402 protein-coding genes, 17 tRNA genes, 1 other RNA gene, 4 pseudogenes and 1 riboswitch (2 of these 425 running past the window's edge) are annotated in these 461,373 nt (G+C 48.9%); of the genes and pseudogenes, 243 read left to right on the plus strand and 181 right to left on the minus strand.

The features are described from left to right. The 5 genes from BRW83_RS02525 to rpe form a co-directional block, all read right to left on the minus strand. Window positions 1–524, minus strand: the 5' portion of a protein-coding gene (locus BRW83_RS02525; protein ID WP_005881840.1) for a DUF4390 domain-containing protein. 40 nt of this gene lie to the left of the window's left edge; only the first 524 of its 564 coding nucleotides appear in the window; it begins with the start codon at window positions 522–524; its stop codon lies off the left edge, out of view. Between the two features lie 42 nt (window positions 525–566). Beyond that, the gene (gene rsmB / locus BRW83_RS02530) at window positions 567–1,898 is read right to left on the minus strand and encodes a 16S rRNA (cytosine(967)-C(5))-methyltransferase RsmB (RefSeq protein ID WP_005881838.1); all 1,332 of its coding nucleotides are present in this window, start codon (window positions 1,896–1,898) and stop codon (window positions 567–569) included. Window positions 1,899–1,930: 32 nt separating this feature from the next. Continuing rightward, window positions 1,931–3,430, minus strand: coding sequence for an anthranilate synthase component I (gene trpE / locus BRW83_RS02535; RefSeq protein ID WP_005881836.1), 1,500 nt, complete (start codon window positions 3,428–3,430; stop codon window positions 1,931–1,933). A 174-nt stretch (window positions 3,431–3,604) separates the two neighbouring features. Beyond that, a complete protein-coding gene (locus BRW83_RS02540) occupies window positions 3,605–4,297 on the minus strand; it encodes a phosphoglycolate phosphatase (protein ID WP_005881834.1) in 693 nt (230 codons plus the stop codon). A gap of 4 nt (window positions 4,298–4,301) precedes the next feature. Continuing rightward, window positions 4,302–4,982 carry a ribulose-phosphate 3-epimerase gene (gene rpe / locus BRW83_RS02545; protein WP_005881832.1) on the minus strand — a complete coding sequence of 227 codons (681 nt, stop codon included), beginning with the start codon at window positions 4,980–4,982 and terminating at the stop codon, window positions 4,302–4,304. Between the two features lie 132 nt (window positions 4,983–5,114). Between rpe and apaG the strand changes: the two genes are divergently transcribed. Further along, window positions 5,115–5,489, plus strand: a complete 375-nt coding sequence (apaG, locus tag BRW83_RS02550; RefSeq protein ID WP_005881830.1) for a Co2+/Mg2+ efflux protein ApaG — start codon at window positions 5,115–5,117, stop codon at window positions 5,487–5,489. Between the two features lie 131 nt (window positions 5,490–5,620). Beyond that, window positions 5,621–6,793 carry a murein transglycosylase A gene (gene mltA / locus BRW83_RS02555; RefSeq protein WP_005881827.1) on the plus strand — a complete coding sequence of 391 codons (1,173 nt, stop codon included), beginning with the start codon at window positions 5,621–5,623 and terminating at the stop codon, window positions 6,791–6,793. Window positions 6,794–6,800: 7 nt separating this feature from the next. On the opposite strand, the gene BRW83_RS02560 is transcribed toward mltA, so the two are convergent. Next, the gene (locus BRW83_RS02560; RefSeq protein WP_005881825.1) at window positions 6,801–7,238 is read right to left on the minus strand and encodes a universal stress protein; all 438 of its coding nucleotides are present in this window, start codon (window positions 7,236–7,238) and stop codon (window positions 6,801–6,803) included. 151 nt (window positions 7,239–7,389) lie between these two features. Between BRW83_RS02560 and BRW83_RS02565 the strand changes: the two genes are divergently transcribed. Further along, window positions 7,390–7,656, plus strand: coding sequence for a DUF4404 family protein (locus BRW83_RS02565; RefSeq protein WP_231284514.1), 267 nt, complete (start codon window positions 7,390–7,392; stop codon window positions 7,654–7,656). 387 nt (window positions 7,657–8,043) lie between these two features. Continuing rightward, a complete protein-coding gene (locus BRW83_RS02570; protein WP_036604006.1) occupies window positions 8,044–10,074 on the plus strand; it encodes a primosomal protein N' in 2,031 nt (676 codons plus the stop codon). A 15-nt stretch (window positions 10,075–10,089) separates the two neighbouring features. Here the strand turns inward: BRW83_RS02570 and BRW83_RS02575 are convergent, their stop codons facing one another. After that, window positions 10,090–10,938 carry a lytic transglycosylase domain-containing protein gene (locus BRW83_RS02575; protein ID WP_231284513.1) on the minus strand — a complete coding sequence of 283 codons (849 nt, stop codon included), beginning with the start codon at window positions 10,936–10,938 and terminating at the stop codon, window positions 10,090–10,092. Between the two features lie 516 nt (window positions 10,939–11,454). Here BRW83_RS02575 and BRW83_RS02580 point away from each other — a divergent pair. The 7 genes from BRW83_RS02580 (at window position 11,455) to rpsT (ending at window position 17,315) form a co-directional block, all read left to right on the plus strand. Continuing rightward, window positions 11,455–12,939: a UbiD family decarboxylase gene (locus BRW83_RS02580; RefSeq protein WP_005881818.1), complete on the plus strand. Its 1,485-nt coding sequence runs from the start codon at window positions 11,455–11,457 to the stop codon at window positions 12,937–12,939. A 50-nt stretch (window positions 12,940–12,989) separates the two neighbouring features. Next, window positions 12,990–13,088, plus strand: an RNA gene (ffs, locus tag BRW83_RS02585) — signal recognition particle sRNA small type. 154 nt (window positions 13,089–13,242) lie between these two features. Next, window positions 13,243–15,057 carry a DNA polymerase III subunit gamma/tau gene (gene dnaX, locus BRW83_RS02590; RefSeq protein ID WP_005881816.1) on the plus strand — a complete coding sequence of 605 codons (1,815 nt, stop codon included), beginning with the start codon at window positions 13,243–13,245 and terminating at the stop codon, window positions 15,055–15,057. A gap of 17 nt (window positions 15,058–15,074) precedes the next feature. Then, window positions 15,075–15,398: a YbaB/EbfC family nucleoid-associated protein gene (locus BRW83_RS02595; RefSeq protein WP_036604004.1), complete on the plus strand. Its 324-nt coding sequence runs from the start codon at window positions 15,075–15,077 to the stop codon at window positions 15,396–15,398. Window positions 15,399–15,415: 17 nt separating this feature from the next. Then, complete coding sequence (gene recR, locus BRW83_RS02600; RefSeq protein ID WP_005881812.1) at window positions 15,416–16,012, plus strand: recombination mediator RecR; 597 nt, start codon at window positions 15,416–15,418, stop codon at window positions 16,010–16,012. A gap of 2 nt (window positions 16,013–16,014) precedes the next feature. Beyond that, a complete protein-coding gene (locus BRW83_RS02605) occupies window positions 16,015–16,917 on the plus strand; it encodes a pyridoxal-phosphate dependent enzyme (protein ID WP_005881809.1) in 903 nt (300 codons plus the stop codon). Between the two features lie 125 nt (window positions 16,918–17,042). Further along, window positions 17,043–17,315, plus strand: a complete 273-nt coding sequence (gene rpsT / locus BRW83_RS02610; RefSeq protein WP_005881807.1) for a 30S ribosomal protein S20 — start codon at window positions 17,043–17,045, stop codon at window positions 17,313–17,315. A 79-nt stretch (window positions 17,316–17,394) separates the two neighbouring features. Here the strand turns inward: rpsT and BRW83_RS02615 are convergent, their stop codons facing one another. The 7 genes from BRW83_RS02615 to BRW83_RS02645 form a co-directional block, all read right to left on the minus strand. Then, complete coding sequence (locus tag BRW83_RS02615; protein ID WP_005881805.1) at window positions 17,395–18,333, minus strand: carbohydrate kinase family protein; 939 nt, start codon at window positions 18,331–18,333, stop codon at window positions 17,395–17,397. Between the two features lie 19 nt (window positions 18,334–18,352). Then, window positions 18,353–19,501, minus strand: coding sequence for a zinc-ribbon and DUF3426 domain-containing protein (locus BRW83_RS02620; RefSeq protein WP_005881803.1), 1,149 nt, complete (start codon window positions 19,499–19,501; stop codon window positions 18,353–18,355). Window positions 19,502–19,509: 8 nt separating this feature from the next. Continuing rightward, complete coding sequence (gene prmA, locus BRW83_RS02625) at window positions 19,510–20,421, minus strand: 50S ribosomal protein L11 methyltransferase (protein WP_005881801.1); 912 nt, start codon at window positions 20,419–20,421, stop codon at window positions 19,510–19,512. A 30-nt stretch (window positions 20,422–20,451) separates the two neighbouring features. Beyond that, complete coding sequence (gene accC / locus BRW83_RS02630) at window positions 20,452–21,813, minus strand: acetyl-CoA carboxylase biotin carboxylase subunit (protein ID WP_005881799.1); 1,362 nt, start codon at window positions 21,811–21,813, stop codon at window positions 20,452–20,454. Between the two features lie 72 nt (window positions 21,814–21,885). After that, a complete protein-coding gene (accB, locus tag BRW83_RS02635; RefSeq protein ID WP_005881797.1) occupies window positions 21,886–22,365 on the minus strand; it encodes an acetyl-CoA carboxylase biotin carboxyl carrier protein in 480 nt (159 codons plus the stop codon). A gap of 35 nt (window positions 22,366–22,400) precedes the next feature. Next, on the minus strand, window positions 22,401–22,835 hold the full coding sequence (gene aroQ, locus BRW83_RS02640; protein ID WP_005881795.1) for a type II 3-dehydroquinate dehydratase: 435 nt from the start codon (window positions 22,833–22,835) through the stop codon (window positions 22,401–22,403). Window positions 22,836–22,927: 92 nt separating this feature from the next. Then, the gene (locus BRW83_RS02645) at window positions 22,928–23,551 is read right to left on the minus strand and encodes a hypothetical protein (RefSeq protein WP_005881793.1); all 624 of its coding nucleotides are present in this window, start codon (window positions 23,549–23,551) and stop codon (window positions 22,928–22,930) included. A 74-nt stretch (window positions 23,552–23,625) separates the two neighbouring features. Here BRW83_RS02645 and mpl point away from each other — a divergent pair, with 74 nt between their 5' ends. From mpl to corA, 7 genes are all read left to right on the plus strand, one after another. Then, entirely contained in the window at window positions 23,626–25,011 is a 1,386-nt protein-coding gene (gene mpl / locus BRW83_RS02650) for a UDP-N-acetylmuramate:L-alanyl-gamma-D-glutamyl-meso-diaminopimelate ligase (RefSeq protein WP_005881791.1), read from the plus strand. A 9-nt stretch (window positions 25,012–25,020) separates the two neighbouring features. Further along, window positions 25,021–25,608: a YqiA/YcfP family alpha/beta fold hydrolase gene (locus BRW83_RS02655; RefSeq protein WP_005881789.1), complete on the plus strand. Its 588-nt coding sequence runs from the start codon at window positions 25,021–25,023 to the stop codon at window positions 25,606–25,608. A gap of 43 nt (window positions 25,609–25,651) precedes the next feature. Further along, complete coding sequence (locus BRW83_RS02660; RefSeq protein WP_005881787.1) at window positions 25,652–27,604, plus strand: ribonuclease catalytic domain-containing protein; 1,953 nt, start codon at window positions 25,652–25,654, stop codon at window positions 27,602–27,604. A gap of 131 nt (window positions 27,605–27,735) precedes the next feature. After that, the gene (locus tag BRW83_RS02665) at window positions 27,736–28,542 is read left to right on the plus strand and encodes a cell envelope integrity TolA family protein (protein ID WP_036603204.1); all 807 of its coding nucleotides are present in this window, start codon (window positions 27,736–27,738) and stop codon (window positions 28,540–28,542) included. Between the two features lie 64 nt (window positions 28,543–28,606). Continuing rightward, the gene (aroE, locus tag BRW83_RS02670; protein WP_005881784.1) at window positions 28,607–29,416 is read left to right on the plus strand and encodes a shikimate dehydrogenase; all 810 of its coding nucleotides are present in this window, start codon (window positions 28,607–28,609) and stop codon (window positions 29,414–29,416) included. Continuing rightward, the gene (mtgA, locus tag BRW83_RS02675) at window positions 29,416–30,135 is read left to right on the plus strand and encodes a monofunctional biosynthetic peptidoglycan transglycosylase (RefSeq protein WP_005881781.1); all 720 of its coding nucleotides are present in this window, start codon (window positions 29,416–29,418) and stop codon (window positions 30,133–30,135) included. The genes aroE and mtgA overlap by 1 nt, the downstream gene beginning before the upstream one ends. A gap of 204 nt (window positions 30,136–30,339) precedes the next feature. Further along, window positions 30,340–31,308 carry a magnesium/cobalt transporter CorA gene (corA, locus tag BRW83_RS02680; protein WP_005881779.1) on the plus strand — a complete coding sequence of 323 codons (969 nt, stop codon included), beginning with the start codon at window positions 30,340–30,342 and terminating at the stop codon, window positions 31,306–31,308. A 15-nt stretch (window positions 31,309–31,323) separates the two neighbouring features. Here corA and BRW83_RS02685 read toward each other — a convergent pair whose 3' ends face one another. Continuing rightward, entirely contained in the window at window positions 31,324–32,823 is a 1,500-nt protein-coding gene (locus tag BRW83_RS02685; RefSeq protein ID WP_036603203.1) for a B12-binding domain-containing radical SAM protein, read from the minus strand. A 310-nt stretch (window positions 32,824–33,133) separates the two neighbouring features. On the opposite strand from BRW83_RS02685, the gene BRW83_RS02690 reads away from it, so the two are divergent. The 4 genes from BRW83_RS02690 to sucD all read left to right on the plus strand — a co-directional run bounded on the left by BRW83_RS02690 (window position 33,134) and on the right by sucD (window position 38,380). Further along, window positions 33,134–34,861: a thiamine pyrophosphate-binding protein gene (locus tag BRW83_RS02690; protein ID WP_005881775.1), complete on the plus strand. Its 1,728-nt coding sequence runs from the start codon at window positions 33,134–33,136 to the stop codon at window positions 34,859–34,861. A gap of 105 nt (window positions 34,862–34,966) precedes the next feature. Further along, window positions 34,967–36,241 (plus strand): formyl-CoA transferase, encoded by a 1,275-nt coding sequence (gene frc / locus BRW83_RS02695; protein WP_086131736.1) that lies wholly within the window; start codon window positions 34,967–34,969, stop codon window positions 36,239–36,241. Between the two features lie 91 nt (window positions 36,242–36,332). Further along, the gene (gene sucC, locus BRW83_RS02700; protein ID WP_005881773.1) at window positions 36,333–37,499 is read left to right on the plus strand and encodes an ADP-forming succinate--CoA ligase subunit beta; all 1,167 of its coding nucleotides are present in this window, start codon (window positions 36,333–36,335) and stop codon (window positions 37,497–37,499) included. Between the two features lie 2 nt (window positions 37,500–37,501). Further along, window positions 37,502–38,380, plus strand: a complete 879-nt coding sequence (gene sucD / locus BRW83_RS02705; protein WP_005881771.1) for a succinate--CoA ligase subunit alpha — start codon at window positions 37,502–37,504, stop codon at window positions 38,378–38,380. A gap of 47 nt (window positions 38,381–38,427) precedes the next feature. Here the strand turns inward: sucD and BRW83_RS02710 are convergent, their stop codons facing one another. Genes BRW83_RS02710 through thiL form a run of 3 tightly spaced genes read right to left on the minus strand, consistent with a single transcriptional unit; the run spans window position 38,428 to window position 40,416 of the window. Beyond that, on the minus strand, window positions 38,428–38,919 hold the full coding sequence (locus tag BRW83_RS02710) for a CinA family protein (protein ID WP_005881769.1): 492 nt from the start codon (window positions 38,917–38,919) through the stop codon (window positions 38,428–38,430). A gap of 16 nt (window positions 38,920–38,935) precedes the next feature. Continuing rightward, window positions 38,936–39,454: a phosphatidylglycerophosphatase A family protein gene (locus tag BRW83_RS02715; protein ID WP_005881767.1), complete on the minus strand. Its 519-nt coding sequence runs from the start codon at window positions 39,452–39,454 to the stop codon at window positions 38,936–38,938. Then, on the minus strand, window positions 39,454–40,416 hold the full coding sequence (thiL, locus tag BRW83_RS02720; RefSeq protein WP_005881765.1) for a thiamine-phosphate kinase: 963 nt from the start codon (window positions 40,414–40,416) through the stop codon (window positions 39,454–39,456). The genes BRW83_RS02715 and thiL overlap by 1 nt, the downstream gene beginning before the upstream one ends. 231 nt (window positions 40,417–40,647) lie before the next feature. Here thiL and BRW83_RS02725 point away from each other — a divergent pair, with 231 nt between their 5' ends. The 4 genes from BRW83_RS02725 (at window position 40,648) to BRW83_RS02740 (ending at window position 45,184) form a co-directional block, all read left to right on the plus strand. Continuing rightward, a complete protein-coding gene (locus tag BRW83_RS02725) occupies window positions 40,648–41,910 on the plus strand; it encodes a putative Na+/H+ antiporter (protein ID WP_005881762.1) in 1,263 nt (420 codons plus the stop codon). 117 nt (window positions 41,911–42,027) lie between these two features. Next, the gene (locus BRW83_RS02730; RefSeq protein ID WP_005881761.1) at window positions 42,028–43,419 is read left to right on the plus strand and encodes a replicative DNA helicase; all 1,392 of its coding nucleotides are present in this window, start codon (window positions 42,028–42,030) and stop codon (window positions 43,417–43,419) included. Window positions 43,420–43,491: 72 nt separating this feature from the next. Next, a complete protein-coding gene (locus BRW83_RS02735) occupies window positions 43,492–44,118 on the plus strand; it encodes a DUF47 domain-containing protein (RefSeq protein WP_005881759.1) in 627 nt (208 codons plus the stop codon). A 58-nt stretch (window positions 44,119–44,176) separates the two neighbouring features. Further along, the gene (locus BRW83_RS02740; RefSeq protein ID WP_005881757.1) at window positions 44,177–45,184 is read left to right on the plus strand and encodes an inorganic phosphate transporter; all 1,008 of its coding nucleotides are present in this window, start codon (window positions 44,177–44,179) and stop codon (window positions 45,182–45,184) included. Here BRW83_RS02740 and BRW83_RS02745 read toward each other — a convergent pair. From BRW83_RS02745 to BRW83_RS02755, 3 genes are all read right to left on the minus strand, one after another. Next, window positions 45,179–46,189, minus strand: a complete 1,011-nt coding sequence (locus tag BRW83_RS02745; RefSeq protein ID WP_005881755.1) for a DUF475 domain-containing protein — start codon at window positions 46,187–46,189, stop codon at window positions 45,179–45,181. The genes BRW83_RS02740 and BRW83_RS02745 overlap by 6 nt on opposite strands. A 115-nt stretch (window positions 46,190–46,304) precedes the next feature. Continuing rightward, entirely contained in the window at window positions 46,305–46,994 is a 690-nt protein-coding gene (locus tag BRW83_RS02750) for a Bax inhibitor-1/YccA family protein (RefSeq protein WP_005881754.1), read from the minus strand. Between the two features lie 6 nt (window positions 46,995–47,000). Next, window positions 47,001–47,360 carry an HPF/RaiA family ribosome-associated protein gene (locus BRW83_RS02755; RefSeq protein ID WP_005881751.1) on the minus strand — a complete coding sequence of 120 codons (360 nt, stop codon included), beginning with the start codon at window positions 47,358–47,360 and terminating at the stop codon, window positions 47,001–47,003. Window positions 47,361–47,469: 109 nt separating this feature from the next. Between BRW83_RS02755 and nhaR the strand changes: the two genes are divergently transcribed. Next, complete coding sequence (gene nhaR / locus BRW83_RS02760; protein WP_005881748.1) at window positions 47,470–48,372, plus strand: transcriptional activator NhaR; 903 nt, start codon at window positions 47,470–47,472, stop codon at window positions 48,370–48,372. 24 nt (window positions 48,373–48,396) lie between these two features. Here the strand turns inward: nhaR and rsmA are convergent, their stop codons facing one another. Genes rsmA through BRW83_RS02780 form a run of 4 tightly spaced genes read right to left on the minus strand, consistent with a single transcriptional unit; the run spans window position 48,397 to window position 53,923 of the window. Further along, entirely contained in the window at window positions 48,397–49,167 is a 771-nt protein-coding gene (gene rsmA / locus BRW83_RS02765; RefSeq protein WP_005881747.1) for a 16S rRNA (adenine(1518)-N(6)/adenine(1519)-N(6))-dimethyltransferase RsmA, read from the minus strand. Window positions 49,168–49,170: 3 nt separating this feature from the next. Then, the gene (gene pdxA, locus BRW83_RS02770) at window positions 49,171–50,226 is read right to left on the minus strand and encodes a 4-hydroxythreonine-4-phosphate dehydrogenase PdxA (protein WP_005881744.1); all 1,056 of its coding nucleotides are present in this window, start codon (window positions 50,224–50,226) and stop codon (window positions 49,171–49,173) included. Then, window positions 50,223–51,602 carry a peptidylprolyl isomerase gene (locus BRW83_RS02775; protein WP_005881742.1) on the minus strand — a complete coding sequence of 460 codons (1,380 nt, stop codon included), beginning with the start codon at window positions 51,600–51,602 and terminating at the stop codon, window positions 50,223–50,225. The genes pdxA and BRW83_RS02775 overlap by 4 nt, the downstream gene beginning before the upstream one ends. A 53-nt stretch (window positions 51,603–51,655) precedes the next feature. After that, complete coding sequence (locus BRW83_RS02780) at window positions 51,656–53,923, minus strand: LPS-assembly protein LptD (protein ID WP_036603194.1); 2,268 nt, start codon at window positions 53,921–53,923, stop codon at window positions 51,656–51,658. A gap of 94 nt (window positions 53,924–54,017) precedes the next feature. On the opposite strand from BRW83_RS02780, the gene BRW83_RS02785 reads away from it, so the two are divergent. Both BRW83_RS02785 and murU read left to right on the plus strand, forming a co-directional pair. Beyond that, a complete protein-coding gene (locus BRW83_RS02785) occupies window positions 54,018–55,052 on the plus strand; it encodes an aminoglycoside phosphotransferase family protein (protein WP_005881739.1) in 1,035 nt (344 codons plus the stop codon). Between the two features lie 31 nt (window positions 55,053–55,083). Continuing rightward, on the plus strand, window positions 55,084–55,800 hold the full coding sequence (murU, locus tag BRW83_RS02790) for an N-acetylmuramate alpha-1-phosphate uridylyltransferase MurU (protein WP_005881736.1): 717 nt from the start codon (window positions 55,084–55,086) through the stop codon (window positions 55,798–55,800). Between the two features lie 88 nt (window positions 55,801–55,888). On the opposite strand, the gene panD is transcribed toward murU, so the two are convergent. Next, window positions 55,889–56,248 carry an aspartate 1-decarboxylase gene (gene panD / locus BRW83_RS02795; protein WP_036603192.1) on the minus strand — a complete coding sequence of 120 codons (360 nt, stop codon included), beginning with the start codon at window positions 56,246–56,248 and terminating at the stop codon, window positions 55,889–55,891. 475 nt (window positions 56,249–56,723) lie between these two features. Between panD and BRW83_RS02805 the strand changes: the two genes are divergently transcribed. Together BRW83_RS02805 and mnmA are read left to right on the plus strand one after the other, a co-directional pair. Then, window positions 56,724–57,185 (plus strand): NUDIX hydrolase, encoded by a 462-nt coding sequence (locus tag BRW83_RS02805; protein ID WP_005881733.1) that lies wholly within the window; start codon window positions 56,724–56,726, stop codon window positions 57,183–57,185. A gap of 3 nt (window positions 57,186–57,188) precedes the next feature. Then, window positions 57,189–58,292, plus strand: a complete 1,104-nt coding sequence (mnmA, locus tag BRW83_RS02810; protein ID WP_005881732.1) for a tRNA 2-thiouridine(34) synthase MnmA — start codon at window positions 57,189–57,191, stop codon at window positions 58,290–58,292. Window positions 58,293–58,341: 49 nt separating this feature from the next. Here the strand turns inward: mnmA and BRW83_RS02815 are convergent, their stop codons facing one another. Then, the gene (locus BRW83_RS02815; protein WP_005881730.1) at window positions 58,342–58,947 is read right to left on the minus strand and encodes a glutathione S-transferase N-terminal domain-containing protein; all 606 of its coding nucleotides are present in this window, start codon (window positions 58,945–58,947) and stop codon (window positions 58,342–58,344) included. A 142-nt stretch (window positions 58,948–59,089) separates the two neighbouring features. On the opposite strand from BRW83_RS02815, the gene purB reads away from it, so the two are divergent. Genes purB through BRW83_RS02830 form a run of 3 tightly spaced genes read left to right on the plus strand, consistent with a single transcriptional unit; the run spans window position 59,090 to window position 62,021 of the window. After that, entirely contained in the window at window positions 59,090–60,517 is a 1,428-nt protein-coding gene (gene purB / locus BRW83_RS02820) for an adenylosuccinate lyase (RefSeq protein WP_005881727.1), read from the plus strand. A 33-nt stretch (window positions 60,518–60,550) separates the two neighbouring features. Beyond that, complete coding sequence (locus BRW83_RS02825; RefSeq protein ID WP_005881725.1) at window positions 60,551–61,090, plus strand: acyloxyacyl hydrolase; 540 nt, start codon at window positions 60,551–60,553, stop codon at window positions 61,088–61,090. 37 nt (window positions 61,091–61,127) lie between these two features. Further along, window positions 61,128–62,021: an NAD(P)-dependent oxidoreductase gene (locus tag BRW83_RS02830; protein ID WP_081442204.1), complete on the plus strand. Its 894-nt coding sequence runs from the start codon at window positions 61,128–61,130 to the stop codon at window positions 62,019–62,021. Window positions 62,022–62,173: 152 nt separating this feature from the next. On the opposite strand, the gene BRW83_RS02835 is transcribed toward BRW83_RS02830, so the two are convergent. The 3 genes from BRW83_RS02835 to BRW83_RS02845 all read right to left on the minus strand — a co-directional run bounded on the left by BRW83_RS02835 (window position 62,174) and on the right by BRW83_RS02845 (window position 66,661). Further along, complete coding sequence (locus BRW83_RS02835) at window positions 62,174–63,403, minus strand: pyridoxal-phosphate-dependent aminotransferase family protein (protein WP_005882785.1); 1,230 nt, start codon at window positions 63,401–63,403, stop codon at window positions 62,174–62,176. Between the two features lie 179 nt (window positions 63,404–63,582). After that, window positions 63,583–64,590, minus strand: a complete 1,008-nt coding sequence (locus BRW83_RS02840; protein WP_005882784.1) for a 2-dehydropantoate 2-reductase — start codon at window positions 64,588–64,590, stop codon at window positions 63,583–63,585. A 397-nt stretch (window positions 64,591–64,987) separates the two neighbouring features. Beyond that, a complete protein-coding gene (locus BRW83_RS02845; RefSeq protein WP_005881722.1) occupies window positions 64,988–66,661 on the minus strand; it encodes a formate--tetrahydrofolate ligase in 1,674 nt (557 codons plus the stop codon). 323 nt (window positions 66,662–66,984) lie between these two features. Between BRW83_RS02845 and ffh the strand changes: the two genes are divergently transcribed. Together ffh and BRW83_RS02855 are read left to right on the plus strand one after the other, a co-directional pair. Then, window positions 66,985–68,349, plus strand: coding sequence for a signal recognition particle protein (gene ffh, locus BRW83_RS02850; protein WP_005881721.1), 1,365 nt, complete (start codon window positions 66,985–66,987; stop codon window positions 68,347–68,349). A gap of 225 nt (window positions 68,350–68,574) precedes the next feature. Further along, entirely contained in the window at window positions 68,575–68,961 is a 387-nt protein-coding gene (locus BRW83_RS02855) for an SWIB/MDM2 domain-containing protein (RefSeq protein WP_005881720.1), read from the plus strand. 215 nt (window positions 68,962–69,176) lie between these two features. Here the strand turns inward: BRW83_RS02855 and BRW83_RS02860 are convergent, their stop codons facing one another. Next, complete coding sequence (locus BRW83_RS02860) at window positions 69,177–70,916, minus strand: proline--tRNA ligase (protein ID WP_036603991.1); 1,740 nt, start codon at window positions 70,914–70,916, stop codon at window positions 69,177–69,179. 195 nt (window positions 70,917–71,111) lie between these two features. Between BRW83_RS02860 and BRW83_RS02865 the strand changes: the two genes are divergently transcribed. Continuing rightward, complete coding sequence (locus BRW83_RS02865; protein WP_005881718.1) at window positions 71,112–71,717, plus strand: RNA pyrophosphohydrolase; 606 nt, start codon at window positions 71,112–71,114, stop codon at window positions 71,715–71,717. Continuing rightward, on the plus strand, window positions 71,680–72,294 hold the full coding sequence (locus tag BRW83_RS02870; protein ID WP_231284512.1) for a CNP1-like family protein: 615 nt from the start codon (window positions 71,680–71,682) through the stop codon (window positions 72,292–72,294). The genes BRW83_RS02865 and BRW83_RS02870 overlap by 38 nt, the downstream gene beginning before the upstream one ends. An 8-nt stretch (window positions 72,295–72,302) precedes the next feature. On the opposite strand, the gene proB is transcribed toward BRW83_RS02870, so the two are convergent. From proB to rplU, 4 genes are all read right to left on the minus strand, one after another. After that, window positions 72,303–73,421 carry a glutamate 5-kinase gene (gene proB / locus BRW83_RS02875; RefSeq protein WP_005881716.1) on the minus strand — a complete coding sequence of 373 codons (1,119 nt, stop codon included), beginning with the start codon at window positions 73,419–73,421 and terminating at the stop codon, window positions 72,303–72,305. 17 nt (window positions 73,422–73,438) lie between these two features. Further along, on the minus strand, window positions 73,439–74,545 hold the full coding sequence (gene cgtA / locus BRW83_RS02880) for an Obg family GTPase CgtA (RefSeq protein WP_005881715.1): 1,107 nt from the start codon (window positions 74,543–74,545) through the stop codon (window positions 73,439–73,441). A 92-nt stretch (window positions 74,546–74,637) separates the two neighbouring features. Then, window positions 74,638–74,904: a 50S ribosomal protein L27 gene (gene rpmA / locus BRW83_RS02885; protein WP_005881714.1), complete on the minus strand. Its 267-nt coding sequence runs from the start codon at window positions 74,902–74,904 to the stop codon at window positions 74,638–74,640. Window positions 74,905–74,963: 59 nt separating this feature from the next. Then, window positions 74,964–75,275, minus strand: coding sequence for a 50S ribosomal protein L21 (gene rplU, locus BRW83_RS02890; RefSeq protein WP_005881713.1), 312 nt, complete (start codon window positions 75,273–75,275; stop codon window positions 74,964–74,966). Window positions 75,276–75,461: 186 nt separating this feature from the next. Here rplU and murJ point away from each other — a divergent pair, with 186 nt between their 5' ends. Next, window positions 75,462–77,012: a murein biosynthesis integral membrane protein MurJ gene (gene murJ, locus BRW83_RS02895; RefSeq protein WP_005881712.1), complete on the plus strand. Its 1,551-nt coding sequence runs from the start codon at window positions 75,462–75,464 to the stop codon at window positions 77,010–77,012. A gap of 5 nt (window positions 77,013–77,017) precedes the next feature. Here murJ and BRW83_RS02900 read toward each other — a convergent pair whose 3' ends face one another. The 3 genes from BRW83_RS02900 to BRW83_RS11940 form a co-directional block, all read right to left on the minus strand. Further along, window positions 77,018–78,931: an ATP-binding cassette domain-containing protein gene (locus BRW83_RS02900; RefSeq protein ID WP_005881711.1), complete on the minus strand. Its 1,914-nt coding sequence runs from the start codon at window positions 78,929–78,931 to the stop codon at window positions 77,018–77,020. Window positions 78,932–79,160: 229 nt separating this feature from the next. Beyond that, window positions 79,161–79,235, minus strand: a tRNA-Arg gene (locus BRW83_RS02905). A 186-nt stretch (window positions 79,236–79,421) separates the two neighbouring features. Then, window positions 79,422–79,688, minus strand: a complete 267-nt coding sequence (locus tag BRW83_RS11940) for a hypothetical protein (RefSeq protein ID WP_231284560.1) — start codon at window positions 79,686–79,688, stop codon at window positions 79,422–79,424. Between BRW83_RS11940 and BRW83_RS02910 the strand changes: the two genes are divergently transcribed. The 4 genes from BRW83_RS02910 to can all read left to right on the plus strand — a co-directional run bounded on the left by BRW83_RS02910 (window position 79,569) and on the right by can (window position 84,019). Beyond that, on the plus strand, window positions 79,569–79,994 hold the full coding sequence (locus BRW83_RS02910; RefSeq protein WP_231284553.1) for a phosphatase PAP2 family protein: 426 nt from the start codon (window positions 79,569–79,571) through the stop codon (window positions 79,992–79,994). The two genes, BRW83_RS11940 and BRW83_RS02910, sit on opposite strands and share 120 nt — an antisense overlap. A gap of 488 nt (window positions 79,995–80,482) precedes the next feature. Beyond that, window positions 80,483–82,189 carry an oxalyl-CoA decarboxylase gene (oxc, locus tag BRW83_RS02915; RefSeq protein ID WP_005881708.1) on the plus strand — a complete coding sequence of 569 codons (1,707 nt, stop codon included), beginning with the start codon at window positions 80,483–80,485 and terminating at the stop codon, window positions 82,187–82,189. Between the two features lie 263 nt (window positions 82,190–82,452). Continuing rightward, window positions 82,453–83,262, plus strand: coding sequence for a spermine/spermidine synthase domain-containing protein (locus BRW83_RS02920; RefSeq protein WP_036603987.1), 810 nt, complete (start codon window positions 82,453–82,455; stop codon window positions 83,260–83,262). Between the two features lie 43 nt (window positions 83,263–83,305). Continuing rightward, the gene (gene can, locus BRW83_RS02925) at window positions 83,306–84,019 is read left to right on the plus strand and encodes a carbonate dehydratase (protein ID WP_005881700.1); all 714 of its coding nucleotides are present in this window, start codon (window positions 83,306–83,308) and stop codon (window positions 84,017–84,019) included. A gap of 15 nt (window positions 84,020–84,034) precedes the next feature. On the opposite strand, the gene BRW83_RS02930 is transcribed toward can, so the two are convergent. From BRW83_RS02930 to BRW83_RS02965, 8 genes are all read right to left on the minus strand, one after another. After that, complete coding sequence (locus tag BRW83_RS02930) at window positions 84,035–84,244, minus strand: TOBE domain-containing protein (RefSeq protein ID WP_005881698.1); 210 nt, start codon at window positions 84,242–84,244, stop codon at window positions 84,035–84,037. 157 nt (window positions 84,245–84,401) lie between these two features. Continuing rightward, window positions 84,402–85,214 (minus strand): 3-methyl-2-oxobutanoate hydroxymethyltransferase, encoded by an 813-nt coding sequence (panB, locus tag BRW83_RS02935; RefSeq protein WP_005881696.1) that lies wholly within the window; start codon window positions 85,212–85,214, stop codon window positions 84,402–84,404. Window positions 85,215–85,309: 95 nt separating this feature from the next. Beyond that, on the minus strand, window positions 85,310–85,660 hold the full coding sequence (locus BRW83_RS02940; RefSeq protein ID WP_005881694.1) for a DMT family protein: 351 nt from the start codon (window positions 85,658–85,660) through the stop codon (window positions 85,310–85,312). Window positions 85,661–85,679: 19 nt separating this feature from the next. Then, window positions 85,680–86,165, minus strand: coding sequence for a 2-amino-4-hydroxy-6-hydroxymethyldihydropteridine diphosphokinase (gene folK / locus BRW83_RS02945; protein WP_005881692.1), 486 nt, complete (start codon window positions 86,163–86,165; stop codon window positions 85,680–85,682). Between the two features lie 8 nt (window positions 86,166–86,173). After that, a complete protein-coding gene (gene pcnB / locus BRW83_RS02950; protein WP_005881690.1) occupies window positions 86,174–87,565 on the minus strand; it encodes a polynucleotide adenylyltransferase PcnB in 1,392 nt (463 codons plus the stop codon). Further along, the gene (locus BRW83_RS02955) at window positions 87,558–88,235 is read right to left on the minus strand and encodes an HAD family hydrolase (protein ID WP_005881688.1); all 678 of its coding nucleotides are present in this window, start codon (window positions 88,233–88,235) and stop codon (window positions 87,558–87,560) included. The genes pcnB and BRW83_RS02955 overlap by 8 nt, the downstream gene beginning before the upstream one ends. Next, complete coding sequence (hda, locus tag BRW83_RS02960; protein ID WP_005881686.1) at window positions 88,232–88,906, minus strand: DnaA regulatory inactivator Hda; 675 nt, start codon at window positions 88,904–88,906, stop codon at window positions 88,232–88,234. The genes BRW83_RS02955 and hda overlap by 4 nt, the downstream gene beginning before the upstream one ends. Window positions 88,907–88,914: 8 nt before the next feature. After that, window positions 88,915–89,994, minus strand: a complete 1,080-nt coding sequence (locus BRW83_RS02965) for an AI-2E family transporter (RefSeq protein ID WP_005881684.1) — start codon at window positions 89,992–89,994, stop codon at window positions 88,915–88,917. Window positions 89,995–90,085: 91 nt separating this feature from the next. Between BRW83_RS02965 and purM the strand changes: the two genes are divergently transcribed. From purM to BRW83_RS02985, 3 genes are all read left to right on the plus strand, one after another. Beyond that, entirely contained in the window at window positions 90,086–91,129 is a 1,044-nt protein-coding gene (gene purM / locus BRW83_RS02970) for a phosphoribosylformylglycinamidine cyclo-ligase (RefSeq protein ID WP_005881682.1), read from the plus strand. A 595-nt stretch (window positions 91,130–91,724) separates the two neighbouring features. Then, the gene (oxlT, locus tag BRW83_RS02975) at window positions 91,725–92,981 is read left to right on the plus strand and encodes an oxalate/formate MFS antiporter (protein WP_005881678.1); all 1,257 of its coding nucleotides are present in this window, start codon (window positions 91,725–91,727) and stop codon (window positions 92,979–92,981) included. A 487-nt stretch (window positions 92,982–93,468) separates the two neighbouring features. Next, window positions 93,469–93,789: a hypothetical protein gene (locus BRW83_RS02985; protein ID WP_157661009.1), complete on the plus strand. Its 321-nt coding sequence runs from the start codon at window positions 93,469–93,471 to the stop codon at window positions 93,787–93,789. A gap of 75 nt (window positions 93,790–93,864) precedes the next feature. Here BRW83_RS02985 and BRW83_RS02990 read toward each other — a convergent pair. The 3 genes from BRW83_RS02990 to tsaE form a co-directional block, all read right to left on the minus strand. Beyond that, window positions 93,865–93,940: transfer RNA gene (locus tag BRW83_RS02990), tRNA-Arg, on the minus strand. A gap of 119 nt (window positions 93,941–94,059) precedes the next feature. Further along, complete coding sequence (locus BRW83_RS02995) at window positions 94,060–95,379, minus strand: N-acetylmuramoyl-L-alanine amidase (protein WP_005881672.1); 1,320 nt, start codon at window positions 95,377–95,379, stop codon at window positions 94,060–94,062. Window positions 95,380–95,387: 8 nt separating this feature from the next. Then, on the minus strand, window positions 95,388–95,873 hold the full coding sequence (tsaE, locus tag BRW83_RS03000) for a tRNA (adenosine(37)-N6)-threonylcarbamoyltransferase complex ATPase subunit type 1 TsaE (RefSeq protein ID WP_005881668.1): 486 nt from the start codon (window positions 95,871–95,873) through the stop codon (window positions 95,388–95,390). Between the two features lie 112 nt (window positions 95,874–95,985). On the opposite strand from tsaE, the gene queG reads away from it, so the two are divergent. The 3 genes from queG (at window position 95,986) to xerD (ending at window position 98,585) form a co-directional block, all read left to right on the plus strand. Beyond that, window positions 95,986–97,083, plus strand: coding sequence for a tRNA epoxyqueuosine(34) reductase QueG (gene queG / locus BRW83_RS03005; RefSeq protein WP_036603177.1), 1,098 nt, complete (start codon window positions 95,986–95,988; stop codon window positions 97,081–97,083). A gap of 66 nt (window positions 97,084–97,149) precedes the next feature. Beyond that, window positions 97,150–97,650 carry a methylated-DNA--[protein]-cysteine S-methyltransferase gene (locus BRW83_RS03010; RefSeq protein WP_005881667.1) on the plus strand — a complete coding sequence of 167 codons (501 nt, stop codon included), beginning with the start codon at window positions 97,150–97,152 and terminating at the stop codon, window positions 97,648–97,650. Next, window positions 97,647–98,585, plus strand: a complete 939-nt coding sequence (gene xerD, locus BRW83_RS03015) for a site-specific tyrosine recombinase XerD (RefSeq protein WP_005881665.1) — start codon at window positions 97,647–97,649, stop codon at window positions 98,583–98,585. The genes BRW83_RS03010 and xerD overlap by 4 nt, the downstream gene beginning before the upstream one ends. 43 nt (window positions 98,586–98,628) lie before the next feature. On the opposite strand, the gene BRW83_RS03020 is transcribed toward xerD, so the two are convergent. After that, on the minus strand, window positions 98,629–99,594 hold the full coding sequence (locus tag BRW83_RS03020) for an endonuclease/exonuclease/phosphatase family protein (RefSeq protein WP_005881663.1): 966 nt from the start codon (window positions 99,592–99,594) through the stop codon (window positions 98,629–98,631). Window positions 99,595–99,728: 134 nt separating this feature from the next. On the opposite strand from BRW83_RS03020, the gene plsY reads away from it, so the two are divergent. Then, on the plus strand, window positions 99,729–100,340 hold the full coding sequence (plsY, locus tag BRW83_RS03025; protein WP_005881661.1) for a glycerol-3-phosphate 1-O-acyltransferase PlsY: 612 nt from the start codon (window positions 99,729–99,731) through the stop codon (window positions 100,338–100,340). A gap of 12 nt (window positions 100,341–100,352) precedes the next feature. Here plsY and BRW83_RS03030 read toward each other — a convergent pair whose 3' ends face one another. After that, complete coding sequence (locus tag BRW83_RS03030; RefSeq protein ID WP_005881659.1) at window positions 100,353–100,997, minus strand: response regulator; 645 nt, start codon at window positions 100,995–100,997, stop codon at window positions 100,353–100,355. Window positions 100,998–101,147: 150 nt separating this feature from the next. Between BRW83_RS03030 and BRW83_RS03035 the strand changes: the two genes are divergently transcribed. After that, the gene (locus BRW83_RS03035) at window positions 101,148–102,905 is read left to right on the plus strand and encodes a glutamine--tRNA ligase/YqeY domain fusion protein (RefSeq protein ID WP_005881657.1); all 1,758 of its coding nucleotides are present in this window, start codon (window positions 101,148–101,150) and stop codon (window positions 102,903–102,905) included. Between the two features lie 79 nt (window positions 102,906–102,984). On the opposite strand, the gene BRW83_RS03040 is transcribed toward BRW83_RS03035, so the two are convergent. After that, complete coding sequence (locus BRW83_RS03040; RefSeq protein ID WP_005881655.1) at window positions 102,985–103,833, minus strand: M48 family metallopeptidase; 849 nt, start codon at window positions 103,831–103,833, stop codon at window positions 102,985–102,987. Window positions 103,834–104,054: 221 nt separating this feature from the next. On the opposite strand from BRW83_RS03040, the gene gstA reads away from it, so the two are divergent. Further along, a complete protein-coding gene (gstA, locus tag BRW83_RS03045) occupies window positions 104,055–104,654 on the plus strand; it encodes a glutathione transferase GstA (RefSeq protein WP_005881653.1) in 600 nt (199 codons plus the stop codon). Between the two features lie 58 nt (window positions 104,655–104,712). On the opposite strand, the gene BRW83_RS03050 is transcribed toward gstA, so the two are convergent. The 5 genes from BRW83_RS03050 to BRW83_RS03070 all read right to left on the minus strand — a co-directional run bounded on the left by BRW83_RS03050 (window position 104,713) and on the right by BRW83_RS03070 (window position 108,790). After that, window positions 104,713–105,756: an aldo/keto reductase gene (locus BRW83_RS03050; RefSeq protein ID WP_005881651.1), complete on the minus strand. Its 1,044-nt coding sequence runs from the start codon at window positions 105,754–105,756 to the stop codon at window positions 104,713–104,715. A gap of 33 nt (window positions 105,757–105,789) precedes the next feature. After that, a complete protein-coding gene (locus BRW83_RS03055; protein ID WP_186447521.1) occupies window positions 105,790–106,827 on the minus strand; it encodes a quinone-dependent dihydroorotate dehydrogenase in 1,038 nt (345 codons plus the stop codon). 115 nt (window positions 106,828–106,942) lie between these two features. Next, window positions 106,943–107,686 (minus strand): leucyl/phenylalanyl-tRNA--protein transferase, encoded by a 744-nt coding sequence (gene aat, locus BRW83_RS03060; protein WP_086131737.1) that lies wholly within the window; start codon window positions 107,684–107,686, stop codon window positions 106,943–106,945. A 74-nt stretch (window positions 107,687–107,760) separates the two neighbouring features. Continuing rightward, window positions 107,761–108,186, minus strand: a complete 426-nt coding sequence (locus BRW83_RS03065) for a TIR domain-containing protein (protein WP_005881643.1) — start codon at window positions 108,184–108,186, stop codon at window positions 107,761–107,763. A gap of 46 nt (window positions 108,187–108,232) precedes the next feature. Further along, window positions 108,233–108,790 carry an NUDIX hydrolase gene (locus BRW83_RS03070; protein WP_005881641.1) on the minus strand — a complete coding sequence of 186 codons (558 nt, stop codon included), beginning with the start codon at window positions 108,788–108,790 and terminating at the stop codon, window positions 108,233–108,235. Window positions 108,791–109,050: 260 nt separating this feature from the next. On the opposite strand from BRW83_RS03070, the gene BRW83_RS03075 reads away from it, so the two are divergent. Beyond that, window positions 109,051–109,127 (plus strand) — tRNA-Met (locus BRW83_RS03075). Between the two features lie 897 nt (window positions 109,128–110,024). Here BRW83_RS03075 and putP read toward each other — a convergent pair. Then, window positions 110,025–111,554: a sodium/proline symporter PutP gene (gene putP / locus BRW83_RS03085; RefSeq protein WP_036603171.1), complete on the minus strand. Its 1,530-nt coding sequence runs from the start codon at window positions 111,552–111,554 to the stop codon at window positions 110,025–110,027. Between the two features lie 375 nt (window positions 111,555–111,929). Between putP and BRW83_RS03090 the strand changes: the two genes are divergently transcribed. Next, on the plus strand, window positions 111,930–113,078 hold the full coding sequence (locus BRW83_RS03090; protein ID WP_005881635.1) for an alpha/beta hydrolase: 1,149 nt from the start codon (window positions 111,930–111,932) through the stop codon (window positions 113,076–113,078). 29 nt (window positions 113,079–113,107) lie between these two features. On the opposite strand, the gene BRW83_RS03095 is transcribed toward BRW83_RS03090, so the two are convergent. Further along, on the minus strand, window positions 113,108–115,528 hold the full coding sequence (locus BRW83_RS03095; RefSeq protein ID WP_196793289.1) for a hybrid sensor histidine kinase/response regulator: 2,421 nt from the start codon (window positions 115,526–115,528) through the stop codon (window positions 113,108–113,110). Window positions 115,529–115,713: 185 nt separating this feature from the next. Between BRW83_RS03095 and BRW83_RS12110 the strand changes: the two are divergent. From BRW83_RS12110 to BRW83_RS03115, 5 genes and pseudogenes are all read left to right on the plus strand, one after another. Beyond that, a pseudogene (locus BRW83_RS12110) lies at window positions 115,714–115,905 on the plus strand (winged helix-turn-helix domain-containing protein); the annotation flags it as partial. A 135-nt stretch (window positions 115,906–116,040) separates the two neighbouring features. Then, window positions 116,041–117,126, plus strand: coding sequence for a GntR family transcriptional regulator (locus BRW83_RS03100; protein ID WP_231284510.1), 1,086 nt, complete (start codon window positions 116,041–116,043; stop codon window positions 117,124–117,126). A gap of 338 nt (window positions 117,127–117,464) precedes the next feature. Beyond that, window positions 117,465–119,507 (plus strand): bifunctional diguanylate cyclase/phosphodiesterase, encoded by a 2,043-nt coding sequence (locus BRW83_RS03105; protein ID WP_005881629.1) that lies wholly within the window; start codon window positions 117,465–117,467, stop codon window positions 119,505–119,507. After that, entirely contained in the window at window positions 119,441–120,358 is a 918-nt protein-coding gene (locus tag BRW83_RS03110; protein WP_081442203.1) for a GGDEF domain-containing protein, read from the plus strand. The genes BRW83_RS03105 and BRW83_RS03110 overlap by 67 nt, the downstream gene beginning before the upstream one ends. Before the next feature lie 495 nt (window positions 120,359–120,853). Next, a complete protein-coding gene (locus BRW83_RS03115; protein ID WP_005881627.1) occupies window positions 120,854–121,414 on the plus strand; it encodes an acetate uptake transporter in 561 nt (186 codons plus the stop codon). Window positions 121,415–121,744: 330 nt separating this feature from the next. Here the strand turns inward: BRW83_RS03115 and BRW83_RS03120 are convergent, their stop codons facing one another. The 4 genes from BRW83_RS03120 to BRW83_RS03135 form a co-directional block, all read right to left on the minus strand. Then, window positions 121,745–122,641: a radical SAM protein gene (locus BRW83_RS03120; RefSeq protein ID WP_005881625.1), complete on the minus strand. Its 897-nt coding sequence runs from the start codon at window positions 122,639–122,641 to the stop codon at window positions 121,745–121,747. A 116-nt stretch (window positions 122,642–122,757) separates the two neighbouring features. Next, window positions 122,758–124,389 (minus strand): AAA family ATPase, encoded by a 1,632-nt coding sequence (locus tag BRW83_RS03125; RefSeq protein ID WP_005881623.1) that lies wholly within the window; start codon window positions 124,387–124,389, stop codon window positions 122,758–122,760. Window positions 124,390–124,549: 160 nt separating this feature from the next. Then, the gene (locus BRW83_RS03130; protein ID WP_005881621.1) at window positions 124,550–125,482 is read right to left on the minus strand and encodes an NAD-dependent epimerase/dehydratase family protein; all 933 of its coding nucleotides are present in this window, start codon (window positions 125,480–125,482) and stop codon (window positions 124,550–124,552) included. Window positions 125,483–125,676: 194 nt separating this feature from the next. Further along, a complete protein-coding gene (locus BRW83_RS03135) occupies window positions 125,677–126,315 on the minus strand; it encodes a DUF2461 domain-containing protein (protein WP_050757743.1) in 639 nt (212 codons plus the stop codon). A gap of 178 nt (window positions 126,316–126,493) precedes the next feature. On the opposite strand from BRW83_RS03135, the gene BRW83_RS03140 reads away from it, so the two are divergent. From BRW83_RS03140 to BRW83_RS03155, 3 genes are all read left to right on the plus strand, one after another. Next, the gene (locus BRW83_RS03140; RefSeq protein WP_005881617.1) at window positions 126,494–132,376 is read left to right on the plus strand and encodes a diguanylate cyclase domain-containing protein; all 5,883 of its coding nucleotides are present in this window, start codon (window positions 126,494–126,496) and stop codon (window positions 132,374–132,376) included. 233 nt (window positions 132,377–132,609) lie between these two features. After that, entirely contained in the window at window positions 132,610–134,244 is a 1,635-nt protein-coding gene (gene mdlC, locus BRW83_RS03150; RefSeq protein WP_005881615.1) for a benzoylformate decarboxylase, read from the plus strand. A gap of 90 nt (window positions 134,245–134,334) precedes the next feature. Further along, window positions 134,335–135,276: an AEC family transporter gene (locus BRW83_RS03155; protein ID WP_005881613.1), complete on the plus strand. Its 942-nt coding sequence runs from the start codon at window positions 134,335–134,337 to the stop codon at window positions 135,274–135,276. Window positions 135,277–135,373: 97 nt separating this feature from the next. On the opposite strand, the gene BRW83_RS03160 is transcribed toward BRW83_RS03155, so the two are convergent. Next, window positions 135,374–136,327 carry a hypothetical protein gene (locus BRW83_RS03160; RefSeq protein WP_005881611.1) on the minus strand — a complete coding sequence of 318 codons (954 nt, stop codon included), beginning with the start codon at window positions 136,325–136,327 and terminating at the stop codon, window positions 135,374–135,376. 245 nt (window positions 136,328–136,572) lie between these two features. Beyond that, window positions 136,573–136,648: transfer RNA gene (locus BRW83_RS03165), tRNA-Lys, on the minus strand. An 86-nt stretch (window positions 136,649–136,734) separates the two neighbouring features. Between BRW83_RS03165 and tsaD the strand changes: the two genes are divergently transcribed. Next, window positions 136,735–137,760, plus strand: a complete 1,026-nt coding sequence (gene tsaD / locus BRW83_RS03170; RefSeq protein ID WP_005881609.1) for a tRNA (adenosine(37)-N6)-threonylcarbamoyltransferase complex transferase subunit TsaD — start codon at window positions 136,735–136,737, stop codon at window positions 137,758–137,760. A 12-nt stretch (window positions 137,761–137,772) separates the two neighbouring features. Here tsaD and BRW83_RS03175 read toward each other — a convergent pair whose 3' ends face one another. Beyond that, complete coding sequence (locus BRW83_RS03175; RefSeq protein WP_050757742.1) at window positions 137,773–138,996, minus strand: acetate/propionate family kinase; 1,224 nt, start codon at window positions 138,994–138,996, stop codon at window positions 137,773–137,775. A gap of 294 nt (window positions 138,997–139,290) precedes the next feature. Between BRW83_RS03175 and rquA the strand changes: the two genes are divergently transcribed. The 12 genes from rquA (at window position 139,291) to BRW83_RS03235 (ending at window position 151,438) form a co-directional block, all read left to right on the plus strand. After that, window positions 139,291–140,025 (plus strand): rhodoquinone biosynthesis methyltransferase RquA, encoded by a 735-nt coding sequence (gene rquA, locus BRW83_RS03180; protein WP_005881605.1) that lies wholly within the window; start codon window positions 139,291–139,293, stop codon window positions 140,023–140,025. A gap of 140 nt (window positions 140,026–140,165) precedes the next feature. After that, a complete protein-coding gene (gene rpsP, locus BRW83_RS03185; RefSeq protein ID WP_005881603.1) occupies window positions 140,166–140,405 on the plus strand; it encodes a 30S ribosomal protein S16 in 240 nt (79 codons plus the stop codon). Between the two features lie 15 nt (window positions 140,406–140,420). After that, window positions 140,421–140,963, plus strand: coding sequence for a ribosome maturation factor RimM (rimM, locus tag BRW83_RS03190; RefSeq protein ID WP_005881601.1), 543 nt, complete (start codon window positions 140,421–140,423; stop codon window positions 140,961–140,963). A 44-nt stretch (window positions 140,964–141,007) separates the two neighbouring features. Further along, window positions 141,008–141,772, plus strand: a complete 765-nt coding sequence (gene trmD / locus BRW83_RS03195) for a tRNA (guanosine(37)-N1)-methyltransferase TrmD (protein WP_005881599.1) — start codon at window positions 141,008–141,010, stop codon at window positions 141,770–141,772. Between the two features lie 116 nt (window positions 141,773–141,888). Next, complete coding sequence (gene rplS, locus BRW83_RS03200) at window positions 141,889–142,266, plus strand: 50S ribosomal protein L19 (RefSeq protein WP_036603162.1); 378 nt, start codon at window positions 141,889–141,891, stop codon at window positions 142,264–142,266. A gap of 70 nt (window positions 142,267–142,336) precedes the next feature. After that, window positions 142,337–143,008 carry a CoA pyrophosphatase gene (locus tag BRW83_RS03205; RefSeq protein ID WP_036603159.1) on the plus strand — a complete coding sequence of 224 codons (672 nt, stop codon included), beginning with the start codon at window positions 142,337–142,339 and terminating at the stop codon, window positions 143,006–143,008. Between the two features lie 176 nt (window positions 143,009–143,184). Beyond that, window positions 143,185–144,135, plus strand: a complete 951-nt coding sequence (locus tag BRW83_RS03210; protein ID WP_005881593.1) for a CobD/CbiB family protein — start codon at window positions 143,185–143,187, stop codon at window positions 144,133–144,135. Between the two features lie 43 nt (window positions 144,136–144,178). Beyond that, the gene (locus tag BRW83_RS03215; protein WP_005881591.1) at window positions 144,179–146,422 is read left to right on the plus strand and encodes a RelA/SpoT family protein; all 2,244 of its coding nucleotides are present in this window, start codon (window positions 144,179–144,181) and stop codon (window positions 146,420–146,422) included. 188 nt (window positions 146,423–146,610) lie between these two features. Then, the gene (locus tag BRW83_RS03220) at window positions 146,611–146,796 is read left to right on the plus strand and encodes a hypothetical protein (protein ID WP_005881589.1); all 186 of its coding nucleotides are present in this window, start codon (window positions 146,611–146,613) and stop codon (window positions 146,794–146,796) included. Between the two features lie 109 nt (window positions 146,797–146,905). Beyond that, window positions 146,906–147,286: a Lar family restriction alleviation protein gene (locus BRW83_RS03225; RefSeq protein WP_036603156.1), complete on the plus strand. Its 381-nt coding sequence runs from the start codon at window positions 146,906–146,908 to the stop codon at window positions 147,284–147,286. A 292-nt stretch (window positions 147,287–147,578) separates the two neighbouring features. Then, window positions 147,579–148,817: a hypothetical protein gene (locus BRW83_RS03230; RefSeq protein WP_005881587.1), complete on the plus strand. Its 1,239-nt coding sequence runs from the start codon at window positions 147,579–147,581 to the stop codon at window positions 148,815–148,817. Window positions 148,818–149,254: 437 nt separating this feature from the next. Further along, window positions 149,255–151,438: a malate synthase G gene (locus tag BRW83_RS03235; RefSeq protein WP_005881585.1), complete on the plus strand. Its 2,184-nt coding sequence runs from the start codon at window positions 149,255–149,257 to the stop codon at window positions 151,436–151,438. A 216-nt stretch (window positions 151,439–151,654) separates the two neighbouring features. Here the strand turns inward: BRW83_RS03235 and BRW83_RS03240 are convergent. From BRW83_RS03240 to dtd, 12 genes are all read right to left on the minus strand, one after another. Then, window positions 151,655–151,741: transfer RNA gene (locus BRW83_RS03240), tRNA-Leu, on the minus strand. 49 nt (window positions 151,742–151,790) lie between these two features. Further along, window positions 151,791–152,102: an antibiotic biosynthesis monooxygenase family protein gene (locus BRW83_RS03245; protein WP_005881583.1), complete on the minus strand. Its 312-nt coding sequence runs from the start codon at window positions 152,100–152,102 to the stop codon at window positions 151,791–151,793. A 30-nt stretch (window positions 152,103–152,132) separates the two neighbouring features. Continuing rightward, entirely contained in the window at window positions 152,133–152,585 is a 453-nt protein-coding gene (gene mutT, locus BRW83_RS03250; protein ID WP_005881581.1) for an 8-oxo-dGTP diphosphatase MutT, read from the minus strand. Next, complete coding sequence (gene ruvB / locus BRW83_RS03255; protein WP_005881579.1) at window positions 152,582–153,649, minus strand: Holliday junction branch migration DNA helicase RuvB; 1,068 nt, start codon at window positions 153,647–153,649, stop codon at window positions 152,582–152,584. The genes mutT and ruvB overlap by 4 nt, the downstream gene beginning before the upstream one ends. Window positions 153,650–153,672: 23 nt before the next feature. Next, the gene (ruvA, locus tag BRW83_RS03260; RefSeq protein ID WP_005881577.1) at window positions 153,673–154,254 is read right to left on the minus strand and encodes a Holliday junction branch migration protein RuvA; all 582 of its coding nucleotides are present in this window, start codon (window positions 154,252–154,254) and stop codon (window positions 153,673–153,675) included. A 36-nt stretch (window positions 154,255–154,290) separates the two neighbouring features. Then, window positions 154,291–154,836: a crossover junction endodeoxyribonuclease RuvC gene (gene ruvC / locus BRW83_RS03265; RefSeq protein ID WP_005881575.1), complete on the minus strand. Its 546-nt coding sequence runs from the start codon at window positions 154,834–154,836 to the stop codon at window positions 154,291–154,293. A 51-nt stretch (window positions 154,837–154,887) separates the two neighbouring features. Further along, window positions 154,888–156,453 (minus strand): bifunctional phosphoribosylaminoimidazolecarboxamide formyltransferase/IMP cyclohydrolase, encoded by a 1,566-nt coding sequence (gene purH / locus BRW83_RS03270; protein WP_005881574.1) that lies wholly within the window; start codon window positions 156,451–156,453, stop codon window positions 154,888–154,890. 46 nt (window positions 156,454–156,499) lie between these two features. After that, on the minus strand, window positions 156,500–156,733 hold the full coding sequence (locus BRW83_RS03275) for a helix-turn-helix domain-containing protein (RefSeq protein WP_036603151.1): 234 nt from the start codon (window positions 156,731–156,733) through the stop codon (window positions 156,500–156,502). Between the two features lie 73 nt (window positions 156,734–156,806). Next, window positions 156,807–157,781, minus strand: coding sequence for a tRNA dihydrouridine synthase DusB (dusB, locus tag BRW83_RS03280; RefSeq protein ID WP_005881572.1), 975 nt, complete (start codon window positions 157,779–157,781; stop codon window positions 156,807–156,809). Window positions 157,782–157,846: 65 nt separating this feature from the next. Continuing rightward, the gene (locus BRW83_RS03285) at window positions 157,847–158,512 is read right to left on the minus strand and encodes a histidine phosphatase family protein (protein WP_005881571.1); all 666 of its coding nucleotides are present in this window, start codon (window positions 158,510–158,512) and stop codon (window positions 157,847–157,849) included. Between the two features lie 4 nt (window positions 158,513–158,516). Continuing rightward, window positions 158,517–159,152, minus strand: a complete 636-nt coding sequence (locus BRW83_RS03290) for a YbhB/YbcL family Raf kinase inhibitor-like protein (protein ID WP_005881570.1) — start codon at window positions 159,150–159,152, stop codon at window positions 158,517–158,519. A gap of 70 nt (window positions 159,153–159,222) precedes the next feature. After that, entirely contained in the window at window positions 159,223–159,669 is a 447-nt protein-coding gene (gene dtd / locus BRW83_RS03295; RefSeq protein WP_005881569.1) for a D-aminoacyl-tRNA deacylase, read from the minus strand. 226 nt (window positions 159,670–159,895) lie between these two features. Here dtd and BRW83_RS03300 point away from each other — a divergent pair, with 226 nt between their 5' ends. Genes BRW83_RS03300 through BRW83_RS03310 form a run of 3 tightly spaced genes read left to right on the plus strand, consistent with a single transcriptional unit; the run spans window position 159,896 to window position 164,999 of the window. Then, on the plus strand, window positions 159,896–162,511 hold the full coding sequence (locus BRW83_RS03300) for a response regulator (protein ID WP_145815005.1): 2,616 nt from the start codon (window positions 159,896–159,898) through the stop codon (window positions 162,509–162,511). Further along, window positions 162,501–162,857 (plus strand): Hpt domain-containing protein, encoded by a 357-nt coding sequence (locus BRW83_RS03305; RefSeq protein ID WP_005881566.1) that lies wholly within the window; start codon window positions 162,501–162,503, stop codon window positions 162,855–162,857. Before BRW83_RS03300 ends, BRW83_RS03305 begins: the two co-directional genes overlap by 11 nt. A gap of 12 nt (window positions 162,858–162,869) precedes the next feature. After that, window positions 162,870–164,999, plus strand: coding sequence for a diguanylate cyclase domain-containing protein (locus tag BRW83_RS03310; RefSeq protein WP_036603969.1), 2,130 nt, complete (start codon window positions 162,870–162,872; stop codon window positions 164,997–164,999). Between the two features lie 41 nt (window positions 165,000–165,040). On the opposite strand, the gene BRW83_RS03315 is transcribed toward BRW83_RS03310, so the two are convergent. Beyond that, the gene (locus BRW83_RS03315) at window positions 165,041–166,168 is read right to left on the minus strand and encodes an anhydro-N-acetylmuramic acid kinase (protein WP_005881563.1); all 1,128 of its coding nucleotides are present in this window, start codon (window positions 166,166–166,168) and stop codon (window positions 165,041–165,043) included. A 21-nt stretch (window positions 166,169–166,189) separates the two neighbouring features. After that, window positions 166,190–167,611: a M23 family metallopeptidase gene (locus BRW83_RS03320; protein ID WP_005881561.1), complete on the minus strand. Its 1,422-nt coding sequence runs from the start codon at window positions 167,609–167,611 to the stop codon at window positions 166,190–166,192. A gap of 139 nt (window positions 167,612–167,750) precedes the next feature. Here BRW83_RS03320 and tyrS point away from each other — a divergent pair, with 139 nt between their 5' ends. Further along, window positions 167,751–168,995, plus strand: coding sequence for a tyrosine--tRNA ligase (gene tyrS, locus BRW83_RS03325; RefSeq protein WP_005881558.1), 1,245 nt, complete (start codon window positions 167,751–167,753; stop codon window positions 168,993–168,995). Window positions 168,996–169,026: 31 nt separating this feature from the next. On the opposite strand, the gene BRW83_RS03330 is transcribed toward tyrS, so the two are convergent. The 4 genes from BRW83_RS03330 to BRW83_RS03345 form a co-directional block, all read right to left on the minus strand. Further along, complete coding sequence (locus BRW83_RS03330; protein ID WP_005881556.1) at window positions 169,027–171,294, minus strand: RelA/SpoT family protein; 2,268 nt, start codon at window positions 171,292–171,294, stop codon at window positions 169,027–169,029. Window positions 171,295–171,372: 78 nt separating this feature from the next. Then, complete coding sequence (gene rpoZ, locus BRW83_RS03335) at window positions 171,373–171,576, minus strand: DNA-directed RNA polymerase subunit omega (RefSeq protein WP_005881554.1); 204 nt, start codon at window positions 171,574–171,576, stop codon at window positions 171,373–171,375. A gap of 34 nt (window positions 171,577–171,610) precedes the next feature. Further along, window positions 171,611–172,264 (minus strand): guanylate kinase, encoded by a 654-nt coding sequence (gmk, locus tag BRW83_RS03340; RefSeq protein ID WP_005881552.1) that lies wholly within the window; start codon window positions 172,262–172,264, stop codon window positions 171,611–171,613. Window positions 172,265–172,311: 47 nt separating this feature from the next. Then, on the minus strand, window positions 172,312–173,112 hold the full coding sequence (locus BRW83_RS03345) for an outer membrane protein assembly factor BamD (RefSeq protein WP_005881549.1): 801 nt from the start codon (window positions 173,110–173,112) through the stop codon (window positions 172,312–172,314). Between the two features lie 69 nt (window positions 173,113–173,181). Between BRW83_RS03345 and BRW83_RS03350 the strand changes: the two genes are divergently transcribed. The 4 genes from BRW83_RS03350 (at window position 173,182) to BRW83_RS03365 (ending at window position 177,633) form a co-directional block, all read left to right on the plus strand. Further along, on the plus strand, window positions 173,182–174,210 hold the full coding sequence (locus BRW83_RS03350) for an RluA family pseudouridine synthase (RefSeq protein WP_005881547.1): 1,029 nt from the start codon (window positions 173,182–173,184) through the stop codon (window positions 174,208–174,210). Then, entirely contained in the window at window positions 174,191–174,946 is a 756-nt protein-coding gene (gene pgeF / locus BRW83_RS03355; protein ID WP_005881546.1) for a peptidoglycan editing factor PgeF, read from the plus strand. Before BRW83_RS03350 ends, pgeF begins: the two co-directional genes overlap by 20 nt. A gap of 123 nt (window positions 174,947–175,069) precedes the next feature. Further along, window positions 175,070–176,461, plus strand: coding sequence for a 30S ribosomal protein S12 methylthiotransferase RimO (rimO, locus tag BRW83_RS03360; protein ID WP_005881544.1), 1,392 nt, complete (start codon window positions 175,070–175,072; stop codon window positions 176,459–176,461). Next, window positions 176,458–177,633 (plus strand): cystathionine beta-lyase, encoded by a 1,176-nt coding sequence (locus BRW83_RS03365; RefSeq protein WP_005881542.1) that lies wholly within the window; start codon window positions 176,458–176,460, stop codon window positions 177,631–177,633. Before rimO ends, BRW83_RS03365 begins: the two co-directional genes overlap by 4 nt. Here BRW83_RS03365 and BRW83_RS03370 read toward each other — a convergent pair. After that, the gene (locus BRW83_RS03370) at window positions 177,630–178,220 is read right to left on the minus strand and encodes an LOG family protein (protein ID WP_005881540.1); all 591 of its coding nucleotides are present in this window, start codon (window positions 178,218–178,220) and stop codon (window positions 177,630–177,632) included. The genes BRW83_RS03365 and BRW83_RS03370 overlap by 4 nt on opposite strands. Before the next feature lie 787 nt (window positions 178,221–179,007). Here BRW83_RS03370 and ggt point away from each other — a divergent pair. Next, entirely contained in the window at window positions 179,008–180,702 is a 1,695-nt protein-coding gene (gene ggt / locus BRW83_RS03380) for a gamma-glutamyltransferase (protein ID WP_455566477.1), read from the plus strand. Between the two features lie 218 nt (window positions 180,703–180,920). Then, window positions 180,921–181,931 carry a porin gene (locus BRW83_RS03385; protein WP_005881535.1) on the plus strand — a complete coding sequence of 337 codons (1,011 nt, stop codon included), beginning with the start codon at window positions 180,921–180,923 and terminating at the stop codon, window positions 181,929–181,931. A 412-nt stretch (window positions 181,932–182,343) separates the two neighbouring features. On the opposite strand, the gene serS is transcribed toward BRW83_RS03385, so the two are convergent. After that, window positions 182,344–183,654 (minus strand): serine--tRNA ligase, encoded by a 1,311-nt coding sequence (serS, locus tag BRW83_RS03390; protein ID WP_005881533.1) that lies wholly within the window; start codon window positions 183,652–183,654, stop codon window positions 182,344–182,346. Window positions 183,655–183,965: 311 nt separating this feature from the next. Here serS and gdhA point away from each other — a divergent pair, with 311 nt between their 5' ends. Continuing rightward, window positions 183,966–185,306 (plus strand): NADP-specific glutamate dehydrogenase, encoded by a 1,341-nt coding sequence (gene gdhA, locus BRW83_RS03395; RefSeq protein ID WP_005881531.1) that lies wholly within the window; start codon window positions 183,966–183,968, stop codon window positions 185,304–185,306. 111 nt (window positions 185,307–185,417) lie between these two features. On the opposite strand, the gene BRW83_RS03400 is transcribed toward gdhA, so the two are convergent. Next, a complete protein-coding gene (locus BRW83_RS03400; RefSeq protein ID WP_005881528.1) occupies window positions 185,418–187,730 on the minus strand; it encodes a sensor domain-containing diguanylate cyclase in 2,313 nt (770 codons plus the stop codon). A 208-nt stretch (window positions 187,731–187,938) separates the two neighbouring features. Here BRW83_RS03400 and BRW83_RS03405 point away from each other — a divergent pair. Beyond that, a pseudogene (locus tag BRW83_RS03405) lies at window positions 187,939–188,539 on the plus strand (GNAT family N-acetyltransferase). A 197-nt stretch (window positions 188,540–188,736) separates the two neighbouring features. Here the strand turns inward: BRW83_RS03405 and BRW83_RS03410 are convergent. Beyond that, on the minus strand, window positions 188,737–189,102 hold the full coding sequence (locus BRW83_RS03410) for a helix-turn-helix domain-containing protein (RefSeq protein WP_005881524.1): 366 nt from the start codon (window positions 189,100–189,102) through the stop codon (window positions 188,737–188,739). Window positions 189,103–189,587: 485 nt separating this feature from the next. Here BRW83_RS03410 and BRW83_RS03420 point away from each other — a divergent pair, with 485 nt between their 5' ends. Beyond that, window positions 189,588–194,915, plus strand: coding sequence for an autotransporter domain-containing protein (locus BRW83_RS03420; RefSeq protein ID WP_005881522.1), 5,328 nt, complete (start codon window positions 189,588–189,590; stop codon window positions 194,913–194,915). An 86-nt stretch (window positions 194,916–195,001) separates the two neighbouring features. Here BRW83_RS03420 and BRW83_RS03425 read toward each other — a convergent pair whose 3' ends face one another. Further along, window positions 195,002–196,294: a replication-associated recombination protein A gene (locus tag BRW83_RS03425; RefSeq protein ID WP_005881520.1), complete on the minus strand. Its 1,293-nt coding sequence runs from the start codon at window positions 196,292–196,294 to the stop codon at window positions 195,002–195,004. A 193-nt stretch (window positions 196,295–196,487) separates the two neighbouring features. Between BRW83_RS03425 and BRW83_RS03430 the strand changes: the two genes are divergently transcribed. Both BRW83_RS03430 and BRW83_RS03435 read left to right on the plus strand, forming a co-directional pair. Beyond that, window positions 196,488–197,096 carry an NUDIX domain-containing protein gene (locus tag BRW83_RS03430; RefSeq protein WP_005881517.1) on the plus strand — a complete coding sequence of 203 codons (609 nt, stop codon included), beginning with the start codon at window positions 196,488–196,490 and terminating at the stop codon, window positions 197,094–197,096. Window positions 197,097–197,236: 140 nt separating this feature from the next. Beyond that, window positions 197,237–197,440, plus strand: coding sequence for a cold-shock protein (locus BRW83_RS03435; RefSeq protein WP_005881514.1), 204 nt, complete (start codon window positions 197,237–197,239; stop codon window positions 197,438–197,440). A 149-nt stretch (window positions 197,441–197,589) separates the two neighbouring features. Here BRW83_RS03435 and BRW83_RS03440 read toward each other — a convergent pair whose 3' ends face one another. Continuing rightward, a complete protein-coding gene (locus BRW83_RS03440) occupies window positions 197,590–198,810 on the minus strand; it encodes a Bcr/CflA family efflux MFS transporter (protein ID WP_005881512.1) in 1,221 nt (406 codons plus the stop codon). Window positions 198,811–199,062: 252 nt separating this feature from the next. Further along, complete coding sequence (locus BRW83_RS03445) at window positions 199,063–199,482, minus strand: acyl-CoA thioesterase (RefSeq protein ID WP_005881510.1); 420 nt, start codon at window positions 199,480–199,482, stop codon at window positions 199,063–199,065. Window positions 199,483–199,598: 116 nt separating this feature from the next. On the opposite strand from BRW83_RS03445, the gene BRW83_RS03450 reads away from it, so the two are divergent. The 10 genes from BRW83_RS03450 (at window position 199,599) to BRW83_RS03490 (ending at window position 214,656) form a co-directional block, all read left to right on the plus strand. Continuing rightward, on the plus strand, window positions 199,599–201,278 hold the full coding sequence (locus BRW83_RS03450; protein ID WP_005881508.1) for an electron transfer flavoprotein-ubiquinone oxidoreductase: 1,680 nt from the start codon (window positions 199,599–199,601) through the stop codon (window positions 201,276–201,278). Window positions 201,279–201,426: 148 nt separating this feature from the next. Next, window positions 201,427–203,604 carry a 1,4-alpha-glucan branching protein GlgB gene (gene glgB / locus BRW83_RS03455; protein WP_005881506.1) on the plus strand — a complete coding sequence of 726 codons (2,178 nt, stop codon included), beginning with the start codon at window positions 201,427–201,429 and terminating at the stop codon, window positions 203,602–203,604. Window positions 203,605–203,609: 5 nt separating this feature from the next. Further along, a complete protein-coding gene (gene glgX, locus BRW83_RS03460; RefSeq protein WP_231284507.1) occupies window positions 203,610–205,646 on the plus strand; it encodes a glycogen debranching protein GlgX in 2,037 nt (678 codons plus the stop codon). 98 nt (window positions 205,647–205,744) lie between these two features. Next, window positions 205,745–207,370, plus strand: coding sequence for an alpha-D-glucose phosphate-specific phosphoglucomutase (locus BRW83_RS03465; RefSeq protein ID WP_005881504.1), 1,626 nt, complete (start codon window positions 205,745–205,747; stop codon window positions 207,368–207,370). A 113-nt stretch (window positions 207,371–207,483) separates the two neighbouring features. Then, window positions 207,484–208,785 (plus strand): glucose-1-phosphate adenylyltransferase, encoded by a 1,302-nt coding sequence (gene glgC, locus BRW83_RS03470; protein WP_232455510.1) that lies wholly within the window; start codon window positions 207,484–207,486, stop codon window positions 208,783–208,785. A 32-nt stretch (window positions 208,786–208,817) separates the two neighbouring features. After that, window positions 208,818–210,278 (plus strand): glycogen synthase GlgA, encoded by a 1,461-nt coding sequence (glgA, locus tag BRW83_RS03475; RefSeq protein ID WP_036603134.1) that lies wholly within the window; start codon window positions 208,818–208,820, stop codon window positions 210,276–210,278. Window positions 210,279–210,500: 222 nt separating this feature from the next. Continuing rightward, window positions 210,501–212,951, plus strand: coding sequence for a glycogen/starch/alpha-glucan phosphorylase (locus BRW83_RS03480; RefSeq protein WP_005881501.1), 2,451 nt, complete (start codon window positions 210,501–210,503; stop codon window positions 212,949–212,951). A 164-nt stretch (window positions 212,952–213,115) separates the two neighbouring features. Continuing rightward, complete coding sequence (locus tag BRW83_RS11645) at window positions 213,116–213,289, plus strand: hypothetical protein (protein WP_005881500.1); 174 nt, start codon at window positions 213,116–213,118, stop codon at window positions 213,287–213,289. Window positions 213,290–213,467: 178 nt separating this feature from the next. Further along, a complete protein-coding gene (locus BRW83_RS03485) occupies window positions 213,468–214,094 on the plus strand; it encodes a class I SAM-dependent methyltransferase (RefSeq protein ID WP_005881499.1) in 627 nt (208 codons plus the stop codon). Between the two features lie 70 nt (window positions 214,095–214,164). Then, window positions 214,165–214,656, plus strand: coding sequence for a hypothetical protein (locus tag BRW83_RS03490; protein ID WP_005881498.1), 492 nt, complete (start codon window positions 214,165–214,167; stop codon window positions 214,654–214,656). A 172-nt stretch (window positions 214,657–214,828) separates the two neighbouring features. On the opposite strand, the gene BRW83_RS03495 is transcribed toward BRW83_RS03490, so the two are convergent. Next, complete coding sequence (locus tag BRW83_RS03495; protein WP_005881497.1) at window positions 214,829–215,326, minus strand: DUF2059 domain-containing protein; 498 nt, start codon at window positions 215,324–215,326, stop codon at window positions 214,829–214,831. Window positions 215,327–215,544: 218 nt separating this feature from the next. Between BRW83_RS03495 and BRW83_RS03500 the strand changes: the two genes are divergently transcribed. Next, window positions 215,545–216,642 carry a linear amide C-N hydrolase gene (locus BRW83_RS03500; protein ID WP_005881496.1) on the plus strand — a complete coding sequence of 366 codons (1,098 nt, stop codon included), beginning with the start codon at window positions 215,545–215,547 and terminating at the stop codon, window positions 216,640–216,642. 58 nt (window positions 216,643–216,700) lie between these two features. Here the strand turns inward: BRW83_RS03500 and BRW83_RS03505 are convergent, their stop codons facing one another. Next, window positions 216,701–217,459 (minus strand): MipA/OmpV family protein, encoded by a 759-nt coding sequence (locus BRW83_RS03505; protein ID WP_005881495.1) that lies wholly within the window; start codon window positions 217,457–217,459, stop codon window positions 216,701–216,703. A 374-nt stretch (window positions 217,460–217,833) separates the two neighbouring features. Between BRW83_RS03505 and BRW83_RS03510 the strand changes: the two genes are divergently transcribed. The 3 genes from BRW83_RS03510 (at window position 217,834) to BRW83_RS03520 (ending at window position 221,226) form a co-directional block, all read left to right on the plus strand. Beyond that, on the plus strand, window positions 217,834–219,207 hold the full coding sequence (locus BRW83_RS03510; RefSeq protein WP_005881492.1) for an aspartate aminotransferase family protein: 1,374 nt from the start codon (window positions 217,834–217,836) through the stop codon (window positions 219,205–219,207). A 177-nt stretch (window positions 219,208–219,384) separates the two neighbouring features. Further along, the gene (locus tag BRW83_RS03515) at window positions 219,385–220,344 is read left to right on the plus strand and encodes a GNAT family N-acetyltransferase (protein ID WP_231284506.1); all 960 of its coding nucleotides are present in this window, start codon (window positions 219,385–219,387) and stop codon (window positions 220,342–220,344) included. 9 nt (window positions 220,345–220,353) lie between these two features. Continuing rightward, window positions 220,354–221,226 carry a hypothetical protein gene (locus tag BRW83_RS03520; protein WP_036603123.1) on the plus strand — a complete coding sequence of 291 codons (873 nt, stop codon included), beginning with the start codon at window positions 220,354–220,356 and terminating at the stop codon, window positions 221,224–221,226. A gap of 16 nt (window positions 221,227–221,242) precedes the next feature. On the opposite strand, the gene BRW83_RS03525 is transcribed toward BRW83_RS03520, so the two are convergent. The 15 genes from BRW83_RS03525 to BRW83_RS03595 all read right to left on the minus strand — a co-directional run bounded on the left by BRW83_RS03525 (window position 221,243) and on the right by BRW83_RS03595 (window position 234,662). Beyond that, window positions 221,243–222,439 (minus strand): DegT/DnrJ/EryC1/StrS family aminotransferase, encoded by a 1,197-nt coding sequence (locus tag BRW83_RS03525; protein ID WP_005881488.1) that lies wholly within the window; start codon window positions 222,437–222,439, stop codon window positions 221,243–221,245. Window positions 222,440–222,441: 2 nt separating this feature from the next. Further along, complete coding sequence (locus BRW83_RS03530; RefSeq protein ID WP_005881487.1) at window positions 222,442–222,861, minus strand: DMT family transporter; 420 nt, start codon at window positions 222,859–222,861, stop codon at window positions 222,442–222,444. Then, complete coding sequence (locus tag BRW83_RS03535) at window positions 222,858–223,217, minus strand: EamA family transporter (RefSeq protein ID WP_005881486.1); 360 nt, start codon at window positions 223,215–223,217, stop codon at window positions 222,858–222,860. The genes BRW83_RS03530 and BRW83_RS03535 overlap by 4 nt, the downstream gene beginning before the upstream one ends. Next, window positions 223,214–224,062 (minus strand): alpha/beta hydrolase, encoded by an 849-nt coding sequence (locus BRW83_RS03540; RefSeq protein WP_005881485.1) that lies wholly within the window; start codon window positions 224,060–224,062, stop codon window positions 223,214–223,216. Before BRW83_RS03540 ends, BRW83_RS03535 begins: the two co-directional genes overlap by 4 nt. A gap of 24 nt (window positions 224,063–224,086) precedes the next feature. Continuing rightward, complete coding sequence (locus BRW83_RS03545; protein ID WP_196793288.1) at window positions 224,087–224,851, minus strand: MtnX-like HAD-IB family phosphatase; 765 nt, start codon at window positions 224,849–224,851, stop codon at window positions 224,087–224,089. Window positions 224,852–225,320: 469 nt separating this feature from the next. Further along, window positions 225,321–227,948: a hypothetical protein gene (locus BRW83_RS11945; protein ID WP_005881482.1), complete on the minus strand. Its 2,628-nt coding sequence runs from the start codon at window positions 227,946–227,948 to the stop codon at window positions 225,321–225,323. 519 nt (window positions 227,949–228,467) lie between these two features. Continuing rightward, window positions 228,468–228,544 (minus strand) — tRNA-Pro (locus tag BRW83_RS03555). A gap of 160 nt (window positions 228,545–228,704) precedes the next feature. Continuing rightward, a complete protein-coding gene (locus tag BRW83_RS03560; RefSeq protein WP_005881480.1) occupies window positions 228,705–229,064 on the minus strand; it encodes a DsrE family protein in 360 nt (119 codons plus the stop codon). A 228-nt stretch (window positions 229,065–229,292) separates the two neighbouring features. Further along, on the minus strand, window positions 229,293–229,643 hold the full coding sequence (gene hpf, locus BRW83_RS03565; protein ID WP_005881478.1) for a ribosome hibernation-promoting factor, HPF/YfiA family: 351 nt from the start codon (window positions 229,641–229,643) through the stop codon (window positions 229,293–229,295). Window positions 229,644–229,710: 67 nt separating this feature from the next. Then, window positions 229,711–231,183, minus strand: a complete 1,473-nt coding sequence (locus BRW83_RS03570) for an RNA polymerase factor sigma-54 (RefSeq protein WP_005881476.1) — start codon at window positions 231,181–231,183, stop codon at window positions 229,711–229,713. Between the two features lie 14 nt (window positions 231,184–231,197). Beyond that, the gene (lptB, locus tag BRW83_RS03575) at window positions 231,198–231,941 is read right to left on the minus strand and encodes an LPS export ABC transporter ATP-binding protein (RefSeq protein WP_005881474.1); all 744 of its coding nucleotides are present in this window, start codon (window positions 231,939–231,941) and stop codon (window positions 231,198–231,200) included. Then, window positions 231,941–232,495 carry a lipopolysaccharide transport periplasmic protein LptA gene (gene lptA, locus BRW83_RS03580; RefSeq protein ID WP_005881472.1) on the minus strand — a complete coding sequence of 185 codons (555 nt, stop codon included), beginning with the start codon at window positions 232,493–232,495 and terminating at the stop codon, window positions 231,941–231,943. Before lptA ends, lptB begins: the two co-directional genes overlap by 1 nt. A 21-nt stretch (window positions 232,496–232,516) precedes the next feature. Beyond that, window positions 232,517–233,086: an LPS export ABC transporter periplasmic protein LptC gene (gene lptC, locus BRW83_RS03585; protein WP_231284505.1), complete on the minus strand. Its 570-nt coding sequence runs from the start codon at window positions 233,084–233,086 to the stop codon at window positions 232,517–232,519. 32 nt (window positions 233,087–233,118) lie between these two features. After that, on the minus strand, window positions 233,119–233,649 hold the full coding sequence (locus tag BRW83_RS03590; RefSeq protein ID WP_005881469.1) for a KdsC family phosphatase: 531 nt from the start codon (window positions 233,647–233,649) through the stop codon (window positions 233,119–233,121). Next, a complete protein-coding gene (locus BRW83_RS03595; RefSeq protein ID WP_005881466.1) occupies window positions 233,646–234,662 on the minus strand; it encodes a KpsF/GutQ family sugar-phosphate isomerase in 1,017 nt (338 codons plus the stop codon). The genes BRW83_RS03590 and BRW83_RS03595 overlap by 4 nt, the downstream gene beginning before the upstream one ends. A 311-nt stretch (window positions 234,663–234,973) precedes the next feature. On the opposite strand from BRW83_RS03595, the gene BRW83_RS03600 reads away from it, so the two are divergent. Next, window positions 234,974–236,953 (plus strand): monovalent cation:proton antiporter family protein, encoded by a 1,980-nt coding sequence (locus BRW83_RS03600; RefSeq protein WP_036603111.1) that lies wholly within the window; start codon window positions 234,974–234,976, stop codon window positions 236,951–236,953. 137 nt (window positions 236,954–237,090) lie between these two features. Here BRW83_RS03600 and uvrA read toward each other — a convergent pair whose 3' ends face one another. Then, window positions 237,091–239,955 carry an excinuclease ABC subunit UvrA gene (gene uvrA, locus BRW83_RS03605; protein WP_005881462.1) on the minus strand — a complete coding sequence of 955 codons (2,865 nt, stop codon included), beginning with the start codon at window positions 239,953–239,955 and terminating at the stop codon, window positions 237,091–237,093. Between the two features lie 266 nt (window positions 239,956–240,221). Here uvrA and ssb point away from each other — a divergent pair, with 266 nt between their 5' ends. Together ssb and BRW83_RS03615 are read left to right on the plus strand one after the other, a co-directional pair. After that, entirely contained in the window at window positions 240,222–240,698 is a 477-nt protein-coding gene (gene ssb, locus BRW83_RS03610) for a single-stranded DNA-binding protein (RefSeq protein ID WP_005881460.1), read from the plus strand. A 242-nt stretch (window positions 240,699–240,940) separates the two neighbouring features. Then, a complete protein-coding gene (locus BRW83_RS03615; protein WP_005881457.1) occupies window positions 240,941–242,116 on the plus strand; it encodes an SIR2 family protein in 1,176 nt (391 codons plus the stop codon). Window positions 242,117–242,123: 7 nt separating this feature from the next. Here the strand turns inward: BRW83_RS03615 and BRW83_RS03620 are convergent, their stop codons facing one another. Then, window positions 242,124–243,320: an MFS transporter gene (locus tag BRW83_RS03620; RefSeq protein ID WP_005881455.1), complete on the minus strand. Its 1,197-nt coding sequence runs from the start codon at window positions 243,318–243,320 to the stop codon at window positions 242,124–242,126. A gap of 341 nt (window positions 243,321–243,661) precedes the next feature. On the opposite strand from BRW83_RS03620, the gene BRW83_RS03625 reads away from it, so the two are divergent. Both BRW83_RS03625 and BRW83_RS03630 read left to right on the plus strand, forming a co-directional pair. Beyond that, complete coding sequence (locus tag BRW83_RS03625; RefSeq protein ID WP_005881453.1) at window positions 243,662–244,612, plus strand: ZIP family metal transporter; 951 nt, start codon at window positions 243,662–243,664, stop codon at window positions 244,610–244,612. A 107-nt stretch (window positions 244,613–244,719) separates the two neighbouring features. Continuing rightward, window positions 244,720–246,174: a Ppx/GppA phosphatase family protein gene (locus tag BRW83_RS03630; RefSeq protein ID WP_005881452.1), complete on the plus strand. Its 1,455-nt coding sequence runs from the start codon at window positions 244,720–244,722 to the stop codon at window positions 246,172–246,174. A 4-nt stretch (window positions 246,175–246,178) separates the two neighbouring features. On the opposite strand, the gene BRW83_RS03635 is transcribed toward BRW83_RS03630, so the two are convergent. The 3 genes from BRW83_RS03635 to BRW83_RS03645 all read right to left on the minus strand — a co-directional run bounded on the left by BRW83_RS03635 (window position 246,179) and on the right by BRW83_RS03645 (window position 251,117). Beyond that, window positions 246,179–247,900, minus strand: coding sequence for a SulP family inorganic anion transporter (locus BRW83_RS03635; protein ID WP_005881450.1), 1,722 nt, complete (start codon window positions 247,898–247,900; stop codon window positions 246,179–246,181). Between the two features lie 224 nt (window positions 247,901–248,124). Then, entirely contained in the window at window positions 248,125–250,395 is a 2,271-nt protein-coding gene (ppk1, locus tag BRW83_RS03640) for a polyphosphate kinase 1 (protein WP_005881448.1), read from the minus strand. A 272-nt stretch (window positions 250,396–250,667) separates the two neighbouring features. Then, window positions 250,668–251,117, minus strand: coding sequence for an Hsp20/alpha crystallin family protein (locus BRW83_RS03645; RefSeq protein ID WP_005881446.1), 450 nt, complete (start codon window positions 251,115–251,117; stop codon window positions 250,668–250,670). A 256-nt stretch (window positions 251,118–251,373) separates the two neighbouring features. On the opposite strand from BRW83_RS03645, the gene BRW83_RS03650 reads away from it, so the two are divergent. The 6 genes from BRW83_RS03650 (at window position 251,374) to BRW83_RS03675 (ending at window position 261,534) form a co-directional block, all read left to right on the plus strand. Next, the gene (locus tag BRW83_RS03650; RefSeq protein ID WP_036603108.1) at window positions 251,374–252,069 is read left to right on the plus strand and encodes a transposase; all 696 of its coding nucleotides are present in this window, start codon (window positions 251,374–251,376) and stop codon (window positions 252,067–252,069) included. Window positions 252,070–252,258: 189 nt separating this feature from the next. Further along, a complete protein-coding gene (locus BRW83_RS03655) occupies window positions 252,259–256,944 on the plus strand; it encodes a glutamate synthase-related protein (RefSeq protein ID WP_036603105.1) in 4,686 nt (1,561 codons plus the stop codon). A gap of 39 nt (window positions 256,945–256,983) precedes the next feature. After that, on the plus strand, window positions 256,984–258,438 hold the full coding sequence (locus tag BRW83_RS03660) for a glutamate synthase subunit beta (protein WP_005881439.1): 1,455 nt from the start codon (window positions 256,984–256,986) through the stop codon (window positions 258,436–258,438). 158 nt (window positions 258,439–258,596) lie between these two features. After that, the gene (dapA, locus tag BRW83_RS03665) at window positions 258,597–259,478 is read left to right on the plus strand and encodes a 4-hydroxy-tetrahydrodipicolinate synthase (protein WP_005881437.1); all 882 of its coding nucleotides are present in this window, start codon (window positions 258,597–258,599) and stop codon (window positions 259,476–259,478) included. Between the two features lie 70 nt (window positions 259,479–259,548). Beyond that, entirely contained in the window at window positions 259,549–260,727 is a 1,179-nt protein-coding gene (gene bamC, locus BRW83_RS03670; protein ID WP_005881435.1) for an outer membrane protein assembly factor BamC, read from the plus strand. Window positions 260,728–260,751: 24 nt separating this feature from the next. Then, a complete protein-coding gene (locus tag BRW83_RS03675) occupies window positions 260,752–261,534 on the plus strand; it encodes an MBL fold metallo-hydrolase (protein ID WP_005881434.1) in 783 nt (260 codons plus the stop codon). A gap of 75 nt (window positions 261,535–261,609) precedes the next feature. Here the strand turns inward: BRW83_RS03675 and BRW83_RS03680 are convergent, their stop codons facing one another. Beyond that, window positions 261,610–261,888 (minus strand): hypothetical protein, encoded by a 279-nt coding sequence (locus BRW83_RS03680; protein ID WP_005881433.1) that lies wholly within the window; start codon window positions 261,886–261,888, stop codon window positions 261,610–261,612. A 583-nt stretch (window positions 261,889–262,471) separates the two neighbouring features. Between BRW83_RS03680 and BRW83_RS03685 the strand changes: the two genes are divergently transcribed. The 5 genes from BRW83_RS03685 to BRW83_RS11650 all read left to right on the plus strand — a co-directional run bounded on the left by BRW83_RS03685 (window position 262,472) and on the right by BRW83_RS11650 (window position 264,757). After that, window positions 262,472–263,002, plus strand: coding sequence for an FKBP-type peptidyl-prolyl cis-trans isomerase (locus BRW83_RS03685; RefSeq protein WP_005881432.1), 531 nt, complete (start codon window positions 262,472–262,474; stop codon window positions 263,000–263,002). An 84-nt stretch (window positions 263,003–263,086) separates the two neighbouring features. Next, window positions 263,087–263,845, plus strand: a complete 759-nt coding sequence (gene tpiA, locus BRW83_RS03690; RefSeq protein WP_005881431.1) for a triose-phosphate isomerase — start codon at window positions 263,087–263,089, stop codon at window positions 263,843–263,845. 26 nt (window positions 263,846–263,871) lie between these two features. After that, on the plus strand, window positions 263,872–264,276 hold the full coding sequence (gene secG / locus BRW83_RS03695; protein WP_005881430.1) for a preprotein translocase subunit SecG: 405 nt from the start codon (window positions 263,872–263,874) through the stop codon (window positions 264,274–264,276). 70 nt (window positions 264,277–264,346) lie between these two features. Further along, window positions 264,347–264,431: transfer RNA gene (locus BRW83_RS03700), tRNA-Leu, on the plus strand. 164 nt (window positions 264,432–264,595) lie between these two features. Next, window positions 264,596–264,757, plus strand: coding sequence for an Arm DNA-binding domain-containing protein (locus tag BRW83_RS11650; protein WP_186447489.1), 162 nt, complete (start codon window positions 264,596–264,598; stop codon window positions 264,755–264,757). Window positions 264,758–265,155: 398 nt separating this feature from the next. Here BRW83_RS11650 and BRW83_RS12055 read toward each other — a convergent pair whose 3' ends face one another. Next, window positions 265,156–265,773, minus strand: coding sequence for a tetratricopeptide repeat protein (locus BRW83_RS12055; RefSeq protein ID WP_257789319.1), 618 nt, complete (start codon window positions 265,771–265,773; stop codon window positions 265,156–265,158). On the opposite strand from BRW83_RS12055, the gene BRW83_RS11955 reads away from it, so the two are divergent. The 23 genes from BRW83_RS11955 to asd all read left to right on the plus strand — a co-directional run bounded on the left by BRW83_RS11955 (window position 265,669) and on the right by asd (window position 288,198). Next, window positions 265,669–265,893 (plus strand): hypothetical protein, encoded by a 225-nt coding sequence (locus BRW83_RS11955; RefSeq protein ID WP_231284502.1) that lies wholly within the window; start codon window positions 265,669–265,671, stop codon window positions 265,891–265,893. The genes BRW83_RS12055 and BRW83_RS11955 overlap by 105 nt on opposite strands. Before the next feature lie 82 nt (window positions 265,894–265,975). Next, window positions 265,976–266,308 carry a helix-turn-helix domain-containing protein gene (locus BRW83_RS03710; protein WP_005881426.1) on the plus strand — a complete coding sequence of 111 codons (333 nt, stop codon included), beginning with the start codon at window positions 265,976–265,978 and terminating at the stop codon, window positions 266,306–266,308. 215 nt (window positions 266,309–266,523) lie between these two features. After that, window positions 266,524–266,883, plus strand: a complete 360-nt coding sequence (gene ndhC / locus BRW83_RS03715) for an NADH-quinone oxidoreductase subunit A (protein ID WP_005881425.1) — start codon at window positions 266,524–266,526, stop codon at window positions 266,881–266,883. Window positions 266,884–266,901: 18 nt separating this feature from the next. Continuing rightward, complete coding sequence (locus BRW83_RS03720; RefSeq protein WP_005881424.1) at window positions 266,902–267,381, plus strand: NuoB/complex I 20 kDa subunit family protein; 480 nt, start codon at window positions 266,902–266,904, stop codon at window positions 267,379–267,381. A gap of 11 nt (window positions 267,382–267,392) precedes the next feature. Continuing rightward, window positions 267,393–267,995, plus strand: coding sequence for an NADH-quinone oxidoreductase subunit C (locus BRW83_RS03725; RefSeq protein WP_005881423.1), 603 nt, complete (start codon window positions 267,393–267,395; stop codon window positions 267,993–267,995). Beyond that, window positions 267,995–269,248, plus strand: coding sequence for an NADH-quinone oxidoreductase subunit D (locus BRW83_RS03730; RefSeq protein WP_005881422.1), 1,254 nt, complete (start codon window positions 267,995–267,997; stop codon window positions 269,246–269,248). The genes BRW83_RS03725 and BRW83_RS03730 overlap by 1 nt, the downstream gene beginning before the upstream one ends. A 19-nt stretch (window positions 269,249–269,267) precedes the next feature. Continuing rightward, the gene (nuoE, locus tag BRW83_RS03735) at window positions 269,268–269,747 is read left to right on the plus strand and encodes an NADH-quinone oxidoreductase subunit NuoE (RefSeq protein WP_005881420.1); all 480 of its coding nucleotides are present in this window, start codon (window positions 269,268–269,270) and stop codon (window positions 269,745–269,747) included. Beyond that, window positions 269,744–271,045, plus strand: a complete 1,302-nt coding sequence (gene nuoF / locus BRW83_RS03740; protein WP_005881418.1) for an NADH-quinone oxidoreductase subunit NuoF — start codon at window positions 269,744–269,746, stop codon at window positions 271,043–271,045. Before nuoE ends, nuoF begins: the two co-directional genes overlap by 4 nt. A gap of 6 nt (window positions 271,046–271,051) precedes the next feature. After that, window positions 271,052–273,385: an NADH-quinone oxidoreductase subunit NuoG gene (gene nuoG / locus BRW83_RS03745; RefSeq protein ID WP_086131821.1), complete on the plus strand. Its 2,334-nt coding sequence runs from the start codon at window positions 271,052–271,054 to the stop codon at window positions 273,383–273,385. After that, complete coding sequence (nuoH, locus tag BRW83_RS03750; RefSeq protein WP_005881416.1) at window positions 273,385–274,458, plus strand: NADH-quinone oxidoreductase subunit NuoH; 1,074 nt, start codon at window positions 273,385–273,387, stop codon at window positions 274,456–274,458. The genes nuoG and nuoH overlap by 1 nt, the downstream gene beginning before the upstream one ends. Window positions 274,459–274,468: 10 nt before the next feature. Next, window positions 274,469–274,957, plus strand: a complete 489-nt coding sequence (nuoI, locus tag BRW83_RS03755) for an NADH-quinone oxidoreductase subunit NuoI (RefSeq protein WP_005881415.1) — start codon at window positions 274,469–274,471, stop codon at window positions 274,955–274,957. A gap of 15 nt (window positions 274,958–274,972) precedes the next feature. Continuing rightward, window positions 274,973–275,608 (plus strand): NADH-quinone oxidoreductase subunit J, encoded by a 636-nt coding sequence (locus BRW83_RS03760; RefSeq protein WP_005881414.1) that lies wholly within the window; start codon window positions 274,973–274,975, stop codon window positions 275,606–275,608. Further along, a complete protein-coding gene (gene nuoK, locus BRW83_RS03765) occupies window positions 275,605–275,916 on the plus strand; it encodes an NADH-quinone oxidoreductase subunit NuoK (protein ID WP_005881413.1) in 312 nt (103 codons plus the stop codon). The genes BRW83_RS03760 and nuoK overlap by 4 nt, the downstream gene beginning before the upstream one ends. 52 nt (window positions 275,917–275,968) lie before the next feature. Then, window positions 275,969–278,101, plus strand: a complete 2,133-nt coding sequence (gene nuoL / locus BRW83_RS03770; protein ID WP_036603102.1) for an NADH-quinone oxidoreductase subunit L — start codon at window positions 275,969–275,971, stop codon at window positions 278,099–278,101. An 18-nt stretch (window positions 278,102–278,119) separates the two neighbouring features. After that, the gene (locus tag BRW83_RS03775; RefSeq protein ID WP_005881411.1) at window positions 278,120–279,613 is read left to right on the plus strand and encodes an NADH-quinone oxidoreductase subunit M; all 1,494 of its coding nucleotides are present in this window, start codon (window positions 278,120–278,122) and stop codon (window positions 279,611–279,613) included. A 17-nt stretch (window positions 279,614–279,630) separates the two neighbouring features. Next, on the plus strand, window positions 279,631–281,118 hold the full coding sequence (gene nuoN / locus BRW83_RS03780; protein ID WP_005881410.1) for an NADH-quinone oxidoreductase subunit NuoN: 1,488 nt from the start codon (window positions 279,631–279,633) through the stop codon (window positions 281,116–281,118). A gap of 104 nt (window positions 281,119–281,222) precedes the next feature. Beyond that, complete coding sequence (gene aroC, locus BRW83_RS03785) at window positions 281,223–282,347, plus strand: chorismate synthase (protein ID WP_005881409.1); 1,125 nt, start codon at window positions 281,223–281,225, stop codon at window positions 282,345–282,347. Between the two features lie 21 nt (window positions 282,348–282,368). Further along, on the plus strand, window positions 282,369–283,529 hold the full coding sequence (locus tag BRW83_RS03790; RefSeq protein WP_005881408.1) for an MFS transporter: 1,161 nt from the start codon (window positions 282,369–282,371) through the stop codon (window positions 283,527–283,529). 81 nt (window positions 283,530–283,610) lie between these two features. Further along, window positions 283,611–285,014 carry a 3-isopropylmalate dehydratase large subunit gene (gene leuC, locus BRW83_RS03795; protein WP_005881407.1) on the plus strand — a complete coding sequence of 468 codons (1,404 nt, stop codon included), beginning with the start codon at window positions 283,611–283,613 and terminating at the stop codon, window positions 285,012–285,014. 15 nt (window positions 285,015–285,029) lie between these two features. Next, window positions 285,030–285,149: an entericidin A/B family lipoprotein gene (locus tag BRW83_RS03800; protein WP_081442202.1), complete on the plus strand. Its 120-nt coding sequence runs from the start codon at window positions 285,030–285,032 to the stop codon at window positions 285,147–285,149. 120 nt (window positions 285,150–285,269) lie between these two features. Then, window positions 285,270–285,917, plus strand: a complete 648-nt coding sequence (leuD, locus tag BRW83_RS03805; protein ID WP_005881405.1) for a 3-isopropylmalate dehydratase small subunit — start codon at window positions 285,270–285,272, stop codon at window positions 285,915–285,917. A 66-nt stretch (window positions 285,918–285,983) separates the two neighbouring features. Continuing rightward, window positions 285,984–287,051 (plus strand): 3-isopropylmalate dehydrogenase, encoded by a 1,068-nt coding sequence (gene leuB / locus BRW83_RS03810; protein WP_036603938.1) that lies wholly within the window; start codon window positions 285,984–285,986, stop codon window positions 287,049–287,051. A 31-nt stretch (window positions 287,052–287,082) separates the two neighbouring features. Next, window positions 287,083–288,198 carry an aspartate-semialdehyde dehydrogenase gene (gene asd, locus BRW83_RS03815; RefSeq protein WP_005881401.1) on the plus strand — a complete coding sequence of 372 codons (1,116 nt, stop codon included), beginning with the start codon at window positions 287,083–287,085 and terminating at the stop codon, window positions 288,196–288,198. Window positions 288,199–288,372: 174 nt separating this feature from the next. Here asd and BRW83_RS03820 read toward each other — a convergent pair whose 3' ends face one another. From BRW83_RS03820 to BRW83_RS03845, 5 genes are all read right to left on the minus strand, one after another. Continuing rightward, the gene (locus BRW83_RS03820; protein WP_005881399.1) at window positions 288,373–288,936 is read right to left on the minus strand and encodes a TIGR03943 family putative permease subunit; all 564 of its coding nucleotides are present in this window, start codon (window positions 288,934–288,936) and stop codon (window positions 288,373–288,375) included. Continuing rightward, on the minus strand, window positions 288,933–289,772 hold the full coding sequence (locus BRW83_RS03825) for a metal ABC transporter permease (RefSeq protein ID WP_036603098.1): 840 nt from the start codon (window positions 289,770–289,772) through the stop codon (window positions 288,933–288,935). Before BRW83_RS03825 ends, BRW83_RS03820 begins: the two co-directional genes overlap by 4 nt. Continuing rightward, window positions 289,753–290,472 (minus strand): metal ABC transporter ATP-binding protein, encoded by a 720-nt coding sequence (locus tag BRW83_RS03830; protein WP_005881395.1) that lies wholly within the window; start codon window positions 290,470–290,472, stop codon window positions 289,753–289,755. The genes BRW83_RS03825 and BRW83_RS03830 overlap by 20 nt, the downstream gene beginning before the upstream one ends. A gap of 76 nt (window positions 290,473–290,548) precedes the next feature. Then, entirely contained in the window at window positions 290,549–291,493 is a 945-nt protein-coding gene (locus BRW83_RS03835) for a metal ABC transporter substrate-binding protein (protein ID WP_086131739.1), read from the minus strand. Window positions 291,494–291,926: 433 nt separating this feature from the next. After that, window positions 291,927–292,355: a Fur family transcriptional regulator gene (locus BRW83_RS03845; RefSeq protein WP_005881391.1), complete on the minus strand. Its 429-nt coding sequence runs from the start codon at window positions 292,353–292,355 to the stop codon at window positions 291,927–291,929. Between the two features lie 299 nt (window positions 292,356–292,654). Between BRW83_RS03845 and truA the strand changes: the two genes are divergently transcribed. From truA to adhP, 27 genes are all read left to right on the plus strand, one after another. After that, window positions 292,655–293,440, plus strand: a complete 786-nt coding sequence (truA, locus tag BRW83_RS03855; protein ID WP_005881390.1) for a tRNA pseudouridine(38-40) synthase TruA — start codon at window positions 292,655–292,657, stop codon at window positions 293,438–293,440. Between the two features lie 50 nt (window positions 293,441–293,490). Continuing rightward, window positions 293,491–294,153, plus strand: a complete 663-nt coding sequence (locus tag BRW83_RS03860) for a phosphoribosylanthranilate isomerase (protein ID WP_005881388.1) — start codon at window positions 293,491–293,493, stop codon at window positions 294,151–294,153. Between the two features lie 67 nt (window positions 294,154–294,220). Next, entirely contained in the window at window positions 294,221–295,468 is a 1,248-nt protein-coding gene (gene trpB, locus BRW83_RS03865; RefSeq protein ID WP_005881386.1) for a tryptophan synthase subunit beta, read from the plus strand. 59 nt (window positions 295,469–295,527) lie between these two features. Further along, on the plus strand, window positions 295,528–296,325 hold the full coding sequence (gene trpA, locus BRW83_RS03870) for a tryptophan synthase subunit alpha (RefSeq protein WP_036603093.1): 798 nt from the start codon (window positions 295,528–295,530) through the stop codon (window positions 296,323–296,325). A gap of 125 nt (window positions 296,326–296,450) precedes the next feature. Then, complete coding sequence (gene accD / locus BRW83_RS03875; protein ID WP_005881382.1) at window positions 296,451–297,320, plus strand: acetyl-CoA carboxylase, carboxyltransferase subunit beta; 870 nt, start codon at window positions 296,451–296,453, stop codon at window positions 297,318–297,320. Between the two features lie 92 nt (window positions 297,321–297,412). After that, entirely contained in the window at window positions 297,413–298,741 is a 1,329-nt protein-coding gene (gene folC / locus BRW83_RS03880) for a bifunctional tetrahydrofolate synthase/dihydrofolate synthase (RefSeq protein ID WP_050757740.1), read from the plus strand. A gap of 4 nt (window positions 298,742–298,745) precedes the next feature. Continuing rightward, on the plus strand, window positions 298,746–299,702 hold the full coding sequence (locus tag BRW83_RS03885; protein ID WP_005881378.1) for an SPOR domain-containing protein: 957 nt from the start codon (window positions 298,746–298,748) through the stop codon (window positions 299,700–299,702). Between the two features lie 20 nt (window positions 299,703–299,722). Beyond that, a complete protein-coding gene (locus BRW83_RS03890) occupies window positions 299,723–300,211 on the plus strand; it encodes a CvpA family protein (protein WP_005881377.1) in 489 nt (162 codons plus the stop codon). 72 nt (window positions 300,212–300,283) lie between these two features. Beyond that, window positions 300,284–301,804 carry an amidophosphoribosyltransferase gene (gene purF / locus BRW83_RS03895; RefSeq protein ID WP_005881375.1) on the plus strand — a complete coding sequence of 507 codons (1,521 nt, stop codon included), beginning with the start codon at window positions 300,284–300,286 and terminating at the stop codon, window positions 301,802–301,804. A 148-nt stretch (window positions 301,805–301,952) separates the two neighbouring features. Continuing rightward, the gene (gene greB, locus BRW83_RS03900; RefSeq protein WP_005881373.1) at window positions 301,953–302,507 is read left to right on the plus strand and encodes a transcription elongation factor GreB; all 555 of its coding nucleotides are present in this window, start codon (window positions 301,953–301,955) and stop codon (window positions 302,505–302,507) included. Window positions 302,508–302,627: 120 nt separating this feature from the next. Then, complete coding sequence (locus BRW83_RS03905) at window positions 302,628–304,862, plus strand: YgiQ family radical SAM protein (protein WP_036603929.1); 2,235 nt, start codon at window positions 302,628–302,630, stop codon at window positions 304,860–304,862. 182 nt (window positions 304,863–305,044) lie between these two features. Further along, complete coding sequence (gene lepA, locus BRW83_RS03910; protein WP_005881369.1) at window positions 305,045–306,838, plus strand: translation elongation factor 4; 1,794 nt, start codon at window positions 305,045–305,047, stop codon at window positions 306,836–306,838. Continuing rightward, the gene (lepB, locus tag BRW83_RS03915; protein ID WP_036603090.1) at window positions 306,835–307,752 is read left to right on the plus strand and encodes a signal peptidase I; all 918 of its coding nucleotides are present in this window, start codon (window positions 306,835–306,837) and stop codon (window positions 307,750–307,752) included. Before lepA ends, lepB begins: the two co-directional genes overlap by 4 nt. A 55-nt stretch (window positions 307,753–307,807) precedes the next feature. Beyond that, a complete protein-coding gene (gene rnc, locus BRW83_RS03920) occupies window positions 307,808–308,611 on the plus strand; it encodes a ribonuclease III (RefSeq protein WP_232451495.1) in 804 nt (267 codons plus the stop codon). 14 nt (window positions 308,612–308,625) lie between these two features. Further along, on the plus strand, window positions 308,626–309,525 hold the full coding sequence (gene era, locus BRW83_RS03925) for a GTPase Era (protein WP_005881363.1): 900 nt from the start codon (window positions 308,626–308,628) through the stop codon (window positions 309,523–309,525). A 53-nt stretch (window positions 309,526–309,578) separates the two neighbouring features. Continuing rightward, complete coding sequence (gene recO / locus BRW83_RS03930) at window positions 309,579–310,376, plus strand: DNA repair protein RecO (protein ID WP_005881362.1); 798 nt, start codon at window positions 309,579–309,581, stop codon at window positions 310,374–310,376. Window positions 310,377–310,423: 47 nt separating this feature from the next. Further along, complete coding sequence (pdxJ, locus tag BRW83_RS03935; RefSeq protein WP_005881361.1) at window positions 310,424–311,188, plus strand: pyridoxine 5'-phosphate synthase; 765 nt, start codon at window positions 310,424–310,426, stop codon at window positions 311,186–311,188. Window positions 311,189–311,209: 21 nt separating this feature from the next. Further along, entirely contained in the window at window positions 311,210–311,629 is a 420-nt protein-coding gene (acpS, locus tag BRW83_RS03940) for a holo-ACP synthase (protein WP_005881360.1), read from the plus strand. A gap of 10 nt (window positions 311,630–311,639) precedes the next feature. After that, window positions 311,640–312,707, plus strand: a complete 1,068-nt coding sequence (gene nagZ / locus BRW83_RS03945; RefSeq protein ID WP_005881359.1) for a beta-N-acetylhexosaminidase — start codon at window positions 311,640–311,642, stop codon at window positions 312,705–312,707. An 8-nt stretch (window positions 312,708–312,715) separates the two neighbouring features. After that, window positions 312,716–314,614, plus strand: coding sequence for an excinuclease ABC subunit UvrC (uvrC, locus tag BRW83_RS03950; protein WP_005881358.1), 1,899 nt, complete (start codon window positions 312,716–312,718; stop codon window positions 314,612–314,614). 74 nt (window positions 314,615–314,688) lie between these two features. Beyond that, entirely contained in the window at window positions 314,689–315,252 is a 564-nt protein-coding gene (gene pgsA, locus BRW83_RS03955; RefSeq protein WP_036603085.1) for a CDP-diacylglycerol--glycerol-3-phosphate 3-phosphatidyltransferase, read from the plus strand. Window positions 315,253–315,309: 57 nt separating this feature from the next. Continuing rightward, window positions 315,310–315,385: transfer RNA gene (locus BRW83_RS03960), tRNA-Gly, on the plus strand. An 86-nt stretch (window positions 315,386–315,471) separates the two neighbouring features. Next, window positions 315,472–315,547 (plus strand) — tRNA-Gly (locus BRW83_RS03965). A gap of 58 nt (window positions 315,548–315,605) precedes the next feature. Continuing rightward, window positions 315,606–315,679, plus strand: a tRNA-Cys gene (locus tag BRW83_RS03970). 165 nt (window positions 315,680–315,844) lie between these two features. After that, window positions 315,845–316,411, plus strand: coding sequence for a GNAT family N-acetyltransferase (locus tag BRW83_RS03975; RefSeq protein ID WP_005881356.1), 567 nt, complete (start codon window positions 315,845–315,847; stop codon window positions 316,409–316,411). Window positions 316,412–316,583: 172 nt separating this feature from the next. Further along, window positions 316,584–317,366, plus strand: a complete 783-nt coding sequence (locus tag BRW83_RS03980; protein ID WP_005881355.1) for a TrmH family RNA methyltransferase — start codon at window positions 316,584–316,586, stop codon at window positions 317,364–317,366. A 185-nt stretch (window positions 317,367–317,551) separates the two neighbouring features. Further along, window positions 317,552–318,580, plus strand: coding sequence for an alcohol dehydrogenase AdhP (gene adhP, locus BRW83_RS03985; RefSeq protein WP_005881354.1), 1,029 nt, complete (start codon window positions 317,552–317,554; stop codon window positions 318,578–318,580). A gap of 667 nt (window positions 318,581–319,247) precedes the next feature. Here adhP and BRW83_RS03990 read toward each other — a convergent pair. Continuing rightward, window positions 319,248–319,547 (minus strand): helix-turn-helix domain-containing protein, encoded by a 300-nt coding sequence (locus BRW83_RS03990; protein WP_005881353.1) that lies wholly within the window; start codon window positions 319,545–319,547, stop codon window positions 319,248–319,250. 835 nt (window positions 319,548–320,382) lie between these two features. Between BRW83_RS03990 and BRW83_RS03995 the strand changes: the two genes are divergently transcribed. From BRW83_RS03995 to BRW83_RS04030, 8 genes are all read left to right on the plus strand, one after another. Continuing rightward, on the plus strand, window positions 320,383–320,961 hold the full coding sequence (locus tag BRW83_RS03995) for a superoxide dismutase (protein WP_005881351.1): 579 nt from the start codon (window positions 320,383–320,385) through the stop codon (window positions 320,959–320,961). Window positions 320,962–321,129: 168 nt separating this feature from the next. Continuing rightward, entirely contained in the window at window positions 321,130–322,065 is a 936-nt protein-coding gene (locus tag BRW83_RS04000) for a histone deacetylase family protein (protein WP_005881350.1), read from the plus strand. Window positions 322,066–322,206: 141 nt separating this feature from the next. Next, on the plus strand, window positions 322,207–322,419 hold the full coding sequence (gene rpsU / locus BRW83_RS04005) for a 30S ribosomal protein S21 (RefSeq protein ID WP_005877634.1): 213 nt from the start codon (window positions 322,207–322,209) through the stop codon (window positions 322,417–322,419). Between the two features lie 106 nt (window positions 322,420–322,525). Continuing rightward, window positions 322,526–322,975: a GatB/YqeY domain-containing protein gene (locus BRW83_RS04010; RefSeq protein WP_036603078.1), complete on the plus strand. Its 450-nt coding sequence runs from the start codon at window positions 322,526–322,528 to the stop codon at window positions 322,973–322,975. A gap of 56 nt (window positions 322,976–323,031) precedes the next feature. Then, complete coding sequence (gene dnaG, locus BRW83_RS04015; RefSeq protein ID WP_005881348.1) at window positions 323,032–324,831, plus strand: DNA primase; 1,800 nt, start codon at window positions 323,032–323,034, stop codon at window positions 324,829–324,831. Between the two features lie 173 nt (window positions 324,832–325,004). Beyond that, window positions 325,005–327,464 carry an RNA polymerase sigma factor RpoD gene (gene rpoD / locus BRW83_RS04020; protein WP_005881347.1) on the plus strand — a complete coding sequence of 820 codons (2,460 nt, stop codon included), beginning with the start codon at window positions 325,005–325,007 and terminating at the stop codon, window positions 327,462–327,464. 18 nt (window positions 327,465–327,482) lie between these two features. Beyond that, window positions 327,483–327,559 (plus strand) — tRNA-Ile (locus tag BRW83_RS04025). 556 nt (window positions 327,560–328,115) lie between these two features. Next, window positions 328,116–328,442, plus strand: a complete 327-nt coding sequence (locus tag BRW83_RS04030) for a hypothetical protein (RefSeq protein ID WP_005881346.1) — start codon at window positions 328,116–328,118, stop codon at window positions 328,440–328,442. 20 nt (window positions 328,443–328,462) lie between these two features. On the opposite strand, the gene BRW83_RS04035 is transcribed toward BRW83_RS04030, so the two are convergent. Further along, window positions 328,463–328,972 carry an alpha/beta hydrolase gene (locus tag BRW83_RS04035; protein ID WP_005881344.1) on the minus strand — a complete coding sequence of 170 codons (510 nt, stop codon included), beginning with the start codon at window positions 328,970–328,972 and terminating at the stop codon, window positions 328,463–328,465. A gap of 340 nt (window positions 328,973–329,312) precedes the next feature. Between BRW83_RS04035 and BRW83_RS04040 the strand changes: the two genes are divergently transcribed. The 6 genes and pseudogenes from BRW83_RS04040 (at window position 329,313) to BRW83_RS04060 (ending at window position 335,939) form a co-directional block, all read left to right on the plus strand. After that, window positions 329,313–330,410, plus strand: a complete 1,098-nt coding sequence (locus BRW83_RS04040; RefSeq protein ID WP_005881343.1) for an alkene reductase — start codon at window positions 329,313–329,315, stop codon at window positions 330,408–330,410. A gap of 648 nt (window positions 330,411–331,058) precedes the next feature. After that, window positions 331,059–331,265, plus strand: coding sequence for a hypothetical protein (locus BRW83_RS04045; protein WP_005881342.1), 207 nt, complete (start codon window positions 331,059–331,061; stop codon window positions 331,263–331,265). A gap of 253 nt (window positions 331,266–331,518) precedes the next feature. Continuing rightward, complete coding sequence (locus tag BRW83_RS04050; protein WP_086131740.1) at window positions 331,519–331,761, plus strand: hypothetical protein; 243 nt, start codon at window positions 331,519–331,521, stop codon at window positions 331,759–331,761. A gap of 95 nt (window positions 331,762–331,856) precedes the next feature. Beyond that, a complete protein-coding gene (locus BRW83_RS04055; RefSeq protein ID WP_005881340.1) occupies window positions 331,857–332,300 on the plus strand; it encodes a DUF192 domain-containing protein in 444 nt (147 codons plus the stop codon). A gap of 676 nt (window positions 332,301–332,976) precedes the next feature. Further along, a pseudogene (locus tag BRW83_RS12115) lies at window positions 332,977–333,533 on the plus strand (EAL domain-containing protein); the annotation flags it as partial. Between the two features lie 414 nt (window positions 333,534–333,947). Continuing rightward, entirely contained in the window at window positions 333,948–335,939 is a 1,992-nt protein-coding gene (locus BRW83_RS04060) for a sensor domain-containing protein (RefSeq protein WP_418304036.1), read from the plus strand. Between the two features lie 63 nt (window positions 335,940–336,002). Here BRW83_RS04060 and gatB read toward each other — a convergent pair whose 3' ends face one another. The 3 genes from gatB to gatC form a co-directional block, all read right to left on the minus strand. Next, window positions 336,003–337,466, minus strand: a complete 1,464-nt coding sequence (gene gatB / locus BRW83_RS04065) for an Asp-tRNA(Asn)/Glu-tRNA(Gln) amidotransferase subunit GatB (protein ID WP_086131741.1) — start codon at window positions 337,464–337,466, stop codon at window positions 336,003–336,005. Between the two features lie 81 nt (window positions 337,467–337,547). Continuing rightward, window positions 337,548–338,999 carry an Asp-tRNA(Asn)/Glu-tRNA(Gln) amidotransferase subunit GatA gene (gatA, locus tag BRW83_RS04070; RefSeq protein ID WP_005881336.1) on the minus strand — a complete coding sequence of 484 codons (1,452 nt, stop codon included), beginning with the start codon at window positions 338,997–338,999 and terminating at the stop codon, window positions 337,548–337,550. Window positions 339,000–339,063: 64 nt separating this feature from the next. Beyond that, on the minus strand, window positions 339,064–339,366 hold the full coding sequence (gene gatC / locus BRW83_RS04075) for an Asp-tRNA(Asn)/Glu-tRNA(Gln) amidotransferase subunit GatC (RefSeq protein ID WP_005881335.1): 303 nt from the start codon (window positions 339,364–339,366) through the stop codon (window positions 339,064–339,066). Between the two features lie 190 nt (window positions 339,367–339,556). Here gatC and BRW83_RS04080 point away from each other — a divergent pair, with 190 nt between their 5' ends. The 6 genes from BRW83_RS04080 (at window position 339,557) to BRW83_RS04105 (ending at window position 346,480) form a co-directional block, all read left to right on the plus strand. Next, the gene (locus tag BRW83_RS04080) at window positions 339,557–340,600 is read left to right on the plus strand and encodes a rod shape-determining protein (RefSeq protein ID WP_005881334.1); all 1,044 of its coding nucleotides are present in this window, start codon (window positions 339,557–339,559) and stop codon (window positions 340,598–340,600) included. An 87-nt stretch (window positions 340,601–340,687) separates the two neighbouring features. Next, the gene (gene mreC, locus BRW83_RS04085; RefSeq protein ID WP_005881333.1) at window positions 340,688–341,605 is read left to right on the plus strand and encodes a rod shape-determining protein MreC; all 918 of its coding nucleotides are present in this window, start codon (window positions 340,688–340,690) and stop codon (window positions 341,603–341,605) included. 12 nt (window positions 341,606–341,617) lie between these two features. Next, on the plus strand, window positions 341,618–342,133 hold the full coding sequence (gene mreD, locus BRW83_RS04090) for a rod shape-determining protein MreD (RefSeq protein ID WP_005881332.1): 516 nt from the start codon (window positions 341,618–341,620) through the stop codon (window positions 342,131–342,133). A gap of 82 nt (window positions 342,134–342,215) precedes the next feature. Further along, on the plus strand, window positions 342,216–344,174 hold the full coding sequence (gene mrdA, locus BRW83_RS04095; RefSeq protein ID WP_005881331.1) for a penicillin-binding protein 2: 1,959 nt from the start codon (window positions 342,216–342,218) through the stop codon (window positions 344,172–344,174). Window positions 344,175–344,182: 8 nt separating this feature from the next. Continuing rightward, window positions 344,183–345,295, plus strand: coding sequence for a rod shape-determining protein RodA (rodA, locus tag BRW83_RS04100; protein ID WP_005881330.1), 1,113 nt, complete (start codon window positions 344,183–344,185; stop codon window positions 345,293–345,295). A 195-nt stretch (window positions 345,296–345,490) separates the two neighbouring features. Beyond that, complete coding sequence (locus BRW83_RS04105; protein ID WP_005881329.1) at window positions 345,491–346,480, plus strand: septal ring lytic transglycosylase RlpA family protein; 990 nt, start codon at window positions 345,491–345,493, stop codon at window positions 346,478–346,480. Between the two features lie 67 nt (window positions 346,481–346,547). Here BRW83_RS04105 and dksA read toward each other — a convergent pair whose 3' ends face one another. Together dksA and BRW83_RS04115 are read right to left on the minus strand one after the other, a co-directional pair. After that, window positions 346,548–346,991: an RNA polymerase-binding protein DksA gene (gene dksA / locus BRW83_RS04110; protein ID WP_086131742.1), complete on the minus strand. Its 444-nt coding sequence runs from the start codon at window positions 346,989–346,991 to the stop codon at window positions 346,548–346,550. Window positions 346,992–347,159: 168 nt separating this feature from the next. Then, a complete protein-coding gene (locus BRW83_RS04115; RefSeq protein WP_005881327.1) occupies window positions 347,160–348,185 on the minus strand; it encodes a CobW family GTP-binding protein in 1,026 nt (341 codons plus the stop codon). 6 nt (window positions 348,186–348,191) lie between these two features. Between BRW83_RS04115 and BRW83_RS11655 the strand changes: the two genes are divergently transcribed. The 3 genes from BRW83_RS11655 (at window position 348,192) to BRW83_RS04125 (ending at window position 351,208) form a co-directional block, all read left to right on the plus strand. After that, the gene (locus BRW83_RS11655; protein ID WP_145814999.1) at window positions 348,192–348,383 is read left to right on the plus strand and encodes a hypothetical protein; all 192 of its coding nucleotides are present in this window, start codon (window positions 348,192–348,194) and stop codon (window positions 348,381–348,383) included. A 185-nt stretch (window positions 348,384–348,568) separates the two neighbouring features. Next, a complete protein-coding gene (locus BRW83_RS04120; RefSeq protein ID WP_005881324.1) occupies window positions 348,569–349,693 on the plus strand; it encodes a porin in 1,125 nt (374 codons plus the stop codon). 399 nt (window positions 349,694–350,092) lie between these two features. Further along, a complete protein-coding gene (locus tag BRW83_RS04125; RefSeq protein WP_005881322.1) occupies window positions 350,093–351,208 on the plus strand; it encodes a porin in 1,116 nt (371 codons plus the stop codon). Window positions 351,209–351,414: 206 nt separating this feature from the next. On the opposite strand, the gene xerC is transcribed toward BRW83_RS04125, so the two are convergent. Both xerC and BRW83_RS04135 read right to left on the minus strand, forming a co-directional pair. After that, entirely contained in the window at window positions 351,415–352,401 is a 987-nt protein-coding gene (gene xerC / locus BRW83_RS04130) for a tyrosine recombinase XerC (RefSeq protein ID WP_036603073.1), read from the minus strand. Window position 352,402: 1 nt separating this feature from the next. After that, window positions 352,403–353,077 (minus strand): DUF484 family protein, encoded by a 675-nt coding sequence (locus tag BRW83_RS04135; RefSeq protein WP_005881318.1) that lies wholly within the window; start codon window positions 353,075–353,077, stop codon window positions 352,403–352,405. 226 nt (window positions 353,078–353,303) lie between these two features. On the opposite strand from BRW83_RS04135, the gene BRW83_RS04140 reads away from it, so the two are divergent. Then, window positions 353,304–354,137 (plus strand): symmetrical bis(5'-nucleosyl)-tetraphosphatase, encoded by an 834-nt coding sequence (locus BRW83_RS04140; protein ID WP_005881316.1) that lies wholly within the window; start codon window positions 353,304–353,306, stop codon window positions 354,135–354,137. Here the strand turns inward: BRW83_RS04140 and BRW83_RS04145 are convergent. Genes BRW83_RS04145 through BRW83_RS04170 form a run of 6 tightly spaced genes read right to left on the minus strand, consistent with a single transcriptional unit; the run spans window position 354,052 to window position 358,628 of the window. Then, the gene (locus BRW83_RS04145; RefSeq protein WP_036603071.1) at window positions 354,052–354,840 is read right to left on the minus strand and encodes a lysophospholipid acyltransferase family protein; all 789 of its coding nucleotides are present in this window, start codon (window positions 354,838–354,840) and stop codon (window positions 354,052–354,054) included. The two genes, BRW83_RS04140 and BRW83_RS04145, sit on opposite strands and share 86 nt — an antisense overlap. Before the next feature lie 12 nt (window positions 354,841–354,852). Beyond that, a complete protein-coding gene (locus tag BRW83_RS04150) occupies window positions 354,853–356,145 on the minus strand; it encodes a dihydroorotase (RefSeq protein ID WP_005881313.1) in 1,293 nt (430 codons plus the stop codon). Window positions 356,146–356,195: 50 nt separating this feature from the next. Further along, a complete protein-coding gene (locus tag BRW83_RS04155) occupies window positions 356,196–357,155 on the minus strand; it encodes an aspartate carbamoyltransferase catalytic subunit (RefSeq protein ID WP_005881311.1) in 960 nt (319 codons plus the stop codon). Next, complete coding sequence (gene pyrR / locus BRW83_RS04160) at window positions 357,148–357,660, minus strand: bifunctional pyr operon transcriptional regulator/uracil phosphoribosyltransferase PyrR (RefSeq protein ID WP_005881308.1); 513 nt, start codon at window positions 357,658–357,660, stop codon at window positions 357,148–357,150. Before pyrR ends, BRW83_RS04155 begins: the two co-directional genes overlap by 8 nt. Continuing rightward, complete coding sequence (gene ruvX / locus BRW83_RS04165) at window positions 357,641–358,042, minus strand: Holliday junction resolvase RuvX (RefSeq protein WP_036603070.1); 402 nt, start codon at window positions 358,040–358,042, stop codon at window positions 357,641–357,643. The genes pyrR and ruvX overlap by 20 nt, the downstream gene beginning before the upstream one ends. A 34-nt stretch (window positions 358,043–358,076) precedes the next feature. Beyond that, complete coding sequence (locus BRW83_RS04170) at window positions 358,077–358,628, minus strand: YqgE/AlgH family protein (RefSeq protein WP_231284501.1); 552 nt, start codon at window positions 358,626–358,628, stop codon at window positions 358,077–358,079. A gap of 264 nt (window positions 358,629–358,892) precedes the next feature. Here BRW83_RS04170 and dcd point away from each other — a divergent pair, with 264 nt between their 5' ends. The 9 genes from dcd (at window position 358,893) to ybgF (ending at window position 365,508) form a co-directional block, all read left to right on the plus strand. Next, entirely contained in the window at window positions 358,893–359,459 is a 567-nt protein-coding gene (dcd, locus tag BRW83_RS04175) for a dCTP deaminase (RefSeq protein ID WP_005881303.1), read from the plus strand. Window positions 359,460–359,524: 65 nt separating this feature from the next. After that, entirely contained in the window at window positions 359,525–360,274 is a 750-nt protein-coding gene (locus BRW83_RS04180) for a YoaK family protein (RefSeq protein ID WP_005881301.1), read from the plus strand. Between the two features lie 93 nt (window positions 360,275–360,367). Beyond that, window positions 360,368–360,784 carry a tol-pal system-associated acyl-CoA thioesterase gene (gene ybgC, locus BRW83_RS04185; RefSeq protein ID WP_005881299.1) on the plus strand — a complete coding sequence of 139 codons (417 nt, stop codon included), beginning with the start codon at window positions 360,368–360,370 and terminating at the stop codon, window positions 360,782–360,784. A 69-nt stretch (window positions 360,785–360,853) separates the two neighbouring features. Further along, window positions 360,854–361,540: a protein TolQ gene (tolQ, locus tag BRW83_RS04190; protein WP_005881297.1), complete on the plus strand. Its 687-nt coding sequence runs from the start codon at window positions 360,854–360,856 to the stop codon at window positions 361,538–361,540. A 7-nt stretch (window positions 361,541–361,547) separates the two neighbouring features. Beyond that, a complete protein-coding gene (locus tag BRW83_RS04195; RefSeq protein ID WP_005881295.1) occupies window positions 361,548–361,991 on the plus strand; it encodes an ExbD/TolR family protein in 444 nt (147 codons plus the stop codon). A gap of 19 nt (window positions 361,992–362,010) precedes the next feature. Then, window positions 362,011–362,943: a cell envelope integrity protein TolA gene (tolA, locus tag BRW83_RS04200; RefSeq protein WP_005881293.1), complete on the plus strand. Its 933-nt coding sequence runs from the start codon at window positions 362,011–362,013 to the stop codon at window positions 362,941–362,943. Window positions 362,944–362,951: 8 nt separating this feature from the next. Beyond that, complete coding sequence (gene tolB / locus BRW83_RS04205; protein WP_005881291.1) at window positions 362,952–364,223, plus strand: Tol-Pal system beta propeller repeat protein TolB; 1,272 nt, start codon at window positions 362,952–362,954, stop codon at window positions 364,221–364,223. A 20-nt stretch (window positions 364,224–364,243) separates the two neighbouring features. Then, window positions 364,244–364,771, plus strand: a complete 528-nt coding sequence (gene pal, locus BRW83_RS04210) for a peptidoglycan-associated lipoprotein Pal (protein WP_036603067.1) — start codon at window positions 364,244–364,246, stop codon at window positions 364,769–364,771. A 2-nt stretch (window positions 364,772–364,773) separates the two neighbouring features. Beyond that, entirely contained in the window at window positions 364,774–365,508 is a 735-nt protein-coding gene (gene ybgF, locus BRW83_RS04215; protein WP_005881286.1) for a tol-pal system protein YbgF, read from the plus strand. 73 nt (window positions 365,509–365,581) lie between these two features. On the opposite strand, the gene BRW83_RS04220 is transcribed toward ybgF, so the two are convergent. Beyond that, window positions 365,582–366,382 carry a Crp/Fnr family transcriptional regulator gene (locus BRW83_RS04220; protein WP_086131822.1) on the minus strand — a complete coding sequence of 267 codons (801 nt, stop codon included), beginning with the start codon at window positions 366,380–366,382 and terminating at the stop codon, window positions 365,582–365,584. 626 nt (window positions 366,383–367,008) lie between these two features. Here BRW83_RS04220 and BRW83_RS04225 point away from each other — a divergent pair. The 3 genes and pseudogenes from BRW83_RS04225 (at window position 367,009) to BRW83_RS12120 (ending at window position 370,066) form a co-directional block, all read left to right on the plus strand. Next, entirely contained in the window at window positions 367,009–367,338 is a 330-nt protein-coding gene (locus tag BRW83_RS04225) for a KGG domain-containing protein (protein WP_005881282.1), read from the plus strand. 179 nt (window positions 367,339–367,517) lie between these two features. Continuing rightward, complete coding sequence (locus BRW83_RS04230) at window positions 367,518–368,372, plus strand: hypothetical protein (RefSeq protein ID WP_005881280.1); 855 nt, start codon at window positions 367,518–367,520, stop codon at window positions 368,370–368,372. A 446-nt stretch (window positions 368,373–368,818) separates the two neighbouring features. Further along, window positions 368,819–370,066, plus strand: a pseudogene (locus BRW83_RS12120) (bifunctional aminoglycoside phosphotransferase/ATP-binding protein). 63 nt (window positions 370,067–370,129) lie between these two features. Here the strand turns inward: BRW83_RS12120 and BRW83_RS04245 are convergent. Next, window positions 370,130–371,062: an MBL fold metallo-hydrolase gene (locus BRW83_RS04245; protein ID WP_005881275.1), complete on the minus strand. Its 933-nt coding sequence runs from the start codon at window positions 371,060–371,062 to the stop codon at window positions 370,130–370,132. Between the two features lie 181 nt (window positions 371,063–371,243). Then, a riboswitch (cobalamin riboswitch) is annotated at window positions 371,244–371,473 on the plus strand. A gap of 142 nt (window positions 371,474–371,615) precedes the next feature. Between BRW83_RS04245 and BRW83_RS04250 the strand changes: the two genes are divergently transcribed. Genes BRW83_RS04250 through BRW83_RS04265 form a run of 4 tightly spaced genes read left to right on the plus strand, consistent with a single transcriptional unit; the run spans window position 371,616 to window position 376,263 of the window. Next, window positions 371,616–373,523: a TonB-dependent receptor domain-containing protein gene (locus BRW83_RS04250; protein ID WP_005881273.1), complete on the plus strand. Its 1,908-nt coding sequence runs from the start codon at window positions 371,616–371,618 to the stop codon at window positions 373,521–373,523. 39 nt (window positions 373,524–373,562) lie between these two features. Beyond that, a complete protein-coding gene (locus tag BRW83_RS04255; RefSeq protein WP_005881270.1) occupies window positions 373,563–374,594 on the plus strand; it encodes a FecCD family ABC transporter permease in 1,032 nt (343 codons plus the stop codon). Beyond that, the gene (locus BRW83_RS04260; RefSeq protein WP_005881268.1) at window positions 374,591–375,355 is read left to right on the plus strand and encodes an ABC transporter ATP-binding protein; all 765 of its coding nucleotides are present in this window, start codon (window positions 374,591–374,593) and stop codon (window positions 375,353–375,355) included. The genes BRW83_RS04255 and BRW83_RS04260 overlap by 4 nt, the downstream gene beginning before the upstream one ends. A gap of 29 nt (window positions 375,356–375,384) precedes the next feature. Then, a complete protein-coding gene (locus tag BRW83_RS04265; RefSeq protein WP_036603063.1) occupies window positions 375,385–376,263 on the plus strand; it encodes a cobalamin-binding protein in 879 nt (292 codons plus the stop codon). Between the two features lie 84 nt (window positions 376,264–376,347). Here BRW83_RS04265 and panC read toward each other — a convergent pair whose 3' ends face one another. The 4 genes from panC to metG form a co-directional block, all read right to left on the minus strand. Next, entirely contained in the window at window positions 376,348–377,187 is an 840-nt protein-coding gene (gene panC, locus BRW83_RS04270; RefSeq protein ID WP_005881263.1) for a pantoate--beta-alanine ligase, read from the minus strand. A 79-nt stretch (window positions 377,188–377,266) separates the two neighbouring features. Next, window positions 377,267–378,097, minus strand: coding sequence for a segregation and condensation protein A (locus BRW83_RS04275; RefSeq protein ID WP_231284545.1), 831 nt, complete (start codon window positions 378,095–378,097; stop codon window positions 377,267–377,269). Between the two features lie 337 nt (window positions 378,098–378,434). Further along, window positions 378,435–378,914, minus strand: a complete 480-nt coding sequence (locus tag BRW83_RS04285) for a GNAT family N-acetyltransferase (RefSeq protein ID WP_005881259.1) — start codon at window positions 378,912–378,914, stop codon at window positions 378,435–378,437. An 8-nt stretch (window positions 378,915–378,922) separates the two neighbouring features. Further along, on the minus strand, window positions 378,923–381,010 hold the full coding sequence (metG, locus tag BRW83_RS04290; RefSeq protein ID WP_005881257.1) for a methionine--tRNA ligase: 2,088 nt from the start codon (window positions 381,008–381,010) through the stop codon (window positions 378,923–378,925). A 112-nt stretch (window positions 381,011–381,122) separates the two neighbouring features. On the opposite strand from metG, the gene apbC reads away from it, so the two are divergent. Further along, a complete protein-coding gene (gene apbC, locus BRW83_RS04295) occupies window positions 381,123–382,208 on the plus strand; it encodes an iron-sulfur cluster carrier protein ApbC (protein ID WP_036603915.1) in 1,086 nt (361 codons plus the stop codon). Between the two features lie 7 nt (window positions 382,209–382,215). On the opposite strand, the gene BRW83_RS04300 is transcribed toward apbC, so the two are convergent. Then, complete coding sequence (locus BRW83_RS04300; protein ID WP_005881253.1) at window positions 382,216–383,295, minus strand: substrate-binding domain-containing protein; 1,080 nt, start codon at window positions 383,293–383,295, stop codon at window positions 382,216–382,218. A 206-nt stretch (window positions 383,296–383,501) separates the two neighbouring features. Between BRW83_RS04300 and BRW83_RS04305 the strand changes: the two genes are divergently transcribed. The 6 genes from BRW83_RS04305 (at window position 383,502) to BRW83_RS04330 (ending at window position 388,785) form a co-directional block, all read left to right on the plus strand. Continuing rightward, window positions 383,502–385,169: an OFA family MFS transporter gene (locus BRW83_RS04305; protein WP_036603059.1), complete on the plus strand. Its 1,668-nt coding sequence runs from the start codon at window positions 383,502–383,504 to the stop codon at window positions 385,167–385,169. 368 nt (window positions 385,170–385,537) lie between these two features. Then, complete coding sequence (gltX, locus tag BRW83_RS04310) at window positions 385,538–386,926, plus strand: glutamate--tRNA ligase (protein ID WP_005881248.1); 1,389 nt, start codon at window positions 385,538–385,540, stop codon at window positions 386,924–386,926. A gap of 182 nt (window positions 386,927–387,108) precedes the next feature. Continuing rightward, window positions 387,109–387,184, plus strand: a tRNA-Ala gene (locus BRW83_RS04315). Window positions 387,185–387,211: 27 nt separating this feature from the next. Next, a tRNA-Glu gene (locus BRW83_RS04320) sits at window positions 387,212–387,287 on the plus strand. A gap of 27 nt (window positions 387,288–387,314) precedes the next feature. Beyond that, a tRNA-Glu gene (locus BRW83_RS04325) sits at window positions 387,315–387,390 on the plus strand. Window positions 387,391–387,540: 150 nt separating this feature from the next. Continuing rightward, window positions 387,541–388,785: a DUF2863 family protein gene (locus BRW83_RS04330; protein ID WP_005881246.1), complete on the plus strand. Its 1,245-nt coding sequence runs from the start codon at window positions 387,541–387,543 to the stop codon at window positions 388,783–388,785. A 42-nt stretch (window positions 388,786–388,827) separates the two neighbouring features. On the opposite strand, the gene moaC is transcribed toward BRW83_RS04330, so the two are convergent. Continuing rightward, window positions 388,828–389,331 carry a cyclic pyranopterin monophosphate synthase MoaC gene (gene moaC, locus BRW83_RS04335; RefSeq protein ID WP_005881245.1) on the minus strand — a complete coding sequence of 168 codons (504 nt, stop codon included), beginning with the start codon at window positions 389,329–389,331 and terminating at the stop codon, window positions 388,828–388,830. Window positions 389,332–389,428: 97 nt separating this feature from the next. Here moaC and BRW83_RS04340 point away from each other — a divergent pair, with 97 nt between their 5' ends. After that, entirely contained in the window at window positions 389,429–390,916 is a 1,488-nt protein-coding gene (locus BRW83_RS04340; RefSeq protein WP_005881243.1) for a beta-barrel assembly-enhancing protease, read from the plus strand. A gap of 97 nt (window positions 390,917–391,013) precedes the next feature. On the opposite strand, the gene BRW83_RS04345 is transcribed toward BRW83_RS04340, so the two are convergent. From BRW83_RS04345 to BRW83_RS04375, 6 genes are all read right to left on the minus strand, one after another. After that, window positions 391,014–392,411: a DEAD/DEAH box helicase gene (locus tag BRW83_RS04345; RefSeq protein ID WP_005881241.1), complete on the minus strand. Its 1,398-nt coding sequence runs from the start codon at window positions 392,409–392,411 to the stop codon at window positions 391,014–391,016. A gap of 270 nt (window positions 392,412–392,681) precedes the next feature. After that, entirely contained in the window at window positions 392,682–393,485 is an 804-nt protein-coding gene (fabI, locus tag BRW83_RS04350) for an enoyl-ACP reductase FabI (RefSeq protein ID WP_005881239.1), read from the minus strand. 183 nt (window positions 393,486–393,668) lie between these two features. Next, window positions 393,669–395,330, minus strand: a complete 1,662-nt coding sequence (locus tag BRW83_RS04355; protein ID WP_081442201.1) for a transglycosylase SLT domain-containing protein — start codon at window positions 395,328–395,330, stop codon at window positions 393,669–393,671. A gap of 130 nt (window positions 395,331–395,460) precedes the next feature. Then, the gene (rpiA, locus tag BRW83_RS04360; RefSeq protein WP_005881236.1) at window positions 395,461–396,138 is read right to left on the minus strand and encodes a ribose-5-phosphate isomerase RpiA; all 678 of its coding nucleotides are present in this window, start codon (window positions 396,136–396,138) and stop codon (window positions 395,461–395,463) included. Window positions 396,139–396,349: 211 nt separating this feature from the next. Then, window positions 396,350–398,143, minus strand: a complete 1,794-nt coding sequence (locus BRW83_RS04365) for a cation:proton antiporter (protein WP_005881234.1) — start codon at window positions 398,141–398,143, stop codon at window positions 396,350–396,352. A gap of 528 nt (window positions 398,144–398,671) precedes the next feature. Next, entirely contained in the window at window positions 398,672–399,100 is a 429-nt protein-coding gene (locus BRW83_RS04375) for an outer membrane lipoprotein (protein ID WP_036603911.1), read from the minus strand. A 335-nt stretch (window positions 399,101–399,435) separates the two neighbouring features. Between BRW83_RS04375 and BRW83_RS04380 the strand changes: the two genes are divergently transcribed. Together BRW83_RS04380 and BRW83_RS04385 are read left to right on the plus strand one after the other, a co-directional pair. Next, window positions 399,436–399,762: a hypothetical protein gene (locus BRW83_RS04380; RefSeq protein ID WP_145814995.1), complete on the plus strand. Its 327-nt coding sequence runs from the start codon at window positions 399,436–399,438 to the stop codon at window positions 399,760–399,762. Between the two features lie 160 nt (window positions 399,763–399,922). Then, window positions 399,923–401,587: an FAD-dependent oxidoreductase gene (locus BRW83_RS04385; protein WP_050757738.1), complete on the plus strand. Its 1,665-nt coding sequence runs from the start codon at window positions 399,923–399,925 to the stop codon at window positions 401,585–401,587. A 46-nt stretch (window positions 401,588–401,633) separates the two neighbouring features. Here BRW83_RS04385 and BRW83_RS04390 read toward each other — a convergent pair whose 3' ends face one another. From BRW83_RS04390 to BRW83_RS04405, 4 genes are all read right to left on the minus strand, one after another. After that, a complete protein-coding gene (locus tag BRW83_RS04390) occupies window positions 401,634–402,905 on the minus strand; it encodes a phosphatidylserine decarboxylase family protein (protein WP_036603055.1) in 1,272 nt (423 codons plus the stop codon). Between the two features lie 73 nt (window positions 402,906–402,978). Beyond that, window positions 402,979–404,493: a basic amino acid/polyamine antiporter gene (locus BRW83_RS04395; RefSeq protein WP_005881224.1), complete on the minus strand. Its 1,515-nt coding sequence runs from the start codon at window positions 404,491–404,493 to the stop codon at window positions 402,979–402,981. A 276-nt stretch (window positions 404,494–404,769) separates the two neighbouring features. Continuing rightward, window positions 404,770–404,863, minus strand: a tRNA-Ser gene (locus BRW83_RS04400). Window positions 404,864–405,014: 151 nt separating this feature from the next. Next, complete coding sequence (locus tag BRW83_RS04405) at window positions 405,015–405,368, minus strand: hypothetical protein (protein ID WP_005881222.1); 354 nt, start codon at window positions 405,366–405,368, stop codon at window positions 405,015–405,017. An 880-nt stretch (window positions 405,369–406,248) separates the two neighbouring features. Between BRW83_RS04405 and BRW83_RS04410 the strand changes: the two genes are divergently transcribed. After that, entirely contained in the window at window positions 406,249–406,671 is a 423-nt protein-coding gene (locus BRW83_RS04410) for a MerR family transcriptional regulator (RefSeq protein WP_231284499.1), read from the plus strand. 130 nt (window positions 406,672–406,801) lie between these two features. Here the strand turns inward: BRW83_RS04410 and gloA are convergent, their stop codons facing one another. The 11 genes from gloA to BRW83_RS04465 form a co-directional block, all read right to left on the minus strand. Further along, a complete protein-coding gene (gene gloA, locus BRW83_RS04415) occupies window positions 406,802–407,188 on the minus strand; it encodes a lactoylglutathione lyase (RefSeq protein ID WP_005881218.1) in 387 nt (128 codons plus the stop codon). A gap of 96 nt (window positions 407,189–407,284) precedes the next feature. Next, on the minus strand, window positions 407,285–408,142 hold the full coding sequence (locus tag BRW83_RS04420) for a M48 family metallopeptidase (RefSeq protein WP_005881216.1): 858 nt from the start codon (window positions 408,140–408,142) through the stop codon (window positions 407,285–407,287). Window positions 408,143–408,165: 23 nt separating this feature from the next. Further along, the gene (locus BRW83_RS04425; RefSeq protein WP_005881213.1) at window positions 408,166–408,912 is read right to left on the minus strand and encodes a lysophospholipid acyltransferase family protein; all 747 of its coding nucleotides are present in this window, start codon (window positions 408,910–408,912) and stop codon (window positions 408,166–408,168) included. 51 nt (window positions 408,913–408,963) lie between these two features. Beyond that, window positions 408,964–409,548 carry a D-glycero-beta-D-manno-heptose 1,7-bisphosphate 7-phosphatase gene (gene gmhB / locus BRW83_RS04430; RefSeq protein WP_005881211.1) on the minus strand — a complete coding sequence of 195 codons (585 nt, stop codon included), beginning with the start codon at window positions 409,546–409,548 and terminating at the stop codon, window positions 408,964–408,966. Window positions 409,549–409,563: 15 nt separating this feature from the next. Continuing rightward, window positions 409,564–411,648: a glycine--tRNA ligase subunit beta gene (glyS, locus tag BRW83_RS04435; protein ID WP_005881210.1), complete on the minus strand. Its 2,085-nt coding sequence runs from the start codon at window positions 411,646–411,648 to the stop codon at window positions 409,564–409,566. A gap of 84 nt (window positions 411,649–411,732) precedes the next feature. After that, window positions 411,733–412,644: a glycine--tRNA ligase subunit alpha gene (glyQ, locus tag BRW83_RS04440; protein ID WP_005881208.1), complete on the minus strand. Its 912-nt coding sequence runs from the start codon at window positions 412,642–412,644 to the stop codon at window positions 411,733–411,735. A gap of 257 nt (window positions 412,645–412,901) precedes the next feature. Beyond that, a complete protein-coding gene (locus BRW83_RS04445; RefSeq protein ID WP_005881206.1) occupies window positions 412,902–413,915 on the minus strand; it encodes a class 1 fructose-bisphosphatase in 1,014 nt (337 codons plus the stop codon). 23 nt (window positions 413,916–413,938) lie between these two features. Then, the gene (gene pepN / locus BRW83_RS04450; protein ID WP_005881204.1) at window positions 413,939–416,596 is read right to left on the minus strand and encodes an aminopeptidase N; all 2,658 of its coding nucleotides are present in this window, start codon (window positions 416,594–416,596) and stop codon (window positions 413,939–413,941) included. A 232-nt stretch (window positions 416,597–416,828) separates the two neighbouring features. Beyond that, window positions 416,829–417,818 carry a UTP--glucose-1-phosphate uridylyltransferase GalU gene (gene galU / locus BRW83_RS04455; protein WP_005881202.1) on the minus strand — a complete coding sequence of 330 codons (990 nt, stop codon included), beginning with the start codon at window positions 417,816–417,818 and terminating at the stop codon, window positions 416,829–416,831. A gap of 517 nt (window positions 417,819–418,335) precedes the next feature. Further along, window positions 418,336–418,626 carry an H-NS histone family protein gene (locus BRW83_RS04460; RefSeq protein ID WP_005881200.1) on the minus strand — a complete coding sequence of 97 codons (291 nt, stop codon included), beginning with the start codon at window positions 418,624–418,626 and terminating at the stop codon, window positions 418,336–418,338. A gap of 275 nt (window positions 418,627–418,901) precedes the next feature. Next, window positions 418,902–419,333 (minus strand): putative toxin-antitoxin system toxin component, PIN family, encoded by a 432-nt coding sequence (locus tag BRW83_RS04465; RefSeq protein WP_005881198.1) that lies wholly within the window; start codon window positions 419,331–419,333, stop codon window positions 418,902–418,904. A gap of 23 nt (window positions 419,334–419,356) precedes the next feature. On the opposite strand from BRW83_RS04465, the gene BRW83_RS04470 reads away from it, so the two are divergent. Then, a complete protein-coding gene (locus BRW83_RS04470) occupies window positions 419,357–420,136 on the plus strand; it encodes a YaaA family protein (protein ID WP_005881196.1) in 780 nt (259 codons plus the stop codon). Between the two features lie 11 nt (window positions 420,137–420,147). Here BRW83_RS04470 and BRW83_RS04475 read toward each other — a convergent pair whose 3' ends face one another. Continuing rightward, the gene (locus BRW83_RS04475) at window positions 420,148–420,543 is read right to left on the minus strand and encodes a hypothetical protein (RefSeq protein ID WP_005881194.1); all 396 of its coding nucleotides are present in this window, start codon (window positions 420,541–420,543) and stop codon (window positions 420,148–420,150) included. Window positions 420,544–420,728: 185 nt separating this feature from the next. Between BRW83_RS04475 and BRW83_RS04480 the strand changes: the two genes are divergently transcribed. Both BRW83_RS04480 and BRW83_RS04485 read left to right on the plus strand, forming a co-directional pair. Next, window positions 420,729–421,187 (plus strand): RidA family protein, encoded by a 459-nt coding sequence (locus tag BRW83_RS04480; RefSeq protein WP_005881192.1) that lies wholly within the window; start codon window positions 420,729–420,731, stop codon window positions 421,185–421,187. Between the two features lie 5 nt (window positions 421,188–421,192). After that, complete coding sequence (locus tag BRW83_RS04485; RefSeq protein ID WP_005881190.1) at window positions 421,193–421,552, plus strand: hypothetical protein; 360 nt, start codon at window positions 421,193–421,195, stop codon at window positions 421,550–421,552. Window positions 421,553–421,565: 13 nt separating this feature from the next. Here BRW83_RS04485 and BRW83_RS04490 read toward each other — a convergent pair whose 3' ends face one another. From BRW83_RS04490 to BRW83_RS04505, 4 genes are all read right to left on the minus strand, one after another. After that, window positions 421,566–424,148, minus strand: coding sequence for a bifunctional diguanylate cyclase/phosphodiesterase (locus BRW83_RS04490; protein WP_231284498.1), 2,583 nt, complete (start codon window positions 424,146–424,148; stop codon window positions 421,566–421,568). 204 nt (window positions 424,149–424,352) lie between these two features. Beyond that, on the minus strand, window positions 424,353–426,671 hold the full coding sequence (parC, locus tag BRW83_RS04495; RefSeq protein WP_005881185.1) for a DNA topoisomerase IV subunit A: 2,319 nt from the start codon (window positions 426,669–426,671) through the stop codon (window positions 424,353–424,355). 24 nt (window positions 426,672–426,695) lie between these two features. Beyond that, window positions 426,696–428,675 carry a DNA topoisomerase IV subunit B gene (locus BRW83_RS04500; protein WP_005881183.1) on the minus strand — a complete coding sequence of 660 codons (1,980 nt, stop codon included), beginning with the start codon at window positions 428,673–428,675 and terminating at the stop codon, window positions 426,696–426,698. A 46-nt stretch (window positions 428,676–428,721) separates the two neighbouring features. Further along, entirely contained in the window at window positions 428,722–428,883 is a 162-nt protein-coding gene (locus BRW83_RS04505; protein WP_155811812.1) for a hypothetical protein, read from the minus strand. Window positions 428,884–429,174: 291 nt separating this feature from the next. Between BRW83_RS04505 and rimP the strand changes: the two genes are divergently transcribed. The 12 genes from rimP to BRW83_RS04570 all read left to right on the plus strand — a co-directional run bounded on the left by rimP (window position 429,175) and on the right by BRW83_RS04570 (window position 443,872). Then, complete coding sequence (gene rimP / locus BRW83_RS04510; protein WP_036603047.1) at window positions 429,175–429,666, plus strand: ribosome maturation factor RimP; 492 nt, start codon at window positions 429,175–429,177, stop codon at window positions 429,664–429,666. Further along, on the plus strand, window positions 429,663–431,222 hold the full coding sequence (gene nusA / locus BRW83_RS04515) for a transcription termination factor NusA (protein ID WP_005881179.1): 1,560 nt from the start codon (window positions 429,663–429,665) through the stop codon (window positions 431,220–431,222). Before rimP ends, nusA begins: the two co-directional genes overlap by 4 nt. A 56-nt stretch (window positions 431,223–431,278) precedes the next feature. Next, complete coding sequence (gene infB / locus BRW83_RS04520) at window positions 431,279–434,221, plus strand: translation initiation factor IF-2 (protein ID WP_005881177.1); 2,943 nt, start codon at window positions 431,279–431,281, stop codon at window positions 434,219–434,221. Window positions 434,222–434,291: 70 nt separating this feature from the next. Continuing rightward, window positions 434,292–434,681, plus strand: a complete 390-nt coding sequence (rbfA, locus tag BRW83_RS04525) for a 30S ribosome-binding factor RbfA (protein ID WP_005881175.1) — start codon at window positions 434,292–434,294, stop codon at window positions 434,679–434,681. A gap of 64 nt (window positions 434,682–434,745) precedes the next feature. After that, entirely contained in the window at window positions 434,746–435,702 is a 957-nt protein-coding gene (truB, locus tag BRW83_RS04530; protein ID WP_005881173.1) for a tRNA pseudouridine(55) synthase TruB, read from the plus strand. Between the two features lie 141 nt (window positions 435,703–435,843). Next, window positions 435,844–437,676 (plus strand): translational GTPase TypA, encoded by a 1,833-nt coding sequence (gene typA, locus BRW83_RS04535; protein WP_005881171.1) that lies wholly within the window; start codon window positions 435,844–435,846, stop codon window positions 437,674–437,676. Between the two features lie 645 nt (window positions 437,677–438,321). After that, the gene (locus BRW83_RS04545; RefSeq protein WP_005881170.1) at window positions 438,322–438,594 is read left to right on the plus strand and encodes an HU family DNA-binding protein; all 273 of its coding nucleotides are present in this window, start codon (window positions 438,322–438,324) and stop codon (window positions 438,592–438,594) included. Between the two features lie 52 nt (window positions 438,595–438,646). Beyond that, a tRNA-Val gene (locus tag BRW83_RS04550) sits at window positions 438,647–438,722 on the plus strand. A gap of 24 nt (window positions 438,723–438,746) precedes the next feature. Further along, window positions 438,747–438,823 (plus strand) — tRNA-Asp (locus tag BRW83_RS04555). 75 nt (window positions 438,824–438,898) lie between these two features. Next, window positions 438,899–440,842: a SurA N-terminal domain-containing protein gene (locus BRW83_RS04560; protein WP_005881169.1), complete on the plus strand. Its 1,944-nt coding sequence runs from the start codon at window positions 438,899–438,901 to the stop codon at window positions 440,840–440,842. A gap of 24 nt (window positions 440,843–440,866) precedes the next feature. Beyond that, complete coding sequence (locus BRW83_RS04565) at window positions 440,867–441,310, plus strand: PaaI family thioesterase (protein WP_005881168.1); 444 nt, start codon at window positions 440,867–440,869, stop codon at window positions 441,308–441,310. A 483-nt stretch (window positions 441,311–441,793) separates the two neighbouring features. Then, the gene (locus BRW83_RS04570; RefSeq protein WP_036603043.1) at window positions 441,794–443,872 is read left to right on the plus strand and encodes a copper resistance protein B; all 2,079 of its coding nucleotides are present in this window, start codon (window positions 441,794–441,796) and stop codon (window positions 443,870–443,872) included. A gap of 106 nt (window positions 443,873–443,978) precedes the next feature. On the opposite strand, the gene BRW83_RS04575 is transcribed toward BRW83_RS04570, so the two are convergent. Next, on the minus strand, window positions 443,979–444,365 hold the full coding sequence (locus tag BRW83_RS04575; protein ID WP_005881166.1) for a DUF4870 family protein: 387 nt from the start codon (window positions 444,363–444,365) through the stop codon (window positions 443,979–443,981). Between the two features lie 17 nt (window positions 444,366–444,382). Beyond that, on the minus strand, window positions 444,383–445,183 hold the full coding sequence (locus tag BRW83_RS04580) for a class I SAM-dependent methyltransferase (protein WP_005881165.1): 801 nt from the start codon (window positions 445,181–445,183) through the stop codon (window positions 444,383–444,385). Window positions 445,184–445,451: 268 nt separating this feature from the next. Between BRW83_RS04580 and BRW83_RS04585 the strand changes: the two genes are divergently transcribed. After that, entirely contained in the window at window positions 445,452–445,892 is a 441-nt protein-coding gene (locus BRW83_RS04585) for an OsmC family protein (protein ID WP_005881163.1), read from the plus strand. A gap of 118 nt (window positions 445,893–446,010) precedes the next feature. Next, window positions 446,011–446,463: a CBS domain-containing protein gene (locus tag BRW83_RS04590; protein ID WP_005881162.1), complete on the plus strand. Its 453-nt coding sequence runs from the start codon at window positions 446,011–446,013 to the stop codon at window positions 446,461–446,463. Window positions 446,464–446,544: 81 nt separating this feature from the next. On the opposite strand, the gene BRW83_RS04595 is transcribed toward BRW83_RS04590, so the two are convergent. Then, complete coding sequence (locus tag BRW83_RS04595) at window positions 446,545–448,308, minus strand: sensor domain-containing protein (RefSeq protein WP_005881160.1); 1,764 nt, start codon at window positions 448,306–448,308, stop codon at window positions 446,545–446,547. 198 nt (window positions 448,309–448,506) lie between these two features. Then, a complete protein-coding gene (locus BRW83_RS04600) occupies window positions 448,507–450,627 on the minus strand; it encodes a sensor domain-containing protein (protein WP_005881158.1) in 2,121 nt (706 codons plus the stop codon). Between BRW83_RS04600 and BRW83_RS04605 the strand changes: the two genes are divergently transcribed. Next, window positions 450,626–450,877: a hypothetical protein gene (locus BRW83_RS04605; protein WP_145814993.1), complete on the plus strand. Its 252-nt coding sequence runs from the start codon at window positions 450,626–450,628 to the stop codon at window positions 450,875–450,877. The two genes, BRW83_RS04600 and BRW83_RS04605, sit on opposite strands and share 2 nt — an antisense overlap. 59 nt (window positions 450,878–450,936) lie before the next feature. Here BRW83_RS04605 and gloB read toward each other — a convergent pair whose 3' ends face one another. Continuing rightward, window positions 450,937–451,734 (minus strand): hydroxyacylglutathione hydrolase, encoded by a 798-nt coding sequence (gene gloB, locus BRW83_RS04610; RefSeq protein ID WP_005881156.1) that lies wholly within the window; start codon window positions 451,732–451,734, stop codon window positions 450,937–450,939. Window positions 451,735–451,815: 81 nt separating this feature from the next. On the opposite strand from gloB, the gene rnhA reads away from it, so the two are divergent. Continuing rightward, a complete protein-coding gene (gene rnhA / locus BRW83_RS04615; RefSeq protein ID WP_005881154.1) occupies window positions 451,816–452,250 on the plus strand; it encodes a ribonuclease HI in 435 nt (144 codons plus the stop codon). 22 nt (window positions 452,251–452,272) lie between these two features. Further along, window positions 452,273–452,524: a hypothetical protein gene (locus BRW83_RS04620; RefSeq protein WP_145814992.1), complete on the plus strand. Its 252-nt coding sequence runs from the start codon at window positions 452,273–452,275 to the stop codon at window positions 452,522–452,524. 93 nt (window positions 452,525–452,617) lie between these two features. Here BRW83_RS04620 and BRW83_RS04625 read toward each other — a convergent pair whose 3' ends face one another. The 6 genes from BRW83_RS04625 to BRW83_RS04650 all read right to left on the minus strand — a co-directional run bounded on the left by BRW83_RS04625 (window position 452,618) and on the right by BRW83_RS04650 (window position 459,235). After that, on the minus strand, window positions 452,618–454,582 hold the full coding sequence (locus BRW83_RS04625) for an ATP-binding cassette domain-containing protein (RefSeq protein ID WP_005881152.1): 1,965 nt from the start codon (window positions 454,580–454,582) through the stop codon (window positions 452,618–452,620). Further along, window positions 454,579–455,487, minus strand: a complete 909-nt coding sequence (gene prmB / locus BRW83_RS04630) for a 50S ribosomal protein L3 N(5)-glutamine methyltransferase (RefSeq protein ID WP_005881151.1) — start codon at window positions 455,485–455,487, stop codon at window positions 454,579–454,581. The genes BRW83_RS04625 and prmB overlap by 4 nt, the downstream gene beginning before the upstream one ends. Window positions 455,488–455,611: 124 nt before the next feature. Next, the gene (gene dapE / locus BRW83_RS04635; protein WP_005881149.1) at window positions 455,612–456,739 is read right to left on the minus strand and encodes a succinyl-diaminopimelate desuccinylase; all 1,128 of its coding nucleotides are present in this window, start codon (window positions 456,737–456,739) and stop codon (window positions 455,612–455,614) included. Window positions 456,740–456,760: 21 nt separating this feature from the next. Continuing rightward, on the minus strand, window positions 456,761–457,606 hold the full coding sequence (gene dapD, locus BRW83_RS04640) for a 2,3,4,5-tetrahydropyridine-2,6-dicarboxylate N-succinyltransferase (protein ID WP_005881147.1): 846 nt from the start codon (window positions 457,604–457,606) through the stop codon (window positions 456,761–456,763). A 36-nt stretch (window positions 457,607–457,642) separates the two neighbouring features. Beyond that, entirely contained in the window at window positions 457,643–458,851 is a 1,209-nt protein-coding gene (gene dapC / locus BRW83_RS04645) for a succinyldiaminopimelate transaminase (protein ID WP_036603034.1), read from the minus strand. 138 nt (window positions 458,852–458,989) lie between these two features. Then, window positions 458,990–459,235: a hypothetical protein gene (locus BRW83_RS04650; protein WP_036603033.1), complete on the minus strand. Its 246-nt coding sequence runs from the start codon at window positions 459,233–459,235 to the stop codon at window positions 458,990–458,992. A gap of 126 nt (window positions 459,236–459,361) precedes the next feature. Between BRW83_RS04650 and BRW83_RS04655 the strand changes: the two genes are divergently transcribed. Both BRW83_RS04655 and BRW83_RS04660 read left to right on the plus strand, forming a co-directional pair. After that, on the plus strand, window positions 459,362–459,559 hold the full coding sequence (locus BRW83_RS04655) for a hypothetical protein (RefSeq protein ID WP_036603031.1): 198 nt from the start codon (window positions 459,362–459,364) through the stop codon (window positions 459,557–459,559). A gap of 297 nt (window positions 459,560–459,856) precedes the next feature. Further along, window positions 459,857–460,084, plus strand: a complete 228-nt coding sequence (locus BRW83_RS04660) for a hypothetical protein (protein WP_036603029.1) — start codon at window positions 459,857–459,859, stop codon at window positions 460,082–460,084. A gap of 371 nt (window positions 460,085–460,455) precedes the next feature. Here the strand turns inward: BRW83_RS04660 and BRW83_RS04665 are convergent, their stop codons facing one another. Continuing rightward, a protein-coding gene (locus tag BRW83_RS04665; protein ID WP_005881145.1) for an ATP-binding protein crosses the window boundary here: on the minus strand, window positions 460,456–461,373 show its 3' portion. It continues 825 nt past the right edge of the window; 918 of the gene's 1,743 nt are visible here — the last part of the coding sequence; its start codon lies off the right edge, out of view; it ends in the stop codon at window positions 460,456–460,458.

Raw genomic sequence — 461,373 nt, forward strand, 5'->3', positions numbered from 1 at the left:
CTCCAGTCGCGATTATTCAAGGCGTTTATCTGAAACGGCTTGGGCAATTGGGATACATCCAGCATTATCCGGACGCCAACATCATATTTTTCACCTGCTTCAAGGTCCGAGCTGTCGGCGATGGTCCAGCGTGGTGGATACCGGATAGCGGACAAGGCATCCTCCAGGGAACTGTAATTCCGCTGCAGGGTTCCCGGAATGGAAATGCTGTATTGACGCGTCAATACATTGTAGGAAATACGAGTCGTCCTTGATTTCGATACCGGTACGTCATCAAACCAGAAAGCTCTCGGGCGAATAATCTCGATTTCCGTTTTGAAATACAAAGGGATACCGTGGAGCAGGGTTTCTTCCAGACTGTGATTGAAATCCATGGAAAAACTGGTGAACAGTTTGTACGTCTTTCCGGAATACTCAATCCTCGCCGTATTGATCTGGATGTCGCTACTGGCAGAAAAAGCCGGTTTGACGACCAGAAGCGCTATGGCAAGGCAAAGCAGGAAGTGTGAAAGTCGACGTATCACGATATCGTTCAGATAGGGTCAGGGAATTAATATAATATCCGCTTATTGCTTTTTAAACAAAGCATAAAACAAACCATCATGATCCTTCAGTTTATCAGAAGTCGGAAACAGTTGTCCTGGGGCATCAAGTCTCGCGGCATTATTCCTTTTGGCGAAAGCGTCGGCCTGCCATTCGGATTCAAGCGGCCAGACAGAGCAGGTTGCCAGTAACAGTTTTCCACCGGGTTTCAATAATTCCCACAAATTATCCAGGATTCTCGCTGAAATGACGGCAAGTTCTTTCGCGTCTTCAGGTCTTCGAAGCCAGCGAATGTCCGGATGTCGTCTGATAATGCCCGATGCCGTACAGGGAACATCTGCCAGAATGCAATCGAATGCATTGCCGTCCCACCAGTTTTTTTTGGAAGCATCGCCTGCCATAATGGTTGCATGCAACTGGAGGCGGGTAAGATTTTCATCGATTTTTTTCAATCTTTCCGGCTCGCTATCGAGCGCATGCAAATCGATATCAGCCATCTCGAGCATATGGCCGGATTTGCCGCCCGGTGCGGCACAGGCGTCCAGTACCCGCATGCCATCCTGCAATTCAAGCAGGGGCGCTGCCAGCTGGGCCGCGGCATCCTGAACCGAAACAAGACCTTCTGAAAATCCGGGAATACGATAAACAGGAAGCGGATTGTCCAGGCGGATGGCATAAGGGCCGATCGCCGTCGCCGGATGTCCTGCCGCTTCCAGATCGGCCAGATATCCTTCAACGGTCGTTTTTCTCTTGTTGACACGCAAGGTAAGAGGCGGCGCGGTATTGCCGACATGCAAAATGGATTCCCAGTTTTTTGGATAAATTCGCCGGGTTTCCTTGATCCACCAGGAAGGATAATTCCATTTTGCCGTTAAAGAGAGATTTGATTTTTCAAGCAGAATTTCCTTTTCCCGCAAAAAACGCCTCAATACGGCATTGACCAGCCCTTTTGCCCTGACAAGCGTTCCCTCTGATGCTGCTGCCTCAACGGCCTGATCGACCGTTGTATACGGTTCATATTTCAGATCGGCTTCATCATTTTCGCCAACAAGAAGAGCCAGCGAAGAGGCCAGGAGTGTTTTAAGAAGAGGCGGCGATGGAGGCTGTCTGGTCAGTTGCTCGATGAGAAATTCGCACAGGCCAAGCTTTCTCTCGGTAAGGTATGCAATATCCTGAATGGCGCCTCGTGTGGCGGCATCCATTTTGGGATGGGAAAAAACAGACGCCAGCGCGGAAGGAAGAGACTGGCCTTCTTCGACGCGCGCAACCGCATGCGCCGTTCCCAGCAATCTGAAAGCCAGCGATTCGGGAGCCAGTGTGGTTTTAAAAAAATCGGAAGATTTATCTTTGGCCACAGTGGCTCCATTTCATTGAAAAGTTTGAACGTTTATTGCAGGGAACTGTCGTCCATCCCATCCTGTACCTGTTCTGCGGCACGGATGACGGCTCTTGCCTTGTTTTCGGTTTCCTGCAATTCGGATTCGGGTATGGAATCGATAACGATTCCGGCTCCTGCACCCACGTAGAGCATATCTTTATAGATGACGCCGGTTCGGATGGCAATGGCCAGATCCATTTCTCCACCGAAAGAGAGGTAACCGCAGGCACCGCCATAAATGCCGCGCTTGACCGGTTCCATTTCGTCGATGATTTCCATGGCCCGGACTTTCGGTGCACCGGAAAGCGTGCCGGCCGGAAAAGTTGCTTTCAACACATCCAGATTTGACAGGCCGGGTTTAAGCAGACCTTCGACGTTTGAGACGATGTGCTGGACATGGGAATATTTTTCAATCGCCATCTTTTCGGTCACCTTGACGCTGCCGATAGTGGCGATACGGCCGATATCGTTTCGGGCCAGATCGATCAGCATGACGTGTTCTGCGATTTCTTTTGTATCGGCAAGCAATTCGGAGGCAAGCTGCATGTCTTTTTCCGGAGTCGCTCCACGTGGACGTGTACCGGCCAATGGCCTGACGATCACTTTTCTGCCTTCGGGTACGTTTTCCTGACGGACAAGAATTTCCGGCGACGATCCAATAATGTACTGGTCGTCGAAATGATAATAATAAAGATAGGGCGACGGATTCAGCGCTCTCAGGGAGCGGTAAAGGGAAAGCGGCGAATCGGTAAACGGTTTTTTCAGTCGCTGGGCCAGTACGACCTGCATACAGTCGCCGTTGGCGATATATTCCTTGGTTCTCTCGACAGCAGCCAGAAAATCTTCTTTTTTGAAGTCCCTGATCACATCGGTGCGTTCGCTGCCATCCATCGCAGGTGCAATGGCGGGTTTGTCGAGCATGGCACGCAGTTCACGCAGGCGTTGTCTGGCCTGTGAATACGCTTCAGGCCGGGTCGGGTCGGCATAAACGATCAGGTAGAGCTTGCCTGACAGATTGTCGATGACAGCCAGTTCCTCGGTCAACAGCAGTTGAATGTCCGGAAAACCGAGGTCGTCTACAGGTGCACTTTCTCTTAAGCGAGGTTCGATATAACGGATCGTGTCATAACCGAAGTAACCTGCCAGACCACCGCAGAAACGGGGAAGGCCGGGACGAATGGCTACCTTGAAGCGGGACTGGTATTCGGCAATAAAGTCCAGAGGATTGCCTTCGTTGACTTCGATGACCTTGTCGTTTTTGACGACTTCCGTTTTCATGCCGTGTGCACGCAAAACGGTAGAGGCGGGCAATCCGATAAATGAATAACGTCCGAAACGTTCTCCGCCGACGACGGATTCAAGCAGAAACGAGTTCTTGCCGCCGTTGTTCTGCTGGGTCAGTTTCAGGTAAAGAGATAAAGGGGTGTCGAGGTCGGCAATGGCTTCGATGATTAAGGGAATACGGTTATAGCCCTGGTTGGCCAGTGCCTTGAATTCGAGTTCAGTCATGATTTTCTCCGGTTCGCCATAGCGAAATAGCTCAAAAAACAGGCCGATAAATATGGACGGCCGCAAACTTGTTTACATGGATAAAGTTTGCCAGCGTCGCCACAACCCTCCGGAAATCAGAGCGGCTTGTGAAAACACGGGTTTTTTGATGAGAAACATGATCGATAAAAAATTTCAGGAAATAAGGTTGGCTGCTTGCAGCAAACTGGACACCGTGGCGTCCGGATTCATTTCACCTACAGGTTTTCCGTAATTATAACCATATGGAACCATAAATAGCGAACATCCTGCTGCCCGCGCTGCCTGCGCGTCATTGACAGAGTCCCCGATCGCAACAGCCTGTGCCGGTTGATAGCCGAATTTTTTGCAGGCCATCTGCATCGGGAAAGGATCAGGCTTTTTGACCAGAAAGGTATCGGAACAGTAAATCAGATTGAAGTACGAATACAATCCGTTTTTGGCAAGCAGGGGTTCGGTGAATATGGAAGGTTTGTTGGTCACGCAGGCGATGTCAAGCCTTTTTTCTTTCATGGCTTGAAGCCCTTCTTTCACTCCGGGAAAAACCGTGCTGTGTTCACCATTGACGATCCGGTAATATTTGTAAAACAGTGTCATGGCGATATCCATCGTTTTTTCGACTTCATCGGATTCAAGATGAACCGAAAGGGTGCTCCTGACGAGATTTTGCGTACCGCGTCCGACAAACATCCGTATCGAGGCTACTTCGACAGGCGGCAGTGTCAGCTCTTTTAACATGCCGTTCAAGGCAACATCCAGATCGGGAACGGAGTCGATCATCGTGCCATCGAGATCGAGGATGACGACGCGAATGTCTTTCAAAGGATTTTTCTCTGATATGGCTGTCATGGTTTTAGCCCAGTCTGGGAGTGACGGAGGCCAGTTGTTCACGCATTTCCCTGATGACGCGAGCGTAATCCGGCTGGCTGAAAATGGCGGAACCGGCCACGAACGTATCGGCACCTGCCGCCGCTATTTCGGCGATATTGTCCACTTTGACCCCGCCATCGACTTCCAGCATGATTTGTCGGCCGGAAGAATCGATCATGGCACGGACCGTTTCGATTTTTTTCAGGGCATGGGGAATGAACGACTGGCCGCCGAAACCGGGGTTGACCGACATGATGAGGATCAGGTCCAGCTTGTCCATGACATGAAGCAGGTAATCCAGCGGTGTGGCCGGGTTGAATACCAATCCGGCCTTACAACCATTGTCATGAATCAACTGCAAGGTACGGTCGATGTGTTCTGATGCTTCTGGGTGGAACGAGATTATGTTCGCGCCCGCCTTGGCAAAATCGGGAATGATGCGATCGACAGGTTTGACCATGAGATGAACGTCGATGGGTACATCGACATGAGGCCGGATTGCCGCGCAAACCATGGGCCCCATTGTCAGATTCGGGACATAATGATTGTCCATCACATCGAAATGGATCATGTCGGCGCCAGCCTTGACGACGTTGCGGACTTCGTTGCCCAGCTCGGCAAAATCGGCGGAAAGAATACTGGGTGCAATGCGATATTGGGTCATGGAAATATAAAAATCGATTTCAGAAAGTTTTATTTTATACCGGTTGATTGATCAGGAACTTTGGTTAGCCGCAAATTAAAGGTTTTTGTATCAATCCATAATGAATTTTATTTTTTCAATAAGAGGGTTGGAATGAGTCCTGATTTACTCGATGTCTCCGTGACGACAAGATATATAGACGATCAGTCCGCCCCTGATCGGGACAGTTACGTATTTACCTATTCGGTGACAATCAAAAATAAAGGGCAGGTCGGCGCGCAATTGATTGCACGCCACTGGATCATTACGGATGCCAATAACCATGTTGAGGAAATTCGCGGTCTGGGTGTGGTTGGTCGCCAGCCATTGTTAAAGCCCGGAGAGGAATTTGAATATACCAGCGGCACATCTCTGGCGACTCCACAGGGATCGATGCAGGGAGAGTTTTTGTGTGTAACGGAACAGGGAGAACAGTTCAGTGTGGAAATTCCGGAATTTTTGCTGTCTTTGCCAAGAACGCTTCACTGAGAAGCTTTAGTTCGACGTTTTAGAGGGAAAAGAATGCCGTGCCCGTTTTATTTACCTATAATGGTGCACATTGGCGAACTCCGGTAAGTGAGATCGCGCTTTTGACTGAATAAGCAATACGGATATCCATCATGTCTTTTAAACGTCTTTTTCCTTACTTCATTCTGGGATGTCTGTCCCTTTTACTCGCTTCCTGTACGACAACGCCGCCGACGACGCCGGAAGTGCCGGGAGAAACATTCATCGAAGGTCGCCATCAGGTTTCATTTTCGGATATTCCCGGATGGAATGACGACGACGTCAGGGAAGCCTGGCCCGCTTTCATGAATTCCTGTCGTGCTCTCGGAAAAAAAGAACAATGGCGCGACATCTGTCAGGATGCCCGGTCGATTGACTCCAATGATGGTCTTGCCGTCAGACATTTTTTTGAATCGAATTTCGTACCCTATCGTGTTATCGGTGAAAACGGTTCCGAAACGGGTATGGCGACCGGATATTACGAGCCTTTGCTAAAAGGCAGCCGTGCCAGAAAAGGAGCTTACAAGACGGCTTTATATCGTGAGCCTTCCGATCTGTTGACGATCGATCTGGCGAGCGCCTATCCCCAATTGAAAGGACTTCGCCTTCGGGGAAAACTGGAAGGCAATCGTGTCGTACCATATGAAACCCGTGGCGAATTGGAAAAATCGAACAAGCTTGCAGGCAATGAAATCGTCTGGGTCGATGACGCGCTGGATGCCTTCTTCCTTGAAATTCAGGGATCGGGCCGTGTTTATATCCCGGAAACAAATGAAACCATTCGCGTTGCTTATGCCAACCAGAATGGTCGTCCTTATCGTTCCATCGGGCGCTATCTCATCGACAAGGGAGAGCTGAAACCGGGACAGGCATCTGCACAGCAAATCAAGAAATGGCTGAAGAACAATCCGCGCCGTTTTCGTGAAGTGCTCGACTCCAATCCAAGTTATGTCTTTTTCCGGGAAGAAAAAATCAGTGATCCCAGCGTAGGGCCCAATGGTGCACAAGGCGTTCCCTTGACGCCTGAACGTTCCATTGCCGTCGATCCACGTTATGTTCCGCTGGGGACACCTGTATTCATCGATACGACCAGACCTTACAGCACGACTCCGCTTAAAAAACTGGTGATGGCGCAGGACACGGGTGGTGCAATAAGAGGGCCTGTCCGGGCAGATTACTTCTGGGGATTCGGGAATGAAGCAGGCGAACAGGCTGGCAAGATGAAGCAGAAACTGAAAGTCTGGCTGCTGTTACCCAAACAGCCAGACGGGAAAACAGGGAACTGAAGTTGAATCAGCGGTAAACCAGAACAGGAACGTGAGCGGTCGCAAGGACTTTCTGGGTTTCACTGCCGATGAAAAGCTTGTTCAGACCTTTTCGGCCGTGAGATGCCATAAAGATGCAATCGCAATCGTGCTCGTCGGCGATACGGACGATTTCTTCGTTCGGTTTTGTCGATTGTGCGACGACGGTCTCACAGGGAACACCGGCTTCTTCAGCCATTTCGGCGATCCGTTTCACTCTCGACTGGGCAGAAAGTTGCTCACGAAGCAGGTAATCGGATTCGGTGGATTTGGTCAAAGCTTCGATCTGGTTGAATGAAAGAGGTTCGGCAACAGAAAGACCGACAATTTTGCAGCCCGGGTGAGAAGCGGCAAATTGAATGGCAGCCATGATGGCTTTTTCGGAAAGGACAGTGCCATCGCTGGGCACAAGTATTTTTCTGTACATAGAAACCTCCATTATCAATGATGAAAGCAGGGTGCCACTATTGATGTGACGAGTCCATGATGTGAGTCAAGATGGTGCATCGGAACAACTTTTTAAAATCCATTATGACCCAAAATAAATGATATGCTTTAACGAGAAAGGAGACGTTCGTATGCAAAAAATTAAAGATAAACTCGACCAGATCCAGACACACCTGTCCTCGACACAAGGGCTTGATCCTGCCCTGAAACAGGAATACAGGGAACTGGATGACAATATCCGGAAAATGATGGCGGTCAAAAATGAAAATGCAGCAAGCGACCTCGCCATTATGGATAGCGATGCCAGACGTATTGCCGCCAAATTTGAAGTGAAACACCCACATGTCGGTGGACTGATCCGGCAGCTGGCAGATATCCTCCAGAGTATGGGGGTCTGAAATAGCGAAGGAGTGTGAGCGATCGCACTCCTTTTTAAATGGTGACGATATAAAACCTTGAAAAATAAAGACTTGAATCGCGCAGGAAAAGCGATGAGAAATGTCAATGTTTTTCTGACAAAAAACAGCACTTATGCACAAAGTCACAAAATTGAAATAAACAAAATTTTTTTTTCATTATTTCTGTGTAATTTTTAAGTAATTGATTTTAAAAGATAATTTTTTTGCATTCCGGATGAGCAAATTATTGAAAGGCGCATAAATACTAGGGCGATGAGGTGTCAATACCTGATTTTCCACAATGTTATCCACAGACTTTGTGGATAGCTGAAAAAGGCCTTACAAATTCGAAGCTTAGCCATACTCTGCAGGGTTTACATTAAGTTGATACAGCATTGCATCGTTCAGGTTGTTCTTGATACACCACTTGACTTTTATTTTGACTATCGTTATCCGGTTGAAGCGGAAAATTTTCCGGTTCCTAAAATCGGTATGCTGGTCGTTGTGCCTTTCGGACGCCGTGAAGAAGCCGGACTGATCGTCGACGTAAAAGAAGAGTCGGAAATCGATGAAAACAAGTTGAAAGACGTTGTATCCGTTATCAGCGAAATACCTCCCTTGAGAACCGACTGGATCGACTTGTGCCGTTTCGCTGCCGGATATTATCAGCGCCCTCTGGGTGAAGTCGCTTTGCCTTCAATCCCGAAAAATATCCGTGCCAATAAGAAACTGGCCTTGAAACGTGCGGTCAAGGCGCTTGTTCAGGTTCCGGGTAATATTGTGGCGACGAATATGGAAAAACCCGTTCTGCTAAAGGCTCAGGAACAAGCGGTTTCGGCCATTGTGAAGACACGGGGATTCAAACCGTTCGTTCTTTATGGCGTGACCGGTAGCGGAAAGACGGAAATATATCTGCAAGCCATCGAAGAAAAACTGAAGCAGTCCGATGCTATGCAGGTTCTGATCATGGTGCCGGAAATCAATCTGACACCACAGCTGGAAGTATCGGTCAGATCACGCTTTCCCGGCGTTACCATCGCGACCTTGCACAGTCGTCTGACGGAAAGTGAACGTTTGAAAAACTGGTTGCAGATTCATACGGGAGTCGCACGGATTGTTCTGGGGACACGTCTGGCGATTCTTGCATCCATGCCGCAATTGGGGCTGATCGTTGTCGACGAAGAGCACGATCCTTCCTACAAGCAACAGGAAGGCTTGAGATATTCGGCCCGGGATCTGGCCGTTTGGCGGGCAAATCAGCTTGGCATTCCTGTCGTGCTGGGGTCTGCGACACCGTCTCTGGAGAGCTGGCAGCACGTCTTGTCCGGTCGTTACGTCAAGCTGGAATTGCCCGAACGGGCCGTCAAGGATGCCGTTTTGCCTGCGATCAGATTGATCGATGCAACGCGCGAGCCACTTCAAAACGGTTTTTCACCGTCACTGATCAATGCAATAAAGCGGCGTCTGGAGAAAAGTGAGCAGTCACTTCTGTTTTTGAACCGGCGTGGTTATGCTCCGGTCATTACGTGCGAAGCCTGCGGCTGGATCAGCGTCTGTGAACGCTGTACCGCCTATATGGTTTATCACAAGTCTCATCATTTGCTGCGCTGTCACCACTGTGGGCTGGAAAGGCCCATACCGCGTGTTTGTCCGGATTGTGGAAATATTGATTTGCAGACGCTGGGGAGAGGTACACAACGAATTGAAGAAGGATTGGCCGGTTATTTTCCCGACGCTCGCATATTGAGAATCGATGCCGACTCGACACGTAAAAAAGGCAGTCTGGAAGCAGCACTGGAAATGGTTCACAAAGGTGAAATCGATATTGTGATCGGGACACAAATGATATCGAAAGGACACGATTTCCAGAACATGACGCTGGTTGGTGTCCTGAATCCGGATACCGCTCTTTTTTCACATGATTACCGGGCAGGCGAACGCCTGTTTTCGCAACTCATGCAGGTTGCCGGACGGGCCGGAAGGGGAGGAGTATCCGAACATGGCAACCGGAGCGAAGTGCTGATCCAGACGCGTTATCCCATGCATCCTTTGTATCAGGCTGCGCTGACACATGACTATGGCAATTATGTTTCCGATTTGTTGATGGAAAGACAGAATGCCGGATTGCCCCCATTCGGTTTTCAGGTGCTGCTTTTTGCAGAGGCAAGAAAAGTGGAAAATGCGCTGGATTTTTTGCGTCAGGCGATTGACGCGATTCCCGAGCCGGAAGCGGTTATTATCAATGAGCCGATTCCAATGGCAATGATGCGGATTGCCAATGTCGAACGGGCACAACTTCTGATTGAATCGACTTCAAGAGGCAGATTGCAGGGGATGCTTAAAGAATGGATACCGGTCTTGCGAAATATGAAGACCGGTATCCGTTGGCATATTGAAGTCGACCCGATGTCGATTTAAACGACAGGCGCGCTTTTACAGCAATGCCGGGTTGTCATGAATGCGTTGTTCCTTTCTTTCCTGTGTGGACAGGGAAGAAGGATTGATGACCTTGCGCTGGCGTGCGGAACGTTTGTCTGTCGTTTTTGCCTGTGCCAGAGTGGATATTTTCGATCCGCTGGCAACGGCTTTCAGCATCTTGTATTCGCCAATGACCTTGTTGCCATATCCGTTGTCATGACTCATCTGCGCCGCACCAACGTAGGTTTTCAGGGCACGTTCGACACTGCCGGTCTGCCTGACGTATTCTTTCAGAATTCTGGACCCGACCTTGATATTGACGACAGGGTCCAGAGCGTATTGAACACCCCCGTGGTCTTCAAATTTATCGGCATGGACTTTCGCCATGACCTGCATCAGGCCCTGTGCGCCCATCGAGCTTTCTGCATATGGATTGAAACGCGATTCAATAGCCATGACAGCCAGAATCAGATGCGGGTCGAGACCGATATCGAATGCTGTCTTGTAAGCGGTTGTCACAAAAAGGTTGGACGCCTTGTTGGCAATCTTGTAGCGTTTCGAAATCCATGACGCAACTCTTTGTTTTTGCTTCAATTCATCCAGTTTTGAATGTTCTTCTTTTTGCTGTGCAGTCAATACATCCGTTTTAACCCAGTTGGGTGTTTCGGCAGTTGTGCCAGGTGCATTGGAGGCATTCGCTTCCTTGATTGGCAGAGACTCGGAAACGCCTTTGGCAAATTCCGGTTTGACACACAAAAGAGTGATGGCGACAAGCATCAGACTGGCGAAAAACATCCACATTCTGGGATGTGTATGAATGAACAGTTTTTTCTGGCCGATCAGATTGTGTGCTTTAACTTTCAAATTCTGAAAATACAAATTTTTAAAAAAATCCTGAAACATGTTAACTCCCCCGGATTTGAAACGGTGTCAAAACGAACAAAACAAAAGAGGGTTTCTTCTGTCTGCTGGCATCGTTTTTCCGAATTATTTCCGTTTATGTCTTGTGGACAGTAAACAGATGAACTCAATGGAGTTGCAGTTTTCTCGAGAGGTTGAGCTTCGCAACCGTTAAACTACAAAAAAGGCTCTTTGCCTACCTGAGAGTTCTTGATGCGCCATTATCGAATTTAGTCTGTTTCCGATATGCAATGACGTGCATCAATTTATTGAATGGTATATTTGGTTTTGAAAAATATTTTGTTATGAAACTGGGCGCATTTTATGTGCGGTTTTATATCAAGTCAATTATAAAGATAGCTGTTTGTATTCTTTATAATTATATAGTAAAAGTGTAAAAATAGAATAATTTTCATAAAAATCATATATTTATGAAATAATTAAAGGTTGGAAACTTCGAAAAAATTTAAGAGAAAATAAATGAAATATCGTGACTTGAGAGACTTCATCGAACAACTTGGAAGAGACGGTGAATTAAAGGAAATTGTTGTTTCCGTATCGCCCGATCTGGAAATGACGGAGGTTTCAAGTCGTGTGCTTCATCAGGGCGGCCCGGCTCTTCTTTTCAAAAATCCGTCCGGTTTTTCCATCCCCGTTTTGACCAATCTTTTCGGGACAAGCCGTCGTATTGCCAAAGCGATGGGGGGGGAAACGACTGGAGATTTGAGGCGAATAGGACAATTTCTGGCATCCCTGAAAGAACCAAGGCAGCCGGAAAAATTTTCAGACCTTCTTGGAATGGGGGCGATGCTGAAGTCACTGATGGATATGCGACCCAGAGAGCTTGAAAACGCGCCTTGTCAGGAAATCGTTCTTGAAGGAAAAGACGTCGATCTTCACTCCTTGCCTATTCAGACGTGCTGGCCGGAGGATGCCGCCCCATTGATCACATGGGGACTTGTGGTAACACGGGGACCCAACAAAAAACGGCAGAATCTGGGTATTTACCGCCAGCAGGTGATTTCCGGCAACAAAGTTATCATGCGCTGGCTGGCTCACCGGGGTGGCGCACAGGATTTCAGGGAACACAAGATTGCCAACAAGGGAAAGCCCTTTCCTGTCGCTGTCGTGATCGGCGCCGATCCTGCCACTTTATTAAGTGCCGTAACACCGATTCCGGATGAATTGTCGGAATATCAGTTTGCCGGACTCTTGCGCGGTCAGCGTACCGAACTGGTCAAAACGAAAAACAGTGATTTACAGGTTCCTGCGCGAGCTGAAATAGTGCTTGAAGGGCATATTTATCCTGACGAGTCGCATGAATCGGGTTATGAACATGCAATGGAAGGACCGTTTGGCGATCATACGGGCTACTACAATGAGCGGGATTCTTTCCCTGTATTGACGATAGACCGGATTACCATGCGTAAAAATCCGATATATCTTTCAACCTATACCGGAAAACCGCCTGATGAACCCGCGATGCTGGGATTGGCATTGAATGAAGTTTTCGTACCGCTCTTGCAAAAACAGTTTTCCGAAATAATCGATTTTTATCTACCCGCGGAAACATGCAGCTACCGTTTTGCCGTGGTGAAAATCCGGAAAGCTTATCCGGGACATGCGCGACGGGTCATGTTCGGTGTCTGGAGCTTTTTAAGGCAGTTTCTCTATACGAAATTCATCATTGTGGTTGATGAGGATATCGATATCCGTAACTGGGGAGAGGTTTTCTGGGCGATTTCCACGCGGGTCGATCCGGCAAGAGACACAATTCTTGTGGAAAATACACCGATCGATTATCTCGATTTTGCTTCTCCTGTCAGTGGTCTGGGAAGCAAGATGGGCATCGATGCAACGGACAAATGGGACGGTGAAACCAGCCGGAAATGGGGTACGAAAATAAACATGAAAGATGAGGTGCGACAGAAAGTGGACAGTATCTGGAAAGATCTCGGTCTGTAAACCGCGCTTATTTTCTTGCAGAACGGTTTCTTTGCTGTACAATGCCGGTTGGCGGGCCCCTGCGCATTGCGGAATGGTGAATCTGGTCAGGTCGGGAACGAAGCAGCCACAGCCAATCTCCGCGAGTGCCGCAGTCAAGGCTCGCCTTTGTATTTCTCTTTCAGACGTTTTTTCAGCTGATGCAATTGAGCTGAAACGTCACGAAAAATCACGATTGTGCAGTATCATTGCTCCGATAATGAAGAAGGCAGTATATTGCCTTACTTTTAAACGAATCTGGAAGCAATAAGGTACAATTGTCCCATGTCCTATTTAGTCCTAGCCAGAAAATATCGCCCGAAGAATTTTGAAAATATCGTCGGGCAGGATCATGTCGTTCGTGCCCTGTCGCACGCGCTGGAAAGTCAGCGTTTGCATCACGCTTATCTGTTTACCGGCACGAGAGGCATCGGCAAGACAACATTGTCGAGAATACTTGCCAAATCATTAAATTGTGAAAAAGGCATCACGGCGTCGCCATGTGGCATTTGCGAAGCATGCAAGGCCATCGATTCCGACCGTTTTGTCGATTATGTCGAAATGGATGCCGCTTCCAATCGCGGTATTGCGGACATGTTGCAATTGCTGGAACAGGCTGTTTATGCGCCAACTGCCGCCCGCTTCAAGGTTTACATGATTGACGAAGTTCACATGCTGACCTCGCAGGCATTCAATGCCATGCTGAAGACACTTGAAGAACCGCCTGAATACGTCAAATTCATTCTGGCGACAACTGATCCGCAGAAAATTCCGGTAACAGTCTTGTCCCGATGTCTGCAGTTCAATCTCAAGCAAATGCCGGTATCTCATATCGTCGATCATTTGAGCCGCATCCTCGAGCTTGAGAACATACCGTTTGAAAAACCGGCCCTTCGTTTGCTGGCGCAAGGAGCACAGGGTTCCATGCGCGATGCCTTGTCACTTGCGGATCAGGCCATCGCCTATACGGCAGGTCATGTAACGGATGAAGCGGTTCAGGATATGTTGGGTGCACTGGATCAGACTTATCTGATTCGCCTGCTGGATCATCTGGCCAACCGGGATGGAACCAGTCTGCTTAAAGTGGCTGATGAAATGGCGTTTCGCAGTTTATCCTACAGCACTGCCTTGCAGGATCTGGGATTGTTGCTCCAGAAAATTGCCATGATCCAGAGCGTGCCTGATTACCCTCTGGACGATATTGCCGATTCCGACAATTTATCGCGTCTGGCAGCGATCTTTTCCCCTGAAGAATTGCAACTGTATTACCAGATTGCCATTCATGGCCGAAACGAGCTGGGGCTGGCGCCGGACGAATATGCCGGGTTTTCCATGACGCTATTGCGAATGCTTGCATTCAGTCCTGACAAGGGAAACCGCAGCATCCCTCAAATTGTATCGAAAAGCGAGAGGACACCAGCAAATCGTCCAAAAACTGATTCGGGCAAAGGGCAGGCAGTGGAACAAAAAGTTCCTTCTTCTCCGGTAGTGGAAAAAATTCCGGTTCCTGAAAAGAAACCGGAAGAAACCGTTTCCGCCATTCCGCCCTGGGTAGACGATGAATCTTTTTCGAATCAGGGAGGTCAAACGGCAAAGTCTCCGGAAGTAAAGAAAAATGAAAGTGCGCCGGTTACAGAGGTTGTTGCTTTGGCAATGTCAGCTGAAATGCCTGCGGCACCTGCTGACGTTCCGGTAAAAAAGAATCCCGGAGAAGGCAGCTGGAATGGAAACTGGCCGGAATTGGCCGCAGTGTTGCCGGTAAGGGGAATGGTTCAGCAATTGGCGCAACAGACAGAACTGGTTCATTGGGAAAAAAAAGATTCCGCTTGCGTATTGCATTTGAAGTCGCCTATTGCTACTCTTTGCACGCCCAATAATATCAACAGGTTGACAGAAGTTCTGGCGGAACATTTTGGTCAGCCCGTTAAAATAACGACTGAAATCGGCAAGGTTGAAGAAACCGCCAATCAGAATGCGATTGAAGCGCGTGCCGAAAGGCAGCGTCAGGCTGAAGAAGCCATAACAAATGACCCTTATGTGAAATCCGTTATTGCTGAATTTGGCGGACATATCGTCGAGGGTTCTGTCAAACCTGTTTAACCGGAACGGAAATGGATATGAAAAATCAATTGGCAAACCTGATGAAGCAGGCGCAGGCGATGCAGCAGAATATGGAAAAAGCTCAGGAAGAGCTGGGCAAAACCATTGTTGAAGGACAGTCTGGTGCGGGAATGGTGTCCGTTTTGATGAGTTGCAAATATTATGTTTCCAGAGTCTCGATCGATCCGGCACTGATGAGTGACGACAAGGAAATGCTGGAAGATCTCATTACAGCCGCCTTCAATGATGCTGTTCGCAAAGCGGAAGCGACTTCGCAGGAAAAAATGGCCAGCGTATCGGCAGGATTGCCGATGCCTCCAGGTTTTAAAATGCCCTTTTAATCCGGTTTTCCCGATTCGTGAAATCGCTTTCCTCACTTCAGCAACTGATCGAGGCTTTCCGGCATCTGCCGGGTATCGGTCCGAAGTCGGCGCAAAGAATGGCTTATCATCTCTTGCAACACGACAGGGATGGAGCACAACAGTTAAGCGTCGCCCTTGCAAACGCCATTTCCAGTGTACGTCACTGCGAACGTTGCAATACCTTTACCGAATCGGAAGTCTGTGAAATGTGCAGTGATCAGGAAAGAGATGCCTCTCTTTTGTGTATCACGGAGACACCTGCCGACCAGATGATGATCGAGCAGACATTGACGTTCAAAGGTTATTATTTCGTCCTGATGGGAAGCCTCTCTCCACTGGATGGAATAGGGCCGAAAGAAATCCATTTCGACAAATTGATCAAGCGGGCAACGGACGGGATTGTCAAAGAAGTCGTCCTTGCCACCAGTTTCAACAATGAAGGCGAAGCAACCGCCCATTACATCAGCGAGATGCTCAAGGTGCGGGGTATCAGGGTCAGCAGACTGGCAAGAGGTGTTCCGGTTGGTGCGGAACTCGAATATGTCGACGTCGGTACCATAGCGCGCGCTTTTCTGGATAGGCGGTCTACCTGAATATGCCATATACAACAATTGAAGGGACAATCGGTTCCACTCCCCTGGTGGAGTTGCTCCGTTCGACGAGTGAGAATGCAAAAAGTCGCAGGAACCTTGTTCTCGGGAAATGGGAGTGTGGCAATCCATCCGGCTCCATCAAGGATCGTGTCCTTAAAACAATGATCCGCCACGCTGAAGAACGTGGCGAAATCCGGCCAGGTGACACCCTGATCGAGGCAACAGGTGGCAATACCGGAATTTCGCTGGCGATGATGGCTGCTGCCCGTGGTTATCGCGCCATTGTGGTCATGCCGGAAAGCGCCAATTATTTCAAACAGCAAAGCATTGCAGTGTATGGCGCGAAAATTGTATTGACGCCGAAAAGCGGTGGCATTGAATATGCGCGTGATCTTGCCGAGCAAATGGCGGCAGCCGGAGAAGGAGTATTGCTGGACCAGTTCAACAATCCGGACAATCCTCTTTCCCATTACGAAACGACCGGCCCGGAAATATGGAGTGCGACCAAGGGAAAGATTACCCATTTCGTTTGTCCGATGGGAACGACGGGTACGATTATGGGCGTTTCCCGCTTTCTGAAAGAAAAGAACAAAAAAATCCGGATTATCGGAGTTGAACCGGCAAACCGGGATCACATTACCGGCATGTATCACTGGCAGGAAAATCAACGCCCGCGGTTTTACGAAAAGAAAAGGGTGGATCAGATTGAAGAAATCAGTCAGGCATGCGCAGAATACCGGGCCAGAAAAATGGCTTCTGAAGAGGGAATTTTCTGCGGGTTATCTTCTGCCTGCGCTTGCGAAGTGGCTTTGAACCTGTCTGAAACAGTCGATCAGGCCGTTATCGTTTTTATGATGGCTGACAGGGGAAACAAGTACTTTTCTTCTGGATTCTTTCCTTTTTAACGGCATAAGTGCAACATAAAGATTGTCATAAGCCGTTGTATCGATTAAAATCAAAGGCTAAACAGATTTTGTATTGCGAAAAAGGTTCGTAATCCAACAACTAACACAGGTTTTTAGGAAATTTTATGGCTAACACAGCTCAGGCACGCAAACGTGCTCGTCAGGCAGTAAAACTGAATGCACACAATTCCAGTCAGCGTTCTGCATTGCGTACTGCAATCAAAACGGCACAAAAAGCGATTGCTGCTGGCGATAAGGAAGCAGCCGCTTCCGTTTTCAACAATACCGTTTCGGTTATCGACCGTATCGCCGACAAGAAACGTATTCACAAAAACAAGGCCGCACGTCATAAAAGCCGTCTGGCCGCTGCATTGAAGGCAATGTCCGCTGCTGCTTGATTTTCAGCTGGCAACTTTCGGATTATTTGCTGTATATCAGGCACGCTTGTAGCAAGCGTGCCTTTTGTCGTTTCCGTTTTCAGTAGCGGTAACCGAATTCTTTTTCAAAACGGTCGGCGATTTCTTTTGCCGTCATTTTGTGGCTTTGCGGGCCAAAGTATTCGATTTTGATGGCGCCCATCAGGCTGCCAAGACGGCCGCACGTCAGCATGTCCTTGCCGTTGGTCAGGCCATAAATCAGGCCGGCACGGAAAGCATCGCCACAACCGGTGGGGTCGGCCTCTTTTGCTGCCTTGACGCAAGGTATTTCAAATTTTTCGCCATTTTCGTAAATGACCGCGCCTCTTTCAGCACAGGTCACGATAAGTGCCTTGACCTTTGAGGCGATTTCAGCCAAAGACCAGCCGCTTGCCTGAGCCAGCATTTCGCCTTCATATTCATTGACGGCCACATAAGTGGCGATTTCAATGAAATGTCTCAGTTCTTCCTGATTGAACATGGGGAGACCCTGACCCGGATCGAAAATGAAGGGAATGCCAAGTCTGGCGCAATCGTCAGCATTCTGGATCATGCCGTCGCGACCGTCAGGTGCGACGATAGCCAGCTGAATATTGTCTCCCGTCGTATTTTCAATCTTGTTTTCATGGGACAAAGACATCGCGCCCGGATGGAAAGCCGTAATCTGGTTATTGTTTTTATCCGTAGTAATGAAGGCCTGGGCCGTATAGGTTCTTTTTATCGTCTTGATATGGCGGCGGGAAATATCCTGTTCAGCGAGTCTTTCAAGATAGGGTTCGCCATCCATACCGATGGTTGCCATGATGTAAGGCGTTCCACCCAGAAGCTTGAGGTTGTAGGCAATATTGCCGGCACAGCCGCCGAATTCCCGTCTCATGCTGGGAACGAGAAAACAGACGTTGATATTGTGTAACTGGTCGGCAAGAATGGATTCGGAAAATCGTTCCGGGAATGACATAATCGTGTCGTAAGCAAGCGACCCGCAAATTAGAGAGCTCATAATTTAAATAGTGTTGTGATCAGGGATTATCAATAAGGAATACCCGGCTCTTTACAGCCGAATTGTGTGTAAATTCGAAAGTCATTTTAAAAGTGATGGCTGACGTCGGGGCAAGTCCTTTTGCCGTTCCGGCTTCTTCAGGCAGATATTCTTCCGGCTGGAAAGTACGGCGCAACAAGACCTTGTTATCCGAATCCGTCAGTTCCATCACAAGCGCAGGCCAGATCTGCAAGTCCGGACTGTTATTGGTAATCGTCATATTCTGGGTATACTGATCAGCACTGTTTTCAAGCTTTTCGGGCACACCTGTTTCGATTGTCAGCGCAGGTTTCTTTATTGGGGCTTTGACAGGGCACGACAATAACTCGCATGTAGTATTAACCAGTTCTTCAGCAGGAGGCCACCAGGCCGTAATCTCTTCAGAATACCGGTAAATGCCCTGAAGTCCCAAAAATGCGAGCAATAAGAGAGTGCCGATACTCCAGAGGAATTGGGAGAAACGGGACCTTTTTTTCTTCTTGTTGACAATTTTGACCAGTTCTTCCGTCGAGGCGGGTGTTTCAACATCTTTTTTAGGCGCATCGACAATGACAGCCGGTGCGATATCGTCTTTGACGGGGTCTGTCGGCAAAAACGGCTCTTTTCTTTCGATATTGGCCGTAAACGGTATGGATTCTGCCGGTTTTGCCTCAGTATCGCCAGCTGTTGGATTCGTGGTGTCAGTAACGGAAGAATCCGGTTTGTCTTCCTCAGGTGAAGACAGATTCAGGTCAAAACTGATCGACTGAATCTGTTTCTCAAAGGATTGCCTGAGAGCGGCTTCTTGTGCACTTATTGTCTCGTTTATTGCTGTATTTTCGTCATCTTCGTTTATCTTTTCAGAAGATGGTGCCAAATTTGAAGAAAAGGTTTCTTTTGCAGGCGCTTTTCCCTGTTCCCCGGGTTTGGTTGGGGCTGAATCGCGAGAAATGAGAGCAGAAGAAACGTTTTCTGGTTTTGACAGGGCAGAGTCAGGTTCGCTATGGGAAAGACGACCTATCAAATGGTCGATACCGTTAAACGGGTTATGGCAGACACCACAACGGACGACGCCGGAGTAGCGTTTGAGCTGTTCCTCGTTAACCTGAAAAACCGTATTGCATTTGGGACAACGTGTAGCCAGTGACATGCTTGGGATCAAAGCCGGTTAAGTTGGCCTGATAAAGCGACCCATCCTTCATGGCTTTTCCAGACCGTCAAATTAATATAAGGGGCATATGCCTCGATCACATCATTGGCCTGCTCTTCGAGGATACCGGACAAAACCAGTGATCCGTTTTTTCTGATTCGTTCGGTCAGAGTTTTTGTCAGCGTCTTCAATGGGCCGGCCAGTATGTTGGCAACGACTATATCATATTGACGGTCAGGTTCAAAAGAGGGAAACTCATCCGGCAAGTGGCACGAAAAGCTGCAATGATTGCGTTCGGCATTTTCGTTCGACGTGATAATCGATTGGGGATCGATATCCACACCCGTCACGTTGCTGGCGCCGAGCTTGATGGCGGCAATCGCCAGAATGCCGGAACCGCATCCATAATCGAGCAGGGTCTGCTCTTTTTTGACGTTCTTTTCGAGCCATTCAAGACACAGTCTGGTTGTCGGGTGAGAACCCGTCCCAAATGCGAGGCCGGGGTCCAGTTCGAGAACAATCCCGCTTTGATCCGGGATTTCATGCCAGCTTGGCACAATCCAGATTTTTTCGCCGATGTGAATCGGATCGAATTGGGACTGGGTTACGCGAACCCAGTCTTCATCCGGTACTTCCCGAAGAATAAATTCCGGAACTTCGGTTAACTTGCACTCTTCTGCAGCCTTTTTTAATACTGCGCCGGCATTGGCGTCGGCTGGGAGCAAGGCGATGACACGACTGCGTTTCCATGCATACTCGTTCGAATCTGCGCCGGGTTCATCGAACAGGGGCTGCTCTGCCGGTGTGCCCAGATCAGCATCTTCCACTGTAATGGACAGGGCGCCCGCATTCATGAGAGCGTCTGAAAACGCGTTCGTTATATCGAAAGCGACTTCTACAACTACTTCATTCCAGTTCACTATAAGCTCCAGACAGATTGACCGGTTTGTTTATTTTTCGGTTTCCGGGAACATTTCAGCCAGTTTCTGTTCCAGATAATGAATATTGGTGCCACCCTTGATAAAGCTCGGGTCATGCATCAATTCACGATGAAGCGCCAGATTGGTCTGAATACCTTCGACCACCATTTCAGTCAAGGCAACCTGCATTCTGCGGATAGCCATATCCCGAGTCGGAGCATAGGAAATGATCTTGCCGATCATGGAGTCGTAATACGGTGGAACACGATATCCTGCATAAACGTGTGTATCCACGCGCATGCCGGGACCCCCCGGTGCATGCCATGAGGTAATTTTTCCCGGTGACGGAATAAACGTGAAAGGATCTTCAGCATTGATGCGGCATTCAATGGCATGGCCTATCAGACGGATATCACGCTGACGGAAACTCAGTTTTTCACCGGCAGCAATGCGAATTTGTTCCTGAACGATGTCCACACCGGTAATCAATTCAGTAACCGGATGTTCGACCTGAACACGCGTATTCATTTCGATGAAATAAAATTCACCGTTTTCGTACAGGAATTCGAATGTACCCGCGCCACGATAACCGATCTTTTTGCATGCATCGGCACAGCGTTCGCCGATACGATCGATCAGTCTGCGGGGAATATCCGGAGCTGGAGCTTCCTCGATAACCTTTTGATGTCGGCGCTGCATTGAACAGTCGCGTTCACCCAGCCAGATGGCGTTTTTATGGTCATCGGCAATCACCTGAATTTCGATATGACGCGGGTTTTCAAGGAATTTTTCCATGTAAACTTCAGGATTGCCGAAAGCGGCACCCGCTTCGGTTTTTGTCATCGTGACAGCATTCAACAGGGAGGCCTCTGTGTGAACGACACGCATTCCCCGGCCGCCGCCGCCGCCGGCAGCCTTGATGATGACAGGAAAGCCGATTCTGCGAGCAGTGGCGATAATTTCCTGTGGATCGTCCGGCAATGCGCCTTCCGAACCCGGTACGCAAGGAATACCTGCCTTGATCATGGTTTGCTTGGCGCTGACTTTATCGCCCATTACCCTGATGGATTCCGAACGGGGGCCAATGAAAACGAAGCCGGATTTTTCAACGCGCTCGGCGAAGTCGGCGTTTTCCGAGAGGAAACCGTAGCCCGGGTGAATTGCTTGTGCATCGGTAACTTCAGCCGCACTGATAATGGCAGGCATGTTCAGATAGCTTTGCGCCGAAGAAGCAGGTCCAATACAAACGGATTCATCGGCAAGTTTCACGTACTTTGCTTCACGATCCGCTTCGGAATGGACAACAACGGTTTTTATGCCCAGTTCGCGGCAGGCGCGCTGGATACGCAGCGCAATTTCACCACGATTGGCGATAAGTATTTTTTCAAACATAATTTGGTGGCGATTGTTCCGTAAATCGAAAATAACGGTAAATAGAACGTATTTGGCTCAAATTAACCGTATTTAACCAATAACAAACAGCGGTTGGCCGAATTCGACAGGTTCGCCGTTTTCTACAAGAATCTGTTTGATGACACCCGAAGCTTCAGCTTCGATTTCATTCAGGAGCTTCATGGCTTCAATAATACAAAGCGTATCGCCCTGTTTGACAGGAGAACCCACTTCAACGTAAGACGGATTTCCAGGAGCAGGCGCGCTGTAGAAAGTACCGACCATTGGCGATTTAACGACATGGCCTTCCATGATGCCGCTTTCGGCTGGAACCTCGGCTGCGACAGGAGCGGCAACACCTTGAGGAATGCCAGCAGGCGCTTGCATATATTGTTGTGGCATGACGCCAGGTGCCTGCATGACGAATTGCTGACCCTGTACGGCAGAGTTTTTCGCAATGCGTACTTTGCTTTCGCCTTCTGTCACTTCAAGCTCGGCTATGTCGGATTCGGCAACGAGGTCAATCAAAGTCTTTAATTTACGTAAATCCATATAAATCCCGGAAAAATGCTGTTAAATGTTGGTAATTAATATTTGAGTGCGTGTTCGATAGCCATACGGTATCCATCCACTCCAAAGCCGCATATTACACCTTTTGCGACAGGAGAAAGGAAAGAATGATGACGGAAAGGCTCACGTTGATGGATGTTAGAGATGTGAACCTCATAAAAGGGAATGGCGACTCCCGACAGGGCATCTCTTAATGAAACGCTTGTATGAGTCAGTCCGCCCGGGTTAATGACAATGGCATCGATGTTTTCGGTACGGGCCTGATGAATACGATCGATCAGGTCACCTTCGTGATTGCTTTGAAAGCTGGCAAATTGTCCCCCGGCCATTTCCACCTGAGTTCTGGCGGACGCAACGATATCATCCAGAGTCGTTTTTCCATAAACGTTCGGTTCGCGTGTGCCAAGCAGATTCAGATTCGGGCCGTTCAGCAGAAGTATGTTTTTTGCCATGGCTTGTTAAAATTGCTTTTTTAATTGGATTTTCAGCATTTTGCCGTCAAATGTCGTAAAGAGGCAAGGAAAAACGCCTGAAATATTAAAAATTATTCATTTTCAGACGGGGTGCTTTGGGTAATTAATCGCTGCAACCCGTTAATATCTGTCCGGGAAAAATTTGCGCCGAAAAGCTTGACGGATTTGCGGATATCGTCAGATTCATATACGGATAGATGAGCAATTTCCTCGTGCCACATAAAATGTATCGTTTCGATTGTGTGACCCTTGCCACGAAAATGAGGCAATTCCGACACATCGAAATCGATGGCCTTGTTTAAAAGAAAAATCTCGACATCTTTTACGTTATCCGTAAATAACTGTATATGAATGTCACTGTGTTCTCCTCCCGTACCATTCAGGATGGCACCGGTGATATATGGGTTGAACTCTTCAAGTTCCTGCATTAATTTCAGTGAAAGTGTGCGTAAGTGCAACAATCGCGCCGGTTGGGAATCTGCAAGAAAAAGTTCGTTATACAGTTTGACTTCTTTTTCGATCGACATATTGTCCGGCAGGATTTCTCCGGTAATGCGGCTGTTTCCCAGTATCTGACGGGCTGCCTTGCGTTTGGCCACTTCGTAACTGGTTCCTTCCTCTGCTATCATGCGTGCAGCAGCGATAGCGATTTCCTGTCGCAAATTGGCAATATCGATTAAACGGTTGATTGTCATGTTTGTGTAAATCCCGGCGAAAACACTTGCGTATCGTTTAAAATTTTCTGAACTTATTATTTGATCGAAGCATCATGCATATTCATATCCTAGGTATTTGCGGAACCTTCATGGGAGGGGTCGCTGTTTTGGCAAAAGCGGCAGGGCATACAGTAACCGGTTGCGATGCGAATGTCTATCCGCCAATGAGCACGCAATTGCAGGAACAGGGTATTGAACTGATCAATGGATACGATGAAGGCCAGATCGAATTGAAACCGGATTTGTTTGTCATTGGTAATGTCGTTTCAAGAGGCAATCCTCTAATGGAAGCCATTTTAAATCGCGGACTGCCTTATGTTTCGGGCCCGCAATGGATCGGTGAGCATATTTTAAATGACAAATGGGTTCTTGGCGTTGCCGGTACGCATGGCAAAACGACGACGACTTCCATGCTGGCATGGATATTGGAAGATGCCGGATATTCCCCCGGTTTTCTGATTGGTGGCGTTCCATTGAATTTCGGTATTTCTGCAAGATTGCATGGTGAAAAAGAATCCTCTTTTTTTGTCATTGAGGCGGACGAATACGACACGGCCTTCTTTGATAAAAGAAGCAAGTTCGTTCACTATCGGCCAAAAACGGCCATTCTGAACAATCTCGAATACGATCATGCCGATATCTTTTCCGATATCTCCGCTATCGAAACACAATTCCATCATCTGGTCAGAACGGTGGCCGGAAATGGACGACTGATCGTCAATAACCGTGAACCGGCGCTGGAACGGGTGGTCGAACGGGGGTGCTGGAGTGAAAAAGAATGGTTCGGTGATGAAGGAAAAGACTCCTGGTCGATGGCAGAGAAAGATGATGACGATTTCGACGTGTTTTTTGACGGGCAATATCAGGGAACGGTTCATTGGGACCTGACCGGCGAGCATAACCGTTTGAATGCGCTGGCTGCCATCGCAGCAGCGCGACACGTTGGGGTACGGCCTGAACAATCCATCGATTCGCTTTCCCGATTCAAAAACGTCAAAAGGCGTATGGAATGTCGTGGAAACGTAGGCGGTATTACCGTTTATGATGACTTTGCTCATCACCCTACCGCAATTGCAACCACGATTGCCGGTTTGAAAAAGAAAACTGCCTCCGTACCCGGCCAGCGTATTCTGGCGGTACTTGAACCCCGTTCCAATACCATGAAACTCGGTGTCATGAAGCAGGCGTTGCCGCAAAGTCTGCAGGAAGCGGATATGGTCTTTGCTTATGGCGCTGATGGTGGAAAAAATGGACTTGGCTGGGATTTGGAGCAGGCGCTGTTGCCGTTGGGTGACAGGGCCAAAGCGTTCAGTGATATTGACAGGCTTGTCGATGAAATCATTATGGCTGCGCAGCCAGGCGATCACGTTCTGGTGATGAGTAATGGTGGATTTGGTGGCATTCACCAGAAAATACTGGATAAGTTATCCGTTAAATAGGCAATCATCATGATTTTGTATTTACATGGATTTCAGTCTTCTCCCCAATCTTTCAAGGCGCAGCTGATTGAAGACAGACTGAAGGCGTTGAATGGTGAGGGAGAATATATTTGCCCTCAATTGTTTCCATCTCCGGTTAAATCGGTTGAAATTGCCCTGAATTTGGTGAGTGGTTGCCCCTCGGAGTCTCTTGCGGTTATCGGTTCTTCGCTGGGAGGTTTTTACGCCAACTGGATTGCTGAACAGTTGCAGTGTCGTGCTGTACTTCTGAATCCTGTGATCGATCCATGGAAAATCAAGATATTGGGCGATAGTCCGGACAGAAGTGACCTCAGGGTGAGAGAATGGCTTGAATTTGTTGAACGGTATGAAGCGGAATTGCATTCGATTCAAGTCAGGAAAATCACAAACCCGCAAAGATATATGCTGATTGCGGCAAAGGGAGACCAGTTGCTGGATTGGCAAATGATGCAAAAACATTATGCAGGTGCAAACCAGACCATCATCGACGGGAGTGATCACGGCCTGTCCGATTTTGAGAAATATCTCGATAATGTGCTTTCTTTTTGTAAAATTGAACATTCCGGCCGAACATAAGCTGGTGCCATATATCAAGTTTGAGTATTGAATAGAGCGGTTAATGAATTTATTTTTTGAAGAATCCGGTGAATTTAAAACGGGTGGTATCCTGAATCAGGTCGGCGAGGCCTTTCAGGTTGAATTGCCCGGAGGCAAGCGAACAAAGGTTCGTGCAAAGGATGTATTGTTCCAGTTCAGTTCGCATGAGCCCGCAGAACTGATTTCGGAAGCTTCTCAGGTATCGGAAGAAATCGATCTGGACTTCTTGTGGGAAGTTGCCGGAGAAAATGAATTCGGCTATCAGGATCTTGGCAAGGAGTATTTCGGGCATGATCCGAAACCTGAAGAAGCCGCTGGCCTGTTGTTCAGGCTGCATTCGGCACCGATCTATTTTTACAAAAAAGGAAAGGGCCGTTATAAGGCGGCGCCTGAAAAATCCTTGCAGGCCGCATTGGCTGGACTTGAAAAAAAACGGCAGCAGGCGATTATTCAGCAACAATACGTTGACGAACTGGTACAGGGACGATTGCCTGACGCGATCAGAACGAATACCGTAGCTCTTTTATGCAAGCCAGATAAAAACAGTATCGAATACAAAGCCTTGCTTGCAGCTTGTGACGAGTTGCACATTTCTCCTGAACGTCTTTTGCTTGATCTGGGCGGGATAAGCAATCCGAAAGAATTACACCTCGCCCGGTTTTTGTTCGAGAATTTTCCGAAAGGAACACGGTTCCCGAAAATCGATATACCCGATACCGCTCTTGAGTTGCCGGAAGCGGAGGTCAACGCCTTTTCAATTGACGATATAACCACTACTGAAATCGACGATGCTTTTTCAGTGACCACTCTTGCCGATGGCAACATCCGCATCGGTATTCACATCGCAGCACCGGCTCTGGGAATGAAACCGGACGATTCACTGGACGAAATCGCAAAAAAACGCCTTTCGACGGTTTACATGCCGGGTGACAAAATCACCATGTTGCCGGATGAACTGGTCAACCAGTTTACGCTCAGTGCAGGTGAAAAACGTCCGGCAATGAGCCTGTATGCGACGTTAAATCCGCAGGACTGGTCTGTCCTTGAAACGGAAACACGCGCAGAAATGATCCGTGTTGCCGAAAACCTCCGACATAACGATCTTGACAGCCTGATTACCGCTGAAAGTCTTGAAAAAAGAGAGGGAGAATACCCTCATAAAGACGATATTGCTGTTTTATGGCATTGTTCGCAGGTTTTCGAGAAAAAACGGATGGAAAAGCGCGAAGGCTTCGGCTTGAGGCCCGAACAGAATAATCGCGTCGATTTCAATTTTTATGTGGATGAGAACGATATCGTCACAATCGAACGTCGCAAACGAACAGCGCCACTGGATAAAATCGTTGCCGAACTGATGATTTTCGCCAACAGTACATGGGGAAAACTGTTACACGAACACGGCATTCCCGGTATTTACAGAAGTCAGGGGGGGGGTACAGGAAGCTGGCTGAACCGCATGCAGGTAAAAATGGTCACTCATGCAGCGCCCCATCAGGGCCTGGGTGTTGACCAGTATGCATGGTGTACCTCACCGCTGCGACGCTATACGGATCTGGTCAATCAGTGGCAGATTCTGGCATGTGTCAATTATGGGATCACAGCTCCTTTGTCTGCTCCGTTCAAGCCAAAAGATGCCAATTTGTTTGCCATTGTAAGTGCATTCGATTCCGTTTATAGCGCATATGGCGAATTTCAGTCGAAAATGGAACGTTACTGGTGTTTGCGGTGGCTGTCTCAAAATAATGTCAGACAAGTGGAAGCTGTTGTCATCAGGGATGAAATGCTGCGTCTCGTCGATATCCCTCTGACGATTGCCATGCCGGGAATGCGTCCGCTGGCAAGAGGAACGCAGGTGCGGGTCGATCTGATACGCTGGGATGAAATCGATTTGTCTGTCGAGGCGCGACTTCTTGATGTGACGGAAAATGTCGATGAAACGGCATCAGACGAAAACGAAGAAGAATTGACGGAGTAAAATGCTGAATGGGTGTATAGTGATCGCGCATAAATTCCCTTGAAATTCAGGCGCATGCATTATTTTTGGTGATTCATCCGATGCCGACAAATTCAATACTGAAAAATCGTGGATTAGGTATAGCAATCGCTGTGTCCGTTCTGATACACGCTATTGTGTTGTCGGTTAAATTCGTTACTCCTGCGACATCCGGTTTCAGACATACTTCTCCCGTTATTGAAGTCGTGCTCAGTGGCGGAGGGGGGAATGGCCTGGGAACAGGTTCGGCTGGTGCAAACAACAATATCAGCGCAACCGTCGTCAATGCTCAGGCAGCCGTAGAAAAAATGCCTGAGAAACATGTGTTGAAAAACAAACCGGCCGAAAGCCGCCCGATTACGTCCCTTTCAAAACAAGGCAATCAGAAAAGTATCCCTGTTCCGGAAACAAAGACCAATCCCGTCCAAAAAAACGCCCATTCTTCCAATAAAGGCGGCACTCAGAACGGGTATGGCGGAACGGGTGGGGGAAGAGGTGAAGGCGATTCCGTTGTGTTCAACCGGAATGCGAGGGGAGGTTATGCCTATGGCAACGGGAGCGGTCAGGCCATTACTTCACAAACCAGAGATGTCGGCGATGCCATGTATTTCAAATCAGTGCAGAAAAAAGTCGAAAGCATTGGTGTCATAAATTTCCCACAAAAAAATGGAACCCGTTTGTATGGGCAGCTGACTGTCCGGATTAACGTGTATCATGACGGCTCTCTTTATGAAAAAGCCGGTGGGGTCAGTGTGGTCAAGTCGTCCGGCAATCCGGCTCTGGATGCGGCCGCTTTGAAAATTGTACGGCGCGCTGCGCCTTTTGGCCGTTTTAGCGGGAATGTCCGAAGCATCATTACACGTTTGAATTTTACACGTGATCAGGGGCTGAAATCGCAGGTTGTAACGACGACTTCTTGATCGTTCATGCAAATTTACCTTAAATTTCATTAAAATCGTTTAACTTCACATATAATGCATCGTTATGCCTGATCGTTACGCCGTTATAGGAAATCCTGTCGCCCATAGCAAATCACCTGAGATTCATGCCCTGTTTGCATTGGAGACCAGGCAGAATCTGGAATATGGACGTCTGTTGGCACCACTTGACGGGTTTGTTGATGCCGTAAGGAAATTCATTGATGAAGGCGGAAAAGGATTGAATGTCACTGTCCCTTTCAAATTTGAGGCCTTCAGTTTGGCGAATAAGCTGACGTCGAGGGCGAAAATGGCCGGAGCCGTTAATACACTTCACTTTAAGGACGGCATCATATATGGCGATAATACGGACGGAGCTGGACTTGTCGCCGATTTGACGCTAAATGCCGGTTTTTCGTTATCAAATAGTCGTATTTTACTTTTGGGTGCTGGTGGTGCGGCTTACGGTGTGATGCTGCCTCTTTTGCAGCAGAAACCTGACATCGTTCATATTGCCAATCTGAGCGTCGAAAAAGCGGATGAAATGGCGAAACAGTTTTCCGGATTCGGAAAGACGAGGGTTTCATCATATGACGAATTGAACGAGCCTTACGACATTGTCATCAATGCAACTTCTGCCGGGCTTTCAAATGCGATGCCGCCGGTTTCTTCTCCCGTTTTTGAAAAGCACACACTGGCACTCGATATGGTTTATGCAAACAGGCCGACTCCTTTCATGCAATTTGCCGGGCAATGTGGTGCCAGAACACGTGATGGTTTCGGTATGCTGGTGGAACAGGCGGCAGAATCCTTTTTTGTCTGGCGTGGTGTCAAACCGCAGACGAAACCGGTATTTTCTCATTTCGGACGCGAATAATGGCGAAAATAAGGGAACTTGTCGCACTTTGCCGAAAATACTGGCGCTGGATCGTCTTTGTTCCATTGGGACTCATACTGGCGATGCAGATCTACTTTTTCTTCCAGATTGCATGGTGGGTTCATTTCAATCCGGGTTCGACAAGCTTCATGCGGCAACAATTGTCCGTTTTGCAGGAAAAGAATCCCAAAGCGAAGTTGCAGCATAAATGGGTACCGTATAAACGTATTTCGCGAAATTTGAAACGGGCGGTCATTGCATCCGAAGACTCGAATTTCACCGATCACGAAGGTGTGGAGTGGGAAGCGCTGTTAAAGGCGTATGAAAAAAACAGCAAGAAAGGAAAAATCGTCGCAGGCGGTTCTACCATCACGCAGCAGCTGGCCAAAAACCTTTTTCTTTCCGGCAGTCGCAGTTATGTGAGAAAGGTCCAGGAACTTGTCATTACCTACATGCTCGAGTTCTGGATGGAAAAGGAGCGAATATTCGAGCTTTACCTGAATCTGGTCGAGTTCGGTACGGGTGTATTCGGCGCTGAAGCCGCGGCACGCCATTATTACGGGACATCCGCTGCCAATCTCAGTGCCGGGCAGGCAGCCAGGCTTGCGGCCATGTTACCCAAACCCCGTTATTTCGATTCTCACAGAAATTCCGCTTATCTGATGCGCCGGACTTCTCTTATATTAAGAAGAATGGGGTCGGCTGACGTGCCAAGATAAAAGAAATTAATTGTTCGCAAGTAACTTGCCTCGTAAACATGTTATCAGTACACTTGCGCTATTTTCAGTTGGGCAATAATTTGGTGACCATTCAAAATAACGCAATTTGAACGTTTGTCATTAAACTGAAATCTTTATGTGATGTGATCCATCCCTGATTTCTGCCGACAGAAACCCTGTTAATGTGTCTGAAAGTTTTTTCTCATGATCAATGTCTTCGTCCTTCAAAACGGTCGCTTGAATCAGGTGCCTATCGAATCCAGAGCGGATCTGGAAAATGTCGCCCCTATCTGGGTCGATATGACCGATCCGACGGAAGAAGAGCGTTCCTGGGTGAAAAGCACCTATGATGTGACGATGCCGGATGAAGACGACGTCAAGGACATCGAAGCGTCTGCCCGGTATTACGAGGCGGAAAACGGTGACTTGCATCTGCGAACGGACTTTCGGATCGATGACGACGATGAGGGCCCCTCACAGACCATTACCGTTGCTTTTATCCTGACACGCAACATGCTGTTTTCCATGCATCCCGAAGACCTGCCGGTTTTCAGACTTGTCAGGATGCGGGCCAGATCGCGACCCGGTTCCATTACCGATTACAAGGACGTTCTTCTCGATCTGTACGCTACCGACGCGGAATATTCTGCGGATGCACTCGAAGGCATATACCGCAATCTGGAAGAAGTCAGCAGCAAGGTATTGCAGGAAGAGTTTACCGATCAGGACGCGGCGGCTACTCTTTCCACGATTGCCAAGGAAGAAGATTTGAATGGACGTATCCGGCGTACGATGATGGATACACGTCGGGCGGTCAGCTTTCTGATGAGAGGCCGTTTGCTGGATTCGGACCAGTTTGAAGAAGCGCGCCAGATTTTAAGGGATATCGAATCGCTCGATGGCCATACATCATTTTTGTTTGAAAAAATCAACTTCCTGATGGATGCGACGGTCGGTTTCATCAACATCAACCAGAACAAGATCATCAAGATTTTCTCGGTTGCCAGTGTGGCGTTCCTGCCGCCGACACTGATCGCCAGTATATACGGCATGAACTTCCGTATCTTGCCGGAGCTGGCCTGGGATTTCGGCTATCCGTTCGCGCTGATTCTGATGGTGGCTAGTGCATTGGCGCCTTTCTGGTATTTCCGTCACAGGGGCTGGCTGAAATAAACAGGTTTCATGCCGTTATTCACTGTTTTTTCGCCGGTTTTGCCGGATCAGTGCCATATTGGCAGGATGTTTGTTGTCTTCCCCTTTTTTGCCTCTTTCCGCCCGCGGGATGAAATCAGCGCCCACAATTGCCCGGGCGGTTGCCAACTCTTCCCCATTTTCGGACAACCATTCCGTGATCAGAGAAGCGAGCCTTTCCAGCGCAATGCCATGCATGGCATTTGTCTTCCGATAGATCCAGTCGGACAGTGCCATGAAACGTTCGAATGGCTGATCCTTCAATATAAATGGCAATGTTTTGATAAAGCGGCCTGAGTTGGCAATCAGATCCCAAAAGCGCGCAAAACGTTTCATCCGTTGCATATCCTGAAATCCGATATCGGCGGTGGACAAAATCGTATAAGGTGCTGAGGAATCGAAAACCAGCCGGTATGCTTCGATATGTCTTAATACCGGAGTGCCCCGAAGACGTTTTAAAATACCCACTTGTATCTCGTGCGGATCGATATCGACCAGGCGGTTGAAACCCTTTGCAAAGCTGTCGATATTTTCTCCGGGCAGTCCTACAATCAGATCAGCGTGCATATGGGCGTGAGTATGCTCTCTCAGCCAGCGGATATTTTTTTCCGATTTTTCATTATCCTGTTTTCGGCTGATCAGGTTTTGTACATCGGTATTGAAAGACTGGACTCCGATTTCCAGTTGCAGGGAACCTTCGGGAAACTTCAGAATGGCTTCTTTCAACGCGTCGGGTAAATGATCCGGAACCAGTTCGAAGTGAGCGAACACAGGGTCCATTGGCGCATCTTCCAGTTTTTTCAGGAAAAACCGGATAATCTGGAGACTTCTTTTAATATTCAGATTGAAAGTGCGATCGACGAATTTGAAATTTCTTGCCCCGCGCCGGTACAGCTTTTCCATTTCATCGAGAAACAGGTCTGTATCGAAAGCCCAGGCCGTTTTATCAAGCGAAGAAAGGCAGAATTCGCATCGAAAAGGACATCCACGTGACGCTTCTACGTAAAGAGTGCGATGGGCGATATCCTCATCAGTATAAAGATCATAAGGCAGAGTGATATCCGTCATGGCAGGCTGAATGCCCTGATGGACTTTCGTAGAAGGCGCTTTGCCGTCAAGAATCTGCCGGCATAATGTGGGCAGTGTCATTTCACCCCAGCCCCTGATGACATAATCAGCCATCCGGGCGACAGGCTGGTCTTCCGTTTCATGGGATACTTCAGGGCCGCCGAGAATAATGATGGTATCAGGAGAAACGGCTTTAATCAGAGAAACGAGTTTTGTTGTTTCTTCCACATTCCAGATGTAAACCGACAATCCCAATATACGTGGTTTTCGTGAAAGTATTTTCTCGGCAAGAACGGTCACATCTGCGCCAATGACGAATTCCATCAGTTCGGTTCTGGATTGAAGCGCCCCCATATTTGCTTTCAGGTAACGAAGGCCAAGAGCTGTATGAGCGTAACGGGCATTCAAAGTGGAAAGCAATATCGACATGGCATTTTTATTATTTTGGAGGGTGTGGGCGCCTATCATGAAATAAGGCTGTCAAAAAGACAAGTCGAATGAACTGTTTGCAATTCGGGAAATAAGCGGATAAAGCCGGGGGATGAGGGAAAAATTGACTGTGGTCAAGCAGGTTTTTCGGCTTGAGAAGCTATGATACCCGTTAGCTTGAAAATTGGCTGTAGCACTTGTTTCCGCATGCAAACAGTTGCCTGATGAAACAGTTACTTCAGCGTTTGATTCCGCAAAGAAACGTTATTGTCGTTTAATTGGCGTTAAGCGACATAGTCATCACACATACATGGGCACGACAGCAGAAGATTCGTTGAATCCGGAGACCATTTCAGGTGGTCATCTGGTGGCAAAAGCACTTCGAAACGAAGGCGTCGATACCATCTTCACATTATCTGGTGGCAATATCGTCGATATTTACGATGGATGTGTCAGTGAAGGCATCCGGATCATCGATTTTCGTCATGAACAAGTCGCCGCACATGCCGCAGACGGATATGCAAGGCAAACCGGTCAAACAGGTTGTCTTGTCACCACAGCAGGTCCCGGATGTTGCAATGCCGTGATCGGTCTGGCGACTGCCTTGCGTTCCGAAACGCCTCTTTTGCATATCGGCGGTCAGGGTGCCACGACCCAGTATTTGCAAGGTTCGTTACAGGAATACGATCACGTCAAGCTGATGTCTCCTGTCACAAAATGGGCAAGCAGCGTGAAAACGACCGAACGCGTGGCCGATATGGTATCCATGGCTTGTCGAGAAGCGACAGGTGAAGTGCCCGGTCCGGTTTATCTTGAAGTGCCACGAGACATTCTCGATAAAAGCGTCGAGTTCAAAAGCTGCACCATTCCTGCTGCCGGTCATTACCGTTGTTCTCCCAAAGTCATGTGTGCCCCGGAAGAAATCGAAAAGCTGGCCGATTTGCTCATTCATGCCGAAAAACCGGCAGTACTTTTCGGGAGCCAGGTATGGAACAGCCGCAGTCATGTCGAGGCGGCAGAGATGGTCAAGGCGTTCGATATTCCCGCTTATACCAATGGCTCGGCACGTGGCATTCTGAAAAGCGACAATCCCCATTCATTCGATCGTACCCGAAGCATGGCATTGGCCAGTGCGGATGTCATTCTGGTTGTAGGGACTCCTTTCGATTTTCGTCTCGGATATGGAAAACAACTGAATCCGGAAGCCAGAGTAGTCCAGATTGACCAGAATTATGTCGAAATCGGGAAAAACAGGGATATAGAGCTGGGCTTGCTGGGGCACGCTGGTACCATTTTCAATGCCGTGATTCAGTCTGCTTCCGGAAGAGTCGAAAAAGGAGCGCGTGCCAAACGCCGGCAATGGATGCAAGAGTTACGTGTCGCTGAAGAAAAGGCACTTGAGAAACTGATGCCTTTGTTCCACTCGGAAAACAGGCTGATCAATCCCTATCGGGTCGCGTATGAACTGAATGAGTTTTTGAATGACGATACAGTTTATATCGGAGACGGGGGCGACGTCGTTACGATTTCAGCGCAGGCAGTACGTCCGCACAATCCGGGCCAATGGATGGACCCGGGCCCGTTAGGCAGTCTGGGTGTCGGAACCGGTTTCGCTATTGCCGCAAAGCTTGCTCATCCCGAAAAAGAAGTTCTTTGTTACTACGGGGATGGCGCTTTTTCCATGACCGCATTTGATATGGAAACGGCCAATCGTTTCAATGCGCCTTATCTGGCTGTCGTCGGTAACAATTCGGCGATGAACCAGATCCGTTATGCACAACTGGCGAAATATGGAGACAGGGGAAACGTTGGTAATTTGTTAAGTGACTTGCCATATGGTAAATTTGCTGAAATGATGGGTGGATATGGAGAAGAAGTCCACAATCCAGAGGACATTGCAGGTGCCTTGCAGCGCGGCAGGGAAGCTGTGGCGAAAACAGGAAAATGTGCAGTCATCAATATCTGGGTTGATCCGCAGGAATGGTCACCCGGTACCAAGGCACGTCTGAAGTCGCGTATGGTAACGGCAGGAAAATAATGTAAAGAATACGAGGGGAGAGGGTGACCTCTCTCATTGTAAGGAAGACTGGCATTTGCCAGATAAAAGAAGTAAAACTGACCAATATATTGGAGGAAGATTAGTATGGGTAGCAAAGCATTATCCGGAGTAAGAATCCTGGACATGACCCACGTACAGGCAGGTCCAACCTCATCGCAGCTGCTGGCATGGATGGGTGCAGACGTTATCAAATTCGAAAACCCGACCGGCGACATCACGCGTAAGCAATTGCGCCATGATCCGGAAAAAGACAGCTTGTACTTCACCATGTTGAACAGCAACAAGCGTTCCATCATTTCCAACATGAAAAGCAAGGCAGGCTGCAAAGTATTTGAAGAACTGCTGAAAAAATGCGACGTCATCATGGAAAACTTTGGACCGGGCGTTCTGGAAAGATTCGGATATTCCTGGGAAAAAATCCATGAAATCAACCCATCCATCATCTACGCCACCATCAAAGGCTTCGGTTCATCCGGTCCATACAGTGACTACAAAGCCTACGAACCGATCGCCCAGGCAATGGGTGGTTCCATGTCCACAACCGGTTTCCCTGAAAACCCCCCGACCATTACCGGCGCCCAGATTGGTGACACCGGTACCGGTTTGCATCTGGCCATCGGTATCTGCGCAGCCCTGTACCACAGAACCCACAATGGCAACGTAGGCCAGCAGGTCGAAGCCGCCATGCAGGAATCCGTCATGAACCTGTGCCGCGTCAAATTCCGTGACCAGGGTCGTCTGATGGGTGGAAAAGGTGCCTTGCCAGAATACAGCCGTCCGACCCTGGGTCTGACAGCCGTGCCACGTGCCGGTAACGACTCCGGTGGTGGTCAGCTGGGTAACTGTATTCCATGTAAACCATTCGGTGCCAACGACTACTGCTATCTGGTTGTACAGGAAGCGAACTGGCCAATCGTCGCAAGAGCGATCGGAGACGAATCCCTGGTAACAGACGAACGCTTTGCCACGTTGGCAGAACGTCGTAAAAACCAGACCGAACTGTGGAAAATGATTGCGGACGTAGCGAAGAACTACACCAAAACCGAATTCACAGCCTTCTGTAACGAAAAGAACATCCCATGCGGCCCTGTTCTGTCGACAGAAGAACTGATGAAAGATCCACACGTTCTGCATCGTGAAATGATCGTCAAGGTAGAAGGTCACCCACAAGGAGACTACTACACAGTTGGTATGCCAGTGAAACTGTCAGACGGTAACGTCGACAAGATCACGCCGGCTCCAATGCTGGGCGAACACACCGAAGAAGTGCTGAAAGAAGTTTGCGGCATGTCTGAAGCGGATATCGCAGAACTGAGAGAAGGCGGTGCTTTCTCCCTGCCACCGAAAAAAGCGAAATAATTGGTGGTATTGCTTTAATGAAGTGATTCATTAAACTTTCTGCAGGATGGGTGGCAAACCACCACCCATCCCTTATTTTTGAAGGACGAGTATGAATATTCATGAATACCAGGGAAAAGAGATCTTACGTAAATATGGTGTAACCACCCCACGTGGTTTTCCCTGCTTTAGCGTTGACGAAGCCGTCGATGCAGCAAAAAAACTGGGCGGTAACGTCTGGGTTGTCAAAGCCCAGATTCATGCTGGCGGCCGTGGCAAGGGCGGTGGCGTCAAAGTTGCCAAATCTCTGGATGAAGTCAGGAAGTACGCTTCTGAAATTCTGGGCATGACGCTGGTAACGCACCAGACCGGTCCTGAAGGTCGTCTGGTCAAACGTCTGTTGATCGAAGAAGGCGCAGACATCCAGAAAGAATACTATGTCGGTATGGTCGTTGACCGTGCAACCCAACGTGTTGCCCTGATGGCATCTTCCGAAGGCGGCATGAACATTGAAGACGTTGCCAGAGACACTCCTGAACTGATTCACAAGGTATTTATCGATCCGGTCAAAGGTCTGACCGATGCTGAAGGTGAAGATATCGCTCGCAAGATCGGTATGCCGGAAGCCGCCGTCAAGGAAACCTGCAAATTCATGCAGGGTCTTTACAAGGCTTTCGTTGAAACCGACGCATCTCTCGCCGAAATCAATCCGTTGATCCGTACGGGAGACAATCGCGTTATCGCTCTGGACGCCAAATTCAACTTCGATTCCAACGCCATGTATCGTCATCCTGAAATTCAGGAATATCGCGATCTGGACGAAGAAAATCCTGATGAAATCCAGGCTTCCAAATTCGATCTGACTTATATTTCCCTGGATGGCAATATCGGTTGTATGGTCAATGGTGCCGGTCTTGCCATGGCAACCATGGACATCATCAAACTGTATGGTGGTGCACCTGCAAACTTCCTGGACGTTGGCGGTGGCGCAACGACAGAAAAAGTAACCGAAGCATTCAAGATCATGTTGTCCAACCCTGATGTCAAGGCCATTCTGGTCAACATCTTCGGTGGCATCATGAGATGTGACGTTATTGCAGAAGGTATCGTGGCAGCAGCCAAACAGGTTTCCCTGAAAGTACCTCTGGTCGTTCGCCTCGAAGGCACCAACGTCGATCAGGGCAAGGAAATCCTGGCCAAGTCCGGTTTACCGATTATTTCTGCCAGCGGCATGGCTGATGCTGCACAAAAGGCGGTTAACGCAGCAAAGGGTAATTAATTATGTCTATTCTGATTAACAAAAACAGCCGAGTCATCGTTCAGGGTCTGACTGGTAAAACCGGTGCATTCCACACGGAAATGTCCATGAACTATGCTTTCGGTAAAGAATGCTATGTTGGCGGCGTCACTCCTAAAAAAGGCGGCACGACCTTTTTGAACCTTCCTGTTTTCAATAACGTCAAGGATGCCAGAGAACAGACCGGTGCAAACGTTTCCGTTATTTACGTTCCACCTCCGTTCGCCGCTGCTGCAATCGATGAAGCCGTTGAAGCAGGTATTGAATTCGTTATCTGTATTACCGAAGGCATTCCTGTTGAAGACATGCTGCGTACCCGCTATAAAATGCAGGGCAAAAACACCATTCTTCTTGGGCCTAACTGCCCGGGTATCATCACTCCTGATGAACTGAAGATCGGCATTATGCCTGGCCATATCCACAAGAAAGGCTCTATCGGTGTTGTTTCCAAATCCGGTACCCTGACATACGAAGCCGCCAGCCAGCTGGCTGAGTTCGGTCTGGGCCAGTCTACCGTTGTTGGCGTTGGTGGCGATCCTATCAATGGCCTGAAACATATCGACGTTCTGAAGATGTTCAACGACGATCCTGAAACCGAAGCTGTCATTATGGTCGGTGAAATCGGTGGTAACGATGAAGAAACCGCTGCCGAATGGGTCAAGGAAAACATGACCAAACCTGTCGTCGGTTTCATTGCCGGCGTAACTGCGCCTCCAGGAAAACGTATGGGTCATGCAGGTGCCATCATTTCCGGCGGCAAGGGCACTGCACAGGAAAAACTGTCTGTTATGGAAGAATGCGGTATCAAGGTTACCCGCAATCCGGCTGAAATCGGCAAGACGCTGAAATCGGTTCTGAAATAATTGTTCAGTCAACAAAAAATGCCCGGTATAAACCGGGCATTTTTTTATCAGAAATGGCCTGTTTCCAGATAATTGCACAGGCATTCCAGACTGTATATCACGCTCTTTTCCCTGATCTTTGAGCGATCTCCGTCGAATAACTGTTTATCGGTACTGAAATAACTTTCTTTTGTCGCGAACCCGAAACAAACCGTTCCAACGGGTTTCTCCAGTGACCCGCCATCCGGGCCGGCAATTCCCGTGGTAGAAATGACGATGTCGGCGTTTGTAACGTCGAGACCGCCCTTTGCCATAGCCAGTGCAACTTTCTGGCTGACCGCGCCGTTTTGGGCAATCAATTCTTCCGGCACATTGACGGAACGGATTTTCGATTCGTTGGAATACGTGATGAAGCCACAGTCAAACCATTCCGAAGCGCCGGGAACGTCGGTAACCAGTTTGGCAAGACTGCCGCCAGTACATGATTCAACTATTGCCAGCTTCAGTTTTTTTTGTGACAGTAAAAAGCCTATTCGTTGAGCAAGCTCGTAAGGTGTCATAGTATTTCCCGATCAGTCAGGTGGTCATAAAACAGGTTTTCCATAATGCGAAAACGAGCAGGGTAAAAAATGCTGCAATAATGTCGTCCAGCATAACACCGAATCCCCCCTTGATGCGCTGGTCAAAGAAGCGAATCGGAGGCGGTTTCAGCATATCGAAAAAGCGGAAAACGATAAAGGCGAGAAATTCGGTCAAAAAAGATCCGGGAGTAACAAATATCAGTACAAGCCAGAAGGCAATGATTTCGTCCCAGACCATGCTGCCATCGTCTGGACTGTTCAGGGCGATTCCAGTGAATTGGCAAGTCCTGATCCCTATCAGAAAACCGGCAACGCAAATGATGCCCCAGGTAATCGGGTTGAAAATGCCGGGCGCGAGCCATGTGAGCAAATCGTAACTGATCCATGCGAAGAGCGTGCCAGCCGTTCCTGGCATGACAGGAGACAAACCACTACCGAATCCGAGCGAAATGAAATGCCAGGGATGCGACAGTAAAAATCGTTTGTCAGGGACATTTTCCCTTACAGTATCCATTATTGTGCCGTTGAAAAATGATCAAATGAGGTGAATGAAAGATTCTGTATCTCACCTGCTGAATTTTTAATGCGCAAGCCCTTCTCGTTTTCAATGTATCCAATTCGTGTAACGGGAACACCCGTCCGGGTAGAAGCTTCCAATATACGGCTTCTCATGGATACAGGTGCCGTAAAGCAAAGCTCGTAATCATCGCCTCCGGATAAGGCACAGTACAATTGCCGCTCTCTTGGCTGCTTTGCCAGCACCGGACTGATGGGAAGGGCATCGACATTAATTGTTGCGCCGACATTGGACGCGTCCAGAATGTGGTTTAAATCACCCATCAGCCCGTCAGACAGGTCAAGGGCTGCATGAGCGATTTTTCTCAGCTCCATACCCAGTGCGACCCGTGGGATCGGCATTTGCAGATTGGGAACGACCGCCTTGACTTCTTCCGGCTTCAACTCGATTTCTTCAAGGCAATGAGCCAGTGCGAGACGGGCGTCCCCGATAGAACCCGAAATCCAGATGTCATCGCCATACTGTGCCTTGTCTCGTCTCAAGGCCTGTCCAACCGGAACTTCCCCGAAAACGGTAATACAGATATTCAGGGGGCCGCGGGTAGTGTCGCCACCAATCAATTCACAGCGACAGATATCGGCCATGGAAAAAAGACCTTCCGAAAACGATTTCAACCAGGGTTCATCCGGGGAGGGAAGAGACAATGCCAGCGTAAAAGCAACGGGACGTGCCCCCATTGCCGCCAGATCGGAAAGATTCACTGCCAGAGACTTGTGACCGAGTTGTCTGGGATCGGTGTCCGGAAAGAAATGGGTACCGGAAACCAGCATATCGGTCGATATTGCCATTTGAGTTCCCGGAGTTGGAACCAGTAATGCACAATCGTCGCCGATTCCAAGAGATGCGGAAACAGCCGGTTTTTTGAAATATTTGGAAATGAGATCGAATTCTGAAAGCATAAATGCGAAAGGGTTTTAAAAGACGCTTAAAAATGATCAAGTAAATGTTTGTATTATGATGCTATCGATAACGAATCAAAGCAAGACAATGGTAGACTGTAAAGCCTAAATAACGTCGATTGAAAAAAGATAGTTTGACATAACCGCTCTTCAGAACACGATCCGTTCTGAAAATGCAGTCATTTATTGCCAGAAATCGGCTCAGATCTCATTACATAGGCGTATCGAATTATGGGGCAGGTATCCTGGATTGAATATATCGGAGCAGTGCTGTTTTTTCTGGCGCTGGTGCACACTTTTTCGACCAAATATTTTGTCAAGCTGGCGACGAAAGACAGCCATCATACGGGCTTGTGGCTGATGCTCGGTGAAGTTGAAGTCGTTTTCGGTTTCTGGGCCTTTATTTTGCTTGCTTTCATGGCAGCCATCGGCGGATATGAAAGCGCCGTCGAATATCTTGATACACGCAATTTTACCGAACCCTTATTTGTTTTCGTCATTCTGGTTATTGCCGGAACGCGTCCCATTTTGCAGGCAGTCCAGCTGTTGATCGACAAGATGGACAAAATCATTCCCTTGCCGGGAATGGTGTCATATTACTTCCTGACACTGTCCATCGTGCCGCTTCTGGGGTCTTTCATTACCGAACCGGCAGCCATGACCCTGGCCGCCATTATTTTGCGGGACCGTTTTTTCTCCAAAGGCATCCCAGAGGCGATGAAATATCTGACCATTGCGATCCTCTTGGTCAACGTTTCCATCGGTGGTGTTCTCACGTCATATGCGGCTCCTCCTGTATTGATGGTCGCCAGCAAGTGGGGTTGGGGACTCGATTTCATGTTAAGCATGTTTGGCTGGAAAGCGGCTCTGGCCGTATTCATCAATGCTTTGGCCGCAACATGGCTTTTCAGGAAAGTGCTGTTGTCGATGGATGACTTGAATGACGCTTATGAAATCGGAAGGGTTCCTCCTCTGGTATTGCTCGTTCATTTGTCCACACTCATTCTGGTCGTTATTTTCAGTCATCATCCTGTTGTATTCATGGGACTATTCCTCTTTTTTCTTGGATACACAGAGGCTTATCACCGGTACCAGAGCCCGCTGATGCTTCGGGAGGGATTGCTCGTGGCCTTTTTCCTTGCGGGACTGGTTGTTCTTGGCGGCATGCAAAAATGGTGGCTTGAACCGATACTGGCGGGGATGAACAGCGCAACGCTCTTTTTTGGAGCGACGGGGCTGACCGCCATTACCGATAATGCTGCACTGACTTATCTTGGATCACTTGTCGAACATTTGTCGGATGCAAGCAAATATGCGCTGGTTGCCGGGGCCGTAACGGGGGGCGGATTGACTGTGATTGCCAATGCGCCGAATCCGGTCAGTTTTTCACTGCTTAAAAATACTTTCGAACATGGATCGATCAATCCATTAATGCTTTTCCTGTACGCCTTGCCGCCGACAATTATTGCAGGATGCTGTTTCATGTTTTTGTAAAAGAAATGAACATTTTTTTACTCCTGTCGCCATTTCAGGCGTGCATGTAAAAAAAACTGTTTGTTGCAGGTATGTTCGTCAAGAAAAATGCCTGTCCAAAAACAATTAGGTAGTATAATGCGCGCCATGAGTACCTCGACAGATCCCCAGATTGAATCCCTGCGTCTCCCGCCTCACTCGATTGAAGCGGAACAGTCTGTATTGGGAGGCTTATTGCTCGACAATGCGGCCTGGGACAGGATTGCCGATCTGGTCAATCAGGACGACTTCTACCGGTTCGATCATCGCCTGATTTACCAGCATATTTCCAAACTGATCAACGCTTCCAAACCGGCTGATGTCATTACCGTTTATGAATCCCTTTCCGGAATCGGAAAGGCGGAAGAAATCGGTGGCCTTTCCTATCTGAATGCACTTGCCCAGAATACGCCTTCTGCTGCAAACATACGGCATTATGCACAGATCGTTCGCGACAGAGGGGTATTGAGAAGGCTCATTACCGTATCGGATGAGATATCGGCCAGCGCTTTTCAATCCCAGGGCAAAGAAGTCAAGCAGATTCTGGATGAAGCCGAAACCAGTATTTTCGCGATTGCCGAAGAAGGTGCCAGGGGAACGCAGGGTTTTCAGGAAATCCAGCCATTGCTGACTCAGGTAGTCGAGCGTATCGATGAACTGTATAACCGCGACAATCGTAACGATATTACAGGTGTTCCGACCGGTTTTATGGATCTGGACAGAATGACCTCAGGCTTGCAGCCCGGTGATCTGATTATCGTGGCGGGACGTCCTTCCATGGGTAAAACGGCTTTTTCCGTCAACATCGGAGAAAATGTGGCGATCGAAAGTGGTTTGCCTGTTGCCATCTTCTCGATGGAAATGGGCGGTGCACAGCTGGCCATGCGTATGCTGGGATCGGTCGGTCGTCTGGACCAGCATCGCCTGAGAACAGGACGATTGGCCGATGAGGACTGGCCACGATTGACCTATGCCATTCAGAAAATGAATGAAGCCCAGCTCTATATCGATGAAACACCGGCTTTGAGCTGTACGGATTTGAGGGCGCGGGCTCGAAGGCTGGCAAGGCAATGCAGCAAACTGGGCCTGATCATTATCGATTATCTTCAACTGATGTCGCCAAGCTCGGCAGGTGAAAACAGGGCAACGGAAATTTCCGAAATTTCACGAGGCCTGAAAGCGCTCGCAAAAGAATTGAATTGTCCTGTCATTGCCTTGTCGCAGTTGAACCGTTCCGTCGAGCAAAGACCGAACAAGCGTCCCGTCATGTCCGATTTGCGTGAATCGGGCGCGATCGAACAGGACGCCGATCTGATTTTGTTTATTTACCGGGATGAAGTTTACAATCCCGATTCTGCAGATAAAGGTACGGCCGAAATTATTGTTGGAAAGCAACGTAACGGCCCGATTGGCAACGTCAGACTGACATTTCTGGGCCAATTCACCAAATTCGATAATTACGCGACGGGTTCAGGGTCGTATAATGACTAGGTCTTTGAACCTTAAATACTGTTAAGACAGGTCTTTGTATTTAAAAACAAGCTGATATTCAGGGAAAGTGATATGTTCGGACGTTTAATGCCTAAAGAAGAGAAGTTTTTCGACTTGTTCAATCAGCATGCAGAATTCTGCGTCAAAGGTGCAAAAGAGCTTGTAGAGCTCATGAAAGATTCGAATAACATCGAAACAAGATTGCACGCTATTGAAGGTCTCGAAAAACAGGCAGACAAAATCACCTATCACACTATCGGAATACTTCATAAAACGTTTATCACCCCATTGGATCGTGAAGACATCCATCGACTCATTACCAAAATGGACGATATTCTCGACTTGATGGAAGACGCTGCCCAGACTGTTTCCCTTTACGATATCCAGTTCATCACTCCTGAAGCCGTTCGTCTGGCTGAACTGTGTCTGGGATGCTGCAATAAACTCCAGGAAGGTGTTTCCCTGTTGCACAACATGAACAATTCGCGGCAGGTTCTGGAAATCTGTGAGGAAGTCGACCGGCTTGAATCGGATGCGGATCATGTCATGCATGCCGCCATGTCGAAATTGTTCCGCGATGAGCCGGATGTCCGCAATCTGATCAAACTGAAAGCCTTGTACGAAATTCTGGAAAACGTAACCGATGTTTGTGAGGACGTTTCGAATATCATTGAAGGAATTGTTGTTGAAAATGCCTGATTTCTTTCGAAATCAAGGCATTTTTTTTTATTTTCAGGTCAAATAAAGTTCACCATTCATGCACGCCATTCACGTTAGTCTCTACACCATCATTTTCCTTGTCGCTCTGGCTTTGATTTTTGATTTTATGAACGGCTTTCATGATGCGGCCAATGCGATTGCAACAGTCGTTTCGACCGGTGTGTTGAAACCGCATACAGCGGTGGCCATGACCGCATTCATGAATGTTGTCGCTATTTTCGTGTTTGACCTGCATGTGGCAACAACAGTTGGAAAAGGAACTGTCGATCCAGCTATCGTCGATCATTACGTTATTTTTGGCGCACTGGTCGGCGCCATTGGCTGGAATATCATCACCTGGTATTACGGCATCCCTTCATCTTCTTCGCATGCCCTGATCGGTGGACTGATTGGTGCGGCCATTGCCAAAGCAGGAAGCGGTTCCCTGATGGCTTCCGGCATTTTGAAAATTATCGCCTTCATCGTTATTTCCCCGTTACTCGGTTTCATTCTGGGATCATTGATGATGTTGCTGGTGTCGTGGATTTTTGTCCGTTCCCAGCCAAGGTCGATCGATAGATGGTTCAGACGATTGCAACTGGTTTCTGCTTCCCTGTACAGCCTGGGACATGGGGGTAACGATGCACAGAAAACAATGGGGCTGATCTGGATGCTTCTGATCGCTTCAGGTTATGCCATGGATGATGGCCATTTGCCTGTTTGGGTCATTGTTTGCTGTTACGGGGCAATTGGTGTGGGAACCCTGTTCGGCGGATGGCGTATCGTCAAAACGATGGGACAGAAAATCACCAAACTGAAACCGGTTGGCGGTTTTTGTGCGGAAACGGGCGGCGCGCTGACTTTGTTTGTCGCAACTGCGTTAGGTATTCCTGTTTCGACAACCCATACCATTACAGGCGCTATTGTCGGGGTGGGGTCCTCACAGAAAATGTCGGCAGTCAGATGGGGCGTTGCCAGCAATATTGTCTGGGCATGGATTCTGACTATTCCTGCATCGGCGTTTCTTGCTGCCATTGCATGGTGGCTCGGCACCCAGTTCTTATGATTTGCGCCGGTTGGCGATGATGGAACTGCCGAGTGCGGCAATGATCAACAAAGCTCCCAACAGGCCTGTAATCGCTTCCGGTACTGGAAAGAGCACTCCCAAAAGCATTAAAAGTGCCAGCGAACCGATTGCCCAGAAAGCGCCATGTTCAAGGTAGCGGTAATGACTTAAGGTTCCTTTTTCAACGAGCAGAATGGTGAAACTTCTGACAAACATGGCGCCCGCTCCCAGTCCAAGAGCAATGATGAACAGATTGTTCGTCATGGCAAAAGCGCCCAGAACCCCATCGAATGAAAAGCTGGCATCAATCAGTTCCAGATAAAGAAATCCACCTACACCCTGATGAACGATATGCTGTTCAATCTGCTGATCGTGCGGGCTGAGAAGCGATGCTACGCCTTTGGTAAGCACATAAACGACAAGTCCCCACATGCCGGCGAGAAGGAATTCAAATCTTTCGTCGGGTGAAACGAAGTACGTGATGGCAGTCAGGGTTATGAGCGTCAGGGCGGCCTGAATCGCTTCCATCTGGCCAAGGCGCGTCAAAGGTTTTTCGATAAATGCCAGCCAATGTTCGGTTTTGTGCCGTGCCACAAAAAAACTGAGAAAAACCATCAATAGAAAAACACCTCCGAAGGCGGCTACTTCGTGATGGGCTGATGCCATTATCCGGCTGTATTCATGTGGTAGATATATGGCAATGTTGAGCGCTTCGGCTGGGCCCATATGTCCAGCGACACAGACGATCAGAAGAGGAAAAACCAGTCTCATGCCGAAAACGGCAACAAAAATACCCCAGAGAAGGAAATGCTGGCGCCAGATATGACTCCAGTGTTTCAGAATGCCGGCATTGACAACGGCATTGTCGAATGACAGGGCGACTTCAAGAACGGTCAGAAAGAAAATGGTCGCAATAGCTGCGGGTCCGCCAATAGCATAGCCAACTACAAATGCAGCAACGCAAACAATAAATGATGATGTGAAATATGAAAGATAAGATTTCATGGTACTCCCAGCATTTGAATTGTAAGCCTTGCCGACATTTTTTTCCCGTTTTATTTATAAAAAAGGCCATCCTTCACTGGTACGAGGAAGGATGGCCAGGCTCATGATTACGATTCTAATCAGAACGGCTTGCAAATCCAAGTAAATGCAAAAGGCTGGTAAAAAGATTGAAAATGGCAACGAACAGGGTCACGGTTGCCATAATGTAATTGGTTTCTCCGTTACGAACGATATTGTTCGTTTCATGCAAAATCAGACCGGACATCAATAAAACAAAAACGGATGAAACGGCCAGTGACAAGGCCGGGATATCGAAAAACAGGGCGATCAGACCAGCGAAGAAAGCCACCAGAATGCCTGTCGTCAGAAATCCGGACAAAAACGAAAAGTCACGTCTGGAAAAAAGTGCGATCCCTGACATGACAAGGAAAATAAGAGCCGTGCCACCCAGGGCCATCATAACAGTCTGGGCGCCATTGGGCAGGCGCAAGTAATAGCCGACGATGGGACCGAGCGTATAACCCATGAATCCCGTCAATGCCAATACAAACAGGATACCAAGTCCGCTATTTCGGTTTTTTGTCACCAGAAACAACAGGCCGAAATAGCCGACTATCGTGATCAGAAAACCGGGATAGGGCAACTGCAGGGCAATCGTAGCCGCTGTCGTAATGGCACTGAAGGCCAGACATATAGACAAAAGAAAATACGTATTTCTCAACACCCGTCTGGACGAAACGTCCAGTACGGAGCTGATATTGGCGTTCTCTGTCGTGTTATCGTAGAAGCGGTAACGTCTGGTCATGGTATGTTAATTTAAATCCAGAATAGGCCGGTTAATGTATAACGGCATTGTCGTATGCGATATCTCTTTTGCCTTTGACAAGGTTTTGTTCAGAAGACGGGAGGCACGACGCGTTGCCGAATCGAATGCGCTCTTCATATCGGCCGCAAATTCGGTCACGACAATCGGAGACATCCCGGGCAGAGACAATTGAATCAGGCAGCGTTTCTTGAAGCCGCTTTTGATCCGGTTTGTATCTGACAAACGAATCATAATATAGTCGATGCTATTTTGGGTGTGAGATAACATCGTATCCATACGTTCCTGGATGTATTCCTGAATAGCCTCACCGGCCTTGATACCCTTGGTAATAATAGTTGGTGCCATAAAAACTCACTCCTTAATTACTTCTTTATTGCTTTTTCAGTATATTACCCATTCCCAAAAGAAATAAAAAGGGATGATAATAGTAATGTTACTTCAATAAAATAGAACAATGAGCGCTTTAAACTTAAATTATAGACATCTTTATTACTTCTGGGTGGTCGCAAAAGAAGGCGGAGTCACGCGTGCGGCAGAAAGGCTGGGCGTTGCGGTCCAGACAATCAGTATGCAATTGTCACTGTTGGAAAAAGCGGTGGGAAAAACTTTATTCGCCCCGCAGGGCAGGCGTCTTGTCCTGACAGAAGCCGGGCGACTGGCCTTGAATTATGCCGACCAGATTTTCCTGCTCGGTGAGCAGTTACAGGAAGCATTGGCGGAAGACGATATCGGCAAGAGTATGCGTCTGACGGTCGGTATTTCCGATTCATTGCCTAAAATGATCGCCTATCGTTTGCTTGAAACCGCTCTTGAAATGCCCCAGTTCGTGAGAATGGAGTGTTATGACGGTTCATTTGAAACGCTCTTGGCGGATTTGGCTTTGCATAAACTGGATGTTGTCCTGACGGATCGCCCGATCAATATGGGAAGCAGTTTGCGGGTTTTCAGCCATGAATTGGGGGATTGTCCTGTCTGGCTGTTCGGATCGGAAGAGTTGGCTGAAAAGTATCGCCCCAATTTCCCTGAATGTCTTACAGGAGCGCCGATTTTATTGCCAACTCGGGGAAATGCGATCAGAACCCGTCTCGATCAATGGTTTGAAGTGCATGGCATCCGGCCATTCATCGTCGGTGAATTTTCCGATAGTGCGCTGCTGAAAACATTCGGTCGCAATGGCTTGGGGATGTTCCACGCCCCGATCGCACTTGAAAAAGAAATGAAAGACCAGTTCAGATCGGTTCCAATCGGAGAACTGACTGAAGTCAGGGAACAGTATTATGCGATTTCTGCGGAAATGAAGATCAAACACGCTGCTGTTGAAGCCATTCTTGCAGCACACAAGGGAAAAATCTTTTAAAAGATTGAAGAACAGGCGCAGGACCTAGTTCAGATGATTGGCAAGCAGGATAAATTGCTCCACAGTCAAATCTTCCGGTCGTCTCGTTGGATCGATCCCCAATTCAATCAGACGCGATTCGGAGAACAACGGGGCCAGATTGTTCCTCAGCATTTTTCTTCTTTGGGAAAAGGCTTGCGTCACTGTTTTTTCAAGAGCAACAGACGAGCATGCTTCGGGGGTTTCACGCGGAATCATCCTGACAATGGCTGAATCGACCCTGGGCATCGGATCGAATGCCGTCGGAGGGACGATAAAGAGCAATTCCATATCGTATTGCCATTGCAGCATCACGGAAAGGCGTCCGTAAGCCTTATTGCCCGGTTCAGCAACCATTCGTTCGACAACTTCTCTCTGTAGCATGAAGTGCTGGTCTTCTATACACGAAGAAAAATTCATCAGATGAAACAACAAAGGCGAGGAGATGTTGTAGGGCAAATTGCCGACGATACGCCATTTGTTTTCACTGGATGCGCCTATCGTTCTGAAATCGAAAGATAATGCATCCCCCTGATGAATAGTCAGTTTATCCGCAGGGAAACGTTTTTTCAGGTAAACGACCAGATCCCTGTCCAGTTCGATCACGTCCATCTGTGACAAATACGGGAGCAGGTTTTCCGTCATGGCTCCCATTCCGGGACCGATTTCCAGCATGTGATCCGTTGGTTTCGGAGCTATCGCCGAAACGATATCGTCCAGAACGGATTGGTCTTTCAGGAAATTCTGTCCGAATCTTTTGCGGGGAATATGTTTCATATTCTAAAAATGAATATTGTTTCGCCAGTGGCTTGCCATGAGGGCGGCCGTGTTGATGGCTTCAATCATACTGCCGTGATCGGCCAGACCCAAGCCTTTTTCAGCGATATCCAGAGCGGTACCATGATCGACAGACGTTCTGATCAGGGGAAGCCCCAAGGTGATGTTGACACCTTGTCCGAAAGTGGCATATTTCAGTACAGGCAAGCCCTGATCGTGGTACATGGCAAGAATGCAGTCTGCATTCTGCAAGAAACGGGGCTGGAACAAGGTATCTGCGGGAAATGGACCGCAAGCGTGAATGCCAGCCTTCCGTGCTTTTTCCAGTGCAGGAGAAATCACGTCAATCTCTTCCATACCAAGGTAACCGTTTTCACCTGCATGCGGGTTCAAGCCTGTAACCAGTATTTTTGGAGAAGCGATCCCGAATTTGTTTTTGAGATCATTGTCGATGATAGACAGGATCTCCATTAAAGAGCCAATCGTAATAGCGCCTGAAACGTTTTTAATCGGCAAATGAGTGGTTGCCAGAGCAACTCTCAAGGCAAAGCCCGGGATATCGTTTCCCATCGGTTTGGTAGGTCCTGCCAGCATCATGACGACTTGTCTGGTCGCCGTTTTCTCCGCAAGGTATTCAGTATGTCCCGTAAATGGAATACCGGCATCGTTAATCGTGCTTTTTTGTACAGGCGCCGTCACAATGGCATCGAAATTTCTTTTCAGGGCACCTTCAATGGCGATATCGAGCGAGTTTAAAACGGTTATTCCATTTGCCGGATTCAACTTGCCCGGGGTCACAGTTTGTTCAAGCGGGCAGTCAACGACGTAAATCCCGTCGAAATGGTGTGAAGACTCCAGTCTTTCGGCATGAATTCGATCAATACGCTTCAAAACGATGACCGGATCGATTTTTTGTGCGAGCTCTTCCAGATAAGCGTAATCGCCGATCAGGACAGGAAGGACGGTTTTACGACATTCCCATGCTCCGCGAATCGAGATTTCGGGACCAATTCCGGCAGGTTCTCCTGTCGTTATGGCAATGACAGGCGTTCTGGTCATTGATGTTTTTCATCCAGACGATATTCGACGTAAGCCTTGTCACGCAGCTGGCGAAGCCATTCTTCAGTTGCTTCAGCCACTTTACGTTCTCTCAAAGCCTGTTTTGCCGCAATACGTTTTCTTTCGGCTGAAACGTCATCCGTTTTCTTGTCCAGAACCTGAATCAGATGAAATCCAAACTGCGTTTCGATCGGCTCACTGATTTCACCGGGTTTCAGAGCCACCATGGCTTTTTCAAATTCCGGAACGGTATCGCCGGGATAAATCCATCCAAGATCCCCTCCGCGGCTGGCAGAGCCATCGTTGGAATATGTTTTGGCCAATTCCTCGAATGTTGCGGATTTGTTGATGATTCTTTGTCTCAGGTCGATCAGTTTTCGTTTTGCCTCATCGGCAGAAACGAGTTGATTGACTTTGATAAGAATATGACGTGCGTGAATCTGCTGGACAGTATTTTTATCGGAAGCGCTTGCGACAGATTCCGCGCCGTTCGTCATTTTGCGGCGATCCAGAACTTTCAAAATATGGAATCCATTCGGACTCTTGATGATGCCTGTCACATTTCCGGGTTTGACTCCCGCCAAGGCATCCACAAACGATTTTGGCAGACGATCGGTGCTTCTCCAGCCGATATCCCCGCCACTCAGGCCTTCATCTGCATCGGAATAACTGGCGGCAGTTTGTTGAAAATCGCCGCCCGATTTCAGAACGTCCAGAACTTTTTCGGCACGTGCACGTTTTTCAGCGATCTGTTCCGGAGAAGCATTTTCCGGAATACGGATGAGAATATGGCCCAATCGGAGTTGCTCCGGCATCTGTAGCTGTGAGTCGGCGCCCAGGAGGTTATCAACCTCGGCGTCGTTGATCTGGATTTTATTGACAACTTCACGATCACGCAATCGTGACATCGTGATTTCCTCACGGACTTTTTCCCTGAATTTTTCAAATGGCGTTCCGTTTTGCTCGGTTTGACGTTTGAATTGAGCGAGAGACATATGATTTTGTTCGGCCATCAGGGCAATCGTACGATCCAGTTGTGTGTCGTCAACCCGCAGTCCCATGTCTTTTGCCAGTTGTAACTGGGCCCTTTCGACAATCATATGTTCAAGAACCTGTTTCTGAAATTCTGTGCGTGGAGGAAGCGCGATATTCTGTTGTTTCAACTGTGCTTCGACCAGAGTAACCCGTTCATTCAATTCACCTTTCGTGATGACATCGCTATTGACGATTGCCGCAATCGAATCAACAACGACCTGTTTGGATGGCTGGGCCTGATTGTCCTGGGCAAGAACGGTGGCAGAGAAAAAGACACCGAAAGCCAAAATCAGGGCCGGGCATGAAACATGACAGCGACGAAAGAAATTTGCTAAAAACATAAGGCTGATCCTTCAGGGATGAAATTCGGTTCTTACTATATAGGAAAATTCATTCAAGGTGAAAGCGGTTCATATCCGGGAATGCTTCTGCGCAAGGCATTTAACGGGTTGGAGCCGATACTGGAAAGACCTTTCAGTTCAAGCTGGAAGTAAAGGGCTGTATTCGTTTCCACCGATGAGGTGGCATAACGTTGAGCCATGAGCCTGAAAATCCAGCAGTCCGCGTTATATTGGAATCCGAAAATATTTTCGATCGTTCTGCTATCAGCAAGGGAATAGCTGACTTGTCCGATAGCATACCAGCGCTTGGCAATAGGCCATTGGCCGGATACATTGACCTGATCCAGTTTGTTGCCGTAAAAGTCAACGGTGTCCCTCAGGTAGCGGTATTCCGCATTCAGCAATTGCATCGGTCCCGGTTTCCATTGAGTGCTGAAGTTTGCACTATACATTTTCCTGGTACTCTGATTGTACTGAAATGCAGAGTCGACTGAAAAAGTCGGCAGGATTTTTCCACCGGCCATGACGAGCAAATCAGACCGGTTCTGGGACTCCTCAAGGTTGGTGTTATAAAGATAAACGCGTTGATCTGTGAAGTAATAACGTTGGCCAATAGTGAAACGCATGCGTTCAGCACCATTTTCTTCAAGAAAACGTGTTGTCACAGCAGCGGTCAGATTATTCGCATCGGCGACACGATCATAGCCATCGAAACGGTTTTCAGTAAACAACAAGGGATATCCAAAGCTGGGTTCACCCGAATCGAAAATAGGATACTTGCTTTGATCCTTGTACGGGGTATAAACATAGAACAAACGTGGTTCCAGTGTCTGGGTCATTCCCTTGCCAAAGAACGACGCGTCTCTTTCGAATACAAGACCACCATCCAGAGAGAATGTTGGCAAAACGCGTGTCAGCGACTTGACATTATAGGGCGATTCATCCAGGTCGTACTTCGCCATATTCAGGATGGCCTTTGGTGTGAAAAAATAACCGCTCTGATAAATCGGATAGGAAATTTCCGGTTTCATAATGAAACGGTTGCCGCGAGCCTGTTGCTGTTTCAAAGGCATTTGGTCCAGATATTCATTGGATAACCAGAAACGGGTCATTTCGGCATACATTTGCCAGTCGAAGCCATGAACGTCTTCTTGCCCGCCAGTGATGGTCAATTGGGGCAAGCGGTCGAAAGGTTTGATGATAGGCGCTTCAACATCCTGAAGAACCTGGTAATTGGTCGCCCGCAGGGTTGCATTCCAGACTCCTAGCTTCTGTTTGAATCCACCTTCCCGCAAAAGCAGACGTTGCAAATCGCGGTTTTGTGGGCTCGAAAAATCGTCGGGATATTTATCATCCGATGCCGATTTTACGTCCCAGTAGTATGAGAGGCCGTTGTTAAAAGCCTGCTGGTGTTTGGTTGACAGAAAGTACCTGTCGCGGTCAGCTTCCTTGTCGTTGGGCAAATATTCCACATAAGTGGTGCCTGAATAATTATTCCCCATATATCTGGCTTCAGCACCTAATTGCAAACCTCTTCTGGCCATCAGATTAGGGAAAATGGTCAAATCGTAATTGGGAGCGAGGTTGAAATAGTAAGGGACGATAACCTCTAAACCGTTTTTCGATGTCATGCCCATAGTCGGCGGCAAAACACCGGATTTACGCTCTGCCTTGATCGGAAAGGTCATTGCAGGTGCGCCTATAATCGGCACATCCTTGAAGTAAAGCACTGGACTTGTGGCATAGCCAATGTTACGGGTGTTATCCAGATGAAGCTTGTTTGAGCTCAGGTACCAGTCAGGATTGACACCCTCACAAGTACTGTAAGTGCTTTTGAAAATATTGGTCTTGTCATCACCGACAAGTTCGATTTTGCTGGCTTTGCCCTGACCGTTTGTCTCTTCGAATTTATAAGTCGTATTGAGCAGCTGGCCTTCGCCAGTATCAAGATTCAGATTGGCCCGTTCAGCCGTAAACTGGTCGCCGAATCGCTGTATGAAAACATTTCCGATTAATTCGGTTTCGTTTTCCTCCTGACGGAAGATACCGTGATCACCTGTCAACAGTGTCTGGTCTCGCTGAACCTCGACTTCATAATCGAGATATAAGTCACGTGCGGGACGCCCTGTAATTTGCTCCGCCTGAAGAATGGTTGGCGCATCCTTGTTTTCAACCCGTTTTGGACGTTCGACTTTCTTTTTCGTGCCAGAACTGTTTTTGGATTTTGCCTGTGCTGTTGGAGAGACAACAAGACTCGCCGAGAACGTAGCCAGCAACGAAAATAAGACACACGGCGTAAAAGATGCAAAAAAACGGCTCATGAAAAAAGCACAAAGAAATTAGGCTGCAATATATTATTCAGAATCGCTTATTATATGGGAACTTTGTCATTAAAAACGTAACGTTTCATCTTTCATGTCAATAACTTCTCAAAATACTTCAGATTCCCGGATGATTTCCCTGCTTGAATGGCTCGCGTCACTGTCGGAATTTCACCTTGATGTCCAAACAGTAAGACCGGCATCTTCTGATGCCAGTTTTCGCCGGTATTTCCGGGTCGATTCGCCAACCGGCTCATATGTTGTCATGGATGCGCCTCCTGACAAGGAAAGAGTCGAACCATTTATTCATATCGCTGACATTTTCGGCCGGAGTGGGGTAGCTGTTCCAAGAGTACTGGCAAAAAATATCGAAAAAGGGTTCCTGCTTTTATCCGACCTCGGTGTGACAACGTATCTGAACGAATTGAACGATGAAACGGCCAATAGACTTTATCTGGATGCCATCGATGCCCTGATCAGTATTCAATCGATCAGCCAGCCGGATATATTGCCGGAATATGACAGGGCCGCCCTGTTGCGTGAACTGGAACTTTTCCCGGAATGGTACATTGGCAAACATCTGAATGTTCAGATGAGCGAAAAACAGAAGGCAGAGCTTGACAAGGTTTTCAGGCTGATTCTGGCAAACAATCTGTCACAGCCTCAGGTCTTCGTCCATCGTGATTACCATTCCCGTAATCTCATGCGTTTGGGACAGAATGACAATAATCCCGGAATTCTGGATTTTCAGGATGCCCTCTTTGGCCCTATTACCTATGATCTTGTTTCGTTATTGAAAGATGCCTATATCGAATGGGACGAGGAAAAAGTACTGGACTGGGTCATCCGTTACTGGGAAAAAGCGAAGAGGATCGGTTTGCCGGTCAATCCGGATATCGACCTTTTCTACAGGGATTTCGAATTCATGGGTATCCAGCGTCATCTCAAGGTATTGGGCATTTTTGCCCGTCTATATCATCGCGATGGAAAAGAAGCTTATTTAAACGATATCCCGCTTGTCCTGAAATATGCCGATAAAACAGCGCGACGATACAGTGAATTGGCTCCTTTGGCCCGTTTGCTTGATGAAATTCAGGACAAGAAACAGGACGTCACTTATTCTTTTTAGAATTCAAGTCATTTGCAGAGAGCGATAGAAAATGAAAGCAATGATATTTGCAGCCGGGCGTGGAAATCGTATGCGCCCCTTGACTGACACTTGTCCGAAACCTTTGCTGAAAGTCAGGGGGCGTCCCCTTATTGTCTGGCATATCGTCAATCTGGTTCGTGCCGGCATTACTGAAATTGTCATCAATCATGCTCATTTGGGCGAGCAGATAGAAGAAATGCTGGGAGACGGTTCGCGTTATGGTGCTGCCATTTCCTATTCTCATGAGGAGTCGGCTCTTGAAACGGCCGGAGGCATTGCCAAGGCTCGTCATCTGCTTGGAGAAGATCCCTTTGTCACCATTGCTGCAGATGTATATTGTCCTTACTTTGATTTTGAAGAAGTGAAAACCGTTCTTCAGGATAATGATGTCTGGGGGAAACCGTATGATCTGGCTTCCAGGGATGTCGCCTGGTTATATCTGGTTCCGAATCCCCCTTTTCATCCGCATGGGGATTTTGCGCTGAATTCTTTTACAGTCAAAAATGAAGGAGAACCAAAATGGACTTATTCAGGTATCGGTGTTTTCCGGATGTCGATGTTTGACTCCGTTCAGGCGGGAGAAAAAATGCAATTGGGCACGCTTTTGAGGGAATATATTTCAAGAGGACTTGTCGGAGGGGAAATCTACCGTGGTGAATGGAAAAACGTCAATACGATCGAGGAACTCGACAGGCTTAATGCAATAGCCAATAAAAAACCTGATTGATTTTCAATCAGGTTTTTTATGAACAGACCTTCACGCTTCAAATAATGATCAACAGTCGTTTGATCAAACTGATTGCCTGTTGAATCGCTTATTCCTTGACGGCAGTGATTTTGTTGTTTTCGTCAACCAGTACAACCTTGGGCTTCCATGTCTTGATTTCTTCATCGGTCATCGGGCCGAATGTACAGATAATCAACAGATCGCCAAGATGTGCGCGACGGGCAGCGGCGCCGTTCAATCCGATTTCTCCGCTTCCGCGTTTGCCCGGAATGGTATAGGTGGAAAAACGTTCGCCGTTGTTGACGTTGTAAAGATCAATTTTTTCGTACAAGGCCATACCGGCAGCTTCAAGCAGGTCTTCGTCAATTGAACACGAGCCTTCATAAGCCAAGTCACATTGTGTGACGGTAGCACGATGAATCTTGCCGCGTAACATAATCCGTTGCATTTCCAGTTTCTCCTGTTTACGAAATATTCGTTTTACATTGTAACGTTTCAACGATTTCGTTTTTTAAATCAAAAGCCCTGACACGCTGTTCTCAGGGTGACTAAAAGTCGTTTGAAGTAATCGCGTACGTACTATACGCACTTTAAAAACCAAAAGTAGTCGTGTTCTGGGATTTTCCATCCATGTTTTGCCTGATTATCAGGCCGGATTCAATTTTTCAGGTCGGTTCAAGTTGGTTAGCCCAAATTATTGAAACTATAAATGGAATCTGGCAGAAAAGTCGATTTCCGAAAAAATCTTCTACACTTTGGAAAGTTTTTTATGATACACGAATTTTTTCGTCGAAAAATCAAAAAATGGTAAAACCTGACCGAAAAATCATGCTTTTAAGCTATTTTACCTCTTCAGGCCTGGTTTTGCAGAAAGAAGCCCATTCCGAAATTTTCGGGAAAAACAAAGTAAAATAGAGGTCATTATGATAAAGCCCGAGATAACCGTCGCGACCGTTATTGAAAAAGATAATCGTTTCCTGCTTGTCGAAGAGGAAACGGAATATGGGATTTTATTGAATCAGCCGGCAGGGCATCTTGAGGCAGATGAATCGCTGGCCGAGGCCGCTGTCAGGGAAACACTGGAAGAAACTGCTTGCGAACTGATTCCGGAGGCACTCGTTGGCGTTTATTTGCTTCAATATAATCTGAAAAATAATGAGAAGGTATCTTTTCTCCGTTTTACATTCACAGGCGATATCGGTTTGAAGCAGGATCGGCCATTGGACCCCGATATTTTGCGGACAGTCTGGATGACATACGAGGAAATTGTCGCGTGTCCGGAAAGACATCGCAGCGCTCTGGTTTTAAAGTCCATTGATGATTACCGGAAAGGACAACGCATGCCCCTTTCGGTTTTATCCACATTCTTTGTGGAAAGGAAATAAGTTGTGAGCAAGAAAAAAGTGGTTATCGGTATGTCGGGCGGTGTCGATTCTTCCGTATCGGCATGGTTGCTCAAAGAACAGGGTTATGAGGTCGTCGGGCTTTTCATGAAAAACTGGGAAGACGACGATGACGGCGAATATTGTTCCGCCCGTCAGGACTGGCTGGATGCTGTCAGCGTCGCCGATGTCATCGGGGTCGATATCGAGGTCGTCAATTTCGCCGCAGAATACAAGGAACGGGTTTTTTCGGAGTTTTTACGCGAATATGAAGCAGGAAGAACCCCAAATCCGGATGTTTTGTGCAATGCTGAAATCAAGTTCAAGGCTTTTCTCGATCATGCCGTTTCTCTGGGGGCAGAGCAGATCGCAACTGGACATTATGCTCGTGTTCGGGAAAACAATGGTTTGTTTGAATTGATGAAGGCCGTGGACGATACCAAAGACCAGAGTTATTTCCTGCATCGCCTGAATCAGAAACAACTCTCGAAAGCCATTTTTCCTTTAGGAGAAATCCGGAAAACGGAAGTCCGGAAAATTGCTGAAAAGCTTGGGCTTCCGAATGCGAAAAAGAAAGATTCCACCGGGATTTGTTTCATAGGTGAACGGCCGTTTCGTGCTTTTCTGAACCGGTATCTGTCATATGAACCGGGGCCGATCAAAACACCTGAAGGAAAGGAAATCGGCCAGCACGTCGGGCTCAGCTTTTACACGATAGGACAAAGAAAAGGAATCGGCATCGGCGGCCTGAAGTCGTTCAAGAATCCGGACGGTACCAGCGACGCATGGTACGTTGCCAGAAAAGACATTCAGAACAATACCCTGTATGTCGTGCAGGGACACGATCATCCCTGGTTATTGTCTCCTGAATTGATCGCAACGCAATCCAGCTGGATTGCGGGTTTTTCACCTGAAAATCAGGCTTTATCTGTCAAAACCCGATATCGCCAGAAAGATGTGGCGGGAACCTTGAATGTGAAAGGTGACGATGCGTTTTCCGTGAATTTCGATGCACCGCAATGGGCAGTAACGCCGGGACAATCTGCCGTGTTTTATAAAGGCGACGTTTGTCTTGGGGGCGGAATTATCGACAACAATTCCAAAGAGTAGTGCTTTCTCGTCAGGCCGGTTTCAGTCGGTGCTGCGACCGGTTGGCCGGTCACAAAGGCTTCGTTTCCCTAAACGATGGACGTTCTGAAAGTCTGTCGAAAAGTTGTGACAGGTTTTCATATTCTTTTCGCCATTCGATCCCGGGGAATCTGAATTCAAGCCAGCCTAACGCACATCCGACGGCAATATCCGCGAGTGAAAAAGCATTTTCGTGGCAAAATGACCGATTTCCCAAATGGAAAGACATCGCTTTTAAACCGGAATGGATTTTTTTCATTTGCCGGTCAATCCATTCCTGGCTTTGTTGTGCTGCCGGGCGCTTTCCTTCAAGGCGGATCAGAACTGCCGCGTCCATAATTCCATCAGCCAGGGCTTCCCAACATCTGACGTCAGCTCGTGAACGATTTGAATTGGGCAATAATTTACCGACAGGGGTAGTCGTATCGAGATAGGCAACGATGACGCGGGAGTCGTACAGTGTTTTGCCGTCATCCATCACCAGACAGGGAACCTTGCCCAGGGGATTGAATTCATTGATGATACTGTCGGGTGAATCCAGATCGGTAAGGACGAATTCGTATTCAATTTTCTTTTCATTCAATACAATTCGCGTTTTACGCACGTAAGGACTTGTGAGAATGCCAATCAGTTTCATAATGTGCCAGAACAGAAAAAAACGATGAAAGTATAACATTTTAGTGTCTGATTAACGTCAGTATGAAGTGAAGAATCGATAAATGACCTCAAGAAAATGTTAAACTATTCAACCGTACTGATTTATAAATGAGCATTTTCAAATGGAACTCTCTGCCCTTTCCGCCCTTTCCCCACTTGATGGCAGATACGTCAGAAAAACAGGCGCCTTACGTCCGATTCTTTCTGAAGCCGGTTTTATGCGGCATCGTGTCAAAGTTGAAATCGCCTGGCTGAAAGCCTTGTCCAAAGCCGGATTTTCTGAAATACGACCGTTTTCCGACGTAACGAATAAATTTCTCGATGCACTCGTCAACGATTTTGCCGTTGACGATGCCGCCCGTATCAAGGACATTGAAGCCATCACTAACCACGACGTCAAAGCGGTGGAATACTGGATCAAGGAATCCATAGGCCTTTCTCTTCCTCCGGAGTTGTCCAGATTGCAGGCGCGCCCGATTACTGTCGATGCAATTGTCACGGATGAACTGAAAACAGCGGCTGAATTCATTCATTTCGCCTGTACCTCGGAAGACATCAACAACACTTCTCATGGCATGATGATCAAGGCTGCCAGAGATGAAGTCGTTTTGCCGGCATTGAATGCCGTTATCGAACAGTTACGATCAATTGCGCATCAGAATGCATCCCTGTCCATGCTGGCAAGAACGCATGGACAAACCGCCAGCCCAACGACACTGGGCAAGGAAATCGCCAACATTGTCTCTCGGCTTCAACGTGCAGCCGGGAAAATTGCTGCCGTCGAGATCATGGGGAAAATGAATGGCGCTGTTGGTAACTACAATGCCCATTTTTCCGCCTATCCGGATTTTGACTGGGAAAACTTTTCGAGAAATGTCGTTGAAAACAGTCTTGGTTTGACTTTCAATGAATACACCATCCAGATTGAGCCGCATGATTATATCGCCGAGCTGTTCGATGCCATTGCTCGTGCAAATACTATTCTGATTGACCTGAACAGGGATATCTGGAGTTATATCTCTCTGGGGTATTTCAAGCAGATCACCAAGGCTGGAGAAGTCGGCTCAAGTACGATGCCGCACAAGGTCAATCCGATCGACTTCGAAAATTCCGAAGGCAATCTGGGTATGGCGAATGCCCTGTTGAAGCATATGTCTGAAAAACTGCCGATTTCCCGCTGGCAGCGCGATCTGACCGATTCGACTGTATTACGCAATATCGGGATGGCTTTGGGCTATACCGTGTTGGCATATGACAGTTGCCTGCGTGGTTTGAACAAACTGGAAGTCAATGCCGAACGCATCACTCATGATCTTGAAGATGCATGGGAAGTTCTGGCGGAACCTGTGCAGACCGTCATGCGTCGCTACGGCATTGAAAACCCTTATGAACAATTGAAAGCCTTAACCCGCGGCAAAGGTATTGAAAAACAGGATTTGCAGGAATTTATTCGGAATCTGGATTTGCCTCAGTCTGCGAAAAACGAGTTGCTGAAAATGACTCCGGCGAGTTATACCGGAATTGCTACAAAACTGGCTGAAAAGATTTAAGAATAACAACACTTTAAAATTGGAGAGTAAATTATGCGATTTTTCCGTTATTGTGCTGGACTTTTGATCGCCGTTCTGGGATTCGCGGCTATTCCCGCCCATGCAGTTGACGGGACTTCTTTTGAAGTCGGTATGGGTGAACACGTTCAACTATATCGGGTGGGTTTGCAATGGGACTGGAACAAAAAATGGCTCCAGACCGGTGGAATGCATCTGAACGGTTACTGGGACTTGAACCTTGGTTACTGGCACGGTGATCGTTACGAAGATCGCAACGCTTCCCAGAACATCGGTGTAATCGGCATCACTCCTGTATTCCGTTGGGAAAACGATAACAAAAAAGGAATTTATGTTGAAGGCGGTATCGGTGCCAGCCTTTTCTCCAAAACCTACAACAACAACGGCAATCGCATGTCGACAGCCTTTGAATTTGCGGATCACATCGGCGTCGGCTATGTTTTCAACAATAACTTCGATCTTGGTTTGAGACTGCAACATTATTCCAATGCGGGCATCAAAAAACCGAATAGTGGTGAAAACTTCGTTGTTCTTCGCGGTGCTTACCGCTTCTGATCCTTAAAAACATCAGGACAGTTTTTTGAAAACAGATATGTTACCTCGCATTGCTTTTGTCGGCATCGGTTTGATGGGTTTGCCTATGGCAAGCCGTTTGCTCAGGGCTGGATATCCTCTGTCCGCATGGAACCGGACAAAGGAAAAAGCGCTTCCTCTGACTGAGCTGGGTGCCGATGTGGCTGATTCACTCAAAGAAGCCGTCGCTTCTGCCGATATCGTCATTACCATGCTTGAAGCAGGGCCTATCGTCAAAAGAGTGGTTCAAGACATGCTTCCCTCTTTAAAGGCGAGCGCGCTCGTTATCGACATGAGTTCCACCAGACAGTCGGAGGCGAAAGAGGTAGCCGGATTACTGGCCTCACGACAAATCGCCTTTCTTGACGCTCCGGTTTCGGGGGGCGTCGTTGGGGCCGAAGCCGGTACTCTTGCCATCATGGTTGGCGGATCAGAGGACGATTTCAAACGTGCAGAACCGGTATTCAAGGTCATGGGTCGTCCGACGCTTGTCGGCCCGAATGGTGCAGGGCAGGTTGCCAAACTGTGCAATCAGTTGATAGTCGGCGGGACTGTGGCGATCGTTGCTGAAGCCATGTTGCTGGCAGAGGCAGGAGGTGCAGATCCGGCCGCCATGCGCGCCGCTATTCGCGGAGGATTTGCGGAAAGCCGCATTCTTGAAGTCCATGGACAAAGAATGCTGGACCGGAACTTCAAACCGGGAGGCCAGATAAAGAGTCAGGCCAAGGATCACGTCAATATCATGGCGGCGGCAGAAGATGCCGGATTGCAGTTACCGCTGACCGCTCTGGTCGCTGATCTTTTTGACGGCCTGTTGGCTACCCATGAATCGGCTGACCAGGCAGCGGCATTGCTGGCACTCGAAGAGTTGAATAAAGGAATACGGCTTGGGGAAAAGCCGGATCAGTTTTAAACAGATTACAAAACTCTTGATAAAAAGGCACAACATGGCGTTGTGCCTTTTTGTTTTGCCCGCGTGCGTTTGTCTGCTGGTGTAGGTGCTTCTGCAAAAATACAAACGCCCGCGTTAAGCGGGCGTATGAATAAAGGGATAGAAGAGAGGAATCAGGAGCGGGAGCGAGCCTTCTGAGCCATGGACGTATGCTGATTGGCATAAGACTGATGAGCGGCAGCCTCAGCCTCACCGACCTTGACCGGATACCCCATCTTCGAGAGAATCGAACCCAGAGCCGACAGACACAACATCACATTGGCCGAGTTCGCCGTATATCCCATCAGACCGAAACGCCAGACCTTGCCTGCCAACGGTCCCAATCCGGCACCGATTTCAACGTTGAATTCAGACAACAATTTCGATCTGACTTCCGCTTCGTCAATCCCTTCCGGTACCATGATGGTACTGATCTGCGGCAACCTGTCTTTTTCTTCCTTGACCAGAAATTTCAGACCCATGGCTTCAAAGCCGGCTTTCAGGGCCTGATAGTGTCTCTGGTGTCTTGCCCAGGTGTTTTCGATGCCTTCTTCTTTCAGCAGCAACAGGGCTTCGTGCAGGGCGAACAGGCCGTTGATCGGTGCAGTATGGTGATAGGTACGAACGGTGTGACCCCAGTAGTTCAGGATGAGATTCAAATCCATGAACCAGCTCTGGACCTTGTCTTTTCTTCCCGTAACATAGTCGATGACGCGGTCGGAGTAGGTGACCGGGGACAGGCCCGGAGTGCACGACAGACATTTCTGGCTGGCGGAGTAGACGGCGTCCAGATCCCATTCCTTGACTTTCAACGGACAGCCTGCCAGGGAGGTGACGGCGTCGACGATGGTCAGACAGTCGTGTTTGTGAGCGACCTCTGCCAGGGTTTTGGCGTCGGAAACGCAACCGGTGGAGGTTTCGGCATGAACGAACGCGACGATTCTGGCGTCGGGGTTTTTCTTCAATGCGTCTTCCACAGCGTTCGGGTCAACGGGTTCTCCCCACGTGCCTTCGACGATGATCGGGGTGCCTTTGCAGCGTTCGACGTTTTCGATCATGCGACCGCCAAAGACGCCGTTTCTGCAGACGACGACTTTGTCGCCAGGAGCGACCATGTTGACGAAGCAGCTTTCCATGCCAACGGAACCGGGCCCGGAGATCGGGTAGGTCAGCTGGTTGTCTGTCTGGAAGGCATAACGTAACAGGGTTTTGAGTTCGGCCATCATGTCGACGAAGGCCGGATCCATGTATCCGATGACGGGGAGGCTCATTGCGGCCAATACGCGCGGGTTGATGTTGGAGGGGCCCGGGCCCATCAGGACGCGTTGTGGTGGATGGAATGAGCTGATTTTTTTTGCTGCCATGATTTTATGTCTCTATAGGAAATAAAGGGTTTGTCAGGTTTCTTTTTGGGGCCTAACGAGAATTAATGTCCTAGGGCATTATTTTCCCCCATTTTGGGTCTCTTGGGATGCTTTCTGGTTGTCCTGTCCTGTTTGTTGGGACAGGACAGGGGTTTGTGTCGTTTTTTTTTATCGCCGATTCAACAGGATTCCAGTTTGACTTTGCCGTTTTCTTCTTCCATGGTTTTGGCCAGCAGTTTGACCAACGCATAGACGGTGTTGATGTGCGGGGTGGCTGTGTTGGTGATGCGTCCCAGTTCAACAACGGATCCAACGAGGGCGTCGATTTCCGGCGCTCTTCCCGCTTCTACGTCTTGCAGCATGGAGGTTTTGTGTTTGCCGACTTTTTCAGCTCCACGGATTCTCTTTTCCAGTGGAACACGGAATTCGATGCCGAGTTTGTTGGCGATTCTCTGGGCTTCTATCATCATGTCTCCTGCCAGCTCTCTCGATAACGGGAATTGGCAGATGTCGACCAATGTGGAGTGCGACAGGGAGCTGATGGGGTTGAAGGTGAGGTTGCCCCACAGCTTTAACCAGATTTCCGAACGGATGTTTTCCAGAATCGGCGATTTGAAGCCGGCGTTGATGAAGGCTTCGGACACTTTCTGGGCCCGCTCGGTGATGCTTCCGTCGAGTTCGCCGATCGGGAAACGGTCTCCCTCGATGTGCTGGACGACGCCAGGAGCGATCAATGCGGAAGCCGGGTAGACGACGCAACCCAATATGCGGTCTGCCGGAATTTTGGCGCTGATGAGTCCTGTCGGATCGACGCTCTGGACGCGCTTGCCTTCGTGTGGACCTCCGTGTTTGTGGAAGTACCAGAACGGAATGCCGTTTTGCATGGTGACGACGACGGTGTCCGGCCCGAACAGTTTGGGCACGTCTTCCGCTACCGCGTCTACCTGATGGGCTTTCAAGGCCAGAATGACCATGTCTTGCGGACCCGCTTCATCGTAGCTGTTCGTGGCTTTGACGTTTTTTGCGACGTGCTCGGTTCCATCTTCCATTATCAGCTTCATGCCGTTGTTCTTGATGGCCTCGAGGTTGGCTCCCCTCACGATGAAGGTGACGTCTTCTCCCGCTAACGCCAGTTTCACTCCTACGTAGCCTCCTATCGCTCCGGCTCCTATGATCGCAATTTTCATGTTCTTTCCCTTTTAAATATAGTTCCAGCTTCGCGGCTATCGAAATTTTTTTCTTTTATGATCAGGTGGCGTGCGCCCACGCTTTTCCGATAATGCCGTTTACTTATTTTTAATATATTTTCGTTTTTTATGTATGAAGTTCTCGTACATATGAGAAAAACCCATGCCCATCATTCCAGAACCTTGCAGGTAACAAAAGGTTTATTGAACACTGTCTGATAGACAGTGTCGTGGAGGGCGGTTTTATCAAAACCTGACATCGAAATCGAATCAGGTTCAGCCTTCTTAAATTGTGTAACACAAATAATGGAAGGGCTAAATCATGCGCTGGTAGCGCAACAATAGCCCAACCAATTATTTTGTTTTTCAGCTTTTTCGGCCGAAAAATAACTCAAAATCAGAATAATCCGACAATGCGTCCTTCTGCATCTATGTCAATCATAGTGGAAGATGGGACTTTCGGCAAACCCGGCATTAACATAACGTCACCGCACATCATGACAATGAACTCCGCCCCGGCAGCCAGTTGCACTTCACGGATGTTCACAGAATGGCCTGATGGAGCGCCACGCAATGCAGGATCGGTTGCAAAGGAATATTGTGTTTTGGCAACGCAAATAGGGTAATTGCCGTAACCGTCTTCTTCCAGTTTTTTGATTTGAGCCTTGACTTTGCTGTCTGCAACAACATCTCTGGCACCATACAGCTTGGTAGCCAAAGTCGACATTTTATCCCAGAGCGATTCTTTTTCGTCGTAAACGAATTTGAAATTGCTTGGAGTGGTATCGATGACGTTAACGACGGTTTTTGCCAGTTCTTCCGCTCCCTTGCCACCTTCGCTCCAGTGTTTGGAAACGACAATAGGCGCGCCACGGCTGGCCATTTTGTCTTTCAGCAACTGGATTTCAGCTTCTGTATCCAGTGTGAAATGGTTAATGCAGATGACGCAAGGCAAACCGTAGTGATTGCGGATATTGTTGACGTGGCGTTCCAGATGCGCAATGCCTTTTTCAAGCGCTTCCAGATTTTCCTTGCCCAAATCAGGCAGGTTGACACCACCGTGATATTTCAATGCACGAATGGTGACGACAATGACAGCACAGTCAGGGCGCAGGCCGGATTTGCGACAAACGATATCGACAAATTTTTCAGCACCGAGATCAGCGCCGAAACCGCTTTCAGTCACGACATAATCCGCCAGTTTCAATGCCGCTTTTGTCGCGATGACGGAATTGCTGCCCGTAGCGATGTTGGCGAATGGGCCGCCGTGAATCAGGGCCAGATTGTTTTCCAGCGTTTGAACCATGTTAGGCTTGATGGCATCTTTCAGAATGGCAGCCATGGCGCCATGCGCTTTCAGATCACTCGCCAGAACCGGTTTCAGATCGCGGGTATAACCGATAACGATTTTGCCCAGTCTTTCTTTCAGATCCTGCAAACTGTTGGCCAGACAGAGAATTGCCATCACTTCGGACGCGACGGCGATATTGAAGCCGTCAGCACGTGGGTAACCATTTGCAGGCCCACCCAGGCCGACAGTAACACTGCGCAGGGAACGATCGTTCATATCGACAACGCGTTTCCAGACAACACGACGGGCATCGATGCCGAGCTCATTGCCGTGATGAATGTGATTGTCGATCAAGGCAGCCAGAAGGTTGTTGGCCAGTGCAACGGCACTGATGTCGCCGGTGAAATGCAGGTTGATGTCTTCCATTGGAATAACCTGCGAAAAGCCGCCGCCAGCAGCACCGCCTTTCATGCCGAAAACCGGGCCCATGGATGGTTCGCGCAAACAGATAATTGCTTTCTTGCCAATGCGGTTCAGTGCATCGCCCAGACCGATAGTCGTCGTTGTTTTACCTTCGCCTGCCGGGGTCGGATTGATGGCCGTGACCATAACCAGTTTACCGTCCGGCTTGTCCTTCAGAGTGTCAAGGAAATCCAGGGAGATTTTGGCTTTGTAATGACCATACGGTTCCAGGTATTCTTCCTCGATGTCATAGCGTTGAGCAACTTGGCTGATGCGAAGCATTTTCGCACTTTGAGCAATTGCAATATCTGATGTCATGTTTGAGTCTCGCTTTCTCTGCAGGAAAAAAGGTTACAGGAATTCAAAGTTAAAGGCCATTGTAGAATATACAAAGTACGGTTCGCAACTAAAAATGCCTGTCAGAAGCATTTATTCTTCATTATTCTTTTTTTCCCTGTAAAAATGAATAATGTCTGTAGAACAAGAAGCGTTGAAAATAGAGTAAATTCAGCAGAAATGAATCGGGAATAAAGAGAAAAGCCCCTGAATTTTTCTGACAGATTCAAAATACGATTACAATATCGGCGAAGTTCCAATGTCCTGGACATTGACCGGTTAATCTCATCATTTTTTATATTGATATGCTTGATAATCTGACCCAGCGGCTGGCCAAGGTCGTTAAAACCATTCGTGGTGAAGCCCGTTTAACGGAAACCAACACAGCGGAAATGCTTCGCGAAGTCCGCCTGGCCCTTCTTGAAGCCGACGTTGCCTTGCCTGTCGTAAAAAGCTTTATCGGTAAAGTCCGTGAAAAGGCGGTCGGAAAAGAGGTAATGGATTCATTGTCTCCTGGGCAGGCGCTTGTCGGTGTCGTCCAGCAGGAATTGTCACAGATAATGGGCGCCGATCTGGGTGAAAAGGCATCGCAACTGAATTTTGCGACGCAACCCCCGGCGATTATCCTGATGGCAGGTCTGCAAGGGGTGGGTAAAACGACGACCGTCGGTAAATTGGCACGCTATCTGAAACAGGAAAAAAAGAAAAAAGTACTGACTGTTTCAACTGACGTATATCGTCCTGCGGCAATCAAGCAGCTGGAAACGGTATCGGGACAAAGCGGTGTCGATTTTTATGGATCCGATGCTTCCGAACCCATCCAGATTGCAAAAGCGGCACTGGATCATGCCAAACGTCATTTTTACGATGTCCTGATTGTCGATACAGCCGGTCGTCTGGGTATCGATGAGCAGATGATGCAGGAAATCTCCGGATTACACAAAACTCTCTCGCCTATCGAAACCCTGTTTGTTGTCGATGCCATGCTTGGGCAGGATGCCATCAACGTTGCCAAAAGTTTTAACGATGCATTGCCTCTGACAGGGATCGTTTTGACGAAGCTCGATGGCGACTCGCGCGGGGGGGCTGCCTTGTCGGTTCGTCATATTACAGGCAAACCGGTCAAATTCGTCGGCGTTTCTGAAAAACTGGATGGTCTTGAAGAATTCGATCCGGTCCGGATGGCCAATCGCATTCTCGGTATGGGCGACATTCTCGCGCTGGTTGAGGAAGCCCGCAAAAATGTCGATATCAAGGCTGCACAGGCACTGGAAAAGAAACTCAAGGTCGGAGGACGTTTCGATCTCAATGATTTTCTGGCACAGATTGGTCAAATGAAAAATATGGGCGGCTTGTCGAGCATGATGAGCAAAATGCCTGCACAGTTTCAGCAGGCTGCCGCTGGAACGAATATGGATCAGGCTGCAAAGCAGGTTCGAAGAATGGAAGGCATCATCCATTCCATGACACCGCAGGAACGCAGCAAACCTGAAATTATCAAGGCAGTCCGCAAACGTCGAATCGCTGCAGGAGCTGGTGTCCAGGTACAGGATGTCAACCGGCTGTTATCCCAGTTCGAGCAAATGCAATCGATGATGAAAAAAATGAAAGGCGGCGGAATGATGAAAATGATGCGTGGCTTGAAAGGAATGATGCCGGGTATGCGTTAAGCGATTTTAAGGGGTGGAGAACGTCTTTTAAATCAATAAATTGGCGTTTATACCACTAAAAAATTTGGGTTTGATGCATTGCCTGCCATATTAAGAAGCACATTAGCCACACTTTGTTAAAGGATGGGGAAAAAGTGCTTGCATTGTGCCGGATTTAGCACCTATATTTGTTCCTGCAGCAAGTTACATAAATTCCCTTTCGTACTTTGTATATGAGGCATCGTTATGGCAACAACAAAATCTGCAGCAAAACCTAAAAAAGCATCCCCAGCTAAAAAAGCAGAACCAGCCAAAAAAAGTGCTGCGCCTGCCAAAAAAGCTCCCGTAAAGGCGGCTAAAACCGCAGCACCAGCAAAGAAACGTACCCCAAATGCAGCATTCATGAAACCGGTAACTCCTACGGCCATGCTGGCAGCTATTGTGGGTGCAGCGCCTTTGCCGCGTACTGAAGTGACCAAGAAAGTCTGGGATTACATCAAGAAATACAATTTGCAGGACAAGGACAATCGTCGCATGATCAATGCCGACGACAAACTGAAACCGGTTTTCGGTGGTAAAAAACAGGTTTCCATGTTTGAAATGACAAAACTGGTTTCCGCTCAATTGAAATAAGCGTCGACCCGTGTTTGAAAGGCTGGAATGAAGGCCAGTTTCACTGGCATGGCGGGTTTTTTCCGTGCGAAAGAGAATGCTTTTAACGGTGCCATGCAATAACTAACTTGCGTTTCCGGCCAGTTCAATAAAAAAACGCCAGAGCAATCTGGCGTTTTTTATTCTGACCGATGAACCGGCATTCGTTGAATGCCGGTTTGAAAAGCTTCAGGCCATCATTTTTCAGCGGCTACTTTGGCAATGACAAATTGTGCCATGTCTCCAACCGGTATCGCCGTGGCTTCGGTATCCCGTCTTCCCTGATATTCAAGCTTGCCATCTTTCAAGCCGCGGTCGCCGATAACGATCCGGTGAGGTACCCCGATCAGTTCCCAGTCAGAGAACATCACGCCAGGACGTTCACCACGGTCATCCATAATAACGTCGATGCCCGACTGTTTCAGGGATTCGTACAGTTCGTCAGCCGTTTTCTTGACCGCTTCGCTACGATCGTATCCCAACGGACAGAGGACAACTTCAAACGGAGCAATCGACGTCGGCCAGATAATGCCCTTGTCATCATTATTCTGTTCAATAGCCGCACCCACAATACGAGTGACGCCGATTCCATAACAACCCATCTGCATTAACTGGGGTTTTCCGTTTTCGTCGAGATAGCTCGCATTCATATCCTCGGAATAACGCGTTCCCAGCTGGAAGACGTGGCCGACTTCAATACCTCTCTGAATGGCAAGCGTTCCCTTGCCGTCCGGAGATGGGTCGCCTTCGACAACGTTACGAAAGTCAGCGATATTTTCAGGCAATGGCAAGTCGCGTTCCCAGTTGACACCGGTAAAATGCATGTCTTTTTCATTGGCTCCGCAGATGAAGTCACTCATGACAGTCACGGCATGATCGGCATAAAGAGCGATGTCTTCCCGTTTTTCAAGACCGATTGGGCCCAGATAACCTGCTGGACATCCCAGATGGTGAATGATTTCGCTTTCACTGGCAAAACGGAATTCACCGATGATTTTTTGTGTTTTGACTTCATTTAAGTCATGATCGCCGCGCATCAGGATGACGACAAAATGTCCTTTTTCGCCTGCGGCAATATCCGTACGGATCGCGGCGATGACTTTCAGTGATTGGGAAAGTGGCTGGTTCAGGAAATTGGTGACATCTTCACAGGCTTTCTGACCCGGCGTAGCCACTTTTTGCATTGACCGGGTAGCTGCTGCACGCTCTGCAGAAGGAGGAAGTGCAATAGCCGCTTCCATATTGGCGGCGTACTCCGATTCCCTTGAATAAACCAGCGCGTCTTCACCGGTTTCTGCAATAACGTGAAACTCGTGCGAACCCGATCCGCCAATAGCCCCATTGTCTGCGGCGACCGGACGGAATTTAAGGCCGAAGCGGGTAAAGATTTTGACGTAGGCGTCAAACATGATCTGATACGATTTTTTCAACCCGTCAACATCGCGATCGAAAGAGTACGCATCTTTCATCGTGAATTCACGGCCGCGCATCAAACCGAAACGCGGGCGTCGTTCATCACGGAATTTCGTCTGTATATGATAAAAATTGATCGGCAACTGTCGATAGGATTTGATGACATTACGTGCGATGTCGGTAATCACTTCTTCCGAAGTCGGCTGGATAATGAAATCACGGTCGTGTCTGTCCTTGATGCGCAGGAGTTCCGGGCCGTATTTCTGCCAGCGTCCGGTTTCCTGCCAGAGTTCTGCCGGCTGGACGAGAGGCATCAGCAATTCGACAGCTCCGGCGCGATTCATTTCTTCCCGGATGATATTTTCGATTTTGTGAATGACACGCAAACCCATTGGCATATAGGCGTAGATACCGGACCCAAGACGTCGGATCATGCCGGTTCTGACCATGAGTTTATGACTGATAATTTCAGCGTCCGCTGGAGCCTCTTTCAGAGTAGAGATAAAAAATTGTGATGCGCGCATGAGAGTGAATTCTTTTCTTGACATAACAGGGTTATAATTCCTGTAATTTTAAAGGATTGGCTGGCAGATGCGTTCACAGTTTGTCTAATCAGGCAAAATAGATGTTTGTTTTGTTGTAACTATCGTAAAGAGTTTTGCCGATGACAAAAGATCAAACTGGTGAAATGACAATCTGCAGAGACATTGAGGTGAAAAATGTTGGACCGAGAAGGTTACCGCCCCAACGTCGGTATTATTCTGCTTAACACCAATAATGAAGTCTGGTGGGGTAAAAGGGTACGGGAACATTCCTGGCAATTTCCACAGGGTGGCATCAAGTATGGCGAAACACCGGAACAGGCCATGTACCGTGAATTGCAGGAAGAAACCGGTTTGCGGCAGGAACATGTCAAGGTTGTCGGGCGAACCCGAAACTGGCTGCGTTATGAGGTGCCACCTCATTTCATCCGTCGGGAAATCAGGGGGCATTATCGCGGGCAAAAACAAATCTGGTTTTTGTTGCGGATGATTGGTCGCGACAGTGATATCAATCTCAGAATAACGAATACGCCCGAATTCGACGCATGGCGCTGGCACCAGTATTGGGTACCGCTGGATGTCGTGATCGAGTTCAAGCGAGACGTTTATCTGAAGGCATTACAGGAATTGTCCCGTTTTCTGAACCCGGCGCCAAAACCTGATAACCAGAATTATTTCAGGATTTACACTCCCCAATCCGGTATTCCTGTAAAAGACAGGAACACCGGAGAAGGAGTAAAAGAAAATGGAGCCGTTAAAGATGGTGGAACGGATACAAAATAGATTCTTTGTCTGTCTGAAAATATTGGCCAGAATGTTGCTGGCAGCGATGATTGTCTCTGCCAGCATTCATGCCGCGCATGCTGAAATCTTTTTTGGCGAGCGTGGTCTTGACGAAGATGAAGAAGAGGCGCCAAAAGTAAAAAAGGAAATGCCCCTTGTCCTTCCTGCCTTTCCAAAAGAAGAAAATCTTTTGCCTTTCGAAGTCAGTCCTACCCAGACACAGGAATTTTTTATCGACAGTAATTCCCTGACTGTCGGAGAAGATGAAATCCGTTACACGATGGTTTCAAAAAGCCGTGCCGGAGCTGTCAATATCACCTATGAAGGCATGAAGTGCGCAACGTTTGAAATCAAAAGATATGCTTACGGTTCAAAAGACGGCAAGTGGACGGTATCCAAACATGCCGTTTGGCGTGACATTCAATTTTATTCATCCAACAGGCCACACGGCGCATTGGCCCAGGATTATTTTTGTGAAGAAAAAGCCATTGCCGGCAAGAAGGAAGATATGATTTTCCGGATCAAATACAACCGTTCCATCAAGAATAAGAACACCTGGCGTGTCGATGGGATGTAATCACTGGGTCAAAGAACAATCATATTGTCCCGGTGTATGAGTTCGGGCGCACCATCATAACCGAGTATAGTCATGAAGTCTGATGACTTGTGCCGCAAAATCAGCAGGGCTTCTGCGCTGGAATAATTGGAAAGGCCTCGTGCGATTTCCCTGCCGGATTCATCCAGACAGGAAATGATTTCACCACGGCCGAATTCGCCTTTAATACGTGTTACCCCGATCGGCAAAAGAGATTTTCCTTCGTGGATGACTTTCTGGACTGCGCCTGAATCGAGAATGGCGCTTCCTGCTGTTTGCAAATGATCGGCCATCCATTGTTTGCGGGCTTGCAAATGGCTATTGGGTGCGACAAGTTGCGTACCGATCAGTTCGCCATTCGCCAGACGGATAAGAGCGTCATTTTCACGACCCCAGGCGATAACAGTATGGGCACCCGAGCTTGAAGCCCGTTTGGCGGCCAATATTTTAGTCAACATGCCGCCACGGCCAATGCTGCTACCCGCACCGCCTGCCATTTCCTCCAGTTTCGGATCGCCCGCCTGCGCAACCGTCACGAATTTTGCGTCGGGATTTTTGCGGGGATCAGCAGTAAACAGGCCTTTCTGATCAGTCAGGATGATTAAGGCGTCCGCCTCGATCAAATTGGCGACAAGCGCTCCCAGCGTATCGTTGTCACCGAATTTGATTTCATCGGTTACAACGGTATCGTTTTCATTGATGATCGGAATGACGCCCAGACGAAGCAACGTGAACAGGGTCGAGCGTGCATTCAGGTAACGTTCGCGATCGGCCAGGTCGGCATGCGTCAGCAAAACCTGTGCAGTTTGCAATCCATGACTCTGAAAGCTGGTTTGGTAAATCTGCGCCAGTCCCATCTGGCCGACTGCCGCACAGGCCTGCAATTCATGAATATCGCTGGGGCGTTTTTCAAAACCCAGCTGAAGCATCCCTTCGGCAATGGCCCCGGAACTGACCAGAATAACTTCTTTTCCCTGTAGTCGCAATCTGGCGATCTGGTCAGACCACTTCGATATGGCTGCATGATCAAGACCGTGTCCGTCGTTGGTGACAAGAGAAGAACCGACCTTGATAATGAGGCGCTGGGCGTTTTGTATGACCGAATTCATGATGGCAGAGTCAAGTTTTAATCGATGGATTTGAAACGTGGATCGTCCGCATCAATAGAGTCGATCTTGCGGGCTTCTTCAATGATATCCGTTTTGTTCGCCTGTTTTTCTTCCTGACGCAATTCTTCGAAATAACGGTAAATGGCATCCGTCAGTTCCGAGCATCCTGTTTTGGTGTAGGCGGAAATTTCAAAGACAGGACCTTTGTATTTCAGCTTTTTGACAAGATCCTTTACCCGTTTTGCGCGTTCATTTTCAGGTACCAGATCGAGTTTGTTCAAAACCAGCCAGCGGGGTTTTTGTGCCAGTTCAGGATCGTATTTCTCAAGTTCGGCAATGAGCGCCTTTGCATTATGAACCGGATCGGCTTCATCGAAAGGAGAAATGTCGATCATATGCAGCAACAGGCGAGTGCGTTGCAAGTGTCTTAGAAACTGATGTCCCAGACCGGCGCCTTCTGCGGCACCTTCGATCAGACCGGGGATATCGGCGATAACGAAACTTTTTTCAGCGCCGACACGAACGACGCCCAGATTTGGCTGCAAGGTCGTGAATGGATAGTCGGCAATTTTCGGGCGTGCGTTGGAAACAGCAGAAATGAAAGTGGACTTGCCTGCGTTTGGCATTCCCAACAGGCCAACATCTGCCAATACTTTCAATTCCAGCTGAAGTTCAAAACGTTCGCCTGTTTTGCCTTCTGTCCTTTGGCGTGGCGCGCGATTGGTCGAGCTTTTGAAATGGATATTGCCCCATCCACCTTCGCCACCTTGTGCCAGCAATTGTTTCTGGCCGTTTTCAACTAAATCGGCAATGACTGCGCCGGTGTTGCGATCAGTAATGATCGTTCCGACAGGCATATGGAGAACAATGTCATCCGCTCCCTTGCCGTAACAATCGGAACCACGACCGTTTTCACCATTTTTGGCGCGGTACATCTTGGTGTAGTGATAATCGATCAGGGTGTTCACGTTATTGTCGGCAACGACCCATATACTTCCGCCTTTCCCGCCATCGCCGCCGTCAGGGCCGCCAAATGGTTTGAATTTTTCGCGGTTGAACGAAGCGACGCCATTGCCTCCGTTACCGGCGATTACCTCGATTCGTGCTTCGTCAATAAATTTCATAGAGTCGTCCGATCAATATGAAAAGGCTCTGCCATCGGCAGAGCCCTCTCGTGTCTGAAAAGGCTCGCATGAATCAAGCCTGTAAACAGTTTTTATGCAGCGGCTGCTGGAACAACCATTGCAAAATGTTTGTTGGCTTCGCCCTTGCGAACGAATTTGACCGTACCGTTTACCAAAGCAAACAGGGTGTGGTCTTTGCCCATGCCGACGTTTTCGCCGGGATGGATAGTGGTGCCGCGTTGACGCATGATGATGCTGCCAGCGTTAATGGCCTGTCCACCGTAAACTTTTACGCCCAGTCGTTTCGATTCCGATTCACGACCATTGCGGGTGGTACCGCCGCCTTTTTTATGTGCCATTTTAAAACTCCAGTATAAATTCTTTATGACCTGATTCAAACAATGAATCAAGGCCGGTATCAAGCATTGATCGAAACGATTTGCAGTTCAGTATAATTCTGGCGATGGCCCTGACGCTTCTGGTAATGTTTGCGACGGCGCATCTTGAAAATCTTGACCTTGTCGTGGCGACCTTGTGCTACAACCGTAGCCTGAACCTTGGCACCGTCAACCAGTGGAGCGCCGAAGCGAATGGATTCGCCTTCGCCTACTGCCAGAACCTGATCGAGAGTGATTTCGGAACCAATGTCTGCCGGTATCTGTTCTACTTTATATTTTTTGCCAGCGACAACTTTATATTGTTTGCCACCGGTTTTTATGACCGCGTACATGGAAACTCCATCAATAAATGTGTAAAAAATCCTGAAAACTCAGGGGTGAAACTGGAAAACGTCAAATTATACAGTGGCTTGGAGCCTCCGTCAAAGGAATTTGGCGGTTTGATGTTTATTTAACTCATTAAAAATAAAGAGATAAGCAAGTATATCAACTATAGTTGAGCGCTATAATGCCGCAACATGAATTTGCTTAGAACATTGTTGACCATTTCGGGCATGACCATGCTTTCGCGCATAACCGGTTTGTTGCGGGAGCTGTTGATTGCACGCGCTTTTGGCGCATCGGGTTTTACCGATGCGTTTTTCGTCGCATTCAGGATACCGAATTTGTTAAGACGCCTTTTTGCGGAGGGCGCCTTTTCGCAGGCATTCGTTCCCATTCTGGCTGAATACGCCAATAAAAAAGGAACAGACCCGGCAAAAGAGCTGATCGATAAAGTGGCGACAGCGCTTATGTGGACGCTGCTTTTGATCACGGTTGTCGGAATTCTTGCCGCTCCGGCTGTCGTTTATCTGGTTGCGACAGGTCTGGATGGCAATTCCGAAATTTTCGGACTATCCGTGTTGATGACGCGGATTATGTTTCCCTACATTCTCTTTATGTCGATGGTCGCTCTGGCAGGCGGCATTTTAAATACCTGGCGTGAATTTCGTATTCCGGCCATCACGCCAGTGCTGTTGAACGTATCGTTCATTATCGCTTCCCTGTTTGTCGCCCCTTATTTGTCACAACCTGTTCTGGCATTGGCAGGAGCCGTGTTTATCGGCGGTCTGCTGCAGCTGGCAATCCAGATTCCGGCATTGAAGAAAATCGGCATGTTGCCTCGCATTTCCTTCAATATTGTCGGGGTTTTCAGCGATGCGGGTGTCCAGCGCATCATCAGACAGATGATCCCGGCCGTTTTCGCCGTCTCGGTCGCGCAGGTCAGTCTGATGATCAATACCAATATCGCATCGAGACTGGTTCATGGCAGCGTGTCATGGATTTCGTATGCAGACCGCCTGATGGAATTTCCCAATGCCTTGCTGGGCATCGCCTTGGGTACGATATTATTGCCAAGCCTTTCAAAGGCGCACGCCAATAATGACGATAAAGAATATTCTTCCCTTATGGATTGGGGGCTTCGGCTGACGTTTTTGCTGGCAATGCCGGCATCGATCCTCTTGATGACGCTGGCTGTTCCGTTTACGGCGACCCTGTTCAATTACGGGAAATTCAATGCGGTGGACGTTAACATGACAGCTTACGCAGTCATTGCCTATGGGGTCGGTTTGATTGGCCTGATAGTCGTACGGATTCTCGCGCCGGGTTTTTATGCCAAACAGGATATCAGGACGCCCGTTAAAATTGCCGTATTCGTCCTGATTCTGACGCAGCTGATGAACCTGTTTTTTGTGCCGATTTTTGCTCATGCCGGTCTTGCGCTGTCTATCGGAATTGGAGCCTGTGGTAACGCAGCCATTCTGTTTTATATGCTCAGAAAGAAAGGGATTTACCAGCCTGAAAAGGGATGGAAAATCTTCTTTCTGAAGCTGGCTGTAGCGCTGGTTCTGCTGGCAGTTGTATCCATCTGGTCGGCCAGCTATTTCGACTGGATCGGGATGCAGGCACACCCGCTTTACAGAATGGGTGCGCTTGCTATCGTGATGATTGTATGTGGGGTCGTTTATTTCGGCGCACTCTTGCTGCTCGGTTTCCGGATACGGCATTTTCGCCGGATTGCCCAATAGCTTCTTCAATCTTTCGTTTTGGCTTCGAGTTCTTCCCAGCGGACCATGCAATTCATCAGCTCTTCCTCGATTTCGACAAAACGCTGGTTAAGGCGTTTACCTTCAGACGCATCTTTTTTATAAAGCTCCGGGTCGTTCAGGCGTGTGGAAATCTGGTCTTGTTCATTTTCAAGCGCTGAAATTTTACCGGGAAGCTCATCCAGTTCCCGCTGATCCTTGTAACTCAGTTTTTTTCGTCTTGCCGTGCCTGACATTTCTTTTTTTGCCTCGGGGGCAGGTGGTTCTTTTTCCGTTGTTTTTTTCACAGATTCGTCAACGAGCGGGGCAGGACGTTGTTTTTCCCAGTCGCTATAACCGCCGATATATTCGCGCCAGATACCGTTTCCTTCAGCTGCAATAACCTGTGTGACGACATTGTCGAGAAAGGCGCGGTCATGGCTGACAAGGAAAACCGTTCCGCTGTATTCTTCCAGCAGTTCTTCCAGCAATTCAAGTGTATCGATATCAAGGTCGTTTGTAGGTTCATCCAGAACCAGAACGTTGGCAGGACGCGCGAAAAGACGAGCCAGCAAAAGCCGGTTTCTTTCTCCTCCCGACAGGGATTTGACCGGCGATCTCGCGCGTTCAGGTGTGAAGAGAAAATCGGAAAGATAACTCATGACGTGTTTTTTCTGCTCGCCGATTTGCACCCATTCACTGCCGGGCGAAATGGTGTCGATCAGACTGGCTTCATCATCCAGTTGTGCGCGCATCTGGTCGAAATAAGCGACTTGAAGCTTTGTGCCAAGCCGGATATTGCCTGAATCGGGAGCAAGTTCTCCGAGAATCATTTTCAGAAGAGTTGTTTTGCCGATGCCGTTGGGACCGATAATGCCGATCTTGTCGCCACGAAGAATCGTTTCGGAAAACGCTTTCACAATAGTCTTGTCTCCGAATGATTTCGACACATCCGTCAGTTCGGTAACCAGTTTCCCGGAACGTTCGCCAAGGGACACGTCCATCTTTACTTGTCCCTGATGTTCCCGGCGGCCAGAGCGGGTAAGTCGCAGGGCTTCCAACCTGCGGACACGTCCTTCGTTGCGGGTACGGCGCGCTTCCACGCCTTTTCTGATCCAGACTTCTTCCTGTGCCAGAAATTTGTCGAATTTGGCATTTTCCACTTCTTCGACTGCAAGCTGTTCCGCTTTTGTGGTTTTGTAACTGCTGAAATTACCCGGAAACGACAAAAGCTTTCCACGGTCAAGTTCTACAATTCGGGTCGCAATATGATCCAGAAAGCGGCGGTCATGCGTAATGAAAATAAGGCTGCCGCGAAATTCTTTCAACAATTCTTCAAGCCAGAGAATGGATTCAAAATCGAGATGATTGGTCGGTTCGTCCAGTATGAGAACGTCGGGTGAGCTGACAAGGCCTTGAGCCAGCGCGACTCTTTTGTGCAAGCCGCCCGAAAGAGTGCCGACTTTATCTGTTCTGTTTAAGGAAAGGCGGTTTAAAATGGTTTCAACCCGGTTATTCAGATTCCATGCATCAGCAGCGTCAAGACGGGTTTGCAATTCATGAAGTCGTTCAAGTGTCCTTGAATCGTCATTCTGGCCGAGTGTCGCGGTCAATGTTTCATAATCTGCCAGCAGTTTCTGAACGTCGGACAATCCGGAGGCAACGGCTTCATAAACGGTTTGTTCCGGCGGAAAATATGGTTCCTGCTCCACGTAGGCTATTTGCAAACCGTTTTGTACCTGTAAAATGCCATCGTCAAGGTGCGCTTTTGCTGCGAGTATCTGAAGCAATGAGGATTTACCCGTGCCATTGCGTCCGATCAGGCCGACTTTCTCGCCTTCTTCAAGAGAAAATTCCGCATGATCCAGCATGGGAAAATGACCGAAAGCGAGTTGAGCGTCTGAGAGCGTAATAAGAGCCATAGTGAATTAAACGGTAATCGTGCGAATGGGTGAGAACGGTATTGTAACGGCAAGTATTTTGCAGATATAGTCCGGAAAATTATTTGCGTGGGTCAATATGCGTCATAACACTCCGGGACACGGGCGTTTACTGTCCTGTTGAAAAGCATTTGAGATGTTTAGTGGTTACCGCTTGAATGCATGAACGATAGAGTGATATCAAACACAGGTGCAGATTGGCGCGGATGATTGGTATCCCCGGCCGGAATCGAACCGACATCTAATTCTTAGGAGGAACTCGTTCTATCCATTGAACTACGGGGACACCGAACTAGCAACTATAGCATCAGAAAAGGTTTGCAGACAATGAGTTTGATAAACGGCGTTTGAAATTTTTAAAAACAAATTTTTTTTCAATTCTTTGCTGCATCAAAATCAACATCTGTTTGGGCATATAAATACTAACTGTTCTGATTCAATTGAAACCGGCTCAGAAGAGACAAGCAGCAGGCTAATGAATAATTTTCTTTTTTGTATCATCAATCAATACCGATATCCATCCCTCGACATTTTTATGAATGTCGGAACGGTGCTGGGCAATTTTTTCAATATGTTCTGGGTGCTTCCTCTTTTTCTCGTGGCCGGACTGTTTTTTCCGATGCGGAAAATAGCCATTCCCGGATTCAGAAAAATACAGATATCCGAAATAGTGTTTTTGCTTTTGGTCGGCTATATCATCACGGGCATCCTTGTAACAGTCCTGAAGTTCGGATTGCATATGCCGAGACCTTCAGTTGTCTTCGGTTCATATGTCGTTCATTCATGGGAAATACCGGATTCACCATACAGTTTTCCAAGTGGCCATTCGGCTTTCGCCATGCTGATAGCCGCCACATTCTGGATGAGAACGAACAAGATCATGCTGAAAGCAATTCTGCTCATATATATAGTGTGGGTCGGACTGTCGCGGATCAATCTGGGAATGCATTTCCCGTTTGACGTTGTGTCAGGATTCGCTATCGGAGCATTCAGTGCGTGGCTGGCAAACAACGTTCTTTTCAGTCTGAAAAAACGTTATCTGTGATAAAAGAAGAAAATCCGTGTCATCAGTCAGCTGACTTTTTGCTCCCTGATCTTTGCTGAGCAAGATGAGATGTCCTTCCTCTGTGGCAATCAGGAATATATTGACGGCACGTGTTTTCCCTACTTCCGGTGTGCCAGACATCTCCAAAGATCTCATGTGGTTTTGGAATCCATTTTTGCCGCCGGTATCCCGGCTATTCCTTACTTTTCCAAATTGGGTGTAATGCAATGAATCTATGGTTTTTAATGCTGTATGGACAATTTTCCGGCAGTGAAATTTTCAGATGCATTTCATTTGTATTCAGGCGGATTTGTTTAAATTGACCTGAATCAATATTGCCGGATTGATCTAGGTCAATGAAGTCAAATTGACTTATGTCAATGGTGCCAAATTGACCTAGGTCAACGGGATTTTTAAAGGGTATGCGGCATACTCGGAATTGACGTTAAACAACGTTTATCAAAACCAACCAAAGAAAGGTATTACTCATGAGTAACGACGACAATGTAGAGTTGACTGATGGCTTTCATGTTTTGATCGATGCCCTGAAAATGAATGACATCGATACCATGTATGGTGTTGTCGGCATTCCTATCACGAACCTGGCTCGTATGTGGCAAGATGACGGTCAGCGTTTTTACAGCTTCCGTCACGAACAACACGCAGGTTATGCAGCTTCTATCGCCGGTTACATCGAAGGAAAACCTGGCGTTTGCTTGACCGTTTCCGCCCCTGGCTTCCTGAACGGCGTGACTTCCCTGGCTCATGCAACCACCAACTGCTTCCCAATGATCCTGTTGAGCGGTTCCAGTGAACGTGAAATCGTCGATTTGCAACAGGGCGATTACGAAGAAATGGATCAGATGAATGTTGCACGTCCACACTGCAAAGCTTCTTTCCGTATCAACAGCATCAAAGACATTCCAATCGGTATCGCTCGTGCAGTTCGCACCGCTGTATCCGGACGTCCAGGTGGTGTTTACGTTGACTTGCCAGCAAAACTGTTCGGTCAGACCATTTCTGTAGAAGAAGCTAACAAACTGCTCTTCAAACCAATCGATCCAGCTCCGGCACAGATTCCTGCTGAAGACGCTATCGCTCGCGCTGCTGACCTGATCAAGAACGCCAAACGTCCAGTTATCATGCTGGGTAAAGGCGCTGCATACGCACAATGCGACGACGAAATCCGCGCACTGGTTGAAGAAACCGGCATCCCATTCCTGCCAATGGGTATGGCTAAAGGCCTGCTGCCTGACAACCATCCACAATCCGCTGCTGCAACCCGTGCTTTCGCACTGGCACAGTGTGACGTTTGCGTACTGATCGGCGCTCGTCTGAACTGGCTGATGCAGCACGGTAAAGGCAAAACCTGGGGCGACGAACTGAAGAAATACGTTCAGATCGACATCCAGGCTAACGAAATGGACAGCAACCAGCCTATCGCTGCACCAGTTGTTGGTGACATCAAGTCCGCCGTTTCCCTGCTCCGCAAAGCACTGAAAGGCGCTCCAAAAGCTGACGCTGAATGGACCGGCGCTCTGAAAGCCAAAGTTGACGGCAACAAAGCCAAACTGGCTGGCAAGATGACTGCCGAAACCCCATCCGGAATGATGAACTACTCCAATTCCCTGGGCGTTGTTCGTGACTTCATGCTGGCAAATCCGGATATTTCCCTGGTTAACGAAGGCGCTAATGCACTCGACAACACTCGTATGATTGTTGACATGCTGAAACCACGCAAACGTCTTGACTCCGGTACCTGGGGTGTTATGGGTATTGGTATGGGCTACTGCGTTGCTGCAGCTGCTGTTACCGGCAAACCGGTTATCGCTGTTGAAGGCGATAGCGCATTCGGTTTCTCCGGTATGGAACTGGAAACCATCTGCCGTTACAACCTGCCAGTTACCGTTATCATCATGAACAATGGTGGTATCTATAAAGGTAACGAAGCAGATCCACAACCAGGCGTTATCTCCTGTACCCGTCTGACCCGTGGTCGTTACGACATGATGATGGAAGCATTTGGCGGTAAAGGTTATGTTGCCAATACTCCAGCAGAACTGAAAGCTGCTCTGGAAGAAGCTGTTGCTTCCGGCAAACCATGCCTGATCAACGCGATGATCGATCCAGACGCTGGTGTCGAATCTGGCCGTATCAAGAGCCTGAACGTTGTAAGTAAAGTTGGCAAGAAATAATTAGCCCAACTTTGATGACCGGTTACGACCGGTCACATAAAGTGTTCGAATGCCCTTCAAGTTTACTTGAAGGGCATTTTTTTACCTTGCAGTTTATAAACAGGAAAAATTGAAGTATTCAGAGCGGAAAAGCAGATTTAAGCCACGAGAAACATTCTTTTTTATTGAAAATTGCCATAAACACATTTTTAAAGCTGGCTTTTTTTTCCATGAAACGGGATAATCAAACCGTTTCGAATGTTGTCCGGATCATCGGTCAAATCATGCTTCTTAAACGAAAGTCTATTGAAAAGGAAGAGTCACTCCGACCTCCTGTCGATGGAATCAAAAAAACCAGGACGCGTAAAATCAGATACGCCCCAGTTACCCTTTCAGAACAAGGTGGCGTGCGCTATCTCCATTTCGGAACTGAATGGATTCAGGGTGCCATGCGTTTGAGAAAACCGAACTGGCTCGAGCTGGAATACAGCCGGAAAATGATGGCATGGCTGCTTTTCAATCTGAATCCCCGTTCTATTGCACAACTGGGTCTGGGTGCCGGTTCATTAACCAAATTCTGTTATCACGAGTTTCCCGATAGTATCGTTACAGCCGTTGAATTGAATCCGGATGTGATCGCTGTTGCCCATTCCATGTTCGCTGTACCTGAACCCGATGAAAGATTGGGTATTTTGGAAATGGATGCCATGAACTTCGTGCAAGATGAGCACAATTTCAATCATTTTGACGTTTTGCATGTTGATTTATACGATGCAACGGCAAAAGGCCCTGTTCTTGATACACCTGAGTTCTATGCGGCATGCAAGCAATGTCTCGTTTTTAATGGAATGATGACAGTCAATTTGTTTGGCGATCATCCCAGTTATGAGAAAAATATAGACGCCATGAAGAAAACATTTGCGGAGGTCATTTGCCTGTCACCAAGCAAGGAAGGCAATGTCGTCGCGCTTGCTTTCAGGAAAAAACCCGAATTGAAGATTGACGATTTGAACGCCCGCGCTGTGCAAATCAGCGAAAAGTATGGTTTGGACGCGAAAAAGTGGTTAAAAGATTTGAAAAATAGCCTGATGTGATTAAACCTGCCGATAACGATTTCTAAATTTCAAGAGAGCCGACATGCCAGATAAATTTAATGAATACGATCCACTGGATATTGAACTAAAACAACTGTTTGAGCGCAATAAAGAATGGGCAGCTCAAATGGTTGAAGACGATCCTGCCTATTTTTCACGTCTGGTAACACAACAGTTGCCAAAATATTTCTGGATCGGTTGTTCAGACAGTCGTGTTCCTTCGACCCAGATTACCAATCTGCTGCCGGGTGATATTTTCGTTCATCGAAATGTGGCCAATGTCGTGTCATATACCGATCTCTCCTGTCTCTCCGTTATGCAATTTGCAGTGGATGTCGTCAGGGTTCGCCATATTATGGTGACAGGCCATTATGATTGTTCGGGTGTTCACGTTGCCATGATGCGTCAGCGTGTCGGTCTGGCTGACAACTGGTTGCGTCATGTTCAGGACGTTCATCAAAAACATGAAAAATACCTTGGCGATACCTTGCCTCCAAGGGTGAAATACGATCGCCTGTGTGAGTTGAACGTTATCGAATCGGTTGCCAATGTTTGCCAGACGACTATTGTTCAGGACGCATGGAATCGCGGTCAGCAACTGACCGTCCACGGTTGGGTTTATGGCGTTCATGACGGCCTGATCCGTGATCTGGGCATGACAATCAGCTCAATGGAAGAATTGCATGCCAAAAAAGCGGAAAGTCTTGCCCATTACGAAACCGACCCTCCAAAAGAGCGGCCAATCGGTATGCCTTGAGATAGCGTCGGGTAGTTAATCCACTCCCACCATGACTGAATCAGCTTTAATAAGCGCGTATGCCGGTTTTCCTATAGCCAGTTGCAGTCGTTTGACCGAAGATGTCGTGATTTGAGCTGTGATCATGATTTCCGGCGCGATTTCGATTTGAACTTCTGAATTGATTGGGCCTTCCTTGATAGATCGAACGATACCTTCGAGCTGATTGCGTGCACTGATTTGCATGGCGTTCTCCTGTATTTGACTGTAAGCGTTTCCTGATTTAGATGAGGATGTAAAGCGATTATTCAAGAGGCCGAATTGGACACAAAGAAAGAAGTCAGATGAATTTCAGAAATAGATAAAGCCGACATGATGTCGGCTTTATTTATTTTTTTTCATGTCAGAAACAATGTTCTTCTGCAGGGAATGTTCCATCCTTTACAGCGGCGACATACGCCTTGATGGCGCCTTCGATGGTCGTTTGCCCTTCCATGAAATTACGGACAAATCGCGCTTTTTTACCGGGATAAACGTTCAGCATATCGTGCATGACCAGAACTTGACCTGAACAATCAGGCCCGGCGCCAATACCGATGGTTGGAACCGATATGGCCTCGGTTACTCTTTTGCCCAATTGAGAAGGAATCGCTTCAAGAACGAAAATACTGGCACCCGCGTCCTGAAGAATCTTTGCGTCTTCAATAATACGTTCCGCATCTTCCTCGGTTTTGCCCTGTACGCGATATCCGCCGAACTGGTGCACCGACTGGGGAGTCAGGCCAAGGTGGCCGCATACCGGAATAGCACGTTCAGTCAAAAAGCGTATCGTATCCTCCAGCCATCTGCCGCCTTCGATTTTGACCATATGGGCACCGGCCTTGATCAGTTCAGCCGCATTTTCATAGGCGGCTTCCGGAGTGGGATACGTGCCGAAAGGCATATCGGCCACGATCATGGCCGTTTTATTGCCATTTGCAACACATTCGGTGTGATAGGCGACTTCTTCTATGGAAACCGGAAGCGTTGAATCCTTGCCCTGACAGACCATGCCAAGCGAATCGCCGATCAGGAGAATTTCCACCCCGCAGAGATCCATCAGCGATGCAAAACTGGCATCGTAACAAGTCAGCATTGTGATTTTTTCCTGTTTTTTGTAAAGAGCCGCCAGCGTATTGCCTGTAACGGTTTTGCGTTCCTGAAGATAGCTTGCCATATCGAATCCTTATTAAAACTAAAACATGGTGGCGTACCGCTTGTAAAACGTAACCATATCCTGTTGTTTTGTGATCTGTCACGATGTCATGTCAATTATGAGCGAAATATGAAATAAACCGCTCCGACAAGGCATAAGGCGGCCCAGACATAATCCAGTTTGAAAGGCTGATCCATGTAATAAACGGCAAACGGGACAAAGATGCTTAAGGTAATGACTTCCTGAAGAATTTTCAGCTGGGCCAGACTGAACTGGGAAAAACCGATACGGTTGGCCGGAACCTGAAGCAGATATTCGAACAGGGCGATTCCCCAACTGATCAGGGCGGCAACCAGCCAGGATCTTGAAGAAAGATTCCTTAAATGGCCGTACCAGGCAAACGTCATGAACACGTTTGACAGAACGAGCAATCCGGCGGTTTGCAGAAAAACGGGAATATGAAACATGACAAACTCCTGAAAGTACTTATGCCGTCACACGTTTGATTTTTTGATGGGCGAGATGCCTGATAAGCGTATCGAGTGAATCTTTTCCGGGAATATTCAAATCCGGTGCAATTTCATGAAGCGGTACCAGAACGAAAGCGCGTTCCGTCATGCGGGGATGTGGGATGCAGAGGCGCTCTGTCTGGATACAGTCCGAATCGTAAAGAAGGATATCCATATCCAGTGTTCTCGGCGCATTTCGGAAAGGGCGCTCGCGGCCGAAAAGGGTTTCAATACGCCATAATTCTTCAAGAAGCGTCAAGGCATCGAGTTCTGTTTTCAATCGGACAACGGCATTGATGTAATCGTCACCGGACGCATCCACCGGTGCGGTCTGGTACAAGGACGAAGATGCCTCCACGCTGGTTTTCGGGATTTTTCGCAGAAGATCAATGGCCTGTTGCGTATTTTGAAGGGCGTTCCCCAAATTCGAACCGATGCCGATATAAGCTGTATGACTCATCATCCGGGTGGTTATTCCGTTTTTTCAATAATATCTTGTGTTTCAGAAGCTGTTTTAGCTGACGATTTTTTGCGATGTCTATGTCCTGAACGTCTTGAACGTTTTTTGGCCTGACTTCCTGCAGGAGCCCTTTTCATCTGCGTATCGATCATTTCCTGCCGGCGATCGCCTGACGCGTCGATAAACTCGGTCCACCATTGGCCCAGTTCAGCTTCGAGTTCACCGGCTTCACAACGGATCAGCATAAAGTCGTAAGCGGCACGGAAACGCTCGTTTTCGAGCAAACGGTAAGGGGATTTGCCTGTCCTGCGTTCCAGTCTCGGCTGTAAAAGCCAGATATCCCGCATATCGGTTGCAATGCGGCGCTGGATAGCCAGTTTTTCCGTTTGAACGTCGAGTACATCGCTGGAAGCGGCTACCAGTGCAGGGATAGGATGTTCGCCCTTTGCACGATACTCGGCCCATTTTTCTTCAACCTGGGTCCAAAGCAATGTCGCGAATAAAAATCCCGGTGAAATGCGCTTGTTTTGCCTGATACGCTGGTCGGTTTTTTCAAGAGAAAGTTCGATAAAATGAGCCGCCTCTGGCTGTTCGAGAGCCACATCCAGCAAAGGAAGCAAGCCCTGATGCAATCCTCTGGCGCGTAATTCCTTCAGGCAGGACATCGAATGTCCGCTCATCAGCAATTTCAGCATCTCGTCGAAGAGGCGTGCGGAGGGGACATTGTTCATCAACGGTGCAAGTGCGGCGATCGGTGCGCCGGTTGTCTTGTCTATGGAAAAACCCAGTTTGGCAGCGAATCTGACGATACGCAGCATACGCACAGGATCTTCCCTGTACCTTTGTTCCGGATTGCCGATCACTCTCAGCGTTTTGCTGCGAAGATCCTTGATCCCACCGTGATAATCGAGCAATACCTGATTGGCTGGATTGTAGTACATGGCATTGATCGTAAAATCGCGTCTGGCCGCATCTTCGGATTGGGTTCCGAAATTATTGTCGCGAAGCAGTCTGCCAGACTCATCCTTGATGGCGGGTTTGTCGGAAGCTCCCCGAAATGTCGTGACCTCGATCAGATCCTGACCGAACATGACGTGAACGATCTGGAAACGGCGACCGATCAGGAATGCACGCTTGAAAAGGCGTTTGACCTGTTCAGGTGTTGCATTGGTGGCGACATCGAAATCCTTGGGCTTCAAGCCAAGCAGGAGATCACGAACGGCACCCCCGACAATGAAGGCATCGTAGCCTTCGTTTTGTAAAATACGTACGACTCTGACCGCATTATTGGACAAAAGACGGGGATCGATCCCGTGTTCTTCTTTAGAGAGCGAAACGGGTTTCCCTGATGGCCGTGTTTTGGGTGTCGAGCCAAAAATCTTTTGGATCAGCTTGTTAATCATGGAACAAATGCATTAAAGGCCAGCCTTGTGTTCTGGCATATTCAGTCAAACGACTGTTTGGGTTAACAGCAACGGGATGATTTACTTTCGACAATAGAGGGAGATCCCGATCCGAGTCACTATAGAAATAGGTATCGTCGAAACTGTCGAAAGACAGGTTCATCTGCCTTAACCAGTTTTCCGTATGGGCAATTTTACCTTCACCTGACGTTGGCGCGCCAATCAGTCCGCCTGTGAATTCACCACTGTCCGTTTCTTCAGGCAATGCGGCGATCAGATGATCGACGCCGAAAGCTTTGGCAATCGGTTCGGTGACAAATTTGTTGGTTGCGGTCACGATAGCGACAAGATCATTGTTTTTAAGGTGATTTTCTATCAGATTCCGTGCAGAAGATCGGATAGCTGGAGAAATGACCTCGTCCATGTATTGCTGTCTCCAGCGGTTTAGCCGGGGTCTTGGAAATTGTGCCAACGTTCCCAGCGCGAAGGCGAGATATTCGGCCGCATCAAGCGTGCCTGCCTGATACTGGGCAAAAAATTCGGCGTTGCGTTTTTCAAACCGGTCTTTATCGACTGCGCCGATACGGACGAGAAACTGTCCCCACTCATAATCGGAATCGATTGGAAGCAATGTATGGTCCAGGTCAAATAAGGCGAGCGTCTTGGTCATACAGCAGGCTCCTGTTTTTGCTGCAGAAGATCGTGCAGCAAAGGCAATGTAATCGTACGTTTTGTTTGCAGGGAATAACGGTCGAGCGCGTCCAGTATCATGGAAAGGGAATGCATATCGCGTTGATAATGGGTAATGAGATAGGGTAGCACACCTGGCGAAATCGTGAATCCCCTTTGCCTGGCTTGTTCGTTCAACGCGGCCATTTTTTCTTCGTCGGACAGGCTTTTTATCTGATAAACCAGTCCCCAGCAAAGCCGGCTTTTCAGATCGTCTCTCAAATCAAGAGCAAGTGGTGTGCATGGGCCCGAAGTGATCATGTAACCGTTGTTTTCACGGACCTGATTGAAAAGATTGAAAGCGGCAATCTGTTTTTGGGAATCGAGGCGTTCGCAATCGTCCAGCAGATACAGATTACATTGTGGGGAATAACTGAAATCGGTTTCTGGCGCGTCAGAAGGTATATAGCGTGCGGGAGAAAACTGCGACAGGGCTTTTAGCAAATGCGTTTTGCCAGTAGCGTTGTCGCCCCATAAGTAAACGAAATGCTCCCGGGATGTACGGTAGGCTATTTCTCTTAGAAGATGCACGACTTCTCCGTTTTGTCCCGTCAGATAGGTATCCAGGGACGGTGCATTCCCGGTGTCCAGGTTTAACAGCAGTTGTTGCATGGTTGAAATCAGTTTTTATAGAAATTGCTGTCGAGATAGAGGGCTCGTAAATGTTTATAGGCTACCGACAGTATGGCTGAAGACGGCAAGGCGAGCAAAATTCCCACAAATCCGAAGAGCTGTGCGAAAGCGAGCAGGGCGAAAATAACGAAAAGCGGATGCAGCTGAATCCGGTCGCCAACCAGTTTCGGTGTCATCAACAACCCGTCGAAAGAATAACCGAAACCGTAAATGATACCCAGCGTTACCCATGCTTCCATGCCGGAAAACTGCACCAGAGTTGCCGTAATGGCCAGAAAAAGGCCGATACAAATGCCGATATAGGGAACAAAAGCCATCAGGCCGGTCATGATACCGACTGGCAATGCGACGTTATATCCTGCGAGTGCAAGAGCCAGCGAATAATAAATGGACAAAATCAGCATGACCAGCAACTGTCCGCGAAGATATTGGGCCAGCATGGTGTTGACTTCGTGACAGAAACGGATAGTCTTGCCTACCCAGCGACGGGGAATCATGTCTCGCAGCTTGCGAGTCAGGATATGCCAGTCCAGCAAGAGGTAAAACAGCACGACAGGAATCAGGATCAGATTCCATGCCCACGTCAAAACAGCGGTACCGCCGAATTTTGCCGAAGCAATCAATGATTTCCAGACGCCATCGCCCTTGGGAAAGAATTGCTCGGTCAGGATTTTTTTGACGCCTGCATTATCGACCGGCATCTGTATGCCGATTTCATTTAAGACAGGGTTCAGGTGATTGCTTACCTTTGCGACGAAAGCAGGAATCTGTTCATAAAGAATGGGCCATTCCTTGAGCAGCATCGGGATCATGATCAGAGCAAAAGTCGTGACAAGCGAAATCAGAAAGAGGACGACGATAACAACAGATGCGAGACGGGGAATCCGGAAGCTGCCTATGCGCAGGGAACGCAACCAGTCAACGACAGGATTCAAGGCGTAGGCCAGAATGGCTCCCGCAATGAATGGCGTCAGAATCGGACCCAGCAGCAAAAGGAGTAATATCAGTAAAATACCGATACCCGTCCAGAGTGCCGTTTGTCTTTGTTGTGGGGTAAATATTGCCATTGCCTCGTACTTGCGGAATCAATTTGTTAAAATACTACACTACTGTATAGTACATTATTATAATTTTACGCTTCACCAGCCCATTTTCATCATGAATTCAACCACAAATCAATCTCTTTCCTATCGCGATGCCGGTGTCGATATCGACGCAGGCGATGCACTGGTAGAGGCTATCAAACCGTTTGCCAAACGTACCATGCGCGAAGGCGTGCTGGGCGGCATTGGCGGATTCGGCGCTCTTTTTGAAATCAGCAAGAAATACAAGGAACCTGTACTTGTTTCCGGTACCGACGGTGTAGGTACGAAGCTCAAGCTCGCATTTCATCTTAACCGACATGATACGGTCGGTATCGATCTTGTGGCAATGAGTGTAAATGATATTTTGGTTCAAGGTGCAGAACCTTTGTTTTTTCTCGACTATTTCGCCTGTGGAAAGCTCGATGTCAAAACAGCGACCGATGTCGTCAAGGGGGTAGCTCTTGGATGTGAACAGGCTGGTTGTGCATTGATTGGCGGTGAAACGGCAGAAATGCCGAGTATGTATCCGGATGGTGAATACGATCTGGCCGGATTTGCCGTCGGTGCGGTTGAAAAATCGAAGCTTATCAACGGCACCACGATTGTTCCTGGTGACGTTGTGCTTGGACTGGCTTCCTCCGGCATTCATTCCAATGGTTTTTCACTGGTTCGAAAAATTATCGAAGTCGCCAACCCGGATTTGAACGCCGATCTGGATGGTCGGTCTCTGGCAGATGCCCTGATGGCGCCAACGAGAATTTACGTCAAACCGCTGCTGGCGCTGATGGATTCCATGCAAGTAAAAGGAATGGCTCATATTACAGGTGGTGGCCTTGTAGAAAATATCCCACGTGTTTTGCAAAAACATCTGACCGCCGTTCTGAAAAAAGAGGCATGGCCGATGCCGCCGTTGTTCAGCTGGCTGCAAAAACATGGCAATGTGGCTGACAGTGAAATGCATCGCGTCTTTAACTGCGGTATTGGCATGGTGGTTATCGTGTCCAGGGAAAATGCAGATGCAGCAATGGCTCAACTGAAATCAGCCGGTGAAACTGTTTACCGTATCGGTGAAATCCGTCAGCGTACAGGTGACGAACCTCAGACTATTGTCGAATGACGGCTGTTTGCTGAATTGTTCCCGTCCGGATTGCTCGGTTGACCAAATGGCCGAATACATCCTGACGGGTTTTTTATCGGCGATTCTTCTGTTTTCAGGAAACTTAACTCAGTTTTTACCTGATGTTTCTTCCAGAAATATCAGGTTATCATTGCACCGCTTTTTCAATCGGATCATTCCAGATCCATTCAATCTGCCACTCATCAATCAACCAGTCGTTTTTCAATAACGAATCCGGTAAATAAAAGAATAAATAGATGTTGCTTTTTACGGCATATGAAATATAACAGCATATGTTATGAAATGTAATATGAATTCGCATGCCATTTTCTGCTCTGTTTTATATGCCTGAAAATCATAATCCACAGAGACAATATGAAATATATTTATTTGAAGTAATTGCTAATGTGAAATATGATCTCATATGTAGCACACATAATATGTAGTCTGAGTTCATATGTTGTGCAACATAATATGAAATTTCGTTGTTAGTGTTTTGAAATGCCATTTCTAGCACGTTTCAATACGCGACTTCCAATGACAGTAACACTTAGAAATTTCTGTTTCGGATTAACTAGATTGGGAATTTGTAAAAATGAATAATCCACAAACAGGACAATCAACAGGCCTCTTGGGCAATCGTTGGTTCTACTTGGTATTAGCAGTTTTGCTGATGTGTATGATCTCGGGTGTCCAATATTCCTGGACACTGTACGCTAACCCGGTTAAAGACAACCTTGGCGTTTCTTTGGCTGCGGTTCAGACGGCTTTCACACTCTCTCAGGTCATTCAAGCTGGTTCTCAGCCTGGTGGTGGTTACTTCGTTGATAAATTCGGTCCAAGAATTCCATTGATGTTCGGTGGTGCGATGGTTCTCGCTGGCTGGACCTTCATGGGTATGGTTGACAGTGTTCCTGCTCTGTATGCTCTTTATACTCTGGCCGGTGCAGGTGTTGGTATCGTTTACGGTATCGCGATGAACACGGCTAACAGATGGTTCCCGGACAAACGCGGTCTGGCTTCCGGTTTCACCGCTGCCGGTTACGGTCTGGGTGTTCTGCCGTTCCTGCCACTGATCAGCTCCGTTCTGAAAGTTGAAGGTGTTGGCGCAGCATTCATGTACACCGGTTTGATCATGGGTATCCTGATTATCCTGATCGCTTTCGTTATCCGTTTCCCTGGCCAGCAAGGCGCCAAAAAACAAATCGTTGTTACCGACAAGGATTTCAATTCTGGCGAAATGCTGAGAACACCACAATTCTGGGTTCTGTGGACCGCATTCTTTTCCGTTAACTTTGGTGGTTTGCTGCTGGTTGCCAACAGCGTCCCTTACGGTCGCAGCCTCGGTCTTGCCGCAGGTGTGCTGACGATCGGTGTTTCGATCCAGAACCTGTTCAATGGTGGTTGCCGTCCTTTCTGGGGTTTCGTTTCCGATAAAATCGGCCGTTACAAAACCATGTCCGTCGTTTTCGGTATCAATGCTGTTGTTCTCGCACTTTTCCCGACGATTGCTGCCTTGGGCGATGTAGCCTTTATCGCCATGTTGGCAATCGCATTCTTCACATGGGGTGGTAGCTACGCTCTGTTCCCATCGACCAACAGCGATATTTTCGGTACGGCATACTCTGCCAGAAACTATGGTTTCTTCTGGGCTGCAAAAGCAACTGCCTCGATCTTCGGTGGTGGTCTGGGTGCTGCAATTGCAACCAACTTCGGATGGAATACCGCTTTCCTGATTACTGCGATTACTTCTTTCATCGCATTTGCTCTGGCTACCTTCGTTATTCCAAGAATGGGCCGTCCAGTCAAGAAAATGGTCAAATTGTCTCCAGAAGAAAAAGCTGTACATTAATCAGAATGTTAAGCTAGCAACATGTGATTCCCGAAACATGGGATAGCAATCAGGCGCATAGCGTCAAGAGACAAAAAAGCCCGGCTTTCCGCCGGGCTTTTTTATTTTTTGAAACAGGGCAATCGATGGTTTTATGCTGTCGTGAGCTTTGTATCATGAAAAAGCTTTTTCTGATTTTTGCAGTCTTCTTTCAATTGGAGCAGCAGGAAGCATAGGGAAAACCGGGGTTCAAATTTACGACCAACTGGAAAGAAGATGCCATTTTTGCGGCAGGGCGACAATTGCGTCCGGGATGCAAAACCTTCGGGATTTTTGTAAACCGGTACAACGTTCCACTGAGCAATGCGACAGTAAATGCCTGTCGGGAAGCCCTTGTCGATCGTGGCGTTTCTCCTGGCAACATTCATGAAATATCCATGATGCAAACGCCACTACGGATTTGAATGTCATGCAGGAGGTTGATGGAATCCGGGTATATTACACTTTTATGCTCCAATCTTTGTTACCCCCCCCCCCCCCCCCCCCCCGTCTGAAAAAAGTCTGTGATCTGAAAAGGCTTCATGTGGATGGGGTTTCATTTATAGAAGACTATACGATGATGCAATCGATTTATTCGCATGTAGAGGGCGGGTTTGAATCTTTGTTCGGTTCCTTCCAGTATCATCCTCTGGATGGAACACAACTTGCCCGTAGGGGTACTGAAATCGCTCTGGGTGCGATCAGAAATCCTGACATGCATGTTTTTGAGGAAAAACTTGTCTGGAAACATTCTCCTGAAGAATTTGCTGTCAAAAAAGCTTTCTTATAGAAGAGCAGACAAAAAAACTTATAAGGCTTTTATTTCCGGGAGATATATTGAAAAGGTTTGGTGGAGAGAAGGTAATGGCGCGCTCGGCGGGGATCGAACCCACAACCCCTGCCTTCGGAGGGCAGTACTCTATCCATTGAGCTACGAGCGCGGAAAGAAACGTCGTTCAAGCCGACCAAACTCCTGACTCGAACAATGCAGGCAGTATTCTACCTCAATTGGCCTGCCGATACCCGGTTTTTTAAACCGGGCCAATTAATTAAATCTGCCTCAAATCAGGTTGTTTCTGGCACGCGGCGGGTTCTTCGCGAAGTATTTTTTCACCCCGTTCATGATGGCATCGGCAACACGATCCTGATGGGCATCATCGTTTAACTTGGCTTCCTCTTCCGGGTTGGAAATAAAGGCGGTTTCCACCAGAATGCTGGGGATATCAGGCGCTTTGAGGACGGCGAATGCCGCCTGTTCGACGGAACCTTTATGCAGTTTGTTGATACCGCCCATCTCTCTTAAAACAGCATTACCCAGCTTCATACTGCTGTTGATTTGCGCCGTTGTTGAAAGGTCGAGCAAGACACTTGCCAATTGACGGTCGTGTTTCTTGATATTGACGCCACCGATCAGGTCAGCTGCATTTTCGCGTTTGGCGAGCCAGCGTGCCGCTGTGGAAGATGCGCCCTTTTCAGACAGGACAAAGACAGAGGAACCTCGTGCCGAAGGCTGAACGAATGCATCGGCGTGAATGGAAATGAACAGGTCTGCCTGTACGGCTCTCGCTTTTTGTACGCGCGTTCCCAGCGGAACGAAAAAGTCTGCATTACGAGTCATGACCACGCGCATGTTCGGTTGCTGCTCGATTTTGGCCTTGAGGCGTTTTCCGATTGAGAGCACGACGTCTTTTTCCTTGCTTCCCCTTGCTCCGATAGCGCCCGAATCTTCACCGCCATGACCCGGATCGATCACGATGGTGACCATTCTTTTCAGCTGCATTTTTTCGGGTTTGGACGCAACTGGTGGCGAGAAAGACGTTTTAGAAGTCGATGCAGGCGGATCGATGACAGCCGATTTTTTAGGTGGGGTGATAACCGCTGTTTTTGCCGGCTCGGGTTCGGTTTTCCATTCGCCCTTTAAAATGAGTGCTGCAATCGGATCGATCGGATCTTTCGGATAAAGATCCAGAACGAGACGGTGCTTGTATTTGCCGACCGGATTCAAGGAGAATACCTGAGGGTTTACCGCAACTTTCAGATCGAAAACCAGACGAACGGTAGAGGGGTTCAACTGACCGACACGCACATGCTGGATATAAGGATCGTCTGCCTGAATTTTTGAAATCAGTTCTTTCAATGCGCCATTGAGTTGTGAACCTTCTACATCGACCACCAGCCGGTTGGGGTTTGAAAGCAGGAAATGTTTGGCCTTGACGTTCCCGTCATGTTCCAGCGTGATACGGGTATAGTCTTCTGCAGGCCAGGTTCTCACAGCCACAATATCGCCACTGATTGCCGATGTCGGAAAGGACATCGCACAGATGAACGACAGTAAGAATAAATAAGCCCAGCTGAGGGGTTTGCTAAATGACAGTTTCATCTTTCAGCTCATTGGTGAGGCACAAAACGCAAATTTTCCAGACAGCGGAAACCTTTTTCGGATAAAGATCGCAACTCGACCGTTCTGCCATCCCCGCTTATTTCAAAAGAAACATCGATATCGGCGGCAGGCAAAGCGGATTCCGCTTTTTCCGCCCATTCGATGAAACAGACCGTTTCTTCGTTAAAATGATCCCGAAAACCAGCTTCCAGAAACTCTTCGGGACAACTCATTCGATATAAATCAAAATGCAGCAAATCGACGGTATGGCCGTTCAATTCGATGACGTAAGGTTCAACCAGAGTATAAGTCGGGCTTTTGACTTTGCCCGTATGTCCCGCTTCTTTCAGTAAGGCGCGGGTCAAAGTCGTTTTTCCAGACCCCAGATCGCCATGCAAATAGATTTTCAGACCACTTTCCAGAACACGGGCGAGGGATTTTCCCAGTTCACACGTATCGGATTCGTCGTTTAAATAAAATGTCAGTTGTTGCATTGATAAAGATGTTTCAAATCACTCGCAAGGGACAATTTTTACTATTCATGAGCGATTCGTCATATAGTACCAACAATCCTCCCATTCTAGGCAACAAGTTTTGTTAATTTTGATGAAATTCGAAGGGCAATTAACTGATTTTGTTGTAAAAATCAAATCCTGGGCACGTGAGCTGGGATTTTCGGAACTTCGTATTGCCGATGTCGATCCCGGTATCGCCGAGATCCGGCTTCAGAAATGGCTTGCATGTCATTTCCACGGGGAAATGAATTACATGGCCGGGCACGGGACGAAGCGGTCGCGGCCGGATGAACTGGTGCCAGGTACCCGTCGTGTTATTGTTGCCCGTATGAACTATCTGTCTTCTGACGCATTGGACTGGAAGGATACAGAACAGGCCAGAATGAGTGATGTACTCGCTGCAAGAGTTTCCATGTATGCCCGGGGCCGGGATTACCATCGGGTTATCCGTTCCCGTTTGCAAAAACTGGCCGACCGCATGCAAGAGGAAATCGGATCATTCGGTTATCGGGTATTTGCCGATTCCGCTCCGGTCATGGAAGTTGCATTTGCCAGTAAAGCCGGCCTGGGCTGGCAGGGAAAAAACAATCTTTTGATAAACAGGAATGCTGGCTCCCTTTTTTTCATTGGAGAAATGCTGGTTGATTTGCCTTTGCCTGTCGATGAGGCAGTCACGTCGCATTGTGGCCAGTGTCGACGGTGTATCGATGCCTGTCCGACGGGGGCGATTATCGGGGATAAACTGATCGATGCACGAAAATGCATCTCTTATCTGACAATCGAGTTCAAAGGCGTTATTCCAATAGAATTCCGTCCATTGATGGGTAACCGTATTTATGGTTGCGATGATTGTCAGCTCGTCTGTCCGTGGAACAAGTTCGCCGAAAAAACACATATAGACGATTTCAGTGTGCGTCATGAACTGGACAGCGCCACACTTTGTGATTTGTTTGCATGGACGGAAAAGGAATTTTTGAACAATACAGAAGGGAGTCCCATCCGTCGTATCGGTTATGAATGCTGGTGCAGAAATATTGCAATTGCCCTTGGAAATGCCTTGAGGAGCAAACTGGATGACGAAACCGGAAAACAAATTTTGAACATGTTATCTGAAAAAAGAAAACATGCGTCGGAGATGGTGACCGAACATATCGACTGGGCAATGAACCAGTCCAATGAAAGTGATTGAATATTTCAGCATTATTTTTTATTCTGGAGTCACTTTTTTTAGAAGCGGCTTATTCAGCCGAAAATCATGAACAATAAAGTCTTGTTGCCTGAAACCTGCAGTGCCGTTGTCAAAACTTCTTTTGGATCTATCGGTGTATTGACACAATTCGGAAAAGTTAAGGCCATTCATATTTTTCCGGGTATGTTTCTGGAAAAAATGCCTCATGACGCCTTATCAGCTGAAGCGGTCAGACAGATACAACATTATCTGGCAAAGCCCGGAATGCGTCTGGATTTGCCGGTCGATATGGACGGTATGGAGATCCACCGAAAAATATGGATGGAATTGATGGCGATTCCCTGCGGAGAGGTCAAAACCTACGGGGAATTGGGCAGTATTCTCCATTTTTCCCCTAAAGTGATCAGTGAGGCTTGCGAGGCAAACCCGCTGGCGCTTTACATCCCGAGTCATCGTGCCATCGCCATTTCAGGACCGAAAGGGCCCGTCGGAGAAGGCGATCCATCCCATCCTCTGGTTCGAATCAAATACTGGCTTTTGAAACATGAAGGTTTTCTGCACGTATGACGGAAAAAGACAGCAGGCAGGCGTCTTCTGCCAATCACTCTTTTGTTGACGAATTTTGCGATACGGTCTGGCTGGAAGACGGACTATCGAAAAATACGCTTGACGCCTATCGTCGCGATCTTCTGCTTTTTGCCCGCTGGCTGGAAAAAAACTGTCCTGACATCGATCTTTTAAAAGTCGATCAAAACCATCTGAACGATTACTTCTGGGCTCGTCATGCCGAATCGAAGGCAACTTCGGCAAATCGCCGTCTGACTGTATTGAAACGCTTTTATCGCCTGCAACTCCGCTTGGGACGCATCTCTGAAAATCCCTGCCTGAAACTGAAGGCAGCCAAACAAGCTGCCCGGTTTCCGAAAACACTATCCGAGACTCAGGTCGAAGCGCTTCTGGGTGCTCCCGATCAGGAAAAGTCGCTTGGTTTGCGTGACCGTGCCATGATCGAACTGATGTATGCGAGCGGCTTGCGCGTGTCTGAACTGGTGGACCTGAAACTGGTGGAAGTCGGCATGAACGAGGGCGTATTGCGTATTATCGGAAAAGGGGAAAAAACACGGCTTGTCCCGTTCGGTGAAGAAGCGCGGGTTTGGCTGGAACGGTATATGCAGGACGCTCGCAGCCTGATTCTTGCCGGGAAAATGTCAGATTATCTGTTTGTGACGGCGAGAGGAACGGCCATGACCAGGCAAATGTTCTGGACACTGATCAAAAAATACGCATTGAAATCAGGTATTCATGAGCCTCTTTCCCCACACACGCTAAGACATGCGTTCGCCACCCATTTATTGAATCATGGAGCTGATCTGAGAGTGGTTCAATTATTACTGGGCCATGCGGATATATCGACGACCCAGATTTATACGCATGTGGCCCAACAGCGTCTCAAACAGTTGCATGCCATGCATCATCCAAGAGGAAGCACATCAGGAGATTGAGCTGACGTACGGATAAATTTTGTCTTTGCAGTTTTCTGTATGTCTAACTGAGACGAATTGTCGCCAGTGCAAGAGTATGGTCAGACATTTCGATTCGTTCCGGACCCGCTTCATTTGGAAGGTAAATCATCCGTTTTACCGCCCCTGTAATGTATCCCGTTTCTGGCGTGAATTCTTCGGAAACAAAGATATGATCGATTCTGGCTGTTCCGTTTTCTTCCATAAAACGCAGAATCTTGTCCTGATTTTTGGCCGGGTCGGTCTGGATTTCGTAACAGTCGTATAGCTTGTAGAAAGGAGGAAGTGGTTGCTCACTTTCATGTTCCTGCCCGGAAACGATTGTCGTTGTAATGGCAAGGGAGAAATCGTTGAAGTCTCCTAAAATGGCGATTGGCAGCGCGTTATTTTCCCTGAATTCGGATACCAGTGCACGGACACCGAGCGCATCGGCAGAGCGTCTCATCAAAGAACGCAAGGCGGCAAGACCATATTGATACGGGTCCGATTTGTTGACGAAATTAAGGAAATCCGGGCGTTTCGATTTCAGGTGAACGACGAAAATATTCAGTATCTGTCCGTTTGGAAGCAAAACGGGCGCTTCAAGAACCGGGCGGGAAAACTGGTTGATGACGGTTTCCGTTATCGGGAGAGTGATCTCGAATTGTCTGGGAAATGTCTTGTGTGACTGTGGTGAACCGGCCAGTGGCAGTCGTGTCAGTAAAGCGACCTGTGGTTTCAACGTTGCAGGAGGATTGTTCTGATCGAAACAGATCAGTTCGGCATCACGGTAAAGCCGGGATTTTTCAATCACATGTTCCAGCGCCTTTTTGGAAAAGATTTCCTGAAAACCGATGACATCCGCATCGGACTGATCGATCTTTTTGGCGATCCATTCCGTTTTCGCTTCATACTCGTCATGAGTATAGGCGGCGAGATCGTCGTAATAGGCGGTATCCGGCAATACAAGATTACGCACGTTAAAGGTCGCAAGTCGAATTTCCTGCTGCATAATTTTCCTTTCGCCACTACAATGCGGACATAGGCAACAATTTTCTTTTTTGCTATCTTAGCAAACGCTACCATTATTTCTAATGCCATCGTAACCATATTTTGTTTTGTCACAAGATATGGCCCCTTGAAAATATGAATACGGTTTTATTTGTCATTGCAGCTTATCTTGTCGGTTCCGTTTCCTTTGCACTGGTTTTCAGCAAAATATTCGGACTGGCCGATCCACGCACCTATGGTTCCGGCAATCCCGGAGCGACCAATGTTTTAAGGAGCGGGAACAAACTCGCTGCCCTGCTGACACTGCTTGGGGACGCTGCAAAGGGTTGGTTTGCCGTTTGGATGGCGTTTCATTTCGGCCCGGATTTTCAATTGAATGAAACCGGTATTGCCATGGTTTGTGTTGCGGTATTCCTTGGACATCTCTTTCCTGTTTTCGCCCGTTTCAAGGGCGGAAAAGGTGTCGCGACTGCATTGGGTGTCTTGCTGGGAATCAGTCCCTGGCTGGGTCTGCTCGTTCTGGCGACCTGGCTGTGTGTTGCGGTTTTGACACGCTATTCGTCATTGTCAGCCCTGATTGCAGCGATTCTCGCGCCGATCTATTACGGATTGCTTTACGGATTCAATCTCTATTTCATGGCGATTGTGGTCATGAGCGCTTTTTTGATCAGTCGTCACTGGAAAAATATCGGCAATCTGCTTTCCGGAAAAGAAAGCAAAATCGGCAGCAAGAAAAAAGCAGGCTGACCGGCGCAATAATCAGCCTTCAAAAGGGGCGAGCAGGTTCTGCGTAACAGCGTACTGGACGATCTCGGCCAGAGAGTGCATCCCCATTTTAGTGAGAATTCTCGATTTGTGAGTGCTTACTGTCTTTACGCTCAAGTGTAGTTGGGCGCCGATATCCGTAATGGATTTGCCACTGGCAAGCAGATTGAAAACCTCGAATTCCCTGTCCGAGAGCTGCGTATGCGGCATTTCCTTTTCGGGAGTCATGATGCCGAGAGCGAGTTGTTCGGCCACTTCCATGCTGATGTAAGGGCGTCCGGAAGCCACTTTTTTGATGGCATTGACGAGCTGGTCGCCGGCACTTTCCTTGGTGAGATAACCTTGCGCTCCGGCACGAATGGAGCGTACGGCGTATTGCTCTTCTTCATACATCGTCAGCACCAGAATGGGCAGTTTGGGTGCTTCGGTCCTGATCTGGCGGATCAGATCGATTCCGCTTCTTCCCGGCATCGACAGATCGAGCAACAACATATCGAATCCGCCTTTTCTGACCTGACTGATCACGGAAAAACCATCGATGGCTTCGCCGACAACCGTAATTTCATCATTGCCTTCGAATATCCGTTTCAGGCCTTCGCGCATCAGGGTATGGTCGTCCGCAATAACAATTCTGATCATATCGTTGTCCAGGGATGAATGATTGAAAAGCCGGATTAATCCGTGTTTAACAGCCGATGGTGCCAATAAGTCAAACAGATACTGTGACGACACTATACATTATGCATTGTCGCGGTAAAATGTAGCTTACTCGTTTTTTAAATTCAAGTCATGAACGCCGATAACAAAAACAGCAATTCCACGCCAACATCCAATTTTCTGCGTGCCATTATCGAATCCGATAACGAAAAAGGCACTTATGCTCGTCCGGGGATGCCCAAAGTCATCACCCGTTTTCCTCCTGAACCGAACGGTTATCTTCATATCGGACATGCCAAATCGATCTGTCTGAACTTCGGTCTGGCAAGAGACTATGCAGGTCGTTGCCATCTGCGCTTCGACGATACCAATCCGACCAAGGAAGATCAGGAATTCGTCGATACGATCAAGGACAGTGTCCAGTGGCTTGGATTCAGCTGGGAACAGGACGGAACACCTTATCTTCATTACGCCAGTGATTATTTCGATACGCTTTATATGATGGCGGAATATCTGATTGAGGCAGGTTACGCTTATGTGGATGACCAGACTCCTGAAGAAATGGCCAAAAACCGTGGCAGTTTTTCGGAACCCGGCAAAAACTCGCCATTCAGGGATCGTCCGGTAGCGGAATCGCTCGATCTTTTCAGACGGATGAAAGCGGGAGAATTTCCTGACGGTTCCCGGGTCCTGCGAGCCAAAATCGACATGGCTTCCCCTAACATGAATATGCGTGATCCGGTCATTTACCGTATTCGTCATGCACACCATCACCGGACGGGCGATAAATGGAACATTTATCCAATGTACGATTTCACGCATCCGATTTCCGATGCACTGGAAAACATCACCCATTCGATCTGTACGCTGGAATTTCAGGATCACCGGCCGTTTTATGACTGGATTCTGGAACGTCTTTCGGAAACGACGACATTGCCGGACGGTCGGGTTATCGGCGGGTTCCTTGAGAAGCCTGTGCCTCATCAGTATGAATTTGCCAGACTGAACCTGACATACACGATTACGAGCAAGCGCAAACTCCTGCAGCTCGTCGAGGAAAAAATCGTCGACGGCTGGGACGATCCTCGCATGCCGACCATTGTCGGTATCCGCCGCCGGGGCTATACGCCGGAATCGATCCAGCTTTTCTGTGAACGGATCGGTGTTGCCAAGGCTGACGGCTGGATCGACATGAGTACGCTTGAAGGCAGTCTGAGAGACGATCTCGACCCGAAAGCGCCAAGAGCGGCTGCTGTTTTGCATCCGCTGAAACTGATTATCGACAATTTTCCTGACAACTTGCAGGAAGAGTGCACATCACCGGTTCACCCGCATTACCCGGAACGGGGCTTGCGCCGCTTCCCGATTACCAAAGAACTGTGGATCGAGCGTGAAGATTTCATGATCGATCCTGAAAAAGGCTATTTCCGTCTGTTCCCGGGAAATCGCGTTCGTCTGCGTTATGGTTACGTCGTCGAATGTACCGGCTACGATCAGGATGAAGCCGGTAACGTCACTGCAGTTCATTGCAATTACTTTCCTGATTCCAGAAGCGGGACGGAAGGCAGCGCCACATACAAGGTAAAGGGCAACATTCACTGGGTCAGTTGTGCCCACGCGGTCGAAGCCGAAGTCCGGATTTACGACCGTCTGTTCATGGATGAGTCGCCGGACGCCAATAACAGGGATTTCCGACAGTCACTGAATCCGGATTCGAAGGAAATCGTCAAGGCCTATCTGGAGCCGGGATTGGCGGCAGCACAGCCGGGAGACATCTACCAGTTCGAGCGGCACGGTTATTTTGTCGCCGACCTCAAGGATTCCCAACCCGGAAAACCGGTATTCAACCGTTCCGTTACCCTGCGGGATTCATGGGGTAAAAAGAAGTAAATCTTCCGAAGTAATGAAATAAAAAAATCCCGCTTTCAAAGCGGGATTTTTTATATCCGTTTTTACATATCAGGGTTGCTTATTTCTTTTTCTTTCGTGTCACGGCAGCTGTTTTGCCTTTGGTTTTGGTGGCCTGATAAAGCGGCATCACTTTCGGCAACTGCGCCTGCAGATTGGCTATGCGTGAGGAATCGGACGGGTGAGTTGAAAGGAATTCCGGTGACGAGCCACTGCCGAGTTTTGCCATTTTTTTCCAGACGTTGATGGCAGCTTCCGGGTTATAACCGGCACGGGCCATCAATTCCATTCCCATGACATCCGCCTCGGTTTCCATTTTTCTCGAAAACGGCAATCCGATGACCAGCTGGCTTGCCTGTCCTGCCAGCGACTGGGAAGTGGAACCGAATCCGGCCAGTGCGCCGACGAGCGATATGGTCTGTTCTGTCGCAATCTGCTGGGAAATCTGTTCGCGGCTGTGTTCACGGAGGGCGTGAGCGATTTCATGTCCGATGACGGCGGCCAGTTCATCGTCCGTCAGATTCAGCTTGCTGATGATGCCGGTATAAACCGCGATTTTTCCGCCGGGCATGCAGTAAGCGTTCACTTCGTTGCTGTTCAAGACATTGACTTCCCAGTTCCATTTCAGGGCGTCAGGCCGGAATACGCCGACCTGTGCGATAAGACGTTTTGAAACATTGTTGACTCGTCTGGTATAGCTGGCATTCGTATTCAGTGCGTTGGATGCACGGGCTTTGGTCAGTTCTTTTTTATAAGCTGTGGCGGCCCCTTCATTGACATCCGCTGACGAAATCAAAAGCAGCTGGCTGCGGGATGAATTGGTGGCGCCACCGGCGGTCGTGCTTTGACATCCTGAAAGAAAAAAGGCTCCCGATAAAATCGCAGCCAGTAAAAGCGTCACTCGTTTCATACAACGACTCCTTCAATATGGAAAAATATCGGTAAAGAGATAATTGTTAATTTTTTAATATTATTTCTGTTTCTGCAATGATTTTTGGAAAAGATTGGTCTGAATTAACGCGAAATGACGTTAAAGAGCAAAAATATGACACGAGATGTTTAAGATACTTGAGAAACGGGCGCAAGCATATTAAGTTTAAAAAATGTCCATTCTATTGAAAGGCCGGAACCATGAAATTGTATTACACACCCGGAGCATGTTCGCTCTCTCCTCATATCGTTTTGCGTGAAACAGGGCTGCCATTCACGATGGAACAGGTTGATCTGACCACCAAGGAAACCGCAGACGGTGAGGATTACTATATTGTCAACACGAAAGGTTCTGTCCCGTCACTCATGCTGGATAACGGTGAGGTACTGACAGAAGGAGCCGCCATCCTTCAGTATCTGGCCGATCTGGTTCCGGAAAAACAGCTTGCCCCAAAGGCCGGAACGATGGAACGGTACCGGCTGATGGAAGCGTTGAATTATATTGCTACGGAATTGCACAAGAGTTTCGTTCCGATCTTCAATCCGGCCTATGAAGGCGCAAAAGAAGCGGCAAAGAACAAGCTGACGGTCGAATTCGATTATGTCGATCGCCTGTTGACCCAGAAACCCTACTGGATGGGCGAGCAGTTCACTGTAGCCGATGCGTATCTGTTTACCGTCTCCTGCTGGATCGAAGCGGCTGGACTGGATATCAGACAATGGAAAGCACTGGACCAATACCGTCAGAAAATCGCCTCGCGTCCGAGCGTTAAAGAAGTGTTGGCAGAAGAAGGAATGTGACGGATTTTTTCCTGAGTGAAAAAAGGGGGCTATATTTCAGAGCCTCCTTTTTTCAGTTTCAAAGTGCGGGATTGGTAATCGATGCATGGATTCCATTGATGTGATCGACGATTTCGTCGGAGAGGGAGATATCGATGGCATCGATGTTTTCCTGAAGATGCGACATTTGCGTGGCACCGATAACAGTGGCGTCGATAAACCAGCGTGAATAACACCAGGCCAGTGAAAGCTGTGCGGGCGTCATGCCATTGTCTCTTGCCAGCTCAACGTAACGACGTGTCGCGTCAAGTACGGCAGGACGGCGGTAATGCATCATCCAGTCGGAAGTGAAGAGCGTCATGCGACCACGCGTTTTCGGATTATCGATATATTTGCCCGAAAGTTGGCCGAAAGCCAGCGGACTATAGGCGATCAGGCCGACATTTTCCCGGAAACAGACTTCATCCATTCCGATTTCGAAATGCCGGTCAGTCAGGTTATAGGCATTCTGGATAGAGACGATACGCGGCAGCCCGCGCATTTCCGACAATTTGATGTATTCCATCAGTCCCCATGCCGATTCGTTTGAAATGCCGATATGCCGGATTTTGCCTTCGGAGATCATTTTGTCGAGGGCGACAAGTGTTTCTTCAATCGGGATACATGGACGGTCGTTTTTTGGATTGAAAACGTTTTTCCCGAAAAAAGGGACGTTCCGGCTCGGCCAGTGGAGCTGGTAAAGATCGATATAATCCGTTTTCAGACGCTTCAGGCTGCTTTCCACAGCCAGGCGGATATTCTTTTCGTCCAGATCGTTTTTCCCATCGCGAATCCAGGGCATCGAACGGGAAGGGCCGGCTATTTTGGTCGCGAGAACGATTTTGTCGCGATTGCCACGGCTTTGCATCCAGTTTCCTATAATGATTTCGGAAAGCCCCTGTGTTTTTGCCTGAGGCATGACAGGATACATCTCTGCCGTGTCAATAAAATTAATGTCCCGTTCAACAGCATAATCGAGCAGACGAAAAGCTTCTTCCTCGTTATTCTGATCGCCGAAAGTCATCGTTCCAAGGCCTATCTTGGAAACGAACATCTTGCTGGTACCCAGAGGGATCTTTTTCATAACGTTGCTCCTCGTCGCGGACTGTCAGACAGTTTATTCTCTTCTCAGGGCCTGCACGCATTCACGCACCAGTCCCGGCCCGGAATAAATCATACCGGTCAATACCTGAACGAGTGATGCACCCGCTTCCATTTTTTCCTTTGCATCTTCCCCGGAAAGAATGCCGCCGACACCGATAATCGGCAGGGCGTCGCCCAGTTCCTGCTTCAGCAAACGGATCACGTGTGTGGATACATCGCGGACGGGCGCACCGGAAAGGCCTCCGGCTTCCTGTGCATAAGGCAGGTCTTTTACGGCATCCCGGGTGATCGTCGTATTGGTAGCGATGACGCCGTCGATTTTATGGCGTATCAGCGCATCGGCAATGTTCTTGACCTGATTGTCGTCCATATCCGGTGCGATTTTCAATGCCAGTGGAACATAACGGGAATGCTGGTCTGATAATCGACTCTGGGCAGCTTTCAGTTGGGAAAGCAGATTGTCCAGTTCGGATTCCCCTTGCAACTGTCTCAGGTTTTTTGTGTTCGGCGATGAAATATTGATGGCGATATAATCGGCGACCGGATAGACCTTTTCGAGACAGATCAGATAATCGTCGACGGCATTTTCAATCGGCGTAATGGCGTTTTTGCCGATATTCAGACCCAAGATGCCTTTTTTCTCCTGATGAAAACGCGATTTTTTGACATTTTCAACCAGAACGTCAACGCCTTCATTATTGAATCCCATCCGGTTGATCAGGCCTTCCGCTTTCGGCATGCGGAACATCCGTGGCTTGGGATTCCCGGGCTGCGGTTTCGGGGTGACCGTCCCCAGTTCCAGAAAGCCGAATCCGAGAGACGCCAGTCCATCAATACAATCCCCGTTTTTATCCAGCCCGGCTGCCAGCCCGACAGGATTCGGAAATGTCAGACCCATGACTTCGCGTGGTGAAGGGGATACTGACGGTGCCATGGCGGTCAGGCCCATTGAAGAAGCCATCTTCATGGACGAGATCGTAAAATGATGAGCGTTTTCCGGGTCCAGAGAAAACAGAAATGGCCGGATCGCGGCATACATAAAATTTGGGATCATGATCTCACTTTATCGACAGGTTAACCCGGTTGATCAAAACGGCAATCCATCGATTGCGTATTCCAGTATGTGAATATTGTATCGTAAGTAACCCTTTTATACTTCATGGGTTTTATTCAGGGAAATGGCAGAGCGGGCAGTTTGTGCTTGTGTCCCAGGAAGAAATCGTCGGCAAATCGACGACTCGAGACAGATGTTCGTTGAATCGCTTGCGGGAAACCGGGTGCGCGCCAAGAGAAGCGAGATGAGGTGTTTCCTGTTGGCAATCGATCAGCTCGACGCCATTTTGCCTGAGAAAGAAAACCAGATGGGCCAGAGCGACCTTGGATGCATCGCTGACACGGGCAAACATCGATTCGCCATAAAACATTTTTCCCAGACAGATTCCATATGCTCCTCCGACCAGCTGGTTGTCGAACCATAACTCTGAGGAATGCGCGATGCCCATTTTATGCAGCGCCACATAACTCCGGATGATTTCTTCCGTGATCCATGTACCGTCGGCATTCCTTCTTGGTCCGGCGCATTCCAGAATGACCCGGATAAAAGCCGTGTCGAAAGTCAGTTTCCAATGGCCATCGGAATGGATGCTTTTATGAATTTGTTTCAGCTTTTTTTTCAGGCTGCAGGAAACGACAAACTCGTCAGTCGGCAAGACCATTCTGGGATCGGTACTCCACCATAAAATCGGCTGGCCCTCTGAAAACCAGGGGAAAATACCCTGCCTGTAGGCTTTGACAAGTCGCTCAGGTGACAGATCCGCTCCGGCGGCCAGCAAGCCGGGAAAACCGGTCGTTTCATCCAGTGCATCGGAAACGTCCGGAAAGGGATCAACCTCTTTTAGCCAGGGAATCATTGAGTGTCGTCAGTTTGAAATCGTGCCGATAATTCTTTTCATTTCCGGTCAGTCCGGAATCGGCTCGATAAAGCCTATTTCTTCATTTTTGCGTGTTTGACGATGGCGTCGCCGAGTTCCTGAACATCCCATTTCACCGTCGCGCAAGCCGCTCTTTTTTCCTTGAAATTCGTATGTTTCGGACTGACCGCTTCAACCAGAATGACGGGAATTTTCAGTTTTTTTGCTGCGTCCAGCTCCAGATTGATCCAGCGTGTAAATTCTTCATAAACGCCAGCCAGAATGATCAGGCAGGAACACTGTTTCATCTGTGTTTCGATAGCACTGGCAAGGGCCTTGTTGGAAGGCAGGAACTGGACCGGGTCGTCTTTCGATACGCTGTAATATTCATAAGCGAAATCTTCTGTTCTCAGGCGGTAATTTTCCATCAGACTCGTTATTCTTTCAGTGCCGTCCTGCTCAGCCCAGCTGTAGCTGAGAAAAATGGGGTACGTCGCCATAAATTACAATCTCCAGTTCGTTATAACAATCAACCGGTCAGGCCGGTTATTTGGGCAAGTCCAATGTATGGAAACCGAAATGGCCGCCATTCAGAATCTTCTTTCTGTCTTCCAGATAAAATTTCAACGCATATTTTATCGTTGAAAAAGCCAGATTATCCCAGGGAATGTCACTTTCGCGGAACAATCGGGTTTCAAGTGTTTCTTCACCCGGCGAAAATTCCGTATTTTCAAGCTGCGCCAGATAGAAAAGATGCACCTGATGATAAACCGGCAGGTTCATCAGCGAAAACAGTTTTGAAATTTTGACATTCGCTCCAGCTTCTTCCTGCGTTTCACGCACAGCTGCCTGTTCGGTCGTCTCGTCATTTTCCATGAATCCACCTGGCAGTGTCCAGAACCCGTGACGAGGCGCTATGGCACGGCGGCACAAAAGGATCGATGTTTCATGCGATTTCGATTCCCATGAAGGAATACTGCACACGACGATCTTGGGATTTTCATAATGAATCGTTTTGCAGTTGGGGCAAACATGCCTCGGCATATTGTCCAGAGGAGGAATGTCGATAATGACAGGATGGCCGCATTGTGAACAGAATTTCATGAATCGGAACGCTTGCCGGTATATTGATCTTAAAAATAGATGTCACAGTATAAAGCACGTAAGTACTTGCCGGATACAGCTTTGACAGAACGGGAGCCATCTTACCCTCTTTTGGAAAACTTCAAAAGACAGGGTAGTGAATGTCCATGAAATGGACAAAAAGGACGAAAAAAACGAATAAAAGGGTGAATAAGCCCCTCAAAGTGCTTATTCACCCTTGTAATGATAGAGGGTTTCCATTATAATCCAATGCTTACAGACGCGGGGTGGAGCAGTCTGGCAGCTCGTCGGGCTCATAACCCGAAGGTCGTAGGTTCAAATCCTGCCCCCGCAACCACCGGTATATATGCGCCGTCGCAAGATAAAAGTCTTTCGGCGGCGTTGTCGTATTCGGCATAAATGCCGTCATCCTTCACCTTGATTTCAATTTTACCCATCAGGTCGGACAATATTTTGCGGGCCTGTTGAACATCGTCCAGAGCCTCTTTCCAATTCATTGCGTATTTTTTTATTCGTTTGCTCACCTCGTCGAAGTTCACGATAACGTCTGCCGGTTTTTCGTTTTGCATACTCAGCAGGTTTTTTCGCTCAGTCTCAGCGTTTTGTAATTTCTCCTTGAGTGCGTCGGAAATTCCAACTGCGGCAATAGCGTCAACCAGTCGGGATATTTCTTTATCCATTTGTTCCAGCCGAACAAGGGGTGTCAACTTCGCTTTTTGACTTTCACGCCGCGGACGTTCAGCAATCATCTTTTTTGCTTTGCTTTCGATCCGGCGAATGGACGCCCCTGACAGTATTTCGTTCTGGATAATACCCAACAGAGTTTTATCTGTGGACTCACGTGGAAAACTGATACCGGGACATGCCGCAGTGCCCCTGTCTTTATGCGCGGCACATCCATATTGAGTGGCATTGATGGCAACTATAGAACCGCCACAGTACGTACATTTCATCAATCCGCCAAAGTATGTCCGGTTCGGCCCGCCTTTTTTCACTTTTCCGACGCGTCCGCTGTGAATCCACTGATTGACAGTGTTCCATGTTTCCTGATCAACAATCCGAAGATCAGGCATTTCAGTGATTATCCATTCATTCTTTGGCCGATCAATACGTGTACCCGCAACCAAAGAATGAAAACGTCGCTGAAAGCGCATTTTCAGCGGCGTTTTTTTCAGGTTTTTAGTGCTGATCCGGATTGAAAAATGTATTGCTTTTTTTAAATCGTATCGTTTTTTTATTTTGCCGTTTTGCCTGTTCTGGAAGAGCGAAGCTCGAGCATCGCTTCATGATAAGCCTCGTCCGCTTTTTCAAATTGTGTCGTCATGGTTTCTGTCGGCTTTTTGCCGAGCAGGCTGACGACGATGATGGCGATGGCGCAGAAGATGAATCCCGGGATGATTTCATAAATACCCAGGGAATCCAGACATGTTTTCCAGAGAATGACAGTAACAGCGCCGACGAAGATACCAGCCAGTGCGCCATTGCGTGTCATGCGTTTCCAGATCAGTGAGAGAAGGATCACCGGACCGAACGCAGCACCGAATCCGGCCCATGCATAGGCGACGAGACTCAAGACCTTATTGTTCGGATTGAATGCGATGATGATGGAAACGACAGAAACCAGCATGACCATGATGCGCCCGGTCCAGACAAGTTCTTTTTGTGACGCTTTCGGGCGAAGGAATGCTCTGTAAAAATCTTCAGTCAGAGCGCTGGAACAGACCAGCAACTGGCAGCTCAATGTACTCATGACGGCTGCCATGATAGCGGACAGAACGATACCGGCAATCCACGGATTGAACAGGATCTTGGTCAGTTCCATGAAGATGGCTTCATTGTTTTGCATGACGCCACCAGCCAGAGCCGGGTTGTCTGAAAAATAGGCAATACCGAAAAAGCCGGTTGCCACAGCGCCGGTCAGGCAGAGAATCATCCAGGTAATACTGATACGACGGGCTTTGGGAATGGATTTGACGGAATCGGCTGCCATGAAACGCACCAGAATGTGCGGTTGCCCGAAATAGCCCAGTCCCCACCCGAGAAGGGAAATAATGGCGATAAAATCCAGCCCCTTGAACATATCCAGCTTGCCTGGTGCTTCTATCTCGATCATGGAAAGCGCGCTTGGAACATCGCCGATTGCCAGAATGGCAAACAGCGGTGTAATCATCAGGGCAAAGATCATGAGGGTCGCCTGAACGGTATCCGTCCAGCTGACTGCCAGAAAACCACCGATAAAGACGTAGGTGATGGTGGCGAAAGCGCCGATCCACAGAGCCGTATCGTAGGACAGGCCGAAAGTACTTTCAAAAAGACGCGCACCGGCCACCATGCCTGAAGAGCAGTAAATCGTGAAGAAAATCAGGATGACGAGTGCGGAAAGAATACGCAGAACTTTACTTGTGTCTTCGAACCGGTTGGTCAGGTAATCCGGCAGTGTTTGTGCGTTGCCACAGTATTCGGTATGGACACGGAGCCGCCCGGCTACCAGAAGCCAGTTGAACCATGCACCGATGACAAGCCCGATTGCAATCCAGCTTTCCGACAGACCGGAAAGGAAAACGGCCCCGGGCAATCCCATGAGAAGCCAGCCGCTCATATCCGATGCACCCGCAGACATGGCCGTGACGAAACTGCCAAGGCGGCGGCCGCCCAGAATGTAATCGGAAAGATTCCGGGTTGCACGGTATGCGATGAAACCGATGCCGGTTGTTGCAACGATATAAACAATGAAAGTAATTAAAAGCGGTGTATCGACGTTCATGCCTGACTGTCCGGATATTGATCGGGTAAAACGAAACATTAGACCAAATAATTGCCCAATACGCCAGTATGAAATGCGTTTTTCTCATCTTTCGCAGTAGAAAAAATCATGGATAAAAACTGGTTTCCTGTGAAAAAAGCAATTTCAGAAGGCTTGCCGGATATGTCATTCATACAACGATTTATATGTAGATATGCTTGAAATATGAAGCCTGTAGTTGGTCCGTAAAATTGCCATAACTTAATAAATTGCCATGCTACAATTTTTATCCAGACGGCGGTTTGCTGGAGTGAGGCGCTTGTATAAACCTTGTGATGAATTCACTGGTTTGTTACATCCTGTCTTTATCCGTTTCTGGAATTCACCCGAGGGATCATGATGAAAATTTCTGGCTGTTTTCTGGCATTGCTGTTTGGTGTCACTTCCAGTATGGCGGCAGATACCACACGCTATTATCGTTATGATGAAATAAACGGCCCCCTGAAATCGGCGTCATCTGGTCTTGCAGGTGATGGCATTCGGGTGTTGACGAGTATCCCCGGTGTGAAAGGGGATGACTTCCTGCGCAAGATGAAAGCGTTCATCGACAGTGAATCCGGATGGGACGCACCGAAAGGATATAAGCTTGATCAGGTGGCTTTCAGCAATTTCAAGGCCGAATTGCTTCACAAGGAAGGTGCTCATTCCAGAAAAGCGGTTCTGCTGTTACACGGCGGTGCTTACCTTATCCAGTTGTCCAATATGTATCGTGACATGGCAATCCGGTATTCGAAAATGACCGATAACGCCGATGTATTGATGCCCGATTACCGGATTGCGCCGAAATATGTTTTCCCGTCCGCGCTCGAAGATGCGTTTGAAGCCTGGAACTGGTTGCTTGCCAAAGGCTACAAACCGAAAGACATTCTTATTGTCGGCGACAGCGCTGGCGGTAACCTGACACTGGCCCTGACGCTGAAATTGCGTGACATGGGCAAAGAATTGCCGGGTGCAATTGTCTGTATGTCGCCCTGGACCGATATGGCTGGAAGCGGGAAATCGCATATGGAAAAAATGACGGTTGATCCACTTTTCGGCAATACTCCCGAATACTTGCCACCCAAAGACGGCGTGATGCCGGAAGTCTTGCCTTTCATCCTGAGTTATGTCGGAAAAACGGATCTCAAAAATCCCTATTTGTCGCCGGCATATGCGAAATATGACAAATTTCCACCCATGCTGATTCAGGTGGGCACGGAAGAGGTACTGGAAAGCGATTCCGAGCTGGTTTATCAAAGTGCCGTGAAAGCCGGTGTCGATGCAACGCTGACACGATACTTTGGCATGTTCCATGTTTTCCAGATACTGGGAGACGTTGCCCCGGAAAGCAGGGAAGCGTGGAATGAAGTCAACAGTTTCATCGCTCATAAATTCCTGCATGCAAAACAGGAAGTACTGAAACAGCTTCCGGCTCCGTCATTTGTCATTCGTCCAGGGAACGAGTCCGTCAGGGTTTTGAAAAAGTCGGAAAATGGCGTTCAGTGAGTGAATGCAGATAAAAACGATAATGGGGATTATCGGCTGATAAATCGGTCCAGTATTTGATGAAGACGGTCAATATCCAGCGGTTTTGCCAGATGCTCGTTCATTCCGGCTGTCTTCGCTGCTTCCACATCCTCCCTGAAAGCATTGGCTGTCATCGCGACAATCGGGACTATTTGCGCGTCTTTTCTTGAAAGACTGCGGATTTTGCGTGTTGATTCCAGACCTCCCATGACCGGCATTTGCAAATCCATGAAAATCAGTCCGTAATATCCTTCAGATGAAGACATGAACCTTTCCAGTGCTTCCTGCCCGTTTTTGGCGGTTTCAACCCGGATGCCGCTCTCGGCAAGGATGACTTCCGCTATTTCCCTGTTCAGCTCGTTATCTTCGACCAGTAATACTTTTTTTCCCTTGTAATCCCGTTTTTGTCTTGAGGATTCAACGACAGACGCGTGCTCATTTTCTTTCATGGCATGTTTTTTGATCGCGTAAGCAAGAGCGGATTTCAGCATGGGTTTGACCAGAAAACCATTTGCGCCTGAAGCGAGTGCCTTTGATTCGTATTCCATCCAGTCATAGGCTGAGGCAAGCAGAATGGGAATGTCGGAGCCGATTTGTTTCCGGATCAGTCTTGTCGTTTCGATTCCATCCATTTTCGGCATTTTCAGATCGATGATGACCATCGAAAAATCTTTCCCCGATTGATGTTTTTCCGCTATTTTCTGAATGGCTTGTTCACCTGAAAGAACCCATTCGTTCCGGATTCCCAATTCATCGAGCCGCTCACAAGTCGTTTCACAGGCTATCCGGTCATCATCCACGACCAGAATTGCATTTTTCATGAAAAGACAGTAATCGACGGAGCTTTCATTCTGGAGTTTAAGAGGGAGTTCGACTGTAAAGGTGGAACCTTTCCGGTAAGTGCTTTTTACCTTGATATCCCCATTTATCAGTTTCACGATATTCCGGCTTATCGCCATACCGAGTCCTGTCCCCTGGACAGCCAGTACATCGGCGTCGTCAGCGCGTTCAAAGGGAGAAAATAGTTTTTCAATGAATTCCGGTTTCATTCCGTAACCGTTATCTTCGAACGTAAATTCATAAAGACCATAACCAGCTGTATTCGATGGTTTTTCACGGATGTCGAACATGATTTTTCCACCGGCAGGCGTGTATTTAATGGCATTGGATAATATGTTCAGAAAGACTTGCTGGATATGCTGGGGGTCGCCAATAACATTTTCGTGACGTAAATGATGGGCCCGTATGTCGAAAGTATGTTGCTTGGCCATAACGGATGGTTGCAGAATCGTAACCAGATTTTGCAGCATGTCATTCAGGCAGAATTCTTCTTCTGTAATAGCAAGATTGCCGCTTTCGATTCTCGACATATCCAGAACTTCATTGATCAGGCCCAGCAGCAGTTTGGAGGAGAGAGTTATTTTCCCGAGGCAGTCCTTTACCCTGTCCCTGTCGTCGATATGTGTTCCGGCAATGGCTGTCATGCCAATGATGGCGTTCATCGGAGTACGGATGTCATGACTCATACGTGAAAGAAATTCCGATTTTGAACGATTCGCCCGTTCAGCTGTCTGAAGGGCGTCATGGAGCATGACTGAACGTTCTTCGAGTTGTCTTTGCAGTTCACGCTGTTCAGTAATATCGGTGATATCAATATAAATCACAAGATAAACAGGATTGTCATTGATCCAGTCGATACAGTTTGCATTGACCTGAAACCACAAGTTGCCACCGGTTTTATCCGTTGCCTGAAGGGTGAAATGAACACGTTCTCCCCTGCGCATCCGCGAAAAGTTTTGAAGATATACTCTTCGGTTTTTTTCCGTGTTTACATTGGAAAGACCGAAAGCCAGACCTTCCTGCTCGCTGCTATCGAAGAAATCCCTGAAACGTTCATTGGCTCCAAGAAAGCGGAAGCCTTCTTCATTGACCTGAAACCGTGCAACAAAACCCGGAAGATTGTCATAAGTGACGGACTGTTCCTTCTGCATCCTGATCTGGTCGTCGATATTTGTGATGACAGTGTAGGAAACCTGGTAACCGTTTACGTACTCGTCTGAAAACACATTGGATATATTGACCCATATATGGCTTCCATCCTTGCGGGGCATCGTGGTGACAAGGTTGTAGCCATTGCGGTCGGCCTTGATCGTAGATGTCACCGTTTCAACAAGTTCGTTCCATTGTTTCTGATGGTTTGCGTAATAGAGATCGGGCCGGTTGTGGAACCTGGCTTCATATTCTTCTTTAGGCCAGCCGATAAGTCGATAGTAGTAGTCGTTTGCCCAGACCAGCGTGTAATTTTCATCCAGCAAATGCTTGCTGACACTGACTCCCAAAAGACGCATCAGGGTGTGATATTCATAATCGGCAACTGCTTCATTACCGTCTATCCCTGTTCTGTTTTTACTGTCGTCCATTTTCGGCATGGCCCTCTCCTGGAGTGGCCAAATCTTGTTAAAAGGAAAAAAAGTTGCCTTTATCATAATATCACAGTTTGCTTTTTTAATATCATGACGATAAAACTGGCTGTCAGCTCAGGAGAAAAAGGGTTAACTGAAAAATGACGGCATATTCGATAACTTTTGCGGGATAAAAGAGAGGCTTATAAGGAATGGACAAGAACAGGTATGCTTTACTCTATGGCTATCTTCTTGCAAGGATTTATTTTGGATTTTACCCAAAAGGCAAAGCGCTTCCATCCATTTACCGGTTAAGTGAAATGTTTGGAGTCTCGACCATAACGTCTCGTGAGGCAATCAGGCTTCTGAAAGAAAAAGGTTTTGTAACCGGGTCGCAAGGGAAGCGTACTGTAGTCATATTCGATCGTGTCAATTCCGGAAAACCTCCCGAGGAAATTTTTGCTGAAAAAGAAACACTTCAGGATCTTTTTCAGAGCCTGTATCTGTTAATTCCTTCCTTTTTTTACCAGGGTTATTTCTTGTGCAGCACGAAGGAGCTGGATCGGCTTGGCGTCATTCTCGATCGTTTTGACGACGTATTGGGCGAACAGACACTTTATTATCTGTTTTATCTTGTAAGCCGATTGAATAATCCGCTTATAAACGATTTGTACGCCGACACTATACTTTATGCCTATCCTGTTCATGTTCTACGGTTTTTCAACGAATCCGGGTGGGGGGAAAAATATAAAAAACTGGGGATCGAGTTACGGCAAATGATCGACTTGCGAAGAAAGGGGGAAGAAAAAGAACTTTGGGATTTGATTCATACCGCTTATCTTGAATACGACAAGGATTACGCAAGTGGAAAGTGCCAGGCAGATCTGAAAAAAGCGTATACATGGGGCAAGCCGGATATTTGTCATTCCATCGCGCGGGAATTGATTTATCGAATTTATTGTGAAAAATATCCGGTCGATACTTTTTTGCCTTCACCCAAAACCCTTTCACAGGAATTTTCCTCTGCAATTATTACCATCAGGCGTGCGATCGGTTTATTGAACAAACTGGGGGTGACGGAATCCATCAATGGAAAGGGGACAAAAGTTCTATCCATTGCCGAAGGAAGAAAAAAGATCAGATGGATCGAGCCTTCCGTTCGCAAAAGTATCATGACCTATTTTTATGCACTTCATATTTTTGCAATAAGTTGCACGTCAGTGGCAAAGGCATTATTTCCTCGTATCGACAAAGAAAGACTGGCATTTCTCAGAAAAGAGCTTCTTGCGGCAAAAGAATCGGGATATACCGAAGCCGTTTGCGGGATCTGTTTTTCGATTCTGCTTGAAAACAGCAACCTTTCTGCAATTTGCGAAATATATCTCCGGCTCCAAGACCTTCTGTTATGGGGATATCCACTTATTTTCATCGAGCCTCGTCTGCAAGTGGATGACTATGTCGATATGCTCGTTGAAGGCATCGATAATAGGGATGAAAGATTGTTCGCCGGGGGACTCGAACAAATCGTTCGTGCCATTTTTGTATCCTCCCGAACGAAAATCATTTCTGTTGGTATCGACGCGGCAAAAAATGTCGAATTACCGGTGTTGCCACCGGTTTCGTAATAATTCACGGGAAAGAATTTTCCAGGTTCCATTAAGGAGAACCTGGATTACAAACATTGTTTAAACAATTTATTTCCCGTTAGAAACAAATTGTTTAAACAATGATATGATTTCAAGCTAGTTCATGATGGATTTTTCCGTAATCTGAAGAAGCTGGATGACTTTCTGTCAGTACTCGGGGCGTTGTTGTTCTCAAGATGAAAACAAGTGTTTTATACATCTTCCTTCGATAAAAAATCTATCAAAGTATACGAATATCTGAAACAGTCTGGTTTGTTTCAGGAAGCATTCAATTTCAACAGGGTGTCGCGGTTTGGAAAACCGCAAGGCTGGCATCGATGGATACAATACTCAGGCAGATAACGGATCACGATTTTTTACAGGAAGTCCTCTCTGAAAGTACAGGGGATTATTATTTTATCGGTGATATCGAACAGGATATTTTTTCCGTCAGCCAGAATATGGCGGACGATTTCGGGTTTCCTGATAAACAAATCACAGGCCTATTGCCAACCTGGATGAAACTGATACAGCCGGAAGATCAGGAAAGATATTATAAAGCTGCCAATGATCTAGTCTCGGGACGTAAAGACCGATTGAATGAGGAATATCAGGTTCGCCTGAAAAACGGTGAGCTGATCTGGATTCATGAAGTCATTCGGGTCAAGAAAAATGCCGGTACCGGAAGGCCCGAACGAGTCGTTGGAATCGCGCGCAAAGTCGAAAACGGTGGCAAGGTCGATCTGGTAACCGGTCTGTATACCCATGAGAAATACATGGACAGGATGCAGAAACTGGACGACAGCCATCCTATAGGCATCATGCTTTTGGGTATTGACGACTTCACCATGATCAATACCCTGAACAATCACAGTTTCGGTGATCTGGTACTGCGTAATGTCGCTCAGGACATCCGGAATATGCTTCCGGAATCGGCATTGATTTGCCGGTTTGACGGAGACCAGTTCATCATTGTCTATCCCGATGCGACGCGGGAAAAGCTGGAGCGGTTTTATGAAAACGTTCAGTCGTATACCGGTAAAGTCTACATCAGTCACGGTGTCCATTACCAATTTACGATTTCGGCAGGTGCCGTTTTGTACCCCGATCAAAGAGGGCAAGGTGATGATTTGCTCAAATGTGCAGCGGTCGCTCTCAGGAAAGCCAAACTGAACGGGAAAGACAAATGTGTCTTTTATTCAGCCGGGATGTTGTCGCTCCAGCTGGATGAACAACGAAAAATTCAGATTCTCGGGGAAAGTATCCGTTCTGGATTCGAAGGTTTCTCAGTTGTTTTCCAACCGGTTAACGATGCCAGTACATTGAGGGTCTGTGGTGCAGAAGCATTGCTCCGTTTTGAAAATGAGGCGTGTGGCGCCTTAAGCCCCGTTGAATTCATTCCTCTTCTCGAGTCATCCAACCAGATCATTCCTGTCGGCCGGTGGGTGCTGGAACAGGCAATCATTGCTTGCAAAAAATGGACGGTTTATATTCCTGATTTCGTCATGCAGGTCAATGTTTCCTATCTGCAGTTAAGAGACAAGAATTTCTGTTCGAGGGTCGAAGCGCTTTTGAAAGAACACAGGCTTTTGCCGAAGCATATCGTTCTTGAGCTGACGGAAAGTTATTTCATCACCGACAGCGAGCGGATCAACGATACCTTGAAGCGTCTGAAGCAGTTGAAAATCCGTCTGGCCATGGACGATTTCGGGACAGGCTATTCGTCTCTGGGCCGATTGACCGATTTTGACGTCGATATTGTCAAAATCGACCGCCTGTTTGTAAAGACTTCCAACAGTGACCGGTATAACAGGGACTTTATCGAATCCGTTATCCGTTTGTGCCATAACGTCGGTATGAAGGTCTGTATCGAAGGCGTGGAAACGGGGGCAGAGCTGAATATGGTCAACCGGCTCTATGCCGATACGATTCAAGGGTTTTACGTTTCAAAACCGGTACCGGAAAAACAGTTTTTCAGTACATTTGTCGTCAAGCCGTTTGATGGCAGTATGCTTCTGGTGCGTCAGGACAAGGCTGCCACGATCAAGAAAATTCTGGGTGACAAGGAATTGCTCCAGTTGCTGGCGGATGCAACCCCGCTTTGCCTTAACTTGTGGAACCAGAATTTCGAAAATATTGTCTGCAACAAGGAAGCCGTGAAATTGTTCGGCTTGCGCGATGAGAACGAATATCTGGAGCGGTTCTTTGAGCTGTCACCTGAATTCCAGCCGAATGGCGAACGTTCTGACATCATGGCCCCGGCCAAAATCAAGGAAGCGCTGGAAACAGGAAGAGCTGTTTTTCGCTGGATGCAATGCCCCTGTCATGTCTGCTGTGGAATAAAGACCTGCAACTTATCACCTGTAATCAGGAAGCGGTGAGAATGTTTGCCGTGGAAAACGAATCGGATATTCTGAATCGTTATGATGAATTTTCGCCTGTTTACCAGCCGGACAGTGGGCGCAGCAAGGATTTGATGCGCCAGAAAATCCGGGAGGCATTTTCGGAAGGAAGAAGCGTATTCAAATGGACTTTCTGTAATAAACAGAGTGAACTGATTCCATGCGATATGACCCTTGTGCGCGTTTCCTATCAGGGGAACGATGCCATAGCGGCTTATTGCAGGGATCTGAGAGAACTGGTGCAAACAATTGAACAGAATACCGGCCTGAAACAACTTGCGTATTACGATTCCCTCACCGGTACGTCAAGCCGGGTTGCTTTCATGCAATCTCTTAAATCCCGATTCAGGCAACTTAAAAAGAGTGATGTTTTTGCGCTTGTCATGCTGGATTTTGACAATTTCAAAAACATCAACGATACATATGGACATCAGGCAGGCGACGCCACTCTGCAAAACAAGATTTCCATGATCAGGACACTGCTGCCGGAAGGTGCCGAGATGGGGCGTTACGGTGGCGATGAATTCATCATTCTGCTGGACGATGTCAACTGGGAAGAAGTCAATACCCTGATGAAAAAAATCGTTGAAAAGGTATCGGGTACGATAATGAATACGGGCGGTTTTGTCTTTCCTGTCACCATCAGTGCAGGGGGCGTTTTCTGGGACCCGTCATGTCTGAATTGCGAACAGTTGTTAAGCAGAGCCGATAAAGCGCTTTATGATGCCAAGAGAAACGGCAGAAACCGTTTCATTTTGCTGGACCGTCGCCGTAGGGCTATTGAAGAAACAGCTGAACTGCCACGACACGATAAAAGTCTCTTGCTGTAAAAAGCCGGTATCTTACGTAACTGGATTTCACTTTCAGAATTGTTTCCTCATTTCATGACAAGACACGCCGGATGTGGTACCAGACACATCCGGCGTGTTTTTTCATATTTTCTGCCATTCAATATTTCCATTCCCAATCATCCTTTGACTATTTTTATGGTCATTTTTTGACGGGGAGAAAATTTTTAACAAAATTCAGAAAGTTATGGTAGAGTGCTCGCTCGATTTTTATCTTGGCAATAAATGTTAATAAAAAGAAATTCGCAAGGATAACGTAGTGTTACTTTTTGGCAATATAAAACTAATCCTGATTTCTTATAACATGACTTTTATTTTCTTGATTGCAATCGGCAAGCTGAAAATTGCGTGCACATTTTAAAGCGTGTATCGGGATTTTTTCCCAGAATGAATCCTTGCTCAAAGAAAGGAGAACATGGAATTTTTTTGCAGAAACGGAAAAATTTTGTATCATTTTTTTGCTCGATAATTGACCCAATGAAAACAAGACAAAATCAAATTTTTGCCAACGCAGCCCCACTAGGGCTTTTTGGATTTGCAATGACAACGATATTGCTGAATATCCAGAATGCGGGTTTCTTTTCTTTAAGTGTAATGATTATGAGTATGGGCGTATTTTTTGGAGGAATCGCCCAGATTATTGCCGGAATCCTTGAATGGCGACGAGCCAATGGTTTCGGTGCCCTGGCTTTTATATCTTATGGTTCATTCTGGCTGACCCTGATTTTCATCTGGGTTGCGCCTCATGCGGGCCTGACATCGGCTGATCCCGTTTCAATGGGATGGTATCTCACGATGTGGGGGCTGTTCACGACAGTACTTTTCCTGTGTACGCTAAGAGGCAATACGATTGGAAAATGTATTTTCGGGACGCTTGTCGTTCTGTTTTTCATGCTGGCGTTCGCCAATTTCATGGAAAGCCATTTCCTGCATACGCTTGCCGGTTATGTCGGGATACTGTGTGGAGGGTTCGCTTTTTATGAAGCTTCTGCGCTTATTCTGAACGAACGCTACGAGCGGACCGTTTTACCTTTGTAGTAAATTTCAGACCGGTCGTCTGTAACCCGATTTCGGGAATGACGATTCCGATTTTCCGTTTTCCGTTTCTGTGAAGAAGACCCTGAGCGATAGTTCAGGGTCTTTTCGTTTTCAATGAAAACGGTTTACAGGCGCGTAACAAATAGAGTGCACCGGATTAAACATATTGTTTAACCTGGCTGATTCCATTCAGAAAAAATCAGGGAATGAAACATGATAATGGCATACGTTTCGTCAGAAGAAACAACAGATGCCATTCAAATGCTTTCATCCGTTGTCACCAGAAAACGAAACATGCCGAAGTGGTTTGAAACAGGAGAACAGGATAATCTAAAAAGGCCTGATCCATTCTGCTCGCAAATGAGCTTCCTGTGGCTTTTCAATTGCCGTATCGATCTGTTTTAACAGTTTTTCCTTGTCCTTGTTCAGGACACCACGAAGAACCAGCTGGTTGGACGCGTGATCGCTTCTGAAAATAGTCGACTTCAGCTCAAGCGCGTCAATGAATTGCCGTACTTCCTTAAAACGCTCATATTGCGACATCCTGATGAATTGTCCCTCATATCCCTTCTGGTAACGATCTTCACCGTGCGGAAGATTCAGGACAAGTGTCGCCAGAAATTCCGGCTGGGTCTTGTTTGCCAGAAGCGCCGAATTCAGGGCATGCTGTTCCGAGAAACGGGTGCCTCCGGCGCCATTGATGATCATGACGGAACGCTTGATGCCGGCATCGGCGAGCCGGTTCAATGAATCGACGACGGAGTCGTGGGTATCTCCCTTGTTGATGCTTTTCAATACGAAATCGTCTCCGGATTCTGCGCCGACATAGACCAGTTTCAGTCCTGCATCATACAAGGCTTTGAGGTCGGCGTCGGATTTATTGGAAACATTACGGGGCGAACAATATGACGCCACCCGCGTAACATTCGGCAGATATTCACGAATGGCGTTCAGGATATTCAAAAGCCTTCTGGGTGACAGGGAAATCACGTCTCCGTCAGCCAGAAAAACCCGTTGTATGCCGGAATAATTCCGGCTGAACCATTCGATTTCTTTTATAACGTCTTCTTCCGGTTTGACGGAAAAACGTTTTTGCGGCTGGGTGTACATGTCGCAATACGTGCATTTGTTCCAGCTGCATCCATTCGTCACCTGAAGAATCAGCGAATTGGCTTCACTGGGTGGGCGAAAGACAGGGTCGACGTAACTGACTGGAGCGTATGGCATGTGAGGAAGAAAGAATGGTTAAAGGATATATTCTAGCATTGCGAAATGCGTTTTGAATCAGGAAGAAACAGGGGCAAAAAAGGCGAATCATTCGCCTTTTTTGCTTGGTTGCCCGCTTATTGTTTTCTTCCCCTGAATACGGCGCACTGATGGAAAGCTTCCAGTGTAACCGGTGATTCTGTACTGATGCAAAGGCGACTCGTCAGCTTGAGCAGTTCCTTGATGTCACGACCGCTGGAATTCGGGAAATCACGTACCAGCTTTTCAATCAGGTCGTCGGATAGTTCGACCTGGAACTGGCTGGACAAGGATTTCCAGAGCTTGACGGCATCTTCACGTGACGGCGTTTCGTAGCGGATAACGGCGATGCACCGCGACAGAATGGCATCGTCGACGTCATCGACCCGGTTGGTCGTCATGAACAGGAGACCGTCGAAATATTCCAGTGTCCTCAGAAATTCGGCGACAATCGCGTTATGCTGCAAATCATTATCGCGCCTGCGGATATAAACGTCGGCTTCGTCCAGAAGCAGGATGGCATCCCAACGGGCGGCACGACGCAAAATATCGGAAAGAGCTGCTTCCACGCTGACAGCAGACGTTCCCAATTGACCGGAATGAACACGGTAAAGCGGTTTGCCGACGACTTCGGAATACACTTCTGCCGTCAGGGTCTTGCCGAGTCCGGCTGCGCCCATACACAGAATAGTCGTTCCTCCGGACTTCCCTTCGATAATATCGTCCATCAAAACATCGTTATGCGAGGTCAGGATATCGATCAGTGTCCGGTGTTCCGGTGGAAGGACCAGTTTCGTCCGCAATTCGGGCTTGTACTGATATTCTTCCAGATTCTGGACGTGCACCCATATATTCTGGTGCAGTTCCAGATGAAACATATACAGATAGCAATGGAGTGGAATCTTGTTGAAGTCATTGTCGAAACAACTGCGACGATCCGAATTGGTTTCGATGCGACGTTCCAGCATTTCCTCGTCATTGACGCATTTGACTGTCGTTCCCGGCAAAATCCGCAACAGTTCGAGATTGTAATTGACCTTGTTTTCATTATGTATAAGAAAACAGGAATTGCGTGCCAGAAACTGTTTTCCGTAAAAAGGCTGGAAAGTCCGGAAACGTTCTGATTGCAGTTCGTATTCAGCCTTGAATTCGGGACATTCCTTGTAAAATCCTTTTCTGGCCAGCAGGTCGGGAATCGGCATTCCGCCCATTTCACGCTGGTAAAACAGGATGCTGTTTGTCATCCCGCTACGCCATTGGTCGGGTGCATTGTCACTGCTCCGTGTGGCGGCCCAGACGGTATTGGCAAGCAGCTGGACGCTAACAAAGGGACGACCTTCCCGTGGCTGGACATATTCGATGCCATCAATCAGCCAGGGCAAAAGGACACCATCTTTATTGCGGCGGTAAATCCACCCGTCGATTGCGTTGGCGCTGAAATAAGCCACCAGCGCCGGAACGAGATTTTCCAGTTGCGCCACGACAAGATCATGTCCCGGAGCTTCCCGTACATTTTTCAATGCGATCAATTGAAAAATGAGGGCGCGATCATTGTCTTTTTCAGCCAGTTTCCAGAGTTCATCCAGCGCCGTCTGATCGAAAACGCCGTCGGGAATCAGGATTCTGCCATTGGTCAGGCCATGCGCAGACAGGCGTTTTGCCAGGGGCGTTTCATCGCCAACCCTGGCAAGAAGATTGTTCACCTGCGTTACGGAAAGCTCGAATTCCATGCTCACTCCTAAGAATACAGTGATGGGCTTTGTTTTGGAATGGAAAATGTTCTGCAAAGATGATGGGTACAACCATCTTCAGACAATTAAAGTTTCTATCTTATCACGATTGAAACCCGATGGATCGGAATGAAACATCGGGATGTCGGCATTGTCAAAATTAAAGTTGGGACCGGACTTTGTCAACGGAAATTTTCAGGGCGCCTGACAAGTTGGCAATGGCTTCGTCTCTCGACAAATTGGTTCTGAAATTCAGCATTTTTTCCGCTTTTTCAATAGACAGGGGCCAGTCGTCCGTCAAAAAGGCGCTTCCACCCCAATCGGCTGCATCAATGGCATTGACTTTCGCTTTTGGATTGGCGAGGTCGATAATCAGTTGTGCCACATCTTCCCATGTCAGATAGATACTTGCCGTGTTGAAAAGTTCGCCTTTTACGTCGCTTGAAAAAAGCGCCTGTATAAAAGAAACGAAATCATCGAGTTGCAGGAAACTGCCACCGCTTTTTGCCGGAACGTCAATGCTTCCCTTTTCAATTGCGTCACGAATCATGGCACGAATGTTCCTGCCGCCGATGACATCGCCGTAGGCATACCAGACCATGAGATTATTGACTTTCAGGCCATGCTGGAAAGCATAGATTTTCGTGAGTTCTTCCGTCATCAGTTTTGCGAGCGCGTAAACCGGATTTCTGGATTGTTCGACCAGATGGGCCTGACTTTCTACGACCGGGTTGGAAAGCGGTTTTCCGTAGGATACGGCTGTTGTCGTATTGACGACGTATTCGACACCGTTTGCGATGGCAGCATCCAGAAGATACTGATAGCCTTTCACGTCGATATCGAGCAGGTCGGGAAGATTGTCGGAAAAGCTCCATGCAAGATGAATAATGGCGTCGATGCTGCCATCAATGGCAGATTCCACAAATGCCTTGTCGGCCAGATCGCCGCAACAGGTTTCCATTCCGGCATTGGCAAATTGCGCGAGACCGTCCTTGTCCTTGTCCAGAACACGAATGGCATTTCCTGCTTCGACCAGTTTGCGAATGATGTGCGGACCCATATTTCCGCAGCCGCCGGTAACGAGAATCTTCATGGTTTTCCTTTTTGTCGACTTTATAAAGTGCCGTATCAAATGATGTTTTCAATCGGGACGTGTGCAGACGCAAATATCTTTAACGGCATTAACTTCCCATTTTAAAGGAAGAATCAGGCCGTTTGAAAGCCTCTGGTTTTTCTGTTAATCGTATTATCCTGTCACAAGACTTTTCCCGGCATCCGGGTACTTGTTCAGGCTGTTAAAAGAAAGTCGTAAACCGGTTTGAGCAATGTAAAGTTTTCGCCCAGTTTCGATGCCAGATCCTCTGCAAAGAGCCATGGAAAATCGACGCTGTTGTGTACGAAAAAGATATTGCGGCGTTCAAGCCAGTTTTGTTTCTCTAACGGCTGGTCACGATAATGGATTTTTTTGAATGTTTCTCCTTCCATTTCAAAAACAGACTGGTTCGTGAACGCGGACTGGGCATGCAGGAATGAAAGACTGTCGTCAAGAATTTTTTCACGAATGGCACGCATTTTTTCCGTGCTGGCCTGATAAAAGCCGCAACCATAGCGAAAACGATAAGGTGAAAATTCCAGGAAAAATCCGGGATGGCTTTCCTTGCCGATTTTCGGACGCTGGAAACCGCACCACATCACGTCACGATAAAGCGACTTGTCTCGGGAAAAACGAGTATCCCTGTAAATCCGTGAAATGGTTTTGTCCACTCTGGGATTTGTTTCGAAATGAGGATCGATATCCAGCATGACTGGAGTGAGCGCTTCCACCAGTTCTGTCAAAGGTTCGAGAACATCGCTTGTGTAGGCTGGTCTGTTTTCATGAAACCAGTCTTTGCTGTTCTCTTGCCTGTTTTCAATGAGAAAGTTCAATGTGTTTTCAGTGATTGGCATATTTAACACAGTGTTTAAGGAAAAAATTGCAATCGGGGAACAAATTATTCAAAAAAGGGATAAGATGACTAATCATTGCCAAAAAGTAATTTTATTTCAATAACTGACCCGACCTGTTCGCAGAGAGGTTTTCGATCGAGACGCCAAGTCTTCCAAAATGAGCCGTACGTCTGAAAATAGTTTCATTTCGAATCTATTTGATGGAGTTGCGACGATTGTTGCAGATTCGAAATTGACGTTAATAAATGCCAACGATGCATTTTGCATCGGTTTTGGCATTTCCGCTGATGCTATTTCCAGAGAGAAATATGCCCTGACCGATTTGCTTGATGACGATTCATCTTCCCGGCTTTGCGAGTCTATATCATCCAGTCCTGTTTCATCCCAGTGTAACCGTGTTTTATTGAGAAAAGAGGAAAACCATCGTCCTTTTCATGTAACCGCCGTCAGGGTTGAAGAGCCTCTTCATGAAAACCGTTTTGCCGTTTACCAACTTGTGTTTTCCGATCAGACGGAAATTCTGGAATTGAAGCAACTGATCGCATTCGAGAAACAAAAGCTGGATATTCTTACCGGTCTGTCGGAAGACATCAGTTTTGAATACGATTTCGCTACCGATACAGTTTGGTTTGCCGACAAGTACAAAACGGTTTTCGGCAGTAATCCGGTGATTGAACGCTTCCGTGAGAGACTTTCCGGTAACGAATTCATCGACAGCCTGACGAATGTATTCCGTAACCAGTTCATTGACATGCTCTCCTCATCGGGTGAAACCAGCCAGTCACGTGTGGATACCGTCAGCAATGAATACAAATGGTTTTCCCTGTACTGCATGCAGATAAACGGGGAAAAAGGTGAGCCAGTCAAGGCTTTGGGCATTATCCGCGACATCGACAGGCAAAAGAAAGAGCAATTGCAATTGTTCGATAAATCCCGCGTCGATTCCATGACCGGACTTCTGAACAAGTCGACGACGGAAGAGTCCGTCAAAACGGCGATCGCGACAGCCACATCCGACAGTATTGGCGTGTTGATGATGATCGATATCGACCTGTTCAAAAACGTGAACGACACACTGGGACATTTGGCCGGTGACGAAGTCATTATGCAGATCGCACGGCAGTTAAGAAGAACTTTCCGGGAAAATGATTTTATCGGCAGAGTCGGAGGCGATGAATTCATCGTCTATATGCAGGACGTGAAAGATACTGTATTCGTATATGAAAAAGCCAAAGCTTTATGCGAATCGGTCGAGCAGATGTTTGAAAATCATCAGCAGAATTACACCATTACCATCAGTATTGGCATTTCGAACACCGAACAGGCCAACACATATAATGAGCTTTACCGGCAGGCGGACGTTGCCTTGTATAACGCAAAGGCAAATGGCAGAAACCAGAGTGTTTTTTACGGACAGGAACTGAATTCTGAAGATACACCTGTACGAAATGCCGCTTCAATGACAATCGGTGCCGCTCGTGAAGGCATACTGGTCGATATTATCGATATCCTGTTCAGCACGCCGGACATCCGGCAGGGTATTGAAAAAGTACTGGAATTCATCGGAAATGCATTCAATATCGGCAAGATCCGGGTGGTGGAAAAATCGCTTGATCTGATGACCTTGAGTGTCACGCATGAATGGGCTGCTCATAAGGAATGGCTTAACAAGGAGCTATACCAGAACTTTTCGCCAGATGAAATACATTTGCCGGTTGCACAGGATGCCAACGGGATTTATTACTGCAGCGATACCACACTTCTGACGCAGCAGGAAAAGGCGTTTTTCAAAGGCGACCCCGTTATTTCCCATCTTCAATGCAATATCGTGCAGGATGGAAAAATCATTGGTTATATCAGCTTTGAAGAAAGAAACAGGAAACGTATCTGGACACAGCAGGAAATCGATGCACTGATTCTGATGTCGAAACTGATCGGCGAAAGTATCAGGCAACAGCAGTCCCTGAGTCTTTTGCATCACAGTTATTCATCCACACGCAGTATCCTGAATGGTATCCATGGCATTTACATTTATGTTGTCGACGAAAACAGGAATATCCTGTATTACAACGACAACGCTGCACGAAGCTATCCTGACCTGAAACCGGGAACGAAATGTTTCAAGGTTTTCAAGAACCGGTTGCATCCATGTGAAACGTGCCCTGAAAAAATCCTCAAGGAAAAAGGGCAATTCAGTACAGTTCTGTTCGATACGCCTTTCGGTCCATGCATGAATGTTTCCGCTTCCCGGGTTTTGTGGGAAAACCGGGAATGGGCATATATCGTTCTGTTTTCCGAACATACCGCATCGCCAAAAGAGCAGGAGCAGCAAAGGAAAAAAGCGACCTATATTGCCGCTTTGTGCAATACCTGCGATCACATTGTAGACATCGATCTGAATGCCGATTCTTATGAAATTCTGGCCAATTCAGAAAAGTTCAACAATTACGAAATGCCGGAAATGAGGGATTATCAGCAGTCTCTCGAATTCATCTGTGAAAATCATATCAAGGCGTCCCATCGTCCGGTTTTTCTGGAGAAATTCAGCCTGCCTGAAATGAAAAAAGCCTTTGCCGAGGGAGTAGGCAATATCAGTCTGGAATATGAACTGCTTTCGGAAAAGAGTGATGTTCCTGTCTGGAAAGAACGAACGGCCTTTTTGCATAAACTTGAGGATGGCTCGGAACATATACTTTTTTATGTCTGGGACATTACGGAAAAGAAACTGGAAGAAGCACGCAGAAAAGAGGAAGAAAACAATTTCATTCTTGCACTTCAAAGCAATTATTCGGAGATATTTCATATTAATCTGGACAAGGGACTGATTTCACCGCTGTATTACAACAGTGACCAGATTCCGATTGCCGATTCGATGAACTATATGGATTATGTTCATCAGCGTGGGATGAACAGGCTGCATCCTGATTATGTTCAGAAGACGTTCGACTTTTACGAGCTCGATCGGGTTCGCAAATTATGTGCGGCAGGGGAAGCAAGCGAACTGGAATATCTGAAAAGACAGGTTGAAGGTGGTGGCTACCAATGGGTAGTCGCGACTATCCGCCCTGTAGAGGGTAATGGACAGAAGGCTCTTTTGTTATTGCGTGATGTGACTGACCTGAAACAGATGGAAAAAACAGTCCGGGGGCTTGAAATGCGATACAACGCCCTTTTCCGTCTGTCTTACGATATTTCGACTGAAGTCAATCTTGAAACGGCGCAATATTCCAGAACGTTTTTCCTGCTGGAAAAAACAGATTCTTTCGAAGAAGGGAAATATGACGAGGATTTCACGAGATTCCTCGATCTGGTTCATCCAAACGACAGGCAAGCGGTCAATGAATCTCGCAGTATCGATGCACTTCGTCGTTTGTACAGGAATGGGGAAGGCGATAATCTTTGCCAGTACAGGATTTTGTTCAACGACGAATATATCTGGATGTTCAGCCGTGTTCTGTTCCTGAAAGAAGACGATGTGGTGACGGCCTTTGTGCTGGCAAGAAATATAACCGCCCAGAAGAAGATCGAAGAAGAGCGCAATATAGAAACACAACGCTTCAATCTGGCGATCCGTAATACATATAACGAAATTTATGAAGTCGATCTGGTAAACAATACCTGCAAACTGACTTATTCCAACAGCCAGAATTTGATGTCGCTTCCGGAAGAAGACAGTCTGGATAAATTTGCCGATCGTTTCGTCCATCCCGATGACAGGCCGTTTTTCAAAAACTCGATTGTCGGAGACAATTTGAGCAAGGAGTTCGCTTCCGGAAAGAACGAGATTCATGGCGATTACCGTCGTCTGGGATATGACGGGCAGTGGTATTGGGTCTCTGCCATCATTGTTCCGGAATACAACAGCTATGACAGTTCTCCGAACAGAGGTTTGTGTTTCATTCGGGACATTTCCGAAAAGAAGAAACAGGAGCAGCAATTACGCATCAATGAGCAATATGATCACGCACTTCGGCAGATTTATGATGAATTGTATGAAATCAATGTGGTCACTGATTCTTACCGCATTGTGTATCATGTGGAAGGGAAATATAAGACACCGGCCATATCGGGAGAGCTGACAAGTGCCGTTCACAATATCGCAAGGGACATGATTCATCCTGAGGATGCAAACCGTTTCCTGGAATTTTTCGATATCGACAATATGCGCCGAAGTTTCAGTGAAGGACTGGATTACCGGATTGCCGAGTTCAGAAAACTTTTGCAGGATGGAAGCTGGCGCTGGGCTTCCCTGACTGTCTTTCCGCTTTCGGGAGATGCGGGCAGTGATGAAATGTATCTCGTTTTCATCATGGATATAGATGCACGCAAGCAGGTGGAAGAAATCGCGCTTCAGAATGCATTTCTGGAAAAGCAGCGTTTTGCCGACGAGCGTTACAAGACGATTGTGGAACAGACGAATACACTGGTTTTCGAATGGGTCGTCGATACGAACGAACGTTATATTTCCCAGGAAATACCGAAGCGTTTTGCCGGCAATTATGACGATCGTGACATCATGTGGATCTGGCGTGACGATCATGTCATCCATCCTGACGACATGATTCTCTTTGAACAATTTCTCAAGGGAATAAGGAAACAGAACCATGTTGAAATGGTCGCCCGTTACAAAAAACGGGATGGCAGTTATGCATGGAACAGGGTGACCTTGTCGTGCCTGTATGCTCAGGATGGCAAGCCTCATCGTTATATCGGAACCATCAATGATGTCGATAACGCAACCCGTTCGGTACAAACCCTGAAATACCGGGCCGAATACGATGTCCTGACTGGCATATATAACATGCAGGCTTTTTACGACAGGGCGTCATCAATGATGAGAAACAATCCGGAACGCCAGTATTATATAGTGCGTCTGGATATCGATCGTTTCAAGGTGATCAACGATCTGTACGGTCTTGAAGAGGGCGACCGTCTCCTCAAAACGATTGCGGGTCTTTTGAGCGACCGGATGAAAGAAAATGCCGCATATGGCAGAATCAGTGGCGATATTTTCTGTGCCTGTGTGGCCTACTCCCGGGAAGAAATCATCCATTTTGTACAGGATGTGGCAGCAAGGCTTGCCGAATATCCTCTGGCCAGCAAGATCATTCCATCCTTCGGTATTTGCAAGGTCGATAATGTCCAGACGCCGATCAATGTGTTGTGCGACTGGGCGAATCTGGCATTGAAGACGGTAAAAGGCAGTTTTTATCCGATTTACGCTTTTTACGATGAAACCTTGCGTCACCAGATCCTTTCGGAAAAGAAAATTGAAAGTGAAATGGATCTGGCCTTGCTGAGAAAAGAATTCCTGATGTATTTGCAGCCCAAGGTCGATATTGCCACGTCGAAAATCATAGGAGCTGAAGGGCTCGTTCGCTGGAATCATCCGGAAGAAGGCCTGATTCCACCGGATCGCTTCGTTCCCCTTTTCGAAAAAAACGGATTCATTATCCAGATGGATGAATACATCTGGGAACAGGCCTGTATCTGCCTGAAACGCTGGGTCGATATGGGACTGGAACCGGTTCCAGTTTCCGTCAATGTTTCGCGAATGCATATCCACGATAACAAGCTGAACGAAAAACTGCTTGAGTTGATCAGGAAGTATGATTTGCCTCCTGAGTTACTTGAACTGGAACTGACGGAAAGTATCTTCTTTGAAAACGAGGAATTGCTTGTCGGGACAATACGAAAACTTCAACAGGATGGCTTCAGCATTTCACTGGACGATTTCGGCGCGGGATATTCCTCGCTGAATATGTTGAAAGACCTTTCAATCGAAACGATCAAGCTCGATCGCGGATTTTTCAATGAAGTGATTGTCACGCCAAGAGGGAAGACCGTCGTCGCGCACACCATTTCACTGGCGAAAGCACTGAATATCAATATCATTGCAGAAGGTGTCGAAAATCAGGAACAGGCTGAATTCCTTCTCAATGCCGGTTGTCCATTCGCGCAGGGATACTACTATTCCATGCCGGTACCGATTGGTAAATTCGAGGAACTGGCTTTCAGACAACAATACTTGTTGCATTGAATGCCTGATAAGGCATCGTTAAAAAGCTTCTGATAATGTCAGGAGTTTTTTTATTTGCTTTCCTGCTGGCAAATTCAACCATAAAACAGCATTGATCATTTTCAGTATTGTTCTTTTTCAGGAATACCCGTAAAACATTTTGAAAGGATATTCGTTCGTCGAATTCCTCAAGATCGCTTCTGTGCATAAGAAATACACTTTTTGTCACCTTTTTCATATTTCAGGGAGACAAAATGGCATCCAGAACAATTCGAGAGGTCACTTTCGATCTGTTGCGGGAACTGGAGTTGACGACGATATTCGGTAATCCCGGTTCTACTGAAGAAACCTTTCTCAAAGACTTTCCAAACGATTTCCGCTATATCCAGACACTTCATGAATCTTCTGCCGTCGGCGCAGCAGATGGCTTTGCACAGGCGACACGCAAACCGGCACTTGTAAACGTTCATACATCCGCAGGACTGTCCAATTCGATGAGCAATATCATGACCGCCGCGATGAACAAGACGCCATTGATTATTACGGCCGGTAACCAGACGCGTGAAATGTTGTTGATGGAGCCCTGGCTGATGAATGTCGAGCCGACCATTCTGCCAAGACCGTGGGTGAAATGGAGTTATCAGCCTGTTCGCGCGGAAGACCTCCCCGCTGCATTCATGCGTGCTTACGCTATGGCGCTGCAACCACCGGCCGGCCCTGTATTCCTGTCGATTCCTCTGGACGATTGCGACAAACCGGCTACAGGCCCTGCTGTAGTGCGTTCTGTCGCGAGAAGAATCGGTCCTGATCCGGATGAAATTTCGGCCTTTGCTGATGCATTGTCGTCCGCAAAAAATCCGGCACTGATTTATGGTTCAGGCATAGCGCGTGGAGAAGGTTGGGATACCGGTATCAAACTGGCAGAAAAACTGAATGTCAAAGTCTGGGCGGCTCCCGCATCCGAGCGCACTCCTTTCCCTGAGACCCATCCGCTTTACGCTGGTGGTTTGCCTTTTGCGATCGCTCCGTTATCGAAGAAGCTGGAGGGACACGATCTTGCCATTGTGATTGGCGCGCCGGTATTCCGCTATTATCCGTATATCGCCGGTCAATACATTCCGGACGGATTACGCTTGCTGCACATTACGGACGATCCTGCCGAAGCGGGACGGGCGCCGGTTGGCGACAGCCTTTTGAGCGATCCGGTACTTGCACTGGAAGAATTGCTGGCAAGAGTGAAACCACGCAAGGCCGCTCCAGCCGGCATCGCCAGACAGGAACATCGGATGGCACCGTATCCGGCAGCAAAAACACCGGAGAAAAAACCGGATGGCCCGATATCCTCTCTGGAATTATTTCTGACCCTGCGTGCCTCCACGCCTGAGGATACTATCCTCGTTGAAGAATCTCCTTCCAACCTTGGAGAGCTGCATACGGCCTGGCCCATCGACAAACCCGATTCATTCTACACCTTTGCCAGTGGCAGTCTTGGCTGGAACCTGCCTGCCAGTATCGGCATTGCGATGGCTGAACGCGATAGTGGCAGAAACCGCCCTGTTGTCGTTGTTATCGGGGACGGCTCTCTCCAATATTCGATTCAGGGGCTCTGGACAGCGGTACAGCACAAGTTGCCGATTCTGTTTGTTGTGGCCCGCAACGGTGAATATGCGATTCTGAAATCCTTTGCAGAACTTGAAAACTCTCCGGGTGTGCCCGGACTGGATTTGCCGGGCCTGGATATCGTGTCTCTTGCGAAAGGGTATGGATGCATTGCCGAAAAAGTGGAAACGCCGGATGCGATTCGCAAAGTGTGTTCCGAAGCCTTTTCCCGCGATGTGCCGACAGTGATCGAAGTGCCTGTCATTCCAACGGTTCCGCCTCTGTTGTAGAGTCTGCCGATTTGATGACAGGCGACAGGATCGATGTGTTTTCAGATTGACATCGATCCTGTCTATTTCTGACACGTTGGGAGGATTCGTATGCTGGAAACGATTGTTACCGCATTATTGCCGATTGTCGTGACCCTTTTGCTGGGTTATTTTGCCGGTTTGAGGCATGACTTCAGTCAGGATCAGGCGTCCGTCCTGAACCGGATGGTCATGCTGTATGCTTTGCCATTACTGCTTTTTACCGGCATATTGAGTACGCCACTTTCCGAGATTTCGAAAAGCATGGATGTTTTTCTGTGGATCTCCGTCGGTATGGTAGGGGGATTCATACTTGTCTTCCTTATTTCCCGGTTTATCTTCAAATCGGATTCGAAAGTGGCGGCATTGCGGGCGATTGCCATTGCCGGGCCTGCCGTTCCATTTGTGGGAACTCCGGTTCTGGGCGTGCTTTTTCCCATTGACGCCGATCTGGCCATTGCCGCAGGCAGTATTCTGATGAACCTGATTCAGGTGCCGCTAGCGCTGGTTTTTCTGGTAGGCAATGGAGGGACGGCAGGAGAAAAAAAATCACCTCTGCAAATTGCTTTTGGAAGTATTAAAAATGCTGTTTTGCAACCGGTTGTGTGGGCACCGATTCTGGCTTTTGTCCTTTTGCTTATCGGGCTCGATATGCCGAAATTTTTGAAAGGCTCATTCATGCTGCTGGGACAGGCGACCGGAGGTGTGGCACTGTTTGCTGTCGGTGCTGTTCTGTTTGCACAAAAGGTGAGCGTTTCCCGTGAAGTCATTATCAACGTGCTTTCCAAGAACATCGTTTTGCCCGCGATTATATTGTGTGCCATGTTCCTTCTGGGATTGCCAGCAGCGGATAACGGTCTTGTTTCGGTGACTCTGGCGATTCCGACCGCGTCGATTGCCGTGATTTTTGCCGTCGAGTACAAGACAGCGGAACAGGAAATGGCATCAACGCTATTCTGGAGTACCATTCTGTCCGTGATTACGATGGGAGGCTTTATCTGGATAACGGGCTGATCGTGGGCTAATGCAGTATATGCGTGAAAAAAGCCGGAGGGATAAACAACACGTCATCGTTGGTTTGTTGTCCGGCTTTTGAAAAACGTTTTCTTTGTTAAAGTGCTATCGCAAAAAATTCGGCCCGTTTTACAGGGTCGGAAAGATCCAGTATGTTCATATGATGATGCATGGGAGGAACGGTTCTGGAATACAGCCGGAAATGGCTGCGCACAGTCGAAATTTCTATCACGACACCGGAAAAATCCAGTATTTCACAACTTTGAAAAACCCTTTCCGATTCAGGGTTGTTGACCTGTTTATCAGGCGCATTCCATATCGGTCGGAAATACTCGATCAGTGCCGCCTGTTCCATACAGGTTTTCTGGAATTCATTTAGGGGATGATCCTTTGTGGACAGAAAACGGGCATCCTGTGCTTGCAAGCCTTGTGGCATCAGGGCACCTAGCATCGGAATCAAATCATAGGGAAGATATTCAAAGGCATAAACGATAATGTCATCGTCCGGCAGAGCCTTGCGCATTCCAGCCAGCAATTCCTGCAGGGCTTTATTACTCCGAACCTTTTCAAAAGCGGAAAGAGTTCCTTCCTTGTAAACATTACCTGCGTACAGCACTTCCAGATCATTAACCCAGGGTTCCTGTTTCAGGATTTCGGGGCGTTGCGAGAGGGTATGAGCAGACAGCTTTCCAACCGGTTCGCCTTGTCCGTCTACGATATGGATTTCATTATGCGGGGCCGGGGCCAGAACAAAGGATTTCTCATTTTCGCCGAGCGGAATCACAAGTGAAAAAGGGATTGTCCTGATCTTACCTTCAACGCGGCAAAGCAGCTTGCCGGAAATACGTTCGCCATCCACGGAAAAATCCGGATCAAATGAAAAACGGGGGCGCCGACAGAAAAGAACTATCTGTGAAATCGTGAGGATATGGTTAATGCGTTCCCCGAAATCCATATTTTCACGAAGTTCTCTGGCAGGCAAGGCAACGCCAGCCCAGGAACGCAGATGGAGGCTCAATCCGGACAAGGGTTTTCTGGCAATATCATTCATCTGGCAATATGCAAAGGAGCGGGCTGGTGGACATACCGGTACTGTATCCAAAATTACCAGCCAGCTGCAAGTCATGACGCTTGATTGGCATCAGTCATCTGCCAGTCATTTGGCGAATTTGTACCGGCAGATTTGTCTTGGGGAGGGTAAATATATCTTTCGTGTCTTATATATGGGTTATTCTCATAACTGACACGCGGAAAACAAAAAAGGGTTACGTCAAAAACGTAACCCTTCAGTATTTCTGGTAGGCCGTGCGTGACTCGAACACGCGACCAACGGATTAAAAGTCCGCTGCTCTACCAACTGAGCTAACGACCCGAAAGACATGCATTATAGAGACCGATAGATGTTACTGTCAAGAACTTGTAGAATATATTGTATTCAAATTTTCACATTTTTTTCTTATGATTGTTTTGGGCATTGAATCGTCATGTGACGAAACCGGAATTGCGCTTTACGATACCGATAAGGGATTGCTCTCGCATGCGCTTTATTCACAAATTGCATTGCATGCCGAATATGGCGGTGTGGTGCCTGAGCTTGCCTCACGGGACCACATCCGTCGTATCGTCCCGCTTCTTGAACAGGCGTTTGAAAAAGCGTTATTGACGCCACAGGACGTGAATGCGATTGCCTATACAAAAGGGCCCGGACTGGCTGGCGCACTTCTGGTCGGCAGCTCCGTTGCGTCCAGTCTCGGGCTTGCCCTGAACAAGCCCCTTATCGGAGTGCATCATCTGGAGGGACATTTGCTCTCTCCACTGCTGGCTTCAAAACCTCCTGTTTTCCCGTTTGTGGCCCTGCTCGTTTCCGGTGGCCATACCCAATTGATGCGCGTCGATGGTGTTGGCCGCTATGAGTTGTTGGGGGAAACACTCGATGACGCTGCCGGTGAAGCTTTCGACAAATCGGCAAAACTGTTGGGGCTTCCGTATCCGGGCGGCCCTGAAATATCACTTCTGGCGGAAAAAGGAAATCCTGAGGTGTTTCATTTGCCGCGTCCGATGTTGCATTCAAAAGATTTGAATTTCAGTTTTTCAGGCTTGAAAACAGCGGTATTGACGACCCTGAAGAAGCAGGGGGATTCGCCTTCGGAACAGGTCAAAGCCGATATTGCGAGGGCCTTCGTCAATGCGATTGTCGAGGTTCTGGCTGCAAAGTGTGCCCTGGCATTGCGACAGACTGGCCTGAAACAACTGGTTGTGGCCGGTGGCGTCGGAGCCAATCGTCAACTGCGGGCAGCATTGAATGGCATGGCGGCGAAACGGCGTTGTCAGGTTTTTTATCCGGAACTGGAATTCTGTACCGATAACGGTGCGATGATCGCTTTTGCCGGTGCCATGCATCTGATGCAGAATCCGGATGCTGCACAGAAAGATTACGCTTTCACTGTCCGGCCAAGATGGCCACTGGAAGAACTGACCGTTTAACAGTACCTTGTCTTACGGCTGATGGGCTTCGCATTCTGCCGAAAGGCGTGCGCCATGTCGCGCAATCATCAGTTCTTCATAAGTGGGCAGAATCCAGATGGACACGGGGCTCGTGTCCTTGCTGATTTTCAGTTCGCCCAGCTGGTTTGCCCGTTCGTCAAGCTCCAGACCGAGCCAGTCGAGCTGTTCACATACTGCTGCGCGGATTTCCGGCGAACGTTCGCCAATGCCTGCGGTGAATACGAATGAATCCAGTCCGCCGCAGGCTGCTGCGAGAGAACCGGTTTCCCTGACGACCCGATAGACGAAGAGTTCAAGCGCCGTTTTTGCCGACGGTGCGTCACTCTTCATCAGGTCACGGACATCGTTGCTGATACCCGAAACCCCCAACAATCCCGATTCCTGATAGAGCAGCGTTTCCAGTTCCTTTGCGTTCATGCCTTCGTGCTGGAGAAGATACAAAATGACGCCCGGGTCGAGCTGGCCGCACCGGGTTCCCATGACGAGTCCGTCGAGTGCAGAGAAGCCCATTGTGCTGGCGACGCTTTTTCCGCCGATCATCGCACACATGCTTGCACCACTTCCAAGATGGGCGATAATGGTTCGTCCCATGGCGGCGTGCATGTCGATATGTTTCAGTTCCATGCTGACGTATTCGAAAGAAAGGCCGTGGAAGCCGAAACGCAACAGGCCTTTGTCCGTCAGCGACTGGGGCAAGCCATAGAGCTTGGCGATATAGGGGTTCGTCTTGTGAAAAGACGTATCGAAGCAAACGATCTGGCACAGGCCGGGGTAGCGGGCTGCGAGCGTGTCGATAACCGTCAGAATGCGCGGCTGGTGAAGGGGAGCCAGCGGGATGAGTTTGCGCAGGTTCTCAAGAACTTCGGGTGTGACCAGAATCGGTTCGTCGTAAAGAGTCCCGCCGTGGAGCATGCGATGACCAACGGCACTGAGATGGTCGGGCGCCAGAAATTTCTCGATCCACTCAATCAGAAATGCCAGCAGTTCATCGAGCGATGTCGCCTTGTCCCAGTGGTATTCGTCAATCTGGTACTTGTCATCATCGAAAGCAATAAAAAAAGGTTTGTCGCTTCCTATGCCTTCAATGCCGCCATCCGTGCGGCGTTCAAGCCGTTTGTCATGCGTTTCGGCGAACAGGGAATATTTCAGGCTGGATGAGCCGGCATTAATCACCGCGAAAAAACGCTGGTTTGCATGTGTGTCCAATTCACTCATCCGGGCGCTCCTGTATGTGCTTTTTTACTATTCTAAATGAAACGCGACTTTCTCTGGCATTGAAAAGCCCGTTTGTTTCGTCATTTGTTCATAAACAGGCGATATGCGAGAAAAAGGTTTTTTCATACGCGTACTTTATTGTTTTTCCAGAGATGATTTCTTGTGAGGAAACAGGAACTGATTCAAAAAATTCGGGATAGAAAAAACTTCATTTACAAGTCCGCACCATAAATGCGATAGAATCCGACAATTGATGGAGGCTGCCGCTAAAAAGGGTGGCATGTGACGTGAAATATGAATCCGACTGAACCGTTGAAAAAAGATATCGTCGAGTTCGAGGGGCCTTCTGTTCCTCTGGCTACTCCGGGATATCTCCATAAAATTTACTGGTGGGCGTACGAGCATCCTCTGGCTGTCCGTTTCTGGGATCATGGCTTGCTCATCAACCTGATCCTTCTGGGCAATTACGACCGTCTTGTGGACGCTGTCCTGGAAGAATTCCCTTCCCCCATGACGGGATCGACCTTGCAGATTTCGTGCGCATACGGGAAACTGACACCGCGCCTGCAAACCCATCTCGGCAAAGATGGCACTCTGGATGTGATCGATGTATTGAATGTCCAGCTCGAGAATGTCCGCCGGAAATTGAGACGGCCGGACGACAGAATCCGGCTGATCCAGTGTGACGCAACCGATCTGCATTGTCCGGATGAATCTTACGACAGGGCGCTGATGTTTTTCCTGCCGCATGAATTGCCTGAAGACAAAAGACGGCAAGCGCTCGCCGAAGCTTTCAGGGTCGTCAAGCCGGGTGGGCAAATCGTTCTGGTCGAGTTTCACAATCCGAACTGGTGGCATCCCCTGAAATGGTACCAGCGGCTGGTATTTTTACTGTTTGAACCGTTTGCGATGGATATGTGGCGCCATGAACTGGCGGATTATTTTCCAAAGGGGGCAAATTATTCTGTAACAAACATGAAATCGTATTTTGGTGGTCTTTACCAGAAGCTCGTTATTGTCAAAAAATGAATGGCGTCATGGTAAGGCAAGCCTTTCAATAGCGTTTTGAATGAAGTATTTACGACACCTTGTCGTAAATTAACTATTGCGTTGAAGGGAATTCGGATATAATCTCAGGTTTTCCGTTCGAACTTTTTTTTGGAAGACTTATGGTCGTTATTCGTTTAGCTCGTGGTGGCGCAAAAAAACGCCCTTTTTATCAAATCGTCGCAACCGATTCCCGCAATCGTCGTGATGGACGTTTCATCGAACGCCTCGGCACGTACAATCCTTTCGCAGCTGAAAGCGAAAAAGGTATCACTATTGCAACAGACCGTCTGGCCTACTGGCAAGGCGTTGGTGCAAAACTGTCCCCGACGGTTGCACGCCTCGTTGCCTCGGCCAAATAATCGGCTGCTTTAAATTTGGCAAACAGGGCCGGTCATATCGAGGTTCCATCCGACCTGATTGAGGTCGGTCATATCAGCGGTGCCTATGGCATCCGCGGATGGGCGAAAATTGTGCCTTATTCCGCAGAAGCCGAAGCGATGCTGAGAGTAAAAGACTGGTGGCTGGATTTGCCTGACATGCATAACGTCAAGGTTATGCAGGCCAGAAGACAGGGCGATGAAATCGTCGCCCATTTTTCCGGTATAGACAACCGCGAGGCTGCTGAAGCCTTGCGGGGTTCTGTCATTTGCATTTCCCGCAGCCGTTTTCCGGAATTGCCGGAAGACGAATATTACTGGGTCGATCTGATCGGACTTTCCGTTTTCAATCTTCGCGGCGACGCGCTGGGAACGGTCAGGGGCCTTATAGACAATGGGGCTCATCCTGTTTTGCAGGTGGCTGTTGAAGATTCCGAAAACAAGGTCAGGGAATTGCTGATTCCGTTTGTCGATCAGTTTATTGACGATGTTGACCGGGAAGGCGGAAAAATAACAGTTGACTGGGAACTGGATTATTGATTTCCTGTCAGGTTTTATGAACAGTCATTTTCGATTCGTTTGTGATGCAATTTGACATCATCACCTTGTTTCCCGAAATGTTTTCCGCTTTGACGGATTCGGGCATTACAAGAAGGGCATTTGAAGAAAAAAAATGTTCCCTCTCTTTGTGGAATCCTCGCGATTTTACGCAGGACAGACATCGAACCGTGGATGACCGGCCTTATGGCGGTGGTCCGGGTATGGTCATGATGGTGCAACCTCTGGAAGACGCCATCAATGCAGCAAAAGAACGGCAGCGTCAGTCGGCAGTAACTGAAACTAAAGTCATTTATCTCTCACCGCAGGGAAAGCCGCTTGATCATCGGAAGGTGATGGAGCTGAAGGATTTGCCGGGTCTGATTTTGTTGTGCGGCAGATACGAAGCAGTTGATCAGAGGCTGATCGACAGCTTTGTCGATGAAGAAATCAGCATGGGCGATTTTGTCTTGTCCGGCGGTGAAATTCCGGCAATGGCTTTGATGGATGCCGTTATCCGCCAGTTGCCAGGCGTTTTGCATGATGAATTGTCGGCAGTGGAAGACAGTTTTGTTTCGGGAATTCTCGACTGTCCGCATTACACCAGACCACCGGAATACAAAGGCGTTGCGGTCCCGGACATTCTGACAGGCGGCAATCATGCTGAAATCGAAAAATGGCGTCGTCAGCAGGCACTTCTGATGACGCAAAGGAAAAGGCCGGATCTGATCGAAAAGGCCGATCTTGAGGGAAGTCTTTCCCGTGAGGATAAAGCGTTTTTAAGTAGTCGTAACAAGCAGTATGGTGTATAGTAGCAGGATGAACCTTGTGTTCATTTTTTATTAACCGTCATCCTATACCGGGTATCAGTCGCCAGACATAAAAGGAATTGTTCCAGTACGCCGGCACGATGGCATCAGGAGTTGAAATGAATCTGATTCAGCAATTAGAAAAAGAAGAAATCGAACGTCTGGGCAAAAGCATCCCTGACTTCGCACCAGGCGATACCGTCATTGTCAGCGTTATGGTTGTTGAAGGCAACCGTAAACGTGCACAGGCTTACGAAGGTGTGGTTATCTCCCGTCGTAACCGTGGTTTGAATTCAAACTTCATCGTCCGCAAGATTTCTTCAGGTGAAGGTGTCGAACGTACATTCCAGTTATACTCTCCACTGATCGCTTCCATCGAAGTCAAACGTCGTGGTGATGTACGTCGCGCAAAACTGTTTTATCTGCGTGAACGTTCTGGCAAGTCTGCACGTATTAAAGAAAAACTGCCTAGCCGGAGCGCAAAAAGCGCTGAATAATTGAGCTTTCAGTTCAGTTACGTAAGGGGGCATCTTCGGAGCCCCCTTTTTTGCATTGCAAGGAGGAAACGTGGCTAAATTGGGATTTGAACCAGAAAATCTTCCTGTCGATTTTGTCGGCAGCGGAGAGGCAATTGACCCGGAAAAACTGACTCCGGAATGGATACGCAAACGTTTTTCCAATCCTCCTGTCTGGAAACCGGAAATCAATTCGGAACCGGCTTTCGTCCATCGTGACAGATGGATACCGGCCGCTGTACTGGTGCCTCTCGTGGACAGAAAAGACGGCCTTTCCCTGATGCTGACGCAGCGTGCCGCCCATATGCACGATCATCCTGGACAAATCAGTTTTCCCGGTGGCCGCGTCGATTTGACGGACAGTACCCGTATTGAAACGGCCTTGCGTGAAATGGAAGAAGAGGTCGGTATCGATCGCCAGCACGTCAGTGTTTTGGGAACCCTGCCGGAATACCGGACGGGGAGCGGTTACAGGGTTACGCCGGTGGTTTCCATTGTCACGCCTCCATTCGATCTGCATGCCAATCCGGATGAGGTCGCTGAGGTTTTCGAAGTTCCCTTTCCGTTTTTTATGGATGGAACCAATTACCAGATGAGAACGGCAGAGTTTCCGAATGGCGCGGGAAAAAGGTCTTTTTATACCATCCCTTATGAAAACCGTGTTGTCTGGGGTGCAACGGCCGGGATGTTGCGTAATTTGTACCATTTTCTCAGCGCAAAATAATAGTGCCGAAAAACGTCAATCCCCTACAATTATCCGAAACTGGCATTAGAATGGCGATATTGGCTGGCTTCGACAAGTTTGCCAATACGTTTTTCAGGCGCCGGAAAGATGGTCAGGTTTGATTCCAATGACCGGCTCGGTTAATGTATCGACAGGTCGGCTTTTTCTGGATTCCCATGTTTTTCTTCTCGATTCTTTGTGCATTGCTCATTGACCACTTTCGGCCAATGCGTACAAATAATCTTTTTTTGGCCCTGTTGCGCGCGACAGGTGCACATGTCAGATCCTGGTGCGATACGGGAACGTCGCATCATGGCTGTCTGGGCTGGATTGTCGCCAATGCCATGCTCGCCATACCGGTATTGATGGTGTACTGGATTTGCCAGCTGATTCATCCTCTTTTAGGCCTGCTGTGGAGTATTCTTATCCTGTATCTGTGTATGGGATTCAGAAATTACAACCATTATTTTTCAGCCATACAGATGGCTCTGTTAAACGGAGAACAAATGCAGGCACGAAATTTGCTTGGAGAATGGTGTGATTGCGATGCGTCGGCAATGGACACGGCTGATATTACCCGTATGGCGATCGAAAAAGCGTTGATCAGCGTCCAGAAGGATGTTTTCGGCATTATTTTCTGGTTCGTTTTGCCATTCGGTCCTGCAGGTGCAATACTGTACCGGTTTTCATCCTATTTGCAAAAAAGCTGGAATGAACCGGACGATAGCGACAGTTTCGGGTTATTTGCAAAAAAAATATTTTACTGGATCGACTGGGTACCGGTCAGGCTGACGGCATTGTCGTTCGCAATAGTCGGCAATTTTGAAGATGCGATTTACGCATGGCGAAATTTTGCAGGACGCTGGAAAAACCGGAATATCGGCATATTGCTGGCATCCGCCGGCGGCGCGATGGGTGTCAAGCTCGGGACACCTTTTGAACGGGCCATCCGTGGGACATTTGTTGATCTGAATTCGTTTGTCACGATGGGATATGAATCCGAGTCTTTCCCGGGCGAAGAGCCGAAAATAAGATATTTGCAAAGCGCGCTCGGCTTGATCTGGCGGGCTTTACTGTTGTGGTTGCTATTGTTGTTTTTCTTTTCAATCGCTTTTAACTTTGCCTGACTGAAAAGAAGGGCAGGAAATTGAAAATGGTACAGGTTTAATTATGGTTTCTTCAGTATTGATCAGTGATGCAGTCGAACATCTGACAGCGGGACTTACTCCTGAAGACGGCAAAAAGGTGATGGAAGCCTATGTATTTGCCAAAGAGTCCTATGGTGATATCCATATTGAAAGTGGTGAGCTGGCAATTGACTATTCGAAAGCCATCGGTTTGATACTGGCGGAACTGAATACGGATTCCCAGACGCGAAGTGCCGGTTTGCTGGCTGTTTTGCCAAGATATAACCCGGAGATTGCCTCGCAAATAGAATCGCGATTCGGGGTGGAAGTATCCAATCTGGTCGATAGCGTCATCAAATTATTCAAACTGCGTGATCTCACCGGCAATCTGGAAGAGATCGCCCAGGGAAAAAATGCTGCGCAGATCAGGAAGGCACAAGCCGAAACCTTGCGCAAAATGCTTCTGGCAATGGCTGCCGATATGCGTGTCGTGATGATACGGCTGGCTGCGCGAATGGCTTCCTTGCGATATCTGGCGAAGATCAAGAAAGATACCAGTGACAGACGCCAGTATGCCAAGGAAACACTCGAAATTTATGCGCCACTGGCGAACCGGCTCGGCATCTGGCAGGTCAAGTGGGAGCTTGAAGACCTTTCTTTCCGGTTTATCGAACCGGATGCTTATAAAAACATAGCCAAAAGTCTGGAAGAAAAACGGACCGAGCGGGAAGAATTCATCCGGCTCATGATCGAACGCCTGAAAAAAGAGCTGGAAAAAGTCGATATCAGGGCGGAAGTTTATGGCCGTCCGAAACATATCTACAGTATTTATAACAAGATGCGCGGAAAATCCCTCGATTTTTCGCAAATGTACGATTTGCGCGCCGTGCGGATTATCGTCGATGACATCAAGAGCTGCTTTACCGTACTGGATATTGTCAACAGATTGTGGACGCCGATACTGGAAGAATTCGACGATTACATTTCCCGTCCGAAGCCCAATGGTTACCAGTCTCTGCATACGGTTGTCGTTGCCGAGAACGGGCAACCTTTCGAAGTGCAGATACGGACGCAGGAAATGCACAGGCTGGCTGAATACGGTGTGGCAGCCCATTGGAGATACAAGGAAACAGGCGGTTCGACTTTCGTTGCCCAGCAGTATGACGAAAAAATCTCGTATTTGAGACAGCTTCTCTCATGGAAGACAGAAGTGGATGATGTCGTTGTCGATGAAGACAACGCTCATAAGGAATGGGTTGAAAAGATCAAGGCAACGACACTCGATGACCGGATTTATGTGCTGACTCCACAGGCGCGAGTGATCGATTTGCCGCAGGGAGCGACACCGATTGATTTTGCCTATCAGGTTCACAGTGACGTCGGTCATCGTTGCCGGGGCGCAAGGGTCGATGGCGTCATGGTACCGCTCTCTACGCCACTGAAAAGCGGACAAACAGTCGAAATCATCACTGCCAAGGGCGCGACAGGCAATATCGGTCCTTCCCGTGACTGGTTGAATCCAGAGTATTCCGTCAACCCCAGAACGCAGGCAAAAATCCGTGCGTGGTTCAACGGGGTCGAATATCAGGAAACCGTTGCATCTGGCCGCGGCATTATCGAAAAGCTGCTTCAGCGTGAAGGAAAAACGGCGGTCAATCTGGAAGATCTCGCACGCAAACTGGAATTTTCCAAAGTTGAAGAATTATTTTATGCTGCCGGCAAGGACAAGCTGAATCTTCGCAATGTCGAGGCGATTCTGCATGGCAATGACACACCGAAGGAGACGAAACAGGACGACGATATTATTCGCAAGAGCCGGTCGTCAAGCGTTGCCAGCGGAGCGAAGTCGGGCATTCTGGTCGTCGGAACGGAAGGCCTTTTGACCCAGATGGCAAAATGCTGCAAGCCGGCGCCACCCGATCCGATTGTCGGTTTTGTAACTCGAGGAAAAGGGGTTTCCATTCACCGGAAAGACTGCAAGAATTTTCTGGAAATGGAAAAAAAGGCTCCCGAACGTGTCATCCAGACGGCATGGGGAACTCCGGAACCCGATACGGTTTATCCGGTCGATATTTACGTTCTGGCCAATGACCGGCAGGGATTGTTGCGCGATGTGTCCGATATTTTCATGAGAGAGAAAATCAATGTTATCGGTGTTCATACGCAGAGCCACAAGGGTCAGGCGAGGATGTCGTTCACCGCTGAGATCGCATCGACGGACAACCTTGGAAAAGCGCTTCAGATGATTGGCGAAATCAATGGAGTGACCGAGGTAAAGCGTCATTGAAATGCAGATATGATATTTTCACATTTTTGTTGAATTTCAGTAGCACGTTTTCCGAAGCTCTTCATCCGATTTGGGAAAACTTTTTTATAAGACAGGTTTAACTGTTAAACTATTGAAATAAACGATGCATTGGTCGGTTTTCCGTCATTTCAGGGAACGACCGAAAGACAGGAAAAGTTGGGATAATAATGAAAAAATTGTATTTGTTTTTGACTACGCTTCTTCTGGGCGGCGCAATCATGTCTTACAAGTTGTTTGACACCAATTTCTCTTCCGAGGGAATACAGGAATGGGCTCTCGATGCGCTACTGATTGCTGCCATTCTCGGATTTATTGCAATGAAATGGCTTAAACACAAAGGTAAACTTGATTGATTGTTTCACTCATGAACGTCATTTTCGTGGCGTTCATTGATGGCTTTTTCACCTTTATTAAGCTGGATTGAATCTGAAATAATCCGCTTTCATTTTCAGGTCTGCAATCATGCCTCCGCTTATCCATATCCAGTCTGTCTTTTTCAGACGCTTGTTTCTCCTTCTTGTTTCGCCTCTCTATTTTCCTCTGATTTTTGGAATCAGGTTTGTCAAGGGCGTCCTGGGCGCTTGTGCGGAATTCAGGGAGATGTTCGTTGCCGTATGGCGGGGATTTGACGAAGAGGCCGAGTTGTTGCCGTGTCCTTTTTGTGGTGGCGACGCCTTGCCTGACGGATGGCGTACACAAGGAGGCGCGTCAGGACCGTCATGCGACCAGTGTGGTGCAACAGCCTGGTCCGCCTATACCTGGAATTCCCGTATTTCCATATCGTCAAAAAACGACGATTCCAGTCAGAGTGGCAAGCAACCGCAAAATTCTGACAATCATTAAGAATCACCGTCTTGCTGCAGCATATATTAAGCTCATCAGCCAATAGGGTTTTTCTGTTATTGGTTTTTCTACTTTCGCAAGCCTGTTTTGTAACATCTTGTAAGGGATAATAATTTTTTACAGCGGAGATGGAATCAACTAGAATCTAAGCTTTTCCATAAATATGTACTAAAAACATGTTCTGTTGTTAGTGCATATTCACTAAAAAGTTTTCAAAATGAAGCTTTTAAAATCTCCGTACTTGACAGCCTGTATTGCTATCCTTACGTCACTTTCAGCCTTTTTTTGCTGGATGATTCTCGATTATCACTACATGGTCGATTATTTCGTCCAGGAAAACGGCCCTGTAGAAAACGTCACTCTGGTTGCTTACGTTGTGGCGATAGCCGCCATTCTGTATTACGGGCGCAATGTCCTTTTTGTCCGGACAAGATTTGCGCTATCCATCATGCTTGCCTATATGTTCATGAGGGAAGCGGATATGCACAAGTGGTTGAACGGCCTCTCTATTTTAAAAATCAAATTCTGGCTTTCCGGTGAAATTCCCCTGATAGACAAGTTCTGGGCTGTCGTTATTCTCGTGCCGGTTTTGTGGATGCTCTACTATTTCCTGAAAAATTATGCGCGACAGGTCTGGACTGACTTCTGGCGCAAGGAAGCTTATGCCGTCAGTATTTTCGTTTTTCTGGCTGTTCTTGTCATTTCCAAGATATGCGACCGATCCCTGAACATGATGACCGAGATGTGGGGATGGCAGTTCGATATATGGCTGAAAGCACTTGTCACGGCTCAGGAAGAGTTTCTTGAATGTATTTTGCCAGTACTTGTCATGGTCGGTGTGTTGCAATATCGTGAATCGCATGAGTGGAAAGCGACATATGTCGAATCTCCCCTCTTCTCCCTGTATCTGGTCATTCTGACATCCTTAACCGCTTTGATTGTATGGGCCGTATTGCCCAGTGCCGATATGCTGAAATTCGTTGAGGAAAACGGCACGGTTGAAAATCTGACCCTGTTTTTTTACGGGGTCGCTATTCTTGTCATTGTTTTTGGCCAGATTCAGGCGCGTTTTTCCACGAAACTGGCAACGATTATCATGCTGGCTTACATGTTTATGCGGGAGGCGGACTGGCATAAGTCGGTTAGCAGTGAAAGCATCCTGAAAATCAAATTCTGGCTTAACGGCCAGATTCCGGTATCCGACAAATTGCTGGCTATTGCCATTTTGTTACCAATTGTCTGGATGCTGGTTTATTTTGTCTGGAATTACACAAAGAAGTTCTGGAAAGCGCTTTGGGACGGAGAAGGGTATGCCGTCAGTATTCTCATGTTTCTTGTCACGCTCGTCACTTCCAAGGTACTGGATCGTTCCCTGAACATGCTGACTGAACTCTATCAGATGCATTTCCCTGAATGGCTTGTTGCCTTGCAGACTTCGCAGGAAGAATTTCTGGAATGCCTTTTGCCGATTCTGATTATTGTCGTGATCGCTCAGTACAGGCGTAGCAGAAATATCTTTGCATGGTCATAAATGCCCGAATGTGTTTTATGAAATTTGCTTTTGGATAATTTGTTCGGTAAAAGATAAGAAAGTTGAACGAGTAAACAGTTTTTTATTGGAAACATGGCGGAAAGAGGCCGTTTAATTGCATTAAGCGGACAGTTGTACAAAAAAATAGTATGTCATTGATGGACTTTATTGCTAACATATATACCCGTAAAAAGAAGTAACCCTTCTCTATGCGCACAAGTCGTGTTCACACCAAGAATACGCGTTTGAAACGGGCCATTAGGCAACTGCATCAGACAACGCATGATTGCCCGCCCGGACAGAGCTGCAGTAAGAGTCTGCGCCTGTTATTTGCGCTTATATATGAGCCATTCAGTGAGAATTGCCAGGCTGACCGCAGGGCGAATGGCACCGATAGAGTTGTCAACACGCACAGATTAGGACAAGAGAAACGTTATATGAGTGAACGTACAAAATGCTACCGCTTGCAGGTAGCCGATAGTCTTTACCGTTTTATTGAAGAAGAAGCACTTCCCGGAACGGGAATCGATAGTGATACATTTTGGCGCGGTTTCGATTCCATCGTACATGAAATGGGTCCGAAAAACCGGGCTTTGCTGGCAGAGCGTGAACGTTTGCAGGAAGAACTGGACAACTGGCATCGTCTGAATCCAGGCCCTGTAAAGGATATGTCCGCTTACAAGGCATTTTTGAATGATATCGGATATCTGGTGCCGGTTCCCGCCGACGTCAGAATCGATCCGAAAAATATCGATACCGAAGTTTCCACACAGGGAGGCCCTCAACTGGTCGTTCCCCTGACGAATGCGCGATACGTGCTGAATGCCGTCAACGCCCGCTGGGCAAGCCTGTACGATGCTCTGTACGGTACCGATGCCATCAGCGAAGAAGATGGCGCCACACGCGGAAATGCATACAATCCCGTCAGAGGCCGCAAGGTTATCGCTTTCGCGCGCAAACAACTCGATGAATTTATCCCGCTGGTATCCGGTTCTCATCTGGATGCGGTCAGGTATTATGTCAAGGATAAAAAACTGGCCGTTGTCCTGAAAGATGGTTCCGAAACAACGCTGAAACAGCCGGAATGGCTGGCAGGCTATACAGGAGACGCTGAAAATCCTGCTTCCTTGCTGTTCAGGCAGAATTACATGCATATCGATCTCCAGTTCGATAAAAATGATCCGATCAGCAAGGATGATCCTGCCGGTATACGCGACATCATTCTTGAAGCTGCAACGACCACCATTTTAGACTGTGAAGACGCTGTCGCTGCAGTCGATGCAGAAGACAAGGTCGTCATTTACCGGAATCTTCTGGGCGTCGTGAAGGGCGATTTGCAGGAATCCGTTGCCAAAAACGGCACGACTTTTGTACGCCGCCTGAGCAAGGACCGCGAATACCAGTCCGTCAATGGTGAAAAATTCACATTGCCGGGCCGCAGCCTCCTTTTTGTCCGTAACGTCGGATTGCTGATGAACAATCCTGCCATACTGGATGAAGACGAAAACGATATTTTCGAAGGCATTCTCGATGCTGTTGTCACGACACTGATCGTCAAGCGCGATCTGGAAAACAAGATCAGTTCGAGAGCCGGTTCCATTTATATCGTCAAACCGAAACTGCATGGCCCGAAAGAAACGGCTTTCACAAACGAACTGTTCAACAAGGTTGAAAAACTGCTTGGCATCGCTCCGAATACCGTCAAGATCGGCATTATGGATGAAGAACGCCGTACCAGTGCCAACCTGAAAGCCTGCATTGCAGAAATCCCGCAGCGTCTCGCATTCATCAATACAGGTTTCCTTGACCGTACCGGCGATGAAATCCATACTTCAATGGAAGCCGGCCCGATGATCCGCAAAGGCGACATGAAAAAAACGCCATGGATCAGTGCCTACGAAATCAACAACGTTCAGGTCGGACTGGAATGCGGCATGCGTGGCGTGGCGCAGATCGGCAAGGGCATGTGGGCCGCTCCGGATCTGATGGCTGACATGATTGCCGTAAAAGGCGACCATCTGAGAGCGGGCGCCAATACGGCATGGGTACCGTCGCCGACGGCAGCCTGTCTGCACGCGCTGCATTATCATCAGGTCAATATCGAGAAGACGCAGGCCGAAATGGAAAAACAGCCTTTCGTAAACGTACTCGACGACCTTCTGACCATTCCGGTAACCGACCAGCCAAACTGGTCTGCTGAAGAAATCCAGCAGGAACTGGACAACAATGCGCAAGGTATTCTGGGTTACGTCGTTCGCTGGGTCAATCAGGGTATCGGCTGCTCCAAAGTACCTGACATTCGCGACATCGCCCTGATGGAGGACCGCGCAACGCTGCGTATTTCGAGCCAGCACATCGCCAGCTGGCTGCGTCATGGCATCACCAACGTTCCTCAGGTCATGGATACCTTAAAGAGAATGGCTGCCGTGGTCGACCAGCAGAATGCCGATGATCCGACATACCGGAAAATGACCGAAGACCTCGAACATTCTCCGGGATTCAGAGCTGCTTGCGATCTGGTTTTCAAGGGATTGTCACAGCCATCCGGCTATACCGATCCACTGCTCCAGAACTGGAGACAGAGAGCCAAGGAACAGTTCAGGTGCTGTTGTTGCTCGTGAAGTAAAGAAATGAGTGAAAACAGGATTTGATTGTTTCCACAAGGTTTTATTGAACAGCTTTCCGATTCGTTCGGGAAGCTGTTTTTTTATACACGGAAGAATCTGTCGCCCTGGCTAAACCGGAATATATCGACAGGGATGGGAAGGACAATAAAAAAGCCTCGAAACAATTGTTTCAAGGCTGAATAGGTAGAATCAATAAATTGCCAAGCGTTATGGTGCCGGGAGCCGGAATCGAACCGGCACGGTGTTTCCACCGGCAGATTTTGAGTCTGCTGCGTCTACCAATTTCGCCACCCCGGCAACGCTTGAGCATTATCGCTGATTTGCCTCTGGAGAGCAACTGAAACGCTTATTTTTGAGGGAGTTTTGTGTCTAAAATCGTAAAATGTTCCACGACTGGTGGACGGACGAAAAAAGGGCCGACTACACCACGCCATTGGAGGAATGCCGGAGATCCACGAAAGTCGATGGTATGGTTTTCCAGCGAGGCCCAGTAATTCATCAGAACGTAACGTTCAGGCGATTCAAGGCACTTGTTGATCTGGTAACCCACGAAACCTTTGGCGTTGATAAGGTGTTCCTGGATGCCGTGTTCGATGGCTTTGTCGAATTCGGCCTGCTTGCCGGGATGAATCAGAATGTCGACCAGTTCAAGGATCATGTTGTTTTCCTGTCCGTAAAAGAATTTATTTTAACATTGGGTGCTGATGACTGCATTAAGCTGACTTGCCAAGCCTGACGCTGTCGGATAGCGTATGTCGTCGATCCACTTGACGAGCGGGATCGTTGCAGGCAGCAAGGGCTCGACGTGGATCGATCCCTGCCATGAGAATTTCTGGCCTTCCCGGCTTTGAGGAACACCTTTCCAGTCATGGCTGATGTAGAAATGCAGGCGAACATGGGCATGGGGATAGACGAATTCAACACCACACCATGGATCGGCTGAAGCGATGGCGATTCCCAGTTCTTCCATGAATTCGCGTTTGAGTGCTTCTTCGATCGTTTCTCCGGCCTCGACTTTTCCACCGGGAAATTCCCAATACCCTTCATAAGGTTTGCCGGCAGGTCTTTCGGCAAGCAGGATATCGCCGTTGTCTTTCATCAGAATGCCGACGGCGACATCGATCGGATCGTTTTTTTTCACCTGGTTTCCTTGTTATCCCATAATGAGCCGTTGGGATCGGCAGCAGGGGCTGCAATGCCGAAATGCCGATAGGTTGCTGTCGTGGCGATACGTCCACGTGGAGTGCGCTGGAGATATCCCTGCTGGATCAGGTAGGGTTCCAGAACATCCTCGATGGTATCCACTTCTTCGCCAATGGCGGCCGCCAGATTGGCGATGCCGACAGGGCCGCCACTGAACTTGAACAGAACGGCTTCCAGCAGTTTCCGGTCCATCAGATCAAATCCGACCGGGTCCACATCGAGCATTTTCAGGGCGGCGTCAGCCATGTCGTGCGTGATTTTCCCGGTGCCTTTGACTTCAGCATAGTCTCTGACGCGCCGGAGCAAACGATTGGCAATACGGGGTGTTCCGCGGGCGCGGCGGGCGATTTCCCGGGCGCCCTCTTCGACTATCGGCGCTTTCAGGAGCATGGCACTTCGTGTCACGATTCGTGTCAAGTCGTCGATATCGTAAAATTCGAGCCGTGCCACGACGCCGAAACGATCCCGTAACGGATTGGTCAGCATCCCTGCACGAGTCGTTGCACCGATCAGGGTAAACGGTTGCAAGTCCAGTTTGACGGATCGTGCGGCAGGGCCTTCGCCGATCAGGATATCGATCTGGTAATCTTCGAGTGCCGGATACAGAATTTCCTCGACCACTGGCGACATACGATGGATCTCGTCGATAAACAGCACGTCATTGGCTTCGAGATTGGTCAGGATAGCGGCCAGATCGCCGGCCCTTTCCAGAACAGGCCCGGACGTTTGCCGGAGATTGACGCCCATTTCACGGGCGATGATATGGGCCAGCGTGGTTTTGCCCAGTCCGGGAGGCCCGAAGAGCAGGGTATGGTCCAGCGCTTCATTACGTTTTTTGGCTGCCGCAATGAAGATTTCGAGCTGTTCGCGTGTTTTATGTTGCCCGACATATTCGTTGAGCAATTTCGGGCGCAAGGCCCGTTCGATCGCTTCCTCGTTAGGAGAAGCGGGCGAGGCATCGATAATTCTTTTTTCGCTGAAGTCGTCCGTTTGAATGCTCATACCTGAATTCCGTTTTGTCTGAATCAGCCTTTGGACAAGGCTTTCAGTGCCATTTTAATCCCGTCCGAAACGCTACAGTCGTTTGGTACCTGTTTGATTGCCAGTATCGTTTCTTTCTCGGAATAGCCCAGCGCAAGCAAGGCGTTTTGAATGTCTGCCATTGCATCGTTCTGGACGCTGCTGGAAATGGCAGACAGGGCACCGGTTTCCAGTTTGCCTTTCAGTTCCAGTAACAATCGCTCAGCCGTTTTCTTGCCGATACCGGGAATACTGGTCAGACGGGAAGCGTCCTGAAGGGCGACCGCCTGAGACATGTCGTTAACCGACAGACCGGACAGCAAGGCAAGCGCAGTACGTGCACCAACACCGGAAATGCGGATCAATTGCCTGAAAAGGGCGCGTTCGTCGAGACTTCCGAAACCGTAGAGCACATGAGCGTCTTCACGGATGGCCAGATGCGTGAACAGCGTGACTTTCTCGCCTACAGCAGGCAGATTATAGAAGGTACTCATCGGTACGTCGATTTCGTAACCGACGCCCTGACAATCGACCAGCAGTTGTGGTGGATTCTTTTGCAGCAAGATACCCTGTATGCGACCAATCATGAGATGTATGAAGAAATGAATTAAATGATCTTTATATTACCGGATAAGTCTGCCCCGTTTAATACGGAATGTGTTCTGATTGCTCAAAACAGCTGCTTTTTCCAGTGCTTTTATCGCATCGAATCCATGAGCGTGGCAAATGGCGGCACCCAGTGCATCGGCTGCGTCACTTCCGGGAATGCCGGGAAGCGATAGCAGACGCTGAACCATTTCCTGAACCTGCTTTTTTTGTGCCTTGCCGTGGCCGACAACGGCCTGCTTGATTTGCAGGGCGGTAAATTCATAGACGGCCAGTTCGGAAGCGACCAGGGCGCTGATCGCCGCACCACGGGCTTGTCCCAGAAGCAGCGTCGATTGCGGATTGACGTTGACGAATACTTTTTCAATGGCCGCACAATCGGGTTGATACTCGGCAATAATTTCGGAAATACCGTCGAAGATCGTCTTGAGACGCAGAGGCAAACCAGCCTCAGCCGGTGTTTTCACCGTGCCTGAGGCAATATAAACAAGGGAATTTCCTTTTTTGTGGATGATCCCGAAACCGGTTGTCCTGAGACCCGGGTCGATACCGAGGATTTTCATGGCAGACCTCTCGAAATGTGATGTGTCACAGCCATGAAAATCCCTTATCCATCAATGACGGAAATGGCGGATTGATGTGAAGACCATCGCAATGCCGTGTTCGTCAGCGGCAGCGATCACTTCAGGATCGCGTACCGAGCCACCCGGCTGGATGACCGCCGTGGCACCGGCATTGGCAACGATGTCGAGGCCGTCACGGAATGGGATGAACGCATCGGAAGCGACAACGGAACCTTTCAGCGACAGTCCGGCATTTTCGGCCTTCATGGTAGCCGTACGGGCTGCATCGACACGGCTCATCTGGCCGGCACCGATGCCCAGCGCCATGCCGTTTCCACAGAAAACGATCGCGTTCGATTTGACGAATTTGACGACTTTGGATGCAAAGAGCATGTCAGCCATCTGTTGCGGAGTCGGTTGCTGTTTGGTTACGATCTTCAGGTCGGTTGCGATGACGTCGACGATGTCAGGTGATTGCACCAGCAAACCACCGCCGACACGTTTCATGTCAAACGCATTGGTGTTCTTGCCCAGACTGATTTCCAGCAGGCGCAGGTTTTTCTTGCGGTTGAAAATACCTTTCGCTTCTTCCGTGAAAGAAGGGGCGATCAGGACTTCAACGAAGAGTTTGGAAACTTCTTCCGAAGTGCACGCATCCAGCTCGCCATTGAACGCGATGATGCCGCCGAAGGCAGCTTCAGGATCGGTCTGCAGGGCTTTCTGGTATGCGTCGAGCAAATCCTTGCCGACAGCGACACCACATGGATTGGCGTGCTTGATGATGACACAGGCTGGTTCGTCGAAATTCTTGACGCATTCCCAGGCGGCATCCGCATCGCTGATATTATTGTAGGAAAGCTCTTTTCCCTGCAATTGACGGTAGCTGGCCAGTGTTCCCGGCTTGATATCTTTTTCACGGTAGAAAGCGGCGGACTGGTGCGGGTTTTCACCGTAGCGCATGTCCTGGACTTTCTCGAATTGCAGATTGAGAATTTCAGGGTAAGCTTTGCGGTTCTGATGTTTCTTGTCCGCTTTCAGGCTGGACATGTAATTGGCAATTGCACCATCGTACTGTGCGGTATGGGAAAACGTTTTTTTCGACAATTCGAATTTGGTGTCTGTCGACAGGCTGCCGTCATTTTTTTTCATTTCAGCAATGATATCGGCATAGTCGGCAGGGTCGCATACGACAGCGACGTCCTTGTAATTCTTGGCGGCCGAGCGAAGCATGGCAGGGCCGCCGATATCGATATTTTCAATCGCATCTTCCAGCGTGCAATCTTCTTTTGCAACCGTCTGCTGGAAGGGATACAGATTGACGACTACCATATCGATCGTGTTGATGCCGTGTTTTGCGATAGCGTCCATATGGGAAGCCATATCGCGTCTGGCCAGAATGCCGCCGTGAACTTTCGGGTGCAGGGTCTTGACGCGACCGTCCATCATTTCAGGGAAACCGGTGTAATCGGCGACTTCAGTCACGGCAATGCCGTTCTTTTTAAGCAATTCAGCTGTTCCGCCAGTGGAAAGAATGGAGACATTCATTGCAGCCAGTTCTTTGGCAAATTCGACAAGTCCGGTTTTGTCGGAGACGGATATCAGAGCAGATTGAATCATGATGAGTGTGGTAAATAACGATGGAGGTTAAGCCCGAAAAACGGTTTTAAAGCAATTTGTGTTCAAGCAGTTTTTTACGAAGCGTGTTTCTGTTGATGCCGAGTATTTCGGCTGCATGGGACTGATTGTTTCTTGCATGAGCCATGACCGCAACCAGAACCGGTTTTTCAACCGTGTGCATGATCATGTTATAAATGTCGGTAGGCTTCTGACCGTCCAGATCCTTGAAATATTCCTGTAAACTTTGCAGGACGACATCCTGAATGTGCTCTTTGCTCATGTCTATTTCCATCGACGGGTGATTCGCCACCCATCGGCCAATCAGATTTTCAAATATTACGTTATTGTAACCGCTACAGGCCTTGAAGTAGAGTCATAAAGAAGCGATCGACTTCATTTATTTGTTCTTCGCATGTTTGGGCGTGGTTGGCTGCACTGCGCAATTTTTCCCCGTCCGGAAGATTTTTTGCATACCATCCGATATGTTTACGGGCGGTACGCACTCCGACAGCTTCGCCATAAAAAGCGTAATGTTCCTGTAAATGCTCATGCATAATCTGCCGGATTTCATTGAAATCCGGAGGTGGTAAAAATGCGTCATTTTTCAAAAAATAATCGATCTCGCGGAAAATCCAGGGCTTTCCTTGGGCACCCCGTCCGATCATGATGGCGTCGGCCCCCGTTTTTTCCAGAACGGCTTTTGCTTTTTCGGGTGAATCGATATCGCCATTGGCGACAACGGGAATGGATACCAGCGATTTGACTTCGGCAATCGTATCGTATTCGGCCATCCCACGGTACGCATCTTCACGGGTTCTGCCATGCAAGGTCAGGGCGGCGATTCCGGCCGACTCGGCTATTTTCGCGATTTCAGGGGCATTGATGTGCGAACGGTCCCAGCCGGTACGGAATTTCAGTGTGACCGGGACGGAGACGGCATCCGTTACGGCCTCCAGTATTTGTCCGACGAGCGGTTCATTTTGCAAAAGCGCGGAACCGCACCAGTTATTGCAGACTTTTTTGGCTGGGCATCCCATATTGATGTCGATAATCTGGGCGCCCTGATCGACGTTGTAACGTGCACTGTCAGCCATCGTGGCTGGATCGGAACCGACGATCTGGACAGCACGAGGCTCGACTTCACCCTCGTGAATAATCCTTCTGCGGCTTTTGGGCGTGTTGCGCAGCAAGGGATTTGCCGCAGCCATTTCAGACACGGCGTATCCGGCCCCCAGCTTTTTGCACAGCTGGCGGAAAGGACGATCTGTAATACCGGCCATTGGAGCGACAACAAGCTTGTTGCTCAATGTATAAGGGCCTATCTGCATGATCCGAAAGGAAAAAAGGATTATTTTATCAAAAGATTTGCCTAAAAAACAGGCAAAATGGAAAGTCAGAAATGTTTGTAATAATCGACGGCCGGTTTTCTGGCTTCTTCAAGATGAGCGGACTCACCCCATTTCAGCAGCTCAAGCTTTCCGTCAGTGAATCTGAAACGGTTGATGCTGGTATTCAGGACCGGCATTTGGCACCGTGTTCCCAGTGGAATGTTTTGGGCAATACGATATGCTGTTTCGATGACGCCGAAGTGTGTGACGATGGCCAGTTTTTTACCGGGATGTCTCGCCGCGACATTGAAAATGGCGTCAGACGCACGGTGATGGAATTGCCTCGGGCTTTCCGTTTTTCTTTCTCCGTCCGGAAAGAAAAGATCCGGATCGGCAGCGTACCATGCTTCATACAAATCAGGGTAAGTCGCCTTGATTTCATCAGACATCATTCCTTCACAAATGCCATAGCAGCGTTCGCGGAGTGCCTGGTCTGTATGAACAGTCAATTGATGGTAGCGGGCGATTTCATTCGCCGTCTGCCGTGCCCGTTGCAAATCACTTGAAAAAATGACATCCAGCGGCTCAATTTGCAAGGTTTTTGCTAGAGTGAGTGCCTGCAAACGGCCTTCTTCATTCAAAGGGATATCGCTGTGTCCCTGTAAACGCTTCTTTTTGTTCCAGGCCGTTTGCCCATGACGAATGATCAGGATGTCAGTCGCTTGATCCATTTCTTCAGGCTGGCAACTTGACGTCAGGATTCAGGGAGTAAACGCCGGTCATGCTGGCCTTGTCCAGAATGTGTCCTTTCATGGCCGAGAGCACATCCTGACCGGTGAAACGGTCTGACAGGGACAGTTTGTCCGTATCCAGAGCATAAAGTGTGAAAACGTAATGATGCGGGATGGAATCGTTCCAGGGAGGGCATGGGCCGTCATATCCGTAATAATCGCCGGACATATCCTTGTCGCTTGCAAACCATCCTGTGTAATCGTTAATGCCGTGACGGGCGCTATGAAGTGTGTCCGGGCCGTTTTTTCCACGGGCGGTAATGCCGTTGGAATATTCGCCTTCGGAAATGGAATTCATTGAAGCGGGCAGATCGATCATCACCCAATGATAGAAATCCACGCGGGGCAGATTGGCAGGAACGGTTTTGCCTTCCTGGTTAACATCGTCCCCTTTGGACGGAACGTCGTAATCATGGCATATCAGCACGAGTGAGCGGGTGCCAGCAGGCAAATCACTCCATTGGAGGTGGGGATTTTTATTGTCCGACATGGCGGCATGCGTAGCCCGGTCGATTTTACAGAAAGCGAATTGTGACGGAATGACTGCACCATCCTGAAAAGAGTTGCTCCAGAGTTTCATATTAGCTCCTGATAGTCCGATGGTAAAAAAGAGATAGCGTTATTTTGCCAGATGACAGCGGATTTCTGAATTATTTTCGGGATGTATCCAGCCAGAACGTGACCGGCCCGTCATTGGTCAGCGACACTTTCATGTCAGCTCCAAACTGGCCTGTCTGAATGCCGGGCAATTTCAGTTTTGCCTGTGCGACGAAATAGTCGAACAGTTTTTTCCCGATATCGGGAGGGGCAGCCGGAGAAAAGGACGGTCGCGTTCCCGATTTTGTATCGGCAGCCAGCGTGAATTGGGGAACGATCAACAGTTCGCCACCGATAGCTGTGACTGACAGGTTCATTTTATCGTTTTCATCCGAAAAGACACGATAGCCGAGCAAGCGGTTCAAAAGAACATCAGCTTCTTTTTCCGTATCGTTCTTTTCGGCACACAAAAGTACGAGAAGACCTTTCCCTATATGTCCGATTTCCTGATTGTCGACCGTGACACTGGCCTGGCTGACGCGTTGTAGCAGAGAGATCATGCATCATCCTCATAAATGGAAAATCAAATGATGAATTTTACAATCAGCAAAGTAAAACATCATCAAAATAAAAGAGTGTTTTCAGAATGGATGAGTTGAGATGATTTTTGTAAAACATTCAAAAACTTGCCTGCGGTAAATATGAAGTTAAAGTATAATGTGATCAAGCTTATTTCCGAACTTGTTCTGAAGTTTTCTTGCCAGACTGATGGCGAGGACATATCAAATGTTGAAACATTCAAGAATCGACGGCCAGAATTTCTACGGCACAATAGCCGTGATCAGCGCGATTGTGTTTGCCGTCGTTTATTCTGCCGTTTTTATCTTCAGTGCCTTTACTCTGAATAAAAATCTGGATATTCATGACAAATATCCTCTGGAGATTACTTCCAATTCTCATGAAATGAGAAAAAATATTTCTCACATGGAAGTGGCACTGGGAAGATTGACGAGCGATACTTCGGCGAAAAATATCCGTTTGGTCAAACAGGAATTGGCTAAAGGCAAAAACGAAGTTGAAAAAAACCTGACCTATCTCGCTTCCAATTTTCTGGGGCCTCCAGAAAATGTCACGGATATCAAGACGGCATTGAAAGAACTGTATTCCCGTCAGGACAAGGTTCTTTCGATGGCTGCCGGAAATGCCAGTCTCAATGATTATATTTATGGTGAAATGGCGAAATATTACGTCGATGTTGACAGGAAGATATTGAAAATTGTCGACTTCACGAAAATAAAAAGACGGGAAATAGCGGAAAAATCCGCTTTTTTCGTTTATTTCAGCATTGTTGTTTCCGTGTCCCTGCTATTGCTGATTGTCGGTCTGGCCTTGCTTTTACAGCGTAGGGCTGCCAGAAATTTCAGGGAACGACAGTTTCATGACAATATTCTGAGAATCATTGCGGAAAATGTCGAGAATGTTTTCATTCTTTTCAATTCAAGGTCCGGAATGGTCGAATACGTTTCACATAACGCAAAACGTATTCTGGGAATAGATTACAGGGATTTGCGACAGACTCCGCAGCAATTATCCGATTTGTGTGTTTCCGAAGATGCCAATCCAGTTTCCGAAATGTTGGGTGTGCATTCTTTAAAGGAACCGGTCACTCATGAAGTGCGCCTTAAAAACCCCATTTCTGGCAAGGTTTGCTGGATGTTGGCCAGTCTGTATCCGGTTCGCGAGAAAGCTGACGATTTTGGTGATCGTTATATTCTGGTGATTTCCGACTTGACAGAAATACGCAAAACGCAGGAAGTGCTTAAAGATGCACTGGTCAATGCACAGAATGCCAATAATGCGAAAAGCACGTTTCTCTCGCGAATGAGTCATGAGATCCGGACTCCGATGAATGCCATTATCGGAATGACTGCCATTGCGACAACCGCGCTGAATGACCGGTCGAAAATTGAAAACTGTCTTTCCAAAATTGCGTTTTCATCGCGCCACCTGATGATGCTGATCAACGATGTTCTGGACATGTCCAAAATCGAAAGTGGCAAACTGACCCTGACATATGAACCGTTCGAGCTTTCCGATCTGATTTCGAATATCGGTTCCATCATTTATCCACAGGCGGCTTTCAAGAAACAGGAGTTTGAAATCAACGTCAATGTCAGCCACGAATGCCTGACAGGTGATGTATTGAGGACCAATCAGATACTGATCAACATTCTTTCCAATGCGGTCAAATTCACTCCGGAAAAAGGACATATCCGTCTCAGGATTGAAGAGATGAAGAAACGTTTCGACAGTCGTGTCTGGTTACGTTTTACCATTTCGGATGACGGGTGTGGCATGAGTGCTGAATTCATCGAGAAAATATTCACGCCCTTTGAACAGGAAACCAGAACGACACGGCTGGTGGAAGGGACCGGACTGGGGATGCCCATTACAGGCAATCTGGTTACCTTGATGGATGGCGCCATCAATGTCCAGAGTGAAGTGGACAAAGGCTCGATTTTCACAGTGGATATCGGTTTCGGTACATCTGGCGAAAAACACTCCAGACAGCGACTGGATATTGAAAAACTCAAAATACTCGTTGTCGACGATGATATGGATACATGTGAACACACTGCCCTCATCCTTGACAGGATGGGAATGTCGGCAGAGTGGGTGATGTCGGGTAATGATGCGATTGCAAAGGTCGTTGATGCCCATTCCGGCAGAGATGATTACGATGTCGTATTTATCGACTGGAAGATGCCGGAAATGGATGGGATCGAAACAACCCGGCAAATACGAAAAAAACTGGGTCCGGACACCCTGATTATCATCATCAGTGCATATGACTGGTCGGATATAGAAAAAGAGGCTCGTGAAGCCGGCGCCGATGCGTTCATTTCCAAACCCATGCTCTCTTCATCCATTTACCAGACACTTGTTTCAGTATCGTACAAGACACATTCGCCCATACATGAACGGAATATCGATAAGGTTTTGGCTGATAAAAGGATTCTGGTCGCAGAAGATAATGATTTGAATCAGGAAATCATGACAGAGTTGCTAAAACAGGCAGGCGCGAAAGTCGATATTGCAAAAGATGGGATTGAAGTTGTCAATAAGTTTGCCAATTCCTTTCCGGAAACATATGATCTTATATTAATGGATATCCAAATGCCTTATTGCGATGGCTATGAAGCAACGAAAGCAATTCGTTGTCTGGATCGTCATGATGCAAAATCCATACCTGTCATTGCCATGACGGCAAATGTTTTCGCCAGCGATATTGCTGCTTCCAAAGCGGCAGGTATGAACGGTCATTTGGGCAAACCCGTTGATATGGACTTATTGTATCGAACGATCGCTGGACAACTGGAGAAGATGGAATATGAATCTTAAAGATGCACTGGAACTGGCAGGAGTCGATTATGAAATGACCCTGAACCGGTTCTCCAATAATGCGATGCTTTTGGAAAGGTTTGTGAAAAAATTCCCCAATGACAAGACTTTTGAGGAACTGGATGCCGCTGTTGGTGACAAGCGTTATGGCGATGTTGAACGGTCCGCGCATACGTTGAAGGGAATTGCCGCCAATCTCGGATTTCAATATTTGTCCGACCTGAGTGCGGAAGTGGTCAATCTTGTCAGATCCGATCATTACGACAAGGACAATATCGGAATTGCCTTTTCCAGAGTGGCAGAAGAATACGAAAAAGTTGTTTCCTGTGTAAATCGTTTAGACTAGTTGAATGTTCTGATGGATAAACAAACCATTCTGATTGTTGATGATGTCGAATTGAACCGGGCTATTCTGGCCGAACTTTTCAGCGATATCTACCATATCCTGGAAGCCGAGAACGGCCGGGAAGCCCTCGATATTCTTGAAAAAGATATCGATCAGGTCGTGATGGTATTGCTCGATATTGTCATGCCTGTAATGGATGGTTTTGAAGTCTTGCAGGAAATGACAGACAGGAAACTGATCGAACAGGTCCCTGTCATATTGATTACTTCCGAAAATTCTGACAGGGCGGCCCTTCAGGGATATCAGCTCGGGGTTTCGGATATCATCAACAAACCGTTCAATCCCGAAGTCGTCAAAAGACGTGTCGCCAACGTTATCGAGTTGTTCATGCATAAATCCAACCTGGAAAAGCTGGTTGGAAAACAGATTGAAACACTGGAAAAACAGGCGAACAAACTCAATCAGGTCAATAATTTCCTCATTGAAACCCTGAGTACCGCCGTCGAATTCCGTAATTGCGAATCGGGACAGCATATCAAGCGAATCCGTCACACTACCCAGATTCTTCTCGAGGCGATGTCAAAGGAATATCCGGAATATGCATTGTCGCCATATCATATCGAAAAGATATCCAGCGCTTCTGCCATGCACGATATCGGAAAAATCGCCATTCCCGATTACATCCTGAACAAACCGGGCAAACTGACATCTGAAGAATTCGAAATCATGAAAGCACATTGCATTCGTGGATGCGAGTTCCTCCAGAGCATTCATTATGCGCAGGATGAGGAATATTTCCGTTTCTGTTACGAGATTTGCAGGCACCATCATGAACGGTGGGACGGCAATGGTTATCCGGACAGATTGAAGGGCGATAATATTCCCATCTGGGCACAGGTTGTTTCACTGGCAGACGTTTACGATGCGCTGACCAGCAAACGGGTTTACAAGAATGCCTATTCGCACGAAAAAGCGGTGAAAATGATACTGGGTGGTGAATGTGGCGTTTTCAATCCGAAATTGTTGAAGGTATTCATCAAGGTTGCCCCTGTTCTTGAACGGGATCTGGCGTCCAATGAAGAAATCGCCGATACGGAATTTTCGGTATGTTCTTTTGTTCCTGCACAGGAAGTTCAGGCCAAACAGGAAGAATCCGGATTGTCTTCCAGAACATTGAGGCTCTTGGAACTGGAACGGGAAAAATATCGCATTCTTTCCGAACTGTCGGGAGATATCGTTTTCAATTACGATACAAAGTCGGATGTACTGGAATTTTCAGAGAAATATTACGATCTTTTCCACCGGGATATCCGGATTCCGGATGCACGGGATACGATAGAACGCTCGGAAGTCATTCATCCCGACGATCGATCTCTCTTTCTCAAGCGTTTGACCGAGCTGACTCCCAAGTTTCCAAGTTGCCGGATCGAACTTCGCATGATGGTGCCTGATCAGGGCTTCCAGTGGTTCGAAGTCAGTGTGAACGCGTTGTGGAATACGGAAACCAATGTGGAATGTGTCGGTTATCTTGGCAAGCTCGTCAATATCCACGAACGCAAGACTGAAGCCAATCTGTTGAGAAAACAGGCCAATATGGATTCCCTGACCGAGCTGGATAACCGCAAACGCATCCGGGAACGGCTTATCAGCCTTTTCGAGGAAAACAAAAAGGAAGAGGGGGCGTTTTTCTTTATCGATATTGATAATTTCAAGGCTATCAACGACAATCTGGGTCATATGTTCGGCGACGAAATCCTGAGATATATAGCCAGCGAAATCAAGAGGAAAGTCCGTTCAACCGATATTGTCGGTCGCATCGGTGGTGACGAATTCGTCGCTTTTCTGCGCAATTCCTCATCGGAGAAAGCGGTTGCCGAGAAAGCGCGGGATATTTGCGACCTGTTCAGGAATACCTACAAGGAGCTGATCGACAAATACAATGTATCCTGCAGCGTCGGCATTTCCCTTTTCCCGCGTGATGGAGAGACTTATGAAGAACTTTTCCATAATGCCGACAGGGCACTGTACTATGCCAAGGAAAGAGGCAAGAACGGTTATGCGTTTTATAATGAAACGATGGGCAATTCCGATTTCAAGACTGTGCTGACAAACGTGGTCGACAGCTATCAACTGGTCAAATAGGTTTCCCTGCAAATGGATGCATAAAATCCGGTTTTGCCGTTTCAGGCAGGATACAGTGCACCAAGTGTCCGAAGTCCCCTTGCCCCGGTAACAGAAGGGAGATTGCCGGGTTTGCCGATCATGAAACGATGCGCCAGCCAGGCAAAGGCAAGCGCTTCGACATGCATCGGGTCTACTCCCAGTGCATCGCTGGTTCGCAACATGGCCGGGATGTTTTTCTTTCTGAGCAATTGTCCGATCAGTTTCATCAGAAACGGGTTTTTTGCCCCGCCGCCGCAAATATAAATGTCGTCTACAAAGGATGCATGATCACGGATAGCGTCAGTGATCGTTTCTGCAGTCAGATTCGTCAGGGTTGACTGAACATCGGAAGGTTCGAGCCGTTCGAAAGAATCCGATGTCGAGAATACGGAATCCAGCCAGTTCAGATTGAAAAGATCGCGTCCGGTGCTTTTGGGAGGAACTTGTCCAAAGAAGGGCTCTTTCAGTAATGCCATGAGCAATTCTGGCGAGCAGACACCGCTTTTTCCCCATTTGCCGTCTTCATCGTAATTTTTTTTCAGGTGCTTGCCGACCCATGCGTCCATCAGCATATTTCCGGGGCCGGTATCGAAACCGGAAACGGACCCGTCAGGATTCAAAATACTGATATTGGCAATACCACCGATATTGATCACGGCGCGGGAGGCATGCTGGCTGCCGAAAACGGCGTAATGGAAAGCGGGAACCAGAGGCGCTCCCTGTCCATTCGCTGCAATGTCCCTGCTTCTGAAATCGCCGATAACGTTTATCTGCGTGAGTTCGGCAAGAAGAGCCGGGTTATTGGTCTGGCGTGTAAAACCGAGTTCTGGGCGGTGACGGATAGTTTGGCCATGAGCGCCGATAGCCCGTACATTTTCCGCGGAGATGCTTTTTTTCTGAAGCAGCGTATAAACGCATTCGGCATACAGGACAGAGAGCCTGTTGGCGGCAAGCGCTTCTTTTTCGATTTCATTGTGTCCGGGTAATTGCAGGGACATCAGCTGTTGACGCAATGGCCCATCGAACGGAACGTGGGCGGTTTCGAGAATACCGATTTCTCCGCCATCGTACTCATCCGGTATAGAGCTCAGGACGCCGTCAACGCCATCCAGACTGGTGCCTGACATCAGGCCTATGTAAAGAGACATAACGTTAAAGGATGATGCTTTTCAGTTGCTGGCAGCCTGTCTCTGATGGGACGACGAATCCATCAGGGAAAATCGGTGTTGCATATCGGCCAGATTCGCCTTGAATTTTACCATTTCCCTTGCAGTCAACGGATGGGCATTCGGCATATCTATTTTCGTCGGGTTCTGCTGGACGTTATTGACCCTGAATTCATAATGAAGATGTGGGCCGGTACTGAGGCCGGTTGATCCAACGTATCCGATGATGTCGCCCTGACTTACCTTTTTGCCTCTGGACATACCCGGAGCGATGCGGCTCATATGTCCGTAAGCAGTGGAATATGCACCCCAATGTTTTAAAACGATAAAGTTGCCGTAGCCGTTTTGCCATCCCGAGAAATTGATTGTACCGTCTGCAGCCGCGCGGATCGGGGTTCCCGTCGGAGCGGCAAAATCGATGCCTTTGTGTTGTCTGATATTGCCCGTGACCGGATGGACACGCGTTGCAAAACCGGATGAGACGCGAGTAAATTCAAGAGGCGATTTCAAAAAAGCCTTTTTGTTGGATTTGCCGCTGAAATCGTAATAATCGCCTTTGCCGGGCAAGCGTTCGAACCAGATAATTTGATGAGTCTCGCCCGCATTGACGAATTCGGCAGCCAGAATATTACCCGTTCTTAACAATTTCCCGTTTTGCCAGAACGTTTCATAAACGACATTGAAGTGATCCCCGCGACGCAAATCGGAATTGAAATCGATATGGGTAGAAAACATTTCGATCAGTTTTTTCGTGACGGCGTCCGGGACACCGGCGGTGTCCGTTGCACCGAAGAGGGAAGACTGTATCGTCCCGGAGCGCATTTCGACAATTCTTTCGGTTTTTGCCACTTCGTTGGACGAGGTAAAACCGGCATCGGTTCGGGTGACGACGATGGTGACACCTTCCTGTGGATCGGTTGTCGCAGCAGAGAGCCAGTATAAAGTACCCTTGTCGTCAGTTTTAGCCTGAACGGTCCTGCCTGCTTTCAAATGCAGGAACGCTTTGGCTTTCTCATCCGATTTGATGAACTGGAAGGCTTGCTGGTCATCCACTCCGAGTCGTGTCAAAAGCGTGCCGAGCGTGTCGCCCGGACGAATCTTGTCTTCCCGTGCAAAGAATTGTTTTTCACCACGCAATTTTTCAAGCTGGTCAGAAAGGGAGGGAAGCGGGATGTCTTCTTTAACGGTAGTAACAGTGATGTTATCTTTGTCAGGCGGAGAACCGGGAGCGGTTGCGGCGGCGCCGAATGCAATAAAGGCGAAAGAGAGAGCGACTACTGAAACACCACGGGTTTTCTGGCATCGGCCCAGAAGCGATTTTTTTGCTTTCTGGAATAATGGATGCTGTTTCAATTCCTGAACCGAGAGAATTCGTTGTGCTTTCCCGATAGATAGAAGATGTTTCAGTTTCTCGATGAACCGCATTAAATTCCTCTTATTGCCGCAATCAGTTAAAATTCACTTTTCTGCACCATTCTCTTCTTATTATTTTTATGGGATCAGGCATTTGCAAAATTGCCGGAAGTCCACATTATACCAATACAAACTGTCATAAATTAATGAAATGAACGAAAAAAATTCTGCGCCTGCTGCCGATGAGTTGCCTGTATCCGATGCCGTCAGGGAAGCGATGGCGATTACATTGCGTGGTTGCGACGAACTCCTGATCGAATCCGAATTTGCCCAGAAACTCGCCCGTTCCGAAAAAACGGGAAAACCGCTCCGCATCAAGCTGGGGCTGGATCCGACTGCACCGGATTTGCATCTGGGTCATACGGTTGTATTGAATAAAATGCGCCAGTTGCAGAATCTCGGACATGTCGTGATATTCCTGATCGGTGATTTCACGTCGATGATCGGTGATCCCAGCGGAAGAAACATTACCCGTCCCCCACTGACACGCGAACAGGTCAAGGAAAATGCCATGACCTATTTTGCACAGGCCAGCCTGGTACTGGACCCCGAAAAGACAGAAATCCGCTATAACTCGGAATGGAGTGACAAGCTGGGTGCGGCTGGCATGATCCAGCTCGCTTCGCAATATACGTTGGCACGGATCATGGAGCGCGAAGACTTTGCCAACCGTTTCAAAAACGGTTTTCCGATTTCCGTGCATGAATTGCTCTATCCATTGATGCAGGGATATGATTCCGTTGCCTTGCAATCCGATCTGGAACTGGGCGGCACGGACCAGAAATTCAATCTGCTGGTCGGTCGTGAATTGCAGCGTCATTACAATCAGGAACCGCAATGCATATTGACGATGCCGCTTCTGGAGGGTCTGGATGGTGTTGAGAAAATGTCCAAGTCCAAGGGGAATTACGTCGGTATCACTGAACCGGCCAATATCATGTTCGGCAAACTCATGAGCATTTCCGATGAAATGATGTGGCGCTACTACGATCTCCTGTCGTTCAAGTCCATACAGGATGTCGAACGTCTGAAAGAGGAAGTGAAAAACGGCAAAAATCCGCGTGACGTCAAGGTTGAACTGGGCAAGGAAATCGTCACCCGTTTCCACTCGGGTGCAGCAGCCGATGCGGCGCTGGAAGATTTCGTCGCCCGTTCACGTGGTGGCATTCCGGATGACATTCCTGCCGTTTCCCTCTCCGGTGCCCCGCTGGGTATCGGGCAATTGTTGAAGCAGGCCGGTTTGTGCGCTTCCACATCGGAAGCCTTGCGCCTTGTCGATCAGGGCGGCGTTCGTATCGATAGCCAGACGATCAGCGACAGGGGCCTGAAAGTGGAAGCAGGGAGTTTTGTCGTTCAGGTCGGCAAACGCAAATTCGCCAAAGTAACTTTAGCCTGATTCAGGCAAATGCAGGGGGATAACATCCGGTTCAGATGTTATCCCTGCCGATTTTCCTGACGCTCGGGACGTGACGAACCCGACGGATCAGATTGGCCAGATGGACTCGGTTTTCTACCTGAATCGTGAATTTGAACATGGTGAACTCACCTTGCGCTTCCATCGAAACGGCGGTGATATTGGCATTCGCGCCACTGATTTCAGATGTGACACGGGCCAGAACGCCTTTTTCTTCATGAACCAGTACGCGCAGATAACAGTCGAAGCTGCGATTGCCCAGATCCTCGCCCCAATCGACATTAATCCATTTTTCAGGTTCTTTTGCCATCAGTTTCTTGGCCTGCTGGCATTCGGCATTATGAACGACCAGACCACGGGTCATATTGAGTTCGCCAATAATGGAGTCACCCGGAATCGGCAGGCAACAGGTGGCAAGCTGGACATTGATGCCTTCACTGCCATAAATAAGAACCGGTTCGACTTTTTGTGGTTCTTCCTCGGCAGTCGACATGCCTTTTTTGCGGTTGACTTCATCGATCAGACCTACAACCCGACGGGCTACCAGTGCTGCCAGCCTTTTGCCCACCCCGATATCGATATAAATATCATCCAGTGATTTCGACCCGGTTTCATACAGGAGCTTGTCGAAAACGGCCTGAGGGATTTCTGCCTCATTCAAGTGCTGTGACTTGAAGGCTTGTTGCAAGAGACGTTTTCCGAGCTTGATGGAATCAGACTGATTGACGGAACGAAGGTAACTGCGGATGCAGGAACGGGCTTTGCCGGTCCGTACGAACTCGAGCCATTTTGGCGTTGGATGGGCATTTGGCGAAGTGATGATTTCGACAATGTCTCCATTTTGCAATTCGGTACGTAACGGGACGGAACTGTTGTTGATCTTGACCGAGGCCGTATGGTCGCCCACGTCTGTATGGATGTTGTACGCAAAGTCCAGAGCCGTTGCCTGACGCGGCAGGGCGATGATTTTGGATTTCGGCGTGAAAACGTAAACGGAATCCGGAAAAAGGTCAACCTTGATATGTTCGAAAAACTCGGCGGAGTTGCCGGTTTGCTGCTGGATGTCCAGAAGGGACTGAAGCCATCCAAGACTGTGTTTCTGAAGGTCGGTCAGTGTTTCGTTTTCGGACTTGTACAGCCAGTGAGCGGCCACGCCCGTTTCCGCAACGTGATGCATTTCAGGCGTACGAATCTGAAATTCAACCGGAGCGCCGTAGGGGCCGATCAGGGTTGTATGCAGAGACTGGTAACTGTTTAACTTCGGCATGGCAATGTAATCCTGCACCTTGCCCGGAATCGGTTTGTACAGGGCATGCAGAACGCCGAGCGCCATATAGCATTGAGGCAGCGTTTCGACAACGATACGGAAACCGTAAATGTCCAGAACCTGTGAAAAAGAAAGGTTTTGACTACGCATTTTCCGGTAAATACCGTAAAGGGTTTTTTCGCGTCCGTAGATTTCGGCATGAATGCCGTTCTTTTCCAGCGCAGTACTGACGGAATCGTGTACCTTGCCCAGCAGGACACGGCGGTTGCCGCGGGAAGCCTGAATGGCTTTGGACAGTACTTCGTAACGGTAGGGATACAGACGATGAAATGCCAGATCCTGCATTTCACGGTACAGGTTGTTGATACCCAGACGATGCGCGATGGGAACGTACACTTCCATCGTTTCACTGGCGATACGGAATTGCTTGGAGCGATTCATGACATCCAGTGTACGCATGTTATGCAAGCGGTCAGCCAGCTTGATCAGGATGACACGGACATCTCTCGCCATGGCAAGCAGCATTTTCCGGAAGTTTTCGCCCTGCGCATCGACATGGGTCTTGAACTGGAGTTTTTCCAGTTTCGACAAGCCGTCTACCATGGCGGCGACCGGCGCCCCGAACCGTTCGATCAGCTCGTCAAGGGTAACGCCCTGATCTTCGACGACATCATGCAAGAGCGCTGCCATGACGGCTTGTGCGTCCAGTTTCCAGCCTGCACAGATTTCTGCTACAGCAAGAGGATGGGAAATGTACGGTTCACCGGACTTGCGGATCTGCCCAAGATGTTTTTCATCGGCAAAACGGAAAGCCTCCAGAATCCGCTTCATATCAGCGGGAGAAAGGTAGGTCTCCAGTTTTTTGGCAAGATTCGAGAACGTCACCACCAGCGGTTTGGCTGATGGGGGTGCGATGTTGGCAGCGCTGTCAAACTGGTTGACAGGCAACGCGGCATGGTTCGGGTCAACAATGCCGGTCTGGCTGGTCGAAGAAGCGGTTCCGTTCAGCGTCATAAGTGTTTTCCTGAATCAGCGAAACAGTTTAATAACCGCCAGGCAAAACGTACCGTTTGTGGGTGTATCCAAACCGTTTTAGCTTGGCACCTTTTTCAACATTTCCTTGCCGACTTTGGCTGCGGCGATTTCGCGCAATGCGATAACCGTCATTTTGTCCTTGGCCTCGACTTTAGGTGTATGACCCTGTAACAGCTGACGGGCGCGATAGGTTGCACACAAGGTCAATTCAAAGCGGTTTGGAATTTCTTTCAAGCAATCTTCAATAGTAATACGGGCCATTTCTTAATCCTGAAAAGTAAATCGGAGCGTTATTTTACTGGTTGTTGCAGCAGTTAATGCCGAATTGTTCAAACAAGTCCCTGTTTTTTATGGCTTGTCGTGTCAATCGACAACGTGCTGTCTGAACAATGGCGGCCAGTTTGGATAACGCCTGATCGAATTTATTATTGATAATAACATAATCAAATTCGGATGCATGCCGGATCTCTTCGTCGGCAGCCGCAATCCGTTGTTTTATGATTTCCTGCGAGTCCTGGCCCCGTTTGTTGAGCCTTTCCTCCAGCGCCGTTATGGAAGGCGGCAGGATGAAAATACTGACCGTTTCAGGGAAAAGCCTTCTGATTTGATGGGCGCCCTGCCAGTCGATTTCCAGAATGGTGTCATAACCTTCATTCAACTGGTTCAATACTGCGACACGGGAAGTCCCGTAAAAGTTTCCGTGAACTTCTGCATGTTCAAGAAACTCGCCTTCTTTCAGGCGTTTTTTGAAATCATCCACGGTCGTGAAATGGTATTCGCGGCCGTTTTGTTCTCCCGGACGCGGCTGCCGGGTGGTATGCGATACGGACAGGCGCAGGCTGGAATCTGCCTGAATCAATGCGGCAAGAAGAGACGATTTACCGGCTCCGGATGGAGCGGTTACTGTAATCAGGGAACTGCCTGATACGGCTTGTGCGGGTTGAACCATTTTTAAAATCAGTCCTATTGAAAAGCCATTACTAAGTCAGGCATTTTTTACCAGAATTGCCACCAGGGATCGGATTTTTTATCCGCAGCGCCATAAGGGATCTTGCTGTCGGGATAGTTCTGTTTGAAGACGCGTTCCGCGTCAGCACTCAGGTCATACAACCCCAGTTTTTTGTATGACTGTGCCATGATGTAGAGCGCTTCTTCGACGACATGGGATTCCGGGTAATTCTTGATCGTGCGTTGTGCACGGTTTGCCGCTGCCAGATAGGCACCACGCCGGTAATAATATTTGGCAACGTGAATTTCATACTTGGCGAGCATGGTAACCAGATATTTCATGCGGAGCATGGCATCTTTGGCATAGACGCTGTCCGGATAACGGGTCACCAGAACCTTGAACGCATCGAATGCATCCTGTGCCGCTTTCGGGTCACGTTCCGACAAATCCTGCCGGAATGCGAAATTCAGAAGGCCCAAACGATCGTTGAAATTGATCAGGCCTTTCAGATAATACATATAATCGATGTTTGGATGATTCGGGTGCAGTTTGATGAAACGTTCAGCTGCCGCCAAAGCCTGCGCCTGTTCATTCTGGCGGTAGTAGGCATAGGCAATATCCATCTGGGCCTGCTGGGCGTATATGCCGAAAGGATATCGTGCTTCCAGCTTTTCGAAGTATTCGACGGCTTTTTCGTAATTGCCCGAGTTTAATTCTTCTTTGGCTTCGCGATACAATTTGCCTGCAGGCCAGGAAGCCGTTTCATCTATTTTTTCAGGCAACAAGCCACAAGCGGATATGGATAGGGCGATAATGCAGGCCAGAAGGATGGTTAAATACTTGCGCATAATTTTTGCAGAATGCAGTTTGTCTGGAAAAAACGTTTAATTTCAGAATTATAGCCGATAGGACCCAGTGTGACAGAAAATGAAAAGTCAAATATCCCCGAACTTTTTCAAATTGAATCCGACGAAGAGGAGATATTAACAGAACAAGAGCCGATAAGGTTTGTTTTATCGTTGAAAGACGGCGGCCAGCGTCTGGATAAACTCGTGGCAGGGCGGCTTTCCCAATATTCCCGCAGCCGGCTTCAACGCTGGATAGAAGATGGACATATCACAGTAAACGGGGAAAAGGCACAGGCAAAACAGACCGTGATCGGCGATGAGGAAATTTGTGTCATCCCGCAACTGGCCGAGGAAGATCTGGCTTTTACACCGGAGGCGGTCGACTTTCCTGTCGTGTTTGAAGACAACGCCATACTGGTCGTCAACAAACCGGCGTCTCTGGTCGTTCATCCGGCGGCCGGAAACTGGTCAGGCACGCTTTTGAATGGATTGCTGTATCGTGATCCGAAAAGCGCAACGGTTCCAAGGGCAGGGATCGTCCATCGTCTGGACAAGGAGACGAGTGGTGTCATGGTCGTTGCCAAAACAATCGAGGCGCAAACCGATCTGGTCAGGCAATTGCAGGCCAGAACCGTAAAAAGGGAATATCTGGCGCTGGTCTGGGGCGATACCCCGCAGTCCGGTACGATTGACGAACCGATCGGGCGGCATCCAAGGGACCGGGTCAAAATGGCTGTCATCCATACGCAATCAGGAAAACCTGCGGTAACCCATTTCAGAAAAATAGCCGAAGGCGTTTGCAATAACATGAATGTCAGTCTGGTCAAATGCAGGCTGGAAACCGGTCGTACACATCAGATCAGGGTTCATCTCCAGTCGATCGGTTTTCCTCTGGTGGGTGATCCGGTTTATGGCAAATCCCATTTGGCCTCTGTATTTCCGAGGCAGGCATTGCATGCGTTCCGGCTGGGGCTGATTCATCCGTGCACAAAAGAGGTATGTGAATGGACAGCGCCATTGCCACAGGACATGAAAGCATTGCTGGAACAGTCTTTTATCGAAGAAAACGGGAAATGGTATGAATCTGATTATTCCTGAATGGAGTGCCCCGAAAAATGTGAGGGCATTTTCGACGGTGCGGCATGGTGGTGTCAGTGAGTCACCTTATCAGGGCGACGATACCGGAAAGAACGGCCTGAATTTCGGCATGCATGTTGGTGACAGTCCTTTGGCCGTTAAAAAAAACAGGGCGATTTTACGGGAAGAATTACCCGCTGAGCCTGTCTGGCTCAATCAGGTTCACGGGACTACGGTAGTCAATGGGGAAAACGTGACAGGAGTACCCGATGCAGACGCTTCTTTTGCAGAAAAAAAAGGTATCGTGTGCACAATCATGACGGCAGACTGTCTGCCTGTTTTGCTGTGCGACAGGGCAGGAACCGTCGTTGCAGCCGCTCATGCGGGTTGGAGAGGACTCGCCGGAGGTGTTCTTGAAAATACGATTGCCGTGATGAGAGGCAAGACAGATTCAGAAATCATGGCATGGCTGGGGCCCGCTATTGGCCCCGGTTCTTTTGAAGTAGGTGAGGACGTCCGGGATGCATTTGTTCAAAAGAATCCTGTAATGGCATCGGCATTTGTTTCCAGAAAAGATAATCTGGGGAAATATCTGGCTGACATCTATGCGCTTGCAAAGATGACATTGGATGAGCTGGGTGTAACCGATGTATCCGGTGGCGGCTTCTGTACCGTGACGGATAAAGAGCGTTTTTATTCTTACAGGCGCGATGGTGTCACGGGAAGAATGGCGACCGGTATCTGGCTGGCTGACTGAAAATCAGTTGTTCTTTTGTCATACAGCCCTGATTTTAAAGGTCTGAGATTCCATAATCGGGCAAAATGGCGTTTTGGTTCTGTTCGCGACAGACTTTGTGATGTCGCTTTTATGGCTTGAAAGATGGATAAAGAAAATACAATCGGATTTGTTTCGCTGGGGTGTCCGAAAGCATTGGTGGATTCGGAAAAAATCCTGACGAGATTGCGGGCTGAAGGCTATGAGACGGCCGAAACATATCAGGATGCCGGACTGGTCATCGTCAATACCTGTGGATTTATCGATGCTGCGGAAGCGGAATCGCTGGAAGCGATTGCGGAAGCATTGGAAGAAAACGGCAAGGTTATTGTGACTGGCTGTCTGGGGGCGAAAAAAGACAAGGACGGCAGTGATTTCATTCGCAACATCCATCCTAAAGTGCTGGACGTGACCGGTCCCGATGCGGTTTCCGAAGTCATGGATGCCGTTCACCGTTATCTGCCGCGTCCGCATGAACCCTTTGTCGATCTGATTCCTCCTCAGGGCATCAAACTGACTCCGAAACATTATGCCTACCTGAAAATATCGGAAGGATGCAGCCATCACTGTACGTTCTGCATCATTCCTGATCTGCGCGGTGATCTTGTTTCCTATCCGATCGGAAAAGTGCTCGACGAGGCCGAACAACTGTTTGCCTCGGGCGTGAAAGAATTGCTGGTCATTTCGCAGGATACCGGGGCATACGGTCTGGATACCAGATTCAGAACAGGATTCTGGGGTGGTCGTCCGGTGAAAACGCACGTTACCCAACTGACTGGCGCATTGGGCAAACTCGCAAGGAAATATGATGCATGGGTGCGTTTGCATTACATCTATCCCTATCCTCATATCGATGACATTATTCCCATCATGAATGAGGGTGGAGTGCTACCTTATCTGGACGTTCCATTCCAGCATGCCCATCCGGACGTTTTGAAGCGTATGAAACGTCCTGCCAGTGGTGAACGACATCTGGAACAGATTCAGAGATGGCGGAAAATGTGCCCGGACATCACTATCCGGTCGACTTTCATTACCGGATTCCCGGGCGAAACCGAAGAAGAATTCCAGTACCTGCTCGATTTCCTGAAAGAAGCGAAAATCGATCGTCTGGGCTGTTTCCCTTATTCGCCTGTTGAAGGTGCGCCTGCGAATGCACTGCCGGGCGCTGTTCCCGGGGAAGTCAGGGAAGAACGAAGGGCGCGTCTGATGCAGTTGCAGGAAGATATTTCGTTCGAGAGATTGCAAGGCAAGATCGGAAAGACTCTTCGCGTGCTTGTCGATGAAACGATCCGTGGAGGTGCGGCAGGGCGTTCGTCTGCAGATGCACCGGAAATCGATGGCGTCGTTTATGTCAGAAAACCGAAAGGAATGCGCCGCAAACTGCTGCCGGGTGAATTCGTGAATGTCACGATCGAAGATGCGGATGCCCATGATTTGTGGGGACTTTTCGTGCCGGAAGAGTCGAAAAATCAAACAGTCGGGAAAATGAAATGAATGCAAAGACAAAATCAAAACAAACCGGAATCGTCCATAGCGATTATGTTCCGCCTGCCGGTTTCAGCGCTTTTCCACCAGCGGTTTACCATGCCTCGACAGTGATTTTCGATACGGTTGAAGCCTTGCGTTCAAGGGAGTGGATTGGCCGGGATTCTTACACCTATGGCTTGCACGGCACTCCGACGACCTTTACGCTGGAAGCGCAACTGGCCAATATCGAGGGCGGAAATCATTGTGTACTGGCTCCCAGTGGGTTGGCCGCTATTACGATCGTCGATATGGCGTTTCTGAAAACCGGCGACGATGTTTTGATCCCTGAAAATATTTATAACCCGAACCGCGAACTGGGCAATTGGCTCAGCAAGGATTTTGGCGTCAGTGTCCGTTATTACGATCCTCTGATCGGTGCCGGTATTGCCGATCTGATTTTGCCGAATACACGATTGATCTGGGCGGAAACACCGGGTTCCATCACGATGGAAGTGCCGGACATTCCCGCTTTCTGCAAGGCAGCCCATGAAAAAGGGGTTATTGTCGCCGTTGACAATACCTGGGCAGCCGGACTGGTTTTCGATGCATTCGGTCACGGCGCTGATGTGGTTGTTCAGGCGGTTACGAAGTATCAGGCAGGTGCGTCCGATTTATTAATGGGCGCGGTCATTACTCGTGATGAAGAACTGAACCGGAAAATCAACATGGCACACATGCGGCTTGGCATGGGCGTCAGCCCTGACGATACCTATCTGGTATTGAGAAGTCTGGCTTCCATGAAAGTCCGGTTTGAAAAAAGCGGTGAATCGTCCATGATCGTGGCGAACTGGTTAAAGCAAAGGCCGGAAATCAGTAAAATCCTGCATCCCGCTTTTCCGGATTGTCCCGGACATGACATTTTCGAAAGGGATTTTACCGGAACCGGTGGCCTGTTTTCAGTGCTGTTTGACGAACGTTATACCGAAGCGCAAACCGACCGTTTTCTGGAAGCGCTGAAGCTGTTCAAAATGGGCTTTTCATGGGGTGGAACGCACAGTCTTTCCGTTCCCTACCGGATCAGGCCTGACCGGAAAGACTGGAACCAGCGAGATCATCAGCTGATCCGGTTTTATATTGGCCTTGAAGATCCAGCCGATTTGATTGCGGATCTTGAACAGGCACTGAGTACGCTGGATTAAATGAGGAACCGGCCGGAAGGTTTGGCCGGTTTTTCTTCCGGTGTGGCGGCGATTCGAAGGCGACGCAACATTTCTTTGGGATCACTTTCAACGATCAGGGAATCAGCATATTTTTCCTGTGCAAAACCTTCTTTCGCAAGATGGTTGATCAGGACAATCAGGCTGTCATAAAAACCGTTGACGTTCAAAACGCCAATCGGTTTGTCGTGAAGCCCGAGTTGCGACCATGCGGACGTTTCAAACAGTTCTTCCATCGTTCCGATACCGCCGGGAGCGGCGATGAATCCATCGGCGAGATCAGACATCATGGCCTTGCGTTCGTGCATATCCTTGACGATATAAAGGCGTGTCAGTTCTTCGTGTGCGACTTCCTTGTCCATCAGATCTTTCGGAATGATGCCCGTGACTTCTCCACCGAGACGAATCATTTCATCAGCCAGAACGCCCATCAAACCGACTTTTCCACCGCCGTACACCAGGGCGATATTTTCATTGATCATTTCCCGTGCCAGTGCACGCATGGCTTCGGCATGGGTTTCCGATACCCCCATTGAAGAACCGCAGTAAACGCAAACAGATTTCAGCATGATTTCTCTTTTCCCTATAAAAATCGACTGACCGATTTTTATAGAACAACGTCCGATATTTTTAAAAACCCTGCAATCCTATCTCAAGAGACGGCGATACGCAAAAAAGTGGCCTGAATTTCTGTGTTTTATGAAGTCTTTCGAAGGTCAGGATACTTTCAGGGAGCTGTTTTTTTGAATTCAAATCCTGAAATTGGGCGGTTTGTTCATCAGACGGATATCACGAAAACAAAAGTCCGGCCACGAGAAACATGGTCATACATTTTATTCAAAAACATGACTTTCATGATGGCATCACATGAATTGCCCGAAGCGATATTGAAGAGGGCCATGGATTTTGCACGAAGGGAAAAACTGAAAACAAACTGACATCCTTATTGGCTTGTTATGTGCCGATTGTTTTTGCAAGAGATTGATTTTGTTTAGTTTCTGTCGGGAAATAAACGTTTTTGAAATTGAAATTTCCTCATTTCGTTAACTCAGCAATATAACTCACTTTGGGCAAAAACCAGAAGCCAATTATAAATATCTGTGTGTTTTTTATCATGCGTACAAATAAATAGTTTGTATGCCAAATATTTGGGTTAAAGTTGAACCCGGTATCGTGATCAACGTAACCGCACATCAGAAGTATTGCTGGCATGTATTTTGCAGGCAAGTAGTCGCGCCATTTGAATTTCCAAAAGAAATTGGCTTATTTCCTGTCTTGAGTCTTATCATGAAAGGTCTGATTATGCGAAAATGTTCTTCAACTTTAACTCTCTCAGCGGTGGCTTTAACTATGTTAATGGCAGCAGGTTCCGTTTCAGCGGAAAAATCTCCCGGTAAATATTGTGACACTCCTTCACGTTGTACCAATCCCATCACCAAATATGGTGCAGTGACATCTCCAAACTATCTGGCTTCAGTGGCCGGTCTGGAAGTTCTGCAAAATGGCGGTAATGCGGTTGACGCGGCCATTGCTGTGGCATCCACAATGAATGTCGTCTATCCGCAGATGACGACTTTGGGCGGTGACAATTTCTGGCTTATTTACAATGCCAAAACCAAAGAAGTCAAAGCCTTGAATGCGAGTGGACGTTCCGGTGAAAAAGCGACCATCGAGTTTTACAAAAGCAAGGGATACGACAAAATTCCATCAAGAGGTTATCTGGCGGCCAATACCGTGCCGGGTACTGTTTCGGGATGGGATGCCGCTCACAAGTATTCCCGCGCCAACATGAGCAACAAGGGGCTGCCATGGAAGGATCTGTTCAATAGCGCGATACTGTATGCGCAAGACGGTTTTCCGGTAACGACTTCCCTGCATCGCTGGCAGGAAATCAATGTCGATCCGAAAGATTCCGAATTCCGCAACATGCAGCGTTTCGACGGCTTCAGACAAATGTATCTGAAACCGGACGGTTCGGCTTATAAAGTCGGCGAAGTCATGAAATTGCCGCAGCTGGCCAATACTTACAAACTGATTGCCAAAGACGGAGCTGAAGTTTTTTACCGTGGGTCCATTGCCAAAAAAATTGTGGCTGACTTGCAAAAACATGGTGGCGTTCTTACGTTAAAGGATTTTGCCGATCATAAAGCAGATTGGGTCAAACCTCTGACCGTCGATTATCGCGGCTTTACCGCCTACAACCTGCCTCCTAACACTCAGGGCATGGCATCGCTTGAAATTCTCAATATCCTGAACAATATCGATGTCAAGAAACTGGGCGAAGGTTCTGCCGATTACTATCACGTTCTCGTCGAAGCGACCAAGGAAGCGTTTGTCGATCGCGATAAATATCTGACCGATCCTGATTTCAACAAGATCCCTCTGGATTATCTGCTTTCCAAGCAGCATGGCAAGGAACAGGCTGCCCGCATCAAGATGGATATGGCTGCCAAAGACCTGAAACCACTCGATCCAAAAGGCGATACAGTCTGGATCGGCGTCGTCGATAAAGACGGTAATGCCGTTTCATTGATCCAGAGTATCTATCACGATTTCGGGTCCGGTATCGTTCCGCCGGGTACCGGTGTTCTTTTACAAAATCGTGGCAGCTTCTTCTCGCTTGATCCGTCAAACGTCAATCGTCTGGAACCTAGAAAACGTACCTTCCATACCCTGAATGCCGCGATGCTCCTGAAAGACAAAAAACCGTATCTGGTTTACGGCACGATGGGCGGTGAAGGACAGCCACAGACCCAGGCGGCGATTGCAACACGTATCGTCGATTTCGGTATGTTCCCCCAGGATGCGGTTGCCGCTCCCCGGTGGTTGCACGGCAGGACATGGGGCGCAGCTTCCAACGATCTGAAGATGGAAGGCCGCATTTCCCAAAGTGTTCTGGATGAGCTGAAAAAACGGGGCCATCCGGTTGCCAAACTGGACGACTTTACCGACAGCATGGGACACGCAGGTGCCATTCTTATCGATCCAGCTACCAATCTGAGGTATAGCGCCACGGATCCTCGTGGTGATGGATTGGCAGTCGGCTATTGATATGCAGAAAATGATCTGAACACTTTTCTGACTATCTATGGGTAGAAAAAGAACGGCATACTTCCTCGATGAAAGTATGCCGTTTTTTCTGAACCATTGGTAACAGGTCTATCAAAAGAATTTTCAACGGCAAAAATCGGGACCCGGTTCATTGTATGAATGTGTCATGGTCGCGATTGTTGTGCCGAGGCTGATTCTCCTTGATATGGAGAAAGATTATGAAAAAAACCATAATTTCTTTAGCGGTTCTGGGCACTCTTTCAGGAATCGCTCATGCACAGACGAACGTCAAGATTTACGGTATTGTGGATACCGGCTTCATCAAACAGACTGATGCAGACTGGAAAATGGGAGAAAATACCAATAACCGTATTGGCTTTACTGGAACGGAAGATTTGGGAAGCGGTCTTGCCGCTACTTTTCAGCTGGAAAGGCGTTTTAACCTTAATGACGGGACGTCTGCAACGGATCTGGATTGGGAAGGCGCTGCCAACGTAGGCTTGGCAAGCGAAAAATGGGGGAAAGTTCGTATGGGGCGGATGAATGAAATTTCCAATGAATATATCCAGTCTTTGGACCCCTTCTTCCAGAACGGTGTCGGCTCCATGATCTGGAGTACGCAGCGTGCCATCCGTATTGGCAATACGATACGCTACGACAGCCCCAGCATGAAAGGGGTTAACGTGTCTGTCCGTTATTCGCTGAGTACCAAGACAGATACCGGAACTGACAATGACGGTTATGGTGTCGGCGTCAAGTATGATGTGATGCCGGTACTTTTGCAGGCAAGCTGGGCACGACAGGCCGATTCTGACAATTCTTATATCTGGAATCTTGGCGCTTCCTATAAATTCGGGCCGGCGCTGGTCTCAGTCGCGTATGAAAAAACGGATAATAAAGGCTGGTTGTTGGGAAAAGCCTTAACGAACGCCGGAAAACAGGATACGGCTTTTGTTGCACTGAAATGGAATGTCGGGCCGGGAACGGTATTGGGACTTGTTGAATACAGCAAACTGAAAAACAATGTTACTGTCGGCAATGATGACAATGCCGTCATGAAATATGCACTGGGTTATGACTATAAATTGTCCAAAACAGTCAGCATATACGGAAACATTTCCTATACGGATTATGACAGTTATCAGCTGACGAAAGCCTTGAGAGGCGCTTACCCGGATTACGCAAAATCTTCAATGGCGTATGCAGTTGGCATGACATATCGCTTCTAGGCCAGATAGTCCGTGTTTCAATCGATGATATTTGCCTGATATCACTGGAAAAGCAAGTTCATCGTAAATATCCTTTCCTTTGGCGGCGCATTGAAAAATGCGCCGTTTTTTAATGACCAGACAATAAAACCGGAACCGGATCTGTCTGTTGTTCCATCACACGGCGATGTCGACGTCACAATCAGAATTCGCGTATTTGGCACATCAGCTTCAGATAGCGTCTTAAACAGGGTTATGGATGAAAGATCATTTGATGGAGGTCCGGGTTCGATATGTAAAAATATATATTTCAGGTTAAGTCAGGCTTGCGAAAATCAGGCAATCAGGTATGGCGACTTTTTCATTCAAGTTCCGAAGGAAAGTATAAAAAAACCGGTTGTGAATACAACCGGTTTTTTATTAAAAAAGAAGCTTATTTTTTGGCAACCGGAGCTGGTGGTGTCAGTCGCGTCAACCCGCCCATATACGGTTGGAGAGCAGTCGGAATCGTGACACTGCCATCAGCCTGCTGGAAGTTTTCCAGCAATGCGACAAGCGTTCTGCCGACGGCCAGTCCTGAACCGTTTAAGGTATGGACCAGTTCCGGACGACCTTTGTCGTTTCGGAAGCGGGCCTGCATGCGGCGTGCCTGAAAGGCTTCGCAGTTCGAAACGGACGAAATTTCACGATAGGTGTTTTGTGCTGGCAGCCAGACTTCCAGATCGTATGTTTTTGCAGCTGAAAAACCCATGTCGCCAGTTGACAGGGATACGACGCGGTATGGCAGGCCCAGTTTTTCCAGCACACGACCGGCGTTTTTGACCATTTCTTCAAGCGCTTCGTATGATTTCTCCGGATGAACGACCTGAACCATTTCGACTTTGTCGAACTGGTGCTGGCGGATCATGCCACGGGTATCACGACCATAGCTGCCCGCTTCGGAACGGAAACACGGTGTGTGAGCAGTCAGTTTGACAGGAAGTTGTTCGGCTGAAAGGATTTCACCGCGAACGGTATTGGTCAGTGTCACTTCAGCAGTCGGGATAAGATAGAGATTTTCCCCTTCGCCTTCCTGTCCGCCTTTCCTGGCGGCAAAGAGGTCTTCCGCAAATTTGGGTAACTGGCCTGTACCGTACAGGCTGTCGGCATTCGCCATATATGGCGTGTAGCATTCGGTATAACCATGTTCGGTCGTTTGCAAATCCAGCATGAACTGGGCAAGCGCCCTGTGCAGGCGGGCCATGTTGCCACGCATGAGGCAGAAACGGGCGCCGGTCAGTTTGGTGGCCGTCTCGAAGTCCAGTCCGAGAGGGGTTCCGACATCGACATGGTCCTTGACTTCAAAATCGAATTCACGAGGCGTTCCGACGCGGCGTACCTCGACATTGGCCGATTCGTCTTGCCCTACAGGAACGGACTCATGCGGAACATTGGGAATGGAAAGCATGAATTCCGAGAGTTTCGCCTGCAATTCGGCGAGAGCGACTTCATTTGCCTTGAGCTGGTCGCCAATGCCACTGACTTCGGCCATGACAGCGGAAGCATCTTCTTTTTTGCCTTTTAAAATACCGATCTGTTTGGAAAGGGAATTGCGGCGCGCCTGCATTTCTTCGGTTTGTGTCTGAAGCTGGCGACGTTCCGATTCGAGTACATTGAATGCATTGACGTCTAGTTCGAATTTGCGCGTTTTGAGCCTTGCTGCAACAGCATCGATGTCCTTGCGAAGGAGCTGAATATCGATCATGGTAGGAAACATTAGTTACGAAAAAGACATTGTAACAACTTGTGAGTTGTTTGGAAAAATTAAATAGCCGGCCGAAAAACCATCATTACATGTTTATCAGTTATTAATTGCCGGAAAAACCGGTTTCCCGATACTGGAAAAAATTGAATTTTTTGATACTTCTGGCGCCCTAGAACATTTACTTGCGATCATTATCTTGCAATAATTAATGCCCCTTAATGGGGAAGGCGCGGGGTGGTATTCCCATCAGTTGTCCGGGGATGTCCAAAACCGTGCATTGTTTTGATATTTTTTTTAGATTGGATGTTTCAATGAAACAAACTCTTGAAGCGTTTTTAGAGGGTGTAAGGCATCGTGACCCTCATCAGCCTGAATTTCATCAGGCAGTCACAGAAGTAATGGAAAGTCTGTGGCCGTTCATTGAACAGAATCCAAAATATGCGGACAAAAAACTGCTTGAACGTCTGGTTGAGCCGGAACGTATCATTCAGTTCCGTGTGTCTTGGGTAGACGACAATGGCGAAGTGCAGGTCAATCGCGGTTATCGTATTCAGCACAGTTCCATGATCGGACCATACAAGGGTGGTTTGCGTTTCCATCCATCCGTCAATCTGTCCATCCTGAAATTTCTGGCATTCGAACAGACATTCAAAAATGCACTGACGACATTGCCAATGGGTGCAGGCAAAGGCGGTTCGGATTTCGATCCGAAGGGCAAGAGCGAAAACGAAATCATGCGTTTCTGCCAGGCTTTCATTTCCGAACTGTACAGACATATCGGTTCCGATACGGACGTTCCTGCCGGTGATATCGGCGTAGGTGGTCGTGAAGTCGGTTACATGGTTGGCATGTACAAGAAAATCGCAAATCGTACTGATTGTGTTTTCACTGGTAAAGGCCTGTCTTTCGGCGGTTCCCTGATCCGTCCTGAAGCAACCGGTTACGGTACCGTTTATTTCGTGGAAGAAATGCTGAAAACGGTCGGCAAGGATCTGAAGGGAATGCGTGTTTCCGTTTCAGGTTCTGGTAACGTTGCACAGTACGCTGTCGAAAAAGCCATGGAATTGGGTGCCAAGGTTATTACGGTTTCCGATTCGGGCGGCACGGTTGTCGATGAAGCGGGTTTCACTCCTGAAAAACTGGCAAAACTCATGGAAATCAAGAATGTACGTTACGGCCGCTGCAGCGAGTACGCTGAAGAAGTCGGTGCGAAATTCATTGCTAACGCCAGACCGTGGAACGTCAAGGTTGATGTTGCATTGCCATGCGCAACGCAAAATGAACTGGACGGTGACGATGCCAGAGCACTGATCAAAAACGGTGTCATTTGTGTCGCGGAAGGCGCCAACATGCCTTCGACGATAGAGGCAGCCAAACTGTTTGAAGAAGCACGAGTCCTGTACGCTCCCGGCAAGGCAAGCAATGCAGGTGGTGTGGCAACTTCAGGTCTGGAAATGTCGCAAAACGCACTGCGTCTGTCGTGGTCACGCGAAGAAGTAGATCGGCATTTGAACGAAATTATGAAGAATATTCACAATGCATGTGTCAAATACGGTAAACGTGCTGACGGATCGGTCAGCTACATCAGCGGCGCCAACATCGCCGGTTTCGTCAAGGTTGCGGATGCAATGCTTGGACAAGGTGTCATTTAATCCAAATTCACCTGAACAAGGGGACCCGGGACAAAAAGGATCCGGGTCCTTTTTTTATTGGCGCAAACCGGGCGGTTGCCCGGCCTGAACGTTTCGTCCCTGTTGCCCGGTTTACGATTTTACATCCGACAGGTCGGTGACGACGGTATAGAAAAGAGGATAACGGTTTTCATACAGCTCATCGGCAAACCAGCCACTTATGCGCACCGGAATGCTGTGGCCGTCCGGATAGTGCCGAAGCCGTATGAAAAGGGTAAATGGCGTTTTTTCCGGCATCGCGCGAACGATCGCCTGTTGAACTTTTTCCTTGTCGTCAGGATGGATCAGCGACCATCCGCTGAAATGCAATGACGACAACATCTTGTCGGGTGCACCAGTCAATTCTGCGAACTTGTCGTTGAAATAAAGAAGACTCAGATTGTCGATACAGGCCAGTTTGGCAATGCCATCGGTTGCATTATGCAAAAGCGCTTCCATATCGCGCTGGTCGATTCGTGAAGTATCGGACACCGATACTTCTTCTCCGAATATGGTAAAACGGCCCCGCCCATGGGTTTTCGAAAAGTAGAGTGCCTGATCGGCTTTTTCGTAGAGTTCCCGGTATGACGTTCCCTGTTCTGGAAAGAGAGCGGTGCCGATACTGGCCGTCAAATGGAATTTCCGGTTTTTGCCGAACTCTTTTCTGGCAAATTTCGCGCAGATCCGATCCAGTTTTTCACGAATGTTGTCAGTCTGGTCGACATTTTTCATCAGGACGGCAAATTCATCTCCGCCGATTCTTCCGACAATATCGTCATTGCGGAACTGCGATTTCAGTTCGGCAGTGAATTCGGAAATGATCTCGTCACCGAAAGCATGTCCATACTGGTCATTGATTGTTTTGAAACGGTCGATATCAATAATAAGATAAGCGTGTTTTCTATCTGTGCCCTTGCCGTTTTCAATTTCTTCTGCAATCAGTTGTTCCGTTGCACGCTTGTTGTAAAGACCGGTCATCGAATCTTTAAGCGTTTCTTCCAGCAATCCAAGCTCGCGTCTTTTCTCGGTGTCGATATTTTTGCGATAAGTGATCATCCGGACTGATTGATCGGAATGCCAGAAGAAAATCTGGGCGCTGATTCTCATCCAGTGATAATTGCTTCCATCATCAGTACACAAAAAGTCATAGCTCAGGTTGTGTATACCTTTTTCAAAAGCGTCAAGAACATGAGTGGAATGGAACGTGTCCAGATAGCCCTCAACGTACTCTTCCCTGATTTTCCTGCTGAAGGCTTCAAGTGCCTGATTGTAAGAACCGTCTGCACCGATACCAAGGCTTTCAAAATAGCGTCGTGTCGTTTCCCCACCGGCCCGGTTGCGGGAGATATCCATTTCATAAATATTTTCGTAGAGTTCTTCTGTAGCGTTATGAAGCAGGCGGTGATATTCCGTTTCCTGCGATACGGTCAGCTTGACGATCTGGGCATTGTACTTCTTGATCAGACTGGTAATGGCAAACAAGACAAGAGCGATCACACCGCAAATGATAAAAAATCCCCATGCAATCTGTTCACGGAATTTGCTCCTGATAGCGGATACGTCGTTTTCAACGACCAGATGCCACTTCAGTTCGGGAATATACTGGGTGACGACATACCCATCACGATTGTCATGGGAATACCAGAACGTCTGCGGTTTTTCGCTTGTTTCAAGGATACGTTCCTTAAATTTCGCAAGAGCGTCGCCTGCAAAGAAATTGACGGGCTCATGGCCGTTTTTCAGAGATGAGACTTCAATGTATCCTTTTTCGTTGATCAGGGTAGCTTCAACGTTGAATTGTTCATCATAGTTATGCAACAGCTTTTGCAATGAATCGACTTTGAAACCGACGCCGACGACACCCAAAATGAAGCCGTTGGCATCCCGGATTTTGCAATTGACGAAAACGGTGATGCTGTCGTCGGTCGCCTCGTCATTATCGATGTTCAGTGAGTATTCCTCATCGTTTTTGAGGAAATTGTAGTACCAGACATTTTCAGGATGGCCTTCATAAAGCGTCCGGTTAAGCCCGCTGAAATGATAGTAATGACGTGTCCTGGTCGAAACGAGAAAAACTGAGTCGTAGTTGTATTTCTTTCGATATGCGTCCAGATAAGCTTGCATTTTTGTAATGTAAGCCCGGTTGCCGGGGTGTTTTATTTCCTCGGTCAGAAAGCTTTTCAGCAGGTGATCGTTGGCCATCGTCAGAGAAACGCTGACAGGACGTGAGAAAATCGATTCGATTTGGGAATTGATGCCTTCTGTCGCCAGAGTCGATACATGCTCGACATCCTTTTCGAAAACGCCGATATTGGAGCGATAGCTGACAATGGCAGTAATGAAAAAGCCAATCAGAATAATCGTACAGACCAGAATATTGGTTTTTAGGAGTGAGTGTTTTCTCAAAATGAATCCAGTCGTTTAAAGACGAAATTTTGCATCGCTCAAATTTATTGAACGATATTGTATATCCTGATTCAGGATTAATGCCTTATGGAAATATTTTTTGTTTGTTCAGAATCAGGTCGGAAAGGAGCTGGACATCGTACGGCCGTGTTGGCAATATCATGGCGAAGAACTGCGTTTTCTCTTGAATTGTTATTGGCAGATTTATATGAACCGGAATGATTCCTTTGATGTCCAGCCGACCCTGATATCAAAGCATGTTGAACTTCAGCCGCTTCAACGGGAGCATGCCGCACCATTACTGCGGGCCGCGGAAGATGGCCAGTTATGGAATAACAAATGGACGTTGGTCCCGGACGAAAAAAATCGATTCCTGCATCGACACGGCGCTTGCAGGTCGACGGGCAGGAACCATGATGCCATTCGCGATCACAAGGCGTGATACCGGAAAAGTTGTCGGAACAACCCGCTTATGGAAAATCGACCGTTCCAACCGAACCCTTGAAATCGGGAATACCTGGCTTGGACAGTCAGCACAGCGAACGAGCGTCAATACGGAAACGAAATTCCTCCTGCTGACGCACGCGTTTGAAGTGATGAACATGGTTCGTGTCCAGTTCATGACCGATGAACTCAACGAAAAATCGAGAGCGGCGATTTTACGTATCGGAGCGCGGGAAGAAGGGATCATCCGGCACGAACGCATCATGTCCGATGTCCGGAAGCGCAATAGCGTTATTTACAGTATTGTCGATCTTGAATGGCCGAAGGTGAAGGTATTGTTGCAGAGCAAGATAGAATGTTGCTAGCATTTTGACGAGCCATTCCCTGCATGTTCATCAGCGTATCGCGAAGGAGGCTCCTTTTCGGAAGTCCTGATTTCCAATTCGATCAATATGACTCAATGAATGAGACAACTTGCGCAATATTGGAAAACAGGGTTCCAGCGATCGCCGATTTTGGGGATGACACGGATTTTCGAACATCCGTTTTTTCTTGTCCGATGTCACGAGATCGGACAACTATTATCCGGGCCGAGCCGTTCGGCAAGGGTTGTCATCAAATGCAACAACAATGCTTTGTCCTGTTCATTCAATCGTTCAAACAATTCATATAAATACTTTGCGTGATCCATTGATCTCAGCCGTGATTCAATCAGCAGTTCATCTGTTCCGCATTCGAAAATCTCAGCGAGTTCAACCAGCCTGACAACATTGGGAATGACTGTTCCCCGCTCTATCCTTGAAACCGCTTCATTGCCGATATTCAACTTTTCTGCAACATCTTCCTGAGTCAATCCTTTTTCAGTTCGTTTTTTTGCAATCGCCCTGCCAATCGCCTTGGCAATAGCTTTTTCTTTATTTTTTTGCATCAAAGCCTCCATTCATGCTGAATGGTTGGGCATCCATATATTGACATGAAGTACTTATTGAGTTGAAATTCATCTCATTAAGTTGAATTTCATGACATTCTTTCATTATTTGGATGATCGCGTTTCTTTATAAATGTTTTGACCAGTGAAATCAGGAGAAGTGCGATGGACGAGAAAAGCAAAACTTTCAAAAGGCTTGGTTTTACGGAATGGTTTCCGATGAGAAGTGAAGGTGAAACAAAAATATCAAGAATGTATTTCGAGAAAAGAAGAGTTTCCCTGCATGGTCTGAAGTTGTGTCGCTTCTTATCGAAACAGAACAACAAGACATTAATTATAAAAAGATTAATTGCCAGATAAATTAAAGAAACAGTTGGTTCCTTCTTTAAAGCGTATTTGGCAGATGCCCGAAAAATGAACGTAGAGTCAGAACGACGTTTAGTGGATTTTTTGCAAATTGACGTGTTATTTTTAGGAGGAAGTGTATGAATCAGGTATTTAGGGTGATATGGAGTGACGTGCGTGGTACCTACATCGTCTGCGACGAGAACCGGCTGACTCGAGGCAAATCGAAAAGCCTGAAATGCGTTCTTCTGATTGTTGCAGTGGCAGCGATGATGGGAAACGTGTCGGCAGTTATGGCGGAAAACCCTTCATTACCTGAAGGAAGTGTTGTCATCAATCAAGGCGATACTCAAACATATACTGGTGAATCAGGAAATCCGTTGGCTGGTAAAACCATGCTGGTTGCGCCCGAAAAAAATGCAAACGGAAACTATAAAGGTGTCAGGGGGGGAAACCTCGCGATGAAGAACGTGGCGTTTGGCGGACAAAACGTGAATTCATCAAGTGGCGGGACGGCAGGTCTCCAGACATACAATGTCGATAGTACACTGGAGAACGTCCAGTTCATAAACAACTCCAGTGCGGCTCAACAGGGGTGGAATATGGGCGGTGCACTTGCCGTGCATAAAACGGCAGAACTGGGTGCCGACAGTCAGGCTAAAGCCACTGTCGCCAATGGTGTGTTTGACGGAAACCGGATCAGCGTGGCTGGAACAACAGTGAACAATAATCCTGCAGGTTCCCTGGCTCCCGAGGCTGTCAATGCCGCTATCGGTGCTGCCGTGATGGTGAAAGGTTCGGAGATAACTTTCGTCGATACGGCATTCAACAATAATGTGGCAGAAAGTACCACAGGGGGATACGGCGGTTTTGCTGCGGGTGGTGCCGTTTATGTCGATTCCCAGATGTCTGGCTCATCCAATCCGAATAATACTCAGGGACTGGTCACATTCAGGGTGAACCGGGACATGACTTATAGCGGCAATAATGTTGTGACTGCCACTCCGGACGCCAGTTTCGAAACCTATGGATATGAAACGAAATCGGGAGGTGGTTTCCTGTTTCTGGATCGTAATGCACAGGCGACTTTCGATATTGCAGATGGAAAAACGCTCACGATTGGCGAAGCAGGCGCAACAGGCAATATGGACTCGATTGCCAGTTCGCATATGATTCCGACCGACAATGATAACGACCTTGTCAAAACCGGAACCGGAACCGTTGTCGTCAATGGTGACATGAGCCGTTATTACGGAGCGTTGACTGTCGATGCTGGAAAGTTCCAGATCAATTCCGATCTTTCCGGGGCAGCTTTCGACACGACAACGGTCAATGGCGGAGAACTGGCGCTCAAGGGCAGTTATTTTTCAAAAGAGATGACAGCTCAGGTGCAGATTGCAAACGGAGCAATGATGAGTGTGTCCGGTTTGTCTCCCGCAGGACAAACGTCTTCTCATGGCACAATCAATGTTGTTTCGGACGGAAATGACAAAGTCGGGGGTACATTGGAAATGTCGGGCAGTACGATTTCCGGACTGGTGAATAGTAATGATCAGGTATCGGGAAATGGCAGCGGCGGTGCTGTCCGTGCAAAAAATGTCAGTGTCAGGATTTCGGATTCCACTTTCAGCGCAAATAAGACCGCTGGCAAAACGGCCAGTAATTTTGGAACAAATGGAGGCGCAGTCTTTATTGAAAATACGGTTAATGGTGTTCAGGCATCCGAAATTGTCCGGACGGCATTTATCGGCAATGATGTCTCTGAACGTGTCAACGGGAATGAATGGGGCGGTGGGGCAGCGTTCTCGACAAGTGGTGTGACAGTCGATGTCGCGGATAGCAACTTCAGTTCAAACAAGGCCGATCGCGGTGGGGCTGTTTTTGTGCAGTTGCGCAATAATGACCAGAAAGCTGACAATGTCCAGCGTAGTCAGGTCAATATCGTTTCCTCATCGTTTACCAATAATGAAGCGAGAGCTGCCGGGGCAATCATCAATCTGGAAGGCCTTTCTGTCTCTGATTCTGTTTTTACCGGTAATAAGGCTGAAGGTGATTCCGATGGTGGCGGTGCGCTCTTTCTGGGGGCGGAAAGCCAGACGGTCATTTCATCTTCAACTTTTATTGGCAACGAATCCAACACATCCGGCGGTGGTGCCATCGATACCCGCAAGGGGGATGTCGCCAATAATTCAGGCGCCGGGCTGAGTATCGCCGATTCCACTTTTACCGGTAACAAGGCCGTAGAAAATGGCGGCGCCATCCGGAACAGTTTTTATACCAGTCTGGAAAATGCAAATGCCGTCACGATTGTCCAGACGACATTCACAGACAATACTGCTGGCCGAAAGGGCGGAGCGATTTATAACGACAGCCAGATCGACAAGGTCAATAATTACGCTTCCATGGCAATTGCTGATTCGACATTTACCGGAAACCATGCCGATGAGGCGGGAGGCGCGATTTACAATTCGGCAAATACCTCGCTGGCTTTATCCGGAAACAATAACTTTTCAGGCAATACGGCAGGAACCGGTGACAATCTGAAAAACAATGATATTTTCAATCTGGGAACCCTTAACATCGTGAACGGTACAACCACGCTTGAAGGTGGAATTTCCGGTGATGGCGGCACGGTCAATATTCTGGGCGGTATCCTGAATACAGTGATGAGCAAAGGTGCGGGAACGGTCAATGTTTCAGGTGGCACGCTTGAAACGGCTACAATCGAACAAGGTTCGACTATTGCATTAAGCGACAAAGGCATTTTGAAAACGGCTTCAGGTCAGGTGATGACAACCGGACTGGATGAAACCGGGACAAACAAGGATGCTGGCAGTTCGAGAGGCGACGTGTCGGTTTCTTACAATGGCGGTACACTTGCACTGACCGATGCCAAATACAATCTGGATTATGTCAAATCGGTATCTGATTCAATCCAGTCGAAATCACAGATAGAAATGACAGGGACAATGGTAAATGTCAATGGTGAAAAACAGACTGAAATTGCAATTAGTGGTGTTCCCTCAGGTGTTGTCCTGAACGAAGTGACCGGCAAGACAGATCAGAATCTGGTTATTGGTACAGGCTCGTCTCCAGATAGTCTGGAAGTCAATGGAAGCCTTGGCTTGGGTTCGATTGACATGGGCAATGCGCAATCTGTTACAGTCAACGATGGTAAATCCCTGACACTGGCCGGTAATGACGGAGAATTGATACAGAGCAAGGACCCAGGCGGTCAGCAACAGGCCGTGACAGTCGAACTGCAAGGAAACGGAACCAGCCTGAATCTTGGAAGTGCGGTGACGGAAAAGGATGGACAGTTAAGCGGTACGATCAATGCGGGTGCCGATACTGTCGTCAATATTGCCGGAGGCAATCAGCTTGTGACAGGTGAAAGCGGAAAGGCAGGTATTACCACCAGTGGTGAATTGAATATTGCCAGTGGCGCTACATTGAATGCATCGCTGGAGATCAAGGACTCCGGTGTTGCCAGTATAGGCCAGAATGCAGCATTGCTGGCAGACACAGTCAATCTGTTGGGCAACAGCACCATGGCGGTTAACGGAATAGCCAATGTGGCAGAATTGACGGCCGGTTCCAACGTGCAAATCACAGTTGGCAATAATCAATCACAAGGATCGATTGTCATCGGTAATGCCAACCTGAACGGCGCAACGATGTTTCTCGATCCGGCCTGGAAAGACGGAGTCGGTATAGACGGTGCATCGAGCGCAGTTGTCAATTTCAATAACAATGAGGTGAACGGCAAACTGGTGGCAGGACAAAATTCCCTGCTGGTATTGGGTGATACCTCTGCCGATTGGTCCAGAGACGAATTTGCCAATAGCGGAAAGGATTGGTCGGCCAGTGGAATCACTGCAGCACTCGCTGTCCGTGCACCGATGACACTGGACAGCGCAAACGGGGCGATCGTCGTGGATGGTTCCCTGACGGGGGCACCGGGATCGATAGATGCAAATACGGTCAGTTTCGCTGCCAATTCACTTTTGATTGTCGATGCTGCAAAACTGGATGCACAGGCAGCCATTATCAGTGCAGGCAGTGGTATCGCAACAGTAGCTGATTCGGCAGCTTTGCATCTTGCCAATGTAAAAGCCGGTTCTGAAACGAAAATACTCGAAGGCTTCGACAATGGGGCTACCAGCATCGATGCCAATGGCTGGACAGGAAACAATCTGACTTCCAGCGACGTCATGATCGGGAAACTGGAACTTGAAAATGCCGGGGGTACAGTCAGTGTCAAAGCGACCGCCAATCGTGCGCAAGATGTTCTTCCGGGTGTGATGATGGGCAATGCCATGGATAAAATCTGGGCTGCTGACGGTCAGGGTGTCAATGGTGATGGCAAAGGCATCAATAATACCGGGTCTGCCAATGCTGGTATTGCTTTCCTCTCAAGAGCGGCCGACGAACGCTACATTGCACGTGGCGACGCGGTTCGCCAGATCAACGGCGCGGCACAAATCGCTATTGCAGCCGGGGTTCAGGGAACGACAATTCAGGCATCTGACTCCGTAAACAACACCTTGTGGGATCATTTGTCGTTAAACAGTACCGTCAGTCAAAAGGGTGCGCCATCACTGCACAGGGAAGGTGCCGATTTGTGGGCCAGTATGCTCTATCGTGACACTGACAGCAGTGGCATCAGGACCGGAGGATTCAACGCCAATTATGAAAACGATTTTGGCGGCATCATGGTCGGGTCTGACTATTCCTGGCAAGTGGCCGATAACGGACGACTCCGTGCAGGTGTGGCGTTAAGTATCGGGAAAGGTGATGGCCACTCAAGAGGTGATTTCAATCACACCAAAAACGATTACAACACTTATGGTCTTAATATTTATGGTGGATGGAATAATGAAAATACCAATGTTGTTGTCGATGTCGGTTACCTGAAAGGAGACAATGAACTGAAACAGTCAGCGCCGGAGGCTTTGGGAGGAACCTTGCGTGCCGATGTGGATACCAAGGTCTGGACTGCCGGTCTGAAGGGCGAATACCGTTTCAGGACTCAATCTCTGGATATCACGCCTCATGTGGGTGTTCGTTACCTGAATGTCAAAACAGATGGATTCGATACGCGTAATAACTCGGGAACCGTATTCCGTACCAGCGGAGATACACAAAATCTGTGGCAGATTCCGTTAGGGGTCACTTTGAGCAAGGATTACGTTGCAGAGAATGGCTGGACAATCAAACCGAAATTCGATATTTCCATCATTCCGACTGCCGGAGACAAGAATGCCTCGACACGTGTGAGCGTACCGGGTGTTTCATCTAGTGATGTTGCTTCGGCCGAAGTGATGGATGGTGTTTCATGGAATGGTGCTTTGGGACTGGAAGTACAAAAAGGAAATACCAGTTTCGGCCTCAAAGTCGGTTATCAAAAATCCGACGATGCAAAATCAAAAAGTGCCATGCTCAATATCAGTCATCAGTTCGATTAGGTGAATGGCTGGCAATCTGTTGTGATATCCTGAATGGGATCGGAAAGGCATTTTCCTGGGTGGAAAATGCCTTTTTGATGTATCTTCTATTTCTTCTTTTTTTCTGCCTGTCTGTCCAGTTCAGCCAGAAAATCGAGCTTGTCACCTATTTTGATTTCCAGTCCTCTTGGAACGGGCTGGTACCAGCCCGGTTCTTTCATGCCATCCGGCAAGTAGGTTTCTCCGGCGGCATAGGCGTTCGGTTCATCATGGGCATACCGGTATTCATGTCCGTAACCGAGTTCTTTCATCAATCTGGTCGGAGCATTGCGCAAGTGAACGGGCACTTCACGGCTGGTATCCTGTTTCACAAAGGCTCTGGCCTTGTTGTAAGCCATATATCCGGCATTGCTCTTGGCGGCGATGGCCATGTAGATGACAGCCTGCGCCAGTGCCAGTTCACCTTCAGGACTGCCGAGGCGTTCATACGTCAGGGCGGCTTCGTTGGCGATCTGCGCCGCTCTGGGATCAGCCAGCCCGATGTCTTCCCATGCCATGCGAATGATCCGGCGTGCCAGATAGCGGGGATCGACACCACCGTCGAGCATGCGGGTGAACCAGTACAGCGCAGCATCCGGATGGGAACCGCGTACCGACTTGTGCAGGGCCGATATCTGGTCGTAAAAATGATCGCCCTTGTTGTCGAAACGGCGCATGGCGTCGCCCAGTGTCTCTTTCAAGAGCGTCACATCGATTACAGCCTGTTTTTTCGTCGTTGCCGCCTGAGCGGTGATTTCAAGGTTGTTCAACAGTTTTCTGGCGTCCCCGTCGGCACTCATCACCAGCATGTCACGCGCTTCACCGGATAGTGTCAAATCCGTCAGGATTTCATCCAGTGCACGGGTCAACAGGGTATTCAGATCGTCGTTGCCGAGTGATTGCAGGACATACACTGCCGCGCGTGACAGCAGGGCGTTGTTGACTTCAAATGACGGGTTTTCCGTCGTGGCGCCGATAAAAGTGAACAGGCCGCTTTCCACATGAGGGAGGAAAGCGTCCTGCTGGCTTTTGTTGAAGCGATGGACTTCATCGACGAACAGGATCGTTCTGCGGCCCGAATTGGAGCGGATAATTTTGGCGTGTTCCACTGCGTCACGAATGTCTTTTACACCTGACAAAACGGCGGACAGGGCAATGAATTCGGCATTGAAACCGTCGGCCATCAGTCGCGCCAGCGTCGTTTTGCCCACACCTGGCGGACCCCATAAAATCATCGAATGCGGTTCCCCCGATTCGAAAGCGACGCGCAGGGGTTTGCCGGGGCCCAGCAAGTGCTGCTGCCCGACAACTTCGTCTATGTTTTTGGGACGCAAGCGTTCCGCCAGAGGAGCTTGTGACATAAAAGATGAAATCCGGTTTAAAAAGAGAAGTCTATCCGATAGAGCGCCTGTCCTGCAAAAAGGTTTCAAAATTGACGGATTATTTTCAGATTTGTCGGGAAGGGTAAACGTAATGGGGAAACATTGTTCTTTCTGTTTCGCCGTGAAGCGATTGGGATTACTATTCGTTTTTTGAAATCGGACAGACTGGCTTATGAGTACAACTGAAAACAGGGAAGGAAATCCGGAAGGATTTGAAGATTCCGATCTGATTGAAACGTATCTTGACGGGGAAACCGTTTACAGGGGCAGTTTTTTCAACGTCGAAAAAGACAGGGTCTGTTTGCCCAATGGTGCGATTGCCACCCGGGAATATATCCGTCATCCGGGGGCTGTAGTCATTTTGCCCCTGTTCGATGATGGGACGGTTTTACTGGAGCGGCAGTTCCGTTTTCCGGTAAACCGGATTTTTCTGGAATTTCCTGCCGGTAAAATCGACAAGGGAGAAGATACCCTCGATTCCGCCAAAAGAGAGTTGAAGGAAGAAACGGGGTATTCCGCGTCGAACTGGCAATATGTAACGACTATCCACAATGCAATCGGATATTCCGACGAGCAATTGATTGTTTATCTGGCGAAGGATTTGCAGGCCGGGAGCGCGCGTCCGGATGAAGAAGAATTCGTTCAGACCTTCAGAACTCCGGTTTCCCAACTGCTTGAATGGGTCAAAAATGGCACAATTACTGACGTCAAAACCGTCATTGGATCGTTTTGGCTTGAAAAAATTGTAAATAATCAATGGGAAGCCGAAAAAGTTGTGTGACAAATGAAAATTTGGTTTATGATGTTTGCTGTCGTTTTTGAGGTTTAGGTAGCGGTGCGGTATCTACTGTCATGTCGTTTCTGCTTCAAACGATTTGTGAGGCGAAAGCCTGGTTTAACTGAAGAAATAGGAAATTAGTAATGGCAACAGGTACTGTTAAGTGGTTCAACGATTCCAAAGGTTTCGGATTTATTACTCCTGATGAAGGTGGTGAAGATGTGTTCGCGCATTTTTCCGCTATCAAATCGGACGGTTTCAAATCCCTGAAAGAAAACCAGCGTGTTTCTTTCGAAGTCACGACCGGCCCTAAAGGCAAACAGGCTGCAAACATCGACGTTATCTGATAAATGACGTTGACTGTTTGATCGAACAGTCTGGGTTTTTCTCGTTTACCTTGTGTAAATCGGGAATCGAACGACCCGAATAAATAAAAAAGGAATGCATTTGCATTCCTTTTTTTATATCCGCTGACGAATAAAATGCATCAATGGAATCAGCGATTCTCGGGTATGCGAAACATTTTTCTTGACCAGGCGAACAGCCATAACAGGGCACACAGGCTTCCCGAGACCAGGCTGATCGTGCCGACCGCCATCGTGAGATTCGGCCAGTCGAGTGAACAGAGCATCATGGACAGGCTGCCGAAGAGCAGGGCGATACATCCCCACAGGGAACCGACGGTTCCATTATCGGTATCGATCTGGTTCATGATCAGCATGGTACCCGCCGGACGGCTGGCACTACCAAAAAAGGTAACCGGAATATAAAGGAAGGCAAAGGCATAAGGCGAAAGCGTTCCGAAAATAAGGATCATCGCACCGGACGCCGCGACAGAGGCGAAACAGATCGTCAGAAAAAGGACGCGTGGAATTTTTCGAAGCACCCTGAGATACAGGATCGGCGCCAGCATGGCAAAGCAGCCGTTCAATGCAAAAAAGTAACTGTATTCCTGTGCAGACAGTTTGAACAGGTCCATATAAATGAAGGACGATGTCGACAGGAAAGACATCACCGGCATAATGATGAGCGAGAACGTGAACAGGAGAATCAGAATGCCTTTGTTCTTCAGGACGAAGCCGATGCGTGTCAGGGATCGTAGCGCCGAACCTTCGGTCGCATTTGTCAATGTTTCTTTCAGGAAGAAACACAGGATCAGGCCGAGAATGCCGCAAAGGATCAGTACGACAAACAAACCTCGCCACGAGATGAATTCAAGCAGGAAGGCGCCGATGATCGGGGCAAGCATGGGGCAAAGAATGGTCAGCGTCTGAATCCAGACCAGCACGCGTTCCATGACCAGTCCCTTGAAATTGTCTTTTACGATCGCCATCGATACCGCCTGGATCGCACCGCTGCCGATTGCCTGAATGGCGCGACCGGCAATCAGGTGATAAATGCTCTGGGACAGAACACAGGTCAGGCTGCCAAGGATGTATAAAACGATGCCGATATAGAGAATCGGCTTGCGGCCGAATTTGTCGGTAAACGGCCCCCACAACAGCATCGAGATCGCGAAGAACAGCATGAAAAAGCTGAGCGTGAAGTTCGTCAGTTCCGGTGTGGCGGAAAAATACTCGGCCATCGTCGGCATGGCCGGCAGATACAGGTCGATGGAAAGGGGGACGAAGGCATTCAGAAATGCCAGAAAGGCGATCAGACCCTTCGAGCCAAATGGAAATACTTTCTCAAGTTGTGCTTCTTCTTCGGTTTTCATGGAAGGGCCATTGTTTTTGTTTTTCCGGATGTTTGCCGGTTCAAATGTGTGGCTACAGGCCCTGTTTTTGTCAAACCGGAGTCTGCAGGGGGCACATTATAACGGATTCAGTCACGTTCACTGCTTAAAAGTGACGTTACTGCTTCTGTTGCCGGAATGAAAGAGGGCAGTCCGTGAAAAGCGTATCAATTTGTTACAGGCGGATTTTTCATATCCGGTTGGACTGTTTTGACGGAAATAGTTCAGGAACGTTTATGGCGTCATCAACTGGCGTACTTCGGACGGGACAGGCATCGATTTGCCGGTTTCGATATCGATCCAGACGACTTTGGAGCCACCCAGTGCACAGAGCACGTCGGGCGCATCTGTGCGCCGGATTTCCTGTACGATTTCAAAGCTGGAACGCCCGGGAGAACCGGCATACGTTTTTATTTCGAGGTTCCCCGGATAGACGACAGGAGCATAATAATGACAGTAACAGCTGACGACGACAGTTTCCGAACCGGCATGTTCCCTTCCGATACTGGAATACCATTCGATACGGGCCTGTTCGAGATAACGGAAATAAGTGACATTATTGACATGGCCCATCGCATCCATATCACCCCAGCGGATCGGCATCCGGGAAACATGAACCAGCTTTTTGTCGGATAATATCGGGTCACTTGTCATCGTGATTTTCTCCTGTGGATACTTTGAAATTTGGACATCAGCCAATATCATGTCATGATTTTGCGATAAGCTCCATTATCGTTACATCCCGATTAACCCTGAAAAGTATGTAAAGCATGGCCCAAAACAATACGCCGGGCATTGAAGAATCCGGTCCGCGCGAAATGATGGAATATGATGTCGTGATTGTCGGTGGCGGTCCGTCGGGACTGTCGGCAGCCATCCGTCTCAAGCAGCTTGCCGCTGAAAACGGGCAGGACATCTCCGTTTGTGTGCTTGAAAAAGGGTCGGAGCTGGGGGCGCATATCTTGTCCGGCGCGGTTATGGACCCTCGTGCCTTGTCCGAATTGCTGCCCGACTGGAAGGCAAAAGGCGCTCCGGTGTCCGTCGCTGTCACGGAAGACCGTTTTCTTTTTTTAAGCAAGAGCGGGGCGATCAAAACACCCGGTTTCATGTTGCCCAAAGCGATGCATAACAAGGGTAACTACATTATTTCGCTTGCCAATCTCGTCCGGTGGCTGGGCGAACAGGCGGAAGCACTGGGCGTCGACGTTTTTCCGGGTTTTGCCGCAGCTGAAGTACTTTATGACGATAAGCTCGCTGTCAAAGGTGTCGCGACTGGCAATATGGGAATCGGCAAAGACGGGAAACCGACGGATAACTTCCAGCCGGGGATGGAACTGCACGCACGATATACCCTTTTTGCCGAGGGAGCACGGGGGCAACTGGGGAAAGAACTGATTGAAAAATATGAGCTCGATGCCGGATGCGATCCGCAAGGCTATGCCATCGGGATCAAGGAAATCTGGAAAGTCCGGCCTGAAGTTCACCAGAGCGGTCTGGTCATGCATACAGCAGGCTGGCCGCTGGATGCCGATACCTATGGCGGGTCGTTCATGTACCATATGGACAATAATGAGGTCGCTATCGGTTTTACTGTCGGACTGGCCTACAAAAATCCGTATCTTTCTCCTTATGAGGAATTCCAGCGTTATAAAACCCATCCGGCCATTTCGCATTTTCTGGAAGGCGGCGAACGGATCGCTTATGGTGCGCGTGCCATTGCGGCAGGTGGAATTCAGGCTTTGCCGGAAGTCGCTTTCCCCGGCGGTGCCCTTCTCGGGTGCGATGCCGGTTTCATGAACGGTGGCCGCATCAAGGGCATTCACTCAGCAATCAAATCCGGCATGCTCGCTGCCGAAGCGGCTTTTTCCGCCATCGGTGAAGACCGGAAGCAGGATGTCTTGCAGGCTTATCCGGATGCTTTCAGACGGTCATGGCTTTATGACGAACTGTTCAGGATGCGTAATTTCAAACCTCTGATGGGCAATAATCTGTATTGGGGGACGCTGATGTTCGGTATCGATCAGGTCATTTTCAGGGGGAAAGCGCCCTGGACGCTACACAGGAAAAAGGCGGATCACGAATATCTCTTGCCTGCCGACCAGTGCGAACCGGTCGAATATCCAAAACCGGACGGCAAGCTGACGTTCGATATCCCCTCATCCCTTTACCTGTCCGGTACGATGCATGAGGAAAACCAGCCGGCTCATTTGACGCTGAAAAATCCGGATATTCCTGTAACCGTCAATTTCACGAAATACGCCGGTCCCGAAGCCCGTTATTGCCCGGCAGCCGTTTATGAATTCGTGACGGATTCCGATGGAAAAACACGTTTGCAGATCAATGCCGCCAACTGTCTGCACTGCAAAACCTGCGATATCAAGGACCCGACACAGAATATTATCTGGATCGCTCCCGAAGGAGGCGGCGGCCCGAACTACCCGAATATGTAAAAACGTTTTATTCATGCCATAAATCAGTCCGTTTTTTTCGGAAGGCGTCGCTTTTTCTGAGAAAGTTCTGCATTTCACGAGAGGGAATGGGGTAAGATAAAAGAGATACCCCGAAAAATTCGAAGCTCTCGGACCTGAAGGAAATGCGATGCGAAATGCAGTGACGCCTGAAGTGCTGGAACTCGTCATTCGTGGCGATTACAAAGACCCTTTTACCGTGCTGGGAATGCACAGGGAAAAAGGGAAACTCATTGTCAGGGCTTTGCTTCCACAAGCTGTTTCCGTCGCTGTCGTCGACTCATCCACAGGCAAAAAAATCTCGCCCATGCAAAGATGGGGCGTTACGGCCCTGTTTGTCGCCGAAATTGCAGGAAAAAAGGAATTGTTTCCCTATCGTCTTGAAATCGACTGGGGCGATCATGTTCAGGTAATGGAAGACCCATACCGTTTCCCTCCTGTTTTGGGCGATATCGACGTCTGGCTCCTGTCTGAAGGGACGCATCATCGTCCCTATGAAAAACTGGGCGCGCATCCGATCGGGATGGAAGGTGTACAGGGCGTCAGTTTCGCTGTATGGGCACCGAATGCAAGACGTGTTTCCGTCGTCGGCGATTTCAATGGATGGGATGGCCGCCGTCACGTGATGCGGTTTCGCCATGAATGCGGCGTCTGGGAAATGTTTATTCCACATGTCATGCCGGGGGATTTCTACAAGTATGAAATTCTGACCCCGGATGGAAAAATACAGCTCAAGGCTGACCCATATGCTTTCCGTTCACAATTGCGTCCCGATACGGCTTCAGTCGTGCACTGGTTGCCCCCACTCATTGCTTCGGACCAAAAACGCAAAAATGCCAATGCGCTTGACGCGCCTGTCAGCATTTACGAAGTGCATCTCGGTTCATGGCGATTGCCACAGGACGGCCGTCGCTGGCTGAGTTATCGGGAACTGGCGGAACAATTGATTCCTTACGTCCGAAGTCTCGCGTTCACGCATATCGAACTGATGCCGGTAAACGAGCATCCACTCGACGATTCATGGGGCTATCAGCCGACTGGCCTTTATGCGCCGACAGCCCGTTTCGGCACTCCAGAAGATTTCCGGTATTTCGTACAGACGGCGCATGACAACGGGATCGGTGTCATCCTTGACTGGGTTCCTGCCCACTTTCCGGCCGATGCCCATGGACTGGTGAGATTTGACGGGACGGCCCTTTATGAGTACGCCGATCCGAAAGAAGGCATCCATCAGGATTGGGGCAGTGTCATTTACAATTACAGCCGTACTGAAGTCAGCAATTATCTCGTCGGTAATGCATTGTACTGGATCGAGCGTTACGGAGTGGACGGACTTCGCGTCGATGCGGTGGCCTCCATGCTTTACCGGGATTACAGCCGCGCTCCCGGACAATGGGTTCCGAACAAATACGGTGGCCGGGAAAATCTGGAAGCAATTGCATTCTTGCGCAAAATGAATGAAATCGTGGGAGTCGAAAGGCCTGAAGCGGTCACGATGGCGGAAGAATCGACCAGCTTTCCATCCGTTTCGCGTCCGGTCTGGGACGGCGGCCTTGGTTTCCATTACAAATGGAATCTGGGCTGGATGCACGATACGCTGGCCTATATGCATGAAGATCCGGTTCACCGGAAATGGCATCACGACAAGATGCGTTTCGGCCTGATGTATGCCTATTTTGAAAATTTCATTTTGCCGCTTTCTCACGATGAAGTCGTTCATTGCAAAGGTTCACTGATCGGCAAGATGCCAGGGGATGAATGGCAACGTTTTGCCAACCTTCGGGCATATTACGGTTTCATGTGGGGATTCCCGGGCAAGAAACTCCTGTTTATGGGCGGTGAATTCGGTCAGTACAATGAATGGAACTCGAACGGCAGTCTTGACTGGAACCTCCTGCAATATCCACTCCACGCAGGAATACAGCGCGTCATCCGGGATCTGAATACCGTTTATCGCGATTTTCCTCCTCTTTACAAACGGGATTTCGATCCGGACGGTTTCGAATGGATTATCCATGACGATCTGGACAGTTCGGTTTTCTCATTCATACGCAAGGATGAAAACGGACGGTTCGTCATCGTCATGAGCAATTTCACGCCTGTTCCGAGATACGGATACCGTTTCGGCGTTCCCGAAGCAGGCTGGTATCGGGAAATCATCAATACCGACGCTGTCATTTATGGCGGAAGTGGTATCCATAACAATGAGTTGCTGGCGCAGCCGATTCCCTGCAATGGCTATGACTGGTCGGTGGAAGTGACGGCGCCTCCCCTGGCAACGTGCATGCTGGTCAAAAAAGAGGAGTGATGCAAATGGATGATTCTCTTCAGTTGCAACCGGGTTCATCGTCACCACTTGGCGCCCATTGGGATGGAAAAGGCATCAATTTCGCTTTGGCTGCCCCTTCCGCCCAATCGGTCACGCTTTGCCTGTTCGACGAAGTCGGGCTGGAAGAAAAAGTACGCTTGCCGATGCCGTCTGTGGAAGATGGGGTGTGGAGCGGTTATCTGCCCGACGCAAGTCCGGGACTGGTTTATGCCTATCGTGTTTCCGGGGAATATGCACCGGAAAAAGGCCTGCGATATAACGCGAACAAGGTTTTGCTCGACCCTTATGCACGGCAGGTCATAGGCCACTATGACGGACAGGACGCGTTTTCCGGAGAATCGGAGATCGATACAGCCGTATTTGCATTGAAAGGCAAGGTCGTCCACGAAATTTACGACTGGGAAAATGTCGTATCACCGCGCATTCCGACAGCACAAACGGTTTTGTATGAATTGCATCCGAAGGGATTCACCAAACTGCATCCGGACGTTCCTGAAAACATCAGGGGAACGTATGCCGCGCTGGCCGAGCCGGCAGTTCTCGATTATCTGGAAAAACTGGGCGTAACGACAGTAGAGCTGCTTCCGGTGTTTTCCAAAACAAACGAGGCACGTCTTACCCGAATGGGGCTTGTCAATTATTGGGGATACAACACGATCGGTTTCTTTGCACCCGAAAATGCCTACTGGTCAGGACGGCCGGGTACGACCCCCATGTCTGAATTGAAAGATGCCATCAAGGCTTTGCACCGGCGAAGAATCGAAGTCATTCTCGACGTGGTCTACAACCATACTGCCGAAGGGGATGAAAGGGGACCGACGCTTTCTTACCGGGGTATCGACAACGCCATGTATTACCATCTTTTGTCGGATGATCCTGCCCGATATGAAAACTGGTCGGGATGTGGCAATTGCCTGAATCTGGGCCATCCCCGGGTTTTGCAGATGGTGATGGATTCACTCCGGTACTGGGTCGAGGAATTTCATATCGACGGATTCCGTTTCGATCTGGCTCCTATTCTGGCCCGTGACCATATTCAATATTCGATCAATTCCGGTTTTTTCAGGGCAGTTGCCGAAGATCCTGTCCTGACTCACGTAAAACTGATTGCCGAGCCCTGGGATATGGGGCCGGACGGTTACCAGCTGGGCAATTTTCCGTTCGGCTGGCTGGAATGGAACGACAAATATCGTGATGTCATGCGTTCTTTCTGGCTTCATCAGGGGCCCTCGCTGGGTGAATTCGTCCGTCGTTTTGCCGGATCGGCCGATTTGTTCCGTCATAAAGAAAGACAGCCCATTTCCAGCGTCAATTTCATCACGGCGCATGACGGTTTTACCCTGATGGATCTCGTCAGTTACAACCACAAGCATAACGAGGCGAACGGTGAAAACAACCGGGACGGGACTGACCATAATCTGAGCTGGAATTGTGGACAGGAGGGGGAGGCAACTTTGAGTGAGGTCATCCTGCGCAGGAAGAAATTGCGCAGGGCACTGCTGGCAACACTCCTGTTCTCGCAGGGAACGCCGATGCTGGTGGCGGGCGATGAATTCGGTCATTCACAACAGGGGAATAACAATCCGTATTGCCATGACAGTGAGCTGACATGGCTGGATTGGGAAAAGGCGGACACACCCTTGCAGGAATTTGTCGCCAGCCTGATTGCCTTGCGCAAGCGTTATCCGGCTCTGCGGCAGAGTAAATGGTTTACCGAAGATAATATGACCTTCGACAATACGGATGCCGTTATCCGCTGGTTGTCCCCGACAGGGTCGGAAAAAATGGGAAGCGCATGGACTGATAAAAGTCTTTTTTGCATGGGAATGTTGATACGCACCAATAACCCTCCCAATACCTGCCTTATATTGTTGAATGCCTCGCTTCATTCCATCATTTTCCGGTTGCCGCCGGGCCGGTGGAAAGTGCAGGCAGACAGCAGCGATACGTTTGAAGTTAAATCCAATCTGGAATTTCAGGTATTGCTGCCAGGAAACTCCATTTTGCTGGCGGTTCCATGACAATCTTGCTAAGATGACAGTACAGTCTGTTGTGAATGCACAGACTGTACAGAGGTATCTGATTGCGAGTCGTTCAAATCAAATACGGGAGCAGATATATGTCCATCCAGACAGTAAGCACGACCCCTTTTAACGACCAGAATCCGGGCACATCCGGTCTGCGCAAAACGATTGCAGTGTTCAAGCAGCCGCATTACCTCGAAAATTTTGTCCAGTCCATTTTCGATTCTGTCGGTGACATCAGGGGCAAGACGCTTGTGCTGGGTGGGGACGGCCGGTATTTCAACAGCACGGCCATACAAATCATCCTGAAAATGGCGGCAGCCAACGGTGTCGGAAAAATCATGGTCGGACAGGATGGTATCCTGTCGACCCCGGCGGTGAGTTGCATCATCCGCAAATACAAAACCTTCGGTGGTATTATTTTGTCGGCCAGCCATAATCCGGGTGGCCCGGACGGGGACTTCGGCATCAAATATAACGTCGGCAACGGCGGTCCGGCACCGGAAAAAGTGACGAACGCCATTTTCAGCCGTTCGAAATCCATTAAAGAATACAAAATCGTCAACGCGCCCGATGTCAATCTGGGACGGCAGGGTACTACGGAAATGAATGGTATGACGATCGAAGTGATCGATCCGGTAACGGATTATGCCGAACTGATGCAATCGCTCTTCGATTTCGGTGCCATCCGGAAGATGTTTGCGGAAGGTTTTACCCTGCGTTTCGATGCCATGCATGCAGTTTGCGGCCCTTACGCGACAAGAATCATGGAAGGCATGCTCGGTGCGCCGAAAGGAACCGTCGTCAACAATATCCCTCTGGAAGATTTCGGGGGGCATCATCCCGACCCGAATCCGGTCAATGCCAAAGAGCTGATGGATTTCATGCACGGGCCAAATGCTGCCGATATGGGCGCTGCGACGGATGGCGATGGCGACCGGAACATGATTGTCGGCCGGCATATCGCGGTTACCCCGTCCGACAGTCTGGCGATTATGGCGGCGAATGCCAGCCTGATTCCCGGTTATTCAAAAGGCATTGTCGGAGTCGCCCGTTCCATGCCGACATCGACTGCTGCCGACAAGGTGGCGGCCGCGTTGAACGTGCCCTGTTACGAAACCCCCACGGGGTGGAAGTTCTTCGGCGATTTGCTGGACGATAACAAGATTACCTTGTGCGGCGAGGAAAGTTACGGTACCAGTTCGAACCATATTCGTGAAAAAGACGGTATCTGGGCGATTCTGTTCTGGCTGAATCTGTTGGCCGTGACGAAGAAACCGGTGGCCGATATCGTAAAAGACCACTGGAAAAAATACGGCCGCAATTATTACTCACGCCACGATTATGTCAATATCGACAGCAAGCGGGCCGAAGAATTGATGGAACATTTGCGTGAACAGCTGGATTCCCTTTCCGGCAAACGGTTCGCCACTTGCGTTATCGACCGGGCCGATGAATTCAGCTATACCGATCCGGTTGACGGTTCCGTTTCCCAAAGACAGGGTATCCGGATTTTCTTTACGGATGGCTCACGCATCGTTTTCCGTCTGTCCGGAACCGGAACAGTCGGTGCTACGGTTCGTGTTTATTTCGACCGGTATGAAAAAGATCTGCTCGATATGGAGATGCAAACGGCTCTGGGTGAGCTGATCGACATTGCCGAAACAGTCGCAAAGATAGCGTTTTATACGGGGATGAAAGAACCTTCAGTCGTGACCTGAGGTTTTTTGTAACACAGCAGGCAAATCTGCCATACAGACATGAATGTATGTTAGATTGAAGAATATAAGCGGTCGTTTTTTGATATAAAAATTAAATCGCATCGGGGAGCAGAATGAGATTTGTCGAAGATAAAATGCTTGTAGCCAGCCAGTTGCCCAAGCGTACCGTCGCTCTGGTTCTGGCAGGCGGTCGTGGTACCAGACTTCATCAGTTAACCGATAACCGGGCGAAACCGGCAGTCTATTTCGGTGGCAAGTTCCGGATTATCGATTTCGCTCTTTCCAATTGCATCAATTCCGGAATACGTCGTGTCGGCGTCATTACCCAGTATCGCCCCCATTCACTGATCAGGCACTTGCAGCGCGGCTGGAGTTTTCTTCGTGGGGAACAGAACGAATTCGTCGATCTGATGCCGGCAGGGCAGCAGATGGAAGAAGGGCTGTGGTATCGTGGAACGGCTGATGCGGTAGCCCAGAACAAGGGGATTTTGCGTTCGTATGAACCTGAATACATTCTGGTTCTGGCTGGCGATCATATCTATAAAATGGATTATTCGATGCTGCTTTTAGATCATGTGGAAAGCAAGTCGCTCTGTACAGTGGCGTGCATCGAAGTGCCGAGAGAGGACGCAAGCGGTTTTGGTGTCATGGATGTGGATGAAAACCGGAAAATCACCCGTTTTCTCGAAAAACCGGCCGATCCGCCAGGCATGCCGGATAATCCCGACAAATCTCTGGCGAGCATGGGTATTTATGTTTTCAATGCCGATTATCTTTATCGTTTGCTGGATGAAGATTGTGGAGACAATACGTCTTCGCATGATTTCGGTAAAGACATCATTCCTAAGATCGTCGGACAGGGCAATGCAATGGCACACTATTTCTCCATGTCCTGCGTTCCTTCGGCACAGTTCGTTCCTCCCTATTGGCGCGATGTGGGAACAATCGATTCTTTCTGGTCAGCCAATCTGGACTTGACGTCTAATATGCCACAGCTGAACATTTACGACGAAGACTGGCCGATCTGGACATATCAGGAACAGGAACCTCCCGCCAAATTCGTTCCCGACCCACATGGAATGGATGGAGTCATTTCCAATACGATGGTCTCAGGTGGCTGTATCGTCTGCGGGTCAAAAATGTCCAATTCCATCCTGTTTTCCAAAGTGAGAGTGCAGGCCTTCTGCAATCTCGATCAGGTAGTCGTTTTGCCGAATTGTGAAATAGGGCAGGGGTCGAAGCTGAAGAAGGTTGTTATCGACAGGGGATGCCGGATTCCGGAAGGAACGATTATCGGTGAAGACCCTGAACTGGATGCCCAGCGTTTTTACAGAAGTCCCAATGGTGTTGTCCTGGTTACACAGGAAATGTTCGCAAAACTCTACAATTTTGAACATATTCCAAAAGTTGAATAAGTCTTTGAACACGACAGGAAAAAAGGTCACTGATGCGGGTTTTACACGTTTGTTCCGAAATTTTTCCATTACTGAAAACCGGCGGTCTGGCGGATGTCACCGCTGCGTTGCCTCCCGAACTTGATAAAGAGGGCTGCGATGTCAGGATGCTGGTTCCGGGGTTTCCTGAATTCAAACATGGCATTTTCGATCAGCATCTCGTTGCGGAACTGCCTGCCAAATTCGGTGCACGTTCCGTCAAACTGATGTTCGGCAAAATGCCGGACACGGGCATTCCCGTCTATTACATCGATGCACCCGATCTCTATGACCGGCAGGGCAATCCCTACAACGATCAGAATGGACAGCCGTATGCCGACAATCATCTCCGGTTTGCACTTTTGGGCTGGTGCGCCGCACGAATAGTCGAGGGATTCGACTGGTTCTGGAAACCGGATATCGTTCATGGACACGACTGGCATGCCGGTCTGGCATTCGCCTATATCAAGGCACTGGAATGGAACAGTGGTCAAAGAGCTGTCGGAACCGTGTTCACTGTTCACAATATGGCTTATCAGGGCAATTTCCCGGCTTATGTGTTCAGTGAACTGGATTTGCCGTTTTCCATGTTGAATCCCGACGGTATCGAATTTTATGGACAGGTATCTTTTCTGAAAGCCGGTTTTTACTATGCGGACAAGGTGACGACTGTCAGTCCGACATATGCAAAAGAAATCCAGCATGGCGAGCAATCTTGTGGGCTAGAGGGTATTGTCCAGTTCCGTTCAAACGACCTTGTCGGTATTTTGAATGGCGTCGACACAAGTCAGTGGAACCCCAAAAAGGATAGTAACATCGAGGCATCTTATTCTGTTCGGTCGATGACAGGCAAGAAAAAATGCCGTCTGGCCCTGCAAAAAGAAATGGGGCTTGATCTGCAGGCTGACAAACCGGTCTTTTGTGTCATCAGCCGTTTCGCCTCTCAAAAAGGTCTCAATCTCGTTGTCGAGGGCATGAATGCCATTATTGCCAATGGGGGACAGGCCGTCATCATGGGAAATGGCGAGCGCTGGCTGGAAGAACAATTTGAAAATTTCGCCAGGGATTATCCCGGACAGATTGCCGTTCGTATCGGTTACGATGAAATGCGGGCACACCGTATTTTTGCCGGAAGTGATGTCGTCATGGTTCCTTCACGGTATGAGCCATGTGGACTCGTCCAGATGTACGGTTCGCTATATGGTACCTTGCCGCTCGTTCATCGGGTAGGTGGCCTCGCCGATACGGTAACGGATTGCACACTGGAAAATCTGGCAGAAGACAAGGCGACCGGTTTTTCATTCGACCAGTTCGATGTTCGTGCATTCGAATCGGCTGTCCTTCGCGCGTTCGCTCTTTATGGCAAACCATCCAAATGGAGAAAAGTCCAGAAACGCGGCATGCTGCAATCATTCGGGTGGAGTCATTCCGCAGAACAGTACGTTTCACTCTACAAACAGATAAAAATTCGTTAAAAAACATGATTTTTCGGGAAACTGGTTTGAATTGTACCGATTTTGCATGAAATTGCTTGAGGATTGCACTTGCAAGAAAACCGCCTGAACGGTTATATTTCTTATCATGTATCGTTCATTGAACGAATCTTTTTTCAGTTGATCATGTAATTGAGTCCAGTTTCAGAATACGGCGTTCACAGGCGTTTTTTTGTCCCGGATTTCTTTGGAGAAAATATGAGTATGGAAAAGCCTTTGCATGAAGGATATCTGGCCAGCGATGTGGAAGCGTTGAAGCGTTCCATCTCGAACAATTTGCGTTACCGGTCGGGCAAGATTCCCCTGACGGCGACGCGCGGCGACTGGTTGCTGGCGGCTGAACTGGCCGTGCGTAACAGGCTGGTGGAACGCTGGATGAAATCGAATACAGCTTACTATACGCAAAACAGCAAGGTCGTCTATTATCTTTCGATGGAGTTTCTGATCGGGCGTACTTTCCAGAATGCACTGGAATGTCTTGATATACGGGAAGACATGGAAGAAGCCTTGCGGGATCTGGCTGTCGATATGGAAGAGATCACCAGTTACGAGCCTGACGCCGCGTTAGGTAACGGTGGTCTCGGACGTCTGGCGGCCTGTTTTCTGGATGCGATGGCGACTTTGAATATTGCCAATATCGGTTACGGTATCCGTTACGACTATGGTATGTTCAAACAGGAAATTATTGACGGGTATCAGGTGGAAACGCCGGATTACTGGCTCTTGACCAGAGGCAATCCGTGGGAATTCCCGCGTCCGGAATTACAGTTCAATGTACGGTATGGCGGTCATGTCGAACAACAGAATGGCCGGGCACGCTGGGTGGATTCCCATCGCGTTCTGGCGATGGCGTACGATACCATTATCCCGGGGTATGACACTGAATGTGCAACGACTCTGCGCCTGTGGTCGGCCAAGGCGACGTCGGAAATCAATCTGTCCGCTTTCAACAAGGGCAATTATGCCGGAGCTGTTGAAGCGAAAAACATGTCTGAGAACGTGACCCGTGTGCTCTATCCGGATGACTCGACGGCCTCGGGCAGGGAATTGCGCCTGATGCAGGAATATTTCTTTGTGTCGGCGAGTTTGCAGGATCTCATCCGCCGTCACCAGCTCAATCATGCGAGCTTTGACAATCTGGCTGAAACAATCTCTATCCATCTGAACGATACACATCCGGTTCTGGCCGTTCCCGAACTGATCCGCATTCTTGTCGATGAACAGGGCGTTTCGTTCAAACAGGCATGGTCGCTTGCACAGCAGATTTTTTCCTATACCAACCATACCCTGATGAGCGAAGCGCTCGAAACATGGACGGTTGAAATGCTGGGCCGTATCCTGCCCCGCCATCTGATGATCATTTTCGATATCAACAACGAATTTCTGTCGATGGTCGCGCAAAAATTTGAAAACGACAATGATCTCTTGCGCAGGGTTTCGCTGGTCGATGAAGCGGGTGAACGTCGTGTCCGGATGGCTTATCTGGCTGTCGTCGCCAGCCACAAGGTCAATGGTGTGTCCGAATTGCATTCGGAACTGATGAAAGAATCTATTTTTGCCGATTTTGCACGGATCTTTCCGGAACGGTTCACGAATGTCACGAACGGCATTACGCCACGCCGCTGGCTGTCGCAGGCCAATCCGTTCCTGTCTGAACTGATCGACGACCGGATCGGAAAAAACTGGCGCCGGCACTTTGAAGAAATCGGTCGTCTGAAACCTTATGCAAACGATCCCGCATTCCTGGGAAGTTTCAAGGCGGTCAAACGCCAGAACAAGCAACGGCTGGCACGCTGGGTCAGAAATGTATTGAACGTGAACCTGAATCCGGATTCACTTTTCGATGTCCAGATCAAACGTATCCATGAATACAAGCGCCAGTTGTTGAACGTCTTGCATGTCATTACACGCTATAACCAGATCAAGGCCAATCCCGACGTCAACTGGGTTCCCCGTTCGATCATTTTTGCCGGGAAGGCCGCTTCGGCTTACCAGATGGCAAAGGACATCATCAAGCTGATCAACGATGTTGCCGTCAAGGTCAACAATGACAGGGATATCGGTGACAAGCTGAAAGTCGTGTTCATCCCGAATTACGGGGTGAGTCTGGCTGAAATGATCATCCCTGCAGCCGACCTGTCCGAGCAGATTTCGATGGCCGGTACAGAAGCGTCGGGTACGGGCAACATGAAACTGGCAGCGAATGGTGCATTGACGATCGGTACGCTGGATGGGGCCAATATCGAAATCATGGAACGTGTCGGGTCGGACAATATATTCATTTTCGGTAATACAGCCGAGCAGGTCGAGCAGATAAAGGCCAATAATTACCAGCCACGGGAGTATTACGAACGGATACCTGAATTGAAACAGGCTCTGGATCAGATCCGTGACGGTTTCTTTTCGCCGGATGAACCGGGACGGTTCAGGGCCATTTACGATTCACTGATCAATTACGGGGATCGATATCTCGTGCTGGCCGACTATGAAAGTTATATGGCAACGCAAAGACAGGTAGACACCCTCTACCGCCAGACGATCCGATGGGATACGAAAGCGATCGCCAATGTGGCCGGTGTGGGATACTTCTCGGCGGATCGCGCCATTTCGGAATATGCCCGCAACATCTGGAATGTGGAACCGATTGAGCTTTAAAATTTTGGCAAAGGGAAATATTTGATACTTTTGATCCATTTCAAATGTCGGGAATGAATCCGAAGTTAGTATGTTGATCAGGGGAAATCATCGAAGGTTTTCAGAACCGGCTGATTTTGATGCATAACTCTGGATCACTTATTTTTACATGATGGGACAAGGAAATGGACAAGCCAAAAGATTTATATGAAAAAGCCAGTCAGGAATTGAATGAATTCCGTGAACGGCGTGTTGCTGAAAGACGCTCGAAACCTCGCGGAACACCGGATCGTCGTCAGGATCTGAATGATGAGCTTCAGGAAAACACCAAACATTCTCCACGAAAAGATTTGCATTGAAAATAATATGCTGACGAAAGAGCGCCGGTCATTCCGGCGCTTTTTTTTACATGAATGTCTGGTAAAGATTTTCAGTTCGAATGATGCAATTATGAATGGCAAAAAGTGTCTTTTAGTATTAATCTGACCGGGTTGAATCCGGTCAGATTAATTTGTTGTTTATCGCTGAGATAAAAATATGGACAAGCCAGAGAGCAAACCTGCGAAAGTCTGGAATGATATTTTCGACAAGCCAGACTATATCTTCGGTACCGAACCGAACGATTATCTTGTTGAAAAAAAAGAGTACTTTCGTCCGGGGCGAAAAGTATTGATGGTTGCGGATGGCGAGGGCAGGAACAGTGTCTGGGCAGCGGCACTCGGTGCCGATGTCGACGCTTTCGACCTTTCGGAAAAAGCGGTTGAAAAGGCGGAAAAACTGGCTGCGGAAAAAGGCGTTTCGGTCAATTATTTCATCAGTGGTGTGGATGAGTGGGATTGGGAGGAAGCGAAATACGATGTTGTTGTCGTGATCTTCGTTCAGTTTGCAACACCGAACATGCGGACACGCCTGTTCGCCAATTGCATCAAAACCCTCAAAAAAGGCGGTCTGCTGATTTTGCAGGGCTATACCCCGAAACAGCTGGAATACAAGACAGGAGGCCCTTCGATACTCGGGCATCTTTACACTGAGGAAATGCTTCGCGATTACTTTGCTTCTCTCGATATTCTTGAACTGAAAACGTATGATGCCTTTATCAGTGAGGGGCCAAGGCATACGGGAATGTCGGGACTGATCGGCATGGTTGCCGGAAAAAACGGATAAATAAGAGTCGTTACGAATAAATTAATTGATATACTAGACGTTTCTTCAATTGGATACGGGTTGTGTACTTATGGCAATAGTGAAGTGTAAAATTTGCGGTGAAGAGATAGAGGAAACCATTCCAAAATGTCCGCGTTGCGATTCTCTGGGGCCCAAAAGAGGGAAGAAAATCAAGCTGATATTGCTGGGGGTCATGATACTGATCGTGATCGGTTTTGCAGCAGGCTACTATGCCCAGAAAGATGAAGTGGAAAAACCTTATGAAGAGGTTTTGAAAGAAAAACTCGATGAAAAGCTTCAGCGAAGAGCTACTGCGGCGGCATTGCTTTTGAGAACACGAATTGAAAATCCTGATTCGATGAAACTGGAATCGGTACAATCCAACGAAGACGGTTCTGTCTTGTGTTTCCAGTATAGCGAGAAGGACAAACTGGGGAAACTGAAAAAATCGAAAGCCTCATTTGTTGACGGGGAACTGGATAAGTCCGATGCAGGATGGAAACTGTTCTGCAGTGGAAAAAACATGCGTTCCGTCAAGCTTGAAGGCTCCGGACTGAATTGATTCCCGTTTCCAAGAACGCACCTGAATTGAACCCGTTTCAGTCAGGTGCGTTTTGTTTATTACAGAAAAAAACGGTGCGAATGATCGCCTGATCACGTATCCAGTCCTGACGCAAACAGAACGCTCTCTTGCAGGAACGCAGGCACACAGCTAGATATTTCCATATTTCCCGTCAATGTTTTGCGGACATTTGCTTCATGCTTTCTTCCAGCATGGCATTCATCCTGCTCAGGATGGATACCATCTTCTGCTGCATCACACTGGACGTCTTTTCGAGGATGACGGGTGTTTTTTTGACAAACATTTTTCCGGTCGGCGATTCGTAAAAGGCTATCAGGTCATTCAGTTCCTTTTCAGTGAAAGTCTCGCGATAGATGCGGATATAAGAAGGCATCATTTTTTCCCATGATAGTTCATCCCTGATTATTTTTTTGTATTTCATTAAAAATGAATCGACAAACGCTGTTTGTTCCGGAGTCGTTTTTTCACGCATCAGCATAGGTTTTAACGTCGAATCGACAATTTCGTCCGAATCTGCAATAACGGAGTCATGCAATTTTTTTGCATCGGTCAGGCTCAGCAGTTTTTCGATGGAAGCATCCTGAACGGGAGCTGCGTAAACCGGTGATGCCAACATGGCGAGCAAGAAAATGAAAAACAGACGTCTCATGATAATGTCCTTGTAAGGGAGTTCGTTTCATGCGTAAAACGGAACAGGATGAAATACGCGCATATGCATACGAATGCATTTCTCAAGGATATCAGATGCAGAAGGGAAATAAAAAGATGAGAGATTGATCAATGTAAAAAGTGAAATTTTTTTTGCGTTCATTATCAATAATGATGAAGAATGGATAAGTTTGAAACGGGCTTTTCAAAGGGAAAACCATGATTTGCAAAAAAAAGATTTCTGCTCTGGCACTCGGCTTGATGACCATGTTCGGTATTTCGTTGAGCAGTCAGCCGGTACTTGCCTGTACCCGCATTTTATATGTCGGGGAACAAAATATGGTCGCGACAGGCCGTAACATGGACTGGAAGGAGGATATGAAATCCGATCTCTGGATTTTCCCGCGGGGAATGGTGCGTAATGGTCTGGCAGGTTCGGCTTCACTGAACTGGGAATCCAGATATGGCAGTGTAATCACTTCCGGGTATGGTGCGGGAAGTACCGATGGCATGAATGAAAAAGGGCTCGTCGCCAATTTGCTTTTTCTGGTTGAAACCGATTATGGCAAACCATCCAAAAACGAAAAGGTTCTCGCCCTGAGTCTTTGGCTGCAGTATTTTCTCGATAATTACGCTACTGTCTCTGAAGCAGTTGCGGCCCAGCAAAAGAACCCGTTGCATCTGGTTTACTCCAAAATCATCCCGAATGGTTCAGAACCGCGTCTGCACTTGTCCGTTTCCGATTCGACAGGAGATTCTGCCATTTTCGAATACGTTGACGGCAAGCTGAATATTTATCATGGTCGGGAATATAAAGTCCTCACCAATTCTCCGGTTTATAACCAGCAACTGGCCATTAATAATTACTGGAAAGAAATCGGCGGTTTCGTTTTCCTTCCCGGAACGAACAAATCGTCCGACCGGTTTGCCCGGGCTTCTTTCTATCTCGATGCCATTCCAAAAAAAGAAGACCCGAACTACATCAGCGGTGTACCGGGCAGGTCCTATGATTATCAGGCGGTCGCACAAGTCATGAGCATTTCACGTGCAGTCAGTGTCCCGCTGGGCATTTCAATACCGGACAAGCCCAATTTGTCTTCCACGATCTGGAGAACCATATCGGACCAGAAAAACCGGATTTACTATTTTGATTCCGCGACAAGACCGAATGTGATCTGGGTTGCGTTCGATAAAGTGGATTTCAGGAAAGGGGCGCCAGTGAAAAAACTGGATCTTCAAAACAATCAGATTTATTCCGGGGAAGTGTCCTCTTATTTCAATGAATCGAAACCCTTGATGTTTATGGATGCGCTCTAGAAAAAAGCCTGTTTCAAACCTATTGAAACAGGCTGTATTATCCCGGAAAAATGTTTTCCTAGAATGAATAAGTGATTCCACTTTCGATTACAAGATTGCCAGAACGGGAGACCATAGGGCTATCCTTGATTTCGGATGGCATTCTTTCGTAGCGCCCGGTCAGGAAAATCCCCCAGTTTTTCGTGATGGAATACATGGCCGAAGCGTCTATGTATGGGGAAACGGTGCTGCCGGGATTGTAAGACGACAATCCTGTGAATTGCGATTCTTCATTGCTGATACCGAAATAATATTTATTGTAATTCGAACTTTGCCACTGCAAGCCGCCGCGGATGGCCATACCGAATCGTCCGATCTGGAAAGGGGCTTCATAGCTGGCGTCTGCCGTGAAACCGTTATGCCGGTCGAGAACGTCGGCCGCGACTGAGGCAAAGAAATTGCCGACATTCGTTTTGTACTGGTAATTCAGGCTTGCCATCGCCGTTATTTTGCGCGTGCGCAATTTTCTCATGACACCGCTTGCATGATCGTTATTGAATTCCAGGTCGGTAATGCCGATGCCGACATCGACTTCATGAGTGTTGTTTTTGACGAGATAAATTCCTGCAACGTCATCGTCAATGTAAAAGCGGTCGCTGTCATACATGATGACCGGCATGAATTCACCATGATTATTGTAATTCTTGTATGGTGTATTCGCGTAGTGAGTGCCTGCGCCTATGGTGAGTGTATCGGCCAGAACGGGAAAACTTGATGTCGCTAAAAACAGGCAAGCCGATGCCGTTACACCCAGCCTGCCAATCCGGTATTTTTTCATGAAAGTTTATTTTGAATAATCAATTTGAATGATTGTATGGAAACAGTTGGCAAAGTGTAACAAATTGTAAGGAAATTTGGATGCTAAAGATGTGTATTGATTTCAGCAAACATTACAGGAAAAATCCTTAAAATATTCGTGATATCATTTCGTCCCGATGTAGTTGCATTGTAACTTTACCTCAGAGTCATTGCCGAGTTTTTTCATAGATCAACCCAGCTTGACGATTCATTCAAAAAGGTGGGTACAATCGGTCGCTCAAACACGTTTTACCAAAAGGCTGCCTTCACACAGGGACGCTCTTTTATAATCGAAATTCGGTCTCTTTTAAAGGAATGAAAATGACCAAGAATGAGTTGCATGCCGGGCAGCAAGTGCCTGATGACGCTCAGTTGCTGGCGGACGAAGCGAAATACTGTTCGTTTGGCGATACTGTCCATTATGTCGAACATCCCAATATTTTCGCGCATTGCGAAGGGAGTTACATGTATGACACGGCCGGAAAATCTTACCTGGATCTCCAGATGTGGTATTCGGCGGTCAATTTCGGTTATGGCAACGAACGCCTGAATAACGTCCTGAAAAGACAGATCGACATCCTGCCACAAACCGCCAGCCAGTATTTGCATCCGACAAAAATCCAGCTGGCGAAAGTGATTGCCGAAGACATGAAGTCGAAATTCGGTCTGGATGGGCGTGTCCATTTCAACGTCGGTGGATCACAGAGTATTGAAGACTCCTTGAAACTCGTCCGTAATGCCACTCACGGAAAAAGCCTGATGTTCGCTTTCGAGGGGGGCTATCATGGTCGTACGCTGGGCGCGTCTTCCATTACTTCCAGCTATCGTTATCGTCGCCGTTACGGTCATTTCGGCGATCGCGCGCAATTCATTCCTTTCCCGTATCCTTTCCGTCGTCCGAAAGGCATGACGGCCGAAGAATATGGTGAGCACTGTGTCAATGAATTCGCACGTTTGTTCGAAACCGAATACAACGGGGTGTGGGATCCTAAAGTCGGCGAGTCCGAATATGCCGCTTTCTATATCGAACCGATTCAGGGTACAGGCGGTTACGTCGTACCACCGATGAATTTCTTCAAGGGAATCAAAAAGGTACTCGACCAGTACGGTATCTTGCTGGTTGTCGATGAAGTCCAGATGGGTTTTTACCGTACCGGTAAATTATGGTCGATCGAGCATTTCGGCGTCACCCCGGATATTCTGGTATTTGCCAAATCCCTGACGAACGGCCTGAATCCGCTGGGTGGTTTGTGGGCACGTGAAGAGCTGATCAATCCAACCATCTTCCCGCCGGGATCAACCCATTCCACCTTTGCGTCCAACCCGCTGGGTACAGCATTGGGTCTGGAAGTCATGCAGATGCTGAAGGAAACGGATTACGAAACGATGGTCATGGCAAAAGGGGCCCATTTCCTCGAAGGCCTGAAAGACTTGCAGAAACGTCACAAGGAAATCGGTGATGTTGATGGTCTGGGTTTGGCACTTCGTGCCGAAATCTGTACCGATGACGGTTTTACGCCGAACAAGGCTTTGCTCGACAAGATGGTTGAAATCGGCCTGTCTGGCGATCTGGACTGGAAGGGCAAGAAAATGGGCCTGATTCTGGATGTGGGCGGATATTACAAGAACGTCATTACACTGGCGCCGTCTTTGCATATCACCACTGAAGAAATCGATCAGGGTCTGGCATTGCTGGATCAACTGATCACAAGAGCCAAAAACGCTTAACTGTACGAATTCCCCTTTCCGGATTTTACCGGGAAGGGGAATTGCATTTTTCAACGGGGATACGCATTGTCTTACCGGAACCAGCTCGAACCCGATACTCTGGTCAGTCAATTTATCCAACATCCCCCAGAGGGGTTTTCCGTTTCGTCCGTTGCAGGAAATGTGCCAGCATTTTGCATGAATTTCGATTTGCTGACGACGATGGAACCGGCCCTGCAGCAAAAAATATTTCATCTTCCGCTTTATCGTTTCTGGGGAAAATGGCTCCGTTTTTTTTCATGTTTTATCGGAACGACAGTCTCGGAATACACCCTTTTGCCTGAAACAGTCTCACCAGCTGAATTTGCCCTTCAACTGAAGCAGACGCAGGCGAAACATTTTCCTCTTTTGATCGTCAAGGATATCCCGCTGGAGTCTCCGCTTCTTTCGGATTCCGATAATATCTATGCACGCCAATGTATTGATGAGCTGGAAAAACAGGGTTTTCTGATCATGGAAGGGCAGGCACTCGCATGGCTTCCCGTCAATCATCGCGATGAGGCTGATTATCTGGGGCGCTTGTCAGGCTCGCGCCGCAAGGATCTCAAACGTAAACTGAAAAAACGCAGTGACGTCGAGGTACGCATTCTGAATGGAGACGATCCCTGTTTTCATAAACCGGAAATGCTGGAGTTGTTCTATCGTCTTTATCTGAATGTCTTCAAGCAGAGTGAAATCCATTTCGATTTATTATCAAAAGAATTTTTCTCGGCACTGTTGCAGGACAAGGCAGCGGGCAGCGTCATCTTCACCTATTATCGTGACGGGCAACTGATCGGATACAATATCTGTTTCGTCAGGGATGACATCCTGATCGACAAATATATCGGGCTGGAATATCCGGCTGCACGAGAATGCAATCTTTATTTCCTGAGCTGGTTCGAAAATCTGAATTATGCTTTGGAAAAGGGACTGAAGACTTATGTTGCCGGCTGGACTGACCCGGAAATCAAATCGTATCTTGGCGCACGTTTCACGTTTACAAAACATGCGGTTTATATCCGCAATCCGGTATTGAGATTCGTTTTAAGCCGTTTGAAACGCCTGTTTGAAAGCGACAGCCAGTGGCAGGAAACGAAAGCTTCCAGTAAAAACTGATTGAATATTATGGCTCAGCCCGTCATTCTCGATTTCGACCAAAGCACCGGAAATGTTCCGGGGTCGGTGATCATCAATCTGGCTGACTGGCAGGACGAGATACGCTATGGCTGTTCCATGCATGCATTCGCACGTCTTGGCGATTTGCTCGATCGGGAAATGCCGCCGGATTACGGGACCGTTTTCATGGGAAGCGGTGATTTTCATCATGTAAGCGCATTGCTGGTTGAAAAAGCATGCCGCAAACTTGAACCTTCGGATTCTCTTGAACTCGTCATTCTCGACAATCATCCCGACAACATGCGTTTTCCTTTTGGAATTCATTGTGGCTCATGGGTTTCCCATGCCGCAAAACTGAGCCGGGTCAGCCACATTCATGTCCTGGGAATCACATCCGGTGACATTGGAGTGGCTCATGCGTGGGAAAACCGTTTAAGGCCGTTGTATGCCGGAAAGCTGACTTACTGGTGTATGGACGTCGATATAGGCTGGATGAAAACGGTCGGACTGGGTCATGCCGCTCGACGTTTCGACTCACCTGATGAACTGGTGGAAGCTTTTGTCGAAATCCAGCGTCATCGACAGTTGCCGGTATATCTTTCCATCGACAAGGATGCTTTTTCGAAAGAAACAGTGTGTACCAACTGGGATCAGGGGCGGATGACCGAACCAAATCTCTTGCGGATAATCGATGTTTTGAAGTCCAGACTGATCGCGAGCGATATTAACGGCGAAGTGTCCAACTGGACATATCAGAATCGCTGGAAACGGTTTTTGAGCTGGATGGACGGTCAGGAACCGGTGCCGGGAGAACAGTTACAGGTGTGGCAGAAACAGCAGCAGGAATTCAATTCACGCGTTCTGGCCGCCTTGCAGCGATAAGGGCATGTAATGCTTTTTATTTGTTCTGACCGACAGCCAGTTCCAGTGTCTGGCAGATTTTCCCAAACCTTTCGTCGTCCAGCCAGAGACTGTTTGATATCGTCAACATCCGGTTTGCAAAATCACGTGCATTCGGGGCATGAGTGGCCGGGACGATTTTTCCAAGGTAGTTATAATCTGGCAGGGCGTGCATGAACAGTCTGGTGACACCAAGCGGTGACGACCAAAGACTTTTCAGCGCTGCATCCCGGCTTGTTCTGTCGGGCATAAGCACCATCAGAAAGGGCCAGACTCCACGTGCATCGCTTTTATCCCGGATGACCCTGATACCTGAAATGGCATCGAGCCGGTCGCATCTTTTCAATGCCTGACGGCCGGTTTGTTCAATAAATTCAGGTAGTCGTTTCATGGCGTTTGCACCGACTTTCATACGCCAGCGGCTGACACGATGCAAGGGGATATCAAAATCGAAAACGTCGCCAATGGCTTCTTCCGGTTGTTTGGCCTGAAGGGCTTTTCTTCTGGTTTGGCCGTAAACGTAATGAAGACCTTTCGGATTATAGAAGAAGCTATACCCGATCATTTCAATGCACCGGCGCAATTCGAAAGGCATATCGGAAGGTATGATGTTTTGACTCGTTTTCAGAAGTCCCTGACGCAATTCGCCGTTATTTGCCGTCATGAGGCCGCCTTCGAAAGTTGACAGCCCCTTTCCGACAGCAAGACTGTAAAAGGTGATATCCCCGTGTTTGCCCACATCGGCGCCCAGTGCCTGGGCAGCATCTTCAATGACTGTCACTTCGAATGGAGCAGCCAGTTTTTTCACTTCTCCGATATTGGCGACACGGCCACCGAGGTGGGTAGGGAGAACAGCAAGCGTGTTTTCCGTGACAAGAGACGCAAGCTGCTTCATATCGAGATCGAAATCGTCGGGAGCCAGATCGCACAATTTGACTTGCAAACCGCAATGAGCGATGGCGATGGGAACCAGAGGGCAGGTATAGGCAGGAATGATGACTTCACTGCGTGTGGAAGACTTTTTAAGTGTCTCGAGGGCAATGACAAGGGATGCTGTCCCGGAACATTCGACTTGTGGAGATGTCAGTCCCATTACCCGGGAAGCCATGTCGGCGAGATCGCCTCCGCTGGTGAACAGATCACTGATGGAGGGAGGTAGGCCTGCTGTAGGGGGAACCTCGTAGTGCCTCGCCATTTTTATTCCAGTGCTTTTCCGGTTTCTTCCACTTTCTCTTTATCAGCCAGTTCTTTTTCAGCAAATGCCAGACAGATAATACCACCTATGATAAGGGCTGCACCGATCAGGCCCGGTATCGTGATTTCTTCGTTGAATACCCAGACGGATGCGATCATGACCGTAACCACTTCCAGATGCGATGCGGCAAATGCGGGACCGACCGGCGCACGTTTCAACAAGGTCATCCAGGTGAAAAAGGCGCCAATGTAGCCACCAATAGCCATGTAAACATAGGGTTGCCAGAAAACACGACCGAGCCAGGGAAGATCGAAGGTCAGTGGCAGCGCATGAATCGCGGTCATCTTGAAACTGCACTGCCCGAGTGTGTCGAAAAACATCAGGAACGCAAACCCGACAAGATAAAAGGTAATCCGTTTCATGAAAACGCTCCCACAACAGCAACGCCTGAAGCGACGAGCAGAATGCCTGTCAGACGCAAAGGGGTCAGTTTTTCTTTGAACAGAATACGTCCTACCACCATCACAGCGATGATATTGACCGAACCGAGAAGAATTCCTTCCGAGAGGGGAACCAGAGTGAGGAAAGCCAGCCATAACAGGAATTCGCCGACGTATGAACCGATTCCCACCCATAACCAGCCATTGGAAAACAGGTTGACCCAGTAATGCCAGCCTTCGCCTTCTTTGGATACTGTCGCTGCCCGTTTAAAGGCAAGCTGTCCCAGCGTATCGAGAATGACATTGCCAAGCCAGGTGAAAATAATGAGTGTATTCATCTTTGTTGCCTGTTGGAATCCAGAGCGTAAGATGCCACAATTTTCTCAAAAAAATCAATTGATTCTTCAATAACCTGACGGCGTTGCCGGTCGATCGTAATCATATGGTAACTGTCATCCAGCGGAACGAATTTTGTAGGGGCGGAAACGTTGCTTTCGACCACTTTTGCATTGGTATTGATATCGGCAATATCATCATGGCTGGAATGCAGGATCAGGCATGGCGAATGCACTTTCGGCAGCTCTTTTCTGACGATGGCAGCGAGTTTTTGCATCTCTGCCAGCGCCGGAAAAGGATTTCCTGCCAGGCCTGCCTGAGTGCTGTCTCCGCTAGCCATGCTTTCCGCAACGGTTGCCCTGATCCGTTCGTCTTTCAGTCCATAAGGCGGCTGTTCAAGAAAGGACGTTTTTTGAAAAAGATTGAAGCGCTTGAGCCAGGTAAGAAGAAAGAAAAAATGTTTTGCCCAAAGGGGCATACTCCAGCCATCGTAATTGAATGTGACGCCGTAAACTCCGACGCCTTTGACAAATTCCGGATGTTCGGCTGCCAGCTTCAGCGAGAGAAGGGCTCCCATGGACAAACCGGCGACAAAAATGTGATCGACCTGTTCCTGGAGTTTGAAAGCCGCTTCTTCAACGCTTTTATACCAATCCTGCCATGTCGTCTTGTTCAGATCGGCTTCATCGCCACAGTGACCGGCCAGTTGCATGGCATAGACAGTAAAACCGGCGCGATTCAAGCCTCTGCCGACGATCCTCATTTCATTGGGCGTACCGGTCAGACCATGAATCAATAAAACACCTGTGCGGTTGCCCGGCAGGATGAATTCGGCATTCTGAATCATTTTATTATTATGCGAAAAACAGGTTTAAACCAGAATGGCGTCTTCAGTGACAGGCACGAAGATTTCCGGCAATAATTCAGGCAGAAGTCTTTCTGCGTCTGCGAAGGTCTGGATCGGCGAATGGTTCAGTTGGTTCTTGCGGCAATAATCGATCAGATTGCTTTTTGCAAGTACCCAGTCTGTCTGGTGTGAAACGCAATAATCGGAAGCACCATCGCCTACATAAATAATCCGGCGTTGCTCACCGGTCTGTTGCCGTGTATGGATACACTTGCAGTGTCCGCTTTTTTTCTTGCAGTTTGTACTTTCGTAAGGAAAATCCAGCTTCCAGTTTCGTTCACCTGTCTGAATCAGATGATTGGCATAGATGGGGATGGATTCCAGCCCGTAACGCTGCAGAATTGCATCAATGGCGTAATCCAGACCGTCACTGACGATGTGCAAGTCAATATTGTATTTTTTAACAGTTTTTACGAATTGCGGAAAAAACGGGTCTATCGTGATCTGATTCAGGCAATCGTTCAATTCGTCAAAACTGGCATTCAAAAGGCCAATCTGGCCACTCATGCATTCTTTTGAACCAATCTTGCCTGCGACCCAGTCTTTTTCCAGTTCTTCATGACCCGGCAATCCAAATCGTTGCAACAATGTATCCGTCACATCGCTCGTGCTGATGGTGTTGTCGAAGTCGCACAAGATAAGCGGCCTTGCCATTTTGCGCCCTAATACGGTAATGGATATAGTGGAACTGGTCGTTTCCGGTAATGAATACGGTTTGGATAAAAACATGGCTTGATCTTTTGTCTGGGATATATAACACAGACGGATTTCATGCAAACTGCATTTTCTGGTTCAAAAAAAAAACACGATGCAATTATGCACTTATACCGGCATATTGCAATCGCGATGCTGTTGTTTTTACAAATGGAAAATTCTGCTAATTTTAAGTGATATTCATCAGACTTGCTTGAACTAATGAACCATAGCTGGAAAAAATTGTTGCCGGGAAACAATACGAATCGGGTTCTTGCAGAAAACCGGATCGTTAACTGTCAGACCAGTTTCAACCGTTTCAGATATTTCATTTAGGTATCGAATAAAGCGTTCGAATTATTTTTTCCTGCATCGTCTGATGCAGGAGTCACAAGAAACTTTGCCAGAACAAATTCAGGTCTTTCCGGCCATTTATGAATGACGGATCCAACGATTATTACTTTTGTCTTTTCAAGGCCAATTGTATTCGTCAGACCCGGTTTCATCAGAAGCTATAATTCACTACCAGATTGCCAGCAACACCTTCTCTTTGTCCCACGTAACCGAAAATGCTCGCATCGATAGTCCAGGGGCTTTTTGCCGACGGGCTGAAACGGACACCGATTTCTCCCACACCTGTATCACCCTTCAGACTGGCTTCTTCGAGATCATATCCATATGCCGTTCCATGAGCCTTCCCATTGAATTCGTGCTCCCAGGCAAGGCCGATGTAAGGAGTGAATTGAGGATCGGACGTATAGTTCAGCCTGCCGCCGATTCGTGTGCGGTGGCTGTCCAGATCGTCGAAATGATATGGGTCCCCGACAATGGCCGCATTGAACCCTTTCAGGTGCATCCATTGATATCTGGCAGAAATATCCAGATTGTAATTCTGGTTCAATGCCCACAAGTATCCAACTCCAATACCGGCACCATAGTAAGTGGCACCCTTGTCATAACCTGCATAAGTTCCGCTGGCATCTCTCAGATTGCTGGTGAAGTTGGTCGATGTTCGTCCGGCTTTGATATTGGCTTCACTATAAATGCCTTTGAACGTCCCTTCATTCTGGCGAAATCTGGCTGTCAGACCAAGTCCATAGTAATGCGTATCGCCGTGCCCTTTGGCCCAATAACTGTGTTCATCAATATTGCCCCAACCGGCCTCGACGAAGGCGGAACCGAAAATGTCGTTTTCTTTCGCCTGATTGAGTTTTCCTTTTATGCCGACCAGCCAGTGACTTCCCGTGGTTTTCGCCCGTGCATTGTTTCCGCCGATATCGTAGTGCAGGTCGTGTCCGCTGACCGCTCCATAAACGCAGATTTTATCCAGCGTTCCATCCGGGCGACGGGCACATTCCATATCCTGGTCCAGAGCAAAGTCTGTTCCTTGATTCAAAAATCCCAATGTCGCCAGTCTTCCACTATTGAATATCCCTGTACCGGGAGCGAGTCCGATTTTTTTGAGGACAGCGTCCAGATAGTCCGCTCCGGATTCGAGTTCGAAATCATACTCGAGCGTCACTCCCTGCATACCGGTCAGGGAAGTTTGCGTAACGCCGCTACTGTCCACACCACTTGTATTGTGTAGCAGCGTGACACGGTCACCGGGCTGGAGAGTCGGAGCTCCTCCGGAGGCAACCGCCACGCCGACTTTTGCATAACTTGCATTCGTTCCACTGGAATTGGTCAGATTTAAAACGGTATCGCCCGACTGGACACTGGATGGCAGGATAAACTGGTAATTGTCGAAATTGCCGATATTATTGGCGGTCAGACCGGTGCTCCAGATCTGGAAAGTATTATTGACGATGGTTCCGTTTTGAGTATAGCCCCCATACAGGGTAGCCGTCGTCAGATCAGGAGTGTTTTTGACGATCACGGTATTATCGCTGATGGTGCCCGTTGAAGAAGAGCCACCATAGACCGTAGAAGTGATTTTTCCGCCATCGAGTGTCACAATATTGCCGGTAGAGTTTCCGTTAACGGCGGTCCCGCCTGTGATGTCTCTGACTTCCCCTCCGTGAACAGTGACTTCGTTGTTTGTCGAATTATTGGAACCGGACGGGACAATACCTCCCTGAATGGTCGTGATTTTACCGCCGTTGATAATGACACTGTTATTTTGGGCCCCTCCTGTTGCATAGCCACCGCGAATGGTATTGATCGTTCCTCCGTTTGCGGTAACCTCATTGTCATACGCAGAACCCGATGCGGCATGTCCCGCGACAACATATGTGCTGACTCTCGTATCATTGCCGCTAATGGTAATTTTATTTTGGGAAGCGTCCCCACGGGATACCCTCCCCCCGTAAAGATCACCCGTGATGGTGCCCCCTGCGACAGTAACCTCGTTTCGTATGGCTGAACCTGTTCCGGAAGGAATATAGGCTCCGGCAACTTCACCGATCGTTCCGCCCGTAATCATCACCGTATTGGCCGTTACATTTTCTGTTCCCAAAGATGAGCTGACATAGGCACCATACACTTTTGATACTGACCCGTTTGTGATGGTGACACTGTTTTCATTGACAGCTCCTCTCTCGGAAGCTCCTCCGTAAATAGTACTGGCACTATTTCCCATGAAAAGAACCGTATTATTGGTCGAGTTTCCCAGGTTAAAGCTGAAACCACCATATATGTTTCCAGTTGCCGAACCTGCATTGACTGTCACACCATTGTACGTTGAACCACCTGATCCATTACCGCCAGTCACTGTCCCGGTCGTACCACTGACGCTGACAGTGTTACGCATCGCCAGACCGCTCTCAGAATAGCCGCCATAAACCGACGGTGTACCGGTACCTCCTTCGATGCTGACATTGTTGTCTGAGGCATTCCCTGTTTTTGTACGGCCTCCATAGATAGTGGAGGAAATATTGGCGCTTCCACTTATGGTGACCTGATTGTTCGAGACATCTTCTGCCCCTGTTCCCACGTCGTTCAGATTCGGATTGTAATTATTGCTCACTCCACCATAGACGTTCGTGAGCGTTCCACCACTGACGAGTACGGTATTGTTGCTGAAGCCGTTGGAACCGGGAAACAAGGAATTGGCCGTATTGTTCGACACTTCCGGATTGGGTCTCAACATACCCGTATTAGTGCCGTCGTAAACAATGTCTGCGGCAAACACGGGGGGTGCGAACAACAGTGAGATTAACAAGGCGAAGAGAGTTGGCTTTTGACGGAATTTTTGACAACTGTTTCTGTGATTCAAACCGTTTTTCCCTCCAGGTGAAGAGAGGTAAAGCATATTTACTCCTGAAAAACTGACAAACTACGAATAAATTCGTTGATTATGGGAAAAGAGGATTACACCAATACATATGTTGTCGTTTTTGCAATATTGCTTTTTAATTTATGTCATGAAACAGGTGATTTTTTAAAGAATCGATTCAGTTTTTATTTTGCGTAGCGAATGAACTGGATCATTTTGAATATTTCTCTTTGTATCGACTGTATGGGACTTACCGAAAGAAAAATACAAGGGACATGCGCATGTAATTGGGGCGATTGTTTTTCACGCTTTGGGGTGTCAAATTCTGGCGAAAACAAGGCATAAAAAAACGGGCCTGAAAGCCCGTTCTTTTGAAAGATATTATACTTTGTATAATATACAGTGCTGTATTGATATATAAGTTATTGATTTTATTGGTCGGGGCGAGAAGATTCGAACTTCCGACCCCTTGCACCCCATGCAAGTGCGCTACCAGGCTGCGCTACGCCCCGAACAAGCGGGCATTATAACAGTGTCCGGTAAAAATTGACATGGAATGTGAGACGTTAATTAAAGTTGCGACAGGTTTCGAACTGGAAACCTGTCATGCGGCAGTCGGTCTGAATTGAACAAAAAGAGTTTTGGAATCCAGAATCAAATCTTGTCCAAGACTCAGGGTTTGACGTACGCCATTCCATCGTCCTGTAATCGAACGATTTCAACAATACCGCTCGAGACGACTTCTACGTTCGGCCAAAGTTCGCTATTGTCCATATTGTATGCTTTGAGGGCATTTCCGCAGACAAGGATACTGGCTCCTTTTTTTGTCATTTCCGCTGCTTTTCTCGCTTGATCAGGATATTGTGGCGTCATCAGTTTTACGCCGGGTCCATTGACGACGATAACGAGTCTTATCGTTTCGTTCGTAAATGCGGACAGAAAATGATGAGCATTGCCGAGTGCCAGATCCAGTGTTTTTACATCGTCACTATCGACATGCAGGAGCAGGTTGTATTCGTATTCCATATCCATAATTCAGCCCTTTTCAAATGATGATTCGTGAATGAAGTGTTTCGATTTAAGCATTTTTTTCGAATCGACTGTTTAAAATAACGCAAGTGAAAGCAAGACAAAAAATGGATGAGGCCAGTAAATATGCGGCTTGCAGCGGGGTCTTGTTTTCCAGGGAGGAGGTTTACAGTCAGCTCTACAAAAGAAAAAAGGCGCAGTCTGCGCCCTTTTTTCAGTCATTGAAAAAGCTTAGGCGGATGCGTCATCCTTGCCAGGCATATTTTTGACTGAGTCTCTGGAATGTTCCTTGGATTTTGTTTTGGTCTTGACGATCTGTCGGTCAAGTTTATCCATCAGAAGATCGATTGCAGCATAAAGGTCGGATGCGACGCTTTCGACATGCAATGTCTTTCCACTCATATTCACGTTGATTTCGGCACGTTGGCTTTTTTCCTTGTCGGAAACGTTGTCAACAGCCAATAAAACCGAAATATCGATGACGCCATCAAAATTCCGTTTCATTCTTTCAAGTTTGCTTTCAACATGACTACGGATTGCAGGCGTTACTTCGAGATGATGTCCACTGATGGTAAGGTTCATACACTTCTCCTTGATGATGTCACCTAATCGTTTTAACTCTGTTTGTCCAAAATGAATTGAACAGGTACTACAATTTTTTTCTCAGGGAAGCTGGAGGTATTTTCAGAATGTCGCGATATTTTGCCACCGTTCTTCTTGCCACGACCAGACCCTGTCTTTCCAGAAGCTGTGCAATCCTGTTGTCAGAAAGTGGCTTTTTCTTGTCTTCGGTTTCAATCAGTTGCCTGATTTTTTCCCGAATGGCTGTAGAAGACGCTTCCCCACCAGTTTCCGTTGCGACCGAACTTCCAAAAAAGTATTTCAACTCTAAAATGCCATGCGGGGTTCGCATGAATTTCTGGTTGCTTACACGGGATATTGTGCTCTCGTGTAGTCCTAGTGTATCAGCTATTTCACGCAAAACAAGAGGGCGCATTGATGTTGCCCCAAAAGAGAAGAAATTCTGCTGGCGCTCCACGATGGCCTGACTGGTTTTGAGTATGGTTTCATATCGCTGATTTATATTCCTGATCAACCATTTAGCCTCCCGAAGCTGAACTGAAAGCGCTGCCTTGCTGCCCGATTCTCTCAAAATATTTGCATACAACTGATTGACCCGTATTTTCGGCATGGCGTCAGGATTCAGCTCGGCAACCCAGCAATTTTCCTTTTTGCTGACGATAATTTCAGGAATGACCGTTTCAGCCGTGTCGGTAGCATATATCGCCCCAGGATGTGGATTGCATCGGTGAATGACTTCCTGAGCTTCCTTCAGGTCTTCATCGTCACATTCCAGAACTTTTTTCAAACGGACAAAATCGTGTCGTGCAAACAGCTCGAGGTGGTTTTCAACGATATTCATGGCCCGTTTCCGAACGACATACGGGATACGGGGCAGCAGACGGATCTGGATGGCGAGGCATTCAGCACTCGTTCTGGCACCTACCCCGGCAGGTTCGAAATCCTGTACGCAGGAGAGGGCTTCTTCCAGTTCTTTTAGGCTGATATCGAGTTCTTGAGGGAGCCATTCGAGCATTTCAGGCAAGCTCTCCTGCAGGAAACCATTGGCATCCAGGGCATCGATGATCAATTCAACCAATGCACGCTGGCGCTGGCTGATGACGGACAGTCTCATTTGCGAAATCAAATGTTCGCGCAAGGACTCAGGGGGTGCTTCGATTTGGGGTTTGGAACGTTCGTCGTCCGGTTGACGCTCGGATGGTACCGGGACATTCCAGAGACTGTCCATCCGTTCTGAATCGGAGGTATGTTCTTCATTGCTGGAAACGTCACCCGTTCTTTCGCCGGAAAAATCTCCGGAATCGGTATGGCTGGCTGTTTCCGGCTGTTTTGTCGTCGATATGACAGAACCATCCCCCGACAGGCGCGTTGAAGTGGCTAAAGGATCATCCACTCTTTCCAGAAGAGGATTTTCCTGCAAGGCCTGTTCCAGTTCCTGATTCAGTTCCTGGCTCGACAGTTGCAGAAGACGGATGGACTGCTGTAATTGCGGGGTTAAGGCTAGATGTTGGCTAAAGCTGGTTTGAAGTTTTTGTTTCATGCCTTTCCCATTTATTACATTCTGAAGTGTTCTCCCAGATAAACACGTCTGACTGACTCATTTTCGATGATTTCTTCCGGATGGCCGCTGGCGAGTACTGTTCCCTGATTGATGATGTATGCGTGATCACAGATACCCAGTGTTTCACGTACATTATGGTCTGTGATCAAAACACCGATGCCCCTGTCTTTCAGGAAGCGGACAATGCGCTGGATTTCAATGACGGCGATCGGGTCAATGCCGGCGAAAGGTTCATCCAGAAGAATGAATCGTGGATCGCTGGCCAAAGCTCTGGCGATTTCAACGCGGCGCCTTTCACCACCGGACAGGGACATGGCGGAATTGGTTCTCAGCTTTTCGATCTGCAATTCAGCCAGCAGACTGTCGAGTTTTGCTTCTATTTCTTCTTTCGACAAGGGTTTGCCGTCTTTTTTCTGAAGTTCCAGTACGGCACGGATATTGTCTTCAACATTCAGCTTGCGAAAGACGGACGCTTCCTGTGGCAGATAAGACAGTCCCATCGATGCACGTTTATGGATAGGCAGGCGGGTCAGATCGACTCCATCCAGATCAATGGAACCGTCATCGGCAGGAACGAGGCCGACGATCATGTAAAACGAGGTTGTCTTGCCAGCGCCGTTCGGTCCAAGCAATCCAACGACTTCGCCACTGGCGACATCGAGCGAAACATTGGAAACAACCGTTCGCTTGCCGTACGTTTTTTGCAGATGCCGGACAACCAGTTTGCTATTACTCATTATTTAGTCTTTTTCTCACGAGGTTGGATAACGGCCTTGACCCGTCCGGCTCCCGGTTTCGAGACGCCTTGCGACGTATTGTTGGCCCGGTATGATTCCGACTTGCCGTCATAGGCAATGAATTCCCCCATCAGATCATCCGTTACGACTGAACCTTCCATGCGTTTTACCCGGGCGTGCGTGTAGAACTTGGCAACTTCATGTTTGTTGTCATACTCGATTTTTTCACCGTAGCCTTCCATCCAGAGGTTGGGACCACCATCCAGTTTTTGCCTCATGGAAGCCAGTTTTCCGGGCGCAGCATAGAGAGTGACGTATTGATAGCCTTCAGGGTCCTGAACAATAACGGCTTTGGCTGCCTTGATAAGCAATGTACCTTTCGTGACGATAACATTCCCTGTGAATGTCGTTACCTGCTTGACGTCATCGACCGTCATTTGATCGGCTTCAATATTGGTCGGCTTGTTGGCATCGGCTCTTTCTGCAAGAGCCGGAAAGGACAATCCGATACAAAACGCCAGGATCAGAAATTTGAAAGGCTTGAAAATTTTCATTATCGTCTAGTGGACTTTTATTTATTTTTTGGCAGCGCCAGGAGGATTATAAGTGACTCTGGCCCGGTTGGATATCCGCACTTCGCGCGTTGCATTGTTCGCATGAAGGCCTACACCGGTCACGGTTGAATTGTCGCTCTTGATGACCACTTCACGGTCACTTGTCATGATTTCCTCATCCGGAAAAACAAGTACATATTCAGAAGTCAGAGTAAGAGGCCCTTTCCCGGCGGAAGCTTCCCGTTTCATGACGACGTTTTCACGCATGTGAACCTTGCTGTTGAAATCTTCCACAAATGCTTCTTTCGAAGAAATCGTTTCGATCTGGCCATTCTTGTTCTGTGTGATCAGTACCGGATTGTCAATCAGGTAAGTATCGTCAGCCGGGTAATGGGTCATTTTGGTGCCATTGGCCTCGTATTGAGCTTCTCCGGTCGGTTTTATATTGAAATAGCGGAAATTTTCGACAATATAGTCCGGTTCGGTCCTTTGCACATCGGAAGAAGCATCCGTGGCCGTTTTCCTGATGACCATGTTGACCCACATACTGCCCAACGTAAGAAACAGCACGACCAGAAAAATAATGGTCAAACGTATTCTTAAAGCGGACCTGGCACTCTTTATCATTTCAGGAAACTTTCCAGAACAGAGGTATAGCAGCCTTTGGCAGTCAGAATCATGTCACAGACTTCGCGAACCGCACCGTCGCCTGCCTGACGATGGGTGATGTGATCGACACGTGACAGAACTTCGACATGACCGTTCGGTACGGTGAAAGCCGCTCCGACACGGGTTAATATGGGCAAATCGAGGATGTCGTCACCAATATAAGCGCATTGGTCGGCTTCGAGTCCTGTTTTTTCAAGCAGGGTTTCCAGTGCGGCACGTTTGTCGCTTGCTCCCTGAATGACGTGGTCGATATCCAGATCGGCGGCACGTTTCAATACAATGGGTGTATTACGCGCACTGACAATAGCCGTTTTGACATCGGCGTGTTTCAAAAGTTTGATGCCGTGTCCGTCGAGCACATTGAAGCTTTTCATGATTTCACCATCGTGGCCATAATTCATTTTGCCATCGGTCAGAACACCATCGACATCGAAAATCATCAATTTGATTTTGGCTAATTTGCCTAACAATTCCATATTCATCAGATTACCTTGGCTTCCGTCAAATCGTGTATGTGTAATGCACCGGTCAGTTTTCCGTCATTATCGGTTACCAGAAGCTGGTTGATCCGGAATTTTTCCATAATGCTGACGGCTTCTGCTGCCAGTTTGTCGGAACTGATGGTTCTCGGGTTTTTCGACATGACGTCACGGATGACGAGATTCGAAAAGTGTTGCTGTTTTTCTATCAGACGGCGAAGGTCGCCATCCGTGAAAACGCCGATGGCATGACCTGCTTCATCGACGACTGCCGTCATGGCAATGCCTTTTTTTGTGATTTCGAAGAGGGCGTCATATAAAAGCGTGTCCGCCTTGACGACCGGTACATCATCACCTGCCCTCATAACGTCAGACACCAGTGTCAACAGCTTGCGTCCCAGTGCTCCACCCGGGTGCGAGCGTGCAAAGTCGTCTTCACGGAATCCACGTGCGTCGAGAACGGCTACTGCCAGAGCATCGCCCAGGGCCAGTGTTGTCGTGGTGCTGGCAGTCGGTGCCAGATTCAGTGGACAGGCTTCTTTTTCAACGTGTACGTTCAAATGTACGTCAGCCAGTTGGGCCAGACTGGAGTCCGGGCGTCCTGTCATGGCAATCAGTTTCGTTCCCATCCGTTTGATGATGGGAGCGATCGACATCAGTTCGTTGGCTTCTCCTGAATAGGAAAGAGCGATGAAAACGTCGTCATGCGTGATCATGCCCAGATCGCCGTGCGCTGCTTCGCCGGGATGGACGAACATGGCGGGAGTGCCCGTGGAAGCCAGTGTCGCTGCGATTTTCCGGCCGATATGACCGGATTTCCCCATGCCGGAAACGACAACCCGTCCCTTGCAATTCAATAGCAGGGTGACAGATTGAATGAAATGTTCGGCGTCTTCTTCAATAAACCGTTTTCTCAGCGATTCCAGTGCATGCGATTCAATTGCCAGCGTTTCATCCGCGAGCTTTAACATGCGATCTGAATCTACAGACGGTTTGTTTTTTATGGCATCAGAGTTCATTGTGAAAGTATAAACGAATTATCCGGACAGGATTTCGTCAAACGATAAAGAAAAATATCTGCTCGCAAGGGTTATCCTGTCCAAAAGTCGTATTTTACCGACGTTCATATTGTTATCGATATAACTTGTAACACTTAGTCACAAACCCGGGCGTCATTTGGCTATAAATTTCGATACAATGGCAGTCAGGAAAAAGCCGATTTGTTACATTTCTCGAGTTTGCTTGCCGGTTTGGAAAAAGGACGTTTTTCATGTCCTGATATTTTTGTCCGAATTTTATTTTTAATCTGAAAAGAAAGCCATTTCTTTCCATGCATTCCCTGGAATTCGTCCTCTTGATGTTGGGTGCTGCCGTGATCGGGGTGGTGATTTTCCGTTCCTTTCAGCTCCCATCGATCTTGGGATATCTGGCTGTCGGGGCGGTCATCGGACCATACTCGACAGGGCTCGTAAGCGATGCCCAGTCCCTTGAAGGACTGGCTGAATTCGGGGTCGTTTTCCTGATGTTTACCGTAGGTCTCGAATTTTCCCTGCCGCAATTGCTTGCGATGAGAAAAATCGTGTTCGGACTCGGACTGGCACAGGTATCGATTTCCATTCTCGGATCGATCATCATCACTCTTGCCATCGTGTTTCTTCTTCCCTCGCTTGGAACGACATCCTGGCAGGCTGCGCTGGCAATGGGGGGCGCATGGGCCATGTCGTCGACTGCCATCGTTTCCAAAATGCTGGCGGAACGCATGGAACTGGAAACGGATTATGGAAGGCGTGTCATCGGCATCCTGTTGTTTCAGGATCTGGCCGTCGTCCTGCTCCTGATCATCGTTCCGACCCTGTCACGGGGAACGGGCGACATCTGGCTTCTGATCGGACTGGCACTGGGTAAAACGGCGCTGGTTTTGATGTTGTTGCTTTTCTTCGGCAAAAAGATGATGAGCAAATGGCTCTCTCTGGTCGCGAGCCGGAATTCCCAGGAATTGTTCATGCTGAACCTGCTCTTGATCACACTGGGGGCAGCATGGATTACGGAGAAAGCCGGGCTTTCGATGGAACTGGGTGCCTTTATCGTCGGCATGCTGATTTCGGAAACCCGTTACAAAAACGAGGTGGACGTCGATATCAAATCGTTCCGTGACGTCCTGCTGGGGCTTTTCTTCATCACCATCGGCATGATGCTCAACATGCGCGTCGTCTTTACCTACTGGTGGCTTGTCATCCTGATTGTCGTTCTCGCTTTCCTGTACAAATTTGCGTTGGCAGCATGGTTGACGAGACTGTTTGGCGCTTCCAAAGGGGTCAGCCTGAAAACCGGTTTGGCTCTGGCGCAGGCAGGCGAATTCAGCTTTGTGCTCGTTAACCAGATTGCCGGCCTGAATATGGTCGAACCCTGGCTATTGCAGGTCACGATGGTTTCGATGGTATTGTCGATGCTGATTGCACCATTCATCATTTTGAATTCCGACAAGATCGTGATGCGCTTTTCTTCCAACGAGTGGGTGCAGCAGTCGCTTGAATTGACGAAGATCGCCAGCAGTGCCATGTCATTACAGCAACATGTGATCATGGCCGGTTTCGGACGCACCGGTCAGAATATTGCGACCTTGCTTGAAGAGGAACAGATTCCTTACCGGGCGCTCGATCTCGATCTCGAACGGGTTCGCAAGGCGGAAACAGCCGGGGCGAGTGTTTCCTATGCCGATGCCACACGCAGGGAAAGCCTTGTGGCAGCAGGCATTCATCGCGCATCATCCCTGATCATCACATTCGCCAACACGCAGGCGGCCTTGAGAATTTTGCATTTTGCCAAAGAAATGGCGCCCAATTTGCCGGTTATCGTTCGCAGTTATGACGAAAGTGATTTCGACAAATTGAAGGCGGCCGGTGCGGATGAAGTCGTTCCGGAAATCATCGAGAGCAGTCTGGTTTTGACCTCATACGCGTACATGCTTTATGGCATTCCGATGAAGCGTATTCTCAAGCGGGTTCAGCATGTTCGCTCATCACGTTACAGCAAACTCCGGGAATATTTTCTCGGGGAAAGCGATACCATTCCGACCGAAACGGATTCTTACTGGAGGCTGCATGCCCTGACACTCCCGCCCGGTGCAAGCGCGATCGGAAAGACGGCACAGGAAGTCGATCTGCCGGTCTCTCAGGTTGAAATCACGCTGGTCAGACGCGACAAGGAAAGAATCAAGGTCTCCGACGATCTGGTTTTTCAGGAGAACGATGTTCTCGTATTGCGGGGAACGTCAGAGGGAATCAATCTGGCTGAAAACGTATTGCTTTAGGGGTTTGAATCGCCTTCATGAGTCAGATCTGGCAATAAGGCGGCAATAAATTGGCGTGAAAATAAATAAACCCCTCTCATGAGGGGTTTATTTTTGAAACAACCGGAAATCGGTTTTGTTCGTGCTGTACTGAAAATTTATTTCTTTTTCAGCATGGAACCGAGATATTTCCCTGTCATGCTGGCTTTTTCTTTCGCAATATCTTCCGGTGTGCCTGTCGCAATGATCTGGCCGCCTCCGGCTCCGCCTTCCGGCCCGAGATCGACGATCCAGTCAGCCGTTTTGATAACATCAAGGTTGTGCTCGATGATCACGACTGTATTGCCCTGATCGCGCAGGCGATGGATAACCTTCAGCAGCATGTCGATATCGTGGAAATGAAGGCCGGTGGTCGGTTCGTCCAGAATGTAGAGTGTCCGTCCCGTATCCCGTTTCGATAGCTCCAGCGACAGCTTTACGCGCTGGGCTTCACCTCCCGACAGGGTCGTCGCACTTTGTCCAAGCCGGATGTAACCGAGGCCAACATCGAGAAGGGTTTGCAAACGGCGGGCGATGGACGGGACAGCATTGAAAAATTCATGCGCCTCCTCAACCGTCATGTTCAGCACGTCAGAAATGTTTTTGTCCTTGTATGTGACTTCAAGCGTTTCCCGGTTATATCGTTTGCCATGACAGACGTCACAGGGAACGTACACGTCTGGCAGGAAGTGCATTTCAACCTTGATGACGCCATCACCCTGACAGGATTCACAGCGACCGCCTTTGACATTGAACGAAAAACGGCCAGCCGTATAACCCCGTTCACGTGCCTGCGGAACACCTGCAAACAGATCTCGGATCGGAGTGAACAGTCCGGTATAAGTTGCCGGATTCGAACGCGGCGTCCTGCCGATCGGAGCCTGATTGACTGAAATGACCTTGTCGAAATGTTCAAGTCCCTCGATGGATTCAAAAGGCGCCGGTTCAGTCTGGGAACCGTAAATGTGACGGGATACGGCTGCATAGAGCGTGTCGTTGACGAGGGTCGATTTGCCCGAACCGGAGACACCCGTTACACAGGTCAGCAAGCCTACCGGCAGTTTCAGCGTTACTTTTTTCAGGTTGTTGCCCGTGGCACCCTTGATGACGAGTTGTTTGTCAGTATCCCTTTTGATCCGTTTTTTCGGAACAGCGATGGCAAGCGAACCGTTCAGGTATTTTGCCGTCAGGGATTCTTTCGATTGCAGAATGTCGGCAGGTGATCCGCTGGCAACGACATTGCCGCCGTGAACGCCTGCGCCGATACCCATATCGACGATGAAGTCGGCTGTGCGTATGGCGTCCTCGTCATGTTCGACGACAATGACGGTGTTGCCGATGTCACGCAAATGCTTCAGGGTCGCAATCAGGCGGTCATTATCGCGCTGATGCAAGCCGATGGACGGTTCATCCAGTACATACATGACCCCGGTCAGGCCGCTGCCGATTTGTGACGCCAGACGGATGCGTTGCGATTCGCCACCTGACAATGTTTCCGCGCTGCGGGAGAGGGAGAGATAATCCAGCCCGACATTATTCAGAAAGTGCAGGCGCGACACGATTTCATTCACGATACGCGACGCGATTTCTTTCTTCGCGCCGGTCAACGACAATGTTTCAAAATAGGCCAGTGCCTCGTTCAGGGGCAGGCGGGTGATTTCATCGATTGTGCGGGCCTGATCGCCATCGCCGACTTTGACGAAGCGGGCTTCCACGCGCAAACGCGCACCATGACAGGTCGGACATTCCCGCTCATTAATCAGTTTGGAAAGGTCTTCACGGACAGCCATCGAATCGGTTTCGCGGTAACGCCGTTCCAGATTGTTGACAACACCTTCAAACGTATGTTCCCGAACCCATGGACGGCCCTGAGCATTGATATAGGTAAAGGCGATCTTTTCCTTGCCGGAACCGAAAAGGATGACCTTTTGGATGTCTTCCGGCAAATCCTCGTAAGGCGTTTCGACGTTGAAATGATAATGGTCGGCGAGCGCCTGCAACATCTGGAAATAGAACGGATTGCGCCTGTCCCAGCTTTTGATCGCACCCGAAGCCAGTGGCAGGGTGGGATGAAGCACGATCCGTTTCGGATCGAAAAATTCGATATGGCCGAGCCCGTCACAATCCGGGCAGGCGCCCATCGGGTTGTTGAATGAAAACAGTCGTGGTTCCAGCTCATGAATCGAATAGCCACACACAGGGCAGGCGAACTGGTTGGAAAAAACCTGTTCCTCACCGGTATCCATATCAACTGTCAATGCACGGCCTTCAGCCAGACGCAAGGCCGTTTCGAAGCTCTCGGCCAGACGCTGCTTGATGTCAGGGTTGACCTTCACACGGTCAACAACGACGTCAATCGTATGTTTTTCGTTCTTTTTCAGTGATGGAATGCTGTCCACATCGAAAACAGCCGCTTTTTTCGTTCCGCTTTGCACGCGGAAACGGATATATCCCTGTGCCTGCATCTGCTCGAACAGATCGACGTGTTCACCTTTCCGGTTGGCGACGACAGGAGCCATAATCATCAGCCGCGTGCCTTCCGGCATGGCCATCACGGCATCGACCATTTGCGAAACGGATTGGGCGGCAAGCGGGTTTTCCGGATGTTCCGGACAAAAAGGTGTTCCGACGCGAGCGTACAAAAGACGCAGGTAATCGTAAATTTCCGTAACGGTCCCGATCGTCGAACGCGGATTGTGCGACGACGCTTTCTGGTCGATCGCGATCGCAGGGGAAAGCCCCTCGATCAGATCGACGTCCGGTTTTTCCATCAGCTGCAAAAACTGGCGCGCGTAAGCCGACAGCGATTCCACATAACGGCGCTGCCCTTCGGCATAGAGCGTATCGAATGCGAGCGAAGATTTTCCGGAGCCGGACAGTCCGGTAATGACAATCAGCTTGTTACGCGGCAAGTCGATCTGAATGTTTTTCAGATTATGCGTACGTGCGCCCCGGATAACGATTTTTCCTTGTTCTTCAGTCATGGAAGGCAATATAGTCAAACAAAGTGAACTGTTAATATATACAGGCCAATTCGATACTATAACCTATTTGACCATCTTTCACAGGACACACCTCATATTGACGAAAAGCAGGCAAATAAAAGATTTGTTGTTCGGATCGCTTCACTTGTACAGATCGGGGCGCTGCTGGCTTATAATGCTGCATAATTGTGGTTTATAAATGAGTTGTTTTGACTCATTCATGAATCTGAACTGAACAAATTAAATACGTCTATCAGGAGAAAGTCATGGCGTCGATCAACAAGGTTATCATTGTCGGTAATCTCGGCCGCGATCCGGAAAATCGCTATCTGCCAAGTGGTGAACAGGTCACCAGTATCGCTGTAGCCACGACCGATCGGTGGCGTGACAAAGCCTCGGGCGAGCAGAAAGAACAGACCGAATGGCACCGTATTTCCTTCTTCGGCAAACTGGCTGAAATTGCAGGCCAGTACCTGAAAAAGGGTTCGCAGGTCTACATTGAAGGACGCCTGAGAACACGCAAATACACCGACAAGGAAGGCATCGACCGTTACGCGACCGAAATCATCGCCGATACCATGCAAATGCTCGGCAGCCGTCAGGGTGCCGGTGAGCCGCCGGAAGAACGTGGCAGCTATCAGCCGCCATCCCGTCCGGCACAGAACACCCAGCAGCAACGTCCGCAACAGAGCAACCGGCCAGCCGGATTGTCACCGGATATGGATGACGATATTCCGTTCTAGGAATTTTTTCAGATATCTAAAAAGCCCTGTTTTTTACAGGGCTTTTTAATTAAGTTCGAATTATTGTCTAAAAATTTGGACCGTTCAAAGCTATAAAAGTTGTTTAAAAAACAATAACCAATATACTTACTTAGAACTTCTTTGTTCAATTGTTTAGTATGTAAAATTAAAGTAAATCATTGATTTAAATGTCATATTTTAGATATCTTTTAATAGAATATAATCCTAATTGGCGTTAAATAATGACGGAAAACTCACATCCCGGATTTAGAATTTTTGTGCTTGGAGCAGGTTTTTCTCGACCAGCGGGTCTCCCTATCGCATCAGAACTTTATCCTTTGGTGTTTCAATATATTAAAAGACAGTATGGAGAAGATACGAATTTCAGCAGAGATGTAAACGAGTATCTTAATTATTGTTCTGCTTGCGGATATACAGGGCAATCAAAAGAAAATCTAAATCTTGAACAATTTATGTCTTATTTAGATATTGAACATTTTCTTCGTTTTAGAGGAAGTGATACTTGGAGTCAAGAAGGAAATGAGTCGCAATTAATGGTTCGTAAAGCTATAGGTTATGTTATTCATGATCGCACTCCCTCTCCGGATGACATACCAGAAGTTTACTTAAATTTTGCTGAATCTCTTTCAATCCATGATTCGGTATTAACTTTCAACTATGATTTAGTTTTGGAAAATGCACTTGAGAAAGTGGGAAAACCTTTCCGTCGTTATCCTAATCGGTTCAAGTCAATTAATAAACATGGGGGCATACTCGATACAGATACGGAAGAGGTTGTACTGTTGAAACTTCATGGCTCACTAGATTGGTTTGATGATAGACATTATCTTGATATAAAAAATTCGTTAATTCGTGAAAGCAACTCTGAACCTAATACGAATTTATTATTCAATAATTCGGGATATTATGGCCTATATCCTTTAGTAGACGGAATTTTACCTGAAGATGATGCTCTTAAACATATCTTCTGTATGCGTAATATGAATAATTACTATTACAAAACTAGTGATTTCAATACGCCACTGATCCTCTCTCCGTCATACGTTAAATTTGTTTATGCAAAACCAATTCTAAGTTTTTGGAATGGCTTAGGACGAAGCGGTGGTTACAATTTAGGAGTTTCAGTTATCGGTTTTTCTTTACCTGAACACGATGATTATATTCGGATTGCTCTTTATAAAATGTTTGAAAATTATAGTTCTTGGTGGGATACACCAGCAATGGGTAAATATAAAGACTATGTACGTTTTGTTGATTATCGATCAACTTTGGAATTGCAAGATGAGTTAAAAAATCGTTATAGCTTTGTTGATGAAAAGTACTCTAGGTTTTATTATGATGGCTTTGATTTGAAAGCAATTAATTTTCTTTTCAATCAGACGAGAACAGGAAAATAACTCATCTTTAATATTTAACGTTAAAAGTTTTTTTATCTTCAGATAAACTGTTAATAATTTTCCTCCCGCATCCCCAAACCAGTAACGCAAAAATCCCCGTTGCACAAAGAGCCATAGAAAAGCTCCCGGTATATTCCCTGACCGTTCCCAGAATCAGGGTCAGCATGACATTGGCGATGTTGGCGATCATGTTCATGAAACCTGCCGCCGTGGCGACATAAACCGGGGAGACAGTCTGGCCGGTCAGGCTGAAGATGGAGCCGTAGTTGGAACCACCGAACAGCGCCAGTGCGATACCGACGGCCAGTCCGACGTAGACATTCCCGATCAATCCCAGAACGATGTAGCAGATGCCGATCAACATGACGGCTGTGTTGATGATCCAGCTGCGTGTATACCAGCGCAGCAATACGCTGCCATAGGCACGTGCCAGAGTTCCAAGCAATAATACGGCACCGGTTGCCAGACTCCATCCCAATGCCGTGCTTTGGCCGTGCAGGTCGGCCAGTATGGAAGGAAGCCACTGCCCGAGATTATTCAGTGTGCCGTATGAGAGTCCATGAAACATGCCCAGTGTCCAGATCGGTACCGATGTGGCTACGAATTTCAGGGCATTCAAGAGATTGGCAAGGCTGTTGCTGTTGCCTGCGTTGTTTTTCCTGACCGAGGCTGGCAAGAGCAGGGAGAGGGCGATGACGACAAGTGAGAGGGTAGCAGGTATCAGGTATGAAAATCGCCATGCCTCGTTGCCGAGATAGGGTAGTGTCACGAAGGGTAGCATGGTGCCGAGGCTGAAGGCCGCGCCTTGTATACCCTGTGCCTGTGCGATTTTTTCCGGAGGTGCCATCATGGCGGTGACTTTGACGCCGGCAAGGAACAGGACACCGGAACTCAGGCCTCCGAAAAAACGCAGGGCGGTTGCGAGTGCCAGGTTTTCAGGAGCAAGAAAGGGCAGCAGGTTTGAGACAAGTGCGATGATGATGGCGATCAGAAAGCCACGGTAGACGCCGAGTTTGTCGAGGATAAGGCCTGCAGGCAGTTGCACGAGGCTGTGCGACCACAGGAGTCCGGAAAGAAAGAGCGACATTCCGGCATAGCCCACCCCGAAAAGTGCCATGAACTGCGTGCTTAGGGGAGCTACGCTCATGAAAAGATATCCACCCATTGCGCTGATCAGGGCCGGAAACCAGATATAGGAAAACATGTTAGTGATTATTCCTTGTTAATCGGATACGATTTTCATTGGCAAAATCGATGAATTTCATCTTACCCAACAAAGGCTGCCGTTAAAAATATTTTTTTTATCGCAGATTTATATTTTCCGGGTATGAATGCGCGGTTCAGGCAATTTCGGGGAAAAACGTCGTTTTGCACATCTCATTTGTTTTTGCTTCACTACGGGCCTTTTGGAACTGGGATATACTCGAATCTGACCAAACAGACGCGGCCTTGGCGGTGTCTGGTATATTTTTGAACGCGTTTTTTTCGTTTTTGCCGAGTGGAAATTCATTCGGCTATTTATAAAACAATCGGATTGTCAGGATTATGTCGGTTCCGGAACACACACATGAAGCAAAAACACCGGTGGCACTCAGCTGGTGGAATTCGTGCCTGCACTATTCAAGGCGGCACTGGTTTTATGCCGCTTTTCTGGCATTGGCCTCGCTGACAATTCTGATCCTGTTTATTCAAAGCCTGTTTGATGTCGCCAGTAACGGTGTCAGTCTGGCGATGCAATACGCTTTTATCGGTGGTTTGGGCGGTTTTGCCGGAACGGCTCTGGGCGCGGTTCCCGCACTTGTCGTTCGCAAGCTCCCGACAAAAGTGGAAGATACCATGCTCGGTTTTGCAGCCGGGATGATGATGGCAGCCAGTGCCTTTTCGCTTTTGCTGCCGGGGCTGGCGGCCGGAATGGAAATGACGTCAAGCAAGGTGTTCGGCTCCGGTGTAGTCGTTTTCGGGATGGCCTGTGGCGTTATCCTGATGCTTTCGCTGGACAAGTTTACGCCTCATGAACATGAAACAATCGGTTCTTTCGGTCCGGGGAACGAGCGTTTCAACAAGGTCTGGCTGTTCGTTTTCGCCATTTCGCTGCATAACCTGCCGGAAGGCATGGCGATCGGTGTCGGTTTTTCCCATGCGGATATGGCGATCGGTTTGCCACTGACGATTGCCATTATTTTGCAGGATATTCCCGAAGGGCTGGCTGTGGCGCTTGCCTTGCGAAGTGCAGGCGTCAGCCGTTTGCGAGCTGTCCTGATTGCCGCCGCAAGCGGGCTTTTCGAACCATTGGGGGCCTTGCTCGGGGTCAGTCTCTCCAGCGGTATGGCCTTGTCCTATCCGATCGGTCTTGGTTTTGCGGCAGGAGCCATGCTCTTTGTCGTTTCGCATGAGGTGATTCCGGAAACGCACAGAAACGGTCATCAGACCCCTGCGACTGTCGGGCTGATGGTCGGATTTGCCCTGATGATGGTTCTCGATACGACACTTGGCTGAAATTTCATTTGCCTAATTCCGGTTTTTTCAACAAACTGTCATTTTGTACCGGCATAATCGTCCGGTTTCAAATTTGTTTTGTTCGCGGATTACAGGGGAAAGTCTTAATGTTTGCTGCGATAGATCTGGGTTCGAACAGTTTTCGGTTGCATATCGGTGAATATGTAAACGGCAGTATTTGCGTCATCAAAAGCGCACGCGAGCCGAACAGGCTCGCTGCGGGGCTGAACAAAAAGAACGTTCTTTCCGCCGAAGCGTTCCAGAAAGGACTTGACGCATTGAGGCGTCTTCGGGAAATACTGGATGCCTATCCTTTATCCGACGTGAAAGTCGTTGCCACCAACACCCTTCGCATTGCCACCAACGCCTCTGAATTCTTGCAGGATGCCGAAAAGGTGATCGGTTATCCTATCGAAGTCATTTCCGGTGAAGAAGAAGCCCGCCTGATTTATCTCGGCGTGGCGAACGTTCTGGCAAGACCCGAGGAAAGACGGCTTGTCATCGATATCGGTGGGGGATCGACAGAACTGATTTACGGAAAAGGTCAGGAAATCGTCAGGGCGGAATCTTTCAGCGTCGGTACTGTCAGGCAGAGCCTTGCCTTTTTCCATGACGGCATTATCGATGAAGCGTCTTTCGAAGCGGCCATTCTGTCAGCCAGAAGCCAGTTCGAGGATGCGGTCGATTATTACCGTTCCTGTGGCTGGACGGAGGTGTACGGTTCATCCGGCACGATTCGGGCCACAGCAGAAATTCTGGCGATGAACGGGATTGGCGACGGGCGTATGACACTGGAGAATCTCGAGCTTCTGAAAAAGAAATTGATCGAGGCCGGTCATATCAATAAAGCCGGGCTTGACGGAGTCAAGACAGAACGGGCTTCGTCGATTCTGGGCGGTCTGACGATTCTGATCGTGCTGACGAAAGATTTCGGCATCGACGTGATCAAACCGATTGAGGCTGGCCTGAGAATGGGGATCATGTGGGATATTTATCTGCAGGAAACCCAGAAAGACCGCCGTGAAGAAGCGATCCGCGACATGCTCCGGCGCTACGGAGTGGATGAACAGCGCGCCATACGGGTCGCTGATTATGCGCTGGCGATATACAAGCAATTGGGGCCTGAAGCGGATAAATTCCTGAAGCAGTTGTACTGGAGTGCCTTGCTTCATGAGATCGGCATTTTCGTCTCGCCGACCAACTATCACAAGCATGGGGCGTATCTGATCGAAAATGCGGATATGGCCGGTTTTACCGCCCGCGAGCAAAAGCAGATGAGCAAGCTTGTCCTCGGCCAGAAGGGCAACCTGAGAAAATTGAATGGAGTGCTGACCAATTCGGATGCACTAAAAGCGGTTGTCGCGCTGAGACTGGCGGTCATGCTTCAGCATGCAAAGGTGAATTTCAAGGCGGACAAACTGAAAGTCAGGGTCAAAAACCGTATTGAAATGACGGTGCCGAAAGAATGGCTCGATACTTATCCGACACTGCTTTACTGGCTGGAGAAAGAATGCGAGTGGTGGGAAGATGTCGGCATAACCATGACTGTGCGCTCTAGCTGATATTTCACTGGAGGGCTGTTTCGGCCGCCCTGTTCGGATTTTCCTTGATACGGGCCAATCTCACGGCCCGTTCCACGCTCAGTCGGGAAAGCGATACTTCCGGATGTTCTTCGGAGAGGGCTGAAAGCAGAACATCATGTACCGGTGGTTTCAATCGGGCAAGAATGAGTTTTTTGCTTTCCTTTTTCATGTTTTCAAAGAAATCCCTTAATGCCTCGACTGTTGTCGCATCCAGATCGGGTGTCTGTTCCAGACTTAAAATAACGGTATGAATGGGCAGTTTGGAAGAAGAAATGATATCCCTGACCTGTACCAGAATACGGTCTGAATTGGCGAAGAACATGGCCTGATCTGGCCTGACGATCAGGATACCGGAAACGGGCTGGGCTTCGGGAAAAGCGGTCAGACTGACGAAGTCGTGGCTTTGACCCAGTCGTCCCAGAACCGAAACAGTGGACTTCGAGTTCTGGCGCAACATGATCAGAAGGCTGATTGCGATCGCGATCATCAAGCCTTGCAATACACCGAGAACCAGAACGGCCAGAACGGACAGGACGATCAGCGCACGGTCGATTTTCCATGTGAAGTAGAGTCTGAAACTGGACAGGCTCAAGGTCGTTGCCATCGTGAAAATGACAATGGCAGCGAGAACGGGCTGGGGTATCCATTCAATATAGGGAAGCACCGTCAGGATAATCAAAAAGGTGATGATCATGGCGGCGATGCCGGCGATCCGTGTGCGGGCGCCATAGGCTTCATTGGCCGCTGTCGCTGAATAACCGGCTCCTACCGGCATCCCCTGAAAAAGACCGGAAACGATGTTTGAAATACCGAGCGCGAACAAGTCACGGTTTGGATAAATCGTGTCGTGGTGTTTGATGGCAAAACTGCGGATTGAACCATAAGATTCTGCGTAAAGAATGAATACCAGAGCAACGCCGATTTCAAACAGCTGGACCCAGTCGGAATAGGGAAGGTCGGGAATCGTCGGATTGTTGAGGTTGAGCTGGATCAGGCCGACGTTAGGGATATCCATTGAAGGCAAATCGAACCATTTGCTCGCGAGGATACCGAGAATGATGACCAGCGTGCCGCTTGGGAAATTCTTGTATTTTCCGTTTTTTATCCGTCGCAGCCATTCTCCCAGCGACAGAAATATCAGGGCAAGCACGGTTGTGACGAGACAGCCGATATTCCACAGATTGGCCTGTTTGAGAATGTCGACCATGAAAGCGAAGAGATTGCTTTTGTAGGAATGGATATTCAAAACAGTCGTCAGCTGCTTGATGATAATGACGATGGCCAGCCCGAAGGTGAAGCCGCGCAAAACCGGTTTTGCAATGAAATCGGTGACGTTCCCCATGCGGGTCAGGGCGGCAATAATGAAAATCAGGCCGGTCATGGCGACAAGGCCCGAGGCAAGCATCAATCGGTAACCGGGATTGTCCCCGCCCAGAGACAGGGTCGCTGCAGCCAGGACGACAGCTGACGACGATGTGGGAGAAACGAGGGCAAAGCGGCTGGAACCAAAAATACCGTAACAGAGCAGCCCGGCAAACAGGCCGATGATACCGGCCTGTGCAGGCAGGTTGCCGATACTGGAGTATGCAAGTGCCTGTGGCAGGAGCAATCCGGCAATGGACAGGCCGGCAATGATGTCCTGCCAGTTCAGAAAACCGACATATTTGCTTTTCAGCTTTTCGATATCGTCTATCGGCAGATTCATATAGGGTTTTGACCGCTTCTCGTAGGCATACACGTTAATTGAATTCGAACAGGTTTACCGCCTGTTGAAAACATCAATCTCAGCAGATAACCGGCAAACAACGGTATTGTATACAGAATTGCGAACCCGGTATTGGGTATCCTTAAATAAGGATAAAACCGGGTCGCTTCAGGAAGTGAATAATGCTATGGATGGAAGGTTTTTTTCTGCCGGATATCAATGAATCAGACATTCTCCGTGTCAACGGCTTCCTCTGCCTGTCCCTCGGATTCATCTTCTGTTTCAGATGGATGTGTCTGAACAACTTCGAGTGTTTTTTCTTCAGACGTTACGATTGGCGAGATTTCGACAAGAGGCATTTCTGTCATGACTTCTGTGGCCTGTGGGGTATCGTCAAGAACATCGATTGAGGACGACAGTGATTCCGGAGCCGGTTTCACGTCTTCAATCAATTCCTTTTGCAATGCGGCATCGTAGGTTTTCGCAAGACATTGCTGGGCACCGAATGCCGACTGTTTTTTGCGAATTTTACGCCGTTTATAGCTTCCATTCGGCTGCAGTTCCCAGGAATTCGTATTGTCTTTAAGATAGTATTTGAGACCTTCTTCTATAACCCGTTTTTTCAGCGCCGGGTCAAGAACCGGGCAGGCAACTTCAATCCGTCTGAACAGATTACGGGCCATCCAGTCCGCACTGGAAATGTACAGATCGTGTTTCAGGTCGTTCCTGAAATAATAGATGCGTTCGTGCTCGAGGAAGCGGCCGATAATGGAACGGACACGGATATTTTCCGACAGGCCGGGGACACCTGGACGCAAGGCGCAGGCGCCACGCACGATCAGCTCGATTTTGACCCCGGAGGAAGACGCCAGATAGAGTGCACGAATAACGGATTCGTCGATCAGTGAATTCATTTTTGCGACGATTCTTGCGGGACGGCCCGCACGGGCGATGCGGATTTCATTCAGAATCGCGCGGATCAGATTCCTGTGCAGGGTAAACGGAGCCAACCACAAATGTTCCAGTTTTTTCGGTTTCGTCAGGCTCGTCAAATGCATGAAGACTTCACTGACCTCATTGGTAATCTGGGGATGTGCGGTCAGGATGCCGAAATCGGTATAGATCTTGGTCGTGGCCGGATGGTAATTGCCTGTGCCAAGGTGGGCGTAATTCCGGAATGCGCCGTTTTCGCGGCGGATGACCAGTGCCAGCTTGGCGTGTGTTTTCAGTCCCATTACGCCATAAACCACCTGTGCACCAGCCTGTTCTAGCTGCTGTGCCCAGTCGATATTCTGTTCCTCGTCGAAACGGGCTTTCAGCTCGACGATGACGACGACTTCCTTGCCCTTGTTCGCGGCGTCCATCAGGGCTTCTATCAGGGCTGAAGTCACCCCTGCACGATAGATCGTCTGTTTGATTACAACGACATCCGGGTCTTCGGCAGCTGCACGGACGAAATCGACAACGGTCTGGAACGACTGGAAAGGATGGTGGAGAAGAATATCCCTTTTCTTCAGGGCATCGAAAAGACACACGTCGTTTTGCGCGTCGGAAGCGATTGAAGCCTGATATGGCGGGAAATACATCGACGGCGTTTTGACGAAATTGAAGATTTCGGAAAGGCGTACCATATTGACGGGGCCATTGACACGGTACATGTGGCTCTCATCCAGATTGAATTCATTCAACAGGAATCGGGCCAGATCGTCAGGGCAGTTTTTGGCGATTTCAAGCCGCACAGCCGATCCGAAATGACGGTTTTGCAGGCTGACCTGCAAGGCTTCACGGAGATTTTTGACTTCTTCTTCATCGACCCATAAATCGCTGTCACGGGTAACGCGAAATTGTGAGTAGGCGATCACTTCGCGTTCAGGGAAGAGATCGGATATATGGGCATGGATAATCGAGGTCAGCAGGCAGAATGTATAGCCGTCTTCTGACAATTCATCCGGCAATTTGATCACTCTTGGCAAAACACGGGGTGCCTTGACGATGGCGATGGCACTTCCCCGTCCGAAGGCATCCTTGCCAGCGAGGGAAATAATAAAATTCAGGCTTTTGTTCGCGACCTGCGGGAAAGGATGCGCCGGGTCCAGAACAATAGGCGTCAACAATGGACGGATCTGGCTTTCGAAATACGATTTGACCCATGCGCGTTGCGCTTCAGTCCGGTTATTGTGGCTGACTATATGAATGCCGTTTTTTGCCAGTCTGGGCAGGATCTTGCGGTTCAGAATGGCATACTGGTAATCGACCAGCGTATGACACTGGACATTTATTTTGTTCAGCAAGCTGTTGGCGCTGACGGAAACAGGGCTGTCCGACGTCTGGCGCGCATGCAGGCTTGAAACACGGATCTCGAAAAATTCGTCCAGATTGCTGCTGCCGATACACAGATATCGTAACCTTTCCAGCAAGGGAAGGCTTTCATCTTCGGCCTGTGCCACGACTCTGCGGTTGAATTCCAGCAGGGAAAGGTCGCGGTTCAGATACAGGTTCGGTTCAAGGGAACCTGTTGGCAGATTCTGAATGGGTTTTGTCACCGGTGATGCACTTTGAGAAGGCACGGAATATCCTGATCTTGGTCGCTATTCTTTTATGATAACAAAAAAATATGACGGAATTATGACGAAAGTCGGTTTGAGGAGTATGAATTGAGGTAAAGGGCGTTTTAATTTTTTTCAAGTGAGCGATTGAATGCCATTTTCAATAAAAAAGGCATCTGCGAGAAACAGATGCCATAAATGGAGGAAAAGATAAAGAAGGACTAATTTACTGCCAACCGGGTCTTGGTCGACCCCGGTTTTTTGGGAAGTTTCAATTCCAGCACACCATCTCTGTACATGGCTTCGGCTCTGGATTCATCCACTTCCTGCGCCAGCGCAAAGCTTCGCGATTGCATGCCGTAGTAGCGTTCGTTACGCACGGTCTTGCCGTTTTCTTCCCTGTTTTCTTCTTTTTTCAGCTCGTACTCGATCGTAACGAAATTGCCTTCAACCGTTACCTTGATGTCTTCTTTTGAAACGCCGGGAGCATCGGCCTTGACAACGTAAGCGTCGTCCGTTTCGGAAACGTCGATTTTGATACGTGGTTCCGGTTCCCAGCTGCTCCATGGAGCGCTCAACCGGAAGTTATTGAAGAAGTCATCCATATTGCGCATGGGCTCAAAGCGTGAAATTTCATTGAACGGATGGATATTTGGAAGATTGTTTGCCATGGGTATCTCCTGACTGTCTGGGGCCTGTCACATTTGAAGGTCAATTCATACAAGGACGCATTCCTTTGTATAAAAGATAACGTGTCTGACTTCAGGGTTTTTGACAGGGCTCAAAAATACAAATGTGAAAAAGCAAAAGAAAACGAGAGTTTTCTGTAAAAAACAGGGACAAAGTTGTTGCAAAATTCTAATCAGGCATTTAGTATTGGGGACATAGTTATCGAAAACAGCTTCTTTCATGCATCGGGAGAATTTAATGGCACGTACCGCCCGACTGGTTTTGCCAGGTCAGCCGCATCATGTATATCAGCAGGGAAATAACAGACAAACCGTATTTTTCGACAAGGAAGATTTCGATATATTTTTGAGCTGGTTGAAAGAATCGTCCCGACAGTTCAAAATCGATATTCATGCCTATACCCTTTTGCATAATGCGTTTCATCTGTTGGTGACGCCAACGGACGGGATCGGGCTGGCCCGCATGATGCAATGGGTCGGACGTTATTATGTGCCTTATTTCAACAAGAAATACAAGCGTTCAGGAACGCTTTGGGAAGGGCGTTTCAGGACATCGCTCGTCGATGCAGACAATTGTTTGCTTGAATGCAGCCGCTATATCGAACAAAAACCGGTGCTGGATGGAATGGTTGCCAGACCGGAAGAATATGAATGGTCAAGTTACGCCCATCATGCAGGCATCAAACCTGATCCGGTCATCCGGGACCATGCCGTTTACTGGAATCTCGGGAATACACCTTTTGCAAGAGAACTCGCCTACAAGGAATTTTTCAACCGTTTCGATCATTGGGAGAGTGAAAAACTGGACCGGATTTTGATGTCTGGATGGCCGTTGGGGTCAGAAAAATTCAAAAAACAGCTGGAAATTCAAACCGAACGCCAGTTCCGAATGGGGAAACGCGGGCGCCCGCAAAAAAACAATCCAAATTCATAGTAATTTTCTGATAATTTTTTGTTAATTCGTTGTTATTTAATGATGTTTACTATGTCCCTATTATATATTATGGTTTTTCTGAGTTACATTTAAATAACTCTGACCCTTTTTATTTTTGTTGTCATCATTAAAAAAGCGGTTTATTCTTTTTGCACAAGTTAATGAAATACATTGCAAAAAGAGGTCATTATGTGTGCGCAGGGTTTATACCGCTCCTCATTTGAACACGATGCCTGCGGCGTCGGGTTCGTCGCCCATATCAAAGGGGTCAAGAGCCATTCGATAGTCGAACAGGGACTCCTTATCCTGAAAAATCTCGATCATCGCGGTGCCGTCGGTGCCGACAAGATGATGGGGGATGGGGCAGGTATTCTGATCCAGATACCTGACCAGTATTTTCGCGAGGAAATGGCAAAGCAGGGTATCAGCCTGCCTCCTCCGGGCGAGTACGGTGTCGGCATGATTTTTTTGCCGAAAGAACACGCTTCCCGTCTGGCCTGTGAAAAAGAAATCGAACGCGCCGTGCGTGCTGAAAAGCAGGTGGTTCTCGGCTGGCGCGACGTTCCGGTCAATACGGAACTGTTGATGTCGGAAAAGGCGAGGGAAAAGGAGCCGGTCATTCGCCAGATTTTCATCGGACGAGGCCCTGACATCATGGTGACCGATGCGCTGGAAAGAAAGTTATTTGTCATCCGCAAGGCAGCAGGCCATGCGATTCAGGCGCTTGATCTGAAGCATTGCAAGGAATTTTTCGTGCCGTCCATGTCGGCCAGAACGATCGTATACAAAGGTCTTTTGCTGGCCGATCAGGTACAGGGCTATTATCTCGATTTGCAGGATGAACGTTGCGTGTCGGCGCTCGCACTTGTGCACCAGCGCTTTTCCACGAATACGTTTCCGGAGTGGCCACTCGCTCACCCGTACCGTCTGATTGCGCATAATGGCGAGATCAATACGGTCAAGGGAAACTTCAACTGGTTCCGTGCACGTGAGGGGCTGATGAATTCGGCCGTTCTGGGCGATGACCTGCAAAAACTGTATCCGCTCATGTATGAAGACCAGTCGGATACGGCGTGTTTCGACAATGCACTCGAATTGCTCGTCATGTCCGGTTATCCGCTGGCGCACGCCATGATGATGATGATTCCGGAGGCCTGGGAAAACCACAAGTTGATGGAAGACAACCGGCGTGCCTTTTATGAATACCATGCCGCCATGATGGAACCGTGGGATGGTCCTGCAGCGATTGCCTTTACAGACGGCCGCCAGATTGGGGGCTTGCTCGACAGGAATGGTTTGCGTCCGGCCCGTTATGTCGTCACCGATGACGATCTGGTCGTCATGGCTTCGGAAACGGGCGTATTGCCGATTCCGGAATCGCACATCATCAAGAAATGGCGCTTGCAGCCCGGCAAGATGTTTTTGATCGATCTGGATGCCGGGCGCATCATCGACGACAGCGAAATCAAGAGCATATACGCCAACGCACGGCCATATCGTGCATGGATCAATTCGGTCTGTATCCGTTTGCATGAGTTGAAAGAACACGCTCATGACCTGTTCCAGTCTTCCGTTCCATTGATGGATCGGCAGCAGGCTTTCGGTTTTACGCAGGAAGACCTGAAAATGCTTTTGCCTCCTATGGCACTGAACGGGGAAGAGGCGATCGGCTCGATGGGTAACGATGCCCCTCTGGCAGTCTTGTCGCACCATTCAAAACCCTTGTATAACTATTTCCGCCAGTCTTTTGCACAGGTGACGAACCCGCCGGTCGATCCGATCCGGGAAGAAATCATCATGTCTTTGCTGTCGTATATCGGGCCGAAGCCGAACCTGCTGGATACGAATAACGTGAATCCACCGATGCGGCTGGAAGTGACACAGCCGATTCTGGGATTTGCCGAAATGGCGAGTATCCGGAATATCGACGCCTATACAAACGGCAAATTCCGTTCGTATGAGCTGAATGTCTGTTATCCGGTTGCGTGGGGGAAAATCGGTATCGAAGCCCATCTGGCTTCCCTGTGTGCGGAAGCGGTCGATGCCGTGAAATCCGGCCATAATATCCTGATTGTTTCCGATCGCCTGATCGGGCCGGACAAGCTTGCCATCCCCGCGCTTCTGGCAACATCGGCCATTCATCAGGATCTTGTCTCGAAAGGATTGCGTGCTTCTACCGGTCTGGTCGTTGAAACCGGTTCGGCAAAGGAAACGCATCATTTCGCCCTGCTGGCAGGATATGGTGCCGAAGCGGTTCATCCTTATCTGGCCCTTGAAACCGTTTCAGAACTTGCGCCAAAACTGTCGGCCGAGCTGACACCGGAAAAAGCGCAGGCCAATTTCATCAAGGCGATCAATAAGGGCCTGATGAAGATTATGTCGAAAATGGGGATCGCGACATACCGGTCTTATTGCGGGGCACAGATTTTCGAGGCAGTTGGCCTCTCCAGTGCACTGGTCGACAAATATTTCAAGGGTACCGTTTCCAGTGTCGAGGGGATTGGCGTTTTTGAAGTCGCTGAAGAATCATTGCGCTTGCATCAGGAAGCGTTTGGCCGCCATCAGCAGCCGGTGCGTTTTCTGGACGTCGGCGGTGAATACGCTTTCCGTCATCAGGGCGAAGAGCATATGTTCACACCGGATGCGATTGCCAAATTGCAGCATTCGACGAAAGCGAACAATTATGCGACGTACAAGGAGTATGCCCAGATCATCAATGACCAGTCACGTCGCCAGATGACCTTGCGAGGTTTGTTCGAATTCAGGATCGATCCGGTGCATGCCATTGCAATCGATGAAGTCGAACCGGCAAAGGAAATCGTCAGACGATTCGCGACAGGTGCCATGTCGCTTGGGTCGATCAGTACGGAAGCGCACACTTCGCTTGCAATCGCGATGAACCGGATCGGCGGCAAATCCAATACCGGTGAAGGAGGGGAAGACCCGAGGCGGTATGAAAATGAACTGGCCGGTATTCCGATCAGAAACGGTGAAACACTGTCGTCGATTCTGGGAAAGGATCGGGTCGTTTCCGACATTGAATTGCAGGAAGGCGATTCCCTGCGTTCGAAAATCAAACAGGTCGCGTCAGGACGTTTCGGTGTGACGGCAGAATACCTGAATTCGGCCGACGAAATCCAGATCAAGATGGCGCAGGGAGCCAAGCCGGGTGAAGGCGGCCAGTTGCCGGGTGAAAAAGTCTCGGAATATATCGCCAGCATGCGGTTTTCCGTTCCGGGCGTCGGCCTGATTTCGCCTCCGCCCCATCATGATATTTACTCGATCGAGGATCTGGCACAGCTGATTCATGACCTGAAAAACGTCAATCCGCGCGCGACGATTTCGGTCAAGCTGGTTTCCGAAGTCGGCGTCGGTACGATTGCGGCAGGTGTTGCCAAGGCGAAGGCGGATCACATCGTGATTTCAGGTCATGACGGCGGTACAGGTGCGTCGCCTCTGTCGTCGATCAAGCATACCGGTTCCCCCTGGGAAATCGGGCTCGCGGAAGCGCAACAGACGCTGGTGCTGAACAATTTGCGCGGCCGGGTTCGCATTCAGGCCGACGGCCAGATGAAAACCGGACGTGATGTCGTGATCGCCGCTATTTTAGGTGCCGATGAAGTCGGTTTTGCGACAGCTCCGCTGGTCACACAGGGATGCATCATGATGCGCAAATGCCATCTGAATACCTGTCCGGTCGGGGTGGCGACACAAGACCCGGAATTGAGAAAGAAATTTTCCGGCAAGCCGGAATATATCGTCAATTATCTTTTCTTCGTCGCAGAAGAAATGCGACAGATCATGGCACAGCTCGGCATCCGGAAATACGAAGACCTGATCGGTCGTGTCGATTTGCTGGAGAAAGCAAAAGCCATTTCCAACTGGAAAGAATCCGGTCTTGATTTCAGCCGTCTCTTTTACGATCCGGTCGTCGATGAAAGCGTACACAAACGGCATTGTGAAACACAGGATCACGGACTTGAAAAATCGATCGACAACCGTCTGATTGCCCAGTCGGCGATTGCACTGGAAAACGGGGAAAAGATTTCCTTCATTTATCCGATCAAAAACGCCAACCGCAGTGTCGGTGCGATGCTCTCCGGTGAAGTCGCCAGACGGTTTGGTCATGATGGGTTGCCTGACGACACGATCCATGTCCAGTTGCAGGGTACGGCCGGGCAATCAGTCGGTGCTTTCCTGTCTCACGGCATCACGCTGGATCTGGTCGGTGAAGCGAATGACTATGTCGGAAAAGGCTTGTCGGGTGGTCGCATCATTATCCGGCCACATGCCCAGTTCCGTGGCGAGCCGAATAAAAACATGATTGCCGGAAACACGGTTTTATATGGCGCCATTTCCGGCGAAGCCTACATTTACGGTATTGCCGGTGAACGATTTGCCGTCCGCAATTCGGGTTCGCTGGCGGTGGTCGAAGGCTGTGGCGATCACGGTTGTGAATACATGACGGGTGGAACGGTCGTTGTGCTTGGGGAAACCGGGCGCAATTTTGCAGCGGGCATGTCCGGAGGTATCGCCTATGTTTACGATCCGGACAAAACCTTCAGGCGCAAATGCAATCTGTCTATGGTTACACTGGAACCGCTGCTCTCCTGCTTCGATCAGGAAGCCGGTATCGACAAGGCCATCTGGCATCGTCTTGGCCTGAATGGAGAGGCACAGACGGATGAAGCGATTCTGAAACAGCTGATCGAAAACCATTTCACGCATACCGGCAGCATGACGGCGCGGCATTTGCTGGAAAACTGGTCGAATTGCCGTGAGAATTTCGTCAAGGTTTTCCCGATGGAATACAAGCGTGCCCTGAAGGAATTGTATTCGGAGAAAAATGAAAGAACGGATGTGGCGGCAGCCTGAATCGGGCATGGTCGGGAAAAAGCGGATTGAGGTGAAAAAATGGGAAAAGTAACTGGGTTCATGGAATTTGGCCGTATCGAGGAAACGCATCTGGCGCCTGGTCAGCGGGTTAAAAATTATCGGGAATTCACGATGACGCTGGTAGATGATCAGGCGCGTGAACAGGGGGCACGCTGTATGGATTGCGGGATTCCTTTCTGTAACAACGCATGCCCGATACATAACCTGATTCCGGACTGGAACGATCTGGTTTATCGGGGCGAGTATAAATTGGCACTCGACAAATTACAGGCGACAAACAATTTTCCGGAATTTACGGGCAGGATTTGCCCTGCGCCGTGCGAACCGGCCTGTTGTCTGGGCGTGATCAGTGAACCGGTCGGTATCCGTTCCATCGAACGTTTCATCATTGAAAAAGGCTGGGAAGAAGGCTGGGTTGTGCCTCATCCTGCAAAGGTAAAGTCTGGCAAAAAAGTGGCGATTGTCGGTTCCGGTCCGGCCGGGTTGTCGGCGGCACAACAACTCGTGCGTGCCGGACATGATGTCGTTGTTTTCGAAAAGAACGACAAAATCGGTGGCTTGCTGCGGTACGGCATTCCGGATTTCAAGCTGGAAAAACAGATTGTCGATCGCAGGCTGGAGCAGATGAAAGCGGAAGGAGTCGTTTTCCGCACGGGTGTTCTGGTCGGCAAGGCGTTACCGTCCCAAATCCAGAATATGGCGACTGAAGTCATTGATCCACAAACGCTTGAAAAAGAATTCGATGCCGTCATTTTGGCGTGTGGTGCGGAACAGCCAAGAACGCTGGATGTGCCCGGCGCGGATTTGCAGGGTGTCCATTATGCGATGGAATTTTTATGTGCACAGAACCGCAAGGATGCGGGAGAGAGGGGAAAGAACCGTCTATCCGCAGAAGGCAAACGGGTCGTCATCATTGGCGGTGGCGATACAGGTTCGGATTGTGTCGGGATTGCAAACCGTCAGGGTGCAGCAAGCATTTTACAAATCGATCGCAATACGAAATTGCCTGAAACCATCGACAAGTCGCTGGTCTGGCCTTACTGGCCGAAACAGTTCACGATTTCCTCTTCGCAGGAAGAAGGTTGCGAACGGGACTTCAGGATTCAGACGAAACGAATAGAAGGAAAACGCGGCAAGGTCGAGAAAATCATTGCCTGCCGGGTCAATTCGGTTGGTGGCCGTTATATGGATGAACCGGGCAGCGAGTTTTCCATAGAAGCGGATATGGTATTGCTGGCAATGGGATTTGCCGGGCCAGCCAAAGAGGTGCTTGATGCATTCGGTGTCCAAAGGGATATGGCCGGTAATGTCATGGCGGCAGCAGAGGGGGAAAAACGTTTTCAGACCTCGGTCGAAAAAGTGTTTGCGGCTGGAGACACCCGTCGTGGCCAGTCGCTGGTTGTCTGGGCATTGCACGAAGGCAGGGAATGCGCGGCAGCGGTCGATCGTTTTTTGACGGAACGGGCGAATTAACAATCTGATACAAAAATCGCATCCAATGTCGTCAATTATTGATGGCGGTCTGTTATATTGTGTCCGTTAAGGTAGTATCATTGCTGGCAATTAAATAATGGTGCCATTGTGTCCGGCATCCGTTAAAATATTTCTTTTAATATTCAATTCATATCATTATGAAAATCCAGGGCAGCATAGTTGCACTAGTCACTCCAATGAATGCCGATGGCAGCGTCGATCTCGACAGCATGCGTCGCCTGATGGACTGGCAGATTGCAGAAGGTACGGACGCTTTCGTTATTGTCGGAACGACGGGCGAATCGCCTACGGTCAATGTAGATGAACACGCCGAACTGATTCGGGTCGCGGTTGAGCATTCCGGCAAACGGGTGCCGATTATCGCCGGAGCCGGTGGCAATTCGACGGCTGAAGCCATTGTCCTGACCCGTTATTCCAAAATGGCTGGCGCAGATGCGACCTTGCAGGTTGTCCCTTACTACAACAAGCCGACCCAGGAAGGCATGTACCAGCATTTCAAGAGTATTGCCGAAGCAGTCGATTTGCCGGTCGTACTCTATAACGTTCCGGGCAGAACGGTTGCCGACATGTCCAACGAGACAATCGTGAGATTGTCGAAAGTGAAAAACATCATTGGTGTCAAGGATGCAACAGGCAATATTGCCCGTGGCATCGATCTGCTGCGCCAGGTACCGGATGATTTCTCCGTTTTTTCCGGGGACGACTCTACGGCAATGGCGCTCATGTTGTGCGGCGCCAAAGGCAATATTTCGGTTGTCGCCAATGTCGCTCCGAAAAACATGCATCTGATGTGTGCTGCGGCAATCAAGGGCGATATCGCAACCGCTCGCAAGCTGAACAATCTGATGCTCCCATTGAGCCAGCAATTGTTTGTCGAACCCAATCCGATTCCTGTCAAATGGGCAATGATGGAAATGGGTATCATTCCTTCCGGAATCCGGTTGCCGCTCGTGACACTTTCCGATATGTATCAGGATGGCGTTCGCAAGGCGTTGAAGGAAAGTGGCGTGCTCGCCTGATTTCAGGCAGCCAAATACATTGTAATGGATCAGGTTTCCAAATCTAACGGATGACGGGAAGTTAAGACTTATGGTTTTGAACAAAAAAGTTGGTTCTCTTTTACTGGGATCGTTGACAGTCATAAGCTTGACGTCCTGTAGTGCATTCGACACCCTTATGGAAGCGGATCGCATCGATTACAAAAGCGAAACGCCGAAGACTCCGGGCCAGAGACTGGAAATTCCGCCGGATCTCACCCAGATGCAGAGAGACAACCGGTATTCAATTCCTGAAACATCTTCTTCGGGAGTGGTAACAGCTTCGGGTTATAACCAGAAACAGCTGGAAGCGAGACCGGCTTTGGCAGGCACCCCGGGTGTCGTCGCGCCGAAAGAGGCAACCGACATTCGCATTGAAAAACACGGTAGCCAGCGCTGGCTGGTCGTCAATCGGTCTCCTGAAGTGTTATGGCCTGAAATCAAGGAATTCTGGCAGGATAATGGTTTCCTGATTAATGTGGATTCTCCCGATACAGGGATTATGGAAACGGACTGGGCAGAGAATCGTGCCAAGATCCCGCAGGATTTCATCCGCCGGACGTTGGGCAAGGTACTTGATTCGCTCTATTCCACCGGTGAACGCGATAAATTCAGAACCCGTCTGGAACGAAATGCTGACGGCACGACCGAAATTTATATCAGCCATCGTGGTGCACAGGAAGAACTTGTTGGCGTGAATCAGGATTCGACAGTATGGACAGCCCGTCCCTCCGATCCTGAACTGGAAGCGGAATTCCTGTCCCGTCTGATGGTTCAGTTAAGCGATATCAATCAGAAAGAAAAGGTCAAGGCCAAGGCGCTTGCGGAAAGCAAGACTGTCGTGCTGGCTCCAAAAGCCACTCTGGTCAAGGAAAGTGATATTTCCAAGGTCGAGGTTCATGAACCTTTCGACCGTGTATGGCGGCGTGTCGGTCTGGCTCTGGATCGTGTCGGCTTCACTGTTGAAGACCGCGATCGTTCGAAGGGGCTGTATTACGTCCGTTACGTCGATCAGGACAAGGATGCCAAGAATACTCCTGAAAAACAAAAAGGCTTTTTCGAGAAAATGTTTACTTTCTCTGAAAACGAAAAAGTTGCCCAGCGTTTCCAGATCGCTGTCAGGGAATTTGACGGCAAGTGCGATATCGTTGTCCTGACTGACAAGGGCCAGCCGGAAACGACATCGACAGGCAAGAAGATTATGAACCTGCTATATGAGCAATTGCGCTAAAACTTTTTTGAGTGACGATCCGGTTTGAGGTTTACAAGTCTGGGGAGTGGCAGCAAGGGTAATTCCCTGCTGGTGTCGACTGAAGATGGACTGACATCCACGACCGTTATGGTGGATTGCGGTTTCGGGATACGCGAAATGACGCGGCGGCTCAATCGGGCCGGTTGCGAACCGGCCGATCTGTCTGCCATTATCGTGACTCACGAGCATAGCGATCATGCAGGAAGTGCCCTGACTCTGGCAAAACGATACCAGATCCCTCTCTGGATGAGTTATGGCACTTTTCAATCGCTTGGAAAAGATTTTTCCGGGGTCGAACTCAATTTTTGCCGGGATGGCGATTCTTTTTCCGTGAATGACTTTCAGGTCAATGCATTCACAGTCTCTCACGATGCACGTGAACCCCTCCAGTTTTCCATTGACGACGGACATGCCAAATTCGGGATGCTGACCGATACGGGGCAGGTAACGCCACATATTTCAAATGCTCTGGCTCGGTGCGATGCGCTCATGATTGAATGCAACTACGACGAGCAAATGCTGGAGAAATCGGTTTACCCTTATTACCTGAAAAAACGGATCAGCAGTATTTACGGTCATTTATCCAATGATTGCGCAGCCGGTTTTTTGAGTGAACATGGTTTGTCACGTCTGAAAACCATTATAGGAGCGCATTTAAGCCAGAATAACAATTTGCCTGAACTGGCAAAAACGGCAATCGATGCTGTTGTCGGTAAAAATGCAATAGAAGTGGTGATTGCTACACAGGAAGAAGGGTTCGGCTGGAAGAAGCTGACCGGAATGTGACCTTATCGTCAGCAGCAAGGGTTTTGGGAAACAAAAAAGCCGATCCGGAGATCGGCTTTTTTTGCGAAGCAAGAATTATTTCTTGGCAGCGTCTTTAGCAGCAGCAGCGGCGTCTTTAGCAGCGCCAGCAGCGTCTTTAGCAGCACCAGCTGCATCTTTAGCAGCGGTAGCTGCGTCTTTAGCTGCAGGAGCGGCAGCGTCTTTAGCAGCTGGAGCAGCAGCGTCTTTAGCTGGAGCAGCAGGAGCAGCAGCTGGAGTTGCTTCAGCAGGTTTTTTATCAGCTGGTTTTTCGCCAACTTTACATGCGGTCAGAGCCAGAGCCATCAGGCCAACGAGCAATAAAGACTTTTTCATTTGTAATCCTTAATTAAATATAGGTTATTACCGGTAATTAAAATACTACATGAATAGAGTGTTATCGAAAACTTGTGTTACGCAACGACAACTCTCTAATAGCGCAGATTATAGCCACTTTTTCCGGATGTAGTCGCTGCTTTTTGATGTTTTTGCATCTGTTTTGCAATCTCGCAACAGGTTTTGACCTATGTTCAAATGGTTTAGGCTGGCTCAAACAAAAGATTGAGAAATATCATAATTGAATTTCATGCCCGCAAGTTGCTCTAAAATAATGGTTTCGCGGTTTTTATATTTAGAAAACAGGTATTTAATGCTTTTTTTATGTGAAGAAATTATATAAAAAGCAGCTGCTTTTTTATAAAAAATGGAGTTTTGTTTCTGTCGAGAAATAAAGGGAATCGGTGAAATAATTAATTAATGATTAACAGGAAATTAAAAGTGCCGCTGAAAATCCTGTTTTCCGGTTTAAAAAAGTAAATCATTTGTGCAAGTTGATGTTATATACATGCAGGCTTGCGTTTAAAAACTCGTGAAGCAGGTATAATTTTTCATCTGCATAACAAGGCCATCAGGAGAAAGTATGAAAATTGCCAAAAATACAGTAGTGACCGTTCACTACAAATTGTCTGATGCACAAAACAATATGCTTGAAGACGGGCAGGAACCGATTGTTTATCTCCATGGTGGATACGACGATACCTTGCCTGCACTTGAGAAAGCGCTTGATGGTCAGGATATCGGTTACAAGACAATGATTCAGGTGGAACCTGAAGATGCGTTCGGGGAATACGATTCGGCGCTTTTGAAAATTGAACAAAGAGAGCTTTTTCCCGAAGCCCTTGAAATCGGGATGCAGTTTGAAGGTATACCAGATAATGCCGATCCTGCTGATGAACCTGCCATTTATGTTGTGACGGATATAGCTGACGGGAAGGTCATACTTGACGGTAACCATCCTTTGGCGGGCATCGCCTTGCGTTTCGAACTGACGGTGACAGACGTTCGTGCAGCAACAGAGAAAGAGATCGAACAGGGCCATGTCAATGACATAGACGATCAGGATGACGATGAGAGCGGGAACGACCATTTCAGAAGCATCGTTTTGCATTGACCTAAGTCATTGTTTCATTTCCATGATTGACCAGTATTGGCTGGTCACGCTAAAATATCAGATTGCTTGAATTCTGGGAGCAGCATGCGACGTAAACTGATTGTCGGAAACTGGAAAATGAATGGCAGCCTGGCCATGAATGCCGAATTGTTAAGCGGCATCAGGGAAGGGCTGGCTGGTATTGACTGTGATCTGGCGATCTGTGTTCCGTTTCCGTATCTTCCCCAATGTCAGGCAGCTCTTGAAGGAACCGATGTCGCTCTGGGAGCACAGGACGTTTCCGCTCATGCGGTAGGCGCGTACACAGGCCAGATTTCAACGCGAATGTTGCTGGACTTCGGCTGCAAGTATGTCATTGTCGGTCATTCGGAACGGCGCGAATACTGCAATGAGTCTGATGAACTGGTTGCCAACAAGGTTCAGCGGGCCCTGGCTGGTGGCCTGACTCCGATCGTCTGTGTCGGGGAGTCACTCTATGACAAGGAAGAAGGACGGACTGCCGAAGTGGTCGGGAGACAGATCAATACAGTGCTGTCAGTCCTTGAAGAAAGAGAAGTTTGCGATATCGTTGTGGCTTATGAACCGGTTTGGGCGATTGGAACCGGTAAAACGCCTTCTCCCCTCGCCGTGGAGGAAGTACATGCCATGTTGCGGGAACAAATGATACGCAAGAACCCGGATGCGATAGAATGTGTCCGGATTTTGTATGGCGGCAGTATGAAACCGGGTAATGCCGAAGAATTGTTGCACATGCCTGATATTGATGGCGGACTGATCGGCGGGGCTGCTTTGAAAGCTTCCGATTTTCTGGCTATCGCACGTCAGGCATCCAAGTTGGGCTAACCAGTTATTAAAGGAAAAGCAGGAAAATGCTGTATAACATTATTATTATCATTCAGGTCATTTCGGCTCTGGCCATTATCGCCTTGGTCTTGATGCAGCAAGGCAAGGGCGCTGATATGGGCGCAGCTTTCGGCGCAGGTTCATCCGGTAGTGGAAGTCTTTTCGGCGCTTCAGGTTCTTCCAATTTTCTGTCCAAATCGACAGCTATTGCGGCGGTTATTTTCTTTGTCTCGACTCTTGTGATGGCATATATCGGAAATAGCCGTGCACCGACCCAGAGTGGTATTATCGAAAAATTGCAGTCTGCACCGGTTGCGCCTGTGGAACAGCCGAAGGCACCGGAACCATCGATGAGCAAGGACGCTTCCGGCGCTGCTGCCATTCCTGGAGCAACCCAGTCAATGGAACAGGGTAAAAATACATCAAAATAAAAAATATACCGTTTCCGATCTCATAAAAACTTGATGAAAAGGACGGTTGTTGAGATAATCTTATGCTTATGCCGACGTGGTGGAATTGGTAGACACGCTATCTTGAGGGGGTAGTGGCGAAAGTCGTGCGAGTTCAAGTCTCGCCGTCGGCACCAAAAGCTAGTTCAAAGCAGTGCGATAAAGTACAGTAACCCGTGTAAAACCAAGTGTTTACGCGGGTTTTTTGTTTTTTGCGGTATAGTGACGTTCTATGCAATCCAGCTATTTCGGGTATAGATTGGATATACCCATTTTTGCATATACCCAAAAAGGCTCTGCAATGGCAAAAATCATCGTTCCACTGAACCAAAAACAGATCGATAACGCCAAACCCAAAGAAAAAAGCTACTCGCTCTTTGACGGAGGCGGGCTGTACATGGAAGTGTCCCCAAAGGGTTCCAAACTCTGGCGAATGAAATTCCGACAGAATGGAAAGGCTTGACTTCAAATATATCTCAGTTGCTCTTCAAGAGGCCAGAATCAAGAGAGACCAAGCTTTGTTCATACAAAAAGTTAAGAATTTTTGTTTCTAAAAAACAATAAATATAAACTATTGGTGTTTGATTGCATTTTATGCAAATGTAATGATATGAAATGGTTGTTGAATATTAATTTTTCCTGTGGGAAAGATGAAATTGTCGTTTTTTGGATAAGACTCGGGGGGGCTGACGTTCGACAGCAAAAAGATCTGTAATTTGAATCCTGAATACCGGGATTCCGCAGCACAGCATAGTTCCCTTGCGGTAACCATAAAGTTTTTTGAATTTTTAATGCCAGTGTATTGGCGGACTTATAAAAAGTTAGTGAAATGGATTTTTCATTTCAAGATAGATCTAACTTTCATATTTCTGTGGAAAAATTTGTTTTCAGAACCTTTATTGCCGCTGGGTTATCCTGTTTTGCCGCCTTCAACAGCCATTCATAGGCCTTGTTTTTATCGACTTGAATTCCATAGCCTGTGAGATACCGATATCCTATCTGAAATTGGGCTTCCGGCATGCCATTATAGGCTGCCTTAAGAATCCATTCTGTCGATTTATATGAATTTTGATTGACACCACATCCACTTGAGTAAAGCTTGCCAAGAGCGTACTGAGCCGGCGCATAGAATTTTGCAGCTGCCTTTTTGTACCAGAAAAAGGCTTTTTTGCAATCCTGTTGAATCCCTTGTCCTTTTTGATAAATATTTCCCAGATTGTATTGGGCTCCGGCATCCTCTTTTTCGGCGGCGCGCATGAACCATTTACGGGCGGCCTGATAATCCTGACGTGTTCCTTTTCCTTGCAGGTATATACGTCCGAGATTGTACTGCGCATCCTGATCGCCATTTTCTGCGAGAGACAGGAGTTTTTGATGAACCTGAGTATGTTGACTGTCGGGATCAGATGTTCCGGTTATCGGATGCGTTTGTGCAAACGACGAAGCAGAAATGGTCAAAAAAACAACATTGAAAATCACCCATTTTTCTATATAAGAAAAATGATGTTTGAAGCGGTAAAAACGGCTTTTCATAGTATCTCTCAGGCAACTTTCTCCAGCGTCGCTTTTTTTTCTGAAAAATATCAACAGGAGTTTTGATCTTTATCTACGATACTACGATAAACGTAGTATCGTCTGCAAGCAAAAATTACGATGATCGTAGCCAACTGAAAGAGCTACGATGCCCGAATCGCCTAAAAAATATTTCCCGCTTTTTTCGCGTCGTTTAAAAGATGCGCGGATAAAAGCCGGACTTTCCCAGAAACGGCTTGGAATAGAGGCCGGCATAGACGAGTTCGTAGCCAGTACGCGTATCAATCGTTATGAAAAGGGAGTCCATCAGGCTGATGAAGCCACGGCCATTCTTTTGGCACACGTTCTGGGAGTTCCACTGGCCTATTTTTATGCGGAAGACGACAGTCTTGCTGAAATGATTCTGGGGTTTTGCCAGTTGAACCGTGCCGACAGGAATGAGGTGCTCGATCTGGTGCAGAAAAAACTGAGTCCGGAATAAAAGGAATTCACCCGGGATATCCTGAAGGGGTTTTGGGGAAAATCCATTTTCGGTGTATCATAGAGCTTTAGTATGTCTGCTAAACGTTTCCTGAGTCGCTTCGGTTCGGTTTCATCTTTTTTCAACAAGATCCAGACTGAATTGTCCTTCGGAAATTCGCGCCATATGGGTGGGCCTGGCCTGTCTTTCAACATTTCCTGTGTTTAAGCCTGAACGTGAATCTAGAAAATTACTTCCCCGTTCTGCTTTTTCTTCTGGTTGCATTGTTTTTCGGTGTTTTTTCCCTGTTTCTCGGGAGAATTCTTGCGCCTCATCGTCCCGATGCGGAAAAAAATTCTCCTTACGAGTGCGGGATCGCGCCCTTCGACGATGCACGGATGAAGTTTGACGTTCGCTTTTACCTGATCGCGATCCTGTTCATTCTTTTCGATCTGGAAACGGCTTTCCTTTTTCCCTGGGCTTCGGCCATGAAGGATCTGGGTTGGGAGGCTTTTGTCGCAATCATGATTTTTCTGGCGGAACTGGTGGCAGGTTTCTGGTACATATGGAAAAAGGGAGCGCTGAATTGGGAATAAGCGCAAAGGGAGAAGCTTGTGGCGATTGAAGGCCTGATGGACAAGGGATTTGTCACAACGACGCTGGATACGGCCATCAACTGGCTGCGAACAGGGTCGGTATGGCCAGTGACGTTCGGTCTCGCCTGTTGCGCTATCGAGATGATGCACAGCAGTATGCCGCGCTACGATATGGACCGTTTCGGCACTTTCTTCCGCGCCAGCCCGCGCCAGTCCGATCTGATGATCGTGGCCGGTACGCTTTGCAACAAGATGGCGCCTGCGCTCCGGAAGGTGTATGACCAGATGGCTGAACCGCGCTGGGTCGTGTCGATGGGGTCCTGTGCCAATGGCGGTGGTTATTATCACGATTCCTATTCTGTCGTCAGAGGCTGCGACAAAATCGTTCCGGTCGACATTTACGTTCCCGGCTGTCCACCGACAGCCGAGGCTTTGCTGTATGCGCTGATCCAGTTGAGAACGAAAATCAAGCGTACCAGTACGATTGCGCGCCAGTAGGATAAAAATATATGCGAAGACATCCTGCACAATTGATCGAGATCCTGCGCGCCGTTTTCGGCGAGCGTATCACCCATTTAAGTGAAGATTTTTCAGAGGTGACGCTTGTCATTGGCAAATCCGATTATCTCGACGTGATGAAAACGCTCAAAGGCGCTCCGGAATTGCAATTTGCGGAATTGATCGATTTGTGTGGCATTGATTATGCAGGTTACAACAATGACCCGAATGGTTTGGAGGGCAAGCGTTTTGCAGTCGTTTCCCATCTCCTGTCGCTGGAATTCAACTGCCGTCTGCGAGTGCGAGTGTTCGCTGAAGACGAACAGATGCCGTCTGTGCCTTCGATTGTCGATATCTGGCCTTCAGCCAACTGGTTCGAGCGGGAAGCGTTCGATCTTTACGGCATCCTCTTTGACGGGCACCCTGATTTGCGTCGCATCCTGACCGATTACGGATTTGTCGGTCATCCCTTCCGGAAGGATTTCCCGATTCAGGGCTACGTCGAAATGCGTTACGACGAAGAACAGAAGAGGGTGGTTTACCAGCCCGTTACCATCGAACCCCGCGAAATCACGCCGCGCGTGATCCGTGATGACAAATTCGGGAGGGAGTGATGGCCGAAATTCGCAATTACACCATCAATTTCGGGCCTCAACATCCATCCGCACATGGCGTGTTACGACTGATTCTGGAGCTCGACGGCGAAACAATTGTCCGGGCAGACCCTCACATCGGGATGCTCCATCGCGCTACTGAAAAACTGGCGGAACAGCGGACATATCTGCAGGCACTCCCTTATATGGACAGGCTCGATTATGTCTCGATGATGTGTAGCGAGCATGCCTATGTGATGGCGATCGAAAAGATGCTGGAACTGGACGTGCCGATCCGCGCGCAATACATCCGCGTCATGTTCGATGAAATCACCCGGCTGTTGAGCCATTTGCTCTGGCTGGGTTCGCAAGCACTGGATATGGGCGCGATGGCAGTCATCCTGTACGCTTTCCGTGAGAGGGAAGACTTGATGGATTGTTACGAAGCGGCCAGTGGCGCTCGTATGCATGCTGCCTATTACCGTCCGGGTGGCGTCAGTCAGGATTTGCCGGATTCGATGCCGAAATTCAAAAAGACGAAATTCCAGAGTGACAAGCGCATCAAGACCTTGAATGCCAACCGGGAAGGGTCTTTGCTTGATTTCATCGAAGACTTCACGAACCGTTTCCCGAAATGTGTGGATGAATACGAAACGCTGCTTACCGATAACCGGATCTGGAAACAGAGGCTGGTCGGTGTCGGCGTCATTTCTCCGGAAGACGCGCTGGCAGCCGGGTTTACAGGCCCGATGCTGCGCGGTTCAGGGGTGGAATGGGATTTGAGGAAAAAACAGCCTTATGCCGTCTATGACAAAATGGATTTTGCCATTCCGGTCGGCAAGGAAGGCGACTGTTACGACCGCTATCTGGTGAGGGTCGAGGAAATGCGCCAGTCCAACCGGATCATCCGGCAATGCGTGGACTGGCTGAAACAGAACCCCGGCCCGATCAAGTCGGATGATTACAGGGTATCGACACCACCACGGGCGAAAATGAAAACGGGAATGGAAGAAATGATTCATCATTTCAAGCTGTTTACGGAAGGTTTTCATTTGCCGAAAGGGGAAATTTATTCGGCTGTCGAAGCGCCCAAGGGTGAATTCGGGATTTACATGGTTTCCGACGGGGCGAACAAACCCTTCCGGATGAAAATACGTGCTCCGTCTTTTGTACATTTGCAGGGACTGGAACAGTTGGTCAAGGGGCATCTGATTGCCGATGCGGTTGCCGTGATCGGCAGTATCGATATCGTGTTCGGTGAAGTGGACCGCTAGAAAATTTGACAGGTGAAACATGTTGTTGAGTGAGGAATCGTACCGGAAAATCGACAGGGAACTGGAAAAGTTCCCGCCGACAAAAAAACGGTCGGCGGCGATTGCCGCCCTGACAGTTGCACAGGATGAAAAAGGCTGGTTGTCTCCTGACGTCATAAAGGAAGTTGCTAATTATCTGGGACTGCCTGCGATAGCGGTGGGCGAAGTCGCCAGTTTTTACAGCATGTTCAATACCAGTCCCGTCGGCAAGTACAAGATCGCGGTCTGTTCCAATCTGCCTTGCGAAATGACGGGAAGCGATCAGGCTGCGGCGTATCTCAGGCAGAAGCTGGGGATCGAATTCGGTGAAACCACGCCGGACGGACTTTTCACGCTGGTGGCAAGCGAATGCATGGGGGCATGTGGAGATGGTCCGGTCATTATGGTGAATAACAAAAACATGCATATGCGCATGACGAACGACAAGATCGACAGACTGCTGGAGGAACTGAAACAATGACCTGCCTGCATGGCCGTCATGCCGAACCTCTGCTTTTCAGGGGACTGACGGGCGATAACTGGACACTGGCGGACTACGTTTCGCGCGGAGGATACGAACAATTCAAACGTATCCTTGCCGAACGCATGCCGCGTGAACGGATTATCGATGAAGTCAGGGCTTCCGGTTTGCGCGGTCGGGGCGGAGCAGGTTTTCCGACGGCGGTCAAATGGGGTTTCATGCCCAAAGATCATCCCGGACAGATGTACCTGATTTGCAATGCCGATGAAAGCGAACCGGGTACGTTCAAGGACAGGGACATTCTTCGTTACAACCCTCATGCGGTTATCGAGGGGATGCTGATCGCAGCGTATGCGATGGGCATTACAGCCGGGTATATCTACATTCACGGTGAAATCTGGGCAGTGTACGAACAGTTCGGGGAAGCGATCCGGCAGGCGCGTGAAGCAGGGCTGATCGGCAGGGATTTGCAGGGTTCGGGTTTCGATTTCGAGTTGCACGCGTTTCATGGTTATGGCGCGTATATCTGCGGGGAAGAAACGGCACTGCTGGAATCGATGGAAGGCAAACGCGGGCAGCCGAGGTTCAAGCCGCCTTTCCCTGCCACGAACGGTTTGTACGGACAGCCGACGACGATCAATAATGTGGAAACACTGGCCTATGTGCCTTTCATCATGGCGATGGGGGGCGATGCGTATGCGGCTCTGGGGCGAAACAATTGTCCCGGTACCAAGATTTTCTGCCTGTCCGGCGACGTAGCGAGACCAGGCAATTATGAAGTGCCACTGGGTATTTCGTTTCCTGAATTGCTGGAACTGGCCGGGGGCATGAAGGACGGACTTGCGATGAAGGCGGTTATTCCGGGAGGATCGTCCTCACCGGTGTTGCCGGCTGAAACAATGATGCAGCTGAATATGGATTACGACTCGATCGCGAAAGCCGGTTCGATGCTGGGGACAGGCGGAGTGATCGTATTGAATGAAACACGTTGCATGGTGAAAGCGCTGCTGAACCTGTCCCGTTTTTACTGGAACGAGTCGTGCGGGCAATGCACGCCTTGCCGTGAAGGAACCGGCTGGCTCGTCAGTCTGATCGAACGGATCGAAAACGGTCAGGGAAAAACGGAAGATCTGGATTTGCTGGATAATGTCGCTGCCAATATCATGGGCAGGACGATTTGCGCGCTGGGTGACGCTGCCGCAATGCCGGTCCGATCGTTCATAAAGCATTTCAGAGCGGAATTCGAATATCACATTGAACACAAACGGTGCCCTGAAGCATCTGGCCCACGGGAATAGATGAATATGGTTGAAATCGAGATTGATGGCGAGAAAATAAAGGCGGAACCGGGCAGTTCACTGCTTCAGGTCGCGCTTGACTCGGGCAAGCCGATCCCGCATTTCTGCTATCACAAGAAACTGTCGATTACGGCCAGCTGCCGCATGTGCCTCGTCGAAGTCGACAAAACACCGAAACTGGTGCCTGCCTGTGCCACTCCGGTGACGGAAGGCATGCTTGTCCATACCGATAGCGTAAAAGTCATCGAAGCCAGAAAAGCGGTGATGGAATTCCTGCTCATCAATCATCCACTCGATTGTCCTGTTTGCGATCAGGGAGGCGAGTGCCTCCTTCAGGATTATTCGGTCGGATATGGCACTTCAAAAGCCCGTTTTACCGGGGAAAAACGCATTGTTTTCGTAAAAAATGCCGGGCCGCTGATTTCCATGCAGGAAATGAGCCGCTGTATCCAGTGCACCCGTTGTGTCCGTTTCGGCGAAGAGATCGGTGGCCTGATGGAATTCGGTATGGTCAACCGGGGTGACCGTGAAGAGATCACGACTTTCCTGAATAAAAACGTCAATTCCGAATTGTCCGGCAACATGATCGACGTTTGTCCTGTCGGGGCGCTGACATCCAAACCGTTCCGGTTTTCGGCGCGTGGCTGGGAACTGGCGTCGCATCGTTCGGTCAGCCCGCATGACGGTCTCGGATCGAACATGAATGTCCAGACTCTGCGGGGTCAGGTGATGCGTGTTTTGCCGATCGAGAATGAAGCCGTAAACGAATGCTGGCTCTCCGACCGTGACCGTTTTTCTTATGAAGCCTTGAATAGTCCTGAACGTTTGACCGTTCCGATGGTCAAGCAGGATAACCGCTGGATCGAGACGGATTGGGAAACGGCACTGAATTACGTGACACATGGTTTGAAGAGTATCAGCCGGGATCATGGCGCCTCGTCGCTGGCTGCGCTGGCTTCCCCGCAGGCAACGCTGGAAGAGTTGTCTCTGCTGCAAAAACTGGTGCGCAAGATGGGATCGGAAAAAGTCGAATTCCGCTTGCGCCAGTCGGATTTCACACTGGATGGAAAAATCCTGCCCTGGCTGGGTATGAAGATTGAAGAAATCGGGAGTCTGGATCAGGTTTTTGTTATCGGATCGTTTTTGCGCTCTGAAGCACCGCTCCTGGCTGCCCGTTTCAGAAAGGCGGCAATAAACGGTGCAAGAGTCAGCATGTTGCATGCCGTCGATGACGACTGGCTGATGCCGGTTGAAAACAGGTTTATCGGATCACCCGCAAAATGGTTGTCCATGCTGGGCGAGATCATTACTGCGGTGGCAATAAAAAAAGGAATGCCTGTTCCCGACTGGCTGGGAAATCTGCCGGTGACTGAAACGGCTGACCGTATTGCCGCGTCACTGATGGATGGAGAAAACAGGGCGATCATTCTGGGAGCGCTTGCCCTGCAACATGAACAGGCTTCAGCCTTGCATATGGCGGCCGAATGGCTGGCAGAAAATACCGGGGCGAAATTCGGTGTATTGACAGAAGGAGCCAATGCGACTGGCGCTTATCTGGCAAATGCTTTCCCGACACCGGGTTCGGGACAAACCCTGAGCAATATTGCATCGGATTCGACGAAAGCTTTCCTGTTGTTGCAGACGGAACCGGAACTGGATGTCGCCGATCAGCCGAAGATGAAGGCAGCACTGCAACAGGCGGAAATGGTCGTGGCCTTGACACCATTCAAACAGAGTCTCGATGTGGCCGATGTGTTGCTGCCAGTTGCCCTGTTTACCGAAACCTCCGGAACCTATATCAATTTCGAAGGGCGTGTGCAGTCTTTTGAAGGAGCGGTTGCGCCACCGGGTGAAACGCGCCCTGCGTGGAAAGTGCTTCGGGTGCTGGGCAATTTCCTTGATTTGCCTGAGTTCGACTATGACTCGTCTGAACAGGTCCGGGATGAATGCCTGCACAACCGGAATATTGACGCAGAATTGAACAATGTCTGTGGCCTCCTGCTGGAATTCGATGCATCCGAAACCGTTTCTGAAACGGGCATTAGGCGTATAGCCGACGTCCCGCTCTATTTTTCGGACATGATCGTTCGTCGAGCACCTTCCCTGCAACAGACACAGGCTGCCGCAGAACCGCTTGTTCATCTGCCTGCCGCGCTGTTTGATGAAATGGGATTGAACGACAGGGACAAGGTCAGAGTCTGGCAGGAGCAAGGCGAAGCCGTTCTGCCTGCCGTAAAAGACGAAACACTGCCGGATAACGTTGTCAGGCTGGCGACGGGTCATCCTTCAACCGCGATGCTGGGGCCGATAAACGGCTGGATTGGAGTCGGACGCACATGATGACGGAATTGCTCAATCTGGTGCACCACTACGGCAATCTGTTCTTCGGATCGCTGTGGCCTGTCGTCTGGATCATGATCCGGATCGGCATCATTCTTGCGCCGATTCTGGGTATCGTCACTTTCCTGACTCTCGGTGAACGGAAAGTGATCGGCTGGATGCATGCGCGTCTTGGGCCGAATCGGGTAGGCCCTCTTGGCCTGATCCAGCCGATCGCCGATGCAATCAAGTTGCTTCTGAAAGAAATCATTGTCCCGGAAAAGGCCGACAAGGTCTTGTTCTGGCTGGCTCCGGTACTGGCGATGGCGCCTGCGCTGGCGGCATGGGCTGTGATTCCGTTCGGCCCGGATATGGTGCTGGCGAACGTCAATGCAGGCCTGTTGTTCATTATGGCGATCACGTCGATCAGTATTTACGGGATCATCATCGGCGGGTGGGCATCCAATTCAAAATATGCCCTGATGGGAGCGGTCCGTGCCGCGGCACTCATGATTTCTTTTGGGATTCCCCTGGGTTTTTCGCTCGTGATCGTCCTGCTGGTCTCTGGAAGCCTGAATCTCTCGGATATTGTCATCGGGCAAAGTCATGGCTTTTTCGCCAGTTACGGATTCACTTTCCTGTCCTGGAACTGGATTCCGCTTTTTCCGATTTTCGTTGTTTATATCATTTGCTCGATAGCGGAAACCGGACGGCATCCGTTCGATACGACAGAAGGGGAATCCGAAATCGTCGCCGGTCATATGGTTGAATACTCCGGTATGGCGTTTGCCATGTTTTATCTGGCCGAGTATGCCAATATTGTCCTGTTTTCGACGATGGCGGCCATCATGTTTCTGGGAGGATGGCTGGCGCCGGTCAACTGGTCTTTTCTCGCGTGGGTGCCGGGCTGGATCTGGCTGGCTTCCAAGACGTTCACCATCGTTTTCATATTCATCTGGGTTCGGGCGACATTCCCGCGTTACCGTTACGATCATGCAATGCGGCTTGGCTGGAAGGTGCTGATTCCGCTTACACTGGCTTACCTCGTTTTCATCGCCTGCTGGATGCAGACGCCTTTCAATATATGGCAATGAGGCAAAGCGGATGAAAACGATAAAACATTTTTTCAAAACCTTCTCCCTGATCGAACTGATTCAGGGAATGGCCCTGACTTTGAGAGTCATGTTCAGGCGCAAGGCGACGGTTCGTTATCCGGAAGAAAAAACGCCTTTGTCGCCCCGTTTCCGCGGCATGCATGCCCTGATGCGCGATGAAAACGGCGAGGAAAAATGTATCGGCTGCAAATTGTGTGAGTCTGTCTGTCCGGCCAAGGCCATTCTGATCGAAACGGAAGAGCGGGAGGACGGGACGAGAAGGACGACGCGATACGATATCGACCAGAGCAAATGCATATTCTGCGGCCTGTGCGAGGAAGCGTGCCCGGTCGATGCCATTGTCGAGATACCGATGTTCGAATATAGTGCCGACGGGAAAAACGATTTGCTGTTTTCGAAGGAAGTTTTGCTGAAAGTAGGCGATACATACAAGGAAGAAATAAAGGAAGCGAAGGATGCCGATGAACCCTACCGTTAAAGGCCTGATCGCTTTATGAATGCCATGCAACTGACAAACGTTCTCTTTTATGTGTTTGGCGCCATTATGGTACTGGCGGCGTTGCGCGTCATTACGTCGCGACATCCTGTGCATGCCGTGCTGTATCTTGTCCTTTCTTTTTTCACCGGGGCGGCGATCTGGATACTGCTGAAAGCGGAATTTCTCGCCCTGATCCTGCTTCTGGTTTATGTCGGGGCTGTCATGGTGCTCTTCCTTTTCGTCGTCATGATGATGGATCTGGATCTGACCGAACTGAAAAGGGCAGCCAGAAAGAATATGATTTCCGCCACGATTGTGGGCGTGGCGATCGTGCTTGAAATGTCGGCGGTTCTTTTCCGCGGCTTCTGGATGATTGATTCACACGTTCCGAAAAGTGCGTCGAAAATCGGATTGACGGCGGAGATCGGGAAAGCCCTGTTTACCGATTATCTCTTCAATGTTGAAATTGCAGCGATCATCCTGCTTGTCGCGCTGATCGCGGCCGTGACACTGACGTTTAGGAAAAGAACGGACGCCAAATATACGTCGGCCAACAAGGCCATTCATGTCCGGGCTGAAGACAGGATACGCATTGTCGAGATGAAAGCGGAAACGTTTGAACAGGAAACCAAACGGGAGGATGCGCCATGATGACCGTTTCACTGGTGCATTATCTGATTCTGGCGGCGATCCTGTTTTCGATCGGGGTGATGGGCATTTTCATCAACCGGCGTAATCTGATCATGTTGTTGATGTCGATTGAGCTGATGCTGTTGGCGATCAATCTGAATTTCATCGCCTTTTCCCACTATCTCGGGGATATTGCCGGACAGGTTTTCGTGTTTTTCATCCTGACGGTAGCCGCTTCGGAAACGGCAATCGGTCTGGGAATACTGGTGGTTCTTTTCAGGCGGATCAGTTCGGTCAAGACCGACGATCTGGATAGCCTGAAGGGATGACGTGATTATATGAACGCAAGCATTTACAGAATAATTTAAGGAAAGAACGGGAATGCCGGATCAACTGAACGTCCATTTATTGCTGGCTGCGCTTTTGGCGCCGCTGGCGGGCGCATTGATCGCCGGCCTGATGGGTTCGATGTTCGGAGGCCATCTCATCCGCCGGAGAACGTCGAAAGCTGTCACGGTTTTGGGTGTGGCCATTTCGTTCGTCTGTTCATTGTTGATTTTGCTGGAAGTCATTTCCGGAGCGGAGTTCAACGGGCCGGTCTATACATGGGCGACTATCGGGAATCTGAAACTGGAAATCGGTTTTCTGGTCGATAAGCTGACAGCCATGATGATGGTCGTCGTCACCTTCATTTCCCTGCTGGTCCACATCTATTCGATGGGCTATATGGAAAACGACGACAACGTCAGCCGCTTTTTCTCGTATATATCCCTCTTTACCTTTTCCATGCTCTCGCTCGTGATGAGCAACAATTTCCTGCAGCTTTTCTTCGGTTGGGAAGCGGTCGGACTCGTTTCCTATCTGCTGATCGGGTTCTGGCTGGAAAAACCGACGGCCGTGTCAGCCGGTTTGAAAGCTTTCCTCGTCAACCGTGTGGGCGATTTCGGGTTCATTATCGGGATCGGGCTGGTCTTTGCATTTGCCGGTTCGCTGAACTATCAGGACGTTTTCACCATACGTGAACAACTGGCGATGATGACTTTGCCGGGAACCGGCTGGCTCGTCATTACGGCGATTTGCCTCTTCCTTTTTGTCGGCGCAATGGGTAAATCGGCCCAATTCCCGTTCCATGTCTGGCTGCCGGATTCGATGGAAGGCCCGACACCGATCTCCGCGCTGATCCATGCCGCCACGATGGTGACCGCCGGTATTTTCATGGTGGCACGTTTGTCGCCATTGTATGAATTGTCCGAGACGGCGCTTTCCGTCATGGTCGTTGTCGGTGCGATTTCGGCACTCTTTTTGGGACTGGTCGCGATGGTGCAGACCGACATCAAGCGGATCATTGCCTATTCGACCTTGTCGCAACTCGGTTATATGGTCGTCGCGCTCGGAGTTTCGGCCTATTCTGTCGCCGTTTTCCACCTGATGACGCATGCATTCTTCAAGGCTTTGCTTTTCCTTGCTGCTGGTTCGGTCATTCTGGGCATGCATCACGATCAGGATATCCGGAACATGGGCGGCTTGCGCAAATACATGCCGCTGACATGGATAACGGCACTGATCGGTTCTTTGGCCCTGACTGGCGTGCCTTTCTTTTCCGGTTTCTATTCCAAGGAAACGATTATCGGCGCGGTCAGGGCATCATCCGTGACCGGTTCGACTGTCGCTCTGGTCGCCGTTATTGCCGGTTTGTTCGTTACCGGTTTTTATACGTTCAGGCTGTTTTTCTATGTTTTTCACGGAAAAGAACGCTTCCAGCGGCAGCAACTGGTCAATCTGAAGACGGCTGAAAAGGAAAAAATCCCGCAGGGCAATATCATCGGCCTGCTTCCCGGCGAAAAACCACAGGAATCGTCCTGGATCATCCGCTTGCCGCTCATACTGTTGGCGATTCCGTCGGTCATCGCCGGATATTTCATGATCGAGCCGATGGTGTTCGGTAATTTTTTCGAGGACGTGATTTTCGTCGATAACGAGAAGCATGCGGGTATGCAGGCGCTGGCGCTTCATTTCGATAATGCCCTGTCGATGACTTTGCATGAAATCATGACACCGACTTTCTGGCTGGCGATAGCCGGTATTGCGATGGCATGGTATTTCTACATGGGCAATCCGGTGGTTCCGATCCGCCTGCGGCGCCGGTTCCGCTTCCTGCACCGGCTGCTGGTTGAACAGTATTATCTGGACAAATTGTATGAAAGAGTATTTGTGAACGGCACCTTGTGGCTGGGCAATGTCCTGTGGAAGAAAATTGACGAAACACTGATCGACGACTGGATTATTTCCCGCTTCTTTGTGAAAGGAACGAAAAAGCTCGGACGTGTCGTGTTCAAGGTGGTCGATGTCGTCATGATCGACGGTGTGCTGGTAAACGGGGGATCGAAAATGGTGGGCTGGATCGCCTCTATCGTCCGGCACTTCCAGTCGGGCTATCTGTACCATTACGTTTTTGCCATGATTATCGGCCTGTTGTGCCTGCTGTTCTGGTTTGTTCCCATCAGTTTGAGATAAAAGTTTGATCGGATAAATATGCCTAATCTGTCGTATTCAGCCTTTCCAGTCCTGTCGCTAGCGATCTGGTGCCCGGTGTTTTTCGGCTTGCTGGTACTCGTGACCGGGAAGGATGAAAGAGCCTTGTTCGTTCGCTGGCTGTCGCTTCTCGGCGCGGTGGTCAGTTTTGCCGTTACCTTGCCACTGGCGATCCATTTCGACAGAAGCGCACACGGCATGCAATTCGTCGAGCGGCATTCATGGATCAAACTCTTTCATGTTGAGTACGCGCTGGGTGTGGACGGGATTTCCATGTGGTTCGTCCTGTTGTCGGCGCTGATTACGCTGATCGTCGTCATTGCTGGATGGAACGTCATCCAGAAACAGATCGCGCAATACATGGGGGCTTTCCTGATCCTGTCCGGCCTGATGATCGGTGTGTTCTCGACGTTTGACGGGCTTTTGTTTTACGTTTTCTTCGAGGCGACCCTGATCCCAATGTTCGTCATAATCGGCGTATGGGGTGGTGAACGGCGTGTTTATGCAGCGTTCAAGTTTTTCCTGTATACCTTCTTCGGGTCGCTGCCGATGCTGATCGGTATCCTGTACCTCTATCTCCAAACGAACAGTTTCAATATCTTTACCTGGTATAACGCGCCGATTCCCCTGAACGTGCAGATATGGCTTTTCATCGCGTTTTTGACGGCCTTTGCCGTCAAGGTTCCGATGTGGCCGGTACACACCTGGTTGCCCGATGCCCACGTCGAGGCGCCAACGGGTGGCTCGGTCATTCTTGCTGCCCTCATGCTGAAGCTGGGTGCTTATGGTTTTATCCGTTTTTCCCTGCCGATCCTGCCGGACGCCAGCCGGACGCTGGCATGGCTCATGATCGCGCTGTCGCTGATCGCCGTGATCTACATCGGGCTGGTCGCGCTTGTCCAGAAAGACATGAAGAAACTGATCGCCTATTCGTCCATTGCGCATATGGGCTTTGTGACGCTCGGTTTCTTCCTGTTTGAAAACATCACCGTCGATGGGGCGCTGGTACAGATGATTTCGCACGGTTTCGTCTCGGCCGCCATGTTCCTCTGTGTCGGCGTACTTTACGACCGGATGCATACCCGCCAGATTGCCGATTACGGTGGCGTTGCCTTTGTCATGCCGCGTTTTGCGGCGTTCTTCGTTCTGTTTGCGCTGGCGAATTGCGGTTTGCCGGGAACGTCCGGTTTCGTGGGTGAAGTCATGGTCATTCTGGGAGCGGTGAAGGTCAATGTCTGGATCGGTGCCGCGGGTGCGCTGGCCCTGATTCTGGGCGCGGCTTATACGCTCTGGATGATCAAGCGTGTACTCTATGGGCCAATTGAAAACGAACAGGTTGCGGCATTGAAAGACATCAGTGCGAGGGAATTTTTCATGCTGGTGGTTCTGGGTGCTTTCGTGCTTGCGATTGGGATTTATCCTGCATGGGTGACCGATGTCATGCAGACGTCCGTTGCCGATCTGCTGGTGCATGTTTCGCAGTCCAAACTGTAAGAGGCGGATAAGACGACATGAATTCGATGAACCTGCTTCCCGCCCTGCCAGAACTGATACTGATCGCATCGGTACCGGCGATATTGCTTATCGACCTGTTTTTGCCGCAAAACAGGCGGGATGTCACATTCGGTTTGTCGATATTGGCGATACTTGGCTGTATCGCCGTCACATTCATTTTTCCACAGGAAAAAAATATTGCCTATAGCTTCGGGGGGGCTTTCATTTCCGATGCCGTATCGATTCTGTTAAAGCTGTGTACTTATATCGCCATGCTATTCACGCTGGTATATGCACGCCGCTATATCAATGAACGGAATCTGACCTCGGGTCATCTGGGTGGCGAGTTTTACAGCCTGTCTCTTTTTGCCATGCTCGGCATGATGGTCGTCATTTCCGCTGCGGATTTTTTGACGATGTATCTGGGCATTGAACTGATGTCTTTTCCGCTCTATGCACTGGTGGCTTTGAAACGAAACGACAGCAAGGCCGTCGAGGCAGCAACCAAGTTTTTCATTCTGGGCGCGCTGGGTTCAGGCCTTTTGCTCTACGGGATTTCCATGCTTTACGGGGCGACAGGCTCGCTCGATTTTATCGAAGTGGCAAGAATATCGGCTTACAGCGGTATCAGCCGGACGATTCTGGTTTTCGGTATCGTTTTCGTCGTGGCCGGTATCGCCTTCAAATTGGGTGCCGTACCGTTTCATATGTGGGTGCCAGACGTATTCGAAGGCGCGCCGACAGCCGTTACCCTGCTGATCGCCGGTGCACCGAAACTGGCCGGGTTTGCGATCTGCCTGCGCATTCTGGTCGAAGCGCTGTTGCCACTGGCTTTCGATTGGCAGCAGATGCTGATGATCATTGCTATCCTGTCGATGGCACTGGGTAATGTCGCCGCGATCATGCAGAAAAACATCAAGCGCATGCTCGCCTATTCGACGATTGCCCAGATGGGGTACATGCTGCTGGGCATGCTGGCCGGAGTCAGGGAAGGGACTCGCGTCATCGCTTCCACTTTCGCGTACAGTTCGGCCATGTATTACACCATAGTCTACGTGCTGGCGACGCTCGGTGCGTTCGGCGTGATCCTGATGATGTCCGGCAAGGGACTGGAAGCGGACAGACTGGACGATTTTCGTGGCCTGAACCGTCGCAATCCATGGTATGCCCTGATTATGCTCGTCTGCATGTTTTCTTTTGCCGGTGTTCCGCCGCTGGTCGGCTTTTTCGGCAAATTCGCCGTGTTTCAGGCACTGGTCGATGCAGGACTGATCTGGCTGGCAATCGTCGGGATTGTCTTTGCCGTGATCGGCGCGTTTTATTATCTTCGGGTCGTCAAGTTCATGTATTTTGACGAGCCTGCGGATGAGCGGAAAATCAGCGTCCCGCTGGATATGTCGGTTGCGCTTGGTGTCAATGGATTGCTGATCATCGTGCTGGGCATTTTGCCGGGCAGTCTGCTGGACTGGTGCGTGTTTGCCATCAACAGCGCTTTCCTGCTTTAACCGGGTGTTGCGTCTGTCTGAAAGTAAACCGGCATTTATCGTGGCGCGTTTATAAACCGGGGATGTTAAAATCAGGTTAATTCAAATATTTTACGGATCGAGCTATGGCTGGCAATACTTTCGGAAAACTGTTTTCGGTAACGACGTTCGGGGAATCGCACGGCGCGGCCATTGGCTGTATTGTCGACGGTTGCCCTCCGGGAATGGACTTGTCGGAAGACGATATCCAGCCTGAACTGGATCGCCGCAAACCCGGCACTTCCCGTTTCGTCACGCAGCGCCGTGAACCGGATGCCGTCAAAATCCTGTCAGGCGTTTATCAGGGAAAAACCACCGGTACGCCGATAGCGCTTCTGATCGAAAATCAGGACCAGCGCAGCAAGGATTACAGCAATATCGCCGACGTTTTTCGCCCCGGCCATGCCGATTATCCCTACTTTCTCAAATATGGCTTGCGCGACCCGAGAGGTGGTGGCCGTTCGTCAGCCCGTTTGACGGCTGTGACCGTTGCCGCAGCGGCGATTGCCAGAAAATGGCTGAAAAAACGTTACGGTGTCGAAATCAAAGCTTGTCTTTCCCAGCTGGGGGATACGCCGATTCCATTCCAGTCATGGAATTTCACGTCGCACAATTTATTCTTTGCGGCGACGGATTCCAGCGCCTTGTTGAGTGCGCTCGAGGAAAAGATGGACGCCTTGCGCAAAGCGGGCGATTCCATCGGCGCGAAAGTCGATATCATGGCGACCAAAGTGCCCGTCGGTCTTGGCAATCCGCTTTTTGAAAAACTCGACGCTGAAATCGCTGCTGCGATGATGGGCATCAATGCAGTCAAGGGTGTTGAAATCGGCGACGGTTTCGCTTCGGTTGCACAAAAAGGTTCCGAGCATGGCGATGAAATCACGCCTGATGGTTTCCAGACCAATCATGCGGGCGGTGTTCTGGGTGGAATTTCCACCGGTCAGGATATCCGTGTGTCCATCGCCATCAAGCCGACGCCTTCCATTCGTCTGCCACGCCAGTCGATTGACGGGCAGGGTGAGGCGGTCACTGTCGAAACGACAGGCCGCCACGATCCATGTGTCGGCATTCGGGCCGTTCCGGTCGCGGAAGCGATGCTGGCGCTGGTATTGATGGATGCCGTTTTGCAGCATCGTGCGCAGTGCGCCGACGTGCTTCCCCCGTTTCCTCCTGTCGAAGGAGATTTGCCGCAGTCCATCGACGGCGAATAAGGATGTTTACCGGATCGAGTCGTGTCAGACAATTCATGGCCTAAACAGTCGCTCGGTTTCGGCGCGTTTTATTTCAGCTATTACAGTTTCGTCGGTGTTTTCCCGACCTTCGTTTCCCTTTACCTGGCGTTCAGGGGTATCAGTGCGTTTGAAATCGGCATTCTGATGTCGCTCATGCAGGCCATGCGTATTGTCGGGCCGAACCTGTGGGGATGGATGGCGGACTGGACAGGGCAGCGTGCCCGGGTGCTCCAGTTCACGGCGGGCTCGGCGCTGATTGCATTCACCGGTTTCTTCTTCGGCGGCAGCTTCTGGTATTTCGCTTTTTTCATGATTGCCGTCAATCTGTTCACCAGTGCACAAGGCCCCTTGTCCGATGCCCTGATCCTGTCGGAAATGCAGGGCAATATGTCCCGTTACGGGCAATTGCGTCTGTGGGGGTCGGTCGGCTATGTCTTCATGACGGCGGCTTCCGGTTTTGTGCTGGACTGGACGGGGATCGGCCTCATGCCCTGGGTCGGTGCGGCCATTCTCGGAGCCGTTCTCGTCGTCAGCCTGTGCCTTTACCAGACGCCGCAAACACTTGTCGCCAAAAAAATGGTGTCGGTCTGGCAGGTGATGAGCCAGCGTGAAGTGATCGCTTTCATGGTTTCGGGCTGTTTTATGCTGGCGGCGCACTCGGCACTGTATGCGTTTTATTCGCTTTACCTGTCCGTGATCGGTTACAGCAGCGTCACGATCGGCATCATGTGGGCGATCGGCGCTTCCGCTGAAATCATTTTCTTCATCTATCAGGCACCGATCATGAAGCGCTTCGGTATCAAGGCCATTTTGCTGACGAGCCTCTTTCTGGCGGTCGTGCGTTTTGCCCTGATCGGGTTCGGGGCTGAGTCGTTCATCATTTTGCTGATCGCCCAGATTTTGCATGCCGCGACTTTCGGCTCGCATCACGTTGCCTCCATTTTAAGCATCCAGAAATGGTTTGCGGGTCCCTTGCAGGCGAGAGGACAAGCGCTCTTCATCAGCGCTTCCTACGGTGTCGGCGGTACGCTCGGCGGGTTCTTCCTGTCGTGGGTGTGGAAGGATTTCACGCCGGAAGCCGTTTACTGGGTCGCATCCGGTTTTGCACTCATCGCATTTCTTGCAGCATGGCAATCATTTCGCTGGCAAGTGCCAAAATAAAACGCAATAACCCTATGCTCTGTCAGGTTTGCCGCTGAATGTGGCATAATAATTTATTAGTCAACAAAGTATATAAGCATCATGGCAAAAACTCTCTACGACAAACTCTGGGAATCCCATGTAGTGGATACGGAAAAAGACGGTACGACGATTTTGTATATCGATCGCCACCTTCTGCATGAAGTCACCAGCCCGCAGGCGTTTGAAGGACTGCGTATCGCAGGCCGCAAGCCCTGGAGGGATTCTGCCAATCTGCTGGTAGCCGATCACAATGTCTCGACGCAGAACCGCCAGGGTCCGATTGCCGACCCGATTTCACGTTTGCAGGTCGAAACGCTGGATATGAATGCAAAAGCGTTCAATCTGACCTATTTCAACATGGCCGACAATCGTCAGGGCATCGTGCACGTCATCGGGCCTGAACAGGGTGCAACCCTTCCGGGCATGACTGTTGTCTGCGGCGATTCGCATACCTCGACCCACGGCGCTTTCGGTTGTCTGGCTCATGGTATCGGTACGTCGGAAGTCGAACACGTTCTCGCAACCCAGACGCTTCTGGCGAAAAAATCGAAATCGATGCTTGTTGAAGTCGAAGGGCAACTGGGCGAAGGCGTTACCGCGAAAGACATTGTACTGGCTGTCATCGGCAAGATCGGAACGGCCGGCGGTACCGGTTATGCCATCGAGTTCGCTGGTTCCGCCATCCGTGGTTTGTCCATGGAAGGCCGGATGACCCTGTGCAATATGGCGATCGAGGCAGGTGCCCGTGCCGGTATGGTCGCCGTAGACGATACGACAATCGAATACGTCAGGGGCCGTCCATTCTCTCCGACAGGCGACCAGTGGGAAAAAGCGGTCGCATACTGGAAGACCCTGCATTCCGATGAAGGCGCAAAATTCGACGCAGTCGTCAAACTGGATGCTTCCGAAATCCAGCCTCAGGTCACATGGGGTACGTCCCCGGAAATGGTGACTTCGGTTGATGGAAAAGTGCCTGATCCGGCCAACGAAGCCGATCCGATCCGCCGTGATGCGATCGTTCGCGCACTGAAGTACATGGATTTGCAGCCGAATATGCCCATCACGTCGATTGCCATCGACAAGGTTTTCATCGGTTCCTGCACCAATTCGCGTATCGAGGACCTGAGAGCGGCCGCAGCTGTCGTCAAGGGTAAAAAACGTGCCCCGAACGTGGCGCTGGCGATGGTTGTTCCCGGTTCCGGTCTCGTGAAAGAACAGGCGGAAAAAGAAGGTCTGGACAAGATCTTTATCGAAGCCGGTTTCGAATGGCGCGAACCGGGCTGCTCCATGTGTCTGGCGATGAACGACGACCGGCTCGCTCCGGGCGAACGTTGTGCATCCACGTCGAACCGGAATTTTGAAGGACGACAAGGACAGGGTGGCAGAACCCATTTAGTATCACCTGCAATGGCAGCAGCAGCTGGCATTGCCGGACATTTTGTTGATGTGCGTGAAAACCGTTAAAAGAAGGAGAATAAGATGAGAGCTTTGATCGCTGTTCTGGCAGCAGTGGCTTTTCTGGCGGGTTGCAATACCGTGCAAGGTGTAGGCAAGGATGTGCAGAAAGCAGGTTCTGCCGTAGAAAAAGCTGCTAAATAAACGTTAGAAATAACGTTTATTCTGGAAGTGAATTTGTTTTGTTTTCGGCTTTCCGACGCACTGGACAGGGAAGCCGGCTCTTTTGTTTTCGAACGAAAGACACATGGATTGATTTGAATCATGGAAAAATTTACCGTACATACCGGATTGGTCGTGCCACTGGATCGTGTCAACGTGGACACGGATGCGATTATCCCCAAGCAGTTTCTGAAATCGATCAAGCGGACAGGCTTCGGCCCGAACCTGTTTGACGAATGGCGCTATCTCGATCATGGCGAGCCGGGTATGGACAATTCCATCCGTCCGGTCAATCCGGATTTCGTGTTGAATCAGCCGCGTTATGAAGGCGCCTCGATTTTGCTGGCACGCAAGAATTTCGGATGCGGTTCTTCCCGCGAGCATGCTCCCTGGGCCTTGCAACAGTATGGTTTCAAAGCCGTCATCGCACCGAGCTTTGCCGACATTTTCTTCAACAACTGTTTCAAGAACGGTTTTCTGCCGATTACCCTGTCGGAAGAACAGGTCGAGCAGCTGTTTACGGCCGTTGAAGCGAATCCGGGTTATCAGCTGACGGTCGATCTGGAAAAAATGGTCGTCAGAAACGATGACGCTTCCATCGCGTTCACTTTCGCGATTGACCCGTTCCGCCAATATTGCCTGATGAACGGTCTGGACGATATCGGCCTGACACTGCAAAAGGCGGACAAGATCCGGGAATACGAAAAACGCCATGTCGGCGAACAGCCCTGGCTGGCCAATACGATTTGATTGTTTTATAAATACATAAAAACGGTTCTTCCCGACGAAGGCGGAACCCCATACGAGAGGAAAGACGTGAAGATTGCAATGCTGCCGGGTGACGGTATCGGCCCGGAAATTCTGAATGAGGCCGCTCGCGTATTGAATGCGCTTGATGAAAAATTTGAAATGGAATGGGCCGACGTCGGTGGCGCAGGTTATGCCGCTCACGGCCATCCGTTGCCGGAAGGGACACTGAAGCTGGCAAAGGAAGCCGATGCGATCCTCTTTGGTGCCGTCGGCGATTTCAAATACGACACGCTGGAACGTTCCCTGCGTCCGGAACAGGCTATTTTAGGCCTGCGCAAAAACCTGAAACTGTTCGCCAATTTGCGTCCGGCCATCCTCTATCCTGAACTGGCAGGCGCTTCGACGCTGAAACCGGAAGTCGTTTCCGGACTGGATCTGCTGATCGTCCGCGAATTGACCGGTGACATTTATTTCGGCCAGCCACGTGGCCACCGTTCTGCACCGGACGGTGCTTTTGAAGGTGCCCGTGAAGGTTTCGATACCATGCGTTACGCTGAACCGGAAATCCGTCGTATCGCTCACATCGCTTTCCAGACGGCCAAAAAACGCGGCAAACGCCTGACGTCCGTCGACAAGGCCAACGTGCTGGAAACCTCACAGCTCTGGCGTGAAATCATGATCGACGTGTCCAGGGAATATCCTGACGTCAAACTGGATCACATGTACGTCGATAACGCCGCCATGCAACTGGTTCGCGCACCGAAAGAACTGGACGTTATCGTGACCGGCAACATGTTCGGCGACATCCTGTCCGACGCAGCTGCGATGCTGACCGGTTCGATCGGCATGCTGCCGTCCGCTTCGCTGGACGAAGACAACAAGGGGCTGTACGAACCGTCTCACGGTTCCGCTCCGGATATCGCCGGCAAAGGCATTGCCAACCCGCTGGCACAGATTTTGTCTGCCGCAATGATGCTGCGCTACTCCCTGAACATGGGCGAACAGGCAGACCGTATTGAAAAAGCTGTCAAGAAAGTGCTGGCGGATGGATTGCGTACGGGTGATATTTATGAAGAAGGCACCAAACGTGTCGGTACGAAGGAAATGGGTGACGCTGTCGTCGCCGCTCTGTAAGACATGTCTGGATGATTGATCGGGTGATTAAATGAAACTGGTAGGATTGATTGGCTGGCGCGGAATGGTCGGTTCCGTTCTGATGCAGCGTATGCAGGAAGAAAACGATTTCGATTTGTTCGAGCCCGTTTTCTTCACGACGTCGAACGTTGGAGGCAAGGCGCCTGCAATGGCGAAAAACGAAACCGTCCTGAAAGACGCTTTCAATATCGACGAACTGAAAAAATGCGACATCCTGATTTCCTGCCAGGGCGGTGACTATACCGTTGACGTTTTTCCGAAGTTGCGGGCAGCCGGATGGGATGGTTACTGGATTGATGCCGCTTCCAAGCTGCGCATGAACGACGATGCACTGATCATTCTCGACCCGGTCAATCGCAAGGTCATTGAAGATGGCCTCTCCAAAGGTATCAAGAACTACATCGGCGGAAATTGCACCGTTTCGTGCATGCTGATGGGCCTCGGTGGCCTGTTTGAAAACGATCTCGTCGAATGGATGACGTCGATGACGTATCAGGCCGCTTCCGGCGGTGGTGCGCAACACATGCGGGAACTGCTGACCCAGTTCGGTTCCATCCATACCGAAGTCAGGATGAATCTGGAAAACCCGGCTTCGGCCATTCTTGAAATCGACCGTCAGGTGCTGGCTCGCCAGCGTGGCATGACGGCCGATGAAACGAAACAGTTCGGTGTCCCTCTCGCAGGTAACCTGATCCCCTGGATCGATACCGATCTGGGCAATGGCATGTCACGCGAGGAATGGAAAGGCGGCGCCGAAACCAACAAGATTCTGGGCAAAAACGATGGCAACAAGGTTATCGTTGACGGCCTCTGCGTCCGTGTCGGTGCAATGCGTTGCCATTCCCAGGCATTGACGATCAAGCTGAAAAAAGACGTGCCGCTGGACGAAATCACCGATATCCTGAAAAGCCACAACCAGTGGGCGAAAGTCGTGCCGAATACGAAAGAGGATTCGGTGCGTGACCTGACGCCTGCCGCCGTCTCCGGTAGTCTGACGATTCCGGTCGGACGCTTGCGCAAGCTGGAAATGGGTAATGATTACCTCTCCGCATTTACTGTCGGCGACCAGTTGCTTTGGGGGGCTGCCGAACCGTTGCGTCGCATGCTGCGAATCATCCTGGAATGACGGGATGGTTTGTTTTCGGAATGATTGCCTGATTTGAACGTTCCAGGCAGGAAAGGCTTTTCACCATTCTTTAACTGTAAGTGCAGGGCCGCCATTATTGCCTTGACATGAATGGAGCAGGCTATAGAGAGTTTAAAAAGGGTAAATCGCGCCATGCAGATTTACCCTTTTGTTTTATTGCGTTACCAGTTCCTTGCCATGTTGCGTTTTCCTTTCGATGGAAATGACATTCAGAACGAGATTGGTGTAGCCTTCAGGTGTTCGTGTCAGTTCAGGTGTTCCGGTTACACGAATCCAGTCTTTTTCCTGTGGGAGTTGTCCTGCATATTTCAGCAGAAAACCGCCCCAGCCATCGTTGTCGCAGCAACCCGGGCCGTAACGATAAATAACCGGAACCTTCAGGCTGCCGTCACGGGTCGTGAACGAGGCGTACATCCCTTCCACAATAATGGTTTTGTCTTTGTATTCATCAAAATTGTAATAAATGTCGTTGATTTGCGTCAGGAACATTTTTTCACTGATTTCAAGAATATCCGAATCAGGATTCGGATTATATGGCTCGGGTACTTCTTCTTCATCAGAAACTTCTTCCCTGGAAGTGTCTGCCAGGGAATCCGAATAAATTGTTGGGGTGTCGTCCATTTTCGGCGGTTTTGCATCGAATCCCATTCGGCCAGCCGGATTGCTGCAGCCTGAAACAAGAAGACATAGCGCCACTGTAATGCAGAATTTCTTCATATTATTTGCTCATGGAAAAATGTTTTTTTGATTGTCTGGATCAGCCAATAAAGCAGAAAAGCCGCAATATTGCATATCACGATACTGGCACCGGTTGGAGTCGCATACTCATAAGAAATCACGATGCCGATCCACAGGCATATGACGGATATAACAGCCGAGTTGATGATCACAGTCCTGAATTTTCTGCAAAGACGCATTGACGTCAGGGCAGGAAAGACGATCAGGCTGGAGATCAGCAAGGCTCCCATCATCCGCATTCCGAGAACGATAATCAGGGCGGACATCAGCGCAATCAGCATGTTATAAAATCCGGAACGGTTTCCAGTTGCACTGGCAAACGATTCGTCGAAAGTGATGGCAAAGATCCGGTTGTAAAACAGGATGAACATCAGCAGAATGGCAATGGAAAGGGCGAGGCTCAGGTAAACGTCATTACGGGACATGCCGAGAATGCTGCCGAAAAGATAATTGCAAACATCGGTATTCATCCCCGTGGTCATTGAAAGAATCATGACGCCCGTTGCCAGCGCTCCGGTTGAAATGAGTGCAATAGCCGCGTCGCCCTTGATTTTGCTGTTTTCGCTGATTCTGAGCAACACGAAGGAGGCAGCCACGACAACGGGAATCGCAACGGAAAGCGGAGCGGCGTTCAGTGCAGTTGCCAGTGCCAGAGCGCCGAACCCGACATGTGAAAGACCATCTCCGATCATGGAATAACGTTTCAATACCAGGCTGACACCCAGCAATGACGAACACAATGCGACAAAAGTACCGACCAGAATGGCCCGTACCATGAAAGGATAGGAAAATATTTCAAGCATCAGGCTGAACATATGTCTCCTTTCCAATGAATCTCCGGCCAATATCGCTGTTCTGGTATTCCCCGGCAGTCCCGAAAAAAAGCTGGGTATGGTGAAGATGCAAAATGTGTTTCGCATATTTCATGGTAGATGGAATGTCGTGCGAGACCATAATGACCGTAATGCCTTGTCCGTTTATTGTTTGAATCAGCTCGTACATTTCCTGTGAAACGACGGGGTCCAGCCCCGCCACCGGTTCATCCAGCAATATCGCTTTTTTTGTCGCGCACAAGGCGCGGGCAAGCAGGACCCGTTGCTGCTGTCCACCAGACAGTTCACGGTAACATTTGTTTTTCAAATGACCGATTCCCAACCGTTCCATATTGTGCTCGGCGACATTTTTTTCATTTTTTGAATAAAATGGCCTGAAACCCAGTCTGTTCAGGCATCCTGATAAAACGACTTCATAAACACTGGCAGGAAAATCTTTCTGGATACTTGTCTGTTGGGGTAAATAGCCGATTTCGGCGGGTGCAAGCCGGTTATGCATTTCAATAATGCCGGCGAATGGCTTTTTCAGGTGAAGAAGTCCTTTGAGCAGGGTGCTTTTTCCCGAGCCGTTTTTTCCGACAATACAAAAATAATCGCCATCCACTATGCTGAAATTGAGATCTTTAACGGTAACGACATTGTCGTAAGCGAAAGAAACGTTTTTGCAGGAAATCATGTTCATTAGCTGACCGATCTTTTTATTAAAATATTCCCGTCACGTCAGGGCGGTGATCTGAAAATTACCGCCCCGGGTATCGTCAATTCAACGCAGCCTTCAGGCTTTCGACGTTTTTATTCATCATGGAAAGAAAGTTTTCGCCGGCTTCCAACTGGTCACGAGTGATGTTGTGATTGGAAAACAGGGTCATTTTCCGTGCACCGGTGGCGTCACTGATAGCGTCCGCAATTTTGCCGTTTGAAAATTCAATGGTGAAAACGACGGGAAGATGTTCCCGTTTTACCCGATCGATCAGGAATGCCATCGTTGCGGCGCTGGCCTCGGTTTCGGTGGAGCAACCTGAAAAGGCCGCATAGTATTTCAGTCCATATTCATCGGCAAAATAACGGAATGGAAAACGGTCGCCGAAAAGTATCGTTTTGCGTTTGGCGTTCTTTACAACGTTTCGGAAAGCGTCATCCAGCGATTTCAGTTGAAGAATATAGTTTTCGCGGTTTGTTTCATAAGCTTTTGCGTTTTCCGGATCTTTTTCACTCATCTTCGCGGCGATGCTGTTTACAATCGCCATGGCGTTTTTGGGGGAAGTCCAGACATGCTCGTCCAGTTCATCTTCGCCGTCGTCATGATCGTGTTCCATTCCCTTGACGACTTCTTCCTTGACGGTCGGAACAATATCGAGCAATTTCAGGGTTGCCGGTTTTTTGTCACCCATTGAACTCAGGATTTCTTCAATCCAGACGTCGTTTTCGCCTCCTGTATAAATGAACAGGTCGGAATTCCGGATCAGCTTGATATCCTGCGGAGTGGGTTCATAAGTATGGCTTTCCATGCCCGGTTTGAGCAACATGGTAACTTCTGCCTTGTCACCGGCCAGCTGCCGTGCGAAATCGTACTGCGGAAAAATCGTGGTAACAACTTTCAGTTTGTGCGGGTTGGGCTTGTCTTCCTGAGTACGCGACTGGCAGGCAACCAGAAAGCAAAGAGACAATACCGCCATGATCAGAATAGAAAAAAAACGTTTCATTTGTTTAAAACCTTCCAGGACAGTCAAACACAGGCAAAAACAGGCAGATGCCTGAGTTGGCCAGTAAAAAATGTGTTGTAACACCAGAGGAAAGTCTCAATTATTCATTCTGGTTTTCTGGCTGATTGGCGTGGCATGGGATAAAAGGAGAATTCGGCCAGCGCACAGAGGTATTAACAGGAAGAGTGCCCCCGAAATCAAACTGAACGAAAGGATTTCCATGAATCCGGCCGGTTCAATGGGGTGGTCAGCAAGTTTGAGAGATGTGCAGACAGGGCAGGGAACACCAAAACCTTCATCGCCGGTGTCGTGATGAAAGTGGCATGTTGAGAAAATGGCAAGATAAACCAGTGCGATACATAAAAAGATCGCCAGGGTTCTATTTTGTCGAAAAATTCTCATGAAATGCCTTGAATCTGGATAATCTGCACGCTCAACGATGAGACGAATTCATGCACTGGGTGCAACTTCCATACAAAACCGTGCGCAGGGAATTGATATCGAGCCCATGCTTTTTCAAAAGATGATCTTGTATCAGTCCCAGTTCATCACAATGCAAATGAATCAGTTTTCCGCATGACTCGCATTTGAAATGGAAGCATGAGGTCTTTTCATCTTCCTGATGGGAACCCACATACTCAAAACAGGCAGCGTCGGTCTTGTCCAGAAGGTATTGATTGACAAGGCCTTCATCGATCATTCTTTCCAGATGCCGGTATATGGTGGACATACCGATGGATATGCCCAGTTGCTGGAAATGGTGATGAATATCGCTTGCCGTCACGTGTTTTCCCGATAACGATTCCAGATACGAAAACAGCGTTTTCCGGTGTCTGGTCTGATATTGCGATGACCTGTTCAAAAGAGATCCTTTTTTCTGAATTTGAAAATCGTTCTCATATTGTAGTCTTGTTGTTCCGGTATATCAATGTGAGAATGAGAATCATTTTCACATTGATGATATTTCTTTTGACAGACTGCCGTTTGCAAGGGCGAAGCCTTTTAATGCGAATCTTTTCGATGACGCCGGTTACCATTGATCCATTTTTAAAAAATCAATATTATGAAAATCATATTTTTGTTTGATAAGTCGTTTCCGGAGGTGATGAATATAATTTGCGCAGGTAAAATAGGGGACAGGTGAAACAATAAAACCGACAAATGAAACGCATCGCACTGGGCATCGAATATGACGGAACAAACTGGCGGGGGTGGCAAACCCAGCCGGATGGCATGACCGTTCAGGACCAGTTGCAGGAAGCGATTTTCCGGTTTACCCGGACCCGCATTTCAACCATGTGTGCCGGACGTACCGATGCGGGCGTCCATGCAAGCGAACAGGTCGTCCATCTGGATACGGAACTCGACCGCTTGCCCGTTTCATGGGTGAGGGGAGTCAATGCCTATCTGCCTTCATCCATTGCTGTACGCTGGGCATGTGAAGTGCCGGGAGGAAAGGATGGTTTTCATGCGCGTTCGAGTGCAATGGCGCGACGGTACCGCTACCTGATCTATAACAGCCCGGTACGTTCGCCTTTATGGAAAAACCGTGCCGGATGGGTTTTCAAGCCACTGGATATCGGACTGATGCAAAAAGGGGCCGGTTTGTTGTTGGGTGAGCACGATTTTTCAGCGTTCCGTGCCGCAGAATGCCAGTCGATTACGCCGGTCAAAACCGTCAAACGCATCGACATTGAAAAACAGGGCAATCTGATCGTGTTCACGTTCGAGGCTAATGCATTTTTGCATCATATGGTGCGCAATATCGTCGGTTCGCTGGTGTACATTGGAAAGGGCAATCATCCGCCTGAATGGATGAAGCAATTGCTCGATGCGAAAGACCGTTCCCTGGCGGCTCCGACTTTCATGCCGGACGGCCTGTATCTGTCGCGCGTGCATTACGAGGCGAAATGGGGCTTGCCGCAACGGGAAGATGTTTTTCCTTGAAATATGAAGAGATCAGGCGGTTTACAATCCGGTTTTAAAATGACGAAATCATGAATCGAACCCGAGTAAAAATTTGCGGGCTGACCCGCAGGGAAGATGTACAAACGGCAGTTGACGCTGGCGCTGACGCACTGGGCTTCGTTTTTTATCCGGCCAGCCCGCGTTATGTGTCTGCTCACAAAGCGTCGGAACTGATGGCCGAAATGCCTCCTTTCGTGACATCGGTCGGCCTTTTCGTCAATGCCGATATCGACGACATTGCCGCTGTTGTCGAAACGACACATTTATCTCTTTTGCAGTTTCATGGCGACGAGTCGCCAGAGTGGTGTGCCGAAGCGGCCGCTGCGACGAACAGGCCGTTTATCCGCGTTTTTCGCGTCAAACCGGATACAACAGCCGATGATTTGCTACAATATGAACGGATTTATCGCAATGCCAGTCCGTATTTCAAGGGTTTGCTTCTGGATACCTGGACGGACGCTTACGGCGGAGCAGGAAAGGTTTTCAATTGGTCTCTCGTATCAAAAGAAATAGGGCCTCGGGTCGTTTTGAGTGGTGGCTTGAGTGCGCAAAATGTCGCTGGTGCAGTTTCTGAACTGCGCCCGTTTGCCGTTGACGTCAGCAGTGGCGTGGAGGCGGCAAAGGGCATCAAGGATGCCGAGAAAATCCGGGCTTTCATAAGAGCTGTCCGTCAGGCGGGCGAGCCTATCTGAACCGGATTTCGGGCCTGTTCCGTTTTCATTGAGTTGAAAACGCAATTGCACAATCGAGAGAATTTCCATGAAAGACAAAGACTGTTGTTGCAGCGCTTCCAATGCGCTGTTCGAAACATCCGACTATCATTTGCCGGATGCCAAAGGCCATTTCGGCATTTACGGTGGCCGTTTCGTTTCCGAAACCCTTATTCACGCACTGGATGAACTGAACGAGGCTTATGCGCGTTACAAGGACGATCCGGATTTTCTGGCCGAGTTCCGCCATGAACTGAAACATTACGTCGGTCGCCCTTCTCCCGTTTATCACGCTTCCCGCTGGTCCGACATATTGGGTGGCGCGCAGATTTACCTGAAACGCGAAGACCTGAACCATACGGGCGCTCACAAGGTCAATAACGTGATCGGGCAGGCTCTGTTGGCAAGACGCATGGGCAAGAAGCGTATCATCGCGGAAACCGGTGCAGGCCAGCACGGTGTGGCGACAGCCACGATCTGTGCCCGTTTCGGTCTCGAATGCCATGTTTACATGGGCAGTGAAGACGTTGAACGTCAGGCACAGAACGTTTACCGGATGAAGCTTTTGGGTGCTAACGTGATTCCGGTCGAATCCGGTTCCAAAACCCTGAAAGACGCACTGAACGAAGCCATGCGCGACTGGGTCGCCAACGTCGAAACGACTTTTTATATTATCGGTACCGTAGCGGGACCTCACCCTTATCCGATGATGGTACGGGATTTCCAGTCTGTCATCGGTGAGGAATGTCTGGTGCAGATGCCGGAACTGACTGGACGCCAGCCAGACGTTGTCGTCGCCTGTGTCGGCGGCGGTTCCAATGCCATGGGCATTTTCTATCCGTATATCGACCACAAGGACGTGAGACTGGTCGGTGCGGAAGCGGCCGGTGACGGGATGGAAACCGGACGACACGCCGCCTCCCTGAGCGGGGGCATACCGGGCGTTCTGCACGGCAACCGTACCTATCTTTTGCAGGATGGCGATGGCCAGATAATCGATACCCATTCCGTCTCGGCAGGTCTGGATTATCCGGGGGTCGGCCCAGAACATGCATGGCTGAAAGATATCGGGCGTGCCGAGTATGTGGGCATCAATGATGAAGAAGCGCTGGCCGCTTTCCACGACTGCTGCCGGATCGAGGGCATCATTCCCGCTCTGGAATCGAGCCATGCATTGGCTTATGCCGCGAAACTCGCGCCAACGCTGCCCAAAGACAAATTAATTCTGGTCAATCTGTCCGGCCGGGGTGACAAGGATATGCATACTGTCGCCCGGAGAGCCGGCATTCAATGGTGAGGTCGTTTAATACGACGAACGCATGAACCGTTAACCGAATTTAAGGAACAGGATTGATTATGTCTCGCATACAACAAACATTGAATCGTCTGCAAAAGCAGAACAGAAAGGGGCTTGTCCCATTCGTCACGACCGGTTTTCCTTCTCCGGAACTGACTGTACCCGTCATGCATGCCATGGTTGAAGGCGGTGCCGATATTATCGAGCTCGGCGTTCCGTTTTCCGATCCGATGGCAGACGGCCCGGTTATCCAGCACGCTTCCGAAGTCGCCTTGCAAAAAGGCATGACGCTGGAAAAGGTACTGGATACCGTTGAGGAATTCCGGATCAGGGATGAGAACACGCCAGTCGTTCTGATGGGATACGCCAACCCGATCGAGCGCATGGGCGTGGATGTTTTCATTAAAAAAGCGGCTGAAAAAGGGGTTGATGGCGTTCTCGTCGTCGATTATCCCCCGGAAGAAAGTGAAGAATTCGCCGCAAAGCTGAAGGCGAACGACATCGATATGATTTTTCTGCTGGCGCCGACGTCGACCGATGAACGCATCAGGGAAATCGGCCGGATTGCCAGTGGCTATATTTACTATGTTTCACTGAAAGGTGTCACAGGTTCAGGAAATTTGAACGTAAATGAGGTAACATCCCGGATTGAAAAAATCAAAAAACACGTTACCATTCCGGTAGGTGTCGGTTTTGGAATCCGTGATGCGGCTACTGCCAGGGCGCTTGGCGCCTCTGCCGATGCCGTCGTTATCGGCAGCCGGATTATCCAGGAACTGGAGAGTGCAAAACCGGATGAAGCGGCATCTGCCGTGAAATCTTTTTTGAAAGAGATACGCAAAGCACTGGACGAATGATTTTATACAGGTTATAAAAGCGTCCTGTGATCCGGTGTTTGCCGGAATGAATTTTTTAATACAATAAAAAGTGCAGAAAACAGGCCATCGGATCAGTCCGATGGCCTGTTTGATCAGGAGATTTTATGAGTTGGCTTGACAAGTTGCTTCCACCGCGAATCCAGCATCAGACGGCACCACGCCGGGTGGTGCCTGAAGGCTTGTGGGTGAAATGTCCGTCCTGTGAAGCGGTGTTATACCGGACCGATCTGGAATCGAATTCCCACGTTTGTCCGCAATGCAGCCATCACATGCGCATCCGTGCCCGCGACAGACTGGATGCCTTGCTGGATGCGGAAGGTCGTTATCAGGTTGCCGAGTCCGTGACACCATTCGATTCCCTGAAATTCAAGGACAGCAAGAAATATCCCGATCGTCTTAAGACTGCTGTTGAAGGCACCGGTGAAACCGATGCATTGATTGTTGTCGGCGGGTCAATCAAATCCGTTCCTGTGGTCGTTGCCTGTTTCGAATTCGAATTCATGGGCGGCTCGATGGGTTCCGTCGTCGGCGAACGTTTCGTTCGCGGCGTGAATGAAGCGATCGAGCGGAAAGTGCCGTTCATCTGCATTACGGCCAGTGGCGGTGCACGTATGCAAGAAGGCCTGCTTTCCCTGATGCAGATGGCGAAAACCAATATGATTCTGACCCGTCTGGCAGATAAAGGCCTGCCTTACATTTCCGTTCTGACCGATCCGACAATGGGCGGTGTTTCCGCTTCGTTCGCTTTCATGGGCGACGTTGTTCTGGCTGAACCGAAAGCGCTGGTCGGCTTTGCCGGTCCGCGCGTGATCGAACAGACCGTGCGTGAAAAGCTGCCGGAAGGATTCCAGCGTTCCGAATTCCTGATGAAAAAGGGCGCTGTCGACCGGATTGTCGATCGTCGTGAATTGCGCGATGAATTGTCCCATTTGCTGGCGATGTTGCAAAACAGGCCGATTGAAACTATTTCATAAGCCATTTATGTTTTTAATAGTTCAAACGCCTGTTCCAAAAGAATAAGGCGTTTGCGTTTTTAATGATTTGAATACAATCTTTTTTCATGAAGATGTCCAGGCAATCAGCCGTGAATAAACCGGAGCGAAACCATCGTTCCCTTTCTGAATGGGTTCAGATTGTGGAAGGCTTGCACCCCAGGAATATCGAAATGGGGCTGGAGAGGATTCGTGTCGTGAAAGAACGGCTGGGCATCCGGTTCGATTGTCCTGTCATCACGGTGGGCGGGACGAACGGCAAAGGGTCGACCTCTGCCATGCTCCAGACGATTTACGGCGAAGCGGGTTACAAGACCGGTTTGTATTCCTCTCCCCATATCCATTTTTTCAACGAGCGTATGAAAATCGACGGCAAGATGGTCGACGATGAAACGCTCGTACATTACTTTGAAGTGATCGAGGAAGTCAGGGGCGATGTTCCGCTGACCTTTTTCGAATTCACGACGCTGGTTGCCTTCAAACTCTTTGCCGATTCGCATCTGGACGTTCTTGTTCTTGAAGTCGGCCTCGGAGGGCGGCTCGATGCAGTGAATCTGATCGATGCGGACATTGCAATCGTCACGAATGTCGCTATCGACCATGTCGAATATCTGGGCGATACCCGTGAAAAGATCGGATTTGAAAAGGCGGGCATTTATCGTCAGGGCAAAACGGCTTTTTATGGTGACATCGATCCGCCGGAGTCTCTTTTGGCTCATGCCGCTTCGGTTGGCGCCAGGCTCAAGGTTTTCGGCACGGATTACCGTTTTGAAACCGATGGCGACCACTGGGATTATCTGGGTGAAAAATCGTCTTATGCCAGTCTCGTCCCTCCTTCCCTGAAGGGAGATACGCAGATTCACAATGCTACGACGGTTGTGGCTGCTGTGGAAGCATTGCAACAGCGTTTGCCTGTGGATGCAGCCGCTATCGAACGCGGGATCATGAAGACCGAACTGCCGGGCCGTTTCCAGATTCTTCAGAATGAACCGTCGGTCATTCTCGACGTTGCCCACAATCCCCATGCCGCTGCCGTACTGGCGAAAAACCTGAAAGACATGGGACCATTCCATGCCACACATGCCGTGTTTGGTGCCATGTCCGACAAGGATATCGACGGTGTTATCGAGCTGATGAAGGGGTGCGTGGATCGCTGGTATGTGACTGACTTGCCCTTGCCAAGAGCGGCCACGGCAGAAGCACTGAAAGACAAACTCATTTCCGCAGGCGTTACGCGCGGAAAAACCAACCAGTGCATATCCGTATACCACAATGCTGTCGATGCCATGACAAGCGCCAAGAACAATGCACAGAAAAATGATAGAATAGTCGCATTCGGATCATTTTGGGTCGTTACAGGGGTCACTGAAGAAGGTGACCTGAAACCAACCAACCATCGTTGATTGCATGAGCCGTTTTTCTCTTTTTCGCTGGGGCAAATCGAAATCTGATTCAGAAGGAACGTCGCGCACCGGTAGTGCGGACAGATTTGTCGCGGACGATATCGATCGCAAAAAAAGTTCCAACCGGAAAAACAGCGCGGACGATCCGCAATTGCCACAAAAGAAACGGGCTCGCCGACGCCTTGTCGGTTCCATTACACTGGTCGTGGCAGCCATCATTGTCTTGCCGATGATTTTCGAATCGGAACCCAGGCCGGTTTCACCCAATTTATTGATCGACATCCCTTCCAAAGACAACAAACCGGTTCAGGTGGCTGCAGCCGAACAGACTCCGCCATCTGCCCCGACGACTGAAACGGCGGTTACCCCGCCAGCCGATCAGGCACAACAAGCCCAACAGGCACAGCTTGCTACCGCTCCGACAGAGGGCGTGGCACCGGCCGCACAGCCTTCCACTCCACCGGTTCAACAGGCGGCTCCGGTACAGAGCGCTACCGAACAGCATCTGGCCGCGCCAAAAACGGCAACGACAAGTGATGCCGACACACAGAAAAAACAGACCGAGGCACAACAAAAAGTCGAGAAGGCCAGACTGGAAAAACTGAAAGCGGAAAAGGCCAAACAGGAGAAGGCCAAGGCGGACAAGCTCAAAGCCGAAAAAGCGAAAGCGGCTGCCGGTTCCGATCCGATCGGTCAAATGATCGCCGATAAAAATACCAAAACATCGACATCCGGCAAACAGGTCATTCAGGTCGCTGCGCTGACGTCGCAGCAAAAGGTCAGTGAATTGCAGGCGAAACTTTCCAAGGCGGGAATCCGTTCCCATACCCAGAAAGTGAAAGCCAAAAACGGAGAAGAACGGATTCGTGTCCGTGTCGGGCCCCTCTCCAAGGCCGATGCGGACAAGACGTGTTCAAAACTCAAAAGCATGGGATTGTCCTGTACCCTGTTGCCGAACTGATGTGACGACTGGATCGCATTTTGACTGCTTTCGATTACGTATTGCTGTTTCTGCTGGTCGGTTTCATGCTGATCAGCATGACGAAAGGTCTGGTGCGCGAAGTCATTTCGCTCGTTAGCTGGGTAGTCGCCTTTTATGTGGCGACCCATTACGGGGATATCCTGATACCCTGGCTGCCCAGTGCGGTATCCGGGGATGTCATGAGGATGATCGTGGCGTTCATTGTGCTGTTTATCGGCACCCGGATTGTCATGGCAATACTGGCAAGACTGGTCAATGTCGTATTGCATGCAACGGGGTTGACGTTACTGGACCGTTTTCTGGGCGCGTTGTTCGGGCTTGCAAAAGGGGCGCTGGTCGCTCTGGCACTCGTTCTGGTTTGCGGGATGACAAAAATACCCGAGCAGCCGTTCTGGAAGAATGCGATGTTCAGCCCGATGGCAGTGCAGGCAGCGAAAATGACCATGCCGTATTTGCCGGATTATTTTGTGGAATACATACATTTCTGATTCAGGGTATCCTATCGGTTTCGATGTATTCCTGTGGTTTTGTTTTCTTAATTTTTGATTGAGGAGTCCACCATGTGTGGCATCGTTGGTATTGTTTCCCAGACACCTGTCAACCAGCTGATCTATGATGCATTGCAGCTTTTGCAGCATCGCGGTCAGGACGCTGCCGGTATTGCCACCAGCAGTAACGGCAAGTTCGCGATGTTCAAGGCAAACGGTCTGGTCAGAGACGTTTTCCGTACCCGGAATATGCGCGCGTTGCCCGGAAACTGCGGTATCGGCCATGTCCGTTACCCGACAGCCGGTTCTGCCAAGAATGAAGAAGAAGCACAGCCATTCTATGTGAATGCACCTTTCGGCATCACGTTTGCCCACAACGGCAATCTGACCAATTGTGAACAGTTGAAAGGCGAAATGTTCAAAAACGATCGCCGTCACATCAATACGAACTCGGATTCCGAAGTGCTGTTAAACGTGCTGGCACATGAAATCCAGGAAGCGACCAGCGGTTATTCGCTGGACCCGGCAGCACTCTTCAAGGCCGTTTCCATATTGCATAAACGGGTTCGCGGCGCTTACGCTGCCGTTGCCCATATCACCGATGCCGGTATTCTCGCTTTCCGCGATCCGTACGGTATCCGGCCCCTCTGTATCGGTTTTGCCGAAACGGACAAGGGCACGGAATACATGGTTGCGAGTGAATCCGTTGCACTCGAAGGTCTGGGTTTTCGCTTCCTGCGCGACGTCATGCCGGGTGAAGCGATTTTCATCGATATCGAAGGCAATCTGTACAACCAGCAATGCGCTGAAAATCCGAGCCTGAACCCTTGTATTTTCGAATACGTCTATCTGGCCCGTCCCGATTCACTGATCGATGGCGCGTCGGTGTATGCCACACGCCTGAAAATGGGTGAACATCTGGCAGACAAGATCAAACGCCAGGTTTCGACAGGTGATATCGACGTTGTCATGCCGATTCCGGATTCATCCCGTCCTGCCGCCATCCAGCTTGCCCTGAAACTGGGCATCGAATATCGTGAAGGCCTGATCAAGAACCGCTATATCGGCCGTACCTTTATCATGCCGGGACAGGCGGTCCGCAAGCGTTCCGTCCGCCAGAAACTGAACACCATCGGTTCTGAATTCAAGGGCAAGAATGTGTTGCTGGTCGATGATTCCATCGTCCGCGGCACGACCTGCAAGGAAATCGTCCAGATGGTGCGTGAAGCCGGTGCCAATAAAGTGATTTTCGCCTCCGCTGCACCTCCGGTGATTTACCCTAACGTATACGGTATCGACATGCCGACCCGTGACGAACTGATCGCTTATGGTCGTACCGACGAGGAAGTCCGTCGTGAAATGACAGCCGATGCGCTGGTCTATCAGGATCTGTCGGCATTGAAACAGTCTATAACCGACGTCAATCCGGCTTTGAGAAGCTTTGAGGCTTCCTGTTTTGACGGCTTGTACATTACCGGTGACGTTTCTGCCGATTATCTGAACCGTCTGGAATACGAACGCAAACATCTGGCCCCGACTCCGGAAGATCCGGTAAGAAACCAGCTGAATCTTTCTCTGGCAACGGCTGAGTAAGACAAGACGCTCGAAAGGGTCTGATGCCGTGAAAGCGGCTTCAGGCCTTTTTGTTCGATCAGAGGGTGCAATGCCGGTCAGCGTTTGACCATTTTCATAGTGCTTGATTGTCCTGAAAACTTTATTATTCGATTGAGTCAAAAACATTATGAATAAAGCTTTTACAAAAGAATCGGATAACGACGACGAACTGGAACCGAATGTTCCCGTGCTTCCGGCCGGCTTCAAAAATTACATCACTCCTGCCGGCTTAAAGAGCCTGAAAGACGAGTTGTTGTCTCTCATCGACAAGGAACGGCCACAGGTTGTCCAGATCGTGTCATGGGCGGCGTCCAATGGCGACCGCTCGGAAAACGGCGATTACATTTACGGCAAACGTCGCCTTCGTGAAATCGACCGGCGTATCCGTTTTCTGATCAAACGAATCGAGGCGGCAGAAGAATTCGATCCCAGCATTCACTACGGCAATGACCAGATCTTCTTCGGCGCGACAGTGACCTACGAACGCGAGGACGGTGAGGAAAACACCATCACGATTGTCGGTATCGACGAATTCGATCCGCTGGAAGGCCGAATCAGCTGGATATCGCCAATGGCGAAAACACTGATCAAGGCACGTGAAGGCGATACGGTTACCCTGCATACACCGGCAGGTATCGAGGAACTGGTCATTCTGGAAGTAAATTACCCGAAACCCGAATAAAGGGTTTGATCTTTTTTCGATAGGATGGTTTCGCCAGAATGTTTTTCCGGCGAAATTTTTGTATTCAGGCAGTTCCCACTTATACTGGCTGAAATTTTTACTCTTTTCTTCAAACCCGATATGACGGTCGTCCCGAAAAACATATTTTCCTACGTTTCCCGCAAAGTGAAACGGGCAGGCGCAGCCCCTTTTTTGCCAATGTCGAAAAAGGAAATGGATGCGCTTGGCTGGGATGCCTGCGACATTATTCTGGTTTCCGGAGACGCTTATATCGACCATCCCAGCTTCGGGGTAGCCCTGATCGGCCGTGTGCTCGAAGCACAGGGGTTCAGGGTCGGGATCATCGCCCAGCCGGACTGGAAATCGGCACAGCCTTTCCGTGCGCTGGGAAAACCGAAACTGTATTTCGGCGTGACATCCGGCAATATGGATTCGATGGTCAACCGCTATACGGCAGAACGGAAAATCCGTTCGGACGACGCCTATACACCCGGAGGAAAAGCCGGAAAACGTCCCGATCGTGCGCTGGTCGTTTACGCGCAGCGGGCAAAGGAAGCTTATCCCGGCATTCCGGTCGTCATCGGTTCGATTGAAGCGAGTCTTCGTCGAGTCGCGCATTACGATTACTGGTCGGACAAGGTCAGGCGTTCCGTGCTTCCCGATTCCAAGGCCGACATCCTTGTGTACGGCAATGCAGAGCGGGCGATTGTCGACTTGTCTCATCGTCTTGCTGCGGGAGAGAAAATCGAATCGATCCGCGATTTGCGCGGTACGGCATACATGGTGCCAAAAGGCTGGAAACCGGCGGAAGACTGGGTGGAAGTCGATTCGTCGAGTCTCGACAAGCCGGGGCCGGTCAAAAAACATGCCAATCCCTATTTTCCCGAGCAGGAAGTGTGTGGTGCGAAAGCACAGCAGGACAAAGCTGCCGGGGAATCGATCAGGGAAAGCAAAATCAGTCTGCGCCTGAAAGCGAACAGCCAGTCTGTCGTTCGTCTGCCATCGTATGAACAGGTCGTGGACGATCCCGTTTTGTATGCGCATGCATCTCGCGTCATGCATCTGGAATCCAATCCAGGCAATGCCCGTGCACTCGTTCAGGCGCATGGCGAGCGCGATGTCTGGCTGAATCCACCACCCTTGCCGCTGGCGATGGAAGAGATGGATGGCGTATTCGGATTGCCTTATGCCAGAGGCCCGCACCCCGCTTACAAGGGGGAGGCCATTCCGGCATGGGAAATGATCCGCTTTTCCGTCAATATCATGCGTGGCTGTTTCGGGGGATGTTCGTTCTGTTCGATTACCGAACATGAAGGCCGTATCATCCAGAGCCGGTCAGAACCGTCTGTCCTCCGCGAGATCGAGGAAATCCGCGATAACGTGGACGGGTTCACCGGAGTCATTTCCGATCTGGGCGGCCCGACGGCGAACATGTACCGTCTTGGATGCCGCGACGAAAAAATCCAGAGCGTCTGCCGCCGGTTGTCGTGCGTTTATCCTCAGATCTGCAAGAACCTGAATACCGACCACAGCAAACTCATTTCCCTGTACCGGAAAGCACGGGCATTGCCGGGAGTGAAGAAAATCCTGATCGGTTCGGGTGTCCGTTACGATATCGCCGTCAAATCGCCAGAATACATCCGCGAACTGGTTACGCATCATGTCGGCGGTTTGTTGAAGATTGCACCGGAACATACGGAACAGAACGTCCTGTCCAAAATGATGAAGCCGGGTATCGGGACGTATGACGAATTCAAGCGCCTGTTCGACCGTTATTCGAAGGAAGCGGGCAAGGAACAGTATCTTGTCCCGTATTTCATCGCCGCGCATCCGGGTGCAACCGATGAAGACATGTTGAATCTGGCCTTGTGGCTGAAGCGGAACCGTTTCCGGCCGGATCAGGTGCAGACTTTCATGCCGACGCCACTGGCGCTGGCAACGACAATGTATCACTCCGAACGAAACCCGCTGGAACCGGTTTCTTACGATTCTGAAAAAGTCGAAACGGCCCGAAAAGGGCAGGTCCGCCGTTTGCACAAGGCTTTTTTGCGTTATCACGATCCCGAAAACTGGCAGCTATTACGCGAGTGGCTCCGCAGGCATGGTCGTGACGACCTGATCGGAAACGGGCCGAACCAGCTCGTTCCGGCATGGAAATCCGCACCTGCAGGCGCACAGAATCGTTTCGCCACTCCGGCGAAAAAGGGCAATGCCGTCAAATCCGGTTTGCAGGGACAGCCGAAAAACAGAACAGCAAACAAAACAGAACGCCCCAAACAGGGTGACAGCCGTAAAGGACAATTTGCAGCAGCCAGCCGCCATCGCAAAGGCGTTCCGACACGGTCAGGGCGCTAGAATATCCGGCGTGGAACCTGTATTCATGCCGATTTAAACAACAAATCGGAAGATATGACCCATCGTCTGGATTTAATCGACGCCAGGGCCATGTTTTTCGGGCGAAATCCAGTAAAATGTCGCCATTATCCAGTTTATGACTGGGTGTTATCCGAACAAGTTATTATTTCTGTGCACGACGAATGAAGAACATCCGTAATTTTTCCATTATTGCTCATATTGACCACGGCAAATCCACGCTGGCTGACCGGATTATCCAGCTTTGCGGCGGATTGTCAGATCGGGAAATGGAAGCTCAGGTGCTCGACTCCATGGATCTCGAACGGGAACGTGGCATTACGATCAAGGCACAGACCGCTGCACTGAATTACAAGGCACGGGACGGACAGGTATATAACCTGAACCTGATCGATACCCCGGGACACGTGGATTTCAGCTATGAAGTCAGCCGTTCGCTTTCCGCATGTGAAGGCGCATTGCTGGTGGTGGATGCATCGCAGGGGGTCGAAGCACAGACCGTCGCTAACTGCTATACGGCGCTCGACCTGAACGTCGAAGTCGTTCCGGTGCTGAACAAGATCGATTTGCCATCGGCCGACCCGGACAATGCCAAATCCGAAATCGAGGACGTGATCGGTATCGATTCGTCTGACGCCGTTCTGGCATCCGCCAAAACGGGACTCGGTGTCGAGGATATTCTTGAATCGATCATTGCCAAAATCCCGCCTCCGGAAGGCGATCCGGCAGCCCCTTTGCAGGCACTGATCATCGATTCATGGTTCGACAATTACGTCGGCGTCGTCATGCTGGTGCGTATCAAGAACGGTACCCTGAAACCGAAAGACAGGATTCGCCTGATGGCGACCGGTTCGGAATATCTGGCTGAAAGCATCGGTGTCTTTTCACCGCGCTCGGTTTCCAAAGATTCCCTCTCGGCGGGGCAGGTCGGTTTCATTATCGCCGGCATCAAGGAACTGACAGCGGCCAAGGTCGGCGATACGATTACGTTGGCCTCGCGTCCCGCTTCCGAACCTCTGCCGGGTTTCAAGGAAGTGCAGCCGCAGGTATTTGCGGGTCTATTCCCGGTTGAAGCCAACCAGTACGACGCCTTGCGCGATTCGCTGGAAAAACTGAAGCTGAACGATGCGTCCCTGCAATACGAACCAGAAGTGTCGCAGGCGCTGGGCTTCGGTTTCCGGTGCGGTTTCCTTGGTCTTTTGCATATGGAAATCGTTCAGGAACGACTGGAGCGCGAATTCGGCATGGACCTGATCACAACGGCTCCGACGGTCGTGTATGAAGTGATCCTGAAAAACGGCGACATGCTGATGGTGGACAATCCGTCCAAGATGCCCGACCCTGCCCGAATCGAGGAAGTCCGCGAACCGATCGTGACGGTAAACCTTTACATGCCTCAGGAATACGTCGGCCCGATCATGACGCTGTGCAATCAGAAGCGTGGTATCCAGATGGATATGCATTACCACGGCAAGCAGGTTCGTCTGGTCTATGAATTGCCGATGGCGGAAATCGTGCTCGATTTTTTCGACAAGATGAAATCCATCTCGCGCGGATATGCATCGATGGAATATGAATTCAAGGAATATCGTTCTTCCGACGTCGTGAAGGTCGATATGCTGATCAACGGCGACAAGGTCGATGCGCTGGCGATTATCGTGCATCGCGCCAATAGCCAGTACCGTGGCCGTGCCGTCGCGGCGAAAATGCGTGAACTGATCCCGCGCCAGATGTTCGACGTCGCCATTCAGGCCGCGATCGGATCGACGATCATTTCACGTGAAAACGTGAAGGCCTTGCGTAAAAACGTATTGGCAAAATGCTATGGCGGTGACATTACCCGCAAGCGCAAATTGCTTGAAAAACAAAAAGCAGGTAAAAAACGGATGAAACAGGTTGGATCGGTGGAAGTTCCACAGGAAGCTTTCCTGGCAATCTTACAAGTGGATGAAAAATGAACGTGCAGTCTTTGCTGGGTAACTTCGCCCTGATCCTTTTCATATTGATGGTGATCTCGGGTGTCGTCTGGTTCTACGACAAGCTGGTACTGGTCAAAAAACGGAAAGCCGCCGCTGAAATCGCACTAGCTGCCTATGATGAGCGCAACGCCAGAATGAAGGCGGAAGGTATCAAGGTCGATGATTCCGGCAGGGAAACCCTGAAAGAAAAACTGATGAAGCGGCCGATGTGGGTGGAATATTCAGGCAGCTTTTTCCCTGTGATCGCGGCAGTATTCGTCATCCGTTCCTTTCTCTGGGAACCGTTCAGGATTCCATCGAGCTCGATGGTCCCCACGCTGGAAGTCGGCGACATGATTCTGGTCAGCAAGTACAGTTACGGTATCCGCCTGCCGGTCATCAACAAGAAAGTGATCGGACTCGGTGATCCTGAAAAGGGCGACGTCGTCGTTTTCAAATTCCCGAAAGACACCTCACTCGACTATATCAAACGGGTGGTCGGTGTCGGTGGCGACAAGATCGAATACAGGAACAAGAAACTGACCGTCAATGGTGTCGAGGCGAAATACCAGCCGATGTCCGACTATCTCGATACGGAAAGTTTGACTTATTCCAAACAGTTCGAGGAAGATTTGTCCGGCGCAGGTGTCAAACACCGTATCCTGAACGACGATCGTGCACCGACGTATGTGCCGCATCCTGACCGTTTCAAAAACCGCCAGATGTGCACCTACAACGTGGAAGGATTTTCATGTACGGTGCCAGAGGGGTATTATTTCATGATGGGCGACAACCGGGACAACAGTCTGGATAGCCGTTACTGGGGTTTCGTTCCCGATGAATACATCGTCGGCAGGGCGTTTCTCGTATGGATGAACTTGAATGACATGACGCGTATAGGCGGCATCCATTAATCGCCAAATGGCACAAACTTGATTTTTGATTGAACAGGGAAACTCTCAAATTGCGATGATGAACGTGAATGTGTTGCAGGAAAGGATCGGATATTCTTTCCGACAAATCGACTTGCTCCAGACGGCACTGACTCATCGGAGCTTTTCCAGTCATCATAATGAACGACTGGAGTTTCTGGGCGATTCACTGTTGAATTGCGTCACGGCCATCAATCTGTACGAGCGGTATGTCGAACTGAATGAAGGCAATCTGTCGCGACTGAGGTCTTCTCTTGTCAGACAGCAGGCACTGTACGAAATTGCGCAGAAACTGGATATGTCCAGTTTTTTGCGTCTGGGTGAAGGAGAACTGAAAGCCGGTGGCTTCAAGCGTCCCTCAATTCTTGCCGATGCAATGGAAGCGTTGTTCGGTGCCATATTCCTTGACTCCGATTTCGAGACGGTCAGAAGGGTCATTACGCAACTGTTCACTGACATGATGAAAGGGCTCGACCCGGAAACGTTCGGGAAAGACGCGAAAACGCAATTGCAGGAATATTTGCAGGGACACAAGCTGGCTTTGCCGGAATACCAGGTCGTTGCCACACACGGTGCCGCGCACAATCAGGAATTCGAAATCGAATGTACGATCGGCAAATTCGGCATTCACGTGTTCGGAACGGGTTCCAGCCGACGGGCCGGAGAACAGGAAGCGGCACAGAAAGCGCTGGTTGCTGTGGAAGAAGCCATGAAAAACAAAAAGCAGGTTTCATCCGGAAAAAAAGGCCGTAAGGAAGCACAGATGAAATTGATCGGTATCGCTACACCACAAAGAGAACTGCCTGTCGAAGACGAGGCGGTGCCACCTACCAGAAAATGAGTGAGGTTGACATCATGACAGATCAGGAAAACAGCCATTTCCGAAGCGGTTATATCGCGATTGTCGGACGTCCGAACGTCGGCAAATCGACCCTGATGAACGAATTGATCGGTGCCAAGGTCAGTATTACGTCGCGCAAGGCGCAGACGACGCGCCACCGGATCATGGGCATCCAGACAGATGAGGACACCCAGTTCATTTATATCGATACGCCGGGATTCCAGACGCGCTACAACAATGCGTTGAACAAGACCTTAAACAAGACGGTGACGAATACGCTGACTTCGGCTGACGTCATCCTTTTCGTCGTCGATGCGGATGTATTCGGACAGGCCGACCAGCAGGTTCTCGATCTGATCCCGAAAAAGGTTCCGACGATTCTGGTCATCAACAAGACCGACAAGGTCAAGGATAAAAAGGACCTGATGCCTTTTGCGGAAAAGGTTTCGGCATTGCGCGATTTTGCCGCCATCGTGCCCGTTTCGGCAAGGCAGCGTTTCCAGCTGGACCGGCTTGAAAATGAAATCCGCCATTTCCTGCCGGAAAATCCGCCGATGTTCGATCCCGAAGATGTGACCGACCGGAGTGAACGGTTCATGGCGGCGGAAATCATCCGTGAAAAAATCTTCCGTTACACCGGCGATGAATTGCCTTATACCAGTACCGTCGTGATCGAACAGTTTGAACGCAAGGAAAAAATCTGCCGCGTGTTCGCCGCCGTTCTGGTCGAGCGCGATGCACACAAGGCCATGATCATTGGTCATAAAGGCGAGAAACTGAAAGAGATTTCCACCGAAGCACGACTGGATATGGAAAAAATGTTCGGCGTGCCGGTTTATCTGGAAATCTGGGTCAAGGTTAAATCCGGCTGGGCCGACAATGAAGCCGGTCTGCGCGCATACGGATACGATTAAGGCTGTCAGGCTTGTCAAAGGGGGTAAATGTCTGTGAGTGTGGACAGGAGAAAATGCAGGTGAATACCGAAACGGAAAAAACGGCAAAAACCGGTTCCGTGAAAACTCCTGAACGCTCATCGTCCGGCAAAAGTGGTTCCGAACACAGAATTGTGGAACAGCCCGGTTTTGTCCTGCACAGCTATGTTTACAAGGAAAGCAGCCTTGTCGTCGACGTGTTCACGCGCGATTACGGCCGGGTCGCTCTTGTCGCAAAGGGCGCAAAAAGGCCTACATCACGTCTGAGAGGCGTCTTGCAGACTTTTCAGCCGCTGTCCATCGGATGGACGGGGAAATCCGAACTCCGGACTCTCACGACGGCGGAATGGATTGGCGGCATGATCCCGCTGGAAAATTCAGCCCTGCTTTACGGGTTTTACCTGAATGAATTGCTGTTGAAACTGACGGCACGGGAAGACCCGCATCATCTTTTGTTCGACCATTACGTCAAGGCCCTGAACCGGCTGGCGACGTCCGAATCCGCCCAGACGGTCTTGCGCATTTTCGAGCTGGCTCTCCTGAAAGAAACGGGTGTGGCAGCCGATCTGTCGATCGATACGACGACCCGGCAAAAAGTCGATCCGGAAGAAGTGTATGTTGTCGATCCGGAAAACGGGCCGCGACCGGCACGCATGGGCGATGAAGCGCCGAGAATGGCCGGAAAGACACTACTGGATATGGTTTGCGAGGATTATTCCGACCAGCAGACACAGCTGCAAAGCAAATTGTTGATGCGTTATTTGCTGGCGCATCATTTGAATGGTGTACCTCTCCAGACACGAAAGATATTATTAGACCTGCGCCAGTTGTAACATCAGGGTAAACTACCCCTATTATCGATCCTTTTTTTCTGCGAGCCATGAGTTTTCTAAATCCAGGTGGCCCGGTCATCGAACTGGGCGTCAATATCGATCATATCGCCACCCTTCGAAATGCGCGGGGAACGACGTATCCCGATCCTGTGAAAGCCGCTGTCATGGCAGAGCAGGCTGGAGCCGATGCGATTACCCTTCATCTGCGCGAAGACCGGCGTCATATCAAGGATGCCGATGTCCGGGCAATCAGGCCATTGCTTGTAACACGTATGAATCTGGAATCGGCGATTACGCCTGAAATGATCGATTTTGCCTGCGATATCAAACCGCATGACGTTTGCCTCGTACCGGAACGGCGCGAGGAGCTGACGACGGAAGGTGGTCTGGATGTCGTGCGTTCTTTCGATATCGTCGCCTCGGCAGTCGAACGCCTGACCGACGCGGGCATTCGTGTCAGTCTGTTCATCGACCCAGAAGAAGAACAGATTATCGCTGCACACGAAACGGGGGCGCCGGTAATCGAACTGCATACAGGGCGTTATGCAAATGCCTTTGATGAATCTTCCCTTCGCCATGAACTGGAACGGGTGAAGGCTGGCGTTGAAGAAGGCATCAAGAACGGATTGAAAGTGAATGCCGGACACGGTTTACACTATGCCAATGTATTGCCGATTGCCGCGATTGACGGTATTGCCGAGCTGAATATCGGCCATGCGATTGTTGCGCAAGCGGTATTCGATGGCTGGGAAAAGGCCATTCGGGACATGAAAGCGCTTCTGGTGCAGGCTCGTATACCAGAAACAAACTAAAGACGGAACAGAGTTGAAAATATGATTTACGGTATCGGAACCGATATGATACTGATCACGCGTCTGAAAGCTGCACTTGAAAGACATGGTGACCGGTTTGCGGAAAAAATATTGGGACCTGACGAAATGAAGCGTTATCTTCATCGCAAGTCCAAAGTCGAGTTGAGAGGCTTGCGCTATCTGGCGACCCGTTTTGCCGCGAAGGAAGCGTTTTCTAAAGCGCTTGGACTCGGCATGCGAATGCCGATGACATGGCGGTCCATGCAATTGTTGAACGCAGCCAGTGGCAAACCGGAAGCCTTTTGCAGCGGCAAACTGAAAGCGCATATGGAAGAACTGGGCTTAAAAGCCCAGGTATCGGTAACGGATGAAGCGGAATATGCCCTGGCTTTCGTCGTTATCGAACAGATGGAAGAAGCGACGGAAACCATAACAGACTGACAGGTGAACCATGAAAAAAACAAGCTCGTTGTTAAGCGGTAAAAGAAACAGTTACGGCCCTGTCATGCTGGATGTGATCGGTTTGCGCCTTCTGGATGAAGATATCAGAAGAATCCGCCATCCCGCCACAGGCGGCGTCATTCTTTTTGCACGCAACTACCAGAACAGGGAACAATTGACGGCTTTGACGGCTGCCATTCGCAAGGAACGTGCGGATATCCTGATTGCCGTCGATCATGAAGGGGGACGTGTCCAGCGTTTCCGTTTCGACGGTTTCACCCGTTTGCCACCCATGCGCTCGCTGGGGAAAATGTGGGAAAACGATCAGGTCGCTGCCAGTCGTGCGGCAACGGCGGTCGGTTATGTGCTGGCTTCCGAATTGCGCTCATGTGGCATCGACTTTTCATTTACCCCGGTTCTGGATCTTGACTATGGCGTTTCAACCGTTATCGGTAACCGTTCATTTTCCCGCAATCCGAACATCGTCACTTTTCTGGCAAAAAGCCTGAATTACGGACTGGCACTCGCCGGAATGGCCAATTGTGGAAAACATTTCCCTGGCCATGGCTATGCCACAGGCGATTCCCATACGGAAATTCCGGTTGACGACCGGTCGCTGGAAGCGATTTTGCTGGAAGATGCCGCACCTTACAAAAATCTGGGCATGAGTCTGGCCAGTGTGATGCCAGCCCATGTCATTTATCCGAAAGTCGATTCCCTGCCTGCCGGTTTTTCAGTCAAATGGCTGTCGATCCTGAAAAACGAACTCGGGTTCGACGGTGTCGTTTTCAGCGACGACCTGAGCATGGAAGGTGCCAGCGTGGCCGGCAGTATCGTCGAGCGGGCGAATGCGGCTTTGGGTGCCGGTTGCGACATGGTGCTGGTCTGCAATACGCCGGACAAGGCAGATGAATTGCTGGCGGGATTGCCTGCACGGTCTGAAGAGGAAATGCGTGATTGCACTGCGAAAATCGGCAGCCTGATGCCAGCTGTTCCGGCGCTCGACTGGGATAGCCTGCAGCAGGAAAAACGGTATCAGCGTGCCCGTGCTATCGTGGAGCAGATCCCTCAGGAATAAAGAAAGGTATGTCGGAAAAAGAAAGAGACGTTTCAACGGGCGAAAACGGGCAAAACCCGGAAGACAATTCTGCCGAAAAACGGAAAGAACTGCTGAAAGCGGTCAAACAGCTGCCTCATTTGCCGGGGGTTTATCGTTACTTCGACAAGAACGACAAGCTCCTTTATGTGGGGAAAGCGCGCGATCTGATCAAGCGGGTCAGCACCTATTTCCAGAAAGCCTCACCGTCGCCACGGATCGCCATGATGGTCGAGCGCATTGCCCGCATGGAAACCACGGTCACGCGTAGCGAGGTTGAAGCTCTGATTCTTGAAAGCAACCTGATCAAGACGCTTCACCCTCATTACAATATCATTTTCCGCGACGACAAGTCGTATCCCTATCTGAAAATCACCGGACAGAAGTATCCGCGCATGGTCTATTACCGCGGAAACGTCGATCGTCACAACCAGTTTTTCGGTCCCTTTCCGAACTCATGGGCTGTCCGGGAGACGATCCAGATCCTTCAGCGGGTATTCCGTTTGAGAACCTGTGAAGACAGCGTTTTCAAAAACCGGACGCGTCCCTGCCTGCTTTACCAGATCAACCGTTGCAGTGGCCCATGTGTGGATTTGATTAGCGAAGAGGGCTATCGAAAGGATACGGAAAACGCCGTGCGTTTCCTTCGTGGCGAACAAACGGTCATTCTGGGCGAGTTGCAGGAAAAAATGGAGCGGCATGCCGAACGGCTGGAATTCGAGGAAGCCGCTTTTGTCCGGAATCAGATCGCGTCGCTGTCACAAGTGCTTCAGCAACAGAGTATGGAATCGGACAAGGTTGCCGATGTCGATATCATCGCCGTTGTCGTCCGGGAGGGACGTGCGTGTGTCAATCTGGCGATGGTTCGCGGCGGACGGCATCTCGGGGACAGGGCGGTTTTTCCCGGCAATCTTGGGAGTGGCGTGGATGAAAATGAAAAACTGGAAATACAGGTATTGAAAGCGTTTCTGGCGCAGCATTATATCGACGGACAGATTCCGGGAACGATTGTCGTCAATATGGATTTCGATGAGCCTGCATTGCTCGTGGCCCTGTCGGAACAATGCGGTCACCGGATTCACATCGTCACACAGCCGCAGGGGCAGAGACGGCTCTGGCTTGAAATGGCGCAAAAAAATGCCGAAATCGCACTGGCACGAGTCCTGTTGCAGTCCGATACACAACTCTCACGTGTCAAGTCGCTGATTGAATTGATGAATCTGGATATCGAAGATCCGAACGATTTGCGGATAGAGGCATTCGATATCAGCCATACGCAGGGTGAAGCCGTTCAGGCTTCATGTGTAATATTTCATCATTGCGCAATGCAAAATAGTGAGTATCGGCGTTACAATATCGCCGGAATTACACCCGGCGACGATTATGCCGCCATGAAACAGGTTTTGACGCGCCGATATGAAAAACTGGTCGGGCATGAAGACCTGATGCCGGATATCGTTCTGGTCGATGGCGGAAAAGGCCAGGTTTCGATGGCGACACAGGTCTTTGCCGAACTGGGGCACGACCTGTCCTTAATCGTCGGGGTTGCCAAGGGGGAAGGGCGGAAAGTCGGTCTGGAAACGCTGGTGTATGCAGATGGCCGCCTGCCGCAGGAACTGGGGAAAGATTCAAAAGTCCTGATGCTGATAGCCCAGATCAGGGACGAAGCGCATCGTTTTGCCATTACCGGCATGCGTGCGAAAAGAGACAAGAAAAGACAGGCCTCCCGTTTGGAGGAAATTGAAGGAGTCGGTGCAAAAAGAAGACAGAAATTGCTGGCCCGTTTCGGGAGCGTTCGCCAGATAGCGGATGCCTCGGTTGACGATCTGGCGACAGTGGAAGGTATTTCGCGTCGTCTGGCACAGCAAATTTATGACCAGTTGCACTAGAATAACGCCTTGTATTTTTATTTTCAGAAAAATAAAAAATGCAGTCAATCAGTGAAAGTTGCAAGAATCAGTCTATGCCGTTTAATTTACCTATTTTCCTGACCTGGGTAAGGGTGGCACTCGTGCCCTTGCTGGTCGGTATTTTTTACCTGCCCCAAAGCTGGATGTCCCTGTATGCACAGAGTCTGACGGCAGGCATTATATTTATCGTGGCTGCCATTACTGACTGGATCGACGGTTATCTGGCCAGAAAATGGAACCAGACGTCGGCCTTTGGCGCTTTTCTGGACCCGGTAGCGGATAAACTGATCGTGGCAGGTTCCCTGATCGTTCTGGTCCAGCTGGGACGCGTCAGTGCGATACTGGCATTCATTATCATCGGCCGCGAAATCGCCATTTCCGCACTGCGTGAATGGATGGCGAAAATCGGTGCGTCCAATTCGGTAGCCGTCAATTCACTGGGTAAAGTCAAAACGATTGCCCAGATGATCGCCATACCGATGCTTTTGTATTACGATAATCTTTTTTACGTCATCGACACGCGCTTCATAGGAACCTATCTTCTGATCATAGCGGCGTTTTTGACGGTTGTATCCATGCTGTATTATTTACGCAAAGCATTGCCGCTGATTAAGTAAATTGTCGTTGGGGTATTGACAATACAGAGGCAAATGCTACAATGCTCATCTTTCAAAGCGGGAGTAGCTCAGTTGGTAGAGCGCAACCTTGCCAAGGTTGAGGTCGAGAGTTCGAGACTCTTCTCCCGCTCCAGTTCTTCATGGCATTCTGAAGAAATGGAACCGGCGGTATCTGGTGAAAGCAGTCAGTTCACCGGAATTTGTAGCGATGAATACGATGCGGGAGTAGCTCAGTTGGTAGAGCGCAACCTTGCCAAGGTTGAGGTCGAGAGTTCGAGACTCTTCTCCCGCTCCATCTTTTCATTATCTTCCCGGGTTCATGCTTTTTCAGGCTGGTTTGGCCATCTCTCGATGGCAGGATAGCAAAGTGGTTATGCAGCGGCCTGCAAAGCCGTAGACGTCGGTTCGATTCCGTCTCCTGCCTCCAACAAGTCGTTTTTCATCACAAGATTTTTCTCCTCGCTGTTTTTCAATTGACGGCATTTGTTTTCGTTCGTTTACATCCCCTCAGGCGGCTGGTACATTTGCCGATATCTTCGTGTTTCAAAAAGCCTGTCTGAAAACAGGGTTTCGCTTCGGGAGGAACAGTGTGATGATTCGTTTTGCCAGACCTGACGACAGCGTGGCAATACTGGAAATTTATGGCGCTTACATAGAAACGCCGATTACGTTTGAATGTGAGCTTCCGACTGAATCGGAGTTCTCGAAGAGAATGGCTGACATATCGGCGTTTTACCCGTGTCTGGTATGCGAGGAAGAAGGTAAGGTAATCGGATTCGCCTACGCGCACCGGCACATGGAACGACAGGCGTATCAATGGAATGCTGAATTGTCGGTTTATCTCGACCCTTCGTTTACCTCGAAAGGCCTCGGTAAAAAACTGTATGCCATTCTGATAGAAATGCTGAAATTGCAGGGAGTCAGGACAGTATATGGAGGCGTGACTGTTCCCAATGAAAAAAGCGAATCCCTTCACAAGGCAATGGGCTTTTCTGTAGCAGGTACTTACCATCATGCCGGTTTTAAAGACGGAAAATGGCGTGATGTGACCTGGTTTGAAAAGGCCATTGCACCGTATGATTCTTATCCGGAACCTGTCGTTTCCATCGGCAGTATTCCCAAACAGGAACTGCTTGAAATCATCTCTTCATTCCGGTAAGCAGCTTGGGCTATTTCTGGCAGAAATCATTTGACCATGCCCTTTACGGCGGACCGGGTTGAACCAGCGATATTGACAATCCACTTTCAATCCCCGAGACTTCATATTCCCGGCAAACATATAAAACTTCTTGCTGACATCAGTCACTTCAATCTCACTCGATAAAGCATTCATGAAATCACTGACATCCAAAGACAACCCGCAATACCGTGAGTTGAAGCAACTGGCTTCCAGTTCGGCCGCAAGGCGCAAAAGCGGGCAATCGGTCCTGGATGGCATTCATCTTTGCCAGTCGTATCTGGAGCATATCGATGTACCACTTTTGTGTGTTGTGAGCGAGGCATCGCAGCATCATCCGGAAGTGGCTGCCATTATGGGTGAATGCGAGAGAAGAGGCGGAGAATGCCTGTTGTTGACGGACAGTCTTTTTCATCCGTTAAGTCAGGTGGAAAACGGTATCGACATTCTTTTTCTGATCGTCACACCGGTTCATGAGGACTGTCCTGAACTGACACAAACAGGCGTTTTGCTGGACAGGATTCAGGACCCCGGCAATCTGGGTTCGATCCTCCGGAGTGCCGCAGCCGCCGGAATCCGGCAGGTATTTTGCAGTCCGGGAACGGCGGCAGTATGGTCCCCCCGTGTTTTACGTGCAGGAATGGGCGCGCATTTTCTCCTTGAAGTATTTGAAGACGTTTCCCTCGAAAAACTGATTGAAACCGCCAAAATCCCCGTGATCGCCACGACGCCCTACACGAAAAAAACAATATACGATTTCGATCTGAACCGCCCTGTCGCATGGTTACTGGGACATGAAGGAAGGGGAGTGGATGAAAGGCTGATGGTCATGGCCAGCGACAAACTGGTTATTCCCCATATGGGAGCGATGGAATCTTTGAATGTGGCGGCCTGTGCAGCCGTCTGTTTCTTTGAGCAGGTCAGACAATGCCGGTAGTTTCAGAACCGGTTTCTGTCGGGATGATGCAAATAAAAAGCCTGTTATGGAAATGACAGGCTTTATTGTTTTTGGAGAAAAAATTTTTCATTCTGTGATTTTTCCCTGAAGTTTCCAAAATCCCCGGGGTAGAATAAAAGAAAGGTCTGCTCTTTTCTTTCGCACATATTTTAGACAGGTGATTTATGAAAAAGACAATGAAGGCAGCAGTAGTACATGAATTCGGCAAGCCGCTGGTGATCGAGGAAGTTCCGATCCCCGTTCCGGGCGATGGCCAGATACTGGTCAAGGTCGAGGCGTGTGGAGTTTGCCATACCGATTTGCACGCCGCCAATGGCGACTGGCCTGTCAAGCCCAATCCTCCATTCATTCCCGGACACGAAGGCGTCGGATATGTCGTCAAAGTGGGCCCCAATGTCAAACATATCAAGGAAGGCGACCGGGTTGGCGTACCCTGGCTGTATTCGGCTTGTGGACATTGTGAATATTGTCTGGACGCATGGGAAACACTGTGTCTGAAACAGGAAAATACGGGGTATTCCGTTAACGGCAGTTTTGCCGAATATGTCGTTGCCGATGCGGATTACGTTGGCATTTTGCCTGACAATGTCGGATTCGTTGAAATCGCGCCGGTTCTCTGTGCCGGGGTGACGGTTTATAAAGGCCTCAAGATGACGGATACCAAACCGGGTGACTGGGTCGTGATTTCCGGAATCGGGGGACTGGGGCATATGGCAGTGCAATATGCCAAGGCGATGGGATTGAATGTGGCGGCCGTCGACATTGATGACGCCAAACTCGATCTGGCGAAACGACTGGGTGCTTCCGTTACCGTCAATGCAGCGAAAACCGATCCGGCAGCGGCATTGCAGAAAGAAATCGGAGGGGCTCATGGTGTGCTGGTGACAGCCGTTTCTCCAAAAGCATTCGAGCAGGCTTTGGGAATGGTTCGCAGAAAAGGTACCGTTTCACTGGTGGGACTGCCACCGGGCGATTTCCCTTTGCCGATCTTCAATCAGGTATTGAATGGTATTACCGTTCGCGGGTCAATCGTTGGAACACGTCTGGATTTGCAGGAATCGCTCCAGTTTGCCAAAGAAGGCAAGGTTCATGCCACCGTTGCCACGGACAAGCTTGAAAACATCAACGATATTTTCACACGCATGAAAAACAATGAAATCGAGGGACGTATCGTTCTGGATTTCAGCAAATGAAAAACAGACGCTTCAGATGGTGAAGTCGCCTGATAGTTGACTGTACCTCTATGTTTCATATACAGCCATGACACAAAACTGATGTCATGGCTGTTGTTTTTGGCAAAACAAAAAAGTTCTTTTCAGGTATTTGTTCAGGCCTGTTTCGATTGAATTTTTGCGATCGTTAAAATGTGACAAATAAATACATAAATTGATTAATTACAATATTTATGTGACTCAGAGTAAAAAAATAGTTGACATGAGTAATGCGATTTGTTTTAATGTTTCCAAGGGCGGGAATAGCCGGAACTAAAAAGCAGAAAATTCCTTTCCTGAGCTGATGAAGCTGATTAGCTGATGAAGCTGATACCAAGATGTACCAACTTTACCAACTTAACCAACTTTACCAACTTAACCAACTTTACCGACGTAAGGAGAGAGACATGGAAACCGCAGGAGTTATGTTCTGTTTTGCACTGATGGCTTTGGGCGTAATTGGCGCAGTTATGCAGAAAGCAAAAGGCAACTGGTAAGATTTAGCCGATACTGATTGCAAAATGCCAGATCATCAGATCTGGCATTTTTTATTGTGCGGGACAGGAAGCGGATTAACGAGAAATGTTTTCGTCAAAATCGGGATTCTTTGCGGAGATATGATGTCTGGTGACTGAACGAAGACGTTGCTTCAATTGTTTTGTTCGTTTGCCGGAGCGCTGAGCAAAACGAGCGTGCTTTTGGCCAGTTCCGCTTCCAGTTCCTTGCTCATTTCGCCGAATTCGTCATGAGAAGTTCCAAGGAATAACAGAATACCGATAGGCACGTGCAAGGCGTGACAAATTTTCTGCAAAGTCGAGAGGGTGATATCACGCTGGTTGTGTTCAATTAACGAGAGATAGGAAACCGAGCATTCTGCCAGTTCGGCGAGCTTCGTCTGAGAATATCCTCTTCTTATACGGCATGTCTTGATTGCATTGCCTATATCCATTTGATCTCCTTGTTAAACATACTATCCCGACTCGATGGAGGGCCTTGTGCGCCTGGATAAGCATTGACGCAAACCTGATGTTTGCCTGTTTTTTATACGCGTCGTAGGTCAAGTCCGCGAAAAAATGACTATTTTAATTCAAAATATGAGCTGATATCAAATCCTGAGGCCTGGTGCCAGCCAGCGGTTACGGAAAACAGGTGTTTTCCAATGTCAAAAGACAGTTCATGGTTTGTGCAGGTATTCAAATAAAAAAGGATTCTTTTTGAAACATCCATTTGGTTTGTTGAGCTTGCACAGAATCCATTTCTCCTGTTCCTGAAAAATGAAAAATGACAGAAAAGACCCATTTTTCACGGATTTGACGGACAGGGGACATTATACGATGAAAAGCAAATGGACATTGATGCTCGGCGCCCTCTGTCTGGTTTCAGCCAGCGTATTGGCGCAGGAAACAGGTGCATCGATAGATACGCCGAAAAAGCACGATATCAAGCGCTGAAATATTTTCGTTCTCAAATGGGTATTTCCATATGAACATTGCCTTCACGATACCGGGGAGTGCGATTAAAGATGCGTTGCCGGAGGCGAAAAACTGGTTGTCGGCAATGGCATTTGTGCGGTACTCCATGTAAGCCTTCCGACATTTTTGCTTATCAAAAATCGTTTGATGCACGTCAGGTTTTTTTTCGGACAATTCCTTATGCTTGAAGATGACGCAAGAAATGGCAGAGTTTGCTGAAAACGGAAAAATGAACGTACTCAGCAACAATTTCAACTTGCCCTTATAATTAATTTTCCTGATTCTCAAATTGCCCCCTAGAAAGGAATTGTCATGGAACACAAATTACCGCCTTTGCCTTATCCGATGGATGCATTGCAACCGTACATTTCACAGGAAACGCTGGAATACCATTACGGCAAGCACCATCAGACTTATGTAAACAATCTGAACAATCAGATCAAGAATACCGAATTTGAGAATATGCCTCTTGAAGAAATCGTCAAAAAATCGTCTGGCGGTATTTTCAACAATGCAGCTCAGGACTGGAACCATACTTTCTACTGGAATTGCATGAAGCCGAATGGCGGCGGCAAACCGGCTGGCAAATTGCTGGACGCGATCGTGGCCAAATGGGGTACTTTCGAGGATTTCCAGAAAGCTTACGGTCAGGCTTGCGCTTCCAATTTCGGTTCAGGATGGACATGGCTGGTCAAAAAACCGGATGGTTCGGTCGATATCGTCAACACATCCAATGCCGCTACACCATTGACCGGCGCGGACAAGCCTCTTTTAACCTGTGATGTCTGGGAACACGCCTATTACATCGATTACCGCAATGCCCGCGTCAAATACGTTGATGAATTCTGGAATGTGGTGAACTGGGATTTTGTCGTTTCCAATTACGCCTGATTCCATCAGGAATCTGAAAACGCCGATATGAAAATCGGCGTTTTTTTTGGCCGGTACGGTGTAAACGTGTGTGTTACAAGTGTTTGAATGGCATGCGATGTTTTATAATAGACATTCCATTTCGCCCTGTTTTTTTGTTTTCGGAAAACGCCCTCATCTGGAGATGTCATGAATAATACCGTTATTCTTTCTTCCGACGCCTGCCTCGGCCACAATCCCGGACCTCATCACCCTGAAAGTCCCGAGCGTCTTCTGGCGGTCAGGGAAGCGCTTTCCACGCCGGAATTCGAATCGGTTCCTTGGATACATGCTCCGCTGGGAACGAAAGAACAATTGCTTCTCGTCCATACACCCGAGTATGTCAATCGTATCGCAACGATCAGGCCGAAAGCCGGATATGTGCCGTTGGACGGAGGCGATACGGTCATGTCACCCGGAACGTGGGATTGTGTCATGACGTGTGTCGGCGCAGCCTGTATGGGCGTCGATCTCGTTATGAAAGGCGAAGCCGACAACGTTTATTGTGCAACCCGTCCATGCGGTCATCATGCCGAACCGGACAGGGCAATGGGATTTTGCGTTTTCAATCATGCCGCTGTGGCGACAGCGTATGCATACGATAAATACAAACTCGACCGTGTGGCCCTTGTCGATTTCGATGTCCATCACGGCAATGGCTCTCAGGACGCTTTTTATCACCGGCCTGAAATTTTCTACGCTTCCTGTCATCAATCGCCTTTTTATCCGGGAAGTGGAGCGCGTTATGAAACGGGTATCGATCACAATATCGTCAACGTGCCGCTTTCTCGCGGTGCGGGGTCGGATAAATTCCGCAATTGCATGACGTTTGAAATTCTTCCTGCCCTTAAAAAATTCAATCCGTCATTTCTGATCATTTCAGCCGGTTTCGATGCGCATAAAAAAGATCCTCTCGGTGGCCTGGCTTTCACGGATGACGATTATTACTGGGTGACCAAAGAGCTGATGAAGGTTGCCGACGAATGTTGCGACGGCAGGATCGTTTCCATTCTGGAGGGCGGCTACAGTCTTGAGGGGCTGGCAAGTGGTTCTGCCGCTCATGTCAGGGCATTGATGGGAAAATGACGTGTTTTCAGGGAAAGATGGAGCTCCGTTGTATATTTGCACAACATTGGAAGAAGAAATGAAACGGCGCTACTTCCCTCCATTTAAATAAGCTGTTAAAATCTCAATCTTTCCATATTGGCTTTAACACTGTAATTATTCATGACCACTATTCGCCTTAAAGAAAACGAACCATTCGAAGTCGCAATGCGACGTTTCAAACGCACCATTGAAAAAACCGGTCTGCTGACCGAACTGCGTGCGCGCGAGTTCTATGAAAAACCAACTGCTGAACGCAAGAGAAAACTGGCTGCAGCCGTTAAACGTCACTACAAACGTATTCGTAGTCAGCAGTTGCCGAAAAAAATGTATTGATTTGATCTGCCGGTTCCGGCAGATTTCGGATAGCTGATAGAGGCCCGCTCCGGTTGAACCGCGGCGGGTTTTGGTGTTTCAAATAACAAAAATACTGGAGTTCGACGTGAGTCTGAAAGAACAAATTGTCAGTGACATGAAAGATGCCATGCGAGCCAAGGATGCAAAACGTCTGGGGACGATCCGCATGCTGACCGCTGCCATGAAGCAGAAAGAAGTCGATGAACGCATCGAATTGAACGATCAGCAAGTGCAGTCGATCATCGAAAAAATGATCAAGCAGCGCAAGGATTCCATTACGCAATTTGAAGCGGGCGGCCGTCCCGATCTGGCTGACAATGAAAAGGCGGAAGTCGAAGTGCTAAGTGCATACATGCCTGCAGCCCTGTCGATGGAGGAAATCGAAAAAGAAGTGGCCGACGCCGTTGCCGGTGCAGGGGCTTCTGGCCCGCAAGATATGGGCAAGGTCATGGGAGTCCTGAAAGGACGTCTTGCAGGCCGTGCAGATATGTCAGCTGTATCGGCTTTGGTCAAAAAAGCGCTGACCAAAGCCTGAGCTGTTCGTTGTCAATACGCGAAAAGTTTCGCGAATGAAACAGGTTTTTTGAATTCGTGATCCCACAATCATTCATACAGGATTTGCTGAACCGGGTTGATATCGTCGAGGTGGTCGGCAATCACGTTCAGCTGAAAAAGGCGGGTGCAAACCTTCTCGGTTTGTGCCCGTTTCATACTGAAAAATCGCCCAGTTTCACCGTCAGTCCCGTAAAACAGTTTTATCACTGTTTCGGTTGCGGGCGAAATGGTTCCGCCATCACTTTCCTGATGGAACATTCCGGTCTTTCCTTTGTCGAAGCAGTGGAAGAACTGGCAGGCAGTGTCGGCATGACGGTTCCTGAGGATGAAACGCGCATTCCTCCCGGAGAGCGGGCGAAAAAACAGGCCAAAACGCTGGCATTGACGGAAGTGATGACGCAGGCAAGCCGTTTTTACCGGCAACAGTTGAAAAAAGCGCCAGAGGCTATCGATTATCTGAAAAAGAGGGGAGTTACCGGGGAAATCGCCTTGCGTTTCGGCCTCGGTTATGCGCCCGAGGCAAGGGATAGCCTTAAAAACGGTTTTGAGGATTATCGGGCGAGTGAGCTTGAAGAAGCAGGTCTCGTCATCGAAAAGCAGGGTGATGAGGCGTTTCATACTTCGTCGAAACGATATGACCGTTTTCGGGACAGAATCATGTTCCCGATCAGAAACACGAGGGGGCAGGTAATCGGGTTCGGTGGCAGGATTCTTGAGAAAGGCGAGCCCAAGTACTTGAATTCACCGGAAACACCCTTATTTCAAAAGGGAAATGAATTATACGGTTTGTTCGAGGCACGGCAGGCGATCCGGGAATCGGGTTACGTTCTGGTTGTTGAAGGGTATATGGATGTCGTTGCACTGGCGCAGCTTGGATTCCCTCAGGCCGTCGCGACCCTGGGAACGGCCTGTACGCCGGTTCAGGTGCAAAAACTGATGCGGCAGACGGATAGTGTCATTTTTTCTTTTGATGGGGATGCGGCAGGACGGGGTGCAGCGCGCAGGGCGCTTGAAGCCAGTTTGCCGCTGGTGTCGGATACGAAGGGGGTCGGTTTTCTGTTTTTGCCACCGGAACACGATCCGGACAGTTATGTCAGGGAATTCGGGCCTGAAGCCTTTGATGCACTCGTAAAAAAAGCGATGCCTTTATCGGAATTTTTGCTGGAAGAAATCGTTGGCGACAACAACCTGAATACGCTGGAAGGAAGGGCGCGGGCGCAACATACGGCAAAATCCCTGTGCGCTTCCCTGACGCCTTCGGCATTGCGTTTGCAGATATTGAGACGGCTGGCACAGATTACGCAAACGCCGGATGGTGAACTGGAAACGTTTCTGGGATTTTCCAAACCGGTTGTTCAGACAAGACGCATTCAGGCGCGTGCGCCGCGTCCTCCGGTAGTGGGGCTTGAACGACAGGTTTTGAGGCTATTGATGATGTTTCCACGCTTTGGTGAGGAATTGAGTCCCGATGATATCGATACCATAAAGGGATTTTCGCCAGATCAGGGCGAATTGTTGATGGCGATTTTGAATGCTTATGGTGTTATGGGTGAGCAGGCCAATCTGGCAGCGCTGGTCGAGCATTTGCGACTCGATGGAGTGGATTGCGAACAGCTGGTACAGGAAACGGTCGGACAGGAATTTGAGGCAGAGCCAGCCTTGCTGGAGTTGAAGGGGGCGGTGCGTCAGATAAAACTGCGCGTTTTGTCGTCTGAACTGGAAAAACTGTTTTCGTCCAGTTTGACGACGGAAGAAAAAAACCGCCGTTATTACGAACTGAAGCAGCAGCAGGAGACTTTGCAGAAAGAAATGAATGCTGAAAATTTGCGGCAGTAAATCTTTTTGAGCGGAAATTAAGCAAAAAAAGAAATGTAAAAAGTGTTATAATATAAGACTTTACATACGAGATGGGTGTGCGCATTATTGGTTCAAGACGCACTCACGGTATCGTCTGACAATACGCCGGTTTTTGCCGGCATGAATGGATTCTCGAGCGGACAACGGACGACATGAATAAATCAGATAAATCCCTACCAGTAACTGATGAAACCAACAATACGACTGTCGTGGTAAAAAAACGCGGTCGCAAGAAGCTGGATGAAAGTGCTGTGGCGGCGCAGGAATTGCCGGTTACGCCTGAAAATGCTGTTTCTGCCAAACGGGGCAGAAAAAAAGCGATGCCTGAGGAAAACCTGGCATCTGAAGTTTCATCCGATATCCCTGAAGTCAAAGTCAAAAGTACACGCGGAAGAAAACCGAAAAATGCGGTTTTGGCCGAGCCTGAAGTCGTGCTTTCCGAAAATAGTAACGTATCCAGCACAGTCGTAACGACGGATGCCGCCAAACTGGCAGCAATCGATACGTCCGGTTACGTGCTGCCCAGCGTCAAGGTTCCGGGAAGAAGAGGCCGCAAGCCCAAGGATTTTCAGCCGGAAAATGAGGAAGTTGCCGCACTGAATGCGGTTGAACGTGCTGAAATGAAGGCCGTTGACAAGGCGCGCGCCAAGGATCGCAAGGCCAAGGAAAAGGCATTGTTGAAAGATGCCCTCTCGGGTGATTCCGAAGCGTCGATGGAAGAACTGGAACGCCGTCGTGAACGCCTGATGATCCTGATCAAGCTGGGCAAGGAACGTTCTTTCCTGACTTACGCCGAAATCAACGATCATCTGCCGGATAACGTCATTGATCCGGATGCGATTGAAGGTATTATCAGTACCTTTAACGACATGGGCATTTCGGTCTACGAACAGGCTCCCGACGCGGAAGAACTGTTGTTGACCGACAATGTCGTGACAGTCACCAGCGATGAAGAAGCTGAAGCGGCTGCCGAGGCTGCCCTGTCGACTGTGGATTCCGACTTCGGCCGGACGACCGACCCTGTCCGCATGTATATGCGTGAAATGGGTTCTGTTGAACTGTTGACCCGTGAAGGCGAAATCGAAATTGCAAAACGGATTGAAGAAGGCCTGAGAGATATGATCTCGGCGATCTCTTCCTGTCCGACAACTATTCTGGAAATCATCGATCAGGCGGAAAAAATCCGTGCCGATGAAGTGAAAATCGATGAAGTGGTCGATGGGCTGGCTGATGATGAAGAAGGCTCGGAAAACGCGGCCCTGAATGCTTCTGCCAGTGATTCTGATGAAGATTCCGATGAGGAAGATTCCGATGAAGAGGATTCCGACGACGAAGAAGATGACGAAGAGTCCGGTTCTGCCGGTGGTGCCGCTGCCGGTTTCTCCGCCGAACAGCTCGAAAAACTGAAAGATGAGGCATTGGGCAAGTTTGCCGTCATTGGTGCGCACTTCAAGGAAATGCAGCAATCCTTTGAAAAAGACGGTTACAATTCGCCGGCTTATCTTCAGGCACACGAAAGCATTTCCGCAGAGCTTTTGACCATGCGCTTTACCGCACGTTTCATTGAAAAGCTGTGCGATACCTTGCGTGCGCAGATGGACGAAGTTCGCCAGATCGAACGTGAAATACTGAATGTCGTCGTCAATAAATGCGGGGTGCCGCGTGCCCACTTCATCAAGACATTCCCTGGCAATGAAACGGATCTGACCTGGATCGACGAGGAAGTCGAAGCCGACCATCCCTATAGTGCCATCCTCGAACGTAACGTTCCGATGGTCAAGGAATTGCAGCAGAAACTGGTCGATATCCAGAACCGTATCGGTATGCCTCTGGCTGACCTGCGTGAAATCAACCGCAAGATGGTTGCCGGTGAAATGCGTGCCCGCAAGGCCAAAAAAGAAATGACGGAAGCCAATTTGCGTCTGGTCATTTCGATTGCCAAGAAATACACCAACCGTGGTTTGCAGTTCCTGGATCTGATTCAGGAAGGCAATATCGGCTTGATGAAGGCCGTCGACAAATTCGAATATCGCCGTGGTTACAAATTCTCGACCTATGCGACATGGTGGATTCGTCAGGCGATTACGCGTTCGATTGCCGATCAGGCCAGAACCATCCGTATTCCGGTTCACATGATCGAAACGATCAACAAGATGAACCGTATTTCGCGCCAGATCCTGCAGGAAACCGGTGCTGAACCGGATCCGGCGACACTGGCCGTCAAGATGGAAATGCCTGAAGACAAGATCCGCAAGATCATGAAAATCGCAAAAGAACCGATTTCAATGGAAACGCCGATCGGGGATGATGACGATTCGCATCTGGGCGATTTTATCGAAGACAACAATACGCTGGCTCCGTCTGATGCCGCCTTGCACGCATCGATGCGCAATGTCGTCAAGGACGTTCTGGATTCCCTGACGCCACGGGAAGCCAAGGTCTTGAGAATGCGTTTCGGTGTTGAAATGTCAACTGACCACACTCTGGAAGAAGTCGGCAAGCAGTTTGATGTGACACGTGAACGTATTCGCCAGATTGAAGCGAAGGCCTTGAGAAAATTGCGTCATCCGTCGCGTTCGGATAAACTTAAGAGTTTCCTGGAAAGCAATTGATAATTGCCATTTTCAGAAGGGCCTATAGCTCAGTTGGTTAGAGCAGAGGACTCATAATCCTTTGGTCCCAGGTTCAAGTCCTGGTGGGCCCACCAATAAAATCAAAGAGTTACGTGAAAACGTAACTCTTTTTTTGTCTGATTTTTCAGATTATATTAAACAGTGTCTAATATTGCTTAATCTTCAGGCGGTCTTGAAATTGCAATTTTATGCGGTTTAAATGTTCTTTCATATTAGGTGGCCTGTCGTGTCGATTCTTTGAAGGTGGATGGAAACTGAAGTATTTCATGTGATATTTTATTAAATTGTCACTACGTTAGTTCCTTGATGAACATTCATGAAAGTTTAAGGATTCGATGGAAAATCCAGTTGTTTCAATAATATTTTTCATCCGGGTGGGGGCAATCAAAAAGACCAGCTTTCAATTTCTTGTTATAAAAACTTTTTATGGGCTTATGTATGTTTTGCGCGTTTTCTCAAGATGGATTTTTTATTCTTTTCTATAGTTAAAAAAGGAAAATAGTCTGAAAAATAAATCAAATGTGTCATATGCAGAAAAGTAACAAAATGTCAAAACTTCAAAAGATGACGAATTTTGGTTATATTCTCTCTAAAGACATATATTGATGAGCATGGAAGAGGAGCAGGCCTATGACTACGATTGTTATTTTCGTTATTGCGGGACTTATTTTTGCATGGGGCTGGTATCGTATTTACCGGCACAATATCCAGAAAGGAACGCGCCCCCTGATCGCTCATATGCTGGGTTTTTTACTGGGAATTTTCCCGGCCCAGTTTTTCATTTATGCCAGTTTCGCCAGTTACCCTCCGCCTGAACTTGAACCGCCATCCACAATGACGGTGTGGTCCTTGTGGATCATTTTCATTGTGACCGTGCTTGCGCTGATTTATATAACGACGCGCCCGATTGTCCTCGGTCCGCGGGAAGAATTGCCGATCAAGGGAAAGAAAAGCTGATTTGTTCATACAGGGGTGGTTCAGCAACTCCTGTTTTCCATTCTGTCCAGAAATGATTTCAGATAATCCCCGACCTGATCCAGACGGTTTTTCAGGCGGTGTTCGTCATCGAGCAAGTGAAGTGTGCATTTATGCTCGCGACTGAACCGGATGACGTTTTCAACAGGAATCAGGCTGTCTTTCCAGCCGTGAACGATTTCAATGGCATTACCAATGCATCCCAGACGATGTGGAGGGTAATCCGGCATATCGATGGCCGGAGCCAGCAGAAACAATCCCCTGACGGGAATGGCGGCGCTGGCGGTCATGGCGACCCATCCACCCATGCTGGAGCCGACAAAATAACTGGCCGGCCGTTTTTTGCAGGAGTCTGTCAACATCCTGACGCGCACAGCCGGATCGAACGTCGCTGAATAGTCGAGGCTTTCCACGTCAAAACCCATTTGTCTGGCGATATCGGCCAGATACCTGATTTTGGTACCCCAGGGGCCGCTTTCCTTGCCGTGTACGAAGTGGATAAGTGGTTTCATATAGTCTAAAAAGATAAATTGGCCTGTTTACCCGGATTTTACTTTATAAAAGGAGTCAGGTTGATATTGAATATGTATAGGTCTGCTTCCTGAAGTCGATCCGGTTTTGATCGGGCGCGGGTGATCTTTTGTATGACAATTTGCCGTTTTTTTCTTGCCAGAATAAAGAAAAACAAACAGACCCATTAAAATCATCAATATAAATACCGTCAATTTGATCGAAAATAAAGTGTGAAATTGTCCTGATCCATTTGAATCAGTGAAGGCGAACAGGAATGGAAAATGGGCCGATCAATTTTAAAAAGGAATATTCACTCTGAAGGTCTGAAAGGAGAATTCGATGGATCTGAAATTACTGACGCCACTGAAAGTGGGTGAAACAAAACTGGCGAACCGGGTCGTAATGGCTCCTTTGACGCGCTGCCGGACAGCCGAACCGGATAATGTTCCGACTGAATTGAACGCAGAATATTATGCACAGCGTGCCACGGCAGGCCTGATCATTTCAGAAGCAACCCAGATATCACGGTCGGGTCAGGGTTACGCGGGTTCAGCAGGGATTTATACCGATGCGCAAGAGGCCGGATGGAAAAAAGTTGTGGATGCCGTGCATGCGAAAGGAGGAAAAATGTCGGCACAGTTATGGCATGTGGGGCGCATGTCCCACTCCTATTTCCAGCCCGACGGCAAAGCGCCTGTCGCTCCATCGGCAATCGCTGCCGAAGGCGCCAAGTGCAACATCATTGTAGATGGTCAGCACAAGTTTGTGCCTTGTGATACTCCCAGGGAACTGAGTGTCGGGGAAATAGGCCAGATTGTCGACCAGTACAGAAATTCGGCGGCCAGAGCTGTCAGGGCAGGATTCGATTTTGTCGAAGAACATGCCGCAAACGGCTATTTGCTACAGCAGTTTCAGGCGACCAATACCAACAAGCGTACCGACAGGTACGGTGGCTCGCTCGTCAATCGTGCACGGTTGACTCTGGAGGTCCTGGACGCGATGCTGGAAGTCGTTGACAGGGAAAAACTGGGTGTCCGGATTTCACCGTATTTCAATATCAATGGCATTGCCGATGCCGAGCCTGAACAAATGGCATTGTATCTAGCCGACGAGTTCCACAAGCGGGGAATTGCCTATCTCAGTATTGCCGAGCCGAGCTGGGTGGGGGGGATTGAATTGACTGACACATTCAAACGAAAAATAAGGGAAACTTTTTCCGGAACGCTAATTTATGCAGGTGAATATACTCCCGAGAAGGCGGAAGCAGCCATACAGAGTGGTTTGGCAGACGCAATTGCGTTCGGGCGACTTTTTATTGCAAATCCTGATCTTGTCGAAAGGATTCGGCAGAATGGCCCATATAACGTGCCGGACAGGGCCACTTTTTATACTGAGGGATCAAGGGGTTACACGGATTATCCTTTTTTGAATGTCTAAATCAGGATAGCGACAGAAGAACGCTTTTAAGCGAAAATGAATGTGTAATAAAAGACGATTGTTACAATTGTTACATCTTTCATCGTAAAAAAAGTCAACCGGATGGCTAATGGGTTCGTTAAAAGACGTGATCCAGTCGGATTGCATTTTTTTTAATAAGAAATAAAGGAACTTAAATATGAAGAAAGTCATTGCTATTCTGATCTCCGGTTTGTTCGCTTCTGCCGCTTTCGCAGCTGCTCCTGCTGCTGAAAAAGCACCAGCCAGGAAATAATTTTTTGGCATGACAAAAAAGCGGGACGAAAGTCCCGCTTTTTTTATTAAAAATCCGGTCTGGAACAGGAAAAGGTAGATGAAATTTTCAAGGAGAAAATTTTCACAATTGCTGGAAGAAATATTTTGATCCTGATTTCAAAAGACTTTTTTGCCGATTGCTGTCCTCGGATTACAAAGGGCTGAATTCAGGAGGAAGTCGGGATAAATGAAGAAAAGGGATTTTAAAAGAAGTTAAAAGTTGAATAAAAGAAATTTGTTACAAATGTTACTTTTTTTTCGGGAAAACCGGTCATCTGATGAAGCGCTTGACCCGTTAAAGGGCGTGATCCGTTCGGATCATATTTTATTTAACAATAAAACAGGAATTAATATATGAAAAAAATCATCGCTTTTCTGATTTCCGCCTTGTTCGTCTCTGCCGCATTTGCCGATGTTCCCGTTGTAGAAAAATCGATTGCGACAGGATCTGAAAGCCTCGTCAATGCACAAGGCTTAAACAATAATGCAGATGAGGAAACGCCAGCTGCCGAGGCACCAGATGCAGCAGATGCTTCAGGAGCACAAGATGCCGACGATTGAATTTTTCAACGTACGCGAAAAAGCGGGACATCTGTCCCGCTTTTTTATTTCGGGCAGTTTCAACGCAGGACTAAACATTTTGTGAGTCATCTTTATTGAAGTGGAAATGAAATAAGCCTTTTTCGATGGATGAAAAATATTTTAAAAAATTTTTGAAAAAAGTGTCAACCGACCTGAAAACTGGCGCGTTAATGATCGTAATCCTTCATGGGATTACAAAGTTTTTTTCTTAAATATTTGAGGAATTTTTAAAATGAAAAAATTAGTTGCTATCCTGGTTTCCGGCCTGTTTGCTTCTGCAGCTTTCGCTGCTGCTCCTGCTGCTCCTGCAAAAGCAGCTCCAGCTCCTGTAGCTGAAAAAGCAGCTCCAGCTCCAGCCGCTGAAAAAGCAGCTCCAGCTAAAAAAGCTAAAAAAGCAAAAAAAGCAACCAAAGCAAAAAAAGCTGACAAAAAAGCAGAAAAAAAAGCTGACGCTAAAGCACCAGCTGCTAAATAATTAGCCTTCAAGCTAAAAAAAGACGGGTTTATCCCCGTCTTTTTTTATGCGCGTTTCATGTAACATATGCTTTTTAACAATGAGAAGAGGAAAAAATGCTCAAGCTGAAGAAAATAATACTGGTGTTCTTATGCCTGTTGCCTTTTACAGCTCCGGCTATGGCCGAATCTACAGGCATGAATTTTCCCGTCACTACGTTGAAAGCAGGCAAACATCTTATCCGTGCAGAAGTCGCTTCTACTGAGGCACAACGCGAACAGGGACTGATGTTCAGGAGAGAACTGCCGAAAAACAATGGCATGCTTTTCGTTTTTGACCGGCCTGCTCGTTCGTGCATGTGGATGAAAAATACTGCTTTGCCTCTTTCGGTCGCATTTATCGATGCGAACGGGACTATCCTGAACATTGAAAAAATGGAACCGTTTACACTGGATTCACATTGCAGCAAGGGATGGATCCGCTATGCGCTGGAAATGAACAAAAACTGGTTTGCAAAAAACGGTATCAAGGCCGGCAGCAAAATAAGCGGTTTACCTTGATAGCTGGCTGCGTTTTATTAAACTTTTTTTCATAAAATCATTTATTTCCTCTTTTGAAGAGATCGCTTTTGTTTTTCAAAAATAAAAGCATTCTTTTGGCTTTTTCTGCCCGTTTCAACTTTTCTTCGCGGTCCTGATCTGAAGAGACCGCTTATTCCTGTTTCCCGTTTGGTTTCCTTGAGCGCGCTCAAAAATGATTTGGCGCGCCCATGAATAATGAAGTGTTATCAAAGAATGTGATATTGTTGCCTTTTGGAAATATTTTATTGGTAAATGTTTTTTCAAATGAGGCTTGTTGATCAGGGTTTATCGCCCGTTTTTTGTTTTTTCATTTTTTGGGGAAATCCGGAGTGCTGTTCGAATTGGAAATTATTGGATTCCGGCTGGCCGTGGTGCAGAAATAGTCAAGATGAAATCATTATTGAAATACCTTGTTCGCAAACCGAGTGAAAATTTTCATCCCGTCTTGCGGATCATTCTGATTTTCCTTCCCGTCGCTTTGTTGATTTGCAGCGGCGCATATTTCTATTATCTGTCCCAACTGCGCTTCATCCATGAACAGAATCAGAAACTCGAACACGAAACCGTTCTTGTCGGTGTGGTATCGATCAATCGCAGTCTCGAATATGTCATGCAGGATGTCCATATTCTGTATCTGGATACTGATTTCAGAAGGATGATCAACGATCCGGATGAAAAAAATATCGATGAAGTTGCCGGTGACTGGCTTGCCTTTGCGGAAGCGAAAAAGGTGTACAACAAGATTCGCTGGATTGACGAAAAAGGAATGGAACGCCTGCGGGTCAATTATTCTGATGGAAAGGGTGTTGTCGTTCGGAAAAGAAACTCCAGAACCGGAGTGAACGTTATTTTTTCGACGATACGAATGTATTGAAAGAAGGGGAAGTCTATGTTTCACCTCTTGACCTGAATATTGAAGATGACCATATCCAGGAGCCTTATGTCCCGACGATCCGTTTCGGGATGCCTCTCTTCAACAAAAAAGGGGAGAAAAAGGGCATTCTTCTGTTGAACTACTATGCCACTTCAATGATCGGCCGGTTCCAGCAGTTGACGAGCATGCGTGGCAATTCTGCCTGGCTCGTCAATCAGAACGGATTCTGGCTGAAAGGACCGGTTTCCAACGATGAATTCGGATTCATGTTCAATAAAAATGACTTGAGTATGGCTCATCGATATCCTGCTGCCTGGGAGCGGATGAAAAATCAGGAAGAAGGCCAGTTCATTACCCGGGAAGGCCTATGGACGTTCAAAACGCTTTCACCTCTCTCGGCCGATACCAAAACCAGTAAAGGCAGTAGCGAAATTTTTTCCGGAGGACAGGGTCCCCGTGATGTCAGTGCCTATAAATGGAAAGTCATCACGCTTTTGCCGCTGGGCGCATATAATGCAGACCTTTTTTATTGGGGCACCAAAGTCATCGGGATTTCAATCGCCCTCATGGCGCTGTTCTTTTTGGCCATTCTATTTATGGTCCGCTTGCAGGAAATCCGGAACCAGTTGCTTGTCAATCTGGAGAAACTGGTTGAGATCAGAACGGACGATCTGAACAAGGTCAATGTCGTTCTGACCCAAAGCGAGGCGCGACTGAAAAGCGTTTTTGAAAATATTCCCGATCTGGTATGGATGAAAAATTCTGCGGGCGTTTATCTGGCCTGTAATCAGGCTTACAAGGATTATGTCGGGCTTTCTGACGAGCATATTATCGGTAAAACCGATTTCGATATATTCAGCCATGACGAAGCCGAGCTTTTTGAAGAACAGGACAAACGTATTCTGAAGGAAGGCAAACCACTGGTGATCAAGCAGTGGGGCACTTATGCATTGTCTGGCAACAGGGTGTTTTTCGATGTGATCAAGGCACCTGTCAGAACGCCGGACGGCGAACTGGTGGGTGTTCTGGGAATCGGACGGGATATTACGCGAAGAAAGGAAGACGAGGAAAAACTGGAACTGGCAGCACTGGTGTACCGTAACTCCAGTGAAGCGATTTTGATCAGTAATGCCGACAATCATATTCTTGCAGTCAATCCGGCCTTTGAAAAAATTACAGGCTATACCGCTGCCGAAGTGATCGGCAGGGATCCGAAACTGTTGAGTTCGGGACGCCAGGACAAGGCATTTTACAAGGCGATGTGGGATGCATTGGATGAGAAAGGGTACTGGCGTGGGGAACTCTGGAACCGGCGCAAGAATGGCGAATCGTATGCATCATGGCTGACAATCAATGTGGTTTACAACGAAGACAGATCCGTTCGTTATTACGTTGAACTCTCCAATGATTTCACGGAGAAAAAAGAAGCGGAAGACATGATATGGCGTCAGGCGAATTTCGATTTCCTGACGAATTTGCCGAATCGTCGCATGCTGATGGACAGGATGAAACAGGAACTAGTCAAGGTCAACCAGTCCGGAAAAAAACTGGCGCTGCTGTTTCTCGATCTGGATAATTTCAAGGATATCAACGATACCCTTGGGCACGATGCGGGCGATCACCTGTTACTGGACGTCGCGAAACGTCTGAAGGATTGCGTCCGTGAATTCGATACCGTGTCACGTCTGGGTGGCGATGAGTTTGCCATTATTCTGACAGAGTTGTCCGATTTGCCGACAATGGAAAAAATTGCGCACAGCATCCTGCGTTCCCTGGCCCAGCCTTACCAGTTGGGTAGCGAAATTGCGTATGTGACAGGAAGTATCGGCATTACGGTTTATCCGGATGACGGCACGGATATCGATACACTCATGAGAAATGCCGATCAGGCCTTGTATGCCGCCAAACTGGCCGGACGTAACCGGATGAGTTACTTTACGGCATCCATGCAGGCGGCTGCGCAAAACCGGATAAGGCTGGCCAATGACATGCGTATAGCTATAAATGAACATCAATTTGAAATGCTGTATCAGCCGATTGTCGAGATTGAGACTGGCCGCATCCAGAAAGCCGAAGCACTGATCCGCTGGCACCATCCGGTTCGTGGCATTATCAGTCCCACAGAATTCATTTTCATTGCGGAAGAAACCGGTCAGATTTTGACGATCTCGGACTGGGCTTTCGGGGAGGTTGCCAGGGAGCTCAGCCGATGGAGAGAACATCTCTTCCCTGACTTGCAAATCAGTTTCAATATCTCGCCTATCGTGTTCCAGAACAAGAATGATTACAGCGACTGGTTCGAAGTGCTAGAAAAACTGAATGTACCTGGCAGCAGCATCGTGATGGAAATAACAGAAGGTGTTTTGATTGTTTCGAATACCCAGGTGCTTGATCGGCTGGCGGAATTTCATCAATATGGAATGGAAGTGGCACTGGACGATTTCGGGACGGGATATTCTTCATTGTCTTATCTGAAAAAATTTCCGATCGACTATCTGAAAATCGATCAGGCTTTCGTTCGCCATATCGAAAATGAACCCAAGGATATGGCCTTGTGTGAGGCGATTATCGTTATGGCGCACAAACTGGACATGAAAGTGATTGCCGAAGGTGTCCAGGACGATGGACAGAGATTGTTGTTGGCCGGTGCCGGATGCAATTATGGTCAGGGATATCTTTTCTCTGAACCCCTGACAGCGGCGGAATTTGAAAAACTGCTTGAATCGAACCGGCTTGAACGATAAATATAGAAGGGAATCTGACAAAAAAAGCCTGCAATGCAGGCTTTTTTTATTTGCTTTGCGATATCAGCCAGCCAGTTTCTTTTTCAGCATGTCACTGACCTGTCCAGGATTGGCCTTTCCTTTGGTCGCTTTCATGACTTGTCCCACCAGTGCATTGAATGCCTTGTCTTTGCCTGAGCGGAATTCCTCAACCGATTTGGCATTGTTGGCGAGAACTTCGTCTATGATTTTTTCAATTGCTCCCGTATCGGAAATCTGTTTGAGCCCTTTGGCGTCAATAATCTTGTCAACAGCATTGTCGTCAGAGGCACGGGCATCCCAGAGAATGCCGAAAATGTCTCTGGCAATCTTGTTGGATATGGTGTTGTCGGCAATACGTTGCATCAATTGGGCCAGTTGCCGGACAGTAACTGGCAGATCACCGATTTCCAGGTTTTCACGATTCAAGGCTGATGCGATATCGACCATCAGCCAGTTGGCATTTTGCTTTGCCAGCTGCTTTCCTGTGAGGGAAATCAGTTTTTCGTAATACTCTGCCATCGCCTTGGATTGGGTCAGGACGGTAGCATCGTATTCTGGCAGTCCATACTCATTGATGAAACGCTTACGCAAAGCCTCCGGCAATTCCGGAAGTTCTTTTTTGACCCGCTCAATCCATTCGGCAGAGATAACCAGCGGGGGCAGATCGGGGTCAGGGAAATAACGGTAATCGTCGGAATCTTCCTTGGTACGCATTTCGCGGGTTTCCCGTTTGTCCGGATCGTAAAGGCGCGTTGCCTGAACGACTTTTCCGCCGCTTTCGATCAGTTCGATCTGGCGTTCGACTTCATAATTGATTGCATCTTCCAGATTGCGGAAGGAGTTCAGGTTCTTGACTTCGCAACGGGTTCCGAGTGCAGTCGTGCCGGCGGGACGAACCGACACGTTGGCGTCGCAACGGAAAGAACCTTCCTGCATGTTACCATCCGAAATACCGAGCCAGGTTACGAGTGAATGAAGAGATTTGGCATAAGCGACTGCTTCGGCAGCGCTGCGCATATCCGGTTCCGTCACGATTTCCAGAAGCGGGGTTCCTGCGCGGTTAAGATCGATACCCGTCATGTCGGCGAATTCTTCATGCAGGGATTTGCCAGCGTCTTCTTCCAGATGGGCGCGCGTCAGGTTGACGGTTTTGATGTAGCTTTTGCCTTTTTGTTCGACGATACAATTCAGTTTGCCGCCGATGACAACCGGTTTTTCGAACTGGCTGATCTGGTAGCCTTTCGGCAGATCGGGATAAAAGTAATTTTTGCGGGCGAAAACCGAAACAGGAGCGACTTCTGCGCCGATAGCCAGACCGAACTGGATGGCTTTTTCAACTGCGCCACGGTTCATGACCGGCAATACACCCGGAAGAGCCAGATCGACAGGGCAAGCCTGCGTGTTGGGTTCGGCACCGAAGCTGGTCGAGGCTCCGCTGAAAATTTTTGAAACGGTTGAAAGTTGTGCATGTGTTTCAAGACCGATGACTACTTCCCACTGCATAATGTTTCCTTTGGTTTTATAGGCGGCAAAGCCGCCGGAAATATTCTTTAATCCGGTTTCATTCCGGCAAATCCGGAATGGTTCTCAGGCTGGCGAACGCAGATGCCAGTCCGTTACCTTCTGATATTGATGTGCGATGTTCAAAAGACGGGCTTCGTCAAAATAATTGCCGGTCAACTGCAGGCCGACCGGACGCTTGGCATGTTCGCCCTGTCCGAACCCGCATGGGATCGACATGCCGGGCAGTCCCGCCAGATTGGTCGACAGGGTGAAAATATCGCCCAGATAGTTGGCGACCGGATTGTCCGCCTTGTCACCCAGATTCCATGCAACAGTCGGTGAAACCGGTCCCATGATAACGTCACATTCCTTGAACGCGTTTTTGTAATCTTCGGCGATCAGGCGGCGGATACGCTGTGCCTGAATATAGTAGGCGTCGTAATAACCGTGGCTCAATACATAGGTACCGACCAGAATGCGGCGCTGGACTTCTTCGCCGAAACCTTCGGAACGGGTTTTGCGATACATATCCTGAAGATCGGTATAGTTTTCTGCCCTGAATCCATAACGGACGCCGTCGAAACGACTGAGGTTGGAAGACGCTTCTGCAGGAGCGATAACGTAATAGACCGGAATACACAAAGCTGTGTTTTTCAGGGAAATATCGACCAGCTTCGCACCCAGTTTTTCATATTCGGAGAGGGCGTTTCTGACAGCCTGTTCCACTTCGGAAGAAAGGCCTTCACTGAAGTATTCACGGGGAACACCGATACGCAAACCGTCAAGCGGCTTGTTCAGATCACGCGTGTAATCCTCGTTTTTCCGTTCGACACTGGTTGAATCCCTGGGATCGAAGCCGGTCATTTCATTCAAAAGCAATGCGCAATCTTCCGCGGTTTTGGCAATCGGGCCACCCTGATCCAGAGAAGAGGCGTATGCGATCATGCCGAAACGCGAAACACGACCATAAGTCGGTTTGATACCGGAGACACCACAGAATGCGGAAGGCTGCCGGATGGAACCGCCGGTATCGGTCGCCGTGGCTGCAGGCGTCAGTCGCGCTGCTACGGCAGCGGCTGAACCACCGGAAGAGCCGCCAGGAATCGCTTTGGTATCCCAGGGATTCATGACCGGACCAAAATATGAATTCTCATTGGATGAGCCCATGGCGAATTCATCACAATTCAGTTTGCCGAGCATGACCATTCCGGCATCCTGGAATTTCTGTACGACAGTAGCGTTGAACGGACTGGTGTAATTCGCCAGAATTTTCGAGCCTGCCGTCGAACGCCAGTCTTTCGTCACGAAAATGTCTTTATGGGCGATAGGCACCCCGGTTAATGGCGTCGCTTCGTTTCTCGCCAGTCTTTCATCTGCCAGTTCGGCCTGTTTCAGGGTCAACGATTCGTCAACGTGCAAAAAAGCATTTAATTGGCTATCGCCGATCCGCTTCAAAAACAGTTTGGCCAGTTCGGTTGCGGAGATTTGTTTTGCCTGCAAAAGAGCGGACAGCTCCGATAATGTTTTGGTATGCATAAGTGTGTTCTCGACAAAAAATCCGGGTCTTTTTCGACGGGGCGTTTTTTATCTTCGTTTGTTTTTATTCGATGACTTTGGGAACCAGATACAGGCCGTTTTCAACGGCAGGGGCACATGCCTGATATTCGGAACGATGGTTTTCTTCGGTAACCGCGTCTTCCCTGAGCCTTAGGGCCAGATCGTCCTCGAATGCGGAAATGGGATGAGCCAGCGGTTCGACACCAGTCGTATCGACTTGTCGCAGTTGTTCGACCAGTGCGAGAATATCGTTTAACTGTGTAGCGGTTTTTTGTTTCTGGCTGTCGGAAACTTCCAGCTGGGCCAGTTGTGCGATGCGATCGACATCGGAAAGATCGAGAGACATAATAATAAGTGGATTGTTACAAAAAAATTTTCAAAATGAAGTGCAATTGGATGCTCTGCATCATAAATAACCCTTGAATTATAAGGTAGAATGTTGGGCTATTGCATATTTGCCTGTCAAGTTTACAATTTGACTTTTTGCGGATTTGTCCGTTGTCATAAACGGGCCTTTTAAATTATCAGGAATGTTCATGTTTGGATTTTTACGCGGTTATTTCTCTAATGATATGGCGATCGACCTCGGTACCGCCAATACGCTGATCTATGTCCGGAATTCCGGCATCATTCTGGACGAACCATCCGTGGTCGCCATTCGGCATGACGGTGGCCCCAGTTCCAAAAAGAGCATTCAGGCTGTCGGCAAGGAAGCCAAACAGATGCTGGGCAAGGTTCCCGGCAATATCGAAGCCATCAGACCGATGAAAGACGGCGTGATCGCCGACTTTACCGTGACGGAACAGATGTTGAAGCAGTTCATCCGCATGGTGCACAATTCCAAATTTTTCCGCCCATCCCCACGCATCATTATCTGTGTCCCTTGTGGTTCCACGCAGGTGGAACGCCGTGCGATCCGTGAATCCGCTCTGGGTGCGGGCGCTTCCAAGGTATACCTGATCGAGGAACCGATGGCAGCCGCTCTGGGGGCAGGCCTGCCGATTTCCGAAGCGACGGGTTCCATGGTCGTCGATATCGGTGGTGGTACGACCGAAGTCGGTATCATTTCGCTGGGTGGTATGGTGTACAAGGGTTCCGTCCGTGTCGGCGGTGACCGTTTCGATGAAGCGATCGTCAATTACATCCGCCGCAACTATGGCATGCTGATCGGTGAACAGACTGCTGAAGCGATCAAGAAAAATATCGGTTCCGCTTTCCCGGGCACCGAAATCAAGGAAATGGAAGTCAAGGGACGCAACCTCTCCGAAGGTATCCCTCGCGCTTTCACCATTTCCAGCAATGAAATTCTGGAAGCCCTGACCGATCCGTTGAACAATATCGTGTCCGCTGTCAAAAATGCACTTGAACAGATTCCTCCTGAACTGGGTGCCGACATTGCCGAAAAAGGCATGATGCTGACCGGTGGCGGCGCACTCTTGCATGACATCGATCGTTTGCTGATGGAAGAAACCGGTTTGCCGGTTCTGATTGCTGAAGAGCCACTGACCTGCGTCGTTCGCGGTTGCGGTATCGCTCTTGAAAAAATCGACGAGCTCGGAACGGTTTTCTCGTACGAATAAACAGGAAATACAACAGGCACATCCAATGTGCCTGTTTTTCAGGCTGCCGCGAGGCAGTTTCAGTTACTTTGTCTTGCCAGTTATTTTATGCAATACGGTCCACCGCCTCTATTCAAACAAGGAACACCCGCGAGAGTAAAGGTCATCATTTTTGTGCTGGCCGCTATTGCATTGCTTTTTGTCGATTCCCATCTTCAGGTTTTGGGCCATGTCCGTAAAGTGGTCGGGATGGCTTTGTATCCATTCCAGAAAGTGGCGATGGTTCCGCGTGATATTTATGATGCGGCAGACGAGTATCTGACATCCGTTGCCACTTTGCATGAGGAAGTGTCCGGCTTGCGTGAAAAATCCATGCAGGATGCCACCCGGCTTCAGCGTGCACAATTGCTTGAAAGTGAAAATGCCCAGTTACGGGAATTACTCGGGATGAGCAAACGGGTCAGTGTCAAATCGCTTCCGGCAGAAATCCTCTATGACGCCCGTAATACTTTTGTTCGCAAGGTCATTTTGAACAAGGGTTCGCAGGATGGCGTTTTGCCGGGACAGCCGGTTATTGACGACAAGGGAGTGATCGGTCAAGTCACCGATGTTTATCTCAAAACGTGTGAAGTGACGCTTCTGACCGACAAGGATCAGGCGATTCCCGTACTGAATGTCCGCAGCGGTGAACGCAGCGTTGCTTATGGTCGTGGACAATCGGGATATCTGGAATTGCGTTTCATGATGGCCAATGCCGATATCCAGCCGGATGATTTATTGGTGACGTCTGGCATAGATGGCGTTTATCCGGCCGGACTGGCGGTAGGAAAAGTGGCCAGAATACGTGACAATTCCACCGGGTCGTTCGATCACGTGATCTGTGAACCGGTTGCCGGTATCAACCGGAACAAACAGGTTCTGGTTCTCTTGTCAGATACGGCTGTTCTTCCGCGTCCGACGGCGGCTGACAGAACAGTCAACATCCGGCAAAGGGTCAATCCCAAAGCCGAAGAACCGAAGAAATAGGGCAGAGCGAGAATGAAACCGATTCCAGAACATATCTTGCTGCCGGTGAGCCCCGTTTTTATCGCCATTACGCTTGCAGTTGCTTTCCTCCTTAATATCCAGCCCTGGGGACACTGGGTAGGCGTTCCCGATTTCGTCGCACTGGTACTGGTTTTCTGGGGTATCCATCAGCCGCGACGGGTCGGCATGGGAATTGCCTTTTGCATGGGTCTCTTGATGGATGTGAACGATGCCACCTTGCTGGGTGAAAATGCATTGGCCTATGTCCTGTTGAGTTATTTTGCGATTACACTTCACCGTCGCGTTTTATGGTTTCCGCTTAAAAAACAGGTCTGGTATATCCTCATATTGCTTCTGTCGTCACAACTGGTTCAAATGTTCATCCAGTTTATCGTCAGTCATCGTACTTCGAGCTGGCTATACCTGATCGACAGTGGCGTCGGTGCTTTATTGTGGCCGCTGGTAACTATGGTCCTGCTGGCGCCACAGCGCCGTTCTGTCGATACGGATCTGGACCGGCCATTATGACGACTGTTTTTGAAATGACCGGTATCTGCAAATATGAAATGGTTTCGCCTGCCGGTAACGGCTGTCCGGACGGTTCACTGCCATGTCGAGCTTAAACGATAGCGAACGCGAACTCCACCAATTCCGCAACCGGATTGCGGCATTGGTCATTTTCATTCTTGTCTGTTTCTTCTTTCTGTTGCTTCGCTTCATCTGGGTGCAGATTGTCCGGCACAGCAACTACGTTGCACAGGCTGAGGAAAACCGCATTTCCATCGTTCCGACCATGCCAAGCCGGGGCATTATCATGGATCGAAACGGTGTCATCCTTGCCAATAATTACTCGGCTTATACCCTTGAAATCACACCTGCCAAAATTGGCGCCAAACTCGAAGACGTGATCGAGGAACTGTCACAGATTATTGAAATCACCCCACGGGACAGGAAACGGTTCAAAAAACGGATGGAGGAAACCAAACGTTTCGAAAGCATCGTTTTGAAAGCGAAACTGACCGATGAAGAAGTAGCCCGTTTCTCAGTCCAGCGTTATCGTTTTCCGGGCGTGGAAGTCCAGGCTCGCATGTTCAGGCAATATCCGCTTGGTGATGTGGCATCGCATGTTATCGGTTACATCGGCCGTATGAGTCAGAAAGATCTCGACAATCTGCCGGAAGAGGAAGAAACGAACTATCAGGGAACGACCCATTACGGCAAGGAAGGGCTTGAAAAGAGTTACGAGCGTGTCTTGCACGGTTCGACCGGTTACGAGGAAATGGAAGTGGCAGCCAGTGGGCGTGCGGTCAGAACGCTTTCCACTCATCCGACCGTTCCGGGGAACAATCTGGTCCTTTCAATCGATATTGAATTGCAAAAGGTCGTTGAAAACGCTTTCGGCAATCGTCGTGGCGCCCTGATCGCCATGGATCCGTCCACAGGGGAAGTACTGGCTTACGTGTCGAAGCCCACATTCGATCCGAACCTGTTTGTTGATGGCATTGACCAGCAAAATTGGGATGAGTTGAACAATTCGATCAACAAGCCGCTGATCAATCGTCCAATACGGGGTGCGTATCCTCCGGGATCGACCTATAAACCGTTCATGGCGCTGGCGGCCCTTGAACTCGGTTACCGGAAACCAACTGACGCGATCAGCGATCCGGGCTATTTCGATTACGGTAACCATCGTTTTCGCGACGACAAGAAAGGCGGTCACGGTATCGTGGACATGTACAAGTCCATCGTCCAGTCGTGCGATACGTATTACTACGTTCTTGCCGCCCAGATGGGCGTCGATACGATGCATGATTTCATGAAACAGTTCGGTTTCGGCGAATTGACCGGTATCGATCTGGCTCACGAACGTAAAGGCATTCTTCCATCGACAGAATGGAAACGGAATGCCTATAAAAATCCGAACCAGAAAAAATGGTATGCCGGTGAAACGATTTCGCTGGGTATCGGACAGGGGTATAACACCTTTACACCGCTTCAACTGGCTTATGCTACCGCTTTGTTGGCCAACAACGGTTCAGCCGCCCGTCCTCATCTGGTCAAGGATATCGAGGATGGCATGAGTCACGAACGCCGTCCTGTGACAACAGAAACAGTCAAGCTCAATCTGAAGCAGGAAAATATCGACGTTATCAAGCGGGCGATGGTTGGCGTAATGAAAGAAGGGACAGGCGCCCGGGTTTTTGCCGGAACTGGCTATACGGCAGGCGGCAAGACGGGTACTGCGCAGGTGATCACAATCGGCAAGAATGAGAAATACAATGCGGCAGCGCTGGCAGAACACAAGCGGGATCATGCGCTTTTTACGGCTTTTGCACCGGTGGACAATCCAAAAATTGTGATAGCCCTGATCGTCGAGAATGGCGGTTTCGGTGCCTCGGCTGCCGCTCCGATCGCCCGCAAGGCAATGGATTATTTCTTTTACGGCAAGAAATCGGCTCCTGAAGCTGTTCAGTCCGGTAACGATGACGCGTATCCTGAAGATCCGGATGATTCACAACCGGTATTGTTGCCACCTGACTCCGATGAAGACAGTAACGACGAGGGCTGAGGTTAAACATGGATATCCCTGATAAAAACACTCTTCTGACGCGACTGAAACATTATCTCAGCGTATTCGACGGACCTCTCGCGCTGATCATTTTCCTGATCATGTCGGTAGGGATCATCACGCTGTATTCAGCCGGTATCGATTTTCCGGGACGTGTTGAGGATCAGCTCAGAAATATCATTTTCGGTTTCATCATCATGTGGATTGCGGCCAGTGTCCCGCCACAGACACTGATGCGTTTTGCCGTTCCGGTATATACCTTCGGAATTGCGCTATTGCTCGCAGTAGCGGCGTTCGGGCTTGTCAAAAAAGGCGCGCGACGCTGGCTGAATATCGGTATTGTCATCCAGCCGTCTGAAATCATGAAAATCGCCGTTCCTCTCATGCTGGCCTGGTTTTTCCAGAAACGGGAAGGCCATCTTGGCTGGCGTGAATATGGAATTGCTTTTGTTTTATTGGCTATCCCTGCCGGATTGATCATGAAGCAGCCAGATCTGGGAACTGCCTTGCTGGTAGCAGCAACGGGTTTTTACGTCATTTTTCTGGCCGGGCTGGCATGGAAAGTCATTATTTCCCTGTTTGCAGCCGGGCTGGCCTGTTTGCCGATTGTCTGGACACTGTTGCATGATTACCAGCGCCATCGGGTTATGATGCTGATTGATCCGACATCCGATCCGTTGGGCAAGGGCTTTCACATCATCCAGTCTGTCATTGCGATCGGTTCAGGAGGCATTACCGGCAAAGGCTGGTTACACGGTACCCAGGCTTATCTGCATTTCATCCCTGAACGGACGACAGACTTCATTTTTGCCGTTTTTGCCGAGGAGTTCGGCCTGATCGGCAACCTGATTCTGATGGTGCTTTATCTCTGCCTGATCGCACGCGGACTGATGATTGCAATGAATGCCTCTTCCCTGTTTTCCCGTTTGGTGGCAGGTGCCATTACGATGATGTTTTTCATGTATGCCTTCGTCAATATGGGAATGGTCAGCGGAATTTTGCCGGTTGTCGGCGTGCCTTTGCCATTCATGAGTTATGGCGGTACCGCCATGGTGACACTGGGGCTGGGAGCGGGTATTCTCATGAGTATCCAGCGCCATCGCAAGCTCGTTCAGACCTGATTTTTCTGTTTTCGTTGCGTTTTTTCACCATAATCCTGATGTTTGACAGTCGCGATAGATGAAAAAATGCGACAAGTTGGGTTATACTTTGAGCAAATACTTAGCTTTACACGCTAATTCTTTCATTTTTCACTGTTTTTAGAGAACGATCCATTTGTTTTTTCCGGGCTTCGTTTTTCATAAGGCGGAATCAAGATGTTATCTCTGAAAAATCATAGATGTCTGGTAATGGCTGCCATGCTGGCGTCAGCTTGTGCGCTGATCCTGTCGGGCTGTGGTACGACGCCGACAACTTCCGGCAAGCTTGCCTCGAAAAAAGCCGGAAAAATCAAATCCCAGAAGGGTGGCGGTTATTATCTCGACGATGGTCCGATGGATGAAATTCCGGATAATCTGATGGAAGTGCCGGATGCTGTTCCAAAAGTCGAGTCCATTCGCACAGCAACAGCCAGGCCTTATGTCGTTTTCGGCCAGACCTATACGCCGATGACGGAACTGCAGCCTTACAAGAAATCAGGTGTCGGAAGCTGGTACGGAAAAAAGTTCCACGGCCAGAAAACATCCTCCGGAGAAGCCTACGATATGTTTGCGATGACCGCGGCTCATCCGACCCTTCCGATTCCAAGCTATGCGCGTGTAACGAGTCTTGAAACCGGCAGGCAGGTTATCGTCAAGGTCAACGATCGCGGCCCGTTTCTTTCCAACCGTATCATCGATCTTTCCTATACGGCAGCTTTCAAGCTTGGTTATCTGAACAAGGGTAGCGGACAGGTTCAGGTGGAACTCCTGTTGCCGGATGAAATCGAGCGTATCAATCTGGCCAGAAACAATGCCTATTCACCTATCGACAAACCGGTAGCCGTCGCAAAAGCTCCTGTCCAGCAGACAAGAACGGTTGTAGAGGCCAATGCGGTAAAACCGGCTTCAAAACCGGTCAGCAAGGTTTCTACCGCGGGACCGGGATATTATTTACAGCTCGGGGCTTATCAGGAAGCCAGCAACGCGCAATCCTATCAGATGAAATTTGCCTCGAATATGTCCCATAAGCTGCCTTCGCTGGAAATTGTCCAGATGGGTAATTTCTATAAATTACTGGCTGGCCCTTATCCAAGTCTGGCAGATGCGACGCAAGCTGTGGAAGAAATGAAAAGCATGGGAACGAAATCCTTTGTCGTTCGTCGCTAGCCTTGTCTGAAATCCAATAAAAAAGGCAGGACTGATTCCTGCCTTTTTTATTGATGTCCGGTTTACCTCAGTCGCCGTACAGTTTCTGTTTCAGCTCGCGGCGTTGTTGTGCCTCAAGAGACAAGGTCGCTGTCGGACGGGCCATCAATCTGGCGACTCCGATAGGTTCGCCGGTTTCAACGCACCATCCATAGTCTCCCGTATCGATACTCGCAATCGATTGCTGTACTTTTTTCAGCAGTTTCCGTTCACGGTCACGAGTTCTGAGTTCAAGAGCGTGCTCTTCTTCAATGGTCGCACGATCGGCCGGATCAGGAACCAGTGTTGTTTCACGCAGGTTTTCAGTTGTCTGACCGGCGTTCTTGATCAGGTCCTGTTCCAGTTTTTGGAGACGATCCTTGAAAAAGGCCAATTGAGCCGGATTCATATAGTCGTCTTCACTCATTTTCAGAACTTCTTCCTCGGTGAGTAAAGGAGTCGTCGGTGTCGGTTTTTTCGTTTTGGTATTCACGTTACTTTTTTCCTTTGCCTCAATAGATAAATTTTCAATAACCGGCAACTTATTGCGGCATGTATTGCACTATGGATTGAAATACCCTGCAATTAAATTTAATCGACTAAATGACATCTGTCAAAAGCCGCTGTTAATTTTTTAGAAAAAAGCGGCTCAAAGATCAATTCAGTCTGCAAGGCTATCATGGAGCCCTTCCATAAAAATTGTCTTAGGTAGGTTTTTTCCAATAAAAACCAATTTACTTTCCGGAGGGTGGTTTTCATCCCACTTTTCGACGATATCTGTTCCCATCAATTGCTGAACTCCCTGGAAAACAACTTTTCTGTCGGCATCTTTCATATACAGAACACCTTTATATCTCAGCATCTGTGTACCGTAGAGTGTGATCATCCTGTCGAAAAAATCGTTCAGGCGATTGGGATCGAACGGTTTTTTGCTATGGAAAACGAATGAATTGATATCGTCGAGATGATGATGGGAACAAGCGCAATCGTGTCCACACTCATGATGGTGGTCATGGGAATGATCGTGATGAGCATGTCCGCCTTCATCGATATCAAGCTTTGAACTCAGGTTGAATCCGTGCACATCCAGCACTTCTGCCACGTCGACTCTGCCGAAGTCAACGGTATGGATCGGTGCATGCGGGTTAATGTGTCGAATCCGGTGACACAGGATTTCAACATCTTCGTCGCTCACCAGATCGGTTTTTGAAATCAGGAGTCTGTCTGCATAGCCAACCTGTTGACGTGCCTGTTCGTATTCGTCGAGTTGTTGCATGGCAAAGACCGCATCCATCAGCGTCACAATGCCATCGATCATGTATTCACTTGCAACGGAGTCTTCGATAAAAAAGGTCTGCGCAACCGGTCCGGGGTCGGCAAGCCCGGTCGTTTCGATAACAACCCGGTCAAAATTCAGTTCCCCGCTTTTTCGCTTGTTTGCAAGAGTACCCAGAGCCGTTACAAGATCGGAACGGATCGTGCAGCAAATACAGCCGTTACTCATCTCGACAATCTGTTCGGCATCGTCCTGAACAAGAAGATTGCTGTCGATATTTTCTTCACCGAATTCATTTTCGATGACGGCAATACGCTGCTTGTGATTGTTATCTTTGAGGATACGGTTTAAGAGCGTGGTCTTTCCGGCCCCCAGGAATCCGGTGATGATGGTAACAGGTATGAGTGACATGCTGGCATGGCCCGGTTTATCAGTTTAATGGGTCAGAACTGGCCAATGAGCCAAGAACAGACCCGGCTTCAGGTTGAAGAGTATGCACTGTTTTTTGCGCCAAAAGCAAGTATTCCGGATCTTCTGTTTTTATTTGTTCCCGAAAAAGACAGGGCAGCGGCAGATATGGACCCTGTGAGAATACCGGCGACTGCATAAACAGGGTGGAAGTATCAGTAACGGTCAGTCTGAAAAAGTGTTGTAAAAATGCCTCTCTTTTTGTGATAAAAGAATCACAAGACCTTTCAAAAGGAGAACGGTATGTTTCTCGTCAAATGGCAAAAAAGAGTTTTGCAAATAATGAACATGACTTTTGTCTTCATTCACTTTATATAGGTAAAACAATGAAAAAAACTCTTATTGCATTAGCTATCATGGGTGCGTCGGCGAGTGCTGCATACGCTCAATCCCATGTGACCATTTATGGTGTCGTCGATACCGGTCTGGTCAAGGAAACCGGTACCGACCTTCGTATGGGCAGCAACGTTGACAGCCGTCTTGGATTCCGGGGTGTTGAAGATCTGGGATCCAACATGAAAGCGACTTTCGAACTGGAACGTCGTTTTAACCTGAATGACGGAACACAGAGTAATCCTCCAGAGTTTGATATCAACAATCCAATCACTAACGTTGCTGACCTGGAAAATGTTGACAGAACTAACTGGAATTACAATGATTTCATCAGTGGAAAGAGAGTTGACTGGGTTGGGGCTGCCAATGTCGGTCTGAAGGGTGACGCATGGGGTCAGGTTCGTCTGGGCCGCGTGAACAACCTGTCGGTTGAAACCTTCCGTATGCTGGATCCGTTCAACCAGTATGGTGTCGGCGCCTCTTTGGCCAAAGCCAATCTGCTGCGCTCCGAACAACTCAGCAACACCATCCGTTACGACAGCCCATCCTGGAGCGGTTTCGGTCTTGGCGCGACCTATACCCTGGGTCAGAACAGCAAAGGCAGTACTCCTTCTGCTCTCTTCTACGATCAGATTGGCAATGACGGCTGGGCAGTCAACCTGAAATACGATAATGGCCCGATCCTGTTGTTGGCCAACTATGACAGAGCGGCTGATTCCAACGATTCCTATACCTGGAACGTAGGGGGTGCCTATAATTATGCCGGTTTCAAGGTTTCTTTGGGCTATCAGGATTCCAGATTGAAACTGTTCGAAGCAGCGGGTACCGGTGCCTTTAAAGAAAAAGACTGGATCGTCGGTCTGCAATACAAGACGGGACCTCACACCATCGGTGCATCGTATAACCGCGGTAAGGTCGAAGTTGCTGGTACGAACTTTGACGGCAGCACTAACAAATACGCTCTTGGGTATACCTATAACATGTCCAAACGTACTTCTGTTTATGCTAACGTAGCCTATACCGATAACGACGAAGAAATCGCTGGCTGGTACAACCTGAATGGCTCGAACAGGGATTCCGTTACCGGTGTACAGCTTGGTATCACTCACAAATTCTAAGAAAACCGATTCTTCAAAAAGCGAAAAGGCAGCTTCGGCTGCCTTTTTTTATTGTTGATTCAAAATCAATTCGATTTTAAACAATTTGTTTTGAATGCTGGAAAATGTTTATTAATTGTGAAGGATAAGTAACAGAATTAAAAACCGGCAAGCGAGTGTTAAAAAGATGCTGCATTTTTTGTATAAGAAATAATTTTCTGATGGCCTGAAAAATTGAGGGCAACGAGAGGGAAATTTGTTGTAAGGAAACAGCGGAAAAAGGGGATTTTTTGTAACGAAAAGATTAAAGACAGGGTTCTTTATTTACAATGGTAACTGGCAAGAGATGATAACTTGTCTTCAATCAGAATAATTGAAAAGTTTTTTTATCTTCCTTTTTAAAATAATCAGGTAAAAACAATGAAAAAAACTCTTATTGCATTGGCTGTGATGGGTGCTGCTGCTGGTGTAGCGCATGCACAATCCAACGTCACCATTTATGGTGTCGTTGATACCGGTCTGGTCAAGGAAACTGGTTCCGACGTTCGCATGGGCGGCAATGTCGACAGCCGTATCGGCTTCCGTGGTGTCGAGGATCTGGGCTCCGGCATGAAAGCGACCTTTGAACTGGAACGCCGTTTCAATCTGAATGATGGTACACAGACAAATTCTGGCGTAATCGATACACAGGATCCAGAAAGCACAAATCTGGAAACTCTGGACAGAGCAAACTGGAATTACAATGACTTCATCAGTGGAAAGAAAGCTGACTGGATTGGTGCTTCCAATGTCGGTCTGAAGGGTGACGCATGGGGTCAGGTTCGTCTGGGCCGTGTGAACAACCTGTCGGTTGAAACCTTCCGTATGCTGGATCCGTTCAACCAGTATGGTGTCGGCGCCTCTTTGGCCAAAGCCAATCTGCTGCGCTCCGAACAACTCAGCAATACCGTCCGTTATGACAGCCCATTATGGAGCGGTTTCGGTTTTGGTGCGACCTATACCCTGGGTCAGAACACCAAAGGTGGTACTTTAATGTCAAATTACTATGATCAGCTTGGTAATGACGGCTGGGCAGTCAACCTGAAATACGACAACGGTCCAATCCTGTTGCTGGCCAACTATGACAGAGCGGCCGATTCCAACGATTCCTATACCTGGAACGTGGGTGGTGCATACAGCTATGCCGGTTTCAAGGTTTCTTTGGGCTATCAGGATTCCAGATTGAAACTGTTCGAAGCAGTTGACGGCACCCTGAAAGAAAAAGACTGGATCGTCGGTCTGCAGTACAAGACCGGTGCTCACACCATTGGCGCATCGTATAACCGCGGTAAGGTCGAAGTTGCTGGTACGAACTTTGACGGCAGCACCAACAAATATGCTTTGGGATATACCTATGATATGTCCAAACGCACATCTGTTTACGCTAACGTAGCCTATACCGATAACGACGAAGAAATCGCTGGCTGGTACAACCTGAACGGCTCTAACAGAGATTCCGTTACCGGTGTACAGGTCGGTATTACTCACAAATTCTAAGAATTCCGGTTCTTTGAATGGTTAAAAGGACAGCTTCGGCTGTCCTTTTTTGTGTATATTGACCCCCGGAGCAACTTTTTTATGGCGGGGATATGCAGAGCCGATCTTTTTTGTCTGTCCAGCAAAAAGTCAGGCGGTTTCCTATCCTTCGCTAATCAGATAATGGGTCAGGCAAAAAGCTGCCTGATTTTTATTTCCTACTGAATTTACTTGTTCTTTTCGTTTTTTGTTTTGGCGCGGGGATGCGCTGCATCGTAAACCTGAGCCAATCGCTGGAAATCCAGTGCGGTGTAAATTTGAGTTGATGCAATGGAAGAATGACCAAGCATTTCCTGTACGGCGCGCAAATCGCCGGAAGACTGGAGAATGTGGGAAGCAAAGGAATGGCGCAGGACATGAGGATGGACGCTAACCGGTAATCCCAACGCATTTGCATGTGATTTCAGCCTCAACTGGACTGTTCTGGGCGATATACGCCGTCCTCTCGAGTTGATGAAAAGGGCATTTGTATGTTCCTGCTGTAAGGACGGGTCAATCAATGTTTCGCGGGTGAGTAACCAGTTTCTGATGGCATGAACGGCCGCATCTCCAATCGGGACAATCCGGGTTTTATTGCCCTTGCCTGTGACAGTGACTTCTTTTTCTTCCAGATTGATCCAGCTGGCCGAACGATATCCGGTGTCTTTGATGGCATGGATATCAAGACTGGTCAATTCGGATACGCGCAAACCACTGGAATAAAGCAGCTCGAACATGGCGTGATTGCATAACAGGGTTGCCCTATCCTGTTCGACTGCTTCTTTTTCCGAGGTACTCGCGACAACCCGGACAGCATCATCGACAGAGAGAGCTTTAGGCAGAGGTTTGTTCTTTTTTGGCGCGTGAATGTCTTCAACGGGATTGGCAGACGTGAGATTTTCCTCGATCAGCCAGCGATAAAAACCGCGCCATGCCGACAGTTTTCGGCTGATGGAGCGCGGATTCAGTCCTTTCGCGTGCAGCTTTGAAGTGAAACGACGAATGTCACTCGATGAAAGAGTAGCCAATTTTGTTTGATTGGCAAGTTCAATCAATTCTTCCAGATCGCGCCGGTAATTAATGACAGTCTGGTCGGATAATTGTCTTTGTCCGGTCAATGTATCCAGATACCGGCCAATCAGGACGGTATCTGTGGAGTGGCCGGTGTCATCCATTTCATCCGATGGTTAACAGGCGACCAAGGGCGGCGCTTGCCATTTTGCCGATGTCGGTAAGAAAGTCCGTTGCCATATCTTCCTGAAACCGGGCTTTGTCGGGCGATCCCAATACCAGAAGACCAAATGCTTCGGAGTCGGTGTTTTCACGAATCGGAATCAGGGCAGTTGAGCGAATGGCTGCCATATTGGTGAACCATGTCAGCGCTTCGATATTGTCGGATTTTCCGCAATAAGGTGTTTTCAGGGTTTTGACGGCATTGCGGATGTCTTCAGTGACGGATTGCGTAAACCATGCCATCGAATATTCTTCACGGACGTTCCAGAGCCGCAGGGTAACGTCTGGTACCGCAAAAACGGATTTCAGGCTCATGACAAGTGTCTGGGGCATGTCGACGTCGTTCTTTTCTTTCAAAAGCGCCTGCGTCCAGTCCAGCATTTTTTCAGCGAGAGCCTTATTGTCCTGTGCAGTATGCATCAGTTTGGACAATTGGAGCTCCAGCGTTTTGTATTTTCCCCGCATCACTTCCATCTGCCGTTCATGCAAAGAGACGGTTTTGCCGAGAATGGGGCTGGTCAAATGCATTTCGGGAAGAATGCCCGCGTTTTTCTGAAAAAAATCGGGATTGTCCAGCAGGTACTGGATGACGGTTGCCTGGTCAATTGCCTGAGTCATGGTTCGTTTTTTCTAGGAGACAAATAATCGGTTTTAAAACGTCATTTTACCTGAGCATATAGCCTGTGCGTCAGCTAAATTGAATGAGATAAATCAGATCAAGTCGTCATGAAGCCCATTCACATTCTTTGTACGGTGTTCCGTATCGGGAAATTGATTTTTCGGCATCCGTAAAAACCCGTTTTCGTATAGACTGGCTTTTTCATCGTATTGAGAAAAAACAGCCATGACAAGCTATGCATTGGGCGATATTCAGGGGTGCCAGCCCCAGATGCAGGAACTGCTGGAAATGATTGAAAGGGAATCGCCATACGCAAAACTCCTTTTCGCAGGTGATCTGGTCAACCGCGGTCCCAATTCGCTTGATGCCTTGCGTCAGGTAAAAAATCTGGAAGAAAAGGCTGTGACCGTACTCGGCAATCACGATCTCCACCTGCTGGCTGTGGCTGCGGGTATCGGCCAGATTAAACCTGGCGATTCGATTCAACCTATTCTTGATGCTCCTGATCGTGACGAGCTGATCGATTGGCTCAGACATCGTCCCATGGCCTATACGGATGACGATTATTTGCTCGTTCATGCCGGTGTCTTGCCGCAGTGGGATTTGAACAAGACGATGGAACTGGCACATGAAGTCGAAATGGTATTGCGTGGTTCGGACTGGAAAGCGTTCCTGAAAGAAATGTACGGGAATGTACCGAACCAATGGGATGACGGTCTGACAGGAACGGCACGTCTGCGTTGTATCGTCAACGGGTTGACCCGTCTGCGTTTTTGCAAGGCAGATGGTGAAATGGAATTTGCCAGCAAGATGGGAACGTCTGAGGCCCCTGCAGGGTATATGCCCTGGTTTGACGTGCCGGATCGGAAAACAAAGGATGTGACGCTTGTTTTCGGCCACTGGTCAACGTTGGGCCTGCTGTTACGTGACAATTTGATTGCGCTGGATACTGGCTGTGTATGGGGAGGGCAACTTACCGCTGTCCGCCTTGATGATCGGTCTGTGTTTCAGGTGGCTTGTCCCGACTTTCTTGAACCGTTTGGGGCAGAACGGACATAATCGCCTTGCGGGCATGCTCGGATAAATCTTTGCGGCTTTTCCCATTGCTGTCAATGACAGGCAGAAGCGTCAGTTCGGCAAAAATGCGGTCTTTGCCGAGGATGCTGTTAACGTTCTCGTTCATGCCGATATCACCCGAAAAATCGACTGCATCTTCAAACTCTCCCATGTGATTGACGTATTTGACGGCAAAAGGCTGTATCGGTAATTCAGCATGGATTGCGCCTTCGAAAAGATTCGGGTGAAATGGCAAAAGCTCTCCCTGTTTTGCTGTCGTCCCTTCAGGGAAGAAAATACAGCGTTCCCGGGCTTTCAGATATTTGACCAGGGTTTCGAGTGTGCTTTTGAGGTGACGGGTACGGCTGCGTTCCAGAAAGAGCGTGCCAGTGCTTTTGGCAAGTGAACCGATAATGGGCCAGTCCGCCATTTCTGCCTTGGCAATGAAGTGACAGGGAGTGACGGAATGGATCAGGAAAATATCCAGCCAGGATACATGGTTGGACACGATAAGCGCTTTTGATGACAACCGTTCAGGATGATGAACCCTGACTTTTACGCCGCAAATGTCGAGCAGTTTTTTCGACCATTTCTGGACATATCGACTGCGCCGGGCTTCACCATAAAAGGGATACAGGACGGAAGTCGTCCATAGCGCACCTGAAACGTGAAGCAACAAACGCAGTCGGGTCAGAAGTGGTTTCATACTGACGCTATTTTATCGTTCGAAAGTGACTTTGCCTTCCACAATGGTCAAACGAACGCGTCCCGGTATTTCACGTCCCAGAAACGGTGTGTGTTTTCCCTGGCTTGCCAGTTTTGACGCCTCGACAGTCCAGCTTTCAGAAGGATCGAACACACAGATGTCGGCTTTGTCGCCCACGGAGAGTTTTCCGCAATTCTTGCCAAGAATACCGGCCGGGTCGGAGGTGATTTTTGCGATCGCTTTCGACAGATTGGATGGATCGTTTTCAAGGGATTGTCCCCATTTCAGCGTCAGGGACAACAACAGTTCAAGTCCTGTTGCACCCGGGGTGGCTTCACCGAAAGGCAGGAGTTTTTCATCGTCATCCACCGGCGTGTGGTCGGAGCAGATTGCGTCGATAGTACCATCCAGCAGGCCTTCTGTGATTGCCAAACGGTCAGCTCTGGAGCGGAGTGGCGGGGTCATTCTGGCATTGGTATCGAAAAAGTCGATATCGTCTTCCGTCAGATGGATATGGTGAATGCCGACGTCGCAAGTGACGGGCAAACCGTCTTTTTTCGCCTGACGAACCAGTTCGATACCCTCTGCGGAAGAAAGGCGTCCCAGGTGGATGCGTGCGCCGGTAACACGTATCAGTTCGAAAATGGTGTGCAAACGGATCGTTTCTGCAATATAGGAAATGCCGGACAAACCCAATCTGGCAGCAACCGGTCCGGAATGGGCCATACCTTTTTTCGAAAGGTAAGGATCTTCTGGCTGCAACCATGTACTGTAATTGAACGAATTGGCATATTGCAGGGCACGCAGCAGGACTTCCGTATCGATGATGGGTTCGTTGGCTTGCGAGAAACCGATACAACCGGCGTCGGTCAGCTCGGCCATTTCGGTCAGGGCTTGTCCTTTCAAGCCGACTGTCAGGGCTCCCAGGGGATAAACATGTGCCTGATTTAAGGCAGCTGCGCGGTACTTCAGCATTTCGACCAGTCCCGGTTCATCAAGAACAGGGTCCGTGTCAGGAGGGCAGACGAGGCTGGTGACGCCACCCTGCATGGCAGCCTGCATTTCGGAAGCCAGCGTCGCCTTGTGTTCATAACCCGGTTCACGAAGACGGGCAGAGAGATCGACAAAACCCGGAGAGACGACAAGGCCTAAGGCATCGATCGTACGGTCAGGAGTGAAATTTTCGATGGCTTTGCCAGCGTCTTCTACAGCCAATACTTTCCCGTCAGCAATGGCGATATTTTTAATGCCATCGATGCCGTTGGCCGGATCGATCAGTCTTCCGTTTGCGATAAGCAGTTTCATACCAATATGTCCTCAATACTGTCCGGTTATTCTTTCTTTTAGTCCTGAACCTAGTTGCCTGCCAGAATGCTCATGACGGCCATTCTGACGGCAATGCCGAAGGTTACCTGGGACAGGATGACGGCCTGTTTGCCATCAGCCACAGCGGAATCGATTTCAACTCCCCGGTTCATCGGACCCGGATGCATGACGATGGCATCGGGTTTGGCCAGCGCAAGACGTTCAGGCGTCAAGCCGTAATTCTTGAAAAATTCCTGCGTGGACGGCAGCAGGGCGCCGTTGATACGTTCATTCTGGACACGCAGCATGATGACGACGTCGACGTCTTTCAAGCCTTCATCCATATTGGTGAAAACACGGACACCCATGTCTTCCATGAAAGACGGCAAAAGCGTTTTCGGGCCGATGACCCGGATTTCTGGGACACCCAGCGTTTTCATGGCGTGAATGTCGGAACGGGCGACACGGCTATGCAAAATATCGCCGATGATGGCCACTTTCAGATTGGTGAAATCTTTTTTGTAGTGCCGGATCGTGTACATGTCGAGCAGGCCCTGTGTGGGATGGGCATGTCGTCCGTCACCGGCATTGACGACGTGAATGTGATCCAGCTTGTGTTGATTCAGGTGGCTAGCGATCAGAAAAGGCGCTCCGGACTGGTCGTGACGCACAACGAACATGTCGGCGCTCATCGCGGTCAGGTTATCGACCGTATCCAGCAGCGTTTCCCCCTTGCTGGTACTGGATGCCGCAATGTTCAGGTTGATGACGTCGGCCGACAGGCGTTTGGCGGCGATTTCGAAAGTCGTCCGGGTACGGGTCGAATTTTCGAAAAAGAGGTTGAAAACGCTTTTCCCACGCATCAAAGGCACTTTTTTGACTTCCCTGTCCGAGACACTGACAAAGGAAGAAGCCGTATCGAGAATGTAATTCAGGATGTCTTTCGGCAAGCCGTTCAGGGCCAGAAGGTGTTTCAGCTCGCCATTGCTGTTCAGTTGAGGATTAGGCATTTTCCACCGTCAGAGAAAAAGTGTTGTCATTCAAACGTTGCAAAACCAGCTTCTCGTTTTTTTCAAGGGAAACGTGGGCAGCGACAAAATCGGCTGCGATCGGCAGTTCGCGTTCACCACGGTCAACCAGTGCAGCCAGAAGAATGCGGGCCGGGCGCCCGTAATCGAACAGTTCGTTGATCGCTGCCCGGGTCGTTCTGCCGGTATAAAGAACGTCGTCGATCAATAAAATGGTGGAATCGACCACGTCAAATGGAATCTGGGTAGGTTTGACTTCGGCTGGCAATCCCTTCTGGGCATAGTCGTCGCGGTAAAAGGAAACATCGATGAATCCAGGTGGATTATCGAGTTTCAGATCGTCCACGACACGCTCGGCGATCCAGGCGCCCCCGGAGCGGATACCGACCACGGCGACTTTCGGAGTGTTGGCCAGAGCTTCGCGGATTTGTGTCAAAAGCTTTTGATATAAAGCTTCGGCGTTCAGTTCAGTCAGAGATTGATTCATCGAAGTATTGTTGCAAAATAAGGGCAGCTGCGTGAGCATCGTCAGCCTTGCCACGTTGAAAATGGAGAACGGATGAGGAATACCGTTCATCGACCATAATGATTTCAAGCGAGAAACGACCGCGAAGCTGGTTGGCAAAGCGTTTGCAGCGCCGGGTCATTTCATGTTCGGTTCCATCCGGATAGGAGGGTAGTCCAACTATGAGTTTTACCGGTTGCCATTCTTCTATCAGTTCGCCGATTTTGGCAAAACGGATATCATTGGCTTCGGCGTTGATGATTTCAAGAGGCCGTGCCGTACGGGACAATTCGTTGCCGATAGCGGTTCCAATCCGTTTCAGCCCGAAGTCGAAAGCGAGAATGACGCCCGGGGTATTGTTCATTTTTTCTTTACCTGATAAGCGGTATGTCGTTTTCTCAGGCGTGTCCAACCTCATAAGTCAGTTTGTTCGGGTCGAAACCCAATAGCTTTATCGCAGCAGTATAACGCTGTGAAATCGGCAAATCAAAAATGATCGACGGATCGGCCGATACCGTCAGCCAGCCGTTGTGGCTGATTTCCTGTTCCAGCTGTCCGGCGCTCCAGCCGGCGTAACCAATGCTGACCAGCATTTTTTCAGGACCTTCTCCTGATGCAATGGCCTCGAGAATATCCCGCGAAGTCGTAAAAGCCACGTCATTGGAAATGGTCAGCATGGAATTGAATTTCGCGTCCGGAGTATGCAGAACGAAACCACGGTCATCCTGTACCGGACCACCAAACATGACCGGTTTTTCAAATGGCGCGGGGATTTCGGGTTTAAGGTTCAGTTTTTCAAGCAAATGGTCGAGCGTCAGCTCCATGGGACGGTTGATGACGACACCAAGCGCGCCATAGTCATTATGTTCACATAGATAGACAACCGTTCCACCGAATATCGGATCATGCATCGATGGCATCGCTATCAGAAAATGATTCGAAAGGTTCATGGGTTTTGTCTGCTTAAATGGCGTTTCAAAAATCGGATATTCATCCATTTATATATCCGGTATTGTATCAGTGTTGGCGTGATTTCCTTCAAACGGACAGTTCCGTCAAATCACTTTCCCGAAAAAATCCTTGCGAAATCTCCTGCTGGCTTCGTCCAAGTGTTCCGTAGAGGGAAATCCAAGGTAAAATAAATAAAATGTGTGCAGCAAAAAGTGGATGAAAAACATTTGTTGCAATGACCGAATTTTTTCTTGCCAGTCAATATGACCATCAAATCTGATAAATGGATCCGGCGCATGGCCGAAGAACACGGAATGATCGAACCGTTTGAAGCCGGTCAGGTCCGTTCCGTCAATGATAAAAAAATCGTTTCTTATGGCGTCTCTTCATATGGTTACGATATCCGGTGCGCCGACGAATTCAAGATTTTCACGAATATCAACAGTACTATCGTCGATCCCAAGAATTTCGATGAAAATTCATTTGTCGATGTCAAAAGCGACGTCTGCATTATTCCTCCCAATTCGTTCGCGCTGGCAAGGACGGTTGAATATTTCCGTATCCCGCGCAATGTATTGACGGTCTGTCTCGGCAAGTCGACTTACGCCCGCTGCGGCATCATTGTCAACGTAACGCCTTTCGAACCGGAATGGGAAGGTTACGTCACACTTGAGTTTTCCAATACAACCCCGTTGCCAGCCAAGATTTATGCATGGGAAGGCTGTGCACAGGTCCTGTTCTTTGAAAGCGATGAAGTCTGCGAAACATCGTACAAGGACAGGAGTGGGAAATATCAGGGGCAGGTTGGGGTGACTCTGCCGAAAGCGTAAATCCGGCAGACAGGTATTTGCAGTACGGGTAATTTGGTTTTCAAGCTTGTTTTCTATAGAAGTCTATGCTGATCTTTTATCTGCGCAAATTGACCAGTGTGGAAAGAAGCGTCAAAGCGGATATCCACCTGGGATTGTCTTTGGCATTCATCGCCGGTGCGATGAATGCGGGTGGTTTTCTGGCTGTCCAGCAATATACCTCGCACATGACGGGGATTATCTCCAGTATGGCCGATGGCCTCATCATCGGAAATATCAATCTTGCCCTTGCCAGTGTCGGTGCACTCATCTGTTTTATTGCCGGTGCCGCCCTGACGGAACTCTTCGTTAACTGGGCACGGGGAAAACGCCTGCAAAGTGAATATGCGTTGCCGCTCATTGTGGAAGCCGGCCTTCTCCTCTGTTTCGGCATGCTGGGAGCCAAACTTCATCGTCATATGGGGCTTTTCGTATCCATAACCGTGATGTTGCTCTGTTTCCTGATGGGACTGCAAAACGCCATCATTACCCGTATTTCCCGTTCCGTCATTCGCACGACACACATGACCGGTATCGTGACCGACATCGGAATCGAGCTCGGCAAGCTTTTTTACTGGAACCGGAAAATCGACCGGGAAGACGAGGCTTATGTGAAGGCGAACCGCAGCAAGCTGATGCTGCTCGGGTCTCTCCTGTTCATGTTTTTCTTCGGCGGGGTGGCCGGGGCTTTCGGATTCAAACTGATCGGATATAGTGCCACGATTCCTCTTGCTGTTTTTCTGCTGGTTCTGGCCTTCATGCCGGTTGTGGACGATTTGAAAAGAATCTTTTACTGAAAGTTTCATTTGTAACAATTTTTCGGAAAATAGAGCTTGATTGTTACCGTCTAAAGCGCTAGCTTATGCTCATCTTTCACTCGCAATGACATTATGTCCTCTTTATTCGAATGGCCTGTCCGGGTTTACTATGAAGACACTGATGCAGAGGGTGTCGTTTATTACGCTAATTACCTGAAATTTTACGAACGTACACGTACCGAATGGCTCCGTTCGCTGGGTATCAGTCAGGAAATACTGAAAAACAAACACAATATTATTTTTGTAGTCAAAAACGTGTCGATCGATTACAGGCGTCCGGCCTTGCTTGACGATGAATTGACGGTAACGGCAGAGGTAGCGCAGTTGAAAGGCGCTTCCATGTTGTTCGAGCATACCGTTTTAAAAGAGGGAGATGAATTGAACAAATGCAGTGTGACAATCGTCTGTGTGGATGGAAAAACCATACGGCCGACTGCCATACCGGATGAAATTGCCAAAAAGATGCGTGACGGACTTGCCGGCAATTAAGGGATAGCTGTACCGGGATAAGCAGATGTCCGGTGCAGGCGGATTTTCAATGTTTTTACTTTTTATAAAATGACTGTTTCCCAAGATCTTTCGTTTATTTCGCTGATCTCCAATGCGTCTTTGCTGGTTCAGCTCATTATGGCTTTGCTCGTAGTCGTTTCCCTTATGAGCTGGACGTTTATTTTCCAGAAAATGTTTGCGATCAAAAGCGCCCGGACTGAAACCGTCAGTTTCGAACATGCTTTCTGGTCTGGCGGCAACTTGCAAAATCTTTACCAGCGCGCAGGAAGCAATAGCAAAACTGGTGCACTGGAACGAATTTTCCATGCCGGTATGGGTGAATACATCAAGGGTAAAAACGCCATTTCAGGTCATACGGCACAGGATACCGTTGCCGTTTTGGACGGTGCCCGCCGTGCCATGCGTGCCGCATACCAGCGTGAAATGGACAGTCTTGAATCCCATCTGGCCTTTCTGGCCTCCGTCGGTTCGGTTTCTCCCTATGTCGGCCTTTTCGGTACGGTCTGGGGCATCATGAACGCTTTTCGCGGATTGGCGAACGTGCATCAGGCGACGCTGGCAACGGTTGCACCGGGTATCGCGGAAGCGCTGATTGCGACGGCTATCGGCCTGTTTGCAGCTATCCCGGCTGTGGTGGCCTATAACCGCTTTTCTCACGATATCGATCGCCTGTCCATCCGGTTTGAAACGTTTATCGAAGAGTTCTCCAACATTCTCCAGAGACAGTCACGGTAGGTGAGCCATGTCAGAACAGATTTCAGGTTCCTTGCGAAGCGGCCGCAAAAACAAGTTCAAGTCCGAAATCAATGTCGTCCCGTATATCGACGTCATGCTGGTGCTACTGGTTATTTTCATGGTCGTGGCGCCGATGACGAATCCGGGTACGGTCGATTTGCCTTCAGCCGAGAAAACGGCGTTGCCCCCAACTGACTATATCCAGATCTCCCTGCGCCCGGACGTTTCTGCTGAAATCGGGATTCACCGGCCCGGCAAGGGAAAGGACACTTTCGAATCGGTCCCAGACAGGGATGCACTGATAAACAGCCTGCAGGTCATACATGCGGAAAATCCGGATTTGCCTGTGTTGATCGCGGCGGACAAGAATATTATTTATAACGAAGTGGTGCAGGTAATATCCGATGCCAAAAAGATGGGTATCAGCCGGGTAGGACTGGCGACGAGGTAAATGGGGTACTCGCAAGATAATGGAAAACAGTCTGCTCGCCATACCGAAAGAAAAAAAGCTGAAGCCTGCTTTTGTGCTGGCCTTGCTGGTACATCTTGCACTTCTGGTTTTCCTGTGGATTGGCGTCAGCTGGCAAAGCGAGACCGGTGATACCGTGGAAGCAGAAGTCTGGGATATCAAGGTCCGCGAGGCCGCTCCACGCGCAGCTGGTGAACAGTCGGAACTGGCGGCTGCTGAACAGGCAGAACTACAGGCACAGGAAGAAAGCGCTCCTCCGCCTCCCGCTCCGGCTGTAAAAGAGGCAACGCCAGAACCGAAAGTGACGGCACGTCCGGATATCGCACTGGAGCAGGAGAAGAAAAAAGCGGAAAAGAAAGCGGCAGAAGACCGCAAAAAAGCGGAAGCCAAACAAAGGGCGGATGAAGCCAGGGCACAGCGGGAAGAGCAGGTTCGCCTGAAAAAAGAAGCGGAGCAAGCTAGCCGAAAACAGAAAGCTGAAGCGGCTGCGTCACAGAAACGGGCGAAAGCGCTCCTGGATCAGGAAGCTCGCCGGATTGCCGGAGGCGGCAGCGGCGGCGGGAAAGGCAAGGGCTCCGGCGGTGGCGGTACGAGGACAACGGGTCCAACCGGAACGGGAGGCAGCGGAACAGCGGCCCGCTCGACGGGACCCGGAACGGCCGACGCAGCTTATATTGCCAAGGTGAGAACCAAAATCAAGAATAACACCTCGTTTAATGCATCGTCGGCGATCATGGGGAATCCCCCCGTTATTTATGATGTCGAATTGCTGCCGGACGGAACTTTGCGTAATATACGTAAACGCAAGTCGTCTGGTATCCCGGGGTTCGATGAAGCGGTGTTGAGAGCCATTGAAAAGTCAGCGCCTTATCCAAAAGACAAGACAGGACGTGTTCCATCCAGGTTCTCTGTAACACATAAACCGAAAGACTGAATGTGACTATGAAATCATTTTACCGTTCCTTGCTGTTACTGGTTTTCTCTGTTTTCCTGTCGGCTCAGGCTGTTGGACAGGAAGTGCTGAACATCGATATTGCCGGTGTCGGAAACAAACAGATTCCCATCGTCATTGCCGGTTTTTCCAATGAAGCGACCGCACCTGAAAAAGTGACCAATATCATCAAGGCCGATCTGGCACGAACCGGGATGTTCAGGCTGATCGGTACGGATGCGATTATCGGTGAATCGGCTGATATCGATTACAGGAAATGGCGTGCGCAGGGGGCGGATGCTCTGGTCGTCGGAACGCTTGTCAAATCACCTGACGGAAAGATCGACGTTCGCTATCGCCTTTTCGATCTGGGCAAGTCAAGCCAGTTGTCTGCCTTGTCGATGCTTGCTCCCGCTTCCATGACGCGGGTGACCGCTCACAAAATTGCGGATGACATTTATGAAAAACTGACAGGTCATAAGGGCATTTTTGCAACCTGTATCGCTTACGTGACCAAGACAGGCAACGAATACCGGCTTGAAATCGCCGATGCGGACGGCGGCAATAAACTGGTTGCCTTAAGGTCGAAAGAACCGATTATTTCCCCGTCATGGTCTCCAGACGGTACCAGGGTCGCCTATGTCTCGTTCGAAGCCAAAAAACCGGTCGTTTACGTACAGAATCTGGTGACACGCCAGCGGACAATGGTGGCCAATTACAAGGGTAATAATTCAGCGCCGTCCTGGTCTCCTGATGGAAGCAGGCTGGCTGTGGCCTTGTCGAAAGACGGCTATACGCAGGTTTATACTGTCAGTGCCAATGGTGGGGCCTTAAAGCAGATCACACAGACCAGAAGCATCAATACCGAACCGCAATTTTCTCCTGATGGCCAGTGGATTTATTTCACGAGCGATCGCAGTGGCGGCCCACAGATTTACAAGGTCGGCGTTAATGGCGGCAATCCGCAGCGCGTGACTTTCCACGGAAATTACAATATCAGTCCCCGTGTTTCGCCGGACGGCAAGTCACTGGCGTATATTTCAAGACGGGGAGGTTATCAGCTTTATCTGCTGGATCTGACGAACGGTCAGGAACAGAGACTGTCTGATACTTCAAGAGATGAATCGCCAAGTTTTTCGCCAAACGGACAGTTCATCATGTATGCGACCAATGGCGGTCGTGGCGCTCTTTCGGTGGTTTCGGTTGACGGGCGTGTCAAACAGCGTTTGTCGATGAAAGCCTCAGATGTTCGTGAACCCTCCTGGGGTCCATTCATGAAGTAAACATTTATAAGGGAATTATCATGCTTGATTTGAAGAAGTTGGTCGTTATCGTGTCAGGCGCCTTGATCCTGACAGCTTGCGGTTCATCAGTGAAACTGGATGAAAATGCACCTGTTGAAGACAAATCCGCTTCGGGTTCGTCATCGTCAATGGATTCGCGTCAGGTTGGAACCGTGACGGCGGGATCGCTCGATCCGTTAAACGATCCGAAAGGTGAACTCGCCCAGCGTAGCGTTTATTTTGATTTCGACAGTTTTGTCGTCAGCAGCCAGTATGAACCGGTTGTACAGGCTCACGCCAAGTATCTGAACAGCCATAAAGACAGGAAGGTCGTCATTCAGGGAAATACCGATGATCGCGGTGGCCGGGAATACAATCTGGCTTTGGGACAGAAACGTGCCGAAGCCGTTCGCAAATCCATGAATCTGATGGGCGTTTCCGACAGCCAGATCGAAGCCGTTTCCTTCGGCAAGGAAAAGCCGAAAGCAACGGGAAATAACGAAGCTGCCTGGGCTGAAAACCGTCGTGCCGACATTGTTTATCAATAATCATGAAAAAATCCTCCCGTTTATTCATCGCTCTGCTGGTTGCCGCTACATGGCTGCCGATATCGCAGGCACATGCCGGTTTCTTTGAAGATGACGAAGCGCGTCGGTCCATTCTGGATTTACGCGCCAAGGTAAAAGATCTTGAAAACTCGAAACTGGACAAATCGAGTGGAGTGAATCTGACTAATCAGGATGACGCATTACGTGATGAAATCGCCAGGTTGCGTGGACAGATTGAAGTTCTGACCAACCAGGTCAAGACGATGGAAGAACGCCAGAAAGATTTTTATCTGGATCTTGATACGCGTTTGAAAAAACTGGAACCACGTGAGGCGACGGCTGCTGCAAAGGAATCGACTGCTGACAGCAATGAAAATGCGGCTTATGCCACAGCGGAAGACAAGTTCAAGGCAGGTGACTACAAGGGAGCTGTGTCGGCTTACAACAGCTTTCTGAAGCAATATCCGAAATCAAACCTGATTGCATCGGCACAGTATCAATTGGGAAATGCCTACTATTTGCAGGGTGACTATAAAAATGCGTTGAAACAGCAATCTGCTGTCGTCAAGCGCTATCCCAAAAATCAGGTTACCCCTGATGCCATGCTGAATATGGCAAGTTGCCAGATCGGCTTGAACGATATTGCCGGTGCCAAAAAGACACTTTCCGAGCTGGCTAGAAAATACCCCAAATCAGGCGCGGCTAAAAAAGCGAAAGAACGTCTGGTACAGCTTTGAGGGATTATGGCGCGATCGTTTTAAACATTAAAAAGGGGATCATTCGATCCCCTTTCTTTTTGTCTGCTAGTGATCAGGCGGAAGCATGTTGACCGGCATCCGTTGCTTTAGGCAAGGCCGCTACCGAGGCGGACTTTTTTTCTTTGCGCGCCTTTGCTGTCGGCAGTCTGCGAAGATTGCGCAAGGCTGGAAGGTCCTTGATTTCAATGGTTTTCTGATCGACGCTGATCCAGCCTATTTCATGAAGGGCCGATAAGGTACGGCTGACAGTTTCAAGCGTCAAACCGATATAACTGCCGATTTCATGTCTCGTCATGCGCAGGTTGAAAATGCGGTGGGAATATCCCATCTGGGCGAAGCGGTCAGAGAGGGAAACCAGAAAACGGGCGACTCTTCCTTCAGCTGACAAGGTTCCGAGCATGCAGATCATCGCCTGTTCGCGAACGAGTTCACGACTCATGACGCCATACATGGCATGTTCCAGTTCCGGATAGGTTTTGCCAAGAGAAGTCAGTTTCTTGAAAGGAACCAGAATCAGGTCACAGTCGGACAAGGCAACTGCTTCGGAAGAATGGAATTTGCTGTGGATGCCATCGACACCCAGCAAGTCGGACTTCATCGGAAAGGAAAGCACCTGTTCATTACCCAGTTCGTCGATCATGACGGTTTTCAGAAAATCGGAATTGACGATGTAAAGCATTTCGAATGGCTGACCGATTGTGTGAATGCGTTGGCCGGTTTTGAACTGGACATGCTGGAAAAGGACTTCTTCATTTGCCATTGCCGTATTGGCCGGTACCGGGATGCGCAACAAAGTGCAGATATCTTTCAGGTTGGACCAGAGTTTTCCATTTTTCTGTCTTCCGGCTTCCATAGAGGAGGTTTTTGAAATGTCGGCGAAAGAGTCGTTTGGTTTGGCTGAAAACATAATCGATACCTCCAATTAAAATGATTTATGAATTTTTCTTTCGGGAAACTGATTCATTGAGAAAGGTTTGTTTCTTTATTGAATCAGTTGCGTTGTTTGAATTATGTCAATTTAACCAAACGATGCATATCAGCTGAAGCTTAATCTGAATGTAGGAATAATAACGTTTCTTATAGGAATTTTCCTACATGATAGGCTAAGTTGTTAATTTTGCTATTGATTATTATCAAATGCGTCAGTAAACCATTGAAAGGAAACGATTAAAAACGTATTTTTTTTGCATGAATTTCTTTAAGGAAACAATATTTTTTCTTTTTAACGTAATAGATGTCTATAAAGCGCTTGAAATTTATCTTTTATTTCACTGTCAGATTAATTCTCTGTTAATTCAATATTTATTTTCCATGTGGCAATAAAAAGCGAATCAGGAACTTTTAACAGAAGGCCGTCTCCAAGTCGTCGTAGTGTTGTTATCGATGAATGAAATCTTTTAATCGATTGATTCATTAAAACGAGGTCAGGAATTCAACGAGTTTCCGACTGAAATGTGAATTATCACAAGGAGGATTAACATGGCTTCACAATCCAAAAGCAGAGCGGGGAGCAAATCCGGTATGAGTGCCGGCTCCAAATCTTCAAGTTCCCGCAGTACTCCTGCAAAACGCGGTTTTGCCGCAATGAGTCCCGAAAAACAGCGCCAGATCGCCAGCATGGGTGGCAAAGCGGCTCATGAAAAAGGAACGGCTCATGAATTTACTTCAGAAGAAGCTCGTGCAGCCGGTCGCAAAGGTGGTGCAGCAGTCAGTAAAAACCGTGCACATATGGCGGCGATCGGTCGTAAAGGTGGAGCAAGCAGCTCCCGTTCCTCGGCTCCACGTTCGGCAACGAGCGCAAGAAGCTAAAGGAAAAACCGGCAATGAGCCCTGTTTGAAAACAGGATTATCAGTAACCGGTTCAAGCCGTTATTCGGCATGATGACGGGGGGCTTTGCTTTGCAAAGATGCTCCCCGTTATTTTTTCCGGACGATGCAAACAATATCCGAACGTCGCCTGACGTAAAACATGGATAAGGAGAAAGAAAATGACGGCAGTAAAAATTGAGGAAAGTTCAGTTGTCGAACGGCAACCGATTTCGCCTGAGGATGCGAAAAGACTCATGCTTCCCGGAATTAGATGGAGTGCCATTTTTGCAGGTGTTGTCGTCGGTATTTCCGTACAGACATTGTTGGGAATCCTGGGTATTGCCGGTGGCCTTTCGACGATCAGCAGTGTCGCAACAGGTGAGAGTGCCGGTTTCGGCCCGATGCTCTGGACACTGGTCAGCCTGCTGATTTCAGCATTTGCGGGCGGTTTTTTTGCTTCCCGTTTGTCAGGTTCGCGCAGAAAAGGCGATGGTGCCATGTTCGGTGCCGTTACCTGGGCTGTTTCGATGCTGGTTTTTGCGCTGATGCTGTCAACCGCAGCGGGTTCTATACTGAATGGCATGATGTCGGCCGCCAATACGACGGTCGTCTATTCAGCTCCGGCCAATACAGTGAGCCCTGCTGTTTCTGCGCAATTGCGCCAGGAACTCGGGGGTGAACTGAATAATGCCAATTTCCAGCAATTGCAGCAGTATTTACAGGCAGGACAACGCGAGGAAGCAATCGTTTATCTGACTTCACTTGGTATCGAATCGTCACGAGCCGTGTCGGTTGTGAATAACGCGATGGATCAGATCGGCAGCACGGCAGTCGTCACGACCCAGCCACTGATTTCACCTGACCAGTTGATCCGGGCGGTCAGTGCTGCAGCATGGATGGTCTTTGTCGGCGTGACTTTATCGCTGATTGTTTCCGTTTGCGGTGGCATTATCGGTGCCAAATATGCCTACCGTTCCATCTGGGGAAAAAACGGCTTCCCTCGCATGTCGAAGGAAAAAAATTTCATCGATTGAGTTGATTTGACAAAGACGAAGGACGGTAGAGACAAACCGGTTTATGTTTATTCCATATTTTATCGCCTGATTAAGTCGGTCGGTAGCCTACAACGTGACAGGTGAAGGGATTGGGTAAAACTATGCAAACCGGTTTGTCTCTCCAGAATCGATTGATACAAAACTGGCTGGCGATGCTTTCAGAAGCGGAGCCGGCCAGTTCCCTGATTGAAACGCATATTTCCTGGGTACTTTTAAGTGGCCAATATGCGTACAAGATCAAAAAAGCGCTTCATACCGATTTTCTCGATTATTCCGATCCGGGAATGCGTCGTTTTTATTGCAGGGAAGAGATCCGGCTGAATCGGCGAACGGCGCCGGATATTTATCTGGACGTTGTCCAGATAGGAGGCACCCTGGATAGGCCTTCGTTGAGTTCCGGACCTGTTCTGGAATATGCCGTCAAAATGCGACAGTTCGATATCGATAAACAACTGGATCATCTTCTGAAAAAAAATCATCTGACGCAAGAGCATGTCGACAGTCTGTCCGACGCGATTTCGAATTTCCATCTTCTTTTGCTTCAGTCATATGAACAGGAAGAACCATCCCGTTTCGGATCGCCTGAATTTGTGTTGGAACGGATGCTTGAAAATCTTCGTGAACTGAAGGTTTTGCTGGTGAAACCGGATGACCTGACATTATGGGAGGAACTAAAGCAATCGCAATTGCATGAGTTCACACTGGAACGTGACAAACTGGAAAACCGCGAAAAAAACGGTTTTGTCCGTGAATGTCATGGCGATATGCATATGGGAAATCTCGTGGTCGTCAATGGCAGGGTGATACCGTTTGATTCAATCGAATTCGATGCCCAATACCGCTGGATGGATGTCATCAGCGATGTGGCATTCGCTTTTATGGATCTGCTTTATTTCGGAAAGAAATCGTTTGCATGGCGATTGTTGAACCATTATCTCGAACAGACGGGCGATTATGATGGCGCCCCTCTTTTGCGGTTTTATGCTTCTTGTCATGCCACGGTCCGGGCAAAAGTTCACCTGATGCGCGAGTTGCAGGAAACCGATGAAAACCGCAAGCCTGTTGCTGACGATGCACCTTATCGGCGATACATGATTCTGGCTAACGATCTTCTGAAAAAACGGCAATCCGCACTTGTTATCACGATGGGTTTGCCGGGATCGGGCAAAACGGTTTTTGCCAATCTGGGTGCCGAAAAACTCCCCGGAATCTGTCTTCACTCCGATGTGGAACGCAAGCGCCTCTTCAATGAACTCTCCGACAGATACAGCGAACAATCGAAATATGAGGTCTACGATTATTAGCTGAAGACGGCCGATACACTTTTGCAGGCTGGCATGACGGTCATCGTCGATGCCAGTTTCATGAAAGAGGGCAATCGTACCCTTTTCCACAAGCTGGCCCAAAGCCGCTCGGTTCCATTTGCCATCGCAGTGATCGCTGCTGACATGGATTCGATGAAGCAGCGCCTTCTTGAACGCAAGGAACGCGATGATGATGCATCCGATGCGGATGTCGATGTCTTGATGAAACTGCAAGAAGAATGGGAACCATTGACCGAAGCGGAAAAACCGTTCGCCGTGGAATTCGTCAATGAAGGGAATACCGGTTTTGACATTACTTCATCGGCCTGGCATGCGCTTTACGACAAGTTACGAATCCAGACGGAATGATGAATGATTGAAATATACGAAAAAGCCGGGTCATTTCCCGGCTTTTTCATTTGCGTTCTTTTGTCAGCCTAGCTTGTCGAGACGGAGTATCTTGCCTAGAACCCCGGATTCCAGTTTGCTGCGTTCCAGTTCTTCCTGTTCCCAGATGTGAGGCAACACATGCATCGGCTCATCAAGTGGTTCGTCCGAAAGCTTGAAAGTTCCCCAGTGCATGCCGACGAATTGTTTCGCCCCCAGAGTCTTGAATGCCCGGACGGCTTCTTCAGGATCGATATGCTGCGCACGCATGAACCAGCGGGGAGCATACGCGCCTGCCGGTAGCATGGCAGCGTCGATATCCGGGAAACGCTCTGCGATCTGTGCAAAACCGTCGAACCAGCCTGTATCGCCGGAATGATAAACGCGCAGACCGTTTTTCGAAATGACATAGCCGCCCCACCAGCTCGTATTGATATCAGCAAGACCCCGGCGGCTCCAGTGTTCGGCCGGGACGAAAGTGACATCGATACCGTCGATTTCTTCCTGCTGCCACCAGCTCATTTCAATCACTTTTGGAAAACCGTTCTGACGAAACCAGATACCGAGCCCTTTCGGCACGACATAAACCGGATCGGGTCCCAGTCTCTTCAGGGTCGGCGCATCCATATGATCCCGATGGTTGTGTGTGATGAAAACGATGTCGATTTTTTGGGGAAGTGCTGCCCAATCCAGTCCGGGCGGCGAATTGCGTTTGATGAATCCAAGCGAGCGGGACAGGACAGGATCGATGAGCATGTTTTTGCCGCCCAGCTGAATCAGAAAAGACGCCTGCCCGATCCATGTCAACGTATCGCCTGTCGATTTGTAAAGCGATGAACCGTCATTCTGGACATAAGGAATGGGAACACCGGTCGCAGGTGATTTGGGACGGCGCTCGTCATGCCAGCCCAAAAGCCATTTCAGTGTCTGGCTGCCAGCCGGTTTGCGGAAATTCCCTTTCAGATTCTTGAAAAACATGCGTTGACTCCTTTGATGGAAGGTATTTTACCTTTTTGGGAGAAAGACGTTTTGACAAGCCGACAACTGGTTTCAGGGGAACAACATCTTCCTGTAAAAGGCATGACGTTGTTTTTTTGTATATATTCCAAAAAAGAAGAGCGGTAACCGACGAGTTTTCGCTTTTGAACAGACCTGTCGTTTACAATTTGAAACGTTTTGGTGCTCGCGCATCTTTCTGATGTGCGGTTAAACGGGAAACACGAAGCTTTCAAAGCCAACGTGTGCTGCCCCCGCAACGGTAAGCAGGTGTCCTTTCAGGACGCGTTGTCCCCCAATACCACTGTGCAAAAGCATGGGAAGGTAGACGACAGTTTCAGGCATGACCTGAAAACCTGTAGCCCGGATACCGGCCAAGCGCGATAGGTTGTACCGCGGACGGGGATGTTCCGCGAATGCGTTCGACTGTTGTTTCCGGTTTTTCACGCCTTCGTTTTTCTTCCTTGTAACCGTCGGTGCGTTGTTTTGTTTGAGTCTGCGGGGACGCCGGCTCAGCTCGTTAATGGAATTTACAATGCATTCCCCTGTTTCAAAAACATATTGCTTTAAAGCGATCAAACCCGTATTGCTCGTATCCATGCTCGCAAGCTGTTTTGCAACTTCTGCTATTGCAGAGGAAATTGCTGGTACGGAAGAAAAAACCCTTCAACCTGTTGTCGTGACCGCTTCCCGTGTCGAACAGCTGCAAAAGGATGCCATTCCCAGCACGACTGTGATTACGTCGAAGATGATTGAGAACAATAAATTATCTGATGTACCTTCCTTGTTGCGTAGCGAAGCTGGGATTGAGTTTTCACGTACAGGTGGTCAGGGAAATGCGGTATCCGTTTTTATGCGTGGAACGGAATCGCGGCATGTTCTTGTTCTTCTGGATGGGATTCCCATTCAGGATGCGGTTTCAACGGGAACTGTCGATTTTCTCTCACAAGTCCAGCTCGATCAAATCGATAGAATCGAAGTAGTGCGAGGCAATGTTTCTGCCATTTATGGCTCTGGCGCTATGGGTGGCGTTATTCAAATTTTTACGAAACAGGGATCGGGCAAACCTTCAGGGAATGTTTTTGCCGAGTACGGTACGCATAATACTGTCAAGTTCGGGGCCGGTGTTTCCGGACAGCATGACGATACCCGGTTTGCTCTTTCGGTTACCCGATACAAGACGAACGGTTTTTCTTCAATGAATCCGGATAAAAATTCTTTGGTCAATCCAGATGACGATGGTGACAGGAATGTCAGTTTGAATGCTTCTGTGTCGCAACGTTTGAATAAAGACCATGAAATTGGTGCCCGTTTTTATATGTACAATGCCAGATTCGATTTCGACAGCGGCAGTGGACCGGAGGATAATGCTTTTGGTAAATCCAAACAGAAAACAGCGTCTATATTCAGTAAAAACCGGTGGACGAAAGATTGGCTTTCCACTGTGACACTATCCTATACCGATATGGATCGTCCGACACAGGTTGTCAATACTGTGCCCGGGATGTGGGGAAGCAATGATTACAAATCGAGATATCAGAATCAGGCAACCCGCATACAATGGGAGAATCAGATTTCATTATCCGAAAACTGGACGTTGACAGCTGGTGTCGACGGAACAAATGAAAGAGGGAAAGTTGGGGATGGATACTCCACTCATTCTTATGATGGTGATAAATATAGCGCTTTTGCCGGTCTGATCGGTAAAATGGGAAATCATAATCTTCAGGCCAATGTCCGTTATGATCATGTTGATGATGCCGGAGCGGATACTACTGGATATCTGGGATATGGTTATGATCTCACATCAAATTGGAAACTTCTTGCAAGTGCTTCAACATCTTTTCTGGCTCCCAATCTTTACCAACGTTATGTCCCGATATATGGAAACAAGGATTTGAAATCGGAACATTCCACGAATTACGAAGGTGGCATTCAATATGCCAATAACAAGGATTTGCTCAGATTAACTGTTTTCCAGTGGCATACACGCGATCTGATCTCAACGGATGCTAACTGGAACTATATCAATATCGGAAAAGCAAAAAGCACTGGTGTTGAATTAAATGCAGCCACGAATCTTGTTGGTTTGGATGTCCGTGCCAATTTGACATGGCAGGATCCTAAAAACAGGGAAACGGACAAGCAATTGTTGAAACGGGCCAAATTCTTCGGTTCTTTAAATATTTCCAAAACAATGGGTGCCTGGTATTTCGGAGGGGATATTCAATATAACGGAAGTCGTGACGATTACAAGAGTGTAGTTGATACTTACAATTTGAATTCATATTGGCTCGTCAATCTGAATGCCCGTTACAATATAAACAAGAATGTCTCATTGTATGCACGCATCGAAAATCTGTTGAATAAAGATTATGAAACGACTTACGGTTACGAACAACCCGGTCGCGGTGCCTATGTCGGCGTGAACTTCAAGATGTAAAATGCAGGTTATTTAAACCTGTGGAAAGGCTTGTCATTCATGCCGGTACAAAGCAGTTTATCCCAGTCAGGTTTGCCGTCAAAAAGACGGCAGACAATGTGGCTGCTGATATTGCTGGTGCTGGCAGTGGCAAGCCTTTTGCTTTCCTGCACGATCGGTTCGGTCGGCTTGAGTGTCGGCGAACTCTCCGGTGCACTGTTCGAACTGATATCGGGACACTCAGAGTCGCTGGCGGCGACGCTTTTGTCGATGCGGCTGGAGCGGGCATTTGCTGCGTTTGTTGTCGGCGGATCGCTGGCACTGGCCGGTTGCATGATGCAGGCCTTGTTGCGCAATCCGCTGGCTGATCCTTATGTGCTGGGCGTTTCCGGAGGCGCATCGGTCGGTGCATTGTCGATGCTGTTTTTATCGGCCTCTCTCATGATGGTCAATATTATCGCTTTTGCCGGAGCGATGGTCGTGGCGCTCATTCTCTATCTGCTTTCACGACGGGATTTTTCCATTGCTGACGGTTCTTCGCGCCTGTTGTTGACAGGTGTCATTCTGGCATTCGGGTGCAGTGCCATTGTCACCCTGCTGTTGACGGTCGCTGCCGATAATGATTTGCGCGGAATGGTTTTCTGGCTGGTCGGTGATCTGGCCGGGGCGACGGTCACAGTCTGGTCGGTAGCGATTATGCTCGTTGTATTCATATTCGTATGGCTTGCCGCCAGATCAGTCAATCTGCTGGCCCTGCATGCCGATATGGCGGTGACACTGGGCGTGAACGTGGCATCGCTGAAAAAAAGCCTTTTCGTCGGAGGGGCGCTGTTGACGGCTTCGGCCGTCACGTCGGCAGGCAACATCGCTTTTGTCGGCCTGATTGTCCCACATGCCTGCCGGATGATATGGGGGCCTGACCATCGTTTTCTTTTTCCTTCCGCATTGTTGACCGGTGGTTTTTTTCTGGTTCTGGCCGATACGCTTTCCAGAACGGTTCTGGCTCCACACCAGTTACCCGTTGGAGTGGTAACTTCCCTGATCGGCGTTCCCGTTTTCCTTTTCCAGTTATACAGGAGCCGACGGGTATGACGATGATTCTCGATAATGTGTCTTTGCAGGCTGGCGGCAAGCGTCTCATCGATCATCTGGAAATGACGATCGAACCGGGTCAATGCTGGTTCGTATACGGACGCAATGGCGTCGGGAAGACGACGCTTTTGAAAACAATGGCCGGATTGCAGAAACCGGATTCCGGATATATCGTGCTGGACGATCTTGCCCTGCCGGAATGGGAACCACGGGAACTGGCCAAAAGACGGGCCTATTTGCCACAGGCTCAAGGCGATACATTCGGTTTTACCGTTATGGAAACGGTGGTAGCGGCACGGTTTCCTTACCAGACTGGATATCTTGGGGATTCTGCAGACGATATTGAAAAAGCGGTTTCGGCATTGAAACGTCTGGAAGTGTTTCAGCTGGCTGAGAGGGATATCCGAACCTTGTCAGGGGGTGAACGGCAAAGAGTGGCTGTAGCCGCCTTGCTCGCACAGGATACGCCCCTGATGCTTCTTGACGAACCGGCGTCAGCGCTTGACCTGTCCCATCAGGCGTCCCTTCTCGGGCTGATCCGTGAATTGTGTCGTGGACAAAACAAGGCAGTCGTCATGGTCGTTCACGATTTGAATATGGCCTGGGACGTCGCTTCGCATGTCTTGCTTTTACATGGGAATGGCTTCTGGGAAGCAGGGAAAAGAGAAGCTATGATGTGTACTGAAAAATTGTCGGAGTGCCTGCAATTTCCGGTACAGACGGTATTGCACGGAGACCGGACGGTTTTCGTTTCTTATTGAGGTATTCTCTGGCCAGTGGATCGGATTTCATGAAAAAATTTTGGTGGCTCTGCCTGTTCTGGATGGCAAATGCCCTGGCGGCCGTTACCGTCACGGATGATACAGGTCGTACCGTAAGGCTATCGAAACCGGCGCAGCGTATCATTTCACTGGCGCCTCATACGACTGAGCTGATTTATACCATCGGCGCCGGTTCGCAACTGGCAGCCGTCACCAGTTACAGTGATTATCCAGCCGAGGCAAAAAGACTTCCCATCGTGGGAGATTTCAGGCAAATCGATCTGGAAAGGGTACTTGCCATGAAGCCTGATTTGCTGGTGGTATGGCAGGGAGGGAATCCACAAAAGCAGCTTGAAAGACTGAAAAGGGCTGGCATTCCTGTTTTTTACAGCGATCCGCGCCGTTTGAGCGATATTCCGGACAATATGGTCAAACTGGGCATATTGACTGGTCATGAGGTTGCCGCCCGTAAAAAAGCAGTGCAGTGGACGCAGGCCATGAACCGGTTGAAAAAACAGTATGGCAAACGTTCAGGTGTGCGGGTTTTTTATCAGGTATCGGATTCGCCGCTGTTTACATTGAATGGCAAGCATATTGTGAATGAGGCGATTTCACTTTGTGGCGGTACGAACATTTTTGCCGATCTGTCCATTATTGCACCCAATGTCAGTATTGAATCCGTTATTGCCAAAAATCCCGAAGTGATTGTCAGTTCCAAAGGGCTTGGCACGTCTAATGGCTTGTCGATGTGGAAACGCTTCAAAACGGTCGATGCAGTACGCTACGGAAATCTCTTCGGCATCAATTCAGACTGGATGGACCGTGCAGGGCCGAGGATGCTGGCCGGGACGGAAATGCTTTGCAAAAAGCTGGAGGAAAGCCGGAAAAATATCCGCAAATTCCATTAGACAATAAAGATTTTAATATTTTCAGGCATTAAAAAAGGCAGAACATTCTGCCTTTTTTAAATCTTGCGGATTGTTTTATCCGCTTCAGATTTCCAGATTATCGATCAGTCGCGTTTCACCCAGTTTTGCCGCAGCCAGTACGACAAGCGGTTCTTTTTCAGCCAGTTCACCGGCTGTTGGCGGTTGCAGGTTGAATTGTTTTCGGATCGAAACGTAATCCGGAACCCAGCCGCGTTGTGCCAGCTCTTCCTTGGCATGCTTTTCCAGTTTGTAAATATCCTGATAGCCGCCCCTCATTTTTTCTGCAATATTTTGCAGCGTTTTGTACAGGTTGGGCGCTTCCTGACGCTGTTCTTTGGACAGGTAGGTATTGCGAGAAGACAAGGCCAGTCCGTCGTCTGCACGCCATGTTTCTGCCGCGATGATTTTGGTTGGCAATGCGAATTGCTGGGCCATGTTACGCACGACCATCAACTGCTGGTAATCTTTTTTGCCGAAGATGGCAACGGCCGGATTAACGCAGGAAAAAAGTTTCAGCAATACGGTTGTAACGCCATGAAAGAAGCCAGGACGGGATTTGCCTTCCAGAATGTCGGCCAGTTCCTGTGGCGGCTGGACACGGAATTCCTGCGGTACGGGATACATGTCTTTTTCAGTCGGGGCGAAAAGAACGTACACCCCTTCTTTTTCCAGTTTTTCGACGTCTGCCTTGAATGTACGGGGATAGGTGTCGAAATCTTCGTTCGGGCCGAATTGCAGGCGGTTGACGAAGATGGATGCGACGACAGGATCGCCGTGTTTTTTGGCAAGTCGCATCAGTGACAGGTGGCCGTCATGCAGATTTCCCATGGTGGGAACGAAGGCGGTGCGCAATTGTCCGCGTAACTGGTTGCGGAGCTCTTCTATGGTGGTAACAACTTTCATGATGTGCCGGCAGTTCGGAAAAAGGTTAATGGAAAAAGTAAAAAAAGTGTTTGCCAACGGCAAAAGTATTATTCTCTGCTCAATCGTGGTACTGGGTCAACCTTATATAGATCGGTGCACCCGCTTCCACCTGTGTTATTTCAATTAATGTCTCTTTTGCCAGTTCCAGAAGGGCCAGAAAGTGTACGATGACGACAGCAACGCCTTCCGACGTTTCAAAGAGCTCATAAAATTCAACGAACCGGACATCGCGCAACTGGCGCAATATGGATGACATATGTGCCCGGACGGACAATTCCTGTTTGGAAACCGTATGTTTTGTCGTCAGTTTGGCCCGACGGATGATTTCGGCAAACGCTTCCTGCAATTCACTGGCAGAAACAGTGGGCCATTGCCGTTCGGTATTTTTGGCAATTTTGGCCTGGGTCAGGAAAAAATCATTGCCCAGTTTGGGAATCTGATCCAGCGTCTGGGCGGCCAGTTTCATTTTTTCATATTCCAGGAGGCGTCTGACCAGTTCGGCACGTGGATCTTCCGGCTCTTCATCTGAAATGGTTTTGACCTTCGGAAGCAAAAGGCGTGACTTGATTTCAACGAGTAAAGCTGCCATCAGCAGGTATTCGGCAGCCAGTTCGAGTTTTTGCGATCGGATACGGTCGACGTATTGCAGGTATTGCAGCGTCAGCTGTGCCATTGGAATGTCGAGGATGTTGAAATTCTGTTTCCGGATAAGGTAAAGCAGAAAATCCAGCGGGCCTTCAAAAGCATCGAGAAAAACTTCCAGCGCTTCGGGCGGAATGTAAAGATCGTTCGGCATTTCCAGTACGGATTCGCCGTAAAGACGGGCTATGGCGTCGTTACTTTCTGCATTGGCAGACGAAACAGGAGCTTTCTCCCGGGATGTTGCCATATCGTCTGATGAAGAATCTGCCATAAAACCGTTTGAAAATCAGTGTGAAGATTTGGGTATGGGCTTGTTTTTGCCCTTTTTCAGCTGAAAAGGAAGATGGCTCGCCGGAATTTTTCGCAATACTGAGAATTCCTCTTTTTTTTCAGTTTCAGGCAGAACGGGGTTTTTGATCTGCCAGTCTTTTATTTGTGCATCCAGTTCGGATGAATAATTGCTCAAGAGCCTGAATTGAATCATTGTACGTGCTATTCGTGTGAATGAATTTATCTGTAAAAGCCGGTGGTGTATTTCGCTATCGATTTTCTCATTAAAACAGGGATTGGGCCGTCGCACCTGTTCAAATATCAAGGACCTTCCGCATCATGATCGGAGGCGGTTCCAGAGTATTACGGGTGGAAAATTCTATTTCCGGTGCCAGCTCGAAACCGTAAGCCTCGTATAAACTGGTCAGCGGTTCCAGATAAAGATGCAAATAAAGGCGCAATTCGTTTATTTCACACAGTTGGGCGTGGTGAATGATGGCCTCGATCAGATGCTGGGAGAGTTTCTTGCCGCAAAAAGCGGGAATCAAACCCAGTCGCCGGATTTTCCAGATATGATCGTCTTCATCGAGAGCAGCCCACCGGAGTGAACCGGCAGGTATATCGTCAACTGTCAGGATGAAAGCGCCGCCATTGTGCAAATCTTCATTGACGTTGACCCATGTGTCCCGATGACCTTGTGCAGTGGGCGGACATTTGCCTGCCCAGGATTTTCTCGTCAAATCGGCGATTAAACGGGCATCTTCGATGGAAGCTTCCCTGACGGCGATTTTCATATTCAGCCTTATCGCAATCGCATGCCCGGTTTGGCACCAGGCCAGGGTTCCAGGATATAAATGCCGGAATCGTCTTTTCCGGAAGCGGCCATGACCATGCCTTCGGAAACGCCGAATTTCATTTTCCGCGGAGCCAGATTGGCGACAACGACGGTCAGTTTGCCGACAAGGTCTTCCGGTTTGTAGGCCGAGCGGATACCCGCAAAGATGTTGCGCAGTTTGCCTTCACCGACATCTACTGACAGACGCAGCAGCTTGTCTGCACCTTCCACAAGACTGCAATCGACGATTTTGGCGATACGCATATCGACTTTGGCGAAATCGTCAATCGTGATCTGGTCGGCGAGCGGTTCGATTGCCGGTTCTGGTTTTTCTTCTGCGGATGCCGTTTCTGCTGCCGGTTGTGGTGCGTCAAAAAGGGCTTCCAGCATTTTGTCGTCAACGCGTTGCATCAGATGTTCGTAAGGATTGATGGCATGTCCATCGGCCAATGGTTTCGAGACGTCTGACCATTCAAGCGATGGAAGGTTCAAAAATCCTTCGACCTTTTCGGCGACAGCAGGCAAGACCGGTTTCAGGTAAATGGTCAAAAGCCGGAAAGCTTCGAGCAGGCGGGTGCAGACCTGATGCAATTCTTCTGTTTTTTCCGGATCTTTCGCCAGAACCCAGGGCTTGTGTTCGTCGACATAGGCATTGACTTCATCTGCCAGATGCATGATTTGACGCAGCGCCTTGCCGAATTCGCGTGCTTCATAAAGTTCAGCGATTTCGGGCGCAGCGGCACGGAGATTATCCAGAATAGGCGTGTCTTTTAATGCCCATCCGGCAGCCAGTTTGCCACCAAAACGTTTGGTAATGAATCCGGCCGCACGGCTGGCGATGTTGACGTATTTGCCGATCAGGTCGGCATTGACGCGGGCAATGAAATCCTCGCCGGTAAAGTCAAGGTCTTCGACACGGTCGGACAGTTTGGCAGCGAGATAATAACGCAGCCATTCCGGGTTCATCCCGATGTCCAGATAGCGCAATGGCGAAATGCCGGTGCCGCGCGACTTGGACATTTTTTCACCGCCAACAGTGATGAAACCGTGAACGTAAACATTGTTCGGGACACGCATGTCGGCGAAATGCAGCATCGCAGGCCAGAACAGGGTATGGAAATAAATGATGTCCTTGCCGATGAAGTGGTACTGTTCGGTTTCCGGATCGGCCATGAAAGCGTCGTAATCGCCGCCGGTTTTGCTGAAATAGTTTTTCAATGAAGCGAGATAACCGACCGGTGCGTCCAGCCAGACGTAAAAATATTTGCCTGGCGCGTCCGGAATTTCAATGCCGAAATAAGGTGCATCACGGCTGATATCCCAGTCGGAGAGGGCGTTTTCTTCACCGTCCTTGCCCTGCAGCCATTCCCGGGCCTTGTTGGCGACTTCGGGTTGAAGACGCGGATGACCGTTGACCTTGCCCAATGTCCATTCTTTCAAAAATTCGGTACATTGCGGGTCGGACAGGCGGAAGAAAAAGTGTTCCGACTGTTTCATGACCGGCGTGGCACCGGTCAGAATGGAATAGGGGTTTTTCAGTTCGGTAGGAGCGTAAACCGTGCTGCAGACTTCGCAGGTGTCGCCGTACTGGTCTTTTGCGCCACATTTCGGGCATTCGCCCTTGATGTAGCGGTCCGGGAGGAACATTTCCTTGACCGGATCGAAGAATTGTTCGATGGTGCGGGAAACGATCAGGCCTTTGGCTTTCAGCCGGCGATAGATTTCGCGGGACAATTCATAGTTTTCAGGACCGTCGGTCGAGTGCCAGTTATCAAAACTGATCAGGAAACCATTCAAGGGCGCTTTTCTGCCGGCGGCAATTTCGGCAACGAATTCCTGTGGTGTTTTACCGGCCTTTTCAGCGGCAATCATGATCGGGGCACCGTGCACATCGTCAGCGCCGACGAAATGGACTTCCCGCTGTTTCCCGTCATCCTTTTGCATTCGCTGGAAACGGACCCAGATGTCGGCCTGGATATATTCCATGATGTGTCCGATATGAAACGGTGCGTTGGCGTAAGGCAGGGCAGTAGTGACAAACAGCTTTCGTGACATGATAAATAAGTGAAAATGAACGGTAAAAGAACATTTTACCAGTCTTGACGCCGGAAACGGGCATCTTTTGTGTAATTGCGTTAGACTTCCCATGCAAAAGAAAGGGGAAAAAATGTCCATTACACCAGAAGCTGTCAATCAGGCCATTTCCACGGTGGTTGATGACAATCTCCAGACAGATTATGTCAGTGCCAGATCGGTCAAAAACATTCAGATCGACGGAAATGATGTTTCTCTGACAATCGAGATGGGGTATCCAGCGAAAAGTCTCCACGAATTCATCAGAAACCGTGTGACGGCTGCGTTGCGAAAAATTGACGGCATCGGCAAGATTCATGTCGATGTCGACACGAAAATCGTCACCCATGAGGTACAACGGGGCGTCAAACCTTTGCCGGACATCAAAAACATCATTGCCGTGTCGTCGGGAAAAGGGGGCGTCGGAAAATCGACTACAACGGCCAATCTTGCTCTGGCACTGGCTGCCGAAGGCGCTCGCGTCGGTATTCTGGATGCCGATATTTACGGGCCGTCACAACCGAGCCTCATGGGAATTTCCGAAAAGCCGACCTCGTCCGACGGCAAAAACATGGACCCGATCATTCAGTACGGATTGCAGCTGATGTCGATCGGTTTCATGATGGATTCGGTCCAGCCACTGGCCTGGCGTGCCCCGATGATCACGCAGGCTGTGATGCAGCTCTTGCAGCAGACGAAATGGCAGGATCTGGATTACCTGTTGATCGACATGCCTCCCGGAACGGGCGACATTCAGCTGACGCTGTCGCAAAAAGCGCCTTTGACGGGGGCGATTGTGGTGACGACACCACAGGATGTGGCTGTTCTCGACGCCAGAAAAGGCTTGATGATGTTCCAGAAAATGAATGTCGATGTTCTGGGCATTGTCGAAAACATGAGTTCGTATGTCTGTTCACATTGCGGGCAGATCGAGCATATCTTCGGCAAGGATGGCGGCAAACTGATGAGTGAAGCGTATGGCGTCGATTCCCTTGGAGAAATTCCATTGAATATTGCTGTCCGGGAACAGACGGACAATGGCAAACCGGTTGTCGTTGCCGAACCGGACGGGTTGATGGCAGGGATATTCCGGGATATTGCCTGCAGACTGGCAGCGAAAGTGGCTTTGAAACCGAAAGATACGTCAGGGCTGTTCCCGCCGATTGTCAAGGCAGAATGAAAAGCGATCAGGCGTCGGCGAGTTTGAAGACTTCGTCGACTGTCAGGATTTCACCGGTTTCGGTGGCGTCATACCCGCCGAGCTGGTTGACCTCGTGCATGTATTCATCACTGCGGATGATGCCGAGCATTTCTTTCAGGGTATTGCTTTCCAGCGTTTCTTTTGCAACTGCAAAGAAATAACGTTCTTCGACCAGTGGAACGAAATCCAGACCGAAACGGTGCGCCGCCGTTTCAACGCCGAATCCCACATCAGCCATATTGCTGGCAATGTAAGCTGCAACAGCGGCGTGGGTGAACTCGGCTGTTTCAAAACCGTTGATGTCGCCGGAATCGATCCTGTTCTTTTGCAGCAGGATTTCCAGAACACGGCGAGTGCTGGAACCGATCTGGCGGTTGACGAAACGAACATCAGGCCGGGTCAGATCCTGAAACGACAGGATTCTTTTCGGATTGCCACGGGCGATCATCAAACCCTGTTTGAGATTGGCAAGATGGATCAGACAATGGTCTTCAGGTGACAGGAAGCGCAAATACAATTGCAAAACACTGTCTTCATATACGCCGACGGGCAAATGGAAACCGGCTATTTCGCAATCACCCTGTGCCAGAGCGGCAATCGATTCCATACTGTTCTGGTAACGCAGTTCAATAGGCAGTTCAGCATGATTGATGCTTTCCATCAGGGTAGACACGGCAAAACCGTGGCTGGCGCACAAACGCATGGAACGGTTGTTTCCCAAAACACTTTTGGAGAGTTCGGTTTCAAGTTCGGAAGAAAGGCTTTCCAGTGTCGGAGACAAACGGGCGGCAATTCGCCGTTCAGCCCACAATAAAGTTGTCGCAAAATGGGTAAGTGTTGTACCACGTCCACGGTGTTTCTCTAAAAGAGGCGCACCAAAGAGGGATTCAGCTTCCCGCAACAGACCCCATGCGTGGCGATATGACAGGCCCAGATTCCGGGCTGCCTGCAAGATAGCACCTTCGGACTGAATGGCCCCCAAGAGGCGCAACAGCATGGCTGTGTCCATCGAGGGCTTCTTGCCGCGGGCAATTCGCCAGTGAGGTTCTATCGAAACTTTATACATGGGGATATTGTAACCCAGATCGAGAGGAAATATATGCAAAAAATTGCTTATAGCCTACCTCTTTTTGCAATGGTATTATGCTGCGTCGGAACTTTTTTGTTAACCCGGCTTGATTATTTGCACAACAAATATTTCAAACCGGTAATTTTGACTGCGTGTAACCCCGCGAACTAAAGATTTCAGTTTTTTTTCTAGGAGAGTAGAGTATGTCTTTATTGAAATCGCTCGGGAAGGAATACACGGTTGCTGGCGAAGGTTTTAATCGCTGGCTTGTGCCTACTTCCGCGTTGATGATCCACCTGTGCGTCGGCATGGGCTATGGTATGTCCGTTTTCTGGCTGCCAATGTCCAAACTGGTTGGCGTATCTCAGGGTCTGGGTAAATCTCTGGCATGTCCTGCGGACATGAGTTTCTTCGCTCAATTGTTTACCACTGAATGCGACTGGAAAGTCGTCATGTGTAGCGTTGTATTCGGCATTCTGTTCTTCATGCTCGGTACGACAACCGCTATCCTCGGTAACTGGCTGGAACATGCTGGCCCACGCAAATGCGGTTTGGCTTCCTGTTGCTGTTTCTGTTTCTTCTTCTTCATGATGGCTGTCGCCACCTTTACTCATCAGTTGTGGATCGCATGGCTTTCCGCAGTTGTCGGCGGTATCGGTCTTGGTCTCGGTTACATCACTCCTGTTTCCACACTGATCAAATGGTTCCCTGACCGTGTCGGTATGGCAACGGGTATGGCTGTCGGTGGTTTCGGCGGTGGCGCTATGGTTGGCGCTCCTCTGGCACAGAAACTGATCGGTTTCTTCCAGACTCCTACTTCCGTCGGCTTGTGGCAGGCATTTGCCGTTATGGCATGCTGCTATACCGTTATGATGCTCTTGGGCAGCTTCACCATGCGCGTTTCCGCTCCTGGATACAAACCAGCCGGTTATGTTCCTGTCAACAAGGGCAACATGGTTGACGACGGTCATGGTGGCCTGATTGAAGCTTCCGCATTTAACGTCAATACCAGTAAAGCTGTCAGAACGCCTCAGTTCTGGTGCTGCTGGTTCATGCTTTTCTTGAACGTCGCTGCCGGTATCGGTGTTCTGTCCATGGCTTCCCCGCTGCTGCAGGAAGTGTTTGCAGGTAACCTGATCCATATGCCTGGCGTTCCATTCGACCAGTTGACCGATGCACAAAAAGGTCAGGTTGCGATGATCGCTGCAGGCTTCACCGGCTTGCTTTCCCTGTTCAACATCGGTGGTCGTGTTGTCTGGGCAGCCCTGTCCGATAAACTGGGTCGTAAAACGGTTTATTTCATCTACTCGATCGTTGGTGCCATTCTGTACGCTTCCATTCCAACACTGGCTTCTTCCCTGAACCTGTTGATGTTCCTGTGTGCAGTTTGTATCTGTATCTCTTTCTACGGTGGTGGCTTCTCGACCATTCCTGCATACCTGGCCGACTTGTTCGGTACCCAGTTCGTCGGCGCCATTCACGGTCGTCTGCTGACTGCATGGTCTGCTGCCGGTTTGCTGTCTCCATTGCTCATCAACATCATCCGTGACGTACAGTTGAATGCCGGTGTTGCCAAAGCTCAGGCATATTCCGTTACCCTGTACATCATGGCTTGCTTCCTGATTGTTGAATTCTTCTTTGCCCTGGCTATCCGTCCGGTCAACAGCAAGTACTACATGACTGAACAAGAAGTCAAGGAAGCCAAAGCCGAACTGGAAGACAAGGTTCTGGCCGCTCAGGCTTCCGGTGTTGTACCTAAAGCAACCCCGACTTCTGCAGGTACCATGATCATCTGCTGGCTGATCGTTGGTATTCCTCTGCTCTGGGGTGTTTACCAGACAGCTCTGCAAACGATCAAGATGTTCTCTTAATCGTCAGAAGGCAGCCTTTAAAGACTGCAACTGAACAGACATCCGCATGTGCGAAAGCCTTGCGGATGTTTTTTATTTTACGGTCCGGTTATCGGTCTGGCTTCAGCCTGTAAAAGAGTATTCGGCTTTATGTAAGAAAAGGAAAAGCCGACACTCATCTGAAAAAAGACTTGAGATGGATTTTTTCAAAAGTCCTTTTGTCTCAAAAGTGAATTTATCTTTTGTCCGGAGTGTTGCCTGAGAGTCCTTTTTGCCGACAATGAATTTCCGGCGAAAGCTTATTTGGAGGATCCGCACGCACAACGCTCGCTAATGATGCCGCTGACGCGGTAAAATATGCCTTTCGTTCTATTATTTATCTTTTTATCATGACTGTAAGAACTCGTTTTGCGCCAAGTCCGACCGGTTTTCTGCATCTGGGCGGTGCCCGTACTGCCTTGTATTCCTGGGCCTATGCCCGCCATCATGGCGGCCAGTTTGTTTTGCGGATTGAAGATACCGATGTGGAGCGATCCACACCAGAGGCGGTGCAAGCGATTATCGACGGCATGCAATGGCTTGGCCTGCAGCATGACGAAGGTCCTTTTTACCAGATGAAACGCATGGATCGCTACCGTGAAGTAATCGATCAAATGTTAAAAGAGGGTACCGCGTATTACTGTTATTGTTCGCATGAAGAACTCGAAGTCATGCGGGAGAAACAGAAGGCTGCCGGCGAGAGCCCGCGTTACGACGGGACATGGCGTCCTGAACCGGGAAAGACGCTTCCTGCCGTACCGGAGGGAAGAAATCCTGTCGTACGCTTCAAAAATCCGAAGGAAGGCGATGTTACCTGGAACGACCGCGTCAAAGGCGAAATCACGATTTCCAACAGCCAGCTGGACGATCTGATCATTGCCCGTTCCGATGGAACACCCACGTATAATTTCTGCGTGGTGGTTGACGATTGGGATATGAGAATCACGCATGTGATTCGTGGTGATGACCATGTCAACAACACGCCTCGCCAGATCAATATCCTGAAAGCGTTGAATGCGCCTCTGCCGGAATATGCGCATTTGCCGATGATTCTGGGTGACGACGGTGAAAAGCTCTCCAAGCGACATGGTGCTGTTTCAGTAATGGAATATCCCGGTGCCGGTTATCTGCCGGAAGCCATGTTGAATTATCTGGCCCGTCTGGGCTGGAGCCATGGCGATGACGAAGTTTTTTCAATGGATCAGTTTTGCGAATGGTTCGATTTCGATCATCTTTCGTCTTCCGCTGCCCAGTTCAATACGGAAAAACTGAACTGGCTGAACAATCACTACATCCGTGAAGCGGACAATGGCCGTCTGGAAGCACTGGTTCGCCCGCAACTGGAAAAGATGGGTGTCAGGCTCGATCAGGGCCCGGCATTGCAGGATGTGATCGGCCTGATGAAGGATCGTGTCAATACAGTTAATGAATTGGCGAATGCATCACTGATGTTCTATATGGAACCCGATCCGGACCCGGAACTGGTCAAAGAGCATTTGACGGACGAAGCGCGTGCCGCCCTGAAGGAGTATGCAGCCAATATCGAAACGATTGAATGGGACAGGGAAGCGCTTAAAGTCATGATGAAGGGTGTTTTGAAGCAGAACAAGCTGAAAATGCCTCAGGTGGCGATGCCATTGCGTCTGTTTCTGACCGGACAGCTGCATACGCCTTCAATCGATGCAGTCGTTTGTCTTTTTGGAAGAGAAACGGTTTTATCGCGTTTGAAGGACCTGTAAGCAGTATTTTGCGTTGCCGGTTTGCAGGAATCAGACCATTTTTCTGATTCCTTTTTTATTGCCTCAAAGCATTGAAACCGGTTTTCTGTTTTCCAAAATGTTGTGCAGAGCTGACACTTCCGGGTTTTATAATTTGGATTGTCAAACTATAAAAAAATTTGCTATAATCTTCTTTCTGCATTGGGGGTATAGCTCAGCTGGGAGAGCGCTTGCATGGCATGCAAGAGGTCAGCGGTTCGATCCCGCTTACCTCCACCAAATGAAGTAAAGCAGACTGAAGATTGTGTCTCCATCGTCTAGAGGCCTAGGACACCACCCTTTCACGGTGGGAACAGGGGTTCGAATCCCCTTGGAGATGCCATTAAAAGTCTTTTTACCTGTTGTTTGTGTCTCCATCGTCTAGAGGCCTAGGACACCACCCTTTCACGGTGGGAACAGGGGTTCGAATCCCCTTGGAGATGCCATCTTTTCTTTCCATTTTTTCCCTTTTTTGTTCTGGATGGCGGAATTGCGTTTTTTTCATGGCTAACTTGCGGGTATTGCTTATGGCTCAGGGTGATAGTCCGTGAAAAATCCACTACAATTACAAGTTCTGTCGCCTCATTGTAAATATCATGCGTCGTTTATCTCGAACCGGATCTTCCAGACTTTGTCCAGATAGCCAGCGGCTTGTGTCACTGGCTTTGGAAATGTTTCATGCTTCCAGTCTTCTGGAGAGTGAATTTTGCCGGAAAAAAATGGAAACGCTCGTTTCCAGATTGTTGCATGCTAAAAAGCAATCTGTTTTGAACGATGCTATCGAATATCTGTTTTCTTCCGACATGGATGCCTATAACTGTCTGCTGGAAGTGGTTGAAGCACTGAGCGAATCAGCGATCATTCAGGTGGACGACAAGGAATATCATGTTTTGCTGGTGGCTATTCCGATTCTTGCATGGACACGTTTTTCCATTCCATCCGGTACGCTCTCGCCAGAGTTGATTGAAGCGGTTTCAGATCGTTTCGGTGCCTTGATTCTGGCCGACAATGTCAGATTTGCAGTGGCTCCCGGTTTGTATGCTGTCGATCAACTGCCATTTACCCATGTTGATGTGATGGCAGTCACTCATGGGCTGGTTCAGTCGATTATCCAGCATTCAAGATTCGAGCTGGCGTCCAAACAGGAAACGGTGCCGTTTCTGGCTGACGGGCGTTATCTGATTGCTGCGGTCATGGCACCTGCCGGTCTGCCTGTGTTCAGATGGCAGGCCGATCCGGATCTGGTCAATTTCGAAGAGACCAAGGATGACTGTCTTGAACAGTGGCAGAAACAGGTAAACCCTCTGGTTTCGGAGATGTTGCCGGGTTGCAATGTTGAATTGTTGTTGCCGGGCGGTTTTTTCAATACCTGCCGCATTGCAGATCAGCTGATCCGGCCTTCAAGCATACGGGCAGCGGTACATTATCTGACCTATGCCCTGGATACCCAGCCTGAGAACCTGTGTGCGGTTGTCGGTGGTTTCGGCAAGAATCTCGATGGCATTCAGGTAGAAGAATATCGGATCAGTTTCTATCAAAAGGGCAGCGACAAGATCGTGTACGGTATCGTCTGGCCGATTTACGGATCGGAAGATTTCGATTCGATGACATGGACGGCACAACTGGAAAGTCCCCTTGCGATTAAAAGAGGGAACCGGCAGCTGGCCCAGATTTTCGATTTGCTGCGTGAACTGGGTGTTGCGTACGACAAGACAGCCGTGGAAAGATTTGCCATGGAGTTCTGTGAGGATTGCGGGGCACCCCTGTTTGCCGATACCAATGGTGAACTGGTTCACGCTGAGATGCCGGAAGACGCCAAAAGAGAAGCCCAGTTGCATTAAGGTTTTTCGCCGGTGAATCCGGGCGCCGTTACGGAGACAGCTTTATTTTTCCGATATCCAGTGACCGGATTGCCCACCACTTTTTTCCTGCAGGTGAATGTCTGTCATCACCATGCCGCGGTCTACGGCTTTCAACATATCGTAAATGGTCAACAGGCCAACCTGAACAGCGGTCAGCGCTTCCATTTCCACTCCTGTTTTTCCCATCGTTTCGGCTTGTGCCCGACATGTGACGCAGGTGTTTTCTGTCGTGAAATCAACGGTCACTTTCGTCAATCCGACTGGATGGCAAAGTGGGATCAGCTCGCTCGTTTTTTTGGCGCCCATAATGGCGGCAATACGCGCAATGCCCAGCACGTCACCCTTGTCGGCTTGTCCGGCGAGGACAAGGGCCATTGTTTCCGGTTTCATGTGAATGGAACCGCTTGCAATGGCGATGCGGTGCGTTTCCTTTTTTTCACCGACATCGACCATATGGGCTTTTCCCGAGACATCAAAATGTGTCAGCTGATTTTTATCGTCTTTTGAAGGAGGATTTTGTGGCATAAAGCGAATGAACGATTGTGCGTTTGACATGAAATGATTATAAAGTACCGGTATGATAGCACCGTGAACCGGTTTTAATTTATCACCTGACAATCTTATGATTTTACATCTTCGACGTTTTGTGTTGCCTGTACTGGCTGTATTTTGCCTGCAGATTTCAACTGCCGGTGCACAGTCGGGGATTCCCAGTATGGGCGATACGGCTCGTGGCGAATTGACTCCGGTTGCGGAGTACAAGCTGGGCAGGGAAATCATGCAGCAGATCAAGGGCGATCCGGCCTATGTCAATGACCTTGTTTTAAGTGAATATCTTTCCAATCTGGGCAACCGCCTCGTGTCGGCCAATGCGGAGACACGAGGGGAACTGTCCAACGATTTCACATTTTTTGCCATTCGTGACGGAACCCTGAATGCGTTTGCATTGCCGGGTGGCTTTATCGGTGTTCATACCGGCTTGCTGCTGGCAACCCAGAGTGAGTCCGAACTGGCATCTGTTTTGTCGCATGAAATCGGGCACGTTTCGCAGCGCCATATTGCCCGGATGATGGGACAGGCAAAGCAGGACATGCTGATTCCGATCGCATCCGTCGTTCTGGCGATTCTGGCTGCGCAGGCAAGTGCAGATGCAGCAGGAGCCGTTTTGATGGGCGGGCAGGGGTACGCTCTTCAAAAACAGATCAATTTTACGCGTGATGCGGAAAAAGAAGCGGATCGGGTCGGTTTCCAGATTTTGAAGGGGGCCGGTTTCGACACAACCGGCATGACGACCTTTTTCCAGAGAATGCAGACGGCAACGCGTACGTATAGCGATGCACCATCGCCTTATTTGAGGACTCACCCGTTGACTGCCGATCGTATCGCCGATATTGAGGCACGTGTACGGCATGAGCCATACCGTCAGCATGCAGATGATATCGATTTCTATCTGGTTCGGGGCAATGCAAGAATCGATCAGGATGACAGTGAACCGGCATTGCACAATGCCGCGACTGTTTTTGAGGAACAGGTCAAAAGCGGGAGCCGTATACAGATGACGGCGGGAAATTATGGCCTGGCTTTGATTGCATTGCATCGCAAAAATCCGGCTGATGCAAAAGCCTATTTGCAACTGGCGAAGAAATCGGCTGGCAATGCAGCGGCAAAAAGCCTGGCCTTGAACAGTTTGTCGATTGAAATTCTTCTTGAGTCAGGGCAGGCTGCTGAAGCGGCTCGCGAAGCGCGTGCCGCGATGAATCTTTTTCCATCTTCAAGAGCGATTGCACACCTTTATGCCAGCTCTCTTTATGCATCCAAACGCTATGACGAGGCGGCAAAATACCTGAGAAAACAGGCACAGTCTTACCGGGATGATCCCGATTTGCAAAGACAGCTGGCCAAAGTCTATGACGCTTTAGGCAAGAAAGCCCTGATGCATATGGCACTTGCCGAATCATACGGTCTGGTCGGCGCTTATCAGGCAGCGCTTGAACAGCTCAAGATGGCCAGGCAGTCTCCGGATGTGAATTTTTACGATCAGTCGATGATCGATGCCCGTGAGCGTGAATGGAAAAAGATTATCCGTGAAAGTCTGAAAGAAAAATCCTGATGATGATCTTTCATCAGTCAATAAAAAAGCCCGTCAAATCAGATTGACGGGCTTTTTGCATTGGAACAGAGAATTCTTTTCCAATTGTTATGGCAGTTTAGCGATGGCTTTCTGCCGCTCTGCGACCTTCGCCGCTTCTGCCTTGTCCACGACTGCGTCCCGCGCCGTCTTTTCTGGCGGCAGCCGGTTTGCCAAAACCGCGCTGGCTGAATTTAGGCGACGCGTTACGTTTGCTGCCGGGTTTCCATCCGGATGGCTTGCGTTTGGATGGTGCTGCCTTGAACGACAGTTTCGGCTCGAAGCCTTCGATCACGTTGACGGGGATCGATTGTTTGGTGAAGCGTTCAATCTTTCGGACGTTATTGTTATCGTTGTGGTTGACCAGCGAAATGGCCAGGCCATGCCGTCCCGCACGGCCGGTACGGCCGATACGATGGACATAATCTTCCGGGAATTTCGGCAGGTCATAGTTGACTACGTGCGTGATGTTCGGGATATCGATGCCACGTGCCGCGACGTCCGTTGCAACGAGAATCTTGACCTGACCCCTGCGCAATTTCGTCAGGGTTCTGTTGCGTGCTCCCTGTGGCATGTCGCCGTGGAGTGCCGCAGCGGAAAAACCGGCGATCGCCAGACGGTCGGCGACGATGTCGGCATCCCGTTTGGTTGCGGTAAAAACGAGTGCCTGATCGAGTGAACGGTCGTGCAGCAAATGGTCGAGCAGACGGTTCTTGTGAGGCAGATCGTCGACGAAATGAATCATCTGATCGATGTTTTCATGGCGTGAGGCCACTGAATGGATATGAATCAATTCAGGGTCACGGGTGATTTTACGGGCCATGTTGCCGACAATACCGTCCAGTGTTGCCGAAAAGAGCATGGTCTGGCGCGTTTCGGGAGTGGCTGCAATGATGGTCTCGATATCGTCGATAAATCCCATATCCAGCATACGATCGGCTTCGTCGAGCACGAGAATTTCAAGCTGGTCGAAACGGATCTTGCCTGAATGCATATGATCGATCAGTCTGCCGGGGGTAGCGACCAGAATTTCCGGGTTTTTTGCCAGCAGTTGCATCTGCTTCGGATAAGGCATGCCTCCCAGAATGGCAACAGTACGGAAATGCTTGAGATACGCACTGTAATCTTCAGAGGATTGTACAATTTGCATGGCCAGTTCGCGGGTCGGCGTCAGAACGAGCATTTTAGGGTGAGCTGGTTCGTAACGGACTTTTTCGCCTTTTGCGCGGGCTGCCTGACGTTTCTGATTGAACGTTTTCTTGTCCGATTTTTCAAATGGTACGCTGGCAAAACGATGCAATGCTGGCAGCATGAAGGCAGCCGTTTTTCCGGAACCGGTTTGCGATGAAACCAGCAGATCTTTTCCTTCGATACCTGCAGGGATGGCTTTTTCCTGAACCGGGGTTGGCTTGTCGTAATGGATGTCGGCAAGCGCTTTCTGGATTAATGGATGTAATCCGAGTGCTTCAAATGTCATTTTTTTTACTCAAATAAAGGATGATTTTCCTTGTGGGAAAATATAAAAATGGCAGTACCTAGCACCAGGTTACGAAATAACTGAATGGAGAGATTTCGGCACAAAAGCTTTGCGCCAGAAATGTGTCAAGAAACACGGTAAGGCGGAAGGGCTTTAAAAAGCATGAATTATTATCATGCACAGGCTGGCAATGCCATCGTCTGATTGCGCAGAAAATATGTTTTCGCGCAATCAGCTATTATAGCATGTATTTCAGGGATGAGACCAGATTTATTCTTTCTGGGCGACAACACCGTCGGTATTCAGTCCCATGACATGAGAGAAACCGCCGTCAACATAGGTGATTTCACCCGTGATGCCTGATGCCAGATCGGACAGAAGGAAAGCGGCTGCGTTGCCGATTTCTTCGATCGTGACGTTACGGCGCAGTGGTGCATTTTGTGCGACGAAATTCAACAGGATGTTGAAGTCGCGGATACCGCTGGCTGCAATGGTCTTGACCGGACCTGCCGAAATGGCATTGACGCGAACGCCGTGCTTGCCAAGGGATTCGGACATGTAACGGACACTGGCTTCCAGAGATGCCTTGGCCAGGCCCATTGTGTTGTAATAAGGGATGGCACGGTTGGCGCCCAGATAAGTTAAAGCCAAAGCGGAAGAACCCGGTCCCATCAGATGGCGGGCGGCCTTGACCATGGCTGGATAACTGTAAGCGGAAATATCATGGGCAATTTTGAAATTTTCGCGGGACAGGCCATCGAAAAAATCACCTGCAATGGCTTCCCGGGGAGCGAAACCGATGGAATGAACCAGTCCGTCAAGACGGCCCCATTCTTTTTCGATTTCTGCGAAAACGTGTTCGATCTGCTCGTCGCTGCCGACGTCGCATTCGTAAATCATTTCACTGCCCATCTCTTTTGCAAACGAGGTGATGCGGTCTTTAAAACGTTCACCGACGTAGGTAAAGGCCAGTTCTGCTCCTTCGCGTTTACACGCTTCGGCAATCCCCAATGCAATGGAACGGTTCGATAACAGACCGGTGATAAGAATTTTTTTACCTTGCAAAAAAGCCATGCATGACTCCAAAACTATATTGTGTTTGCCGTATGGTGTTACGGCTTTTTATTTAAAAAATCAGACGGATTGATGAATCGTATTCATCATTGTCCTTCTCTTCTGGCAAGATTGTAGTTCGTCAGAAAGAATGCGGCAACTTTTCCATTCGATTCAGCTTATTTTAAAGACCAAATGTGGTGTTTAGGCTTTCTTTTTTGAGGAAGACCGTTTTTTGGCTGTTGTTTTTTTCGCAGACGCCTGTGCTTTTACCGGTTTTGCCTGTTTTTTGGTGGAAACTGATTTGGCACTGCGGGCATTTCGTGATTTGACCAGTCCTTTTTTCGAGGATGTTCTTTCCTGTTTGTCCATGACGACTTTGACGCGGGAAGCACGCGAAGAGCCGCGGACGGCGCTGACGGTTCCTGCCCTGACGGCTTTACCCGAGGCGGACCGGCTTGGGACGTGGACTTTTAAAATGGTTCCTTTTGGGATGCTGTCGCCTTTGATAGAGTTCCAGGACTTCAGCTGTGCAACACTGACACGATAGCGTTTGGCAATGGAGGCGACGTTGGCTTTCTTTCTGACCGGTACGCTGACCAGTCGTGTAGCAGGCGCGTCCTGTTCCCATGCGATACGGGCGCTATTGACCAGTTCCGGAGCAATATCCTGATTGAATCCGGCTGTTTTCGGAACAAGAATGGCAGACCCGAATTTCAGGTTGGTGCGTGCCGGTATATTGTTTGCGTGGCGGATGATATCGGGGGATGTATTGAATTTTGCTGCGATATCTTCTACTTTTTCACGTGTGCCGGTAACCTGATACGCCGTCCAGGAAGACAGCGGGTGAGGCCATTTATCCAGGTTTTTCCTGAATTTTTCCGCGTTTTCTTTTGGCAGCAGAATCTTGACTTCATTGCCGCCGGCAATGACGTATGGACCGAACTGGGGATTCAATGCCCTGAAATCGTCCAGTGTCATTTCAGCCAGTTTGGCGGCTACTTTTACATCGATGTCACGGGTTTTGCCGATGGTGACGAAGTATGGCTGATTTTCGACGGCCGGAAGCTTGACGCCATACTGGTCGGCGTGTGCGATGATGTTTTTGACAGCCTGAAGTTTGGGAACGTAGTTGCGTGTTTCTGCCGGCATGTAGGCCGAGATACTGTTGAAGGTGATCGGTTTGCCTGCCCTTTCAGCCTTTTTGATGGCACGCATGACAGAACCTTCTCCCCAGTTGTATGAGGCAAGTGCCAGCTGCCAGTCACCGAACATGTTGTACAGTCTCTGAAGATAAGTCAGTGCGGCATCGGTGGACTGAAGAATGTCGCGTCTTTCGTCACGGAAGGCATTTTGTGCCAGATCGTAATGGCGGCCAGTGCTTGGAATGAACTGCCAGAGCCCTTCAGCCTTGGCGATGGAACGGGCGTGCGGGTTGTAGGCGGATTCAATGAACGGCAAGAGGGCCAGTTCCGTCGGCATGCCACGTTTTTCCAGTTCCTGGACGATATGGAAAAGGTATTTGGAACCGCGTTTTGTCGTTCTCGCAAAATATTCCGGTTTTTTCAGATAATAGTTTTCATGATTCTGGACCAGCGGGTTGGAGAGGTCCGGGATGGCGAAGCCGTGACGGATGCGTCCCCATACGTCGACTTCGTTGATCGACAGGATTTCAGTCAGGGGATCGTCATCGTTGAACTGACTTAAAGGATCGATTTCGGCAGCGGTCTGGAATGCCGCAAGCTGGGCATCTTTACTGTATTTCGGGAGACTGATGTCGCGTGCTTCTACCAGGGCTGGTGCGACAACAGTAAAACATCCGGCCAGAGCCAGTACCAGAAATTTAAGTCGTTTTTTAGGCGTCATATTTTCAGTCAGTTAGTGTCGAAAACGGCATCGGCAGTGTAAGCAGGATGCCCGCTTCCGTCAAGAAAATTTACAAAAAAACCTGTGTTTGAATTATCGTGTTAACTGGTTGATATTCAAGCTGTTTTTATTATTGAAAGGCGAGTGTTTTCACTCCGTCGGAGCAACCCATCAGACACAGGTTTGCACCAGTGCGGGCGAAGAGTCCGACAGTAACGACTCCGACAATATTGTTGATTTTTTCTTCCAGATTTGCCGGGTCTTTTATCTGGAGACCCGATACATCCAGAATGACATTTCCGTTATCGGTTACAAATGGTTTGCCTTCTTTCATGCGCAATACCGGTTTGCCCCCGAATACGGCGAGTTTTCTGGCGATCAGTTGTGATGCCATTGGAATGACTTCGACAGGCAGGGGAAATTTTCCCAGTATATCGACCAGTTTCGATTCATCGGCAATACAAATGAATTTTTCGGAAGCCGATGCGATGATTTTTTCGCGTGTCAATGCACCGCCGCCCCCTTTGATCATGGCCCCTTTGGCTGTGATTTCGTCTGCGCCATCGATATAGACAGGGAGTGGTTCCGTGATGTCGTTCAAATCGAATACTTTAATGCCGTGTGAGGCGAGACGGTCAGCTGTTGCCCTGGAGGAGGCAACCGCTCCGACGATGCGATTTTTGATTCTGGCCAGTTCATCGATAAAAAAATTGGCGGTGGAACCTGTTCCAACGCCGATAATCTTTCCTTCCGGAATGTATTGTATAGCCGCGCGCGCGACAGAAAGCTTCAGATCGTCTTGTGACATGATTTATCGGTAAATGAACTGTTTGAAATGGGATGCCTGAACAAAAAACAGCATTTTATCCGTTTTTAACGAAAGATCGAGTCAGTTTAGCCCGTAAGAGGCCGTTGAGTCAATTTTTCTTTTCCTCAATAAAGCGTCTTCTTGCGCCTGCTCAAGGTTCTATTCGCTGCAAAACGGCTTGAAAAGGTGTGACAGGGGTCAGATGTCCCGCTCATTCATCTGTTTCATTCTTTTCATGCTGGTCGCGGTCTTCATGATCGAGCGTTTCGTAAAGTGCGATTTGCAGGCGGGAATGAATACGAACGAACCAGCTCCTGAGCAGAAAAACGATGGCAACGATGGATAAAATAACCAGTATCAACGCTTCCCGTTTTGGCAGAATACCCGCGGATAGAGCGGACAAGAGCAACATGGTGACTGTCAGAAAAAGCAACGGGAGAGTTTCACTGATGATACGGCGAACCTGTTGCGTATGTCGTCCAGTAATGCTTTCACGGACACTCATTTCAGCCAGCATCATGGAGAGTGCCTTGAATTTCCTGAAAGCGGCTATCAAAAACGGCAATGAAATGACCAGTGTCGTTCCCCAGATAAGGGATTTGCGCCAGTCGATATCACCGATCCAGTGGGAAAGGAAACTGCTTTGAAGATTGACCGCCAGATAGGTGCTGCATAAAAATATGGCGATGACAATGGCCATATTGATGCCAATCTGGGTCAGAATGCGCTTGATCATGTTCCAGATGACAGCGTTTGTCCCTTGAGGATGAAGATGGTTGAGCCATTCTCCATATAAACCGGCAATACGGGCTACCGGTTGTGGAATCATTTTGCCTATTTGGCGAGCAACCGGGTCTGCTGCCCTGATCAGGTAAGGCGTCGTCAGCGTTGTAATGGCAGAAACGGCTACGGCGATAGGATACAAAAAGTCGCTCGTCACTTTATATGACATGCCCAAGGCAGCGATGATGAACGAGAATTCACCGATCTGGGAAAGTCCCATACCAACTTTCAGTGATGTGCGACCGTCGTTTCCGGCAATTAACGCGCCGATGGTACAACTTGTGACCTTTCCGAGAATGACGGCTCCGGCGATGATCAGGATCGGAATGGCATATTCAATCATGATTTTCGGGTCTAACAGCAAGCCGACTGCGACGAAAAAGATGGCTGAAAACATGTCGCGGACGGGTTCAATCAATTTTTCTATCCAGTGAAGTTCCTTGGCCTCGGCTATGATGGCACCGATAATGAATGCACCCAGTACCATGCTGTATTCGAGTTTCACGACCAGAAGGCAAAATCCGAAGCAAAGCCCCAGTACCGTGACCAGCATCATTTCATTGCTACGGAATCGGGCGACGTAAGCAAGAAGTCGGGGGACCAGAAGGATACCGACCAGCAAGGCGACAATCATGAAAAGCGACAATTTGGAAATCGTGAAGAAAACGTCGCTTCCGCTGACGCTGCCGGAGATGGCTACGCCGGAGAGCAGGGCGATCAGGCCAATGCCCAGAATGTCCTCGACGATCAGGACACCGAATATCAACTGGGCAAAGCGCTCATGTTTCATTTTCAGGTCATTCAAGGCCTTGACGATAATGGTTGTCGACGAGATGGCGAGAATGGCTCCGAGAAAGAGGGCGTCAAGGTTATTGTTCCAGCCAAGCCAGAGGCCGATCTGGTAGCCGAGCCAGATCATGACGACGATTTCAAGTACTGCTGCGATCAGGGCGGTTGCGCCAACCTTTAACAGTTTTCGTATGGAAAATTCGAGCCCAAGGGAAAACATCAGGAAAATGACGCCCAGTTCTGCAAGAACCTTGATGGTATGTTCATCCCTGATCAGTTCAAACGGAGGCGTATGCGGGCCGATCAGTATGCCTGCGACGATGTAGCCCAAAACGACAGGTTGTTTCAAACGGTGAAAGATAATCGTGACGAAACCTGCCACGATCATGATGACGGCAAGGTCGGAAATAAAGGTGATAACGCTGTCGTGCATATTCAGTTCTGGTTGTCAGGCGTCGGATAAAAATCATCGTGCCAGTGATCGATGAAGATATGTTTTTTATTATCGGCTTGCTGCAGAGTTAAACTTTGCCGGATTTCAAGAAAATGGCACTTGAATGTGACAATTTTATTAAATTCTTCGCTGCATCACTTGATCTGCTTGTTATAGATAAGTGTTCTGTTAGCCTAGAGGCTCTAACAGTAACACAGCTGGGGTTTTTTAGGCAGGGAGCAGGTAAGATTTACAGCCCGGTTTCACATAATTTCATGTCTCTGGACAATGAAATGCATTTCAGAGCGAAAAAAATAATGTCTTCAGGAAAAATCTGACAGAAAAGAGTACCAAAATCATGTTGGCCGGTTTTGTATTGTGAATTCTGTCCGGGTATGTTGATCGCGGAACGAACAACAGAGAAAAGATCCGTAGTAAAAAGACTTGTCTGATTCATTTTTACTTTGCGGTTTTGACAGTTGGATGGACCGGTTTCTGTAAATAAAAAGGCCCGTAAGGGCCTTTTTATTATTGAGCTGTATCGGCGATAATCCTTGCTTCCTTGCCATAAACGATCAGGACTTTTTGTCCGACAGCGAACGTCGGGGACGTTCCCTGAACCAGAGTGATGGTTTCACCGTTATTGGTTCTGACAGTGTATTCGACGCCAGTCTGGTTTGTAATGCCTTTTTCAACCATATTGCCGGCGATACCACCAAGCACGGCGCCGCCGATTGCGCCGAGAATGTTGGCTCTCGAGCTGCCGCCGATGGCAGAACCTGCAACGCCGCCGGCTGCAGCTCCGATAAGTGTTCCGGTTTGACTGGTGCCTTGTACATTGACAGGACGGGCTCCGACGATCACGCCGGAAACACTTCTCTGGGCTCTCTGGGTGGAGCCGACAGAATAGGTGTCAGGATTGATATTGGTGGTACAGGCTGAGGCTAACAGACCCATACACAGTAAAAGTCCAAATTGTAATTTTTTCATTATCATCCTCTGGGAATGAAACGGGTTTGAAGGTTTCATATGGCTATCCTTGCAGGAAAAAGAAACTGAATTATCCGGCAAGTTCATTTTTTACACCTGTAATGATACTTTAAAAAGCGGCGACCGGTATGACGGACCGATGAAAATTTAGGTAACAGAATGTGTCAGGAAATGATAAATTCATTTTTCAAATGAACATCATAATATTCGGGCGAATCGATTATGTTTTAGTATAATAAAAACAGTGGGTTATTTTCCAATATATCCTGTTTCGATCTTTTTTCCTTTTAAAGAGTATGCCAATGTCCATGCCAACTACAGACAAATCCCCGGAAGTCAATGCACAGGTTGATGCCAGGGTTTCAGGAGCCATTGACAACCCGATTATTAACGCCAGTCCTATTGTCAATATCGATTCATCCGGAATGCCGAATCCGATAGTGGGCGGCAACCCCATTATCAACGGCCCCGCTGAAGAGGAATTTTCACCCGATCAGGAATATATGTCGGCAGGCTGTGCGGCGGTTGTTCCGCCGGGCGCTCGCAAGATTTACATGATTATGGTTGTCGTTACGATGCTTGTCGGTGCGGGTTTTGTGTATGCCCTTTTCAAGCTGTTCGATCTCTGATGAAAAAGGCGTGCAATTGGACAGTCTGATGTAAAAATAAAACCTGCCGGTTTCGAAAGAACAGGCGGGTTTGTTTTTTGAATATATTCTATATTTTTATATAATATGTTTTAATATAATAAATGTCATCCGATCAGTCTATTTGATGAAAGAATATTTTATGGAACCGAAACAGATCGTGGTTATTGGTGGTGTGGCAGCCGGGGCGTCCTTTGCTGCACGTGTTCGCCGTTTGAATGAGCATGCCAGAATTATCCTTGTCGAACGGGGAAAGGACGTATCTTTTGCCAATTGTGGATTGCCCTATTACATTGGTGGAGAGATTCAAACACGTGGTGCATTGTCTGTGCAAACACCTGAGACATTGAAGGCTTTGCTGAATCTGGATGTTAAAACGCATACGGAAGCGATCAGGATTGATCGGGAAAAAAAACAGGTTTATGTGAAAAACATCATTTCCGGAGAGGATGAATGGCTTGATTACGACAAACTGATGCTTGCACCCGGCGCTTCACCCCGTATTCCTGATGTGCCCGGTATTCATCATGAAAAAATTCTGACGCTTCGCAATCTGGCTGATATGGACAGGATTAGCGAGGTTGCGAAAGCAGGAAAACGAGCTGTTGTTGTCGGGGCCGGGTTTATCGGTCTGGAAATGGCGGAGCAGCTTCATCGCAAAGGCTTATCCGTTGAAGTAGTCCAGTATGGTCCTCAGGTTTTGCCGCAATTGGGCAAGAGAATGGCGAAGCTGCTTGAGAATGAACTGGTACAGCATGGGATCGTCCTGCATTTGAATGACCGTGTCGTACGATATGAAAACAGGAATTCGATATTGGAGTGTTTTCTCGAATCGGGAACCGTTCTGAAGGCGGATTTTGTCGTTTTGTCAGTCGGTGTCGAACCTGAAAGCCGCCTTGCACGTGAAGCACATCTGGTTCTGGGCAAGAACGGCCATATTGTCGTGAATGATTTCATGCAGACGTCCGATGCGGATATTTATGCTGCCGGTGACGTGGTCGAAACGGCTCATCGCCTCTCTAACGAGCGGACGGCTGTGCCATTGGGAGGTCCAGCCAACCGCCAGGGACGTGTCGCGGCAGACCATATTTTTCTGGGTGAAAAAGCACGGCCTTATCCCGGTTCGCTCGGCACCGCTATCGTTCGTGTTTTCGGGACGACTGCCGGAACAGTCGGCTGGTCAGAAAACGCACTTGAGAAGAACGGACGTTCTTACGGAATGGTGACGGTCAACGATTTTCATCATGCCGGTTATTATCCCGGTGCCAAACCATTGGTATTGACTGTTTTCTGGGACAGGGATACGGATGTGTTGCTCGGGGCGCAGGCCGCCGGTCAGGAGGGGGTGGACAAACGGCTGGATGTGATGGCGACGGCAATCGCGGCGCAAATGACGATTGACGATCTGGTTCATCTTGAACTGGCATACGCTCCGCCATTCGGTTCGGCAAAGGATATCGTCAATATTGCGGGGTTCGCGGCCACGAATAAGCGTGACGGGCTGGTCGATACCATTTCTGAATTGCCAGACAATCCGGATGCCCAGATTATCGATGTTCGAGCCAAGGCGATGGCTGATGCCGATCCGGTTGCGGGGGGCATCAATATTCCCATGCCGGCGTTGCGCAATCATCTCGATCGTCTTGATCGCGACAAACCGGTTGTTACGGTCTGTGCTCTCGGCAAGAACAGTTATTTCGCTTCGCGTATTTTGAAGCAGAACGGTTTCGACGTCAAAAGTCTTGAAGGAGGAATGAAGATGATGACGACCGGACGTGCCGGTTTATCCGGTAAAAAAGACGAATAAAAAAACAGCCCGTTTTTGATCAAAAACGGGCTGTTCGGGTTTTCGATCAGGCTTTGCCGGATTTGACCGTTGCAATACGTGCATTGATCGGGATGTTCGAACTGTCCAGTCCAGGTGTCTGGCCGTGCAGGTCAAATTCAAGATTGACGCCCGGGCGGAAGAACAGACAGTGAGTCGATCCCCCGAAATGGAACATACCGGTCTGTTGTCCTTTTGTGAGGTGCTGGCCTTCATAGACGTGTACATCACAGGTGGATACTTCAGCCATACCGACTGCCATGAAACACATGAGTCCGATAGCCGGATCGTCCGCCTCGATAAAGATCAGGGCGCGTGTCGCGACTTCGGCAATGTAGCCTTGAGAATCGTTCGGGCCGGCAGGATCGCTTCCTTCCGAGAGCGTTTCGGAATAATAAGTACCTTCAATCAGCCTGGTCTTGACGACAGTACCCGAGACAGGGGAATGCCAGCGGTGATAACTCAGTGCGGAAAGAAATGCCTGATAGATCGTGCCCCCGACAAATTGCTCGGCGAGCGGATCGTTATCCATCATGAACTGGAGAGCGTAAGGTTGTGCCTTGAGCCAGAATTTGTCTCTTAACTGGACGTTATGGGCAATTCGGTATGGAGCCGATTCACAGGCATTGACGATAACGGCTGTATTGTCAGGTTCGGCAACCGGTCGCACGCCGTCACGGAATGGGCGCGTAAAGAAATCGTCCCAGGAGGTGAATCCATAGTGAGGTTTGGATGGATCACACTGGAATTCTTCTGCAAATTTGGGCATGGCCTTTTTTGCATCTGCACCAAACCAGCCATTTTTCGGATCGTCTGACAGGACGGCTGTACTTTCCGGAGAAGAAAGATAAACAGCCCATTCATTCAGGATGGCTTTCAAATGGGCATTGATCTCGTCGGTCAGAAAAGCTGCCCAGCCGCCAGTTGTTGCCATGGACCAGTCCAGAACGGCGTTGAAAGGACAGCCGACCAGACCGGTATCGTTATACTCCGGTGCATGTGTCATCATGACATTGAACAGGCGCAACATGTGGTTGTAATCACGAACCTGTGGCAAACCTGATGGAGATTTTGTTTCATTCGCCGGAACCTGATTGAACATCTGCGTGAAAAACATATACGCTTTCGGGTTGCTTTCGATGAAATTTTTGAAATTTTCAAGTGTCGGCGACAAAGGACGGGTACTGGCCGCTTCCTTGTCCATGGTTTTTTTCATCCATGCATTCAGGGTTTCCTGATCGGAAGGCATCCATTTTCCGGCGAGAAAGGTTTTTTTGATCGGTTTTTGTGGTGTGTTCATTGTCGCTCCATAAACTTGGTTAGTTATATTCAGGTGTTGATAGACAGATTGAATTCCAGCCCGGTTTGTCAGGTCAGGGTTTGTAAACGGTCGGAAGCGCTCCGGTAAAAAGCATCCAGATGGCTATGATCGACAGGACGACGAGCGCAAGCGCTATGAAAATCTCGATCTTCGTAAAGACAGGTTCGTTTGGCGCGTTTTCTTTACGTGCCCAGATAAACACGATCAGTCCTACGGCATAGACGAAAGTGCCGACGAGCAGATATTGCAGACCGGCCGAATACACGAGCCACAAGCCATAGAATGTCGCAATCACACTGACGAGAAGAGCCATTTTTGCGCTGTACTTCGCTTTTGCAGGGTATTGTTTTGTACCGATCAGCTTCCATAAATATCCGGCAGAACCGATATAGGCAGGCAAAAGAACGACGCCCGTAATGGAAAGCATGACGTTCCAGGCATTGTTCGAGAAATACACCAGCAACATGGCAAGCTGCATGATCACGGTGGAAACCCACAGTGAGATGGACGCAATGCCGTTTTTGTTGGTTTTGCCGAAAATTTTCGGGAAGGTACCGTCCCTGGCGCAAGCCCATGGCAGCTGCGCTACAAGCAATGTCCAGACAAGCCATGACGACAGAAGAGCGATGATGACGCCGAGATTGATGACGACTTCACCCCATGTACCGACCAGTTGTTTCAAAATGGCGGCAGTCGAGGGAGGTGCCATAACGGACAGTTCTCCCTGGGACAGAAAACCGAAGGGCAGCACGGACACGATGACGTACATGATTGACACTGTCAGAAAACCCAGAATGGTTGCTCGGCTGACGGTTCGAGGCGAAGCCTTGTCAGACATCACGACGGCGCCTTCAATACCGATGTACATCCACAAGGTCACCAGCATGGTGCTTTTGATTTGTCCGAAAACGTCGCCGAGAGGTTTGTCGGCCAGGGCATGGCTGGATACATTGCCCCAGAAGTCTGTCCCGAAGAGATTGCCTCTGAAACAGAAGTATCCGGTAATAAGAATGAACAGGATGATCGGGACGAATTTGGCAAAGGTACCGATATTGTTCAATATCGTGGCACCTGTGATGCCCCGCATGACGAAGAGACTCAGGGTCCAGATGATGACTGAGGCCAGAAGCACAGCTTCCCATGTGTTTCCACCTTTGAAGTATGGCGGAAAGAAATAATTCAGGGCATCCATCAGCAGGACAGCATAACCGACATTACCGAATGCGGTGGACATCCAGTATCCCCATGCGATCAGAAAGCCGACGAGTTTGCCGAATCCGGCTCGGGAATACATGTATATTCCCGATGTCATGTCAGGACGGACATCGGCCAGTACCTGAAATGTTCTTGCCAGAAAGAAAATACCCGAAATGGTGACGCCCCATGCGATGAGAATGGCACCTAACGCGGCTGATTGCGCCATGTTTTGTGGAATATTAAACACACCTCCGCCGAACATGGCACTGACGACAAGAAGTGTCATGGCCAGAACGCCCAACTGTTTTTTGGCGTTGGCAGCCGTACCCGTCTGATTGTTACCCGTTTGACCTGACGATGAATCAGCCATAGTTTTTCCCTTGTTAACGGTTGTTCGAATGTATTGTTAGGGAGTGGAATGAGGATGTATTAGTTCCGTTGTTCAGACCGATTCACTCCGGTTGAATTGTTTTTTTTCAAGAAAAAAGGGATGAGTCTGAAAAAGAGAACTGCTATTGACGCATCTGGTAGAAAACGGGATTGACTGCGGGAAGTTTGCCGTCTTTGTGAAAAGAAAAACAAAAAACCCGTCACATCCATGAGAGATGACGGGTTCGTTGCTTTCTCTTACTACTAAAATGAATTCTGGCGGAGATGAAGGGATTCGAACCCTTGATACGAGTTTTGGCCCGTATGCTCCCTTAGCAGGGGAGTGCCTTCGACCTCTCGGCCACATCTCCGTACTGGAATTTTTATTAAATCACAGCAGAGTGCATGATGATATCTTTTCATTCGCCTTCGGTCAATGGAACGCTGGCAATTTTAAAGGGTTCATTTCTCTTTTGTATTGAATTTGTGGCCGGATTGACTTTTCGGTCAAAAGAACGGCTGTCATGCCTGGGTCGGTTCAGCTATTTTCATCTTTTTTTCATTTTTGGGCTTGAACTGTTTATCACTGATGCGGAACTTGGTTCTCCGATCTCCCATCATGTCGCGTAATTCCTTGATGGAAAGATCACTGATTTCCTGCATACGAATGAGCAAGGACGCTCCCACGGGTAAACGGCCGTGGCGAATCTTGCTGATCACAGGTGGTGCCACTTCCAGTGCACGCGACAGGGCGGCATCATTTTTCAGATTAAGCTTTTTTATCATACCTGTCAGCAGATTGTTCGGATCGTATTTATCCGGTTTGCTGGTATGTTTTTCATAGCGTTGTTTGTAACTTTCATGCCCGCTTTTCATTGATCATCTCCTTTGCTGTCTGAAAATAAGTTTATTTTCGACAATTTAAAAGATGTCATTTTGATAATGATCAGATAAAGTAATGATGTGTACTTATTCGGAATTGGGAAAAAAACTGAAATGTGGTCTTGGTTATGAAAAGGTCTTTTTATTTTGTATTGGATGAGTCTGGTGGATTGAAAATAAAAAATGTTTCAAGACTCGTTCAGAATTGAATTTGTATTGTTTACCTTAATGGGATACATTTATAGATAATTTTCAGTCATTAACGACTATTTATCCCGAAAATCCGGAGTTTGACCGTCTGAATTAGCATTAAAGTGGAATGAATATGGTCTTTAATGATGTATTTAGACCTTTAATGACTAAATTCATCGTTTTTTGTATCGGACTTTTGGAAAGTTACTTTATAATCCAATGACTTTTTTTGCTTAAAGCTATGCCAAGTTTTTAAGCTGTGTTAGCCTTGAAGAATGTTATTCTCCAGTATCTCGATAGATAAAATAGTTTGAAGGGAATGAGAACGGAATAATTTTGCCAGTTGACATGCAACGATGGCACAAAATTATTTATTATTAAAAAATGTAACTTGACCTGAAATTATCAGGCCAAGTTACGTTCGACTTGTTTGTCCCCTTAAAGTCGAATGCTAAAAAATCAAATATGTTTGATAAACACGGAACCAAACATATTTTAAGTGTATCGAAGTGTATTGTAAAGACCTGTTTTTATTTTTCTATTATTCAATAGAATCAATATGTTTTGAGTCTATCTGATTTTTTGACTGTTGTGAAGTGTTTTGTAAGTGTATTGATCGTTTTGTTCATTAGAGACAACTATTTCTATGAAAATTTTATTCACAGCTGCTGAGATTGCACGAATGCGTCTGCCTGGCTTGCCAACGACCAAATCGAGTATTTTGTCCAGAGCGGCTAAAGAAGGCTGGCGTTACGAAGAGCAATATGGAATCGGTGGAATACGTAAAGTTTTTGAAATACCTGAACATTATCTGGTTTTGGCTCATGGAGAAACGGCAGGTATCGCCGCTTATCAAAATGCTGAACATTATCGTGTTAAAAGAACAGGAGCTGAAAACGATATTTCCGGTTCCGTTAATACTGCGAAATTGACGGCTGCCGCTCAGGTGGTGGAAAAATGGGATTCCGAAGAGAAAATCGGAATGAGTCCGGATAAAAAGAGCGCGATCATTGCCATCTTTTATAAAATTCTGATGGATGGCTGTGAAACGGCTGATTTGTCCCATTTGCTGAAAGAACTGTCCGATACTTTGAAAGACAAGTAGAAACCGGCAGTCTTTTCCTGAATGAGCTGTTCATTCAGGTTTTCCTGTTTTTTCCTTTCGAAATCGTTATAAGTGGCTTTTACGATGTTGGACTATATTGTTTTTAGATGATTGAGTCTGCCGGAATTCATTAATTGTTTTCCTGGATCAATTCAATTTTGTAGCCATCGGGATCTTCCACAAAAGCGATAACGGTGGTGCCTCCTTTGACAGGACCCGGTTCGCGGGTAATTTTTCCTCCCTTTTCACGAATACGATTGCAAGTCGCAACGATATCGTCTGATGAAAGGGCGATGTGTCCGTATGCCGTACCCATTTCGTATTCGGATACACCGTAGTTGTAGGTCAATTCCAGTTCAGCCTGTTCGGGATTGCTTTCATAGCCGAGGTAAGCAAGCGTATATTTATATTCCGGGTTGTCTTTCGTCCTGAGCAATTTCATGCCCATTGTATTGGTATAGAAGTCGATGGAACGATTGAGGTCGCCAACTCGCAGCATCGTATGAAGAAAGCGCATGATATCTCCTGTTTTTGTCCGGTAATGAATTTCTTGCAGTTTTTATTGTAAAAGATAAGTGGTTTTTGTAAACGGTTTTGCCTCATACTTTTATTTTCAATCAGCCTGATTTTCGCGTTTGTCAAAAAGTGAAAATAGTGTGGGTGACTGAAGATGCAGTTGTTTTCGCGCGTGTTTATAGTCGGGGTAATACGTTGCCACGATGTTCCAGAATCGCTGGCTGTGATTCATTTCAAGGCAATGCGCCAGCTCATGTATGGCGACGTAGTCAATGAGAGAGATATCGCAATGGACAAGTCTCCAGTTCAGCCTGATGTGACGTCTGGCTGTACAGGAACCCCATCTTGTTCGGGCATTGGAAAGACTGAATGCACCAAAGGGAATATTCATGCGTTCGGCCTGAAGTTCAAGCCGTTTTGCAAGGATCGCTCCGGCTTGCTGCACAAGCCAGTTTTTGAGTGGTGAATCGAAAGGCTTTCCGCTGTCTGGATGGTAAATGAGCAGTTTGCCGTTTTCAATGTTGAAAAATGTTTTTCCTGTTGTTCCGTTGATTATTTGAAGAGACAGTTTGTCGCCAAGAAAGGGCAGAAGGGCCCCATTTGTCCATTCAATCGGGACCGTTTCAGAAGAGTGGTTGAAGTGGTAGAAATCCAGTTTGGAAAGAATCCATTTCTGTTTGTCCATGATGGCGTTTTCAATGGAATACAGGCTGCTTCTTTTAGGGGCAGTGACCCGCAATCCTGTTTCATTGACCAGAAAACCGATAGAGCGGCGAGACGACCGTCGAAGTGTATAGGCGATTGTTCTTCCATTTAAGGATATGGTTTTTGCGAGATCGCCGTTGTTTTGACCATCTCGTGTTTTGCCGAATGGGTGTGACGGATTTTTTTTCGATTCGGGCGATTTTTCGCCGAATATTCTAGTCAGGAAACGATCGAACAAATCCTTTTGCATACGACAGATCAGCAGTTTCGGGTTTATGACTCGTTTGGTGGGTAGATATCCGGCGATATCCGGTGCATTTCGCTTTCAATCCAGCTTTCGACTTCTTTCATCAGTTCATCCGCCGTCAGGCCTTCGGGAGAAATAGCCTTGCCGATGGAAACGGTAATCATGCCAGGTTTTTTGATGAATGAATTTCTGGGCCAGCATTCTCCGGCATTCAGTGCAATGGGCACGACGGGTGCTCTGGACTCCATGGCCAGTCTTGAACCTCCGTTCAGATATTTTCCCTTTTTGCCGACGGCAGTACGGGTTCCTTCGGGAAAGATGACTACCCATTGCCCGTCTTTCAAACGCTGGCTTCCTTTTCTGACCAGTTGCCTGATGGCGGATACTCCCTGGCTTCTGTCGATCGGGATATTACGCATGAGAGCGAGTGCCCAGCCGAAGAAAGGAATATACAACAGTTCTTTTTTCAGGACGAAGGAAAGGGGTTTGGGTGCAACGGATATCAGGAAAATGGTTTCCCAGGCGGATTGGTGTTTGGATAAAAGGATACTCGGAACGTCAGGCAGGTTTTCCTTTCCGATTATCTGGTAGTCGATACCACATATGATTTTGGCAAACCAGATCGTGATGACATTCCAGCGCGTGGCGATATAGTAGCGCAATGGGAAGGGCAGCCAGATGGTGAGGAAACAGACACAGGCCCAGATCGGGGTGAATACCACCTGGACTATCCCGAAACAGAGGGATCGCAAAAAGAGACTTGTTTTACTCAATGACTTCTCTCCGACGGTTCAGGACTTCGCTTTCAGTTTTGTTGCAGTATTTCACGATGTTTCCTGAGAAGTTTTATCTCTGGCCTCAACCGTTTTCACTTCCCGGGTCAGCAAATGATCCGCGACTGCAGCAAGATTGTCGAATATGACTGTTTTGGGAGGGAGCCCCCCGTTTTCAAGCGTTTGCTTTCCTTTGCCGGAAAGAACCAGAATAGGGGTGCAACCTGCAAGAAAGGCAGCCTGCAGATCGCGCAGGGAATCGCCGACGGAAGGAACCTCGTCCAGTTTGGTTTCGTAGCGTTCCGAAATGGAACTGAACATGCCTTGCCGCGGTTTCCGGCAATCACAATTGTCGCTCGCGGTATGAGGACAGAAAAAAATGGCTTCGATCATTCCACCGGCCGCCTTGACGGCAGCCTGCATCTTCTGGTGGATGGCGTTCAAGGTCATGATGTCGAAATAACCGCGGCCAAGGCCGGACTGGTTTGTTGCGACAACGACTTTATAACCGGCCTTGGTCAGGCGGGCAATCGCTTCCAGAGAACCGGGCAGGGCAATCCATTCATCCGGTGTCTTGATGAACGAATCGGAATCTTCATTAATCACACCATCGCGGTCCAGAATAATGAGTTTCATAAACTAATCCCTGAATTAAGACGCCAGTTTGGATATGTCGGCTACCTGATTCATCATGGTGTGCAATTGTTTCAGTAGTGCGATGCGGTTGTTTCGCAGTTTCTGATCGTCTGCCATAACCATGACGTTGGTGAAAAAGGCATCGACGTCATCGTGCAGTTGAGCCATCGTTTTCAGTGTACCAGTATAATCGCCGGCTGCAAATTTCTGATCGGCCTGCGGTTTGACTGCCGTCATGTCGGTAAACAGTTTCTTTTCGCTGTCTTCGACCAGTACGTCTGGCTGAACCTGTCCGGTATTGACATCGGATTTCTTGAGAATATTGGTAATGCGTTTGTTGGCAGCGGCCAGCGAGGCTGCTTCAGGCATTTCAGCGAAAGCGCGGACGGCATCGAGCCGTTCGATCAGATTATCGAAACGGTCCGGGTTTTGCGACAGGACGGCTTCGATTTCATCCGGTGTGTAACCGCGGTCTCGCAACAGCCCGCGCAGCCGATCCATGAAGAAAGCGATAACGCCTTCAGTCGGATCTTTCATGGTAGCGTTAGTCGAGAGAATACTGACTGTTTCGGCAAGTACCTCACGCAGGGAGAGAGGCAGTTTTTTCTCGATGAGGATGCGCAGGAAGCCGAGGGCGTGGCGGCGCAGGGCGAATGGGTCCCTGTCGCCGGTCGGCTGGAGGCCGATTCCCCAGATACCGACCAGTGTTTCCATCTTGTCGGCCAATGCGATGACTGTTCCGGTTGCCGTTGTCGGCAGGACATCACCTGCAAAACGGGGCATGTAATGTTCCTGTGCTGCCAGGGCGACTTCTTCGGGTTCTCCGTCGTGACGGGCGTAGTATGTTCCCATGATGCCTTGCAGTTCCGGGAATTCGCCGACCATTTCAGTCAACAGGTCGGCTTTGGCCAGCTGGGCACCTCGATCGGCAAGCTGTTTGTCGTACCCAAGTTTTTCGGCAATGAATACGGAAAGCAGTCTGACTCGTGCCATGCGCTGTGCCAGTGTGCCGAGCTTGTTGTGATAAACGACGTTCGCCAATCCGGGCAGGCGGTCTTCCAGTTTTTTCTTTTTATCCTGCTCGAAGAAGAAACGGGCGTCCGACAGACGGGGACGAACGACGCGTTCGTTGCCGCTGATGATGCGCTGCGGGGTATTGGTTTCCATATTGGAAACGATCAGAAAACGCGAGCGCAAACGACCGGATGCGTCTGTCAGGGCAAAATATTTCTGGTTGGTTTGCATGGTCAGGATCAGGCATTCCTGTGGGACTTCAAGGAAAGTGTCCTCAAAGTTGCACTCATAAACGATAGGCCATTCAACCAGTGCGGTGACTTCATCGAGAAGCGATTCAGGCATCAGGACTTTGTCACCTTTGGCTTTTTCGTTCAGCATCGCGCGGATGCGTTCTTTCCGGGATTGAAAGCCGGGGATGACTTTGCCGCGTGTTTCAAGTGTGACGGCATAATAGTCTGCCGCCAGAATGCCGATATCCCCATCTGAAAGGAAACGGTGTCCGTGAGTGATGCGACCAGCTGAAAGACCCAAAAGAGTGATCGGCAAGACATTTTCGCCGTGCATGGCGATGAATTCATGAACCGGACGGACAAATTCGACCGTTTCACCATCCGGTCGCTGGTAAGTCATCATTTTCGGAACGGGCAGGTCATGGGCCGCTTTTTCGACCGCTTTTTGCAAGGCACTTGCCAGTGGCAATCCGGCTGCCGTGTAGGTATAGAAGAAACTTTCGTTTTTGCCGTCCGGCGCTTTTTCCAGCTTGCTGATGTCGATATCCGGAATGTTCAATGCAGCCAGTTTCTTTTTCAGGGGAGCGGTCGGATTGCCGTCGGCATCCAGTGCAACATTGACTGGCAATACTTTTTGTCGAACCGTTTTGTCCGGCGATACGTCACGAACGTCGGTAATGGTAACGGCAAGACGTCTGGGCGTTGCGTAAATAGTTGTTTTGGACGTGTCGTTTAAAAAATCTTCCTGTTTGAGACTGCTTTCGATGGTCGAGGCAAACGAGTCAGCCAGTTTCATCAATGCCTTTGGAGGCAATTCTTCAGTCAGGATTTCAACGAGCAGGGTCTGGTTCATGTTAAAGCCTTTTGCTTTTTTCTGGCGGATTTTTCCGCTCAATGATTCATTCAGTACAGTTCAATGTCCGGCCTGTTTTTCCGATCAGGCGATTTTCCGGTGATCGCCGCACATCGGGAAGCCAAGTGCTTCACGCGATTCATAATAGCCTTGTGCGACCATGCGCGACAGGGTACGGATACGGCCGATGTACGCTGCTCGTTCCGTGACGGACAGGGCACCGCGTGCATCGAGCAGATTGAACGTATGTGCCGCTTTGAGAATGTTTTCGTAAGCAGGCAATGTCAATTTTTCTTCGATCAGCCGTTTCGCTTCGGTTTCATAATTGCCGAACAGGGTGAACAGGAAAGGCACATTGGCCTGTTCGAAGTTGAAGGCGGATTGTTCCACTTCGTTTTGATGGTAAACGTCGCCGTAGGTCAGGTATTTTTTGACACCACGGTCAGTCCATTCTGTCCAGACAAGATCGTAAACATTCTCAACACCCTGCAGGTACATGGCGAGACGTTCCAGACCGTAGGTGATTTCACCGAGGATCGGCTTGCAGTCGATGCCTCCGACTTGCTGGAAATAGGTGAACTGGGTCACTTCCATGCCGTTTAACCAGACTTCCCAGCCAAGGCCCCATGCGCCCAGAGTCGGGTTTTCCCAGTCATCTTCAACGAAACGGACATCATTTTGCTTCAGATCGAGACCCAGTGCCGCAAGTGATCCAAGATACAGATCAAGAATGTCTTCCGGAGCCGGTTTCAAAACGACCTGAAACTGGTAATAGTGCTGCATGCGGTTCGGATTTTCACCATAGCGGCCGTCTTTCGGACGCCGGGATGGCTGGACGTAGGCCGCTCTCCAGGGTTCCGGGCCGATGGCACGCAGGAAAGTCGCGGTATGCGAAGTGCCTGCACCGACTTCCATATCGTATGGTTGAAGCAGGGCGCAGCCTTGCTGGCTCCAGTATTGTTGAAGCGTAAAAATGATTTGTTGAAAAGTGATCATGTCCGTTTTCCTGTCCCCAAAAACCTTGACGCATTGGGGGAATTTTTGCATAAGGAGAAATTCTAGCCGTTTTATGGGCGAAGGGGAATTGAAAGGCGGCTATTAGCCTGATTTCATGACGGGATTGTCTGAAATTTTCAGCACTAATGCATGGTAAGGCCTGAAAAGTGACAAAGGGAATTCGGAAAACAACGAGCGGTAAAAATGAAACGGACACCGCAAATTGCATACGATGCGGTGTCCGGAGAATAAAAGTTTTATCGCGTTTCCTTGTGGTAACGGGTGATGCGATCGACTTCGTTTTTGGAGCCTAAAAATACCGGAACACGCTGATGCAGTTTTTCAGGAACGACGTCTAGCATCGGGATCAGCCCGTTTGTCGCAGCGCCGCCTGCCTGCTCGACGATGAATGCCATTGGATTGGCTTCATAAAGCAGACGGATGCGGCCGCCCTGTTCGATGTTGCGTTCGTCGGCAGGGTACATGAAGATGCCGCCGCGGTTCAGTATCCGGTGCATGTCGGTGACCATCGAGGCAACCCAGCGCATATTGAAATCTTTTTTCAACGGGCCTCCCTTGCCGGTCTGCATTTCTTCAAAGTAGCGTTTGACCGGTGGGAACCAGCGACGGGCATTCGATGCATTAATGGCATATTCGCTGGTGTCTTCAGGAATGCGCATGTTGGCCTGTGTCAGTACCCATGAACCCATTTCACGGTCAAGCGTGAAGCAATGAACGCCACGGCCTGTCGTCAATACCAGCAGGGTTTGCGGACCGTAAAGTGCATAGCCGGCCGCGATTTGCTGGCGACCCGGTTGCAGGAAATCCTTTTCATCGGCATCGGTCTTGTCTTCCGGCATTTTCAGCACGGAAAAGATGGTGCCGATGGACACGTTCACGTCGATATTGCTCGATCCGTCCAGCGGATCGAACAGAAGCAGGTAACTGCCGTGGGGGTAGGTCTTGGATATCGGATGAATGGTTTCCATCTCCTCGGAAGCCATGGCGGAAAGATGGCCACCCCATTCATTGGATTCAAGCAGGATTTCGTTACTCAGAATGTCCAGTTTTTTCTGGACTTCACCCTGAACGTTTTCTGTTTCGTTGCTGCCCAAAATGTTGCCCAGCGCGCCTTTTCCAACAGAATGGCCGATGGTTTTGCAGGCCCGTGCAACCACTTCCAGAAGCAGGCGCAGTTCTTCAGGAACCGTGCCGTAACGGCGGTTTTCCTCGATCAGGTGTTGTGTCAGGCTGACTCGTTTCTGTCTCATTTCGTTCCCGTTTTTTCGTTTTTTTAAGCTGACAATGTTTTATTGATGATTTCGCGCGTGTCGCGGGACAATTCCTGTTTCGAAACCTGTTTCAGGGCCCGTTCTGCCGGCTGGCGCAAAGAGGGAACGTAACGTTTGTACTGGTCCATGCATCGGGCGAGCCGTGCGGCAACCTGTGGATTGATTCTGTCCAGCTCCAGCAGGTATTTCGCCCAGAATTCGTAGCCGCTCCCATCTTCAGCATGAAATTGTGCCATATTGTTATGACAAAAGCCAAAGATGAGGCTTCTGGCCCGGTTCGGATTTCTGAAAGTGAACGCCGGATGTTCCATGAGTTCACGGATGGATTCGATGGATGTTGTCGGGGACGTGGATTGCAGCGAGAACCATTTGTCGATGACAAGCGGTTCGTTTTCGTATTCCTTGTAGAAGTGTTCCAGCAGTTCTTTCACTTCCGGCAGTTTTTGCATGCATCCGGAGTGAACGAGCGATGTCAGCGCGGCCAGCCGGTCTGTCATATTGTTGGCCTGACGGTACTGGTCGATTGCCATGTGGCACGTGTCGGTACTGTCGCAAAGCAGCAGATAGGACAGCGCCAGATTTTTCAACGCCCTTTTGCCTGCATCTTGTGGAATCGGGCGGTATTCGCCGTCTGTGAGGTTATTTTTATAGGCTTTTTGCCATTCTTTCTCCAGCGCGTTTGCCAGTGTTTTACGCATGAATTGCCGTGCCGTGTGAATGGCACGGGGATCGATTTCATCCATTTTTTCCGCAATGATGGTTTCACTCGGAAGAGTCAATGCAAGTTCACGCAAGGCCGGGTCAAGTGAGGTATTTGTCAGGACAGTGCGGAAGGCATCGATAAATGGTTTATCCAGTGTAAGAGGCCTGTTTTCGCGGACTGCGTGGGTGAGTTCCAGCAGACGGCGCATGGCGAGTCGTTGTCCTGCTTCCCAGCGGTTGAAACTGTCGGTGTCGTTCGCGAGCAGATGCAGCAGTTCTTCATCCGTCTGTTCGAATTCAAGAATGACGGGAGCGGAGAAATTGCGCAGGGCAGAAATGACCGGTTTTTCAGGGACATCGACCAGTGTGAAAGTCTGTTTTTCCTGTGTCAGCTCCAATACACAGGTATCGGATGCATTGTCTGACCCTTTGACACGAACGGGAATTTCCTTGCCATGTGCATCCAGCAGGCCGATGGCAATCGGGATCAGGAAAGGTTTTTTTTCTGTTTGTCCCGGTGTTGGTGGACAGCTTTGGCTTAATGTCAGCGACAAGGTTCTGTTTAGGCTGTCGTAATCGCTTTCCAGCTTGACACGGGGCGTTCCGGCCTGACTGTACCAGAGTTCGAATTGTGACAGGTCGCGACCATTCGCATCCGCCATGGCGGCCAGAAAATCGGCACATGTCACGGCATTTCCGTCATGACGTTTGAAGTAAAGGTCCATGCCTTTTTTGAAGCCGTCCCGTCCCAGAAGGGTCTGGTACATTCGAACGACTTCCGCACCTTTTTCATAAATCGTGACGGTATAGAAGTTGTTGATCTCCTGATATGAATCCGGACGGACTGGATGTGCCATGGGGCCTGCGTCTTCAGGAAACTGGACTTGACGCAGCGTGCGGACATCTTCGATACGTTTGACGGCGCGGCCTGAATCGCTGCCTGTACGGTCGGCCGAGAATTCCTGATCACGGAATACGGTAAGGCCTTCTTTTAACGAAAGCTGGAACCAGTCGCGGCAGGTAACGCGGTCGCCGGTCCAGTTATGGAAGTATTCGTGGCCGACGACGGATTCGATGTTGGCGTAATCCTGATCGGTCGCAATACGGGGGTTGGCCAGTACGTAACGGGTATTGAAAATGTTCAGGCCCTTGTTTTCCATCGCGCCCATGTTGAAGTCGCTGACGGCAACGATCATGAAACGGTCGAGATCGAGTTCCAGTCCGAAACGGGATTCATCCCACGCGATGCTGTGCTTTAGGGATTCCATCGCATGAGGTGTCTTGTCGAGATTGCCGTCTTCGACCCAGACCTGCAAGAGCACGTCACGACCGTCGGCGAGCCTGAAAGTTTCTTCCTGACAGACCAGATTACCGGCAACAAGAGCGAACAGGTAGGACGGTTTTTTGAATGGATCTTCCCATTTGGCGAAATGTCGGCCTTTCGGAAGATCACCTTGATCAACGAGATTGCCGTTGGACAGGAGAACCGGATATTTTTTCTTGTCAGCGAAAAGGGTGACCGTATAGCTTGCCATGACGTCCGGGCGGTCAGGATAGTATGTGATTTTGCGGAATCCTTCAGCTTCGCACTGGGTAAAGAAATTCCCGTTCGAAATATACAATCCCATCAGGGATGTGTTTTTATCGGGGCGAACAAGGGTATCTATTACCAGCGTGACGTCGTCGGGCGCGTTCGGGATTCGCAATTCACCGTGGTCCAGTGCGTAATCCGGTTTTTCCAGCGTGCGACCGTTCATGACGATTTTGACAAGTTCCAGATCCTGACCGTTCAAAACGATCTCGCGACTGTCTGATGCCGGATTGTGTTTGAATCGTGTAGTGGCCGAGACGCTGGTTGCAGAAGGTGCCAGATCGAAGGTGAGGTCGATATGATCGACCAGAAAAGAGGGGACGGTGTAATCGAGACGCTGGATGGTTTCCGGTTGTGCTGTGTTCATTTCGATGTCTGTTTCCAAATATGGTGTTTGGTTTTTTTATAAAAAACGTTCCTGTCGTTGTCTGTTTTTTCAGGAGCGTGCCCAACGACGATGCAATACCATACATTATCCATCAGAATGCGTTTTCATGGATGACAAGACCGGGGTTCGCAAGTAAACAAAAAGATTCTTTTCACCTGTGGGGCAAAAAGAATCTTCTGGGGTATCAAACTGCTTTCAGTCCATTTTTACTTCAGGCCGCATTGATCGGGAAAGAATTTTGTGGCGGATTTTTATCGAGTCGCGATGTTTCGATGTTGCCAATATCTGGTACAGCTGTCGTTGCCACAAAATAGTTTTTTCTGACCTGATTCTGTGGGCGGCTATCGAGAAATTGTCTGAATTCCCTGCCGACTTCTTCGTGTTTCAGGGCAAACTGGACTGTCGCTTTCAGATAACCGAGTTTGCTGCCACAATCATAGCGAACTCCATCGAATTCATAAGCGAATACCGGTTCGCTTCCCAGGAGGGATTCTATGGCATCCGTCAGTTGCAGTTCGCCGCCACTGCCGGGCCGGAGTTTGCGCAAATGGGTGAATATAGTCGGATTGAGAATGTATCGGCCAACGACACCCAGATCGGACGGCGCATTTTCAGGTGCCGGTTTTTCGACGATATGATGGACTTTTAAAATTTTGCCTGCGGGGACGCCTGCAATCATGCCGTAGTCCCTGCTTTTGGCGATGTTTATTTTTTCAACACCGATGATGCTTTGTCCCTGTTCCATATACAGTTCGGTCATCTGGCGCATGACAGGAATTTCGGCATCCAGCAAATCGTCCGCTAGAATGACGGCAAACGGTTCATCCCTTACCAGTCTTGCTGCGCACAAAACGGCATGGCCCAGTCCAAGAGCTTCCGCTTGCCTGACAAAATAGCATTCGACATTTTTCGGTTTGATTTTTTTGAGAACGTCTAGCAGGGTCTGCTTGTTTTTTGCATACAGTTCCGTTTCGAGTTCGTATGCCTTGTCGAAATGATCTTCAATTGCTCTTTTGTTGCGGCCGGTAACAAATATCATTTCGGTAATGCCCGCGGCGGCGGCTTCTTCGACGGCATACTGGATCAATGGTTTGTCGACAACGGGAAGCATTTCTTTGGGACTGGCTTTGGTCGCTGGCAAAAAACGCGTGCCAAGACCGGCAACGGGAAAAACGGCTTTGGTAACTTTTTTAGAAATCATTTTGATTCTGCCTTTAATAATAGAATGCAATTTCAGGTAAAGACAAACAGACTTTTGGAACATGTTGCCGGTTTACGGTTCATAACCGGCACGCTTTTCAAATCATTTATCCAATTTGTCCATTCTGTTAATGATGAGTACAAGATCAATAGATGAAAAAACAGCTTCTGTTTATTCAGGAATAATCCGGTGTCATCAATGATGACTGGCGTTTTCCAACGATGATCGCATATCTTCAAAAAAGAATTTTGACAAGAAGTAAAACGATTAATGGAACAGACAGACTGATTGGTGGTTTTCATTACCCTGTTAATGCAGGGCTTATATGGATATGAAAAAATTCAGTCAAATTTGAAAGGGGAAATTATTGAAAAAAAGCAACTTTGGGGTATTGGATGGAAGAGAGGTAATTGAAGAAAAAAGGCCTGCACTGAGCAGGCCTTCAGGATGACAACAAGCAATAAAACTGTTTGTATTATTTTTTTAACTTAATATAAGTTAATAATCTGAAACGGAATTATTTGATAAGATATTTGTCTTTGTTTTTCGGGTCGATCCATTTTGGAGCCTTGCCACGACCCGACCATGTTTCACCACTTGCCGGATTGCGGTATTTGGGAGCCAGCGGTGCGCGGACACGCCCGGTTTTCTTTTTATTGGTGAAACCGAGATCGGCCAAAGTGATCCCATATTCCGCCATCGTCATTTTGATTTGAGAAATGGCATTGGATAATTCGTTTTTGCGCAGCTCTTCAGCTTCGTTTTGAAGCTGCTTTATCTGGTCCTGCAACTGTTTGTATGTCGCCATGATTTTGTCCCCGTCAAGTGTCGGAAAATTTCTGAATTCCAGCACGGAATCTTCAAGGTTCCGGTGTATGTTTTAATAAGTAAAATAACTGTTCCGTTATTTTAATGGATATATTTTATCTTTACATTTTAAATAAATAAAGTCTTTATTGACTATTTAATCCCCGATTTGTCAGGATTATTCTATTTTTAATCAAGAAATCACTTTTTCTAAAGGAAAAATTCCATTAAATTAATTGGTATGCAAAATAAATGCCTGACTTGTTCTTGTCTGATTCATACAAGTTGCTTCCATTGGTCAGGGCTGATTATACGGAAAAAACCGTTACGGGTATTTTTACGGGCCAGTTTCAATAAAGCCTTGTCTTTTGTAATAAGGACGTGAGCTCTGGCGTCAAAAGCCAGCTCCATGAATTTCTGATCGTCTTTATCGCTGCAGATGGGGAGTAAATGGTAATCCTGTTTTTTCGGTTCGATTAATTGAATGAGTTCGTCGAATTCGAGTTTTGAACGTTCTTTTTGCCTTACATCCAGATTCAATTTGGGATAATCGAGTACACGTAGCCACTCTTCGCGACAATCTTCACGTGTTATCGCGTGAAATGTGTCTGCTTTGATGGCGTCGTGAAATGGTTTAATGGCGGGGTCGCGGAAAACGAAGAGGTCCAGGCAAACGTTTGTATCCAGTACGGCTAAAATAGAGTTCATGAATTTTTTTGATTGGTTTTTTTATGCTGATTATTCTATCACCCTCGAAACGCAAGAAATTTTCGGACAAGATAATTACAGATCCATTTCTGAAGAAATATTTGACTCGTCCGGAATGGATTTCAAAAGCCGGAAAAATTGCAGATATGATGAGATCGTATTCACCGTCTGAACTGGCGGATGTTTTGAAAGTTTCTGACGCGATTGCGATTAAAGAAGCCGGCTATTTTGAGGAATGGAATGTGAATGCCGTTCAACCGGAAACACAGCCTGCCGTTCTGTCTTATGACGGCGACGTTTACAGGGCTATGGATGCTCGCAATATGACAGAGAAAGAATGGGCATGGTTAAATAATCATTTGCGTATTCTGTCAGCCCTTTATGGCATTTCGAAACCGTTCGATTTGATCCAGCCATATCGTATCGAATTTCATAGTACAAAGGTCCGGCCGGATAATATGAGCTTGTACGATTACTGGCAAAAAACTGTTATGCAATCGATTAATGGCGACCTGGAGAAAATGGATGATCCTGTTCTGGTCAATCTCGCTTCAGAAGAATTTTCAAAAGCGGTCGATGTAAATAAACTGAAAGGAAAAATGATCACGCCCGTTTTTCAGGAAATGCGGCCGGGTGGTGCAAAAGTCATCGGTTTATATGCGAAGAAAGCACGGGGACTGATGACGCGATATGCAGCGGAAAATGGCATTAATGTGGCCGAAGATTTGAAAGCTTTTGATGTCGATGATTATGCTTTTAATGAAAAAGCATCGACGGATTCGGTCTGGATTTTCAGGCGCTGAGTTGTCTTTATTCAACTGGCCTGTTTTTTCCGGATTTCTTCCAGCAGTGAATCGGGTCCGTTGTGTTCGAGCATGAGAACCAGTTGAAGATGCTGGTTGACGGCGTCAGTCCAGCTGGCAAATCGCCATTGGGGATGAATGTCGTCCGGCAATCCAAAAACGCTGGTTTCGAAGAGTTGCTTTTCACCCGTGCCGAAAGCATGGTCGATGCCGGTAAAAACAGTCGAAACAGTCAATTCACCAACCCGGGTCTGTTCGATGATCCGGTTGTCTGACGATTTCATCCCGCTAGCATATTCGGCAAAAGTGCAAGGCACCGGTTCTTTATCGACGAGCTTGTAAAAATGCCCTTCAAGCAAGGCGTCAATGTCTTCAAAAGTCTCATCATTCCTGTTCGCGTCGTTCATTTTGTCCAGTCATTTGTCTGTTTGCCCTATTTTAACGGACAAAAGAAGATGCCGTTTTGTTTTTGACCACGTTTGCATGTCCGTTTCAGGTAAAACGTATCCGTCAGGAACCGGCTTGGATATAATGGTTCGATCGAATGCCTGTATCTCTTTTTTTTCGCTTAACTCTTGTCGGGAATAAAAAAATGTCCGTTTATGAAAAGATCAAAGCACTGAATATCGAATTGCCTCCTGTTGCCAAACCGGTTGCCGCTTATGTGATGTATGTCCAGTCCGGCAATCTGGTTTATCTGTCCGGCCATATTGCCAGGAAAGACGGCAAACCGCTGGTTGCCCAGTTCGGCAAGAATATTTCGGTTGAAGACGGCAAAATCGCCGCCCGCAACACAGCGATTGATATGATTGCCACTTTGCAGGATGCCTGTGGTGGTGATTTGAAGCGTGTAAAACGTATCGTCAAGGTTTTGTCCCTCGTGAATTCGACGGGGGATTTTACCGGGCATCATCTGGTTACGAATGGCGCTTCGGAATTGCTGGTGGACGTATTCGGCGATGCCGGTCGTCATGCACGTTCCGCATTCGGTGTTGCACAACTGCCGACCGGTGCCTGTCTGGAACTTGAGCTGATTGCCGAAATCGACTGAAAATTATGAAAAAGCTTGTTATCCTGCTGATGCTGGGTTTTGGTGTTTCGGCATGTTCACTGCCTGTTCATTCCAATGGAAAAACAGGCAGTTCCATGGCTGAAAATGCTGAATCCGATTGTGGCACGGTTGTTATGCTCCGCCCCGCTGAAGTCAGGGAAGGGTTTTCACGTGATCTGGATTGCAGTCAGGGAAATGGCAAAAACACGGCATCAGGGCAGGCGTGTTTTCAATATACCGTTTTGCTGGATCATGGCGGTTCTTTCATGATCGCACAGCCGGAGGTGCTTTCCATGGTGGTCGGTAAAAGGGTATGTATTGTGCCCGGTGCTTCGGGCGGTTCAGCAGTCATGATAACCGAGTGAACCGGGGCAGGGATCAGTTGGGCAGTTGCAGGCGGTTGATTTCTTTCGCCGGCAGTGTCGGGCTGATTACATAGCCCTGATACTCGTCGCATCCGATTTCTTTTAATCTGTTCGCCTGATCTGTCGTTTCGACACCGCCAGCAGAAACTTTGAGGTTCAGGTTTTTGGCCATGGCGATGATGGCACCCGCTACATCGGCATCGCTGCTTTGCGTTCCAAGAGCACGGATAAAGCTTGGGTCGATTTTGATTTTCTCGATGGGAACCCGTTTCAGATGGCTGATGCTGGAACAGCCGTTACCAAAGTTGTCCAGCGCGATTTTGACGCCCATATTCCGGAGTTCGTTCAATAGGTCGATAACCGTACGGATATTTTCGGTAATGCTGCCTTCGGTGATTTGCAGTTCCAGAAAATCAGGCGTCAGATCGTTTTCTTCGAGTGCGTTTTTAATTGTTCCCAGCAAATCTTTCTGCTTCAGCTGGATGGAAGACAGATTGACGGAAACAGTTTTGGAAAAGCCCTGATCCTTCCATTTTTTCGCCTGTTTGCAGGCAGTGTTGATGACCCATTCCCCGATTGGACCGATCAGGCCGGTATTTTCAGCTATGGAAAGAAAACGTGACGGCATCAGAATGCCGAATTGGGGATGATTCCAGCGCAAGAAGGCTTCCACGCCGGTCATATGCTGGTTGTGCATGTCGATGATCGGCTGGTATTCGAGAAAGAAATCGCCGTTTTTCAGAGCAGTTTTCAGGTCTTCTTCCAGTTGCGAACGTTCGATCAGATGCAGGTTCATCTCGGCGTTGAAAAACTGGTAGGCGTTTCTGCCGTTTTCTTTCGCGTGATACATTGCCGTGTCGGCATTTTTAAGCAAGGTATCGATTTCCTTGCCGTCTTCAGGAAAGAGGGCGATGCCGATCGAAGATGTGATCGACATTTCATAATTTTCGATCTGGTAGTTTTGCGACAGGGTATGCATGATATTGTTGGCGACCATAGCCGCATCGTCCGCTTCACCGATATCGGAGAGGAGGATAACGAATTCATCACCTCCCTGCCGGCTGACCGTGTCGTTTTTGCGGACGCACTGGGTCAGCCTTTGGGCAACCTGTTGCAAAAGACGGTCGCCGATGGCATGTCCGAGTGTATCGTTGATGTGTTTGAATTTATCGAGATCGAGGAACATGACGGCGGCACGCCTGTGGTTACGTTCAGCTGCGATCAGCGTCTGACCGAGCCGGTCGAGCAAAAGAATCCGGTTGGGCAGTCCGGTCAGAAAATCGTGCTCGATCATGTAGCGGGTATGGTCTTCGAGGAAATCATTCTGGCTGATGTCTAGCAGAACACCGATATAACTGATGATTTTTTCATCCATATCCCGAACGATTTTGATCGTGAGGTATGTCGGTTCGATCCGCTGTTCACGGTTTTTCTCGAAAGTCGCCATTTCTTCGTGGTCGGTACAGATGATCACGTCACATAGCTGGCTGTAGCAGGATGAGTCGGAAATGCCAGGTTGCAGATACCACTGGTGGTTTCCCATGATCTGTTCCTGCGAAAGTCCTGTCATCCGGGTAAACTGGTAATTGACAACGGTGATACGGCCGGTCTGGTCGGCGATGAATATGCCATCACGATTGTTTTCGAAAAGACTGCTGGCAATGGCCAGTGCTTTTTCAGTAGTTTTATGTGACGTGATGTCCAGTGCAATGCCTTCGAGCAGGATCGCACCTGTCTGGTTTTCCTCGATCAGAAAACATTTCCAGTTGACCCATGCAAAATCACCGTTCGGCTTGTTGATTCTTATTTCGATGTCAAATCCGATTTTGCTGTTAATGGCGGAGCGGAGCGCACCACGGATTTTTTCGACACTGTCGGAATGGATCGTATCCATAAACTGGGTAAAACCGATGTCGGCAAAAGAAACGAATCCGAAAATATCGCCACCCTTGTCGGAAAAGTGGAAATGCATTTCTTCCATAGCCTGTTTTTTCGAAAGCGACGCTTTCCACAGACCGATTTCGGAACGTTCTACAGCCATACGATACAGCTGGCTGTCTTCCTGCAATTGCTGTGCCCTGGCTTCTTCTCTGCCCAGTTTTTTCTTTTCATCAGTAATATCTTCCAGAGACAGAAGAAGATTCTGGTTTTTGTCGTCGGAAAAACTGCGCATTCGAAAGATTCTTTCGGTTTTTGCGGTTTGTCCTTCCCAGATGGAATGGTTTCTGCTGCTTTTCAGTTTTTTGGTGACAATCAGAAAGGAATCCCGGTCGGCTTTCTTCAGATAATCGGCAAAGAAGGTTTGTTCCAGTCTGACAGGGGTGTGGCCGAGCAAGCGTGCAGCGGCATAGTTGGCCTTGAGGATTTTTCCGGATTTGTCGAGAACGAGCATGGCTGCCGGTACTTTCTCGAACATGCGACGGTAGTCCGTCCGGTTGTTTTCTGAAAAAAGCGGGTCGGTTTCACCCGTAGTGGCAAAAAGATTATTGCTCGGATCCGGATCGGTTTGAAACAAATCATCCGGTGTCGCATCACCCTGAATTTTCCCGGATGAGGATTCATCTTCCTTTTGCCGGAATTCACGGGAATTCTTCATCCGTTTTTCTGAATTGCCGTCGTTTTGCATATATCAGGGTGTGAAAAAGACCGTCAAAAAGGCACGGGCGAATATAACCCATGCGGCGTTTGTGCGAACGAACCATGGAATTACCCGTGAAACCGGACGGGGTGTCCTGTCGCACGGGTAATTCTCCGGGGTATTGAATCACAACTCGCGAAAAGCTGAACAAATAAATGCAGATTATTTGATGTTTTCGAGACTGGCGGGGGTGAAACGGGTCTCGACGGGCTTGCCTTTGCGGGCACGCTTGCCTGTGTACGTTTCAATCTGGTTTCCACTGATGCGGACTTCATAGCGGTTGTCGTTTTTGGCCATGCAAATAACAAGGCAGCCATTATCATCGACTGGCAGCGTTGCCCTGATTTTTTCGCCTTTATCGAGTCCCATCAGGATAACGCCATGTCCGCCGGAAGAAAGCACTCGCAATTCGGTGGCGTCGAAAAGAAGGAAGCGGCCCTTTTCGGAAAGAACGCCGATCGATTTGCTTGCTTCAGGAATGACAAGCGGTGGCAAAAGGGTTTCCCCATCTTCAAGGGAAATAAACGATTTGCCATTGCGAACCCGGCTCATCATGTCGGATGTTTTCGCTGCAAAACCGTAGCCTGAATCCATTGAAAGCAAAACGGATTTGTCTGGTGAGCTGACAAGATACTGAACGATGGTCTCATCGATACCGATTTCGGCAAACGTCGTGATCGGCATGCCATCGCCCCGTCCGCCGGGCAACTGGTGAACGGGAATGGTGTAGATCCTTCCCGTTGACGAAAATGCCAGCAGGAAGTCCGTGCTCCTGCATTCGAAACTGGAGAAAAGGTTGTCGCCGGATTTGAACGTGATGGCAGAGAGATTGAGTCCGTGTCCGGTGCGTTGGCGAACCCAGCCATTTTGCGAAATGATGACGGTAACGGGTTCATCGACGATTTTCTGTTCGGCAGTAGCCCTTTCGGCTTCTTCGATCAGGGTACGGCGTGCGTCACCGTATTTTTTGCGGTCGGCCTCGATTTCACGGATGATCAGCCGTTTCATGGAAGACGGGTTGTCAAGCAGGTCGTGAAGGCCTTTCTTTTCCTTGCGCAGCTCGGCCAGTTCCTGTTCGATCCTGATTTTTTCCAGACGGGCCAACTGGCGCAAGCGGATTTCAAGGATGTCGTCAGCCTGTCTTTCAGATAGCTGGAATGCGTCGATCAGGGCGGCTTTCGGCTCGTCCGATTCACGAATGATGTGGATGACGGCGTCGATATTCAGCAATACGGTTTCACGACCTTCCAGAATGTGGATGCGGTCATCTACCCGTTTAAGCCGCCAGTTCGTGCGGCGGGTGACAGTGGCAAAACGGAAGTCGATCCATTCGGAAATGATATCGGTCAGGCCTTTTTGCCGGGGGCGTCCGTCGATGCCGATCATGACAAGATTGACGGGTGCATTGCACTCCAGAGAGGTATGCGCCAGAAGCATTTGCATGAATTCGTCCGGATTTTGCCGTTTCGATTTGGGTTCCAGAACAATGCGAACCGGTGCATCGCGACTGGCTTCATCCCGGATGGTGTCCAGAATACCCAGAAATTGCTGGCGCAGGGCGACCTGTTCTGCCGACAGGGCTTTTTTACCGGCGCGGACTTTCGGATTGGTGATTTCCTCGATTTCCTCGAGTACTTTCTGGGCGGAGGTGCCGGGTGGCAGTTCGGAAACAACGGCTTGCCATTGTCCTCGTGCCAGTTCCTCGATCTTCCAGCGGGCACGTACCTTGACACTACCCCGGCCGTTTTCGTAGATTTCCGAAATGGTATTGGGTGCGGTGATAATCTGTCCGCCTCCCGGAAAGTCGGGGCCCGGGATGATTTCCATCAGTTCGGCGTGGCTGATGGATGGATTGCGGATCATGGCGACCGCAGCAGTTGCCACTTCATTCAGGTTATGCGAAGGGATTTCGGTAGCCATGCCGACAGCGATACCGGATGCGCCGTTTAATAATGTGACCGGCAATCTGGCAGGCAGGAGTTTCGGTTCCTGTGTAGAACCATCATAATTGTCCTGAAATTCAACGGTTCCCTGATCGATTTCTTCCAGCAGCAGTTCGGCAATGGGTGTCAAACGCGCTTCGGTATAACGCATTGCAGCAGCGCCGTCACCATCGCGCGAACCGAAATTGCCGTGACCGTCGATCAAGGGGTAACGCATCGAAAAATCCTGTGCCATCCTGACGAGTGCATCGTAAACGGACTGGTCGCCATGCGGATGCAATTTGCCGAGGACATCGCCGACGACAGCTGCCGATTTTCGCGGTTTGGCCTCAGAATCCAGTCGCAGTTCGTTCATGGCGTACAGGATGCGGCGTTGTACCGGTTTTTGTCCGTCGCAGACATCAGGAAGTGCACGCCCTTTGACGACGGAGATCGCATAATCCAGATAGGCGCGCTCGGCAAAACTGGCGAGCATCAGACTTTCCTTGTGTTCGTCATCCGGCGGCAACTGATCGAAAAGCGTGGGTTGTTCAGTCATGGTGTGTCATTCAATTATGGTCTTTTATATGTCGGCTTCAGCTTCGTTACCGTGTTCTTCCATCCAGTTGCGTCGTGCAGCCGCTTCGCCTTTGCCCATGAGCATCTGGAAACGTTCTTCCGATTCGTTGCGCGAAAAAATGCCGAACGTGATCGGCAACAGCCGGCGTGTATCGGGATTCAGGGTCGTTTCCCATAACTGTTCGGCGTTCATTTCGCCCAGTCCCTTGAAACGGGAGATTCCCAAAGCGTTGTCTTTGATGCCTTCGCTTTTGAGTTTTTCCAGAATGCCGTTCAGTTCGGAATCATCCAGCGCATACAGTTTTTGCATCGGTTTTTTGCCGCGTGCAGGAGCATCGATCCGGTAAAGTGGTGGGCGCGCCACGCAAATATTCCCGTTTTCAATCAATTTCGGGAAGTGACGGAAAAAGAGGGTCAAGAGCAATACCTGAATGTGTGAACCATCTACGTCGGCATCGGACAGGATGCAGATTTTTCCATAACGCAAGCCGGAAAGATCGGGATCATCTGCCGGAGTGTGAGGGTCGACCCCGATGGCAACGGAAATGTCATGGATTTCCTGATTGGCGAACAGACGGTCTTTTTCGGTTTCCCAGGAATTCAATACCTTGCCGCGCAGGGGGAGAATGGCCTGGAATTCCTTGTCACGCCCCATTTTGGCCGACCCACCTGCGGAATCGCCTTCGACCAGAAAGAGTTCATTACGGCTGATGTCGTGTGATTCGCAATCAGTCAATTTTCCGGGAAGCACGGCGACAGCGGAAGATTTTTTCTTTTCGACTTTTTGCAGTTGCCGCATACGCGACTGGGCCTGTTTGATGACCAGTTCGGCCAGTTTTCGTCCATATTCGACGTTCTGGTGGAGCCATGTTTCGAAAGCAGGTTTGACGAAATGGGAAACCAGCCTGACTGCGTCGCGCGAGTTCAGCCGTTCCTTGATCTGGCCCTGAAACTGGGGGTCGAGCACTTTTGCGGAAAGCACGAAAGAGACCCGGGCAAAGACGTCTTCGGGCAGTAACCTGACGCCTTTCGGCAAAAGTGAATGGATTTCGGTAAAACTTTTGACGGCATTGAACAAGCCGTCACGAAGACCGCTTTCATGCGTGCCACCTGCAGTCGTGGGGATCAGATTGACGAACGATTCCCTGATCAGTGGGCCTTCTGTTGTCCATGCAACGACCCACGCTGCGCCTTCGCCGCTGGCAAAGCCTTCATTGTCATGGTCGGCATAAAGTTCACCTTCAAATAGCGGAATGACGATTTCCTCGCCGGTTGTCAGTTCCAGTTCCTGTGACAAATATCCCCGGAGGCCGTTTTCATAATGCCAGGTTTCGGTTTCGTTCGTTTTTTCGTTCTGGAGTTCGACATGAACGCCAGGCAGCAGAATGGCTTTGGAACGAAGAAGGTGTTTGAGTTCCGCCAGCGGAATCGTCATGGAATCGAAATATCGGGCATCGGGCCAGACAGTCACTTTGGTACCCGATTTTTTTTCGCCGCGTGCAATCGGCCGTGAAGTCAGTGGCTCGGTGACTTCACCATCGGTAAAAGCAATCTGGTGAACTTCCTTTTCCCGCCAGACAGTCACTTCAATCCGTTTTGACAATGCATTGGTGACGGAGACACCGACGCCGTGCAGACCACCTGAAAAAGCATAGGCGTTATCGCCGCCCTTGGTGAATTTGCCACCGGAATGAAGACGGGTGAAAACGATTTCGACTGTCGGGACTTTTTCTTCCGGGTGCATCCCTACCGGAATGCCACGGCCGTCGTCTTCAACGCTGACACTGCCATCGGCGTTCAGGGTGACGTTGATGTTTTTGCAATAGCCGCCAATCGCTTCGTCCGAAGCGTTATCGATGACTTCGGTTATGATATGAAGCGGGTTTTCCGTGCGGGTGTACATCCCGGGGCGCTGGCGTACCGGTTCAAGTCCTTTCAAAACCTTGATCGAGGCTTCGCTGTAACTGGTTTCTTTTAGAGCCATATTTTTTGTCTGTTCCAATACTTCATTTGTTTTTGCCGCAAAGATGTCAATCACAGATAAAACCGCCTGATTTTACCGTTTTCGATGCGTTACGCAAAAGATCAGCCCTGTCTTTTTGAGAAGGATTAAAAAAAGCAGGCATTATGAATACGATGTTCGGGCGGTTTGTGGCAAAAAAGCGAGTATAAGGCAATTTTCCTGTATTCATGCCGTCTCGCACCGTCATGATTATGCTGTCTTCGATCTGGCTGTTTCTTTTTGAAAAGCTTACTCATTGATATTATTGGAATTCCTGTCGCCTTGCATTGCAGGACACGCATATATTGTATATAATGAGCAACTTATTACGGTTTCGTCCATTTTCTGGATGGTGCTGGTGCTTTGAATTTTGATCATGGGCTTTAGCCCATTTTTTTTTCATTATTCGATCCGATGCACCACTAACAACATGATTTTCCTTCTTTTTGAGGGAAATTCGAATGAATAGAAACGGGAGCGGATTTTGTTGCAGGAACTGATTGAAAAAACGGTAAGCGGCTGCGGGTATGACCTGGTCGATGTGGAAAGGGCGCAGGGAAACCTGTTGCGTGTCTATATCGATTTCAAGCCTGAAGATGCCGGACGCGGCAATATTTCGCTTGAGGATTGCGAAAAGGTCAGCCGTCAGTTGTCGCATGTCCTGATGGTTGAGGATGTCGATTATGACAGGCTGGAAGTCTCTTCGCCGGGTCTTGACCGTCCTTTGAAGAAATTTGCCGATTTTGTTCGTTTTGTTGGAATGGAGGCGCACGTCAAACTGCGCAAACCGGTTACGGGAATGTCGAATCGCAAGACTTTCCAGGGAATTCTGCTGGCTCCCGAAGGGGATGAACTGGCTCTGGAGTTCGAAGGAAAGGATGAGAATAACAATTCCGTTTTGCATTTTACAATCGCTGATATAGACAAGGCACATTTGGTGCCGCAGGTGAATTTTAGGAGCCGTAAAGCATGAGTCTCGAAATTCTGCAATTGGTTGATGCGCTGGCACGCGAAAAAAACGTAGACAAGGAAATTGTCCTGGGTGCGCTTGAACATGCTTTGGCCCTTGCTACGAAAAAACGTTATCCCGGTGACGCGGACATACGCGTTTCCATCGACCGTACCACGGGCGAGGTCGAAACCTTCCGCCGCTGGCACGTTGTGCCGGATGAGGCCGGTTTGCAGCAGCCGGATCAGGAAATGCTGTATTTTGAAGCCAAGGAACAGTTTCCGGACATCGAGGTGGACGATTACATCGAAGACCATATCGAATCGATCGATCTGGGCCGTCGCTTCGCACAGGATACGAAACAGATCGTTTTGCAACGCATTCGCGATGCCGAACGTGAACAGGTTTTACAGGACTTCCTGGATCGTGGCGATTCGCTGGTGACCGGTACGGTCAAGCGGATGGAACGCGGCGACGCCATTGTCGAATCCGGCAAGGTTGAAGCACGCCTGCCTCGTGAACAGATGATTCCAAAGGAAAATCTGCGTGTTGGCGATCGTGTTCGTGCCTATATCCTGCGCGTGGAACGGGGTGCCCGTGGCCCACAGGTTATCCTGTCTCGTACGGCGCCTGAATTTATCGTCAAGCTGTTTGAACTGGAAGTGCCTGAAATCGAACAGGGTCTTCTGGAAATCAAATCAGCTGCACGTGACCCTGGCGTTCGTGCGAAAATAGCGGTATTCACCAGCGACAAGCGAATTGATCCGATCGGTACCTGTGTCGGCATGCGCGGTTCCCGCGTTCAGGCCGTTACCGGTGAACTGGGCGGTGAACGCGTCGATATCGTCTTGTGGTCGGAAGATCCTGCGCAGTTCGTTATCGGAGCTCTGGCTCCTGCCAACGTCACATCTATTGTGGTCGACGAAGACAAACATGCGATGGATGTGATCGTCGATGAGGAAAATCTGGCGATTGCCATTGGCCGCAGTGGCCAGAACGTTCGTCTGGCAACCGAGCTGACAGGCTGGAAGATCAATATCATGACGGCTGAAGAATCGGCTGACAAATCCGCTCTGGAAAAAGCCGAACTGCAGAAACTGTTCATGGAAAGACTCGACGTCGATCAGGAAGTGGCCGATATCCTCATTGAGGAAGGGTTCACGGCACTGGAAGAAATCGCTTATGTGCCGATTGGCGAAATGCTGGAAATCGAGGCATTCGATGAAGATACGGTCAATGAAATCCGCCAGCGTGCCCGTGATGCCCTGATCACTGAAGCGATCGCTTCCGAAGAAGGTATGGCCGGTATGGAAGAGGAACTGGTCAATCTGGAAGGAATGGATCGGCAGGTTGCAGGAAAGCTTGGACTGGCTGGCGTGAAAACCCTGCAGCGTTTTGCCGAGCTGGCTTATGACGAATTCGGTGCCATTCTGGCCCTGCCTGTCGAACGGGCCCGCCAGTTGCTGGAAAACGAATTTGCCGATGTTACGGACGATGAAATGAAACTGATCGATGCGAAGTACGACGACGAAGCGAAAGAGTTGCAGGCCAACGCCTGGAAACTGGTTGAGTCGAAGTAAGCTCAACGCTTGTCCTGATTCGTATTTGCCGCATCAATTAGAAGAAAGAGGAATGAATGGCGACTAACAATGTAGCCCAATTTGCAGCCGAACTGAATATGCCTTCTGACGTACTGTTGAAACAGTTGCGTGACGCCGGAGTGGACAAAAACTCGGCCGATGATATCCTTTCGAAGGAAGACAAGGACAAGTTATTGAGTTTTCTGCGCGGGTCGCATGGTTCGCCATCGGGTGAAAAAAGAAAAATTTCTCTGACCCGAAAGGAAACCACCGAAATCAAGCAGGCTGACGCTACGGGCAAATCCAGAACGATTCAGGTCGAGGTTCGCAAGAAACGGACGTTTGACAAACGGGAAGAACAGGCTGCCCATATGGCGGCTGCCGAAAGACGGGTTGTTCCTCCCGTTATCGATGAAGCTGAAAAACAGCGTCGTGCCGAAGAGGCACGCCGTCAGGCTGAACTGATCGCCCGTCAGGAAGCCGAATTGCGTGAAAAACAGGCTTTACTGGCTCAAATGGAAGCCGAGAAGCAGGAACGGATCAAGGCCGAAGAACAGGCCCGGATCGAAGCCGAAGAGTTGAAAAAGAAAGAAACCGAGCAGCGTGAGGCGGCTGAAAAAATGCGCCAGGATACTGAACGGCAGAAAATGGCTAAACAACAGTTGGCTGCAGAAGAAAAAGAAGCGGCCGAAGCTTTGAAGAAGGCAGAAATGGCTAGGATGGCTGAAGAAGCGGCACAGGCTGAAAAAGCGAGAACAGAAGCGGAAGCTGAACGCGTTCGCCGGGCTGAGGAAGCGGAACGTGCCCGCAAGGCAGTGGAAGACGAGGTCGCCCAGATCAAGGCGATGATGAGTACTTCTGCTTCCCGTAAAGTGGTGAAACAACCGGAAAAACCGGCTGCCGCACCCGCAGGAAGCTCTCCGGCGTCCCAGAAAAATGCCGGAACGATTTCCAAACCGGCACAAGCCAGACCGGCACAGGACAAACCGGCCGAGAAAAAGGCTGCGCCTGCTGCCGACAAGAAAACGGAAAAGAAAACGTCTGCCGACAAGAAAGCGACCAAAACAGCTTCTACATGGCAGGAAGAAGGTGCGAAAAAACGGGGTGCAGGCCTTAAAAGCCGTGGTAACGATATGTCCGGACGCGATGGTGGCTGGCGTAGTAGTTCGGGTGGCCCGAAAGGACGTCGCCACGCGCAGGTTGCCGAACGGGAAAGCAATTTCCATCAGCCGACAGAAGCGATTGTTCATGACGTTTACGTTCCTGAAACCATTACCGTCGCCGAACTGGCGCACAAGATGGCTGTCAAGGCTTCCGAAGTGATCAAGCAGTTGATGAAACTGGGCCAGATGGTCACGATCAATCAGGTGCTGGATCAGGAAACGGCCATGATTCTGGTCGAGGAAATGGGACACAAGGCTTTCGCTGCCAAGATTCAGGACGTTGAAGCGGAACTGGCCGAGATGGGTGACAATGAAAACGCTGAATTGTTGCCGCGCGCTCCGGTCGTTACCGTTATGGGTCACGTCGACCACGGCAAGACGTCTCTTCTTGACTATATTCGCCGTACCAAGGTCGCTACCGGCGAAGCGGGTGGCATTACCCAGCATATCGGTGCGTATCACGTCAAAACCGGTCGCGGTATTGTGACTTTCCTCGATACTCCGGGCCATGAAGCTTTTACTGCTATGCGTGCCCGTGGTGCGAAAGCGACCGATATCGTTATTCTGGTTGTCGCTGCTGACGATGGCGTCATGCCGCAAACGAAGGAAGCGATTGCGCATGCGAAAGCGGCTGGCGTTCCTATCGTTGTGGCAATCAACAAGATTGATAAACAGGGAGCCAACGTCAATCGCGTTACGCAGGAACTCGTTGCAGAAGACGTCATTCCTGAAGAATACGGTGGCGACATTCCGTTTGTTCCTGTTTCGGCAAAATCCGGACAGGGTATCGATTCCCTGCTGGAAAACGTCTTGTTGCAGGCTGAAATTCTGGAATTGACCGCACCGGTCGAAGCAATGGCAAAAGGTCTTGTCATTGAAGCCCGTCTGGACAAGGGACGTGGCCCGGTTGCAACCGTGCTGGTTCAATCCGGTACCCTGCATCGTGGTGACGTGGTTCTGGTCGGACAGGAATATGGCCGTATCCGTGCCATGCTGAGTGAAACCGGCAAGGCCATTTCCGAAGCGGGCCCGAGTATTCCTGTGGAAATTCAGGGACTGACCGGTGTTCCTTCTGCCGGTGAAGAAATCGTTGTTTTAAACGATGAACGCAAGGCGCGTGAAATCGGCCTGTTCCGTCAGGGCAAGTTCCGTGACGTGAAACTGGCAAAACAACAGGCAGCCAAACTGGAAAACATGTTCGAGAATATCGGGGAAGGCGAAGTCAAGTCATTGCCTCTGATTATCAAGACCGATGTTCAGGGCTCGCAGGAAGCGCTTGCTTCTTCCCTGTTGAAATTGTCCAACGATGAGGTCCGTGTCCAGATCGTTCATGCTGCCGTCGGTGGCATTACCGAAACGGACGTCAATCTGGCGCTGGCTTCGCAGGCGGTCATTATCGGGTTTAACACCCGTGCCGATGCACAGGCCCGCCATCAGGCGGAAGCCAATGGAGTCGACATTCGTTACTACAACATCATTTACGATGCGATCGATGAGGTGAAAGCGGCGATGTCGGGCATGCTGGCTCCGGAAAAACGCGAGCACGCTTTGGGTCTGGTCGAAATCAGGCAGGTCATCAATGTCAGCCGTGTCGGTGCCATTGCAGGCTGTTTCGTCACCGAAGGTCTGGTTCGCCGCGGTTCTCCAGTTCATCTGTTGCGTGACAATGTCGTTATCTGGTCCGGTGAAATCGATTCCCTGAAACGTTTCAAAGATGACGTCAAGGAAGTCAAGGCCAACTTTGAATGCGGCCTCACGCTGAAAAATTACAATGACATCAAGGTCGGTGACCAGCTTGAAGTGTATGAAATTCAGGAAATCGCAAGAACACTGTAATTTTCTGCGACAGGTTTTACAATTTCGGATATGTTGATATTGGATATTTTCTTTTTTTAGGGAGTGGATCATGGCAAGACACAGCAAATCGATTCCCGGCCGCAGCGTTCGTGTGGCTGACCAGATCCAGCGCGATCTGTCCGATATCATTTTTTCGGAACTGAAAGACCCGCATGTCGGGATGATCACTATCACGGACGTGAAGGTGACGCCCGACTATGCCCATGCCAAGGTATTTTTCACCATGCTGGACGACAGTCCGGACAAGGTTAAGACGACTCTGGACAGCCTGCACCGCGCTTCGGGATTTTTGAGAATGCAACTGGGCAAGCGCCTGCATATTCATACGTTGCCGCAACTGTCTTTCGTTTATGACAATTCCATCGCCCAGGGAATGGCTTTATCCCATTTGATCGATGTGGCCAATTCCGAGCGTGCTAAAGACGATGGTGAAGTCTGATTTTCAATTTTCATTTCCGGCCTCGTGAAAACGGGGCCTTTTATTTTTCAGGTTCAAGGGATTTATGAGTCAGGCGTTCGTCAAGAAAAAACGGCTGGATATCGATGGTGTTTTACTGCTGGACAAACCGGCAGGCATTTCCAGTAACGATGCCTTGATCAGGGCCAAGCGGATCATGAATGCCAAAAAAGCAGGGCATACCGGAACGCTCGATCCTTTTGCAACCGGGCTCTTGCCGATCTGTTTCGGCGAAGCGACCAAATTCTCCCAGGACCTGCTGGATGCTGACAAGACCTACGAAACGGTTGTTCATCTCGGCATTTCCACAACCACAGGCGATACAGAGGGCGAGGTCTTGAAAACATCCGAAGCCGTTTTGTTTTCACAAGATGAAATTGAGTCGGCACTTGCCATGTTCAGAGGCGACATTTTTCAGATTCCGCCCATGTATTCCGCACTGAAGCGGGATGGTAAACCTCTTTACGAGTATGCGCGTGCCGGAGTGGAGCTCGAACGAGAAGCCCGTCCCGTTACCATTTCAGAACTGACATTACTCGACTGGGAATCTCCTTTTCTGACCCTTCGGGTGGCCTGCAGCAAGGGAACGTATGTTCGAGTTCTGGGCGAAGATATCGGTAATGCTTTGGGGTGTGGTGCACATCTGAAAGCACTTCGCCGTATCAGGGTGGGTTCTCTCGGAATTGAAAAGGCGGTTTCACTGACGGATATGGAAACAGCATTCCCCGAAGAAACAGCAGCACGACACGAAAAGCTCGAACCGGTGGATTATCTCTTGTCTTCCTTTCCTGCGCTTTCACTGAACGCCATGCTGACGAAGCGGTTTTTAAACGGACAGCGTCTGTCGCTGGCAAAAGAAGGTGTTCAATTGTCTGACGCACGAGGGCGTTTCAGGATTTATGCGTCCGACAGTGGCATTTTCATGGGAACGGCACAATTAAGGGAGGATGGTGTTCTGGCTCCCGAACGTCTGGTGTCGCTGGCACGGATTCCCGAAAGTTGACGAACAAAATTCTTTTTTCAGTTACCGGCACGTCAACCGGCTTTCTCTTTTGACGTTTAAATGTCGTGGCTGTTTTCATATTCGGAAACGTTCACGTGTTAAAATACCAAGTTATCCTTTTCTATTATTTATCAGGTTTTTATGTCTCAAACTACACGCGCTATCCGCAATGTCGCGATTATCGCGCACGTCGACCATGGCAAAACCACTCTCGTCGATCAGCTGCTGCGTCAATCGGGTACTTTCAGGGAAAATCAGGCCGTTTCCGAACGGGTGATGGATTCCAACGATCTGGAAAAAGAACGCGGGATTACCATTCTCGCCAAAAACTGTGCTGTCGAATATGAAGGGACGCACATCAATATCGTCGATACCCCGGGCCATGCCGACTTCGGTGGCGAAGTGGAACGTGTCTTGTCGATGGTCGACAGTGTGCTGCTTCTGGTCGATGCCGTTGAAGGACCGATGCCACAAACCCGTTTCGTGACCCGCAAGGCACTGGGTCTGGGACTGAAACCGATTGTCGTGATCAACAAGATCGACCGTCCGGGTGCACGCCCTGACTGGGTGATCAATGCCACTTTCGATTTGTTCGACAAGCTTGGCGCAACGGAAGAACAGCTCGATTTTCCGGTCATTTACGCTTCCGGACTGAACGGTTATGCCGGTCTGGATGATAGCGTCCGTTCCGGAGACATGCGTCCCCTTTTCGACGCGATCCTGAAATACGTTCCGGTTCGCGATGCCGATCCGGATGGTCCTTTCCAGATGCAGATTTCCTCTCTGGACTATTCTTCCTACGTCGGAAAAATCGGTGTCGGTCGTGTCAACCGCGGTCGTGTCAAACCCCTGCAGGACGTGATTATCTTAAATGGTCCGGATTCGACGCCGATCAAGGCACGTATCAATCAGGTCCTTTCTTTCAAGGGACTGGAACGCAAGGTCATCGATGAAGCGTCCGCTGGCGACATCGTGCTGATCAACGGAATTGAAGCGATTGACATCGGTTCGACGATTTGCGATCCGGAACATCCGGAAGCCTTGCCGATGCTGACGGTCGATGAACCGACGCTGACGATGAATTTCATGGTCAATACGTCTCCATTTGCCGGCCGTGAAGGCAAGTTCGTCACCAGTCGCCAGTTGCGTGAAAGACTGGATCGCGAACTGAAATCGAATGTGGCCTTGCGTGTAGCGCCGACGGATGACGATACTATTTTCGAAGTGTCGGGGCGTGGTGAATTGCATTTGACGATCCTCATCGAGAACATGAGACGCGAAGGATATGAGCTGGCCGTTTCCCGTCCACGGGTCGTGTACAAGGATATTGACGGTGTCAGACACGAACCGTATGAAGCGCTGACAGTGGATGTCGATGAAACCAATCAGGGTGCGGTCATGGAAGAGCTTGGCCGTCGCCGTGGCGATCTGCAGGATATGCAGCCAGACAGCAAGGGACGTGTCCGCCTTGAATACCGGATTCCGGCTCGCGGGTTAATCGGTTTCCAGAGTGAATTCATGACCTTGACTCGTGGTACAGGCCTGATGAGCCATGTTTTCGATGATTATTATCCTGTCGATCCGTCCAAGGCAGAAGCAGGTGGTCGCAGAAACGGTGTATTGATCTCGCAGGATGATGGTGCAGCTGTCGCTTACGCTTTGTGGAAATTGCAGGAACGGGGCCGTATGTTCGTCAACCACAATGATCCGGTTTATGAAGGCATGATTATCGGTATCCATTCGCGTGAAAACGATCTTGTCGTCAATCCGATCAAGGGAAAACAGCTGACCAATATTCGTGCTTCCGGTACGGATGAAGCGGTCAGGCTTGTTCCACCGATCCAGATGTCTCTTGAATATGCAGTCGAATTCATCGAAGACGATGAACTCGTTGAAATTACGCCGAAGAGTATCCGTCTGCGCAAGCGTCATCTTTCCGATATCGACCGCAGACGTGCAAGTCGTGCTTCATAAAGGGTAAAAACTGAAATAAAAAAGGGACCTTTCAGGTCCCTTTTTTTATGTCGTTTTATTTGTTTTTTCTTTTTTTTATAAAAACGTTGTTTTCATGCAACATTTATTTTTGAAATTTTTTACCTTTCCGGAGATCCGAAAACACAATTTTTTTGTCATGATTGTCGTTCGGTTCAGGGAAAACATCCCAGTGGATGAGCTTGTCTGATTTCTTGAAAATGCATATATGAAATGCAAATTAAATTTCACGATTCGACTCTTTTTTGATGAGTTGTCCAAAAAACAATTATTGAAAATACTGATATCGTTGAGCTGACTATTTCAGGAAGTTGTTCACTTACAACATACAGGTAAATTTTTTGCAGAAATTTTTCATCAAAAAAGAAACCCCAAGGCTGAATTTGCTGATTCTCAAACGAAGGAAAGATTACTGTCGTTTTCCTTATTTTTGTGTTGATTTTGTTCGGATTTCGACCGAATATGGTCGGGCATGTTTTTCGGCCAGCAATTGGCAGGGATTTCAGGTTTCGTTTGGGGGTACCGGTAAAGGTACATTTTTTTTCTTGACACTTCAGTGGCACGCTTGTTTAATGCATGCACTCAAGTTTGTCTCTGATGGACATTTAAATATTTGTAGGGGGTTGCGTGAATAAAACTGAGCTTATCGAGCATATCGCCAAATCTGCTGACATTTCCAAGGCAGCGGCTGCTCGTTCCCTGGATGCAGTGATTGATGCAGTAACGACAAGTTTGAAAAACAATGACAGCGTTACTCTGGTAGGCTTTGGTACCTTCAGTGTAGGTGAACGTGCTGCTCGTTCCGGCCGCAATCCACGTACCGGTGAAGTTATCAAAATCAAATCAGCAAAAGTTCCTAAATTTAGGGCTGGTAAATTGTTAAAAGATGCTGTAAACTAATGTTTTTTACGACGCATGACAAACGTCGAGTTTGACTGGCTAAGAATAAGAAGGGTGCTTAGCTCAGTTGGTAGAGCGGTGCCCTTACAAGGCATAGGTCGGGAGTTCGAGCCTCTCAGCACCCACCAAACAGTCAAACCAGTGCAGTTTTAGGAGTGGTAGTTCAGTTGGTTAGAATATCGGCCTGTCACGCCGGGGGTCGCGGGTTCGAGTCCCGTCCACTCCGCCAATAAACGGAAAAGGCGAACACTTGTTCGCCTTTTTTTTATTTCAAACGCATCTTCTTAAATGGGCAGAGACCGCCATGCTTGAGTTTATACGAAACCACAAACGTCTGACTCAAATCATTCTTCTTGTTTTCATCATTCCTTCCTTTATCTTTGTCGGTGTCGAGGGGTTCAAACGTTTTGGTGATGGGGATGCCGTTGCCAAGGTTGCCGGAAAATCCATTACACAGCAGGAATGGGACAATGCACAGCGTGAACAGGCGGAACGTCTCCGCCAGCGTGCTGCCGCTTCCGGTCAGCCATTCGATAACAAATGGATCGAGTCGTCCGAATTCAAATGGAATGTATTGCAGAACCTGATCGTCAAACGTGTTCTGCTTGAAACCGTCAACAAGGAAAACCTTTCCGTTCCCGAGCAGATCGTTTTGCAGCGTATTCGTGAAATTCCGGGTCTGATCGGACCGGACGGAAAACTGGATGAAGCCCGTTACAAGGAAGCGCTGGCTGCGCAAGGTCTGAACCCGGATATGCATTTCGCCATGGTCCGTCAGGATATGGCTATCCAGCAACTGGCTGCACCGATTGAATACAGCGCTATCGAGCCGACAGCCGTTACACAGCGTGTTTTCAACCTGTTTGAACAGGAACGTGAAGTCCAGCATTTGTTCTTCAATAATGCCGCTTATCGCAGCAAGGTTTCGGTAACGGACGAGGAGTTGAACGCCTTTTACAAGGCGCATGAAGCCCAGTTTACGATTCCTGAACATGCCGATGTGGAAGTGATCGTACTGGATATGCCGTCTGTTGCCAAAAACATCAAGATCAGCGACGCCGATTTGCAGAGTTACTATTCGCAGAACAAGGATCGTTTTTCCATCCCTGAAGAACGTCGCGCACAGCATATCCTGATAGCGGTCAACAAGAATGCGACCGAAGCGGAAAAGTCAGAGGCCAAAAAGAAAGCGGAAGGCATTCTGGCTGAACTGAAAGCCAATCCGGCTCGTTTTGCCGAACTGGCCAAAGCCAATTCGCAAGACCCGGGTTCTGCACAAAATGGTGGCGATCTGGGTTTCTTTACCCGTGGCAAGATGGTCAAACCGTTTAACGATGCTGTTTTCGGTATGAAAAAAGGCGACATCAGCGATCTGGTCCAGACAGATTTCGGCTATCACATCATTACTGTTTCCGATATCAAGCCGGCTGTAGCCAAGCCGCTGGCTCAGGTCAGGGACCGTGTTTTGCAGGAACTGACACGTGAACAGGCCAACAGGAAATTCGCGGAAATGTCGGAAACGTTCTCGAATATGGTTTACGAAAAACCGGATAGTCTGAAACCGGTTGCGGATGCCCTGAAACTGACGATTCATTCTTTCCCTAATCTGGCACGTGACCCGGCAATTGCCGCCAAACAGAACCAGTTGCTGGCCAATCCGAAGATTTTGCAAGCCATTTTCACGGATGATGTCGTAAAAGGAAAACACAATACCGAAGCGATCGAAGCGGCTCCACAGGTACTCGTTGCGGCACGTATTGCCAAGCATTATCCGGCTACCCTGACGCCATTCGACAAGGTCAAACAGGTGATCACCGCTGAAGTGATCAATGAAAAAGCCCAGAAACTGGCAAAAGCGGCCGGTGAAGCCGAACTGGCGAAACTGAAAGAGGGCAGCAATGCAAACGGTTTCTCGTCTTCAATCATGGTTTCGCGTCACAAGATTGCAATGGCCAATCGTGCCGAACTGGCTCCGGTCATGAAAGCGGACGTTTCCAAATTGCCGGCTTATGTGGGGGCGGATGTTCCGGGAATGGGGTATGTGATTTATCGCATCACCAAGGTGGTGACGCCGTCCAATCCTGACAAGAATCTGCGTGAAGCGATGAGCAAGCAAATGGCTAATGTGGCATCGCAGCAAGATCTGAATGCCTATCTGAATTATCTGAAAAAAGAAGCCAAGGTTGAAATTCTGGTCAAGAGTCCCGCTGAGGAAAAAGGGGAAACGGCCACGGAAGCAGCCAAATAAGCGACAGACTGACGGATAAACACGATGGCACTGATTAGCGACAATCCGTTTCTGAAAGATCTCGGGTTTGAATTGCTCGACATGAAAGACGGGATTGCAGAAGTCGGCATCAATTTGCAGGCGCAACACATGAACAGCTGGCAGGTCATGCACGGCGGCATCATCATGACCCTGCTCGACGCTGCCATGGCGCGTGCCGCGCGCTCGCTTGTGCCTGATTTGACGAGTGCGGCAACTGTTGAAATGAAAACCAGTTTCTTTCAGCCGGGTGGCAAGATCAGCCAGCAAATCATCGGACGCGGCAAGGTGCTTCATCGTTCGACGACTATGTATTATTGTGAGGGTGAAATCTGGAATGGTGAAGCCCTGATCGCCAAGGCGATGGGTACGTTCAAGATTTTCAAACGCAACGATATTGCCAGACGCCTGAAAATGACTTCATCGAAGCATTTGAATGCAGAGAGCTGAAATGTGACAGGAAAACCGGTTGCAATGATAATCCTGAATTAATAGAAAACATAATAAAAAAGGGAAATCCAGAAAAGGATTTCCCCTTTTTTTAAACTTGTTTTTAAATATATTGTTTAAAAACAGTGTGTTGTAATCGGACGAAAAATTTAAAAACCCTAAAAATTTCAGGGTTTTTTGGGATATATAAATGTGTTGTTTGAAGGTCACGAATAGGAAATTATTTGTAACAAAAGGGCTTTTGAACATCATCAGGCTTTGACTGTGCTGTTATGAGTAAGGTAGTCTTCGCAAAATTATCGGATTGGCGGGAAATCGACTTGAGCATCCTTTTCAGAAATCCGGTTTTATACAATTAAACACGAGGAGAAAGCCTGTGAGAGTACGGATGACATTTACCTCCCCCCCCCCCCCCCCCCCCCCCCATGTAAAATCTGGTTCATCAGACAGTTGCATTCTGGCGTTTGATGAAGGTGTACTCTCATGAAACGTCAATCCCCTGAATCTGTGATCTCTTCAGCATTTTCTTCCCGTATTTTTCGTCTTTCACTTATCGCTGCGGCTATTTTGTTTCCGTTGATGGTGTCGTCTTCTGCCTTTGCCGGGGAAACCATCGTTTATGAAGGAAGCGATCAATCAATGTTGAAAAAAGAGCCGGTCTATAACCGCAATAATTCCCTGTTTCCGGTGTCGGACCTGTCGAACAATAGCGTGACAGTCAGCGCTGATGTCTCTGGTCGGATTTACGGAGGGGTGAGCAAACAGATGGGGGCAGCCGTATCAAACAACCTTGTCTCGATCAATGTGGGACGCATTGGCAGCGATGTTTTGGGCGGGTACAGCAACTCTGGCAATGTGACGGAAAACACAGTTGAGGTCACTGGTAGCGTAAGGGTCAATAGCGGTGTTTATGGTGGGCAAAGCATATCCGGTACTGCGTCAGGTAACACTGTCAGGATCGGAAGTGGAGCAACCGTTACCGGTAGTATATATGGTGGAGAAAATACCTATGGTGCAGCGACGGGAAATACTGTCATCATTGACAATGGAGTAGTGAACAGCACTATTATGGGCGGAAGAAGTTCTGATGAAAATGTGACAGATAACACAATCATAATCGATAATGCAATTGTAAAAGGTAACGTTTTTGGAGGAAATACCAATTCCGGTATTGCGACAGGAAATACCGTGATCGTCAAGGGTAATTCAGACATCAGCCAGACTGATCTGACAGGAGGCTATGGTCGTATTTCATCCGACAACACCCTGCAATTCTGGTCAGCTGGTCTGAGCGCCCAAAATATCGGTCGCTTCCAGAACCTGCAGTTCATACTGCCGGGGACCATCGGGGATGGAGATATCCTGTTGACCCTGACCAATGGGGTTCAGACAAATATCAGCGACAGCAAAATCAGTGTGGCGATGGCGGCGGGAGGAAAAACGCTCAATGTCGGCAATACGGTCACCCTGCTGAAAAACGATGCCGGTATTAATAAAACCGGAGTGACCCAGACTACCATGACCGGCGTGCAAGGAGTTTCCCTGGACTACGATTTCGTCGTCAACCTTGACCCGGCTGATCCGGATCAAACAAGGTTGACCACCACGGTGACCAGCAAACATATATCCAAAGGAAGTACCATCTTCTCAACCGGAAGACTGGCCACCGTTGGCTTCCTGAATCAGGGAGGAGACTTTGCACTGGGAGAAGGCCTGAGCCGGGCGAAAGACGTGAGCACAAAAAAAGGAATCGGCGTATTCGGAGCCGTCGGAGGCAGCGACATGCGATACGACACGGGAAGCGGGAGCAGCTCAAAAGCCAGCGGAAGCCATTTCCTCGTCGGAGTGGCCGGAAAACTCGACAGCGCGCAGGATAGAGACCTCATCGCAAGCGCCTATGTTGAAGCCGGATGGGGAGACATCAGCGGTCACAACGCCGTCACCGCTGCCAGCGGAGACAGCCATTACTACGGGCTGGGTCTGATAACAAGATACCAGCAAAACGAAGGGCAGTTCAAGGGACTCTACGGACAGATTAACGCCAGAATCGGCAAAGCATCCACCGACTCCCATAGCCAGCTGGTCAGCGCCGAAGGAAACCGGGGAAGCATCGATAAAGAAGCCACCTATTATGGTGCCGGAGCGGGAGTGGGCTATCTGAAAGAACTCAATGCCAGCTACAGTCTGGACTTCAGCGCCGAATACCAGTGGACCCACTTGAACGGATATGAAGCCGACATAGCCAGAGACCCGTACCGCTTCGACGACATAGACAGTCAGCGGACAAAAGTCGGAGCGAGACTCAGCTACACGGACAGCCAGCAATTTACGCCGTACATAGGAATGGCCTGGGAACACGAATTCAGTGGAAAGGCAAATGGAACGACATACGAGTTGAGTCTGGACGAGCTGAGCCTGAAAGGAGACAGCGGGATAGTGGAAGTGGGCGTGAACGTCAAAGCGGGCAACACAGGCCGTCTGAGCTTTGATGCCAACGTATCCGGATATGTCGGACAGAGGGAGGGGGTCGCTGGCAAGTTCCGGATGAATTATGCGTTTTGAAACAGCTGTTTCTTAAACGGTTACTTTGCAGTCAGTGCACATAGGGCACGTTCAAGCCCCTCCATAGAGGGGCTTTTTTATGTTTCTTGACTTGATGTTCGTTTGCTCATTCTTCCGGATAAGGCATCGGGATACCGTCATTCAGGTACAGAAAACCCTTGATAAGGCGATAGGTGTACCAGCACCATGCCAGAACCCATACCGCTGCGGCAAATATCATGCCGATGATCGTGAAATAAAAAATCCAGCCCAGAACAACCCAGGCGAAATACCACCAGAACGAACGGATCTGCCATGTCTGGTGTGTATAGAGCCAGGTGTGAATCGCTCTCGGACGGACCAGATAATTCAGGATCAGTGGTACAAATGAAAATATGCCGAGCGTGAACAGAAAGCAAACGGCGTGGAAAATATAAAGCCACCAGGCTGTCGAACGCAGGTTGGTGAGGTAAGGCGAATTGTAATCGAGTGTAGCGTCGGTCGTCATGATCATCCTTTCGTGAAATACGTCTAGGAAGTTTGATCAGGATTTTCTCCGGAAGTTTTATGATTGACGGGAATTGTCTGAAATATTTGACGCGGTCTTTTCCTGAATGCAGCGTCGATAAGATGGACACCGTGAATCCGTTTGATCGCCTGTATCAGGTAAACGCCGCCCAGAAACGGCCACCAGCGGTTTCCCGCTTTTTCCATGAAGGCAAAACGCTTGAGCCAGTGGCGTGTACGGCAGGGTGGGCGATAACATCCGAAATGCCCGCGGTTTATTTCGAAGTTCAAGAGTTTCAGCCAGTCCTTAAGACGGGGCAAGCCGATGAATTCGGCATACGATGGTAAGAAATAGGCTCCGGTCAGTTTGCCGATACTCTGGCGAAGGCCCCACAGACTGGCCGGATTGAAGCCGCTGATGATGACTTGTCCTTCGGGAATCAGCACGCGGTCCACTTCTCTTAAAATCATGTGCGGATTTTCGGCAAACTCGAATGCATGTGGCAGGATGATCAGATCGATCGATTCGGATGCAAAAGGCAATCGGTCGATATCATGGATGAGCGAGAGCTTTGCGGCTCCATCAGTCGCGTTTGAGGAAGGTGGTTCCGGAAAGAACTGGTTGCTGACCCACCGGTTTTTGATCCGGCTGTCTTTTAAGGCGTTGATTTCGGAAAAACCGATTTGAAGGGCATTGAAACCGAATATATCGGCGGAAAGGGTCTGGAAAAGATTTTCTTCCCATTCGAGCATGTATCGTCCAACCGGTGTCATCAGCCAGTCGTGCATGATCTGGATTTTTATCTTGGCTTCAGACGCTTTCATACTTTTTCAAATATATCCGGTGAAAAAACGGTTTATCAGATTGATGGATCAATTGATGAACCGGATTTTTTATTTTACTGGCAGTTCGACGGCAGCACTACTTTCAATTTGTAAAAAACAGGCATTCAGATTGAGAATATTTTCTTTCGGGTGTGTCCTAAAAACCTCGTTCATGCCTCTAAAAAACACCCTTTTGTGTCAGGTCATGATTCATGGGGCTGTTTATGTTTGAATTAAATCATGTTTTGAACAGGTACCGGGAAAGAGTATGACAGAAAATATAACGGTGACGTTGACGCACAAAAATGATTATCGCTTTGAAGTGGATTTCAATGAATCGTTCAAGGGATTTGTTTCGGATATCGAAAAACCGTCGGGAGGAAGTTGTGGACCGGCACAAACGCATATGCTTCTGGCTGCCGTTGCCAATTGCCTGTCGGTGAGTTTTTTGTATTCACTGAACCGTTTCGGCATTGATGGTGGAAATATTGTGACGAAGGCCATGCTGGATATCTGCAAAAGGGATGGTGTATATCGTGTCGGCAAGATAAATGTCGCCATAACGACAGGAAAATCGGAAGAGGAAATGAATGGGCTGGGTGATGTTTTGTCCGGTTTTGAAAATATCAGTGCGATTTCAAGAAGTGTTCTTGAAGGCATTCCGATCGAGACTCATGTTTTTGACAGAAAAGGAATTCGCCTGAAATAAATTTTTATATCGGCGCGTTTATAAGGTATCCTTTTTACAAGGGCGGGAATTGTTTCGAAAAATTCTTCGTTGCCGTTTTCGGTTTCTTGTTTTTGACAGAAAAATAAGGAGATAAAAGATGCAGATTGGACATATTTGCTCGAACAACGTAGTGACTTGCATTTCGAATACGACAGTGCTGGAAGCCGCGCAGCTGATGCGCCGCAATCACGTCGGTACGCTGATAGTGGTTGAGGAAGTCAATGGTATGCTGGTTCCGCAAGGTATCGTAACGGATCGCGATATAGTCGTGGTCGTTCTTGCCGAAGGTCTCGATCCAAAAAGCATCAAGGTCATCGATATCATGAAGGTCGAGCTGATGACGGCCGTTGAAACGGAAGACGTGTTTGAAACGGTGGAAAGAATGCGCTTCAAGGGTGTCCGTCGTATTCCTATTGTCGATAAAATGGGCGGACTCGTCGGTATCGTCAGTGTGGACGATATCTGGAAATTCCTGTCCAAGGAGATCAACGAACTGGCTGATGTGACGACTCGCCAGCAGACACGTGAAAAAGTGGCTCGTCGCCGCTAGAATAAGCAGGGATTCAAAAAAGGCTGCTTAAATGGCAGCCTTTTTTGTCGGGGAAACGTTTGTATAAAGTAAAAACGCAATTTATTTGAAATTCGAACAGACCAGATCGGAAGGCTGGTGTTTTGCCAGAAAGATTTCCACTTTCTCGGGAGGAAGAGGCGGGCTGCATAAATATCCCTGTATCTGGTCACACCCTTTTGTGCACAGAAAAGCCAGCTGTTCGTGGGTTGCGACCCCTTCTGCGATGACAGGCATGCCCAGTGAATGAGCCAGATCGATTGTCGATTCGATGATGGATTGAATGCCGTCGCTTTCAGTGAGGCCGGATATGAAGGAACCGTCGATTTTGAGGAGGTCGATAGGTAATGATGAAAGATAACGCAGCGATGAATAACCTGTTCCGAAGTCGTCGATGGAGATGGTGACGCCAAGATCGCGGATTTCCATCAGGTTGGTTTTGACCTTGTCCATATCCTCGATGAGGCTGCTCTCTGTTATTTCCAGTTCGTAAAGGGTGGGAGGCAGGCCCATTTCAGTGACGATATGCAAGATCGATTGAGTAAGATCCGGTGTATAAAGATCTTTGGACGACACATTCAAGGCGACTGGTACCACCGGAACTTTCCGGCTTTGCCAGTCCAGCAGTTGTCGGGTAACGGCTGTCAGTGTGAATTCCGTTATTTTTTCGATCAGGCCGATTTCTTCCGCTGTAGGGATGAAATTGGCTGCTGAAATGATGCCTTCCGAAGGATGTTTCCAGCGGATCAGGGCTTCAAGCCCGACGATTTTGCCGGTCGCCAGCGACAGACGCGGTTGATAGTAGAGGATGAATTCGTTTTTATCCAGTGCACGCCTGAGCTCCGATTCATGCATCAGCCTTTGCATTGGCGTGATGATCATGTCCGGATTATAGAACCGTGCCACGCTGGAGCGTCGTTTTCTGGCTTCGGTCAGGGCGACACCGGCATATTTCAGAAGGGTATTGGCATCGGTACTGTCGCGCGGATAAATGCTGCCGCCGATGCTGACGGCGATGGAAATGTCATGTCCCGATAATTGGGAGGGCTCGCTCACCATTTTCAAAAGCCGTGTAGCGATCGCGACGATGTCGGATGCCTTGTCGATTTTTTCGAGGATAACGACAAATTCATCTCCGCCGAGCCTGACGACTGTGTCGCGCTCGTCAATGCCGTGTATGAGGCGTTTGGAGAAGAGTTTCAGGAGTGCGTCACCAGCATCATGTCCCAGACTTTCATTGATGATCTTGAAGCGGTTGATATTGAAGATCAGAATGCCGAGCATTTTTCCGGATTGCCGGGTTCTTTCAATGGCACCATCGAGAAAACTGTCGAGATAATTACGGGTTGGAAGGGATGTCAAGGGATCGAACAGGGAAATATGCTGGTCGGGGAAGGGTTTTCCTTCGGGATCGGTCAGGCGTGACACGATCAGGGCAAAATCCGGCTTGTTGTCTTCGTCAAGAATCAGTTTGACAATGTTTTCCGTTTGCATGTACAGGCCGTTTTTGTTCCGGAACTTGATTTCGACCTGAAACTGGCGCTGCGTATGCCACATGTCTTTCCATGTATGCTGTGTATGGAAGTATGTATTCGGATTGATCAGGTCCTTGACGGTTTTCGGGAATTTGCCCGGATCGTAACCCAGCATTTCTTCAAAGCGGGAATTGGCAAACAGAATCTGTTCGTCTTCACTGATTTGCAATACGCCGACAGGGAGATTGTCGAGAATGGTTTTATGGCGATTCCTTCGGTTTTTCCTTTGCGGAATGGCTGCGGAAAATTCCGGACCGGGCAAGTGATCGGCTATGTCCGCACGCTTGATCATATGTGTACTCCCTGAATTTCGTGTGAAAAAATTTGTTCTGACAAATCGTTGTTTTCAATGAGCCTGATGAGGAATTGGGACAAGCCTGCATCTACTATACGGCAGTTTTTTTTACGCACTTTTCGATTGCATCAAAGAGAATGCACAAATCATGCAAGGTAAAGTACGGGAAGGCAAAAGAAAAAACAGGGTCCGTAACTAGACGGAAAGACCCAGACTGGAAGGCATGAATTTATCAAGGAAAATGTCCAGTTCATCCGGTGACAATGGCCTGCTGCAGAGGTATCCCTGTATCTGATCGCAGCCACGATTGACCAGAAATTCAAGCTGTTCCTGAGTCGATACGCCTTCTGCGATAACTTGCATGTGCAGGGAATGAGCCAGATTGATTGTGGTCTCGACAATGGATGCCGTGTTTTTGTTCACGATGACGTTGGCGATGAACGAACTGTCGATTTTCAGATAATCGACGGGAAGGGTGGACAAATAGCTGAGAGACGAATAGCCGGTTCCGAAATCGTCTATGGAAACGGTAATGCCCATTTTACGAATTTCAGACAGAGTGGCACGGACTTTACGAATGTCTTCGATCAGGCCGGTTTCCGTGATTTCCAGTTCGAAAAGCTTTGGTGAGAGCCCGGTCTTGTCCAGAATGTCTTTCAGGGCATTTTTCAGGTCCGAATCGTATAATTCGGTGGATGCGACATTGATGGCAACGGGGATAAGCTGTTTGTTTTTTTCGCGCCATCGCATCAGTTGAGTGGTAACGGTTTTCAGCATGAATTCGCCGATACGGCGGATCAGTCCGATTCGTTCTGCCTGTAATATGAATTCGGCAGCCGGTATCAGGCCTTTCTGGGGGTGATTCCAGCGGATAAGGGCTTCAAGTCCAACGATTTTGCCCGTTGAAAGGGATAACCTGGGTTGATAATAGGCCAGGAATTCTTTCTTTTCCATCGCACGCATGAGACTCGTTTCATTCAAAAGCTGATCCAGTACCGTGACACTCATGTCCCGATTGAAGAAACGGAAGGCGTTCATGCCGGTTCGTTTGGCTTCGATCATGGCGATATCGGCATATTTCAACAGGGAATCGATTTCTGTCGAATCGCGCGGATAAACACTGCACCCTATGCTGGCGGTAACGGTAAGGTCATGTCCGGCCAGTTTCATGGGGCGTGAAATGGAATAGAGAAGATTGTGGGCGATCATATCGATGTTGTCATCGTTACGGATATTCTGGAGCACTACAATGAACTCATCGTTTCCCATCCGGATAACGATATCTTCCTTTCGCAAGGAAGTTGAAAGGCGAATCGCGATCGATTTGAGCAATTCGTCGCCTACTTCATGACCGAGACTTTCATTAACCATTTTGAAACGGTTGAGGTTCAGCAGCAAGATGGCAAAACTCTGTCTGGATTTGGCGGAACGATCGATCGCATCGTTTAACAGCAAATCAGCATAGTTCCGGCTTGGCAGGGATGTCAGCCGGTCATACAAAAAGAGATTGCGCCTTTCGCCTGAGTAATCCTTGTCGCTTGGCAGAGTGGCAATCAGGGCATACGCCGGTTTGCGTTTATCGTCGAGTTTTAAGGAAATTTCATTATTGGTCAGGATGTAAGAGCCATCCTGACAGCGCAGGGGCAATTCAATGTGAAAGTGCGATGTCGTGTACCAGAGTTCCTGCCAGGACTTGACTGTTTCGGCTTTTTTGCGGTTTTGGGGATGGAGCAAATCGTTGAAACTGACGGGAAAAGTTTCATCCGTGTAACCCAACAACTTTTTTATGGTGCGGTTGGCATACAGTATTCGCGTATCCTGTGCCAGTTGCATCACGCCGACTCTTATTTCATCAAGAAAATTTCCATAAACGGCCTTTTCATCGGCGAAAGGTGTTCCCGTATCCCGGGATGACTCGGGCAAAGTTTTGAAAGTGCAGTACAGTCCGGTAACCTGCCCGTTTTCATTATGGATGGGAACGCAGCTGAAAACGGATTGATCCTGCTGGTTTTTATTCTCTTTCAAAACCCACAGGGATACTCTTTCCGGTTTCGGTTCTTTTCCTTGTAGTGCCAGTTTTACTGGAGTGGATATTGTTTCCCACAAGGGCGCGAGCAGATCTTTCAGGGATTGTCCGGATCGGGACGTGCGATGATCGATCAGTTCGGAAAAAGCGTCGTTGCAGAAGGTGGTCAAATCCTTTCCCCAGGCGATGCAAACGGGTTCGTTTGAGTGCTGCGCAATGGAAAACAGGTTTTTTAACAACCAGGGCCAGTCTGAACGGGTGTCGAGTGACAGTCGGGATGATTCAGCCATGTCGATCTACTTTCCTGTAACAGGGGAATTAGGGTCAGAAGTCTGTTTATCATCTTTTTCCGGCATGCATCATCCTGATGAAGATCGCTTGAATGCCTGTAGTTTATTCGAAATGATGATGCTTAGGTTCATTAAATATCAGGGGAAGATAATAAAAATTGTCCGGATGGAAAAATTTCCGGTTTTGACCGGGATATTTTTACCTGATGAAACCGGTAAAAAAAGAAATTCTTTTGATAACGGAAAATGACGGGATGAAATTGAAAAAACCGGACAGGATCTGTCCGGTTACATGCTTGTGTCACAAGATCAGACGTACTTGTTTTTCCATTCACGCATGGCTGCAAAAGCGTTGACTGGATCGTGATCTTTCAGTTTGCCAAGCGATTCCAGCCGTTTCATGACTTCTTCCCTGTCAGCCCGTAAAAATGGATTCGTCGCTTTTTCAAGCCCGATAGTGGATGGCAAGGTCGGCTGCCGACGGTTGCGTTTGGCGACGTCTTCCTTGATCCGGGCGGCCAGCGCCTTGCTGTCGGGTTCGATTTCACGGGCGAATTTCAGATTGGACAGGGTGTATTCATGCCCGGCAAATACTTCAACGTCGTCCGGCAACGCTGCCAGTTTGGAAAGCGATGTCCACATCTGTTCCGGCGTACCTTCGAACATGCGGCCGCAACCGGCACCGAACAGCATGTCTCCGCAAAAGAGCCATTTCTCTTTTTTGGCATAATAGGCAATGTGACCTTTGGTATGGCCAGGTACGTCCAGCACGGACAGCTGCAAATTGTCCAATTCGAAAATCGTGACGATATCGCCTTCCTGCACCGGTTGCGTGACGGATTCGATCGGGTCGAAACGCGGGCCGTAAACGGGAACGGAATATTCCTGAAGCAGACGGCTGACACCGCCGATATGGTCTTCATGGCGATGAGTCAGTACAATGGCACACAGTTTTAAGGAACGTTTTTGTAAAGCGGCCAGTACGGGGCCTGCCTCACCGGGATCGACGATGACCGCCTCTTTCCGGTTATCGATCATCCAGATATAGTTATCGTTGAATGCAGGAATGGGACTGACCTGAAGGGTTTGATCGGTCGAAGATGGCATAGTGTCTCCAGCGGCGAAAAAAATTTATTATAACCAGAGAATCTGGTGAATGTTTGAGATTGACAGATGATGTGTGAAAAAATGAATGAAGTGGAAATTTATACGGATGGTGCCTGTCGCGGCAATCCCGGCCCGGGTGGATGGGGGGTATGGATGATTGCGGGGGGGCATGAAAAGGAATTGTTTGGCGGAGATGCCGATACGACAAACAATCGCATGGAACTGATGGCGGTGATCGAGGCTTTGAGGGCCCTGAAGCGACCTTGCAAGGTGGTTCTGCATACTGACAGCCAGTACGTCCAGAAGGGCATTTCGGAATGGATTCATAAATGGAAAGCCCGTGGCTGGAGAACGGCGGATAAAAAACTGGTGAAAAACGTCGATCTCTGGATGGAGCTGGATCAGGCGAGGGCACAGCATGACATCGACTGGAGGTGGATCAAGGGGCATGCCGGTCATGAAGGCAATGAAAAGGCGGATCAGCTTGCCAATAAAGGGGTCGATTCGGTTTTGTAATTTTTCGGAATTGGAAGGAGTCATGCAAATGATCAGATGGCTGATTGCGGTTCTCTTGTCTTGCAGTTTTTCCACAGCAGCGATAGCTGCTTCAGCAGTGACTGGACCGGAGGTGTACGGATTCCGGGTGGAAAAAATCAGCAAGGACGACGACGCTTATCGTCAGGGCAATATTTACCTGTTGACCGGGCCTGATGGTCGGGAACAATATATTATTGTCAGGGATTTAAGTGGAGCGGTTGCTATTGTGAAACGGGAACCGGTCAGGAAATAAAACCGGCGCATATTATTGTTTGTACGGAATGAAAAAGAGCGGTTTGCACGAAAAAAGTGCAAGCCGCTCTTTTATTGTGCAGGCAAGTTGTTTTCATGAAGAAAGCAGGTTTTCCAGTTCATCCTGTTTTTCAAGCCACTCTTCTTCAAGAGCACCAAGCACTTTGGTGCATTCCACCTGGTCGGCCAGGAGTTTTTTCAGCTTGTCTTTGTTGGCCTGTTCGTAAATGGCCGGATCAGTCAGCTGGCTGTCGATAGCGGATTTTTTGTCGTTCAGTTTGCCGATTTCGTTTTCCAGCCAGTTCAGGCGTTTTTCAAGCGGTTTTTTCAGCGCTGACAGGCGTTGCCGTTCTTCCGCTTCCAGCCGTTTTTGCTCTTTGCGGTCAATGGCTTGTCTGGCCTGTAAATCTGCCGGTGCATCGTTATGGTGCACGCTGTTTTTTTCGAGGTGGATTTTAAAGAGCCAGTCCCGGTAATCGTCCAGATCGCCGTCGAATTCTTTCAGCTTTCCTTCGGAAACGATATAGAACCGGTCTGTCGTCGCTCTCAGAAGATGGCGATCATGCGAGACAAGCAAAAGCGTGCCTTCATACTGGGCAAGTGCCTCGGTCAGGGCTTCGCGCATGTCGAGGTCGAGATGGTTGGTCGGTTCGTCCAGGAGCAACAGGTTCGGACGTTCCCAGACAATCAGGGCGAGCGCAAGCCGCGCTTTTTCGCCACCGGAAAAGGGAGCGACAGGGCTGGTCGCCATTTCGCCGTGGAAGTTGAAGCTGCCCAGAAAGTTGCGCAATTCCTGTTCACGGGTGTCTGGCGCAATTTTCATCAGGTGCCAGAGGGGCGATTCCTCGTTTCGCAGCATCTCAACCTGATGCTGGGCGAAGTAACCGATTTTCAGACCCTTGCCGGTCGTGAATTTGCCGGAAAGCGGTTCCAGCCCGGCTGCCACGGTTTTGATGAACGTCGATTTGCCTGCGCCGTTCACACCGAGAAGGCCGATTCGTTCGCCAGTCTGGAGAGCGAACTGGATATCTTTTACGATCGGTGTGGTCGAAACGATATCGCCATTGGCATCCCTGTCGGTATATCCGGCGGTCAGCCCGTTCATGACGAGTAACGGATTCGGAGAGGATTCCGGCTCGAAAAATTCGAAGGAAAATTCGGCGGCGGCACGCAATGGTGCCAGCTCTTCCATTTTTTCCAGTGCCTTGATACGGCTCTGGGCTTGTCGTGCTTTGGTTGCCTTGTACTGGAAACGGCTGATGTAGGATTGCAAATGCGCCCGACGCTTGGCCTGTTTTTCGATCATGCTTTGCATCAGCGTCATCTGCTCGGCGCGCTGGCGTTCGAAGGCTGAATAATTGCCTGCGTAGCGTTTCAGCTTGCCGTCGTCGATGTGTAGGATGACGTTGGCGATGCCGTCCAGAAAATCGCGGTCATGCGAAATGACGATCAATGTGCCGCTATAGCGTTTGAGCCAGTCTTCGAGCCAGAGAATGGCATCGAGATCCAGATGGTTGGTCGGTTCATCCAGCAGCAAGAGATCGGATGGACACATCAAGGCCTGTGCCAGATTCAGGCGCATGCGCCAGCCACCCGAAAAGGTCGAGACATTGCGTTGCATCTGGTCCATTGAAAAGCCGAGGCCCAGCAAAAGCTGTTCGGCACGGGATTTGACGGTATAAATGCCTGCGTCGGCCAGTGCGGTATGCAGTTCGGCAATGCGCATGCCCGCAGCGGCGTCTTGTTCTCTGGCTTCGAGTTCGGCCAGTTCGGCTTCGAGCGCACGCAAGTGTGTGTCGCCGTCGATAGCGTATTCAATTGCAGGCCGTTCAAGCGCAGGTGTTTCCTGTGCGACGTGGGAGATTCGCCATGCTGATGGAAAATCGATATCGCCACCATCAACGTGCAATTCGCCCATCAGAAGGGCGAAAAGACTTGTTTTGCCTGCGCCATTCGGGCCGACCAGACCGATTTTTTCACCGGGATTCAAGGTCGCTTCGGCTTTTTCAAACAGCGGCTTCGTGCCGCGCATGAGCGAAAATTGCTGGAAACGGATCATGCTTTGCCAAGACCCTTCAATTGTTCAGCCGTCAGCAGGAAAACACGGTCGTCCCCACCGGAAGTGGAGAGCCATGTCAATTCCAGTTCGGGAAAAGCGGCAATCGCGTTTTCGGCTTCGTTGCCGATTTCGACGATCAACAGGCCATCGTCAGTCAGTTTTTCCCCCGCTGTCCTGACGATGCGGCGCACGATGTCCATTCCGTCGAAACCGCCTGCCAGCGCCATTTGCGGTTCATGCATGTATTCGGGTGGCAAGTCGTCCATCGAGGACTGGTTGACGTATGGCGGGTTGGTGACGATCAACTGGTATTGTTTGTCAGGGATGCCGTCGTACAAGTCGGCGTGATGCAGCTTGACACGGTCCTTCAACTGATAGTTGTTGATGTTCGTCTGGGCAATCCCCAGCGCGGCAGGAGACAGTTCGACGGCATCGACGGTGGCGTTTTCGAACACGTCAGCCAGCATGATGGCAAGACAGCCGGAACCGGTGCAGAGTTCAAGAATATCGGTCACGCCCTCCGGATCGATTATCCAGGGAGAAAACTGTTCGACGATCAGTTCGGCCAGAAAGGAGCGTGGAATGATGACGCCTTTTTCAACGTAGAAGGAATAACCTTGCAAAAACGCTTCGTTGGTCAGGTAAGCGGCCGGGATGCGTTCATCTGCCCGGCGGTCAATGATATTGACGACGTTTTCGATTTCTTCAGGCAGGAGTTTCGCATCCAGGAAAGGGTCGAGTTCATCCAGCGGGAGCGACAGGGTATGAAGGATAAGGAAAACGGCTTCATCCCATGCGTTTTCACTGCCGTGGCCGAAAAAGAGTTTTTCACGGTTAAAACGCGTGACGGCATAGCGCAGCAGGTCGCGCACGGTGGAAAACGTGCTGGCGTGTGGTGTATTCATGGTGTCGGTCAATTCATGAAACAAGGGCCCGGTTGTGACCGGACCCTTACAGGTAATCGGAATGTTCGCCAGTATAACCGGTGTGACCGGCTAAAAACAGCGCATTGAAAAACAATCCGGCATTTTACAGGAAGAGTTTTTCCAGTGTACGCCGATAGATGTCGGTCAAGGGCTGGATGTCTGAAACAGGCACGTTTTCATCGATCTGGTGAATGCTTTCCGTCACTGGTCCGAATTCGACGACTTGAGGGCAGATGCGGGCGATAAAACGTCCGTCGGAGGTTCCGCCGGTTGTGGAGAGTTCCGGGGTGATGCCGGTTTTTTCCTTTATGGCTTCCGACAAGGCGTCACAGAGCGAGCCGCGAGGTGTCAGAAAGGGAACACCGGAATAATTCCAGTCGAGCCGGTAATTCAGGCCATGTTTGTCCAGAATGGCACAGACGCGTTCTTTCAGGCTGTCCACCGTACTGGCGGTACAAAAACGGAAATTGAATTCGACGAACAGTTCACCCGGAATGACATTGTTGGCGCCTGTTCCTGCGTGGATATTGGAAATCTGCCATGTCGTCGGTTCATAGTATTCATTGCCCTTGTCCCATACGGTCGCCGAGAGTTCCGCGATGGCAGGAGCCGCCAGATGGATCGGGTTGGCTGCGCGTTTCGGATAGGCGATATGGCCCTGTTTGCCGATAACGGTCAGTTTGCCGCAGAGTGAACCACGCCGGCCATTCTTGATCGTATCGCCCAGTTTTGTCAGGGAACTCGGTTCGCCGACGATACAGTAATCGGGATGAATGCCGCGTTCGTCGAGCAGCTTGACAACGACGTCCGTTCCATCCACGGCGATACCTTCCTCATCGCTGGTGAAGATGAAACCGATCGAGCCTTTGTAGTCGGGATGGGACAGGATAAAATCCCTGGCGGCAATGACCATTGCCGCATCCGAGGTTTTCATGTCGGATGCGCCACGTCCGTAGAGACGGCCATTACGTACGGTTGGCGTGAACGGATCGGAGCCCCATTTTTCGACCGGGCCGGTCGGCACAACGTCGGTATGGCCTGCGAATACAAGGAGGGGGCCACTGGTACCATGACGTGCCCAGAGATTGGTGACGCCATTGCTGACGATGGTTTCGCATTCGAATCCCAGTGGTTTCAACTGGTCGATGATCAGTTTCTGGCAGTTTTTGTCGTCCGGAGTAATGGATGGCTCGGCAATCAGTGCGCTGGCCAGTTCGAAGGTCGAATTCATGGCGTCTCCTTTGCTTGTCGCTCAGTTATCCCGTAACAGGTCGTTGATCGCGGTTTTGGCACGCGTTACGGCGTTCACGCGCTTGACGATTACTGCACAGTATAAACTGTATTTCCCACCCGGATCAGGGATATTTCCCGGAACGACGACGGAACCGGAAGGGACGCGGCCATACAGGATACGGTCGTTTTCGCGGTCGTAAATGCGGGTGGACTGCCCGATATAGACGCCCATCGAGATGACGCTGTTTTCCTCGACAATCACTCCTTCGACGATTTCAGAACGGGCACCGATAAAGCAGTTGTCCTCGATGATGGTCGGATTGGCCTGCATCGGTTCCAGTACACCACCGATTCCGACGCCACCGGACAGGTGGACGTGTTTGCCGATCTGGGCGCAGGAACCGACGGTTGCCCAGGTATCGATCATGGTGCCTTCTCCTACGTAAGCGCCGATATTGACGAAGGAGGGCATCATGACGACGTTTTTGCCGATATAGCTGCCCAGACGGGCAACGGCAGGGGGGACGACACGGAAACCGGCTTTGGCAAAGTCCTCTTGTGTGTAATTGGCGAATTTGCTGGTGACCTTGTCATAAAAGTGGAGCGCGGGCGAGCCGTCTGCACCGACCGGCATCGCAAAGTTTTCCTGAAGGCGGAAGGAGAGTAGAACCGCCTTTTTGGTCCACTGGTTGACGATCCATTCGCCATTCTTTTTTTCCGCAACGCGAAGTTGTCCGCAATCAAGCTGCCGGATTACTTCGGCAATCGCCGCGCGGAGAATGGGAGAAGTATCGCCCGCTGCAAAACTGTCCCGGTTTTCCCAGGCTTCTTCGATGATTTGTTTGAGTTGTTCTTCCTGTGACATGGTGTTTTCCTGTTTCTCGTTTTTTCAGTATGTTGTTTACAGTTCGCGTCTTTGGGTTTTGACGAATTCAACGATGCGCAAAATACCTTCCAGACATTCGGCAGGTTCGGCAACCAGCGCAAGTCGAATCCGGTTTTTGCCGGGGTTGATGCCGTTGGCTTCTCTGGCCAGATAGCTGCCGGGCAGGACGGTGACGTTGAATTTTTCGTAAAGCTTTCGGGCAAATTCGGTGTCGGACAGACCTGTCCGTTCGAATACTTCGGCCCAGAGATAAAAACTGGCGTCCGGCATCGATACGTTCAGTGCCTGCTGCAAAAGAGGCACTGCTTCACGGAATTTGGCGATATATTTGGCGCGGTTTTCTTCAACGTGCTTTTCGTCGTCCCATGCGGCAACGGAGGCGGCCTGTATCGTTTCGCTCATGGCGGTACCGTGATAGGTACGGTAGAGCAGGAATTGTCTGATGATTTGTGCGTCGCCTGCGACGAAACCAGAACGCATGCCGGGAACATTGGAGCGTTTCGACAGGGAAGAAAGCATGATGAGGCGGCGATAATCCTTGCGTCCAAGCCGGTATGCCGCTTCCAGTCCTCCAGGAGGCGGGGCGTCGAAATAAATTTCCGAATAACATTCATCCGATGCGATGACGAATCCGTAACGGTCGGAGAGTTCGAACAGCTTTTTCCATTGTTCCAGATCCATGACCGCCCCGGTCGGATTTCCGGGGGAACAGACGTAAACGAGTTTTGTCTTTTGCCAGACGGTTTCAGGCACGCTGTCGTAGTCACAGCCGAAATTTTTTTCTGCAACTGCATTGACAAAATAAGGTTCCGCTCCGGCCAGATAAGTGGCACCTTCATAAATCTGATAAAACGGGTTGGGACAAACGACGATGCCATGTTCAGACGGGTCGAGTACGGTCTGGGCCAGCGAAAAGAGTGCTTCCCGTGATCCGAGTGTCGGCAGGATCTGGCTTGCAGGATCCGGGGCCGGGATTTTGTAACGTCTGTTCAGCCAGACAGCAATCGATTCCCTCAGGGCGAGTGTTCCCAGCGTTGCAGGGTATTTTGACAAGCCGTCCAGATTGTCGCGCAGGGCACGACGGATGAACGAGGGTGTGCTGTGTTTCGGTTCGCCAATACCGAAATTGATATGGCTGATAGCCGGGTCCGGACGATTGATGGCAAACAGTTTCCTGAGCTTTTCAAAAGGATAAGGCTGCAAACGGTTCAATAAAGGATTCATAGCTCGTTTCAACCGTAAAAAGGAATATCGTTAATTGTCTGAATGAGAATCATTATCGCATCATTTTCATTTTGTGTTGTTTGGTCGAAGGACAGTTCAAAATAAAGCAGGAATCGTGCCAATTTGGTGAGTCCGGGTTCACAAAAGGGCAGGATTTTTTGCGGCACGGTTTGGTGCAAAAAGCGAAAGAAAAAATGGACGCTTATTGATGAATTCGATAATGCGCTTTTGTCGTTTGAGGTCGAATGGTGATCGTGATGTGATGGATTGAAACAATACATCTAAATCAAAAGGTGCGTATTTGCATGAAAAAAACCGTTGAATGACGAGAACCGAAGCGTGACGGCGAAGTCTATTGGTATGTCTTCCCCGGTTGATATCCATCCGTATATTCCTTTCTCTGTCATGACGCGGTCACAAAGTGCGAATATTCTGTGCGTATCGGAGGGCACTTTCCCATAAGGCATTTGTCCGGAGGGTTGATCATCATTTTAAGGAAAGGATGCAATCATGGATGTGGTTATCAACAAACGGAAGATACGCGATACGGTTAAACAGATGGTCGATAATGGCCGGAAAAACCTGAAACAGGAAATCCGGAATCATCCGGCCAGTACGGTTTTTCAGGCTCCGTGTCCGATTAGAAACGGTTTCGGCTGGAATCCCTGGATGGCAGCCTCACCGTTTGTTGCACTAAAGCAATTCTGACTTTTTATTTGTCCTTAGAGTTTTTTTCATTTTGCCGGAAATCCTGTTTCCGGCTTTTTTATTGGCGTTTTCCGGATAATTTACAGGTGGCCAATTCTGTTATCAGGAATGTCCGGCCTGTGCATAAGGGAAGCTTTCTCCTTTTGAGATATATCGTTTTTTTCAATGATTCTCTTGATTTTGATTGAATGTCACAATCGCGTAATGAAAGACACTTATCTTCCAGTTATCGATTAAAACCGGATTGATTGCTGGATAAAAAACAGTGTTGATCATTTTGTCAAAAAGGATTTGATCATGGATGACGCGATAACGAAACGGAGCATCATGAGGGCCGTTATCCTGGCATGCATCCCGGCCTGTTTGTCCGCGGTGGTGCTTTACAAGATGCCCGTGAAAGATTTTCTGGTTTCTGCCATATTGGAAAATACCGGCAGTTATGTGAGTGGACACCCCGACGTGAAACCGGATTCGAGAATGACCGACCGGTTGAAGAAAGATCGCTGGATGGATTTGTTTTTGTAGTTGCTTGGTAAGTGCGTTTTAGAGTTTTTTTTTCATTTGCCGGAAACAATCGTTTCCGGCTTTTTTATTCGATAATTCTTGTTTCTGGGAATAAACAACAAGGTATTTCATTGGTTTATAGCCAGAATACAGCCCGATCCTGAAAGGTAAGGGCGGTACATTCGAGCCGGGTTTTCCTTCAAACCGGCCAAAAACGACAAGGTCAGCTTTGATCCGGGCATTCAGGCGTATACCGCAGTCCGTGAAGGGGTCGCTGCAACGGCCCGGTTCAGGTACCAGTTCTGATAGTTATTCAAAAATAGCTCCAGTCGTTTGTCCCGTATGTCTGGCTTTTCAGCCCGTTGCCTTTTATGGGACGGTTGTTTTTTTGATCAATGAATCACTTCTTTTTTATCAAGTGATCTGGCAATCATACGGATCAGCTTGTCCGGATCGATCGGCTTTGACAGGTAATCGTTCATGCCGCTTTTAAGGGCGTTTTCCATATCGTTTCTGAATGCGTTTGCCGTCAGTGCAATGATGGGGATCGTCCGGGCATCTTCTTTGGGCAAGTTCCGGATGATCCGGGTTGCTTCGAGTCCATCCATCTCCGGCATTTGTACGTCCATCAGAACAAGACTGTAAAAACCGGCTGGTGAGGCCTTGAACTTGTCAACTGCTTCCCGACCGGTCCAGACGTGGTCCATGATGACTTCTGTCTTTTCCAGCATTGCCATAACGATTTCAGCATTGATTTCATTGTCTTCCGCGATCAGAATGCGACAGCCTTTGAGCTGAACCGGTTTGCCGTCTGTTGATTCACTGTTTGACATGATGACCGGATTTTCATGATCCATCTGTTCAAGCCCGAGTCTGACCGTAAAGGTCGAACCTTCGCCGGGGAGGCTGTTTACCGACATGGTGCCGTGCATCATTTTCACCAGATTCTGGCAGATCGCCAGACCCAGACCGGTCCCACCATATTGTCTGACTGTCTGTTTTTCCTGCTCGAAAGGTTCGAACATGTGTTTCATGAATTCTTCCGACATCCCGATGCCGGTATCGCTGACGATGAATTCGAGATTGACGTAACGTGAAGTATCCGTCGGCGTCTGCCGGACTTCAAGGATGATTTCTCCGCCCGATGGCGTAAATTTGATGGCATTGGAAACGATATTGATAATGATTTGGGTGATTCTCAATTCATCGCCAATGAGCGCCTGTCCGGTCAATCCTCTTTTGATGAGCCTGAAGTCGATATTCTTGTCTGCGGCTCTCTGGGCAAACATGATTTCGATATTGTCGAGCAT

The sequence above is a fragment of the Oxalobacter formigenes genome, assembly GCF_002127965.1.
GTDB classification, from domain to species: Bacteria; Pseudomonadota; Gammaproteobacteria; order Burkholderiales; family Burkholderiaceae_D; genus Oxalobacter; species Oxalobacter formigenes.

Excerpts from the sequence above, each read along its gene's own strand:
- pyrR (WP_005881308.1), bottom strand. The coding sequence starts at position 357,660 with ATGAATCAATCTCTGACTGAACTGAACGCCGAAGCTTTATATCAAAAG.
- BRW83_RS03975 (WP_005881356.1), top strand. The coding sequence starts at position 315,845 with ATGATTCGTTTTGCCAGACCTGACGACAGCGTGGCAATACTGGAAATT.
- gloA (WP_005881218.1), bottom strand. The coding sequence starts at position 407,188 with ATGCGCTTTCTTCATACGATGCTGCGAGTTGGCGACCTCAATCGTTCC.
- BRW83_RS02595 (WP_036604004.1), top strand. The coding sequence starts at position 15,075 with ATGAAAAATCAATTGGCAAACCTGATGAAGCAGGCGCAGGCGATGCAG.
- BRW83_RS03545 (WP_196793288.1), bottom strand. The coding sequence starts at position 224,851 with ATGTTTTTATCCAAACCGTATTCATTACCGGAAACGACCAGTTCCACT.
- BRW83_RS04565 (WP_005881168.1), top strand. The coding sequence starts at position 440,867 with ATGGCACTGATTAGCGACAATCCGTTTCTGAAAGATCTCGGGTTTGAA.
- BRW83_RS02580 (WP_005881818.1), top strand. The coding sequence starts at position 11,455 with ATGAAATATCGTGACTTGAGAGACTTCATCGAACAACTTGGAAGAGAC.
- BRW83_RS03105 (WP_005881629.1), top strand. The coding sequence starts at position 117,465 with ATGGATACAATACTCAGGCAGATAACGGATCACGATTTTTTACAGGAA.
- lepA (WP_005881369.1), top strand. The coding sequence starts at position 305,045 with ATGAAGAACATCCGTAATTTTTCCATTATTGCTCATATTGACCACGGC.
- BRW83_RS04490 (WP_231284498.1), bottom strand. The coding sequence starts at position 424,148 with ATGAAGAATTCCCGTGAATTCCGGCAAAAGGAAGATGAATCCTCATCC.
- truB (WP_005881173.1), top strand. The coding sequence starts at position 434,746 with ATGAGTCAGGCGTTCGTCAAGAAAAAACGGCTGGATATCGATGGTGTT.
- queG (WP_036603177.1), top strand. The coding sequence starts at position 95,986 with ATGAAATTCGAAGGGCAATTAACTGATTTTGTTGTAAAAATCAAATCC.
- BRW83_RS02615 (WP_005881805.1), bottom strand. The coding sequence starts at position 18,333 with ATGAGCTCTCTAATTTGCGGGTCGCTTGCTTACGACACGATTATGTCA.
- pal (WP_036603067.1), top strand. The coding sequence starts at position 364,244 with ATGCTTGATTTGAAGAAGTTGGTCGTTATCGTGTCAGGCGCCTTGATC.
- BRW83_RS04055 (WP_005881340.1), top strand. The coding sequence starts at position 331,857 with ATGCTCAAGCTGAAGAAAATAATACTGGTGTTCTTATGCCTGTTGCCT.
- tyrS (WP_005881558.1), top strand. The coding sequence starts at position 167,751 with ATGAACGAAAAAAATTCTGCGCCTGCTGCCGATGAGTTGCCTGTATCC.
- oxc (WP_005881708.1), top strand. The coding sequence starts at position 80,483 with ATGAGTAACGACGACAATGTAGAGTTGACTGATGGCTTTCATGTTTTG.
- BRW83_RS03140 (WP_005881617.1), top strand. The coding sequence starts at position 126,494 with ATGAGCCGTACGTCTGAAAATAGTTTCATTTCGAATCTATTTGATGGA.
- mltA (WP_005881827.1), top strand. The coding sequence starts at position 5,621 with ATGTCTTTTAAACGTCTTTTTCCTTACTTCATTCTGGGATGTCTGTCC.
- lepB (WP_036603090.1), top strand. The coding sequence starts at position 306,835 with ATGAACGTGCAGTCTTTGCTGGGTAACTTCGCCCTGATCCTTTTCATA.
- BRW83_RS03120 (WP_005881625.1), bottom strand. The coding sequence starts at position 122,641 with ATGCCATACGCTCCAGTCAGTTACGTCGACCCTGTCTTTCGCCCACCC.
- BRW83_RS03760 (WP_005881414.1), top strand. The coding sequence starts at position 274,973 with ATGAATGCCATGCAACTGACAAACGTTCTCTTTTATGTGTTTGGCGCC.
- BRW83_RS03175 (WP_050757742.1), bottom strand. The coding sequence starts at position 138,996 with ATGAGTGAATTGGACACACATGCAAACCAGCGTTTTTTCGCGGTGATT.
- rbfA (WP_005881175.1), top strand. The coding sequence starts at position 434,292 with ATGGCAAGACACAGCAAATCGATTCCCGGCCGCAGCGTTCGTGTGGCT.
- BRW83_RS04120 (WP_005881324.1), top strand. The coding sequence starts at position 348,569 with ATGAAAAAAACTCTTATTGCATTAGCTATCATGGGTGCGTCGGCGAGT.
- gdhA (WP_005881531.1), top strand. The coding sequence starts at position 183,966 with ATGAAACAAACTCTTGAAGCGTTTTTAGAGGGTGTAAGGCATCGTGAC.
- BRW83_RS03645 (WP_005881446.1), bottom strand. The coding sequence starts at position 251,117 with ATGGCAAACAATCTTCCAAATATCCATCCGTTCAATGAAATTTCACGC.
- nuoG (WP_086131821.1), top strand. The coding sequence starts at position 271,052 with ATGGTTGAAATCGAGATTGATGGCGAGAAAATAAAGGCGGAACCGGGC.
- glgX (WP_231284507.1), top strand. The coding sequence starts at position 203,610 with ATGGATGATTCTCTTCAGTTGCAACCGGGTTCATCGTCACCACTTGGC.
- rpsT (WP_005881807.1), top strand. The coding sequence starts at position 17,043 with ATGGCTAACACAGCTCAGGCACGCAAACGTGCTCGTCAGGCAGTAAAA.
- BRW83_RS04135 (WP_005881318.1), bottom strand. The coding sequence starts at position 353,077 with ATGACTCAGGCAATTGACCAGGCAACCGTCATCCAGTACCTGCTGGAC.
- BRW83_RS04465 (WP_005881198.1), bottom strand. The coding sequence starts at position 419,333 with ATGAACTCTATTTTAGCCGTACTGGATACAAACGTTTGCCTGGACCTC.
- rplS (WP_036603162.1), top strand. The coding sequence starts at position 141,889 with ATGAATCTGATTCAGCAATTAGAAAAAGAAGAAATCGAACGTCTGGGC.
- rpoD (WP_005881347.1), top strand. The coding sequence starts at position 325,005 with ATGAATAAATCAGATAAATCCCTACCAGTAACTGATGAAACCAACAAT.
- BRW83_RS03210 (WP_005881593.1), top strand. The coding sequence starts at position 143,185 with ATGTTTTTCTTCTCGATTCTTTGTGCATTGCTCATTGACCACTTTCGG.
- BRW83_RS04570 (WP_036603043.1), top strand. The coding sequence starts at position 441,794 with ATGAAACGTCAATCCCCTGAATCTGTGATCTCTTCAGCATTTTCTTCC.
- BRW83_RS03490 (WP_005881498.1), top strand. The coding sequence starts at position 214,165 with ATGGCAATAGTGAAGTGTAAAATTTGCGGTGAAGAGATAGAGGAAACC.
- mdlC (WP_005881615.1), top strand. The coding sequence starts at position 132,610 with ATGGCATCCAGAACAATTCGAGAGGTCACTTTCGATCTGTTGCGGGAA.
- apaG (WP_005881830.1), top strand. The coding sequence starts at position 5,115 with ATGAGTCCTGATTTACTCGATGTCTCCGTGACGACAAGATATATAGAC.
- BRW83_RS04620 (WP_145814992.1), top strand. The coding sequence starts at position 452,273 with ATGCAAATGATCAGATGGCTGATTGCGGTTCTCTTGTCTTGCAGTTTT.
- BRW83_RS04000 (WP_005881350.1), top strand. The coding sequence starts at position 321,130 with ATGAATAATACCGTTATTCTTTCTTCCGACGCCTGCCTCGGCCACAAT.
- rquA (WP_005881605.1), top strand. The coding sequence starts at position 139,291 with ATGAATCCGACTGAACCGTTGAAAAAAGATATCGTCGAGTTCGAGGGG.
- BRW83_RS03615 (WP_005881457.1), top strand. The coding sequence starts at position 240,941 with ATGACGGAAAACTCACATCCCGGATTTAGAATTTTTGTGCTTGGAGCA.
- BRW83_RS04040 (WP_005881343.1), top strand. The coding sequence starts at position 329,313 with ATGGATCTGAAATTACTGACGCCACTGAAAGTGGGTGAAACAAAACTG.
- nuoN (WP_005881410.1), top strand. The coding sequence starts at position 279,631 with ATGAATTCGATGAACCTGCTTCCCGCCCTGCCAGAACTGATACTGATC.
- BRW83_RS03035 (WP_005881657.1), top strand. The coding sequence starts at position 101,148 with ATGAACGCCGATAACAAAAACAGCAATTCCACGCCAACATCCAATTTT.
- BRW83_RS04365 (WP_005881234.1), bottom strand. The coding sequence starts at position 398,143 with ATGCACGACAGCGTTATCACCTTTATTTCCGACCTTGCCGTCATCATG.
- dapD (WP_005881147.1), bottom strand. The coding sequence starts at position 457,606 with ATGTCACAGGAAGAACAACTCAAACAAATCATCGAAGAAGCCTGGGAA.
- BRW83_RS02845 (WP_005881722.1), bottom strand. The coding sequence starts at position 66,661 with ATGACATCAGATATTGCAATTGCTCAAAGTGCGAAAATGCTTCGCATC.
- BRW83_RS02780 (WP_036603194.1), bottom strand. The coding sequence starts at position 53,923 with ATGAGCCGTTTTTTTGCATCTTTTACGCCGTGTGTCTTATTTTCGTTG.
- ffh (WP_005881721.1), top strand. The coding sequence starts at position 66,985 with ATGCTTGATAATCTGACCCAGCGGCTGGCCAAGGTCGTTAAAACCATT.
- BRW83_RS04375 (WP_036603911.1), bottom strand. The coding sequence starts at position 399,100 with ATGGGTCTGTTAGCCTCAGCCTGTACCACCAATATCAATCCTGACACC.
- BRW83_RS03570 (WP_005881476.1), bottom strand. The coding sequence starts at position 231,183 with ATGAAACAAAAACTTCAAACCAGCTTTAGCCAACATCTAGCCTTAACC.
- pdxJ (WP_005881361.1), top strand. The coding sequence starts at position 310,424 with ATGAGTTTTCTAAATCCAGGTGGCCCGGTCATCGAACTGGGCGTCAAT.
- BRW83_RS03725 (WP_005881423.1), top strand. The coding sequence starts at position 267,393 with ATGCGAAGACATCCTGCACAATTGATCGAGATCCTGCGCGCCGTTTTC.
- BRW83_RS11955 (WP_231284502.1), top strand. The coding sequence starts at position 265,669 with ATGAACCTGAGTATGTTGACTGTCGGGATCAGATGTTCCGGTTATCGG.
- xerD (WP_005881665.1), top strand. The coding sequence starts at position 97,647 with ATGACGGAAAAAGACAGCAGGCAGGCGTCTTCTGCCAATCACTCTTTT.
- BRW83_RS02690 (WP_005881775.1), top strand. The coding sequence starts at position 33,134 with ATGGGCACGACAGCAGAAGATTCGTTGAATCCGGAGACCATTTCAGGT.
- BRW83_RS03495 (WP_005881497.1), bottom strand. The coding sequence starts at position 215,326 with ATGAGACGTCTGTTTTTCATTTTCTTGCTCGCCATGTTGGCATCACCG.
- sucC (WP_005881773.1), top strand. The coding sequence starts at position 36,333 with ATGAATATTCATGAATACCAGGGAAAAGAGATCTTACGTAAATATGGT.
- BRW83_RS03650 (WP_036603108.1), top strand. The coding sequence starts at position 251,374 with ATGGCACGTACCGCCCGACTGGTTTTGCCAGGTCAGCCGCATCATGTA.
- mtgA (WP_005881781.1), top strand. The coding sequence starts at position 29,416 with ATGGCGAAAATAAGGGAACTTGTCGCACTTTGCCGAAAATACTGGCGC.
- glgC (WP_232455510.1), top strand. The coding sequence starts at position 207,484 with ATGAGATTTGTCGAAGATAAAATGCTTGTAGCCAGCCAGTTGCCCAAG.
- adhP (WP_005881354.1), top strand. The coding sequence starts at position 317,552 with ATGAAAAAGACAATGAAGGCAGCAGTAGTACATGAATTCGGCAAGCCG.
- BRW83_RS03010 (WP_005881667.1), top strand. The coding sequence starts at position 97,150 with ATGAACAATAAAGTCTTGTTGCCTGAAACCTGCAGTGCCGTTGTCAAA.
- BRW83_RS02860 (WP_036603991.1), bottom strand. The coding sequence starts at position 70,916 with ATGCGCGCATCACAATTTTTTATCTCTACTCTGAAAGAGGCTCCAGCG.
- nuoI (WP_005881415.1), top strand. The coding sequence starts at position 274,469 with ATGAAAACGATAAAACATTTTTTCAAAACCTTCTCCCTGATCGAACTG.
- panD (WP_036603192.1), bottom strand. The coding sequence starts at position 56,248 with ATGCAACGGATTATGTTACGCGGCAAGATTCATCGTGCTACCGTCACA.
- BRW83_RS03095 (WP_196793289.1), bottom strand. The coding sequence starts at position 115,528 with ATGCCGAAAATGGACGACAGTAAAAACAGAACAGGGATAGACGGTAAT.
- BRW83_RS03635 (WP_005881450.1), bottom strand. The coding sequence starts at position 247,900 with ATGAATCTGCCGATAGACGATATCGAAAAGCTGAAAAGCAAATATGTC.
- BRW83_RS03600 (WP_036603111.1), top strand. The coding sequence starts at position 234,974 with ATGCATTCCCTGGAATTCGTCCTCTTGATGTTGGGTGCTGCCGTGATC.
- BRW83_RS04580 (WP_005881165.1), bottom strand. The coding sequence starts at position 445,183 with ATGAAAGCGTCTGAAGCCAAGATAAAAATCCAGATCATGCACGACTGG.
- asd (WP_005881401.1), top strand. The coding sequence starts at position 287,083 with ATGAAACTGGTAGGATTGATTGGCTGGCGCGGAATGGTCGGTTCCGTT.
- BRW83_RS04585 (WP_005881163.1), top strand. The coding sequence starts at position 445,452 with ATGACAGAAAATATAACGGTGACGTTGACGCACAAAAATGATTATCGC.
- ruvX (WP_036603070.1), bottom strand. The coding sequence starts at position 358,042 with ATGAACAATACCCCGGGCGTCATTCTCGCTTTCGACTTCGGGCTGAAA.
- galU (WP_005881202.1), bottom strand. The coding sequence starts at position 417,818 with ATGATTTCTAAAAAAGTTACCAAAGCCGTTTTTCCCGTTGCCGGTCTT.
- hda (WP_005881686.1), bottom strand. The coding sequence starts at position 88,906 with ATGCAACAACTGCTGTTAAACCTGGACACCGGGAATGCACCGTCCCTG.
- panB (WP_005881696.1), bottom strand. The coding sequence starts at position 85,214 with ATGGCAAGCTATCTTCAGGAACGCAAAACCGTTACAGGCAATACGCTG.
- BRW83_RS04600 (WP_005881158.1), bottom strand. The coding sequence starts at position 450,627 with ATGGCTGAATCATCCCGACTGTCACTCGACACCCGTTCAGACTGGCCC.
- BRW83_RS03445 (WP_005881510.1), bottom strand. The coding sequence starts at position 199,482 with ATGACAAGTGACCCGATATTATCCGACAAAAAGCTGGTTCATGTTTCC.
- BRW83_RS03420 (WP_005881522.1), top strand. The coding sequence starts at position 189,588 with ATGAATCAGGTATTTAGGGTGATATGGAGTGACGTGCGTGGTACCTAC.
- truA (WP_005881390.1), top strand. The coding sequence starts at position 292,655 with ATGAAACGCATCGCACTGGGCATCGAATATGACGGAACAAACTGGCGG.
- BRW83_RS02825 (WP_005881725.1), top strand. The coding sequence starts at position 60,551 with ATGCGATTTTTCCGTTATTGTGCTGGACTTTTGATCGCCGTTCTGGGA.
- BRW83_RS04660 (WP_036603029.1), top strand. The coding sequence starts at position 459,857 with ATGGATGACGCGATAACGAAACGGAGCATCATGAGGGCCGTTATCCTG.
- gloB (WP_005881156.1), bottom strand. The coding sequence starts at position 451,734 with ATGCCATCTTCGACCGATCAAACCCTTCAGGTCAGTCCCATTCCTGCA.
- thiL (WP_005881765.1), bottom strand. The coding sequence starts at position 40,416 with ATGCTTTCAGAATTCGATCTCATTTCCAAATATTTCAAAAAACCGGCT.
- acpS (WP_005881360.1), top strand. The coding sequence starts at position 311,210 with ATGATTTACGGTATCGGAACCGATATGATACTGATCACGCGTCTGAAA.
- pepN (WP_005881204.1), bottom strand. The coding sequence starts at position 416,596 with ATGAACACAGCACAACCGGAAACCATCCAGCGTCTCGATTACACCGTC.
- BRW83_RS03285 (WP_005881571.1), bottom strand. The coding sequence starts at position 158,512 with ATGGATCAAGCGACTGACATCCTGATCATTCGTCATGGGCAAACGGCC.
- BRW83_RS02750 (WP_005881754.1), bottom strand. The coding sequence starts at position 46,994 with ATGACCAGACGTTACCGCTTCTACGATAACACGACAGAGAACGCCAAT.
- ruvC (WP_005881575.1), bottom strand. The coding sequence starts at position 154,836 with ATGAAAATCCTCGGTATCGACCCGGGTCTCAGGACAACCGGTTTCGGG.
- BRW83_RS04500 (WP_005881183.1), bottom strand. The coding sequence starts at position 428,675 with ATGGCTCTAAAAGAAACCAGTTACAGCGAAGCCTCGATCAAGGTTTTG.
- BRW83_RS02835 (WP_005882785.1), bottom strand. The coding sequence starts at position 63,403 with ATGGCAGCAAAAAAAATCAGCTCATTCCATCCACCACAACGCGTCCTG.
- nuoK (WP_005881413.1), top strand. The coding sequence starts at position 275,605 with ATGATGACCGTTTCACTGGTGCATTATCTGATTCTGGCGGCGATCCTG.
- BRW83_RS04605 (WP_145814993.1), top strand. The coding sequence starts at position 450,626 with ATGTCGATCTACTTTCCTGTAACAGGGGAATTAGGGTCAGAAGTCTGT.
- plsY (WP_005881661.1), top strand. The coding sequence starts at position 99,729 with ATGAATACGGTTTTATTTGTCATTGCAGCTTATCTTGTCGGTTCCGTT.
- aat (WP_086131737.1), bottom strand. The coding sequence starts at position 107,686 with ATGATTCCCTGGCTAAAAGAGGTTGATCCCTTTCCGGACGTTTCCGAT.
- BRW83_RS02815 (WP_005881730.1), bottom strand. The coding sequence starts at position 58,947 with ATGAAACTGATTGGCATTCTCACAAGTCCTTACGTGCGTAAAACGCGA.
- fabI (WP_005881239.1), bottom strand. The coding sequence starts at position 393,485 with ATGGCTTTTTTGCAAGGTAAAAAAATTCTTATCACCGGTCTGTTATCG.
- BRW83_RS04475 (WP_005881194.1), bottom strand. The coding sequence starts at position 420,543 with ATGAACGACGCGAACAGGAATGATGAGACTTTTGAAGACATTGACGCC.
- accB (WP_005881797.1), bottom strand. The coding sequence starts at position 22,365 with ATGGATTTACGTAAATTAAAGACTTTGATTGACCTCGTTGCCGAATCC.
- BRW83_RS11645 (WP_005881500.1), top strand. The coding sequence starts at position 213,116 with ATGGACAAGCCAAAAGATTTATATGAAAAAGCCAGTCAGGAATTGAAT.
- BRW83_RS04125 (WP_005881322.1), top strand. The coding sequence starts at position 350,093 with ATGAAAAAAACTCTTATTGCATTGGCTGTGATGGGTGCTGCTGCTGGT.
- BRW83_RS04265 (WP_036603063.1), top strand. The coding sequence starts at position 375,385 with ATGAAAAAATTTTGGTGGCTCTGCCTGTTCTGGATGGCAAATGCCCTG.
- BRW83_RS04230 (WP_005881280.1), top strand. The coding sequence starts at position 367,518 with ATGACGGCAGTAAAAATTGAGGAAAGTTCAGTTGTCGAACGGCAACCG.
- nagZ (WP_005881359.1), top strand. The coding sequence starts at position 311,640 with ATGAAAAAAACAAGCTCGTTGTTAAGCGGTAAAAGAAACAGTTACGGC.
- BRW83_RS03625 (WP_005881453.1), top strand. The coding sequence starts at position 243,662 with ATGTCGGTTCCGGAACACACACATGAAGCAAAAACACCGGTGGCACTC.
- BRW83_RS03220 (WP_005881589.1), top strand. The coding sequence starts at position 146,611 with ATGAAAAAATTGTATTTGTTTTTGACTACGCTTCTTCTGGGCGGCGCA.
- typA (WP_005881171.1), top strand. The coding sequence starts at position 435,844 with ATGTCTCAAACTACACGCGCTATCCGCAATGTCGCGATTATCGCGCAC.
- BRW83_RS03995 (WP_005881351.1), top strand. The coding sequence starts at position 320,383 with ATGGAACACAAATTACCGCCTTTGCCTTATCCGATGGATGCATTGCAA.
- BRW83_RS04050 (WP_086131740.1), top strand. The coding sequence starts at position 331,519 with ATGAAAAAATTAGTTGCTATCCTGGTTTCCGGCCTGTTTGCTTCTGCA.
- pdxA (WP_005881744.1), bottom strand. The coding sequence starts at position 50,226 with ATGACCAGAACGCCTGTCATTGCCATAACGACAGGAGAACCTGCCGGA.
- BRW83_RS04625 (WP_005881152.1), bottom strand. The coding sequence starts at position 454,582 with ATGATCCGTTTCCAGCAATTTTCGCTCATGCGCGGCACGAAGCCGCTG.
- tsaD (WP_005881609.1), top strand. The coding sequence starts at position 136,735 with ATGATTGTTTTGGGCATTGAATCGTCATGTGACGAAACCGGAATTGCG.
- rpiA (WP_005881236.1), bottom strand. The coding sequence starts at position 396,138 with ATGTCACAAGACGATCTGAAGCTTTCTGTCGCGCGCGCGGCTATACAA.
- BRW83_RS03230 (WP_005881587.1), top strand. The coding sequence starts at position 147,579 with ATGATTCTCGATTATCACTACATGGTCGATTATTTCGTCCAGGAAAAC.
- BRW83_RS03345 (WP_005881549.1), bottom strand. The coding sequence starts at position 173,112 with ATGCGCAAGTATTTAACCATCCTTCTGGCCTGCATTATCGCCCTATCC.
- secG (WP_005881430.1), top strand. The coding sequence starts at position 263,872 with ATGCTGTATAACATTATTATTATCATTCAGGTCATTTCGGCTCTGGCC.
- BRW83_RS02840 (WP_005882784.1), bottom strand. The coding sequence starts at position 64,590 with ATGAAAATTGCGATCATAGGAGCCGGAGCGATAGGAGGCTACGTAGGA.
- BRW83_RS03990 (WP_005881353.1), bottom strand. The coding sequence starts at position 319,547 with ATGGATATAGGCAATGCAATCAAGACATGCCGTATAAGAAGAGGATAT.
- BRW83_RS04150 (WP_005881313.1), bottom strand. The coding sequence starts at position 356,145 with ATGAAACTGCTTATCGCAAACGGAAGACTGATCGATCCGGCCAACGGC.
- BRW83_RS04560 (WP_005881169.1), top strand. The coding sequence starts at position 438,899 with ATGCTTGAGTTTATACGAAACCACAAACGTCTGACTCAAATCATTCTT.
- BRW83_RS04385 (WP_050757738.1), top strand. The coding sequence starts at position 399,923 with ATGGAACCGAAACAGATCGTGGTTATTGGTGGTGTGGCAGCCGGGGCG.
- leuC (WP_005881407.1), top strand. The coding sequence starts at position 283,611 with ATGGCAAAAACTCTCTACGACAAACTCTGGGAATCCCATGTAGTGGAT.
- aroC (WP_005881409.1), top strand. The coding sequence starts at position 281,223 with ATGGCTGGCAATACTTTCGGAAAACTGTTTTCGGTAACGACGTTCGGG.
- BRW83_RS03450 (WP_005881508.1), top strand. The coding sequence starts at position 199,599 with ATGGCCCAAAACAATACGCCGGGCATTGAAGAATCCGGTCCGCGCGAA.
- ybgF (WP_005881286.1), top strand. The coding sequence starts at position 364,774 with ATGAAAAAATCCTCCCGTTTATTCATCGCTCTGCTGGTTGCCGCTACA.
- BRW83_RS02735 (WP_005881759.1), top strand. The coding sequence starts at position 43,492 with ATGTTCGGACGTTTAATGCCTAAAGAAGAGAAGTTTTTCGACTTGTTC.
- can (WP_005881700.1), top strand. The coding sequence starts at position 83,306 with ATGCCAGATAAATTTAATGAATACGATCCACTGGATATTGAACTAAAA.
- BRW83_RS03315 (WP_005881563.1), bottom strand. The coding sequence starts at position 166,168 with ATGTCTCTTTACATAGGCCTGATGTCAGGCACCAGTCTGGATGGCGTT.
- BRW83_RS04260 (WP_005881268.1), top strand. The coding sequence starts at position 374,591 with ATGACGATGATTCTCGATAATGTGTCTTTGCAGGCTGGCGGCAAGCGT.
- nuoL (WP_036603102.1), top strand. The coding sequence starts at position 275,969 with ATGCCGGATCAACTGAACGTCCATTTATTGCTGGCTGCGCTTTTGGCG.
- murJ (WP_005881712.1), top strand. The coding sequence starts at position 75,462 with ATGAATTTGCTTAGAACATTGTTGACCATTTCGGGCATGACCATGCTT.
- rpsP (WP_005881603.1), top strand. The coding sequence starts at position 140,166 with ATGGTCGTTATTCGTTTAGCTCGTGGTGGCGCAAAAAAACGCCCTTTT.
- BRW83_RS02565 (WP_231284514.1), top strand. The coding sequence starts at position 7,390 with ATGCAAAAAATTAAAGATAAACTCGACCAGATCCAGACACACCTGTCC.
- tsaE (WP_005881668.1), bottom strand. The coding sequence starts at position 95,873 with ATGCAACAACTGACATTTTATTTAAACGACGAATCCGATACGTGTGAA.
- moaC (WP_005881245.1), bottom strand. The coding sequence starts at position 389,331 with ATGCCACAAAATCCTCCTTCAAAAGACGATAAAAATCAGCTGACACAT.
- BRW83_RS04045 (WP_005881342.1), top strand. The coding sequence starts at position 331,059 with ATGAAAAAAATCATCGCTTTTCTGATTTCCGCCTTGTTCGTCTCTGCC.
- BRW83_RS03680 (WP_005881433.1), bottom strand. The coding sequence starts at position 261,888 with ATGAAAAAGTCTTTATTGCTCGTTGGCCTGATGGCTCTGGCTCTGACC.
- frc (WP_086131736.1), top strand. The coding sequence starts at position 34,967 with ATGGGTAGCAAAGCATTATCCGGAGTAAGAATCCTGGACATGACCCAC.
- purM (WP_005881682.1), top strand. The coding sequence starts at position 90,086 with ATGAATTCAACCACAAATCAATCTCTTTCCTATCGCGATGCCGGTGTC.
- rnhA (WP_005881154.1), top strand. The coding sequence starts at position 451,816 with ATGAATGAAGTGGAAATTTATACGGATGGTGCCTGTCGCGGCAATCCC.
- BRW83_RS04345 (WP_005881241.1), bottom strand. The coding sequence starts at position 392,411 with ATGACATTTGAAGCACTCGGATTACATCCATTAATCCAGAAAGCGCTT.
- BRW83_RS03245 (WP_005881583.1), bottom strand. The coding sequence starts at position 152,102 with ATGATCCTTGAACTGGTCGACATTCTGATTCATCCCGGCAAGCAGGCC.
- BRW83_RS02710 (WP_005881769.1), bottom strand. The coding sequence starts at position 38,919 with ATGACACCTTACGAGCTTGCTCAACGAATAGGCTTTTTACTGTCACAA.
- BRW83_RS03430 (WP_005881517.1), top strand. The coding sequence starts at position 196,488 with ATGAGTACAACTGAAAACAGGGAAGGAAATCCGGAAGGATTTGAAGAT.
- BRW83_RS03370 (WP_005881540.1), bottom strand. The coding sequence starts at position 178,220 with ATGCTGAAATCTGTTTGCGTTTACTGCGGTTCTTCAATGGGGGTATCG.
- BRW83_RS03215 (WP_005881591.1), top strand. The coding sequence starts at position 144,179 with ATGGTTTCTTCAGTATTGATCAGTGATGCAGTCGAACATCTGACAGCG.
- dapA (WP_005881437.1), top strand. The coding sequence starts at position 258,597 with ATGAAAATCCAGGGCAGCATAGTTGCACTAGTCACTCCAATGAATGCC.
- BRW83_RS03110 (WP_081442203.1), top strand. The coding sequence starts at position 119,441 with ATGCCCCTGTCATGTCTGCTGTGGAATAAAGACCTGCAACTTATCACC.
- BRW83_RS04405 (WP_005881222.1), bottom strand. The coding sequence starts at position 405,368 with ATGAAAAGCGGGCATGAAAGTTACAAACAACGCTATGAAAAACATACC.
- BRW83_RS03825 (WP_036603098.1), bottom strand. The coding sequence starts at position 289,772 with ATGTTCAGCCTGATGCTTGAAATATTTTCCTATCCTTTCATGGTACGG.
- ruvB (WP_005881579.1), bottom strand. The coding sequence starts at position 153,649 with ATGAGCATTCAAACGGACGACTTCAGCGAAAAAAGAATTATCGATGCC.
- BRW83_RS02560 (WP_005881825.1), bottom strand. The coding sequence starts at position 7,238 with ATGTACAGAAAAATACTTGTGCCCAGCGATGGCACTGTCCTTTCCGAA.
- rplU (WP_005881713.1), bottom strand. The coding sequence starts at position 75,275 with ATGTACGCGGTCATAAAAACCGGTGGCAAACAATATAAAGTTGTCGCT.
- BRW83_RS03505 (WP_005881495.1), bottom strand. The coding sequence starts at position 217,459 with ATGAAAAAATACCGGATTGGCAGGCTGGGTGTAACGGCATCGGCTTGC.
- mrdA (WP_005881331.1), top strand. The coding sequence starts at position 342,216 with ATGTCGAGCTTAAACGATAGCGAACGCGAACTCCACCAATTCCGCAAC.
- BRW83_RS02940 (WP_005881694.1), bottom strand. The coding sequence starts at position 85,660 with ATGTTTCATATTCCCGTTTTTCTGCAAACCGCCGGATTGCTCGTTCTG.
- BRW83_RS04460 (WP_005881200.1), bottom strand. The coding sequence starts at position 418,626 with ATGGCGACATACAAACAGTTGCAGGACCAGATAAAGCAGCTTCAAAAC.
- BRW83_RS03310 (WP_036603969.1), top strand. The coding sequence starts at position 162,870 with ATGGATAAACAAACCATTCTGATTGTTGATGATGTCGAATTGAACCGG.
- era (WP_005881363.1), top strand. The coding sequence starts at position 308,626 with ATGACAGATCAGGAAAACAGCCATTTCCGAAGCGGTTATATCGCGATT.
- aroQ (WP_005881795.1), bottom strand. The coding sequence starts at position 22,835 with ATGGCAAAAAACATACTTCTGCTGAACGGCCCGAATCTGAATCTGCTT.
- BRW83_RS04060 (WP_418304036.1), top strand. The coding sequence starts at position 333,948 with ATGAAAAATTCTGCGGGCGTTTATCTGGCCTGTAATCAGGCTTACAAG.
- rodA (WP_005881330.1), top strand. The coding sequence starts at position 344,183 with ATGGATATCCCTGATAAAAACACTCTTCTGACGCGACTGAAACATTAT.
- BRW83_RS04340 (WP_005881243.1), top strand. The coding sequence starts at position 389,429 with ATGATTTTACATCTTCGACGTTTTGTGTTGCCTGTACTGGCTGTATTT.
- BRW83_RS04275 (WP_231284545.1), bottom strand. The coding sequence starts at position 378,097 with ATGGCAACATCCCGGGAGAAAGCTCCTGTTTCGTCTGCCAATGCAGAA.
- metG (WP_005881257.1), bottom strand. The coding sequence starts at position 381,010 with ATGTCACGAAAGCTGTTTGTCACTACTGCCCTGCCTTACGCCAACGCA.
- BRW83_RS04245 (WP_005881275.1), bottom strand. The coding sequence starts at position 371,062 with ATGTTTTTCAAGAATCTGAAAGGGAATTTCCGCAAACCGGCTGGCAGC.
- bamC (WP_005881435.1), top strand. The coding sequence starts at position 259,549 with ATGGTTTTGAACAAAAAAGTTGGTTCTCTTTTACTGGGATCGTTGACA.
- rpe (WP_005881832.1), bottom strand. The coding sequence starts at position 4,982 with ATGACCCAATATCGCATTGCACCCAGTATTCTTTCCGCCGATTTTGCC.
- BRW83_RS02985 (WP_157661009.1), top strand. The coding sequence starts at position 93,469 with ATGCTCCAATCTTTGTTACCCCCCCCCCCCCCCCCCCCCCGTCTGAAA.
- recO (WP_005881362.1), top strand. The coding sequence starts at position 309,579 with ATGCAGGTGAATACCGAAACGGAAAAAACGGCAAAAACCGGTTCCGTG.
- BRW83_RS03125 (WP_005881623.1), bottom strand. The coding sequence starts at position 124,389 with ATGGAATTCGAGCTTTCCGTAACGCAGGTGAACAATCTTCTTGCCAGG.
- BRW83_RS02755 (WP_005881751.1), bottom strand. The coding sequence starts at position 47,360 with ATGGCACCAACTATTATTACCAAGGGTATCAAGGCCGGTGAGGCTATT.
- purH (WP_005881574.1), bottom strand. The coding sequence starts at position 156,453 with ATGATTCAATCTGCTCTGATATCCGTCTCCGACAAAACCGGACTTGTC.
- BRW83_RS04330 (WP_005881246.1), top strand. The coding sequence starts at position 387,541 with ATGCGTCGTTTATCTCGAACCGGATCTTCCAGACTTTGTCCAGATAGC.
- BRW83_RS04305 (WP_036603059.1), top strand. The coding sequence starts at position 383,502 with ATGTCTTTATTGAAATCGCTCGGGAAGGAATACACGGTTGCTGGCGAA.
- BRW83_RS03485 (WP_005881499.1), top strand. The coding sequence starts at position 213,468 with ATGGACAAGCCAGAGAGCAAACCTGCGAAAGTCTGGAATGATATTTTC.
- ruvA (WP_005881577.1), bottom strand. The coding sequence starts at position 154,254 with ATGATTGGTCGCATACAGGGTATCTTGCTGCAAAAGAATCCACCACAA.
- BRW83_RS04170 (WP_231284501.1), bottom strand. The coding sequence starts at position 358,628 with ATGAACCTTTCGAATCATTTTCTGATAGCGATGCCATCGATGCATGAT.
- BRW83_RS04030 (WP_005881346.1), top strand. The coding sequence starts at position 328,116 with ATGACTACGATTGTTATTTTCGTTATTGCGGGACTTATTTTTGCATGG.
- BRW83_RS03515 (WP_231284506.1), top strand. The coding sequence starts at position 219,385 with ATGAATTTCGATTTGCTGACGACGATGGAACCGGCCCTGCAGCAAAAA.
- BRW83_RS03500 (WP_005881496.1), top strand. The coding sequence starts at position 215,545 with ATGATTTGCAAAAAAAAGATTTCTGCTCTGGCACTCGGCTTGATGACC.
- nuoH (WP_005881416.1), top strand. The coding sequence starts at position 273,385 with ATGACGGAATTGCTCAATCTGGTGCACCACTACGGCAATCTGTTCTTC.
- aroE (WP_005881784.1), top strand. The coding sequence starts at position 28,607 with ATGCCTGATCGTTACGCCGTTATAGGAAATCCTGTCGCCCATAGCAAA.
- accC (WP_005881799.1), bottom strand. The coding sequence starts at position 21,813 with ATGTTTGAAAAAATACTTATCGCCAATCGTGGTGAAATTGCGCTGCGT.
- BRW83_RS03435 (WP_005881514.1), top strand. The coding sequence starts at position 197,237 with ATGGCAACAGGTACTGTTAAGTGGTTCAACGATTCCAAAGGTTTCGGA.
- tpiA (WP_005881431.1), top strand. The coding sequence starts at position 263,087 with ATGCGACGTAAACTGATTGTCGGAAACTGGAAAATGAATGGCAGCCTG.
- BRW83_RS02660 (WP_005881787.1), top strand. The coding sequence starts at position 25,652 with ATGAATTTATTTTTTGAAGAATCCGGTGAATTTAAAACGGGTGGTATC.
- sucD (WP_005881771.1), top strand. The coding sequence starts at position 37,502 with ATGTCTATTCTGATTAACAAAAACAGCCGAGTCATCGTTCAGGGTCTG.
- gmk (WP_005881552.1), bottom strand. The coding sequence starts at position 172,264 with ATGGTTCAACCCGCACAAGCCGTATCAGGCAGTTCCCTGATTACAGTA.
- BRW83_RS04575 (WP_005881166.1), bottom strand. The coding sequence starts at position 444,365 with ATGATCATGACGACCGACGCTACACTCGATTACAATTCGCCTTACCTC.
- BRW83_RS04655 (WP_036603031.1), top strand. The coding sequence starts at position 459,362 with ATGGATGTGGTTATCAACAAACGGAAGATACGCGATACGGTTAAACAG.
- BRW83_RS04470 (WP_005881196.1), top strand. The coding sequence starts at position 419,357 with ATGCTGATTATTCTATCACCCTCGAAACGCAAGAAATTTTCGGACAAG.
- prmB (WP_005881151.1), bottom strand. The coding sequence starts at position 455,487 with ATGAATACACCACACGCCAGCACGTTTTCCACCGTGCGCGACCTGCTG.
- BRW83_RS03090 (WP_005881635.1), top strand. The coding sequence starts at position 111,930 with ATGATGAAAATTTCTGGCTGTTTTCTGGCATTGCTGTTTGGTGTCACT.
- gstA (WP_005881653.1), top strand. The coding sequence starts at position 104,055 with ATGAAATTGTATTACACACCCGGAGCATGTTCGCTCTCTCCTCATATC.
- BRW83_RS03730 (WP_005881422.1), top strand. The coding sequence starts at position 267,995 with ATGGCCGAAATTCGCAATTACACCATCAATTTCGGGCCTCAACATCCA.
- BRW83_RS03630 (WP_005881452.1), top strand. The coding sequence starts at position 244,720 with ATGTTTGCTGCGATAGATCTGGGTTCGAACAGTTTTCGGTTGCATATC.
- BRW83_RS03130 (WP_005881621.1), bottom strand. The coding sequence starts at position 125,482 with ATGAAGATTCTCGTTACCGGCGGCTGCGGAAATATGGGTCCGCACATC.
- nuoE (WP_005881420.1), top strand. The coding sequence starts at position 269,268 with ATGTTGTTGAGTGAGGAATCGTACCGGAAAATCGACAGGGAACTGGAA.
- BRW83_RS04225 (WP_005881282.1), top strand. The coding sequence starts at position 367,009 with ATGGCTTCACAATCCAAAAGCAGAGCGGGGAGCAAATCCGGTATGAGT.
- tolA (WP_005881293.1), top strand. The coding sequence starts at position 362,011 with ATGGAAAACAGTCTGCTCGCCATACCGAAAGAAAAAAAGCTGAAGCCT.
- BRW83_RS04250 (WP_005881273.1), top strand. The coding sequence starts at position 371,616 with ATGCATTCCCCTGTTTCAAAAACATATTGCTTTAAAGCGATCAAACCC.
- BRW83_RS04420 (WP_005881216.1), bottom strand. The coding sequence starts at position 408,142 with ATGCAAAAGGATTTGTTCGATCGTTTCCTGACTAGAATATTCGGCGAA.
- BRW83_RS03155 (WP_005881613.1), top strand. The coding sequence starts at position 134,335 with ATGCTGGAAACGATTGTTACCGCATTATTGCCGATTGTCGTGACCCTT.
- BRW83_RS03775 (WP_005881411.1), top strand. The coding sequence starts at position 278,120 with ATGCCTAATCTGTCGTATTCAGCCTTTCCAGTCCTGTCGCTAGCGATC.
- BRW83_RS03365 (WP_005881542.1), top strand. The coding sequence starts at position 176,458 with ATGAATGCAAAGACAAAATCAAAACAAACCGGAATCGTCCATAGCGAT.
- nusA (WP_005881179.1), top strand. The coding sequence starts at position 429,663 with ATGAGTCTCGAAATTCTGCAATTGGTTGATGCGCTGGCACGCGAAAAA.
- BRW83_RS03320 (WP_005881561.1), bottom strand. The coding sequence starts at position 167,611 with ATGCGGTTCATCGAGAAACTGAAACATCTTCTATCTATCGGGAAAGCA.
- purB (WP_005881727.1), top strand. The coding sequence starts at position 59,090 with ATGGAACTCTCTGCCCTTTCCGCCCTTTCCCCACTTGATGGCAGATAC.
- BRW83_RS03160 (WP_005881611.1), bottom strand. The coding sequence starts at position 136,327 with ATGAATGATATTGCCAGAAAACCCTTGTCCGGATTGAGCCTCCATCTG.
- accD (WP_005881382.1), top strand. The coding sequence starts at position 296,451 with ATGAGTTGGCTTGACAAGTTGCTTCCACCGCGAATCCAGCATCAGACG.
- BRW83_RS02920 (WP_036603987.1), top strand. The coding sequence starts at position 82,453 with ATGCTTCTTAAACGAAAGTCTATTGAAAAGGAAGAGTCACTCCGACCT.
- BRW83_RS03530 (WP_005881487.1), bottom strand. The coding sequence starts at position 222,861 with ATGAAACGGATTACCTTTTATCTTGTCGGGTTTGCGTTCCTGATGTTT.
- gltX (WP_005881248.1), top strand. The coding sequence starts at position 385,538 with ATGACTGTAAGAACTCGTTTTGCGCCAAGTCCGACCGGTTTTCTGCAT.
- tolQ (WP_005881297.1), top strand. The coding sequence starts at position 360,854 with ATGACTGTTTCCCAAGATCTTTCGTTTATTTCGCTGATCTCCAATGCG.
- lptB (WP_005881474.1), bottom strand. The coding sequence starts at position 231,941 with ATGAGTAATAGCAAACTGGTTGTCCGGCATCTGCAAAAAACGTACGGC.
- greB (WP_005881373.1), top strand. The coding sequence starts at position 301,953 with ATGAATAAAGCTTTTACAAAAGAATCGGATAACGACGACGAACTGGAA.
- BRW83_RS02605 (WP_005881809.1), top strand. The coding sequence starts at position 16,015 with ATGCCATATACAACAATTGAAGGGACAATCGGTTCCACTCCCCTGGTG.
- gatA (WP_005881336.1), bottom strand. The coding sequence starts at position 338,999 with ATGCATACCAAAACATTATCGGAGCTGTCCGCTCTTTTGCAGGCAAAA.
- xerC (WP_036603073.1), bottom strand. The coding sequence starts at position 352,401 with ATGGATGACACCGGCCACTCCACAGATACCGTCCTGATTGGCCGGTAT.
- BRW83_RS02910 (WP_231284553.1), top strand. The coding sequence starts at position 79,569 with ATGCGGAAAATAGCCATTCCCGGATTCAGAAAAATACAGATATCCGAA.
- BRW83_RS03385 (WP_005881535.1), top strand. The coding sequence starts at position 180,921 with ATGAAAAAAACCATAATTTCTTTAGCGGTTCTGGGCACTCTTTCAGGA.
- BRW83_RS03225 (WP_036603156.1), top strand. The coding sequence starts at position 146,906 with ATGCCTCCGCTTATCCATATCCAGTCTGTCTTTTTCAGACGCTTGTTT.
- rpmA (WP_005881714.1), bottom strand. The coding sequence starts at position 74,904 with ATGGCACATAAAAAAGGCGGCGGTACCACCCGCAATGGTCGTGAATCG.
- BRW83_RS03820 (WP_005881399.1), bottom strand. The coding sequence starts at position 288,936 with ATGAAGAAATTCTGCATTACAGTGGCGCTATGTCTTCTTGTTTCAGGC.
- BRW83_RS03425 (WP_005881520.1), bottom strand. The coding sequence starts at position 196,294 with ATGTCACAAGCTCCTCTGGCGGAACGCTTGCGTCCCAAAAACATAGAC.
- BRW83_RS03290 (WP_005881570.1), bottom strand. The coding sequence starts at position 159,152 with ATGAAACTCTGGAGCAACTCTTTTCAGGATGGTGCAGTCATTCCGTCA.
- murU (WP_005881736.1), top strand. The coding sequence starts at position 55,084 with ATGAAAGCAATGATATTTGCAGCCGGGCGTGGAAATCGTATGCGCCCC.
- glyS (WP_005881210.1), bottom strand. The coding sequence starts at position 411,648 with ATGAACCAGACCCTGCTCGTTGAAATCCTGACTGAAGAATTGCCTCCA.
- BRW83_RS03525 (WP_005881488.1), bottom strand. The coding sequence starts at position 222,439 with ATGGCGAGGCACTACGAGGTTCCCCCTACAGCAGGCCTACCTCCCTCC.
- BRW83_RS03860 (WP_005881388.1), top strand. The coding sequence starts at position 293,491 with ATGAATCGAACCCGAGTAAAAATTTGCGGGCTGACCCGCAGGGAAGAT.
- ggt (WP_455566477.1), top strand. The coding sequence starts at position 179,008 with ATGGCAGCAGGTTCCGTTTCAGCGGAAAAATCTCCCGGTAAATATTGT.
- BRW83_RS04355 (WP_081442201.1), bottom strand. The coding sequence starts at position 395,330 with ATGACGCCTAAAAAACGACTTAAATTTCTGGTACTGGCTCTGGCCGGA.
- panC (WP_005881263.1), bottom strand. The coding sequence starts at position 377,187 with ATGAAAGTTGTTACCACCATAGAAGAGCTCCGCAACCAGTTACGCGGA.
- BRW83_RS04140 (WP_005881316.1), top strand. The coding sequence starts at position 353,304 with ATGACAAGCTATGCATTGGGCGATATTCAGGGGTGCCAGCCCCAGATG.
- BRW83_RS02540 (WP_005881834.1), bottom strand. The coding sequence starts at position 4,297 with ATGACAGCCATATCAGAGAAAAATCCTTTGAAAGACATTCGCGTCGTC.
- BRW83_RS03465 (WP_005881504.1), top strand. The coding sequence starts at position 205,745 with ATGTCCATCCAGACAGTAAGCACGACCCCTTTTAACGACCAGAATCCG.
- oxlT (WP_005881678.1), top strand. The coding sequence starts at position 91,725 with ATGAATAATCCACAAACAGGACAATCAACAGGCCTCTTGGGCAATCGT.
- BRW83_RS02870 (WP_231284512.1), top strand. The coding sequence starts at position 71,680 with ATGGAGCCGTTAAAGATGGTGGAACGGATACAAAATAGATTCTTTGTC.
- BRW83_RS03835 (WP_086131739.1), bottom strand. The coding sequence starts at position 291,493 with ATGAAACGTTTTTTTTCTATTCTGATCATGGCGGTATTGTCTCTTTGC.
- BRW83_RS03305 (WP_005881566.1), top strand. The coding sequence starts at position 162,501 with ATGAATCTTAAAGATGCACTGGAACTGGCAGGAGTCGATTATGAAATG.
- uvrA (WP_005881462.1), bottom strand. The coding sequence starts at position 239,955 with ATGACTGAAGAACAAGGAAAAATCGTTATCCGGGGCGCACGTACGCAT.
- rpsU (WP_005877634.1), top strand. The coding sequence starts at position 322,207 with ATGACCACTATTCGCCTTAAAGAAAACGAACCATTCGAAGTCGCAATG.
- BRW83_RS03660 (WP_005881439.1), top strand. The coding sequence starts at position 256,984 with ATGGGAAAAGTAACTGGGTTCATGGAATTTGGCCGTATCGAGGAAACG.
- BRW83_RS02830 (WP_081442204.1), top strand. The coding sequence starts at position 61,128 with ATGTTACCTCGCATTGCTTTTGTCGGCATCGGTTTGATGGGTTTGCCT.
- BRW83_RS04145 (WP_036603071.1), bottom strand. The coding sequence starts at position 354,840 with ATGAAACCACTTCTGACCCGACTGCGTTTGTTGCTTCACGTTTCAGGT.
- corA (WP_005881779.1), top strand. The coding sequence starts at position 30,340 with ATGATCAATGTCTTCGTCCTTCAAAACGGTCGCTTGAATCAGGTGCCT.
- BRW83_RS03540 (WP_005881485.1), bottom strand. The coding sequence starts at position 224,062 with ATGATTCAGAATGCCGAATTCATCCTGCCGGGCAACCGCACAGGTGTT.
- BRW83_RS03830 (WP_005881395.1), bottom strand. The coding sequence starts at position 290,472 with ATGAACATGATTTCCTGCAAAAACGTTTCTTTCGCTTACGACAATGTC.
- trpA (WP_036603093.1), top strand. The coding sequence starts at position 295,528 with ATGTCTCGCATACAACAAACATTGAATCGTCTGCAAAAGCAGAACAGA.
- BRW83_RS02730 (WP_005881761.1), top strand. The coding sequence starts at position 42,028 with ATGCGCGCCATGAGTACCTCGACAGATCCCCAGATTGAATCCCTGCGT.
- rpoZ (WP_005881554.1), bottom strand. The coding sequence starts at position 171,576 with ATGGCCCGTATTACTATTGAAGATTGCTTGAAAGAAATTCCAAACCGC.
- BRW83_RS02715 (WP_005881767.1), bottom strand. The coding sequence starts at position 39,454 with ATGGATACTGTAAGGGAAAATGTCCCTGACAAACGATTTTTACTGTCG.
- mreD (WP_005881332.1), top strand. The coding sequence starts at position 341,618 with ATGAAACCGATTCCAGAACATATCTTGCTGCCGGTGAGCCCCGTTTTT.
- uvrC (WP_005881358.1), top strand. The coding sequence starts at position 312,716 with ATGTCGGAAAAAGAAAGAGACGTTTCAACGGGCGAAAACGGGCAAAAC.
- glgB (WP_005881506.1), top strand. The coding sequence starts at position 201,427 with ATGCGAAATGCAGTGACGCCTGAAGTGCTGGAACTCGTCATTCGTGGC.
- BRW83_RS03115 (WP_005881627.1), top strand. The coding sequence starts at position 120,854 with ATGAAAACAAGACAAAATCAAATTTTTGCCAACGCAGCCCCACTAGGG.
- BRW83_RS04105 (WP_005881329.1), top strand. The coding sequence starts at position 345,491 with ATGTTATCTCTGAAAAATCATAGATGTCTGGTAATGGCTGCCATGCTG.
- BRW83_RS03905 (WP_036603929.1), top strand. The coding sequence starts at position 302,628 with ATGACGGTCGTCCCGAAAAACATATTTTCCTACGTTTCCCGCAAAGTG.
- BRW83_RS03800 (WP_081442202.1), top strand. The coding sequence starts at position 285,030 with ATGAGAGCTTTGATCGCTGTTCTGGCAGCAGTGGCTTTTCTGGCGGGT.
- BRW83_RS04035 (WP_005881344.1), bottom strand. The coding sequence starts at position 328,972 with ATGAAACCACTTATCCACTTCGTACACGGCAAGGAAAGCGGCCCCTGG.
- BRW83_RS04255 (WP_005881270.1), top strand. The coding sequence starts at position 373,563 with ATGCCGGTACAAAGCAGTTTATCCCAGTCAGGTTTGCCGTCAAAAAGA.
- BRW83_RS03275 (WP_036603151.1), bottom strand. The coding sequence starts at position 156,733 with ATGAGCAAAGAGCACATTCAGGATGTCGTCCTGCAAAGTTTACAGGAA.
- BRW83_RS03480 (WP_005881501.1), top strand. The coding sequence starts at position 210,501 with ATGGAAAAGCCTTTGCATGAAGGATATCTGGCCAGCGATGTGGAAGCG.
- BRW83_RS03560 (WP_005881480.1), bottom strand. The coding sequence starts at position 229,064 with ATGGATATGGAATACGAATACAACCTGCTCCTGCATGTCGATAGTGAC.
- hpf (WP_005881478.1), bottom strand. The coding sequence starts at position 229,643 with ATGAACCTTACCATCAGTGGACATCATCTCGAAGTAACGCCTGCAATC.
- BRW83_RS04390 (WP_036603055.1), bottom strand. The coding sequence starts at position 402,905 with ATGAACACACCACAAAAACCGATCAAAAAAACCTTTCTCGCCGGAAAA.
- trpE (WP_005881836.1), bottom strand. The coding sequence starts at position 3,430 with ATGACTGAACTCGAATTCAAGGCACTGGCCAACCAGGGCTATAACCGT.
- BRW83_RS03330 (WP_005881556.1), bottom strand. The coding sequence starts at position 171,294 with ATGACGCTGAACGGAACCGCTTCTTCGACCAGCCAGACCGGCATTGTT.
- BRW83_RS03710 (WP_005881426.1), top strand. The coding sequence starts at position 265,976 with ATGCCCGAATCGCCTAAAAAATATTTCCCGCTTTTTTCGCGTCGTTTA.
- BRW83_RS02955 (WP_005881688.1), bottom strand. The coding sequence starts at position 88,235 with ATGACCAAGACGCTCGCCTTATTTGACCTGGACCATACATTGCTTCCA.
- BRW83_RS02775 (WP_005881742.1), bottom strand. The coding sequence starts at position 51,602 with ATGTTTTTAGCAAATTTCTTTCGTCGCTGTCATGTTTCATGCCCGGCC.
- folC (WP_050757740.1), top strand. The coding sequence starts at position 297,413 with ATGTCCAGGCAATCAGCCGTGAATAAACCGGAGCGAAACCATCGTTCC.
- leuD (WP_005881405.1), top strand. The coding sequence starts at position 285,270 with ATGGAAAAATTTACCGTACATACCGGATTGGTCGTGCCACTGGATCGT.
- dapC (WP_036603034.1), bottom strand. The coding sequence starts at position 458,851 with ATGAATCCTTTATTGAACCGTTTGCAGCCTTATCCTTTTGAAAAGCTC.
- BRW83_RS03235 (WP_005881585.1), top strand. The coding sequence starts at position 149,255 with ATGAGTGAACGTACAAAATGCTACCGCTTGCAGGTAGCCGATAGTCTT.
- BRW83_RS04300 (WP_005881253.1), bottom strand. The coding sequence starts at position 383,295 with ATGTATAAAGTTTCGATAGAACCTCACTGGCGAATTGCCCGCGGCAAG.
- BRW83_RS11655 (WP_145814999.1), top strand. The coding sequence starts at position 348,192 with ATGGCCCGGTTTATCAGTTTAATGGGTCAGAACTGGCCAATGAGCCAA.
- gmhB (WP_005881211.1), bottom strand. The coding sequence starts at position 409,548 with ATGAAACTCATTATTCTGGACCGCGATGGTGTGATTAATGAAGATTCC.
- BRW83_RS03050 (WP_005881651.1), bottom strand. The coding sequence starts at position 105,756 with ATGAAAAAGATCCCTCTGGGTACCAGCAAGATGTTCGTTTCCAAGATA.
- BRW83_RS02865 (WP_005881718.1), top strand. The coding sequence starts at position 71,112 with ATGTTGGACCGAGAAGGTTACCGCCCCAACGTCGGTATTATTCTGCTT.
- tolB (WP_005881291.1), top strand. The coding sequence starts at position 362,952 with ATGAAATCATTTTACCGTTCCTTGCTGTTACTGGTTTTCTCTGTTTTC.
- BRW83_RS02620 (WP_005881803.1), bottom strand. The coding sequence starts at position 19,501 with ATGTCACTGGCTACACGTTGTCCCAAATGCAATACGGTTTTTCAGGTT.
- BRW83_RS02965 (WP_005881684.1), bottom strand. The coding sequence starts at position 89,994 with ATGGCAATATTTACCCCACAACAAAGACAAACGGCACTCTGGACGGGT.
- dtd (WP_005881569.1), bottom strand. The coding sequence starts at position 159,669 with ATGATCTCTCTGCTACAACGCGTCAGCCAGGCCAGTGTCACGGTCGAC.
- BRW83_RS02995 (WP_005881672.1), bottom strand. The coding sequence starts at position 95,379 with ATGAAACTGTCATTTAGCAAACCCCTCAGCTGGGCTTATTTATTCTTA.
- BRW83_RS02645 (WP_005881793.1), bottom strand. The coding sequence starts at position 23,551 with ATGACAATCAACCGTTTAATCGATATTGCCAATTTGCGACAGGAAATC.
- BRW83_RS04380 (WP_145814995.1), top strand. The coding sequence starts at position 399,436 with ATGTCCATGCCAACTACAGACAAATCCCCGGAAGTCAATGCACAGGTT.
- dapE (WP_005881149.1), bottom strand. The coding sequence starts at position 456,739 with ATGAATTCGACCTTCGAACTGGCCAGCGCACTGATTGCCGAGCCATCC.
- folK (WP_005881692.1), bottom strand. The coding sequence starts at position 86,165 with ATGATGAGTCATACAGCTTATATCGGCATCGGTTCGAATTTGGGGAAC.
- BRW83_RS04395 (WP_005881224.1), bottom strand. The coding sequence starts at position 404,493 with ATGGCTGATTCATCGTCAGGTCAAACGGGTAACAATCAGACGGGTACG.
- BRW83_RS04115 (WP_005881327.1), bottom strand. The coding sequence starts at position 348,185 with ATGTCACTCATACCTGTTACCATCATCACCGGATTCCTGGGGGCCGGA.
- rsmA (WP_005881747.1), bottom strand. The coding sequence starts at position 49,167 with ATGAAACATATTCCCCGCAAAAGATTCGGACAGAATTTCCTGAAAGAC.
- BRW83_RS04220 (WP_086131822.1), bottom strand. The coding sequence starts at position 366,382 with ATGGAAGCCGGAAGACAGAAAAATGGAAAACTCTGGTCCAACCTGAAA.
- proB (WP_005881716.1), bottom strand. The coding sequence starts at position 73,421 with ATGAATTCGGTCATACAAAACGCCCAGCGCCTCATTATCAAGGTCGGT.
- BRW83_RS04505 (WP_155811812.1), bottom strand. The coding sequence starts at position 428,883 with ATGAATACAGGAAAATTGCCTTATACTCGCTTTTTTGCCACAAACCGC.
- dcd (WP_005881303.1), top strand. The coding sequence starts at position 358,893 with ATGACCATCAAATCTGATAAATGGATCCGGCGCATGGCCGAAGAACAC.
- mpl (WP_005881791.1), top strand. The coding sequence starts at position 23,626 with ATGCATATTCATATCCTAGGTATTTGCGGAACCTTCATGGGAGGGGTC.
- pcnB (WP_005881690.1), bottom strand. The coding sequence starts at position 87,565 with ATGATTAACAAGCTGATCCAAAAGATTTTTGGCTCGACACCCAAAACA.
- ssb (WP_005881460.1), top strand. The coding sequence starts at position 240,222 with ATGGCGTCGATCAACAAGGTTATCATTGTCGGTAATCTCGGCCGCGAT.
- BRW83_RS03440 (WP_005881512.1), bottom strand. The coding sequence starts at position 198,810 with ATGAAAACCGAAGAAGAAGCACAACTTGAGAAAGTATTTCCATTTGGC.
- serS (WP_005881533.1), bottom strand. The coding sequence starts at position 183,654 with ATGATCGATATTCAGCTCCTTCGCAAGGACATCGATGCTGTTGCAGCA.
- BRW83_RS03595 (WP_005881466.1), bottom strand. The coding sequence starts at position 234,662 with ATGAACTCTGATGCCATAAAAAACAAACCGTCTGTAGATTCAGATCGC.
- BRW83_RS02655 (WP_005881789.1), top strand. The coding sequence starts at position 25,021 with ATGATTTTGTATTTACATGGATTTCAGTCTTCTCCCCAATCTTTCAAG.
- rnc (WP_232451495.1), top strand. The coding sequence starts at position 307,808 with ATGATGAACGTGAATGTGTTGCAGGAAAGGATCGGATATTCTTTCCGA.
- BRW83_RS02740 (WP_005881757.1), top strand. The coding sequence starts at position 44,177 with ATGCACGCCATTCACGTTAGTCTCTACACCATCATTTTCCTTGTCGCT.
- trmD (WP_005881599.1), top strand. The coding sequence starts at position 141,008 with ATGCAATTTGACATCATCACCTTGTTTCCCGAAATGTTTTCCGCTTTG.
- putP (WP_036603171.1), bottom strand. The coding sequence starts at position 111,554 with ATGAACGTCGATACACCGCTTTTAATTACTTTCATTGTTTATATCGTT.
- BRW83_RS03300 (WP_145815005.1), top strand. The coding sequence starts at position 159,896 with ATGTTGAAACATTCAAGAATCGACGGCCAGAATTTCTACGGCACAATA.
- purF (WP_005881375.1), top strand. The coding sequence starts at position 300,284 with ATGTGTGGCATCGTTGGTATTGTTTCCCAGACACCTGTCAACCAGCTG.
- BRW83_RS03620 (WP_005881455.1), bottom strand. The coding sequence starts at position 243,320 with ATGTTTTCCTATATCTGGTTTCCGGCCCTGATCAGCGCAATGGGTGGA.
- mreC (WP_005881333.1), top strand. The coding sequence starts at position 340,688 with ATGCAATACGGTCCACCGCCTCTATTCAAACAAGGAACACCCGCGAGA.
- BRW83_RS11940 (WP_231284560.1), bottom strand. The coding sequence starts at position 79,688 with ATGCAATCCGAACTTCAGGACTGTTACAAGGATGCCCGTGATGATATA.
- BRW83_RS03685 (WP_005881432.1), top strand. The coding sequence starts at position 262,472 with ATGAAAATTGCCAAAAATACAGTAGTGACCGTTCACTACAAATTGTCT.
- nuoF (WP_005881418.1), top strand. The coding sequence starts at position 269,744 with ATGACCTGCCTGCATGGCCGTCATGCCGAACCTCTGCTTTTCAGGGGA.
- BRW83_RS02930 (WP_005881698.1), bottom strand. The coding sequence starts at position 84,244 with ATGCAAATCAGTGCACGCAATCAGCTCGAAGGTATCGTTCGATCTATC.
- BRW83_RS03655 (WP_036603105.1), top strand. The coding sequence starts at position 252,259 with ATGTGTGCGCAGGGTTTATACCGCTCCTCATTTGAACACGATGCCTGC.
- BRW83_RS04285 (WP_005881259.1), bottom strand. The coding sequence starts at position 378,914 with ATGAAAATCGCCGTCAGGGAAGCTTCCATCGAAGATGCCCGTTTAATC.
- BRW83_RS04595 (WP_005881160.1), bottom strand. The coding sequence starts at position 448,308 with ATGATCAAGCGTGCGGACATAGCCGATCACTTGCCCGGTCCGGAATTT.
- BRW83_RS02745 (WP_005881755.1), bottom strand. The coding sequence starts at position 46,189 with ATGAAATCTTATCTTTCATATTTCACATCATCATTTATTGTTTGCGTT.
- pgeF (WP_005881546.1), top strand. The coding sequence starts at position 174,191 with ATGAATCTGATTATTCCTGAATGGAGTGCCCCGAAAAATGTGAGGGCA.
- BRW83_RS03030 (WP_005881659.1), bottom strand. The coding sequence starts at position 100,997 with ATGATCAGAATTGTTATTGCGGACGACCATACCCTGATGCGCGAAGGC.
- rimO (WP_005881544.1), top strand. The coding sequence starts at position 175,070 with ATGGATAAAGAAAATACAATCGGATTTGTTTCGCTGGGGTGTCCGAAA.
- BRW83_RS02725 (WP_005881762.1), top strand. The coding sequence starts at position 40,648 with ATGGGGCAGGTATCCTGGATTGAATATATCGGAGCAGTGCTGTTTTTT.
- pgsA (WP_036603085.1), top strand. The coding sequence starts at position 314,689 with ATGCCGTTTAATTTACCTATTTTCCTGACCTGGGTAAGGGTGGCACTC.
- glgA (WP_036603134.1), top strand. The coding sequence starts at position 208,818 with ATGCGGGTTTTACACGTTTGTTCCGAAATTTTTCCATTACTGAAAACC.
- lptA (WP_005881472.1), bottom strand. The coding sequence starts at position 232,495 with ATGAAAATTTTCAAGCCTTTCAAATTTCTGATCCTGGCGTTTTGTATC.
- BRW83_RS03020 (WP_005881663.1), bottom strand. The coding sequence starts at position 99,594 with ATGCAGCAGGAAATTCGACTTGCGACCTTTAACGTGCGTAATCTTGTA.
- BRW83_RS04080 (WP_005881334.1), top strand. The coding sequence starts at position 339,557 with ATGTTTGGATTTTTACGCGGTTATTTCTCTAATGATATGGCGATCGAC.
- BRW83_RS04195 (WP_005881295.1), top strand. The coding sequence starts at position 361,548 with ATGTCAGAACAGATTTCAGGTTCCTTGCGAAGCGGCCGCAAAAACAAG.
- BRW83_RS03065 (WP_005881643.1), bottom strand. The coding sequence starts at position 108,186 with ATGGCGACGTACCCCATTTTTCTCAGCTACAGCTGGGCTGAGCAGGAC.
- BRW83_RS03410 (WP_005881524.1), bottom strand. The coding sequence starts at position 189,102 with ATGCAAAAAAATAAAGAAAAAGCTATTGCCAAGGCGATTGGCAGGGCG.
- glyQ (WP_005881208.1), bottom strand. The coding sequence starts at position 412,644 with ATGATCACTTTTCAACAAATCATTTTTACGCTTCAACAATACTGGAGC.
- BRW83_RS04155 (WP_005881311.1), bottom strand. The coding sequence starts at position 357,155 with ATGCCTAATCCTCAACTGAACAGCAATGGCGAGCTGAAACACCTTCTG.
- dusB (WP_005881572.1), bottom strand. The coding sequence starts at position 157,781 with ATGCAGATAGGCCCTTATACATTGAGCAACAAGCTTGTTGTCGCTCCA.
- BRW83_RS04480 (WP_005881192.1), top strand. The coding sequence starts at position 420,729 with ATGTCCGTTTATGAAAAGATCAAAGCACTGAATATCGAATTGCCTCCT.
- BRW83_RS03070 (WP_005881641.1), bottom strand. The coding sequence starts at position 108,790 with ATGAAATTCTGTTCACAATGCGGCCATCCTGTCATTATCGACATTCCT.
- BRW83_RS04485 (WP_005881190.1), top strand. The coding sequence starts at position 421,193 with ATGAAAAAGCTTGTTATCCTGCTGATGCTGGGTTTTGGTGTTTCGGCA.
- parC (WP_005881185.1), bottom strand. The coding sequence starts at position 426,671 with ATGACTGAACAACCCACGCTTTTCGATCAGTTGCCGCCGGATGACGAA.
- BRW83_RS02855 (WP_005881720.1), top strand. The coding sequence starts at position 68,575 with ATGGCAACAACAAAATCTGCAGCAAAACCTAAAAAAGCATCCCCAGCT.
- nhaR (WP_005881748.1), top strand. The coding sequence starts at position 47,470 with ATGAGCGCTTTAAACTTAAATTATAGACATCTTTATTACTTCTGGGTG.
- BRW83_RS04445 (WP_005881206.1), bottom strand. The coding sequence starts at position 413,915 with ATGAGACAGAAACGAGTCAGCCTGACACAACACCTGATCGAGGAAAAC.
- BRW83_RS02805 (WP_005881733.1), top strand. The coding sequence starts at position 56,724 with ATGATAAAGCCCGAGATAACCGTCGCGACCGTTATTGAAAAAGATAAT.
- BRW83_RS02900 (WP_005881711.1), bottom strand. The coding sequence starts at position 78,931 with ATGGCTCTTATTACGCTCTCAGACGCTCAACTCGCTTTCGGTCATTTT.
- apbC (WP_036603915.1), top strand. The coding sequence starts at position 381,123 with ATGTCCATTACACCAGAAGCTGTCAATCAGGCCATTTCCACGGTGGTT.
- BRW83_RS03040 (WP_005881655.1), bottom strand. The coding sequence starts at position 103,833 with ATGAAACGAGTGACGCTTTTACTGGCTGCGATTTTATCGGGAGCCTTT.
- gatC (WP_005881335.1), bottom strand. The coding sequence starts at position 339,366 with ATGTCTCTCGATCTTTCCGATGTCGATCGCATCGCACAACTGGCCCAG.
- BRW83_RS03885 (WP_005881378.1), top strand. The coding sequence starts at position 298,746 with ATGAGCCGTTTTTCTCTTTTTCGCTGGGGCAAATCGAAATCTGATTCA.
- BRW83_RS04650 (WP_036603033.1), bottom strand. The coding sequence starts at position 459,235 with ATGGATATCAACCGGGGAAGACATACCAATAGACTTCGCCGTCACGCT.
- BRW83_RS04180 (WP_005881301.1), top strand. The coding sequence starts at position 359,525 with ATGCTGATCTTTTATCTGCGCAAATTGACCAGTGTGGAAAGAAGCGTC.
- BRW83_RS03980 (WP_005881355.1), top strand. The coding sequence starts at position 316,584 with ATGAAATCACTGACATCCAAAGACAACCCGCAATACCGTGAGTTGAAG.
- trpB (WP_005881386.1), top strand. The coding sequence starts at position 294,221 with ATGAAAGACAAAGACTGTTGTTGCAGCGCTTCCAATGCGCTGTTCGAA.
- BRW83_RS03520 (WP_036603123.1), top strand. The coding sequence starts at position 220,354 with ATGGCTCAGCCCGTCATTCTCGATTTCGACCAAAGCACCGGAAATGTT.
- BRW83_RS02685 (WP_036603203.1), bottom strand. The coding sequence starts at position 32,823 with ATGTCGATATTGCTTTCCACTTTGAATGCCCGTTACGCTCATACAGCT.
- dnaX (WP_005881816.1), top strand. The coding sequence starts at position 13,243 with ATGTCCTATTTAGTCCTAGCCAGAAAATATCGCCCGAAGAATTTTGAA.
- BRW83_RS02785 (WP_005881739.1), top strand. The coding sequence starts at position 54,018 with ATGTCAATAACTTCTCAAAATACTTCAGATTCCCGGATGATTTCCCTG.
- BRW83_RS04410 (WP_231284499.1), top strand. The coding sequence starts at position 406,249 with ATGCGTCTGCCTGGCTTGCCAACGACCAAATCGAGTATTTTGTCCAGA.
- BRW83_RS03535 (WP_005881486.1), bottom strand. The coding sequence starts at position 223,217 with ATGAATACACTCATTATTTTCACCTGGCTTGGCAATGTCATTCTCGAT.
- ybgC (WP_005881299.1), top strand. The coding sequence starts at position 360,368 with ATGTCCTCTTTATTCGAATGGCCTGTCCGGGTTTACTATGAAGACACT.
- infB (WP_005881177.1), top strand. The coding sequence starts at position 431,279 with ATGGCGACTAACAATGTAGCCCAATTTGCAGCCGAACTGAATATGCCT.
- BRW83_RS04590 (WP_005881162.1), top strand. The coding sequence starts at position 446,011 with ATGCAGATTGGACATATTTGCTCGAACAACGTAGTGACTTGCATTTCG.
- cgtA (WP_005881715.1), bottom strand. The coding sequence starts at position 74,545 with ATGAAATTTATTGACGAAGCACGAATCGAGGTAATCGCCGGTAACGGA.
- BRW83_RS11650 (WP_186447489.1), top strand. The coding sequence starts at position 264,596 with ATGGCAAAAATCATCGTTCCACTGAACCAAAAACAGATCGATAACGCC.